The organism is Prochlorococcus marinus CUG1438 (genome assembly GCA_017644325.1).
In the GTDB taxonomy this organism is placed as follows: Bacteria; Cyanobacteriota; Cyanobacteriia; order PCC-6307; family Cyanobiaceae; genus Prochlorococcus_A; species Prochlorococcus_A marinus_AA.
The window spans coordinates 1-411335 of record JAEPLS010000002.1 but is presented as its reverse complement, the minus strand read 5'-3'; the positions used below and the strand labels follow the sequence as shown (position 1 = coordinate 411335).

Annotated in this window: 486 protein-coding genes, 6 tRNA genes, 1 other RNA gene and 1 pseudogene; 246 read left to right on the top strand and 248 right to left on the bottom strand. The window is 30.2% G+C overall.

Annotated features, from left to right (window positions below):
* Positions 1 to 854: 854 nt before the first annotated feature.
* The gene (locus JJ847_08285; protein MBO6960883.1) at positions 855 to 962 is read right to left on the bottom strand and encodes a high light inducible protein; all 108 of its coding nucleotides are present in this window, start codon (positions 960 to 962) and stop codon (positions 855 to 857) included.
* A gap of 272 nt (positions 963 to 1234) precedes the next feature.
* Positions 1235 to 1306 (bottom strand) — tRNA-Lys (locus JJ847_08280).
* Positions 1307 to 1482: 176 nt separating this feature from the next.
* On the opposite strand from JJ847_08280, the gene JJ847_08275 reads away from it, so the two are divergent.
* Genes JJ847_08275 through JJ847_08260 form a run of 4 tightly spaced genes read left to right on the top strand, consistent with a single transcriptional unit; the run spans position 1483 to position 5108 of the window.
* A complete protein-coding gene (locus tag JJ847_08275; protein MBO6960882.1) occupies positions 1483 to 1599 on the top strand; it encodes a photosystem II protein Y in 117 nt (38 codons plus the stop codon).
* Between the two features lie 6 nt (positions 1600 to 1605).
* Positions 1606 to 3018 (top strand): methylenetetrahydrofolate--tRNA-(uracil(54)-C(5))-methyltransferase (FADH(2)-oxidizing) TrmFO, encoded by a 1413-nt coding sequence (gene trmFO, locus JJ847_08270; GenBank protein MBO6960881.1) that lies wholly within the window; start codon positions 1606 to 1608, stop codon positions 3016 to 3018.
* Between the two features lie 12 nt (positions 3019 to 3030).
* On the top strand, positions 3031 to 4587 hold the full coding sequence (gene crtH, locus JJ847_08265) for a carotene isomerase (protein MBO6960880.1): 1557 nt from the start codon (positions 3031 to 3033) through the stop codon (positions 4585 to 4587).
* Between the two features lie 14 nt (positions 4588 to 4601).
* Positions 4602 to 5108, top strand: coding sequence for a hypothetical protein (locus tag JJ847_08260; protein MBO6960879.1), 507 nt, complete (start codon positions 4602 to 4604; stop codon positions 5106 to 5108).
* Here the strand turns inward: JJ847_08260 and JJ847_08255 are convergent.
* Positions 5105 to 5842, bottom strand: a complete 738-nt coding sequence (locus JJ847_08255) for a response regulator transcription factor (GenBank protein ID MBO6960878.1) — start codon at positions 5840 to 5842, stop codon at positions 5105 to 5107. The two genes, JJ847_08260 and JJ847_08255, sit on opposite strands and share 4 nt — an antisense overlap.
* 86 nt (positions 5843 to 5928) lie before the next feature.
* On the opposite strand from JJ847_08255, the gene JJ847_08250 reads away from it, so the two are divergent.
* Complete coding sequence (locus JJ847_08250; protein ID MBO6960877.1) at positions 5929 to 6198, top strand: hypothetical protein; 270 nt, start codon at positions 5929 to 5931, stop codon at positions 6196 to 6198.
* Positions 6199 to 6246: 48 nt separating this feature from the next.
* Here the strand turns inward: JJ847_08250 and grxD are convergent, their stop codons facing one another.
* The 4 genes from grxD to JJ847_08230 are packed head-to-tail and all read right to left on the bottom strand — an operon-like array spanning position 6247 to position 7990.
* Positions 6247 to 6570: a Grx4 family monothiol glutaredoxin gene (gene grxD / locus JJ847_08245; GenBank protein ID MBO6960876.1), complete on the bottom strand. Its 324-nt coding sequence runs from the start codon at positions 6568 to 6570 to the stop codon at positions 6247 to 6249.
* Positions 6571 to 6573: 3 nt separating this feature from the next.
* Positions 6574 to 6804 carry a BolA/IbaG family iron-sulfur metabolism protein gene (locus tag JJ847_08240; GenBank protein ID MBO6960875.1) on the bottom strand — a complete coding sequence of 77 codons (231 nt, stop codon included), beginning with the start codon at positions 6802 to 6804 and terminating at the stop codon, positions 6574 to 6576.
* 12 nt (positions 6805 to 6816) lie between these two features.
* Positions 6817 to 7332 carry a hypothetical protein gene (locus JJ847_08235; protein ID MBO6960874.1) on the bottom strand — a complete coding sequence of 172 codons (516 nt, stop codon included), beginning with the start codon at positions 7330 to 7332 and terminating at the stop codon, positions 6817 to 6819.
* Positions 7333 to 7375: 43 nt separating this feature from the next.
* Positions 7376 to 7990, bottom strand: a complete 615-nt coding sequence (locus JJ847_08230) for a 1-acyl-sn-glycerol-3-phosphate acyltransferase (GenBank protein ID MBO6960873.1) — start codon at positions 7988 to 7990, stop codon at positions 7376 to 7378.
* Between the two features lie 159 nt (positions 7991 to 8149).
* Here JJ847_08230 and JJ847_08225 point away from each other — a divergent pair, with 159 nt between their 5' ends.
* The 9 genes from JJ847_08225 to JJ847_08185 all read left to right on the top strand — a co-directional run bounded on the left by JJ847_08225 (position 8150) and on the right by JJ847_08185 (position 22228).
* Positions 8150 to 8866, top strand: coding sequence for a pyridoxine 5'-phosphate synthase (locus JJ847_08225; GenBank protein MBO6960872.1), 717 nt, complete (start codon positions 8150 to 8152; stop codon positions 8864 to 8866).
* Positions 8867 to 8874: 8 nt separating this feature from the next.
* Positions 8875 to 9195 (top strand): DUF2488 family protein, encoded by a 321-nt coding sequence (locus JJ847_08220; protein MBO6960871.1) that lies wholly within the window; start codon positions 8875 to 8877, stop codon positions 9193 to 9195.
* Between the two features lie 14 nt (positions 9196 to 9209).
* Complete coding sequence (locus JJ847_08215) at positions 9210 to 12392, top strand: exodeoxyribonuclease V subunit gamma (protein MBO6960870.1); 3183 nt, start codon at positions 9210 to 9212, stop codon at positions 12390 to 12392.
* Positions 12393 to 12395: 3 nt separating this feature from the next.
* Entirely contained in the window at positions 12396 to 12869 is a 474-nt protein-coding gene (locus JJ847_08210; GenBank protein MBO6960869.1) for a DUF1295 domain-containing protein, read from the top strand.
* A gap of 12 nt (positions 12870 to 12881) precedes the next feature.
* Positions 12882 to 16517, top strand: a complete 3636-nt coding sequence (locus JJ847_08205) for a UvrD-helicase domain-containing protein (GenBank protein MBO6960868.1) — start codon at positions 12882 to 12884, stop codon at positions 16515 to 16517.
* A gap of 1 nt (position 16518) precedes the next feature.
* Entirely contained in the window at positions 16519 to 18222 is a 1704-nt protein-coding gene (locus JJ847_08200) for an AAA family ATPase (protein ID MBO6960867.1), read from the top strand.
* Positions 18223 to 18359: 137 nt separating this feature from the next.
* On the top strand, positions 18360 to 20141 hold the full coding sequence (locus JJ847_08195; GenBank protein MBO6960866.1) for a DEAD/DEAH box helicase: 1782 nt from the start codon (positions 18360 to 18362) through the stop codon (positions 20139 to 20141).
* 9 nt (positions 20142 to 20150) lie between these two features.
* Positions 20151 to 20432, top strand: coding sequence for a hypothetical protein (locus JJ847_08190; GenBank protein ID MBO6960865.1), 282 nt, complete (start codon positions 20151 to 20153; stop codon positions 20430 to 20432).
* Between the two features lie 23 nt (positions 20433 to 20455).
* Complete coding sequence (locus JJ847_08185) at positions 20456 to 22228, top strand: ABC transporter ATP-binding protein (GenBank protein MBO6960864.1); 1773 nt, start codon at positions 20456 to 20458, stop codon at positions 22226 to 22228.
* A gap of 15 nt (positions 22229 to 22243) precedes the next feature.
* On the opposite strand, the gene JJ847_08180 is transcribed toward JJ847_08185, so the two are convergent.
* The gene (locus tag JJ847_08180) at positions 22244 to 22801 is read right to left on the bottom strand and encodes a photosystem II reaction center PsbP family protein (GenBank protein MBO6960863.1); all 558 of its coding nucleotides are present in this window, start codon (positions 22799 to 22801) and stop codon (positions 22244 to 22246) included.
* Between the two features lie 103 nt (positions 22802 to 22904).
* Here JJ847_08180 and recR point away from each other — a divergent pair, with 103 nt between their 5' ends.
* The gene (recR, locus tag JJ847_08175) at positions 22905 to 23504 is read left to right on the top strand and encodes a recombination protein RecR (GenBank protein MBO6960862.1); all 600 of its coding nucleotides are present in this window, start codon (positions 22905 to 22907) and stop codon (positions 23502 to 23504) included.
* A 3-nt stretch (positions 23505 to 23507) separates the two neighbouring features.
* A complete protein-coding gene (gene lipA, locus JJ847_08170; GenBank protein MBO6960861.1) occupies positions 23508 to 24407 on the top strand; it encodes a lipoyl synthase in 900 nt (299 codons plus the stop codon).
* 5 nt (positions 24408 to 24412) lie between these two features.
* On the opposite strand, the gene JJ847_08165 is transcribed toward lipA, so the two are convergent.
* The 6 genes from JJ847_08165 to lysA are packed head-to-tail and all read right to left on the bottom strand — an operon-like array spanning position 24413 to position 29976.
* Entirely contained in the window at positions 24413 to 24904 is a 492-nt protein-coding gene (locus tag JJ847_08165) for a hypothetical protein (GenBank protein MBO6960860.1), read from the bottom strand.
* Positions 24905 to 24915: 11 nt separating this feature from the next.
* The gene (locus JJ847_08160; protein MBO6960859.1) at positions 24916 to 25848 is read right to left on the bottom strand and encodes a rhodanese-related sulfurtransferase; all 933 of its coding nucleotides are present in this window, start codon (positions 25846 to 25848) and stop codon (positions 24916 to 24918) included.
* Positions 25845 to 26852, bottom strand: a complete 1008-nt coding sequence (bioB, locus tag JJ847_08155; GenBank protein ID MBO6960858.1) for a biotin synthase BioB — start codon at positions 26850 to 26852, stop codon at positions 25845 to 25847. The genes JJ847_08160 and bioB overlap by 4 nt, the downstream gene beginning before the upstream one ends.
* A gap of 6 nt (positions 26853 to 26858) precedes the next feature.
* A complete protein-coding gene (locus JJ847_08150; GenBank protein ID MBO6960857.1) occupies positions 26859 to 27662 on the bottom strand; it encodes an isoprenyl transferase in 804 nt (267 codons plus the stop codon).
* A gap of 3 nt (positions 27663 to 27665) precedes the next feature.
* Positions 27666 to 28574, bottom strand: coding sequence for a TIGR00159 family protein (locus JJ847_08145; protein ID MBO6960856.1), 909 nt, complete (start codon positions 28572 to 28574; stop codon positions 27666 to 27668).
* 28 nt (positions 28575 to 28602) lie between these two features.
* Entirely contained in the window at positions 28603 to 29976 is a 1374-nt protein-coding gene (lysA, locus tag JJ847_08140) for a diaminopimelate decarboxylase (protein ID MBO6960855.1), read from the bottom strand.
* A 78-nt stretch (positions 29977 to 30054) separates the two neighbouring features.
* Here lysA and rimI point away from each other — a divergent pair, with 78 nt between their 5' ends.
* From rimI to JJ847_08120, 4 genes are all read left to right on the top strand, one after another.
* Complete coding sequence (rimI, locus tag JJ847_08135) at positions 30055 to 30534, top strand: ribosomal protein S18-alanine N-acetyltransferase (GenBank protein MBO6960854.1); 480 nt, start codon at positions 30055 to 30057, stop codon at positions 30532 to 30534.
* 141 nt (positions 30535 to 30675) lie between these two features.
* Entirely contained in the window at positions 30676 to 33210 is a 2535-nt protein-coding gene (locus JJ847_08130) for an ATP-dependent Clp protease ATP-binding subunit (GenBank protein MBO6960853.1), read from the top strand.
* A 14-nt stretch (positions 33211 to 33224) separates the two neighbouring features.
* Positions 33225 to 34316, top strand: a complete 1092-nt coding sequence (locus JJ847_08125) for an iron-containing alcohol dehydrogenase family protein (protein ID MBO6960852.1) — start codon at positions 33225 to 33227, stop codon at positions 34314 to 34316.
* Between the two features lie 7 nt (positions 34317 to 34323).
* Positions 34324 to 35223: an alpha/beta hydrolase gene (locus JJ847_08120; protein ID MBO6960851.1), complete on the top strand. Its 900-nt coding sequence runs from the start codon at positions 34324 to 34326 to the stop codon at positions 35221 to 35223.
* Between the two features lie 8 nt (positions 35224 to 35231).
* On the opposite strand, the gene JJ847_08115 is transcribed toward JJ847_08120, so the two are convergent.
* Together JJ847_08115 and JJ847_08110 are read right to left on the bottom strand one after the other, a co-directional pair.
* Entirely contained in the window at positions 35232 to 36089 is an 858-nt protein-coding gene (locus tag JJ847_08115; protein ID MBO6960850.1) for a phosphatidate cytidylyltransferase, read from the bottom strand.
* A gap of 15 nt (positions 36090 to 36104) precedes the next feature.
* On the bottom strand, positions 36105 to 37496 hold the full coding sequence (locus JJ847_08110; protein ID MBO6960849.1) for an aminotransferase class I/II-fold pyridoxal phosphate-dependent enzyme: 1392 nt from the start codon (positions 37494 to 37496) through the stop codon (positions 36105 to 36107).
* 65 nt (positions 37497 to 37561) lie between these two features.
* Here JJ847_08110 and JJ847_08105 point away from each other — a divergent pair, with 65 nt between their 5' ends.
* Both JJ847_08105 and JJ847_08100 read left to right on the top strand, forming a co-directional pair.
* Positions 37562 to 39217 carry an AarF/ABC1/UbiB kinase family protein gene (locus tag JJ847_08105; protein ID MBO6960848.1) on the top strand — a complete coding sequence of 552 codons (1656 nt, stop codon included), beginning with the start codon at positions 37562 to 37564 and terminating at the stop codon, positions 39215 to 39217.
* Between the two features lie 181 nt (positions 39218 to 39398).
* Positions 39399 to 39893 carry a helix-turn-helix domain-containing protein gene (locus JJ847_08100; GenBank protein ID MBO6960847.1) on the top strand — a complete coding sequence of 165 codons (495 nt, stop codon included), beginning with the start codon at positions 39399 to 39401 and terminating at the stop codon, positions 39891 to 39893.
* A gap of 14 nt (positions 39894 to 39907) precedes the next feature.
* Here the strand turns inward: JJ847_08100 and malQ are convergent, their stop codons facing one another.
* Positions 39908 to 41428 carry a 4-alpha-glucanotransferase gene (gene malQ, locus JJ847_08095; GenBank protein MBO6960846.1) on the bottom strand — a complete coding sequence of 507 codons (1521 nt, stop codon included), beginning with the start codon at positions 41426 to 41428 and terminating at the stop codon, positions 39908 to 39910.
* Between the two features lie 253 nt (positions 41429 to 41681).
* On the opposite strand from malQ, the gene JJ847_08090 reads away from it, so the two are divergent.
* Positions 41682 to 42677, top strand: coding sequence for a ribose-phosphate pyrophosphokinase (locus JJ847_08090; GenBank protein ID MBO6960845.1), 996 nt, complete (start codon positions 41682 to 41684; stop codon positions 42675 to 42677).
* Positions 42678 to 42687: 10 nt separating this feature from the next.
* Here JJ847_08090 and JJ847_08085 read toward each other — a convergent pair whose 3' ends face one another.
* Together JJ847_08085 and JJ847_08080 are read right to left on the bottom strand one after the other, a co-directional pair.
* A complete protein-coding gene (locus JJ847_08085; GenBank protein ID MBO6960844.1) occupies positions 42688 to 43137 on the bottom strand; it encodes a Villin headpiece domain-containing protein in 450 nt (149 codons plus the stop codon).
* A 62-nt stretch (positions 43138 to 43199) separates the two neighbouring features.
* On the bottom strand, positions 43200 to 43742 hold the full coding sequence (locus JJ847_08080) for a hypothetical protein (GenBank protein ID MBO6960843.1): 543 nt from the start codon (positions 43740 to 43742) through the stop codon (positions 43200 to 43202).
* A 106-nt stretch (positions 43743 to 43848) separates the two neighbouring features.
* Between JJ847_08080 and JJ847_08075 the strand changes: the two genes are divergently transcribed.
* Both JJ847_08075 and JJ847_08070 read left to right on the top strand, forming a co-directional pair.
* Entirely contained in the window at positions 43849 to 44967 is a 1119-nt protein-coding gene (locus JJ847_08075) for a histidine kinase (GenBank protein ID MBO6960842.1), read from the top strand.
* Positions 44968 to 45008: 41 nt separating this feature from the next.
* A tRNA-Glu gene (locus JJ847_08070) sits at positions 45009 to 45081 on the top strand.
* 17 nt (positions 45082 to 45098) lie between these two features.
* Here the strand turns inward: JJ847_08070 and JJ847_08065 are convergent.
* Positions 45099 to 45632 (bottom strand): oligoketide cyclase, encoded by a 534-nt coding sequence (locus tag JJ847_08065; GenBank protein ID MBO6960841.1) that lies wholly within the window; start codon positions 45630 to 45632, stop codon positions 45099 to 45101.
* Positions 45633 to 45814: 182 nt separating this feature from the next.
* Here JJ847_08065 and JJ847_08060 point away from each other — a divergent pair, with 182 nt between their 5' ends.
* The 4 genes from JJ847_08060 (at position 45815) to JJ847_08045 (ending at position 51257) form a co-directional block, all read left to right on the top strand.
* Positions 45815 to 46924, top strand: a complete 1110-nt coding sequence (locus JJ847_08060) for a ferredoxin-NADP reductase (protein ID MBO6960840.1) — start codon at positions 45815 to 45817, stop codon at positions 46922 to 46924.
* Between the two features lie 110 nt (positions 46925 to 47034).
* The gene (locus JJ847_08055) at positions 47035 to 48558 is read left to right on the top strand and encodes a glucose-6-phosphate dehydrogenase (GenBank protein MBO6960839.1); all 1524 of its coding nucleotides are present in this window, start codon (positions 47035 to 47037) and stop codon (positions 48556 to 48558) included.
* 2 nt (positions 48559 to 48560) lie between these two features.
* The gene (locus tag JJ847_08050; protein MBO6960838.1) at positions 48561 to 49862 is read left to right on the top strand and encodes a glucose-6-phosphate dehydrogenase assembly protein OpcA; all 1302 of its coding nucleotides are present in this window, start codon (positions 48561 to 48563) and stop codon (positions 49860 to 49862) included.
* Positions 49863 to 49865: 3 nt separating this feature from the next.
* Entirely contained in the window at positions 49866 to 51257 is a 1392-nt protein-coding gene (locus tag JJ847_08045) for a cobyrinate a,c-diamide synthase (protein MBO6960837.1), read from the top strand.
* Here the strand turns inward: JJ847_08045 and JJ847_08040 are convergent.
* Genes JJ847_08040 through folD form a run of 3 tightly spaced genes read right to left on the bottom strand, consistent with a single transcriptional unit; the run spans position 51254 to position 53583 of the window.
* Entirely contained in the window at positions 51254 to 51733 is a 480-nt protein-coding gene (locus tag JJ847_08040) for a divergent PAP2 family protein (GenBank protein MBO6960836.1), read from the bottom strand. The two genes, JJ847_08045 and JJ847_08040, sit on opposite strands and share 4 nt — an antisense overlap.
* A gap of 13 nt (positions 51734 to 51746) precedes the next feature.
* Positions 51747 to 52649, bottom strand: coding sequence for a polyprenyl synthetase family protein (locus JJ847_08035; protein MBO6960835.1), 903 nt, complete (start codon positions 52647 to 52649; stop codon positions 51747 to 51749).
* A 37-nt stretch (positions 52650 to 52686) separates the two neighbouring features.
* A complete protein-coding gene (folD, locus tag JJ847_08030; GenBank protein MBO6960834.1) occupies positions 52687 to 53583 on the bottom strand; it encodes a bifunctional methylenetetrahydrofolate dehydrogenase/methenyltetrahydrofolate cyclohydrolase FolD in 897 nt (298 codons plus the stop codon).
* A 74-nt stretch (positions 53584 to 53657) separates the two neighbouring features.
* Between folD and JJ847_08025 the strand changes: the two genes are divergently transcribed.
* Positions 53658 to 55130: an HDIG domain-containing protein gene (locus tag JJ847_08025; GenBank protein ID MBO6960833.1), complete on the top strand. Its 1473-nt coding sequence runs from the start codon at positions 53658 to 53660 to the stop codon at positions 55128 to 55130.
* Positions 55131 to 55139: 9 nt separating this feature from the next.
* Here the strand turns inward: JJ847_08025 and JJ847_08020 are convergent, their stop codons facing one another.
* Positions 55140 to 55532: a hypothetical protein gene (locus JJ847_08020; GenBank protein MBO6960832.1), complete on the bottom strand. Its 393-nt coding sequence runs from the start codon at positions 55530 to 55532 to the stop codon at positions 55140 to 55142.
* An 81-nt stretch (positions 55533 to 55613) separates the two neighbouring features.
* A complete protein-coding gene (locus tag JJ847_08015; GenBank protein MBO6960831.1) occupies positions 55614 to 57254 on the bottom strand; it encodes a 2-isopropylmalate synthase in 1641 nt (546 codons plus the stop codon).
* A 225-nt stretch (positions 57255 to 57479) separates the two neighbouring features.
* Between JJ847_08015 and JJ847_08010 the strand changes: the two genes are divergently transcribed.
* Positions 57480 to 59063, top strand: a complete 1584-nt coding sequence (locus JJ847_08010; protein MBO6960830.1) for a DUF1957 domain-containing protein — start codon at positions 57480 to 57482, stop codon at positions 59061 to 59063.
* A gap of 5 nt (positions 59064 to 59068) precedes the next feature.
* Here JJ847_08010 and JJ847_08005 read toward each other — a convergent pair whose 3' ends face one another.
* Together JJ847_08005 and gyrA are read right to left on the bottom strand one after the other, a co-directional pair.
* Positions 59069 to 60280, bottom strand: a complete 1212-nt coding sequence (locus JJ847_08005) for a lycopene cyclase family protein (GenBank protein MBO6960829.1) — start codon at positions 60278 to 60280, stop codon at positions 59069 to 59071.
* A gap of 24 nt (positions 60281 to 60304) precedes the next feature.
* The gene (gene gyrA / locus JJ847_08000) at positions 60305 to 62902 is read right to left on the bottom strand and encodes a DNA gyrase subunit A (GenBank protein MBO6960828.1); all 2598 of its coding nucleotides are present in this window, start codon (positions 62900 to 62902) and stop codon (positions 60305 to 60307) included.
* A 179-nt stretch (positions 62903 to 63081) separates the two neighbouring features.
* Between gyrA and JJ847_07995 the strand changes: the two genes are divergently transcribed.
* From JJ847_07995 to rsmD, 4 genes are all read left to right on the top strand, one after another.
* Complete coding sequence (locus tag JJ847_07995) at positions 63082 to 64245, top strand: GuaB3 family IMP dehydrogenase-related protein (protein MBO6960827.1); 1164 nt, start codon at positions 63082 to 63084, stop codon at positions 64243 to 64245.
* A 229-nt stretch (positions 64246 to 64474) separates the two neighbouring features.
* Complete coding sequence (trxA, locus tag JJ847_07990; GenBank protein ID MBO6960826.1) at positions 64475 to 64798, top strand: thioredoxin; 324 nt, start codon at positions 64475 to 64477, stop codon at positions 64796 to 64798.
* An 11-nt stretch (positions 64799 to 64809) separates the two neighbouring features.
* Positions 64810 to 65427 (top strand): imidazole glycerol phosphate synthase subunit HisH, encoded by a 618-nt coding sequence (hisH, locus tag JJ847_07985; protein MBO6960825.1) that lies wholly within the window; start codon positions 64810 to 64812, stop codon positions 65425 to 65427.
* A gap of 14 nt (positions 65428 to 65441) precedes the next feature.
* Positions 65442 to 66041: a 16S rRNA (guanine(966)-N(2))-methyltransferase RsmD gene (gene rsmD / locus JJ847_07980; protein MBO6960824.1), complete on the top strand. Its 600-nt coding sequence runs from the start codon at positions 65442 to 65444 to the stop codon at positions 66039 to 66041.
* On the opposite strand, the gene petG is transcribed toward rsmD, so the two are convergent.
* On the bottom strand, positions 66018 to 66137 hold the full coding sequence (gene petG, locus JJ847_07975) for a cytochrome b6-f complex subunit PetG (protein ID MBO6960823.1): 120 nt from the start codon (positions 66135 to 66137) through the stop codon (positions 66018 to 66020). The two genes, rsmD and petG, sit on opposite strands and share 24 nt — an antisense overlap.
* Before the next feature lie 53 nt (positions 66138 to 66190).
* Here petG and JJ847_07970 point away from each other — a divergent pair, with 53 nt between their 5' ends.
* The 10 genes from JJ847_07970 (at position 66191) to JJ847_07925 (ending at position 74304) form a co-directional block, all read left to right on the top strand.
* Complete coding sequence (locus JJ847_07970; GenBank protein MBO6960822.1) at positions 66191 to 66577, top strand: cytochrome c; 387 nt, start codon at positions 66191 to 66193, stop codon at positions 66575 to 66577.
* Positions 66574 to 67323: a TrmJ/YjtD family RNA methyltransferase gene (locus JJ847_07965; GenBank protein MBO6960821.1), complete on the top strand. Its 750-nt coding sequence runs from the start codon at positions 66574 to 66576 to the stop codon at positions 67321 to 67323. Before JJ847_07970 ends, JJ847_07965 begins: the two co-directional genes overlap by 4 nt.
* Positions 67324 to 67443: 120 nt before the next feature.
* The gene (gene bchI, locus JJ847_07960) at positions 67444 to 68532 is read left to right on the top strand and encodes a magnesium chelatase ATPase subunit I (protein ID MBO6960820.1); all 1089 of its coding nucleotides are present in this window, start codon (positions 67444 to 67446) and stop codon (positions 68530 to 68532) included.
* Between the two features lie 5 nt (positions 68533 to 68537).
* Positions 68538 to 69011, top strand: coding sequence for a crossover junction endodeoxyribonuclease RuvC (gene ruvC, locus JJ847_07955; protein ID MBO6960819.1), 474 nt, complete (start codon positions 68538 to 68540; stop codon positions 69009 to 69011).
* Positions 69012 to 69018: 7 nt separating this feature from the next.
* Positions 69019 to 69576: a 5-formyltetrahydrofolate cyclo-ligase gene (locus tag JJ847_07950; GenBank protein MBO6960818.1), complete on the top strand. Its 558-nt coding sequence runs from the start codon at positions 69019 to 69021 to the stop codon at positions 69574 to 69576.
* 37 nt (positions 69577 to 69613) lie between these two features.
* On the top strand, positions 69614 to 70033 hold the full coding sequence (locus tag JJ847_07945; GenBank protein MBO6960817.1) for a SufE family protein: 420 nt from the start codon (positions 69614 to 69616) through the stop codon (positions 70031 to 70033).
* A gap of 45 nt (positions 70034 to 70078) precedes the next feature.
* A complete protein-coding gene (locus JJ847_07940) occupies positions 70079 to 71380 on the top strand; it encodes a homoserine dehydrogenase (protein MBO6960816.1) in 1302 nt (433 codons plus the stop codon).
* A 70-nt stretch (positions 71381 to 71450) separates the two neighbouring features.
* The gene (locus JJ847_07935) at positions 71451 to 71705 is read left to right on the top strand and encodes a hypothetical protein (protein ID MBO6960815.1); all 255 of its coding nucleotides are present in this window, start codon (positions 71451 to 71453) and stop codon (positions 71703 to 71705) included.
* Between the two features lie 12 nt (positions 71706 to 71717).
* Positions 71718 to 73289 carry an ABC transporter substrate-binding protein gene (locus tag JJ847_07930; GenBank protein MBO6960814.1) on the top strand — a complete coding sequence of 524 codons (1572 nt, stop codon included), beginning with the start codon at positions 71718 to 71720 and terminating at the stop codon, positions 73287 to 73289.
* Entirely contained in the window at positions 73282 to 74304 is a 1023-nt protein-coding gene (locus JJ847_07925; GenBank protein ID MBO6960813.1) for an ABC transporter permease, read from the top strand. Before JJ847_07930 ends, JJ847_07925 begins: the two co-directional genes overlap by 8 nt.
* Here the strand turns inward: JJ847_07925 and JJ847_07920 are convergent.
* Positions 74277 to 75851 (bottom strand): alpha/beta hydrolase, encoded by a 1575-nt coding sequence (locus tag JJ847_07920; protein MBO6960812.1) that lies wholly within the window; start codon positions 75849 to 75851, stop codon positions 74277 to 74279. The two genes, JJ847_07925 and JJ847_07920, sit on opposite strands and share 28 nt — an antisense overlap.
* A gap of 2 nt (positions 75852 to 75853) precedes the next feature.
* Here JJ847_07920 and JJ847_07915 point away from each other — a divergent pair, with 2 nt between their 5' ends.
* A complete protein-coding gene (locus tag JJ847_07915) occupies positions 75854 to 77083 on the top strand; it encodes an MFS transporter (GenBank protein MBO6960811.1) in 1230 nt (409 codons plus the stop codon).
* 8 nt (positions 77084 to 77091) lie between these two features.
* Here the strand turns inward: JJ847_07915 and JJ847_07910 are convergent, their stop codons facing one another.
* Positions 77092 to 77466, bottom strand: coding sequence for a DUF2834 domain-containing protein (locus JJ847_07910; GenBank protein ID MBO6960810.1), 375 nt, complete (start codon positions 77464 to 77466; stop codon positions 77092 to 77094).
* A gap of 41 nt (positions 77467 to 77507) precedes the next feature.
* On the opposite strand from JJ847_07910, the gene JJ847_07905 reads away from it, so the two are divergent.
* Positions 77508 to 78371, top strand: a complete 864-nt coding sequence (locus JJ847_07905) for a ribokinase (protein ID MBO6960809.1) — start codon at positions 77508 to 77510, stop codon at positions 78369 to 78371.
* 216 nt (positions 78372 to 78587) lie between these two features.
* Positions 78588 to 78941 (top strand): hypothetical protein, encoded by a 354-nt coding sequence (locus JJ847_07900; GenBank protein ID MBO6960808.1) that lies wholly within the window; start codon positions 78588 to 78590, stop codon positions 78939 to 78941.
* Positions 78942 to 78951: 10 nt separating this feature from the next.
* On the opposite strand, the gene JJ847_07895 is transcribed toward JJ847_07900, so the two are convergent.
* From JJ847_07895 to JJ847_07875, 5 genes are all read right to left on the bottom strand, one after another.
* Positions 78952 to 79470, bottom strand: coding sequence for a pentapeptide repeat-containing protein (locus JJ847_07895; GenBank protein ID MBO6960807.1), 519 nt, complete (start codon positions 79468 to 79470; stop codon positions 78952 to 78954).
* Between the two features lie 84 nt (positions 79471 to 79554).
* Positions 79555 to 80028: an HNH endonuclease gene (locus tag JJ847_07890; GenBank protein MBO6960806.1), complete on the bottom strand. Its 474-nt coding sequence runs from the start codon at positions 80026 to 80028 to the stop codon at positions 79555 to 79557.
* Between the two features lie 174 nt (positions 80029 to 80202).
* Positions 80203 to 81060, bottom strand: a complete 858-nt coding sequence (locus JJ847_07885; protein MBO6960805.1) for a transglutaminase family protein — start codon at positions 81058 to 81060, stop codon at positions 80203 to 80205.
* A gap of 11 nt (positions 81061 to 81071) precedes the next feature.
* The gene (locus JJ847_07880; GenBank protein MBO6960804.1) at positions 81072 to 82013 is read right to left on the bottom strand and encodes an alpha-E domain-containing protein; all 942 of its coding nucleotides are present in this window, start codon (positions 82011 to 82013) and stop codon (positions 81072 to 81074) included.
* A 1-nt stretch (position 82014) separates the two neighbouring features.
* Complete coding sequence (locus tag JJ847_07875; protein MBO6960803.1) at positions 82015 to 83448, bottom strand: circularly permuted type 2 ATP-grasp protein; 1434 nt, start codon at positions 83446 to 83448, stop codon at positions 82015 to 82017.
* A gap of 137 nt (positions 83449 to 83585) precedes the next feature.
* On the opposite strand from JJ847_07875, the gene JJ847_07870 reads away from it, so the two are divergent.
* Positions 83586 to 83825, top strand: coding sequence for a hypothetical protein (locus tag JJ847_07870; GenBank protein MBO6960802.1), 240 nt, complete (start codon positions 83586 to 83588; stop codon positions 83823 to 83825).
* A 31-nt stretch (positions 83826 to 83856) separates the two neighbouring features.
* A complete protein-coding gene (locus JJ847_07865; protein ID MBO6960801.1) occupies positions 83857 to 84090 on the top strand; it encodes a hypothetical protein in 234 nt (77 codons plus the stop codon).
* A 24-nt stretch (positions 84091 to 84114) separates the two neighbouring features.
* On the opposite strand, the gene JJ847_07860 is transcribed toward JJ847_07865, so the two are convergent.
* On the bottom strand, positions 84115 to 84390 hold the full coding sequence (locus JJ847_07860; GenBank protein MBO6960800.1) for a DNA gyrase: 276 nt from the start codon (positions 84388 to 84390) through the stop codon (positions 84115 to 84117).
* 561 nt (positions 84391 to 84951) lie between these two features.
* Between JJ847_07860 and JJ847_07855 the strand changes: the two genes are divergently transcribed.
* The gene (locus JJ847_07855; GenBank protein MBO6960799.1) at positions 84952 to 85107 is read left to right on the top strand and encodes a hypothetical protein; all 156 of its coding nucleotides are present in this window, start codon (positions 84952 to 84954) and stop codon (positions 85105 to 85107) included.
* A 33-nt stretch (positions 85108 to 85140) separates the two neighbouring features.
* Here the strand turns inward: JJ847_07855 and JJ847_07850 are convergent, their stop codons facing one another.
* From JJ847_07850 to JJ847_07840, 3 genes are all read right to left on the bottom strand, one after another.
* Complete coding sequence (locus JJ847_07850; protein MBO6960798.1) at positions 85141 to 86199, bottom strand: PQQ-binding-like beta-propeller repeat protein; 1059 nt, start codon at positions 86197 to 86199, stop codon at positions 85141 to 85143.
* Complete coding sequence (locus JJ847_07845) at positions 86187 to 87536, bottom strand: GTP-binding protein (protein MBO6960797.1); 1350 nt, start codon at positions 87534 to 87536, stop codon at positions 86187 to 86189. The genes JJ847_07850 and JJ847_07845 overlap by 13 nt, the downstream gene beginning before the upstream one ends.
* A gap of 77 nt (positions 87537 to 87613) precedes the next feature.
* Positions 87614 to 89128, bottom strand: coding sequence for a zinc ABC transporter substrate-binding protein (locus JJ847_07840; GenBank protein ID MBO6960796.1), 1515 nt, complete (start codon positions 89126 to 89128; stop codon positions 87614 to 87616).
* Positions 89129 to 89267: 139 nt separating this feature from the next.
* On the opposite strand from JJ847_07840, the gene JJ847_07835 reads away from it, so the two are divergent.
* Positions 89268 to 90038: an ABC transporter ATP-binding protein gene (locus tag JJ847_07835; protein MBO6960795.1), complete on the top strand. Its 771-nt coding sequence runs from the start codon at positions 89268 to 89270 to the stop codon at positions 90036 to 90038.
* Between the two features lie 13 nt (positions 90039 to 90051).
* Here JJ847_07835 and JJ847_07830 read toward each other — a convergent pair whose 3' ends face one another.
* A complete protein-coding gene (locus JJ847_07830; protein MBO6960794.1) occupies positions 90052 to 90486 on the bottom strand; it encodes a transcriptional repressor in 435 nt (144 codons plus the stop codon).
* 17 nt (positions 90487 to 90503) lie between these two features.
* Between JJ847_07830 and JJ847_07825 the strand changes: the two genes are divergently transcribed.
* Positions 90504 to 91289, top strand: a complete 786-nt coding sequence (locus tag JJ847_07825; protein MBO6960793.1) for a metal ABC transporter permease — start codon at positions 90504 to 90506, stop codon at positions 91287 to 91289.
* On the opposite strand, the gene JJ847_07820 is transcribed toward JJ847_07825, so the two are convergent.
* On the bottom strand, positions 91290 to 91436 hold the full coding sequence (locus JJ847_07820; protein ID MBO6960792.1) for a hypothetical protein: 147 nt from the start codon (positions 91434 to 91436) through the stop codon (positions 91290 to 91292). It abuts the gene before it with no gap.
* 83 nt (positions 91437 to 91519) lie between these two features.
* Positions 91520 to 91768, bottom strand: coding sequence for a hypothetical protein (locus tag JJ847_07815; protein MBO6960791.1), 249 nt, complete (start codon positions 91766 to 91768; stop codon positions 91520 to 91522).
* Between the two features lie 842 nt (positions 91769 to 92610).
* Here JJ847_07815 and JJ847_07810 point away from each other — a divergent pair.
* Positions 92611 to 92994: a DUF1499 domain-containing protein gene (locus tag JJ847_07810; GenBank protein ID MBO6960790.1), complete on the top strand. Its 384-nt coding sequence runs from the start codon at positions 92611 to 92613 to the stop codon at positions 92992 to 92994.
* A 137-nt stretch (positions 92995 to 93131) separates the two neighbouring features.
* Positions 93132 to 93416: a hypothetical protein gene (locus JJ847_07805; GenBank protein ID MBO6960789.1), complete on the top strand. Its 285-nt coding sequence runs from the start codon at positions 93132 to 93134 to the stop codon at positions 93414 to 93416.
* Between the two features lie 204 nt (positions 93417 to 93620).
* Here the strand turns inward: JJ847_07805 and JJ847_07800 are convergent, their stop codons facing one another.
* The 4 genes from JJ847_07800 to JJ847_07785 all read right to left on the bottom strand — a co-directional run bounded on the left by JJ847_07800 (position 93621) and on the right by JJ847_07785 (position 94899).
* A complete protein-coding gene (locus JJ847_07800) occupies positions 93621 to 94028 on the bottom strand; it encodes an OsmC family protein (protein MBO6960788.1) in 408 nt (135 codons plus the stop codon).
* Positions 94029 to 94161: 133 nt separating this feature from the next.
* A complete protein-coding gene (locus JJ847_07795; GenBank protein ID MBO6960787.1) occupies positions 94162 to 94404 on the bottom strand; it encodes a hypothetical protein in 243 nt (80 codons plus the stop codon).
* A 72-nt stretch (positions 94405 to 94476) separates the two neighbouring features.
* Positions 94477 to 94632, bottom strand: a complete 156-nt coding sequence (locus JJ847_07790; protein ID MBO6960786.1) for a hypothetical protein — start codon at positions 94630 to 94632, stop codon at positions 94477 to 94479.
* A 60-nt stretch (positions 94633 to 94692) separates the two neighbouring features.
* Complete coding sequence (locus JJ847_07785) at positions 94693 to 94899, bottom strand: hypothetical protein (GenBank protein ID MBO6960785.1); 207 nt, start codon at positions 94897 to 94899, stop codon at positions 94693 to 94695.
* 176 nt (positions 94900 to 95075) lie between these two features.
* On the opposite strand from JJ847_07785, the gene JJ847_07780 reads away from it, so the two are divergent.
* Together JJ847_07780 and JJ847_07775 are read left to right on the top strand one after the other, a co-directional pair.
* Positions 95076 to 95450 carry a hypothetical protein gene (locus JJ847_07780; protein MBO6960784.1) on the top strand — a complete coding sequence of 125 codons (375 nt, stop codon included), beginning with the start codon at positions 95076 to 95078 and terminating at the stop codon, positions 95448 to 95450.
* Positions 95451 to 95546: 96 nt separating this feature from the next.
* The gene (locus JJ847_07775) at positions 95547 to 95708 is read left to right on the top strand and encodes a hypothetical protein (protein ID MBO6960783.1); all 162 of its coding nucleotides are present in this window, start codon (positions 95547 to 95549) and stop codon (positions 95706 to 95708) included.
* Between the two features lie 18 nt (positions 95709 to 95726).
* Here JJ847_07775 and JJ847_07770 read toward each other — a convergent pair whose 3' ends face one another.
* From JJ847_07770 to JJ847_07760, 3 genes are all read right to left on the bottom strand, one after another.
* Entirely contained in the window at positions 95727 to 96041 is a 315-nt protein-coding gene (locus JJ847_07770; protein MBO6960782.1) for a hypothetical protein, read from the bottom strand.
* A gap of 130 nt (positions 96042 to 96171) precedes the next feature.
* Positions 96172 to 96942 carry a pilus assembly protein gene (locus JJ847_07765; GenBank protein ID MBO6960781.1) on the bottom strand — a complete coding sequence of 257 codons (771 nt, stop codon included), beginning with the start codon at positions 96940 to 96942 and terminating at the stop codon, positions 96172 to 96174.
* An 86-nt stretch (positions 96943 to 97028) separates the two neighbouring features.
* A complete protein-coding gene (locus JJ847_07760; protein ID MBO6960780.1) occupies positions 97029 to 97211 on the bottom strand; it encodes a Nif11 family protein in 183 nt (60 codons plus the stop codon).
* A gap of 237 nt (positions 97212 to 97448) precedes the next feature.
* On the opposite strand from JJ847_07760, the gene JJ847_07755 reads away from it, so the two are divergent.
* From JJ847_07755 to JJ847_07740, 4 genes are all read left to right on the top strand, one after another.
* The gene (locus tag JJ847_07755) at positions 97449 to 97628 is read left to right on the top strand and encodes a hypothetical protein (GenBank protein ID MBO6960779.1); all 180 of its coding nucleotides are present in this window, start codon (positions 97449 to 97451) and stop codon (positions 97626 to 97628) included.
* Positions 97629 to 97683: 55 nt separating this feature from the next.
* The gene (locus JJ847_07750; protein MBO6960778.1) at positions 97684 to 97905 is read left to right on the top strand and encodes a hypothetical protein; all 222 of its coding nucleotides are present in this window, start codon (positions 97684 to 97686) and stop codon (positions 97903 to 97905) included.
* The gene (locus JJ847_07745; GenBank protein ID MBO6960777.1) at positions 97906 to 98208 is read left to right on the top strand and encodes a hypothetical protein; all 303 of its coding nucleotides are present in this window, start codon (positions 97906 to 97908) and stop codon (positions 98206 to 98208) included.
* Between the two features lie 306 nt (positions 98209 to 98514).
* Positions 98515 to 98694 (top strand): hypothetical protein, encoded by a 180-nt coding sequence (locus tag JJ847_07740; protein ID MBO6960776.1) that lies wholly within the window; start codon positions 98515 to 98517, stop codon positions 98692 to 98694.
* Positions 98695 to 98698: 4 nt separating this feature from the next.
* On the opposite strand, the gene JJ847_07735 is transcribed toward JJ847_07740, so the two are convergent.
* Positions 98699 to 98878, bottom strand: coding sequence for a hypothetical protein (locus JJ847_07735; GenBank protein ID MBO6960775.1), 180 nt, complete (start codon positions 98876 to 98878; stop codon positions 98699 to 98701).
* A 142-nt stretch (positions 98879 to 99020) separates the two neighbouring features.
* Positions 99021 to 99305, bottom strand: coding sequence for a DUF1330 domain-containing protein (locus JJ847_07730; protein ID MBO6960774.1), 285 nt, complete (start codon positions 99303 to 99305; stop codon positions 99021 to 99023).
* Between the two features lie 78 nt (positions 99306 to 99383).
* Between JJ847_07730 and JJ847_07725 the strand changes: the two genes are divergently transcribed.
* Positions 99384 to 99926 carry a hypothetical protein gene (locus tag JJ847_07725; protein ID MBO6960773.1) on the top strand — a complete coding sequence of 181 codons (543 nt, stop codon included), beginning with the start codon at positions 99384 to 99386 and terminating at the stop codon, positions 99924 to 99926.
* Positions 99927 to 100603: 677 nt separating this feature from the next.
* On the top strand, positions 100604 to 101008 hold the full coding sequence (locus JJ847_07720) for an MAPEG family protein (GenBank protein ID MBO6960772.1): 405 nt from the start codon (positions 100604 to 100606) through the stop codon (positions 101006 to 101008).
* Between the two features lie 14 nt (positions 101009 to 101022).
* Here the strand turns inward: JJ847_07720 and JJ847_07715 are convergent, their stop codons facing one another.
* Genes JJ847_07715 through JJ847_07700 form a run of 4 tightly spaced genes read right to left on the bottom strand, consistent with a single transcriptional unit; the run spans position 101023 to position 102864 of the window.
* On the bottom strand, positions 101023 to 101892 hold the full coding sequence (locus tag JJ847_07715; protein ID MBO6960771.1) for a restriction endonuclease: 870 nt from the start codon (positions 101890 to 101892) through the stop codon (positions 101023 to 101025).
* Positions 101893 to 101912: 20 nt separating this feature from the next.
* Entirely contained in the window at positions 101913 to 102164 is a 252-nt protein-coding gene (locus JJ847_07710) for a hypothetical protein (GenBank protein ID MBO6960770.1), read from the bottom strand.
* Positions 102165 to 102204: 40 nt separating this feature from the next.
* Positions 102205 to 102402, bottom strand: coding sequence for a hypothetical protein (locus JJ847_07705; protein MBO6960769.1), 198 nt, complete (start codon positions 102400 to 102402; stop codon positions 102205 to 102207).
* A gap of 42 nt (positions 102403 to 102444) precedes the next feature.
* Positions 102445 to 102864 carry an acyl-CoA thioesterase gene (locus JJ847_07700; protein ID MBO6960768.1) on the bottom strand — a complete coding sequence of 140 codons (420 nt, stop codon included), beginning with the start codon at positions 102862 to 102864 and terminating at the stop codon, positions 102445 to 102447.
* A gap of 105 nt (positions 102865 to 102969) precedes the next feature.
* Here JJ847_07700 and JJ847_07695 point away from each other — a divergent pair, with 105 nt between their 5' ends.
* The 3 genes from JJ847_07695 (at position 102970) to JJ847_07685 (ending at position 103765) form a co-directional block, all read left to right on the top strand.
* Positions 102970 to 103206, top strand: coding sequence for a hypothetical protein (locus tag JJ847_07695; GenBank protein MBO6960767.1), 237 nt, complete (start codon positions 102970 to 102972; stop codon positions 103204 to 103206).
* A gap of 112 nt (positions 103207 to 103318) precedes the next feature.
* Positions 103319 to 103555 (top strand): hypothetical protein, encoded by a 237-nt coding sequence (locus JJ847_07690; protein ID MBO6960766.1) that lies wholly within the window; start codon positions 103319 to 103321, stop codon positions 103553 to 103555.
* Between the two features lie 45 nt (positions 103556 to 103600).
* Positions 103601 to 103765 carry a translation initiation factor IF-2 N-terminal domain-containing protein gene (locus tag JJ847_07685; GenBank protein MBO6960765.1) on the top strand — a complete coding sequence of 55 codons (165 nt, stop codon included), beginning with the start codon at positions 103601 to 103603 and terminating at the stop codon, positions 103763 to 103765.
* Positions 103766 to 103789: 24 nt separating this feature from the next.
* On the opposite strand, the gene JJ847_07680 is transcribed toward JJ847_07685, so the two are convergent.
* Together JJ847_07680 and dusB are read right to left on the bottom strand one after the other, a co-directional pair.
* Positions 103790 to 104044 (bottom strand): DUF2470 domain-containing protein, encoded by a 255-nt coding sequence (locus JJ847_07680; protein ID MBO6960764.1) that lies wholly within the window; start codon positions 104042 to 104044, stop codon positions 103790 to 103792.
* A gap of 18 nt (positions 104045 to 104062) precedes the next feature.
* Positions 104063 to 105070: a tRNA dihydrouridine synthase DusB gene (dusB, locus tag JJ847_07675; protein ID MBO6960763.1), complete on the bottom strand. Its 1008-nt coding sequence runs from the start codon at positions 105068 to 105070 to the stop codon at positions 104063 to 104065.
* 171 nt (positions 105071 to 105241) lie between these two features.
* Here dusB and JJ847_07670 point away from each other — a divergent pair, with 171 nt between their 5' ends.
* Positions 105242 to 105634, top strand: coding sequence for a hypothetical protein (locus JJ847_07670; protein MBO6960762.1), 393 nt, complete (start codon positions 105242 to 105244; stop codon positions 105632 to 105634).
* A 47-nt stretch (positions 105635 to 105681) separates the two neighbouring features.
* A complete protein-coding gene (locus JJ847_07665; protein MBO6960761.1) occupies positions 105682 to 106191 on the top strand; it encodes a hypothetical protein in 510 nt (169 codons plus the stop codon).
* Between the two features lie 112 nt (positions 106192 to 106303).
* Here the strand turns inward: JJ847_07665 and JJ847_07660 are convergent, their stop codons facing one another.
* Entirely contained in the window at positions 106304 to 106783 is a 480-nt protein-coding gene (locus JJ847_07660; protein MBO6960760.1) for a glutathione peroxidase, read from the bottom strand.
* 145 nt (positions 106784 to 106928) lie between these two features.
* Between JJ847_07660 and JJ847_07655 the strand changes: the two genes are divergently transcribed.
* From JJ847_07655 to JJ847_07645, 3 genes are all read left to right on the top strand, one after another.
* On the top strand, positions 106929 to 107171 hold the full coding sequence (locus JJ847_07655) for a lectin subunit alpha (GenBank protein MBO6960759.1): 243 nt from the start codon (positions 106929 to 106931) through the stop codon (positions 107169 to 107171).
* An 11-nt stretch (positions 107172 to 107182) separates the two neighbouring features.
* A complete protein-coding gene (gene purT, locus JJ847_07650) occupies positions 107183 to 108367 on the top strand; it encodes a formate-dependent phosphoribosylglycinamide formyltransferase (protein MBO6960758.1) in 1185 nt (394 codons plus the stop codon).
* An 82-nt stretch (positions 108368 to 108449) separates the two neighbouring features.
* Positions 108450 to 108650: a hypothetical protein gene (locus tag JJ847_07645; GenBank protein ID MBO6960757.1), complete on the top strand. Its 201-nt coding sequence runs from the start codon at positions 108450 to 108452 to the stop codon at positions 108648 to 108650.
* A 13-nt stretch (positions 108651 to 108663) separates the two neighbouring features.
* Here JJ847_07645 and JJ847_07640 read toward each other — a convergent pair whose 3' ends face one another.
* The 7 genes from JJ847_07640 to JJ847_07610 form a co-directional block, all read right to left on the bottom strand.
* Positions 108664 to 108825, bottom strand: a complete 162-nt coding sequence (locus JJ847_07640) for a photosystem II reaction centre N prot (protein ID MBO6960756.1) — start codon at positions 108823 to 108825, stop codon at positions 108664 to 108666.
* A gap of 400 nt (positions 108826 to 109225) precedes the next feature.
* Complete coding sequence (pepN, locus tag JJ847_07635) at positions 109226 to 111832, bottom strand: aminopeptidase N (protein MBO6960755.1); 2607 nt, start codon at positions 111830 to 111832, stop codon at positions 109226 to 109228.
* Positions 111833 to 111886: 54 nt separating this feature from the next.
* The gene (locus tag JJ847_07630) at positions 111887 to 112171 is read right to left on the bottom strand and encodes a hypothetical protein (GenBank protein MBO6960754.1); all 285 of its coding nucleotides are present in this window, start codon (positions 112169 to 112171) and stop codon (positions 111887 to 111889) included.
* Between the two features lie 153 nt (positions 112172 to 112324).
* The gene (locus JJ847_07625; protein MBO6960753.1) at positions 112325 to 113041 is read right to left on the bottom strand and encodes an MBL fold metallo-hydrolase; all 717 of its coding nucleotides are present in this window, start codon (positions 113039 to 113041) and stop codon (positions 112325 to 112327) included.
* A gap of 66 nt (positions 113042 to 113107) precedes the next feature.
* Positions 113108 to 113410, bottom strand: a complete 303-nt coding sequence (locus JJ847_07620) for a hypothetical protein (GenBank protein ID MBO6960752.1) — start codon at positions 113408 to 113410, stop codon at positions 113108 to 113110.
* A gap of 46 nt (positions 113411 to 113456) precedes the next feature.
* Positions 113457 to 113642, bottom strand: coding sequence for a hypothetical protein (locus JJ847_07615; GenBank protein MBO6960751.1), 186 nt, complete (start codon positions 113640 to 113642; stop codon positions 113457 to 113459).
* Positions 113643 to 113749: 107 nt separating this feature from the next.
* The gene (locus tag JJ847_07610; GenBank protein ID MBO6960750.1) at positions 113750 to 114130 is read right to left on the bottom strand and encodes a DUF393 domain-containing protein; all 381 of its coding nucleotides are present in this window, start codon (positions 114128 to 114130) and stop codon (positions 113750 to 113752) included.
* A gap of 132 nt (positions 114131 to 114262) precedes the next feature.
* Here JJ847_07610 and JJ847_07605 point away from each other — a divergent pair.
* Positions 114263 to 114470 (top strand): annotated as a pseudogene (locus tag JJ847_07605) (hypothetical protein).
* Between the two features lie 105 nt (positions 114471 to 114575).
* The gene (locus tag JJ847_07600) at positions 114576 to 114845 is read left to right on the top strand and encodes a hypothetical protein (protein MBO6960749.1); all 270 of its coding nucleotides are present in this window, start codon (positions 114576 to 114578) and stop codon (positions 114843 to 114845) included.
* Positions 114846 to 115267: 422 nt separating this feature from the next.
* Here JJ847_07600 and JJ847_07595 read toward each other — a convergent pair whose 3' ends face one another.
* From JJ847_07595 to JJ847_07585, 3 genes are all read right to left on the bottom strand, one after another.
* Positions 115268 to 115585: a DUF3303 domain-containing protein gene (locus JJ847_07595; protein MBO6960748.1), complete on the bottom strand. Its 318-nt coding sequence runs from the start codon at positions 115583 to 115585 to the stop codon at positions 115268 to 115270.
* An 89-nt stretch (positions 115586 to 115674) separates the two neighbouring features.
* Positions 115675 to 115827, bottom strand: a complete 153-nt coding sequence (locus tag JJ847_07590; GenBank protein ID MBO6960747.1) for a hypothetical protein — start codon at positions 115825 to 115827, stop codon at positions 115675 to 115677.
* Positions 115828 to 116257: 430 nt separating this feature from the next.
* A complete protein-coding gene (locus tag JJ847_07585) occupies positions 116258 to 116734 on the bottom strand; it encodes a GNAT family N-acetyltransferase (GenBank protein ID MBO6960746.1) in 477 nt (158 codons plus the stop codon).
* 20 nt (positions 116735 to 116754) lie between these two features.
* Between JJ847_07585 and JJ847_07580 the strand changes: the two genes are divergently transcribed.
* A complete protein-coding gene (locus JJ847_07580) occupies positions 116755 to 117435 on the top strand; it encodes a peptidase E (protein ID MBO6960745.1) in 681 nt (226 codons plus the stop codon).
* A gap of 25 nt (positions 117436 to 117460) precedes the next feature.
* On the opposite strand, the gene JJ847_07575 is transcribed toward JJ847_07580, so the two are convergent.
* Positions 117461 to 117865, bottom strand: a complete 405-nt coding sequence (locus tag JJ847_07575; GenBank protein MBO6960744.1) for a hypothetical protein — start codon at positions 117863 to 117865, stop codon at positions 117461 to 117463.
* A gap of 159 nt (positions 117866 to 118024) precedes the next feature.
* Between JJ847_07575 and JJ847_07570 the strand changes: the two genes are divergently transcribed.
* Genes JJ847_07570 through JJ847_07560 form a run of 3 tightly spaced genes read left to right on the top strand, consistent with a single transcriptional unit; the run spans position 118025 to position 120270 of the window.
* Positions 118025 to 118258, top strand: a complete 234-nt coding sequence (locus JJ847_07570; GenBank protein ID MBO6960743.1) for a hypothetical protein — start codon at positions 118025 to 118027, stop codon at positions 118256 to 118258.
* 30 nt (positions 118259 to 118288) lie between these two features.
* Positions 118289 to 119092 carry a hypothetical protein gene (locus JJ847_07565; GenBank protein ID MBO6960742.1) on the top strand — a complete coding sequence of 268 codons (804 nt, stop codon included), beginning with the start codon at positions 118289 to 118291 and terminating at the stop codon, positions 119090 to 119092.
* Between the two features lie 20 nt (positions 119093 to 119112).
* Positions 119113 to 120270, top strand: a complete 1158-nt coding sequence (locus JJ847_07560; protein ID MBO6960741.1) for an NAD(P)-binding protein — start codon at positions 119113 to 119115, stop codon at positions 120268 to 120270.
* Here JJ847_07560 and JJ847_07555 read toward each other — a convergent pair.
* Complete coding sequence (locus JJ847_07555) at positions 120267 to 120860, bottom strand: AAA family ATPase (protein MBO6960740.1); 594 nt, start codon at positions 120858 to 120860, stop codon at positions 120267 to 120269. The genes JJ847_07560 and JJ847_07555 overlap by 4 nt on opposite strands.
* Positions 120861 to 121133: 273 nt before the next feature.
* On the opposite strand from JJ847_07555, the gene JJ847_07550 reads away from it, so the two are divergent.
* On the top strand, positions 121134 to 121490 hold the full coding sequence (locus JJ847_07550) for a helix-hairpin-helix domain-containing protein (protein MBO6960739.1): 357 nt from the start codon (positions 121134 to 121136) through the stop codon (positions 121488 to 121490).
* 73 nt (positions 121491 to 121563) lie between these two features.
* Here JJ847_07550 and JJ847_07545 read toward each other — a convergent pair whose 3' ends face one another.
* The 7 genes from JJ847_07545 to JJ847_07515 form a co-directional block, all read right to left on the bottom strand.
* Entirely contained in the window at positions 121564 to 121740 is a 177-nt protein-coding gene (locus JJ847_07545) for a 30S ribosomal protein S21 (GenBank protein ID MBO6960738.1), read from the bottom strand.
* Positions 121741 to 121825: 85 nt separating this feature from the next.
* Complete coding sequence (locus tag JJ847_07540; protein ID MBO6960737.1) at positions 121826 to 122284, bottom strand: nucleoside 2-deoxyribosyltransferase; 459 nt, start codon at positions 122282 to 122284, stop codon at positions 121826 to 121828.
* Positions 122281 to 122676, bottom strand: coding sequence for a phosphoribosyltransferase (locus JJ847_07535; GenBank protein MBO6960736.1), 396 nt, complete (start codon positions 122674 to 122676; stop codon positions 122281 to 122283). The genes JJ847_07540 and JJ847_07535 overlap by 4 nt, the downstream gene beginning before the upstream one ends.
* Position 122677: 1 nt before the next feature.
* The gene (locus JJ847_07530) at positions 122678 to 122863 is read right to left on the bottom strand and encodes a hypothetical protein (GenBank protein ID MBO6960735.1); all 186 of its coding nucleotides are present in this window, start codon (positions 122861 to 122863) and stop codon (positions 122678 to 122680) included.
* A gap of 74 nt (positions 122864 to 122937) precedes the next feature.
* The gene (locus JJ847_07525; GenBank protein ID MBO6960734.1) at positions 122938 to 123441 is read right to left on the bottom strand and encodes a josephin; all 504 of its coding nucleotides are present in this window, start codon (positions 123439 to 123441) and stop codon (positions 122938 to 122940) included.
* Between the two features lie 204 nt (positions 123442 to 123645).
* A complete protein-coding gene (locus tag JJ847_07520) occupies positions 123646 to 123870 on the bottom strand; it encodes a hypothetical protein (protein MBO6960733.1) in 225 nt (74 codons plus the stop codon).
* Between the two features lie 36 nt (positions 123871 to 123906).
* Positions 123907 to 124128: a hypothetical protein gene (locus JJ847_07515; protein MBO6960732.1), complete on the bottom strand. Its 222-nt coding sequence runs from the start codon at positions 124126 to 124128 to the stop codon at positions 123907 to 123909.
* A gap of 219 nt (positions 124129 to 124347) precedes the next feature.
* Here JJ847_07515 and JJ847_07510 point away from each other — a divergent pair, with 219 nt between their 5' ends.
* Positions 124348 to 124692, top strand: coding sequence for a hypothetical protein (locus JJ847_07510; GenBank protein ID MBO6960731.1), 345 nt, complete (start codon positions 124348 to 124350; stop codon positions 124690 to 124692).
* Positions 124693 to 124700: 8 nt separating this feature from the next.
* The gene (locus tag JJ847_07505) at positions 124701 to 124895 is read left to right on the top strand and encodes a hypothetical protein (GenBank protein MBO6960730.1); all 195 of its coding nucleotides are present in this window, start codon (positions 124701 to 124703) and stop codon (positions 124893 to 124895) included.
* Positions 124896 to 124981: 86 nt separating this feature from the next.
* Here JJ847_07505 and JJ847_07500 read toward each other — a convergent pair whose 3' ends face one another.
* Positions 124982 to 125323, bottom strand: coding sequence for an HNH endonuclease (locus JJ847_07500; GenBank protein MBO6960729.1), 342 nt, complete (start codon positions 125321 to 125323; stop codon positions 124982 to 124984).
* A gap of 138 nt (positions 125324 to 125461) precedes the next feature.
* Here JJ847_07500 and JJ847_07495 point away from each other — a divergent pair, with 138 nt between their 5' ends.
* Together JJ847_07495 and JJ847_07490 are read left to right on the top strand one after the other, a co-directional pair.
* On the top strand, positions 125462 to 126274 hold the full coding sequence (locus tag JJ847_07495; protein MBO6960728.1) for a sulfite exporter TauE/SafE family protein: 813 nt from the start codon (positions 125462 to 125464) through the stop codon (positions 126272 to 126274).
* A gap of 448 nt (positions 126275 to 126722) precedes the next feature.
* Positions 126723 to 126950, top strand: a complete 228-nt coding sequence (locus JJ847_07490) for a hypothetical protein (protein MBO6960727.1) — start codon at positions 126723 to 126725, stop codon at positions 126948 to 126950.
* A 269-nt stretch (positions 126951 to 127219) separates the two neighbouring features.
* On the opposite strand, the gene JJ847_07485 is transcribed toward JJ847_07490, so the two are convergent.
* From JJ847_07485 to JJ847_07440, 10 genes are all read right to left on the bottom strand, one after another.
* Positions 127220 to 128014: an ABC-2 family transporter protein gene (locus tag JJ847_07485; GenBank protein ID MBO6960726.1), complete on the bottom strand. Its 795-nt coding sequence runs from the start codon at positions 128012 to 128014 to the stop codon at positions 127220 to 127222.
* Positions 128011 to 128805 (bottom strand): ABC-2 family transporter protein, encoded by a 795-nt coding sequence (locus JJ847_07480; GenBank protein MBO6960725.1) that lies wholly within the window; start codon positions 128803 to 128805, stop codon positions 128011 to 128013. Before JJ847_07480 ends, JJ847_07485 begins: the two co-directional genes overlap by 4 nt.
* Positions 128805 to 129791 carry an ABC transporter ATP-binding protein gene (locus JJ847_07475; GenBank protein ID MBO6960724.1) on the bottom strand — a complete coding sequence of 329 codons (987 nt, stop codon included), beginning with the start codon at positions 129789 to 129791 and terminating at the stop codon, positions 128805 to 128807. The genes JJ847_07480 and JJ847_07475 overlap by 1 nt, the downstream gene beginning before the upstream one ends.
* 69 nt (positions 129792 to 129860) lie before the next feature.
* Positions 129861 to 130247, bottom strand: a complete 387-nt coding sequence (locus tag JJ847_07470) for a DUF2862 domain-containing protein (GenBank protein MBO6960723.1) — start codon at positions 130245 to 130247, stop codon at positions 129861 to 129863.
* A gap of 69 nt (positions 130248 to 130316) precedes the next feature.
* Positions 130317 to 130463: a hypothetical protein gene (locus JJ847_07465; protein ID MBO6960722.1), complete on the bottom strand. Its 147-nt coding sequence runs from the start codon at positions 130461 to 130463 to the stop codon at positions 130317 to 130319.
* A 365-nt stretch (positions 130464 to 130828) separates the two neighbouring features.
* Positions 130829 to 130905 (bottom strand) — tRNA-Met (locus JJ847_07460).
* A 45-nt stretch (positions 130906 to 130950) separates the two neighbouring features.
* Positions 130951 to 131916: an asparaginase gene (locus JJ847_07455; protein ID MBO6960721.1), complete on the bottom strand. Its 966-nt coding sequence runs from the start codon at positions 131914 to 131916 to the stop codon at positions 130951 to 130953.
* Complete coding sequence (locus JJ847_07450) at positions 131917 to 132411, bottom strand: CGLD27 family protein (GenBank protein MBO6960720.1); 495 nt, start codon at positions 132409 to 132411, stop codon at positions 131917 to 131919.
* A 9-nt stretch (positions 132412 to 132420) separates the two neighbouring features.
* Positions 132421 to 132765, bottom strand: coding sequence for a ribosome silencing factor (rsfS, locus tag JJ847_07445; GenBank protein MBO6960719.1), 345 nt, complete (start codon positions 132763 to 132765; stop codon positions 132421 to 132423).
* Positions 132755 to 133393, bottom strand: coding sequence for a DUF3318 domain-containing protein (locus JJ847_07440; GenBank protein MBO6960718.1), 639 nt, complete (start codon positions 133391 to 133393; stop codon positions 132755 to 132757). The genes rsfS and JJ847_07440 overlap by 11 nt, the downstream gene beginning before the upstream one ends.
* A 108-nt stretch (positions 133394 to 133501) precedes the next feature.
* Here JJ847_07440 and carB point away from each other — a divergent pair, with 108 nt between their 5' ends.
* Positions 133502 to 136798, top strand: a complete 3297-nt coding sequence (gene carB, locus JJ847_07435; GenBank protein MBO6960717.1) for a carbamoyl-phosphate synthase large subunit — start codon at positions 133502 to 133504, stop codon at positions 136796 to 136798.
* 2 nt (positions 136799 to 136800) lie between these two features.
* Here carB and JJ847_07430 read toward each other — a convergent pair whose 3' ends face one another.
* Positions 136801 to 137019, bottom strand: a complete 219-nt coding sequence (locus JJ847_07430; protein ID MBO6960716.1) for a hypothetical protein — start codon at positions 137017 to 137019, stop codon at positions 136801 to 136803.
* 29 nt (positions 137020 to 137048) lie between these two features.
* Positions 137049 to 138755 carry an ABC transporter ATP-binding protein gene (locus JJ847_07425; GenBank protein ID MBO6960715.1) on the bottom strand — a complete coding sequence of 569 codons (1707 nt, stop codon included), beginning with the start codon at positions 138753 to 138755 and terminating at the stop codon, positions 137049 to 137051.
* Positions 138756 to 138813: 58 nt separating this feature from the next.
* On the opposite strand from JJ847_07425, the gene JJ847_07420 reads away from it, so the two are divergent.
* The 3 genes from JJ847_07420 to folP are packed head-to-tail and all read left to right on the top strand — an operon-like array spanning position 138814 to position 140597.
* A complete protein-coding gene (locus JJ847_07420; GenBank protein ID MBO6960714.1) occupies positions 138814 to 138990 on the top strand; it encodes an RNA-binding S4 domain-containing protein in 177 nt (58 codons plus the stop codon).
* Between the two features lie 52 nt (positions 138991 to 139042).
* Positions 139043 to 139768 carry a triose-phosphate isomerase gene (locus tag JJ847_07415; protein MBO6960713.1) on the top strand — a complete coding sequence of 242 codons (726 nt, stop codon included), beginning with the start codon at positions 139043 to 139045 and terminating at the stop codon, positions 139766 to 139768.
* On the top strand, positions 139752 to 140597 hold the full coding sequence (folP, locus tag JJ847_07410) for a dihydropteroate synthase (protein ID MBO6960712.1): 846 nt from the start codon (positions 139752 to 139754) through the stop codon (positions 140595 to 140597). The genes JJ847_07415 and folP overlap by 17 nt, the downstream gene beginning before the upstream one ends.
* Before the next feature lie 10 nt (positions 140598 to 140607).
* Here the strand turns inward: folP and JJ847_07405 are convergent, their stop codons facing one another.
* Complete coding sequence (locus JJ847_07405; GenBank protein MBO6960711.1) at positions 140608 to 144618, bottom strand: magnesium chelatase subunit H; 4011 nt, start codon at positions 144616 to 144618, stop codon at positions 140608 to 140610.
* A 101-nt stretch (positions 144619 to 144719) separates the two neighbouring features.
* On the opposite strand from JJ847_07405, the gene JJ847_07400 reads away from it, so the two are divergent.
* The 6 genes from JJ847_07400 (at position 144720) to JJ847_07375 (ending at position 148746) form a co-directional block, all read left to right on the top strand.
* Positions 144720 to 145568 (top strand): 4-hydroxy-tetrahydrodipicolinate reductase, encoded by an 849-nt coding sequence (locus tag JJ847_07400; protein ID MBO6960710.1) that lies wholly within the window; start codon positions 144720 to 144722, stop codon positions 145566 to 145568.
* A gap of 1 nt (position 145569) precedes the next feature.
* A complete protein-coding gene (locus JJ847_07395) occupies positions 145570 to 146208 on the top strand; it encodes a hypothetical protein (GenBank protein MBO6960709.1) in 639 nt (212 codons plus the stop codon).
* A gap of 23 nt (positions 146209 to 146231) precedes the next feature.
* Positions 146232 to 147386, top strand: a complete 1155-nt coding sequence (locus JJ847_07390; protein ID MBO6960708.1) for an FAD-dependent monooxygenase — start codon at positions 146232 to 146234, stop codon at positions 147384 to 147386.
* Positions 147387 to 147391: 5 nt separating this feature from the next.
* A complete protein-coding gene (locus JJ847_07385; protein ID MBO6960707.1) occupies positions 147392 to 147592 on the top strand; it encodes a DUF2949 domain-containing protein in 201 nt (66 codons plus the stop codon).
* Between the two features lie 79 nt (positions 147593 to 147671).
* The gene (locus JJ847_07380; GenBank protein ID MBO6960706.1) at positions 147672 to 148154 is read left to right on the top strand and encodes a DUF3038 domain-containing protein; all 483 of its coding nucleotides are present in this window, start codon (positions 147672 to 147674) and stop codon (positions 148152 to 148154) included.
* 4 nt (positions 148155 to 148158) lie between these two features.
* Complete coding sequence (locus JJ847_07375) at positions 148159 to 148746, top strand: DUF4335 domain-containing protein (GenBank protein MBO6960705.1); 588 nt, start codon at positions 148159 to 148161, stop codon at positions 148744 to 148746.
* Between the two features lie 459 nt (positions 148747 to 149205).
* On the opposite strand, the gene JJ847_07370 is transcribed toward JJ847_07375, so the two are convergent.
* Both JJ847_07370 and mfd read right to left on the bottom strand, forming a co-directional pair.
* On the bottom strand, positions 149206 to 149367 hold the full coding sequence (locus JJ847_07370) for a hypothetical protein (GenBank protein ID MBO6960704.1): 162 nt from the start codon (positions 149365 to 149367) through the stop codon (positions 149206 to 149208).
* Between the two features lie 72 nt (positions 149368 to 149439).
* Complete coding sequence (gene mfd / locus JJ847_07365) at positions 149440 to 152952, bottom strand: transcription-repair coupling factor (protein MBO6960703.1); 3513 nt, start codon at positions 152950 to 152952, stop codon at positions 149440 to 149442.
* Positions 152953 to 153026: 74 nt separating this feature from the next.
* Between mfd and JJ847_07360 the strand changes: the two genes are divergently transcribed.
* On the top strand, positions 153027 to 153737 hold the full coding sequence (locus tag JJ847_07360) for a hypothetical protein (protein MBO6960702.1): 711 nt from the start codon (positions 153027 to 153029) through the stop codon (positions 153735 to 153737).
* Here JJ847_07360 and JJ847_07355 read toward each other — a convergent pair.
* The 10 genes from JJ847_07355 to JJ847_07310 all read right to left on the bottom strand — a co-directional run bounded on the left by JJ847_07355 (position 153734) and on the right by JJ847_07310 (position 163140).
* Positions 153734 to 154720: a methionyl-tRNA formyltransferase gene (locus JJ847_07355; GenBank protein ID MBO6960701.1), complete on the bottom strand. Its 987-nt coding sequence runs from the start codon at positions 154718 to 154720 to the stop codon at positions 153734 to 153736. The genes JJ847_07360 and JJ847_07355 overlap by 4 nt on opposite strands.
* The gene (locus tag JJ847_07350; GenBank protein MBO6960700.1) at positions 154717 to 156069 is read right to left on the bottom strand and encodes a TldD/PmbA family protein; all 1353 of its coding nucleotides are present in this window, start codon (positions 156067 to 156069) and stop codon (positions 154717 to 154719) included. The genes JJ847_07355 and JJ847_07350 overlap by 4 nt, the downstream gene beginning before the upstream one ends.
* A 3-nt stretch (positions 156070 to 156072) precedes the next feature.
* On the bottom strand, positions 156073 to 157497 hold the full coding sequence (locus JJ847_07345; protein MBO6960699.1) for a TldD/PmbA family protein: 1425 nt from the start codon (positions 157495 to 157497) through the stop codon (positions 156073 to 156075).
* A 31-nt stretch (positions 157498 to 157528) separates the two neighbouring features.
* On the bottom strand, positions 157529 to 158701 hold the full coding sequence (gene acsF, locus JJ847_07340) for a magnesium-protoporphyrin IX monomethyl ester (oxidative) cyclase (protein ID MBO6960698.1): 1173 nt from the start codon (positions 158699 to 158701) through the stop codon (positions 157529 to 157531).
* A gap of 80 nt (positions 158702 to 158781) precedes the next feature.
* Positions 158782 to 159303: a DUF2996 domain-containing protein gene (locus JJ847_07335; GenBank protein ID MBO6960697.1), complete on the bottom strand. Its 522-nt coding sequence runs from the start codon at positions 159301 to 159303 to the stop codon at positions 158782 to 158784.
* A 69-nt stretch (positions 159304 to 159372) separates the two neighbouring features.
* Positions 159373 to 159816 carry a LapA family protein gene (locus JJ847_07330; protein MBO6960696.1) on the bottom strand — a complete coding sequence of 148 codons (444 nt, stop codon included), beginning with the start codon at positions 159814 to 159816 and terminating at the stop codon, positions 159373 to 159375.
* 48 nt (positions 159817 to 159864) lie between these two features.
* Positions 159865 to 162084: an RNB domain-containing ribonuclease gene (locus tag JJ847_07325; protein ID MBO6960695.1), complete on the bottom strand. Its 2220-nt coding sequence runs from the start codon at positions 162082 to 162084 to the stop codon at positions 159865 to 159867.
* Between the two features lie 73 nt (positions 162085 to 162157).
* Positions 162158 to 162469, bottom strand: coding sequence for a TMEM165/GDT1 family protein (locus JJ847_07320; GenBank protein MBO6960694.1), 312 nt, complete (start codon positions 162467 to 162469; stop codon positions 162158 to 162160).
* On the bottom strand, positions 162470 to 162796 hold the full coding sequence (locus JJ847_07315; protein MBO6960693.1) for a TMEM165/GDT1 family protein: 327 nt from the start codon (positions 162794 to 162796) through the stop codon (positions 162470 to 162472). It abuts the gene before it with no gap.
* The gene (locus JJ847_07310; GenBank protein MBO6960692.1) at positions 162793 to 163140 is read right to left on the bottom strand and encodes a YkgJ family cysteine cluster protein; all 348 of its coding nucleotides are present in this window, start codon (positions 163138 to 163140) and stop codon (positions 162793 to 162795) included. The genes JJ847_07315 and JJ847_07310 overlap by 4 nt, the downstream gene beginning before the upstream one ends.
* An 82-nt stretch (positions 163141 to 163222) precedes the next feature.
* Here JJ847_07310 and JJ847_07305 point away from each other — a divergent pair, with 82 nt between their 5' ends.
* The 3 genes from JJ847_07305 to JJ847_07295 are packed head-to-tail and all read left to right on the top strand — an operon-like array spanning position 163223 to position 164390.
* Positions 163223 to 163300: a photosystem II reaction center protein Ycf12 gene (locus JJ847_07305; protein ID MBO6960691.1), complete on the top strand. Its 78-nt coding sequence runs from the start codon at positions 163223 to 163225 to the stop codon at positions 163298 to 163300.
* A gap of 15 nt (positions 163301 to 163315) precedes the next feature.
* Positions 163316 to 164077 (top strand): HAD-IA family hydrolase, encoded by a 762-nt coding sequence (locus tag JJ847_07300; protein MBO6960690.1) that lies wholly within the window; start codon positions 163316 to 163318, stop codon positions 164075 to 164077.
* Positions 164064 to 164390: a DUF565 domain-containing protein gene (locus JJ847_07295; GenBank protein MBO6960689.1), complete on the top strand. Its 327-nt coding sequence runs from the start codon at positions 164064 to 164066 to the stop codon at positions 164388 to 164390. Before JJ847_07300 ends, JJ847_07295 begins: the two co-directional genes overlap by 14 nt.
* 3 nt (positions 164391 to 164393) lie before the next feature.
* Here JJ847_07295 and JJ847_07290 read toward each other — a convergent pair whose 3' ends face one another.
* Complete coding sequence (locus JJ847_07290; GenBank protein MBO6960688.1) at positions 164394 to 164567, bottom strand: 50S ribosomal protein L32; 174 nt, start codon at positions 164565 to 164567, stop codon at positions 164394 to 164396.
* Positions 164568 to 164698: 131 nt separating this feature from the next.
* Between JJ847_07290 and ftsH (JJ847_07285) the strand changes: the two genes are divergently transcribed.
* Entirely contained in the window at positions 164699 to 166453 is a 1755-nt protein-coding gene (gene ftsH / locus JJ847_07285; GenBank protein MBO6960687.1) for an ATP-dependent zinc metalloprotease FtsH, read from the top strand.
* 808 nt (positions 166454 to 167261) lie between these two features.
* Here the strand turns inward: ftsH (JJ847_07285) and JJ847_07280 are convergent.
* A complete protein-coding gene (locus JJ847_07280) occupies positions 167262 to 167846 on the bottom strand; it encodes a peroxiredoxin (GenBank protein ID MBO6960686.1) in 585 nt (194 codons plus the stop codon).
* Positions 167847 to 168149: 303 nt separating this feature from the next.
* Between JJ847_07280 and JJ847_07275 the strand changes: the two genes are divergently transcribed.
* Complete coding sequence (locus JJ847_07275; GenBank protein ID MBO6960685.1) at positions 168150 to 168308, top strand: hypothetical protein; 159 nt, start codon at positions 168150 to 168152, stop codon at positions 168306 to 168308.
* A 4-nt stretch (positions 168309 to 168312) separates the two neighbouring features.
* On the opposite strand, the gene JJ847_07270 is transcribed toward JJ847_07275, so the two are convergent.
* Together JJ847_07270 and JJ847_07265 are read right to left on the bottom strand one after the other, a co-directional pair.
* Positions 168313 to 168534 (bottom strand): hypothetical protein, encoded by a 222-nt coding sequence (locus JJ847_07270; protein ID MBO6960684.1) that lies wholly within the window; start codon positions 168532 to 168534, stop codon positions 168313 to 168315.
* Positions 168535 to 168597: 63 nt separating this feature from the next.
* On the bottom strand, positions 168598 to 168768 hold the full coding sequence (locus JJ847_07265) for a hypothetical protein (GenBank protein MBO6960683.1): 171 nt from the start codon (positions 168766 to 168768) through the stop codon (positions 168598 to 168600).
* A 194-nt stretch (positions 168769 to 168962) separates the two neighbouring features.
* Here JJ847_07265 and JJ847_07260 point away from each other — a divergent pair, with 194 nt between their 5' ends.
* From JJ847_07260 to JJ847_07245, 4 genes are all read left to right on the top strand, one after another.
* Complete coding sequence (locus JJ847_07260) at positions 168963 to 169124, top strand: hypothetical protein (GenBank protein ID MBO6960682.1); 162 nt, start codon at positions 168963 to 168965, stop codon at positions 169122 to 169124.
* Positions 169125 to 169590: 466 nt separating this feature from the next.
* Positions 169591 to 169764 (top strand): hypothetical protein, encoded by a 174-nt coding sequence (locus JJ847_07255; protein ID MBO6960681.1) that lies wholly within the window; start codon positions 169591 to 169593, stop codon positions 169762 to 169764.
* Between the two features lie 230 nt (positions 169765 to 169994).
* Positions 169995 to 170360: a hypothetical protein gene (locus tag JJ847_07250; GenBank protein MBO6960680.1), complete on the top strand. Its 366-nt coding sequence runs from the start codon at positions 169995 to 169997 to the stop codon at positions 170358 to 170360.
* Between the two features lie 182 nt (positions 170361 to 170542).
* Positions 170543 to 170695: a hypothetical protein gene (locus tag JJ847_07245; protein ID MBO6960679.1), complete on the top strand. Its 153-nt coding sequence runs from the start codon at positions 170543 to 170545 to the stop codon at positions 170693 to 170695.
* A 44-nt stretch (positions 170696 to 170739) separates the two neighbouring features.
* Here the strand turns inward: JJ847_07245 and clpS are convergent, their stop codons facing one another.
* The 5 genes from clpS to JJ847_07220 form a co-directional block, all read right to left on the bottom strand.
* Entirely contained in the window at positions 170740 to 171027 is a 288-nt protein-coding gene (gene clpS / locus JJ847_07240) for an ATP-dependent Clp protease adapter ClpS (protein MBO6960678.1), read from the bottom strand.
* Between the two features lie 70 nt (positions 171028 to 171097).
* Positions 171098 to 171171 (bottom strand) — tRNA-Met (locus JJ847_07235).
* Positions 171172 to 171200: 29 nt separating this feature from the next.
* Positions 171201 to 171683, bottom strand: coding sequence for a tRNA (cytidine(34)-2'-O)-methyltransferase (locus JJ847_07230; GenBank protein ID MBO6960677.1), 483 nt, complete (start codon positions 171681 to 171683; stop codon positions 171201 to 171203).
* Positions 171684 to 171685: 2 nt separating this feature from the next.
* On the bottom strand, positions 171686 to 172246 hold the full coding sequence (locus JJ847_07225) for a bifunctional adenosylcobinamide kinase/adenosylcobinamide-phosphate guanylyltransferase (GenBank protein ID MBO6960676.1): 561 nt from the start codon (positions 172244 to 172246) through the stop codon (positions 171686 to 171688).
* Between the two features lie 10 nt (positions 172247 to 172256).
* A complete protein-coding gene (locus JJ847_07220) occupies positions 172257 to 172568 on the bottom strand; it encodes a fusion glycoprotein F0 (GenBank protein MBO6960675.1) in 312 nt (103 codons plus the stop codon).
* 112 nt (positions 172569 to 172680) lie between these two features.
* Between JJ847_07220 and JJ847_07215 the strand changes: the two genes are divergently transcribed.
* Positions 172681 to 173307 carry a cofactor assembly of complex C subunit B gene (locus JJ847_07215; GenBank protein ID MBO6960674.1) on the top strand — a complete coding sequence of 209 codons (627 nt, stop codon included), beginning with the start codon at positions 172681 to 172683 and terminating at the stop codon, positions 173305 to 173307.
* On the opposite strand, the gene lptC is transcribed toward JJ847_07215, so the two are convergent.
* The 5 genes from lptC to rpmG all read right to left on the bottom strand — a co-directional run bounded on the left by lptC (position 173304) and on the right by rpmG (position 177188).
* Positions 173304 to 173885: an LPS export ABC transporter periplasmic protein LptC gene (lptC, locus tag JJ847_07210; GenBank protein MBO6960673.1), complete on the bottom strand. Its 582-nt coding sequence runs from the start codon at positions 173883 to 173885 to the stop codon at positions 173304 to 173306. The two genes, JJ847_07215 and lptC, sit on opposite strands and share 4 nt — an antisense overlap.
* A 34-nt stretch (positions 173886 to 173919) precedes the next feature.
* Positions 173920 to 175455, bottom strand: a complete 1536-nt coding sequence (locus tag JJ847_07205; GenBank protein ID MBO6960672.1) for a methionine--tRNA ligase — start codon at positions 175453 to 175455, stop codon at positions 173920 to 173922.
* 69 nt (positions 175456 to 175524) lie between these two features.
* Positions 175525 to 176709, bottom strand: a complete 1185-nt coding sequence (locus JJ847_07200) for an RNB domain-containing ribonuclease (protein MBO6960671.1) — start codon at positions 176707 to 176709, stop codon at positions 175525 to 175527.
* Positions 176710 to 176754: 45 nt separating this feature from the next.
* On the bottom strand, positions 176755 to 176976 hold the full coding sequence (locus JJ847_07195; protein ID MBO6960670.1) for a 30S ribosomal protein S18: 222 nt from the start codon (positions 176974 to 176976) through the stop codon (positions 176755 to 176757).
* A gap of 17 nt (positions 176977 to 176993) precedes the next feature.
* Positions 176994 to 177188 carry a 50S ribosomal protein L33 gene (gene rpmG, locus JJ847_07190; protein ID MBO6960669.1) on the bottom strand — a complete coding sequence of 65 codons (195 nt, stop codon included), beginning with the start codon at positions 177186 to 177188 and terminating at the stop codon, positions 176994 to 176996.
* Between the two features lie 100 nt (positions 177189 to 177288).
* On the opposite strand from rpmG, the gene JJ847_07185 reads away from it, so the two are divergent.
* Both JJ847_07185 and JJ847_07180 read left to right on the top strand, forming a co-directional pair.
* The gene (locus JJ847_07185) at positions 177289 to 179733 is read left to right on the top strand and encodes a phenylalanine--tRNA ligase subunit beta (protein MBO6960668.1); all 2445 of its coding nucleotides are present in this window, start codon (positions 177289 to 177291) and stop codon (positions 179731 to 179733) included.
* 105 nt (positions 179734 to 179838) lie between these two features.
* Entirely contained in the window at positions 179839 to 180087 is a 249-nt protein-coding gene (locus JJ847_07180; protein ID MBO6960667.1) for a hypothetical protein, read from the top strand.
* Positions 180088 to 180501: 414 nt separating this feature from the next.
* On the opposite strand, the gene JJ847_07175 is transcribed toward JJ847_07180, so the two are convergent.
* Positions 180502 to 181512, bottom strand: a complete 1011-nt coding sequence (locus JJ847_07175; GenBank protein MBO6960666.1) for a molecular chaperone DnaJ — start codon at positions 181510 to 181512, stop codon at positions 180502 to 180504.
* 142 nt (positions 181513 to 181654) lie between these two features.
* Between JJ847_07175 and JJ847_07170 the strand changes: the two genes are divergently transcribed.
* Entirely contained in the window at positions 181655 to 181834 is a 180-nt protein-coding gene (locus JJ847_07170) for a hypothetical protein (protein MBO6960665.1), read from the top strand.
* 3 nt (positions 181835 to 181837) lie between these two features.
* Here the strand turns inward: JJ847_07170 and JJ847_07165 are convergent, their stop codons facing one another.
* Positions 181838 to 182668 carry an ATP adenylyltransferase gene (locus tag JJ847_07165; GenBank protein MBO6960664.1) on the bottom strand — a complete coding sequence of 277 codons (831 nt, stop codon included), beginning with the start codon at positions 182666 to 182668 and terminating at the stop codon, positions 181838 to 181840.
* A gap of 48 nt (positions 182669 to 182716) precedes the next feature.
* Positions 182717 to 183100, bottom strand: a complete 384-nt coding sequence (locus tag JJ847_07160) for a DUF2237 domain-containing protein (protein MBO6960663.1) — start codon at positions 183098 to 183100, stop codon at positions 182717 to 182719.
* 98 nt (positions 183101 to 183198) lie between these two features.
* Here JJ847_07160 and JJ847_07155 point away from each other — a divergent pair, with 98 nt between their 5' ends.
* Positions 183199 to 183417: a hypothetical protein gene (locus tag JJ847_07155; protein MBO6960662.1), complete on the top strand. Its 219-nt coding sequence runs from the start codon at positions 183199 to 183201 to the stop codon at positions 183415 to 183417.
* Between the two features lie 9 nt (positions 183418 to 183426).
* Here JJ847_07155 and metH read toward each other — a convergent pair whose 3' ends face one another.
* Positions 183427 to 186993 carry a methionine synthase gene (gene metH / locus JJ847_07150; protein ID MBO6960661.1) on the bottom strand — a complete coding sequence of 1189 codons (3567 nt, stop codon included), beginning with the start codon at positions 186991 to 186993 and terminating at the stop codon, positions 183427 to 183429.
* A gap of 18 nt (positions 186994 to 187011) precedes the next feature.
* On the bottom strand, positions 187012 to 187926 hold the full coding sequence (locus tag JJ847_07145; protein ID MBO6960660.1) for a branched-chain amino acid transaminase: 915 nt from the start codon (positions 187924 to 187926) through the stop codon (positions 187012 to 187014).
* Positions 187927 to 187998: 72 nt separating this feature from the next.
* Between JJ847_07145 and cobN the strand changes: the two genes are divergently transcribed.
* The gene (cobN, locus tag JJ847_07140) at positions 187999 to 191736 is read left to right on the top strand and encodes a cobaltochelatase subunit CobN (protein ID MBO6960659.1); all 3738 of its coding nucleotides are present in this window, start codon (positions 187999 to 188001) and stop codon (positions 191734 to 191736) included.
* A gap of 1 nt (position 191737) precedes the next feature.
* Here cobN and JJ847_07135 read toward each other — a convergent pair whose 3' ends face one another.
* The 4 genes from JJ847_07135 to JJ847_07120 all read right to left on the bottom strand — a co-directional run bounded on the left by JJ847_07135 (position 191738) and on the right by JJ847_07120 (position 195488).
* Entirely contained in the window at positions 191738 to 192385 is a 648-nt protein-coding gene (locus JJ847_07135) for a PHP domain-containing protein (GenBank protein ID MBO6960658.1), read from the bottom strand.
* Positions 192378 to 192944, bottom strand: coding sequence for a protoporphyrinogen oxidase HemJ (hemJ, locus tag JJ847_07130; GenBank protein ID MBO6960657.1), 567 nt, complete (start codon positions 192942 to 192944; stop codon positions 192378 to 192380). The genes JJ847_07135 and hemJ overlap by 8 nt, the downstream gene beginning before the upstream one ends.
* Positions 192945 to 193031: 87 nt before the next feature.
* Complete coding sequence (gene uvrC, locus JJ847_07125; GenBank protein ID MBO6960656.1) at positions 193032 to 194990, bottom strand: excinuclease ABC subunit UvrC; 1959 nt, start codon at positions 194988 to 194990, stop codon at positions 193032 to 193034.
* 9 nt (positions 194991 to 194999) lie between these two features.
* On the bottom strand, positions 195000 to 195488 hold the full coding sequence (locus JJ847_07120; GenBank protein MBO6960655.1) for a flavin reductase: 489 nt from the start codon (positions 195486 to 195488) through the stop codon (positions 195000 to 195002).
* Between the two features lie 59 nt (positions 195489 to 195547).
* Here JJ847_07120 and coaD point away from each other — a divergent pair, with 59 nt between their 5' ends.
* Positions 195548 to 196021: a pantetheine-phosphate adenylyltransferase gene (gene coaD / locus JJ847_07115; protein MBO6960654.1), complete on the top strand. Its 474-nt coding sequence runs from the start codon at positions 195548 to 195550 to the stop codon at positions 196019 to 196021.
* Between the two features lie 4 nt (positions 196022 to 196025).
* Here coaD and JJ847_07110 read toward each other — a convergent pair whose 3' ends face one another.
* Genes JJ847_07110 through JJ847_07095 form a run of 4 tightly spaced genes read right to left on the bottom strand, consistent with a single transcriptional unit; the run spans position 196026 to position 199912 of the window.
* Positions 196026 to 197246, bottom strand: a complete 1221-nt coding sequence (locus tag JJ847_07110) for a D-alanyl-D-alanine carboxypeptidase (protein ID MBO6960653.1) — start codon at positions 197244 to 197246, stop codon at positions 196026 to 196028.
* A 7-nt stretch (positions 197247 to 197253) separates the two neighbouring features.
* Entirely contained in the window at positions 197254 to 197880 is a 627-nt protein-coding gene (locus JJ847_07105; GenBank protein MBO6960652.1) for a DUF1995 family protein, read from the bottom strand.
* Complete coding sequence (locus tag JJ847_07100; protein MBO6960651.1) at positions 197880 to 199052, bottom strand: aminotransferase class V-fold PLP-dependent enzyme; 1173 nt, start codon at positions 199050 to 199052, stop codon at positions 197880 to 197882. Before JJ847_07100 ends, JJ847_07105 begins: the two co-directional genes overlap by 1 nt.
* Positions 199052 to 199912, bottom strand: coding sequence for a diaminopimelate epimerase (locus JJ847_07095; protein ID MBO6960650.1), 861 nt, complete (start codon positions 199910 to 199912; stop codon positions 199052 to 199054). Before JJ847_07095 ends, JJ847_07100 begins: the two co-directional genes overlap by 1 nt.
* Before the next feature lie 106 nt (positions 199913 to 200018).
* On the opposite strand from JJ847_07095, the gene JJ847_07090 reads away from it, so the two are divergent.
* The gene (locus tag JJ847_07090; protein ID MBO6960649.1) at positions 200019 to 202589 is read left to right on the top strand and encodes a leucine--tRNA ligase; all 2571 of its coding nucleotides are present in this window, start codon (positions 200019 to 200021) and stop codon (positions 202587 to 202589) included.
* Here JJ847_07090 and JJ847_07085 read toward each other — a convergent pair.
* Positions 202586 to 204169, bottom strand: a complete 1584-nt coding sequence (locus JJ847_07085) for a glucose-6-phosphate isomerase (GenBank protein MBO6960648.1) — start codon at positions 204167 to 204169, stop codon at positions 202586 to 202588. The genes JJ847_07090 and JJ847_07085 overlap by 4 nt on opposite strands.
* Before the next feature lie 177 nt (positions 204170 to 204346).
* Between JJ847_07085 and JJ847_07080 the strand changes: the two genes are divergently transcribed.
* Positions 204347 to 205003 carry a phosphoribosylglycinamide formyltransferase gene (locus JJ847_07080; GenBank protein ID MBO6960647.1) on the top strand — a complete coding sequence of 219 codons (657 nt, stop codon included), beginning with the start codon at positions 204347 to 204349 and terminating at the stop codon, positions 205001 to 205003.
* Here JJ847_07080 and JJ847_07075 read toward each other — a convergent pair.
* Complete coding sequence (locus JJ847_07075) at positions 204987 to 206042, bottom strand: N-acetyl-gamma-glutamyl-phosphate reductase (GenBank protein MBO6960646.1); 1056 nt, start codon at positions 206040 to 206042, stop codon at positions 204987 to 204989. The genes JJ847_07080 and JJ847_07075 overlap by 17 nt on opposite strands.
* 133 nt (positions 206043 to 206175) lie before the next feature.
* On the opposite strand from JJ847_07075, the gene ribA reads away from it, so the two are divergent.
* Positions 206176 to 207855 carry a bifunctional 3,4-dihydroxy-2-butanone-4-phosphate synthase RibB/GTP cyclohydrolase II RibA gene (gene ribA / locus JJ847_07070; GenBank protein ID MBO6960645.1) on the top strand — a complete coding sequence of 560 codons (1680 nt, stop codon included), beginning with the start codon at positions 206176 to 206178 and terminating at the stop codon, positions 207853 to 207855.
* A gap of 5 nt (positions 207856 to 207860) precedes the next feature.
* Here ribA and JJ847_07065 read toward each other — a convergent pair whose 3' ends face one another.
* The 5 genes from JJ847_07065 to JJ847_07045 form a co-directional block, all read right to left on the bottom strand.
* Complete coding sequence (locus JJ847_07065) at positions 207861 to 208298, bottom strand: peptidylprolyl isomerase (protein MBO6960644.1); 438 nt, start codon at positions 208296 to 208298, stop codon at positions 207861 to 207863.
* 32 nt (positions 208299 to 208330) lie between these two features.
* Positions 208331 to 208711 (bottom strand): DUF3110 domain-containing protein, encoded by a 381-nt coding sequence (locus JJ847_07060; GenBank protein MBO6960643.1) that lies wholly within the window; start codon positions 208709 to 208711, stop codon positions 208331 to 208333.
* A 33-nt stretch (positions 208712 to 208744) separates the two neighbouring features.
* The gene (locus JJ847_07055) at positions 208745 to 209704 is read right to left on the bottom strand and encodes a DnaJ domain-containing protein (GenBank protein ID MBO6960642.1); all 960 of its coding nucleotides are present in this window, start codon (positions 209702 to 209704) and stop codon (positions 208745 to 208747) included.
* Positions 209655 to 211652, bottom strand: a complete 1998-nt coding sequence (dnaK, locus tag JJ847_07050; protein MBO6960641.1) for a molecular chaperone DnaK — start codon at positions 211650 to 211652, stop codon at positions 209655 to 209657. Before dnaK ends, JJ847_07055 begins: the two co-directional genes overlap by 50 nt.
* Before the next feature lie 213 nt (positions 211653 to 211865).
* Positions 211866 to 211952 (bottom strand) — tRNA-Ser (locus JJ847_07045).
* Positions 211953 to 212001: 49 nt separating this feature from the next.
* On the opposite strand from JJ847_07045, the gene JJ847_07040 reads away from it, so the two are divergent.
* The 9 genes from JJ847_07040 to psaK all read left to right on the top strand — a co-directional run bounded on the left by JJ847_07040 (position 212002) and on the right by psaK (position 218201).
* Positions 212002 to 212376, top strand: a complete 375-nt coding sequence (locus JJ847_07040) for a 2Fe-2S iron-sulfur cluster binding domain-containing protein (GenBank protein MBO6960640.1) — start codon at positions 212002 to 212004, stop codon at positions 212374 to 212376.
* 5 nt (positions 212377 to 212381) lie between these two features.
* Complete coding sequence (locus JJ847_07035) at positions 212382 to 213230, top strand: inositol monophosphatase (protein MBO6960639.1); 849 nt, start codon at positions 212382 to 212384, stop codon at positions 213228 to 213230.
* Between the two features lie 18 nt (positions 213231 to 213248).
* Positions 213249 to 214400 (top strand): ATP phosphoribosyltransferase regulatory subunit, encoded by a 1152-nt coding sequence (locus JJ847_07030; protein ID MBO6960638.1) that lies wholly within the window; start codon positions 213249 to 213251, stop codon positions 214398 to 214400.
* Positions 214401 to 214518: 118 nt separating this feature from the next.
* Complete coding sequence (gene htpG / locus JJ847_07025; protein ID MBO6960637.1) at positions 214519 to 216423, top strand: molecular chaperone HtpG; 1905 nt, start codon at positions 214519 to 214521, stop codon at positions 216421 to 216423.
* Between the two features lie 38 nt (positions 216424 to 216461).
* The gene (locus tag JJ847_07020) at positions 216462 to 216698 is read left to right on the top strand and encodes a 50S ribosomal protein L28 (protein MBO6960636.1); all 237 of its coding nucleotides are present in this window, start codon (positions 216462 to 216464) and stop codon (positions 216696 to 216698) included.
* Between the two features lie 5 nt (positions 216699 to 216703).
* Entirely contained in the window at positions 216704 to 217237 is a 534-nt protein-coding gene (locus tag JJ847_07015; GenBank protein ID MBO6960635.1) for a peroxiredoxin, read from the top strand.
* A gap of 3 nt (positions 217238 to 217240) precedes the next feature.
* Entirely contained in the window at positions 217241 to 217543 is a 303-nt protein-coding gene (locus JJ847_07010; GenBank protein MBO6960634.1) for a DUF2499 domain-containing protein, read from the top strand.
* Positions 217536 to 217871, top strand: a complete 336-nt coding sequence (locus JJ847_07005) for a DUF3593 domain-containing protein (GenBank protein MBO6960633.1) — start codon at positions 217536 to 217538, stop codon at positions 217869 to 217871. The genes JJ847_07010 and JJ847_07005 overlap by 8 nt, the downstream gene beginning before the upstream one ends.
* A gap of 66 nt (positions 217872 to 217937) precedes the next feature.
* The gene (gene psaK / locus JJ847_07000) at positions 217938 to 218201 is read left to right on the top strand and encodes a photosystem I reaction center subunit PsaK (GenBank protein MBO6960632.1); all 264 of its coding nucleotides are present in this window, start codon (positions 217938 to 217940) and stop codon (positions 218199 to 218201) included.
* Positions 218202 to 218221: 20 nt separating this feature from the next.
* Here psaK and JJ847_06995 read toward each other — a convergent pair whose 3' ends face one another.
* Positions 218222 to 220111, bottom strand: a complete 1890-nt coding sequence (locus JJ847_06995; GenBank protein MBO6960631.1) for a 1-deoxy-D-xylulose-5-phosphate synthase — start codon at positions 220109 to 220111, stop codon at positions 218222 to 218224.
* 117 nt (positions 220112 to 220228) lie between these two features.
* Here JJ847_06995 and ilvA point away from each other — a divergent pair, with 117 nt between their 5' ends.
* The 3 genes from ilvA to JJ847_06980 all read left to right on the top strand — a co-directional run bounded on the left by ilvA (position 220229) and on the right by JJ847_06980 (position 222647).
* Positions 220229 to 221770, top strand: a complete 1542-nt coding sequence (ilvA, locus tag JJ847_06990) for a threonine ammonia-lyase, biosynthetic (protein MBO6960630.1) — start codon at positions 220229 to 220231, stop codon at positions 221768 to 221770.
* Between the two features lie 66 nt (positions 221771 to 221836).
* Entirely contained in the window at positions 221837 to 222337 is a 501-nt protein-coding gene (scpB, locus tag JJ847_06985; protein MBO6960629.1) for an SMC-Scp complex subunit ScpB, read from the top strand.
* A gap of 31 nt (positions 222338 to 222368) precedes the next feature.
* The gene (locus JJ847_06980) at positions 222369 to 222647 is read left to right on the top strand and encodes a YggT family protein (GenBank protein ID MBO6960628.1); all 279 of its coding nucleotides are present in this window, start codon (positions 222369 to 222371) and stop codon (positions 222645 to 222647) included.
* A 2-nt stretch (positions 222648 to 222649) separates the two neighbouring features.
* On the opposite strand, the gene JJ847_06975 is transcribed toward JJ847_06980, so the two are convergent.
* Positions 222650 to 222979 (bottom strand): nucleoside triphosphate pyrophosphohydrolase family protein, encoded by a 330-nt coding sequence (locus JJ847_06975; GenBank protein ID MBO6960627.1) that lies wholly within the window; start codon positions 222977 to 222979, stop codon positions 222650 to 222652.
* Positions 222980 to 223040: 61 nt separating this feature from the next.
* On the opposite strand from JJ847_06975, the gene pyk reads away from it, so the two are divergent.
* The 5 genes from pyk to JJ847_06950 are packed head-to-tail and all read left to right on the top strand — an operon-like array spanning position 223041 to position 228603.
* Positions 223041 to 224834, top strand: a complete 1794-nt coding sequence (gene pyk / locus JJ847_06970; GenBank protein MBO6960626.1) for a pyruvate kinase — start codon at positions 223041 to 223043, stop codon at positions 224832 to 224834.
* The gene (locus tag JJ847_06965) at positions 224827 to 226059 is read left to right on the top strand and encodes an ABC transporter permease (protein ID MBO6960625.1); all 1233 of its coding nucleotides are present in this window, start codon (positions 224827 to 224829) and stop codon (positions 226057 to 226059) included. The genes pyk and JJ847_06965 overlap by 8 nt, the downstream gene beginning before the upstream one ends.
* A 15-nt stretch (positions 226060 to 226074) precedes the next feature.
* Positions 226075 to 226644 (top strand): biotin transporter BioY, encoded by a 570-nt coding sequence (locus JJ847_06960; GenBank protein MBO6960624.1) that lies wholly within the window; start codon positions 226075 to 226077, stop codon positions 226642 to 226644.
* Positions 226644 to 227102 (top strand): signal peptidase II, encoded by a 459-nt coding sequence (locus JJ847_06955; GenBank protein MBO6960623.1) that lies wholly within the window; start codon positions 226644 to 226646, stop codon positions 227100 to 227102. Before JJ847_06960 ends, JJ847_06955 begins: the two co-directional genes overlap by 1 nt.
* Before the next feature lies 1 nt (position 227103).
* Entirely contained in the window at positions 227104 to 228603 is a 1500-nt protein-coding gene (locus JJ847_06950; protein MBO6960622.1) for a GTP-binding protein, read from the top strand.
* A gap of 126 nt (positions 228604 to 228729) precedes the next feature.
* Here the strand turns inward: JJ847_06950 and JJ847_06945 are convergent, their stop codons facing one another.
* Positions 228730 to 230121, bottom strand: coding sequence for an aspartate aminotransferase family protein (locus JJ847_06945; GenBank protein MBO6960621.1), 1392 nt, complete (start codon positions 230119 to 230121; stop codon positions 228730 to 228732).
* A 43-nt stretch (positions 230122 to 230164) separates the two neighbouring features.
* Between JJ847_06945 and JJ847_06940 the strand changes: the two genes are divergently transcribed.
* Positions 230165 to 230680 (top strand): nucleoside deaminase, encoded by a 516-nt coding sequence (locus JJ847_06940; protein ID MBO6960620.1) that lies wholly within the window; start codon positions 230165 to 230167, stop codon positions 230678 to 230680.
* On the opposite strand, the gene JJ847_06935 is transcribed toward JJ847_06940, so the two are convergent.
* Positions 230655 to 231839, bottom strand: a complete 1185-nt coding sequence (locus tag JJ847_06935; protein ID MBO6960619.1) for an alanine--glyoxylate aminotransferase family protein — start codon at positions 231837 to 231839, stop codon at positions 230655 to 230657. The two genes, JJ847_06940 and JJ847_06935, sit on opposite strands and share 26 nt — an antisense overlap.
* 214 nt (positions 231840 to 232053) lie before the next feature.
* On the opposite strand from JJ847_06935, the gene glnA reads away from it, so the two are divergent.
* The 3 genes from glnA (at position 232054) to JJ847_06920 (ending at position 234907) form a co-directional block, all read left to right on the top strand.
* Entirely contained in the window at positions 232054 to 233475 is a 1422-nt protein-coding gene (gene glnA / locus JJ847_06930) for a type I glutamate--ammonia ligase (protein ID MBO6960618.1), read from the top strand.
* A gap of 100 nt (positions 233476 to 233575) precedes the next feature.
* Positions 233576 to 234631 (top strand): methyltransferase domain-containing protein, encoded by a 1056-nt coding sequence (locus tag JJ847_06925; protein ID MBO6960617.1) that lies wholly within the window; start codon positions 233576 to 233578, stop codon positions 234629 to 234631.
* 12 nt (positions 234632 to 234643) lie between these two features.
* Complete coding sequence (locus JJ847_06920) at positions 234644 to 234907, top strand: hypothetical protein (protein ID MBO6960616.1); 264 nt, start codon at positions 234644 to 234646, stop codon at positions 234905 to 234907.
* Here JJ847_06920 and JJ847_06915 read toward each other — a convergent pair.
* The gene (locus JJ847_06915) at positions 234886 to 235320 is read right to left on the bottom strand and encodes an ATP-binding protein (GenBank protein MBO6960615.1); all 435 of its coding nucleotides are present in this window, start codon (positions 235318 to 235320) and stop codon (positions 234886 to 234888) included. The genes JJ847_06920 and JJ847_06915 overlap by 22 nt on opposite strands.
* 47 nt (positions 235321 to 235367) lie before the next feature.
* Entirely contained in the window at positions 235368 to 236087 is a 720-nt protein-coding gene (locus tag JJ847_06910) for a GUN4 domain-containing protein (GenBank protein ID MBO6960614.1), read from the bottom strand.
* Between the two features lie 32 nt (positions 236088 to 236119).
* On the opposite strand from JJ847_06910, the gene mnmH reads away from it, so the two are divergent.
* Genes mnmH through JJ847_06895 form a run of 3 tightly spaced genes read left to right on the top strand, consistent with a single transcriptional unit; the run spans position 236120 to position 238634 of the window.
* Positions 236120 to 237163, top strand: a complete 1044-nt coding sequence (gene mnmH / locus JJ847_06905) for a tRNA 2-selenouridine(34) synthase MnmH (GenBank protein MBO6960613.1) — start codon at positions 236120 to 236122, stop codon at positions 237161 to 237163.
* A 60-nt stretch (positions 237164 to 237223) separates the two neighbouring features.
* Complete coding sequence (gene psb28, locus JJ847_06900) at positions 237224 to 237577, top strand: photosystem II reaction center protein Psb28 (protein MBO6960612.1); 354 nt, start codon at positions 237224 to 237226, stop codon at positions 237575 to 237577.
* Positions 237578 to 237590: 13 nt separating this feature from the next.
* The gene (locus JJ847_06895; protein ID MBO6960611.1) at positions 237591 to 238634 is read left to right on the top strand and encodes an AI-2E family transporter; all 1044 of its coding nucleotides are present in this window, start codon (positions 237591 to 237593) and stop codon (positions 238632 to 238634) included.
* A 204-nt stretch (positions 238635 to 238838) separates the two neighbouring features.
* On the opposite strand, the gene secF is transcribed toward JJ847_06895, so the two are convergent.
* The 6 genes from secF to rsmA all read right to left on the bottom strand — a co-directional run bounded on the left by secF (position 238839) and on the right by rsmA (position 244507).
* Positions 238839 to 239753 (bottom strand): protein translocase subunit SecF, encoded by a 915-nt coding sequence (gene secF, locus JJ847_06890; GenBank protein ID MBO6960610.1) that lies wholly within the window; start codon positions 239751 to 239753, stop codon positions 238839 to 238841.
* Positions 239754 to 239775: 22 nt separating this feature from the next.
* Positions 239776 to 241245 (bottom strand): protein translocase subunit SecD, encoded by a 1470-nt coding sequence (secD, locus tag JJ847_06885; GenBank protein ID MBO6960609.1) that lies wholly within the window; start codon positions 241243 to 241245, stop codon positions 239776 to 239778.
* 3 nt (positions 241246 to 241248) lie between these two features.
* Complete coding sequence (locus JJ847_06880) at positions 241249 to 242232, bottom strand: alpha-ketoacid dehydrogenase subunit beta (protein MBO6960608.1); 984 nt, start codon at positions 242230 to 242232, stop codon at positions 241249 to 241251.
* A 179-nt stretch (positions 242233 to 242411) separates the two neighbouring features.
* Positions 242412 to 242714, bottom strand: a complete 303-nt coding sequence (locus JJ847_06875; protein ID MBO6960607.1) for a DUF3082 domain-containing protein — start codon at positions 242712 to 242714, stop codon at positions 242412 to 242414.
* A 20-nt stretch (positions 242715 to 242734) separates the two neighbouring features.
* Positions 242735 to 243670 carry a 4-(cytidine 5'-diphospho)-2-C-methyl-D-erythritol kinase gene (locus tag JJ847_06870; protein MBO6960606.1) on the bottom strand — a complete coding sequence of 312 codons (936 nt, stop codon included), beginning with the start codon at positions 243668 to 243670 and terminating at the stop codon, positions 242735 to 242737.
* 12 nt (positions 243671 to 243682) lie between these two features.
* On the bottom strand, positions 243683 to 244507 hold the full coding sequence (gene rsmA, locus JJ847_06865; GenBank protein MBO6960605.1) for a 16S rRNA (adenine(1518)-N(6)/adenine(1519)-N(6))-dimethyltransferase RsmA: 825 nt from the start codon (positions 244505 to 244507) through the stop codon (positions 243683 to 243685).
* A gap of 56 nt (positions 244508 to 244563) precedes the next feature.
* Between rsmA and JJ847_06860 the strand changes: the two genes are divergently transcribed.
* From JJ847_06860 to JJ847_06840, 5 genes are all read left to right on the top strand, one after another.
* A complete protein-coding gene (locus JJ847_06860; GenBank protein ID MBO6960604.1) occupies positions 244564 to 244896 on the top strand; it encodes a hypothetical protein in 333 nt (110 codons plus the stop codon).
* Between the two features lie 19 nt (positions 244897 to 244915).
* Entirely contained in the window at positions 244916 to 245332 is a 417-nt protein-coding gene (locus JJ847_06855; protein ID MBO6960603.1) for a 23S rRNA (pseudouridine(1915)-N(3))-methyltransferase RlmH, read from the top strand.
* Positions 245333 to 245429: 97 nt separating this feature from the next.
* The gene (gene umuD / locus JJ847_06850) at positions 245430 to 245846 is read left to right on the top strand and encodes a translesion error-prone DNA polymerase V autoproteolytic subunit (protein MBO6960602.1); all 417 of its coding nucleotides are present in this window, start codon (positions 245430 to 245432) and stop codon (positions 245844 to 245846) included.
* Positions 245843 to 247129 (top strand): Y-family DNA polymerase, encoded by a 1287-nt coding sequence (locus JJ847_06845; GenBank protein MBO6960601.1) that lies wholly within the window; start codon positions 245843 to 245845, stop codon positions 247127 to 247129. Before umuD ends, JJ847_06845 begins: the two co-directional genes overlap by 4 nt.
* 9 nt (positions 247130 to 247138) lie before the next feature.
* Positions 247139 to 247606 (top strand): serine hydroxymethyltransferase, encoded by a 468-nt coding sequence (locus JJ847_06840; GenBank protein MBO6960600.1) that lies wholly within the window; start codon positions 247139 to 247141, stop codon positions 247604 to 247606.
* 16 nt (positions 247607 to 247622) lie between these two features.
* Here JJ847_06840 and JJ847_06835 read toward each other — a convergent pair whose 3' ends face one another.
* Positions 247623 to 249656 (bottom strand): DNA primase, encoded by a 2034-nt coding sequence (locus JJ847_06835; GenBank protein ID MBO6960599.1) that lies wholly within the window; start codon positions 249654 to 249656, stop codon positions 247623 to 247625.
* Between the two features lie 93 nt (positions 249657 to 249749).
* Between JJ847_06835 and JJ847_06830 the strand changes: the two genes are divergently transcribed.
* Genes JJ847_06830 through JJ847_06810 form a run of 5 tightly spaced genes read left to right on the top strand, consistent with a single transcriptional unit; the run spans position 249750 to position 252462 of the window.
* Positions 249750 to 250640, top strand: coding sequence for a DMT family transporter (locus JJ847_06830; protein MBO6960598.1), 891 nt, complete (start codon positions 249750 to 249752; stop codon positions 250638 to 250640).
* 24 nt (positions 250641 to 250664) lie between these two features.
* Positions 250665 to 251021, top strand: a complete 357-nt coding sequence (locus JJ847_06825) for a glycine zipper 2TM domain-containing protein (GenBank protein MBO6960597.1) — start codon at positions 250665 to 250667, stop codon at positions 251019 to 251021.
* Positions 251022 to 251699 (top strand): Holliday junction branch migration protein RuvA, encoded by a 678-nt coding sequence (gene ruvA / locus JJ847_06820; GenBank protein MBO6960596.1) that lies wholly within the window; start codon positions 251022 to 251024, stop codon positions 251697 to 251699. It begins immediately after the preceding gene.
* A gap of 34 nt (positions 251700 to 251733) precedes the next feature.
* On the top strand, positions 251734 to 252003 hold the full coding sequence (rpsO, locus tag JJ847_06815) for a 30S ribosomal protein S15 (GenBank protein MBO6960595.1): 270 nt from the start codon (positions 251734 to 251736) through the stop codon (positions 252001 to 252003).
* A 9-nt stretch (positions 252004 to 252012) separates the two neighbouring features.
* Entirely contained in the window at positions 252013 to 252462 is a 450-nt protein-coding gene (locus JJ847_06810; GenBank protein MBO6960594.1) for a PAM68 family protein, read from the top strand.
* 1 nt (position 252463) lies between these two features.
* Here JJ847_06810 and JJ847_06805 read toward each other — a convergent pair whose 3' ends face one another.
* The 9 genes from JJ847_06805 to JJ847_06765 form a co-directional block, all read right to left on the bottom strand.
* Positions 252464 to 255961 carry a DNA polymerase III subunit alpha gene (locus JJ847_06805; protein MBO6960593.1) on the bottom strand — a complete coding sequence of 1166 codons (3498 nt, stop codon included), beginning with the start codon at positions 255959 to 255961 and terminating at the stop codon, positions 252464 to 252466.
* An 85-nt stretch (positions 255962 to 256046) separates the two neighbouring features.
* Positions 256047 to 257495, bottom strand: coding sequence for an Asp-tRNA(Asn)/Glu-tRNA(Gln) amidotransferase subunit GatA (gatA, locus tag JJ847_06800; protein MBO6960592.1), 1449 nt, complete (start codon positions 257493 to 257495; stop codon positions 256047 to 256049).
* 30 nt (positions 257496 to 257525) lie between these two features.
* Positions 257526 to 257741: a DUF1816 domain-containing protein gene (locus JJ847_06795; protein ID MBO6960591.1), complete on the bottom strand. Its 216-nt coding sequence runs from the start codon at positions 257739 to 257741 to the stop codon at positions 257526 to 257528.
* Positions 257742 to 257888: 147 nt separating this feature from the next.
* A complete protein-coding gene (gene rlmB / locus JJ847_06790) occupies positions 257889 to 258911 on the bottom strand; it encodes a 23S rRNA (guanosine(2251)-2'-O)-methyltransferase RlmB (GenBank protein MBO6960590.1) in 1023 nt (340 codons plus the stop codon).
* A gap of 4 nt (positions 258912 to 258915) precedes the next feature.
* Positions 258916 to 259314 carry a ribonuclease III gene (locus JJ847_06785; protein ID MBO6960589.1) on the bottom strand — a complete coding sequence of 133 codons (399 nt, stop codon included), beginning with the start codon at positions 259312 to 259314 and terminating at the stop codon, positions 258916 to 258918.
* Positions 259311 to 259676 carry an STAS domain-containing protein gene (locus JJ847_06780; GenBank protein ID MBO6960588.1) on the bottom strand — a complete coding sequence of 122 codons (366 nt, stop codon included), beginning with the start codon at positions 259674 to 259676 and terminating at the stop codon, positions 259311 to 259313. The genes JJ847_06785 and JJ847_06780 overlap by 4 nt, the downstream gene beginning before the upstream one ends.
* 61 nt (positions 259677 to 259737) lie before the next feature.
* On the bottom strand, positions 259738 to 260877 hold the full coding sequence (gene carA, locus JJ847_06775; GenBank protein MBO6960587.1) for a glutamine-hydrolyzing carbamoyl-phosphate synthase small subunit: 1140 nt from the start codon (positions 260875 to 260877) through the stop codon (positions 259738 to 259740).
* Entirely contained in the window at positions 260874 to 261926 is a 1053-nt protein-coding gene (gene trpD / locus JJ847_06770; GenBank protein MBO6960586.1) for an anthranilate phosphoribosyltransferase, read from the bottom strand. The genes carA and trpD overlap by 4 nt, the downstream gene beginning before the upstream one ends.
* Positions 261927 to 261955: 29 nt before the next feature.
* Positions 261956 to 262252, bottom strand: coding sequence for a DUF3288 family protein (locus JJ847_06765; GenBank protein ID MBO6960585.1), 297 nt, complete (start codon positions 262250 to 262252; stop codon positions 261956 to 261958).
* An 80-nt stretch (positions 262253 to 262332) separates the two neighbouring features.
* Here JJ847_06765 and JJ847_06760 point away from each other — a divergent pair, with 80 nt between their 5' ends.
* The 3 genes from JJ847_06760 (at position 262333) to JJ847_06750 (ending at position 264944) form a co-directional block, all read left to right on the top strand.
* A complete protein-coding gene (locus JJ847_06760) occupies positions 262333 to 264078 on the top strand; it encodes an ABC transporter ATP-binding protein (protein MBO6960584.1) in 1746 nt (581 codons plus the stop codon).
* Positions 264079 to 264114: 36 nt separating this feature from the next.
* Complete coding sequence (msrA, locus tag JJ847_06755) at positions 264115 to 264843, top strand: peptide-methionine (S)-S-oxide reductase MsrA (GenBank protein ID MBO6960583.1); 729 nt, start codon at positions 264115 to 264117, stop codon at positions 264841 to 264843.
* 27 nt (positions 264844 to 264870) lie between these two features.
* Positions 264871 to 264944: transfer RNA gene (locus JJ847_06750), tRNA-Pro, on the top strand.
* On the opposite strand, the gene JJ847_06745 is transcribed toward JJ847_06750, so the two are convergent.
* Together JJ847_06745 and JJ847_06740 are read right to left on the bottom strand one after the other, a co-directional pair.
* Positions 264945 to 265097, bottom strand: a complete 153-nt coding sequence (locus JJ847_06745; GenBank protein MBO6960582.1) for a hypothetical protein — start codon at positions 265095 to 265097, stop codon at positions 264945 to 264947.
* Positions 265098 to 265167: 70 nt separating this feature from the next.
* Positions 265168 to 265968 (bottom strand): undecaprenyl-diphosphate phosphatase, encoded by an 801-nt coding sequence (locus JJ847_06740; protein MBO6960581.1) that lies wholly within the window; start codon positions 265966 to 265968, stop codon positions 265168 to 265170.
* Between the two features lie 81 nt (positions 265969 to 266049).
* Between JJ847_06740 and JJ847_06735 the strand changes: the two genes are divergently transcribed.
* Entirely contained in the window at positions 266050 to 266328 is a 279-nt protein-coding gene (locus JJ847_06735; protein ID MBO6960580.1) for a hypothetical protein, read from the top strand.
* 419 nt (positions 266329 to 266747) lie between these two features.
* Here the strand turns inward: JJ847_06735 and JJ847_06730 are convergent, their stop codons facing one another.
* The 4 genes from JJ847_06730 to JJ847_06715 form a co-directional block, all read right to left on the bottom strand.
* The gene (locus JJ847_06730) at positions 266748 to 266975 is read right to left on the bottom strand and encodes a DUF1830 domain-containing protein (protein ID MBO6960579.1); all 228 of its coding nucleotides are present in this window, start codon (positions 266973 to 266975) and stop codon (positions 266748 to 266750) included.
* 90 nt (positions 266976 to 267065) lie between these two features.
* Positions 267066 to 268010, bottom strand: coding sequence for a kinase (locus JJ847_06725; protein ID MBO6960578.1), 945 nt, complete (start codon positions 268008 to 268010; stop codon positions 267066 to 267068).
* 4 nt (positions 268011 to 268014) lie between these two features.
* Entirely contained in the window at positions 268015 to 268812 is a 798-nt protein-coding gene (locus JJ847_06720) for a mannosyl-3-phosphoglycerate phosphatase-related protein (GenBank protein ID MBO6960577.1), read from the bottom strand.
* A 2-nt stretch (positions 268813 to 268814) separates the two neighbouring features.
* Positions 268815 to 270575, bottom strand: coding sequence for a sugar phosphorylase (locus JJ847_06715; protein ID MBO6960576.1), 1761 nt, complete (start codon positions 270573 to 270575; stop codon positions 268815 to 268817).
* Positions 270576 to 270625: 50 nt separating this feature from the next.
* Between JJ847_06715 and JJ847_06710 the strand changes: the two genes are divergently transcribed.
* Positions 270626 to 271852 (top strand): glycosyl transferase, encoded by a 1227-nt coding sequence (locus JJ847_06710; protein MBO6960575.1) that lies wholly within the window; start codon positions 270626 to 270628, stop codon positions 271850 to 271852.
* Here the strand turns inward: JJ847_06710 and ureC are convergent.
* The 4 genes from ureC to JJ847_06690 are packed head-to-tail and all read right to left on the bottom strand — an operon-like array spanning position 271849 to position 275141.
* Positions 271849 to 273558, bottom strand: a complete 1710-nt coding sequence (ureC, locus tag JJ847_06705) for an urease subunit alpha (protein MBO6960574.1) — start codon at positions 273556 to 273558, stop codon at positions 271849 to 271851. The two genes, JJ847_06710 and ureC, sit on opposite strands and share 4 nt — an antisense overlap.
* A 4-nt stretch (positions 273559 to 273562) precedes the next feature.
* A complete protein-coding gene (locus tag JJ847_06700) occupies positions 273563 to 273883 on the bottom strand; it encodes an urease subunit beta (GenBank protein ID MBO6960573.1) in 321 nt (106 codons plus the stop codon).
* A 2-nt stretch (positions 273884 to 273885) separates the two neighbouring features.
* Positions 273886 to 274188 carry an urease subunit gamma gene (locus tag JJ847_06695; protein MBO6960572.1) on the bottom strand — a complete coding sequence of 101 codons (303 nt, stop codon included), beginning with the start codon at positions 274186 to 274188 and terminating at the stop codon, positions 273886 to 273888.
* A gap of 50 nt (positions 274189 to 274238) precedes the next feature.
* Positions 274239 to 275141: an urease accessory protein UreD gene (locus tag JJ847_06690; GenBank protein ID MBO6960571.1), complete on the bottom strand. Its 903-nt coding sequence runs from the start codon at positions 275139 to 275141 to the stop codon at positions 274239 to 274241.
* 48 nt (positions 275142 to 275189) lie between these two features.
* Here JJ847_06690 and ureE point away from each other — a divergent pair, with 48 nt between their 5' ends.
* The 8 genes from ureE (at position 275190) to urtE (ending at position 282160) form a co-directional block, all read left to right on the top strand.
* The gene (gene ureE / locus JJ847_06685; protein MBO6960570.1) at positions 275190 to 275639 is read left to right on the top strand and encodes an urease accessory protein UreE; all 450 of its coding nucleotides are present in this window, start codon (positions 275190 to 275192) and stop codon (positions 275637 to 275639) included.
* Positions 275632 to 276318, top strand: a complete 687-nt coding sequence (locus JJ847_06680; GenBank protein MBO6960569.1) for an urease accessory protein UreF — start codon at positions 275632 to 275634, stop codon at positions 276316 to 276318. Before ureE ends, JJ847_06680 begins: the two co-directional genes overlap by 8 nt.
* A gap of 3 nt (positions 276319 to 276321) precedes the next feature.
* On the top strand, positions 276322 to 276933 hold the full coding sequence (gene ureG, locus JJ847_06675; protein ID MBO6960568.1) for an urease accessory protein UreG: 612 nt from the start codon (positions 276322 to 276324) through the stop codon (positions 276931 to 276933).
* 128 nt (positions 276934 to 277061) lie between these two features.
* On the top strand, positions 277062 to 278339 hold the full coding sequence (urtA, locus tag JJ847_06670) for an urea ABC transporter substrate-binding protein (GenBank protein MBO6960567.1): 1278 nt from the start codon (positions 277062 to 277064) through the stop codon (positions 278337 to 278339).
* An 81-nt stretch (positions 278340 to 278420) separates the two neighbouring features.
* Positions 278421 to 279575, top strand: a complete 1155-nt coding sequence (locus JJ847_06665; protein MBO6960566.1) for a branched-chain amino acid ABC transporter permease — start codon at positions 278421 to 278423, stop codon at positions 279573 to 279575.
* Complete coding sequence (gene urtC / locus JJ847_06660) at positions 279575 to 280705, top strand: urea ABC transporter permease subunit UrtC (GenBank protein MBO6960565.1); 1131 nt, start codon at positions 279575 to 279577, stop codon at positions 280703 to 280705. Before JJ847_06665 ends, urtC begins: the two co-directional genes overlap by 1 nt.
* Positions 280698 to 281447 (top strand): urea ABC transporter ATP-binding protein UrtD, encoded by a 750-nt coding sequence (urtD, locus tag JJ847_06655; GenBank protein ID MBO6960564.1) that lies wholly within the window; start codon positions 280698 to 280700, stop codon positions 281445 to 281447. The genes urtC and urtD overlap by 8 nt, the downstream gene beginning before the upstream one ends.
* A gap of 2 nt (positions 281448 to 281449) precedes the next feature.
* Complete coding sequence (urtE, locus tag JJ847_06650) at positions 281450 to 282160, top strand: urea ABC transporter ATP-binding subunit UrtE (protein MBO6960563.1); 711 nt, start codon at positions 281450 to 281452, stop codon at positions 282158 to 282160.
* Between the two features lie 31 nt (positions 282161 to 282191).
* Here urtE and JJ847_06645 read toward each other — a convergent pair whose 3' ends face one another.
* The 4 genes from JJ847_06645 to JJ847_06630 form a co-directional block, all read right to left on the bottom strand.
* A complete protein-coding gene (locus JJ847_06645; protein MBO6960562.1) occupies positions 282192 to 282371 on the bottom strand; it encodes a hypothetical protein in 180 nt (59 codons plus the stop codon).
* A 258-nt stretch (positions 282372 to 282629) separates the two neighbouring features.
* Entirely contained in the window at positions 282630 to 282803 is a 174-nt protein-coding gene (locus JJ847_06640) for a hypothetical protein (GenBank protein MBO6960561.1), read from the bottom strand.
* A 428-nt stretch (positions 282804 to 283231) separates the two neighbouring features.
* Positions 283232 to 283546 carry a hypothetical protein gene (locus JJ847_06635; protein MBO6960560.1) on the bottom strand — a complete coding sequence of 105 codons (315 nt, stop codon included), beginning with the start codon at positions 283544 to 283546 and terminating at the stop codon, positions 283232 to 283234.
* A 127-nt stretch (positions 283547 to 283673) separates the two neighbouring features.
* On the bottom strand, positions 283674 to 284063 hold the full coding sequence (locus JJ847_06630) for a hypothetical protein (protein MBO6960559.1): 390 nt from the start codon (positions 284061 to 284063) through the stop codon (positions 283674 to 283676).
* Between the two features lie 76 nt (positions 284064 to 284139).
* Between JJ847_06630 and JJ847_06625 the strand changes: the two genes are divergently transcribed.
* From JJ847_06625 to JJ847_06615, 3 genes are all read left to right on the top strand, one after another.
* Complete coding sequence (locus tag JJ847_06625) at positions 284140 to 284289, top strand: hypothetical protein (GenBank protein ID MBO6960558.1); 150 nt, start codon at positions 284140 to 284142, stop codon at positions 284287 to 284289.
* A gap of 94 nt (positions 284290 to 284383) precedes the next feature.
* Entirely contained in the window at positions 284384 to 284680 is a 297-nt protein-coding gene (locus JJ847_06620) for a hypothetical protein (GenBank protein MBO6960557.1), read from the top strand.
* 338 nt (positions 284681 to 285018) lie between these two features.
* Positions 285019 to 285201, top strand: coding sequence for a hypothetical protein (locus tag JJ847_06615; GenBank protein MBO6960556.1), 183 nt, complete (start codon positions 285019 to 285021; stop codon positions 285199 to 285201).
* Between the two features lie 20 nt (positions 285202 to 285221).
* Here the strand turns inward: JJ847_06615 and JJ847_06610 are convergent, their stop codons facing one another.
* Positions 285222 to 285563: an RNA-binding protein gene (locus JJ847_06610; protein ID MBO6960555.1), complete on the bottom strand. Its 342-nt coding sequence runs from the start codon at positions 285561 to 285563 to the stop codon at positions 285222 to 285224.
* A 351-nt stretch (positions 285564 to 285914) separates the two neighbouring features.
* Here JJ847_06610 and JJ847_06605 point away from each other — a divergent pair, with 351 nt between their 5' ends.
* The 3 genes from JJ847_06605 to JJ847_06595 all read left to right on the top strand — a co-directional run bounded on the left by JJ847_06605 (position 285915) and on the right by JJ847_06595 (position 288483).
* Complete coding sequence (locus JJ847_06605; GenBank protein ID MBO6960554.1) at positions 285915 to 286109, top strand: hypothetical protein; 195 nt, start codon at positions 285915 to 285917, stop codon at positions 286107 to 286109.
* Positions 286110 to 286267: 158 nt separating this feature from the next.
* Positions 286268 to 287590, top strand: coding sequence for an aromatic ring-hydroxylating dioxygenase subunit alpha (locus JJ847_06600; protein ID MBO6960553.1), 1323 nt, complete (start codon positions 286268 to 286270; stop codon positions 287588 to 287590).
* Between the two features lie 104 nt (positions 287591 to 287694).
* On the top strand, positions 287695 to 288483 hold the full coding sequence (locus JJ847_06595) for an ATP-binding cassette domain-containing protein (protein MBO6960552.1): 789 nt from the start codon (positions 287695 to 287697) through the stop codon (positions 288481 to 288483).
* On the opposite strand, the gene JJ847_06590 is transcribed toward JJ847_06595, so the two are convergent.
* The gene (locus tag JJ847_06590; GenBank protein MBO6960551.1) at positions 288476 to 288667 is read right to left on the bottom strand and encodes a hypothetical protein; all 192 of its coding nucleotides are present in this window, start codon (positions 288665 to 288667) and stop codon (positions 288476 to 288478) included. The two genes, JJ847_06595 and JJ847_06590, sit on opposite strands and share 8 nt — an antisense overlap.
* 147 nt (positions 288668 to 288814) lie before the next feature.
* Here JJ847_06590 and JJ847_06585 point away from each other — a divergent pair, with 147 nt between their 5' ends.
* Both JJ847_06585 and JJ847_06580 read left to right on the top strand, forming a co-directional pair.
* Entirely contained in the window at positions 288815 to 289402 is a 588-nt protein-coding gene (locus tag JJ847_06585; protein ID MBO6960550.1) for a Crp/Fnr family transcriptional regulator, read from the top strand.
* A 4-nt stretch (positions 289403 to 289406) separates the two neighbouring features.
* Complete coding sequence (locus JJ847_06580; GenBank protein ID MBO6960549.1) at positions 289407 to 289697, top strand: hypothetical protein; 291 nt, start codon at positions 289407 to 289409, stop codon at positions 289695 to 289697.
* Here the strand turns inward: JJ847_06580 and JJ847_06575 are convergent.
* Together JJ847_06575 and JJ847_06570 are read right to left on the bottom strand one after the other, a co-directional pair.
* On the bottom strand, positions 289683 to 290237 hold the full coding sequence (locus JJ847_06575; protein ID MBO6960548.1) for a ferritin: 555 nt from the start codon (positions 290235 to 290237) through the stop codon (positions 289683 to 289685). The two genes, JJ847_06580 and JJ847_06575, sit on opposite strands and share 15 nt — an antisense overlap.
* A 242-nt stretch (positions 290238 to 290479) precedes the next feature.
* Entirely contained in the window at positions 290480 to 291538 is a 1059-nt protein-coding gene (locus JJ847_06570; protein ID MBO6960547.1) for an ABC transporter ATP-binding protein, read from the bottom strand.
* 95 nt (positions 291539 to 291633) lie between these two features.
* Here JJ847_06570 and nth point away from each other — a divergent pair, with 95 nt between their 5' ends.
* Genes nth through JJ847_06555 form a run of 3 tightly spaced genes read left to right on the top strand, consistent with a single transcriptional unit; the run spans position 291634 to position 293197 of the window.
* Entirely contained in the window at positions 291634 to 292287 is a 654-nt protein-coding gene (gene nth, locus JJ847_06565; GenBank protein ID MBO6960546.1) for an endonuclease III, read from the top strand.
* Positions 292288 to 292322: 35 nt separating this feature from the next.
* A complete protein-coding gene (locus JJ847_06560; GenBank protein ID MBO6960545.1) occupies positions 292323 to 292982 on the top strand; it encodes an SDR family oxidoreductase in 660 nt (219 codons plus the stop codon).
* Between the two features lie 26 nt (positions 292983 to 293008).
* Entirely contained in the window at positions 293009 to 293197 is a 189-nt protein-coding gene (locus JJ847_06555; GenBank protein ID MBO6960544.1) for a hypothetical protein, read from the top strand.
* Positions 293198 to 293207: 10 nt separating this feature from the next.
* Here the strand turns inward: JJ847_06555 and JJ847_06550 are convergent, their stop codons facing one another.
* Complete coding sequence (locus tag JJ847_06550) at positions 293208 to 293819, bottom strand: DUF296 domain-containing protein (GenBank protein ID MBO6960543.1); 612 nt, start codon at positions 293817 to 293819, stop codon at positions 293208 to 293210.
* A 185-nt stretch (positions 293820 to 294004) separates the two neighbouring features.
* Here JJ847_06550 and pgsA point away from each other — a divergent pair, with 185 nt between their 5' ends.
* Positions 294005 to 294544, top strand: coding sequence for a CDP-diacylglycerol--glycerol-3-phosphate 3-phosphatidyltransferase (gene pgsA, locus JJ847_06545; protein ID MBO6960542.1), 540 nt, complete (start codon positions 294005 to 294007; stop codon positions 294542 to 294544).
* Here the strand turns inward: pgsA and JJ847_06540 are convergent.
* On the bottom strand, positions 294518 to 295438 hold the full coding sequence (locus JJ847_06540) for an NAD-dependent epimerase/dehydratase family protein (GenBank protein MBO6960541.1): 921 nt from the start codon (positions 295436 to 295438) through the stop codon (positions 294518 to 294520). The two genes, pgsA and JJ847_06540, sit on opposite strands and share 27 nt — an antisense overlap.
* A 94-nt stretch (positions 295439 to 295532) precedes the next feature.
* Between JJ847_06540 and hisA the strand changes: the two genes are divergently transcribed.
* The 17 genes from hisA (at position 295533) to JJ847_06455 (ending at position 311440) form a co-directional block, all read left to right on the top strand.
* Positions 295533 to 296300: a 1-(5-phosphoribosyl)-5-[(5-phosphoribosylamino)methylideneamino]imidazole-4-carboxamide isomerase gene (gene hisA / locus JJ847_06535; GenBank protein MBO6960540.1), complete on the top strand. Its 768-nt coding sequence runs from the start codon at positions 295533 to 295535 to the stop codon at positions 296298 to 296300.
* A 78-nt stretch (positions 296301 to 296378) separates the two neighbouring features.
* Positions 296379 to 297995 (top strand): DUF3685 domain-containing protein, encoded by a 1617-nt coding sequence (locus JJ847_06530; protein ID MBO6960539.1) that lies wholly within the window; start codon positions 296379 to 296381, stop codon positions 297993 to 297995.
* Between the two features lie 14 nt (positions 297996 to 298009).
* On the top strand, positions 298010 to 298561 hold the full coding sequence (locus JJ847_06525) for a thylakoid membrane photosystem I accumulation factor (protein ID MBO6960538.1): 552 nt from the start codon (positions 298010 to 298012) through the stop codon (positions 298559 to 298561).
* Positions 298562 to 298568: 7 nt separating this feature from the next.
* A complete protein-coding gene (locus JJ847_06520; GenBank protein MBO6960537.1) occupies positions 298569 to 299735 on the top strand; it encodes a hypothetical protein in 1167 nt (388 codons plus the stop codon).
* Positions 299736 to 300791, top strand: coding sequence for a hypothetical protein (locus JJ847_06515; GenBank protein MBO6960536.1), 1056 nt, complete (start codon positions 299736 to 299738; stop codon positions 300789 to 300791).
* Positions 300788 to 301249: a Holliday junction resolvase RuvX gene (gene ruvX, locus JJ847_06510; GenBank protein MBO6960535.1), complete on the top strand. Its 462-nt coding sequence runs from the start codon at positions 300788 to 300790 to the stop codon at positions 301247 to 301249. The genes JJ847_06515 and ruvX overlap by 4 nt, the downstream gene beginning before the upstream one ends.
* A gap of 26 nt (positions 301250 to 301275) precedes the next feature.
* A complete protein-coding gene (locus JJ847_06505; protein ID MBO6960534.1) occupies positions 301276 to 301812 on the top strand; it encodes a DUF3727 domain-containing protein in 537 nt (178 codons plus the stop codon).
* Positions 301813 to 301817: 5 nt separating this feature from the next.
* Positions 301818 to 302312: a YqeG family HAD IIIA-type phosphatase gene (locus JJ847_06500; GenBank protein ID MBO6960533.1), complete on the top strand. Its 495-nt coding sequence runs from the start codon at positions 301818 to 301820 to the stop codon at positions 302310 to 302312.
* Entirely contained in the window at positions 302309 to 303391 is a 1083-nt protein-coding gene (gene proB / locus JJ847_06495) for a glutamate 5-kinase (GenBank protein ID MBO6960532.1), read from the top strand. The genes JJ847_06500 and proB overlap by 4 nt, the downstream gene beginning before the upstream one ends.
* 20 nt (positions 303392 to 303411) lie before the next feature.
* On the top strand, positions 303412 to 304446 hold the full coding sequence (lpxD, locus tag JJ847_06490) for a UDP-3-O-(3-hydroxymyristoyl)glucosamine N-acyltransferase (GenBank protein ID MBO6960531.1): 1035 nt from the start codon (positions 303412 to 303414) through the stop codon (positions 304444 to 304446).
* A 28-nt stretch (positions 304447 to 304474) separates the two neighbouring features.
* Positions 304475 to 305548 carry a 3-isopropylmalate dehydrogenase gene (leuB, locus tag JJ847_06485; protein MBO6960530.1) on the top strand — a complete coding sequence of 358 codons (1074 nt, stop codon included), beginning with the start codon at positions 304475 to 304477 and terminating at the stop codon, positions 305546 to 305548.
* 89 nt (positions 305549 to 305637) lie between these two features.
* Complete coding sequence (locus JJ847_06480; protein ID MBO6960529.1) at positions 305638 to 306534, top strand: phosphoribulokinase; 897 nt, start codon at positions 305638 to 305640, stop codon at positions 306532 to 306534.
* Positions 306535 to 306672: 138 nt separating this feature from the next.
* On the top strand, positions 306673 to 307554 hold the full coding sequence (locus tag JJ847_06475; protein MBO6960528.1) for an acetyl-CoA carboxylase carboxyltransferase subunit beta: 882 nt from the start codon (positions 306673 to 306675) through the stop codon (positions 307552 to 307554).
* A gap of 1 nt (position 307555) precedes the next feature.
* Complete coding sequence (locus tag JJ847_06470) at positions 307556 to 307948, top strand: hypothetical protein (GenBank protein MBO6960527.1); 393 nt, start codon at positions 307556 to 307558, stop codon at positions 307946 to 307948.
* A 2-nt stretch (positions 307949 to 307950) separates the two neighbouring features.
* A complete protein-coding gene (locus JJ847_06465) occupies positions 307951 to 309048 on the top strand; it encodes a Gfo/Idh/MocA family oxidoreductase (protein MBO6960526.1) in 1098 nt (365 codons plus the stop codon).
* 103 nt (positions 309049 to 309151) lie between these two features.
* A complete protein-coding gene (locus JJ847_06460; protein ID MBO6960525.1) occupies positions 309152 to 310219 on the top strand; it encodes a fructose-bisphosphate aldolase class I in 1068 nt (355 codons plus the stop codon).
* A 147-nt stretch (positions 310220 to 310366) separates the two neighbouring features.
* Positions 310367 to 311440: a fructose-bisphosphate aldolase class II gene (locus JJ847_06455; protein MBO6960524.1), complete on the top strand. Its 1074-nt coding sequence runs from the start codon at positions 310367 to 310369 to the stop codon at positions 311438 to 311440.
* A gap of 49 nt (positions 311441 to 311489) precedes the next feature.
* Here the strand turns inward: JJ847_06455 and purQ are convergent, their stop codons facing one another.
* The 5 genes from purQ to JJ847_06430 form a co-directional block, all read right to left on the bottom strand.
* Positions 311490 to 312155, bottom strand: a complete 666-nt coding sequence (gene purQ, locus JJ847_06450; protein MBO6960523.1) for a phosphoribosylformylglycinamidine synthase subunit PurQ — start codon at positions 312153 to 312155, stop codon at positions 311490 to 311492.
* Position 312156: 1 nt separating this feature from the next.
* Positions 312157 to 312411: a phosphoribosylformylglycinamidine synthase subunit PurS gene (gene purS, locus JJ847_06445; protein MBO6960522.1), complete on the bottom strand. Its 255-nt coding sequence runs from the start codon at positions 312409 to 312411 to the stop codon at positions 312157 to 312159.
* Between the two features lie 97 nt (positions 312412 to 312508).
* Positions 312509 to 312673 (bottom strand): hypothetical protein, encoded by a 165-nt coding sequence (locus JJ847_06440; GenBank protein ID MBO6960521.1) that lies wholly within the window; start codon positions 312671 to 312673, stop codon positions 312509 to 312511.
* A gap of 45 nt (positions 312674 to 312718) precedes the next feature.
* Positions 312719 to 313783 (bottom strand): GTP-binding protein, encoded by a 1065-nt coding sequence (locus tag JJ847_06435; protein ID MBO6960520.1) that lies wholly within the window; start codon positions 313781 to 313783, stop codon positions 312719 to 312721.
* A 9-nt stretch (positions 313784 to 313792) separates the two neighbouring features.
* A complete protein-coding gene (locus JJ847_06430; protein MBO6960519.1) occupies positions 313793 to 314305 on the bottom strand; it encodes a pentapeptide repeat-containing protein in 513 nt (170 codons plus the stop codon).
* A 63-nt stretch (positions 314306 to 314368) separates the two neighbouring features.
* Here JJ847_06430 and JJ847_06425 point away from each other — a divergent pair, with 63 nt between their 5' ends.
* The 3 genes from JJ847_06425 to ilvD are packed head-to-tail and all read left to right on the top strand — an operon-like array spanning position 314369 to position 317003.
* Positions 314369 to 314986, top strand: coding sequence for a uracil phosphoribosyltransferase (locus tag JJ847_06425; GenBank protein MBO6960518.1), 618 nt, complete (start codon positions 314369 to 314371; stop codon positions 314984 to 314986).
* A 29-nt stretch (positions 314987 to 315015) separates the two neighbouring features.
* The gene (locus tag JJ847_06420; GenBank protein ID MBO6960517.1) at positions 315016 to 315306 is read left to right on the top strand and encodes a hypothetical protein; all 291 of its coding nucleotides are present in this window, start codon (positions 315016 to 315018) and stop codon (positions 315304 to 315306) included.
* A 23-nt stretch (positions 315307 to 315329) separates the two neighbouring features.
* Positions 315330 to 317003, top strand: coding sequence for a dihydroxy-acid dehydratase (gene ilvD, locus JJ847_06415; protein ID MBO6960516.1), 1674 nt, complete (start codon positions 315330 to 315332; stop codon positions 317001 to 317003).
* Positions 317004 to 317024: 21 nt separating this feature from the next.
* Here the strand turns inward: ilvD and JJ847_06410 are convergent, their stop codons facing one another.
* The 7 genes from JJ847_06410 to glpX form a co-directional block, all read right to left on the bottom strand.
* The gene (locus JJ847_06410; GenBank protein MBO6960515.1) at positions 317025 to 317411 is read right to left on the bottom strand and encodes a coat-like protein; all 387 of its coding nucleotides are present in this window, start codon (positions 317409 to 317411) and stop codon (positions 317025 to 317027) included.
* Entirely contained in the window at positions 317401 to 317949 is a 549-nt protein-coding gene (locus JJ847_06405) for a CIA30 family protein (GenBank protein ID MBO6960514.1), read from the bottom strand. The genes JJ847_06410 and JJ847_06405 overlap by 11 nt, the downstream gene beginning before the upstream one ends.
* A 30-nt stretch (positions 317950 to 317979) precedes the next feature.
* A complete protein-coding gene (gene pgl, locus JJ847_06400; GenBank protein MBO6960513.1) occupies positions 317980 to 318717 on the bottom strand; it encodes a 6-phosphogluconolactonase in 738 nt (245 codons plus the stop codon).
* Positions 318705 to 320123: an NADP-dependent phosphogluconate dehydrogenase gene (gene gndA, locus JJ847_06395; protein MBO6960512.1), complete on the bottom strand. Its 1419-nt coding sequence runs from the start codon at positions 320121 to 320123 to the stop codon at positions 318705 to 318707. Before gndA ends, pgl begins: the two co-directional genes overlap by 13 nt.
* Before the next feature lie 95 nt (positions 320124 to 320218).
* Positions 320219 to 321514, bottom strand: a complete 1296-nt coding sequence (locus JJ847_06390) for a glucose-1-phosphate adenylyltransferase (protein ID MBO6960511.1) — start codon at positions 321512 to 321514, stop codon at positions 320219 to 320221.
* A 129-nt stretch (positions 321515 to 321643) separates the two neighbouring features.
* Positions 321644 to 322954: a glutamyl-tRNA reductase gene (locus tag JJ847_06385; protein MBO6960510.1), complete on the bottom strand. Its 1311-nt coding sequence runs from the start codon at positions 322952 to 322954 to the stop codon at positions 321644 to 321646.
* An 18-nt stretch (positions 322955 to 322972) separates the two neighbouring features.
* Positions 322973 to 323974, bottom strand: a complete 1002-nt coding sequence (glpX, locus tag JJ847_06380; GenBank protein MBO6960509.1) for a class II fructose-bisphosphatase — start codon at positions 323972 to 323974, stop codon at positions 322973 to 322975.
* A 185-nt stretch (positions 323975 to 324159) separates the two neighbouring features.
* Between glpX and rpe the strand changes: the two genes are divergently transcribed.
* Positions 324160 to 324918 (top strand): ribulose-phosphate 3-epimerase, encoded by a 759-nt coding sequence (gene rpe, locus JJ847_06375; GenBank protein ID MBO6960508.1) that lies wholly within the window; start codon positions 324160 to 324162, stop codon positions 324916 to 324918.
* A gap of 21 nt (positions 324919 to 324939) precedes the next feature.
* Here rpe and ccsB read toward each other — a convergent pair whose 3' ends face one another.
* The 5 genes from ccsB to JJ847_06350 all read right to left on the bottom strand — a co-directional run bounded on the left by ccsB (position 324940) and on the right by JJ847_06350 (position 329800).
* On the bottom strand, positions 324940 to 325869 hold the full coding sequence (gene ccsB, locus JJ847_06370; GenBank protein MBO6960507.1) for a c-type cytochrome biogenesis protein CcsB: 930 nt from the start codon (positions 325867 to 325869) through the stop codon (positions 324940 to 324942).
* 110 nt (positions 325870 to 325979) lie between these two features.
* Positions 325980 to 326708 (bottom strand): LPS export ABC transporter ATP-binding protein, encoded by a 729-nt coding sequence (gene lptB, locus JJ847_06365; protein MBO6960506.1) that lies wholly within the window; start codon positions 326706 to 326708, stop codon positions 325980 to 325982.
* Between the two features lie 94 nt (positions 326709 to 326802).
* On the bottom strand, positions 326803 to 327171 hold the full coding sequence (locus JJ847_06360; GenBank protein ID MBO6960505.1) for a DUF309 domain-containing protein: 369 nt from the start codon (positions 327169 to 327171) through the stop codon (positions 326803 to 326805).
* An 11-nt stretch (positions 327172 to 327182) separates the two neighbouring features.
* The gene (gene typA / locus JJ847_06355) at positions 327183 to 328979 is read right to left on the bottom strand and encodes a translational GTPase TypA (GenBank protein MBO6960504.1); all 1797 of its coding nucleotides are present in this window, start codon (positions 328977 to 328979) and stop codon (positions 327183 to 327185) included.
* Positions 328980 to 329089: 110 nt separating this feature from the next.
* Positions 329090 to 329800 (bottom strand): D-alanyl-D-alanine carboxypeptidase family protein, encoded by a 711-nt coding sequence (locus JJ847_06350; protein ID MBO6960503.1) that lies wholly within the window; start codon positions 329798 to 329800, stop codon positions 329090 to 329092.
* 112 nt (positions 329801 to 329912) lie between these two features.
* On the opposite strand from JJ847_06350, the gene chlP reads away from it, so the two are divergent.
* The gene (gene chlP / locus JJ847_06345) at positions 329913 to 331244 is read left to right on the top strand and encodes a geranylgeranyl reductase (GenBank protein MBO6960502.1); all 1332 of its coding nucleotides are present in this window, start codon (positions 329913 to 329915) and stop codon (positions 331242 to 331244) included.
* Here the strand turns inward: chlP and JJ847_06340 are convergent.
* Entirely contained in the window at positions 331234 to 333396 is a 2163-nt protein-coding gene (locus tag JJ847_06340) for a glycine--tRNA ligase subunit beta (GenBank protein MBO6960501.1), read from the bottom strand. The genes chlP and JJ847_06340 overlap by 11 nt on opposite strands.
* A gap of 87 nt (positions 333397 to 333483) precedes the next feature.
* Between JJ847_06340 and JJ847_06335 the strand changes: the two genes are divergently transcribed.
* Entirely contained in the window at positions 333484 to 335271 is a 1788-nt protein-coding gene (locus JJ847_06335; GenBank protein MBO6960500.1) for an NADPH-dependent assimilatory sulfite reductase hemoprotein subunit, read from the top strand.
* A 3-nt stretch (positions 335272 to 335274) separates the two neighbouring features.
* On the opposite strand, the gene JJ847_06330 is transcribed toward JJ847_06335, so the two are convergent.
* From JJ847_06330 to JJ847_06280, 11 genes are all read right to left on the bottom strand, one after another.
* Complete coding sequence (locus JJ847_06330; GenBank protein ID MBO6960499.1) at positions 335275 to 335958, bottom strand: D-Ala-D-Ala dipeptidase; 684 nt, start codon at positions 335956 to 335958, stop codon at positions 335275 to 335277.
* Positions 335959 to 336015: 57 nt separating this feature from the next.
* The gene (recG, locus tag JJ847_06325; protein MBO6960498.1) at positions 336016 to 338472 is read right to left on the bottom strand and encodes an ATP-dependent DNA helicase RecG; all 2457 of its coding nucleotides are present in this window, start codon (positions 338470 to 338472) and stop codon (positions 336016 to 336018) included.
* A 22-nt stretch (positions 338473 to 338494) separates the two neighbouring features.
* Complete coding sequence (locus tag JJ847_06320; protein ID MBO6960497.1) at positions 338495 to 339649, bottom strand: adenylate cyclase; 1155 nt, start codon at positions 339647 to 339649, stop codon at positions 338495 to 338497.
* Entirely contained in the window at positions 339585 to 340241 is a 657-nt protein-coding gene (gene tsf / locus JJ847_06315; GenBank protein ID MBO6960496.1) for a translation elongation factor Ts, read from the bottom strand. Before tsf ends, JJ847_06320 begins: the two co-directional genes overlap by 65 nt.
* Before the next feature lie 44 nt (positions 340242 to 340285).
* Positions 340286 to 340990: a 30S ribosomal protein S2 gene (rpsB, locus tag JJ847_06310; protein MBO6960495.1), complete on the bottom strand. Its 705-nt coding sequence runs from the start codon at positions 340988 to 340990 to the stop codon at positions 340286 to 340288.
* Between the two features lie 130 nt (positions 340991 to 341120).
* Complete coding sequence (locus JJ847_06305) at positions 341121 to 342032, bottom strand: glycosyltransferase family 2 protein (GenBank protein ID MBO6960494.1); 912 nt, start codon at positions 342030 to 342032, stop codon at positions 341121 to 341123.
* Positions 342033 to 342092: 60 nt separating this feature from the next.
* Positions 342093 to 342242: a hypothetical protein gene (locus JJ847_06300; protein MBO6960493.1), complete on the bottom strand. Its 150-nt coding sequence runs from the start codon at positions 342240 to 342242 to the stop codon at positions 342093 to 342095.
* An 18-nt stretch (positions 342243 to 342260) separates the two neighbouring features.
* A complete protein-coding gene (locus JJ847_06295) occupies positions 342261 to 342989 on the bottom strand; it encodes a DevA family ABC transporter ATP-binding protein (GenBank protein MBO6960492.1) in 729 nt (242 codons plus the stop codon).
* A gap of 13 nt (positions 342990 to 343002) precedes the next feature.
* Positions 343003 to 344175, bottom strand: coding sequence for an FtsX-like permease family protein (locus JJ847_06290; GenBank protein MBO6960491.1), 1173 nt, complete (start codon positions 344173 to 344175; stop codon positions 343003 to 343005).
* Positions 344175 to 345089 carry an HlyD family efflux transporter periplasmic adaptor subunit gene (locus JJ847_06285; GenBank protein ID MBO6960490.1) on the bottom strand — a complete coding sequence of 305 codons (915 nt, stop codon included), beginning with the start codon at positions 345087 to 345089 and terminating at the stop codon, positions 344175 to 344177. The genes JJ847_06290 and JJ847_06285 overlap by 1 nt, the downstream gene beginning before the upstream one ends.
* Complete coding sequence (locus tag JJ847_06280) at positions 345089 to 345814, bottom strand: phycocyanobilin:ferredoxin oxidoreductase (protein MBO6960489.1); 726 nt, start codon at positions 345812 to 345814, stop codon at positions 345089 to 345091. Before JJ847_06280 ends, JJ847_06285 begins: the two co-directional genes overlap by 1 nt.
* A 41-nt stretch (positions 345815 to 345855) precedes the next feature.
* Between JJ847_06280 and JJ847_06275 the strand changes: the two genes are divergently transcribed.
* Positions 345856 to 347097 carry an insulinase family protein gene (locus JJ847_06275; protein MBO6960488.1) on the top strand — a complete coding sequence of 414 codons (1242 nt, stop codon included), beginning with the start codon at positions 345856 to 345858 and terminating at the stop codon, positions 347095 to 347097.
* A 3-nt stretch (positions 347098 to 347100) separates the two neighbouring features.
* Entirely contained in the window at positions 347101 to 348318 is a 1218-nt protein-coding gene (locus JJ847_06270) for an insulinase family protein (protein MBO6960487.1), read from the top strand.
* 1 nt (position 348319) lies between these two features.
* Here the strand turns inward: JJ847_06270 and JJ847_06265 are convergent, their stop codons facing one another.
* Positions 348320 to 348529, bottom strand: a complete 210-nt coding sequence (locus JJ847_06265; protein MBO6960486.1) for a DUF3148 domain-containing protein — start codon at positions 348527 to 348529, stop codon at positions 348320 to 348322.
* Between the two features lie 108 nt (positions 348530 to 348637).
* Here JJ847_06265 and ftsH (JJ847_06260) point away from each other — a divergent pair, with 108 nt between their 5' ends.
* A complete protein-coding gene (gene ftsH / locus JJ847_06260; protein ID MBO6960485.1) occupies positions 348638 to 350551 on the top strand; it encodes an ATP-dependent zinc metalloprotease FtsH in 1914 nt (637 codons plus the stop codon).
* Here the strand turns inward: ftsH (JJ847_06260) and clpP are convergent.
* The gene (clpP, locus tag JJ847_06255) at positions 350548 to 351135 is read right to left on the bottom strand and encodes an ATP-dependent Clp endopeptidase proteolytic subunit ClpP (protein MBO6960484.1); all 588 of its coding nucleotides are present in this window, start codon (positions 351133 to 351135) and stop codon (positions 350548 to 350550) included. The genes ftsH (JJ847_06260) and clpP overlap by 4 nt on opposite strands.
* Before the next feature lie 35 nt (positions 351136 to 351170).
* Between clpP and JJ847_06250 the strand changes: the two genes are divergently transcribed.
* Positions 351171 to 351827, top strand: a complete 657-nt coding sequence (locus JJ847_06250) for a photosystem II biogenesis protein Psp29 (protein MBO6960483.1) — start codon at positions 351171 to 351173, stop codon at positions 351825 to 351827.
* A gap of 140 nt (positions 351828 to 351967) precedes the next feature.
* Here the strand turns inward: JJ847_06250 and petN are convergent, their stop codons facing one another.
* Positions 351968 to 352069 (bottom strand): cytochrome b6-f complex subunit PetN, encoded by a 102-nt coding sequence (petN, locus tag JJ847_06245; GenBank protein MBO6960482.1) that lies wholly within the window; start codon positions 352067 to 352069, stop codon positions 351968 to 351970.
* Between the two features lie 113 nt (positions 352070 to 352182).
* Between petN and JJ847_06240 the strand changes: the two genes are divergently transcribed.
* Positions 352183 to 352461, top strand: coding sequence for a hypothetical protein (locus tag JJ847_06240; protein MBO6960481.1), 279 nt, complete (start codon positions 352183 to 352185; stop codon positions 352459 to 352461).
* Positions 352462 to 352707: 246 nt separating this feature from the next.
* Here the strand turns inward: JJ847_06240 and JJ847_06235 are convergent, their stop codons facing one another.
* Positions 352708 to 352977: a hypothetical protein gene (locus tag JJ847_06235; GenBank protein ID MBO6960480.1), complete on the bottom strand. Its 270-nt coding sequence runs from the start codon at positions 352975 to 352977 to the stop codon at positions 352708 to 352710.
* A 130-nt stretch (positions 352978 to 353107) separates the two neighbouring features.
* On the opposite strand from JJ847_06235, the gene JJ847_06230 reads away from it, so the two are divergent.
* The 3 genes from JJ847_06230 (at position 353108) to JJ847_06220 (ending at position 354181) form a co-directional block, all read left to right on the top strand.
* A complete protein-coding gene (locus JJ847_06230) occupies positions 353108 to 353536 on the top strand; it encodes a hypothetical protein (protein MBO6960479.1) in 429 nt (142 codons plus the stop codon).
* A 79-nt stretch (positions 353537 to 353615) separates the two neighbouring features.
* Complete coding sequence (locus JJ847_06225; protein ID MBO6960478.1) at positions 353616 to 353792, top strand: hypothetical protein; 177 nt, start codon at positions 353616 to 353618, stop codon at positions 353790 to 353792.
* Positions 353793 to 353833: 41 nt separating this feature from the next.
* Positions 353834 to 354181 (top strand): alpha-2-macroglobulin, encoded by a 348-nt coding sequence (locus JJ847_06220; protein ID MBO6960477.1) that lies wholly within the window; start codon positions 353834 to 353836, stop codon positions 354179 to 354181.
* A 309-nt stretch (positions 354182 to 354490) separates the two neighbouring features.
* On the opposite strand, the gene JJ847_06215 is transcribed toward JJ847_06220, so the two are convergent.
* Positions 354491 to 354673: a hypothetical protein gene (locus JJ847_06215; protein ID MBO6960476.1), complete on the bottom strand. Its 183-nt coding sequence runs from the start codon at positions 354671 to 354673 to the stop codon at positions 354491 to 354493.
* A 141-nt stretch (positions 354674 to 354814) separates the two neighbouring features.
* Between JJ847_06215 and JJ847_06210 the strand changes: the two genes are divergently transcribed.
* On the top strand, positions 354815 to 355009 hold the full coding sequence (locus JJ847_06210) for a hypothetical protein (protein MBO6960475.1): 195 nt from the start codon (positions 354815 to 354817) through the stop codon (positions 355007 to 355009).
* Between the two features lie 10 nt (positions 355010 to 355019).
* Here the strand turns inward: JJ847_06210 and JJ847_06205 are convergent, their stop codons facing one another.
* A complete protein-coding gene (locus tag JJ847_06205) occupies positions 355020 to 355226 on the bottom strand; it encodes a hypothetical protein (protein MBO6960474.1) in 207 nt (68 codons plus the stop codon).
* A 130-nt stretch (positions 355227 to 355356) separates the two neighbouring features.
* Here JJ847_06205 and JJ847_06200 point away from each other — a divergent pair, with 130 nt between their 5' ends.
* The gene (locus tag JJ847_06200; GenBank protein ID MBO6960473.1) at positions 355357 to 355539 is read left to right on the top strand and encodes a hypothetical protein; all 183 of its coding nucleotides are present in this window, start codon (positions 355357 to 355359) and stop codon (positions 355537 to 355539) included.
* A gap of 31 nt (positions 355540 to 355570) precedes the next feature.
* Here the strand turns inward: JJ847_06200 and JJ847_06195 are convergent, their stop codons facing one another.
* Positions 355571 to 355774 carry a hypothetical protein gene (locus JJ847_06195; protein ID MBO6960472.1) on the bottom strand — a complete coding sequence of 68 codons (204 nt, stop codon included), beginning with the start codon at positions 355772 to 355774 and terminating at the stop codon, positions 355571 to 355573.
* Between the two features lie 238 nt (positions 355775 to 356012).
* Between JJ847_06195 and JJ847_06190 the strand changes: the two genes are divergently transcribed.
* The 9 genes from JJ847_06190 (at position 356013) to JJ847_06150 (ending at position 365006) form a co-directional block, all read left to right on the top strand.
* Positions 356013 to 356381 carry a CopG family transcriptional regulator gene (locus tag JJ847_06190; GenBank protein MBO6960471.1) on the top strand — a complete coding sequence of 123 codons (369 nt, stop codon included), beginning with the start codon at positions 356013 to 356015 and terminating at the stop codon, positions 356379 to 356381.
* 121 nt (positions 356382 to 356502) lie between these two features.
* The gene (locus tag JJ847_06185) at positions 356503 to 357822 is read left to right on the top strand and encodes a DUF2130 domain-containing protein (protein ID MBO6960470.1); all 1320 of its coding nucleotides are present in this window, start codon (positions 356503 to 356505) and stop codon (positions 357820 to 357822) included.
* A 97-nt stretch (positions 357823 to 357919) separates the two neighbouring features.
* Complete coding sequence (locus JJ847_06180; GenBank protein ID MBO6960469.1) at positions 357920 to 358207, top strand: hypothetical protein; 288 nt, start codon at positions 357920 to 357922, stop codon at positions 358205 to 358207.
* 83 nt (positions 358208 to 358290) lie between these two features.
* Entirely contained in the window at positions 358291 to 358704 is a 414-nt protein-coding gene (locus JJ847_06175) for a competence protein ComC (GenBank protein MBO6960468.1), read from the top strand.
* A gap of 35 nt (positions 358705 to 358739) precedes the next feature.
* The gene (locus JJ847_06170) at positions 358740 to 359726 is read left to right on the top strand and encodes a ligase-associated DNA damage response exonuclease (GenBank protein MBO6960467.1); all 987 of its coding nucleotides are present in this window, start codon (positions 358740 to 358742) and stop codon (positions 359724 to 359726) included.
* A 2-nt stretch (positions 359727 to 359728) separates the two neighbouring features.
* On the top strand, positions 359729 to 361369 hold the full coding sequence (locus tag JJ847_06165; GenBank protein ID MBO6960466.1) for an ATP-dependent DNA ligase: 1641 nt from the start codon (positions 359729 to 359731) through the stop codon (positions 361367 to 361369).
* On the top strand, positions 361366 to 363852 hold the full coding sequence (locus JJ847_06160; GenBank protein MBO6960465.1) for a ligase-associated DNA damage response DEXH box helicase: 2487 nt from the start codon (positions 361366 to 361368) through the stop codon (positions 363850 to 363852). The genes JJ847_06165 and JJ847_06160 overlap by 4 nt, the downstream gene beginning before the upstream one ends.
* Entirely contained in the window at positions 363853 to 364497 is a 645-nt protein-coding gene (pdeM, locus tag JJ847_06155; protein MBO6960464.1) for a ligase-associated DNA damage response endonuclease PdeM, read from the top strand.
* 206 nt (positions 364498 to 364703) lie between these two features.
* A complete protein-coding gene (locus JJ847_06150) occupies positions 364704 to 365006 on the top strand; it encodes a hypothetical protein (GenBank protein ID MBO6960463.1) in 303 nt (100 codons plus the stop codon).
* A 184-nt stretch (positions 365007 to 365190) separates the two neighbouring features.
* Here JJ847_06150 and JJ847_06145 read toward each other — a convergent pair whose 3' ends face one another.
* The 10 genes from JJ847_06145 to JJ847_06100 all read right to left on the bottom strand — a co-directional run bounded on the left by JJ847_06145 (position 365191) and on the right by JJ847_06100 (position 372574).
* Positions 365191 to 365337 (bottom strand): hypothetical protein, encoded by a 147-nt coding sequence (locus tag JJ847_06145; GenBank protein ID MBO6960462.1) that lies wholly within the window; start codon positions 365335 to 365337, stop codon positions 365191 to 365193.
* A 383-nt stretch (positions 365338 to 365720) separates the two neighbouring features.
* The gene (locus JJ847_06140) at positions 365721 to 366530 is read right to left on the bottom strand and encodes a phosphate ABC transporter ATP-binding protein (GenBank protein MBO6960461.1); all 810 of its coding nucleotides are present in this window, start codon (positions 366528 to 366530) and stop codon (positions 365721 to 365723) included.
* Entirely contained in the window at positions 366531 to 367424 is an 894-nt protein-coding gene (pstA, locus tag JJ847_06135; protein ID MBO6960460.1) for a phosphate ABC transporter permease PstA, read from the bottom strand.
* A 6-nt stretch (positions 367425 to 367430) separates the two neighbouring features.
* Positions 367431 to 368378, bottom strand: a complete 948-nt coding sequence (pstC, locus tag JJ847_06130; GenBank protein MBO6960459.1) for a phosphate ABC transporter permease subunit PstC — start codon at positions 368376 to 368378, stop codon at positions 367431 to 367433.
* A gap of 105 nt (positions 368379 to 368483) precedes the next feature.
* Complete coding sequence (pstS, locus tag JJ847_06125) at positions 368484 to 369455, bottom strand: phosphate ABC transporter substrate-binding protein PstS (GenBank protein ID MBO6960458.1); 972 nt, start codon at positions 369453 to 369455, stop codon at positions 368484 to 368486.
* A 169-nt stretch (positions 369456 to 369624) separates the two neighbouring features.
* On the bottom strand, positions 369625 to 369978 hold the full coding sequence (locus tag JJ847_06120; protein ID MBO6960457.1) for a c-type cytochrome: 354 nt from the start codon (positions 369976 to 369978) through the stop codon (positions 369625 to 369627).
* 54 nt (positions 369979 to 370032) lie between these two features.
* Complete coding sequence (locus JJ847_06115) at positions 370033 to 371088, bottom strand: potassium channel protein (protein MBO6960456.1); 1056 nt, start codon at positions 371086 to 371088, stop codon at positions 370033 to 370035.
* 392 nt (positions 371089 to 371480) lie between these two features.
* Positions 371481 to 371834, bottom strand: a complete 354-nt coding sequence (locus tag JJ847_06110; GenBank protein ID MBO6960455.1) for a DUF1499 domain-containing protein — start codon at positions 371832 to 371834, stop codon at positions 371481 to 371483.
* A 122-nt stretch (positions 371835 to 371956) separates the two neighbouring features.
* A complete protein-coding gene (locus tag JJ847_06105) occupies positions 371957 to 372094 on the bottom strand; it encodes a hypothetical protein (protein ID MBO6960454.1) in 138 nt (45 codons plus the stop codon).
* Between the two features lie 96 nt (positions 372095 to 372190).
* Positions 372191 to 372574 carry a DUP family protein gene (locus JJ847_06100; GenBank protein MBO6960453.1) on the bottom strand — a complete coding sequence of 128 codons (384 nt, stop codon included), beginning with the start codon at positions 372572 to 372574 and terminating at the stop codon, positions 372191 to 372193.
* Between the two features lie 283 nt (positions 372575 to 372857).
* Between JJ847_06100 and JJ847_06095 the strand changes: the two genes are divergently transcribed.
* Together JJ847_06095 and JJ847_06090 are read left to right on the top strand one after the other, a co-directional pair.
* The gene (locus tag JJ847_06095) at positions 372858 to 373169 is read left to right on the top strand and encodes a DUF3303 domain-containing protein (protein ID MBO6960452.1); all 312 of its coding nucleotides are present in this window, start codon (positions 372858 to 372860) and stop codon (positions 373167 to 373169) included.
* Positions 373170 to 373267: 98 nt separating this feature from the next.
* On the top strand, positions 373268 to 373459 hold the full coding sequence (locus JJ847_06090; GenBank protein ID MBO6960451.1) for a hypothetical protein: 192 nt from the start codon (positions 373268 to 373270) through the stop codon (positions 373457 to 373459).
* 20 nt (positions 373460 to 373479) lie between these two features.
* Here the strand turns inward: JJ847_06090 and JJ847_06085 are convergent, their stop codons facing one another.
* A complete protein-coding gene (locus JJ847_06085; protein ID MBO6960450.1) occupies positions 373480 to 373722 on the bottom strand; it encodes a hypothetical protein in 243 nt (80 codons plus the stop codon).
* A 22-nt stretch (positions 373723 to 373744) separates the two neighbouring features.
* The gene (locus tag JJ847_06080) at positions 373745 to 373981 is read right to left on the bottom strand and encodes a hypothetical protein (protein MBO6960449.1); all 237 of its coding nucleotides are present in this window, start codon (positions 373979 to 373981) and stop codon (positions 373745 to 373747) included.
* Positions 373982 to 374933: 952 nt separating this feature from the next.
* Here JJ847_06080 and JJ847_06075 point away from each other — a divergent pair.
* From JJ847_06075 to JJ847_06060, 4 genes are all read left to right on the top strand, one after another.
* Positions 374934 to 375185, top strand: coding sequence for a molecular chaperone DnaJ (locus JJ847_06075; protein MBO6960448.1), 252 nt, complete (start codon positions 374934 to 374936; stop codon positions 375183 to 375185).
* 17 nt (positions 375186 to 375202) lie between these two features.
* Positions 375203 to 375358 carry a hypothetical protein gene (locus JJ847_06070; GenBank protein ID MBO6960447.1) on the top strand — a complete coding sequence of 52 codons (156 nt, stop codon included), beginning with the start codon at positions 375203 to 375205 and terminating at the stop codon, positions 375356 to 375358.
* Positions 375359 to 375448: 90 nt separating this feature from the next.
* Positions 375449 to 375676 carry a hypothetical protein gene (locus JJ847_06065; protein ID MBO6960446.1) on the top strand — a complete coding sequence of 76 codons (228 nt, stop codon included), beginning with the start codon at positions 375449 to 375451 and terminating at the stop codon, positions 375674 to 375676.
* Positions 375676 to 375930 carry a hypothetical protein gene (locus JJ847_06060; GenBank protein MBO6960445.1) on the top strand — a complete coding sequence of 85 codons (255 nt, stop codon included), beginning with the start codon at positions 375676 to 375678 and terminating at the stop codon, positions 375928 to 375930. The genes JJ847_06065 and JJ847_06060 overlap by 1 nt, the downstream gene beginning before the upstream one ends.
* Positions 375931 to 376460: 530 nt before the next feature.
* Here JJ847_06060 and JJ847_06055 read toward each other — a convergent pair.
* Entirely contained in the window at positions 376461 to 377126 is a 666-nt protein-coding gene (locus tag JJ847_06055) for an SDR family oxidoreductase (GenBank protein MBO6960444.1), read from the bottom strand.
* Between the two features lie 173 nt (positions 377127 to 377299).
* On the opposite strand from JJ847_06055, the gene JJ847_06050 reads away from it, so the two are divergent.
* From JJ847_06050 to JJ847_06015, 8 genes are all read left to right on the top strand, one after another.
* Complete coding sequence (locus JJ847_06050) at positions 377300 to 377506, top strand: hypothetical protein (GenBank protein MBO6960443.1); 207 nt, start codon at positions 377300 to 377302, stop codon at positions 377504 to 377506.
* Between the two features lie 61 nt (positions 377507 to 377567).
* Positions 377568 to 377759, top strand: coding sequence for a hypothetical protein (locus JJ847_06045; protein MBO6960442.1), 192 nt, complete (start codon positions 377568 to 377570; stop codon positions 377757 to 377759).
* A complete protein-coding gene (locus JJ847_06040) occupies positions 377749 to 377967 on the top strand; it encodes a hypothetical protein (GenBank protein ID MBO6960441.1) in 219 nt (72 codons plus the stop codon). Before JJ847_06045 ends, JJ847_06040 begins: the two co-directional genes overlap by 11 nt.
* A gap of 172 nt (positions 377968 to 378139) precedes the next feature.
* Entirely contained in the window at positions 378140 to 378352 is a 213-nt protein-coding gene (locus tag JJ847_06035; protein ID MBO6960440.1) for a TIGR02450 family Trp-rich protein, read from the top strand.
* Between the two features lie 99 nt (positions 378353 to 378451).
* Entirely contained in the window at positions 378452 to 378625 is a 174-nt protein-coding gene (locus JJ847_06030) for a hypothetical protein (GenBank protein MBO6960439.1), read from the top strand.
* A 525-nt stretch (positions 378626 to 379150) separates the two neighbouring features.
* Positions 379151 to 379405, top strand: a complete 255-nt coding sequence (locus tag JJ847_06025; GenBank protein ID MBO6960438.1) for a high light inducible protein — start codon at positions 379151 to 379153, stop codon at positions 379403 to 379405.
* Between the two features lie 101 nt (positions 379406 to 379506).
* Positions 379507 to 379704 (top strand): hypothetical protein, encoded by a 198-nt coding sequence (locus JJ847_06020; protein ID MBO6960437.1) that lies wholly within the window; start codon positions 379507 to 379509, stop codon positions 379702 to 379704.
* A 6-nt stretch (positions 379705 to 379710) separates the two neighbouring features.
* Complete coding sequence (locus tag JJ847_06015; GenBank protein ID MBO6960436.1) at positions 379711 to 379893, top strand: hypothetical protein; 183 nt, start codon at positions 379711 to 379713, stop codon at positions 379891 to 379893.
* Positions 379894 to 380389: 496 nt separating this feature from the next.
* Here JJ847_06015 and JJ847_06010 read toward each other — a convergent pair whose 3' ends face one another.
* Entirely contained in the window at positions 380390 to 380623 is a 234-nt protein-coding gene (locus JJ847_06010) for a hypothetical protein (GenBank protein MBO6960435.1), read from the bottom strand.
* A gap of 2 nt (positions 380624 to 380625) precedes the next feature.
* Positions 380626 to 380916 (bottom strand): DUF1651 domain-containing protein, encoded by a 291-nt coding sequence (locus tag JJ847_06005; GenBank protein ID MBO6960434.1) that lies wholly within the window; start codon positions 380914 to 380916, stop codon positions 380626 to 380628.
* 192 nt (positions 380917 to 381108) lie between these two features.
* Between JJ847_06005 and JJ847_06000 the strand changes: the two genes are divergently transcribed.
* The 4 genes from JJ847_06000 to JJ847_05985 all read left to right on the top strand — a co-directional run bounded on the left by JJ847_06000 (position 381109) and on the right by JJ847_05985 (position 382660).
* Positions 381109 to 381345, top strand: a complete 237-nt coding sequence (locus JJ847_06000; GenBank protein ID MBO6960433.1) for a hypothetical protein — start codon at positions 381109 to 381111, stop codon at positions 381343 to 381345.
* 69 nt (positions 381346 to 381414) lie between these two features.
* Complete coding sequence (locus JJ847_05995; GenBank protein MBO6960432.1) at positions 381415 to 381672, top strand: Notch domain-containing protein; 258 nt, start codon at positions 381415 to 381417, stop codon at positions 381670 to 381672.
* 31 nt (positions 381673 to 381703) lie between these two features.
* Positions 381704 to 381910, top strand: a complete 207-nt coding sequence (locus JJ847_05990) for a hypothetical protein (protein MBO6960431.1) — start codon at positions 381704 to 381706, stop codon at positions 381908 to 381910.
* The gene (locus JJ847_05985; protein MBO6960430.1) at positions 381911 to 382660 is read left to right on the top strand and encodes an NAD-dependent DNA ligase; all 750 of its coding nucleotides are present in this window, start codon (positions 381911 to 381913) and stop codon (positions 382658 to 382660) included. It abuts the gene before it with no gap.
* A gap of 125 nt (positions 382661 to 382785) precedes the next feature.
* Here the strand turns inward: JJ847_05985 and JJ847_05980 are convergent, their stop codons facing one another.
* From JJ847_05980 to JJ847_05960, 5 genes are all read right to left on the bottom strand, one after another.
* Entirely contained in the window at positions 382786 to 382935 is a 150-nt protein-coding gene (locus JJ847_05980; protein MBO6960429.1) for a hypothetical protein, read from the bottom strand.
* Positions 382925 to 383065 (bottom strand): hypothetical protein, encoded by a 141-nt coding sequence (locus JJ847_05975; GenBank protein MBO6960428.1) that lies wholly within the window; start codon positions 383063 to 383065, stop codon positions 382925 to 382927. Before JJ847_05975 ends, JJ847_05980 begins: the two co-directional genes overlap by 11 nt.
* A complete protein-coding gene (locus tag JJ847_05970) occupies positions 383062 to 383361 on the bottom strand; it encodes a DUF1651 domain-containing protein (GenBank protein MBO6960427.1) in 300 nt (99 codons plus the stop codon). The genes JJ847_05975 and JJ847_05970 overlap by 4 nt, the downstream gene beginning before the upstream one ends.
* 160 nt (positions 383362 to 383521) lie before the next feature.
* A non-coding RNA gene (ssrS, locus tag JJ847_05965) (6S RNA) lies at positions 383522 to 383706 on the bottom strand.
* A gap of 17 nt (positions 383707 to 383723) precedes the next feature.
* Complete coding sequence (locus tag JJ847_05960) at positions 383724 to 384914, bottom strand: 5-(carboxyamino)imidazole ribonucleotide synthase (protein ID MBO6960426.1); 1191 nt, start codon at positions 384912 to 384914, stop codon at positions 383724 to 383726.
* Positions 384915 to 385039: 125 nt separating this feature from the next.
* Here JJ847_05960 and JJ847_05955 point away from each other — a divergent pair, with 125 nt between their 5' ends.
* Positions 385040 to 386131, top strand: a complete 1092-nt coding sequence (locus tag JJ847_05955; GenBank protein MBO6960425.1) for a 3-dehydroquinate synthase — start codon at positions 385040 to 385042, stop codon at positions 386129 to 386131.
* Here the strand turns inward: JJ847_05955 and JJ847_05950 are convergent.
* Entirely contained in the window at positions 386128 to 387318 is a 1191-nt protein-coding gene (locus JJ847_05950; GenBank protein MBO6960424.1) for an SAM-dependent methyltransferase, read from the bottom strand. The two genes, JJ847_05955 and JJ847_05950, sit on opposite strands and share 4 nt — an antisense overlap.
* 31 nt (positions 387319 to 387349) lie before the next feature.
* Here JJ847_05950 and JJ847_05945 point away from each other — a divergent pair, with 31 nt between their 5' ends.
* On the top strand, positions 387350 to 388147 hold the full coding sequence (locus JJ847_05945) for a TPM domain-containing protein (protein MBO6960423.1): 798 nt from the start codon (positions 387350 to 387352) through the stop codon (positions 388145 to 388147).
* Between the two features lie 23 nt (positions 388148 to 388170).
* Here the strand turns inward: JJ847_05945 and JJ847_05940 are convergent, their stop codons facing one another.
* Positions 388171 to 388983: a TIGR04168 family protein gene (locus JJ847_05940; GenBank protein MBO6960422.1), complete on the bottom strand. Its 813-nt coding sequence runs from the start codon at positions 388981 to 388983 to the stop codon at positions 388171 to 388173.
* A 79-nt stretch (positions 388984 to 389062) separates the two neighbouring features.
* On the opposite strand from JJ847_05940, the gene nadA reads away from it, so the two are divergent.
* Positions 389063 to 390022: a quinolinate synthase NadA gene (gene nadA / locus JJ847_05935; GenBank protein ID MBO6960421.1), complete on the top strand. Its 960-nt coding sequence runs from the start codon at positions 389063 to 389065 to the stop codon at positions 390020 to 390022.
* Here nadA and JJ847_05930 read toward each other — a convergent pair.
* From JJ847_05930 to JJ847_05920, 3 genes are all read right to left on the bottom strand, one after another.
* Positions 390019 to 391320, bottom strand: coding sequence for a PDZ domain-containing protein (locus JJ847_05930; GenBank protein ID MBO6960420.1), 1302 nt, complete (start codon positions 391318 to 391320; stop codon positions 390019 to 390021). The genes nadA and JJ847_05930 overlap by 4 nt on opposite strands.
* A 96-nt stretch (positions 391321 to 391416) precedes the next feature.
* Positions 391417 to 392634 carry a (E)-4-hydroxy-3-methylbut-2-enyl-diphosphate synthase gene (gene ispG, locus JJ847_05925; GenBank protein ID MBO6960419.1) on the bottom strand — a complete coding sequence of 406 codons (1218 nt, stop codon included), beginning with the start codon at positions 392632 to 392634 and terminating at the stop codon, positions 391417 to 391419.
* A 35-nt stretch (positions 392635 to 392669) separates the two neighbouring features.
* Positions 392670 to 393173: a uracil-DNA glycosylase gene (locus JJ847_05920; protein MBO6960418.1), complete on the bottom strand. Its 504-nt coding sequence runs from the start codon at positions 393171 to 393173 to the stop codon at positions 392670 to 392672.
* 160 nt (positions 393174 to 393333) lie between these two features.
* On the opposite strand from JJ847_05920, the gene JJ847_05915 reads away from it, so the two are divergent.
* The 5 genes from JJ847_05915 (at position 393334) to JJ847_05895 (ending at position 398355) form a co-directional block, all read left to right on the top strand.
* On the top strand, positions 393334 to 394512 hold the full coding sequence (locus JJ847_05915; GenBank protein MBO6960417.1) for a pyridoxal phosphate-dependent aminotransferase: 1179 nt from the start codon (positions 393334 to 393336) through the stop codon (positions 394510 to 394512).
* A 12-nt stretch (positions 394513 to 394524) separates the two neighbouring features.
* A complete protein-coding gene (locus tag JJ847_05910) occupies positions 394525 to 395418 on the top strand; it encodes a putative selenate ABC transporter substrate-binding protein (GenBank protein ID MBO6960416.1) in 894 nt (297 codons plus the stop codon).
* Entirely contained in the window at positions 395415 to 396155 is a 741-nt protein-coding gene (locus tag JJ847_05905; protein ID MBO6960415.1) for an ATP-binding cassette domain-containing protein, read from the top strand. The genes JJ847_05910 and JJ847_05905 overlap by 4 nt, the downstream gene beginning before the upstream one ends.
* A 376-nt stretch (positions 396156 to 396531) precedes the next feature.
* Positions 396532 to 397662 (top strand): phosphonate ABC transporter, encoded by a 1131-nt coding sequence (locus JJ847_05900; protein ID MBO6960414.1) that lies wholly within the window; start codon positions 396532 to 396534, stop codon positions 397660 to 397662.
* Between the two features lie 48 nt (positions 397663 to 397710).
* Entirely contained in the window at positions 397711 to 398355 is a 645-nt protein-coding gene (locus tag JJ847_05895; protein ID MBO6960413.1) for an arylesterase, read from the top strand.
* 16 nt (positions 398356 to 398371) lie between these two features.
* On the opposite strand, the gene JJ847_05890 is transcribed toward JJ847_05895, so the two are convergent.
* The 3 genes from JJ847_05890 to JJ847_05880 are packed head-to-tail and all read right to left on the bottom strand — an operon-like array spanning position 398372 to position 400348.
* Positions 398372 to 399115 carry a DUF92 domain-containing protein gene (locus JJ847_05890; protein ID MBO6960412.1) on the bottom strand — a complete coding sequence of 248 codons (744 nt, stop codon included), beginning with the start codon at positions 399113 to 399115 and terminating at the stop codon, positions 398372 to 398374.
* 6 nt (positions 399116 to 399121) lie between these two features.
* Positions 399122 to 399895 (bottom strand): 16S rRNA (uracil(1498)-N(3))-methyltransferase, encoded by a 774-nt coding sequence (locus JJ847_05885; protein ID MBO6960411.1) that lies wholly within the window; start codon positions 399893 to 399895, stop codon positions 399122 to 399124.
* 9 nt (positions 399896 to 399904) lie between these two features.
* Positions 399905 to 400348 (bottom strand): DUF3531 family protein, encoded by a 444-nt coding sequence (locus JJ847_05880; protein ID MBO6960410.1) that lies wholly within the window; start codon positions 400346 to 400348, stop codon positions 399905 to 399907.
* Positions 400349 to 400431: 83 nt separating this feature from the next.
* Between JJ847_05880 and JJ847_05875 the strand changes: the two genes are divergently transcribed.
* Positions 400432 to 401079 (top strand): ABC transporter ATP-binding protein, encoded by a 648-nt coding sequence (locus tag JJ847_05875; GenBank protein MBO6960409.1) that lies wholly within the window; start codon positions 400432 to 400434, stop codon positions 401077 to 401079.
* The gene (hslO, locus tag JJ847_05870; protein ID MBO6960408.1) at positions 401069 to 401971 is read left to right on the top strand and encodes an Hsp33 family molecular chaperone HslO; all 903 of its coding nucleotides are present in this window, start codon (positions 401069 to 401071) and stop codon (positions 401969 to 401971) included. Before JJ847_05875 ends, hslO begins: the two co-directional genes overlap by 11 nt.
* On the opposite strand, the gene JJ847_05865 is transcribed toward hslO, so the two are convergent.
* From JJ847_05865 to JJ847_05855, 3 genes are read right to left on the bottom strand one after another with little or no spacing between them, the layout of a single operon-like run.
* The gene (locus tag JJ847_05865) at positions 401972 to 402646 is read right to left on the bottom strand and encodes a CPP1-like family protein (GenBank protein MBO6960407.1); all 675 of its coding nucleotides are present in this window, start codon (positions 402644 to 402646) and stop codon (positions 401972 to 401974) included.
* A gap of 51 nt (positions 402647 to 402697) precedes the next feature.
* Complete coding sequence (locus JJ847_05860) at positions 402698 to 404332, bottom strand: peptide chain release factor 3 (protein ID MBO6960406.1); 1635 nt, start codon at positions 404330 to 404332, stop codon at positions 402698 to 402700.
* Positions 404333 to 404363: 31 nt separating this feature from the next.
* Positions 404364 to 405059 (bottom strand): methyltransferase domain-containing protein, encoded by a 696-nt coding sequence (locus JJ847_05855; GenBank protein ID MBO6960405.1) that lies wholly within the window; start codon positions 405057 to 405059, stop codon positions 404364 to 404366.
* A gap of 134 nt (positions 405060 to 405193) precedes the next feature.
* On the opposite strand from JJ847_05855, the gene nrdJ reads away from it, so the two are divergent.
* The gene (gene nrdJ, locus JJ847_05850) at positions 405194 to 407527 is read left to right on the top strand and encodes a ribonucleoside-triphosphate reductase, adenosylcobalamin-dependent (GenBank protein MBO6960404.1); all 2334 of its coding nucleotides are present in this window, start codon (positions 405194 to 405196) and stop codon (positions 407525 to 407527) included.
* 88 nt (positions 407528 to 407615) lie between these two features.
* Positions 407616 to 407882: an RNA recognition motif-containing protein gene (locus JJ847_05845; GenBank protein ID MBO6960403.1), complete on the top strand. Its 267-nt coding sequence runs from the start codon at positions 407616 to 407618 to the stop codon at positions 407880 to 407882.
* Here JJ847_05845 and JJ847_05840 read toward each other — a convergent pair.
* A complete protein-coding gene (locus tag JJ847_05840; protein MBO6960402.1) occupies positions 407879 to 408073 on the bottom strand; it encodes a hypothetical protein in 195 nt (64 codons plus the stop codon). The two genes, JJ847_05845 and JJ847_05840, sit on opposite strands and share 4 nt — an antisense overlap.
* Positions 408074 to 408380: 307 nt before the next feature.
* On the opposite strand from JJ847_05840, the gene JJ847_05835 reads away from it, so the two are divergent.
* Together JJ847_05835 and JJ847_05830 are read left to right on the top strand one after the other, a co-directional pair.
* Entirely contained in the window at positions 408381 to 408482 is a 102-nt protein-coding gene (locus JJ847_05835) for a DUF4278 domain-containing protein (protein MBO6960401.1), read from the top strand.
* Between the two features lie 130 nt (positions 408483 to 408612).
* Positions 408613 to 408762 (top strand): hypothetical protein, encoded by a 150-nt coding sequence (locus JJ847_05830; protein MBO6960400.1) that lies wholly within the window; start codon positions 408613 to 408615, stop codon positions 408760 to 408762.
* A 283-nt stretch (positions 408763 to 409045) separates the two neighbouring features.
* Here JJ847_05830 and JJ847_05825 read toward each other — a convergent pair whose 3' ends face one another.
* Positions 409046 to 409918, bottom strand: coding sequence for a hypothetical protein (locus JJ847_05825; GenBank protein MBO6960399.1), 873 nt, complete (start codon positions 409916 to 409918; stop codon positions 409046 to 409048).
* A gap of 249 nt (positions 409919 to 410167) precedes the next feature.
* Between JJ847_05825 and JJ847_05820 the strand changes: the two genes are divergently transcribed.
* A partial coding sequence (locus JJ847_05820; protein ID MBO6960398.1) for a hypothetical protein occupies positions 410168 to 411335 on the top strand: 1168 nt, incomplete at its 3' end.

Sequence of the window (411335 nt, the reverse complement as noted above, 5' to 3'; positions counted from 1 at the left end):
TATTTGCACAGGATGTATCAACTGTTGATACAGATGACAATACTGGTGTAATGGTTAAGACATCATTCAGCTTCTAAATTTAATAACTTAGTTTAGAAAATCTCTTACACATAAAAAGGCCTGCTACATGCAGGTCTTTTTAATGGAAAAAAAAATTTTTTTCTTTTTTTGCCTTTGAACATATCTTTCTTGCATTTGCTTGTTTATTTATTAGAAATTTAAAAAGACTAAAAATAATTACTAGTCATTAATTACATTTAACAATAAAATTGAAACTACCTTAACTTTAAAATAATTTTAAAGATTTTACTTTTTCATTAACATAATTAATCTTAAAAATGTCTCCGATATTTAAATGCTTGATTTGTAGAAAAGATATAGAACGGTCCACTAAAACTTTTTGGAAGAAAAAGGGTCATTTATTATGTTCAACATGCTTAGATAAAATAGATAAAAAAACACCCTTAAAAGAATAGATTTTTAATGATTTAACTAATAAACAATATAGTTTAATGATTTTAAAGATATTATATATTTGACAAAATATAAGAATTTTTCAAAAAAATATAATACAAGTCCTAATAAAAATTATTTCTTGCATTTTCCACTAAATAATATCTAATTAATAATTTCAGCCAAGAACCAATAATTGCGAGAAGACCATTTAGGCTTTCATTAATGATTTAATCAATTTACTTAGTAACTTGTTTTTTATAGAACCGAGTAGTGCTTTTTTAAAAAAAAAAGCCAACAAAATGTTGGCTTTATTAGTTTCTGTAAAAACATTAATAATGGATAAACTTTGAATAAATTTAATAAATTTAGAAGTTTATAAAGTTTTATCGGTATAAAACCTAGAACCAACCAGGAATTATTTGACCTGTTGTGACATATGCACCAACTGCTGCTACAAAACCCAACATTGCTGCCCAACCATTAAAACGTTCTGCTTCTGGAGTCATGATAAAAAAAATATTTATGTAAATGATTGTAACAGGTTTTATGAAGCTTTGTAAAGTATTTATTTTAAAAATTTCAGAAAATAAGTTCTAGTAATCAAAAATCCTTATTTTTGGCAGAAATGTGACAAAAATGTATAGCTAATAATTTATTTTATTTGCATTTTCTGTAAGAAAAGGAGTCTTTAATTCTTTTTTTGTTTGGGATGTTTTTTTTTACTTGAAACTTTAAATTATTAGGAATAACTTATAGCATTTACTCAATTTTATGAATGTGGGTCGCCTGAGATTCGAACTCAGGACCAGCCGGTTAAAAGCCGGATGCTCTACCGCTGAGCTAGCGACCCATTTTGTAAAATTGAGTACATATGAAATTATCCCTTTTTAAGGTAAAAAAAACAACTTTTTATCTCCAGTTGAACAATAGAAAAACAATTCTTAACTTATGAAATAAAAAATTAAAATTTCTCTCTATATTTACAGTTGAAAGGTAAAATATTACTTAATCAATAGAAATTCAAAAATGCTTAGAACAATCGTAGTTTTCGCACCAGTTATCGCTGCTTTAGCTTGGGTCATATTTAATATACAGAAACCGGCAAGAGAGCAATTCAATAGAGACTTTCTGGGTAAGGATTAATCCAATTTGAGAGATAAAGAAGTAATAATTATTGGTGCAGGTCTTGCAGGTTCTGAAGCTGCTTGGCAGGTGGCAAATTCTGGGGTACCAGTAAAATTAGTTGAAATGAGACCTTTCAAATCAACTCCAGCTCATCATACAGATGAATTTGGAGAACTGGTCTGTAGCAATAGTTTTGGGTCTTTAAGTTCTGATAGAGCTGCGGGGTTATTGCAAAAGGAACTAAGATTTTTTAATTCATTGATAGTTCAAACAGCGGATAAATTTTCTGTGCCCGCTGGAGGTGCTTTAGCGGTCGATAGATCTAAATTTAGTAGGGCTTTGACTGTGGCTTTATCTAATCATCCTTTAATCGAAATCAAGAGATTTGAACAACTGGATCTTCCAAGCAAAGAAAATATAACTATCCTCGCAACTGGTCCATTGACTGCAGATGAATTGGCCAGCAAAATTCGATTTTTTACAGGTATTGATTCCTGCCATTTTTTTGATGCCGCTAGTCCAATAATTTATGGCGATTCTATTGATAAAGAGATTGCGTTTAAAGCTAGTAGATACGACAAAGGAGATCCGGCATATCTCAATTGTCCGATGAATAAAAATGAATACATTTACTTCAGAAACGAACTAATAAAAGGAGAACAAGTTAGTCTAAAAGAATTTGAAAAAGAATCTGCTAATTTCTTTGAAGCTTGTTTGCCTATAGAAGAAATTGCTAGAAGAGGTATTGACACTATGAGATATGGACCTCTCAAATCTATTGGGTTATGGAATCCAAAGTGGGGAGATTTATTTGATAGGGAAAATAGATTAAAAAATCGGCCTCACGCAATCGTTCAACTAAGGATGGAGGATCTTGAAGGGAAGCTACTTAATATTGTCGGTTTTCAAACCAATCTGAAATGGGCTGAACAACAAAGAATTTTTAGGATGATTCCTGGTTTAGAAAATGCAGAGTTTGTTCGTTTTGGAGTAATGCATAGAAATACTTTTTTAGAATCTCCAAAATTACTTCACCCAACACTCCAATTCATGAAAAGAGAAACTCTTCTAGCCGCTGGGCAGATAACAGGTACGGAAGGATATGCTGCGGCCACAGCAGGGGGATTGCTAGCAGGAATAAATGCATCCTTATTAGCTAGGGGTAAAAAACCAGTAACTTTTCCTGGTGAATCAATGATTGGTTCTTTAATAAATTTCATTAGTAATAGAAATCAAATTCTGTCTAATCAAAATAAAAATAAATTTCAGCCAATGCCTGCTTCATTTGGCTTGGTCCCAGAATTGAGTAAAAAAATAAAGGATAAAAGATTGAGGTATAAAGCATATCAAGAGAGATCTACAAAATCTTTAAATGAGTTTAAAAAAATATTAGATTCTCATTGTATAAAAGATCACTTACTTATCAAAACTAACTAGAATAAAAGAATTATGAGACTCAAAAATGAAATTAATAAGGCAAATTTCGATGCAATCATTATTGGTTCAGGAATAGGAGGGTTAGTTACAGCATCACAACTAGCTGCGAAGGGGGCTAAAGTTTTAGTTCTAGAAAAATATATAATTCCAGGAGGAAGTGGGGGTTCTTTTAAGAGAAAAGGTTATACCTTTGATGTCGGAGCTTCAATGATATTTGGATTTGGTGATAAAGGTTATACCAATTTATTAACTCGTGCTCTAAAAGATGTAAATGAAAAATGCGAAACGATACCTGATCCAGTGCAACTGGAATATCATCTCCCAAATAATTTTAATATTGCCGTAGATAAAAATTATGATCAATTTATTAGAAAATTATCAGCAAGTTTCCCAAATGAAAAAGAGGGCATAAAAAAATTCTATGATACTTGTGCAAATGTATTTAATTGTTTAGATACAATGCCTCTTTTATCAATTGAGGATCCCAGTTACCTTTTAAAAGTTTTTTTTAAATCTCCTTTATCTTGTTTAGGTTTAGCTAGATGGTTACCGGTAAATGCGGGAGATGTTGCAAGGAAGTTTATAAAGGATCCTGAACTCTTAAAATTTATAGATATTGAATGTTTTTGTTGGTCAGTCATGCCAGCCCTCAAAACTCCCATGATTAATGCAGGAATGGTTTTTACAGATAGGCATGCGGGCGGTATAAATTATCCCAGAGGGGGTGTAGGAAAAATAGCCGAGAAATTAGTTTCTGGTATGGAAAAATTAGGAGGAAAAATTCGCTATAAGGCTAATGTTACTGAAATACTTTTAAAGAATGAGAGGGCGGTAGGAGTTAAACTTTCAAACGGGGAGGAAATTCACTCAAATGTCATCGTATCTAATTCAACTAGATGGGATACATTTGGACTAAAAGGGAAAAAGAAAGGATTAATTACAAGTAAAAACGTGCCGAAAAGTGAACATAAGTGGTCAGATACTTATAAAGCTTCTCCTTCTTTTGTCTCAATGCACCTTGGGATAGAAAAAAATGCTATAAGCAATAACTTCAATTGTCATCATATAATTGTTGAGAACTGGGATGAATTAGAAAGTGAAAAGGGGGTGATTTTTGTTTCTATACCCACTTTGCTTGACTCGTCTTTGGCTCCAGAAGGAAAGCATATCGTCCATGCATTTACTCCTTCATCAATGAGTGAATGGGAAGGTCTTTCAAGAAAAGAATACCTTCAAAAGAAAGAGGAATATTTCACATTTCTTGTTGAAAAGATTTCTACTATCATACCTAATCTCGAAAATAATATTGATCACAAAGAAATTGGAACTCCAAAAACCCACAAAAAGTTTCTTGGAAGATATGAAGGTAGTTACGGACCAATTCCTAGTCAAAAGTTGCTTGGACTTTTGCCAATGCCTTTTAATACTACAAAAATTAAAAACCTTTACTGTGTCGGGGATTCATGCTTCCCTGGACAAGGACTCAATGCGGTAGCTTTTAGCGGGTATGCTTGTGCACATAAAATAGGTTCAAGATTAAATATAAATAGTTTCAACTTGCCAGATTAAAAGGTTTTTATCTGATGATAGAAAAGTTTAAAACTCTCTTTTTTGTAAAAAGTTCTCTCATTTCTTTATATTTAGCGCTTACAATTCCCATACCATTCATATCACTGGATAAATTAAAAATCCCTTCAATATTTACTTTTGTTTTGGGCCTTTTTTTAATTATCAATATTACAAGTGATTATGTAGAAACATCCAATACTCAGATTTCATATAAAACTAGCATTATTTCCAAAATCCTAGGAAGAAAAAATTGGGAGATTACTTGGAAAGACATTAAATTAATCAAAACTTTACCGACGAGTCAGGGCAGTAAGGTTTATTACTTTAATACTAAAAAAGGTGAAAACTTTCTTATCCCACAAAGGTTGGAAAATTTCGAGAAATTTGTATTAAATATTTCGAAAAATACTGGTATATCAATAAAGGAAATGAATTATATATCACCTCTTTGGACTTATAAGTTATTAACATTACTATCTTTGTTAATGATTGTTGGTGAACTTTTTGCTTATCTAAACTAAATATTATCAATACTGAATCTATAACCTTGCTGTCTAACAGTGGTTATCCCACCGCCTTCTCCTAAACCTGCTTGCTCTAATTTCCTTCTCAATGTTAAGACCTGGGTATCTACAGATCTTGGACCTCCACTGAAAGGGGGCCAAGCCATCCTTAGAAGCTCTTGTCGACTTCTTACCATGCCAGGAGGCATTAGAAGTGCGCAAAGCAGAGCAAACTCTCGTGGGCTTAGTTCTACGGGCTTCTCGCTTAGTGTCACCTGCCTCAGGAGTAGATGAACTTCTAAAGGTCCTACTTCGACTTTTTCTTGTAATCCTATTCTTCCTCTTTTTAATAAGGTTCTACATCTTGCAGCTAGTTCCTCAAGTCCGAATGGCTTTCTGAGGACGTCATCGGCACCTTCATCAAGTAAGTTAACTAACGCTTCCACACCAGATCTTGCAGTTAAAACAATAACCGAGCAACCTAATTGTTGAGCCAATCTCATCGCTGTGTTTTGTTCTAGAATTTCAGCACTTACCAACAAGTCAGGTGATTGTTCCCTGCATAAGTCAATAGCCTCTGCTGATGATCCAACAGCAGCAGCTAGATGACCATCTTGGCGAAGTCTTTGAACTAATACAGTCCTTAGTGTGGGGTGAGGTTCAACAACAAGAACTCTCGAGGGGGTTTGAGAGGTCGGAGGCAATTGAGAACTACCAGGAGTTGAAGCTAAGATTTGCTCAGTTGATTGCATTCTTAATTACTGTTTGGCCAGCCAAGTTTTTGTCGTCTTTAATAAGGTATAACAAATGCTAAATAAAAATCGGAATCTATCGAATTATGACATTATTTGAAAACCCAAAAGCAGTTCGTCATTTTCAGTCAATTTGCGATGGTTGCCAAGACTTGGTTACTCGTTTTCACACGCCTTCTGATCTTAAACTATATAGTGATGGTTATCTCCAAGCCTTAAGGAATTGCAGTACTTTAGAGCAAAGAGATCAAGAGAATTTAGAAAGATTAATTGAAAGATGGATTTTAGATCCATCAAGTTTTATTGATCCAGAAGGAGAAGAAAATAAAGGATTTTTTGATAAAAAAAGGATTTAAAATATTAATTTTTATTAATTAATGTCAGTATTTATACTCACAATTGTCTTAAGAAGCTAATTCGATTTCTATTTTTTCTTTTAGAGATCCTGAATTGTACATTTCAATAAGAATATCTGAACCACCTAGAAATTCTCCTTTTAGGTAGACTTGAGGAATTGTTGGCCAATCTGAATATTCTTTGATACCTTCTCTTACTTCGAAGTCACTTAAAACATCAAACGTACTAAACTCTACACCTAGGGAATTTAGAATTTGAACTACATTGTTTGAGAACCCGCATTGAGGCATTAATTTAGTTCCTTTCATGAAGACCATGACTGGATTTGAATCAATAAGTTTTTGTATTTTTTCTTTTGTTAAGTTTTCCATAATTCAATTAGGGGTTTCTGTTTTTAATGCGAGTGCATGAATAGCTTCTGAAGCTAGTTTTTCTTTTAGTGCAGAATAGACTAGCTGGTGTTGTTTAACCAATGATAATCCATTAAATTCAGATGCAATTACAGTTACTTGTAAATGATCATTTCCTTTTAAGCTTTCAACAAAAACTTTGGAACTTGGTAATTTTTTAATAATTAAACTAATAACTTCTTCTTTCGTAATCATAATTAAATCTAATTAGCCTTTGTACTTAGTTTCAACAAATCCCAACTGGATTAATATTTCATAAGCCTTTCTACCCTCTGAGCTATTAGGAGACATTATCCTAATGTTTTCAATAAGTAAGGGTACAGCAACCTCTGGTTCTTCGGTTTTTATATATAGAGAGGCTAGTCTTTCATTTGATGTTGCCAAAATCTGTAAAATTTCCTTCCCTTTTCTTTGCATTTCTTTTGGTATTCTTGCATCCACTCCCTTGAAGGATGTATTTAGATCAGAATAAAAAGATGCAAGTTGCTTGGCTAATTTTCTTGCATCTAAGTAAGAAGCTTTAGCTTCGTTAATATCACCTTTTGTTATAGATTTATCGCCTTTATCTATGAAATATTTTACGTTTGAGATAGAGAGCTTTTTACTTTCATTTGAGAGAACTTTGTAGTCTTTAGGATTCTTGATCTCTGCATAAACTAAGTTTTTATATGGAAAATTTCCAAAAATTATAAATAAGATTGGGATTAATCTTAAGAATTTCATTTTCTCTTTAAACTATTAAAAACAATACTAACTTATTGCGGATTCATCTACGGACATTTTTTAATGCTATTTCTTCCTCTTTGATCATTTTTTTATATAAAAAATTATTGAATTCCAAGATATTAAGGTTTAAATAATCATTCATTACTATGGGTTGTCCAAAGGATAAACAAAATTGGCTCCTGAATTTAGGAGAAACTTCACTATAAGCAATTCCTATAGGAATGATAGTAATAGTTTCTGTTTTTTTTATAGCTAATCGCGCTAATCTATATAACCCTTCTTTTAGGACTAATTTTCTACTATATTTGTTGATTTTACCTTCAGGGAAAACAACTAATTGTTCCCTTTTTTCTATAAGATCAATAGCGTATCTTAGGGTCGTAAGTGAGGGCGATAATTGATTTATCGAAAAACATCCAAGCCTTTTTAAAAACCAGCCTTGTATTCCTCGCATTTCTGATTTAGTAACCATAAACCTGCAATCCTTTTTGGTTACCCTTCTGCCCATTGCCATAGTGAGAACTAAGCCGTCCCATCTTGATCGATGGGTTGGAGCCAAAATAATAGAAGAATTTTGTGGTATCGAAAATCCACTATTAATTATTTTCTTCTTACTAAAAAAAAATTTCAAAAGAATATCCTGAGTAACGAACATTGCTATAAATCCCAATACAGGATTTATTTTGTGTCTATTTTTAATGGAATTTCTTTTCAAATTCAATTATCTATATATTAATAATTTAAGTGTTTGTTATTTTTTATTAGCTATTATTGGGCGGTTACTAGATTGTCTAGAAATTAAGATTTCGAAACTATGACCACTTTAGGAGTAAACATTGACCACATTGCTAATGTGAGGCAAGCCAGGCAAACGGTTGAACCAGACCCTGTACAGTTTGCTTTTTTAGCTGAATTAGGGGGTGCAGATTCAATAACAGTTCACTTAAGAGAAGATAGAAGACACATACAAGACAGAGATGTATTCCTTTTGAAAAAAACAATAAAAACTAAACTAAATTTAGAAATGGCGGCTACAGAAGAAATGTTAGAAATTGCTAAAAAACTTATTCCTGATTTTGTGACACTTGTGCCTGAGAAAAGACAAGAAGTTACCACCGAAGGAGGGCTGGATGTTAAAAGTAATATGAAATATCTTAAGGATTTCGTTGCGAGTTTAAAAGATTCAAATATCGAGGTGAGTGCATTTATCGATCCTGTTTCTAAACAGATTAATTCCTCTAAGGAAATTGGGTTTGATTTTATAGAATTACATACAGGTAAATATGCTGAACTAAAAGGTTATGGTCAATATGAAGAGCTCCAAAAGATTATTGAGTCAACTCATGAAGCAAATGATTTGGGCTTAGTTGTTAATGCTGGTCATGGACTTAACTATAATAATGTTAAGAAAATTGCATCGATTAACAAAATGAACGAGTTAAACATAGGACATAGTATTGTCGCAAGGGCTTTAGCGGTAGGATTAGAAAAGTCCGTTCGTGAAATGAAGTCACTTATTACATCAAATTAAATTTCAAAATGACATCATATTTTTTCGTCGCAGCAAGTGAAAAGTTTTTGACAATTGAAGAACCACTTGAAGAGATTTTGAAAGAGAGGGAGAGGAACTATAAAGAAAATAATAAAGAAATAGATTTTTGGCTTTTAAAAAATCCATCTTTTTTACAAACTACTAAATTCGATGATATGAGAGCAAAGATCCCATCACCACCAGCAGTTGTTTTATCAACAGATAAGAAATTTATAACTTTCTTAAAGCTCCGTCTAGAGTTTGTGGCTGTGGGGGAATTCGAATGTCCTAATGCAGAAATAACAGATCCGTTTAAAGTTGAGGAATAAAATTAACTAGTAAATTGCTCAATCTTTATAAGTCAAACAAAATCGAGGTCATTAGTGAGCTATTAGCAGAAGAATTAAAAATATGCCCTCCTTTTATAACAGAGAAATTAGAGATAGCAGTTCCTAATTATTTTTTAGGAAAGTGGTTACGAGAACAAATAACTATAAAAAATCAAATAAGTGCTCTTTATGAATTAAAAACCATTTCAAGTTATACCGAGTCATTACTAACAAAATTTTTCCCTACGATTGATATGGGATTATGGAATTTCGAGTCAATTAAATGGGGAATTATAGATTCATTAGAAGAATTAAATAGTTTTAATGAGTCGACGCCACTAAGTAATTGGATTAATAAATATTTGAATAATAACAAGACAATCGATGGGGATATTTATAGTTTTACAAAAAAGATCGCGAATTTTTTTATTGATTATCTTATTTTCAGGCCTGAGATGATTGCAAAATGGGATAAATGTGAAATTAATTCATCAAATCTTTTCAGTAATTTAAATTCAAATCAATTTTGGCAACCAATTTTATATAAATTATTGGAAAAAAAGATTTCAGAAAAACCTTCATGTTTATACATGATTAAACTAATTAAAAATTTAAGAAAATTCAAAGATATTCAAATTAAGATCCCAAATCAAATTTATATTATTTCTGATAATAATTTATCAAAACTATACATTGATTTTTATTCAGAACTCTCAAAATTTACTAAGGTAAATTTGTATTTATTATCTGTAGGAAATAATTTATGGAATAGGATAAATTGTTTTGAGGGGGAGCTGAAATTTGATGATTTTAATAGTAAAAAGGATCTAAATAATACAAATATTGAAAATATATTTGGTAAATTTGAAGCCAATTTTCAGAAATTAATTGATGAAAATATTTATAAGGAAGATATACATTTAAAAAATAATTTAATCTATATTGATCCAACAAATGATTCGTCTAAGAAGAAATCTAATCTCTTACTTAACCAAATACAGAAAAAACTTATAGATAATAATCAAAATCAATTAATAGTTAATAAAGAAGATGATTCACTTATTTTCTCAGGACATCCTAATCAATTAAGTCAATTAGAGTATGTTAGAGGTAAGATATTAGAAATATTAGATTCCTCAGTAAACATAAATTACAGTGATATAGCTGTTCTATCTCCAAAAACTAATCAAATTAAACCTTTTCTTAGATATATTTTTAATAATGATTTAATTAATGGCGATAAGTTACCTTATTTTTTTATTGATGAGAATAGTGATGATTCATCAAAATTATATAATTTTCTGATTGATATTACTGAAATAGCCAATGAGAAAATTACACTTGAAAAAATAGATTATATTCTTTCTAAAAAAGTTACTCAAAATATTTTTGATTTTGATATTACCCAAAAGGATGAAATTATTTATTTACTAACTCAAGCAGGCTTTCATTGGGGATTAGATGCTAATGAAAGATTAGGGGAAGAAAAAAACACTCTAGAATGGTGCATAAATAGAATTACTTTAGGCTTGATTTACGAACAAGAAGTTAATTTAAGTAATTTTAATCAAAAACCATTTAACCCAAAAAATATAAGCTTAAATTTAAATAAATGGATAAAAATATTACTTCAATTAAAAAAATATATTAATTTGCTAAGGGGATCTTTTTCTTATCAAGGTTGGGTTGAAAAGACAAAATTTATACTTAAAAACATTGGCGAATCCAATAAAAATTTCAATTTAGAAATAAGTGAATTATTTAGAATACTAGATAATTATGAAATTTCCTTTATACCTGATGATCTTATTTTATTGGATGTTTTTAGAGAGATATTAATTTCGTGTCTTAATAAAGCAAAATATCAAAACCAATCACGCGTTAATAAGATTCTTGTAAGTGATATTGATAATGCAAGACTTCTTCCTCATAAAGTTATATTCCTGATAAATATGAACAGTGTTTATTATCCAGAATTACCAAAAATTGAAAATATTAATTTATTAAATAATAAATATCACCTAGGAGATCCATCAGTTTTTGAAAGAGAGAAATATTTTTTTTTAGAGACGTTAATTTCTTGTAGAGATAAACTGATGGTCACTTGGGTAAAGAATGATAAAGACAATAATAAATTAGATATTTCTTCTCCTATAAAACAGTTAATTTCTTTTTTTGATAGTTCTCTAAATCAAGGGCAAAGAGAACTAATAATCAAAGATTTTGACTTAACTAAAAATGAAATTATTGATCTTGATACTAATCCTATTGTTAAAAGTAATTATTCTTTAATAGAGACTCTAGATTGGAAAGAAAAAAAATATGATATCAAAAACTATAAATTATCAGAATTAATTTATTGGTTCAAAAATCCACAAAAATATTGGCTTTATAAAAAAAATATTTCACCCCAAAAATTATTTATTCATAATCCAGAAGAAGAGTATGTAAGCAATTACCAGAAGTCGAAATTAATAACTAAAGTAATTCAACAATTAGAGATTGATAACAAGAACATAATTGAGGATTTAAAAAATTTGAATATTATTGATCAATTGTTTGAAAATGGAATTTTTACTCCAAGAAATAGTATCTTTACAAAAGAAAAAGAGATTAAAGATTTAGTAGATAGCCTATCTGCAAATTTAAGTCGATATAAAAGAATTAATAGGATTTACGTTAAAGCAAACTTAAATAAAGAAGAATATTTCATTTCTGATAATGTAGTTGTTGAATTAATTCATTCGAAACTCAGCTTAAGTCGTTTGGTAGAGGCTTGGTTAAAGTTACTATTTATTTCTATCTTGAATAAGAATATAAAAAAGACTCAAGTGATTTTTAGAACAGAAAATGAATATAAATCTCAAATCCTTCTATCCCCAGGAGTAGAAGACTCAAATTTAATATTGAAGGATTACATAAATCTTTTTAAGAATTATTCTGAAAAATGTTTACCTCTCCCTCCAGAAAGTACTTATAAATATGTAGAAGCAAAAATAAAATTAAAAAATGAAAAAAAAGCTTTTGAAGATAGATGGATTGGTAATAAAACTTTTTCCAAAGGAGAAAGAGATAATATTGAAATGAAAATGTGTTTCGGAAATAAAAAAGAACCACATTTCTTTTTAGAAAATGAAAAGTTTGATAAATTATCAACTAGATTATATGGCCCTCTAATTGAAGCATTTAAGAAATGAAGAATGTATAAGTATAATTTTAAAGTTTTTGTAAAATATTCTAGTGAATTGATTCTTGTTTTTTTGCAGTTTCTTATTATTTTTCTCCATTTTTTTCAATGGCAATTACTTCCTAATAAACAAATAATTAAAGTTAACCCTATATCTTATTTCCTTGGGATTTTAATTATAGTAATTGCTTCAATTTTTATGTTAGTTGCAATTAAAGACTTAGGTCGTAATTTATCTCCTTTCCCTAGACCTGTAATTAAAAGCAAACTTGTAACTAAAGGTATTTATAGATTTACTCGACATCCAATGTACTATTCTCTAATCATTATTTCCATTGGTGTTTTTTTAACTAAGCTATCTATTTATTATTTATGTTTAACAATAAGCCTGGCTTTATTAATTAAATTAAAGATTTTTGTAGAAGAACGATATTTAAAAAATAAATTTAAAAATTATTTAATTTATAAAAATTTGGTCAAATTTTAGATAAATAAAGATATGAATATTAATGAAATCAAATTAGAAAATAAGTTTAAATTAATTGAGGCGAGTGCTGGAACTGGTAAAAGTTTTACCTTGGCGCATATAGTTTTAAGAAATGTCTTGGAGAAAAAAATAAAACCGGAGGAGATAATCTTATTAAGCTTTACAAAAAATACATGTTCAGAATTAAGAGATAAAATACTTTCAAGATTTAGCGACTTAAAATCTTTTTTGCAAAATCACAATGGAAGCAAGATAGATAATACTCTTCATGAATGGTGTCTAAAATTTATTAAGAAGGAAAAATCTAAGGAAAAAATAATATCTGAAATTGATAATTTTATTAATGAAATTTATAAATTAAGAGTTACAACCTTCCATTCTTTTTGTAATAATATTATTAATGAATATAATATTGAAATTGGTTTATCTTCAGATATATCTATAGAAAATAATATAGATAATTTATATAAAAATGTTATAGATGATTTGTGGATAGATTGTTTCCTAAATTTGCATCCAGATCTAATTTCAGCAATCAGTCAAAAAAAAATAAGTTCTAGATTTAAAAGTAGACTTAATAAGTCATTTTTTATAGAGATTTTGAAGAATATTGATAATGAAAATATTTGCAAAATACAAATAAATAATAAATATAATGATATTGACGTAAATAATTATTTAAATGACTTTTTATCTATTAGTTGGAATGAGTTTTGTGCTCAATGGAATAAGGAAGGTAAAGAATTATTTTTAAAGCTTATTGAATTAGGTAAATTAATCAAAGATTCTGGTGGTAAAAGTAATATATATTCAGCAAAACCTAGAGATGATAAATTTAATCAGATAATTTATTGGATTGATGAGATTAATAAAAAGCTTTATTCAAAAGATATTATTGAACTTCTAAATGTTATTTCCAAAGATGATGATCTTTTATTTAAGTATTTTTATAAAGAAAATATAATTAAAGCAGTAAATAAATATCATCTGAATTTAGATTTAAGTAGATTCAAATTACTGCAAGATAGAATTTATAAAATAAAGGAGGGTATTTATACAGAATTCGTAAGAATATTTACCCAATTGGCTTATCTAAAATTAATTGAATTAAAGAAGAGATCTTCGATTTTTAACTTCAATGATCTTATAAAGACTGTAGAAAATACATATCTAGATTCGGATCTTAGGAATGATAGTTCACTATCTCATATTCAAAATCGAATTAAATGTGTCTTAGTTGATGAGTTCCAAGATACAGATAGAACTCAATGGAATTTAATAAAAAGATTCTTTAATACAAATAATCATTTTTTAATATGTGTAGGTGACCCAAAACAAGCGATATATAAATTTAGGGGAGGAGATATTGAAACCTACTTAGATGCAAGATCTGAAGCAAAAGAAGTTTTTAATCTTTCAGATAATTATAGATCCTCAAATAAATTGCTTGATGTTATTAATAAACTTTATAAAAATGGACTTAAAGAATCAAAACTAAGCTATGGGGAATTAACCTCTAGGATTAATAAAATTTGCAACCCTAAGTTTGAATTTGAAAACGTATTTGAAATTGTAGAGTTTTCAAAAAAAGAAACTGATATTGAGGATCTTGTAACTCGCTATATGATTAATTTTATCTTAAATAATAAAGAAATTGATATTAATAAAATTGCGATTCTTACATCAAATAATTTTCAATGCTTAGATTTAAAAAATAAATTAAGTAAGTTTAATATTCCATGCAATATTCAAAATAAACAAAATATTTTTGATACAGAAGCAAGTACTCTATTGACTTACTTCATAGATTGTTTGTTGCATCCTAGGATTTATAAAAAAATAGCTTTGTTAGCTATTTCTAAATTTGTAGAAATTGATCTAGAAGAACTAGATGTTCATCGCAAAAGCAAAAAATTAGAAAATTTAATTAATAAATGTATTAATTGGTCCCAAGAACTAAGAGAAAAAGGTTTTTTAAATATTATTAATGAACTTATTTTTAATTATAAATCATCCTTGATTATTCGAGATTCAGATTTAAATTCAAATTTATTTCAACTTTCAGAAATAATTGAAATAGAGTTAATCAATAATGACTTTAATCTCAATAAAGTATTTAAATGGTATCAGAATCAGTTAGATGATTCTTTGCGAACTTGTACTGGAGAAAACTATCTTATTAAAGATTACAATTTTAAGAATGGGATTAATCTTTCTACTATACATAGCAGTAAGGGTCTTGAATTTGATGTAGTCTTGTGTCCATATCTTTCAATTATTTCTAATAAGTCAAAAAAAATTAAAGGCCCTATCTGGAAATCAATTAATGATAAAAACTTGTATATTAATATTTCTAATAATTCCGAGGAGGTGGAAAATTTTAAATTAACAGAAGAAAAAGATTTATCTAAGGAGGATGAAAGATTAATTTATGTAGCACTCACAAGGAGTAAATATAAGCTTATAATTTTTAACGATTTAGATGATAAAAATAATATTTTAAATAATGATTTACTTTCCAATCTTGAAAATATTGATATTTATAAATCTGCGGTTGTAGAAAAAATTGAGAAACAGCAAATTAATGAGATTTATGATAGGTTCCAAATTAAAAGATTTAATAATCTCTGGAAATTAGTTAAATTTAATAAAAAACTATTTAAAGATTCTCCCAAGGCCCAAGAGATTTCCTATTCAAGTTATTCGTCATGGCTACGTAAAGATAAAAAAATTATTGCAGCCATTAATCAATATAAGGATTATGAAGATAATATTTCAATTATTAATATTGACCAAAAATCTAATTCTAATAAATTAATAAATTATCCTAATTATTTTTCTTATCCAAATCCCCTAAGTGAATTTCCAAAAGGGACTATTGCTGGTACTTGTTTGCATAAAATAATTGAAAGATTTGAATTTAGAAATGATAGTACTCAAGAATTAATTGACTTAATTGTTGAGGAATTGAAATTTCATCAAATCGATACTTCTTTAGCTTTTAAAGTAAAAGAATCTATCTTAAGAGTTATAAATATTCCTTTAGGAAGTAAATTACAAAACAAGAAACTAGTTGATATCCCAAAAGAAAAAATACTCAAGGAGGTTAAATATGATTTAACACTATCTTATAAAGGCAGAAATCTAAATTCTCAAGATATATCAAAATGCTTTCTCCTAGATCAGGAATATGAATTTGGAGAAGAATACTCAAATAAAATAAATGATCTGCAAATTATGAATAAAGGTTTTCATTCAGGATGTATTGACTGTGTCTTTCCTGTAGGTAATACATTAGAAGATAGTAAATGGTGGATAATTGATTGGAAAAGTAATTTTATTGCTGGAAGTGATAACAGTGCTTGCTTACCGATAAACTATAACTATGAAAATATGAGAGATGAAATGATTAAACATCATTATCCATTGCAATCTCATCTTTATTTATTAGCACTACATAGATTATTAAAGTGGAGAATCAAAAATTATCAACCAAATCTACATCTAGGAGGATATATTTATTTGTTTTTAAAAGGATTGCCAGATTTTCAATTATTTGAGAAATCAAATTTAAAAGATATATCTCCAGGTGTTTTTATTAGTTATGCTCCTTTAAACAGAATTATTTATTTAGATAACCTTTTTTAGGATGACAAAAATGATTAATGATATTGAGAATTTCCAATATGATCATGTATTTAACCTAATCTCGGATATTTTCAAATTTAATGAAAAAAAATATGGTAATTATGTAAAAGATACGTTGAAAATTTTACTAGAGTTTGAAAAAAATGGTGAAACTATTATTGATATAGATAATAGTTTAATAATCCTTGAGCTATTAGAAGATGGCTGGCCCAATAAACATTTAGAAGTTCTACAAGATATAGGCTTAATAGGTTGCCTTAATTCTCCATTCTTATTGGTCGATAGAAAATTAGCCCTCGCGAAATGGTCAACTCAGATAGATAGAGTTATTAATTCCTTTTTAAAAAAAATAGATTCCGATATTTTTATTAATTCGATAATTTATGAAGATGATAATAAAATTAATCAAATTAAAAATATATTTGAATATTCAAACTTGGTTTTTCTTCAAGGAGGGCCAGGCACAGGTAAAACAACTTTAATAATAAATTTAATTTTAGAAATTCTCGAAATTGATAACTTTTTAAATATTGGTTTGTCAGCTCCTACAGGGAAAGCAACAGCTCGTCTAAAAGAATCTCTAAATGATAAAAAGAATATTTCCTCCAGCAAATTTGTAGATCAAATAGAATTCCAAACATTACATAGATGGATATTAAATTCTCAGAATAATTCTCTTAAATTGAAATTTAAACTAAAAGAACTTGATATTTTCATAATTGATGAAATGTCAATGGTAAATATAGATTTGATTGAATCAGTTTTAAGTTTACTAGCAAGGGACTGCAAAATTATTTTAGTAGGCGATAAAAATCAGTTGTCCCCTATAAATAACTGTTCTATCTGGAATTATTTGTTTGAATATTGTGATAATAGTTTAATTAATTCTTGCATAGTAAATTTAAATAAAACATACAGAAACATTGGTGATATTGCATTAATTAGTAGATTGATCTTTAATAAAGATGATTCTTCCCTTAATCAAAAGATTAGAGAATTAGAAAAATATAAAAAATCAAAAGAAGTTACTTTTACAAAAAGTAGAGAAAAAGATATTCCAAAACATCTTTTTAATGAAATTAAAAGTCATCTAAATAAGTTAAGTCATTCAACTTCAAATTTAAGTAAAAGAAAATATATATTTGATGATGGCAATCATAATTTATTGCTTAATGAAAAGGATTTAGTAGATAAGATATTTATGGATTTACAAAGTCACTTAATTTTATGTGAAAAAAATACCGGGATATGGAGTGTTGAATATTTGAATGAAATTGTTTTTGGTCAGAAAAAACCTTATGACCTGAAAACCCTTAGTGAGGGGGTTCCAATCATGTGCACAAAAAATAATAATGAACTTGGATTGTCAAATGGAGATATTGGCGTCCTTATAGGTTCAAAAAATGAAAGAAAATTTCTTTTTAGAAAATACAATGATAATAACGAAGAAATTGTTGAATTAATTGATCCATCTAATTTAGAAAATGTTGTGCCAGCAGTTGCTATCACCATCCATAAATCACAAGGAAGTGAATCTGAGATGGTAAGTATTTTGTGGTCTCAAAAATACAGAAGAAAGCAATATGCTTTAAAAGAAAAAAAAGATAGCGAAAATATCTTTTGCAGAGATGATTTTGAAAGAAGGTTGCTTTATACTGCAGTTACAAGAGCCAAGAAATTTCTAAACATTTATTATTTAAATTAAATATTTTTTTGAGAAATTAGTAAGATTTTAACCTTAAGATGTTAGATTAATAATTCGGCTCTGTATGGCTAGTCAGCAATTTAAGTAAATTTAGATATTTGTTGAATGCCTGATCAGAAGATAATTGGGCATTTAAAATGACATCTAAAAAAGACGGACGCATAGTTGATAATGGGCATTTAAAATCTCAGAAAGATGATATTTCTTTAAATGACTCCAAGAAATTAGAAAGTGAAAAAGAATTTGGATCGCAACCATTAGAAGTATCGAAAGTAAATGATAATGAGGATGGATTTCTCAATTTTGGTTTTAATAAATCGATCTTAAATTCTTTAAAAAATAAAGGATATAAGAATCCTACTCCTATACAAAAAGCTGCTATTCCTGAACTAATGTTAGGCAGAGATTTATTAGGCCAAGCTCAAACTGGAACAGGTAAGACTGCAGCTTTCGCTTTACCATTAATAGAAAAACTCGCTGATAATAATGAATTAAATGCCAAAGTGTTAGTTATGACTCCTACTCGGGAGTTGGCAACGCAAGTGGCAGAATCTTTTAAAAGTTATAGTTCTGAATCTGGTAATTTTAAGACAGTTGCAATATATGGAGGTACCGACTACCGAAATCAAATTTCGGCATTGAAAAGAAAAGTTGACGTAGTAGTTGGGACTCCTGGCAGAATAATGGATCATATAAGACAAGGAACTTTTAAAATTAACGGTATAAATTGTCTTGTTTTAGACGAGGCCGATGAAATGTTAAATATGGGTTTTCTTGAAGATATTGAATGGATAATAGATAAACTTCCAGAAAATAAACAGATGGTATTATTTTCAGCAACAATGCCTAATGAGATTAGAAACATAGCAAAAAAATATCTAAATGACCCCGCTGAAATTTTAATAAAAAGTGTAAAAAAAGAAACCCAATTAATTTCGCAAAAATTTATATATGTCCAGAGACATCATAAGTTAGATGCTTTAAAAAGAATATTAGAACTTAATAACGAGGGAGTAATAATATTTGTAAGGACAAAATTACTTACTAATTCAATAGCCGAAGCTCTTGAAAACTCAGGTCATACTGTTGCAGTACTTAATGGAGACATACCTCAAAATCAAAGAGAAAATACAGTTGATAGATTAAAAAAAGGATTTATTGATATCCTTGTTGCAACTGATGTTGCGGCTCGAGGATTAGATGTTGAGAGGATAAAACTTGTTGTTAATTATGATTTTCCTTTCGATAAAGAAACATATACGCATAGAATTGGAAGAACTGGCAGAGCAGGTAGATCTGGAGAAGCAATTTTATTTGTTAATCAAAGAGAAAAGCATTTTCTAAGAAACTTAGAAAATGCAACAAGAACTAAGATTGAAGAAATTAATATACCGAATAATAAACTAATAAATGAAAAAAGGATGGAGAAACTTATTGAGAATGTTAATGAGAGTTCTTTAGCTAAAGAAGAAAATGAAGAAAATAAAGCTTTGATTATTGATGTATTAGATAATTTAAAAGAAAAACACTCGTTGGATGATACAAATATCGCAATGGCTGCAATCAATTTGGTAATTGGTAATAAAGCATTTTTTCTTGATGAAGATGATTCTTGGATTCATAAACAAAATAATAATGAACGAAATAGATCAAATAGAAACGGCAATAATCGTTTGAGAAATTCAAACAGAAGAAATAATTATCAAAATGATTCTTTTGAGACCTACAAATTTAACTTTGGTAAATTTGATGGAGTTAGAGTTGCAAATATAATATCCTCAATCTGTAATTCAACTAATATAAATGGTAGATCAATTGGTAAGATACAGATTTTTAATGATTATAGTTTGGTTGATTTGCCTAGAGATCTGCATAGAGAAACTAAAAATAAATTAAAAAAAATTAAAGTAAGATACTAATTCAACGCAATGAAAGCCAGCAAATATAAATTTTTTCTTCTTGTGAATCTCATTAGCTTATTGACTTCTTTTAATAGCTATTATTTAGCCCAAACCAAATCAAATTCAATCATAAAATCATTTTGTATTCAGAGTGTTAAAGAGGAGATGTTAAAAGCAGAAATGGAATATAGTGAGGGAATTGCTAATGAAACTTGTGAATGCTACTACGATGAATTTATAAAAACTGCAAGTCATCAAGTTGCAAAAACAAAATGTAAATTAGAAACTCAAGAAAGTCTTAAATCATAACAGAATAATTTAGTAGTATTTTTATGAGAACTAATAAAACGCAAAATCCAATAATTAGACTTTATTTAAATCTTATTGATGAAAGAAAATTACTATTTTTTGCTTTTTTTAGTTCCGTAATTAATAAAATATTAGATTTAGCTCCTCCTGTAATAATTGGTCTTGCGGTGGATATAGTCGTAAAAGAACAAAATTCATGGATCGCTGGTTTTGGTATAAAAGAAGTTTCAGCACAATTAATTTTCCTTGCATTTGCCTCAGGAATAGTTTGGTCTGGCGAATCTTCCTTTGAATATTTATATTCTGTTTTATGGAGAAATTTGGCTCAGCTTTCGCAACATAAATTGAGAATAAAAGCTTATGAGCATATACAAGAATTAGATATGGAATTTTTTGAAAGCGATAATACTGGAAGACTATTATCTATTTTAAATGATGATATAAATCAACTCGAGAGATTTCTAGATCAAGGTGCTAATCAGATTATTCAGTTATTTATAACTGTCTTGATAATAGGTGGCACGATGATTTTTGTTTCTCCAAAAATCGCTTTATTTGCTTTCTTTCCTATTCCAATTATATTTTTAGGATCAATTAAATTTCAAAGGAAGCTTGCTCCAAAATATAAAGATGTTAGAAATAAGGCTGGGCTGTTGGCATCAAGACTTAATAATAATTTAAGTGGAATTCTAACAATCAAAAGTTTTACTAAAGAAAAATGGGAACTAAATAGATTAAATAAACAAAGTCTGGATTATCAAAGAAGTAATAAGGCTGCAATAAAATTATCTTCTGCTTTTATCCCTCTTATAAGATTTGCAATTTTATTTGCTTTTATAGCGATTCTATTAATTGGAGGTTTCCAAACTTGGAATAAGACACTTGATGTAGGAACTTATAGTTTTTTAGTATTTATTACACAAAGACTATTGTGGCCTTTAACTACTTTGGGGCATGTTTTAGATGATTTTCAGAGATCTATGGCTTCGATAAATAGAGTAATTGATCTCATAGATACGCCTATAAAAATAAAAGATGGAAAAATAAAAATTGAACCTAAAGATATTAAAGGAGAAATTATTTTTAATAATATAAATTTTAATTATCCTGGACGAGATTTAACTTTAAAAAACATAAATTTTAAAATTGAAAATAACTCAACATTAGGAATTGTTGGTTTAACAGGTTCTGGGAAAAGTACAATAATCAAATTACTCCTTAGGATATATGATAGTAATAATGGGTTAATAACCTTGGATGGCATTTCTATTAAAGAAATAAATTTGAGGGATTTAAGAAAGTGTATTTCTTTAGTAAGTCAAGAAACTTATTTATTTCATGGCAGTGTACAAGAAAATATTGCTTATGGCTCAATCAACCCAAGTCTTAAAGATATTATTAAAGCTTCAAAGATTGCGGAAGCTCATGAATTTATTGAACAATTGCCAGATGGCTATAAAACTATAGTGGGGGAAAGGGGCCAAAGGCTCTCAGGCGGACAACGTCAAAGAATTGCCTTGGCGAGAGCTGTTTTAAAGGATGCACCAATATTAATATTAGATGAAGCTACAGCCTCAGTTGATAATGAAACAGAGGCTTTAATTCAAAAATCATTATCTAAAATCACCAAAGAAAGAACAACTATAGTAATAGCTCATAGATTAAGCACTATAAAAAATGCGGATAACATTGTTGTTATTCATAAAGGTAAAATAGTCGAAAGCGGAAAACATGAAAGACTATTAGATCAGAACAAAATATATGCTGATTTATGGAATGTTCAAGTAGGAATCTAGTACAGAATTTCTGAACTATATTAAAAAGTTAAATGATTCAATTACATTACTAAACATACCGTCAACTTTATTCCATCTCTCTTCATTTGTTCCCACAGCGAAAGTGTAAAGTGTTCCTCTATCAATTACGACAGTAGCCAATTCGTGTCTGGCCTGTTCATTTAAATTTAATTCATATTCTAAATCATAGAAAATATGATTGGATGCCTCCCTCTTATTGGCATTTATAAGTTTCACTTCTCTACCTGAACCCTTCGGAGCAATGACTTTATCGATTAATGTTTGACCTACTTCACTTGGACTTCCTAATTGCTCTAATTGAACCTCTTTATTTACATCAGAAATAACTAAACTTAAGGTTTCATTACTATTTATTAGATCATGATAAATAATTTCAGGTCCTCCATCGACTTTTACTCTAGTCCATCCTGTTGGATACAAAAAGGCATATCTTCCATCTGAACTTTGATAAGCTTCTAATCCCGCATTAAGTCCGCCACTACAAGCACTCAGTGTTAAACACAAAAAAATCAAAAATAAATATTTGAAAGGGTTAAATTTAATATTTTTCATTTTGTTTGAAATTACTAACTAAAAACATAATAAGACATTAAAAGCAAACAATTATGGCAATTCAGAATTTTGCGTCTAAATTATCCCTAGAAATAGTTTGATTTTGATTACTTATACCAAACCGCTTTCAAAATTAATTGGTCATTTTGAGAAATTCCCAGGGATTGGTCCAAGAACAGCGCAACGATTAGCCCTGTTTATTTTAAAACAACCTGAAAGTACAATAAGAGATTTTTCAAAGGCTCTTATAGAAGCGCATAGTAATGTTGGTCGTTGCAAAAAATGTTTCAATTTGACTTCAGAAGATGAGTGTGAAATTTGTAAAAATACTGAAAGAAATCAAAAACTAATCTGTGTAGTGGCAGAAACCAAAGATCTGCTTGCTTTGGAGCGCGCCAGAGAATTTAAAGGTGTTTACCACGTTATTGGTGGTTTAATATCCCCAATGGATTCTGTTGGACCCGAACTCTTAGAGATAAGAAGCTTGGTAGAGAGAGTTAGTAAGTCTGAAATAGATGAGATCATATTGGCATTGCCCCCCAGTGTTGAGGGAGATACAACAAGTCTTTATATTGGGAAATTGTTAGCCTCTTTTACTAAAGTTACGAGGATTGCATATGGCCTCCCAATGGGTAGTGAACTTGAATATGTGGATGAAGTTACACTTGCAAGGGCGTTAGAGGGAAGAACAAAACTAAATTAGACAATGAGAGACAATAATCTAATCAAGAAAGAAAAAATCTTAAGACTTCCCTCTTGGATTAAATTTCCTATTAGTAAAGCTTCAGAATCCGAAAAAATACAAACGCTCATCAAAAAATCAAATATTCATACTATTTGTGAAGAAGCAAGATGTCCAAATAGAGCAGAATGTTATGCCTCAGGAACAGCCACTTTCTTACTGGGCGGATCGATATGTTCTCGTTCATGTGCTTTTTGTCAGGTAAATAAAGGTAGACCTAGTTCTATCAATATTGATGAATGTACTCAAGTCGCTGAAGCAGTGAAAGTACTAAATTTGAAATATGTTGTTTTGACATCTGTAGCTAGAGACGATCTCCCTGATCATGGTGCAAATTTATTTATATCAACAATTGATGAGATTAGAAAAATTGATTCAACAATAAAAATAGAGGTTTTAACTCCTGATTTATGGGGTGGAGGCAAAAATTTTTATGAAACTAATAACCTTCAGACTGAGAGATTGAAGATGATTTTAGAAAAAGATCCAATATGCTTTAATCATAATCTTGAAACTGTTGAAAGACTTCAAAAAGAAGTTAGAAGGGGTGCGAATTACAAAAAATCCCTTACCTTGCTAAAAAAGTCAAAAGATATTGCTCCTCATATTCAAACCAAATCAGGCATTATGTTAGGTCTTGGGGAAACATTGGATGAAATAAAAAATACAATTTATGATCTTAAAAAAATAGATTGTGATCAAATTACAATTGGCCAATATTTAAGGCCCTCATTAAATCATTTGGCAGTTGAGAAATATTGGGATCCATCAGAGTTTGAATATTTATATCGCTTCTCTAAGGAATTAGGATTCAAAAAAGTATCTTCTGGCCCATTAGTTAGAAGTAGTTATCATGCGGGTTAACTTTCTTAAATTAAAGACAGTTTTTTTTCAATTTTTTTCAATATGGAAATACATTCCCCGTTCATGAGTGTACCTGCACCTCCCCAAACCAATCTTAATAAAAGATCTAATGGGCTAGAACCAACTTCTTTTACAATTTTGAATCCTATTAATTTGAAATATCTTACAAGTTTTTTACTATATCCTTCACTATCAAAAATAGCTAAAAGTCTTACTTTGTTGCTTGATTTTTTTTCAATTGCCCAAGCCATAGTTGTTGCCCATATTAATTCCGAAACAAAAACAGGCGCTTTACTAAGGATTCTTAATGTATCAAGTTGAATACCTTTTTTATTTAGATAAGTCCAACCTTTCATTTCGGCCCAAATCTTAATTATGTTATCTTTCTGTTCTGCTATAACGATTCTAAAGAAACATAATCCGAGAGTTTCTCTAACTTGAATTTTAATTAATAATCCAATGGTTCCTGCTAACTTTTCCAATTCTTCAACTTTCATGATTTTGAAAATTAGTCCTTATAGATTTTATGATTTTCCACTTTTAATCTATCAATTTGTTTTTGTCTTTCTTCAAATCTTTTTCTATCATCATCACTAAATTGGTCTATGCAGAAATGACATTGGATACCCTTTCTATATTCTTTTCTTTCTTGATCTAGAATTGAAACTGGCATTCCGCATGCATGACAAATTGAGTAGGAGCCTTTTTCTAATTCTTGATCTAAAGCAACTCTTTTATCAAAAACATAACATTCACCTTCAAATAAGTTTTCTTCTTTTGGTATATCATCAAGGTATTGAAGGATGCCCCCTTGAAGATGATAAATATTTTTATAACCTTTCTTTTTCAACAAACTAGTAGCTTTTTCACATCTGATACCTCCAGTACAAAACATTGCTATATTTGTAGATTGTTTATTTTCTAAATAATTATCTAAATGATCATCAACCCATCCGGGGAATTCACTAAAGTTTCTTGTATTTGGATTTATAGAATTCTGAAATGTTCCTATAGAAACTTCGTAATGATTTCTAGTATCAATGACAATTGTATTTTTATTTTTAATTAACTTATTCCAATCAGTTGAATCAATATAAGTCCCATTATCTTGTGAAGGGTTTATTCCATTGATGCCCATCGTAACTATTTCTTTTTTGATTTTTATTTTTAATTTTTTGAATACCTTTTTTTTTGAAAAGTTTACTTTGATATTCAAATTTCTATTATCTGTATATTTGCTAAGTAAATTGATAACTATATCAATCACATTTTTCTCAGCACAAATAGTTCCATTAATACCCTCACCTGCAAAAATTAATAATCCTGAAAGATCGTTATCATTTTCGATTTCTAATAATTTATTTTTGAGATCAAGAATAAAATTTTCTTGAAATGGAAAAAAAGAATAAAGAGAAACTATTTTATAATTTTTGCCTTTCATAGAGAAGATAATGTTCTTTCAGAAGTCTCAAAATCTTTGTTAAATGATACTCCAACCTCCTTAAGAAGTTTTCTATCTGATTGAAAAGATGGATTAGAAGTTGTGAGTAACTCATCTCCGTAAAAAATTGAATTTGCCCCGCATTGAAAACATAAAATTTGGGCCTCTTTTGATAGCTTTTCTCGTCCTGCACTTAATCTTATTTTGCTTTTAGGCATAAGAATTCTTGCTGTAGCTATCATCCTTATCATCTCAATAGAGTCGATTTCTTGATTATCTTCTAAACCAGTACCTTCAATAGCTACTAATGAATTTATAGGGACACTTTCAGGGTGCGGATTCATGTTTGAAAGCACTTTCAAAAGAGATGCTCTATCGCTATTGGTTTCACCCAAACCTATAATTCCTCCACAACAAACATTTATTCCTGCATTCCTTACTCTTTTGATGGTATCTAGTCTGTCTTGATAAGTTCTAGTTGTAATAATATTTTTATAGTGCTCAGGACTAGTATCAAGATTGTGGTTATACGCGGTCAAACCTGCATCGGCGAGTCTTGAAGCTTGTTCTTCTGTAAGCATTCCAGCAGTAACGCATGCTTCCATTCCTAAATCTCTTACACCGCTAACCATTTTTAACATTGCATCAAAAGATTTCCCATCTCTAATCTCTCTCCATGCCCAACCCATACAAAATCTATCTGCACCCTCTTTTTTCGCAGTTTGAGCTCTTGCTAAAACCTCTTCAACTTGTAACTGTGGGTGACTTTTGATTTCGCTAGCACTATAAATTGATTGGCTACAGTATGAGCAATTTTCCTCGCATCCACCAGTTTTTACGCTGAACAATGATGCTAATTGAACTTTATAGTTATTAAATTTTCTATGAACTATTTGTGATTCCCACATTAAATCAATCAGAGGCATATTAAGTATTTCCAATATCTCCTCTTTTTCCCAATCGAACCTAATTTTACTATTAAAATGATTATCCAAATTAGTCATTTTTTGTTAGGAAGAAAATTGAGAATCTTCAAAAGATTCATTTGGTAATGATTCTATACCGCCGAAACGTCTATTCCTTGATTGGTAATCAATTATTGCTTTCAGAAATTCGAACTCATTGAAGTCAGGCCATAGAACGTCAGATATATAAATTTCTGAATAAGCTAACTGCCATAAAAGAAAATTACTAATCCTTTTCTCTCCACTAGTTCTTATTAGTAATTCTGGATCCTTAATACCCTTAGTTAATAGCTTCGAATTAAATAATTCTTCATTAACTTCACTTGGTTTTATTTCTCCAGAAGAAGATTTTAATACTAGTTCTTTTGCAACTTTTACTATTTCTTGTCTTCCTCCGTAGTTAACACAAACATTTAATAAAAAAGAACTATTATTAATTGTTAGAGATTCTGAACTGTAGATTATTTCTTTTAAAGTCTTTGGGAAAGGGGTTATATCTCCTATGAATTTAATTTTTATAGATTCTTGATGGATTTCTTCTATTTCGTTTCTCAAAACTTCGCTAAAAAGATTTATGAGAAAGTTAACTTCTTTTGTTGGCCGTGTCCAATTTTCAGTCGAAAAAGCATAAACAGTAAGTACCTTACAACCTAACTTTTTAGATGCCTTAATAATCTCTTTTAGTACGCTAACACCTTTGTTGTGTCCAAATGAACGAGGTAAACCTCTTTTGGTGGCCCATCTCCCATTCCCGTCCATAATTATTGCTACATGTTCTGGAACTTTCTGCTTATCTATCCTTCTAGATAAGTCATTATTTGTCTTGTCAATTATTTTTCCTAAGCTCATTAGTTAATCCTTTTTGTTAATAATGATTTCTGATTTATTGGAATCTTTTTCATTCATATTACTGATAGTATTATCACTTGAAATTGTCTTTTGGGATAAAGTATTTTTACTTAACGCTGATTTACTTGTTCCTATGGTGTTTTGATTACCAATCAAATTCACAAGAAGTTCTTGCAATCTACTACTGGTAATTGGTCTTTCAAGTTTTCCTTGGTTCGCTAAGGATAACGTACCTGTCTCTTCAGAAACAACAATACAAATACACCTGTCAAATCTTTCTGTAATTCCTAATGCTGCTAAATGTCTTGTACCGTATCTACTAATTCCTTGCCTTGAGAGAGGAAGTATTACGCCGGCAGATATTATTTTGTTACCTTTAACAAGAACTGCTCCATCATGTAATGGGGTATCTGTTGCAAAAAGATTTATTAGAAGGTCAGTTGATAATTGTGCTTCAATATTTGTTCCTGAATATAGAAAATCTTCAGGTCTCAAGTCACTGCCCAAATCAACAACTATTAATGCCCCTCTCCTGTTTTGAGAAAGTTTACCGGCAGTATCAACTAATTGAGTAATAGTTGTTGAAGTGGCTCTAAATTCTTTTGGTGGATTTCCTAGTAATACAGCTAGCCTACCAGTGCCTAATAATTCCATTAATCTCCGTAGTTCTCCTTGCCAAAGAATTGCTAAGGAAAGAGAACAAGCGAGAACTACAGCATCAATTAATTTTGATGTTAAAGGAAGATAGGCATATCTTTGTATGAACCAGGCGGTTGAAACTAAAAACAAATATCCCCTCAAGAGCCATAACGTTCTCTGTTCTTTTACTCTAGAAAATAACAAAAGACCAAAGCCGAGAGCAAATAAGACATCTAATAAAAACTTTAAATTTATAAACCCCCAGAAATTCACATTAAAAACAAAATTAATTTAAATGTACCTAATTTTGTTTAATAAAGCGATCCGGTAATACATCATATTTCAATAGATCTAATGGACTTTCTCTTTTTTGAATAATCTCTGCTTCCCCATCACAAACTAAGAGAGCAGCAGGTCTAGGAATCCTATTGTAATTAGAACTCATTGAATTATTGTAGGCACCAGTTCCAAAAACACAGATAAGATCACCTGTTTTGCAATTTGCTAATTCTATTTCTTTAAATAGTACATCTCCTGATTCGCAATGCTTACCAGCAATAGTATATTTATTTTTGGAGTTAATATTCAATGGATTACTTACTAAACATGCGGAGTAATTTGATTGATATGTTATTGGTCTTGGATTATCACTCATCCCGCCATCAACAGATAAATATGTTCTGATCCCAGGAATTTTTTTAAATGCTCCAATTTTGTAAATCGTAATACCTGCTGTAGATACTATAGATCTACCAGGCTCACACATTAAAGTAGGAAGATCCAAGTTGTTTTTTTTGCAAGCCTCAACAACAGAAGATGAAATTGTTTTGACCCATTCATCAATTGAAGGTGGATCATCACTTTCTGTATATTTGATACCTAAACCTCCCCCCACATTAAGTTCCTCAATATTGTGGCCAAACTTTCTGGCTTCTAAAATGACATTTACCATTATTTCACCAAGATCCTCATGAGGTTCTAATTCAAAAATCTGGGAACCAATATGAGCATGTAATCCTTTTAACTTTAGATGTTTAGCATCTTTGATGCTGGCAAATAAAACATTCAAATATTCAATTCCAAAACCAAATTTGCTGTCAAAGGATCCTGTCCTTATATACTCATGTGTGTGACATTCTATGCCAGGAGTAAAGCGAATCATTATTTCTAATTGATGATTTAATGAATTTGAAATTTCCTCTAATCTTTTTAAATCATAGTCATTATCTACAATTACTTTAATATTATTTTTTACCGCGAACTCTATTTCTTTATCTGATTTATTGTTTCCATGAAAAACAATTTTTTCATTTGGAACCCCACCTTTTAGAGCCGTTAATAATTCCCCTTCAGAAACAGCATCAAGTCCTAAACCTTCTGAGGAAACAAGATTACTCATGAAGATAGAACTATTAGCCTTTGAAGCGTATATGGGTAGTGAATTGCCTGGGTAATATTTTTCTAGGGCTTTTTTATACGCTCTACAAGAATTTCTTAGTGTGATTTCATCCAAAATGTAAAGTGGAGAATCATATTTTTTTACTAACTCTTCAATAGAACATCCACCAACTGATAATTTCCCATCACTTCCAATTGATGTAGTTATCGGAACTATATTTTTATTTGGACTTTTAGAGTCTATCTTGTTTTTTAAGAAGGATTTTTTTTCTTCCATGGGAATTACAAAGGGGTTAAAACTGCCATATTTTATAATGACTTTAATTTAAATATTTAAGTATTTGTCTACTATAAAATGATATCTATTAAACAAATAAATGAGAAAGATGTTGACTTATGTTATGAATTAGATTCAAATACGATTTCATTGTGGAACAAAAAACAATGGGCTAACGAATTTAAAAAAGAGGGTACAAAAGTCTTTGGATTGTCATTTGGAAATCAATTAGTAGGAATTTGTGTTCTTCAAGTTGTTCTGGATGAGGCACAAATTAATTATTTTTCAGTATTGAATGATTTTAGAAATAAAGGTTTTGGATCTGATCTTATGAGCTACTTAATAGAGTTATGCGAAAAAATAAATGTAAAAAAATTAATATTAGAAGTCTCTAAGAGCAATTTTTCTGCTGAAAAATTTTATAGTCGGTTTGATTTTTTTACCGTGGGAATAAGAAAAAATTATTATAGAGATGGTTCAGATGCTCTTTTAAAAGAAAAAAAATTAACAGCAAAAGGATTTATAAATACATATTGTGCGGATAACCAGAATGCTTGAAATTACTATAATTTACTGCTATACCACCAAAAAAGTTGGGTTTAAATAAATAAATTACCTTTTTGGGTATTCACAAAAGCTCATTCTGAACACAAAATTGACATATTACTGGTAGGTTATTAGTAGGAATTCGGTCTTCTAATGTTCGAAAGATTTACAGAAAAGGCTATTAAGGTCATAATGCTTGCCCAAGAGGAAGCTAGAAGACTTGGCCATAATTTCGTTGGAACAGAACAAATTCTCCTAGGCTTAATTGGAGAAGGGACTGGTGTTGCAGCAAAGGTCCTTAAATCACTAGGTGTTAACTTAAAAGACTCAAGAATTGAAGTAGAAAAAATAATTGGAAGAGGTTCGGGTTTTGTCGCTGTCGAAATACCTTTCACACCAAGGGCTAAAAGGGTTTTAGAATTATCTCTTGAAGAAGCTCGTCAACTAGGTCACAACTATATCGGAACTGAGCATCTATTATTAGGACTAATCAGAGAAGGTGAAGGTGTAGCTGCTAGAGTCCTTGAGAATCTGAGTATTGATCTCACAAAAGTAAGAACACAAGTTATCAGAATGTTAGGCGAAACAGCTGATGTTGGCAGTGGAGCGAATTCAAGTAAAGGAAATCAAAAAACAGCTACCCTTGATGAATTTGGAACAAACTTAACAAAGTTAGCTAGTGAATCAAAATTAGATCCAGTAGTTGGCCGTCATTCAGAAATTGATCGGGTAGTCCAAATATTAGGAAGAAGGACAAAAAATAATCCTGTACTCATCGGAGAGCCAGGTGTTGGTAAAACAGCAATTGCAGAAGGTTTAGCTCAAAGAATACAGTTAGGTGATATCCCTGATATTCTTGAAGATAAGAGAGTTTTAACTCTTGACATAGGACTTTTGGTAGCAGGAACAAAATATAGGGGTGAATTCGAAGAAAGACTAAAAAAAATAATGGAAGAAATTAAATCTGCAGGTAATGTGATTCTTGTTATTGACGAAGTGCATACTTTAATTGGTGCCGGAGCGGCTGAAGGAGCTATAGACGCTGCAAATATTTTAAAGCCAGCTTTAGCCAGAGGAGAACTTCAATGTATTGGAGCAACAACACTTGATGAATATAGAAAACATATTGAAAGAGATGCCGCCCTTGAAAGAAGATTCCAACCTGTCATGGTTGGTGAGCCTTCTATTGAAGATACAATTGAAATTTTAAAAGGTCTTAGAGAACGTTACGAACAACATCATCGCCTTAAAATCACTGATGATGCTTTAGAAGCAGCGGCTCATCTCGGTGATCGTTACATTTCTGATAGATTTTTACCAGATAAGGCTATAGATCTTATTGATGAGGCAGGTAGCAGAGTTCGTTTAATTAATTCTAAACTCCCCCCTGAAGCTAAACAAATAGATAAAGAATTAAGGCAAATTCAAAAACAAAAAGAAGAATCTGTAAGAGACCAAAACTTTGATCAGGCTGGACAATTAAGAGAAAAAGAGATGGAATTATCAGCGAAAATAAAAGAAGTACTTGAAAGTAAAAAAGAATCGACAAGTGAAGAAAAATCTAATTCTGATACTAATGCTGACTTAACTAAAAATGATTCAAAATTTTTATCAAGCCCCCTTGTATGTGAAGAAGATGTAGCACACATCGTTGCATCATGGACAGGTGTGCCTGTTCAGAAATTAACAGAAACTGAATCAGTCAAGCTTCTTAATATGGAGGAGACACTTCACCAACGACTAATAGGGCAAGACGAGGCTGTAAAGGCTGTTTCAAGAGCCATTCGAAGAGCTAGGGTTGGACTAAAAAATCCTAACAGGCCTATTGCAAGTTTTATCTTTTCAGGTCCTACTGGTGTAGGAAAAACTGAGTTGACTAAGTCATTAGCTTCATATTTCTTTGGCAGTGAGGAGGCAATGATTAGACTTGATATGTCAGAATTCATGGAAAGACATACTGTTAGTAAACTTATAGGCTCTCCTCCAGGTTATGTTGGTTTTAATGAAGGTGGCCAGCTTACTGAGGCTGTTAGAAGACGTCCATATACTGTTGTCCTTTTTGATGAAGTAGAGAAGGCTCATCCAGATGTATTCAATCTATTATTGCAACTACTAGAAGATGGTAGATTAACAGATTCCAAGGGTAGAACTGTTGACTTTAAAAATACTTTGTTAATTATGACATCTAATATTGGCTCTAAAGTTATCGAAAAAGGAGGAGGTGGTTTAGGCTTTGAGTTTTCTGGTAATTCTGTTGAAGATAGTCAATACAATAGAATAAAATCACTCGTTAATGAAGAACTAAAGCAATACTTTAGACCTGAATTTTTAAATAGACTTGATGAGATAATTGTATTCAGGCAACTAAATAAAAATGAGGTTAAAGAAATTGCTGATATAATGTTACAAGAAGTTTTTGCCAGATTACAAGATAAAGGTATTAAGTTAAATGTAACCGATGCTTTTAAAGAAAGACTTGTAGAAGAGGGCTATAATCCTTCTTACGGCGCAAGACCGTTGAGAAGAGCTGTTATGCGTTTACTAGAAGATAGTTTGGCTGAAGAAGTTCTTTCTGGAAGAATAAAAGATGGTGATAAGGCTTTAGTTGATATAGATGATAATAAAAAAGTTACAATTAATATCTCCAACGAAGAGTCTTCACAGGAGTTGGCAAGTGCTAACTTTTAATAATTAGCTTAAATATGCAGTCAATCTCTCCAGAAATCATATTCAGGGGGAATGATGCTTGGGAGAAAGCTTTACCTCACATTTCTTCATTCTCTAAAGCCCCTTTGATTTTAGGGAGAAGCTCCTCTACCCAAAAACTGAGAAACAAAATTTTTAGTGATTTAGAAAATAAAAAACTTAAACCTGGGACTGCTTGTCTACATTTTGATTGTTGTTATGAAGATATCTCAAGAGTTAAAAATATAGTTTTAAAAAATAAACATGATTCTGTGATAGCAGCGGGTGGGGGAAAAGTTCTTGATTCTGGAAAATACATCGCAGAGAGTCTTGATATTCCATCTATTACAGTGCCTCTTAGTGCATCTACATGCGCAGGCTGGACTGCTTTATCAAACATATATACAAAAAATGGCCAATTCATCAAGGATGTTGCTTTAAGTGCTTGTCCAAAAGTTCTGGTATTTGATCATAAATTTATTCAAACAGCCCCATCAAGAACGCTTGCAAGTGGCATAGCAGATGCTTTGGCAAAATGGTATGAATCCTCAATAACTAGTTCAACAATTAATGATGGCCTTGTTCAACAAGCGATTCAAATATCTAGAGTTCTGAGAGATCAACTACTTATAGATGGAGAAAAAGCATTTAAAGATGAAATAAAAAATAATTATTCTTGGAGTAATACAATTGAAGCTTGTGGACTTACTGCAGGACTAGTTGGAGGAATTGGTGGAGAAAAATGTAGGACAGCTGCGGCACATGCTCTTCATAATGCAATTACTCAGATAATTACTCCTAATAAATTCTTTCATGGAGAGATTGTTGGAGTCGGTTTATTATTGCAACTAAAACTTGAAGAAATGAAAAATAATAATAAATTAGCTAATCAATCAATTAAACAATTGCTGAAGCTAATGGAAGTTTTGCATTTACCAACTACTATTGCACAATTAGGCATAAATGTTTTTGAAAACAACAATTTAGAGAAAATTGCTGATTTCACTTGTAGAGATAAATCCGAGATTCACTTCTTGCCCTTTGATATTAGTAAAAAGGATATTGTTCAGGTAATTGCTACTTTTGAAAAACCAAAGATCAAAATATAGTAAGTTTTTGACTAAAACTGATTTTGAAAAATTTAGTGATTTGAACATTGCTTTTTTTGATAATGCCAAATTGTCTCTATTGGATCCATTAGGTATTAATTTGGCAAATGATGTAAAGTGGATAAAACTTGGTGAAAATTGGAACTCTCTTAAATTCCCTGTTGTCATCGGAGGAGAAGGCGAACCTATCCTTTTACTACATGGTTTTGATAGTAGTTTTCTAGAGTTTAGGAGAATATATAAATCTTTAAAAAAGAATTTCAAGGTTATAATTCCTGACTTACTAGGTTTTGGTTTTAGTCCTAGATGCGCTTCAAATGAATACAATCCTTCCAAAATAATTTCATATTTAGTTGATATACTTGAGACTCTTCAAATTACTAATAATCTCAAAATTATTGGAGCCTCTATGGGAGGATCAACAGCTCTACAACTTGCTTTTGACATTCCGAATTCTATTGAAAAAATTATTCTTTTATCTCCTGCCGGTTTGTTTGGAAAACCAAAGAATATTCCTTTCCCTCTTAACCAAATTGGGGCCTCATTTCTAGGATTGCCGCAAGTTAGAAGAAGTCTTTGTAGGCAAGCATTTGCTTATCCAGATGAATGTGTTGGTGCAATGGAAGAGCAAATTGCTTCAATTCATTTAGGTTGTAGGGGATGGAGGAATTCACTTGCATCATTTGCAAAAAGTGGAGGTTTTGCCGGCACTAATAATTACATTCAAAATATCCCAATTAAAACTATTTGCGGAGAAAATGACCGTATTCTTGGTAAAAAAGAGATTAAAAATATAAAAAAAATTAAAAAATTAAATTTTGTAGGTTTGCAAAATTGTGGGCATCTTCCACATATTGATTTACCCTCATTGTCCAGTAAAATAATTCAAGATTATTTTTGTAATTAAGTGATTTCTTAATTAAGATACTTGAGAATTATAAAGATGTAATATAAAACAGATGGAGTAAAGATGTAGCTGTCAATTCGATCAAGAATACCTCCATGTCCTGGTAAAAAAGTTCCCGAATCTTTTATTTTTGCGTCTCTTTTCATCATTGATTCAATTAAATCTCCAACTAATGCCATAAGAGAAATTAAAATTCCATATAAGATTCCAAACATTAATGGATTCTCCCAATTAAGTAAAAATGCAAAGAAAATTGCAAGTAAAATTGAGCAAGCTATTCCACCAATTAAACCCTCTATCGTCTTGCTTGGAGAGATTGGAGACAGGGATCTTTTGCCAAATGACTTCCCAATAAAATAAGATCCAATATCACTAGCAACAATTAAAAAACAAGAAGTTAAAGTTAAATGAAGTCCTCTAGTATTTGACAAACTTTCAAGAGAAATAAAATTTTGATTTGAACTTAATACAACTGATTCTAATCCTCTTAACTTAATCCAGTAGCTGGGTAGGAAACCCAAATAAAATAAACCAAAAATTGAGGCTGCGATATCTGAAATCGTTCCAGATTTTGGTTGTAAAAGTAACCATGTGCATATTCCAACTGAACAGACAGGTAAAATTGAATTTGATATCTCACCTTCAAGCAAACCTATGGTCTCAAGATAAGTAGTAACTATAATTACTAAGCATGAAAATAATGTAGTTTTTGTTGCTGGTTTTATCCCTTTAAATTCAGCCATACGAAAAAACTCTAATAATGCTAAATAAGTAAGTAATGCAATTGCTAATGTAAAAAACCATCCTCCCAGTAAAACAACAATTAAACCAAAAATTCCTATAAGTAATCCGCTTCTTAATCTCATATCAGATTTCTAAGTTTAGATAACTCCTATATTAAAATCTACCAGATCTTTATTATATGCACTTTGATTTTTTATCCAGTTAAACCTATCAAGGTCTATCCTTTCTCCAGGAACTAGTAGAGGTATCCCCGGAGGATAAGGACAAATAATATCTCCAGAAATTTTATTTAATGACTGTGAGAAAGGAATACTTTGAGTTTTACTTCTCCAAGCAATGCCAATTTCAATCTCTGGTTTCTGAACTAACTTGAAGGGAGATTGCAACACTTTAATATTTTTTGTTCTTTTGGAATGTAATAGTAATCTATTCCATAACTTTTCAAATAAATTAACAAAATCATTTTGAATTGCAAATCCTAAGCAAAAAGTGAGGGATGTCATTTCTGGCAATTCAGCAATAAGGCCATTTTTATAAAAAAAATTGTCAGCTGTGAAACCATCAATACCAACCTTAGATGTATTTAATATTATTTTTAAAGGATCTTGGGTTTCAATAAGAGGGATATTCTTGTTAATTAATTTCTTGTAGATACTTTTTGCTTCTAAAATTCTTTTTTGATATTTTGATAAACTTTTTTTGTTAAGCCAGTCTTTTATAGATTCTTCACAAGAAGAAAGTAATAAGGAACTTGGACTGGTAGTTTGAAGCAAATTTATACTTTTAATTAAATTTTGCTCATTAACTAGATCTCCCTTGTACCACAGCACCGCTGTTTGAGTTAATCCGTTAAGAGACTTATGTAATGAGTGGATGACTAAATCAGCGTTAGATAATAAAGCAGATTTTGGTAAATCAAGATTTTTACAAAAAAGAAAATAAGAACCATGGGCTTCGTCAACCAAAACAGGTAATTTTTTTTGATGACAAAGATCTATTAATGGTTCTAGATCTCCTGCATAACCATGATAAGAGGGACTTACAAGAATAACTCCTACAACTTTTTCCTCATTAAAATTAATTTTTTTAAAAATATTTTTCAACCAATTCTTAGTTATTGGTTTGTGATGACCTGTTTCTGAAGAAAATTCCAGGTCAAAGAATATTGGAATTATGTTTTGCATCGCACAAGTTTTTATGACACTTATATGAACATTTCTAGGCATTAAAATAGCTTCTCCTGGATTCGCCATAGCAATCAAAGCAGATTGTATTAACCCCGAGGCTCCATTAACTCCAAAAAAGCATCCTTTCACCATAAACTTTTCAGAGAATTCTCTTTGTGATTTGGCAATTAATCCGCTTTTGGATAATGGTGAGCCTATTTCTGGTAGTTCAGGTAAGTCCCAATGACCAGGTGGATTATTAAGTAATTTTACTAATTTCCTGGGTAACGCCTCTCCCCTATTATGCGCGGGAAAGAAAAGTGACTTTAAAAACTTTTTAGTTAGAAAAGATGAAATGCTCATAAAGTATTATCGACAGATATAGAATGTGTTTGATTAGACCCTTTTTTGATATTTTTTAAACTTTAATGACGAGTCCTTATACAAAATATTCAGCAACAGGAAACTTAATTTGGTTGATTTTGAGACCATGGATTTTTATACCAAGAGCTTTATATATCCTTTTAACTATTTTTTTTCTTTTTTTAAGAATACTTTTTCAAGGTAACAGTAAAAATAAAAATGTACAGAAAAATCTCTCAAAATATCTTTTCGATGTAATAACAAATTTAGGGCCATGTTTTATAAAATTAGGACAGGCGCTTTCAACTAGGCCGGATCTTGTTAGACAAGATTGGCTTGCAGAGCTAACCAATTTACAGGATAATCTCCCACCCTTTGAACACAAAATTGCTTTAAAAATAATCGAGGAGGAACTTGGAGCTCCAGCTAATAAATTATTTGATGTGTTCCCAGATAGCCCTATTGCGTCAGCGAGCTTAGGTCAAGTCTATAAAGCCAAAAAAGATAATAATTATCTGGCTGTAAAAGTACAGAGACCCAATTTGTATTTTCTAATAAGACGAGATGTAGTGATCTTAAGGTTTTTAGCAACTTTTCTATCCCCATTTTTGCCATTAAATATTGGGGTTGGAATTGGAGAAATTATAGACGAATTTGGTAAGGCTCTTTTTGATGAAATTGATTATGAAAAAGAGGGTGAAAATGCTTTGAAGTTTGCAGGTTTTTTCAAGGAAAATCCTAACGTTTTTATACCTAAATTTGAAAAAAAGTTTTCATCTAAAAGGATTATTACAACCTCTTGGATTGATGGAGTCAAGTTAAGAGATCGGGCTTTGTTGGAGCAAAACAACTTAATACCTTCCTCTTTTATAAAAACTTGTGTAATTAGTGGCTTACAGCAATTATTTGAATATGGATATTTTCATGCAGATCCACATCCTGGAAATATGTTTGCGCTGAAGGGGGGGGATTCAGACTGTGGGAATTTAGCTTATGTTGATTTCGGAATGATGGATGAAATCACAAACTCAGATAGACTTACTCTTATAAAGGCAATTGTTCACATAATAAATGAAGAATATTACCTTCTAGCACAAGATTTTCAGAGGTTAGGTTTTTTAACCAAAGATCAAGACCTTCAAAAACTTGTCACACCATTAAAAGAAGTTCTAGGTGATTCCTTAAGTGCTGAGGTTGGTAATTTTAATCTTAAAAACGTAACTGATAAGTTTTCAAAACTTATGTACTCTTATCCATTTAGAGTGCCTAGTAGGTTTGCCTTAATAATAAGAGCTGTTGTTAGTCAAGAGGGTTTGGCACTAAGACTAGATCCTGAATTTAAAATTTTAAAAATAGCCTATCCTTACATTGCAAAAAAACTTCTTACCGATAATTCTGAGGAAATTTTAGAAATACTTTTAGAAGTTGTTTTTGATAATGAAGGCCGAATTCAAATAGAGAAGGTTGAAAGCTTATTAAATATTTTATTTAAGGATTCTGAGAATATTAATTCTGATCTTATACCAGTAGCCAATGCTGGACTAAAATTATTTATTAGTAAACAAGGATCAGAAGTTCGAAAGAATCTTCTTTTAAGCCTTATCAAAGATGACAAATTAGAACTTAGTGATGCAAAAAAACTTATTATTTTAATTAGAGATACATTTAGCCCTTTAAATATTGCCAAAAGCGCGGTTCAAAATATTATTACTTCAGTTTAGCTTTTTATTTATTTCAGGTAATTAACTAATTATTTTTAATTTGTTAATTGATTTAAATTAAACAAAGATCTTATTTTAAAAAAATGAGAAGCCGTATAATTCAATTTTTTAATATTCCACTTGATGAACTTATTGAAGGTGAGGAGACATTAACATTTAACAAAAAGTTTGAGCAAGTATTATGGATATTTTGAGAAGTATATTTTTGTTTAATAAAAAAGTTGAAAATAAGAAACATTTGGATCAAGAGGAATTTGATAATTATGGAGAAATTGCGAAGTTAGTGAAAGAGGCAAGAATAAAACAAAAACTAACTATACAAGAATTGTCATTTATTTCAAAAATTCCTATACAAACAATAGATTCTATTGAAAATAATAATGAAAATATCAGGCCAAATCATCCATTCATAAGATCTATATTAATTAAATTGGAGGAATGTTTAGAATTTAAAAAAAATACATTACTTGAATTATCAACTAGAAAAAGAGAAACTTTTAAGAGAGAAAAAAGGGATTTTCTTTTCAGCAAATTTGACCTTATAAATACCTGGCAGGGAACATTTTTGTATTTTTTTATATTAGTTCTAACTATTTTTGTGTTAAAGAGATACTTTATTTTAAATGTGAATGTTATTGAGATTCAAAATATTGAAAATAAGATTATTGATCAATAAGCTTCTATTATTAACTATTTCCTTGTTCTCCCAAAATTATTACCTAGTTCACCAAACTTTCTAAGATCGTCTTCTATCTCTTCCAAAGTTTGATCTAACTTCCATCTCCAGTTATTTTTTGTAGTACCAGGTTTATTTAATCTACTTGAGTCATCCAGAGATAATATATCTTGTATTGGAGCGATGAAGAGATTAGCATTTGTTTCCATTCCTATTTTAATTAAACTCGTAGAAGGATTTTCTGAAAATTTATACTCATCTTTAATTCTTTTTTTAGATTCTTCGTCTAAAAACCCCCACCATGAGATGGAAGTAGAGTTGTCATGAGTACCAGTATAAACTACCCAATTTTCTCCTTTAATATTCTTAGGTAAATATGGGTTATCTTCGTTCCCATCAAAAGCGAATTGTAATATCTTCATACCAGGCAGTTGAAAATCATTTCTTAATTTTTCTATATTTGGTGTTATAACTCCCAGATCCTCCGCGATAATTGGTAAGTAGTCAGCTCCTAAATCTTTTTTTAGTTTTTTTAATAGTGTTCTACCTGGGGAGTTAATCCATTTGCCAAACATTGCTGATTTAGAGTTGCCACTAACTCTCCAGTAACCTCCTAAACCTCTGAAATGATCGAATCTTAATAAATCTACAAGTTCAAATTGCCTGATAAATCTTTTCCTCCACCAATTGAAATTTGTCCTCTTATGTTTTGACCAAAAGTAAGTTGGGGTACCCCATAATTGTCCTGTTGATGAAAAATAATCAGGTGGCACCCCACTCTGAAATATTAAGTCTCCATTTTTAAATATTGAGAATAGAGATTTATTACTCCATACGTCTACGCTGTCCCTAGAAACGTAAAAGGGCAAATCTCCTATAAGCTTAATATTAAATGATTTTGCAAAGTTTTTAATTTCCCTCCATTGCTCATCTAAATGCCATTGTATTAATTTTTTAATAAGTATCTCTTCCTTTTTTTTCTTAGTCCATGTTTTTAAAAACTTGTTATTTTTTGTTTTAAATTCATGTGGCCATTCCCACCAAGGTAACATACTGAATTCCTCTCTAATAACGACAAATATTGCATAATCTTCAACCCAAGAATTATTACTAAGCCATTTATAAAAGTTATGTTTTCTCTCTTCAGATTGGGAACTCCAACCTTTTAAAAGAAGGTGACCTAATTTTTTTGTTAATTCATCAGCAATATCAAAATCAAAATAATTTTTTTTCTGATTTATTAGTTCTAATTCTTCTTTATTAATAATAAATATAAAACCTTTCTCGATTAAATTTTCTACATCAAGAAACCATGGGTTTAGGGCAAAACTTGATGGTGAACTATATGGAGATCCTGTAGAGTCGGTGGGTGAAAGAGGTAAAAATTGCCAGTATTCAATCCCATATTTATGGAGCTTTTTTATCCAATCTTTAGCACCTCTTCCAAAAGTTCCACATATTATCCCACCTGGAATAGATGTGGGATGCATAAGTATACCTAATGATTTTTTTGAAAGAATTGTTTTAATAGCCATCAATTTAGTTATAACTTTAGTCTTTAAAATTTAATTGTTATTAATTCTTTAAATTCAACGATATACAAATTCTTTTTATTTGACAAATAATTCTGATTAATTTCATAAGGAATTTAAAGTTAATTATGATTTTATTCAACCTTTTTTGAGTTTTTGCTTAAGAGATGTGACTTTTGAAAAGATCTAGGCATTATCTTTTGCGAAATTCACAGAACCGACTACGATAAAGATATAGTTTTACAGTGCTAATTTCGTGACAAGTTTCATCACGGCAGTGCAAAATAAAGAATCGAACTTTAATCTAACAAACAGTAGATTAAGGCTTGTAAGCGGAACAACCAATCCTAGATTAGCCGAAGAAATTGCATCATACCTTGGGATAGAAAATGTACCCTTAATATCCAAAAGATTTGCAGATGGAGAACTTTATGTTCAGATTCAACAATCAATTAGAGGTTGTGATGTATTCCTAATACAACCTACAAGCGCTCCAGTAAACGATAGTTTAATGGAATTAATGATTATGGTTGATGCCTGCAAGAGGGCATCTGCCAGGCAAATAACAGCAGTAATTCCTTATTTTGGATATGCGAGGGCAGATAGAAAGACTTCGGGGAGAGAGTCCATAACCGCAAAACTTACTGCTAATTTACTTGAGAAATCGGGAGTCGATAGAGTTCTAGCAATGGATTTGCATTCGGCTCAAATACAAGGTTATTTTGACATTCCATGTGATCATATTTACGGTTCACCGGTTTTAGTAGATTATTTAGAAACTTTAAATTTAAAAGAAGTTGTTGTTGTTTCTCCTGATGTAGGGGGAGTTGCTAGAGCAAGAGCATTTGCAAAACAAATGAATGATGCTCCCCTAGCAATAATTGATAAAAGAAGAGCAGGTCATAATGTTGCTGAAAGCTTAACAGTAATTGGAGAAGTTAGAGGTAAAACAGCTATCTTAATTGACGATATGATAGATACTGGAGGCACAATTTGTTCTGGAGCGAACCTATTAAAACAAGAGGGTGCTAAAAGAATATTCGCTTGTGCCTCGCATGCAGTATTCTCTCCACCTTCATGTGAAAGATTAAGTGCTAAGGATTTATTTGAGCAGGTTATAGTAACTAATAGTATTCCCGTTGAGGTTAAAAATAGTTTTCCCCAGTTACAGGTTCTATCAGTTGCGAATATGCTGGGAGAGGCTATTTGGAGAATTCATGAAGAAAGTTCAGTTAGCTCAATGTTTAGATAATTATTTGATATTAATTCTTTTTATTTTTTTGTTTTTTTAATTTATTTAGAGTTTCCTTAAATCTTTTCTTTACATCATTGGGGATTTCTTTGGGACAAATTTTTATTGCACTATTTAGAATCTCAATCTCTCCAATATAAAGTACTCTTTGTGTAGTTAATTTTTCTTTACCTGCCTCTTTAATTAAGTTGCCATGCTTGGAAAAAATAACTTCCGCAAATGTATACGTTGAAACTGCAAAAGCTTTGTTGAAGTCAAAATCTATATTGTCATTTACAGATTTGCATAAGAAAGAAGCTCCTATTTGTTTATACAAAAATACATCTTCTTTAGAAGCTGGAAGTTTTGAATTCGCGTATAGTTTTTTGTTTAAGAAATTTATTTCACAAATAGTTAAGTAAAAAAGTAAAGGTATATTTAATAAATTAAAAAACTTTTTTTTTCGAAAATTAGTACTCATTAATTAAGACTTTAATAATAAAATAACATCTTACATATTTACATTTTCATTTTTCAAACTCTTCACTTAATAATTTTAATTTCATGATGGTTTTCTACTATTTTTAGCTTATTGTTTTTCCATGAGTATATCACCCTAAATCTATATTTATCCAAATCTACTAGTCTTGTATGTTCAAGAATGTACCAATCTTTGTAAGAAGATTCAAAAATCATTTCGTGTTCATCTACTTGCTTAATATTTGAAATTCCTTCATCATCACTTAGATAAAAATTTTCCCTCATAAGTTGATGTCCCTTTAAAAATGCACGCATTTCTCCTCGTTCTTTATATTGAGGATTTTCCTCAAAGAAATTATATTTTTTTTCTGGATACCAAGTAAATTTATAGTGATGCTCACATTCGGTGGCATTTTCAAGAGCTTCTATATTTATATTCATACATAAATTATAAGTTTTTTGTGATTCATCAAGGAAGTAAGTTCTATTAGATTTCCACAACCCAATATTTCTGGAAAACCATCTTTTTAAATTACTATTTATAGTAATTTCTGGATGATTATTTTTCCCAAAATTTAAATCTTTCTTTTGATTAATGACAACCATATATAAATAAGTCCTATTTATTTCATAGCTTATTAGTAGAATAAAAAAAAATATCTTAATGTGTTTATAAGGATTGACAGCTTTTCAACACTTCAGGGGAAATCATTTGAATGATAAAAAAGAGCTAAAATTAATACTTGTAGCTGCCAGAAATCAACTTTCTAGTAGTGATATTAAGTCAGTAATAGCTTATTTAGAATCAGATGACTGTGAATTTGAGATTTCTCTTCAGGTCTCTGAGCCCACTGAACAACCGGAATTACTTGAGTTACATAGATTAGTTGCTATTCCCGCTCTAATAAAAGTTTCCCCATCTCCAAAGCAAATATTTGCTGGAAGTAATATTTTCTCTCAGTTGCAGAAATGGTTGCCAAGGTGGACACAGGAAGGTTTGACAAAAAATCTAGGTATTAATTTGCAACCATCCAAACTTGATTCCATAAGAACTCAAAAAGAATTTCTTCTAGAAGACGAACTTCTTGTTTTAAGACAAGAAAATGAGACATTAACAAAAAGAATAGAGTCCCAGGAAAGATTATTAAGAATGGTAGCGCATGAATTAAGAACTCCCTTGACGGCAGCTACTTTAGCTGTTCAAAGTCAAAAGCTAGGACAAATAAATATTTCAAAATTGCAAGAGGTGATAAAAAGAAGATTAGAAGAAATTGAACTATTATCTCAGGATCTTTTAGAAGTTGGAACAACAAAATGGGAAGCATTATTTAACCCTCAGAAAATTGATTTAGGAAACATTAGTGCTGAAGTGATACTCGAATTAGAAAAGTTTTGGAGACTAAGGAAAATTGTAATTGATACTGATATTCCATCTGACTTGCCAAGTGTATTTGCAGATCAAAGAAGAATGAGGCAAGTATTTTTAAATTTAATTGAAAATGCTATCAAATTTTCTAAAGACTCTGGATCTATAAAAATTACAATGATACACAAGACCAATCAATGGGTAGAAATAACAGTTTGTGACAAAGGAGCTGGTATTCCTGTAAGCGAACAAAAAAGAATTTTTCTTGATAGAGTCAGGCTCCCACAGACTTCTGAAGGAACTTCAGGATTTGGGATAGGGTTGTCTGTATGCAGAAGGATAGTGGAGGTCCATGGAGGCAGAATATGGGTTGTATCTGAGATGGGAGTTGGTTCATGCTTCCATTTCACCGTTCCTGTGTGGCAAGGACAAAACAAAGAGCAACAAAACTTGACGAAAGGCTAGCTTTACTCTTAATTTTTAATAAGCAGTTATGCTAACTTCCAGGCCCCATCGTCTAGAGGCCTAGGACACCTCCCTTTCACGGAGGCGACAGGGGTTCGAATCCCCTTGGGGCTATTTTCTAAAAAAATAAACTAATTTTGTGATGATTTTGCTTGTCTATCGACAGCTATTAAGTTTTCTGAAAGATCCTTTTTTAGTCTTTTCTCTATCATCCCTATGGGCATCCACTGACAACCCTGAACAGTAAGGTCATAGATTAATGAATTTTTTGAAGTATCTTTAATATTTTGAATTTTCCAACTGCCTTCAAATTTTCTGAAATCACCTTTAATCAAACTGAATTCTAAAAGGCCAAGTTCTTTATCCTCAAATAAATCGATAGTTACTTCAGCTGAAAATTTCATTCCGAGAAAATCTTGTGCCCCAACTTGTTTTAAGTGGACATTATTTTTCTTTTGATATATTTTTTTGCTTGACAATAGATTTGGGATGTATAAGTTTAGTCGATCATAATCTGTTAAAACATTCCACAAAGAATCGAAACTTGCTGAAGTAGTTAGCTGAGCTGCAAGTCTTCTCGTTCCGCCAGAAAGCTTTTCCATGGTTTGCTCAATTGTCCTGTAGTCATTTTTAGAATGATCTACTGATCCTTGAGGATTATTCATAAATCAATTTTTTAAAAAGATAAAAAATTATTTCTGTGTAACTATACAGATAAAAACAACAAATACTGAAAAATAAAAATAATTTCGCTTATTTATTCCGATCTCAAAACGTAACCATTTTTGTAAAATCACTACAAATTACAATACAAATTGATAATCTTTTATATAAAGAAAACTAAAAAATGTATTCACAATCAACAGTTATCGCAGGTGGCTTAGCTCATATACCAGTAGTAATAGGAGTTTTTTCTTTTATTCAAAAATTTTTTAGTAAAAGAGCCTCAAACTTTCCGCAAGATGTAGTACCAAAAAAATCTCCTGTAAAGCCTGTTGAACAAAAATCAGCACCTAAGTCTGTTCCTGTTGATAAGGAAGTATCTAATCCAGTAGTTAAGAAAAAACATGCTGATGTCCCAGTAAATATTTATAGACCAAAGACACCTTATGAAGGCACAGTAATCGAAAACTATAGCCTTCTTAAAGAAGGAGCTATTGGAAGAGTAAATCATATTACTTTCGATCTCAAAGATAGTGATCCATTCTTAAATTATGTTGAGGGCCAAAGTATCGGAATCATGCCGGCGGGAGAAGATGCAAATGGAAAGCCTCATAAATTAAGACTTTACTCAATAGCGAGTACCAGACATGGAGATGATTTTAAAGGTAATACAGTTTCTCTTTGTGTTAGACAGCTTCAGTACGAAAAAGATGGTGAAACTATAAATGGTGTTTGTTCTACTTACTTATGTGATATTAAGCCAGGAGATAAAGTAAAAATTACAGGACCGGTAGGTAAAGAGATGTTGCTTCCTGATGAAGAGGATGCAAACATAGTTATGCTGGCTACTGGAACTGGAATAGCTCCTATGAGAGCCTATTTAAGAAGAATGTTCGAAGCAACTGAAAAAGAAAAAAATAAATGGAATTTTAGAGGTAAAGCCTGGCTATTTATGGGCGCTCCAAAATCATCTAATTTGTTATATGAGGAAGATCTTCAAAGATATCTCACTGATTACCCTGATAATTTTAAATATACAAAAGCTATCAGCCGTGAGCAGCAAAATACAAAAGGAGGAAGAATGTATATCCAAGACAGAGTTTTAGAGTCAGCAAACGAGCTTTTCAATATGATTGAAGATGAGAAGACACATATATATCTTTGTGGATTAAAGGGTATGGAGCCTGGGATAGATGAAGCTATGACAAAGGCGGCTGAAGAAAAAGGCTTGAACTGGTCAGAATTAAGACCTCAACTAAAGAAAGCAGGAAGATGGCACGTAGAAACCTACTAAATCTTTAACATTTAGATTTAATTTTCACTCACTAAATACTTTTTGGTTTAGACACATTATGTAGCTAATCTTGTAAAAAAGGAGGATTTTAAAAAAAGAATACTAAAAATATGCCTTCAACTCTAAGTAATCCTCTAAGATTAGGTTTACGGCAAGAAAGAGTCATTTCTCCACAATGCTTAGTAATTTTTGGTGCGAGTGGAGATCTTACTCATAGAAAATTAATACCAGCCTTATTTGAACTCTATTTGCAAAGAAGAATTCCTAGTGAATTTGGAATTATTGGCTGTGCCAGAAGACCTTGGACTGATGATGAGTTTAGACAAAAGATGAGAGCAAAGCTATCCAATCAAATATCTGGTAAAGAAAGGGAGTGGGATCAATTTTCTAATTATCTTTTCTATGAACCAGTTGACTTACAAAAAAGTGATCACGTCGTAAGACTTTCTAAAAGATTAAATGAAATTGATAAAACACAAGCTACTCATGGGAATAGAACATTTTATTTATCAGTATCTCCGAATTATTATGCAAGTGGATGTAAAGCTCTTAAGTCGGCTGGCCTTTTAGATGACTCCAAGAAAAGTCGTTTAGTTATTGAAAAACCTTTTGGAAAAGATTATTCAAGTGCAAAAAAACTGAATAAGATCGTTCAAAGTTGCGCTGAAGAAAGTCAGATTTACAGGATTGATCATTATTTAGGTAAAGAAACAGTTCAGAATATTCTTGTTTTGAGGTTTGCTAACACTATTTTTGAACCAATCTGGAACAGAAATTATATATCAAGTGTTCAAATTACATCATCTGAAACAGTAGGTGTGGAAGATAGAGCAGGTTATTACGAAAGCTCTGGTGCTTTAAGAGATATGCTTCAAAATCATATGACTCAAATGCTGGCCGTTACTGCTATGGAACCTCCCGGAAAATTTGAACCAGAAGCAATAAGAAATGAAAAAGCTAAGGTTCTTCAAGCTTCAAAACTTGCTGATGAAAATGAGCCATGGAATTGTTGTATAAGAGGTCAATATGGAGAAGGTGGAAATATCTCAAATCGACTCAAAGGATATAGACAGGAAGATGGTGTTAATAGTAATAGCACAACAGAAACTTATATTGCTACAAAAGTTTTCGTTGATAACTGGCGTTGGCAAGGGGTTCCTTTTTATTTGAGAACAGGGAAAAGACTACCAAAAAGACTTGGAGAAATTGTTTTGACTTTCAAAGACGTTCCTGTTCATTTATTTGAATCAACAATAATAAATCCCGCCCCAAATCAACTTATCCTTAGGATTCAGCCAAATGAAGGTGCAACTTTCAAATTTGAGGTTAAATCTCCTGGTTCTGGAATGAAATCCAGACCTGTTGAGATGGAATTTTCTTATGATGAATCTTTTGGAGAACCTTCAGATGAAGGCTATGTAAGATTATTAGCTGATGCAATGCTTTCTGACCCAACTTTATTTACTCGAAGTGATGAAGTAGAGGCGGCCTGGAAACTTTATACGCCATTAATAGAATTGATGGATAATTCTCCTTGGAAGTTACCTATTTATAATTATGAATCTATGACGTGGGGCCCTCCTGAATCTGATCAATTACTGTCAAAAGATAATATTTTCTGGCGCAGACCTTAAAAATGAAACCTCAATTAACACTCCAAACTCCATTAGAGCTACCTTATCAGGAAATTTCTAATTACCTTAATAAATTATGGATTTCAGAAGATAAAGATAATACTGGAGCCAATACTTTTACATTGATCGTCTGGCAGCCTGCTTGGCTAGAACAATGTTTAGTTCAAAAAGGACTAGTAAATGGACCAATTACTGGAAACTTAAGTCCAGAGATAATTGAAGTTGCTAAAAAATTTATATTAGATCGAGGACTTCCCATAACTACTGCCCTTAATAGTGAAGAACTATTAAATTTGTTGAGGGAAGATTTATCTAATAAAGACTTTGAAGACTTTAGAGGTCAATTTTTTGAATCATCAATAAGTACATTGAATCCGAGAAGATTAGTGACTCTAGCGCCAACACTAAATAAAAATTCAGATTTCAAAACTTTTGTGTCCGCTTACTGTCCATTAAGTGATACCTCAACTATGCAACCGATATGTGGGGATTTAGTTGTTATAAGGGGGAACCCAGACTCAATAGCCCATAAAGGATTAAAAATAATTGATGAATTATCTATTGATGAATTACCTTCTTGGTTGTGGTGGAATGGAAGCTTGGATGAATCTCCTGATGTTTTCGAATATTTTGCTAAATGTGGTCTAAGGTTAATAATTGATACGGCTCTCGGATCGCCTAAAAGATGTTTAAAAGTTTTAGATCAATTAAATAATTCAAATAAAGCTATTAATGATTTGAATTGGGTTAGATTGAAAAATTGGAGAGAATCATTGGCAATGATTTTTGATCCGCCTTCGAGAAGACCGATTTTAGATCATATTACTGATATTGATATTGATATTGCAGGAGATCATATGATTCAAGCTTTGTTTTTGATCTCATGGATTAGTGATAAACTTGGTTGGTCTTTTCTAAGGGTTGAAAGGAATACAGAATCAACAAAAATTGAATTTGAAAGAATTAATGGTGAAATAATTTCAGCATCAATTAATCCCTTATCCTTGGGAAATCCAAGTATTCATTTAGGACAAGTTATTGGATTGAGATTGATTTCAAAAATTAGTGAGGTTCAAAAAAATAACACTTGTGTAATACTTGGTTGTGAATCAGTGGAGTGTATGAGACTTGAAGCAGGGGGAATGGCTAATATGGAATTAATAGAACAAGTTGTTCCAAATTCTTTTTCTACATCAGAGTATGATGTTAGTAAGTTATTGGGCAGTAGTAGAGGTAACACAAGTCCTCTTTTTGAAAATTCCATTAAAATAGCTCTTCAAATATTTGATAGTTTTAATAAATAATAAATGCCTTGTGTAATATCATCTCCTTCAACTGATAGTGGGAAAACTACATTATCTCTTTTGATATCTTGTTGGGCGTTTTCAAAAGGTATAAAGATCCAAACTTTTAAGGTTGGCCCAGATTATCTTGATCAACAACAACTTAGTTCAATTGGCCAACCTATTTGTAGGAATTTAGATGTTTTTTTAAGTGGTGAGGAATGGGTTCAAGAAAGTTTTTTAAAACATTCTTTGAAATATGAATTCTCATTAATTGAAGGGGCAATGGGTCTATTCGACGGGTTAGGGTCGACTACTTTTTCAAGCACAGCAAATATCTCTAAACTTCTCAATGCTCCAGTAATTTTTATTATTAATGCCAGAGGTCAAGTAGCTTCTCTTTTAGCCACGGTTCGAGGTTTTAGGGATTTCGATAGTGAGTTGTCAATAGCAGGAATTATATTTAATAACGTTAATTCAGATAGACATAAAAAATTAATTGAAGAAGTTTTTAAAGATGAAGATACCGAAATTCTCGGTTTTCTACCATCTGATTCAAAAATAACTTTAAGCAAAGCTAATTTAGGTTTGATATCTCCATTGGACGATGGTAAGGAAATTGATGTTGAATATTTTGCAAATTTCGCAGAAAGAAATCTTAATTTATGTTCTCTTGTTAAATTCCTGAAATCTCCTAAGAAGAAAATATTTAATTCTTCCAGTTTTGAGGTTTTTAAAACAGACAAAAGTAAACCTATCGCAATTGCCGAAGATAAAATCTTTCATTTTCAATACCCCGAAACTAAGGAGTTTTTGAGTGAGATAGGAATTCCATTGATTTCATGGAGTATTTATGATGATGAAGAAATACCAAATGAGGCTTCTTCTTTAATTATTCCTGGGGGATTTCCTGAAAAATATGCTGATCATATAAGTAACTCTTTAAAAAGCTTAAATTCGTTAAGGAAATTCCGCAAAAGTGGATTTATATATGCAGAATGCGGAGGGATGATGATTTTAGGGGACTTTTTACAGGATGAAAAGGGTAATAATCATAAAATGAGTGGTATTCTTCCCTTTAGAACAAAAAAAAGTAAACTTTCAGTAGGTTATAGATATATTAAGGGTTTAAAAGATACTCCGATCATTAAACAAAATCAATCAATTCGGGGACATGAATTTCATTATTGGGAAATTGAAAATAACTTATCTGAACTTGATTTAAGAAAAGCTGAGCAAAATAAGAAACTTTCTTCCCCATGGAAAATTAAATCTTGGAAAACTGAATACAAAAATGAGGGCTTTTTTGATGAAAAATTGCATGCAAGTTGGATTCATTTACATTTGCCAAGTTCAAGAGAATTAGCAAAAAACTTTATAAATGCCACCCAAATTAGTTTTCTCAAGAATTCTTAATTTATTATCAAATCAAATATTTTGAGAGGAGAACCTAAAAAAAACATTCCAGGCAAAGTAATTAATGGTCCTAAAAAACTCCCTACCATGACCTCAATTTTTGTATGGCCCAAGGTTTCTTTTAAAAGTAATTCAGATTGAGGGTCCAGTTTTTTTGATAGTTTATTGATTTCTGCCGCTTGAACTCCAGCTGATTTTCTAACACCACTAGCGTCATACATAACTATTAGTGCAACAGCAACTGATAATGCAAATATTGAGCTATCAAATCCCAATTCATATCCTATCCCAGATGTAGCACCAGTTATTAAGGCGGAATGACTCGAAGGCATACCACCCGTCTCGAACATAATTCCAAACCTTATCTTTCCAGTTGAAAAGAAATTGAATATAATTTTAAAAAACTGAGCTAGTAAACAAGATAATAAGCTCCAGAAAAGAACTGAATTGTTAAAGAAGGTAAAAAACTCAGACATAAATTAAAACTATTTATCTGTCTCTATTTGTAATAAAGTCGGCTAGAGATATTAAATACTTTGCATCTGCACCCCAAGGTTCAATTGCTTTTTTTGCTTGTTTAACTAAATCAAATGCTCTTTTCTTTGACTCCTCCATTCCAAGTAACTTAGGGTAAGTCGTTTTGTCAGCTAAAAGATCTTTACCCGCAGTTTTGCCAAGTTTTTCACTGCTGGAAGTTAAATCAAGAATATCATCTATTATTTGAAAGGCTAAACCAATTCCCTCTGCATATGTTGTTAGAGCTTGTAAAAGTTTTTCGTTAGCACCTGCGATCATCGCGCCTGTTCTTACGCAAGCCTTTAATAAAGCCCCAGTCTTATGAAGATGAATATATTCGAGAGTCTCAAGGTCGACTTCTTTGCCTTCGCATTCTAAATCAACAACTTGTCCTCCCACTAAACCTGGCGCACCTGCAACTAGTGATAATTCACCAATTACATTTAATAATCTAGTTGGATCGACTCCTGGGCTTCTTAAAGAGACCATTTCGAAGGCTCTGGTCAATAAAGCATCGCCTGCAAGAATAGCAATTGCATCTCCATATACTTTATGGTTCGTTGGCCTACCTCTTCTCAAATCATCATTATCCATAGCAGGTAGATCATCATGAATTAAGGACATTGTATGTATCATTTCTATAGCTACTGCAGTAGGAATAGCAAGAGAGGGGTCTCCACCAGCCAGTGAGCAAGATGCTAAACATAAAATTGGACGTATCCTTTTCCCTCCAGCTAAAAGGGAATATCTCATTGATTCTCTTAATATTTCTGGATTCTCAGGGCCTAAGGAAAAATCAAGTGCTTCTTCAACATCCTTTTTAGTGTTTTTAAGATATTGTTCAAAATCAGAAATACTATTTATAACTTCAGTCATCTTATACCTATAGTAAAAAATTTTTTCATCTTAGAGTTTATGGCAAAAGGTCATTAAGAGTTGATGATAGACCAAATTGTTTTTGCCAACTAAAAATAGTATTTACAAGTAACATTGTTACTGTCATGGGTCCAACACCTCCTGGGACAGGCGTGTAAGCAAATACTTTAGAAATGACATCTTCTAATAATACATCGCCACATAATCTGGTTTGATTTTTCTCGGAACTTTTTAATCTATGTATTCCAACATCAATAATTACTGCTCCTTCTTTCACAAAACTCGAATCTACAAGATTGGGTTTTCCTGCAGCTGCAATTAGTATGTCAGCTTCTCTACAGACTTCATTCAAATTTAATGTTTTTGAATGAGTCATTGTAACCGTCCCATTTTGATTCAACAACATTAGAGACAGGGGTTTCCCAACAAGCAAACTTCTTCCGATAACAACAATTTTCTTGCCTTCAATTGTAATATTTTGGGATCTTAACAAATTAATAATTCCTGCTGGTGTACATGATCTCATCGCAGGCTCATTTTTTACTAATTTGCCAATGTTTATCTCATTTAATCCATCTACATCTTTGCTTGGATTTATATAGCTGATCAGTTTTTGCTCATTAAACTTCTTTGGGATGGGAAGTTGAAGCAATATACCATCAATATCCTTATCAGAATTAAGTTTGATTATTAGTTTTTCAACATCTTCTTGCTCTATATTATCTTTTAGATGAAAAATAAAGCTTTTTATTCCAATCCTTGAACATGCTTTTTCCTTGTTATTGACGTAAACACCACTCGCTGGGTCTTCACCTATTCTTATTACAGCTAAACCGGGGACTCTTTTTGCAATTTTTTTATTTTTAGAGATGTAGTTGTTTAATCTTTCTTCAATTTCAAGAGATAATTTTTTACCGTCTAGTTTTAATGACATTTAGAAAAACATCTCCTTTTTACACCTAGCATGCCTATAATTTTAAATTATTCAAATAGATTTATTTATATTCTGTGCAAAACATCACAACTACCCTAAAAAAATTGTTTTATCTGTGGAGTAGAAGTCAAGTTCCAGTAAAACAACCCATTAAAATTTCAAGAATAGATAATCTCATAATTTTTTTAATATGTATTTTAATTTCAATAATTTCTTCCTATAAATTGCTTCTAATCTCGCCTTTAGATATCAAAGATATTTTTTCTTGGCTTTTGACCTTTACCGAAATATTTATTAGTTCTGGAATTTTGATATTAGTTTCAAAAAAAGAGAACCCCACAATTTCTTCAAGACAGATTATCTTGATCATTACTCTTCTTTTAGCAGTACAAGCGACGAAATTAGCCTTTGCTTCAACAATAAGTCCATTATCTATGATAATTCCACCGGCGTTAATAATATCTCAGGGAATGGGAAGTATAACTGCTTTGGCTTGGGTATCAATAGCAAGCCTTAGTTGGCCAGACCCAGCAGTTGCTATAAATAATAATTTGATTTTTATTTTATTAGTTTGCGCTTCTGTAGTATCTTTACTTGGAGGAAGAATAAGAAGTAGAGCTCAGTTACTTCAACTATCAATTTTTGTCCCATTAGGATCGTTTCTGAGTCAATGGATATTGATAAGTAAAGATAAAATGTTTATTATTAACAAGCAAGATTATATTTTGGCTAACGGTAATATATTTTCAGATTCATTGCTCTTGGCAATAGTAATGCTTTTTACTATTTTATTTATTCCTATTTTTGAATCGGTATTTGGATTATTAACTAAAGCAAGGTTACTAGAGTTAGCTGATAAGGAGAAACCTCTAATTAGAAGATTGTCACTTGAAGCTCCTGGTACTTTTGAACATACCTTACTTATATGTGGTTTAGCAGAGGAAGCAACAAGAATGATTGGTGGTGATATTGATTTAATTAAAACTGGAGCTTTATATCATGATGTTGGTAAATTACATGCACCAAACTGGTTTATCGAAAATCAGGATGGTTCAAAAAATCCACATGACGAGTTGGATGATCCTATTAAAAGTGCAGAAGTATTGCAGGCTCATGTTGATGAAGGATTGAAATTTGCAAGGAAAAATAGACTACCTAAACTAATAGCCAATTTTATCCCTGAACATCAAGGCACCTTAAAAATGGGATATTTTTTCCAAAAGGCTAAAGAAAAGAATCTTAACATTAATGAAAATTATTTTAGATACAAAGGTCCTATTCCTCAGTCAAAAGAAACAGCCATCTTAATGCTTGCAGATGGATGTGAAGCCGCCCTAAGAGCTATGAATATTAATGCATCTGACAAAGAAGCTTTGGAAACAATATCTAATATTATTTACTCACGTGAAAAAGATGGGCAATTAGATAATAGTAATTTATCGAAAGGAGAAATTTTTCTCGTAAAAAGGGCATTCTTGAATGTGTGGAAAAGAATTAGACATAGAAGAATTCAGTATCCAACTAGTAAGAATAATACTTTTTCTTGATTTTCAATTTTATAATCTAATACTTCTTCTATGTTTTGGATTACACCAATATAGAAGAGCTAACGTACTTAATAATGTTGTTAAGAGGGTAAACCCGCCAATTCCAAAAACGTCTTTAAGAGTTATGAGTCTTAACACTGAATAAGGACCCGTCCCAGCAATCACCATTGATAGTGATACTAGAGTTAAAGTTACTCCCCATTTTCTCTCTGCCAAAAGAGCCGCTGAAGAAACTATTCCTACGATTGCAGCAGGCCAACCAAGACTTATGGCAAGAGTTATATTTGCAACTTTTAGTGGTGGCCCATAACTTATTATTAGTGCAATTATTGGAAGTGCAGATATATTGCTGATTAAACCAAGCCATGAAAGTGCCCAATATCCTAGTAATCTTTCTCTCATTATTTACAGCTTTAACTATTCAATTAATCTACAGTATTAAGAGGTTATTTTAAATGATACTTAATATTCTCAAGAAATAATTTAATTTGCATGATTAGATAGAAATGCTTTATTAGAATTTTCTAAATTATCAAATTGTGGGTGAATTGAATTTTTTTTCTCAGAAAAGACAAGCCTATTTAAAGCATTAACGTAAGCATTCGCAGCAGCAACTACAACATCAGTATCAGCAGAATGACCAGAATATATTTTATTATCCCTCCTAATTCTTATTGTCACTTCGCCCAAGGCATCAATTCCTTCTGTTACCGACTTAACAGAAAATTCAATTAATTCATTAGGAACTTTAGCTAATTTATTTAAAGCCTCGCATACAGCATCAACGGGTCCAGTTCCTATTGATACAGCAGTATCTTCAGTATTATCTTCCGTGTTTAGGAGTGAAATGGTTGCAGTAGGTTTAGATGCATTACCGCAACTTACTTGTACAAGACTTAATTGAAATTTAGCTTCTGGGAGCTGTACTTGTTCACTAACAATTGCTTCTAAGTCTCTATCAGTAATTTCCCTTTTCCTGTCAGCTAAATCCTTAAAACGAGTAAATGCATCATTTAAATCTTCTCGGCTCAAGTCATATCCCATCTCTTCTAATCTTGCTCTTACTGCACTTCTTCCACTAAGTTTTCCTAAAGATATTTTGTTGTCAATCAAACCAACAGTTTTTGCATCAATAATTTCGTAAGTTAGTCTATTTTTTAAAACCCCATCTTGATGAATGCCTGACTCATGTGCAAAAGCATTAGCCCCCACAATTGCTTTATTAGGTTGTACCGTCATTCCGGTTAGGTTTGAAACAAGTCTTGAGGTTTTTGTTATTTCTTCTGTTCTTATCGCCGTAAGAGGAGTTGGCGAGTCAGGATTTCTTTTGAAAAAATTATTAAAAAAACTTTTCCTAACATGGAGTGCCATTACTAATTCTTCTAGCGAAGCATTCCCGGCTCTTTCCCCAATTCCATTTATAGTACATTCTAGTTGTCTTGCTCCGTTCTTTACTGCCTCTAGAAAATTGGCTACTGCTAAACCTAAATCATTGTGACCATGAACCGAGATTACTGCTTCATCAATATTTGGAACATTTTTATTTATATCGGCAATTAATTTGCCAAATTCACTAGGAGTTGTAAATCCAACAGTATCAGGAATATTTATTGTTGTCGCTCCTGCAGAGATTGCTAGTTGAATCACTTCGTATAAAAAATCAGGTTCACTCCTGGAGGCATCTTCACAAGAGAACTCAATATCATCTACGAATGATTTTGCATAATTAACCATATCTGGAACTATTTGAAGAACATCTTTTCTAGATTTTTTAAGTTTATGTTTTAGATGAATATCACTTGTAGCAATAAAAGTATGTATTCTTTTCTTGGGCGCTGGACTTATTGCTTCATAACATGCTTTTATATCTCCTTTAGATGCTCTAGATAAGCCGCATATTGTAGGACCATTTTCTTTCCCTACGGCATTGGCAATTTTGTTAACAGCTTTAAAATCACCCTGACTTGCGAAAGGGAATCCAGCTTCAATAACATCAACTCCTAATCTTGCTAGTTGATGGGCGATAGCAAGTTTTTCTTCAAGATTTAAACTGGCACCTGGAGATTGCTCTCCATCTCGAAGAGTTGTATCAAAGATCAAAATTCTTCCAGGATCTTTTGACATTAGAAGGAATAACTTAAACTTATATTAAGCTAATTAAAAAAATTTGACTAGATTTTGTTTAATTAAAATTTGCTATAAATTTATAACTTAACAATATTGGTTAAAATTCTGAAAAAAAAAATGAAATACTTAAATTATTAAAGTATTCTTTTAGGATTAAAGCTTCCTTTTTAAAAAGGTTAATTTTGATTTTTTATAGTATTACAGGCATAAATTATAAAAAGTATGAATGGGCAATACCACAAAAAAAATGTTTTAGGTCAGTTAGCGATAGTTTTACATGCTCATCTTCCTTATGTAAAAAAAAATGAAAAAAACTCTTTAGAAGAGGATTGGTTATTTCAGGCGATTTTGGAATGTTACATACCACTACTTCAATCAATAGAATCTTCCAAAAAAGAAGATCCTGAAAATACAAAACTTACTATTAGTTTGTCTCCAACATTATTATCGCTTCTAAATAATAAACAAATTAAAGATACTTTCCCAAGCTGGATTGAAACAAGGAAAGATTTTTTAAAGGAACTGCCATTAGAAGAAAAAAATGCCTCTGCATTTTTAATGAAAAATCTGAATGATAAATACTTATATTGGCAAAATTGTTCTGGAAATTTAATTGATAAGTTTAAGGTTTTAAATAACTCTGGAAATTTGGATATTCTTACTTGTGCAGCTACTCACGGATATTTGCCAATTCTAAGGGAGAATCCTGAAACTGTTAAAGGACAAATTAATACAGCAATTAGGAGTCATGAAAATATTTTTGGAACAAAGCCTTTAGGTATTTGGTTACCTGAATGTGCATATTATGAAAATTTAGATGAGATACTATTTAATTCCGGAATTAGATATACAATATTAGACGGTCATGGGATTCTAAATTCCACACCAAGGCCAAGATATGGTGTATATGCTCCAATATGCTCGAAAAAAGGAGTTGCATTCTTTGGGAGAGATAGTGAGGCAACCTTGCCCGTCTGGTCTGCCAAGGATGGATTCCCTGGCGACAAAGCTTATCGGGAATTTCATAAAGATTTGGGTTGGGAATTGCCTATCTTTAAGCTCCAAAAGAGAGGCATCTTAACAAAAAGACCTTTAGGGTTAAAGTTTCATAAGATTACAGATGAAAACGTACCGTTAGGGGAAAAGAAGTTTTACTTAGAAAATGAGGCCAAAATGAAAGCTGGAAAGGATGCTGATGCTTATCTTCTGGCGAGATCCAAACAATTTGAAAAATTAACCTTATCCTCTTCCTTTAATCCTTTATTGGTAGCTCCATTTGATGCAGAGTTATTTGGTCATTGGTGGTATGAGGGACCTGTTTTTATAGAAAATATTTTAAAGAAATCTAGTAAATATTCAATTAAGCTTACAAATTTAAAAGAATTCTTAATGCAAAAGCCAAATCTTCAGATTTGTGATCCATCTCCATCAAGTTGGGGACAAGGTGGATACCACAATTATTGGATTAATGATGCAAACGCATGGGTCGTTCCAGAAATTACAAAAGCAGGCTCAACTTTCGTTGATTTATCCTTAAAAAAATCTAATAATGATTTATCTTTAAGACTCCTAAAGCAAGCAGCAAGAGAACTACTTCTCTCTGAATCCTCTGATTGGAGTTTTATTCTAAGAGCAGGAACGACAACTGAGCTTGCAAAAGAGAGGATAGAAAAACACTTATTCAGGTTCTGGCAATTGGTTGAAATGATTAAAAATCATTCCATTATTAATTTAAAACTACTTGAAGATATTGAGGAAGAAGATAAAGTTTTTCCCGAAATTAATATTGATGATTGGACAGAATAAAAATACTAATTTAATTTAAGCATTCCTAGTTTTACTTTTAGAGGTGAATTTATAAACATCTTACTCATCACATAAATTAGTTTTGGAAGTGGAAGTGTATTAGTAAGAAAACCCACCCATTCATTGGTCGATAATCTAAAGAAATTTGAAAAAAAGCTTCTTAATCTACTTTCGTCAAAACTCATTAATCTTCTAAGACCATATTGGTAAAGTTTATGTCTTTGTGTTAACTCGTAAGGCCATAGGATATCCCAGCCTTTTGTAGCTAGTTCTAGAGAAGTTAGATGAGGTTCTTTTAAAAAGATTGCTAATTTTTCTGCGAGGAGTGGAGCCCTTCTTAATAAAGATCCGATCATATATCCTGATGCAGGATGAACCATACTTGCAGCCCCTCCGAAACCAAGTACAAATTGTTTTTTAAATGGGAGGGGTAAATTCATTGGGAAAAGGCAATTCTCTTCATGAAAAATTTCACTTACCTTAATACCCTTACTATTTAGTCTTTTAAAAAGTCTTTTTTTTAGATTTTCTTGAGATAATGCAGGATAACTTGCTAATGAGGTTTCTTCAACAAAAAAAGTTTCATTTCCTAAATCCATTGCATAAAGAAAGGAAGGGGAGGATAACTTTTCTTCATCGTTTAAATGATTGGGACGAAAATCCATTAAAACAAATTCTTCCTTATTAACAGGTGGCGACGAAAATTTACCAACAATTCCATAAGCAGCTTGTTGAGCGATTTCATTTTGAAATGGTCTTTTTATAAAATTGCTTTTATGACCACTTGCGTCGATAACTAATCTTGCCTTTATTCTAAGACCTGAAAAACAGATTACCTCAGATAGTTTGTTTTTTTCTTTAATGTCTTTTGCTGTTTCATTCAACCATTCAATACCTTTACAGTTTTTTAAAAGTTCATTTTGAAAGGCTTCTTGATTTATTAAACCATAATCATAATTATGTTTTGTTGGATTATCTCCCTCTTGGTTTTCGCCATCCCCAAAAAAACTAACAGTTTTACACCAGCGATGAGATAATAAAGACTCTAATCCTAGCTCCTCTAGTTCAGATGCCCATATGCCATATGTATTCTCCCATTTTTCATTTGGAGATTTAGTAGATATTCCCTTTATATTCAAATTCTGCTTGGCTAATTCTGAAGCTAAACATAATGCTGCAGGACCGGAGCCTAAAATTAAAATATCAAGTATTTCCATATTATTTAATTAACCGTTTATCTTTCAATTCTCTTCGGCTGGGTTAAGTTGGTCTGTTTCCTCTATTTGTTCACGAGGAACTAATACCACTTCCGATAAATGATCACCTTCGTCTAATCTCTGTAATTTCACTCCAGTAGCCGCTCTGGATTGCTGAGAGATTTTATCTGCATTTGTTCTTACTATCACACCTTTTTCGGTCACAAGAAGTAATTCTTCGCCCTCGCCAAAAACCTTTAAACAAACCAGTACATCATCTTTAATTCTGAACTTTATTGCTCTCAAACCCATTCCTGCTCTTTTTTGTAATCTAAACTGAGTTACAGGTACTCTCTTACCTAATCCAAATGCACTTGCTATTAATACCCAAGGACCGTCTGATGAGTTCTCCTCAACATTGTCATCAATTTCTTCAGTGAGGTTTTCAATTTTAGCCAATTTATCAACTAAATTAGATGGTAAAACATCCATGGAAACTAGGCTGTCTCCTTCTCTCAAGTTCATTGATTTAACACCTCTTGCGGTCCTGCCTAAAGGCCTTAATTCATTAATATCTAGTCTGAAATGAATCGCCATTCCTGTTTTTGATCCAATTAAAACACTATCACCCTCTTTTGATAACCTTACCCAAGTTAGGGCATCTCCATCCTCAAGATTAATTGCAATTAAACCATTTGAACGGATCTTCGAAAAAGCAGAAAGTGCCGTCCTTTTTATATAGCCAGCTTTAGTTAGCATTAGTAAGTAACGATCATCAACAAAAGAATCAACAGCAACTAGTGAAGTTATTTTTTCTTCTCTTGGGATTGGGAGAAGTTGAACTGATGGAGTACCTTTCGCTGTTCTGCTACTCATAGGAACTCTATATGCTGGGAGGGCATAAGCTACACCTCTATCGCTGAAAAGTAAAAGAGTATCGTGATCATTACAGCTTATAAATAATTTTACATCATCATTCTCCTGGGTCTTTGTGCCAGCTTTACCTCTTGATCCGCGACTAGTAGATTCAAATTCATTTACAGGCATTCTTTTTAAATAACCTGCTTCAGTTAATAAAACTACTGATCTATCATTGGCTATAAGATCAATATCGTCTAGACCACCACCTAAATCTAGGATTTCTGTTTTTCTTGGAGAAGAGAATCTTTCATCTATTTTATTAAGCTCTTCAAGAATAATTTCAAGAATTCTTTCTTTACTATTCAATATCTGTTGATATTGGTTGATTTTCTGGGTTAATTCATCATGTTCCCCTCTTATTTTGTCAGCCTCTAGGGCTGTTAATCTTCTTAACTGCATTTGCAAAATTGCTTCTGCTTGCGTCGAAGATAACTCATGATCAGTTTGTAATTTTTCTCGAGCTGTAATTGTATCTTTCGCCGATCTTATTAGATTTATAATTTCATCCATAGCACTTAAGGCTAATAAAAGGCCTTTTACAATGTGATCTCTTTCTTCTGCCTTTTTTAATAAAAAACCAGTTCTTCGCCTTATTGTTTCTACTCTAAAATCTAAAAATACATCTAACATTTTTCGAAGTGAGAGCGTTGTAGGTTCTCCATTCACTAAGGCTAGAATATTCGCACTAAAATTATTTTGTAGAGGTGTTAACTTAAATAAATTATTTAAAACTACTTGTGGATAGGCATCCCTTTTAAGTTCGATAACAATTCTCATTCCATCCCTATCACTTTCGTCTCTAATATCAGAAATGCCCTCTAATTTTTTCTCATTAACCAAGTCTGCAATTCTCTCTATCAAGCCCGCTTTATTAGTTTGAAAAGGTAGTTCTGTAATTATTACCGCATCTTTCTCTGCCCTGCCTGTAGATTTAATTTGCTCAATATTTGCTACACCTCTCATAGTTATAGAACCTCTTCCTGTTTTAAAGGTTTCTCTGACACCATCTCTTCCTAAGATTTGTCCACCAGTAGGGAAATCAGGGCCTTTAATTAGTTCAAAAAGCTCTCTATCTTCAAGCGAAGGGTTTTTAATTATTGATCTTAGACCATTGATTAATTCACCTAAGTTATGAGGAGGAATATTAGTCGCCATTCCTACTGCTATTCCTGATGATCCATTTAAAAGTAGTTGTGGGATTCTCGCAGGTAGCACTGTAGGTTCTTGCTGAGAACCGTCAAAGTTATCAGCGAAATCTACAGTTTCAGATTCAATATCTTCTAGTAAACTCTCATCTGTAAGAGACTGTAGACGAGATTCTGTATATCTCATTGCTGCGGGAGGGTCGTTATCTACAGAACCAAAGTTTCCATGACCATCTATAAGTGGCATCCTCATAGAAAAATCCTGAGCCATCCGAACCAAAGCATCATAGACAGCAGTGTCACCATGGGGGTGGTATTTACCAAGTACTTCTCCAACAACCCTTGCACATTTTCTATATGGCCTACCGCTAGTCAAACCTAGTTCATACATTGCATAAAGTATTCTTCTATGTACCGGCTTTAATCCATCTCTTGCATCTGGGAGGGCGCGCCCAACTATGACACTCATTGCATACTCTAGGTATGAGCGCGACATCTCATTTCTTAAGTCGGTTTGAATAATTCGATCATTATCTTCGCTTAATCCAGAATTTCCTGAATCAACAATATCAGACATATAAAAATCCTTTTTTTAATAATAATCGCTGATCGTCATAATGAATAAAAAAAAAGGTAATTTTAATTGCCAAATACTCACATTTACACACAAATTAAAAAAAAAACTATTGTTTTTGAATAAACCTTGGCTTATTACCCCTTTAGTTGTTAACTTAATCAAAATAAAAGAAAAATTTCGTGAATATTGAACTTGGTTTAAACAAAAGAGTCAAAAGGGCCTATGGAATTGATGAAATAGCTTTAGTCCCTGGCAAGAGAACACTGGATTATGATTTGACAGATCCTTCCTGGTTAATAGGTGATTTAAAGAGAGAGGTTCCTATTGTAGCGAGTGCAATGGACAGCGTTGTTGACGTAGATACGGCTGTAGAACTTGCAAAATTAGGTGCCCTAGGGGTCATTAATATGGAGGGAATTCAAACACGATATGAAAATCCTGATGAAATATTAAATAGAATTGCATCAGTTGGGAAGAATGATTTTGTTCCGTTAATGCAGAAGATATACAGTGAACCTATCAAGAAAGAATTGATTTCAAAGAGAATAAATGAGGTCAAAGAAAAAGGGGGTATAGCTGCTTTTAGTGGAACTCCTCAAGCGGCTATTAAATTTCAAGAAACACTTAATAATTCTAAATTAGATTTATTTTTCCTTCAAGGCACAGTAGTTTCAACTGAGCATATTGGTATGGAAGGAAAGGCAACCTTAAACATTCAAGATCTATGCAAATCTATGAAAGTCCCTGTCGTGGCTGGTAATTGTGTTACTTACGAAGTTGCTAAGCTTCTTATGGAAGCTGGAGTTTCAGGATTAATGGTTGGTATCGGCCCTGGTGCTGCATGTACCTCAAGAGGGGTCCTAGGAATTGGAATTCCTCAAGCAACCGCAATTGCTGATTGTAGTTCAGCAAGAGACGATTTCTTTAAAGAAAGTGGTCGTTATATCCCCATCATTGGAGATGGAGGAATTGTGACGGGCGGAGATATCTGTAAATGTTTAGCGTGTGGAGCTGATGCTGTAATGATTGGCTCACCTATAGCTAAATCCTCAAATGCTCCAGGTAAGGGGTTTCACTGGGGTATGGCCACACCAAGTCCTATTTTGCCGAGAGGAACAAGAATTGAAGTTGGGTCTACGGGATCTTTAGAAAGGATAATTAAAGGACCTGCATTGCTTGATGACGGGACACATAATTTGCTTGGAGCTATACGAACATCAATGAGCACTCTTGGGGCTAAAAATATCAAAGAGATGCAAGAGGTAGAAATAGTTATTGCGCCATCTCTTCTTACAGAGGGTAAGGTTTATCAAAAAGCTCAGCAACTTGGAATGGGTAAATAGATTACTTAAAGCAAAATGTTAAATCTTGGTAAATTAAGCTTTAAACTGAACAAATTTCGCATTTAGAGTTATTATTAAATGATGGGGGCAACCCCATACTCCTCACACACTAAATCGCCCGATTAATCGGGCTTTTTTAGATATTTTGTTACTTATATTATTTTATCTGTAATGAAACCATCACTAAAAAGAATTGCCTGCTAAATTTTCTAAAAGGAATACTTAAATTATGTCATCAGCTCCAGCCGTAACTGATTCTTCATTTGACAAAGATGTACTACAAAGTGATTTACCAGTATTGGTAGATTTTTGGGCACCATGGTGCGGTCCATGTAGGATGGTTGCACCAGTTGTAGAAGAAATTTCAAAAGACTTTGAAGGGAAAATTAAAGTTTTCAAATTAAATACTGATGAGAATCCAAATGTTGCAAGTCAATACGGAATTAGAAGTATTCCAACGTTAATGATATTCAAAGGTGGTCAAAAGGTTGATACCGTTGTGGGAGCTGTACCAAAAGCAACTCTGTCAAGCACTCTAACTAAGCATTTATAAAATAAACAGCTTTGCATAAAATAGGACTTATAGATTATGGAATGGGTAATATTCATTCCGTAACAAAATCTCTAGAAAGTCTAGGAGAAGAAATAATATTAATTAAAAATTTTAAAGAAACAAAAGATTGTAAGGCGATAATACTTCCTGGGGTTGGTGCATTTGATCCTGCGATTATTAATCTTACAAATACGGATTTAATATCTGATTTGAAAAATTGGATTAAAAGTGGGAAGTCTTTTTTGGGGATTTGTTTAGGCCTTCAGCTTCTTTTTGAATCCAGTGACGAAGGTAAAGTTAAAGGACTAGGCATTCTGAAAGGAAAAATAAAAAAAATTCCTAATGTGGTTAACCATAGAATCCCACACATGGGCTGGTGCCAACTTTTGCCTACTAAACCGAATACTTTAGTAGAACTAAAAGAAATAGATAATTGGGTTTATTTTGTACATTCCTATCATGCAATTCCAGATGACTTAAATATTATTGCAGCTCAAGTTGATTATGGTTCTAAAAAATTAACAGCGATTATTGAAATTGATAATTTATTGGCTTGTCAATTTCATCCAGAAAAGTCTGGTAAAACAGGTGAAAAACTTTTGAGAAGATGGCTTAGTAATATTAAATAACTAATAATTACTTGATGAAGACAAACTTAAGATTAATAGGTGGTAAAAAACTCTTTGGTCCAAATAATGTTTATACAAGACCAACAACTTTGAGGGTTAGAGAGGCTATATTTAATATATTGAAGAATAAGGTTGAAAATAGTAACTGGTTAGATTTGTTTAGTGGGACTGGAGCTATATCTTGCGAAGCATATAATCATGGGGCAAAGAAAATTGTTGCAATTGAAAAAAATAAAAACAACTCAAAAATTTGCTTGAAAAATATACTTTCATTGCAGGGCATAGATAAAAGAAAAAATGATATTGATGTTATTTGTAATGATGTTTTGAACTGGACAAAACCAAATTTCGAGAGAAACTTATCTTCTAAAATTATGGATTTAAATAAATTAAAATTTGATTTTGTTTATCTAGACCCTCCATATGATGTTAATTTCTATGAGCTAGTTTTGAATCAGATATTTCAATGTAATTTTTTAAAAAAAGATTCAATAGTTATTTGTGAACATTCTCCAAAATTATTTATTAATAAAAGTACTTTATGGGAAACTGTAGATGTCAGAAATTATGGGCAATCAAGATTAACATTTTTAATCAAGGTCCAACATCCCTGAACCTCTTCTGTATTGATTCCATGCACTTACAAACAATCCAAGAAGAGTTATTGGAACTAACCCTAAAACAATTCCACACAGAAGAGGTTCGATCATTTTTGCCTTTTTTGATATTCTTATACACAATTGTTACATAGAGACTTTTTTTTGTGTCAACATCTTCATCATCTGCAGTAGAAACTGATCATAAAAGAGCATTCTTGAAAAAGTTTTTAATTGTTTTTTTAGTTTCATTTATATGTTTTTTAATAATTTTCTTTAACTATCACGAGAATAATAAATATATTGTTGAAACTCTTGGGCTTAATGGATCTGTTAAGGATGGAGATGCCCTTTTTAAGATGAATTGTGTTGGATGCCATGGAATTACAGCAAGAGGATTAGTGGGCCCAGACCTACACTCGATAACTCATCGTTTGAATGATAAAGAGATAATAAAACAAGTTACTGGAGGCCTAACTCCTCCTATGCCAAGTTTTGAAATTGATCCTGAGAATATGTCTAATTTGTTAGAATATCTTCATAGTCTTGAATGACTATGAAAAGAAATTTTTCGAATTTAAAGGTTATATTAGTTGAACCAAATGGCCCCTTAAATGTTGGGAGTGTTGCAAGATTATGCTCCAACTTTGAAGTCGACGAATTAAGAATTGTTTCTCCAAAATGCGATATATATTCTTTAGAAGCAAAAAAGATGGCCCTTAAAGGTCAGAAATTTCTTGAGCATTGTAATATTTTTGATGATCTTGAAAAAGCAATTTTTGATTGTGATTTAGTTTTAGCATCTTGTGGAAGGATTGATGTAAGTAAAGATTCTTTTTTCGAATCCTCTGAAGATATATTTGATTGGACTTTATCCTTTAAAAAGATAAATAATTTGGCAATTATATTTGGTAGAGAGGATAGAGGTTTAACTAATAATGAATTGCTTCTGGCAAATAAGACTTTTAATATCCCAACTTCTCAGGATAATCCCTCATTAAATATTTCTCATGCAGTTTCAATAGTTTTGTATGAATTAAATAAGGCTTCTATAAAAAATCTTAATAGGGAATTAGAAGTTTTTAATCTTGCATCATCAAAACAAATACAAGATTCATTTAATGAGATAGAGGAAATGCTTTTGGGAGTTGGATATCTTTTAAAACATACCTCCAAAAAAAAAATAAGTAAATTCAAGAATTACATTTTGAGGGCTAATACATCAATGCACGAAATAAATGTTTTAAGAGGAATTGTCCATCAAATAAAATGGTTTTTGAATAATTCCAAAAAAAATTAGAAACTTTTAAATTAAATTAAATTTGATTTCTCTGTCGTTAAATTTGATAAGGATATTTACTAAAAACATTTTCTGAAGTAGCATCTATTGATTATTTGTATATCAAAGAAAACTAAAATTGTGACTTCAACAAAGAAAAGACGGGTTTTCCCTTTTACAGCTGTAATTGGTCAGGAGGAAATGAAATTAGCTCTTTTATTAAATGTTATAGATCCAAGAATTGGAGGAGTGATGATAATGGGTGATAGAGGGACTGGAAAATCAACTACAATTAGAGCCTTAGCTGATTTGTTGCCAGCAATAGACGTCGTTAAAGACGATCCATATAATAGTTCTTTAATTGATCCTGATTTGCAGAGTAAAGAAGTTTTGGAAAAAATTGTTCAAGGAGAAAATATAGAAAGTGTTCAAAAACAAGTGCCTATGGTTGACTTACCATTAGGAGCTACTGAAGATAGGCTTTGTGGAACTATAGATATAGAGAAAGCTTTGAGTGAAGGTGTTAAGGCATTTGAACCAGGTTTATTGGCAAAAGCGAATAGGGGTTTACTATATGTTGATGAAGTGAATTTACTTGATGATCATCTAGTTGACGTACTTTTAGATTCGGCTGCTTCCGGATGGAATACAGTTGAAAGAGAGGGAGTCTCGGTTCGACATCCTGCGAGGTTTGTTCTTATTGGTTCAGGTAATCCAGAAGAAGGAGAATTAAGGCCTCAATTATTAGATAGGTTTGGAATGAGTGTTGAGGTAAAGACAGTTAGAGATGCTGAATTAAGAGTTCAGGTAGTAGATCAAAGGACTTCTTTTGATGATAATCCTGATGAGTTTTCATTGAGTGTTGAGAAACAGCAGGATGAACTTCAACAAAAGGTTATTAAAGCGCAAGAGATATTAAATTCTGTCAAAATGGACGATGACCTTAGATTGAATATTTCTGCAATCTGCGGAGAACTTGATGTTGATGGTTTACGTGGAGATATTGTTACAAATAGATCGGCAAGGGCAATTGCAGCATTTGAGGGTAGAACTGAAGTGCAAGAAGATGACATAGCAAGGGTTATTTCTTGCTCTTTAAGACATAGGCTAAGAAAAGATCCGCTAGAGCAAGTTGATTCAGGTGAAAGAGTTATTCAAGCTTTTTGTAAAGTTTTTGATTTAGATGAAAAAGAAAATCTTTCAAAGTTTCAATTGTCTGCAGAAGCTTAATTAAAGTGAGAATAATTGGAATTGATCCTGGATTAGCAAGAGTTGGTTATGGAATTATCGAAATAGAAAATGAAAAAAAAATATTATTAGATTGTGGAGTTATTGAGACAGGTAAAGATAAAAAAGAGGAAGATAGACTTTATGAGATATTCAACGATCTTAATGAATTAATTAATCATTGGAATCCAAATATAGCTGCGGTAGAAAAATTTTTCTTTTATAGATCAAGTACTACTATCAGCGTTGTTCAGGCTAGAGGTGTGATTATGATGGTCTTAGCCTCAAAAAAAATTCATGTTAGTGAATATGCCCCTGCTCAGATAAAATTAACTATTGCTGGGTCTGGAAAAGCATCAAAAAAGGAAGTTCTTGATTCTGTGATGAATGAATTAGAACTTAAAAAGCCTCCAAAACCTGATGATTCAGCGGATGCATTGGCCATCGCACTCACAAAACTAAATGAAGAAGGCTTTAACTGAAATCAATATGTCTATTTTAAAAAAAAAGAAACTAGAGAGGGACATGTTTAGAAAGCTTAGAGATAAAAGTTCACTTAATCAAATGGGAAATGTAGAAAAGAATGTAAAAATTTATGTTGATTCATTTGTGAAGGAAGATAAAAATATTGGTTATATAGCAATATATTGGCCTCTAAAAAATGAAGTAGATATCAGAAGTCTTAAAGAAATAACTCCTCTAGCTTTGCCTAGATGTAAAAATAAAAAAGAGTTGTTATTTTATCCATGGGATGAAAGTCCTCTTACTAAAGACTCTGAAGGGATACTAAGTCCAAATAACTCATTTTCATTAAGTCACAAGGAGATAAGCATGATACTTGTACCTTGTCTTTCTGTTGATAAAAATTTAATAAGATTAGGTTATGGAGGAGGCTATTTTGATAAATTAAGGAGTGATGAAAATTGGAGGGAGGTCCCATGTATTGGAGTATTGACCTCTGACTGCTTGAGTGAAGCCCCTTTAACGAGAGCTGAATGGGATATTCCTTTGTCAGGCTTTATCACAGAAAAAGAAATGTTTGTATAATTAAAAATCTATAGGTTGTTTATTAATAGTTTTAGAAATGGAAAATCAAGAAAAATATGGTAATTTATCGAATTTAGTCGAAAAGTTGAAGAAATCAGAAGATCCAAAAAGAAAATATGAGTACATTTTGTGGTTGGGCAAAAAATTGAAAAAACCAGAAAATAATATCCTTGTTGAAGAGAATAAGGTTAAGGGATGCGTTTCAGAGGTTTTTGTTAAGGCAACTATTAAAGCTGGTAAATTATTTTGGGAAGGATATTCTGATGCTCTCATAACAAAGGGTTTATTGGCATTTCTTATTAGTGGATTAAATGAACTGACACCAAATGAAGTTGTTGAAATAGATAATAAATTTATAGAAGATACTGGTTTAAAAGCAAGCTTAACCCCTTCACGATCAAATGGTTTTTTAAACATATTATTGAAAATGCAGTCTCAAGCAAATGAATTTTTGTAGGCCTAATAATATAAAATTAAACTCAAAGTTAAAAAGAAATAAAAAATGAGAAAATGTAAAATTGGCATCGTAGGTTTTGGAACTGTAGGTTCAGGTATTTATAAAATATTAAGTTCTGAAGTTGATTCACATCCAATTCTAAAAGAAATAGAAATTGCAAAAATAGCAGTTAAAGATCTTTGTAAAAAAAGGGATATTGAGCTAGATAATAACTTATTAACTGATGATCCATTTGAATTAATTAATGACCCCTCCATCGATGTAATTGTTGAAGTGATGGGAGGAGTTGATTTGGCTAAAACTATTATTATGCGATCATTAAAATCAGGTAAATCTGTTGTTACAGCAAATAAAGCAGTCATTGCCAGACATGGGGAAGAAATATATAAAACTGCTGCTAAAGAAGAAGTTTATATATTGTCAGAGGCAGCAGTCTGCGGAGGGATTCCAATAATTGAACCATTAAAAAGATCATTAAAAAGTAACAGCATTAAAAAAATGGTGGGGATAATAAATGGCACAACGAATTTTATTCTTTCAAAGATGGCAAAAGAAAAAGCTGATTATAAGGAAACATTAAAATTGGCTCAAACCCTTGGTTATGCAGAATTAGATCCAACGGCAGATGTTGAGGGGCATGATGCTACTGATAAGATTTCTATTCTTAGTGAACTCGCATTTGGAGGTAAAATAAAACGAGATGAAATACATTCAGAGGGAATTAGTAGCATTAATCTAAAGGATATCGAATATGCGAATAAATTAGGATTTGAAATAAAGCTTTTGGCTCTTTCCGAAAGGCAAAAAATTAATAGTAATGATTCACTTGCTTTGAATATTTGGGTAGGCCCTTCCTTGATTCCAAAATCTCATCCATTAGCAACAGTTATGGGAGTTAATAATGCATTATTGATAGAGGCTGATCCTCTTGGAGAAATAATGTTGTATGGTCCAGGTGCAGGGAGTGGTCCAACTGCTGCATCAGTAGTATCAGATATATTAAATCTGCATGCAACAACTCTAAAAAATAATAACTCAATCGATCCATTATTATCTTTTGATTTCTGGAGAAACTGTCATATAATAGAATCTTCTAAAATAAATAAAAAAAATTACCTTAGAATTATTTGTTCTGATAGTCCTGGCGTAATTGGAAAGATTGGAGATATTTTTGGAAATAATAATGTATCGATCGAATCAATTGTTCAACTAGATGTAACTGAGGACGAAGCTGAAATTGTTGTTATAACTCATGAGGTGAATAATGGAAATTTTGATAAATCAAAAGATGAAATAAATTCGCTTCATGAAGTCAAAACTATCGCAAGTCAATTAAGTTGCATTTAAAGAAATAGTTTGCAAATTTCTTAATAGCTTGTTAAACCGAAGAAAGTAAGTCTTAGGTTTAAGTAACTTAATGATTAATTCAAAACTATTAGTTAATAAAATTCAAAAAAATAATTTAATTTGTTCTGAAGATCTTTACAAAGGGGCTTGTGTAAAAATTAAAAATAGCAATAAGACTTTTCAAGTAATTGGTTTAAATATTGAAAAAAAAATTTGTTGGGTTAGGGAGTGGCCTTTTGCTTGTGATTTTAAAAAAACATTCGCTTTAGAAATAAATCAAATAACATTACAAGTTTTTTGTTCAAAACAATCAAAGATTAATTAAGTATTTAAATATATGAAAAAAAAAGTTCTTTTATCAATATTTATTATTTTAATTTCTTTTTTACAGAATTCTTGCGGTTCAAAAAGAATATCAAAAAAAATCATAGTAGCAAGTTCTGGAAAGATTGAATCTCTAGATCCAGCTAGAGCTAATACTCTAAAAGCAATTCAATTAATCAGTTCTCTTGGAGATACATTGTATGAATTAGATTCTAACGGAGAATTAACACCTCAATTGGCCTCGGGGATGCCAATCATTTCAAAAGATAGACTTCAAATAACTATTAATTTAAGAAAAAATGTTTTTTTTCACGATGGGACTTCATTTAACTCAAATGCAATAAAGTTTACTTTTAATAGATTCAAAAGAATTGGAACTATGAATTATATTTTAGGAAATAAGATTAAATCAATAGAAACGCCAAGTGAATATTCAGTCATAATAAATTTAAATAAACCATCAAGTTCTTTAAATGGTTTACTTACATCAGTAAATTTAACTCCAATATCTCCTTCATTTTACAAAGAATATTCTGATAAGTTTTTAAATGAGAAATTCGTTGGTACTGGCAAATATGTACTAACCAGTTTTTCTAATGAAGTTCAATCAATTGATCCAAATTTGAATTATTGGGGTGAAAAGCCCTTAAATAATGGCATTAATTTTGTGGGATATTCAAATTCATCTTCTCTTTTTGGTGCTTTAAAAAGTAAGCAAATTGACGTCCTCTTATCAAATTCAATTGATGATAGTCAGAGAAAAAGTTTAAATAATTTAAGTAGGAATAAACAGTTTAAAGAAGGTAATAGCCCTTTCACCGAATTAAGTTTTATAAGCCTTAAAACTAGTTCTTATCCTTTAAGTAATCTTAATTTAAGAATGGCTTTGGCAAAAAGTATCAATAGGAAATTAATTAGTGACAAAGTAAGTTATGGATTAAGGAAACCATCTAGATCGATCATTCCTCCAATATTAAAAAAAGATAATAAAGAAGTGTGGCCTAAATATGATTATTTAGAAGCGAGAAGGTTATTGCAAAAAGAAAATTATTGTAATGGAAACATTTTGAGAATACCCCTTACTTATAGATCGAATGTACCAGCTGATAAACTTATTGCCTTGACGTGGCAGGAAGAAATAAAAAATTCTTTGAAAGATTGTATTGATGTTGTACTAAACGGAGTTGAATCTACAACAGTTTATAAGAATCTAAGTTTAGGGATCTATACTGCAGTCATTCTCGATTGGACTGGAGCTTATTCAGATCCAGAAGCCTATCTCACCCCCCTTTTAAGCTGTAATGAAATAGTTGATGGCATATGTAAACAAGGAGAATCTGTTTACAGTGGTAGTTTTTGGGGATCTGATAAAGTGAAAAGTTTATTTCTTGAGAGTGAAAAAATAAGTGGAATTAAAAGGTTAGAAAAACTTGTTGAAATTGAAAAAATAGCAGCAAATTCAATCCCTTATATTCCTATTTGGATATCCTCTCAAAAAGCATGGTCTCAAAGTAAAATATCAAAACCTATTTTTAATGGTGCAGGAATAATCTCATTGAGTGATCTTAAGTTAATTTATGAGTAGAAACTTTAATAAACTACTAAATTATTCATTACAAAAAATTTCATTAATACCAATAATGTTATGGATAATTTCTTCATTAGTATTTATTTTATTAAGAGTTGCACCAGGCGACCCTGTCGATGCCATACTTGGATCTGGCGCCGATGAGGTTTCAAGGGAATTTCTGAGAAATAAATTGGGTCTAAATGAACCTTTAATAAATCAATATTTTATATATATAAAAAATATATTGCACTTAGATTTTGGCCAATCTCTTAGTACCCAAGAGCCAGTCCTAAATATTATTCTTAAGTCTTTGCCTGCAAGTCTTGAGCTTGGTTTTTTTTCAATATTAAGTGCCATATTAATAGGATTCCCATTGGGATTAATTAGCTTAAGAAAAAGAGGTAAAAAGACTGATTATATTGCGAGAATATTAGGAATTGCCACTTATGCGATCCCACCTTTTTGGGGAGCGATGTTAGCGCAATTATTATTTTCTGTGTTTTTTAATATTTCCCCAATTGGAGGTAGATTTCCAATCTTCCAGGAACAACCTCAAATTACAGGTTTCCTAGTTTTAGATAGTATTCTTTCAAATAATATTATTGCTTTTAAAGATAGCCTTTATCATCTCGCACTTCCTTCCATTACACTTGGCCTTCTTTTGAGTGGTATATTCAGCCGTTCATTAAGAGTAAATTTAGAAAAGACATTAAAAAGTGATTATGTAAATGCAGCTATTTGCAGGGGAATATCTAGGAAAAGAATTTTTTTAAATCATGCTTTACCTAATGCTCTATTGCCAATTGTCACTATTTCTGGTTTGACAATGGCTTCCTTGGCAGGAGGTGCTCTTTTGTTTGAAGTAACTTTTTCATGGCCAGGAATTGCTTTAAGATTACATGAAGCAATTTCTCAGAGAGACTATACCTTGGTTCAAGGCATTGTAATTTTTACTTCTATGCTTATAGTTTCTTTAAATCTCTTTGTAGATATTTTAATTGCCTATTTAGATCCAAGAATAGAGTACTGATTTTTTGAAACTTCTTTTATGGTTTCAAGATCTAAAAGATGGAAATCAAGTCCCATCTCTCTTTGATTTTTAATTAAACTTGGACTCTCTTTAACCTTAATATTTTTTATAAATTTAAGTATATATTTTGAAGATAAATCTTGTACTGAAATTGGATCTGAACCGATAAAAGATTTATCTATTTTGAAGAGATCACTATTTTTTATGTAACTATTTTTTATTCTGATTGGCGAAAAATGGCTCGCCCCTTCAATAATTAGAAACCTATTTGATGGATTATTTAAGGCGGAAAAAACTATAAATTGTTCACTAATTAAAGGCGTAATAAGGTCATATGTACCACCTATAAGTAGAGTTGGTATTTTTATCCCAGAACTATAATCTTTTGGCCATAATAAACTGCCAAAAGAGTTAAAGCCTATTATTGCAGTTGCCTTATTAACGTTATTTTTCTCATAAAGTGGAATTTCACTTAATTGACATTGAAGTAATTTTGATAAATTCGTAACTGCAAAGTCTTTTAATGCTGAATCACATCTTTCTTCAAGTTGATCGATTGGTTTATTGCTCTCATATAAAAGTGCTATTAAAGCTCCAAGTGAATGCCCCATCAAGATATAAGAATCATTTGGTAAACCAAATTTTCCATTTTTATGAGCTTTTAATACAGCATCTAAATCCTTTAATCTATACAAGAAAAAGTCAACACTCCCTGGGATGGCTTCTTTACCCTCTATTACTTCTTTAAATGCTTTTAAATTACTTCCTCTATGATCTATAAATACTATTGGCCATCCTCTTTTAGTTAACTCGTTTCCTATCCATTTGAAATTATTTATTTCGCCTCCAAGACCAGGCATAAAAATTATCAGTTCTTTATCATAATTTTTTTTGTTACTTTTCCATAGTTCAACTTCAAATGGTTCTACTCGGTGAGGAGCATAAACTTTTTTATTTTTCTTAATAAGATCTGAAGTGAAATTATCTTCACTTTTATTAAAGTTGTCTTCATTAACATTCTCAAGATTATTTAATTTCGATATAAGACCTTGTTGCATTGCTAATTCATTTTTCCATGATGAAATTATTAAAATCAAATTATCAATATCTAAATTAATCTCTTTTGAGGGTATTGCCTTTATGATGTCTAAAGTTGAAACTGCTTTTTTTTGATCTAACAAATTTTCTATAGTATTGAAAATTTCTATCCCATTATTGTCATTAGGAACTGAAATGGTTTTACTTAGTTCTGTTAGGATTTTACGCCCTACCCAACTTCTTAATACTTCTCTGTTCAATCCTTCTTCCTTGAAAATTGGAAATTCTAGAAATTTAGATAATTCAAAAACTTTTATTAATCCATTATTTTTTAACCAATCTATTAATTCTGTTGAATCATCTTTGTATTTTTCTAATTTTGATAATTGGTCTATAGTAAGAGGGATTTTCATCTCTTCAAATTTAATATTTATCTTTTCAGCAGCTTTTGAACCATTATTAAGAAATAAACCAAAAAAACCTAAAAAAATTATAAAAATGAATTTCACTTGTGATTAGTCCAAATAGTTTTCAAATAAGCAAAAATTGGTGGATTCAATTTCCATATCCTTTGAGGTTAATTACCAAGATAAGATTTTATGCTGCCTTTGGAGCAGGAGGTGTTATTTATTTAACATCACTCATTTTCAATAATATTGGATTATCGGCAACAAATATAGGCTTGGGATTTACTATCTCGGCAATAATTGGCACCTTGACAAGATTCTTTACCGGTAATTATCTAAATAAAACAGGTAAAATACAATTCCCATTAATTGCTTCATCAATACTAAGTATTGCTGCAAGCTTATTCCTTATTTTTTCAAGAGATACATTTTTTTACATAATTGGACAATCATTTGTTGGAGCCGCAGCAGGAATATATTGGCCTGCTGCCGAGTTTGGAGTACCTTGTTTCTGTCATCCGATCGAAACACGAAAAGCTTATTCTCTTGTTAGAAGTTCGGAGGCTTTAGGAATATTTTTAGGGGTATTAATAGGCGGTTTTATGACTAATTTTTTTTACTCAAAATCAATATTTGTAAATGATATTTTTTGTATGTTCGCTATTGTTTATTTAATTTCGAGAAATAATTCTTCTATCTCAAGAATTTTAGAGACTTTCCAAAAAAAATTTGTAGATCCAATTAACGAGGGACAATTTGGGTGGAATAGGAATTCCTCAATAATAATTTTATCTATATTATTGATAACTACTTCGCTGGCTTTGATTCAAGTAACTTTACCTTTGGATCTTGTTAAAGGGGGAGTACATAGGAATGCACTAGATAAGGAAATAACAAGTCTTATGATTTCCATTCAGTTGATTTTGTTATTATTTTTACAATGGCCTGTGGGTTCTTGGATATCAAAGAAAGGTAGATTATTTGGATTGAAATTTAGTTTAATAAACTTCTCTTTCGCTACATTTATATTATTTATTTCTAATTATTTAAATATTACAGCTTTTTATTTAATTTGTTTTTCATTGTTATTAGTTAGTTTAGGTACTGCTTCATTTCTTCCAACTTCAACAGATTTAGTTTTCAGAATAGCTCCCTCAAAGGATAAAGGTTTTGCTCTTGCTTTATTATCACAATGTTTTGCTATGGGTTATTTTTTTGGACCATTTATTTCGGGAATCATATTAGATCTATTTGGTTATGCTTCAATTATCTGGTTATCTATTTCAATTTCTTGCATTATGATTTTTGGATTTCTTATTAAGAAAGTATTTTAATTAATCTTTTAAATTAAATTTTTCTCTAATTCAATAATTCTTCTCTCTCTTAGAAATAAGAAAAAAGGTGCAGAAAATGCAAATGCTATAAGAAAAGTTCCTAGGTAAACAATCCACATATTTTTCATATTTAATTTTTTTGATTCATTTACCATCCATAAAAAAATAGCGCTAGCTCCTACTAATAAATCTCTCGCAACAGATTGAGCTGCAGGGTTTACATTAGCTAAGGCAATGAACTTATTAATATCAAAACTATTTCCGTATTCCATAGCAAATTCAAAATTTGCCATCATAGGAAGAACAGCACCAAAGATAGATATAAAAAGGTAAAGATAAGATAGTATCTGTTTATTATCTTTTAAAATGTTAAATGAATTCATTTGTCAAAAAATTTCTTTTTAATAATAGTATTTAAGAGATTATGGTTGTTGAAAATAATAATACATTTGAAGAATATAAATTTAAAAAAGGAAACCTAAATTTTGCTGTAGTAGGTCATGTTGAGTGGATAAATTTCTTACAGGTCGATCAATTACCAAAACCGGGTGTTATTTCTCATTCTGAAAATTCTCTTGAATATCCAGCTGGTGGAGGTTCTATTATTGCGAAAAAACTCTCTGAATTAACTACAAACCAAATTCATTTTTTTACTGCATTAGGTAACGATTATTATGGAAATAAATGCTTCAAAATTCTTTCAAATATGGGAATGAAATTACATGTGGCATGGCGTGATAAACCTACTAGAAGAGGATTTAGTTTGACTGACTATAAAGGCGAGAGAGCAATTACAGTTATTGGAGAAAGGTTGGCTCCAAAATATAAAGACAACTTAGAATGGAACATTTTAAAAAAAATGGACGGAATTTTCATTACTGCATCTGATATAGAGATTTTTAAATTTGCCAGATCAGCTTCAATACTTTGTACAACTCCAAGAGTGGGTTTAGACACTATAAATAAGTCAAATATTATATTGGATGGATTAATAGGTAGTAATCTTGATCCTGGTGAGGTTTTTTCTTTATCCGAGTTATCGAAAAAGCCTAGATACACTATAAAAACTGAGGGAGAGAAAGGGGGAATAATATTTCCTGGAGGAAGATATAAGGCTCTTAAAAACAAAAAACCAAAGATTGATTCTTATGGATGTGGTGACTCTTTTGCTGCCGGTATTCTTTATGGAATGGCATCAAAATGGAATATAGATAAAAGCTTAAAACTTGCTAAAATGTTAGGTAGAGATGCTAGTGAATTTTTTGGACCATATAAAAAAATTATTTAAAAATAGGTGACTTAAAATTTCATGAATAATTTAAAAAATGGAAATAAAAATATTATCGTTGAAAACCTTATTATATTTTTTTTGTTTACTTTCGTATTAGTTTTTAAATCCTTGAAAACATTATCAAGAATTTTTACCTATGGATTTCTAAAAAAAGAAATATTAACAACTAAGAGTAACTTAGGGGTAGATATTCAAATTAAAATTAAATAGGTAATGAATAAATTCTTAATTTTTATAATTTTTATAATTATCTTTTTGTTCTACAAAATAAATTATTCAGAAAAAATAAAAAACGTTAAATTAACGAAATTTAAAAAGCAAATGTTGAGTAAACAATCAAATATTGAAAGAATTTTTTTAAGGGAGGAAGAAAAAACTTTTTCAAACCCAAATATAAACATAAGTATTGGAAAAAATGATAAAGAAAATGTCATATTTAGAAAATCCAATATTCACAGAGCAAGACTTTCAAAATTTAAGAAATCCAAATTAAATGGAGAAATGATATTTCAAGAAGATGAAAAAAATTTTTATAAATTTGATAACGGTAAAAAAATTTACTTATGATTTAAAATCTTTAATTACACTCTAGACTTTCTCTAGTTGAAACTCCTGTTGTAGGATTGATCCCATCAGCAATTGCACAAAGATTTCTTTGATCTTCACTGTCAAGAATGGCATAAGAAAAATCTGCTCCTTCTATTTGAGCTCCCGCAAAACTGCTGCCAGACGCAATCATATTTATTAAAACAGCATTCCTAAGATCTGTTTTTTGGAAGTTAACTCGATCAGAGAGAGTATCTGTCAGATCGATTCCATTTAAATTAGAACCTTTTAAATCAGATAGAGTTAATGTAGTTCCATGTAAATCAACATCACTAAAATCTGCGTCTCTTGCAACAGCTCCAGCTATAGATGATAAATGAAGATCCTCTCCATGGAAATCAAATCCTGTAATATTAGCTCTAACATAACTTGGAACTTCATCTCCCTCGCCCTTAACAGCTACATTTGCCCCAGCAAAAACTGGAGAGGATAAAACCAAGAAAGTCAAAGTTATACATAAAAAATATTTTAAAAAACTAAAAAATTTCATACCCAAAAATTCCAATATTTTTATTTTATAACAATTAGATAATTTTTTTAAATTGATGTGTAAATTTGGAACTCCTTTTTAAGATTATTTAACACTATAAATTTTAAATCTAGGTTCTAGATTGGTTATACAATCAAGAAGTTTTTTGTTATCTTTGCTATTCGTAACCTTGAATTCAGATTCAACTGTGCCATCTTTATCTCTAATGGCTTGATTTAAAACTATAGAACCGTTTTCGTCAGATACTGATCTATGAAAAGTTCCTCTAGGTATCCTTAGAATATATCCGCAAGATTCTAATCTAACTTTATAAAAAGGATAATCCCAACCAAAATTAACAAGAAAAAATGTTCTACCACCAGAGATAGCTAATAGATTATCTTCTTGATTGTGATGTATGTAAAATTGCCAATTATTAAATTGCTCTTCATTTGGCGGACTAACTGCAGGACCACTGTGAATAACTAGATCTCTAAAATTTGATTCATTAATACTAATATCGAAAAACCTGACATCTTTTGTATCACGAAATTTTTCATAGCTTATAAGTTCAAACATTTTTGATTTGTTTGATTTGATAACTGGAATTTCTAGACTTGAGTTCAATTTTCTTAAAAGATTAAACAAATGTAAACAGATATATTTCTCTAACAACGTATCAATTAACACTAAAAAAGAAAGATATTTTTATTTATTTTTTTTTCTTGTTTTTAAAGATTAAAAATTTAGTTTTTATTGAATTTTAAGGGGTTTGATCTCCCAGGATAAAGTATTTTCTAAATTATTTTTTCCTATGAAGTTTCCTGTAATTACAGAAGTTAAATTAGATTTGGAAGAGGCTACTAATGTTAAATATCTTTCGTCTATTAATCCTTTTCCGCTTGGATCAAAACCTCTCCAACCAGCCCCCGGAATATATAACTCAGCCCAAGCATGTAAATCTAACTCAGTGGGTAAAGGCTCTTCAAAATGATAACCACTTACAAACCTACTTGGAATTCCAATAGACCTACAAGATTCAACCATTAGCATTGCTAAATCTCTGCATGAACCAATACGTTCTCTAAGTGTTCTGCTAGCCGGCCATGCTGGACCAGTATGCCTTTTGGTATATTTGACCCGATCTTGAATAATCTCTATTAGCTGGTAGGTAAATGATAATACGTTATTAATGCTTCCTGCTAAAGCTTCTTGGGCAAGTTCTACGGCAGAGGGATCATGCTGTCCATTGGGCATCCACCCCTCTAATGCTCCCTGTAAATCTCTGTTAATAATGCTTCTACAAAAAGGTAATGTTAAATCTCTATTTTTAACCCCTTCAATAATGTTTGGATGTTTAATAGTTTCAACTTCGCTAATTGATTCAATAATTAAATTATCCGTAAATCCACTGAATCTGATTCTATTAATCTCTTCTCCGCTGGCAGCAAGTAATGGATAGATAATTTCTGGTTCTGGTGTTATTTTTAATTCAAAATTCTTTAGCTTTTGGAATCCATTTGACCTTGGCTTTATACATAATCTATGCTCGCCTAATTGAATAGGTTCTTCGTATTTATATTCAAGTTTGTGAATGTATTTAATTCTCATTAATAAACTTTTTAATTAATAAAATATTTTTCTTGAATGAGATCATTTAATTTATTCAAATCCATTTGCAATGAATCAATTGCTTCATGTAAACCATGATTGATTATATCTTCAATTCTGATATAACTCCACTTTGCTTGAAGCAAACCTCTCATGCACTCTAATTCTGAAGGATTTTCTGTAGATGGAGAGGTATCTATCATTCTAAGTGTATTGCTTATTCCATCAAGGCAGTATCTTACTGATCTCGGAAAAATTGGATCAAGTAAAAGAAATCTCGCAACTGAATTAGGCTTTATAGAATTTTGCACTGCCTTCCTAAACATTTGATAGGCTCCAGCTGAGCGTAAAAGAGCAATCCATTGTAGCTCATCAAGTACTCCTCCAAGTTCATCTAAACTGGGAAGAAGTAAATAATATTTAACATCTAAAATTCTTGATGTTTTGTCTGCTCTCTCAATTAATCTTCCAAGAATGCTAAATCTCCAGGCAAGGTCTTTGCTTAGAGTCGCATCTGTAATTCCATAAAATAGCTGACATTCCCTCCTTATTTCACTTAATTGTTCTTGCCTTGGTTTGTTCCATATTGCTTCACCTTCTTGCATATTCCAATATAAAATATTAATTTGTTCCCACATTTCCGTGGTCATGACGTCTCTGATTTGTCTTGCATTTTCTCTTGCCATTTGAATGCAAGAAATAATGCTGTTTGGATTTAAACGATCTCTTATTAAAAAATTAATAACGTCATCAGGTTTTTTCTCTGGGAATCTTTTATCAAAAGATTCTCTATCACTTGAAGCATCTATTAAAGGGAGCCAGGGTTCTGCACTTCCTGGTGGACAATCTAATGACATTGCTTCACTTACTTCCACGAAACGAGATATGTTTTCTGCACGTTCTAAATAACGATTTATCCAGTAAAGAGATTCTGCTACACGACTTAAAAGCATATTATTTTCCTACAACCCATGTATCTTTGCATCCTCCACCTTGAGATGAATTGACGACTAATGATCCTTTTTTTAACGCTACTCTCGTAAGCCCACCTGGGCTAACCCATGAATCTTTCCCTCTCAAAATATATGGTCTTAAATCAACATGACATGGATACAGTTCTCCATCACATAAAGATGGCACTGTAGATAATTCTAATGTTGGTTGGGCTATGAAATTTCTTGGATTTTTTTTGATTTTATTAGAGAATTCATCTATTTCATTTGTAGTTGAGTGAGGACCAATTAACATTCCATATCCTCCAGCTTCAGCGACAGACTTAACAACAAGTTTTGATAAATTTTCTAGAACGTATTCCCGATCCTTTTGGTAATGGCAAATATACGTTTCTACATTTTTAATAATAATTTCTTCATTAAGATAATATTTAATCATTTTTGGAACAAAAGAATAAATCATTTTGTCATCTGCTATTCCAGTCCCAGGTGCATTTGCTAAAGCAACATGACCTGCCTTGAAAACATCAAGTAATCCGCTAACACCAAGGCAGGAATCTTTTCTGAAATTAAGAGGATCTAAGAAATCATCATCAATTCGTCTGTAAATGACATCTACTCTTTTTAATCCGGAGGTAGTTTTTAAATATACATAATCATCATTACAAACTAAGTCATGACCCTGTACTAGTTGTATACCCATTTCTTGAGCTAAATAACTATGTTCAAAATAAGCACTATTAAAAATTCCTGGAGTTAGTAGAACTATCTTGGGAGTATCCGTCCAAACAGCGAGTTCTTGAAGAGTTTTTAAAAGATATGATGGATATTCATCAATTGGTTTTACTATTCTTCCAGAGAAAAGATTAGGAAAAATATTTTTCATAACTAGTCTATTTTCTAAAAAATAGGCAACCCCAGAAGGGCACCTTAAATTATCTTCTAAAACATGCCAATCTCCATTTCTGTCCCTTATTAAATCAAGTCCTGAAATTTGACACCATTTATTTAGTGGAGGTTTGAAACCTATCATCTGAGGTCTCCAACCTTCTGAACTCTCTATTAATTCTCTTGGAATTATTCCATCATTAATTATTTTTTGAGAATTATAAATATCATCTAGGAATAAATCAATTGCCTCAAGCCTTTGTTTAAGTCCTTTTTCTAAGGTAACCCAATCATCTTTACTAATTATTCTAGGAAGTGGATCAAAAGGTAATATTCTCTCAGTACCTTTTAGACCAGTATCGTTTAATCTAAAAGTTGCACCATGCCTTAGTAATAATTTTTTTGCGGCAGAATGATTCCTGTTTAATTCTTCAAGACCCATATTATCTAAAGAGGAAAGAAGTGGAATCAATATTTCTCTCGCAGAGTTGACATTATCCTTAAAGTATTCATCGAAACTATTTTTAGGCTGATAACTTGAAAACATATTTTTCACCATTTAATAATTTTTACTTTAGCTTTTTATCTTTATTCGTATTTATGGCTACCAAAAATGATATCTCTTGACTCGATCTATATCATTATTTTGATCATTGAAGTATATTTTTTAAAAATCTAAAAGGTATGAGTTCTAGTAATTGGCAATTTGTTTTTTTTAGATATTTCGCAAGCTTTCTTTTTATTCTCTCTCACAGTTTGTTGGTCCTTGATCATCTACCAGTAGGTGCGGCACTTCACGGACTTGGAGAAGTTTTTATTGCGCCCTGGGCTTTTAGGGAAAGAGCATGGGATCTTGTTGTTATTGCAGTTTTATTTTTCTTCTTCGATATTTGGGGTCTTATAAACACACCTTGGAATTATTAACTTGTATTAATTATTTACTAATTCTGAGAAAATGTTATTAAAAATTAAGTCTTATTTTTATCAAATTTATAAAATAATTTTTCTTTTATTGCTTACGAATACTTCTAATTTATATGCACATAATTTATTTAATGGTGGATGCAAAGAACATTGTGGACAAAAAAACAAAGTAATAAGTAATAAAAATAAATTAAAAAATATTGATGATCAAATAAAGATTGAGAAAAAAAATTCCTGTTTAAATAAATCACTATGTAGAGGTTAACCTCTACATAGTTTTTAAATTGTCTTATGAAATTGTTTCTTTGATAATTATCATTAAAGTACTATTCGCTTGATAATTTTTATTAGGAGGATTTATTTGATTTTTAATTAAATAAATAAAAGTATATATTAATGGTAGAAGTAATGATGAAGCGGCAACTAAAGCAATTATCTGGTTCAATCTAATAAATGGTTTTTTTACAAGATCCTCGCCACATAAGCCACAAATCAAAGTACCATTTGAGGATTGTTTTTGAAATTGATATTTAGGATTGCAATATGGGCAATAATATCGAACCATTTTTAAAATTTTATTGCTTTAATCATTATCTATAAAACCAGAATAAAGTCATCTTATAAAAAAGAGAGCTTATTTAGTAAGCTCTCTTTTATCTCTTACTTATATTTTTTACTGAAGTTAATAACGCACCTAAATCATGGATCCTTGTTGCTAACTTCTGTTAAGCTAATGCTCACCAAAATTAACTAATTGTCTTTAACTGGGGCAAAAACTCTAGAATTAAGCTTGTTTCTTAAAGGGCACCTAAGCGATGCAGAAGAAGGAAGCTTAGACATTAATAAAAAATAATTGGAGCAGTTAATTAAATTAGTTCGGCTTATTCCGAAATTTCAGGCAGGCTATCGATCATTTTGAAAGACCTCCTAGAACTCAACAATATAAAATTAGGAAAATATGTCTCTTAAGACAATCCGTCTTTATACGCATTGCTTTTTAATTAAAAATGTCCGAAAGTAGAAATCAATTGTGCTAATTTTTTTGAGATATTTTTAGTAAGTTTTGCTTATTTCTTTTGATATTTAATTCGTCTATCTTAATTTTAAATAATTGAGGAAATCTTTTATGACTCATTCGAAAGAAATTAGTAAAACTGATAAATCAAATCCTATAGACGAATATTTTCAATGTCTCTCATATTGCGATATCCATCCAAAAGGGATAGATAATGACTGCGAGGTCATTTGTATGGAGAGACATTTAAAAGCTAACTATTGGTAGTTTGAATTATTTTATTTTCCTGCTTAAATTCCTTCAAAAAGAATTAGTACGAACTTTAAATTTCCAAACATTTACTACACCTTTTGCGTTAACTGCAGCTAGTGCACAATCATCAGGTCTCCACGAAAGTGCACCCACTAAATCGCCTGCGAATGCAGCCCCAACTGGGTCACCATTACCGTCTTTTTTTAGAAAACTTGCGACAACAGAACCATCTCTAGATCCGGAAGCTACAAGCATGCCTTTATTTGAAAAGGCTAGGCTAGAAATAGGTTCGGTATGGTGCCATAGCTCTCCAGGCATAGTCCCCTCGGGACCGTCACCTATAAAGCTCCACACTGTAATTCTTTCACTGCCACTAGTTGCCAGTAATTTCCCACTATCGTCAAAAGAAAGGTGACTGGGTTTTCCTGGGTATCCTGTCATTTCAGCATCCATTCCGGTTGATCTTCTCCAAAAATGAACTGAATTGTCTTGACTCCCGCAAGCGACTATATCACCATCAGGACTTAATTCCATTGAGACTAATGATCCTTGCCACTCGAGCTTTTGATTCGTTTTATTATTTACTATGTCAAAGAATGTTACTCTCCCGTAGCAGGCTGTAGCTAACTCATTATTATTTGACCATTTTATTGCACTCACTGTGCTTGGATGATCATCTGATACCCATTTTTCTTCCCCAATTTCATTAAAAACATATACTTTTTTTGAAGAAGCTGCTGCAAGAAATAAGCCATCATTTGACCACTTAAGATGCTCTACCCAAGCCTTGCCAAGATCGAGAGTTTTAATTACTTTACCTTCGTGACAATTATATATTTGAATATTTCCATCTTGACCGGAAGTTGCAAAAATCTCTCCTTCTGGATGAATGGACATTGCTAATAGACCAGCAGAGTGTGTATTTTCTTTTTTCCAAATAATTTTCCCAGTATCTCCTTCAAAGGCAAAAATACCTCCTGCTACATCCCCAACAATGAATAACTTTCCTTTAGTAGCCCAACCACAAACTATGGCATAATCATTAACTTCAGCTGTCCATCCCTCGTGGAACATGCCTCTTGGGCTAAATGATTCTATATCAGGCATTTTTCAAAACCTTCTTTCATCTCTTTCTCGTCCAAATTTCTACCTATAAAAACAAGTTGGTTTCTACGAGGTTCGTTACCCCATTCCTTATCAGGTTGCGCTGTAAATAACATATGTACCCCTTGGAAAACTATTCTCTGTGGGTTGCCTGAGTAGCTAATGAAACCTTTAGTTCTAAATATATCCACCCCTTTTTCAGAAAGAAGTCTGCCCAACCAAGTATTAAGTTTTTCTGGATCAACATCTCCAAATCGTTCAATTGCAATGGACGTTACTTCATCATCGTGCTCGTGCTCGGCTTGCCAGAACCTTTCAGTATTAAATGGAATCTCTTTATTTTCGTCACTTTTAATGACTTTCATATTAAATTCTTCAGCAGTGTGCTGTGTATATAAACCTATTTTTGTTGGCTTTTCTATGTTAAGGATGAAGGATTTATTCCCTTTATCCTCCAATTTTAGATTTACATGTTCTCCATATGGGACAGTATTTCCAGGCTCCAAAGTATTAGCATTTTCTGCATAAAGTCTTACGGAGGATTCAGCACCATCTTTAAGTTCTTCCTCACTCTCACCTTGGTTAATGAGAGCTACTAGGGACATTTCTGGATCGGGACCTTCTTCTAGCATTAATTCATATTTACCTGCAGCAAGGTCGTAAACACCTGTCCATTCAAAAGGATATTCTGGTTCAAGAAATGTTGGTCTGCGTTTAAGGATTTGATCGAGATCAAATGCACTTAGATTTAGGACTGTTTCGATTGGTACTTTGGCATTCTCGGCTCTAATGATTCGAGTCATTCGGTTCATATCTCTCAATCTCGATTCAAGAGTATCTAGTGCATCATCAGAGACTAAATCAGTTTTATTAAGGACAAGAACATCTGCAAACGCAACTTGTTCTGAACTTTCATCACTTCTTCCTAGCTGCTGATCAATATGAGCAGCATCAACTAAAGTTACAATTCCATCAAGAGTAAATTCAGAACTAATTTCTTCATCCATGAAAAATGTCTGCGCGACTGGCCCAGGATCTGCTAATCCGGTCGTTTCTACTAAAACATAGTCAAACTTATCTCTTCTTTTCATAAGGTTGCCAAGGACTCTTATCAAATCACCGCGAACAGTACAACAAATGCACCCGTTTGACATCTCAAACACTTCTTCATCGGCATTAATTACGAGCCCTTGATCTATCCCTACTTCACCGTATTCATTCTCAATTACGGCTATTCTTTTCCCGTGCTCTTCACTTAGTATTCTATTAAGTAAAGTAGTTTTCCCTGAACCTAGAAATCCAGTGAGAATAGTAACTGGAACTTTATCTTTGATGCTCATTTAATGATTTTTACCAAATAAACAATAGTTTAATAATAGTAATAATAAGAAATGAAAACCGTTTTTATTAGAAAAATTTAATCTGAAAGTTTATACCATTCAGACTCAAGATTGGAGCCAGATTCTTTATCACAGCTTCCACCTAATGAATCAACAATTGTACAAGTGTTGTGAACGGCTACTGAAACCGTATTACCATCCATCATCAATCCATCAACGAATATTTGATTAGAAGCTAAAGGAACTGAACTTTGTCTACTTAAGTTCCTTAATAACTTAGATGCTGGAATTTGTTCAGGAAATATCGCCTGAACTTTCTCTTCATCTAACATTTTTAAAGTAGAACTTATGTTGTCTGGCCTTAAGCTTGAGGAGTCTCCAAGAAAGTCAAGTAAACTAATGGTTTCAAAACCAAATGCATCCCCGTAGTATTCCATTGCTTTGTGTTTAGAGACAATTACTCTGTTTTCCTCAGGAATAGAGCTTACTTGTTCGACGATCCAACTATCTAAGCCTTCTAAGAGAGAATCAGCTTTTTCGAATCTTTCATTAATTAGTTTTCTGTCACCTCTATTAAAAACTGAAATATCTTTCTTTAAACTTTTGCTTATAAGATCTCCCATTTTTATGATGTTATGTGGATCATGCCATACATGTGGATCTAGACCTCCATGGTCATGATGGTGATGCCCCTCTCCTTCGTCTGGAACTTGTGCTATTGGTTCTACATCACTATTTGAAACGTCTTTAAAAAAGTGTTGAGTTGCTTCAAACTCAAAAGGCATGTGTTCAGTAAAAAATATATATTCACCATCTTCTTTGATATCCACGTTAAAAACAGTACTTTCTTTTCTTTGATCAAAGTTAAGAACAAAAGCTTTATTACTTGCTATCAAAGTTCCATCATTTTTTCTGCTTATTGAGTCTTTAGATCCTAATAATTCTTTGGCTAAATCTTCAGACCCTTCTATGTCATTAGATTTGAGAATCACCATCTTCATTGCAGGATCTGCATATTCGCCATCGACTTTTTCAAATGACCATTTGTATGAACCCTTAGAAAGCTGGAATTTACCTGCCCATTCGAAAGCACCCTCAGCATGATCATCATGACCTCCATGATCAGAATGATCATCTACCTTAGCTGAATGTTCAGCATGATCGTCATGTCCGCCATGGTCTGAGTGGTCATCGTGACCTTCATGATCAGAATGATCATCTACGTCTATTGCACTAACACCTACAACAATAGTATTCTTTTTACTTTCCCAATTTCTCATACTTGGAGTCATTTCTTTGCCAAGAGTGAATACTTTGTCTGCGCTATTTAGTAATTGAGCTTGTCTTGGATTGATCTTTAAGTCATGAACATCCTGTTTTCTATCTACTAAGCATGTAACTTCGTCAGATGGTAACGCAATAGATTTAACTAAATCACAAACTAGTGGTTCTACTGCTACGTATGACTTCCCTTTAGCCATTACATCCTGCCCAAAACCAGAAAATATAATCGTTCCAGCGATTACGGAATTTTTAATAATTGACTTACTTGAACATGTTTTATTTGATAAAAGTCTTTTAAAAATTGACATAAAAAAATTATTAAACACTTAAAAATGATAATCATTTTCATTACATCTGACAAGAAAAGGTATCAAATGTTATGAAAATAATACGCAGCTTGTATTATTGGTAAGCTTGTAAAGTGACTTTTTTCATGAAGATTAATTAATGGCTACTTTAGTCGCTGAAAATTTAACATTTGCATACACAGAAAAAAGTAAGCCAGCTTTAAGTAAGGTATCGGTTGAGATTAAACCTGGAACTCTAACAGCGCTAGTAGGTCCAAATGGTGCCGGAAAATCAACCCTTTTGAGGATATTGCAAGGACAAAATACTCCAGATAAAGGCGAAATAAAAATTGATGGTGAAAATTTATATAGATCTAGAGCTCTAGTGGCACTTATGCCTCAAAGAAGTTCTATGAATTGGAAGTTTCCCATTACAGTTGAAAAATTGGTATCTCTTGGTCAAATAAAGTATTCAAAATCAAGAAGTAATAACCCCTTTCAAATCAAGGCTCTTCTAGAATATCCTAATTCTTGGATTAATAAATGTTGTGAATTAGAAGCGACAATGCAAAGAGTAGGAATTGCTAATTTGGCTAATAGAAGACTTGATTCTCTTTCAGGAGGACAGCAGCAAAGAGCTCTATTAGCAAAAACTCTTATGTCCCCAGCAAAAATATTTCTTTTAGATGAACCTTGTGCAGCTTTGGACCCACCTGCAAAGGAGGATTTTCTTAAAATTGTTCGTCAACTTGCCGATGCCGGACTTTCTTTGCTCGTAAGTAGCCATGATTGGGGCGATTCTCTAAAAAACTATGATCAAGTAATCGTTCTTGATAAAAGTGTTTTGGCAGTTGGTAGACCTGACCAAATACAAGATAAATTAGAGGCAATAAACATTAGCTCTATAAACGAAAATAATTTCTGTGATTAGAGAATGTTCCTTTTTAATTCTGAGCTTGATAACAGTTTTGGCAAAGCCCGAAATATTCGAGAGTATGAAACAACAATTGGAATTTCTTTGGATTTGTTTTGGGTGTATGAATATCTTTTACCGGGCATCCTTCCATTTTTGATGTCTCACCACATTGAACACAGGTCAAATGATGAATATCTCTATCTACGGGAGTGTACAGAACCTCTCCAGTTGGGAGATGTCTAGAACGTATTAAGCCATGCTTTATCAGAACTTGAAGATTCCTGTAAACAGTCGTCAGTCCCATAGCCTTTCCACTTTCTATCAATTGTCTATGCAACTCTTGACCAGTCAATTCATCCTCGCATTTATTAAGTTCTTCAAGAAGTTGTTCTTGTCTTTTGGTAATGTCAGACTTAGTTACCATTGTTTCCGAAATCTTTTTTTGTCCCGTATTTTTGATCATACCGAATCATTCGAATAATGTCTTTTATTAATAACAACTGGTGGCTGGTTCCATTAATAATAACTATATTCTCCGGGATTTTATGCCCAGCTATGGGAACTGTATTAATCACTCATAAGAGATTATTACAAGTTAATTTAATCTCTCATTGTGTGTTGCCTGGACTTGCTCTCGCATTAGCGCTTGGAATTCACCCCTCAATTGGTGGTGTTATAAGTGGTCTTCTGGGCTCAGTAATTGCGGAAAGTTTAACTAATAGAAAAAGTGAAAATTATGAAGCAGTTATGAATACTATTCTCGCTGGAATGCTTGGATTTGGGGTCCTTATAATCCCTTTACTCGGAATAAGGATTGATTTGGAGGCAGTATTATTTGGCGATTTATTGACAGCAAATTTTGGAGATTTACTTAGAACAATAATTTCTTTTTTGGTATTTATATTTTTAATGACTTTTGGATATGAAAAGGTTGTTTATGTTGGATTAGATCCAGAAGGTGCATCCGCGAGCGGTATAAACGTTTCTTTATTAAATCTTGCTTTGAGTTTTACAACGGCATTAGTAATTGTTAGTTCAATGTCAGCAGTGGGAGTAATTCTTGTAATTGCTCTTCTTTCCACGCCCACTTTGTTAGGGCTAAATAAGGCTCATAGTTTAAGAATTGCAATGATGAGATCTTCATTTTTTGGATTATGTATCTCACTTCTTGGATTTATTCTCTCTATAGTCTTCAATCTTTCGCCTGGACCTGCAATTAGCGTTATTTGTGTTGCGTCCCTTTTAATTCCTAATCTTCGCAAATAATTAAATCTTAAATGTCCAATCTGAATTTAATGCTTGAGCTTTTGGATTGTTTTTTAAAGCTACTTCCATAGCTTCTTTTTTATTATTAGCTATAACAACTTCATCAAATTCCTTTCCATTTTTTTTGAGACTTACTTTGAAACGCATAAAAATTTTTTAATTAATCAAAAGTTAACCTTTAAGCAACTAGATTTAAATACTTTTAAAAGTTTAATTATGAAATATAAACTTTAGTTTTTTTGAAGTTTTTCTACTACAGATTCTTTCTCAATCTTAGCTACATCCTGTAATCCATTAGCATCAAACCAAGGAGCGTTTTCCCAATTAAATCCTTCCCCAAATGTATTATCGGGAGCGGCTACGTACCAGTGACATGATGAATCAGGAACATCTACAGCACATTTTGACCAGTCAGCTTCCCACTGTGGGACTTGAACCCACATCACAGATGCTAATAAAAAAGAAAAAAGAAAATTCATAATTATCGTTCAGCAAAATTTCGAAAGATTTTTCTCACATTCTTTCTTTCTTTTCCTCCAGTAATTCTCAAGTATTTGATATTTATGCTTATTTTTAAATTGACTTAAATGAATATTAGTCTTATTAAAAGCTGAAGTATTTTTGATTTTCATGTCTCAAGCTTGTCTGTTTAGAACATATTTAAGACACTTTATAGATTTTTTGAAGTGAATTTATACTTAATTTTCTCTCACTTTTTTAGGTAAGTATTTTTCGGGATTATTTTCAATATAAGTAAGCGAATATTTGACAACACCCAATATTATTGAAAAAAGAGCAATTGCAGAAATAATAAAAATGATTTTTTTGTAACTGCTTTTCAAGAATTTTTTATGTTCATGATTATTTTTTTCATCAGAGTCAAATTTTTCTGAGAAATTTGAATAATTAGTAATTTATACTGTAGCGTTTTAATTTATCTACGGAGTAAATTATATACATCAGAAACTCCTCACACACTTTTTTCTGATAAATAAAAAGTACTCAACTTTAAAGTTTGGGTGCTTTTTTTATATTTAGATCTATGTGACAGTTAATATAGAGGCCTACGATACACAACATATTTCATTTAAGATGTAATATTTGTTATGTGTGTAGGAGGAATTGATCTAGTACAGTGGAAACAAGGAAACACTTGTTCTAGTTCAGTTTTTTAAAAAGATCTCTCAATGAGGGGTCTTTTTTTTTTTAATTATTCATATCTTAGTAAAGAACCAAATACTTTTTTTTGAGAAATTTTAAATTCACTTTTCCACATTCTCCTTCCATTCGTTAGATTATGTCTTGAAGATTCCATCTCTTAATGAAAATATTTTTTCTAGCTATTTTAATTTGTTCAGGCTTTTTATTCCCTTCTTCATCATATGCCTCCCATATAGAATTAAAACCTTGTATTGAAGTTGCTCATTGTGTAAAAGAAGACTGGGAGGTTAACAATATTGAAGAACCTTTTGAAGAGATTAAAACATTAATAGAAAATACTCCTAGAACAAAGATTGTAGAAATAAATAGGGATTATCTTCATGCTGAGGCGACTAGTAAATGGATGAAGTACGTTGATGATTTAGAAGTATCCTTTTTACCTGAATCAAATATCTTATCAATAAGATCAGAATCAAGAGTTGGAGAAAGTGATTTAGGAGTAAATCAAAAAAGAGTTGATTTATTAAAATCAAAAATGTTTTAGGGCAGAAAGTAGAAATCGATTTTTGCGTTTATTGTTTTTTGTATAACTTTTCGACTTTTTTAAAAAAATTTCAAATAGAAGAGTAATAATTGTCTTCGTGCCATGTTAATAGGAATTATTTAGATTTTCTTTAAAAGATGTTCATAAATCTTATATACATATTGATAGGTTCTTTTGTTTCTTTTTGGTTTTATAAAAACATCAAAGAAAATGGACTTATATGGATAATCAAAGGTCTTTTTCAAATTGGAATATTGGCATTATTTATTGGAGGTTTTTTCAAAATATTTTTCACTTTACCCCCTAATTTATATATAAAAATAATTTTCCTTATTACTTATATCTGGTGCACCATTGGAATTAATGTTAATTTCATGATCCCTTTGATTGGTTTTATTGATCAAAAAATAGTTAAAAAATAAGAAAACATTTCTCTAAGTATAAAAATATTACTAATAGCTTAATTCAAGAATAAAATTTAAAGGATTATTTCTTTTTCTTTGAAAGTCTTTTTCTTGTAGATCTAGTCTATAATTCTAAATCATTTGTTATGTAAATTCCAAAAAGTAGAATGATTAATCCAATAAAGTAATTCATAATTTTGATTTAATTACTATTTTTGAGATTTATTTTTGATGCCAAGTAATTTTAATATCTATTTCTTCAGATAAGTTTTTTGTGACTGGACATTCTTTGGAGGCTTTTTTCAAAAAATCAATAGTTTCATTAGAAGTACGCACTGGGACAAAAATATCTATTATTAGTTCCTTAATCTTTCTCTCGGTATTTTGTGTCATTAGTTTTTCAATATTTAAATATATACCTTCCAAATCAAATCCTTTCGATTTAGCTTTAATTGCCATAATGGTTAGCAGGCAAGTCCCTAGAGATGTTGCTAATAAATCAGTTGGGGAAAAACTTTCACCTTTGCCACAGTGATCTAAAGGGGCATCCGTTCTTATAAAAGTTCCTGATTGTAGATGAATAGCTTCGCAGTTTAAGTCTCCTAAATAAGAACATTTGACTTTAGTCATTTTAAAAACATTAAATTAGGAAAATATTATTCATAAAAAACCATGGAACATACCAAGCTAATTAATCAAGAATAATTGTATTAATTTGCATGTTAGTAGAGTATTAAAAGAATTCATCATTAAAATTTTGAAATCAGTTTTTATATCTATATTTCTCTAAGCAATATTCAATTAATTCAATTGATTTTTTGTGAGTTCTTTTATTTTTATTTTCAAGATCGAAGCATTCATTTAAAATACGAATAGATTCATTTAGGATCGTTTCTTCTTTATGTTTTAAATCTTTATCTTGGTAGATATAAATTAATTTTTGAATTCCTAGAAGGGAAAAAATGATTATTGAAATTGTTAAAATTGATGTTTTGACTTTATTCATTTAATTACTTTGTACAAATATTTTAATTTATTTAGTTTTTAAAACTTTAGAGCATTCCAATAGCACTTAAAGCTACGTAATTACATATGCAGCTGCTGTTATTGCAATAGCAGTAATTGAAAAAAAGATGTATGGAACAACCTTTAAAGGTATATGAAGATTATTTTTATACATAACAAAACATTTATTAAGATCCTGACATTCCCTTCGTACTTTATAAGTCTTCAAATATACAAATTAATTTTCTTTTCAAAAATTCAATCCTCTAAAAGATTAACCTCTTTATATTCATTGGATTTTCATTAAATAAAGTATCTCTAGATCCTGTCTTGAGTCCGATATTTTTCTTTTTAAGAAGATTAATTCTTCTGGGCTCATTTTTGATTCTTTTATCATCAATTCTGCTTGTTCAATAGCATGTTCTATATTTCTAATTTTGATTTCTCTTATTGAGGGATCACCTTTACATGCTTTTTTAGTATTCGCATCTAACATCTGTAATAAAAACACTTTGACTATAAGTTAAATTAAAACTTCATAACCCTACTACCGCAAATTTAATTAAAATAAATTATTATATTATAAAGAACTTTAATCTTAGCTAACCCTCTCTTCATTTGATCGAGTGGGTTTTTTTATGGTGTAATATACTTCTAGCATTTATTACTAATTTGGAAGATTCAAAACTTAATCCTGAGGAAAATAATTCAATCGAATCGCCCCCCAATTTGAATGAAGAAAATAAAGATATTAATGAGGGTAATAAAAAAGAAGAGAATGTTAAGGCATTTACAGAATTTCTAGAGAAAGCCAGTACTCAAGATTCTTTAGAAGAAAAAGTTAAACTTGATTCTGAGAAACAAAAAATAAATATTGACAAATCACTTTTTAAAAGATTTCTTAATAATGGATTTGATGGCATTACAACTAATCCAAACTATAAAATGTTGGCATTACTAATAATCCTTCTAATTAATTTGTCTCTATTTTTTGTAATTGGCAATATAGGTAAAGCGTTTTTAAGAAATGCAGGAATTATGGGTTAGAAATTATTTATTTCTTTTATGATATTCATCTTTACAATTTTGATTCTTTAAATGAAACTGTGATATTTTCTTTTCAAATTAATATTTAAATAAAATTTGAATAATAAAGAGCCAGAAAATCCAGTCGTTTACCTTTCTAACTTAGTCAAGAAATTAGATGTAAAAAATAGAAATGGTTTAGTAGCTTTAGCAATAGTAAACCTTTTAGTAATTCTTTTATTTAAATTTTATCTGAAAGTATCTGGATTATTATCTTGAATTTGCCTTCTGGTTGTATTATTCAGCATTTTCAAATTGCTTTGCTAATCTAAATGCCTTCTTGATTATTAGAAAGCCTCCGTATGCGCCAGCAAGTAAAGGCAATATAACTAGTGGGTTAGTGGAATAATCTGAATAATTTTTTACACCCTCAACATATTCATAACCTGAACATTTAAGAAAGATAAAACTAAAAAATGTGATGCTCCAACCAATTATTGATAAAAAACCACCTTTTTTATCTCCTTCGTAGAATCTGTCTAGACCTAAGCCCCAGCCTCCTATTAAAAATATTCCTCTAACAACAGAATTTTTTTCTTGATTTCTAAGCATAATAAAAAAATGTTCATTATGAACATAACTTATTTGTGTTTGAGATGTGAGATGTTTTTATTAATTAATCTTTAAAATAAATTTTTAGTAGATTTATTTCTATAAATTACTGCGAATATAAGTCAGTTTTTTAATTATTAGATATTGCATTTGAATTCAATAAAGAAATTGAAGGCCTTATATAAATAAAAATAGACCCATACATATCCTGCATAATTCTCATTTCTTCATCTAAATATACAATTGAAACCTGGCAATTAGGCGATTCTTTATTCCAAGGTAATTTATTCCATACCTCTTTAACTGGATACCATCTATCCATAAGTAATTCACTAAATAATGGAATCTTATTAAGTCCATCAACTTTGGAAACTTTTGTCTTTTGTAAGTTCATATCAAGTAAATTATTTCTTAAAACTAAATCACTTGCTAGGGTTATTACTCTTCCACCAAAAGTAGGAAATAGTTTGAACCAACCTAAGATAGGAATTGTTGTGAGCCCGAATATTGTAGTGTCAAAAGTAGATATAAATTCTTTTTTGTCAAAATCAATCTTTTGAGCAATTCTACCAATAGTAGATATACCAAAAGATCCTACTTGCAATTGATGTAATTTAAAAAAAAGATTACTTTTGAATTCATCATTTAATGCCTTTTCAATAGCAAGGAAGAAAGGAGAACTTCGAAATAATTCAACATTAGAAAAAATCAATTCCCACTCTCCAGATAATGATTTTTCTGATATTTCAAAACTAAAGTTTTTAAGAGCTTTAATCAATTCATCCATTTCATTAGTTTTTTCCTTATACATAGGAGAAATTAATTTATTTAATCTTTGCCCTCTATCTGTTACAGCAGCTATTTTATATATATCTGACTTTATCTCTCCAATTTCTTTCATAACTCCAATACAAGAAATACTAACTTAATCTTAGGAATTTAATTTTAAGTTGATGGCAATTTTAAAAATGCTGGTAAGAAAATTAATCAATATTCTCCCCACCTTTTACCAATCTCAAAACCCCATTCAGTGGTTAATTTAATTACTTCATCATGATTTTTGCATTTTGAAAGGGACAACTTTTTACTAGGATTATTTTTTATTAGCTCAGCAATTTGATTCAGTTGCTCTATCTTTTTTAGAAAATTACTTAGATCTTTATCTGACATTTATCTAAGCACTAAATTTTTGATCGTAAGTGAATATGTAATAAATAACCCAGGCTACACCAATAATCAGAATTGCAATCATTATATTTACTGACCAAACTACTTCTATCATTTGATTTTTTTATTTATTTAAAATATATCCAAAATTTACTCTAAATTAAACGTTAATAATTTAAATCTGGAACAATACATTACTTTTGCTAAATGTATAAAATAGTCTTAAATAGATTAAAAATTATGGGAGAAGCTAAGAGAAGGGAAGAGTTAGGCCTACCACCTAGGGAAAAGAAAAAGGAAAAACAAACATCGAAAAATAAACTAAACAAAATTTTAAATAAATATCCTTATTTACCTTTCATTTTAGGTTTTGCATTACTAGCAATATTAATTATCGACTTAGTGAATTACTACAAATAGAGAGAGGTATATATAAAGGGGATATTTTTACTAGAAGAAAAGATTATCTTCGCAATTGCGAAATTATTTTTCCATAATAACAATAAAACCTATGAAACTTTTTAATACCTCATGCTCCTTAATTTTAGGTGTACTTACTTTGTTTTCAACATCTAGTGCTAATGCAGGCGGCTGCAGTTCTCATACTGAGAAGAAGGCTGAAATCGAATGCTTGACTGATGATAAAGAATGCTTAGATGCGAAAGAAAAAGAATTACTATATAAGGTTGAGGCATAAATGTTTGATAATCTTGGAACTGCTTTAGTACAGGCATTAGGCTTCTTTGCTGTTTTTGTTTTTTTTGTTTATCAAACTTTATTCGCAAATAATAAACCCAAAAACTCAAAATTAAACCTTAAAAAAACAAAGGTTTCCGATAAAAAAGAATCAATTAAAAAAGAACCTAAAAAAGGGCTTTTTAATAGAAAATCTAAACCTGTTGAGGAGAATTTACCAGTAAAAAAAAAGGGATTTTTTGGGAGAAAAAAAGAAGTTATTAAAGAAGAGACTAAACCAAAGAAAAAAGGTTTGTTTAAATAGGTAAAGGTACAAGAACACTATTTTGATATCCTTTATACAAAAAAAATTTTTAGTAACTTTATAATTTATGTAATTCAATAATAAAAATGAATCATAGAGAAATCACAAAAAAATATAGTGAATTACTCAATAAAGCCGAGTTTGCGAATGGCCGGAAGGAAGTTGTAGGTCTTTTAAAAAAAGCTGCCAAATTGAAATCTCAGATTGAAATCAACTATTAGGTTCATAAATTAGTTTAATTCTAAATGTAAAAAATTTTTCTAAAAAAGTTTTTACATGAGATAATCTGCATAGATAATTTTTCTTATGGATAAAAAAGGTTATACAACCGAAAGTGGTGGTAGACAAAATGGCTTCGCAATTGAACCAGAAATTAACCCCATATCAGAAGGTGAATCAAAGAAATCCATTTTTTTATTTATTGGAATATTATTACCTTTTCTAATAGGCGGTTTTTATTATTTAAGGACTCTGAATATATTCTGATATTTTATAGGCCATTTTTAGCAATATATTCTTCTGAACTAACTATATCTTGCATTAAGCTCTCTGATGAAGGATTAAATCCATTTTGCTCTAAAAAAGATTTAACCTTTTCAAATTTTTGCTGAATTTTTTTTGTATATGGAGTTGTCATCAAATAATCATCTTTTTCTGTTGAATAGTTCATTTGATTAACGGATTACTTTTACACTTAAATTTTGCAAAACATACAATTGCTAGTGAAGTTATAAATATTACATAAATAATTTAATAGTAATAAATACTTATAAGAATTTATAAGTTGTTTGTTTGAAATCGCTATTGACTGTTTAAAGAGTACTTATAGTAACTAAGTCCATTAAATCTCTGGACTGAAGATATTTTTGGAATACTTCAGAATAAAATGCTTTTTTAGCAGCAAATTTTGATTCGAATTCTATAACTAATCCAAGTTGCCCTCCATCCCATTCGTTTGAGGTTGATTCTTGTATCATATCTCTTTTTACTATTACTCCTCCCACAGATTTAATCCAAGGCAATACTGTCCTTATATATTCCAGAAATAAATCAGCATTTGGAATTGAAATTTTCTTTAGCCAATAGCTCTTTGTCATCAAATCAACATATTCTGGGTAGAATATAGCACATAGAGGTAAGTATTTATCCTTAGCTATATACTCAGCGATTATTAAATGGAATCCGAAGATAAATTATTAAATTTGCTTCTTAAATCTCCAAATTCAGAGAAGATTCAAGCTATTGCCGAACAACTTGAAATTAATCATAACTTTTCCTTTGGTAAAGATAGAAATGATTTAAAGGGAGTCTGGGAGCTTAGGTGGAGTAGTTCTAATAGTCCGTTTTTGAAATACTCTCCTTTTATCGATAATCTCCAATTTCTTGATCCTTTTAATTTAAATGGTCTTAATTTACTTAAACCAAGAGGAATAAATTCAATTATTGGTACTGGTATTTTAATAAGACTTTATTACATAAATGAAAAAAAAATTGGGGTCTCATTTACGCATGCTGGCGTCATTGGTCCTAAATTTGGAAGAAAAAAAATAAATGCTATGAAAGAAATAAATAATGAACAATTAGGATGGTTAGATATAACTTATTTAAGTAATAAGCTCAGAATCTGTAGAGGTGATAAAGGTACTTTATTTGTTTTAAGAAAAATAGAATCATCGACTTTATTCACTAATTTTAAGCAATTTATTAAAATCTTCTAAAATATAAATTAATTTTTTATCCAAATAGACTTTAAAACGAAATAAATTGGAAAATATTTAAAAGATTCTTTAGGTATTTCATAACTCAAGAATTTTAGTGCTTCTTCTAACCAGTATCCAATATCAAATCCTAAAAGAATTTTTTCTGCAACAAACCAAAATTCTCTATCAAATATTATTCTGAAGTTTAAGTAGATATATTCCCAATGAAAGATATTCCAATATTGGATTAAAAATGAGGATAAAATAAGCCAAAATGATATAAATATAAAACTTTTAAGAAATTTATAAAAATTTTTCATATACCAGCAACTTTCTTATTGAATTTCAAATATTCCTTATTATTATTAGGATCAAATTTTATTTCCATGAAATATATCCAAAAAGATATAAAAATATTGAGAAAATAATAAATTTTCGTGGAGTTAATAATCTATTCTTCTTTTTTAAGATTCTGTGCATTAAGATTGTTTTTCTTAAGAAAAAAACCTAAAAACAGAAAAGCAAAATATATTATTAAACTAATGCCAAAAATTAATATTATCTTTGAAATATCCATAAATGATTTTTTTATATAAATTAAATCATTTTTTGCAATGTTTTATATATGGTAATGATTTTTCATTTATCACGATAAAGAGCTTCAATTATTAAGCTAATAATATTATCTAAATCATATGCAAGTAACTTTCGCCTGGAGCCTTTGTCTATCCGTTGGAGTTGTTTTATTATCAATTATTCCATTAACTATTGGGAGAGTTAAAGCAGGATATTCTGTTGAAAATATGGCGGCTCCAAGGGCTTTATTCGATGAATTACCTTCTTTTGGTAAAAGAGCAGTTTGGTGTCACCAAAATTGTTGGGAAAGTATTTCCCTACATGCACCCGCATGTCTTCTCTGCTTGATTACTTTAACTGACTCTAATATCGCAATAATTGCATCATTGATTCATCCTATTTTTCGTTTTTTATATATTGGTGCATATGTATTTAATATCCCAACAGCTAGAGGTTTAATGTGGGCCTCAGGAATTTTTACAACACTTTTGCTTTATAAAGAGGGCTTAACACAATTGATATAAGCTATTTAAACTATTTAAAAAATAAACTTTTTTAAATCTTTTAATTGATATTCATTTATTAGTTCCACTTTATTTGATTGTGCTAGTTGATGAGCGGACTTTGTAAAGCCAGATTTTGAAACAATTATTGCATGTGTGCCTTTCCAAAATAATTTACCAGCTGAAATTTCCTGAACTGCTTTATTTCCAATAGCTTTTTCATGATCTTTGCATTGAATACATATTCTCAAATCATTTATTGACGCAATTAAGTCAACCCCTTGATCTCCTGTATTAGGGGTTTCTTTTACTTCCCAGCCATTTTGTTTGAGAATTTCCATACAATGATTTTCAAATCTAATACCTTTTTTGTAGTTTTCCTTGTTTTTACTTGAGTAGTTTTTTTCTATTAGGTTTAAGCATGATTTCTCTATTTGACTTGCTATGAATACAAACCAATCTTCAGTCTCGAGCTTTCTAATAGATCCAATTATCTCATCATCAATAGTAGGATTTTCATGACAATACGATCTCCACTTTTCGAAAAATAATTCCATATTTCCAAATTTTTTTAAAATTACTTTTTCCCAGAAGTATGGTATACCCTCTTTAAATCGCTTGGATCCATTAAATATATTTTTCTCAATGGCTTTTTCAACAAGAGGTGGATTACCAATCCATTTTTTATAATCCTCGTTACCGTAAGCATCTATTTCCCTTAATCTGATCCTCTCCTCTAACAAATTGTATTTATTTTCTTCTATTATATTATTAATTGTTTGAATAAAGAAATTGGAATTTAAGGCATTATTTAATTTAAACTTTCTCTTTCTAATTTGATAATCCCTTACAATTATAAAAATTAAAAAAATTATAGAAATAATTAAAATAAAAAAAATTTTCATTAAAGATTTTTATTTTCGATCTAAAAAGTTTTTGTTTTTCTGATAACAAAATTATTTTTTGTTATTACAGAAGACTCATTTACTTCAAACCCATTGATTGCTGATATTTCTCCTTTTATTCCTTCTAATGTTAATTGCTCGATAATGCCTTTTATTACTTCATCCTCGACCAATTTTCTATCAATTCTTTCAGGTGTAATATCTGTAAGCCATTTTGAGGTCTTTTTTTTTACAACCTCTGTAGGGTTAGTTATTTTTAAGTAGATAGCCATTTTTTAAGTCATTCAGTTGAATTATAAGCATTAAATCTTCCTAAATTTTATTATTGTCATTACTTTCCCACTCAAGAAATTGAAAAACAAAAATTGCAAAGATAGAGAAAAATACTATAAACAATCCTAACCAACCTAAGAATTTGTGCTCTGTAAAAAGATTTGTAAGCATTGATTGTTCTTGATATTTTGATTCCATTTCATATTGATAAGAATCAATAACTTGAAATATATTCATAATTAATAATTTAATAAATCGTTCAATTGGCGGATAATAAATTCAACCGTTTAATTTACTAAAGGCTTCCGATAAGAAATCTGGCCTTTTTCTTATTATAGAAAAATTCTGTTTATTTACTAAAACTAAATTGACTTCAGCAATCGTTAAGATTTTATTTTTCTTGTTAAGAAATTTTGAAATTACATTAATCCTAGGACTTTTATCAATATTGAATGCGCTCTCGATTGTTATTTTTTCACCAAGAAATAAAGGAGATTTATATTTTATTGAAGTATTGATTAAAGGTAAATCTAAACCATTTTTAGTTAGTTCGAAATAACTTATGCCTACTTCTGAAAGTGCATTTATTCGGCTTTCTTCAAGCCAATTGAAATATTTACCGTGCCACATCACGCCTGCATGATCTGCATGTTGAGGTAAAACAATTTTTTCTATTTTCCAAACTGGTTTTGAGTTCATCTTTTATTTAAAAAATATTTTTATTCAATCAAAAAAACTTATTTTATATTGTAGATTAATTTTGTTTATTCACATAAGAATCATCAAAACTATATTCATAAAGTTATGTTTAATCGTAAAAATAGAAGTAGAAAAATGAAGAAGATTTTTCAATGGGAAGAATATTTAAATTGGAAAAGTATGTCAAAGGAACAGAAATTAAATTTCAAGAGGGCGTGCTTATTCCCATTTCTCGTCTATATAGTTTATGTTTTTCTTAATCAGTACTCCTTGGCAATTCTTTTATTACTAGGTCTTTATTTTTTAATTAGATTTAAAAATAGAAATAAGTTAGGAAGATGAATAATTTTTTTATTTTGGTTTATTTTGATTTATTTAGATTTGTTTTAAATTTATTCAGTTTTTCTAAATAACTTTATTGGCATATGACAATAGTATTAGATAAATTTTTTTTATGAAAAGAATCATTTTGTTTTTATGTGTATTAGTTTTTTCAATATTTTTTAATACGAATAATTTATTAGCAAAAGAAATTGAAAATAATATTAAAGAGAATATTTCTAATGAAATTGAAGAAATTAAGCCTGATAATAAAAAAACTAATATTTCTAATTCTTCAGCAGAAGATATTTTTGGGGATGAACAAACCTTTCCATTCGTTGCAGGTTTAGGGAAAAATGCAGCACATTGATGTTGAGGTTCTTGATATTTTTAGAAAAAGATTTTTTTATTACTCATGAAAGGTCTTAGGGTTCTAGAGCTTTCTGAAGCACTTAATGTTGATAGCTCAGACTTATTAGCTGTTTGTGCAATTCTAAAAATAAAAGCCACATCTAGATTAAGCATGCTTTCATTTGAAGAATGTAAAAAGATAACTGATTACTATGAAAATAAAAATTAGATTTTTTTTATACTAATGTATTTATTATTTAATCTCTTTAATCATTGATACTAAAGTTGAATGAATTTCTTCTTCAGATATTTCATTTTTAAAATTGATAATTGCTGACTGTCCATCGTAATTGATTTTCATATAACTGTTATTAATTTCTTCCATATAAGCACTCTCAAACCTTGATATCTTTCCATAATGAATAAGATATTTATGAACCGAATCAATGTGATCATTGTTCATATGATCACAAACTCTTTTACTGGTTTCTTTACTAATAATTTTCATTTAAAAAATAAATTTGTTTCAAGCTAATGTATTTTTTTCATTATTCAAAGTTTTAATCATTTTAATTATTAAATTTTTAACTTCATTTTTATCAACAGCTCTAACCAAGTTATTTCTCAAATTTGATGCTCCTTTAAAGTCTTTACATGTCCATGAGATATGTTTCCTTGCAATTAACAATCCGTGATCTCCTTTTTCTTTTATTAACTCATCAAGATGCTCAATAATTAAATATAGTTTTTCTTCTGTGTTTGGTTCTTTAAAATTCTTATTTTCTCTAATGGCATAATCTATTTCTCCTATTTTCCATGGGGATCCTAAAATTCCTCGGCCAATCATTACACCATCAGCATTTGTTTTTTTTAAACAATTAAGAGCGTCATCTGAATTTTTGATATCTCCATTAGCAATTACTGGGATTTCTAACATCTTTTTAAGTTTCCCGATCATTTCCCAATCTGATTTGCCTGAAAAACCCTGTTTTCTAGTTCTTCCATGAAGTGTGATCATCGTTGCTCCCGCATCTTGTAGTTTAAATAAGAAATCCTCTATATTTTCTTCTTTACTATCCCATCCGAGTCGTGTTTTTACTGTTACTGGAACCTTAACAGCTTTTACAACATTTTTGACTAATTCTATAGCAAGTTTTCGGTCTTTAATTAAGGCACTGCCTCCACCTTTCTTTGCAATTTTTTTTACTGGACATCCCATATTTATATCAATTAAGAATGCTCCAGAGTCCTCAGCTTGTTTCGCGGCTTCAGAAACAGCATATGGCCTATTATCAAATATTTGTACTCCAACTGGACCTTCTTCTAAATCTATTTGATTGATTTTTTGTGCTCCAAATCCTTTTTTAAGACTTGTGGCATTTATCATTTCTGTAAAAAGTAAAGAGTTTGGAGCCCATTTACGTACAAGTCGCCTAAAAATGTTATCCGTAACTCCTGCTAATGGTGATAGCATGACCTTACTCGTAATTATCCTGTTAATTCCCCTTCCTTTTAGCTTTATATTTGAAGACATATAATTCTAAATTTATTTAATCTTTATTTATTATAAATTCCGATATGTAGCTTATTTTATGTTTTCTATTTATTTCTTAATTTATAATAAGTGCTTTTACTTAAATAGGCCTAATTGATTAATTTTTTTGCTAGTTTATGTAGAGTTGAATTTTAAGAAAGGAAAATTTTTTTGTTTATATTAGTATCTATTTTTCTCCCAATAATTATTTTTATTGCACCAATAAATGTAAAAGCTATTCAAGGTAATTTAGATTTATCGAGTGCTCAAACTTCTGTAGGTAAAAGATTTGCTAAAGCTTTTTGTGATGCTAAGAAGGAAGGATTAGATTCTGAATTTGCTAGTGAATATGCTTTGAATAATACATATTTAAAATTTGTAGCATTTCCAGACGATGACGAATATTTGGATAATTTATGGAATTTCACCCATAATAATATATTAGATAATTGTGGTGAATTTGTTGATATAAATGATCTTAAAGATTTAGAGATGTTTTTTAAAGAAGAAGGTTTAATTGCATCAAATAGGGAACTCTATTTACCAACTTTTGAGAATAATTAGATTAAATTTTTAACATGTACTAAGATATAGATAGAATATGAAATTTTATGAAACTATTAGGTTTAAATTCACCTGAAATATTCATAATTTTAGTAATTTTGCTTTCAATTTTAGGTCCAAAAAGAATTGAAAAAGGTTTCTTATTATTTAAAAAACTATTAAAATTTCTTCTAAGCAAAGATGAAGATCAAAGCTTAACAAATTCAATAGTAAAACCAGAGGAACCAGAGGAAAGTCAAGTTAAAGAAGAAATATTAGAGGCAGAAGTAAAATCAGAGGAACCAGAAGAAAGTAAAGTTAAAGAAGAAATAGTAAAGGCAGAAGTAAAGACAGAGGAACCAGAAGAAAGTAAAGTTAAAGAAGAAATAGTAAAGGCAGAAGTAAAGACAGAGGAACCAGAAGAAAGTAATGTTAAAGAAGAAATAGTAAAGGCAGAGGAGTCAGAAGAAAGTGAAGTTAAGGAAGAAACAATAGAGCCAGAGGTAAAATCAATTAAAACTAAAAAAAGAACTGTTAAAGATGAAATAATAGACTTAGAAGTTGATTCTGATAATTAAAAGGTTATAAATTAAGAAATTAGATATTTTTAGAATAATTTAGTTGTATTTTTTTTATTAAATATAAAGGGTCTTTATTTTTAATATTTTAATTTGAATTATAAGAAGGTTGTTATGAATCTAAAGCTACTTCGATAGCTGCTATTAAGTTTTCGTCAAATGGTTTAACACCTGGCTTAAATCTTGCAATTACTTTACTATCTTTACCTATCAGAAACTTCTCGAAATTCCATTCAACATCTCCCTCAGGTTCAACTTTGTTAAGGGTTGTGTATGGTTCTGTGGTCTTGCCTTTTGCATGAACTTTTTCATAGATTTCAAACTTAACTCCATATTTTGTTGTGCAAAAATCTTTTATTTCAGAAAGAGAGTCGGGTTCTTGTTTTCCGAAATCATTACAAGGGAATGCAAGTATTCTTAGTCCTTTGCTTGAATATAAATCATGTAGCTTTTGAAGATCCTCATACTGAGCAGTATTTCCGCAATAACTAGCTACATTAACAACTAAAATTACTTCCCCTGAATATTCACCTAGTTTTATGGATGATCCGTCTGCGGAAAGAACAGTAGTATTTTGTACGTCAACTTGCATGTCTAAAAAAAATCACCCTTTGAAGATAGCATTGTATAGACTTTATTGTGTTTAATTTATATGCTGGTTATGGTTATTTCTTTTAGAAGTTTTAATTTTTCATTTATTTAACCCTTTATAATTAGTATTATTAATCAGTTTAAATTTGGACCCTTTAGACCCACTTACTGAAATTATTAATTCTGGTCAAGGTTTTTCACCTGCAATTGCTTTAGAAAGAATTATTTGGGCAATGATAGGAATCTTTTTTTTAATAGCAATTTCAAAATCAATAACTAATAGCATGCGAAGTCAAAATTGGTTTGGTAGAAAATTTTTAATTAGTTTTTCTAAAGACAAAAAAATTACAGATGATGCATCCTCACAACCTTCTGGTAATGACGAATAAGTTTTTTCAATATGAAAGATTCAATTTTTTCTAAAAAAAGAATTTTATTGCTTGGTAGTGGTGAGCTTGGAAAAGAATTAGTAATAGAATCCAAAAGATTAGGATTAGAAGTTATTGCAATTGATCGATATGAGAAAGCACCTGCAATGCAAGTAGCTGATTATTCAAAAGTAATTGATATGGGAGATAAAAATATTTTAAAAAATGTCATAAAAGAATTTAAGCCTGACTATGTTGTCCCAGAAATAGAAGCACTTTCAATTGATGCTCTAAAAGAACTAGAGGATGAAGGATTTAATATTGTTCCAAACGCCAGAACTGTAGAAATAACAATGAATAGGGATAAAATCAGAAACTTGGCTTCTAGAGATTTAAAAATAAAAACTGCAAAGTTTGATTATATTTTTGAATTTGATGATTTAGAAAAAAAAGCAGATGAAATTGGATTCCCGCTTTTACTAAAGCCTTTAATGAGTTCTTCAGGAAAGGGACAGAGTTTGGTTGAAACAAAAAATGATTTACAAAATGCTTGGAAACAGTCGCAAGCAAATTCAAGAGGAAAGGTTAAAGGTGTAATTATTGAAGAATTTATTAATTTTGATTTTGAGTTTACTCTTTTAACTGTAAGAAAAGAAAGTGGTGAAAATATTTTTTGTTTACCAATTGGACATCTTCAATCTAATGGAGACTATCAGTGTAGTTGGCAACCTATAGAGATCAAAGACTCCTTAATAATTGAAGCTAAAAGAATGACAAGTAGAATATTAAATAACCTTAATGGAGCTGGATTATACGGAGTAGAGTTTTTTATAAAAGGAAGTGAGGTTATCTTTTCAGAGTTATCTCCAAGACCACATGACACTGGCATGGTTACATTAGTTAGTCAAAATATTAATGAATTTGAATTACATTTAAGGGCTTTTTTAAATTTACCAATACCGCATATAGGTCTAATAGAACCCTCTGCAACCAGAGTTATACTTTCTAATCAAGAGTTTATAAATCCTAATTATGAGGGACTTAAAGAGGCATTAGAAGTTGAAAAGACTAAAGTGCTTATATTTGGTAAACCAGTTTCCAGAAAAGGTAGAAGAATGGGTGTTGTTCTCTCATCAAATTCTGACATTAATTTGGCTAGAAAAAATGCAGACGAAGCTGCTCGTAAAATAAAAGTCAGTGCTAAAAATATTAAATAAAAATAACGAAAAAAATACTTATTTCCTTTGTTTTTTTTATATGTTTCTCTGGGTATTATTTCAGTATATTCAGTCTTTCTTAATGATAGAAAACTATAAAGGTTGGGATATAACTTTAAATTGGGATAATAAAGATTATCTCGATAGGGATACTACTAAAAGTAGTTTTTTTAATCAAAAGGAAAAATGGATTGGGGTTCACTTAAATGGTGAGAAAATCTATGGCTCTTCCCTAAAAGAAATTAGGCATATTATTGACTATCCTAGTTTGCATACAAAGTAGGTTCAAAGATTTTTTAATTATCCTTACTATTTTCATCATCTTCAATTAGTTCATTAGCAAGTTTTCTTAAATCTCCCTTAATTGAAACCCATGTAAAAGCGATTATAAAAATTGAAGCAGATATTGCAACAGTGATTTTTTCAATAGGGGACATTCCAAGAGCAATACCAAACATTTTAAACTAAATACTAATTTTATTATATTGAATTTTCCTAAATAAATTGGATTAAATTTTCTTTTTGCAATTATATTTAATTATTCAAAATATAATGAATTAAATTTAAATTACTTATTTTATTTATTACTTCTGATTTCAATTTTATTCAGTAAAATTAGATTATGGAAAAAAAAAAGTGTCCTCAATGTAAAAATTTAATTTTAAAAACTTCTCCAACATGTTTATATTGTGGCAGACCTAATAAATTTATAACTAATGAATACGTCAATAAAAAGTGGAATAAAGACAATAATGAAAATGTATTTGATTATATTTTTATTAATAAGTATCTTATATTTATTTTATTATTAATATTTACAATTGTTATTATTATATTTAGTTGAATATCATAAATAAATTACTCTATTATTGAATCTAATACCTCTTTAGTATTTGATGATAGTTTATTTTTTTTAATATGCTTTATTGCTTCTATCATATTACTTTTGTAAGGTTCTGAGTAATAATTGTATCTACTAAATACTTTCACAAAACGGGAAATTACGATTGGATTTAATTTATCAAAGTCAATTACTTTTTTTGCAATATATTTATAACCAGAACCATCAATTGCATGGAAAGTACTATTTCTTGTTACGAAAGTATTTAAGATAGCTCTTAAAGTGTTTGGTGATTTTGAATCAAATAACTTATTTTCAAATAATTTTTTAATGCTACTTGTTTTTTCATCAATTTCTATAGATGCATTGAATGAGAACCAACTATCCAAAACGACGCTATTGTTTTTCCATTTATTGAAGAATATATTTGAAATAATTTTTCTTTCAGGACAATTAATCCTACTGAAAGAATTCAATGCAGCTTTTGCTAAAGTCATCGAATTACCATCGACATAATTAATTATTTTGCTTTTAATTTCTTTGTCATCGCTGTGTAAGAGTAGTTTCCAAATATTTTCGATTAGTTTTCTTTCATTTTTACCTTCTGGCCAAACTTTATTTAGATTTTTCTCTATTTCTTGAAGCTTAAAATATAATTCTTTTTTTAATTTGGTACCGAATAAATAATTTAATTCATCAATAGTTTTATATATTTTTAAAGGATCTATAATTTCCATCTCTGATTCAATTTCAGCAAATGTGGGTATACTTAGTAATTCTGATAAAAGAGATAAATTAATATCTTTATTTTTTATAAATGATATTAAGGTGCTTATTAATTTATTTTCAATTTTATGATCTGGTTTTTCATCTAATCTGCATAAAATAATTTTTTTATAAAATACTTTTACAGTATTAGATAGTGTAAAAAAATCTTTTTCATATTTTAAGATTAAAAATTTTTCATCCAAGGTAGTGTCTGATTCCCAGTCAACTGGTGAAGAGAATTCGCGAAAATAAGTTACTAAAGGAATTTGGAGGTCAGATCTTATATTCCTAAAAATAAATTCTTGTTTTTTTGTTTTTAAAACTACTGTTTTTTCTATTATTTTATTTTTACCGCAAAATATAGCCAGATTTATAGGAATTATTAAAGGTAAATCATTATATGGGTTCTTCTTTATTGGATTACTTTGAGAGGCTTGAATTGTAAGTTTTTCTTCTGTTTGATCCCAAATTCTCTTGACTTTAACTTTGGGTGTGCCATTTTGCTTATACCAGACTTTAAATTCTTTAGGATCGATTTCCTTATTGTGCTCAAGAATTTTATCGACAAATTGGTCTATTGTTGCAGCCTTACCATCATATGTTGAGATGTAATTACTAAATCCTTTATAGAAATTCTCATCTTTTACAAGCTTATTAAGCATTCTAATTATTTCAGATCCTTTTTCGTAGATCGTGGTCGTATAGAAATTATCTATTTCTTGATATTTTTCTGGCATTACAGGATGCGATGTTGGACCAGAATCCTCTCTAAATTGATTTCTTCTAAGAAATTTTGCATCCTCAAGCCTCTTGATTTCATGATTATGGAGGTCTGCAGTGAATTGTTGATCTCTGAATACTGTTAAACCCTCTTTTAGAGATAATTGAAACCAATCCCTACAAGTCACTCTATTACCCGTCCAATTATGGAAGTATTCATGGGCGATCACACCCTCTATTCTTTCTAATTCTTCATCAGTTGTTGTTTCAGAATTAGCGATTATTAGTTTTGAGTTGAAAATATTGAGACTTTTATTTTCCATTGCTCCCATATTAAAGTGCCTGACGGCAACTATATTGAACAATGACAAATCATATTCAAGATTATATTTGTCTTCGTCCCATCTCATTGATTTCTGTAAGGAACTTATTGCATGTTGAACATATTTTTCATCTCCGTACTCAACGTATATATTAATTTCAACTTTTTTATTCGATTTTGTTATGAAATTGTCTTTTACACAATTAAGTTTCCCTGCTACCAATGCAAATAGATATGAGGGTTTCGGATATGGGTCTTCCCAAATTATTTCATGTCTATTATTTGTAAGATTATTTTCTTTTATGACATTACCATTTGACAGTAATACAGGATAGTCACTCTTGTCTGCCTCAATTCTCACTGTGTATTTGCTGAGAATATCAGGCCTATCAGAGTGGAAACTTATTCTTCTAAATCCCTCTGCCTCACATTGCGTAGTTATAATTCCATTGCTCTCATACATTCCTAAAAGGGAAGTATTTTGCTTCGGTTTAATTATTCCTTCTATTTTTAATAAAAAATTATCTTTATCAATATTTTTAATTTTTAAGTTATTTTTTCGCTGTTTATAGTATTTCTCTTCTAATAGCGAGTCATCTATAAATATTTTTTTTATTAAAATATCCGTACCATCAAGAATAAGATTTCTGGTATTCTTATTTTTTTTTTCCAATTTTAGTTTCGTCGTAACTTTAACAAAAGTTTTCTTAATTACGAAGTCCAAAAAAATTTCCGGAATTTCGTAATCAAAAACTTTGTAATCTTCAAGCTTTACATATCTTGGAATACCTTTTTGGTTTTTTTGGCTGTCCATCTTTAATAAAGATTTTAAATATTGAATGAATAATCTAGGGTGGTTGTCTTGTAATTATAAGTTTGACCTATTATCTACTGTTTCACAAAAATGTGTTTTAATTTCCCCAGAAGGAAGTAGCTCGTATAAGGAAGGATTTTTAATATTTGGCGATCCGTCCTCATTGAATTGGTATCTCCAGTCCCATTTCTTATCTGTAAATGAAATGTAATCTTTCCTTAGAGAGTATGGAAGCATAAGCTTTTTTTTATTCCAATTAATATTTATAAATGCTCCAGGCTTTAACTCGGATATCTTTTCTACTATGGAAAAGTCACCATTAAAATTATTTCTCATCACAAGATCAAGCTTTGTATTTTCACATATATAGCTACTATTCAAAGCTAATAAAAGTACTGAGTTAATAAAAAATGAATAAATTTTTGAGCTCCTTTTAAAGTAGATTTATTGTCAAGCTAAATGAATTAACTAAAGATCTTTTTGGGTATTGATTTAAATCATAATAGATTGCATACTCTTTAGATCTACAAGATTACAATTTAATTCCTCTTGATAATCCTGAACTGAAATAAAATTATTTAAAAAACCTGAATATTTTGCATCTCCGCCAATTGTACTTGAAAGTATATATTTTGGATTGAATTTATTAATCAATTTAGGGATCACATCAGCACCTTTTACGAAAGAACCAACTAGGGGTAATTCTAAATTTTTTGTAGGAGTGATGACTGCATCAAGACTTTGCTTGTTTAAATTTTCATCAAGATATCCATGTGGTTCTATATAAAACCCATTATCTTGATCGTCTTTAACAATGTAACCATTTTCTATTTGTGGTACCGGAGCCCCAGCAGTGGCTTCAAAACTTAAATTAAAATGATTTAACTTTTCAGTTGGCCTAAGCACTTTAATTGAACTAAACCCAATTTTTTCTAATGTTTTGATAGCACTTTTAGGGCAAATTATAGGAATATCTTTTCTGAACATTTCTAATGTTGGAACATGACAGTGGTCAGGTAATCCTTGGGTTAACAAAATAATATCTATTTTTTTATCTATTGAAATTTCTTCTTCTAATGATCCTTTAAAAAACCACTCACCTGGTGGAAATATTAAATCTCCTTTGAGCCAAGGATCAATAATTAAATTGGTTTTTCTAAATTTTATAAGCCAACCATTTGAACCTAGGTAGGTCGCTTCAAAAGTCATTATCATTAAATTGTTTTAGTAGACTATAAAGTAATTTTGGCTTTATCGAGAAATAACTAATTTAGATTAATTTGCTTCATTTAAAATTTGAAATGACTTTCTTTTGAGATTAAATATTAAAACTTGGTTATCTTTACAACTAATTTTAAAGTCTTCTTTTTCTAGCATCTGTATTGGGATTAGAGCCAATCCTCCTGTTCCTGAAAATATTATTGGCATTGTATTATTTTTAGTTCCATTCATTTTTTGCAAGTCAATAGCTTGAGAAACTATTTTTCTGGCTTTGTCAAATCCGTAATCTTCTATTAATTCAGACCATAAAAAGTTAACTGATTCATATTTCGAAAACTCAATTTGTACTGTTTTCATTAATAAATATTAGATATATAGCGATTTGTAGATAAAAAATAAAAACTTAATTATTATTTTTAAACCTATCCATGACTAGTTGTAACATATCTACTACATCTCCATCGGTTAAATTTAAATCCTTCTTTAAATCATTGCAAGTTAAATTCATTTCAAGTGCCGCTTCAGCCATATGATTAACTTTTTGGTTATCACCGCCCAATGAAATAAAGGGATTGAAGTTTTCTATCATTTAATACTTGTTGTTACCACCTAGTTCTAGCTAAGAAATAATTAATTATCATTTATTGATACAGAAGCTTATAAATATGTTATTTAATATTTAGAAAGTTTTTATTTTTAAACTAGGGATATTGATATACCTTTTGATATCAATACGAATCTTCTGGCTCTGACTAGTAAAGGAAATATCAAATTTGTTCGTTTATTTGATTTAAACACTCTAGAAAGTAACAAAAGTAAACTACTTGAGGGATTATTTATCTTTTTGCAAATAGTATTAATAGCATCTGCCCCATGAAAGATATCTTCATCTTTAAGGAGTATAGCTCCTTTATCCAAGTCATAACCTTTCTCTAGGAGGGATTTAATTAGAGTTAAATTTTTACGACCATCAAGAATTTTAATATTATTTATCTGGCTTTTGATCTCAAGTAGCTCTGCAAAATGATTGCAGAATGGGCATTCTCCATCATAAATAAACGTATAGTTGGAAGTCATTAGAATGAAACAGTTTTGATGGTCTTACAGTGCGCAAACAAAATAGTAATGCCTCGATAATAAAACAATTAATAAAAATTTTGTGGATTTTTTATAAACGGATAGTTAAACGATTCTAATAATTACGAAGAAATGTCTCAATATAGGTATATTTTTCATAAAAATCTGTATGCTAACTCGAAGATATTATGTTTTTAAAATCATGAATTTATTAGCTTCCTTTGCAATAGGTGGTTTTGTCCCTTCTGCAGCCTACGTAGGAATTGGTTCTATGGTTCTTTTTGCCCTACTTTGGATTATTGTTGGACCAAACTATAGCAAATTAGACCCTGATCAATAAATCATCATCTTTAAGATAGATTTTAAAAGACTCATTTGAGTCTTTTTTTTATGCGATTTTTATAATTTATTTTTAGAATAAGCTAAATTTATTTCTGATATAAAAATGTTGTTAAATCCTTTTTATCCACTTACTTTTTTGAAAATTTCTTCTCTAAAAGCCACTATTGCTTTACTATTAATTCTTCTAATTAAATCAAGCTTGCTTCGATTGAAAGGAGGATTAATAGGAGGACTTTTCGCTTTAATACTCATAACTGGAATATTAGCCTCTAGTTCTTTAGCTTTAGGATCCTTAGTTTATGCTTATAGATTAAAGAAGAAATCTAACTCTGATGACAATCAAATTCAGGATTTAGAAACTGTCAGTGTTTAGTTGACTTTAGTGAATTTAGTCTAATTGGATTATCTAAAATGGCGTCCCTGGGACAAAATGCAATACTAAAAATCCAAAACCAGCAGCAAAAACTATTGAAACTGCAATAATGAGGAGACCTGATGCCATACCCCCTTCTTTAAATGCCATATTGTTTATTATTTTTTATTCATATTAGAACATATCTGATTCAAAGTAATAGTTCTAATTACTCATAAATTATCCAAATTTATTATTTATTGTAAATAAAAGCAAAAATATGGAACTTAATGAGATGATAAAACCAAATATTATTAGTGGTGTAGATCTGACGTTTTCTTCTCGCTTAGGTTTACTTTTTGAAGAAGATACATTTCTATCTTTTTTTTTATTAATAAGATTAGGAAAAGGTTTAATCACGATAAAATTAAGATTTAAGTTAATTACCCTAAGTTTTTGAACAACTCTTTATGGTAATCAACAACATTTTGACAACTTATTACAGGAGTAAATTCCATGTGAATGCCGAATTTGGCTCGCCATGGAGCAAAATGCTCAAATATTTCTTTATCACTATATGCCTTACATAAACAAACTACTCTCCCTTCTCCTGGAGCATGCACTCTAAATAACATTTCAAATTTGTCTGTTTTATCTGATTTCGCCATTTCACCATTTTCCCAGGATTCCACAAATAACTGATAAGCTTTTACTTGATTTTCAATATCTGGAAATTGACAGTCAGCAAGAAATAATTGCATAAGATTTATTTATATTTAGCTTATTATCCTTCAAAAACTTGTTTATTTATAAGACTGTTTTAATTTGAAGATCAGAAATGACATATTTTTTAAATAAAATGCGAGGAGATTATCTCTAGAAATTTACCAATATCTTTCTTATATAGACTATCAGTGATTTTTAAAGAGAATAATTCATAATCTTCTATTTCCGTTTTTTCATTTTCAAAATTAATATTTCCTCTTAATGAAAAATCTTTCATTAATATATTTATCTCTATTTAAAATTTAATCAAATACAAATAAAAGGCAAATTTCTTTACATTTTTTTATAAGAAGAATGGCTGATTTAATCAAGTAATGGTTATTTATTAAAGTTAAAAGTTAATTAATTTTTCAAAAATATAAAATAACGCATTTGTTATAGAAAAAATTACTGTTAAGAAGGAGGCAAAAACTGGTAATAAATTAAACCATAATTGGGAAGTTGTCATTTTAGAATCGATAGGCATTAATTTTGTTCTTTTCTTAATTCTTATTTGTACCCAAAAAATAGATAATGGATAAACAATTTTTGAAAAAGAAATTAAAAAAGGATGCAAACTACCTTTGTTTGAATACAATATAAATCCTGAAAAAAAATATAAAGACCAAATTAGCATCCTTTTAATCAGAATTATCCCCTTATTCTTTTTAAACATTTATTTGATTTATAATTTTAGTCATTTTATATCTTTCAAAAAGATTATTATTTATAGTTACTTTTTCTTTACGAATTATTTCCCAGTCATTTTTAAGAAATAATTTATAGCTTATCAAGCTAGCTTCAGTTGAAAGCAAATTTAAACCCTCTCTTTTCGCATCATCTTCAATTTTATTAAGTAACATAGAACCGCAACCTTTTCTCTGGAATTTACCTTTACAGTAAAATAAAGCAATTCTATTTTTGGGGTATCTAGTGGCAAAAGCAATAATTATTCCCTCTTCGCTTAAAAGCCATCCTTTTCCATGATTGACTGACTTCTCAAATATTGGATTGTCCCAGGCTTGGCTTGACCAAGCCCTTTTTTGTTCTTTACTATATATTTTTTCATCTATTGATTGAATTGAATCAAAATAAACCTTTTTTAATTCAAGTTGATCTTTAATGGTAATTTGTCTTAAATTCATAAACAATTCATTTGTTTAATATGGTTAGTAAAAATATAATCGCAATTGGGGGAGGTGGGTTCGGCCGTTCTTTAGGAACACTTGAAATTGAAAAATATATAATTTCTTTAATTAGTAAAAAAAGACCAAAAATTTGCTTTATCCCGACAGCTTCTGGCGACAGTGATTTATATAAACTAAATTTTTACAGAGCATTTTCTAAGCTTAACTGTATACCCAGCCATATTGATTTTTTCTCTAGAACAGAGAACTTAAAAGAGAAAGTTTTAACTCAGGATATTATTTATGTTGGAGGAGGAAATACAAAAAGTATGTTAGCAGTTTGGAAAGAATGGAATTTACCCGAAATCTTACAAAGTGCTTATGAAAAAGGAATTGTATTGAGTGGTGTAAGTGCTGGAGCTATTTGTTGGTTTGATAAAGGAATAACTGATTCTTTTGCAAAAAAATTGGCGATTATAGACTGCTTGGGAATTGTTGATGGTATAGCTTGTCCACATTTCGATGAAGAAATAGAAAGGGAACCTTATGTTAATAAGGTTATTAATAGTGAAATTATTAAATCCTGTATTTGTATTGAGGGCAATTGTGCCCTACATATCAAAAATAATGTTGAATATTTCTCAATAGATTTCGGTAATGGTAAAAAATGTTATAGAGTTTTTAAAGAAAAAAATACTTTAAAGAAAGTAATCCTTTAAAAGAAATAATATTTATAAATATTTTTTAGATCTCTTCATTTTTTGAGATGGATGTAAATTCAATTCCTTTGTACTTTACAAATGATGCTGTCCATACTTCTTTAGATAGATTCCCAAGGTATTTTAAAAATTGTTGTGTGTCCCCGTCTCTTATCCATTCAGATTTAATAAATGGAAGTTCTTTCTGCATTCTTTTAGGATGCATATGCACCAAAAGTAAGCCTCTATCTTCAGAGGCTCTTTTCAAAGCTCCCTCATCACTCCTTTGAAAAACTCTAAGAAGAAGATTTAGAATTACCTCCCCTCCAAGTTTCTTGAAATTTTCTGGCTCCTCTAAATTATCTTTAATTTCTTTTCCTCCAAGTGGCATTGCTCTTATTAGGTTTTGCTCTATTAATGCTATTGCAATTAGATAATCTTGGCTTGCCATATTCTTTAAAATACTTTTTAAACATTCTAACCTCTCGAGTTCATCAAAACATTTTATGGTTATGTGATTTGATAAAAACGTAGAAATTAATTAAATATTTCCTTTTTAACTTGTTGATTTGCGTTTTAATTATATTATTTGAGCATATTATTTTTTAATATGAAATATTTTTTGTTTCTATTTTCAGGGATTTTTGCAGGTCTTTATTTATCTTGGCCTGGAATATTAACTTTAAAGAACTGGAGATGTTTCAATGAGGTTCTTGGAAAATCAGTAGAAGATAAAATTTCTATAAAAGCCTTATTAGAGATTTCTCCTAGCTATTTTATTAAGAGTAAGAATGAAAGTATGCCCTCAAAAATACGTATCGTAGCTGATGCATGTTTTCGTTAATATTTACGTAACGCATTTACACCATAATTGATGATTAATAATTTAAGATTTGAATTGACATTTAAAAATATTTCTCAGTTAGAAAATAAGCTAAATTTTTGCAAATTTAATAAAATAAGAAACATTAATATTCCCTGCAAGGATCCTATTAAAAAGGATTTGTTTAACTCGACTATCAAATATATATCAAAGAACTTCCAAGAATTGAATGTAACTTATCATTATAGTCTTTATCATCAATACTCTAAAAACACAGAAAAATCATATAAAGAATTTTTAGATTTTTTAAAAAATTCTTATTCAAATAGAAATTATGATATTCTTCTTGTATCAGGATCAAATAAGAAAAAAAACTTTGATACAATTAATGTTTTAAGTTATATAAAAAGAGAAAAAGATATAAAAGTTAAATTAGGTGTAGCCTATAATCCCTACCTAAAAAAATACTATGATGTATTTTCAGAAAGAGATAGATTTGATAGAAAATTTTCTTCAGGATTAGTAAATTCAATTTGGTTTCAATATGGAACAGATATTAATGTGCTTAATAGTGAATTGAATTATCTTAAGAACACACCAAAATTTCAAAAATTAAATCTATTTGGAAGTTTATTAATCCCTTCAAAACAATTTATTGCTAGGTTTAAATTTCGTCCTTGGAAAGGGGTTCATATCTCAGAAAAGTGTTTATCTTCTCTAGGAGATTTTTATGATTTCACAAGAGATTTAGTTTGTTTCTATAAAAATAACAATATCACTCCTGTTATTGAAACTGATTTTACATCCTCTGAAAAACTTAACTCAGTTTATAGTTTTTTAGAAAATGTAAGATAATTCCCATTAATTTCAGAGTTATGAAAAGTGCTTTAAAATATGACTTATTGATAATTGGTGGAGGAATTTCTGCATGTGTTTTTGCTTCAAAATATCTTGAAAATAATATTTTAAAAAAAGTAGCATTAATTGAAGTTGGGCGTGGACTTGGAGGGAGGTCAAGCACAAGAAAAAGTAAAAAATTTGAAGGATGGAAACTAAACCACGGTTCTCCTAATTTAAATATAGTTAATAGCAAGAATAATATTTTATTAAAAAGTTTTATTAATGAATTATTGGAAAATAAATTAATTAAAATTGATGATTCAGAATTATTTTCTTTAGGTGAGTTTTCTAATTCAGAATTAATAAAAAAAAATGAATTTTGTTGTGGTGTTAATTATATTTCTTTGTCTTCTATGAGTGAATTATCTGAAAAGATAATTGATCGAAATAACTTAAATCGGAAGATTGATTTTTATTTTGAAACTTTAATACTTGATTTGCAATTTTACAACGATGAATGGACATTAATATCTAAAAATGGAGAAATCTTTAAATCTAATTATCTTATCTGTTCAAGTAATTTGTTATTACATAAAAGATCAATAAAAATATTAAATTTAAATCAAATTCCTCTTAGGAAGGCTATTCCAAAAAATAATGATAAAAAAATTGATTCCCTTATAAACTTTCTAGATAAACAAACTTTTATTCCAAGGATGACTTTTTTAATTTATACAAATAAGAATTATAGTTATAAAGATTTTTATTCAAAAAAAAATAGGTATTTTTATTTAAGAAAAAATCTAGAAGATAAATATAAATTTGAACGAGTTATTTTCGAACTTCACGAAAATAATAAGCTAGGAATAGTAGTACATTCAAAAAATATAGAATTTGTTAATTCTTGTATAAATACAAAAGACGAAGTCTTAATTAAACAAAAATTATTTAAAAATTTTAATGAATTGTTTGAGGGGAATTCTTTAGTTAATCAATTAACTTGCAATGAGAATATATCTATTATGAAATGGAGAGCTTCACAACCTTCTGGATATCCCGTCCCATTATCTTTACAATTTAGTAGAAAATATAAAATTGGATTTTGCGGAGATTGGTTTGAAGGTTGCGGATTTGGTCGGATTGAAGGCTCAATTTTAAGTGCTTTAACACTAGCTAAAATTTTTAAAAATTAATCAAACAATTTTTTAAGTATTTGTTCAATATTAGTATTTCTAGTAATAATGAATACATTTTTATTTTTTATACAACTATTTTTAGATTTCTTGTAATAAATATCCCACGATTTTATAAAATCATTTTTAGCTATTTTTACTGCCTTTCCCCTTTCTTTAAAGTCCCTTTTAAGAACTCTTTTCATGCACTCATTTTTACTGATTTTTAATTCCAAAAGAAAATAGTTTTGATTATGTAAAGTGGTTGATAATTCTTTGGCAAAAATACCCTCGATAATTAAAAAATTAATATTATTCGTATCGTTGTAGAAATTTTCTATTTTTTTCTTTTTGAAATCATAAGAACGCTCATATTTTGAAATTCCATTTTTCACAATATAATAAAAGTCTTTTTTAAATAGTCTATAGTTAAAACTTATGTCTCTATCAAAATAACCTTCTATGAATTTTGATAATAATTTACTTAATAACCCTGTTTTATAGTAATTATCGGTACTTAAAACAATACCATTTTTAACTTTTTCGATTATTTTTTTTGATAACGTTGTCTTACCACTACCAGAAGGGCCGCTTATAAATATAAGTTTCATTTCTTATTTTCTTCAATCTATTAATATCCTAATTTTACTATTCGTAGATACTTTTGATTTTAAAAAGTTGATTTTTCCCTTTGCTTAATATAAATAGATTAATTTAAAATCGTTCGCGATGGCTTTTAAGCTTGCATTAATATTAAATATGTGTCTTTATATAAATGTAAATAAATTAACTTTATTCAATTATTTATATTTTTTTAATTAATTCCTCTCGGAATTTGATAATATATTAAAATTGAAGTTTAATTTTATTACTTAAATATTTAAATGATTACTAAATTTCTAAGTAAACTAAAATCGATCTTATTTAAAAGTGCAGTATCCTCTGAAACTCCTTTAAAGAAAGAAAAAGCACCTGCTAAGTCTGCAAAATCTTCAAAAACAAAAACGAAAGCAAAAACAAAAACAAAAACAAAAACAAAAACAAAAACAAAAACAGCTAATTCAAAGAAGAATATTGAAACCTTGGCTACACTTCCAGGTGTAGGAGTTAAAAGTGCTAAGGCTTTGTATGAAGCTGGTTTTAAAACGACCAAATCTGTTATTGCTGCAGATGAAAAAGAACTTCTTGCAGTATCAGGAGTTGGAATAAATCTTGTTAAAAAGTTAAAGAAGCTTAAATAATTTAATATCTGATTTTAGTCTGTAAAAGTAAATAAAAAAGAGTTTTTTCTCTTCTTATAAGTAGAGATTAAACCTACCTTCTTCTTGCTTTTCTTCTTTGCTGTAACTTTCTTTTATACTTTTCAATTGGAGTTTCATGATGTCTAAGTCTTTTTAAATCTGCAAAAATTCCCGATTTAGATACTTGTCTTTTAAATCTTCTAAGGGCAGATTCAATCCCCTCGTTTTCTCCAACTGTAACTTGTGTCAAAATTCTTTAAATAAAATTAATTATAACATCCTATCAGAGTTAATCTGAATTTAAAATTTTAACTCGAGTTTGAGGTTAATTTGGTCTATTTTTTTGCCCATTCCACAAACCCTTTTTTATTGCTTTTTATATCTTGTAAGGATTCAAAATAATATTTTTTCCAATTATCTCTTGGCAATCCAAGAAATAACATAAGATTTAATGGGTATTCGTTGCTATCTGAACAATTTCTAAAATCATCTCTAAATAAAAAAATTACCTTTTTTAAAGCAATAGCAATACCTAATTCAATCATCACCCCTTCATCAGGAGGTGTTCCATTAACAATAGCAAAAATACAATCGCATTTTTTAAGATCATTGAAATTACTTCTTGCTAGTTCATATGCCCATTCTCCTTCCTTTTTTGATATTTGTTGAGTCCTCTCAAAAGGTTCATAAACTTCTATATTTAAATCATTGAAAATATTATTAAATTCATATAAGAGTTTTTTGGTTTGTTTTGAAAACCCATATGAATTTGCTAAGTATAATTTCTTTTTCAAGTTAAACCTCTTTTTTTTAGGTACTCTTTTTGGTCATTTTGTGCATTCAAAGTGTTTTCCCACGGAAAAACTATCCATTCATTTTTTCTAGATATAAATACAGTATTCCACCAAGTAGGTTTTATTTTACTAAATAATACAAAAAACATTGCTCCCTCAATATTTTTGAAGGTATTTAATGTAAAACCAGTTTCATAAATATCATCTACTATTAGGGAATTTTTTATTGGTTTTGAAATTAAATTTATTTTTAATTTATGACTAAGTGCTACAGCAAGACATAAGCCACCACGAGGAACACCATATATTCCAGAAAGTTCTAAAAACTTACATTTATTGGCAATATATTCTACGCTTTCATCAAATTCACTCCAAGTAAAATAATTTATCATCTTAATTTTTGGTTTTGTCAGTTATGTTTGTGAAATTTGATGCAATTACACTCAAAAGCGCTACTATTTGCTCATTTGGGCAATTAGTATTTTTTTTTAAATTTTCACATTCTTTTATTATGTTGGCATAAGTATCCTCTACAATCCCGTTCATTTGTTCTTGACTGAAAGAATATGATTTATTCATGTTAATTTATTAGATAATTTTATTTTTACTTAATTTTCATGCGAAGTAAATATATTGATTAATTAAAAATGAAATTATTTCCACATAGGGTCATTTAGCTTTTCAACTCTATGGGAATTAGGTATGTATGAGTGTAAATTTTCGATTTTTAAGGCCCATTTTTTAGAATTTCCTTTTAAGCTTTCGCTATCAATTAGATTTTTTAGGGAAATTCTTTTTCTAATTTTAAGAAGGCCTATGCAAGTTTCCCATGCTTCTTGTTGTTTATAAATATCTAACCAAAAATCAAAAATACTTTCCAAGATATCTAGTGGTATATCTAAAGAAATTCCAATTGAAGGTCTTTCAATTAAATAATTTTTATTTCTTAGTTCATTGAACAAATTATTTATGTTCAAATCAATAGCGAAAAGAATATTTTTTGCTGATTCACTACCTATTAATTCTTTTCTATGGCAATCTAATAGGCTCTTATCATCCAGAATGTTTTCATCACAATTTTTGATCCCTACAATCCAAAAACCTTCTTCTTTCTTTACTCCACTAGCGAGGTATATATATTGAGTGGAATTCGTCAAAATCTTAAATCATTTATTCATTTTTAACATTTTTTGCTATTCATGAGAATCTTTTTACTTTATTTAAAGAAAAATAAATTTTCTGATGAAAATTTTGTAGTTATGGTCATTAGTGTTTGTCTTTAAAGAACTAAATTAATGTTTTTAGATCCCACTACGATTATTGACAAAAATATATTTTTATTAATAAAAAAATAAATATATTTATTTTTTCTTAGGAAATAATTTGCCAATTTTTTCTTGTTGAATGGACTCCTTTTTAGTTCTTATTTTTTTATCCTCTAATGATTCTTTATTCGTACTGACAGCATAAATTATGTAAAAAATCATCCCAGTAAATATTAGTCCCAAAAAAAGTATTAATATTCCTAAAGGTTCATTAGGACTGAAAATTTTGAGATCTAAAGTTGTATTTAGGGAGATTATCATCAATAAGTAAATTCTTTAAAGAACTTTTATTGAAATCTAATTGATTTCTTCGTAACCAAAGAATGTAGCATTATCAGAAGTTTTATAGCCATTAGCTGCTTCCTCTGGATTCTGACTATCAATTTTTCTTGCTTTAGCATGAATCATGTTGAATGGGAAAATCACAGCTCCAACAAAAAAATGAAGTATTAAAAAGTCTGATGGTAGTCCGTTTGTCCAGTCAGGAAAAAATAGTAGTGTCATCAATGATTCGTACATATAAGTAGTCAAATAAACCTCAGACTATTATTGCTGAACTTATTGCAATACTTTTAATATTTAATAAATTGAAATTTATTTTGCTTTGTTTAATTTAGAAATTTAATTGAAAAGCCAAAAAAATAAACTATTATATACCTTATGAGCATTGATAAAAAGCTATTGTTTAAGATCTTTTTTTGTTTTTTTTTCTTTTTAGTTTATTTATTTAATCCGCCAATGGGATTAGCATTTGATACGTCAGATCCCAGCGTTAGCCTACTACAAAATAGAATCTCTAATAATTTCTCGAGAAAATATTGCAAGGCTATTCAAAACGGTTTTTCTAAGGATGAAGCAATGAAATCAGCTATTGTAAAAACAGAAAACATTATTTCTTTTTCTTACAATCCACAAAAAAAATGGATTGAAAAAGATGATTTAGCAAATCAAATTTCTTTGCAAGTAATAAATGATTGCGGATGGTCATTTGGATTAATTGGAAAGGAGGGGGTGGATTATTTTAAATCTTATTTTTTAGAGGTTTACGAAAAAACTACTCCTGATAAAAATTTTTCTAGGTAGGTAATCTTATGAATAATATTCCAGACAAATTTGTAATGACAATAATATTGATCACGATATTTTTTGTGTTTGGATTAATTTTTTCAGTAAAATCTCCTGAGAGAAAAGTTATAGATTCTCCAATCATGTGGAAGGAAGATTACTCTAATATTGCAATTTTCAGGAGCTATAAAATAAATTCCGAAGCAATAAGAATTATTTAAACAAATTTCATTAATTACTAAATTAAGAGGCTTAATTGAAACCTGACAAAGAATATCTAGATTCAAAATCAATTGCTAATTTATTTTTAATTTATATAGTTCAAAAGAACTTTCGCCAGTCTTAAATCATCGTTAAACCATGCTCTTATGGCCATAGCCCTTCTAGGATCATAAAATTTCTGTTTTCTATACCAACCAAGAACCTCTAAATCTGATTTATTCCCATTACACGATAAACAACATGGCACGCAATTACTTGTGTTGCTCCCACCCCCCTTTGACATTGGATGAAGGTGATCAAGTGATTCTGATGGTTTGCCGCAATAAATACATTTATAGTTAGTAAGTTTATGAAGTGATTCTCTCCAGCTTTTATTATTTACCTTGGGACACAGCTGATCAAGATAAATTGCATCTTGTCTATGCATAATATTCTTGACAATATTTTTTGATAATAACAGTTTTTATTAATTTATGATTGATGAAGAGATGATAATAAGATGCAGTCCAACATTTACTTTTAAAATGAAAATATTTAATTATAGAAAAATTAAACTTTAGATTAAATGCTTTATTTATTAATAACATCAGTAGATAGTGTTTCTCATTCTTTATATAAAAGTATTTTTATTTTTTTGATTTCCTTCTTTTCTAATACTTTTTCAGCAATTTCTGGAGGTGGGGCAGGATTACTTCAATTACCAGCATTGATTTTATCTGGTATTCCTTATTATCAGGCTCTTGCTGGTCATAAATTAGCTACTGTGGCACTAGGAATAGGCGGTTCATTAAGAAATCGTAAGTCTCTTAGTAATGATAAATATATTGCAGGGCAAATCTTAATTTTTGGATTGCCAGGAGTGATTTTTGGGGCTTCTATAATTGAATATATTTCCGAAGAATATTTATACTTATTTTTAGGAATAATTTCGATATTCTTGGCTTTTTACACGTTCCTTAAATCAGAATTAGGTATATCGTCTGGAAATATTAACATTAATTTATCTAATAAAATTAGATTTTTAATTTTTATTTTCCTAATAGGAATTTTGAATGGTTCTATTTCTTCGGGCACTGGATTACTTGTAACAATACTTTTAATCAAATCATTTGGAATGGATTTTCTTCGAGCTGTAAGTTTGACTTTCTTAACTGTTGGAATTTTTTGGAATCTTACAGGTGCAATTTTTTTGAGTAAAGTAGGATCAATTTCTCCAATGATATTAATAATATTAATATTTGGCTCTTTTACAGGAGGATATTTTGGAGCTCACTTGTCCAATTTAAAAGGAAATAGGCTAATTAAGAAAACGTTTATGACTGTTTGTTTTTTTGTTGGTATAGGCCTTTTGATTAAATCCATTAATATTTTTTTATAGATTAACTGATTGAAAATATCAATTAAGTTTTAGTTAGAAAAAGACCAGCAGTTGCTACAACAGTTAATGATGATCAATTCATTTTTCTAATAAACTCACGTTTTGATTAGAAACTTATTGAATTTAAAATACTTTTAGTTGGAAATATTGCAAAAAAAAAAGGGCCTCATAACTATGAGGCCGGGTGATGGGGAACCTTATTTTTAAACCAATTTCCAGAAAAAAGCAACCCCCTATCCATAGCGCTAGTCAAATCGTCATGACACGCTACAGATAGTGCTTAAAAAATTATCATCTTTGTTAGGTTTGAATTTATGACATATTTTCGTAATTCTTATTTTTTTTGAATTTATTCTATTTCGAGATTTCAAGTGATTTTGAAATTAACCTTGTTAAAAAATTTATGCATTGTATTATTCGTAAGGGCTTTATTAATTAAAAAGCTTTAATGATTGAATTAACTTTGATAACTCTATTAAATTATGTTGGAGATAATTTCTGTGAATATAGAAATTTAGGCCATGATAATTATAAATCTTTACTTCTTTCCTACAGTGATGCAAGTAATAAGTTTGGACCATTAGAGGTTAAAAAGGTTATTGAGAAGTCAAAAAATTTTAAAGTTACAGCTGTTGCAATTGCCGCAATTAAGTGTCCTCAACATATAGTTGAATGATGAAGTTTGAATTGAAAACTGAAAGTGATAATTATTTAAAGTCATTTTCACATTTTTTTTCTATTATTTTTAGTTTTTCTCTAATAATCATATTATTTAATTTAACAGTCAAATTAGGAATCATTTCTAAAAATTATCAAATTGAGTACATCTGTAAAAAACTATCTGTTGATAAATCTACAATAAATTTTAAGAAATTATCTAAACTTTCTAAACTTAACTCTAAACAAAGAGTTTGGGAGTTTTGTAGAGAGATTATTAAATAATATTTAGCTTGAAGCTGATGTGTAGAATTTCAATGCGAATAGCCAGAACCTTCTAGAGCAAAACAAAAATATAATAGCAACAATAATTTCAAGCAATATTTCCCATAATTTAGAGAGTCCCAGAAAAACTTCAGAAGGTATGGTAGTTATAAATGCAATAGGAATAAATATACTAAAGAATATTCTTAGAGAAAATGAAAAAGAATTTAATGGAAATCTTCCAATGTAAAGGAAAGACCTTAATACTTCTGTAGCATTCCATGTCTTTACAAACCAGATTGTAGTTGTAGAAATAAAAAACCATAAACTATATAAGATACAAATAGAGCATATGATCGTAATGAAGGATAGGGCCATAAAAAGCAAATTTATATTAATTTGATTTATTTTGATGCAATATAACAATAGGCAGAATCCAAGCATTATTTCTAAAAAGCCAGAAGGGGTTATTTTTTTTAATGAAATATAAAATTGACTATCAATAGGTTTTAAAAGTACGAAATCTAATGTTCCTTCCCTAATATGTTTAACTATTTCCGTAAGATTTGGATTGAACCATGTATTAGTTATTCCATTTAAAATTGTATAAATGCCTTGAATTATTAGTGCCTGTTTAAATTCCCAACCTCCAATACTGTCATTGTTTTGAAAGAAAATTGATAATAAAAAAATACTCCCTATTAAACTTAAAATTGCGGTAATTAAGTCAATTAATATATTTGTTTTATACTCCATTTCAGAAGCTAAAGAAGTATGTAAAAATTTTGTATAAACTTTTAAATATTTTTTAAAATTCATGATCCCATAGCAGTATATTTTTTCGTTCCTTCAGCCCAGATTTTTTTAAATAATGGAAAAAGAAGAAGAATCCATAGAATTTGCATACCTAATCCTCCAACAAAATTTGTTTCATTACCTGATAATAAGTTCGCAGGAAAATCAATTAGATATGGAAAAGGAGTTAAATAAATCCATGATTTAACATATCCAGGAAATGAAACTACAGGAGCTAAAAGGCCTGATAGAAATAAAGTTGGAATAAATAATAATCTTTCAATTGATGATGCTTTTTCTGTCCAGAAACATAAACATGCAATTATTGACTGAATTAAAAATTGAATTATAAAAGAAAAAAATGTTGATAATATTGATAAAGACAAAATAACTATATTAGGAATCCATATACTTTCTGGATTAAAAATAAAAAAGAATGATGCTATTAGTAATGCAAAAGGGAATCTTGTTATTTGTTCAGCAAGATGTTGCGCAAAATATCTGAAAAATGGATTTAAAGGTTGAATTAAGTAAGGAGATACTTTCCCCAGAAGAGAATCTTCTTCAAAGCTAAATACAACCCAAACTACAGAAAACTGTCTAACAAAGAAAGCACACAAAAAATATCTAGAAAGCATAATATCACTAATGTTTATGGAGTCATTAAGGTTATTTTTTGTCCATATATTTAACATAAAGAAAGGGATAATTCCTGAAATAGCCCATAAAGCAATCTCTACGCGATATTCCAACATATTTGAATATTGAATCTTTAATAAGGTGAAAATTTTATGATTTATCCAATTAGATTTCATTATCTTTTTTTTATTAATATTTTCCCAATGATTTCATCTATTGGTGGTTCATTTATATAAATGTCTTCAATATCAAAGTTATTTAAAATAGTTTTTAATGAAGAGGTAATAGAGTTATTTTCTACTTTTATAGTTATTTCATTTTTTGTTTTATTTTTAACAATAAAACCTGAATTTTCTAATTGAGTTGCATCTTCTTCTGAATGACAAACTATTGATATCTCTTTTACAGGAGAGAGCTTTTTTAATAATAGATCTAGTTCTCCATCATATGAGATGGAACCATTGTCAACGCATATAACTCTTTTGCATAGTGATGTAATGTCTTTCATGTAATGACTCGTGAGACATATCGTTGCATTTGTTTCCTGATTATATTTTTGTAGGAATTGTCTTAAATTTCTCTGTGCATTAATATCTAAACCGAGTGTAGGTTCGTCTAAAAATAAAATATTTGGTTCATGTATTAAAGCTGCAAGTAATTCTGACTTCATACGTTGTCCTAGAGATAGTTTTCTAACAGGTATAAAAAGCTCATCATCAATCTCAAGCATATTTGATAATTTTTTGATTCTTCTTTCTGCTTCTCTTCTATTCAATTCGTATATTGATGCATTCAAATAAAATGATTCAATTGGTGGAAGATCCCAAATAAGTTGTTGTTTTTGGCCCATTATTAGGGTGATATTCTTTAGGAAATTTTTTTTTCTCATATATGGTAGATAGCCTGAAACTTTAATTGACCCTTCACTTGGATAAATTAAGCCACAAAGCATTTTTAAAATTGTAGTTTTTCCAGCGCCATTTGCCCCTAAGAAACCTACAATTTCTCCCTCTTTGATTGCAAAATTTATATTTTTTATAACTTTTAAACTTTTTGTCTTTCTTCTAAAAAAATGTTTAATAGTGCCTTTTAATCCTTGTTCTTTGGAAGAGATGTCAAATGACTTAGACAAATTTCTTACTTCAATAATATTTTTTTCCATTTAAGTTTTTGAATTTTTTAGATTTCTGGTTTATTTGAACCATTTATTATTTAAAAAAATTTAGATTATTTAGAAAATATCTCTAAACGATACTATTAGCCATAAAAAAAAGTTAATTGGGTTAAGCAAATCACTAACTTTATTTTTATTTTCATACTTCAATAATCTCAAAGTATTTAATATAAAGTTATCTCCTTCTTTGTCACATATTTTTTCTATTTTATTACCATTTTCGTCGAGAATATCAATTTCGTTTTCAAAAAACCATTGCTCTTTTCCATTGGATAATTGCAAGACTACACCAATACCTTTACCATCAGTTATTCTAAAATCAATTATTTTACCCAGTGAAGAGACATTTATGGCATCAATTATTTCTTTAGTTAATCGATCTTTTGATAATTCTAAACTTACTTGAACTGAATCACCAATTTTTGCATTGTCTAAAATTGACATTTTTAGGTCATTATACCTACTCACTAAACAAAAATGTGTTAATTCTTGATTATTGATTTATTTTTACAATTAAGTATTTTTGAATATTGTTTCGAGAACCTTTTTTATTGTGATGGTGAATATTCTTAAGAAGACAAAAAACAAACCTAACCATCCTAATATAACTGCCAAAGATAACATACTAGAACCAAGATCTCGTTGTAGTAAATTTTGCATTAATTTATTAATTATATTGATTTCACTTTAGTTCAATACATTTCTTATTCAATAAGGTAAGTGTTAAGTTTCTACTTTTTTAAACTTTTTTATGAGACTATTTAATAGAAATGATTTATGAGTTAAGGTTATAATTAGTAATTTAATTGAATATCTTGGAACTATCTTTAAACTCTTACATTGGGATAATTTTTATCATTATTGGCTTAGTAGTTAGAGTTGATTTTAAGTTTTCGATGCAAAATGATCTTTAATAATTTTTTGTATGCCACTAATATTTAGATATGTATTCTGATAATTTATAAAAATTTTTTAATTTCTGTAACTAATTGCAAAAACAAAAAGCAGCCTAAAGCTGCTTTAGATGGTGGCGGGGGGGAGATTTGAACTTCCGACCTTCGGGTTATGAGCCCGACGAGCTACCAGACTGCTCTACCCCGCGTCATATACATAGCATACATCTGAAAGGGTTCATTTTTCTATTTTTTTAGGATTCTTGGAATTTTAACTGTCCTTGAACTTCAATACGCACTCCTTCGGAAAAATTAAAGACCTTATCTTCAATATCTTGAATTCTTAGGTCAGATATCCATTCTAATTGTTTTAATAAGTGAAGACTCACAGCATGTTTTGCTCTTTTAGAACCATCTTCTACTTTTAAAGCTAATCCTATACCTTCATTCACTTTGCAAAGACACTGTATTCCTTCTGCACCTCCTTTACCTATGACTTGTCCATGAGAAGCCTTAATTATTTCAGTGTCAAATCGATTGTTATCACCAATCATAATTGCGTTATTTGTCATAGCTCTACTTATTTGCTCTAATTCTGCATTATCCGAACTGCTTAGAAGAGAATATAACTTAGACATCTCTACAAGCTTCATATAAAGGGTTGGCGCGCCGCAATCATCTCGTTCAGCTTTTATTTCCGAGCTGGGAATTTCAAGCAATTCGGAAACAATTCTGAATATTTCTATTTGAAGTGGATGATCCCCTTTTAGGTAACTCTCTAGTGGCCAATTAAACTTTTTACATGTTGCAAGGAAAGCAGCGTGTTTACCTGAACAATTATGTTCTAATGGACTTGATTTTGATTTTGGACATTTTAAATTATTAACGTCGATATCATATTCCCATAAAATTTTGAAGGCTTCCCTTGAATGAATTTTCGAACCACTATGTGAACCGCATGCTAATGCGATTGATTTTGAAGCATTATTAATTTTTGATGCTGCTCCACTACTGACAAAAGGTATTGCTTGAAATGGTTTTAATGCTGATCTAATGAAACTTTTATATTCTGGATTTCCTGCACACATTAAAACCCTTCCTTTTTTATCGCTGATAACAGCATGAATTTTATGTATTGACTCAATGTTCGAACCTCTCATTAAAGTTGCTTGTAGAGGAGGATTATTTGATGTGTAGAGATTTTTGAAGTTTGAACTCATTTAAAAATGGTTATATTGAAAAAGTAAAATTCCTGATAAAGCTAAAATTGAGAAGAGAGAAAAGATTTGAATTAAATTGTTTAAAATAGGCTTAACTTCAATTGAGGCAATAAGTGATTCTTTTTCTTTTAAAACTAATGGCTTTATCCACACTTGACCGTCATACCAGCCAGATTCTTCGTACTCGACTTTTTCAGAAGTCAATCTTTTAAAAACATGCTTCCAACCCAGGTATAACCTTATAGAAATTAAGAGGGGTATAGCTAGGCTGCTAAATAAACTTAATAAAACATACTTTAATATAGAAGTTTTAAAATATATACTTCCAGAAGAAATAATGACAAATAAAACAAAAGTAGCTATCCAGAATTTAATCAATACAAGAACTAGTAATTGTTTAGTTTTTGGCCAAGAAAAAATTTTAGATTTTGATAATTCAATGAATTCATTTGTCGGTTGTTGTTCCCTAGGGACTGGACAATTAGATTCGTTCATAATGACCATTTATGGGAATGTAAGATAGTCTCCATTACTCCAAAATGATTCAAGATCATAATATTTTCTAATGTCTGGCTGAAAAATATTAACAATCAAATCACCATAATCAAGTAGAGCCCATTTTGCCTCGGTAACTCCTTCTTTCCTTATTGGTTCAACTTTAGCCTTTTCTCTTAATTCGCCCTCCACTGAGTTAGTTATAGATCTAACCTGAACATCAGATAATCCCTCAGCAATTAATATCCATTCACTTATGAAGGAGACTTTATCAATTTTTATAAGTTTTATATCTTTAGCCTTTTTTACATCACAAGCTTTAGCTGCCATCAAAACTAAAAGTTTATTGTCCATATACATTTTCGCTTGATACTGATTGCTCTGAACCTTCCTGCTGAGATAATTCTGCTCTGGCCTTTTCAGCACTTTTTCTTAAGGCATCTAATCTGTCCTCAAAGATGCTTCTTTTTTTCTTTTTTCTAGTTTTTTCAATTAACTCCTTTAATGCTCCTCCAAGACTTTTATAAGCATTTGGAATACTATAACCAAATCTACAAGCAAGATCTATAGCTCTTTCATCTGCAGAAATAGCATCCTGTAGTTTTTTTTCAGAATTATTCTTTAGATATAATCTATACCCCGCAAAACTTGATAACCCAAGAGCAAGTAATAAGAGTAATCCATCTTGAACCCATAACTCGCCAATTGCTCCTCCAAGCCCTATGGCAAGAGCAGCCATTTCCCAACCGTCTCTAGGTATTGCGTCATTTTGAATCTTCCCTACTTCGTGCCAAAATAATAAGTTTCTATGATCAATTGCAAAATTGTCCCATTCATCTAAATCTATTTGTATTTCTACTTCATCACGACCTATTTCCTCAAGTGTTATTAAAGGTGGATCGATTGCAGCGGCAGCTTCAATAAACACCCAACTTTCATTCTCTGGAGGCAACAAACTTTTAAGTCGTTGAAGTTCGCTCATAAAAAATTAATTTCTTTCAATACTATAGAAACAAATGTTGCTTTTCAAGTAACTTGATTAACATCTGATGATTTATAAGTAGCATGAAATAAATAAAGGTTTTAAATTATGCCTCAAAGAGGTGATCTTAAAAAAATTCTTATTCTAGGTTCAGGCCCTATTGTTATAGGGCAAGCTTGCGAATTTGATTACTCTGGAACCCAAGCATGCAAAGCTTTAAGAAAAGCTGGTTATGAAATTATCTTGATAAATTCGAATCCGGCTTCAATAATGACTGATCCTGAAATTGCTAGCAAAACATATATTGAGCCATTAACTCCTGATATAGTTTCTCAGATTATTTTAAAAGAAAAACCTGATGCAATTCTTCCCACAATGGGGGGTCAAACTGCTTTGAATCTAGCAGTTAAATTATCCGAATCAGATTTCTTAAATAAAAACAATGTTGAATTAATTGGTGCTGATTTAAGAGCTATTAATAAGGCAGAAGATAGAAAATTATTTAAAGAATCTATGGAAAAAATAAATGTAAATGTATGTCCATCTGGTATAGCGTCTAACTTGACTGAAGCTAGAGATGTATCAAAAGAAATTAATTCATACCCACTCATAATAAGACCAGCATTTACTTTAGGTGGAGTTGGAGGTGGGATTGCTTATAATCTCGAAGAATTTATCGAATTGTGTAATACAGGCTTGGAGGAAAGTCCTAGTAATCAAATATTGATTGAAAAATCACTTATTGGATGGAAAGAATTTGAATTAGAGGTCATGAGAGACACAGCTGATAATGTTGTAATAGTTTGCAGTATTGAAAATTTAGATCCAATGGGTGTCCACACTGGAGATTCAATTACTGTAGCTCCAGCACAGACCTTAACAGATAAGGAATATCAAAGACTGAGAGACTTATCCATAAAAATTATTAGAGAGGTAGGAGTAGAAACTGGAGGTAGCAATATTCAATTTGCAATAAATCCAATTGATGGTGAGGTAATTGTAATAGAGATGAATCCTCGTGTGAGTAGATCTTCTGCTTTGGCAAGTAAAGCGACTGGATTTCCCATAGCCAAGATTGCAGCTTTATTATCTGTAGGCTATACACTTGATGAGATTATAAATGACATAACAAAAAAAACTCCTGCATGTTTTGAACCATCAATTGATTATGTCGTTACCAAAATTCCTAGGTTTGCCTTTGAAAAGTTTAAAGGATCATCAAATACATTAAGTACTGCTATGAAGTCCGTTGGTGAGTCAATGGCAATCGGACGTTCTTTTGAAGAATCATTTCAGAAAGCATTAAGGTCCTTAGAAGTGAATATTTATGGATGGGATTGTGATTCGATAGATGAAATTAAGAACGATAATGATTTGCAGACTAGTTTAAGAAACCCCACATCTGAAAGAATTCTCATAATTAAAAAAGCAATGCAGCTTGGAAAAACTAATTCTTTTATCCATGAAGTTACAAATATTGATTTATGGTTTATCGAAAAATTACGCAATATCTTTAATTTTGAAAATTGTTTTTTGAAAAATAAAGAACTTTTCAGTCTGAATAGAGATTTGATGTTGCATGCAAAACAATTGGGTTTCGCAGATCAACAGATCGCTAGTTTAACTAATTCCGATTTTTTTGAAGTAAGGAGGCACAGAAAAAACCTTAATATAATACCAATTTATAAAACTGTAGATACTTGTTCAGCAGAGTTTTCATCCTCTACTCCTTATCATTATTCTACTTATGAAGAGCCTTTTATAAATTCAAATTCTCAAATTTTTGATAGCGAAGTTTCAAAAAATAATGAATCAAAAAAAATCATGATATTAGGAGGAGGTCCAAACAGAATTGGTCAGGGAATTGAATTCGATTACTGCTGTTGTCATGCTTCATATCAAGCCTCCGCGGATGGATACAACACAATCATGGTTAATAGTAATCCTGAGACTGTATCTACAGATTACGATACTAGCGATATTTTATATTTTGAGCCTGTAACCTTGGAAGATGTGATCAACATAATAGAAGCTGAAAATCCTTATGGTTTGATTGTTCAATTTGGAGGTCAAACCCCATTAAAATTGTCGTTGCCTTTATTTGAGTGGCTTGAGTCTAATGATGGAATTAGAACTGGATCAAAAATACTTGGAACCTCGCCTATCTCAATTGATTTAGCAGAAGATAGAGAAGAATTTACAAAAATACTTCAGGAATTAAATATTAGGCAACCACTAAATGGAATAGCACGAAATCAAAATGAAGCACAAAAGGTTGCAAAAAATATTGGATTCCCCTTGGTTGTAAGACCTTCTTATGTTTTGGGAGGCAGGGCAATGGAGATAGTAAAAGATGAGCATGAATTATCAAGATATATTACTGAGGCAGTGAAGGTATCACCTGATCATCCAATTCTTCTTGATCAATATTTAAATAATGCTATTGAGATAGATGTTGATGCTTTATGTGATTCAGAAGGTTCAGTTGTAATTGCTGGTTTAATGGAACATGTTGAACCTGCAGGAATTCACTCGGGAGATTCGGCTTGCTGTTTACCTTCCATCTCTCTTTCAAAATCAACTCTAGATATTGTAAAAAATTGGACTAAATTAATCTCTAAAAGATTAAATGTTACTGGTTTAATTAATTTGCAATTTGCAGTGACAAATTTAAATAATAAAGAAAACGAGCTTTTTATTTTAGAAGCAAATCCAAGAGCTTCCCGAACAGTTCCATTTGTTTCAAAAGCTATAGGTAAACCTGTAGCTAAATTAGCTACCCAGTTAATGCAAGGCTTGACATTAGAAGAAGTTAATTTTACACAAGAAATTTCTCCAAAATATCAGGCAGTAAAAGAAGCTGTTTTGCCTTTTAAAAGATTTCCTGGATCTGATACGCTTCTTGGTCCTGAAATGAGATCAACTGGAGAAGTAATGGGTTTAGCTAAAGATTTTGGTATTGCTTATGCAAAGTCAGAACTGGCTGCAGGAAATGGCGTACCTTCTGAGGGAGTGGCTTTTTTGTCTACAAATGATTTAGATAAAAAATATCTTGAAGAAATTGCCGAGGAATTGTTGATTTTAGGATTTAAATTAATTGCAACGAAAGGTACAGCTTCATATTTAAATGATTTAGGCATTCAAGTTGAAGAAGTATTAAAAGTACATGAAGGGAGACCAAACATAGAGGACCTAATTCGTTCAGGACTTGTCCAATTAATAATTAATACTCCAATAGGATCTCAGGCACTTCATGACGACGCATACTTAAGACGTGCTGCTTTAGAGTACAATATTCCCACTTTCACTACTATTCCTGGAGCTAAGGCTGCCATAAAAGCAATAAAATCATTAAGAAGTAATAGAATTGATACCTACTCTCTGCAAGAAATACATAATTATTAAGATTACTCTGATTCCTTTAATTTTTCTCTAAGTTGGTTTGCTAATGAATTTCTACCAACAGATAGTAACTTTAAAGTGTCTTGATACATTTTTAATTGTGTATCGGCAACTTGTAAACCTCTTATAAGATCTTTTGCCTCATTTGATAAGTCATTTATTACATATTTTTTCCCCTCAAAGGTTAAAACTGGGTTGCCAGTATCATTTTGATTTTCACTCATGGTTTTAATTTTTAATTAACAAAATAAGATTATAATTTCTTAATTAATTGTTTTTCACATAAATCTTTATATATTCCCTTCTTATTAAGTAATTCAAGATGTTTCCCAACTTCAATAATTTCTCCCTTATCAAAGACAACTATTTTATCGGCCTCTTGAGTGGTCGCTAATCTGTGAGCAATTACAATAACAGTTCTATTTTTCATGGCTCTATTAAGCCCTTCTCGAACTTCTGATTCTGATTCTGCATCTAAAGCGCTTGTTGCTTCATCTAGAAGGAGAATTGATGGGTTTCCAAGAATTGCTCTTGCAATTGCAATCCTTTGGATCTGGCCTCCTGAGAAATTTGACCCTCTTTCAGTTATCTTAGTTTCATATTTATCGGGGAGCTTTTGAATGAAGTTGTGGGCATTTGATTTTTTTGCCGATTCTATAACTTCCTCTTGAGTGAAACTTCTACCCATTTTGATTACATCAATTATTTTTCCTGAAAATAAAAAAGGCTGTTGTTGAACTAGTGCAATATTTTTTCTTATATCTTTTGTATTTAATAATTCCAGATTTTTATCATCAATAAAAATTTCACCATTTTTCGGTGAAATAAATTTTAAGATCAATGCCATCATTGTACTTTTACCAGCACCTGAAGCTCCTACGAAAGCTGTAACTTCTCCTTCTTTGATTTCTAAATTTATATTCTTAAGAATTTCATTATCTTTTTTGTATTCAAAATAAACTTTCTTAAAAGTTATTTTACCTTGAATATTATTTATCTTTCTTAAATTTTTATTGTCATTTTCGATCTGTTCATAATTTATGTTCTTCAATCTTTTTATTGATGCCTCTGCTTGTTTGAAGTCATTAAAATTTGTGCTTACATGACTAATTGGATCAATAAGCATCAATATTGCGGCAAAAAAACTACTGAATTCTTGACTTGATAAAAGGCCTAGGTTTATTCTTGCGGCTCCTAAACCTAATATTGCTAATATTCCGAATGCTTCTACAAATCCAACAACTGGATGCTGAAAAGCAAGTAATTTTAATGTTTTATATTTTGCTTTTTTATTAGCATTTAGTCTTTTCTTAAATCTAGTTTCAATCCAATTTTCTGCGGCAAATGCTCTTATGGTAGACATTCCATTTATAGATTCACCGATTAAACCTGCCAAGTCACTAGTTGATTCTTGACTTTTTTCTGATGCTAATAAAACTCTTCTTCCAAAACTATTTACTGAAAGGATAATTAAAGGAGCTACTACAAAGGTAGATAATGTTAATGACCAATCTAAATAGAACATATATATTATTACAGCAAACAATTGTAAGGTACACGGAATAGTATCCTGAGCTGTTTTATAAATAATTTCGCTTACTCTATCTGCATCTTCTGTAAGTCTATATGTAATATCACCGGCTGAAATCTTTTCAATAGAGTTCATATCTATTTTCTGAATTTTACTGAACAAATTTCCTCTCATTACTTCACTAATTTCTAAAGATGGTTTAGCTATAAAAACATCTTGTCCAAATTGGGCAGTTTTTTGGACTAAAAATACTAACAATGACTTAACTATTATGCTAGAAACATTCGAAAGATCGCCAGATCCAATTGCTGGTATTAAGTTTCCAGCTAAGTAAGCTAATAAAGGCCAACAAGCTACGTAAATAATCATGCATATAAAACCCTTTATAAATCTTGTTGCGTATGGTCTGACTGGAGGTATTAATCTCAAGATATTGTATATTTTATTATTTATCCTACTTTATCAATATCTTTTGGAATACAAAACAATGAAATTAGATCAATTTTTAAAATGGAAAAATTTAGTTTCTTCAGGTGGAGAAGCAAAATTTTTAATTAAATCGGGTTCTATAAAAGTTAATGGGATAGTTGAAACTAGGAGAGGAAGAAAATTAAATAAGGGTGATAAAGTTATATTTCTAAAAAATGAATTAATTTTTGATTAATTTACCTATTGAACTTAATTTATATTAATATAATTTTCTTGGAGATATTATTTTGAGAAAATCTGTTATTGCTGGTAATTGGAAAATGCATATGACTTGTGCTGAGGCTAAGTCTTATTTAGAAGAGTTTATCCCATTAATAAAAAATTTAAGGAGTGATCGTAAAATTGTTATTGCTCCTCCTTTTACAGCTATTTCAACATTCTCTAGTCATTCTAATTTTGATTATTTAGATATTTCTAGTCAAAATATTCATTGGGAAGAGGAAGGAGCATTTACAGCTGAAATATCTCCAAAAATGCTCCTTGAACATGGAGTCTCATATGCAATAGTTGGTCATAGTGAACCTAGAAAATACTTCAGTGAAAGTGATGAACAAATTAATAAAAGAGCAGTTTTTGCTCAATCTAGTGGGCTTACTCCAATAGTTTGTGTTGGAGAAACATTAGAACAGAGAGAGAGAGGAGAAGCAGATAGAGTTATTACAAGACAGGTTGAACAAGGACTTGAAAATGCAGATCCATCAAATCTTATAGTTGCTTATGAGCCAATTTGGGCTATTGGCACAGGTAAAACATGTGAGGCGAAAGACGCTAATTATATATGTTCCCTAATTCGAAAACTTATAGGTTTTGATGATGTAATTATTCAATATGGAGGATCAGTTAAACCCAATAATATTGACGAAATCATGTCAATGAGTGATATAGATGGAGTCCTGGTTGGAGGGGCTTCATTAGATCCAATAAGTTTTGCAAGAATTGCAAATTATCAATAATAAAAACCCATGGCCAAAAGGCTGGGGACAAAAAACTTCAATTATGGGGGTTATTAATTTAACCCCTGATTCATTTAGTGATGGAGGAGATCTGAATACCTCGAAAAAAGTTTTAAATCAAGTTAATCATTTTTTAAGCAATGATGTAGATATAATAGATCTTGGCGCTCAAAGTACCAGGCCCGGGGCTGAAGAAGTAGGTTCTAATGAAGAGATTAGAAGGTTGATACCTTACTTGAAATTAATAAAATCTGAATATCCAAATATCTTAATTTCTATTGATACATTTAATTCTGATGTTGCTCACGAGGCACTTTTAAATGGTGCTAATTGGATAAACGATGTTACTGGAGGAAGAAGGGATAAGGAAATTTTGGATGTTGTTTCAAAATTTAACTGCCCGTTTGTCATAACTCATAGTCGTGGAAATAGTCAAAATATGAATGAACTTTCCAATTATGATGATGTATTGAGTGAAGTTAGGATTTCACTTGATACCTTAATAAAAAATGCTTTAGAAAAAAATGTATCTAAAAAAAATATAATTGTTGATCCTGGAATTGGATTTTCTAAAGATATAAATCAAAATCTGGAAATTTTAAGAAACTTAGATTTTTTTAAAAAACTTAATTTACCAATTTTAATTGGTGCATCAAGAAAAAGATTTATAGGAGATATCTTGAATGAAATAAACCCTAAAGAAAGAGATATTGGTACCTTAGCAATAACTTGTTTATGTTCAAAATTTCATATAGAAATGGTGAGAGTTCATAATGTAAGAATGAATTCTCAAATTCTAAAAGTCGCTGATAGGATTTACAGAGAATAGAAAAAGATTACTATTCTTTTACACCCTCAATTTTATCTTCTACTTCTTGGTAAAGCTCTTTTAGCTGTTCTATATTTTCGTCTGAAGTTTCCCAATATCCTCTACCATTAACCTCTAGTAAAGTTCCTACTATTCTTCTAAAACTATTAGGATTTAATTCCATTAATCTTTTCCTCATTTCTTCATCATTTATGAATGTTTCATTTGTTTCTTCATAAACAAAATTATCTACCTGACCACTTGTTGCACTCCAACCAAGAGTGTAATTAAGTCTGTTGGAGAGTTCTCTAACACCTTCATAACCAGATTTGAGCATGCCCTCATACCATTTAGGATTTAAAAGTTTTGTTCTTGAATCTAATCTAATAGTTTCTCCAAGGGTTCTAACTTGAGCATTACTTGTTGTGGTATCTGCTATGTAGCTACTTGGTTCTTTCCCGTCATCTCTAAGTGTTTTAATTAATTTGGTTGGATCAGAGTCAAAATAATGACTTACATCTGTAAGAGAAATCTCTGAGGAATCAAGATTTTGGAATGTAACATCTGCTGTCTTCATTACAGATTCAAATACATCTCTCTTTTGATTCATTTCTCCTGGATTGTCTGCATTAAAAGCATATGTTTTACGTGATAAATACATTTCTTGTAATTCGTTTTCTTCCTCCCAAGTTGAGTTTTCTACAGCTAAATTTACATTTGAACTATAACTACCACTTGCATTAGAGAATACTCTTGCAGAAGCTTCTCTGATAGAACTTCCTTCTTTTTCTGCTTGTTCTAATGAGTGTTTTCTTACAAAATTTGACTCTAAAGGTTCATCAGCCTCAGCGGCTAATTTTACAGCTTGATCAATTAGTGCCATTTGATTTATAAATAGATCTCTAAATACTCCAGAACAGTTAACCACTACATCTATTCTCGGTCTGCCTAATTCTTCTAATGGAATTAATTCCAATTTATTGATTCTTCCAACCGAGTCTGGTTTTGGCTTTACCCCTACAAACCATAAGATTTGTGCCAATGATTCTCCATAGGTTTTGATGTTATCAGTCCCCCATAAAACGCAGGCTATTGTTTCAGGCCAAGAACCTTGCTCTTCTTTTTGTCTTTCAATTAACTTGTCAACAACAGACTTTGCAGCCGCGACCGCTGCGGTGGTTGGGATTGATTGAGGGTCGAGTGCATGAATATTTTTACCGCTGGGCAGTACTCCTGGGTTTCTTATAGGATCTCCTCCAGGTCCTGGTAAAACATAATTACCATCTAAGGCTTTAATAAGGCTATCCATTTCTTTGTCAGCACAAACCTGTTCTAAGCAGAAAAGTAAATAATCAAATAATTTATTTAGCTCTTTTTGATTTACTTGATTAAATCCATTTAATCTACAAACCCTTAGCCATGGAGTGGGTAGATTTAGACCAAATAATTTGAGAAATTCAAATAGTTTAGAAAGGAGGGATTTTTCTAAATAAACTCTACCATTAACAATTTTTAGGGAGTTAACCATTGCAAATATTGATTCTCTCGCTGTTTTGATTATTTTTTCATTTAACTCTACAAATTTGAGTTCACCTTTATTATTACCATCATATATTTGGTCAATAGTTAGATCTAGAGATTCTGCAAGTAGTCCTGGAAGAGATCTTAACCCCTCTTGTTCCCTCTCTAAAGATGCGATGTTAACAAGCGTCGCAACAGCTTCTTCAGCGGTGGGAGCTTCTCCAATAGTGTGAAGACCACATGGTAATAATCTACTTTCTATTTCCATCAACTGTTTATAGATGTTGCCAACGAATAGATCTCTTTCATCGAGAGAGAGTTCTTCTACGTCATTTGAAGGGAGCTCAACATCTTTGTCGAGATTACATTGCTTAGAAGTTTCAACAATTGCATTAACAATTTGAATACCTCTACTATTCTCTCTTAATTGTTGATAGGAACCAACAAGTTCACTTAGTTCTTTAAGACCTTTGTAGAGTCCAGCATTTTCTGCTGGAGGGGTTAAATAGCTGATTGTTGATGCGTACCCTCTTCTCTTGGCGATTGTCGCTTCAGAAGGGTTGTTCGCAGCATAATAATACAAATTAGGTAAGGATCCAATAAGTGAATCTGGATAGCATGTTTCACTCATACCCATTTGTTTCCCTGGCATAAATTCAAGTGAACCGTGAGTTCCAAAATGAAGAACAGCATCAGCTTTCCAGATTTTTTCTACATAAGTGTAATATGCAGCAAAACCGTGATGAGGGCTCGCACTTCTTGAGTACAGTAATCTCATTGGATCACCTTCATAACCGAAAGTTGGTTGAACCCCTATAAACACATTTCCAAAATGTTTTCCGTAAATCAAAAGATTCTGACCGTCACTATTAAGATTTCCAGGTGGTTTTCCCCAATTCTCCTCAAGTCTTTGTGAGTATGGTGTAAATTCTTCGTATTCTTTTACCGACATTTTGTGAGCAATATTTAATTCTGGAGAACCATCCATTGCTTCAGGGTTGTTAATAACTTTTTCCATTAATTCTTTCGAATTACTAGGAAGATCATCTATTTGATACCCTTTGGATTTCATTTCAAGAAGTACTCTGTATATTGAACCGAAAACGTTTAAGTAAGCAGCTGTTCCTACATTTCCTTTGTCTGGAGGGAAACTAAATACCGTTATTGCTAATTTTTTGTCTTTTCTTTTTTTTACTCTTAAACTTGACCAATTTATAGCTCTTTCTGCAATTACATCAACCCTATCTTGGAGAGTATGTGCCTTGCCAGTAGCGTCATCTCGACCTGAGAGGATGATAGGTTCAATTGCACCATCCAATTCTGGAATTGCAATTTGAAGTGCTACTTGTACTGGGTGTAATCCAAGGTCGCTATCTTCCCATTCTTGGGTGGTCTGAAAAACTAATGGAAGAGCAACCATATAAGGTCTGTTAAGCTTTTTTAGAGCATCAATAGCTTTTGGATGGTCCTGTCTTGCTGGTCCGCCAACTAGTGCAAAACCTGTTAAAGATACAACTCCATCTACAACAGGTAATTCTTTATTAAATGAATCATAATAGAATTCATTTACTGGTCTAGAGAAATCTAGTCCTCCACAGAAGATAGGAAGAACTCTTGCTCCTCTATATTCCAATTCTTGAATAACAGCAACGTAATGAGCATCATCTCCTGTAACTATGTGGCTTCTTTGAAGTACTAAACCTATTGTTGGTGTTTTTTCATCTTTAGCGTTTAAATCTTTTCTGTTATTTTCCCAATTTTGATATTCTTTAAGACTTTCAAACATGCAAGGTGCAAGAGGATGCCAAATACCTAAATCTGGGAATGTTTCTGGATCTTGTATCTTGAATTCTTCTATTTGATCTTTAATTTTCTCCGAAACTGCATATTTTTCAGAAATCATTAACAAAAAGTTTTTTAAGTTTTCAGTAGTACCACCCAACCAGTACTGGAAACTTAAAATAAAAGTTCTTGCATCTTGAGCTTTCTCTACTGGAAGATATTTAAGTATTGATGGCAGTGTGTTTAATAATTTCAACATTGAATCTTGGAAACTTGCTCCGTCAGATTCTTTTTTCTTCTTTATTAGATCTCCGATAATACTTTTAGATTGACCTAGTTGGGCCATACTAAATGAACCTAACTTATTTAATCTCATTACCTCTGGCATAGAGGGAAATATAATTGAAGCCTTAAGATTATCTTTGTAGGGAGAAACTGCATCAACTACTTTTTGAGCTAAATCTTCGATAAAAATAAGAGAAGCAACAAATATATCAGCATTTGATATGTCTATTTTGAAATCTGCGTAGTTACTTTCATTTCTAAGTTCTTCAATGAGATAGCCACTAAGGTCAATACCTATAGGACCATTCATTTCATTTATAGATTTTGCAGCTTCCGTTAAGGAATTTTGGTATTGTGGCTCAAGGACAACATAAACTGCTTTTATTACAACTTTGTGTTTGTTATCCTCAACAGGAGATACTCTGCGGTTTGCTGAGCGGACCTGCGTAAACATTGATTTTCTTTAAGTATTTCTACCAGCCTACGAATGAAAAGGCGTTATTGTGTGCAATATAAATAGCATGTAACAACCTTTTAAAAAAAAATTTTTAAAAAATGACTGAAAATTCTAAAAAACCTATTCCAGTACTCGTATCAGGAGCCTTAGGCCGTATGGGATGTGAAGTTGTTAACACCGTATTGACTTCGAAAGATTGTGAACTTGTGGCAGCAATTGACTTGAATGAAAAGAACAATGGTTCAAATATTTCTGAATTGTTAAAGGTAAAAAGTTGTGATGTTTTTGTTTCAAATGATTTTGAAGGGACTTTATGTTCTGTAAGTCAAAATTATAGAAATGAAAATATCAAGCCTGTTTTAGTTGATTTCACTCATCCTGATTCTGTTTATGAAAATACTAGATCTGCTATCGCATATGGTATTTCTCCAGTGGTTGGAACTACAGGTCTTACTCCATCACAAATAAATGATTTGTCTGTCTTTGCTCAGAAAGCATCTATTGGTTGTGCGATAATACCTAATTTTTCCGTTGGTATGGTACTTCTCCAACAAGCTGCATCTGTAGCAGCTAAATTTTATGACAATATTGAACTAATAGAGATGCATCATAATCAAAAAGCGGATTCCCCTAGTGGAACGTGTATAAAAACTGCAGAAATGATCGAAGAATATCCAAAGAAATTTAATCAAAATTTAGTTAAAGAGTCTGAGTCATTAAAAAGTGTGCGAGGAGGTCTTAGAGACTCAGGAATAAATATACATTCGATACGATTACCAGGATTATTAGCCCATCAATTAGTGATTATGGGATCTCCCGGTGAAACTTATACAATTAAACATGACACTATTGATAGAAAGGCATATATGCCAGGGGTTTTACAGGCAATTAAAAAAATAGGTAATTATGAATCATTAGTTTATGGACTCGAAAAATTGATTTTTTAAAATGCTTTTCCCAATCAAATCAAATCAAATTACAAAACTTATTCCCGCAGTTGGTACTGGGAGTCAATTTAAATACACTTTAGGTAATCCCAGAAAAATTCTTCAAAGATTTATAATTTCCTCGATTGGAGGATTTGTATCATTAATTATTAGCTCAACTGGAGATCAAACAAATAATTTTTGGTTATTGCTTTGTGTCGCTTTTTTCTTATACATAATCTGGGGGCCAATTCTTGAATCGAGTAGAAAAAATTTGAGGATAAGAAAATATAAATTTTTTTCTATATTTGATGGTTACGTATCAGATATTTATAAAACAGAAAAGATTGAAAGTTCGAGAGAACAATCTAATATGCAAGGTAGATTAGAAGTTATTGAAAATAAAAGGACTTGGTTAGTACTTGAACTAGAGGACGAAGATGGTTATTTAGAGAAGTTAAGTTTTCCAATGGAAAATAAGCACAGTCTTATTAGAGTAGGTTCCAAAATTAGATGTTTATTAACATCTAATAATAGTAATTTTGATAGGGATTTTTATTTGACCGATGCTTGGTTACCAGAGATTAATTTATGGGTGGGTGAGTACCCCTATTTATTGAGGCCGGCATTTGAGGAGATTTGTTATATTTATATTAAATAGATAGATGATATTTATATTATTTTATGAAAAATAAGATCAATTTTAAAATTGTAGGTTCTGGCCCGACTGGTTTACTTTTGTCAATTGTACTTTCAAAGTTCGACTGTAATATTTTTTTAACTGACTTGTTATCTAAGGATAAATTAATCAATAAGGATAAAACTTATGCAATCACTCATTCAACAAGGAAAATTTTATTAAAATTCAGACTTTGGAAAAAATTAGAACCTTTTTTGTTTGGCTTTGATACTCTCTCAATATCAGACAGTGTAACTTCTGTTTTTACCAAATTAAAAGTTGATGACTTAGATGATGATATAAGCTCTGCTGAAAATATTGGATGGGTAGTTAAACATTCAGACGTCATGAATGTTTTTTTTCGTGAGATTGAAAATTATGACAATATTTTTTTTATGAAACCTCAAGATTTATCTGAAAAAAAAATATTATTTGATTATGAATTTCTCTCTACGGGAGCAAACTCTCTTGATAAGAAATTATTCAATCTTATAGATTTTAAAAAAAACTACAATCAGGCCTGTTTAACTTTTAAGGTTTCTTTAAGAGGTAATTGTGAAAAGCGTGCTTATGAAATTTTTAGAGATGAAGGACCACTTGCATTATTGCCTTTGGAAAAAAATTTATATCAGATAATTTGGACATCCAGTACATCAAAGTCTATTGAAAGATTAAATTCTGATAAAAATTTTTTAATGGATAATTTATCAACTATTTTGCCAATTAAATTTAAGTTAGATCAGATAATTGGAGAATTTAATATCTTTCCTGTTTCTTTATCTCTAAATTTTCAATTATTTAATATGAAAAAATTAGTTTTCGTAGGTGATGCATTTCATACATTTCATCCTGTTGGGGGGCAAGGGCTAAATAGTTGTTGGCGAGATGTTAATACTATTTTTGATCTTTTTAATAAAAATACTGTTATTACAAAAAGGTATTTGACGCTATTTAAATTTAAGTATTATTTAAGTAGGATTTTAGATATTATCTTTATTATGGTTATAACTGACTCCTTGATTTTTATATTCGCAAATAGGAATCCTTTGTTATTTCCAATTAGAAAGTTTTCATTTTTCTTTTTAAATAATTTTCTTTTTATAAGAAAATTAGTCATAAATCAAATGACTAAGTCTCTCATTTATTCGAGAATCAAGTGAACCTTATGAAAAATAATTTATCAAAAAATATCATAATTTATTTAGTTAATGAGATAGGACTAGATGAATCATCCATTGAACTTGGTCTAAAATTATCAATAAGAAATAATACTCCATTACCAATTTTGTTATGGAGTTATGGAATGCTAACTATTGAAGAACTAGACAAGTTATATTCATTTTTATTTCAAAAAATGGATTTATAATTCTGTTATAATTAAGAGAATATTTTAATAAGTAACAATTATCCTTTCAATTAAAAGAAATCAAATATCAAGGCAATCTATAGAAAAGCTTGATTTATTATTATTAATTCTTGAGACTATAGATTTAAATGGCTTACAGTCTCTATATGCCTTATCTAATAAACTTAATTTAAATCAGGTTTTGCCTAATAAAGTTACTATATGGAAACTAAGAAACAATAATCCATTGAGGAAATCTTACGTTAATAACAAAATTAAATTAAAGGAATTTGATGCCTTAATTAAAATTACTGTTGAAATGTCTAGATACTTATATCCTTATATTAAAGAAATTCTTCTATCTAGAGAAGATCCTGAAAAAGATTCATTTGTATGGAATGACTTTAATAAGAGATTTATTGATTTAATAAATGAGAGGTTTAACATAAATTCTATAAGAGTTAAAAGGCTTTTAAATCCTGTCGAAAATGATGAGATTATTATCAAGTCTTTGCTAACCTTATCACTTTGTATTTCTAGTAAGGGCTATATAAAGTTGAAAAATTTTTTATTAAATTTTTAATAAAATGCAGAACAAATTACTTTTTAATCAATCTTCAGTTAGTCTCGAAATTAAAGGATTACCAGATCTTTCAAATAATGAAAATAAAGATCAAATATCAATAATTTCCCAATGGAAATTAACCATAATTGATAAACCACTTATTGAGGGCAAGATTGATCATTTAGGACCAATTATGGATGCATTTTATATTTATTCAAATCTTCTTATTAAAAATGAAATTCCATTATATGAGTCCAAATTAATTGACATAAAAGCTGACAATATAAATATACATAATATTGTTCTTAAGAGTTCTAAGCCAGATGTTAAACCACTAGTTATAAAGATTGGCAATTCATCTTTGTCAGATATCGTAAACTGTTTTGACCAGTTAAATGAATCTACAAAAGTCAGATTGAAAAAGTCTTTTGTTTTTAACAGTTTTCCTAAAAAAATAAGATTTGGGTTTGATAATAAATTTAATTTTTTAAATTTCTTTATGCCTCCTTTTCTCGCAATTTGTTCCTTAATTTTTTTCTCTTCTATTTTTATTTACTTTTATGATCCTATTAATGATATAGATAAAAAAGAAGTGGTAGATACAAATTAAAAAATTTATAGCATATAAAATAAAAAACGTTATTATGACTATATTTACTTTTAAAAATATTTATTATGTTTTCTTTTAAGTTCGATATATGGCAGATATAAACATTCCAAATGTAAATAAGAAGTCTGAAAAATATATTTTTAAGAAGAATTTATCTTTGAGACGAAAGTCCAAAAGGAGACTTATTACTGAATCGGCCTTTATGGTTATTTTTAGTATATTGTTAGCTTACATAAACTATTTGATACCAAATAAAAGTTCGCTTTTGCGAAATTTACCAACTGCTATAAATAAATTATTTTCGCTGATTATTGATCTTGGATTTATACTTTACGAGATTTTCTTAGTGGTTTTTATTTTTATCTCTTTAATAGTATCCTTGCTTTTACTTATAGGGGCTTTAAATAGATTAATAAAGATTATAAGTAGAAAAACAAGAAAAATAAGTTATAAGTAATATCAGATAGGTTGCATTAACCCACCACTCCCAGAGTCAGAATCATCGTCATCATTTTCTGTCTCCACTCCAAATAGTGCATATAATCCTAGTAAAATAGATGAAAATATTATAGTTAAAGGAAGAACAGAACTTTGAATTCCGATATCTATATATTCACCCATAAACCTTCTAAATTTATAATAACCTAACTGAAATTAAACTATTTCGCGGATTTTAAATAATTATTTAATAATTTATTCTCTTTTAATTACGAGGTCTTTTTCAAAATTATTTATTTCTTTGATAAATGCCCCAAACCATAGTGTTAATTGATCAAGTTGATTTTGAATATCTGTAACGCCTAAACCCCTTATAGTTATTATTGACTGTTCTTCCCCTTCATCAAAATTAAACTTATTTTGAACGCTAATTGGTAATGAACTTTTAAGTATTTTAAAAGTGGTTTTTTTTAATTTTGTCTCTATGAGTATGTTTGGTTTCTTGAGTTTAATTTTGTTAAAACCACATTTTTTAGCAAGTAATTTTAATCTCATTAACATCAATAAACACTCAACAGGTTTAGGCAAAGTTCCATATCTGTTCACCCAGTCAGTAGCAAGTTCAGTTAACTCATGATCAAAAGAACATTCAGTAGCGGATTTGTAAGCATCGAGCTTTTCTTCCCTGTTTAATATCCATGTTGCCGGTATAAATGCATTTATTGGGAGATCAATTTGGGTATCACTAACTTCAGGTATTTCTTGCCCACTTATTTCTGAAATAGCCTCATGGAGCATTTCTATATATAAATCATATCCAATAGCATTAACCTTTCCACTTTGTTCTTCTCCTAGTAAACTGCCAACACCTCTTATTTCCATATCTTTCATTGCTAGTTGATAACCACTTCCTAGTTCTGAAAAGTCTTTTATAGCTTTTAATCTTTGTTTTGCAGCATCATTAATTTTATTTATATTTGGATAAAATAACCATGCATGTGCTTGAACACCGCTTCTTCCCACTCTTCCTCTAAGTTGATAAAGTTGTGAAAGGCCAAATTTATGAGAATCTTCAATAATGATTGTATTTACTTTTGGAATGTCTAATCCACTTTCAATTATCGTTGTGCATATCATTAGATCTACTTCTCCATTATTAAAGGCAATCATTGCATTCTCAAGTTCTGTTTCGTTCATTTGCCCATGAGCAACAATAAATTTTAAGCTTGGAAACATATTTTTTAATTTGTTTACAGCTTGATCAATATCAGAAATTCTTGGAAGAACATAAAAAATTTGACCCCCCCTATCAAGTTCTTGATTAATGGCAGTTCTTATAACATCCATATCTATTTCAGATAAATATGTTTTTATTGATCTTCTTGATGGAGGAGGAGTATTAAGTAAGCTCATTTGTCTTAGTCCAGATAAGCTCATATAAAGAGTCCTTGGAATTGGAGTTGCAGAGAGAGTTAAAACGTCTATGTTGGTTTTGATTTTTTTAATTTTCTCCTTTTGCCTTACTCCAAATCGTTGTTCTTCATCAATAACAAGTAGTCCTAAGTTTTTAATTTCTATTTCTTTTCCTAAAATTTGGTGCGTAGCTACAACTAAATCAATTTTGTTATTTTTTAAGCCTGCATAGATTTCCTTTCTTTCATTAACGGTTTTGAATCTATTGAGTAATGATACTTTTATTGGGTATGGTGAAAATCTATTGTTTATTGTTCTCCAATGTTGCTGAGCTAGGATTGTTGTGGGTGCTAGTAATATTACCTGTTTGCCTGCGGTAATAGCCTTAAAAATTGCCCGAACAGCGACTTCTGTTTTGCCAAATCCTACATCTCCACAAACTAGCCTGTCCATTGGCTTATCGCTTTCCATATCAGATTTTATTTCTTCAACAGCAGTAATTTGATCAGGTGTTGGTTGATAAGGGAATGATTCCTCTAATTCATCTTGCCAAGGACCATCTTCTGGGTAAATGTACCCCTTTAATTTTTCTCTCTTTGCATAAAGTTTTAAAATATCGACAGCAACTTTTTTGATTAGTTTCTTATTCTTATCTTTTATTCTTTCCCATTCCGTCCCTCCTAATTTATTTATTTTTGGCTTTATTTTTCCGCTTGATCTATATCTGTTAATACTACCAAGTTGATCAGCGGCAACACTTATCTTCCCATCCTGATATTTAATGACTAAATAATCTCTTGAATCTCCAGTTATATTTATTTTTTCTATTTTTAAAAATTTTCCTATTCCATGATTTTTATGAACTATAAAATCACCGGGATTAATCTTATTTACATTAATATTTGAATTTACACTTCTTTTTTTTCTTCTTATGAATACATTATTAAAAAGAGATTGTTGTGAAAATAATTCTTTATCTGTTATTAGGACAACTTTCCATATCGGAAGATAAAAACCCTCGATTTCATAATTGTTCTTATTTTTTAAAATTAAAGGAGTCGAATTATGAATTGATTTAAAGGCTTCATTAATATCATTAGGATTGTTTAAGAAGTTTGTATTACATTCGTGCTCAAAAAGTAAAGTCCTAGTTCTTAATGGCTGTGCTGATAATATCCATACTTTTTCATTATTTTTTATATTTTTATTTATATCATTGGATATTTTTCCTATATTTTTAGAGTATGAATTTATTCTTTTATCGTTTAACAAAAACTTATTATCAATATTGACTTTAGATTCAAATTCATAAAATTTTATCAAATTAAAATTTCCTAGTGAATTTAATATTTCGTCAAACTTTAAATGTAAATTAGGTTTGGCCTCTAAATTAATATCATTATTTTTAAGGTTCTTATTTAATTCATACTCACAATTATCAAAATTATTTTCTGAATCTAAATACCAATTATTTGTAAATTTTTTACAATCTTCTAATTCATCAATTACAAGAATTGTTTCCCTATCAATAAAATCTATTATATTTGAGGGTTTTTTTTCAATTATTCCTAAATAACGATCAAGATTATTTTTATTTATATCTTCTGAATTAAAAATACCGTTCTTAGAAAAATTATTTAACTTGTCTTTTATTAGTAAATCAAATCCAGCCTGTATTATTTCAATATTATTGATACTTTCTAATGTTTTCTGTGTATGGGGATCATATTCTCTTATCTTCTCAATTACATTATCAAAAAATTCTAATCTTATAGGAAACTCATTATTGACAGGATAAATATCTACTATTTCCCCTCTCCTACTCCAGAATCCCTCTGTTGAAGTTACATTATCCTTCGTATAACCAAGCAAAGTAAGTTTATTTGCTAATTCTTGAATCTCGATTTGAACCCCTTTTCGCAAATCTAACTTGTTTTCAATTAATAGGTTTTTATTTATTAGATGAGGTTGTAGTGCTCTCTCTGTTGATATAACAATATTAAGTTCATTTTTCTCTTTTTTTATTAATTTGGATAAAACAGTAAGCTGACTAAATTCAATCTCTTTTGATTTATTAATTGATGAGTATGGTAGATGTTCTGTGGGGGGATAATATAAAACTGCTTTATCATTTATACTTTCAAAATAACCAATCCATTTGTAGGCAATTTCTACATTAGGACAAATTAATAATATATTTTTTTCTTCTTTTTTTGCAATGCTATCTAAGATTATTGATTTTGCATATCTACTTGAACCAACAATATTTAATTCATTATTTTTTGAAATTCTTTTTATTAATTCAGAAGTAACTTGTGAGTTCGAAATATAATCAACTAAAGTATTTAAACTCATTTATAGTTATCAATCTTGATTGCAAATATCCGATACATTATATTAGATTTTATACTGATTGTGAATAATAATTGATGGATTCAGCTGCAATAAATTCCTTTATACCCACACTAGATCAGGTAGATAGTTGGTACGAAATCTTTACACTTTTACCAATATTAATTGCTCTAGAATTATTATTATCAGCAGATAATGCTGTCGCACTAGCTTCTCTTACTAAATCCCTGGGCAGTTCAGAATTAAGGTCAAGAGCCTTAAATATTGGCATAACAATATCTTTATTATTTAGGATTATTCTGATCATATTATCTAATGTTTTTCTAAAATTTGTTCTTATTAGAGTTTTTGCTGGTTTTTATTTAATATACTTATTCTTCTCAAATGTTTTTTTAAATTCAGATATAGAAAAAACTGAAAATGGGACAGATAATACTAAAAATAATTTTAGGTTCTTAAGGGTTGTAGCGCTTCTTTCTATTACTGATTTTGCTTTTTCCATTGATAGTATTACTACTGCAGTGGCTATCAGTGATCAATACATATTAATTATATTTGGAGCAGTGATTGGAGTATTAGCCTTAAGATTTACATCGGGGATTTTTCTAAAACTTCTGGATATATTTTCTAGATTAGAAACAGCCGGTTACGTAGCAATTTTAATAGTGGGGATTAAACTTTTACTAAATACGTTAATTAAAGAATCTATTCTTCCGGACTATTATTTTTATTTTTTGATTCTTTTTGCTTTTATTTGGGGATTCTCTAAAAGAGAATCTAAAACTTAATCTGAGAAAAATTCACCTACTGATGGCTTTAACTGTTGTATTAATTGCTTTTTGCTAGAAATGTTTTTGCCTTCAAGTTTTGCTTCTAACAAAATAATTGGATTAGTTTTACTTGATATTATTATTCCTTCATTTTCTATTACAGCAAGAATAATACCTGGTCTTGAATAATTGCTCATGGAAAGGCATTTTTCATTTTTTATTTCATCACTACTCAAAACTTTGATTTTAAGTATTTTTAGGTTCTTACCTCTAAATGTTGTATTTGCTCGTGGGTATAACCCTTTTATTTTTTGAGAAATTTCAATTGCCTCATTACCCCAATCAATTCTAAAGTCTGATTTTTCAATCATTCTTGCGTATGTAATTTCTCTTCCAAGGGAATTTTGTTTTATTAATTGAGAATTAGTATTTTTATAAATATTTTCTTCGATTATTGATGTGGCATTTAAAAATAATTTTGCAGATAAAATACTAAGTTTTTCCGATAGTGTATTTAAATTATCGTGATTATTAATTTTAATTTTTTCTTCCAATAATAAGTCGCCAGTATCTAGTCCCTCATTCATTTTCATAATTCCTACACCAGTAAATTCATCGCCTTTTATTAGTGACCATTGGATTGGGGCGGCACCACGCCATCTTGGAAGTAATGAAGCATGTGCATTCCAACATCCAAATTTTGGGATTTCCAATATCTCTTTGGGTAATATTTTCCCATAAGCTATAACAATAAATAAATCACAAGATAGTGATTTAAGTTCATTTATAAAATGTATATTGTCTCGGATTTTTGCTGGAGTATAAATTTTTATAGATTCTCGCTCGGCAATGCTTTTAACAGGTGAGGATATTAATTTATTTCCCCTAGATCTTTTCTTATCGGGTTGGCTAACTACTCCAATTACCTCATGCTTAGATTTAATAAAAACATCAAGGCTCGCAATTGAATATTCAGGTGTTCCCCAGAATATAATTCTCACGCGTCACCAGTTATTGATAATTCATCTACCCATATATGTGGAGAAATTCCACTTGTTGTTACTTCCTGATTTGATTCAATATTTACTATATTCTTCAAAAGATATTTGATATCCCCCGCTACAGTTGCAGATTCTATTGAGATTTTTTTACCGTTTTTATAGAGCCAACCATCAAATGGAAGAGAGAATGAACCTTGACTTGCTCTGACACCTGCATGGATTGCATTTAATTCTTCAATAAAAACAAATTCTCCCTCATAAGTAGAGTGATCTAATGATGTTGTTAGATCTGAGGTTTCCTCTGATTTCTCAACTACTATCCAATCAGGAGATACTGAGACTTTCGATCCTAGTCCAGCGTGGCCTGTCGGCATTGTTTTAAATATTCTTGCAGTTGATTCAGAATGTATAAAATTTTCTAGTCTCCCTTTGTTAATTAAACATAGTCTTTTGGTAGGAGTTCCCTCTCCATCAAATGGTGAGGAAGAAATATTCTCTTCGTGAAGACCGTCATCATAAATATTAAGTGCTTCTGTAGATAGTTTCTCTCCAATAGAATTTTTATTAGATAAGCTAACCCCATCTAAAATACTTCTAGCATTAAACATTGAACTAAAGGCATTAATGATCGTTAAAAAAGACTCAGGCGAAAAACATATTAAATATTTATCGGTTTTAATAGATGAATAATTCAAATGAGAAATTGTTTTATTAGAAGCGTCTTTAATACATGACTCTATATCTATATCTTCAACTCCATATCCAAGTTTTACAGAACCTGAGCTACGAGGTTTCTTATTTTTCTCTTCTGCTCTTGCATATAAATAAAGTGCAGCTTGACTTTTGGTATAACTCCGAAAGGCACCATCACTATTCGCATAAACTCTCACATAAAAACTCTCAGATAGACCATTATACGGAACAGATTTTATGGATTCATGGCTTTCTATTAGTTTTACTTCCGCTTCTCTCAAAAGAGTAAGTAATTTTTTTATTCCAACAGGATTTCTTTTTTTTGAGTCCTTAACTTTAATAGGATCCTTGGCTAGTGGTGAAAATTCTGTCTTTTCATTCTTGTTACCAAAATCAGAGGCAATATTTGCTTGATTTAGAGCTTTTTTTATTCCAGATTCACTGATATCACTAGTTGTTGTAATACCAACTAAATTAGATTCGTTCCAAACTCTTATAGTTAAAATTTGCTTTTGTGATGCCTTAAGTTGTTTAGCCTGACCTTTATCTACTTGTACGGAATAATCATTAGAAAAGCTTGCACCATAATCCCATTTTTTAAGATTTAGAGAATCTGCGACTTCAGAGATTTGAGTTGTTATTTCTTTTGAATTCATATTCTATCTTCCGCCAACAGTGATTGAATCAACTTTAATATGAGGTTGGCCAACAGTTACGTTGACACTTCCACTGATGGATCCACAAAATCCAGGAGCTAATTCGAGGTCATTCCCGCACATTGATATTTTTGGCATAACTTCTTTAGCCTCACCAATCAAAGTCGCTCCCTTTACTGGATTAGTTAATTTCCCATTTTTAATAAGATATCCTTCTTCTACTGCAAAATTAAATTGTCCTGTAGCACCTACACTGCCACCCCCCATTGATTTGCAGTAAAGACCATCACTAATACTATTGATTAAATCCTCTTTCGAGTACTCACCTTTGGCTATATAAGTATTTCTCATTCGTGAAGCTGCAGCAAAAGAATAATTTTGTCTTCTTCCACTTCCTGTTCTTTTATGGCCAGTTCTTAATTCACCCGCCCTGTCGGATATGAATTTTTTTAAAATTCCATCTTTTATAAGAACAGATCTTTCGGGTTCCATACCTTCATCATCTACTGATAATGAACCAAAGGATCCTTCTGAAATTCCTTCATCTATTGCAGTTACAGATTCATGTGCAATTTTTTCATTTAATTTATTCTCAAATGGTGTTGTTCCTCTCTCTATTTGAGTAGTTTCAAGTAAATGACCGCAAGCTTCGTGGAATATAACACCACCAAATTTATTAGCTAAAACAACAGGCATTTGTCCCGCATCAACATAATCTGCATATAACATGTTCATTGAGCTTTCGAATACATCATTAGCTGCTTTTTCGTGATCCCATAATCTGAATTCATGAGGCATTCCTGACGATCCAAATCTTCTACTACCACTAGATCTATATTGGGCATCACTAGCAATCACGTTTAGTCCAACTGTTTGATGCAACCTAATGTCAGAGACATAAGTCCCATCGCTGGAGGCTATTATTACCTCTTGCAGATTTCTTGAGTAACTTCCTTTTCTAGTTATTATTTTATTATTTTTTTTAAGATACTTAGTGCTGACTAATAGTTTTTCACTTATTTCATGAATCGATGGGACTTCATTAATCCATTTTTTCTTGGCTAAACTATAGTCCCTGTGTTTATCTAGACCGTTAAATACTTCTCTTTTTTTATTATCTGTTATGTCTAACATCTCAATAGCTTGAGCTACTGATCTAATCAAAGCATTTTTTGATAAATCATTTGTACTTACAAAACCGTCCCTCTTGTCTTTGAATATTCTAATCCCAGCACCCTTTCCAAATGATGGGCTTACACTTGTTATGTAATCCTCTTCAGCTAATACACTAGAGTTATCAGTATTTTCTATAAATATTTCTACAAAATCAGCCCCAAGTCCCAACCCATAGAAAATAATTTCTTCTAATAAATCTTTATTGCAACTGCCAAATTCGATTTCATTTGATTTGATTTTTGACGAAAGCATATGAGTTTATAAATTTTCTCTGAATAAAAGATTATCTAATAGAAGGTTGGAAATCTTTGCTATCTAGAGGTTTTAACAAGTATAGTCTTAATAACTGGTAACCGTTTGATAAATAAGTAGGTAATTTCTTTAAATTTTTAAATACTTTATTCCCATCGCTGTTAGCGATATCAGAAAGTACCTTATTATTATCAACTATTTTATCTAATCTTCCATAAAAAGATTTATTGTACACATCCATTACTACAGGAAAAACTCTGGCAGCAGTTTCATTTGTTTTATTAATAACATACTGGTCGTAATCTCTGGCATCTAAGCCTAGGGAGCTGTAGAAATCTTTTTTAATTCCCAAATCCCTTGCATACATAGTTGCAAATACAGCCAATAGAAAAAACCTTGACCATAGTTTTGATGTTAATGGAAGATTGTTCAAGAAGTATCTAAATCTATGGAAATAGTCGAATAGTGGGTGTGTAAAAGTAGAGCCTCCAATAGTTATTTTTCGACTTAAAGATTTAACAGTACGGGGTTGTGCTTTCATTAGTGCATCAAAGAAATCACCATGTCTATTTTCATCTTGACACCAATTTTCAAAGTAATTAAATAGAGGAAAAATCTTGCTATCTGGATTTTTTTCAAGATGTCTATAAATTGCGATGTATCTCCAATAACCTATTTTTTCAGATAAATAAGTTGCGTAAAAAATACTTCTCGGAGGGAAATAGGTGTAATCCTTATTGGCTGTTAAAAAACCTAAATCTAACTGCAATCCAAAGTCACTCATTGACTTATTCAAGAAACCTGCGTGCCTTGCTTCATCTCTGGCCATATGTGCGAAACATTCAGCAAGAAGAGGGTTCTTGTCTTTAATCCTTTTGCTAAGTTCCTTGTAAAGTAGAAAACCAGAAAATTCTGAGGTGCAACTCCCCTCAAGAAAATCGATAAAAAGTTCTCTTGTCTCAGGATCTAATTTTTCAGCTGCGCCTTCAAATTCACTATTTCTTACAAAATGATGCCTATTGTAATCTTTCCTAAATTCTTCACATATAGCTTCCAATTCCTCCTCGTTTATTGATAAATCCATATTCTCCATTGCCTCAAAGTCTGTTGTATAGAATCTTGGAGACAAAATTGTTTCTTTTGCTGGTACTTTTCCGTTATTTACTTCTTTTTTATTTTTTGATTCAATAGTTGATTGAGTCATCTTTGATTTGATTTATTAATACTATTATTTACTATTAATTGTACTTTCGAGGGAAAAGTTAACTTGGTGTTATTCTTTCTTTAATTAACCCCTATTAATTTTTGTCCATTTAATCTTTGCAGTATTCTTGAAATAATTAATTTAAGGGTTATTCTCTTTTCATCAATAAGGAATGACTCAATAATGCTAGGTTTTTGATTAGGTTTGGATAAAGATATACTTTTTAATGAGCTTATATCCTCGGTCTCAAAGGATAGCCAAAAGTTACAAGTATTTTTAATTTCACAATATATTACCCAACATTTATCTCCAGCAATAGGTCTATTAGTGTTTTTGAGATTGATATTGTTTATTGCTAATCCTCTTTGTTTAATTTCTTCTTCTAAGGAAGGTATCAAATGAATATTAATAAATTCTTGGAATGGTTTTTTTTCTATAGGAAGTTCTTTTTTTGGTTTAGGGATATTTTCAAGAGGTTTATTATTTTCATTCATATTTAGGAGTTTTTCTGATGTAGTTTTCTTTATTTCCTCTGAGCTGGATTTAATAGTTTTGTCAGATTTTTTATCAATATCATTATTTGATTCTAAATTTTCTTCCATAAGAAATATTAAATATTCTCTATTATAAATAAGAATACATTTTTTTTATAATTTAATTTATCTGTTTTTCTACCAATCATTTTCACTATTGTCCCAGTCGTCATTTTTAGTAGTTTTGTTTGAGTAATATTCTTCACTTTCCAGGTTATCGCCCTCGGTATTTTTGATCACTCTATAATTGACTGATATTGTTGGTTGCGCTTCTCTGATATCCCTTTGTGGGGGGATCTCAACATTAGATTTCTTATCTATTTCATCATTTAATGGTTCATAACTTTCATTTATATTTTCTATATTATTTTTTTCATAACTAATATTTGCTCTATTTAGTAATGAACTAATAAATAAACCAGAGAAAAATGAAATACTGATTAACTTACCTATACTTACTTCTCGTAGTGTCCATTTTAAATATCTAAATGATGTGCTCTGATTATTATTTGTATAAATTAACGCTTGAAAAATTATTATTAAAATAAATGTTAATAATAAGTATTTTTTTTTAATTAACATATTAACAGGGTAATCTTATTTTTATTTGTAAGACATTTCATAGTTAGTTTATGTTAGTTCTAAATCAACTTGATATTTAAGAATATCTACCTTAATTATTTTAATTTCTATTTTATCTCCAACTTTATATGATTTCTTTGATTTTCTTCCAATCAACATATTTTGCTTAGATCTATATTCATACCAATCATTATTAAGTGTACTTACATGAACTAAACCTTCAACATTTAAATCTATTATATCAACAAAGAAACCATAACTTTGTACTGATAAAATAAATCCGATATAAGTATTACCTATTAACATCTCTGCTTTTCTCACTTTTTTTATACTCATCATATTCGATTTATATTGATTAATTTTATTTTTATATTCATTAAATTTATCTATTACAAATTTATCAAATAGCTTATCTATATTTTTTGAAGTTGATGAATTAAATATATCCCAATTTACTGAATCCCATGAGTTGCTTTTCATTATATTTATTTCATTAATATTATTTTTCTTTGACTTCTTGCCATTTATTATCATATTAAAAATACAATATTGATTAATAAGGTTAATGAAGTCATAACCTGGCATTACCCATGGTGTAATAAATAATTGATCTAATTCCTCAATATCTGGATTTTTATAAATTAGGCTTACTTCATTTTCTTTAAATTCATTAATTAAAAGTTTATGTAATGTTCTTTTCTTTTCATCGTCATCACATAACTTAATTATTTGACTAAGTGATAAATTACCATCTTCGTTTAGTTCTATATCATTGCCAAGGAATTCTGAATATTTAATAATTTCGTTTGCGTTTATGTAGTCTAACTCCTTCGAAATGTACCCCGCGCTATTTAATCCATATTGATTTGAATGTTTGAACCATGCTAAATTCCCTTCATACAGTATTGGTGAAAGGTATGTTTGACAATCTTCTTTTATTAGAGGTTCAAAATATCCTTTTGAATATTCAGCTGGGTTATGAATAAAAAATTCCTCTAATATTTTTATTTTATTTAGAGGTGAAGGTATTTCGACTTTACCTTCCAAGAGATGTCTTTGTCTAAATGATGTTGAAATTTCCAAGATCTTATCTAAATCTTCAATATATTCTTTAAGTGGTTTTAATAATCTTGATGTAATTCTAGTTCTACTTTTTCTGGAAAGAAGAGCATCAGTATGTTCACTGCCAACAATAAGAGAGCACTTTACATAAGTAAGATGAAATGACCATTCAGTTATCTCATTGTCACTATTTAAGTAGAAGCAGAGACTAACTGCTTCATTCTTTTCTCCTAATTTAAATTGTGTAGCATACCTAAGAGGATCACCAAGGTAATTTTGCCAACTATCCAATAAGGGGAATGATTCAAAGCCATTAAGTAATGTTTCTATAGATTTTTTACTATTTAGTTCCACTCTTTCTGCAAGATTATTTGTATGTACCCATAACTTTGTTTTGCCATCTTTTTCATGCTCTATTTGGATCATTGGTAGCATTGGCGAATTATCAGCTTTCCAAGCTTTGAACAAATAAGAGTTTTTATCTGATAAGTCTATTCTTTCTCTTCTTTCTATCTTCTTTATTTCAATATTATTATTATTTAATTTTTTTATGTTGCTTTTCGATAAAACAAATTCAGTATCAAATTCCTCATTTTTATTTAGACTTAGTTCTTCTATTACATGACCAAATCCTTCATCCTGGCCAATGGGAAATATATCAATCACAACTTTAACTATATTTTTATTTTCTGGTTTATAGATATATTTTTTATCTTCTTTTGGAAGTTTTATTTTTGAAAGAATCCTGTCATCGATGGGAATAGCGTAAACATCATTGTTTATTATTTCAACTTTAGAAAGAAGTATTTGATTTGATCTTTCAAGTATACAATCAACTATCCCCTCCGGTGATCTTCTCCTGTAACCCTCTTTTATTATTCTAACTAAAACTTTATCTCCATTCCATGCGTAATTAAGTAGATTTTCTTTAATATAGATATCTTCTTTGTTTTTTTCTCTTACCGCAAAGCAGTAGCCTTTACTACTACACCTTATTTTGGCGACAATATGATTGTTATTTTTTACACAGGTATATTCATTTTTTTCATTTTTATTTATTATTTCAAGTCTTTCTAGAGCTGTTAAGGCGATATCTAGTTTATCCTTATCCGATTTCTTTGTTATTTTTAGTGATCTGCATAATTTTTTATATTCTAATCCCACTGATTCATTCAAATTATCAATTATTGAGGACGTCGTGAACATGGTTATTTATGAAATTATAAATTCATTGATAATGTATTTACTCCATTATTACACCTTTTATCCAAGGTTAAAACTAATTATTTTCTTTACCTTCTTTTTCTTCTTCATCGATAGTGAATGAGCTTATAAAAAGCCTAATGCCAATAATGAAAAATGTTATTGAGGCTATTGATTTAAGGACTACTTCGGGTAAAAAACTTGAAAAAGAACCTCCTGTTAAAGCTCCGAGTAAACTAGCAAAAACTAGAGCAGAAGAAGATCCTAAAAAAACTGCTAATGGTTTCTTTGAAGTTCCGCTTATGGTTAATGTGGCTAGCTGGGTTTTGTCACCTAATTCAGCTATAAAAACTGTTAGAAATGTTGATAGTAATAAACTTAAAACCATTTATAAATAATTCTTGAGAGTATCAAAGGCCAGAAATAAACTTATTATTATCATTAAGGCACCAGCAGATAAATTAAATTTGCTGGGAGATATTTTCTTTGATAACCATTTGCCAATAAGGACTCCTACTACACTAGAGCTTATTAGAGCTAGAGAACTTCCAAGAAAAACAATTATTGGCTTTCCTGATTCAGCAGAAAGCATTAATGTAGCAATCTGGGTTTTATCGCCAAGTTCAGCAATAAAAATTGTTGTAAAAGTCGTTATAAATATGGATAAGAAACTTTTTTCTAAATTATTTTCTTTTTTTTCTAACTTGATATTCATTTTCCTGAAACAGCCATTTTAAAAGTTTTCATTTCTTTACTCTGGCATCCATAATTTGATGAAATATGTTGTTTACAGCAATCTATTAGGAACTTATCGCCAGATTTTAAATATCCTTTAAATGTTATTGAAAATTCATTGACTCGGCAAAAGTGTGGTCTCGTTTCATAAATTAAGCATTTTTTATTTTTTCTGTCTAAATTTTTACACCAGCCGTCTTTAGCCTTCATTGAATTTATCAAGGCGATATCTTGTTTGCTAAGTTTGTCAGTCAAATCGCTTCTTTCGTTCAAGTCGAATTTACAACAAGCTCCACAATTTTCTATACATGTCCATGATTTCATAATTTAATTCAATCTTGTAACGTATCAGTACAGTTCAATCATTTATTTGTAAAAATAGTATCACAAAACATATTCATTAATCATGGCAACACTTATTCCTTTAGCTGTAGTTGCGCTAGCTGGACCAGCAATAATAGCTCTTGTATTTTACCGTAAATAAAAGAATTTCTTTTTGGTGACTTCTCTTGAGGGTGTTTATTGGGATTTAGATGGTACTATTGCAAATACTGAATTAGAGGCTCATTTGCCCGCTTTTAATAATGCCTTTAGGGATCTTGGGATTAATTGGCATTGGGATTCAAATAAATACATAGAGCTTTTAAGAATAAATGGCGGCAAAAATAGGATTGCTTACTACTCTGAATCAAATAATGATTACTTTTCTAAAGATTTAATTATCAAAATTCATGAAAAAAAACAGTACCATTACCTAGAAATAATAAAAGAAAATTCCGTTAAATTTAAAACTGGAGTTTTTAGATTAATAAACGAATTACATAGAAAAAAAGTAAGACAATTTATAGTTACTTCAAGTTCAAGAAAGCAAGTTGATTTACTTCTTGAATACCTATTTAATGACTTCAATCCCTTTGAGTTCATTATTTCAAGTGAGGACGTTAAATTAAAGAAACCTAATCCATTACCTTATTTAAAGGCAATTAAATTAAGTGGTATAGAAGAAAAAAACTCAATAGTTTTTGAAGACTCTAATCCAGGATTGAAATCTTCCTTAGCAGCTAACTTACCGACAATTTTTGTTCCTTCAAATATCCCAATTGTTCTTGAGGAAGATATTAAATTAGATTGTATTTTAGACAGTCTTGGTGATGAGAATAATATGGCAAACGTTATTAAAGGCCCTAAACTAAAAAAATCATATGTTGACCATAACTTCCTAAGTGATTATTTAATGACTGTTAGTGATGCAAAAAACTAATTACTCAAGAATTACCTACCAATTAAATAAGTTATTTTTTGGTTTTCTAAGTGATACTTGGAGGTCAAAATCTATTAGTCTGATTTCTGTTTTGACAGGTTATTTCTTGTTCGCAAATTTTCTCACAAAATTCATATCTGAAGGTAAAAACGAGTTAATTATGGTACCAATAATTATTGTTCTTATTGAAATTATTATAAGAATTAAACCTTCTGCAAGTTCAAAATTTTATTATCTATGGTCCGTAGTTGATAAATTAAGAATTGGGGCAATTTATGCCATTATCCTTGAGGCATTTAAATTGGGATCTTAAAAGCTATTCTTCTTCTTCTTCTTCATCAATAGGATAAACAAAACCTTGAGCTTTACCAGTTAAAACTGATTTACCTAAAGATAAAGCCTTTTGAGCTGCTATTGCTGCTTTCCCTTTCCAGACAGCATGCCTTTGGTTCCTTTTGCTCTTTGATTTTTTCTTCTTTGGTACAGCCATTCTGTTTCTTTATTTCCATATAATAATATAACCTTTAACTGGTTATCTCCAAAACTTTTGAGTATATTTTGTTTATATACGTCAATTTTTTAAATAAGCATATATGCTTTATTAATCACTTATAAAGATTAGTGTTTAGATCAAAATTCTCATATTCAGATTCTAAATCAAGTTATTCGGATCTTCTAGAAGATATTGAGACAGGGAAAATAGAATCAATATTTTTCTATCCTAGGCAGAGAGAAATTGATGTTCTGTACAAAAATGGTGATAAATTTAAAATACCTATCCTTTTCAATGATCAATTAATTCTTGAAAAGGCTACTGAAAATAAGGTAGCTCTCTCTATTAATAACAGTAGAAAAGAAGCCTCAGCTGCTAATTCATTTGCTTCAATAAGTCTTTTCCTGATTTTCATATTAGCTATAATCTTAATCTTGAGGAGTACATCAAAATTGGCTTCTAGAGCTTTTGGTTTTACTAAAAATCAAGCTAAATTTGTAACCATTGATGATGTAGAAACTAGATTCGATGATGTAGCTGGTGTCCCTGAAGCCGCTGAGGAATTAAAAGAGGTAATAACATTTTTGAAAGAACCAAAGAAATTTGAAAATCTTGGAGCAAAAGTTCCTAAGGGAGTTCTTCTAATTGGGCCACCAGGAACAGGTAAAACATTATTGGCTAAAGCAATTGCTGGGGAATCAGGAGTGCCTTTTCTCTCAATATCGGCTTCAGAGTTTGTAGAACTTTTTGTTGGTGTTGGTGCAAGCCGAGTTCGGGATCTATTTTCTAAGGCTAAGGAAAAATCGCCTTGTATAATTTTCATCGATGAAATTGATTCTATTGGTAGGCAAAGAGGCTCTGGGATCGGAGGTGGAAATGATGAAAGAGAACAAACCCTTAATCAGCTTCTTACAGAATTAGATGGTTTTGCTGATAATTCCGGGATTATTGTTTTAGCTGCAACAAATAGACCAGATATTTTGGATACAGCATTATTAAGGCCAGGAAGATTTGATAGAAAAATAGAAGTAATGCTTCCAGATTTAAATGGAAGAAAAAAAATTCTTTCTGTTCACTCACTCTCAAAACCACTTTCACGCGAAGTTGACTTAGGATATTGGGCTTCTAGAACTGTTGGATTTTCAGGGGCCGATCTTGCAAATTTGATGAACGAGAGTGCTATTCACTGTGCAAGAGATGAATCTAAATTAATCAGTGATGTTCATATAGAAAATGCTCTTGATAAAATTACCATTGGCCTAAGAAGCTCATTAATAACTTCTCCAAATATGAAGAAAATTATTGCTTATAACGAAGTTGGTAGAGCTATCGTATCTGCCGTGAGAAATGGAATTGAATCAGTTGATAAAATTACAATTTTACCTAGATCTGGATCTCTAGGAGGATATACAAAAATATGCCCTGACGAAGATGTAATTGCTAGTGGATTGATTTCAAAAAAATTATTAATTTCAAAAATTGAAATTGCTCTAGCTGGAAGGGCAGCCGAAACGATAGTTTTTGGAGAAAGTGAAATTACGCAATGTTCCATAAATGATATTTCCTATTCGACGAACATCGTAAGAGAAATGGTTACAAAATATGGTTTTTCAATTATTGGTCCGATTTCAATGGACTCTGATAATAATGAAATTTTTTTGGGAGATGGATTATTTAGAAGAAAGCCTCTCATAGCTGAAAACACTAGTTCTAGAATAGATAATGAAATCATAAAGATTTCTAAGATTTCATTAAATAATTCAATAGAAATATTGAAAAAAAATAGAGTTTTACTTGATAAATTAGTTGATATGCTTTTAAACCTAGAAACTATAGATAATCAAGTTTTTAAATCAATAACATCTAAATTGTTGAAAATTTGATTTAATTGCTTTAATTTAAATAAAAAATTAAATATTATTCTTGATAATTAAAAAAGATTCTACAGGCTTACTAGTTACACTTTCATTTTTGCTTATTCTTCCATTTGTGCAAAAACAATGGTCCAATTTATATTTATTCAATACTAATAATATTACTTTTTATTCAATTCTTTACTATTTGAGCGGTACTATATGTCCATTTCTAATATGTTTGAACTCTTTAAATAATTATACATATTATAAATTTAATAAGAATAAAATTTATAGTAAAAATCCTATTAAAGGGAAATTATTATTGTACTTAGTTTTAATAAATTTGACTTTTCTCTCGTATTTAATAATTTCTTATATGTATGTAAATGTTGATTTTGTATTTAATTTATTTCTCGAAGAATTCAATTTAATTCAACCCAATGTATTTCAGTTGAGTATATTAGTTTTTTTAATCGCTATCTTATTGAATTTCAAAATATTTAGGATTTTTTTTAAAAAATTAATATTAGGAAACTTTTTCTTGATTTCTTTTTACATTTGGTATCTTCAAATTAATAATATTGGTATTGATGATCAGTTTCATAATTATAGATATTTTGGTTTAAATAATATTAATTTAATTAATGTTTTTATTTTAATAGTTACAGAGGTTTTTTATTTTACGTGGTCTTTTTTATCGTATAGAACTAATTTAAGCGATTGGATAGTTCGAATACCTCAAAAAAGTGATATTATCCCATTACTGAATATGTTTATTTTCTATTTCTTTATAATAATTTACTACTCGATACTTACTTAAAAGTTAGTATTTCTTCTATAGAGCAGAAAAATATTCCTTACTACCTTTGGGGTCCTCTAACATTGTTTTCTCTCCTGGGGTCCAGTTTGCTGGACATACTTCATCTGGGTTTGCCGCAACGTATTGATAACCTTGTAGGATTCTAAGTGTTTCATCAACATTTCTGCCAACAGGAGCTTTGTTCACAGTCGTGTGCATAACTATTCCTTCAGGATTAATAAGGAATAAACCTCTATCTGCCTCGCCATCATCGTTAAGAACATTGTATGCCTGGCAAATTTCTCTTTTTAAGTCAGATACTAATGGATAATTAATATCACCTATTCCACCTTCATTTCTTGGAGTCTGTATCCAAGCTAAATGACAGTGTTTACTATCAACTGATACACCAAGGATTTCTGTATTTAGTGATGAGAAATCTTGATATCTATCACTAAATGCAGTGATTTCAGTAGGACATACAAACGTAAAGTCTAATGGGTAGAAGAATAAAACAACCCATTTACCTTTTAGACCTGAAAGTGTAATCTCCTTAAACTCTTGATCATATACTGCTGTAGCACTAAAATCTGGTGCTTCTTGGCCAACTCTTAAGCTCATGAAAAATTTGTCCTTGTTTTATATTATGTATGGTCTTTATGACCGTAATAAGCATTATAATTTTAATAATAATAAATTAGCAAGTTTTTTTTTAATTCAATGAAATGGCATTATTCCTTTACTAAAAAATTTACTATTTTGAATCATAATAAACTTTTAAAAAATCTCAAGAAAGAGTTAATTAAATATCCCATTAATAGGATTGATAGTAAAAAATCAAATTAAAAGAAATTTTTTTTAATTTAAGGTTCCTTTAAATTCAACTCTTTATAATTAATATTATTCTTTTAAATAACATTAATTATGGCAAAATATATCGAAAGGCTAAAGGATAAAATTAAAATAAAAAAGTTGGATTCTAATCAGCCAATTGGAGCTTGGATTTTCGTTGTAATATTAAATATTGCGGGATTTGCGGGTTATTTTTACTTAAAGATAAACCATATTCAACTTGGAGGTTAAAAACTTATCTTATTTCTTTTTTAATTGAGCGACAAAAATTTTTTAGCCTTTCATTGCTAGTTAAATCAGGTAGAGTCCAAATTGATTCCGTTTCAGGTATTGGATCAATGCTCCACTCTTTGAATTCTTCAATAATCGAAGCATTATTTAATTTTGATATTACCTTTTTACGTTTTTTTAAATATTTTCTAATTACTATAAGGTTTGCCTCAATATATTCCCTCATAATGAATACGATTTCTAGTATTAATCTATCATGGAGCTTGTTCTATCCTGTAGAAGAGCTTGATTAGACGCTTTGCACTGCTTGAAAAAGTCCAAATGAATACCCTCCTATAAGGATCCAGCCAAGAACACTTGAAATTATTGTGGATCTTCTATTATGTCTTCTTATAGCTGATTCAATCATCTCATTCACTTCATCTCTATTTAGAAATTCATTTTTAGATTCTTTTTTCATTTTTTACACTACACTAAACGAATTTATAAAAAAGTGAGTTTCATGTTCCAACTGATTTGAAAAAGATCATAATTTAATACTTAAAAACTTCTTTTTTATATGAAGTATTAAACAAAAAAAATTTTTAAGAGTTATTTTCAAATACCTAAGATAGACTTAGCTCATTAATTTTTACTGTGATTTTTTCCTTAAGGATGAATATTAACGATAAATGTGTTTTAAAAATGCTTAACGAACTTATTGCAATTGAAAGACTAAATAAAAAACAAATTCTTCAAATGGTGAATTTAGCTTCTCTATCTAATGATATTAGTGATTTAAAAGATAATATGAGATGGGAAAATTCAAGTTATTAATTTATTCCTAGCAATAAAATATTTTATAGTTAAATAACATTTATTGTGAATAAATTTAAGATTCACTAATTAATAAATAAATAGATAATAAGTTCTCTAGGTTTATTATTTGAAACTTGAAATTTAGTATTCTATGAATACGTTGCTTAATTGGTTTTTAATAAGAAAATTTTATGCTGATAACTTGACTGTAAGGTTGTTTTTTTATCCTTGTTGAAAGTTTTAACTATTGTTGTAGTGGTAAGAAGTATTATCAATATGATTAGCAAATCTCCAACAGTTATTCCTCTCTCCTTTAAATTCATAATAAGTTATAGATTTACTTTAATATAACTTGTTTTAATTATTTAAATCATAATATTTACAAACTTACTAAAAAACATATTAAGTAAATATAAAAAAAATATAAAAATAATAAGACTAAAGGTTTTTAAAACATATAAAAAATAATAGATCATTTCAATTTATGGATATCAACAAAAAATTTGTTAAATTCAACTCTCCAAATTTTTACTCAAATGAGATGATTATTCCCAAAACATCTCTTAACGAAAATCAGCTCAAATATACTTATCAAAAACAATTAATCTCAGATTTAGATTACAAGCACAAAGAATGGTCAAAGTTTGTTGAGAGTTGATTTTAAAAACTTTCCTTAAGTATATTCAAAAGTTTGTTTCTCTTATTTATGTTTTTCTCTTCCCAATGTAGTGTTACTTCATCATTTATTATGGGCTTTGTTTTGTAAGCTAAAAACCATAGAAAAAAACCTGCAGGTAATACTAAAACATACATAAAAAATAAGTTGACTTAAATCAAATATAGTGCAACACTTATAATGTGCAAGTGTCACACTAAATTTAAATTATTATGCCCTCTCAGAGAAAAAGAATTGGGTTTTTGCCGAGTGAAGAGGTTCACGAAATCATTGATAAATTATGTAGAGCTAATGAATTTAGTCAGTCAAAAGTTACAGGTATTTTAGTTGAAGAGGCGTTGAGATCTAGAGGAGTACTAAGCGATGCTTTATCTCCTAAGAACAGTAATGAACAGATTTTTTTCAATGATTATTTTGAGAATGAACCATTATCCAAAAATAATAAAAAGACTAGTAATAGTGAAATATATAATGTAAATAGAAAATCCTTCATCGACGATATCAAAATAATGCATGAATATATTGAGTATAAGTACTTCAAGAAAGTTATTAAGCAAAACAAGAATATTCTTGAATGATAGTGTCACACCTATAGGCTCTATTTTTTTGTTATTAATTATTCTTAAAATTAAGCGGACTAAATCCTCGTGGAGAAATGAACCTTAGCCCGCATAAAAAAAATAGCAATAAAAAAAAATTAATACAATAAAGATGTAAATATATTTTGATTTAAAATTGAAGCTAAAATATTTTTCTAATAATGTCAGTATCTGAATTAAATGAGGGAACAAAGAGTAAAATATGTGATCTTTTGGAAAATTTGCAACAATTAGAGAAACTTAAAAATAAAGATATTCGTATTTTGTTAGATAAAATTGTTAGACAGTATGGAGGAAAAGTAGTAAATAAATGAAACAACAATCTTTGATGCCAATAAAATAAAAAATTTTAAAATTTTTATGTTTTTTCTATGGGAGCCATCGTTAATCCCATGCAAACTAGTTGTTCATGATATAACTCTGCTTGTTCAAGATTACCCCTCCATACTTCTGCTGAACCTGTTTTGTCCACTTTGATGGTTAGATCCCAAGCCTTTTTTTCACTCATTTTAGGGATAATTCTTAGAAGACAATTTGCTACGTGTTGAAATGTATTAAAACTATCATCAAGAACTATTATCCGTGCCTCTGGATATTTAACTTTTTCCTTCTTTGACTCTAAGACCGTACTAGGTGAATTGTACATCATTGTTATTGTGCTAGAAATGGATTTTTAAAAACTATCTAAATAAAATTCATAGTAGAGTATTAGGAAATGTCTCGAGCGTGACTTGAACACGCGACCTGCGGGCTATGAATCCGCCGCTCTAACCAGCTGAGCTACCGAGACATGCAAATATTGTAAGACATTGTTTGTAATTAATTGGCATTTTGAAAATTTATTTGTTTGTGTGCCTCATATACTGCTATACCACATGCTACAGAGAGATTTAAACTCCGAACTCCTTTCTTTTTATTGGATTCAGCATTTAGATTAGGCATGAATATTGATATCAAAGCATCGCTCTTATCAATAATGTTTTCTGGTAATCCTGAATCTTCTCTCCCAAATAGCAAAATGTCATCTACTTTAAATTTAAAATCGTTCAAATATATTCCATTTTTTTTACTAAAGGAAATTATTCTTTTTGTTGGTTTTGACTTCTTAAAATTTTCATAATTTTCATATCTATTAACTTCAACTAGAGGCCAATAATCTAAACCTGCTCTTTTTAAATATTTATCTTCAATTTTAAAACCTAAGGGCTCTATTAGATTTAAAGAAATATTAAAAGCAGCACATGTTCTCGCGATGTTGCCTGTGTTTTGAGGGATTCTAGGTTCAAAAAGAGCAACTTCCAATTTTAAGTAGGTATTTCTAAACTTATTTCATCTATTTTGATTGCTCTGCCGTTGATTGCAAGCCAATTATCTTTTGATATTTTGGTTATTTTCTTTTGTAGCTCTCCTATTCTTTCAATGTATGTATTCCCAATCTTATATTCTGAGACTAAACTCCAACCAACTTGTTCTCCAACAATAAATGTTAGACTTTTTCTTTTATTTAATTGATTTATTAGTAAGTTCATCTTTCTTAACCATTCACTATTGTCTCTGTTAATATTTTCCATAACAAATCCACCAATTGAGTCTATTAATAAAGGGTCTTGTTCTTTTCTAAGTGTATTCAATAAATCTGTTGTCTCTATTAATTTCCAATCATTTGGCCTTCTTTTTCTATGTAATTTAATTTTTTCCCGCCAATCTTTATCTTCGGTATTTTTTTTTGATAATGCAACATATGACATGTTTTTAACCTCCTTAGCTAAATATTCTGCAAATTCACTCTTACCGCTCTTTGTTCCTCCAGTAATAAAAATAATATGAGATTGTTTACTCCTATTATTCAAACCATTGGTATTCATAAATTCTCTTTTATTTAGAGAAGTACCACCATGTTGCTAAGGGTATTATTGTAGCTGCGATTAATAAGCCAATAACTATGTAAGTAGCGGTAGAACTTTCTGTATCACTGGCCCTCATGACGTTAAAATTCGGATCAACTACTGGGTTATCAATAGAAGAGGGCTGACTTTTTTCGTAGTTAATAATAGTCTTTTGTTGTGCTACGACAAATAATTTGTTTATGTTATTGATATTTGATGCGTATGTAGTTGTGGGAATTACGATAAATATTAATCCAGTAATTAAAAAAGATAAAAGATATTTATTAATGTATTTTTTCATTTTATTAGGTTTTGATTAATTATATATTAAAAACAATATGTTTGAGTAACATTAAAGTTTCTAATCAATATAATAATCTAATAGTTCATGTAGAGTTAAGACTTTTTTGTAAATGGGCTTCAATGGAAAATCATTAATATTAATCGGATTCACACTCTTTATTTTTCAAATAGCAAATTTCTTCTCTATTGAGTCAATTACTCCCGAACTTGAACGAGCACAGGTAATTGCTGCAATATCTTCATTAATTATTATCTTAATAGGTTTCTTATTTAAACAATTTGAACCATTGGCTGGTGAGAAGGCTGAACTTAAGGGTGAAAATAAGTTTATCTTCGAAAAAAACATTCCTGACGAAGTTATTGATGAACTTGCATGGGGATCTGAAACTATATTAACTTCTACGGCAGCCGCTACAATATTAATTCACAATAATGGAGTAAATATACTAAGAAGAGGAATTACTTCAAGTAGTGAGTTTAAACCGGGAGAAACTTGTTTGAGGTCTGTAAAAGATATGAAATTAATATCATTAGCTAATACTAAATTTTATCCAGGTAGAGATGAGTTTTTTGATTTTTGTCCAAATATACCATCTGTTTTGGTTGTGCCAATAAATAGTAATGCATTTATTTTGATAGGAGGTTGGAGTTCAAAATGTTTTACTAAGTCTGATGAAAAATGGATAAATAATTGGTCAAAGAAAATTAATAATATTTTCTCAAAAAATAATTTTTAGAAATAAATTATTGATCGTACTCTTTTATCCTTTGCTTTAAAACGTACGGATTCTGTATTTAGATTGTAATAAGCATTTTCTGAGTTTATTTCATATTTATTCTCATTATTATCATCTTTAATTATATATTTTACGGGTTTGAAAAATTCGATTATGTTATCAGAGCCCAAAATGGCTTTTCCTGAATTTAAGATAATACTTTTATTCTCAAATCTTATATTTCCCTCTAACAAATAGTTATTCTCCTCTATATTCCAAATAAAATTATCTGCGTATAAAAAATCTTCGTCTCCCTTAAAATTTTTTAATTTTACATTTCCTGTTAATTTTAAAATTTTATTATTGTTTGACAATGTAGATTCATCTGAACTAATTATATACTTTGTTTGTTCTCCGCTAAAAATATTTATTGTAGTTTTTTTTAATTGGAATTTTAATTCATTTTTATCGTAGCTTGAATATGGACTAGTTATAGAATATATTTTTTCACCTTTCTTAGAAAAAATATTCATATCTAAACTATCTATTTTTTGTATGATTTTATTTTCTTCAAATGAACTAGGTGTACATCCAATAATAAGAATTGGAACGAAGATTATTAATCTATATAAATTACTCATACTCAAGTTTATTAATTATTGGAGTAGGTTTAGGTAAGTTTGAATTACTAATTAATAACCCCCATTTTAGTTGTTGTTCCCAAGGTACTTCCTTTTTATATGTGGTACCAAGTTGTTCATTTATTTTTGAAGATAGTTCCGGTAATAAAGGTTGTAATAATAATCCTATTATTCGGGTACTCTCTAATACGTTGTAAATGATTTCTTCAACAAAAGGCAAATTATCTTCCTGTTTTACTAACAACCATGGTTGATTATCGTTTAAATACAAATTTGTTTTAATTGCAAAGTTGAGAACTTCATTTGCTGCTTGATCTAATTTGTAGGTATCAAATTTATTAATATAGTTATCAACTGTATCTTTAGCAAAATTTTCTAAATTATTTTCACTTGATATTTTTTTATTATGTGGAACTTTATTATCAAACCATTTTCTGGACATAGATAATGTTCTATTTAGTAAATTACCGATTGTATTAGCTAGATCATTATTGATAATGTCAACAAATCTTTTGTCTTGAAAATCTCCATCATTACCTAGTGATATATCTTTAATTAAATACCACCTTACAGGATCATTTCCATACTTAGAGATCAAAAGGTCAGGGTCAAGTACATTTCCTATGCTTTTACCCATCTTTTGTCCTTCTCTGGTTAAAAATCCATGACCTAAAACTTTTTTAGGAACACTCATCCCTGCAGAAATGAGCATCGCAGGCCAGTAGACGGCATGAAACCTTAGTATATCTTTACCTATTAAATGAATATCTGCTGGCCATCCTCCATTAATTGATTTTTCCAATGAATGATCTGTTGCATCAGAACTAATAGCACTAACATATCCAAGTAAAGCATCAAACCATACGTAGAAGGTGTGATTGTCGTGGCCAGGAACAGGTATTCCCCATGAGACATTTGTTCTTGAAATTGAAAAATCCTTTAAACCTCTAGAAACAAAATTTATAATTTCATTCCTTCTTTCTATAGGTTCTATAAAAGATGGTTCGTTGATTATCTTCTCAATTTCTTTTTGATATTTCGAAAGTCTAAAAAATAGATTCTCTTCATTTTTCCATTCTAGATTTTTTTGATGTATGGGACACTTGTATGATGATGAGTTTTCTGGATTATCTTTAAATTCTTCACAACCGACACAATACCAACCTTTTTGCACTCCCATATAGATATCATCAGATGCTTTTACTCTTTCATAAAATTCATTAACAACTAACTCATGATTTTTTGAAGATGTCCTTATAAATCTATCGAAAGATATATCCCAATTTTTCCAATTAGTATTAAAAATTTCTGAGATTTCATCGCAATGCGCTTTTGGCTCAATACCCTTTTCATATGCCGTTCTTTGTATTTTTAAACCATGTTCATCAACACCTGTGATGAAAATAACATCTTCACCTATGAGCCTTTTATACCTAGCTATCGAGTCACAAATTATTGTTGTGTATACACTTCCTAAATGAGGTTTATCATTTACATAATATAAAGGGGTAGTAATGATAAAACTCATAAAGCTTTTTTATTAATATTAACAGAATTTTTTTTAATCTTATAAAGGTATACTTTATTAATTTTTTAATTAATAAATAAATTCTATAAGATTATTATCATTTATAATATGTTTTACTTTATATACTTTATTACTATATATTTCTATTGATACATAAAGAGTAATAAGTGTTTCCAATGAATATTCTGGAAAAAAAACTAAAGCTATATTTCTTTTGTGATTAATCCACTTAACAAATATTATTTTATAAAAAGGTTTATTTTCATTCTTAAAAAATAATGTTAAATACTTAAACTTATCATTTTTAAAGAGATTGTTGTTTTCTATTTGTCTATTCTTTGAATAGTCAATAATTCTTGAGACTGAGTCTATACTAAGTGGTTCGAAATTATTAATTTTATTATATACTTGTCTTTGTATAATTAAATCAAGATATCTCCTCAATGGGGAAGTAGATTGTACATACATTTTAAGTCCTAATGACTCATGGATTCCGGGCTTAGTTGTTATATTACTTTTCCCCATATGTTGTTTTAATATTATATATTTAATTTCACTATCATTGTATTTATACAATATTTCAGATGGATTACAATTTAATTTCTGAATCCTAAATGCAGCCGCTAAATTATTTTTATTTAAAAATAAACTTGTTACATAACCCATTAATATCATTGATTCTGCAACTATAATTTGAGGTATTGATTTCTCTAATTTATTAAGTATAACTTTATCATTATATAATTTGATTTTACTATTAGGACTATCAATAATAATCGCTCCTTTTTTCTTTCTGAATGAAATACTTTTTTCTAATAAATTTTTTATCTCAATTAATTCAATTTCTTCTTTAGGTTCTAATTCTAATATTTCATTTACATCTTCATATGTTAATTGATATTTTGGTTTTATTAATGCTTCAATTATCTCATAATTATTTATTGATCCATCGTCATTAAATTCTATTGCTGCACTAATAGTTTCTGAAGTTTTGTTTTGAGCTAGATTAGCTTTTTCAAGTATATCTTTAGGTAGCATGGGGATATATTGATCAATTAAATATAAACTGCTATTTCTCCTTCTTGCTTCTAAATCAATATTTGAGTCATGTAAAAAGAGTTTGCATGGATTACTTATGTGTATCCATAAATTTTTTATATTTCCTTCTATTATTTCTAAAGAAATTGCGTCATCAACCTCATGTGGATCATCAGAGTCAATAATGTATGTTTTTAAATTAGTTAAATCTTTCAAATATTTGAGAAATCAACAATAGTGCAGACTATATTAAGTATGAAATTATCCTTCAGGATTTACGAAGGGTAAAAGAGCTACAATTCTGGCTCTTTTTACAGCTAATGTAAGATCTCTTTGTTGCTTAGAGGTTAAACCAGTCATCCTTCTTGGAAGAATTTTGCCCCTTTCAGTTATAAATTTTTTTAGGAGTTCTACATCCTTATAGTCAATAGGATCCCCAGGTTTGATAGGTGATAATTGTTTTTTAAAAATTGAATTAGGCATGATTTAATTTGATTTGATTACTTTATTTCTTTGTGAATTGTCATTCTGTTTAAATGAGGATTAAACTTTTTTAGTTCTAATCTTTCAGTTGTATTTCTACGATTCTTTTCAGTTGTATATCTCGAGACACCATTTGATCTCTTAGGATCTGTGCTTGTCCTAGCTTCAGTACATTCCAGGGTAACTACAACTCTTGTCCCTTTTTTGGCCATTTTAATTAATACTTTATTGTATAATTTTCTATTGTACATCTTCAACAAACTTTTTTGAAGATATACTTACTTCTTTTATTATCATTGATTAAAAATATAAATGAAAGTTTCTCAAAATTGGTTGAAAAATTTAGTAGAAATTACTTCTACTCCTGATGATCTTTCTGAGAAATTATCTATTGGGGGATTTGAGGTTGAATCGTTAGAAGATTGTTCAGAAAATGTAAATGGTGTTGTTTTAGGTAAGGTTTTATCTGTTTTAAAACACGAAGGATCTGACAAACTCTCTATTTGCCAAGTTGATATTGGTTCTTCAAAGAATTTACAAATTATTTGCGGTGCGCGAAACATCAAGCCAAATATTTATGTTTATGTTGCTACAGTCGGTGCGAAATTAAATGCAGTAGATTTAACTATCAAAAGAAGTGAAATTAGAGGTGTCATGAGTGAAGGAATGATATGCTCTCTGCAGGAACTAGGATTAGAAGACTCTAGCGAAGGGATAGAGATCATTGATGAAGATTTAGCCTTAAAACATGAATTAGGCACACCAGGGTCTGAGTTGCTTCAATTAAATGATTTTATATATGATTTAGCCATTACAGCTAATAGACCTGACGGAATGTCGGTTATAGGTATAGCCCGCGAAATTTCTGCCCTTTTAGAATCCACATTAAATTTTCCAGAATTAAACCATAAATATAATATTCATTTACTTAAGGGAATGAAGCTTTGCCCAGAGGCAATAAAATCTGATTGTATTTATACAATAAGCTGCATTGATGGAGTAAATGGAGATAAACTATCGCCAAAATGGCTTATAGACCGCATAGAAAAATCAGGTATAAAGTCGATTAATCTTCTAGTTGATTTAACAAACTACATTCTTTTAGAACAAGGACAACCTTTGCATGCGTTTGACAAAGAAAAACTATCTAACTTAATTGGCAGGGAAGTTTCTCCAGAGGACTTCTCAGTAAGAAAAGCTAGGAATAACGAAAATCTTGTATGTTTAGATGGTAAAAAATATGAATTAAATGAAGATATTACAATAATTACTTGTTGCGATAAAGCTATTGCTATTGCCGGGGTTATAGGTGGTTTAGAGACTTCTGTAACCAATACTACTTCTTCTATTTACCTTGAAGGCGCCGTTTTTAATCCAGTTACTATAAGAAAATCTTCAAAGGCGATTGGCATTAGAACAGAATCAAGCAGCAGATATGAAAAAGGGATTTCATCAAAAAATACCATAAGTGCAGTTATTAGAGCAATTAATCTTTTAGAAGAATATTTTTCTATCAATTTACCAATCATCAATACTTCGAATTTAATAAATGATGATGATATTTTTATTAAATTAAGGAGAACTCGAATACATAAAATTCTTGGTCCATTAATCATTAACGATCAATTTGAAAAAAGAAATCTATCTGATACTGAAATAGTTGATAAATTAACACTCATAGGTTGTACTTTAAAGAGTAAAGAATATGGCTGGGATGTAGCTGTGATTCCTAATAGATCACAAGATTTAATAAGAGAGATAGATTTAATTGAAGAAATTGCGAGATTAATAGGTTACGACAGATTCGACTTGAACCTTCCTAATCCTATTAAGCCTGGAAAATTGTCTTCAGAACAGTTGGCATTGAGAAAAGTAAAAAATGGTTTTACACAAAATGGTTTTAACGAGGTACTTAGCTACTCTCTTGTTCCAGAAGATAAAGAAACACTTATAAAGATTTCTAATCCTTTGTTATTAGAAACTAGCTGCCTAAGAGATAATATCTGGAATGAACATTTGGAGATTGTAAACCGTAATATAAAAGCTGGACAAACAAGTTGTTTTATATTTGAAATTGGAAATGTTTTTCATAAGAATACTGATTTCATTCAAGAAGAAGTACTGAATGGAGTAATTTATGGCAATAGAAAATTTGGAAAATGGATGAATACGGGTAATGATAATGATCTTAATTATTATCAGGCTAGAGGAAAGTTAGAGGAAGCTTTAGCTTGTTTGAATATAAAAATTGATGATAAACCTAATGATTCAATAGATTTTCTTCATCCCGGAAGAACAGCAAAATTAATTATTGAAGGTAATGATGCAGGTTATTTTGGTGAAATCCATCCCAAATTAATACTAAATAAGAAGTCATTAAAAAAAGTTTATTTATTTAGTATAAATGTAGCTAAACTCTTGGGAGCTAGTACAAGAAAACATAAATGGATTCCAATATTTAAGCAATACCCAACTGTTCCGAAAATGGAGAGGGATATAAATTTTATTTTCAGTAAGAAATTTTTAATTAGCGATATAACTTCACAAATAAGAAAAACAGGAAAAAATCTTTTAGAGGATGTATGTTTAATCGATGCTTTTGAGGATATTAAACTTGGGGATGATTATATAAGCTATACATTTAGATTATCTTATAGAGGTAAAGATAAAACATTATTAGACTCAGATATTAAATCCATACACTCAAGCATCATTTCTAAAGTTGAAAAAAGTTTTAACACAAAATTGAGAAATTAAATGTATTGAAAGTCTTATTTAAGACTATATATGAGTCTATGTATGATTCTCATATGTAATAAGTAATACTCATACAAAACTCATTAATAATGTATTATAAAGTTCATGATTAATTTATTATCTCTATTGATATCTTCAGTGCTGTGGGTGCAGGTTCCCCAGTGGTCAAATGATTGGTCAAAATGTTCTGTTGATGTTCCTGATGCTTCATGCCATTGGTATATAGCCGCACCTGACAACACTTTTGGAGAAGGGTTTGACTGGGCTAGTGCACCTTGGTTTGATGCAAACGGTTTAAATGATGTGCCCAGTATTAATAAACAAACCGCCATTCAAAAGCTACAAAGCAAGTAGTACTGTCTTTAAGGCAGTACGGGAAGATATAAAAGGTCCATATAACAGTACTTTTCGGCTTTTATTAATTTCTTGGACATTAAAAGGACATAGTTTATTGATTTATTATTCAATTTTAAGTTTTTACCAGGCATTAAGCAGTTTGGGTATCATTCAATAAATTAATAAATTATTTAATCTTGCTTATCTATTATAAGACTATTTACTGGACTCATAATTAGTCTTATGTAAGAAGTACTAGAAAAGGAATTTTTTTTAAAAGTAATTTTTTTTTAATTTTCATTTATACATTATTATTTTTCCATAAATTTAAAAAATAATAATTGATGAATATCAGAAATTTTAAACTTAACAATTATCTTATATGAGACTATTAATTAGACTTATACTTAGTCTTATTTAAGAATTAGTATATTAATTTCTATATAGATTTTTTAGCAATTGATACGCTTCATTCAATTTTCTCATTTGATCTGTTGATCCTCCAGCATCCGGATGTGTCTCTAAGGCTATTGATTTATAGGCCTCCCTAATTTTACGGAACGTATGAGCTGATCCTGCGGATGTTGATAAATTCAATAATTTAAGTGCTCCATGTACTGTCATTGTTGAGTCCAAAGTTTCAAATGAATTTGATCTGTTATTTCGTTTAAATCTACTTACAAACCTTCTCACAAGAGTTGGTATCCTATTAAATAAATCTGATGTAGCAAAAGGGTCTTCTAAAACGCCAATCATTAATAACACAATCTCAAGGGATGGATTTTTCTTTATCCAAAATGGACATAATTCAGACATTAATTTATTGGCTGCACTCCACGTAAAGGGTAGATTTTCAGTTCCATCGAGATTTGGCCATATATCCCTTCCAAACCAATCCATCGAAGCCTCTACTACATGATCATTAGGAGCTGATCCATACAAGTTTTTCCAATGACTAATTAATTCAATTCGACATTTTATTAATTCAGTTTCTTTAATTGTATTAATTTGAATATCATTAATATTTTCCTTTAATTTTTCACTATTAATACTTCTTCTTAGATTCTTTACTTTTTTTTCAACAAAATTGGGAAGGCTTATGTCTGAGTTGGATTTTTCTTTATATTGTTTGTTACTTGTAAATCTTTTATTCAAAGATATCTCATTAACTTCTTTTTTTACGTCTGATTTAATTAATACCAATGCAGTATCTTCATCAATATTTAAATTTTCATTATTCTTCTTCTCGTTAAAGTCTATTTCTTGCTGTTGGTTCTTAGGTAGTAAATCATCTTCTTGAAGAAGTTCTTTAAGTATCTTTTCTATTACAGGTCCTCTAGCTCTAAATCCCCATTCTTTTCGTAATTGATCAAACCTGGAAATTAGTTCCTCAGGTAAATCAATTGAAATTCTTTTTGTATTTGAATTTTCTGGAATATTCAATAATATTTCTTGAATAGGAAGGATTTTATTTAATTTTATTCAAAAAAAATTTAAAGTCCATACGGAATATTGTTTTTAAATTAAAACCAATTTATTTTCATGTCACAAGTCAATTAAGTATCTTTTTATAATAAAAATAAAAATGTTTAACTGTTATTTCAAATCATCTAAAGAAAAAAAGAGTTTTTATCAACATAAGAAATTAGAAATGCTCAATTATTTTAAGGATTCACTTGAACGTAAAATTGCCTCTGTAACAGCATCTATAGAAGTCCTAGAAAGCCAAATAAGCAGAGATAAAGAAGTTGAAGTAAATAACTAGTATTCAAACAAAACTTTCAAGAAGTTTTTCAGGTCCAAATTTCTTTAAATAATTAATATTTGATTTTTCAGTTACTAATAGATATCCTGCAAAACCTAAACCGTTAATACTGAAACCATGAATATGATCATTTTTTCTCTTTATAATGGCGATCCATTTATTAGTTATTAAAATATTGTAAGGATATATCGGTTTCTTATCACTAATAGGGTCTCCAAGTCCTAATTTCTTGCATAACTCTAAATAAAATTCAAAAAGAGATGATGAATTATCTAAAAAATTAAATTTGGATACAATAATATTTTTTTTAAGCTTACTATTTAAATCTTGATATGAGTTCATTTCTAAAAACCACTTTTCTCTAGGGCATGATATCTCACCTCTAGATCTACGCAGAAGTTGAAAATGCCTGTGAGGTTGACTTGCACCCGCAATTGGAGAACTATTGAAAAACCATAATCCACTAGTATCCTTATTAACTTGTTGGATCGCTCTCCAATCTTTAATATCTAACCATCCATTTTGAGGTTTCCATTCATTTGTAATTAGTAAAATATGACCTTTTTGTACAGGGTACTTATTTAATATTAGTTGATGATTATCACCAATTTTATCGATTTCTAGTATCTTTTCCCAAGGACAAAATGGATTCTGCTTAGGTCCATAAATTTTTTTTTTATTAAATTTTGAAGTATCGAGTTTTCTAATTATGAAGTCGTCTTTTTCATATAAATCTCTTGTAATAATATCAGTTTTAAGAGGATATAATGATTTATCATCAATTGATAATCGAGTTTGCTCTAGTGCTTTTTTCCAATATATTTCTAAACTCATATTAAAAAAATTATCATAATTATTTTAAAAAAAATAATAAATTTGTAATTACTTTTTATTAAATTGATATTCTTTCAATTTTTCCAGAGGTACTGACTTTAAGACTACTATATTCGTTGATTCTAATATGACTTTTGGTGCAAGACCGTCTAATAATGCTTGCTTCCACCTATCAAGACAAATACACCAATGATCCCCATTCTTTAGTCCTGGGAATGAGTAAATAGGCATGGGAGTTATTAAATCATTACCTTGTGATTTACTATATTTCAGGAAATTATCATCCATTACACAACATATGGAATGATTCCCTCCATCATTTTTGTCATAGTTGCAAAATCCATCTCTGAACCACCCTGTCATAGGTGCGCAACTACAAACCTCAATTTTTTCTCCGAAGACATTCAACTGATCTTGATTATTTTTAGTCATAGAATTTTTTAATAATAATAAAACACGAACATTTCTTTAAAAAGGTTGACGAGTATGGGGGGTAAGGAGGTAATAATTCTAATAAGGTTTTTTTCATTATGGATTGGGACTTTACTGAAAACATAGCATTTAAAGCTCTTTATGAAGCTTTTAAAGATAGTGATGAAACTTCTGCATTAGAATTTTTATCTAGTGATGGTGCTTCATATTATCTTGAGTTAACACAGGACGCTGCGGGTGAGGGACTTGATATGGGTGATAATGAAACGATGGAAGAACTACAGGAAGATATTATTGAATATTTAGAAAACAACTAAAGATTTAGCTTAGGCGCTGAAATATTTAGCTTTTGAGTGTAGTGAAATAATAGCTGTAGTACTTTGTTCTGGATGAAGTTGTTCAGATTCATCCATGGTCAAGTTTATTCTTTTTGCATCCAACAATGATATTTGTATGTTTGAATCAGAGACTTTTGGACATGCAGGATAACCAAATGAATATCTAGCTCCTCTATATTTTTGAGCTAGTATTTCTCTATTTATTTCTGGTTCTTCAGTCCTAAAACCACATTCAATACGAATTAATGCATGGACATACTCAGCTAGAGCTTCTGCTAATTGCACTGTAAGTCCATGGAATAATAAATAATCGCTATATTTATCTTCTTTAAATAATTTTAGAGAATATTCACTAGCAATATCGCCCATCGTTACTGCCTGCATAGGAAATATATCTATCGGTTTATCATTTTTTAAATCACAATAAAAATCAGCTATGCATAAATTATTCCCAGATTTTTGTCTTGGGAAATTAAATTGGGATATTTTATTTAATGATTTATCATCAAATAAGAAAATACTATTATTTTTTCTACCGCACCTGAAATATCCATAAACTGCTTTGGGTGAAATAAGTTTTTTTTCTATAATTGTCTCTAACCATCTATCTAACAATGGTTTAGCATATGAATCCAAATAGTTATTGTATTCATCTACGCTTTGGGTTTTTCCTTTTTTTATTTGCCATTGTCCGCTAAATAGAGCTTTTGTATCTAGATAAAAAATTAACTTATTTAAATCTATATCGACCTCGTTCAAGACTTTCGTTCCCAAGAAAGGGGCTTGAATTGGTTCTTCTTCATTTATAAATTTAGATCTTATGAAATTTTCTTTTAAATTTATTTTGGATGTCTCGGTATTTATGGATATTGAATTTTTAACAGTTTGAGAGTTGGATTTTGATGAGGCTAAATTAGTATTTATACCCTCATTGTTAATAAACCCCTCTGTATTTGACCAATTACCCTTTTTTTTATTATCCATATATTCATTCATGAATTTAAGATCAGTGAATGCATCTTTTCCGTACAATATTTTCCCTTTATAGATTTTGCTGCAGTCCTCATTTACAAATTTTGGGGTTAAGGCAGCGCCTCCTAATATTACTGGTACACTAATATTTTCATTGTTGAAAGCCTCTAAATTATCTTTCATAAAAGCAGTTGATTTAACAAGTAATCCGCTCATAGCGATGCAATCTGCATTGTGCTTTTTTTGTGCATCTATAATTGCTGAAACATCTTGTTTTATTCCAAGATTTATTACGTCATAACCATTATTTGTGAGTATTATGTCAACCAAATTTTTTCCAATATCATGAACATCGCCTTTAACAGTGGCAATTAAGAGTTTTCCATTTGATATGTTTTCATCTACAGTTTCCATATATGGTTCTAAAATTGAAACAGCAAATTTCATTGTTTCAGCGGATTGGAGTACAAATGGCAATTGCATTTGACCTGAGCCAAATAAATCTCCTACAACTTTCATCCCATCTAGTAAAAAGGTATTAATTATTTCAAGGGGTTTATATTTTTTTAACGCTTTAGTTAATTTATCCTCTAAACCTATTTTTTCTCCATCAATAATATGATTTTTTAGACTTTCTTCCAGAGTTAGGTTTTTATTTTCTGAAGATGCTTTTTTGAAATCTTGAATAGATAAATCTTGAAAAGCCTTTGTTAATTCTACTAATGGATCATAAATGCAAATATCATCTTCAAATTCTCTTTTGTCATATATCAAATCTAAGCAAAGCTTTTTAGTTTCTTCAGAAATTTTTGATAATGGCAAAATTTTATTTGGAGCAATGATAGCAGAATCCAATCCCGCTTTAATGCATTCATCTAAAAATATTGAATTTAAATTAATTCTTGATAATGGTGAAAGCCCAAAACTAATGTTTGATATCCCCAGTATGATGTGACTATTTGGGAAATTTTTACGAATTTTTGATATAGCATTAATTGTCTCTTTAGCGTTTAATCTATCTTCTTCTATCCCAGTAGATATTGGCAGAGCTAATGGATCAAAAAATAACTCATAATCTGACAAGCCACATTCTCTAGTTCTATTAACCGCTCGTTTTACAATGTTAAATTTTTTATCCGCATTCCTTGCCATTCCATCTTCATCAATAGTTCCTACAACAAGACCTGAACCATACCCTAAGGCTAAATTTAGAACTTGATCAAACCTTTCATTTCCGTCTTCGTAATTGGTTGAATTTATAATACATTTACCACCAGCTGACTTTAATCCACTTTCCATTTTGTCAGCATCTGTAGAGTCAATCATTAATGGCAAATTTATGTTGGTAACTAGTTTTGAAGTTATTTCTTTCATATCTTTCACTCCGTCTCTCCCCACATAATCAACATTCACATCTAGAACATGTGCATTTTCTTTTTGTTGTTGCTTTGCGATTGAAACTAGTCCATCCCAATCGTCGTTATTTAATAACTCCCTTACCTTTTTAGATCCACTTGCATTTAATCTTTCTCCTACAATCAAAATAGAGTTGTCTTGTTTGTATGGTACAGAATTATATATTGATGATGCAGAGGGAATATAACCACTTAAATTGTTATTAACATTTTTGTTAGACCTTTCGTCATCAATAATTTCATCGATTATTGAAGAAAGATATTTAATATGTTCAGGTGTTGTCCCACAACATCCACCTATTAATTGAACATTAAAGTCATATATAAAATTCATTAACTGCATCTTCAATTCTATTGGCTTTAATCTGTAGTGAGCTACACCACCAATATTTTCAGGAAGTCCTGCATTGGGAATACAGCTTATAGCGAAAGGAGAATTTTCAGACAAATATTTAATATGTTCTTTCATCTGTTCTGGACCAGTTGCACAATTCAGTCCAAGGATATCTATATTAAATGGTTCTAATATTGTTAATGCAGAGGCGATGTCAGATCCAACAAGCATAGTACCTGTTGTTTCCATTGTTATCGATACCATTATAGGTATATCTATATTTTTACTATCAAGTACTTCTTTAGTCGCTAATAAGGCAGATTTTATTTGTAATACATCTTGACAAGTTTCAATTAAAAGAAGATCAACTCCTCCATCTGTAAGACCATATATTTGTTCTTTATAAGATTGCTTTAATTGATCAAAATCTATATGTCCTAATGTTGGTAATTTAGTAGTTGGTCCAATTGAGCCAGCAACAAACCTTGGCTTATCAGCTGATGCGTATTTGGCAACAGTCTTTTTTGCTATTAATGCAGCATTTTTATTTATCTCATATGCCTTATCCGCAATATCATATTCATCAAGAACTATTGATGAGGCTCCAAAAGTATTGGTTTCTATAACATGACAGCCTGCTTCTAAAAATGAATTATGAACCTTTTCAACTACCTTTGGTGAGGATAAAACAAGGTTTTCATTACAACCCTCTAATTCTTTGCCTCCAAAGTCGTCTGCAGTAAGATTTAAGTTCTGAAAAGAAGTTCCTGTTCCCCCGTCAAAAATTATTAATGGCTTTTCATCTCTATTTAGATAGGTTCTGAAAGATTCCATTTCTAGATAAAAATTTATTTATTTTAAAGAAATTCTTGTTACCCAATTATCATAGTCTTGAGAACGACCTTCTGTTATTTCTATAAGCTTACTTTTTAATTTATTCATTATTGGTCTTTCACCATTTAATTCACTTGATTCAATTTTTTTAACTGGAGTAATTTTTGCTGCTGTACCAGTTAGAAAAACTTCATCTGCTATTAATAATTCTGTTTTATCAACAGGTCTTTCAATTACATTTATTCCAAAGGATTTTGCTAATTCAATTACACTAGCTCTAGTAATACCCTCAAGTATATCTTGATCAACACCAGGAGTGATTAAGTCTCCGTTTCTTACAATAAATAAATTCATGCCACTAGCTTCGCTTACTTTACCACTTGAATTTAATAGCAAGGCTTCATCAAAACCCGATAAACTAGCTTCTGTTTTAGCTAATGAACTAGTAATATAAGCTCCACTTATTTTTCCTCTCAATGGGAGAGATCTATCTTCTTGTCTAGTCCAACTACTCATTCTACAAGAAACACCATCTGGGGATAGATAATCTCCCAGTTCAATACAATAAATAAAGAAATCTGTTTCAATATTGTGTAACCTTGGAGCTATACCTAAATCGCTTGTATATACGAATGGTCTAATATAGATAGGTTTTTCTGGTTTATTTCTTTTTATAACTTCCTCTAAGGCTTTAAAAATATATTCTTCAGAAATATCAGTTAAGAGTAATTTTGCACTTTGAGATAATCTTTTTATATGTTTATCAGTTCTAAATAAGAGAAATTCTTCTTTATTTGTAGGGTTAGGTATTGCTCGCATTCCACCAAATGCAGCAGTACCATAATGTAGAGCGTGAGTAGCTATTGATATTTTTGCTTCTTTAAATGGAATACATTTACCTTCGAACCAGGCGTAAGGAAGAAATTCATGCATATTCAATTTATTTAATTAAGGTAAACTTGTTTTATCCTACTTACGTATTCTAAACCCTATTTATATATAAAAATGCACAGGATATTAAATATAGCAGGAAATGAAAAGAATAAGGATGATTTAATAGAGCAACCAGTTGCAGATTTTATTTTTATAACAAGTGTCAAAGCTGATTTAAATCTCTTATCGACCTTATTGTTAGAAAAAGAATTTGCTTCATTAAAAAATAATATTAGAGCTTTAGAAATATCTAATTTAAATTCCTCAGCTCAAGTAGATAATTATCTATTAAAAACAATTAATTATGCAAAAGTTGTCGTACTACGATTATTCGGAGATAAAGGTACATGGAACTATGGAATTGAACAACTTTTAAATTGGCAAGCAGTTGATAAAGAAAGGAAGTTAGTAATCTTATCAGGGACCCTCGATCAGGAAGTTTCCTTATGTGAAATAAGTAGTATAGATAAAGATCTAGCATTAAATTTTTCTAGATTACTAAGATCTGGAGGACTGGAAAATTATAGAAAATTTCTTAATTGTTTAAATTACCTAAAAAAAGATGAAACATTAATTCCTGATGAGTTTTTGAAGATTTCTTTTTATGCAGATCCTTATTTGTATGATTGGAAAATTGAAAAAGGAGAAAAGATTGGAATAATATCCTATAAATCGCTTTTTTTGGCTAATGAAATTGAAGTAAACGAAAAACTTAATTTGCAGTTAAGAAAATGCGGATTATCCCCTAAAACATTTTTTATTTCAACTCTAAAAGATCATAGTATTCAAAAGAAATTAATAGAAATTTTTAAAAAAGAAGATATTAAAATAATAATTACCACAACTTCATTTTCTTCATCTCAAATCAAAAATAATAATTTGATTGAAAATTCTACAAACATTTTTACTTCTCTTAAAATCCCAATTTTACAGCTTCTTTCTTCTAATTTATCAAAAAAAAATTGGTCAAATTCATCAATTGGGATGAATTCATCTGATTTATTAATGCAAATAATTATTCCGGAATTTGATGGAAGAATTACTACCTGCCCTTCTGCATTTAAAGAAATAATTTCAAAAAAAAATAAACTTTACAGTGAAATAACTAGTTACAAAGCTGATCAAGTAGGGATTGAATGGATTACAAAATTTGCATCAAATTATGTGAAACTTCAGAAACTTAATAATTTTGATAAAAGAATTTGTTTAGTAATAAGTAATTATCCAGTAAGGAACGCAAGAATTGGTAATGGAGTTGGTCTAAATACACCATCTTCAATAATAAATATTCTTAATTGGTTAAAATTAGAAGGTTATGACCTTGGAGCTTGTGATTATCCTCAAGATTCTTCGGAATTAATGTCAATGCTTATAAAAACTAGAACTAATGATATTGAATCTCAAAATAATAGACCGTTAGATTACTTACCACTTAGTGAATATTTAAAATATTGGAATTATTTAGAACTTGATCCAAAAAATATTATTGTTAATCGTTGGGGTAAACCATCTGATGCAATAGATCTAGATAATGAAGGCTTCTCAATAAATGGTCTTAGATTTGGAAAAATAACATTATTGATTCAACCTCAACGAGGTTATGAAGCTTACACTGATAGGGATATTCATTCTCCTGATCTTCCACCTCCTCATAGATATCTAGCACAATATTTTTGGATTGAAAAGGTTTTTAATGCAAATGCTATATGTCATATTGGTAAACATGGGACTGTTGAATGGTTACCTGGCAAATCTATAGGTCTCAGCAATAAATGTTTTCCAAATATTATTTGTCCAGCAATACCTCACATATATCCCTTTATCGTAAATGATCCTGGAGAAGGATCCCAAGCTAAAAGAAGAACTGCTGCCACAATTATTGATCATTTAACCCCTCCTTTGGATAGGTCAGAATTATATGGAAAATATTCAATATTAGAAAATTATTTAGACGAATATTTTGAAGCAAAATTATTAAATTCTAATCGTATTGAAATAATAGAAAAATCAATTTTTGAATTAATTAAAAAAGAATTTAGTGAAATTACTTTAGATAATAAAAATAATCAAATAGAAGAAATTGATTCCTTTCTATGCAAAATTAAAGAATCCCAAATTAGAACAGGTTTGCACGTTTTTGGCAATAGGCAGAATAATATTAATGAAATAAATTTATTCTTGTGTATTGCTAGAGTACCAAATGCCAACCGCATTGGTGTTGTTCAATATATAGCGAAAAATTTAAAACTAGATTTGAATCCTTGGACAAATAAATATGATCAAAAGTTAACTGAAATGGATAAAAAAATATTATTCAGGTTTTCAAACAAAAAAATTTTAAATTTTAGGATGGCTATTGAGTTTTTGGAACAACAAGCCAAATATATAATATATTTATTTTTTTACAAAAACAAAACTAATATAGAATATCTAGAAAAATATAAAAATCAGAAAATAATAGACTATTTCTTTAATGATAAAAAACATAATAATTATTTTTTATTATTAAAAAATGAGATCCTAAATCCAATAATTAATTCTCCTTATAATGAAAAATTATCATTTATTAATTCATTAAATGGCAAATATGTAAAAAGTGGTCCATCTGGAGCCCCTACTAGAGGTAAAACTGAAGCTTTACCCACAGGTAAAAATTTCTTTTCAGTTGATGCTAGAGGACTGCCAACTGAATCAGCATGGAGTGTTGGTTGTAAATCTGCGTCTCAAATACTTGATTTATACAAACAAGAAAATGGAGAAGATTTAAAAAATATGGCAATATCTGTATGGGCAACATCCACCATGCGAAATGGTGGAGAAGACATTTGTCAAATATTATATTTATTAGGCGTACAACCTATATGGGATGGCCCCTCAAGAAGAGTAGTTGACTTAGAAATCATCCCTTTATCTGTTCTCGATAGGCCAAGAGTAGATGTTACATTAAGGATTTCGGGAATGTTTAGAGATGCATTTCCTCAGTTAGTCAAATTAACTTCTAAAGCAATAAATCTGATTTCTAATCTTAATGAGAATGATAAATTTAACCCTCTTGCTGGAGCATTAAAGGTTGGTGATCCAATTAATCGTATATTTGGTTCAGCCCCAGGTTCATATGGAGCTGGTCTACAAGAACTAATTTCAAATTCTAATTGGGAAAATATAGAAGATTTTGGAGAATCTTTTCTTAATTGGAGTAAGTGGATTTATAGTGATAATATTGAACCTATTGAGGATAAAAAATCATTAGAAAACGCTCTTAAAAAAGTGCAATTAGTTGTTCATAATCAAGATAATAAGGAACATGATATTTTAGATTCTGATGACTATTATCAGTTTCAGGGTGGTTTATCTTCAGCAGTAAAAAAATTGAGCGGTAAATTACCTGAAATGTATCATGGGGATTTATCTAAATTTGGATTATCTAAAATTTCAAAATTACATGATGAAGTTAATAAGGTCGTTATATCAAGAATACTTAACCCTAAATGGATAAACGGAATGAAGGATAACGGCTATAAAGGAGCGTTTGAATTTTCTGCGACACTAGATTATTTATATGCTTTTGATGCTTCTACTGAAGTAGTATCAGATTGGTGTTATGAGGAAGTTTATAAATCATGGTTATGTGATCGTGATCTTATGAATTTCTTTCTAGAAAATAATCCATGGGCTTTAAGAGATATTGCACAAAGATTTCTTGAAATTGTTAATAGAAAAATGTGGAATAATTGTTCTTCAGATGTCATTGAAAATTTGAAGAAGATAATTATTAATACTGATTCAAAAATTGAAAAAAACGAATTCTAAATTATCTGCCTAATAGTGAAAGGCCATGACTATCTGTTCCGCATGTTTTTAGCATTGAATATTTATCTGCTAATTTATCTATTTCTGAACATACAAATAAACTAGGATTCCATACTTCATTAAGTTCATAATCGTACCAAACCTCTATTCCATCAATACCTTGTGATTTGGCCTCTGGAATTAATTTATAAAAGGGTATTCTGTACCTCGCTGGATGTGCAAGAAATGATAAACCACCAGCTAAATTTATTGCTTTACTAACTGACTTAATATTTAAATCATTACCTATTGGAGATTCTCCAAGGATGTAGGGATTTAGGTATCTACTTTTAATATCTATTCCCAATCCTATTACATGTACTAAACATCCTAGTATTAAACAATTAATTTCTATTCCCGAAATTAATGTAAAAGAATCTTTTGGATATTTTTTGAGTATATTATTTTTTTTTATATATTCATGAGCTTTAATTGTATGATGATCGGTTATTGACAAAAATTTCAAGTTATTTTTATAAGCTTGTTCTAAAAGTTCATACGGTTCTAAACTTCCATCGCTAAATTTTGTATGACAGTGAAAATTAATATTTTTAGGACAACTATTTTTATTAATATTGGCAGTTAATTTTTTTAAATCTTCCCTATTCATTACTTAATGAATTCTCATTTTTCTTTCTAATCTTTGCATATAATTGTATTGAAGCCAACATGAAAATAATTAGTCCAACTACACTCCATGTAGCAACACTAGTAGGAAAATTATTTTTAAAAATAACTAAAAGTACAATTATAAATAATAATAAAGTAGGCAATTCATTTAATAATCTAAGGTTTTTAGCTGAAATGGTTGAGGTACCATTTTGTAATGAATACATTATTTTATAACAATAAGAATGATAAATTACTAATCCTAAAACAAAAGAAATTTTAATTTGCAACCACTTCTCACTTAACCAACTTGGTTGCATAATAATCATGCATATAGCCATACTTAAAGCTAATATCATCCCAGGAGTTGTGATTATATTAGCCAGCCTTTTTTCCATCAAGGTATATTGTTTGTTAAAGGCAATTTTTAATTCATTATCCATATTTTTAGATTCTTCATGATAGATAAAAAGTCTTACTAAATAAAAAAGTCCTGAAAACCAAACTATTACACCAATAATGTGAAGTGATTTAAACCAGAGATATGCTTCGACTGCCAAATTACTAGATTAATTTATAATTATATATTTAATATAGTTATATTTAACATTATCAATAAATCTATTTTTCAAAAATTTAATTAATATTTATAACTCGTGAAAATATTCATATATATCATTTACAGAATTTTTTCCTAGTCCTTTAACTTTTGATAACTCTTCTTTACTAGCTATTCTTATGGCGTCTATTGATTTAAAATGCTCAAGCAATTCTCTTATTCTTGATGGGCCTAATCCACTAATTTGGGACAATTGTGATCTATTCATTCTTTTAGATCTTTTGTCTCTATGAAAAGATAATGCAAATCTATGTGCTTCATCTCTTACCCTTCTTAATAGAAGAACTCCTTTTTGATTTTCATCAGTATCAAGAGACTTAGTAAAGCCTGGAATAAATATTTCTTCATTTTTTTTGGCCAATGAACATATAGTAACTTCTTCCTCAAGATTTAATTCTCTTAATGCTTTAATAGCTGCATTTAATTGCCCTTTACCTCCATCAATCATTATTAAATCAGGCCAATCTGATAAGAGTTCATTCTCGAGTTTACTATTCGTTTTATCATTTAATATTGAAAAATCGCCTCCGCTTTTTTTAAATATTGACCATTTTCTAAACCTTCTATGTATTACTTCATATATCGAAGCAAAATCATCACTATGTCCTACAAAAACATTTGGATCTTTAATTTTATATTTCCTATAATGCTGTTTAGAAGGAATACCATCAATAAAAACTACTTGTGATGCTACAGGGTCACTACCTTGGATATGGCTTATATCATAACCTTCAATTCTTTTAGGTTGTTCGCTTAATTCGAGTATTTGAGCAAGATCCTCAATTGATGATTCAGTATCTTGTATCCCATTTAATATTCTATCTAATTCTAATTTCGCATTCTTTAAAACCATTTCTACAGTTTCATGTTTTTTATTTCTTTTTGGTATTAAGATTTTAACTTTCTTTTTTCTTAGTTCCGTTAACCAATCCTCTAAGGTTGCTATTTTTGGAAGGTTATATTGAATAAGAATTTCTGATGGAATTTCTACGCCTTCAACATTCATATAATGCTCTTCTAATACCTTTTGTAGAATAAGATTTTCGTCTTCGTTATTTAACTTTTGACTATAGCCAATTCTCCCAATGAGTTTACCAGATCTCATTTGGAAAATTTGTATACTAGCTACATTTTTTTTGGAAACTATTCCAAAGATATCTCTATTAATTGATGAATCTGGTATTGATATTTTTTGTGATTCAGTTAATAATTTTAAACCTGAAATTTGGTCTCTTATTTTTGCTGCATTCTCATAATCTAAATTATTTGAAAATTCCACCATTTTTTTTTGTAAAAATATTTCTAAGTCATCATTCCTTCCCTGAAATATCATAGATACTTGTTTCATTATTTTTTTATAATCTTCAGATGATATAACTTCTTGGCAAACACCTGGACATCTTCCTATTGAATAATTCAAACAAGTTCTATCTTTATAGACTGGCCTTGGTCTTTGTCTAAGTGGAAATATTTTTTTTATAGTAAATAATGTTTTCCTTAATAATCCGACATCAACATAAGGTCCATAATATCTATCTAAATTTTTTCTATTTCTTCTCCTTCTTGTAATAAATATTCGAGGATATTTTTCACTCCAGGTTATACAAAGATATGGATATTTCTTATCATCCTTTAAAAGAATATTAAAGTATGGTTTGTTTGTTTTAATTAAATTTGACTCTAAATTTAATGCTTCATATTCACTATCTGTAACTATAATTTCTATTTCAGTGATTTGACGAACCATCAAATTTAATCGGGGAGTTAAATCTGAATAATTATTGAAATAACTACTTACTCTACTGCGTAATTTTTTAGATTTACCTATATAAAGTAAGTTATTATCTATATCTTTAAAAAGATAACATCCAGATGACTTTGGAATTTCAGATAATCTTGATTTTAATAACTGCTTATTATTTATTAATTTATATTCAATTTTAAAATTATATTTGTTATCTATTGTTTCGATAGAGGAATTACTCATTTATAGTAGTTAACCTCCATAATTCCAGCCAGTTGAAGATAAATTTAGTGAGTCGACATCATTATTCAAATAAGCAGATTGAACCTCTCCTACAAAAACGGTATGGTCTCCATGAACAACACTTCCAACAACATTACATTCAACTCCACCTACACTATCAACTAAAATAGGCAATCCAAGCTCACCTAAATTAAATTCAACAGATTCAAATCTACCTCCTAATGCTTTTTGGGGTTTAAAGAAAACAGCTGCTAGATCCTTTTGATCACTTTTGAGAACATTTAATGAGAACTTATTGGAAGACTTTATTATTTCATGACTAGAACCCTCTGCTCTAACAGCCATTACAACTAATGGTGGAGTAAAGGAACCTTGAGTCACCCAACTTGCAGTAAATCCATTAACTTCATTTTTATCCTCGTCTCTAACTCCACAAATAAATAATCCGTGAGGTATTTTTCTTAATAAGATTTTTTTTGCTTCTAGATTTAATGTCATAATTGATTTATCTAATAATTTTATTTTAACTAAATTTCTTATTCGATCATAATAAATTCATGAAAATTCTTTATCCAGGTACATTCGATCCTTTAACAAACGGTCATCTTGATTTAATAGAAAGAGCAGAAAAATTATTTGGCAATCTAGTTGTTGCTGTTTTAGAAAATTCTTCTAAAACACCGACATTTAATCTTCAAAAAAGAATGTTACAAATAAAAAATTCCCTCTCTCATTTACCAAATGTTGAAATTACTTCTTATTCAGGACTTACTGTTGATTGTGCAAAGGATTTAAAAGCTAATCTTATTTTAAGAGGCTTAAGGGCAATGAGTGATTTTGAGTATGAACTCCAGATTGCACATACAAATAAATCTCTAAATAATGATATTGAAACTATATTTTTATCAACAAATACAAATTTTAGTTTTCTTAGTAGTTCTTTAGTAAAAGAAGTAGCGAAATTTGGTGGTGAAATTAATCACATGGTACCCCCATGTGTTGAAAGAGATTTAAAAGAATATTTTAAATAATTTTCTAATTACATGATTTTATATAATAAACATCACTTAATAGTTTAAAGGCTTTTTCTTTATCAATATTTTTAGAATTTTGGATAATGCTAATAATTATTGGCTTCTCATTTTTATATAAAAAGCCAGATAGTGCAAAGACATTTGAAAGAGTTCCAGTTTTTCCAAAAAACTTTCCAGATAATTCACTATTTACAAATCTTTTAGCTAACGTTCCTCGTACTCCCGTAATAGAAAGTGTAGATTGATAAGCATTAAAATCATTAGAATATCTCATCTTATCTAAAAACAACACAACTAACTTTGTTGTAATTTTATTTTTTCTAGACAATCCACTCGCATCTGCAAAGTATGTATTATTTACTGGTAGACCTTTTTTTTCTAACCAATTTTTCAATTTTATATAATCATTATCATTCCATGTATTTGAGGCATTTTTAAACAGAGATTCTGCAGTAAAATTATGACTTTCAGAATTTGTTAGAGTTAATAATGAAAGTATTGGAGTTGAATAAATTTTATTAATCTCGGTAGTATCTTTTAAATAGAATCTTTTTTTTGAGTCAAAAAAATTAATATTTACATTTGAATTTAAATATTTATTTTCTAAATAGTTTTTAATAAAATATTTTAAAGCATTAATATCTTCATATCTATTGTAATTACTTTCTATTGCAAGAGATGTAATTGGAGATCCATATTCGTATAGTTTATCTGTATTTGTCCAACCTTTAGGCCAATATAACTTTGAATCAATTTCTACAATATTAAAGTTGATAACTTTATTTTCTTTAACATTCGAAATTAGGTCGATTATATTTTCATAATTAAGATCTGGATCACCTTGACCAATCAAATAATAATTATTTTTATTTTTTAATAAGGAAGTTTTTAAATTATTATTTAATTTATATTTACTTAAAACAAAAGCTGAAGAGAATAATTTTTGATTTGATGCTGGCAATCTTGGAACTTCATCATTGTAGGAACTAATTATTGTACCCTTATTATTTATAATGGTTACACTAAAAGAATTATCAAGAGTTTGATTCAATAAAGCATCATAGTTAGGACATTTTTTATTTCTATTTATTATTCCAGGGAAATTAAAATAAATACTATTTAAAATACTTATTTTTTGATTTATAAGTAAATATCTTATTAAGAAAGGACATGTTACCAATAAAAGAAAAATTAGTAAAAATGAATAAATTTTTTTTATCACATTTAATCTATAGATTTAAAAAAATAGATTCATTATCGGGTTTATTTTCAAATTCTTTTTTAAAAGAATATTTTTGGTTTTCTTCTTTAAAGAGCATCCATTTATTTGGGTAAATATGCATTAGAGCTGCTTTATTTAAAGGCTGAAGAAAATAAACATTTTTCCATGTTTTAACAAATTTTTTTCGTCTTTCTCTAATAACGCTTCCTATACCAATATTAACATCTTCAAATTTTGGATTTAATGAATAATGAGTTCCTTTATAGTTATTAGTCATTGGTTCAAATGAATCGAAATCATAAGGCTGAGGTAACATCGATATCATTGCACTATCATTATTATATATATTATTTGATTGATTAAATGAGTTAAAAGTAAAAATTTTATCTTTGATATCAGGAAAGTCTCTTTGAGCCAATGCTGCCGCACCTTGATCAGAAAATGTTATGAATACATTATTATTTTTAGCTAAAATCTTGTAAATAGTTATCCCAATTCTGTTAAATTTCAATCCTTCAAAATTAAATTCTAAAGTAAATCTTTTATTTGAATCTAATAAACTTTGAATAATTCCATCCTCCATATTTTTAAGTGATTCGTTTAAATCTTTAGGTAGTTTATGATTAGTAGTCATTAAAATTTGTCAATACATATTTGAATAAGTTTTAAAAATTTATCTATTTCAAACTTATTATTTATTGAACCTAAAGTAACACGAATATTTGAATATAGTTCATCATTTTTAAAACCTATATTTTTTAAAGTTGAGCTTGGTTTCCCAGATGAGCTTGAACATGCACTTCCACTACTTATTGCTATATTATTTTCTGACATGAAATTAACAATCTTATAGGCCCTTATAGGCTCAAATCTTTTATTTAAAAGTATAAATGAAATATGATTGGGAAGCCTATCGATAATACTACCCGTAATCTTTATGTGATTATTATCCTCAAATTTTTGAAAAATATAATTTTTTAGTTTATTAATATTACTTTTTGGAAATTCAGTTTTGTAATCATATAATTTTATTTTCCCTTTAATATTTTTTAACGATTCATACATTCCAGCAATTAATGGCAAAGCTTGTGTTCCTTGTCTAATTGAATATTCCTGAGTAAGTGCAATATCTTTATTTTTTAATATTTGCCTAGACTTTTCTTTTGTTAAAAGAATACCGATACCTTTTGGACCTCCAAATTTATGAGCAGATAAACTTAAAAAGTCACATTTAAGATCTTTCCAACTGAATATACCATTACTTATTATTTGGGTTCCATCTAAATGAAACACTATATTTGATTTTTCACATTTTGTACCTATATATTGAACAGGTTGTACTGTACCAATTTCACTTTGTCCCCAAATAATTGATACAAGTTTAGTTTCTTTAGTTAAAGTTTTATCAATATTAGAAATATTTAAAATTCCATCATTATCAACAGACCATTCAGATATATTCCAGCTTTGTCTTCTTAGTTTATTAACACATATAGTTGTTGCCTGATGTTCGACATTAGAAATAACTACCCTGCCTTTTTTAAAGGTCTCATAAATATTACTAAATACAATATTTGTCGATTCAGAAGAACCAGATGTAAAAATTATATCCTCTGGTTCTGCATCAAATATATAAGCAATTTTAGATCTAATTTTTTCAAGAAATGTAGAGCATTTTATCCCAGCCTTATATGTGGATGATGGATTATTCCAATAATTAATATAAGTTTTATTTATTATATTTAAAACATTTTCAGATAATGGTGTCGTAGATGCATGATCTAAATATATAAGATTATTTTCCATTAATTTACTAACATTGATCCTGAAAAAACCTTTTTAGCATTACCAGTCATCATGACTTCGGAATCGTCTTTTGACCAATTAATCTTAAGATTACCTCCAGGTAAAGTTACTATTGTTTTTGAATTACAAAGACCTAATTTGTAAGCAGCTACATGAATAGCGCAAGCTCCTGTTCCACAGGCTAAGGTTGGTCCTGCCCCTCTTTCCCATACTTTTACTTTGATATTATCTCTATTTAAGATTTGACAAAAATGAACATTAGTTTTATCTGGAAATAATTCATTTTTTTCAAATATAGGGCCAAGTCTAGAAAGAACAATTGTCTCTAAGTCTTGTAGAAAGAATATTAAATGTGGATTTCCCATTCCTACGGCATAACCTTTATTATTAAAATTTTTCTCAATAAAATCACTTGATGGAAGTGAATTAATTTTTTTTTCAATTTTTGTTGGAATATTTTGACTATCTAAAATTGGAACTCCCATTTTTACTGTGATTTCATCATCTATGTATTTTGCAATTTTTATACCTGCTTTAGTTTCTATTTTATATTCATTATTATGATTCTTCATTGAATCATTTAGATGTAGATACTCAACTAAACACCTAATTCCGTTTCCACACATTTGAGCTTCAGAACCATCAGAATTAAAGATTATCATTTTTGCATAATTATCTTGATTAGGTTCTTCTATAAAAATTAAGCCATCTGCTCCTATACCAAATTGCCTGTTGCAAATTTTTTTTATATCAAAAAATTTATTTTTCTTGTAATTGTTATATAAATCATTTCCTCTGGAATCAATTACTATGAAATCATTTCCGTTACCTTGATATTTTTCAAAAGTTATACTTTTCATTTGTAAATAATATATTCTAAATTTAATTATAAATTATTCCTTTTAACAATCTATTTCTATTTTATACAATGGATATTAAAATAATAATTTAATAAATAAAAATTAAGTGATTTCTCCTGATAAACAATATGAAACTGATACTGATTTATATAATCCATCTGAAATAGAAAAAAAATGGCAGTCAATATGGTCAGAAAATAACTTGTATAAAACCGATGAATTAACTGAGAATAGTGAAAAATTTTATGCGTTATCAATGTTCCCCTACCCTTCAGGTAATCTTCATATGGGACATGTTAGGAATTATGTTATTACTGACTTAATAGCTCGGTTTCAGAGATTTAAGGGGAAATCTGTTTTGCATCCAATGGGTTGGGATGCATTTGGTTTACCTGCTGAGAATGCAGCGATTGAAAGAGGAATTAGTCCAAGTGTTTGGACTAAAAAAAATATTTCCCATATGAAGTCACAATTAAAGCTTTTAGGACTATCAGTTGATTGGGATAGGGAATTTGCTACCTGTGATGAAAATTATTTTATTTGGACACAATATTTATTTTTAGAATTATACAAGGCAGGTCTTGTATATCAAAAGGAATCAGAAGTTAATTGGGATCCTGTAGATAATACAGTTTTAGCGAATGAACAAGTTGACTCAGAGGGCAGATCTTGGAGATCTGGAGCAATAGTTGAAAAGAAATTATTAAAGCAATGGTTTTTAAGGATTACTAATTATGCAGATGAGTTATTAAATGATTTAGATAAATTAGATAACTGGCCAGAAAGAGTTAAAATAATGCAAGATAATTGGATTGGAAAATCAGTTGGTACAAATATTAATTTCAATATCAATACAAATCCACAAGAAATATTAACTGTATTTACAACAAGGCCAGATACTTTATTTGGTGTTACATATCTAGCAATTTCTGTTAATCATACATTAATTAAGAATATTTCTGATCAGGTAGTCTTACAAGAGATAGAAAAACTAAAACAATATCTGAAAACAAATAAAAATAATGAACTTGAAAAAATTGGAATAAAAACTAGCTTAATAGCTATTAATCCAGTTAATTTTGAACCTATACCTATTTGGGTGGCAAGTTATGTTCTTGATGAATATGGTACAGGAGCTGTTATGGGTGTACCTGCTCATGACCTAAGGGATTTTGAATTTGCTAAGAAAAACAATATTGAAATTAAACAAGTAATTATAAAGGATCAAAGTAAACAAAGTATCGAGCTTGATAATGCTTATGTAGAAAATGGATATCTTATTAATTCAAATCAATATGATGGTATTTCAAATACAATTGCTAAATTAAAAATTTCAGAAGAGGGAGTAAAAAATGGATGGGCCGAAAATAAGATTCAATATCGACTAAGGGATTGGTTAATTTCTAGACAAAGATATTGGGGATGTCCGATACCAATAGTTAATTGTAAAAACTGTGGTTCTGTTCCTTTAAACCAATTGGAATTACCCGTTTCCTTACCAAAAGATATAGAAATCTCCTCTAACAAAATAAATGCTTTAGGTGATAATAATAATTGGATAAATACGACATGCCCAAAATGTGGAAAACCAGCAAGAAAAGAAACTGATACTATGGACACTTTCATGTGTTCATCTTGGTATTTTTTAAGATATCCATCTTCAAAATGTTCAACAAAGCCATTTGAAAAGGTTGAAATCAATAAGTGGTTGCCTGTAGATCAATATGTTGGAGGAGTAGAGCATGCAATATTGCATTTGTTATATGCAAGATTTTTCACCAAAGCTCTGCGAGATAATGAACTATTTGAAATTGATGAACCATTCAAAAAACTATTAACTCAAGGAATGGTTCAGTCAGCGGCCTATAAAAACAATAAAACGGGTAAATATGTTGCTCCTTCGGATATTGCTGACCTATCAAATCCTAAAGATCCAATTGATAATTCTAAACTAGAAGTTCTTTTCGAAAAAATGTCAAAGTCAAAATATAATGGAATAGATCCTGAATCAGTAATTAAAAAATACGGAGCAGATACAGCAAGAATGTTTATATTATTTAAAGCACCACCAGAAAAAGATTTGGAATGGGGAGATACAGATGTTGAAGGACAATTTAGATTTTTAAGCAGGATTTGGAAGCTTTATATAAATTATGCCAAAGATAAAAATATTAAAAGTAAGTCCTATCCAGATAAAGAAAAATCTTTAATAAAGTCAATTAATATTGCCATAAAAGAAATCTCAAACGACATATTAAATAACCAATTTAATACTGCAATTTCAGAACTAATGAAGTTTTATAATTCATTATCAAACTCCATTAATGATGTAAACAATAATTTAAAAAAAGACGCTTTAAAAACATTTTGTATTTTGTTAGCTCCATTTTCACCTCATATCGCAGAAGAAATATGGCATCTTATAGGATTTAAAAATTCTGTTCATTTAGAAGAATGGCCTTCCTTTAATGCCGAAGCACTAAAGGAAGATTCATATGAACTAGTCTTACAAGTGAATGGAAAAGTTAGAGACAAAGTAAATATTAATAATGATTTTAATGAAGATCAAATTAAAGAATTGACACTTAAAAGACCTAACATATTGAAATGGACTAAAGATAAGGAAATAAGAAAAATTATTATTGTTAAGGGAAAAATTATGAATATTGTTGTTTAAAAATTTGTTTTTTGAATGATTAATGAATTTGGATTAGACCAATCGCCCTTAACTGAATAATCATTATTACCGAAACACATTTCACGGACTATGAAAAATATAGATTCACTCACTGAATTATCAAATAATGATGTTATCTCATTTATAGAAAACTCTCCTCCTTCTTCTAATAAATTACTAACTTTTTGTTGATACTCGATAATATTTGCGGCTGCTTTCTTACCAGCTTCAACTCCAGGTTGATCATATGCATTTATATTTACCAATTCAGCATAGAAGGATACAGCCCTCTCAAATAAAGCAATTAAGGCACCTAGTGAAAAACAATTTAATTTTTCTAATGTGATAGTGATACTTTGTCTGTTTTCACTTGAGAGTGCTGATCTTGTTCCTTGCAAAAAACCAGAAAGGTATTCTTTAGGATTATCTTTCTCATTAAAAATATTAGTAGATGGAGAATCTAATAATTCAATAAAAATACAAAAGAAATTATCAATTCCATCTCTAAGTTGCTGAACATAAGCATGTTGATCTGTAGATCCTTTGTTACCAAATACGGAAATACCTTGATTTACTACTTCACCGTCCCTATTAAATTTCTTACCTAATGATTCCATTACTAATTGCTGAAGATATTTACTAAAAACCTGTAACCTATCTCTATAAGGTAATACGACCATATCTCTCTTTCCAACGCCATCCCCAGTTAAATACCATGCGGACGATAATAATGCTGCGGGATTATTTTTAAAATCACTTATACGTGTGGCCTCATCCATTAATGATGCACCTCTAATAAATTCAAATATATTTTCATTAATAAGTGCTAATGGAAGTAATCCCACAGAACTTGTAATACTTGTTCTTCCTCCAACCCAATCTTGTAAATTAAATATTTTTAACCAATTTTCAGAAGTTGCTTTATTAAATAGCTTACTATCTTTCATCGTTATAGCTATAGCATTAGAATTCCATTCAAGAGAATTATTTTCGCAATGACTTTTAATAATTTCCATAGCAATTCTAGGTTCAGGCGTACCACCTGATTTACTTACTACTACGAATAATGTTGTGGATAATTTTTCAGATAATTCTTCTAACTTTTCACAAATTAAAAAAGGATCAACATTATCTATATATGAAAAATTTAATCCTTTAGAACATTTCTGGAGTGACTCTGTAATAAGTAATGGTCCTAATCCACTTCCACCAATTCCTATCCATAGAACATCAGTATAGTTTTGATTATTCTTATTCTTAATATTCCCATTTAAAATTTTTTCCCCAAATTTAGAGATTTCATTAATATCTGCATTTATCTCTCCATTTATTTTGGAAGATGGAGAAATTGATGGATTTCTAAGCCAATAATGTCCAACTTGTCTATTTTCATCAATATTTGAAATTGCACCATTTTCTAATTTTTTTATTGAAGAAAAAACATCTATAAATTTCTCTTCTAAATTTTTTATTTCTTCATTTGTGAAATTAATTTTGCTTATGTCTAACCAAATTTTTAATTTTTTATCAAACCAAAGATAATTGCAGAATTTATCCCAAGAGTTTAAATCTTCATTCATTTTATATATTTGTTTCTTTTATTTATATTTAATTATATCTAAACGAATAGTATATAGATTTGAATCATTTAAAATTGTTTAAATTTTTATTTTCAAATAAATATGTTTTTGAATATTAACAATTAAGATTGAGGGTTTTTTTTATTTCATATGAATTTATCATTAGATAAAAAAACTTTGGATAAATCATTTAATTACATAATTTCGCCTGAGATATCTAAATTTAGAAGATTTTCACCAAAATTAAAAATAGGTGTACTAGCTTCTGGAAAAGGAACAAACTTTCAGGAGTTAATAAATCTCTCAGAAAAAGGAGAGTTTGATATAGATATAACAGTTCTTATAACTAATAAAGAAGATGCTGGTTGTATAAAAAGAGCTCAAAAGGCACAAATACCTTATAAGATTATTAAAAATAAACACTTTTCACAAAAAGTGGAATTTGAATCAGAAATTATAAATACTTTAATTAATTATGACGTTGAACTTATCGTAATGGCTGGTTGGATGAAAATCGTCACTCCATTTTTCGTTAATAAATTTAAGAACAAAATTATAAATATTCACCCTTCTTTACTTCCTGCATATAAGGGTGGTTCTGCAATAGAGGATTCTATATTAAATGGCTCAAAAATAACTGGCTGTTCAGTACATTTTGTTGAGGAGGAGGTTGATAGTGGTTCTCTTATAATGCAAGCAGCGTTACCAATTTTTGATGATGACAATATTGATACTCTTTCAAAAAAAATACAAATACTTGAGCATAAAATTTTACCTCACTCAATCTCTTATGCTGGTTTTTTGATAAGGAATAATTTTAAGGATAGTTATTAGTTAACTCAAGACCTTCATCCATAGACAAACCACTCATTATATTTAAATTCTGAATTGCTTGACCAGTTTGTCCTTTTAACAAATTATCAATAACAGATAAAATAATAATCCTTCCATTTCGAATATCAACTTTCACTGAAAGGAAAATTTGGTTCGTATTTTTAACCCACTTTGTTGAAGGGTATGTATCTACAGGTAAGACTTTAATATTTTTAAAATTTCTATAAAAATTATCCAATAAAATTCTGCAATCATCTGAAGTTAAACCGGGATCTTTTAATCTCCCATATATAGTCGAATGCATCCCTCTTGCAATTGGAACCAAATGAGGAGTAAAAAGAAGTTCAATTTTATTTCCAGAGATTAATGATGCTACTTGCTCGATCTCTGATGTGTGTCTATGGTTTATCAATCCATAAGATGATAAACCTTCCCCACATTCTGATAAGAGTAGCTTTTGGTTTGGTTCTCGCCCCCCTCCAGAAGTTCCGCTTTTAGAATCGATAACTATACCTTCATTTTCAATAATTCCCTGTGAAAGATAAGGAGCTAATGGAATAAGAGCCGATGTTGGATAACAGCCAGGACATGCTATTAGTCTGCCTTTTGATATTTCATCTTTATTTATTTCGGGAAGACCGTAAACTGCTTCTTTGCACAAATCATCGTCATTTCGTTTATAAATATGAGCTTCTTTGGAATATACTTTTCCCCATTCATCTAATGATTTATATCTATAGTCAGCTGATAGATCAATAACCTTAACACCTTTATCTAGTAATTTCCTTGTCAAAGTGGAAGCTATGCCATTAGGTAAACAAAGCAAAGCTACATCAGAGTTATTTGAGATATTCTCAACTGATATTTTTTCTATATAAGGATCTGTATCTAGATAAATAAAGGGAAAATTGTCATTCCACTTTGATCCAGAAGTTTTGTTACCTCCTAAAAATGAAATTTTATGGTTTTTATTTTTCTTTAAAAGATTTACCGCTTGAATACCGCCGTAACCAGTAGCACCTACTATTGCAACATTCATTTCTTTGAATTGGCAGACTTTGAGATAGGATTATAAAGTGTTGAATTTAGGGTAACTAAAACACTATTTTTCTATATTGATAGGAATAATGAAAGAAACAAGTCCCCAATCAAATAATGGAACAATTTTGGATATAAATGAATCTTTTAAAATTGAATTTGATCCTATTAGCGATGCATTAGCAGCAATAAGAAATGGTGAATGCATAATTGTTGTAGATGATGAAAGAAGAGAAAATGAGGGTGATTTAATTTGTGCGGCTCAGTTTGCAACTCCTCAGCAAATCAATTTTATGGCTACTGAAGGAAGAGGTCTTATATGCCTAGCTATGCAAGGCGAAAAACTAGATTCCTTAGACTTACCTTTAATGGTAGATAGAAATACTGATGAAAATCAAACAGCTTTTACGATATCAATTGATGCTGGACCAGAAAATAATGTTTCGACTGGAATTTCGGCTGAAGACAGAGCTAAAACAATACAAGTTGCTATAAATCCAAATACAAAACCTGAAGATTTAAGGAGGCCAGGACATATATTTCCATTAAGAGCAAAAAAAGGTGGAGTTTTAAAAAGGGCAGGTCATACAGAAGCAGCAGTAGATATTGCTGCAATGTCAGGACTTTATCCCGCTGGAGTGATTTGTGAAATACAAAATCCTGACGGATCAATGTCAAGACTTCCACAGCTTAAGGAGTATGCAAAACAGTGGGGAATGAAATTAATATCCATAGCTGATTTAATAAGTTATCGATTTCAAACTGAGAGGTTTGTATACAGAAAATCTGATGCTGTTCTTCCAAGTATTTTTGGAAATTTCAAAGCTTATGGATATGTAAATGAACTTGATGGCTCAGAACATGTTGCATTAGTTAAACAAAAATCATCAAAACTAAGTGAACCTGTATTAGTGAGAATGCATTCAGAGTGTTTAACTGGTGATGCTTTTGGATCACTACGTTGTGATTGTAGACCCCAATTAGAGGCTGCATTATCAAGGATAGAAAAGGAGGAAGAGGGAGTTGTGGTTTACTTGAGACAAGAAGGCAGAGGTATTGGTCTAATAAATAAATTAAAGGCTTATAGTTTACAAGATGGTGGATTAGATACAGTGGAAGCTAATGAGAAATTGGGTTTTCCTGCTGATCTCAGGAATTATGGAGTTGGAGCACAGATATTAACTGATCTTGGGATAAGAAAATTAAAATTACTAACAAACAATCCAAGAAAGATTGCTGGATTAGGTGGATATGGAATAGAAGTTATTGAAAGAGTTCCATTAGTTATTTGTCCAAATGATAATAATGCTGAATATCTAAGTGTAAAGAAAACTAAGTTAGGACATATGATTGATGAAGATAATTCTAATTCAAGCTATATCGATCCATTTATATCTATTTTCCTTGATGGAAATTATAAATCTATTGATCTTGTTCCAATAAAGAATAAAGCTATTAATTTTTGCGATAATAATAACATTAATATTAAGCTGGAAAGTTCTCCAAGATTATTGGCTTTTTGGAATAGACCAAAATTAGTTTGGCGAATTTTACATGATCGAAATAGAACTAATTCCAACATCACTGATGAAGAAATCAAGAATATAGAATTATATATTCAGTTCTTATCAAAATTCGATAAAAGTACAAAGATCGGTATTATTGTTTCTAGAAATATTGAACAGGCATTACATCCAAAAAGTAGTATCAAACTCATAAATACTAAATTTACTATTAACAATGAAATCTTATATTCATCTACAAGAAAATTTAATCTAGATAAAGAGACATTTAGTATAGTTTTTGAAGACTAGAATAATTATTTTAAAGTTGCCTTTATAATTTTCGTACCGTTAGTAAGCTTTAGAACTACATCCATATCATTTGTCTTACCAAAAACAGTATGAACTCCATCGAGATGAGGTTGTTGTTCATAAACAATAAAAAACTGACTTCCGCCTGTATCTTTGCCAGCATGAGCCATAGAAAGTGAACCTTTTAAATGTTTATTAGAATTTATTTCACATTTAATATTGTATCCAGGCCCTCCAGTCCCTGGCATGCCAGATGCTCCATCACGTGTATTTGGGCATCCACCCTGGGCCATAAATCCGGGTATGACTCTGTGAAATGCAAGACCATCATAAAATCCATCACTAATTAATTTTGTAAAGTTATTGACGGTATTGGGTGCATCTTCAGAAAAAAAATCAATATTTATGTTTCCTACTTCTGTTTCAAATAACGCTTTTGTCATTTTTTATTTGTAAATTTATAATACTTTAATACCTACAGCAACTTTTCAAGGTTTTCCTTAATAGTATTTATATCAATTTTTTCATTATCATTAATTTCATCCTGCCAATTATCAACTTCTAGGTTTTTCTGAGGTGGAGAAATTAATAACCTATCTTCGGCTGTTTTAGGTACAAAATTTTTCTCCACTAACTTACATTCATAATCTAATTTCGTACAAAAATCTTTTATTTCTTCGATATTTATCATCTCGACTGTTGGTAAAGGGAAATCTTGAGCTTCAAGGAGCCCACAGTATCTTATTGCATCGTCTTTGTCTTCAAACATAAGAACTATCGTCCTTCCCTTTAGTTCGATAGAATGAATTCCTTCTTTATCTGTTCCTGAATTAAATAAAAGAACAAATATGTTCATAAGAATCAGTTTTTCTATTTATATAGTATTTGATTAAGAATCAGAAAGTGATAATTCTTGTAATCTTGTATATAAAGCTATTTCCTCATCGTTAATATCAGCAGGAATAACTACTAGTATTTCAACATATTGATCACCCACATCATCTTCATAAGTTAGACCTCTACCTTTTAAACGTAACAACCTTCCTGTAGATGATTTTGGAGGTACTTGAAGAGTAACATTTCCATCAAGAGTAGGAACTTCTACTGCACAACCAAGAAGTGCATCATGGGGAAATAACTCTAATTTATAAAGAACTCTCAATCCATCTATTCTTAGACCATTTTCAGTTCGAACTTTTAACTGTAGATAGTGATCTTTCCCCCCCCTAGCAATATTTTCGAGTCTTAATCTCCATCCATCGCCAGCGAAAGGAGGTGTATCAACTTCAACGACAGTTTGATCTTCAAGTTCTATTAAAATTGAAGTTCCACTTAAGGCCTCATCAGGTGTTAGTTCAATAATTGTTTCTATATCTTCGTGGAGTTTAACTGGAGGTGGTTCTTCAGGAGATGTTGTAGGGTACTGATAATTGTAGTATTCATTAGTATCTTCTTCTACTGATTCACCTTCATAGGGTTCATCAGTATCTTCTCCGTAATTCTTATGGGTGTATTCATATCCAAATAATGAATCAAGATAGTCACTAAATTCAGGGAACCCTGTCTCGAAATTATTATTTTCGAAATCCTCAACTATTTTTTCGTTCGAACTTTTATTTTTTTTATCGGGATCACGAAGGTATTCGTATGCTTGGTTGATTAATTTAAATCTTTCTTCTGCATTTAAATCATTTTTATTTAAATCTGGATGCCATTTTCTTGCTTCTCTACGAAATGCCTTTTTAAGTTCTCTATTGTCAAAATCATGGGATAAACCCAAAATCGACAAATAGTCTTTTTTAGAGGAAATAGTCATTGTCCCATGGATCATCATCCCTAGAATTACCATACCTCGAATTTCTATAATTTCTATTCATTTGATTATCCCAAGGATCTTCATCCCAATAATCATCTGAAAAAAGTTCGTCTTTTAACGATCCAAATGTATTTTTGATACTTTGTAGTGGATTATTATCAGTTTTTCTTTCTGCTGCGAATTTCCTGTTTAAACCAAATAATGCTTCTTGGAGAGCACTTACTGAAATTTCTAATTCTTGAGGATCATCATCATCTATGAATTCTTCAACATCTTGTATAGCTATTTCAACAGCTCTTTGTTGTCTTTCTGCTCCATAAGGCCCAAATTCTAATGAAGCGTCTCTAAGTCTTCTCTCAGCCTGTGCAATAAGAGTTAAAGCACCATTTTTTCTGTCAATAACAGATCTCTTTTTCCTATCTTCGTTGGCCTTGGATTTGGCTTCTTGAATTATCGAATTTATTTCTTGTTCATTTAAATTTGATCCTCCAGATATTGTAACCGTTTGCTTTCTTCCAGTTGTTCTATCAGTTGCACTAACTTCTAAAAGACCATTGGCATCTATATCGAATGCTACTTGAACTTGTGGAATTCCTCTGGGTGCTGGTGGTATTCCAGACAGCCTAAATTTTCCAAGCGATTTATTTTCAGAAGCTAATGGCCTCTCTCCTTGTCTTACTTTAACAACAACCGATGATTGATTAGCTTCGGATGTACTAAAAACATCAGATTGTCTAACTGGGATTGGTGTATTGCGAGGAATAAGTACCTTCATAAGACCACCAATAGTTTCTAAACCCAAAGAAAGAGGGGTAACATCATTTAGTAGTAAATCTTGTAAATCACCGCTAATTATTCCAGATTGTATCGCGGCACCAATTGCAACTACTTCATCTGGATTAACGGATTGACACGGATCATTAGGAACAAGAGTTTTAACTAATTGTTGCACCATTGGGATTCTGGTACTTCCCCCGACAAGAACTACCTCATCTATATCTTCAGCGCTCCATCCAGAGTCATCTAATGCTATTTGCACAGGCTCTAATAATCTATCTAGTAAATCTTGTGATAATGATTCAAATATTTTCCTATCTAAGGTCTCTTCAATATGTAAAGGCCCCTCTTTACTAGTTGTGATAAATGGCAATGATATTTTTGTTTTTTGCAATCCTGACAATTCACATTTAGCTTTTTCAGCAGCTTCAGTTAATCTTTGTAAAGCTTGTCTATCTCTTCTTAGATCAATTTCATATTTAGCAAGAAATTTTTCTGCAAGCCAATCAACTATTTTTGAATCAAAATTGTTACCTCCTAATTGTGTATCACCACAAGTGGCTTTAACATCAAATACTCCATTCGAAATTTTTAATAATGAAACATCAAATGTTCCGCCTCCTAAATCAAAAACCAAAACATTATTAGAAGAACTTTTTTCAAAACCATAAGCCAAAGCAGCAGCAGTTGGTTCATTGAGAATCCTATCTACTTTAATACCTGCCAATATTGCAGAATCCTTTGTAGCTTGCCTTTGAGACTCATTAAAGTAAGCTGGTACTGTAATAACTGCAGAGTCAACACTATCTCCAAGATATGTTTCTGCATCATTAATTAATTTTCTAATCAATGAGCTCACTAATTCTTCTGGTGCATACTCTCTTTCTGTATTTGGACTAAGTACTCTAACGCTTCCAGTAGTATTAGCCTTTACGTTATAAGGAACAGAAATACTATTCTCATCTAATTCATCCCAGTCACTGCCAATAAATCTTTTTAGGTTATAAAAGGTATTCTTAGGATTTAGAACAAGTTGTCTTCTAGCTTGGTCTCCTATTACTATTTCCTTGTCTTTTGTAAATCCTACTATTGAAGGTGTGGTTCTAGAACCTTCAGAATTTGCTATAACAATTGGACGACCAGCTTCTATAACTCCGACAACAGAGTTAGTAGTACCTAAATCAATTCCAACTATTTGCCCCATGATTTTAGATCGCTAAATTAAAGCAAAATTTACTAATAATTTAAATAATTTTTATCTTAGATATTTACATATAATAGTAAAAATCAAATTTTTTCAACTTAATTTATATAAATAAGATTATTTATTGCTTGATAATAATATTACTATTTATTTTAAAACAATTTTCACACAGAAAGTTGTTGATGTAGTAAACCAAAATAAACTAATATAAAACGGAGAGAGAGGGATTCGAACCCTCGATAAAGTTGCCCCTATACAGCATTTCCAGTGCTGCGCCTTCAACCACTCGGCCACCTCTCCCAGATTAACCATCTTAACCCTTTATCATCCCATTTTTGAGGAAAGTTATTTGAAAAAAACTTTCAAAGTCACGATTAAAAATAAGGATACCGGAAAGGTCTTCCAAGAGCAGGTTAATAGTGATGAGTACATACTTAAAGAATTTGAAAACAAAGGTTTCAAACTTGCATTTTCATGTAGAAATGGCTGCTGTACAAGTTGTGCAGTTAAAATAATATCCGGTACTTTGCAACAATCTGAAGCTATGGGTGTATCTCAAGCCTTAAAAGATAAAGGTTATGCACTGCTTTGTGTCGCTAAGGCAACCTCAGATCTTGAAGTTGAAACTACATATGAAGATGAAGTTTACGATTTACAATTTGGACAATATTTTGGGAGAGGAAATACTAGAGTTGCGCCACCTTGGGAATTCGAGGAAGATTAATTAAAATGTTCGAATTAAGTGAAATAGAGGAAGTCGCAATTCAGGTAAACCTACCCAGTTTGTATGAAGTAGCTAAGAAGTCCGCTCAAATTGGTAATGAAATTCTAAAAATAAATTACAATAAAATCCAGAAAATATCATCAAAGGGTAGGAAAGGTGATCTAGTAACCAATGTAGATTTGGAAGTTGAAAATAAAATAAAAGAATATTTATTAGAGGAGACCCCGAACATATCTATTAATGCAGAGGAATCGGGTAAATTAAATAAATCCTCAGATTTAACATGGTGTATAGACCCATTAGATGGTACAACAAATTACTCTCATGGATATCCTTTTTTTGGAACTTCTATTGGTCTGGTATATAAAAATAAGCCAATTATAGGCGCTATATCAGTACCTTATTTAAACGAACTATATTCAGCTTGTATCGGTTTAGGATCTTTTTGCAATGATAATGAACTTAAAGTATCGAGTCCTTCTAATCTTTCTGATAGTTTACTTGTAACTGGCTTTTCTTATGACAGATTTGAGATAGAAGATAATAATTACGCCGAATTTTGTTATTTAACACATAAAACTAGGGGTGTCAGAAGAGGAGGAGCTGCCGCAGTTGATCTAGCATTTGTTGCTTCAGGCAAGGTCGATGGATACTGGGAAAGAGGATTACAGGTATGGGACCTAGCGGCCGGTGCTATTATTGTAAAAGAGGCTGGTGGAATCATTTCTGATTATCCATCAGGTAAATTTAATTTAAGTTCTGGCAGAATTTTAGCGTGTTCTCCAAACCTTGAAGATGAATTAAAAAATGAACTGGGTAAAGTTTCTCCTTTTAATAAAAATCTCTATACCTAAAATTAGTTAATTATAAAAATGACAGATATTAAGGAAATTAAATTAGTCGACGTAAAAAATAACTCCAATATCATAAATACTTTAAACAGTATATATAAACTATGGGGCTATGAAGAGGTTTCACCATCATTTATAAATACTTTAGAGACGATAAGAGGCCGTGGAGTTATAGAAGAAAATCAGGTTGTGGGAATAGTTAGTAATAATTCATTATGTCTTAGGCCAGAAATGACAACATCTATTGTTAAATTGTCATCTACTAGATTAATAAATAAGAAAAGACCTATAAGATTATTCACTAATGGAATGGTCTTTGATAAAAAACAAAATAATAAAAATTCATTTGAGTTACAAGAAAAACTGCAGAGCGGAATTGAATTAATTGGATATGATACAAAATACCCAGAAATTGAAGTTATTAATATTTTATTTGATGCAATCGATAATATTAATTTGAAGGATGATTGTAATTTATTTCTACTAGTAAGCACCACAAAAATAATGGATTTAATCTTGAATAAATACAAGAAAAATAATTTTGAAGAAATTAAGAAAAGTCTTGTTAATTTCGATCAAGATAATTTATCTAAATTAGGAATTGATGAGGATGATAAATATATTCTTAAGGATCTCTTATTCACAAGAGGAGAACCAATTGCAATATTAAAAAAATTGAAAAGTACATATGGAACTAGTAAAACATTAGATGATTTAAATTTTTTATTTGAAACTTTATCAAAAATATCAAAAAAATATGGTGTTAAATTACAACTTGATCCCACGTTTCAACCCCATTTGAATTTATATGAAGGAATAGTTTTTCAACTCATAGGAGATGATGGTAAAAATAAAAGCGTTATAGCAAAAGGCGGAAGATATGATGAATTAGTAAGATTCTTTAGTCCTAATGAGAAAATCTTAAATGGTATCGGATTTACAATTTCATTAGACATTTTAAGAAATTTATTAATAGAAGAAAAAACAGATAAAAGAAAGATTTTATTAATGTTTAAAGATTCTTGTTTCTTAGAAAAAGGTATGGATGCACAAAAAGAACAACAGAAAAAAGGAAATATTGCCGTTTTACATTTAAATCCATGTGATGACTTGACTAAAGCTAATAAAATTATGAAGGAAAACAATTGTAATGAGATTTTGTGGGTTAAATAAAACCTTTTAAAAACTTTTTTAGGTTTTTGAATTCATATATTGTTCGGAGAATACTCCTAATTAAACTTGATTAACTAGTTTTTAGGAAATAATATTTAATATGTTTGATTTTTTTTAAATGGAAAAAGGCGAAATTCGTATTAATACCGAAAATATTTTCCCAATTATCAAGAAGGCAGTTTATTCTGACCATGAAATCTTTTTAAGAGAACTTGTTAGTAATGGTGTTGACGCAATAAGTAAACGAAGAATGGCATCTATGGCAGGCGATTGCGAAAATACTGAAGAAGCTCAAGTAAAAATATCTATTGATCGTGAGAAAAATACTCTAACGATTTCTGATAATGGAATTGGAATGAACGATGAGGAAATTAAGAAGTACATTAACCAAGTAGCATTCTCTAGCGCAGAAGAATTTCTAACAAAATACAAAAAAGATAATGATGAATTTATAGGTCATTTTGGACTTGGTTTTTATTCAAGTTTCATGGTGGCAGATAGAGTTGATATATTAACTAAATCAGCAATTGGAAAATCAAAAGCTTTTAAATGGTCTTGTGATGGATCTCCAAATTTCACATTAGAGGAGTCAGAAAGAGAGAAAATCGGTACAGATGTGATACTTCACTTACTTGACGAAGAAAAAGAGTTTATTGAGCCTGAAAGGATTAAATCATTAATAAAAAAATATTGTGATTTTATGCCAATAGATGTCTTATTAGAAGGTGAGACAATTAATAAGAAAAACCCTCCTTGGAGAAAACAACCTAGTGAATTAAAAGATGAAGATTATATTGAGTTGTATAAATACCTGTATCCTTTTCAGGGTGATCCACTGCTATGGATTCATCTAAATACTGATTATCCATATGACATACAAGGGATATTGTATTTCCCTAAGTTGTCTGGCAGAGCTGATTGGGAAAAAGGAGAGATTAAACTATTTTGTAATCAAGTATTCGTTAGCGATTCAATTAAAGAGATTGTACCAAAATATCTTTTACCTCTAAGAGGAGTAATAGACTCTACAGATATACCTCTAAATGTCAGTAGAAGTGCATTACAAACAGATAGAAAAGTAAGATCAATATCATCATTTATTTCAAAAAAAATCGCCAACAAACTTAAGGAACTGATAAAAAATTCTCCAGAATTTTATGCTGAAATTTGGGATTCTATCTCGGCTTTTATTAAAATTGGTGCTATCGAAGATGAAAAATTTGCTGATTTAGTAGATAACAGTATAATTTTCGAAACAATCATAAATTCGGAGAACGACGTAACTAAATACATTGAAAATAAGTCGCTTATCAAATCCAATGATAAATATTTCACAACTCTGGCAAATTACAAAGATCGAAATAAAATAACCGAATCTAAAAAAATAATTTACTGTTCAGATTCTATCGCGCAATCAAGCGCATTAAATATCTGTCTATCGGATAATAAAGAAGTTATTAAATCAGATCCGTTAATTGATGCACAATTTCTTCCTTGGTTAGAAAGTAAAAATGAAGATTATCAGTTCCAAAGAGTTGATTCAGAAATAAATGAACTAGAAGATAATGAATCTAAAGAAATTGTAGATAAAGATGGCAAATCAAATACAGATAATCTTAGAGATATTATTGTAAAAGCACTTAACAATGAGAAAGTAACAGTAAAAGTTCAGTCACTTTCAAGTAAAGGTGCTCCACCTGCGATGATCTTGCTTCCAGAGCAAATGAGAAGAATTAATGATATGGGAGCTTACATGGAACAAAAGATGCCTGGCTTACCTGAATATCATGTGCTTTTAATTAACAAGGAACATCCTCTTATTGTTGGTCTTAATAAAATTACAAGCAACAAAATAATTATTGATAAAAAAGATCCTATAGAAAATCCATTGGCATCTAAAATTGCTAATCATGTTTACGATATGGCTAAACTATCTGTTGGTGGATTAGATCAAGAACAGATCATTAATTTACAAAATAATAACGCCGAATTAATTTCAGAATTGCTTAATTCAACAAATTGAGTCGTGTGTTAAAATTTTTAAAGATATAACTCAAAAATATGTCAAGAGTTTGTGAACTAACTGGTGCTAAAGCTAATAATGGGATGGCTGTAAGTCACTCACATATTCGTACAAAAAAATTACAACAAGTTAATCTCCAAAAAAGGAGACTATGGTGGGAAGAAGGCAAAAAATGGGTAAATATCAAAATTAGTACCAAAGCACTAAAATCTATACAAAAAGTAGGATTAGATAAATTTGCTAAATCAAATGGAGTTGATTTAAAAAAATTCTAAATTTGATGAGAAATTTAGTTGTAAGTTTATTAATATCTTTCATTTTTTTATTTAATTGTAATCTAGCAATAGCTTTTGATTTTGCTCCTGAAGTTGGCGATATGGCTCCTAACTTTCAATTGGAAGGTTTTAATAAAAACATAAAATTAAAAAAAATATGGGAATTAAATGATTTTCAAGGTAAATGGCTTGTTATGTATTTTTATCCAAAGGACTTTACTGCAGGTTGCACTCTTGAAGCTAAAGGTTTTTCTGAATTAAAAAAAGATTTTTCAAAATATAATGCTGAAATTGTTGGGATTAGCGCTGATAAAAAAGATTCTCATGAAAGTTTCTGCAGCGAGAAATCCATAAACTACACTTTATTATCTGATCCTGAAGGTATTATTAGCGAAAAATATGGTTCTTGGATTCCTCCATTTTCAGATAGAAATACTTTTTTAATTTCTCCAGAAGGGGAAATTTCTTATAGATGGATAAGTGTTTTACCTATAAATCATGCCAAGGAAGTACTTAATATACTAAAGAAAAAATTATAAATTTTGCACGAACTTTCATTTGGAACTTGGTTAATTCATATCTCTTCAGTCATTGAATGGATATTTACCATCTTTGTGATATATAAAATTTCTAAATATAAAAAATATAATTTATTTTTTTGGTTAAGCTTAGCTATGGTCCCAAACTTAATAGGAGCTATGTGCGCTATAACTTGGCATATCTATGATAATCAAGATACATTGTATGGATTAGTAACGCTTCAAGGGATATTTACATTTATTGGAAATTCAACATTAGCTCTCGCATCATTCACTATTTTTAAAACGAAAAAGAGTTATGAATGATTTATTTATAAAATTTATAGAAAAATTAGCTTTAATTGACAATACAGCTTTGTTCGCATTGTCTATATTTCCATATGCAGTCTTTTTGTTTTATTTATATAAAATTAAATCTGTTAATAAATTTGTAAAAACTGGTTTTTCCTTAACAGTTTTATTTGTTTTCATAACAATAATAATTTCTATCTACACATTAAATTACTACGATAAAACCCTTGTTGAGATCGACTTCTTGCATGGTTTAGCAGAATCTTTTTTAACACTAAGCGATTTTGTTATTTTGTTTGGATTCATAAAGATTTTAAATAACTTAGAAGTAAACAACTCTTAAGACCTTTTACAATTTTGTGTTTTTTAGGTAAAAGTATTAGAGAATATATGAAAATAACGATTTTTTATGTTTACTACATTATTTGCAGCTGCTTCTGCCCCAGCAACATTCGAATGGTCACCAAAATGCGCCGTTGTTATGATTGCATGTAATGTTTTTGCTTATGCAATTGCTAGAGCAACTATTAGAAAACCTAATGAAGGTTTTGAAATACCCAATTCAAAATTCTATGGTGGTTTAAGTCACGCATCAGTTGTGGGAGCTAATTGCCTTGGTCACATTTTTGGAATTGGAGCTATCCTTGGACTAGCATCACGAGGAGTTTTATAAATCTTTATTTAAAGGGTTTTTTAACTTTTTAATTTAAATTTCTCGATAATTTTATCTGCCATCTGATCAGGCATAAGACCTAATTTCTCTTTACTCTGATCAGGTGATGCATGATCTACTAAAACATCAGGAATACCAATTCTGTAAACAGGAATATTTACTTCCTTATCGTTGAATAATTCAACAATTGCAGAGCCAAATCCACCTATTAAAGTTCCTTCCTCCATAGTTACTACTTTTTTAATCCTACTTGCTAAAGGAATAATAAGGTTTTCATCTAGAGGTTTTACAAATCTTGCATTTACAATACATGCATTAATGTTCATAGTTTTCAATATTTCTGCTGTTTTGATAGCTGAAGCAACCATTGATCCATAAGCAATAATTAAAATATCATTTCCCTCTTCTAGTATTTCCGCTTCTCCTATATTCAAAGGTTCCCAACCCTCATCCATAATTGCTACACCTAAGCCAGAACCTCTTGGTATTCTCAATGCTGTTGGACCTTTATGGTTAATAGATGTAATTAACATTCTCTGCAATTCAGATTCATCTTTTGGTGCCATTAATACAAAGTTTGGTATGGATCTCATATAACTGATATCGTATTGCCCTTGGTGAGTAGGACCATCTGCGCCAACTATCCCAGCTCTATCAAGTACGAACGATACAGGTAAATTTTGTATACCTACATCATGAATTAATTGATCAAAAGCTCGTTGAAGAAAAGTACTGTAAATAGCTACGACAGGTTTAAGACCATCGCAAGACATTCCTGCTGCAAGTGTAACTGCATGTTGTTCAGCAATCCCTACATCAACGTATTGATCTGGAATATTTTTTTGCAACAAATCTAATCCAGTACCAGTAGCCATTGCTGCAGTGATACCAATAACCTTGCTATCTTGTTCACATATTTTTAATAAAGTTTGACCAAAAATTTTACTGTAACTTACAGGCTTTGGTTTTTTTGACGGAATTGATTTTCCAGTAGTGAGATCAAATGCAGACTGTGCATGGTAACCAACCTGATCAGCCTCCGCATAAGGATATCCTTTACCTTTTGTAGTGACTACATGAACAAGTACAGGTTTATTAAGTCTATGAGCAGCATTAAATGTAGTTATTAGATTTCCAATATCATGCCCGTCGATTGGACCCATATATGTAAATCCAAGTTCTTCAAAAACCGCACCTACTTTTGGGACAGCTAAACGTCTCACGCTTCCTTTAATATTCTTTAATTCTTCCGGAATATCCTTTCCAATAAGAGGTATATTTTTTACACTCTCTTGAACACTATCCGACAAAAATTGTAATGGGGGGCTAAGTCTCACCTTATTTAGATAAGATGAGAGTGCACCAACTGGAGGTGATATAGACATATCATTATCGTTTAATACTACAACTAAGGGAGTATTTGGTAAGTGACCTGCATGATTTATAGCTTCTAAAGCCATTCCTCCAGTTAATGCTCCATCTCCAATAACAGCAACACATTTATAATTTTCGCCTTTTCTATCTCTTGCTATTGCCATCCCTAAAGCAGCAGAAATAGAGGTGCTGGCATGACCAGCACCAAAATGGTCAAATTTACTTTCACTTCTTTTTAAATATCCAGCTACTCCATTTTGTTGTCTAAGGGAATCAAATTCAGCGTATCGTCCAGTTATTAATTTATGAGGATATCCTTGATGTCCTACATCCCAGACAACTTTATCTAAATCAAGGTCCAGAGTTTGATATAAAGCCAATGTCAGCTCAACTACGCCTAATCCGGGACCAAGATGTCCACCACTTGTAGATACTACTTGAAGATGTCTTTCTCTGATTTGACAAGCAATTTCTTCTAATTGTGAAACTGTTAAGTCATGTAGTTGATTTGGATGACTTAACTCACTTAAAAGCATTGAATAAAAATAGGTATCTATATAATCTAAAACGCCGAGGTGCAAAATGAGTATTTTTTTCTAAATAGATCATGTAATGTTTTAATTAGATTAATAATTAATGCTAATAATATAAATATGAATGATTATTTTGAGAAAATACTTCAAGCTGAAGTCTATGAAGTTGCGAAAAAAACACCTCTAGAAAAAGCTCATAATTTAAGTAATACTCTTAAAAACGAAATTTTCTTAAAAAGAGAAGATCTTCAAGATGTATTTTCATTTAAAATTAGAGGTGCATATAACAAGATGAGTAAGCTCACTAAATCAGAGCTTGAACAAGGAGTTATTACATCAAGTGCAGGTAATCATGCTCAAGGAGTTGCACTAAGTGCCCTTAAGTTAAATTGTCAGGCAACAATATTAATGCCCATTACAACGCCTTTAGTAAAGGTAAACGCAGTAAAAAATTTAAAAGCCAAAGTAATATTATTTGGAGATAATTATGATGAAACTTATAGAGAGGCGATAAGGATTAGCCAAGACCAAAATTTATGTTTTATTCATCCTTTTGATGATCCAGAGGTAATAGCGGGTCAGGGAACAATAGCTATTGAAATTGAACAACAATTAAAACATAAACCTCATGCCATTTATATTGCAGTTGGTGGTGGTGGATTGATATCAGGAATATCAATATACATTAAAAAAATATGGCCTGAAGTTAAAATAATTGGAGTTGAACCTGAAGACGCAGATGCAATGTCAAAATCGTTGGAACAATCAAAAATCGTAGAATTATCTTCAGTTGGACAATTTGCTGATGGAGTCGCAGTTAAAAAAGTTGGTAATAATACTTTTGATATTGGTAGAAAATATATAGATAAGATGATTAGGGTTAACACAGATGAAATATGCGCCGCAATAAAAGATGTTTTTGAAGATACTAGATCGATACTAGAGCCAGCTGGAGCATTATCAATTGCTGGTATGAAAAAAGATATCTTTATTTCGCATTATTCCAATAAAAGAATGGTTGCGATTGCTTGTGGTGCAAATATGAACTTTGAGAGGCTAAGATTTGTAGCAGAGAGAGCGGAACTTGGGGAATGTAAAGAGGTAATGATGGCTGTTGAAATACCAGAACGTGCTGGAAGTTTAATTGATTTTTGTAGGTTGCTTAATGATAGAAATTTAACTGAATTTAGCTATAGAATGTCTGATTCTATAAATGCGCAGATATTTGTAGGAGTACAAGTTTATGGAATAATTGATAAAAAAAACCTTTTAGAAGAATTTAGAAATTCACAATACCCATTTATTGACATAAGCAATGATGAATTATCTAAAAATCATCTTAGACATATGGTTGGGGGTAGATTACCAAAGGATTTCAAAGAATTGAATAATAGAAATTATGTGGAGTTGTTGTACAGATTTGAATTTCCTGAAAGACCAGGAGCCTTAATTAATTTCTTAAAAAATATGAATTCTAATTGGTCAATAAGTGTATTTCACTACCGTAATTACGGTGCTGATGTAGGAAAAATTGTTATTGGAGTCTTAATAGATAGAAGTGAAATTAAAGAATGGAACAATTTTGTAAAAATATTAGGATATAAATACTGGGATGAAACTAAAAACGAAACATATAAATTGTTCCTTGGTGCACCAGAATAAAAATAAGGTAAATTAGGTATGATTTAGGTAATAAAAATCAATCAATCTGCTCTGAATACCAAGCCAATATCTGATATAGATCTAGTTACTAAAGTTGAAGCTGTTCTATATTTGAAAGGTAGACCAATAACCAAAAAAGATCTTTCAGAAATTACTAATTCTGATATCAACTCAATAAATGATGCAATAAAAGATCTCAAAAATAAATATTCTAATTCAAAATCAGCTATTGAGTTAAATGAAGTAAATAACAGTTTTGCTCTCGAACTCAAATCTAGCCTTAATGAATTTGTCGATGATTTACTTCCTTCTGATTTAAAAACATCCGAATTAAGAACGTTAGCAACCATTGCAATCAAAAAAAAGATTCTACAATCTGATCTTATACTTCTTCGAGGTTCAGGAGCTTATGATCATATTAAGGAACTATTAGAAAAGAAGTTCATAATTAAAAGGAAGCAAAAAGATGGTAGATCATATTGGTTATCATTATCAGAAAAGTTTTTTCAAACTTTTGCTGTTAGTAATGAATATCTCTCAAAGATAGGAAGCAACAATAATAAGTAAATGTTAGAATATACTAAATTACGACAATATAATGTTATCTGAGATTTTTGCAGTTCTAGGCCAAACTTTATCAATATATTCTTTCATATTAATAATAAGAATCTTACTTACATGGTTTCCCGGTATTGACTGGAGTAACGGTGTTTTATCTGCATTAACTTCTATAACAGATCCTTATTTAAACATTTTTAGAGGTATTATTCCTCCAATAGGTGGATTTGATATTTCATCTTTACTAGCTTTTTTACTTTTAAATGTTATTCAAAACTTAATTACAAATCTCCAGTATGCAAGCTTAGGGTATAGCTGAATTTATCTATCGTCTCCAGAACCACTTATCTTCCCTTCGGCAGCTCTTCTCTTTAATTTTTCGAGATTTTGTAATGCAACATCCTCTAAACTAAAATTTAATTCTGTACAAAGATTTGAAACGTACCACAAAACATCTCCCAGTTCTTTTTTAATACCTAATTTTGATTCATAATCAAATATTCCATTTTTATCTCTTATAACTTTTTTTACTTTCTCTGCTACTTCACCAGCCTCTCCCACTAAACCAAGGGTTGGATAAATATTATTTGAGCCTAAATCTGGATATTGTGCTGTTTCTCTAGCTTTTTTCTGATAAGTTTTAAAATCCATGACTTAAATAACTAACTTTGGGTATGGTAAATTTATTTATATCTAGCAATATTATCTATATATGTCGAATATTGATTTAAAAAGAAGAACAAAAATAGTAGCAACAATTGGCCCTGCAACTCAATCTGAAGAAATAATTAAAGATTTAATTAAAGCGGGAGTAACAACATTCAGATTAAATTTCTCACATGGAGATCATAAAGATCATGCTGCGAGAATTAAAACTATAAGGGAAGTATCAAAAAAATTAGATATAGATATTGGAATATTGCAAGATCTTCAAGGACCTAAAATAAGATTAGGGCGTTTTAAAGATGGTCCAGTAAAAGTTAAAAAAGGTGATAAATTTACCCTCACGTCGAATGAAGTCGAATGTTCAAATACTATTGCAAATGTAACTTACGACAAACTTTCTCAAGAAGTTAGCGAAGGAAAAAGAATACTTTTAGATGATGGTAAAATTGAAATGACTGTAGAAAAGGTTGATAGAGACGCTAATCTTTTAGAGTGTCTGGTTACTGTAGGGGGGGTTCTTTCTAATAATAAGGGTGTTAATTTCCCAGATGTTCAATTATCAGTGAAAGCATTAACAGAAAAAGATAAGGAGGATTTGAAATTTGGTTTATCTGAAGGGGTTGATTGGATAGCACTAAGTTTCGTGAGAAATCCATCCGATATAAATGAGATAAAAGATTTGATAAACAAAAATGGGCATTCAACACCAGTAGTCGCAAAAATAGAAAAATTCGAAGCTATTGATCAAATAGATACAGTATTACCTCTATGTGATGGGGTTATGGTTGCAAGAGGTGATTTAGGTGTAGAAATGCCTGCTGAAGAAGTTCCTCTTTTACAAAAGGAATTAATAAGAAAAGCTAATTCATTAGGTATTCCAATAATTACAGCGACTCAAATGCTTGATTCTATGGCTTCTAATCCAAGGCCAACTAGGGCCGAAGTCAGTGATGTTGCAAATGCAATTCTGGATGGAACAGATGCAGTAATGCTTTCAAACGAAACTGCTGTTGGCGATTATCCTGTCGAGGCAGTAGAAACGATGGCAACTATAGCAAGAAGAATAGAAAGGGATTATCCACTTAAAGCTATTGAAAGCCACTTACCTAGTACGATCCCAAATGCTATTAGTGCAGCTGTAAGTAATATAGCAAGACAACTTGATGCAGGAGCTATAATCCCATTAACAAAATCAGGTTCTACCGCTCGAAATGTAAGTAAGTTCAGACCACCAACACCTATCTTGGCAACTACTACAGAGAGGAGTGTAGCAAGGAGATTGCAACTTGTATGGGGAGTTACTCCCATAGTAGTTAAAAATGATGAAAGAACAGCAAAAACTTTTAGTTTAGCTATGCAGATTGCCCAGGAGATGGGAATCCTAAATCAAGGAGATTTAGTAGTTCAAACCGCAGGCACATTAACTGGCATTAGCGGCTCAACAGATCTAATAAAAGTTGGTTTAGTAAGAAAGATTGTATCAAGAGGAATTTCAATAGGGGAAATCGGTGTAACAGGTAAAGCAAGAATAATAAAAAGTAATCTTGATGTATCCCTAATTTGCCCAGGAGAAATATTATTCGTGCCGGTTGAATTAATGGAAAATATTCCACTTAGTAAAAATATTGGAGGTATTGTTACGAACCAAAATGTAAATGATGTTTACGCTTTGTTTAACAAAAATAATATAAAGATTTCTACGATTTGTAATTTAGATAATATTACTAATCATCAGATTAGTAATGGTGATCTTATTACATTGCAGCTTAATGAAGGTGTTATATACATGGGACAAATTGAAGATGATGATGAAACAATAGACAAGTATAAATATGTCTAGAAATATCTCAGTAAAAGAAGCCTTAGGAATGGCTACAAAAACATTAGTATCAAACAAATTAAGAAGTTCATTGACAATGCTAGGGATAATAATAGGAAATGCATCAGTTATTACACTTGTTGGACTTGGAAGAGGTGCTCAAACATTAGCAAAAAACCAATTAAGTAATTTAGGTGCAAATGTTTTATTCATTGTTCCTGGAAATAATGACACAAGAAGAAGAGGTATTTCATTTCCTAAAAATCTAGTTTTAGAAGATGCTGTAGCAATAAGTAATCAAGTCCCAACAGTTAAAAAAGTTGCTCCTCAAATTTCTGCTAATGAAATAGTGCAATCAAATTCTAAAAGCCTAAATATATCAATTGCAGGAGTTACACCAGAGTTTGTTGATGTAAGAAGCTTTGAAGTTGATAAGGGTAGATTTTTATCAAAAAGTGATGTTAATAGTGCCAGAAGTTATGTAGTAATAGGACCTGATCTTAAAGACGAATTTTTTAAGGATAAATCCTCGTCACTTGGGGAAAAAATCAGAATTAAAGATCATACTTATGAAATTATCGGAATATTAAAACCAAAAGGTGCTGTATTTGGAAGTAATCAAGACAAAAATGCCTATATTCCACTAACAACTATGGTAAATAGAATTACTGGGAAAGATCCAACATATGGTGTAAGTTTAAGCTTCATTAGTGTTGAAGCGATAAATAAAAATGCAACCAGCGCTGCAAAATTTCAAATTACTAATTTATTAAGACAAAGGCATAAAATAATAAGAGATGATGACTTTGCAGTTAGATCTCAAGAAGATGCATTAAATATAGTAACTAACATAACAAGTGGGCTAACATTTCTATTGGCAGGTATAGGAGCAGTTTCATTAGTGGTTGGAGGTATAGGAATCATGAATATAATGTTGGTTTCTGTTAGTGAAAGAACAGAAGAGATAGGTCTAAGAAAAGCAATTGGAGCTAAACAATCAGATATATTAATTCAATTTTTAATTGAAGCATTGATTTTATCTACAATTGGAGGATTAATAGGTACAACAAGCGGATTGTCTGGAGTTTTTCTTTTATCCCTGATAACACCACTTCCTGCATCTGTTGGGATTACAACAACTGTATCCACCATGATCATCTCAGGATCAATAGGTTTGATATTTGGCGTTTTACCAGCGAAAAGAGCTTCTAAGTTAGATCCAATTGTTGCATTAAGAAGTTTATAAAAAGTTTTTATCATCATGCTCAATTTTTATAAATTAATTGAGATACTAATATGCCTTCAATCATTAATAATATCAACAATGCTCCCTGTCTTTATTCCATTTTCATCTATTAATAATTCTTTTACTAACTTAGAGATGCCTATAACATTGCAAATTCCTACAATAGTTTCTCTAACACTTATTTTTAATAAAAAAGTTGTTTTAAGAGCATTTGCTATATATATTTTTTTTGGGTTATTTATAGCCCCAGTTTTTCATCAAGGAGGTTCAATAGGTTATTTGCTTACTCCTAATTTTGGTTATTTATTGGGAATATTTCCATTAATAATAATAATCGATAATTTAAATATGAATAACAAAATAAATATTTTTAACTTTTTAATAAATGGATTTTTAGCTATTCTTTCTATGCATTTGACAGGAATATTTTATAACTTTATACAATTATTATTTTACAATCAATTTAATACAGTTCTTTACAATTTTGGGAAATATTCTGTAGGTAAAATTGGATATCATTTAATTATGCTTGTTCCTCTAATATTACTTATTAAGCCAATAAAGTATTTAAAATATAATAAATAATGAATTACGAGTCACAAAAAAAAATATATTTTTTATTTATAACGTTTTTAATTGTGCTTATAGATCAATTTACGAAATATTTTATTTCTCATAATTATAAAGTTTTAGTAAATACTAATTATATTTTATTCAAATTAGATTTTGTAAGGAATTTTGGCGCGGCATTTAACCTATTCAGTGGCAGTAGAATTTTTTTATCTATAATAAGTATTATTTTTTCATTAATACTTTTATTTCTAATATTAAGAAAACAATCAGTTAATCCATTAGAAATCTATTCTTATAGTTTTATTCTTGGTGGGACTATTGGTAATGGAATTGATAGAGTATTAAATGGTTTTGTAATAGACTTTATAAATTTAAATATAATAAATTTTCCAGTATTTAACATCGCCGATATCTCAATAAATATTGGTTTTATATTATTCCTTTATAGTGTTTTTAAAAGTAATAGTTGATATGAATTACTTAAAATTAAAATACCTTAAATATTTTATTTTCTGTATAACTATATATCTTCTGTTTACTATATTAATTAGGTTATTAAATTTTTATACTCTTTTACTCCTAGTATTTTTAATCTACATTTTATATATTCTTGATAAGAAATTATTTAAGAGAATTGTTTATAAAATTTTTTACACCAATAAAAAATATCCACATTCAATCAAAAATACTTATGGAGCTGCGAAGACAAGTTTGGATAGCATCGATAAAATAAATAGAAAAATTAGCGATAAAGTTAATTTTGAATTGCTTAATTACGAAAAAAACAAACTTGAATCACAATTGAAAACGGGAGATTATAAAGTTACACTTTTTGGAGCAGGTTCCTCTGGAAAAACATCAATAGCGCGATCTTTATTAAAAAATATTATCGGACAAACATCTGCAAAGATTGGTACAACAAAGCAAATAAATAGTTATAAAATTCGTATTCCAATTTTAAAAAGAAATATTAGCATAATTGATACTCCCGGATTGTTTGAACCATCTAACTTAGGAGAACAGCGAGAAAAATTGACAATTTTAGAAGCTTCAAATTCTGATTTGATTCTCTTTGTATTAGACCAGGATATTAATAAATACGAAAATTATTTGATTGAGGAATTATTAAAAATAGGAAAAAAAATTATTATAGTTTTAAATAAATGTGATCTAAGGTCTAGAGATGATAATAACCTCATTAAAAAAAATATAATTTCTATTACTTCCGCAAGAAAAAATAATATTTCAGTTGTACAAACAATCGCGATCCCACAATCATCTCATCACCAAAAATCAGATACCATATTTATAGGTCCAGACGTGGGAAGTTTATTTAGAGAAATTGTAGAAACACTATATGCTAGTGGAGAAGAGTTGTTAGCCGATAATATACTCTTTCGTTCAAATAAATTAGGTATTAAAAGTAAAAATTTTATACAGGAACAGAGATATTTAATCTCAAATAAAATAATTAATAAATATATGTGGATAACAGGAGGAGTAATACTAGTTAATCCTTTACCTGCTTTAGATTTTCTTACTACTACCTCAGTGAACGTGCAAATGATATTAGAATTATCCAAAATATATGAAATTAAACTTACAAAAAACAATGCTAAGGATTTATCTAAATCACTTATAAGTACATTGGCTAAATTAGGTATTTTAAAAGGTGGTCTGGCAATTATTTCTCCAGTTTTAGCCACAAGCTTTACTAAAATTATCATATCTAAGTCAATACAATCCATTACAGCGGCTTGGTTATTTAGGATAGTAGGTCTTAGTTTGATTGAATATTTTAAAAATGGTCAGAATTGGGGAGATGGCGGTATTCAAGAAGTGGTAGATAAGATCTATAAACTTAGTACCAGAGAGGAATTTTTAACAAATTTCGTCAAAGAAGCTATTTCTAAAATAGAAATCACAAAAATTTTGAAATCAGAAAATAGATTGCCTCCATCTTCTATGTAATGTTTGATAAATAATCATTAAGAATAGTTCTAAAATCAAAAATAGTTATAAAAAGTAAGTACGCAATACAAATGGCAATAGATATAAATCCTGTTATTAAAGCAATAATTTTAGGTCTGCCGGTGGTCATGGATAATCATTTAAAAGATTTATTAATTCTTTTATATGAGATTCTTTTGTATTGTAATTTCCCATTACAACTCTTAAAAAATATTTATCTTTAAATTTTGGTCTAGAAAGCATAAAATTCTTTTTCTTTAATTCATTAATTTTATTTTGTGTCCAAGCTTCTGACTCTTTTGAAGTAAGACCCTGCGGGATGAATGAAGCTATGTGTAATGGACCAGAATATATATCAAACTTATCTTTATTTATATTTTTAATGAAATACTTATTTTTGTTTATTGACGATCCTAATATATCCTCTATTCCTTTCATACCTAGAAATCTTAATCCAAGCCAAAGTTTTATAACTTCTGCAGGTCTAGAACCTTGTATACCTATTTCTCCTCTGTTGATAATGTTTTCTTTAGATGATATGTAGGGTAGTCCAGTAGAAAAAGTTTTTCCCAATGTACTCATATTTGATACCAATAACAGGGAGGAGGTCTTTGTAATACCTAATATTTTTTGTGGATTAATTGTTATTGAATTAGCTTCTTTAATATAATTTAAACCTTCTATGGGAATAGAAGTTATTGCAAAAATCCCTCCAATGGAGCCATCGATATGTAACCATATTTTCCTAAATCTGCATATTTCACTTATATCTTTAATTGGATCAATTGATCCTCTGATAGTTGTTCCTAGAGTAGCAACAATAGCAAAGATTTTTTTATTTTCTAATGAACATTTATCTATTTTATTTATGAGGTTGTCTACGTCCATACGACCTTTATTATCAGTTTTTACCCTTACAAGATTTTTTTCATCGAGACCCATAATTTTTATACACTTTATAAAAGAAGAATGTGCATCTTCGCTAACTAAAAGTACAGAACATGGGTCAGATCCTAAACCAGCAGTATTTCTAGCTGCTATTAGTGCATTTAAATTACTCAATGTACCTCCACTAGCCGCTATACCTCCAGACGATTCATTAAAACCTATTTTCATTGCAAACCATTTGCATAATGATTCCTCTAGCAAAGTTACACTTGGGGATAACTCGTAAGCAAGAAGATTATTATTTAAACCAGCAGCAATTAAGTCTCCTAAAATAGAAAAAATTAATGGTGGGGGATCAAGGTGAGCTAATGATCCAGGATGTACTGGATTAAAAGAATTATTCAAAAGAGATTCAATCTCAGAGAACAAATCTTCTGCAGAGTTACCATCTTCTTGAGGCATATTGCACTTAAAATTTTCATCAAAAGGTAAAGGACCATTTTTATCGGCTTTACTGAACCATTCACAAAGAGTTCGACTTACCCCATTAAGTAGAGTAATCAATCTGTCATTAGTCCCTAGATAAGATGGGAAATATATATCTTTATTATTAATTAAATCTTCAGTCATCAGATAAAATATCTATTAATAAGTCTATTCTCAATATTGTTAAATGAGATATATTTTTGAAAATGGAAATAGTAATAATGAACAAAAAATAGAAACAAATAATTCAAAATACATTTCGTGGATGAAATCAATATTAAGGAGATCAGAAGAAATTGGAAAAATTGAGTTACCAATCTGTTCAATAATATTAGATGAGAGGGGAAGATGTATTGGAAGAGGGGTAAACAAAAGAAATAATAATAAAGACCCATTAGGTCATGCAGAGATAATGGCACTTAGACAGGCATCTCTGATAAAAAATGATTGGAGATTTAATGAATGTACTCTTATCACAAATTTAGAACCTTGTACTATGTGTTCTTCTGCTCTTATTCAAGCGAGGATGGGTAAAGTTGTTTTTGGGGCCTTCGATAAGAAAAGAGGTGGATTGGGGGGTTCAATTGATTTATCAAGACATGAGAGTGCTCATCATAAAATGAAAATAATTGGAGGGATTTTAGAAGAGGAATGTAGTCAAATTTTACAGATTTGGTTTAAAGAGTTGAGGACTCAAAAATAGAAAATTTCTTTAGCTCAGTATCAAAAAGGTTTAATAATCTATCAACATTTTCCTGACTTGAATTAAAACCCATTAGTCCTACGCGCCAAACCTTCCCTGATAATTCTCCAAGTCCATTTCCTATTTCTATTCCAAAGTTTGTTAAAAGATGATTTCTAAAACCATCTCCATCAACTGCTGGAGGTATTTTAACTGTTGTTAATGTTGGCAGTCTATATTCCTCTGATACATGTAATTCCATCCCAAGACTTTCTAAACCATTCCATAGTTTCCTTGCATTATTGTTATGCCTGTTCCAAACATTATCTAAACCTTCATTCGCAATTAAACGCAAACCTTCACGTATAGCAAAATTCATATTTACTGGAGCTGTATGATGATAAACACGATCAGAACCCCAATACTTATTTAAGAGTGATAAATCTAAATACCAATTAGGAACTTTGGTTGTCCTTGCACTTAGCTTTTCTTCTGCTCTCTTATTCATGGTAAATGGGCTTAATCCTGGTGGACAACTTAAACCCTTCTGGCTACAACTATATGCTAGATCAATTTTCCATTCATCAACCAATAATTCAATAGCACCGAGTGATGTAACCGCATCAACTAAAAATAAGCAGTTATTTTCTCTGCAAACATCACCTATCCCATCAAGAGGTTGAAGTACTCCACTGGATGTCTCAGCGTGGACAATTGCAAATATAGCGGGTTTTTTAGTCTCTATTTCATTTTTAATTTCTTCGTAAGAAAAAGCTTCGCCCCAAGGTTTTTCCATAACGGAAACCTGAGCTTTATATCTATTTGCCATATCAACTAGTCTGTCTCCAAAATATCCTTTTTTAGCTATTAGAATCTTTTCGCCTTCTTCAATAAAATTAGCAATTGAAGCTTCCATAGCAGCACTGCCTGTACCACTCATTGGAAGAGTAAGTTTATTATTGCATTGCCAAGTATATCTGAGAAGTTGCTGTACATCCGACATCAATGAAATATATGCTTCATCTAGATGACCAATTGGATTTAGTGATAAAGCTTTTAATACCTCAGGATGTGCATTTGATGGGCCAGGCCCTAATAAAAGTCTTGAGGGAACATAAGTCTTTGAGAAATGAGATAAATTCTCTTCATTTAGAGCCGAAATAAGTTTTGCTTCTGTCAAAGCATTACATCCAATTACTTTTAAAGTAAACTAATATCTCCACATAAGCGATATTTTTTTAAGGAAATTAATTCAATTTAAATATTTAAGTAAACAATTATTAAACTTATAATTCGAAACACTAAAAGAATTCATCTAGTCTTTAAAAAAGTTACGGTTGATACAAAACATGACTCACCAAGTTATTAATTTCATATAAGGTATTACAAAAGTTATGTCTAAGTCTCCACAAGATGTTTTAAGTCAAATTAAAGACGAAGGAATTGAACTCATCGATTTGAAATTCACAGATATTCATGGTAAATGGCAACATTTAACTCTTACTTCAGACATGATAGAAGAGGATTCATTTACGGAGGGCTTAGCATTTGACGGTTCATCAATAAGAGGTTGGAAAGCAATCAATGCCTCTGATATGTCAATGGTTCCTGATGCAAGTACAGCCTGGATAGACCCTTTTTATAAGCATAAAACTCTTAGTATGATTTGCTCCATACAAGAACCTAGGAGTGGCGAGCCATATGATAGATGTCCCAGATCGTTAGCTCAAAAGGCACTAAAATACCTGGAATCTACGGGTATTGCTGATACTGCATTTTTTGGACCCGAACCCGAATTTTTCTTGTTTGATGATGTCAGATATGACTCAAAAGAGGGTTCTTGCTTTTATAGTGTAGATACTATAGAAGCTCCATGGAATACTGGGAGAGTAGAAGAAGGAGGAAATTTAGGATACAAAATCCAATATAAGGAGGGTTATTTCCCTGTTGCGCCTAATGATACAGCACAAGATATAAGATCAGAAATGCTTTTACTCATGGGTCAATTAGGTATTCCTACAGAAAAACATCACCATGAAGTTGCAGGAGCTGGACAACACGAGCTTGGAATGAAATTTGATTCCTTAATAAATTCAGCTGACAATGTAATGACATATAAATATGTCGTGAGAAATGTTGCGAAAAAATATGGAAAAACTGCAACATTTATGCCTAAGCCAGTATTTAATGATAATGGAACTGGAATGCATGTACATCAGAGTTTATGGAAGAGTGGACAGCCATTGTTCTTTGGTGAAGGTGCTTATGCAAATTTATCTCAAACAGCTAGATGGTATATCGGAGGCATACTTAAACATGCCCCTTCATTCCTTGCATTCACTAATCCAACAACAAATAGTTATAAAAGATTGGTCCCAGGATTTGAAGCTCCTGTAAATTTAGTTTATTCTGAGGGTAATAGATCTGCTGCTGTCAGAATTCCCTTAACTGGTCCTAGCCCTAAAGCTAAAAGATTAGAATTTAGATCAGGCGACGCACTCGCAAACCCATATTTAGCTTTCTCCGTAATGATGCTTGCTGGTATTGATGGAATAAAAAATCAAATAGATCCAGGCGATGGGGTAGATGTTGATTTATTCGAACTTCCAGCAGACGAACTTGCCAAAATTGATACAGTACCTTCATCACTCAATGATTCACTCAATGCATTAAAAGCAGATAAAGATTATTTATTAGCCGGTGGTGTATTTACTGAAGATTTTATTGATAATTTTATCGATATCAAATACGAAGAGGTACAACAATTAAGACAGAGACCTCATCCACATGAATTCTTCATGTATTATGACGCATAATTAAAAAAACCTTTATTTAGACAATTCAATTTGAGAATTATCACAAAATATTCTCAAATTGATTTTTTTTTTGTTGGAATATATATACATATAACAAAAAATGGCCAGGGAATCATTTTCAAAAATTGCATATAAAACTCTCCAACAGAGTAAAAGCATAGCGGGATTTGCCCATAAGCAAATTAGTTCAAGGTTGATGAATTTTATTCTGCCCGATTCTAATCTTGAAAATTTTGAAATAGATAAGGATCTTCTCTTACAAATTCAAAATTCAATGGATGACTTAAGAGAAGAAGATTGGAATGATGCTGAAAAAAATATTTATCCGAAAAAATTATTATTTGACGAGCCTTGGCTCAGATATTTGACTCAATATCCAAAAATTTGGCTTGATATGCCTAATACATGGGATAGACGCAGAAAACAAAATTTTGATGATCTCCCTAAATCGGTAGAAAAAGCTAATTATCCCAAATATTACTTGAGAAATTTTCATCATCAAACAGACGGTTATTTATCAGATTTTTCCGCTAGTATTTATGACCTACAAGTTGAGATACTTTTTAATGGAAGTGCTGATTCAATGAGGAGGAGAATAATTAAACCATTAAAAAAAGGTCTCCAGAATTTTGGCGATAGAAAAAAAAGTTCCATTAAAATACTTGATGTAGCTACAGGTTCAGGGAGAACATTAAAACAATTAAGGGCGGCATTCCCAAAAGAAAAAATTATAGGTATTGATTTATCAGATTCATACTTGAAAGAGGCAAGTAGATATATTTCAGAATTAGATGGGGATTTAATCGAGTTAATGAAAGGTAATGCTGAAGAATTACCATTTGAAAATGATAGCTTTCAATCCATTTCTTGTGTTTACTTATTTCATGAATTACCAAGAACAATTAGAGCTAAAGTATTAAATGAATTTTTTAGAGTTCTTGAACCAGGAGGAACATTAGTGTTAGCTGACTCAATTCAAATAAGCGATTCACCTGACTTTACATCCATCATGGAGAACTTTTATAAAACTTTTCATGAACCCTTTTATTGTGATTACATAAAAGAAGATATAGATTCTAAAATTGAAGAGGTAGGTTTTAAAGATGTAAAATCAAATTCTTTTTTCATGACCAAAATATGGTCTGCTACAAAATAATTAAAAATTTCTATGACCAATTGGGATAAAGATACCATAAAGCTAGTACAGAATCTTAATGATAAATTGAAAATTGATCATTTAGACTGGCATAAAGATAAAGGAAATAAACATAAAAGAGCTGCAGAACTTTTTTCGGCAGGGTTATGTCAATTGATTATTTCCTGTAATGAGAAAGAAACAATTGAGTATATTAAAGAAGGTATTAAATGGCTAGAAGAAATTAACGTTGATCAACCTTGTCCTAGTAAAAATCATCTTTTCAAAGCTAATTGAAGCCTATTACCTTTACTGCTCCATCTAATATCATCAAAACATTCGTTAATAATATATAAGCCACGTCCATTTACACTGTTAATTTTTTTCGGTAATTTGAAATTTCTTTTTTTTGATTCTAAACCATTACCTTGGTCCTGAATTTGCCAAACACACCAATTAGGAGTAATTATTCTTCTTACTCTAATACTTTTCTTAGGATCTAATTTATTTCCATGTTTTACTGCGTTAACAAGAGCTTCATGTAATCCAAGTTTAATAAGATAGTTCGATTGGGATTTCTTAATTGGTTCTAATAATTGATCTACAAATTCATTTAGTTGTAATGAAGATTCAAACTCGTAATTTGACCAGTTAATTCTTGGCTTCCTAAAAAATTTTTTTAAAATATTTTTGCCCCGAAATAAGGACATAATAATATTTTGTTACTTATTTAATTTTAACTTATTAGATACCTCATTTAAAGAATATTTTTATGTCTTTTAGCTATAGCAGGATGTCTTAATATTGAGTCCATTAATCTTACTCCTCTCAGTTGATTTACTAATGGCATATGCCCATCAGGGGCATCCAATGACCAGCAAAAAGATCCTGGATATCTAGTCCATAATCCCTCTTTTTTCCATCCTATTTTAGGCCACATTAATTCATATTTTTTTCCTACTGATTTTAATATCTTTGCTTGGATTGAGAATCCAAATCTTCCAGTAGAATAAATTGTCCATAATCTATCTAATGTTTGAAGATCATTACATGGCATATTCTTAACCTCACTATAGAAAACATATCCACGTTTTACAGCAAGTTTTCCTGCTAGTTGTCGCAAATATGAACTTGTTAATCTATCTGCTTCTTCAAATTTTTGCTCGACTAAGTTCAATTGTAAATCTTTATAATTAATATCAATATCTGAATAAGTATTAAACCAATTATTGAAATTATTGTTATCAAAAAATTCAGGCTTATATTTTTTTAAAACTTGTAACAACCAACCAGCAGCCCAGTCATCTCCATTCCTATCAAAGATTTCAAATAAATTTGGACCAAGTTTATAAATATTTTCGAATTCAGATTCTATTTGCTTTAATAAATTTATTCTTTTCCTTTGATTGGAATCTACAAATTTTTTTATCAGGTCTAATGTAGATTTATTATAGTTATCTTGTTCTTTGTTATTCATTTTAAAAAATCAATCAAAAATAAAAACTATCCATGCATTTCAAAAGAAAAGAACTAGAGAAATTTAGAAGTTTTAAAGGACCACTTATAGATGTTAGGAGCCCAGGTGAATATTATAAAGGACACATGCCTAATTCTATTAACATTCCATTATTTGATAATGATGAGAGATCAATAATTGGGACGATTTATAAAAAACAAGGAAGAAAAAATGCTGTAATTGAAGGTTTAAAAATTTTTGAAAAAAAATTGGAATCACTTCTTGATGATTTATTTATGAATATTGACTCTTTTAATAATATTTCTGAAAATAGAAATAAAGAACTTTGCATAAGAATATATTGTTCTAGAGGCGGTATGCGTTCACAAAGTATAGCCTGGTTACTAGATAGTTTTAAATTAAATCTCGTTACACTTAATGGAGGTTACAAAATATATAGAAGATGGGTATTAGATAGTTTTTCTAAAAAGTTGAACATTGTAGTGATTGGGGGAAAAACAGGAACAGGTAAAACAAGATTATTATCATTACTTGAGAAACATAAATATCAAACTATTGATCTTGAAGGATATGCTTGTCATAGAGGGAGTACATTTGGAGGTTTAGGAATGAATGAACAACCCTCAAATGAACAATTCGAAAATATAATTGCAGAAAAAATAAATTCTTTTAAATTATCTAATAATATTTTTGTAGAAGCCGAAAGTGCAAATATCGGTAAATGCAAAATCCCGCATGAATTTTTCTATCAGATGAAAAATTCAAGAAGAATTGAAATTTTAAGGAGCGAGTCTAACAGATTAGATGAATTAATAGATACTTATAGCGTTTATAAAAAAGAGGAACTTAAAGAATCTGTATTAAGGATAAAAAAAAGATTAGGACCACAAAGAACAAAAATTGCTCTTGAATCAATTAATAATGAGAAATGGGAATTAGTTTGCAGATCAGTCTTAGATTATTACGATAAATGTTATGAATATGAAAAGGTTGGCAAAACAAATATTAAGTTTTTGGATTTAACAGACATAAAATATGATGAAAGGATCTTAGAGTTACTAAATAATGTTTTATAAAATAATTACAAACGAATCTGAAAAATATTTCCTAATATAAAAAATTATTAGATGATTACTATGACAGCAAATAAAATTGCGAAAATACAATTTTACGAAGGAACTGATGAACCAGTAGTGCCGGAAATAAGACTCACTAGGAGTAAAGATGGTACCACAGGCCAAGCACTATTCTCGTTCGAAAAACCTCAAGCATTATCCTCAATAACAGATGGTGAAATTACTGGTATGCGTATGATAGATGCAGAAGGTGAAATACTTACTAGGGAAGTTAAAGTAAAGTTTGTTGATGGAGAACCGATATTTTTAGAGGCAGTTTATATTTGGAAAAACACATCTGACTTTGATAGATTTATGAGATTTGCAAATAGTTATGCCAAATCAAATGGATTAGGATATTCTGAGAAGAAGTAGAACATTCTGAAAATTGAGTAGTCCATCATATTTCAAGTTAGTATTTATTTTAATCACTTCTTTAATAATATGGATCTTAAGAGATTTTCTCCTCTTAATAATTTGCTCATTAGTTATTTCAAATATTGTATGTAATTTATGTAATCAAATCCAAAAGTTTTTAAAAATTCCCCGATCGATTTCATTATTTTTAGTCTTAACTGTTATTTCAGTATTAGTTTCTACTATATTTATTCTGGTACTTCCCCCCTTTATAAAAGAATTCAATGAAATACTCGTTGATATTCCAAATGGTTTATCAAAAATCAATATTTTGATTAATACAAATCTTTATAAATTTAATAGCCTATTTTATGGTGAACAAACTGAAAATGTTATAGACATATTCAGTCTTATAAATAATGTAGTTACCATTCCAGATGCCTCAACTATTGCAAAAGCTATTCAAGAAAGTTTTAAAAATTTAATTAATATAGCTGGGAATCTTGGTTCAGGTTTTTTGAAATTAATATTCGTATTAGCGGTGAGTTTGATGATTTCTATTGAACCAAAACAATATAAAGAAAATATACTAATATTAATTCCAAAAAATTATCGCAACAAATTTAGAAATATTCTGGAAAAATGTAATATTGCATTAACAAATTGGAGCTTTTCTATGGTCATAAGCTCATTATCAGTAGGTTTATTATCATTAATAGTTTTATCTATATTAGATGTCAAATATGTCGTCTCTAATGCTTTAATAGCTATGGTTCTTAATATAATTCCAAATATAGGACCAGTTATTAGTGGTATATTCCCAATCTCAATTGCGCTACTAGATAATTTTTGGAAACCATTAGCCGTTTTAGGAGCATATGTAATCATTCAAAATATTGAAAGTTATATAATAATGCCATCTATAATGAAGAAAAAAGCAAATATACTTCCTGGTTTAACATTAATATCACAATTTGGATTCACCTTCATTTTTGGTCCATTAGGCTTAATACTATCTCTTCCATTAGCTGTAGTAATACAGGTTTTAATCAAAGAATCATTTAAAGATATTTAAAAACTACTTAATTAATTTTTTATATAAATATGGGTAGGAAATAAGTATAAAGATAGCTAAGGGATGTTTATTTATAGCATAATAAAGTGAACTAAAAGTAAAATGATCAAATAATATTCTTAGCTCAGTAGAAAGATCTATTAAAACTAATGAAAATAAAATTATTAAATAGTAATTCAATTTCATAAAATTAGAAGCTTAAGCTCAGTCTTTAAGCAACAAAGATGGAGCCAATAAAATACTTGAATAACTTCCAACTATAATTCCTAAAGATAAAGCCAAAGAAAACCAAAATAGAGAATATGACCCAAACAAAATAATACTTAACAAGGGTATAAGAGTAGTAATACTGGTAAAGGTTGTTCTCCTAAATGATTCGTTTACTGATAATTGAATAGTTTCATTATATCCTTCTTTCTTTAATTTTAAATTTTCACGGATTCTATCAAAAATAACAACAGTATCATTTACAGAGTAGCCAGCGATAGTTAACAAAGATACTGCAAATAAACTATTTACTTCTACAGATAATACAATTCCCAACCAAGAGAATATACCGAAAACGATTAATAAATCATGAAATAAAGCTAATAATGCAAATAATGCATATTTTTTATCAAATCTTATAGTTATATATAAAGATATTGCAAATAATGAAACTAATAATGAAGTAACACAATTGGAAAGTAATCTTTTCCCAAGCTTTGGACCTATTAATCTTGAATCCTTGCTCTCATAATTTAGAGGTCCAATAATACTATCAAGATTACTAATAAGACTATTAGATTCTTCAATACTCAAATAAGGTGTTCTAATTGAAATTAACTTATTTTCATTTTGGAATTGTAATTTAATATTATTTAAAAAGTATTTATTTTTAGAGATCTCTCTTAAATTTTCTATAACTGTATCAGGGGAAAATTTAGAACATTCCTCTTCACAAACTCTCTCAATTCTTAGTTCATTTCCCCCAACAAAATCCATGCCTAAATTTATAGGTTTCTTATATGAAGTATTAAAAGTAGAATATAAAATTCCCAGTATACTCAACAAAATAAGAACAGATGATAAAGCAATTATCTTTCTTTTATTTTTTATTAGTTCAAGATTGTATTTCATAAGAAAGTTTTAATTAAAAAATTTAATTTGAAAATCTATTCTTAGGTAGATAGAGATTTTTTTGTCTTAAATATTGATATGTTGTAAAAAATCTCAAAATAGTTTTAGAACAATTTAATGAGGTAAACAAACTTATTAAAACTCCAATACCTAAAGTTGCAGCAAAACCTTTAACAAAATTTGTTCCTAATAAAAACAATACAAAACAACTTAGAAGAGTTGTAATATGGCCATCAACTATAGATGAATTAGCTCTTTGAAAACCGCTAGCAATAGATCTAGTAAGAGTATTTCCTTCATATAATTCTTCTCTAATTCTCTCAAATATTAGAATATTTGCATCAACAGCCATACCAATGCTAAGTATAAGACCAGAAATTCCAGGTAAAGTCAAAGTTACAGGAATTAGAGAATATAGTGCCAAGTTAAAGAATCCATAAAGCACTAGGGAGAGAACTGAAACAAAACCTAGAACTCTATAATTAAAAATCATAAATAAACCAACAAAAATTAACCCAGTAATTGCTGCATAAAGACTTTTTAAAATATTTTTGGATCCCAGCAATGCCCCTATAGTGTTAGTTTCTACTATCTCAATTGGTAATGGCAATGAACCACCTTTAAGTTGAACTTCTAATTCTCTTGCATTCTCAGCGCTAAAATTACCACTTATTGTTGCTGATCCACCTGTAATCCCAGTATTAACAAACTGACTACCAACACTAGCTTCACTTATTGATTCTCCATCAAGAATAATAGCCAATAGTTTATTCGTTCCGGCAATTGACTTTGTGATTTCTGCAAACTTTTCACCTCCAGAGTTACTAAAAGTTAACAAAACTTCCCAATTACTATTTGTTTGTTCTTGTCTCCTTCCTGCGTTAATAAGATCTTTACCAGTTAAATCTGTTTTTATAAATAAATTTGTAATTTCTTTATCAACATATTTTTTAATTTCAATTAACTTCCCATATAAATCAGTACTATTAGTTAAATAATTTAATTCTTGCTCTATCACATTAATATCATCTTGAATAATTTCTAAGAAATTATCATTAAATTGACTTTTTTCTAAAGAAGAATATTGTTCAATTAATTCTTTAATATTCAATCTCTGTATTTGTAAGGTTTTTAAATCTGTTGATGTACCTTCTTTTTGAATCCTAAATTCTAATAAAGCAGTCTTCCCTAAAACTCTTGAAGCAACTAATGGATTTTGTTCTCCAGGTAATTCTAAAATCAATTGATCTCCCCCTAGGGTTTGCAAGTTAGATTCTGAAACCCCTAAGTTGTTAACTCGTTTATCAATAACAGAATTAACTGCTTCAAGTTCATCCTTTGTTACCTTCCCTTCATCTTTAATAATTTGTAGTGTAAGTTGAGAACCCCCTTGTAAATCCAATCCCAATTGTAATGGATAATTTATTAATCGATAAATAGATAAGGTAAGTAAAAATATAATAAAAAAAAGCCAGCCTTGCCTTCTTTTCATTGCCTATATACTCCCACTAATTAATTCTTCAATTTTTTTAATTATTTGATGTGGTTGGATTATAGTCAAATTCTCAAGATTTCCATTATAAGGAGTTGGAATATCTTGACTAGATAATCTAATTGGTCGAGCATCAAGATCATCAAAACACTCCTCTGTTATCAATGCGATTAATTCTGCTCCAATACCTCCAGTCTTCATACATTCTTCAACAATAATTACTCTATTTGTTTTTCTTATTGAGTTTGATATAGTTTCCATATCAAATGGTTTTAAACTAATTAAATCGATTAACTCAACATCTATCCCTTTTTTTTCTAATTCTTCAACAGCTTTAAGGCAGTGATGCCTCATTCTTGAATAAGTCAATAAAGTAATATCTTTACCTTCTTTTACAACGTCAGCCTGATCTAGGGCGCAAGTATAGTCTCCCTCAGGTAATTCTTCAGATAAGTTGTAGAGAAGAACGTGTTCAAAAAATAAAACCGGATTATCATCTCTTATAGCCGCTTTCATCAAACCTTTAGCATTAGTAGGTGTACTGCATGCGACAATCTTTATACCAGGAACTGCATGAAAATATGCTTCTAGTCTTTGACTATGTTCAGCTCCAAGTTGACGACCAACTCCTCCAGGACCTCTAACTACTGCAGGTATTTTATAATTTCCTCCGCTTGTATATCTAAGCATACCCATATTATTTGATATCTGATTAAAAGCTAAAAGCAAAAAACCCATATTCATTCCTTCTACTATTGGTCTTAACCCGGTCATTGCTGCACCCACAGCCATACCAGTAAAACTATTCTCTGCAATTGGAGTATCTAAGACTCTTAATTCTCCATATTTTTCATATAAATCCTTAGTTACCTTATAAGATCCTCCATATTGACCAACATCTTCACCCATAACGCAAACATTTACATCATTTTCCATCTCTTCATCAATTGCCTCTTTCAAAGCATTAAATAATAATGTTCCAGCCACAATTAATTACCTAATTAATCACATATATAATCCTACCACTTTGATTAATTCATCCTCCTTCAGCAAAGGTTATAAGTAGTAATATTGACAAAATCATTCCTGGTGAAAGCAAAAGTATTAAAAGTCCTAGGTCATGTAAAGACATTTAAATAAATAGTTTTCTTAATACTATTCTCAATTCAACTTTTCTTCAGAAAAAAACTGCGAATAAATACAATAAAAAGTCCTATACCTATGAAAGCAAAAGAAAAAGTTAGTAAAAAAGATAATCCAATTATTAAGGTATTAATACTCGAAGATATACTTTGAACTATTTCAGAAGAATTAGATGGTTTATGTGTATAGAAATAAATTGCTATTTTATTACTTAAATAATAAAAAAATATAAATAATAAAAAACTGGTTAATGATCCTAAAATAAAGTTTAACGGTCCTTTTTCCGGAATATTTCTTTCAATATTTTTATTACTATTATCAGACACAATAAAATTTTTATAAAAAATTAAATGAATGTTATTCCTTTTTTAAGGAAAGTGCAAACCCATGAATCGTAACCTTTATCTTTAAATAATTTATAATTTGCAGTTAATTCTTTTTTAGCAGTCTCTACATCTTTAAAGAGTGCAAAACATGTAGGACCTGAACCACTCATTGAATAAGTTAGACAATTTTCTAAATTTGAAAGTAAAAATAATGCCTGCTTTACAGAATCATTCTCATTTCCAACAACTAACTGTAAATCATTTTTTATAGTTAAATGTTGATTATCATAATTAAAGTTATTTAAACCATTATTTCTTAGATTTTTTCTTATTTTCTCAATTTTTTCTTTATTGGTAAGATATTTATCACTAAATCTATTACAATATTTTTTATAAGTTTCAGCAGTAGATATCGATACATTTGGATTTTTTAAAAGAATTATTCCATATTCAAAGTTTGAATTCAATTTCTCCAAAATTTCGCCTCTTCCAAAACACAATTGAATACCACCATTTATAAAAAAGGGAATATCAGATCCTAAAGATGATGCTAATGAACATAATGTTTCATTATCTAAGTTCAAATCCCATAATTTATTAAGACCAATTAATGTTGCCGCTGCATTACTTGATCCACCAGCTAATCCTGCGCCAATTGGAATATTTTTTCTTAAAAATATATTCGCACCATAATCTATATTTAATTTTTTCCTTAATAGATTTGCAGATTTAACAATTAAGTTATCATCGGATAGGCTTAAATTATTACAATCAGACTCAAGTTTAATTAAACCTTCATTATTAATTTCAAATTCTAAATAATCAGAAAGATCGATATTTTGCATAATCATTGCTAACTCATGAAATCCATCCTCTCTTTTACCAATAACTTCAAGGTGAAGATTTATTTTGGCAGGAGATTTTATATTAATTGTCGTTTTAGCTAAATCTTGCATATACTTAAATTTTTATTTTTTAATTTTAATACAATTTTCTGCAAGCTTAATCCATTGGTTAACTGAAATATCTTGTGGTCTTAAATTAAAACAAACTTTTGAAGATTCAGATAATTCATTTATCTCTTCTTTTGAAAGTATTGAATTAAGAGTATTTCTGAGCATTTTTCTTCTTGAATTAAATGAAATTCGAAGAAGTTTATCTATATATTTTTCTAAACTAGTATCTAATCTTAAGTCATTTTTAATTGGTTCGAAAACTACCAAAGAAGAAAAAACTTTTGGAGGCGGACTAAATGATGAAGGTGGCACATCACATATTCTTTTTATTTTTGATAGAAGTTGCATTCGTATACTAAGCGCACCAGCATTGGGACTACCTTCTTCGGACAAAATTCTATCTACAACGTCTTTCTGCATTAAAAATATAATTTTTTCGTAATTATAGTTTCTTATAATGCCCAATCGACCTATGAAAATATCCAATATTGGACCAGTTATATTGTATGGAATATTTGCAATCACTTTTGTAATCTTCTTATTTATCGAATCTAAATTTACAGAAAGAATATCTCCCTGCTGCAGTGAAAATTTATCATTATTATTGAATTTATCATTTAATAAATTTATTAAATCTTTATCTAATTCAATTGCATGTAATTTTTTAATTTCTGAATTTAATAACTTAGATGTTAAAGCTCCTTTACCAGGACCAATTTCTAAAATAAAGTCATTTTTGTTGAGAACAGCAATTTCTTTAATTTTTTCTAATATTTTTTTATTAACCAACCAGTGTTGTCCAAATCTTTTTTTTTGATGATAGTTTTTAGAATTCATCTAAAAGATAAATAATATGTTTAAATTAAATATAAATTTATTTAATACTTTATATCATGAGCTTATCAAAAAAAAATTTAGATAAACTCAATAATTTCAAAAAAAATAAAAATTTAAATGACAAGACTGATAAAGTCATTGATAACTCAAAATTAGACTACCATGATAATCCCACTAATAAACCACACTTTTCTGAAGATCCCAATAAGATTTTTTATGCGTTAATTGATAATTCTCAATCTTTAGACGAGACTTCTAACATTAATAATTCACTAAGGAAAAGTGAGCTTAATCAAATTAATATGAATTCTCGAAAACAAAATTACTCAAAAAAATTAACTACTGAAGAAGAACTTTACGATGAATTTAATTATCTTCTTGATGAATAATTTAATCTAATAATATTTTATGCTTCAAAGTAATAGATTAACAATTTATGCTATTGGCAAAATAAAAAAAACTTGGATTAGAGATGGCATTAATCAATACAAAAAAAGGATGCCTCAACTTGTCGTCAATGAGTTAAAGACTTTTAACATAGATAATCTTAGATCTAATAACAATATTATTATCTGCCTAAGTGAAGAAGGTAAACAGTTTAAATCTGTTGAACTATTTAAATTACTCTTAAATTTTAAAAATAAAAGAATTAATTTCTTAATTGGAGATACGGATGGAATTAGTTCTGACATTAAAGAAAAGTCAGATCTTATATTAAGCCTGTCAGCTTTTACTTTTCCTCATGAATTAGCTAGATTAATCTTAATTGAGCAAATCTACAGGGCTATTTCTATATCTAATAACTCTCCTTACCATCGTTCCTAAAATATTAAATTTAATCTAAATTCAATTTATAAAAGTTTAATGACTAACTATTCATTGAATTTTGTTGTATAGTACATATATACTATTAATTTAAGTTTTGGGTTCTTTTGATTCGGCTAAAAAAAAGTTTAAAATCCCTTTATTAATTGATTCGGTATCTGCAGGATTTCCTTCTCCTGCAGATGACTATGCAGAAGAAAATATTGATTTAAACGAACATTTGATATCTAATCCGTTTAGCACTTTTTTTCTTAGAGTTAAAGGTGACTCAATGATAAATGCAGGAATTAAAGATAACGATTTAATAATAGTAGACAAGAGTTTAACAGCCCAGCTGGGGAATATTATCATTGCAATGATAGACGGGGAATTTACAATAAAAAGACTATCTATGAAAAACAATGAATTATATTTAAAAGCAGAAAACCATAATTATCCTGATTTTAAATTTAAAAACCATATTGATGTACAGATATGGGGAGTTGTTATTTATTCAATACATAGCTACTTATGAGAATTTCAAGTATTGATGCTATAGCTCTTATAGATGCCAATAATTTTTATGCCTCATGTGAACAAAATATTAATCCTCATTTAAGAAATAAACCACTAGTAATTTTATCTAATAATGACGGATGTATTATTGCAAGAAGTCCTGAAGCGCGAGCATTAAAAATTAAAATGGGAACACCGTATTTTAAGGTTAAAGAAAGATTAAATAAATTAGATGTAGCAGTCTTAAGCTCAAACTACTCGCTTTACGGCGATATGAGCAGAAGATTAATGAATTTACTAAAAAGCTATTGTGAAGAGATAGAGATTTATTCTATTGACGAAGCATTTGTCTCGATTTCCAGGCCTTATGATAAAAATCTATATCCTTGGGCAAGAAGCATAAGATCATTAATATATCAGAATCTTGGAATTACCATAACAGTAGGAATAGCAGAAAATAAAGTAAGAGCAAAAATTGCCAATAAATTAGCTAAAAATATTGATTATTCAGCGGGGATATTTGATTTAGCTATAACCAAAAATGAGAATAATTATTTGAAAAGAATTAGTGTAGATAAGATATGGGGAGTTGGGAAACAAACCTCTAATTGGTTACAAAGTAAAGGTATTAAAAATGCAAGAGAATTAAGAGATATGGAAGAAAATGAAATTATTAATAAATTAGGTGTCGTAGGGAAAAGATTACAATTAGAACTGAAAGGTCATAAATGTCTGCCCATAGAAAAAAGCAAGAAATCAAAAAAAGAAATTCAGGTAAGCAGGAGTTTCGGTACACCTGTCACAAAATTAGAAGACTTAACTCAAGCACTAGCAACTTACGCAATAAAAGCGTCTGAAAAAATGAGAAGTCAGAATTTGCAATCATCTAACATTACAGTCTTTGCCAGAACCAGTAAATATTCAAGTCAAAATTATCAAAGAAGTGCTCATAGAAAACTTACAAATGCCACAGATGACACAAATAATATTTTAAAAATAGTAGTTGAATTATCTAAAGAAATTTATAATCCCGAATATAAATTCTCAAAAGCTGGTGTTTTAATGCAAGGTTTAACAAATAGGGAATATTTACAGCAATCTTTTATCAATCAGAAATCTCAGAAAGACCTAAGAAAATCAACAAATCTTATGAGAACGATTGATTTATTAAATAAAAGATTTAATAATAATGCAATTACATGGGCTATTACAAAACATCCAAAAAGTTGGACAATGAATAAAAATTTATTAAGTCGCTCATCTACAACTGATATAGAACAAATACCAACTATAGTGAAGTAAACAAAAAAAATGGAATTTATAATATTTTTAAGCAAATTAGATAAAGAGATTCTTGACTTATTAGTAAAAGCAAACTACATAATTGAAGAAAATAAAATTGAATGTCTCTTAAACAAAGAAATTAAAGGGTTACATAATTTCAAAGAAAATAAAATAATAATATGCACTGAAAATGCAAAAAGGAAAACAAATTACAGAAATAAAAAGCAACTACCAAACAAAGACAACTTCAAAACAGAATGGCTAATAAGAAAAGCATTAAGACATGAAGCAACTCATGCTGCACAAAGATGTAATAACAATAGAGTAATAGGAGATATAAAAAAATTAGAAACTAAATTGCATCAAAGTAAGAGAAAAGCATTAGAGTTCTCTACATCAAATTTTTCTGGAACTTATGCAAAAGAAGTAGAAGCTTATGTTCTTGAAGATAAACCCAAAAAGGTTAAAAATTTAATTAAAAAATACTGTTTATAAATTTAAAGTAAAAGTGTTAACTAGCAATAAAATTGCCACAACGTTGTTTATCTAAAAAATTAATATGTTGTCTTTCTAAATAATATAATTCCTGAAATTTAATAGCGTCTGAATTTAAATCCTTAAAAAGATCGTCAATCTCATTATTAGTATTTGATGAACCTGAAGAAGAATTTTCAATTAAGATAGATATACAATTTTCTAAAGTTTTTAATCTTTGAGATCCCCATGATTCGATCAAGTGCCTGCATCTTTTTAAAGAGTTATATTTCTCAAGAAGTGATAAAGTTCCAAGTAAGTTGTCTTTAGGATTGCTAAGCAACGTTAAAAACAGCTCATTTGGATTAATAAAAATATTAATTTTATTTGTTGATTCATGATTGTTAAGAGCTAAGTAATCAGGGAGAAGTGAAATTAAGTTAATAGAAGTAAATTCTTTTTGAAGCGTTTGACAATTTGTTTGTTTTAAATCATTTAAATAATTTAAACCCAATTTATTTTGTTCAATTTTTGAAATAACTTCCCATAAATCTTGAATAAAATTTGTATTAAAACAATTAATTTCTCTTTTGAGAAATTCATTACGAATAAATAGCCTAAGATCTGGACAATGCAAATAATAAAAAATTATTTCCGATTCATTTTTCTCACGCCTAGAAATTTCATTTGGTTGTTCAAATTTTTTTGATCTGCCATGCCAACGAAATCCTTTAACTTGATTTCTTAAATCCTGTTCAAACTGAATAGCCAACCTAGCTTGACCTTTACTTAATCTTTCAGATACTTTTTGTAAGTAATGAGTTCTGATTGATGATTGAGGTAATTTACTCAATAATTTGACCAATGAAGAAATAACACTCTGGAAAGTTTCAGACTTAGTTAAGTCTTTATCCTTAAAGATTTGATCAACCTCCCAATCAATCCAAAAGGAAGAATTATCAATTAAATTAAAATAATCTTCAGGAGTATGACTATGCAAATAATCGTCAGGATCTTTGAAATCACTAATTTGAAGTATCTTTAGATTAATTTGATCATGAAGAGATAGACTCTCGACTTCTTTTATTACTCTTTTAGTAGCTAATATCCCTGCATTATCAGAATCAAAATTCAATATTATATTTTTATTATCTGTGCATCTGCATAGTTGAGAGATTTGATACTTATTTAGAGCGGTACCGAGGGACGCTACAGAATTAGTAATGCCATTTGAATGCAAGGAAATTACATCAAAGTAACCTTCAACAATAATAGCTTTATCTCTTTTTCTAATATTGCTGGAAGCTTTTTCGAATGCAAACAACATTTTTCCCTTTTCAAATATCTCTGATTCAGGAGAATTAAGATATTTGGGTTCCTGACCATCAAGAGATCTGCCACCAAAGGCTACAACTCTTCCCTGCATATCATGTATAGGAACAATTAATCTATTTCTAAAACGATCATAAATCTTTTCAGAATTATCTTTAGAAATTGCAAGTCCTGAAGATAGTATTAGATTAATAGGGAATTTTTCAACCTTGGATAGATAATTAAATAAATCATTCCACGAATTTGGAGCGAAACCTAATTCGAAGTCATCAATAATTTTGTTACTTAAGTTTCTCTTTGATTTTAAATATTTCATTGCTTCAAGACCAAGTGAATTATTTAATTGAGACTTAAACCAATTTTTTGAGACTCTGAGTATTTTATAAAGTTCTTCCTTTCTTGATAATTGTTTTTTATATGCCTCTACTTGTGGACCTTCTAGATTTTCAACATTAATATTATTTTTTTTTGCAAGTGATAGTACAACATCAGAAAAATTTGCACGGGTAAATTCCATTAAAAATTTAATAGAATTACCACCAGCACCACAAGAAAAACAATAATAGAATTGTTTACTTGGTGATACTGTCATAGATGGCTTGGTATCATCATGGAAAGGACAAATACCAACAAATTCCTTACCTTTCTTCTTAAGAACAATATGTTCAGATATAACATCAACAATATCTGCCTTTTCTTTTACCTCCTGAATAGTTCTTGGGTGTATAGAATGAACCATTGAGTTTTTATCAAGAAATAAATAATGATTTATTTGTTATAGTTCAAAATCTAATAAGAATCTACTTAATTTCACAATAAAAATATTTTAGAAATGATAAATGTCGAGGAATTAGAAATAAAATTTAATTCATTGAATAAGTTTAATTTAGTATTTGCCTCATTCTTCTTTAGTTTGATGACTTTGTGCGTAAAAAATATTGATGAAATGATACCAATTTATGAATTGGTTTTCTTCAGATCAATCTTAAGTTTAATAATTACATCATTTATAATTAATCAAAAAAAAATAAGTCCCTGGGGCAATAATAGAAAATTACTTATCTTGAGAGGAGTTTTAGGAACTTTAGCTTTAGTTTGTATATTTTATGCGATAAGAAACATGCCTCTTAGTATATCTACTGTAATTCAGTACACATATCCTATTTTTATATCTATATTTGCATGCATATTTTTAAATGAACAAATAACTCGGAAGTTAGTTTGTGCTTTAGTTATTGGCTGGATTGGAATATTAGTAATTTTGAATCCAACTCAACTTTCAAATATAAACGCTGAAATTGAAAATATTTATATTTTAATAGCATTTATAGGAGCAATCTGCACTGCGTTGGCCTACGTTACAGTTAAGAAACTTTCATTTACTGAAGATATTTATGTAATTATTGAATATTTCCCTCTGGTTTCTTCTATAACTTTATTACCTATTGTCCTAATTAATTGGGTTACCCCAAATTGGAACGAATTAGTTTGGATCTTTGGGATTGGATTATTTACTCAATTAGGTCAGACTTTTTTAACTATAGGATTAAAAAATTTACCTGCATCATCTGCTTCAACGATTAACTATTTACAAGTATTATTCGGTTCAATATGGGGTATTTTGTTTTTTAATGAGATAATAAATATAAAATTTTTATTAGGGGCATCACTAGTTTTATTAGGAACTATTATTTCCACTACCAAAATAATCAAAAGGACATAGAATATTAAAAGAATAAAAAAAACGGTGAAATTTTCCTATCTAGCATTTATTTTTTGTTTTTCTCCTATTCTTCAAGTTAATGCAACAACTCCAAAATCAGTAACTTGTACAAGAACTGAATATAGAGAAGAGTATATTCCAGGGACAAAATCAAGCCCTGGCTACGTGAAAAGTTATGAAGTGGATGTTGTAATTCCCTGTGGAGGTGAACAGCAGGCTGAAAAAATAGATGACAATGACTGTAGTGAAGGTTCAGTCATTGGTGGTATTCTAGGAGCAGGCATTGCCCTTTCCTCCTCCAGAGGTAAAGATAGATTTTGGGCAGTGCCTGCAGGGGGGACGGCAGGTGCATTAATAGGTTGTCAGGTGGATGGTGGTTAATTGATTAGTTGGATAAAAGGAGAATTGATTGAATTATGGCAGATTAATCAAAAATTCTTTGTTTTAATAAATTGTCAAGGACTAGGCTATGAAATTCAAATACTAGAATCCTTTTTTCACAATTTAAAAACAAATCAGTTAACTAATAAAAATATTACTCTATGGATAAAACATATTAAAAAAGAAGATTCAGATTTATTATTTGGCTTTACATCAAAGGATCAAAAAAATTTTTTCATTAATATTTTAAGTATTAGAGGTGTTGGGTCTCAAATTGGTATGTCGATATTAAATAAATTTTCCATTAGTGAAGTCATTAATGCAATAAAAACAGAGAACAAAAAATTAATTTGTTCCGTGCCTGGTATAGGTCAAAAAATGTCCGATAGGTTAATTTTAGAATTAAAAACTAAATTTAAAAATGAAATTCATCGTAATAATATGATCTCTCATGATGAAATTCTAAATAAAAATACTGAAATCAACGGTATTCTAGAGGACCTGCAATTAACACTTCAATCACTAAATTATAGAAATAAAGATATAAAAAGTATTTTGCCTATTCTCGATAAAAAAGCTTATGAATTCACCAAAAAAGGGGAAAATATATCATTTGAAAATTTATTGAAGCTAGCAATGAATTACTTAGATAATGATATTAGTAAGATAGTCTCATAACGTAGTAAAATAAATTCAACAAAGACTAATTTTTATGTCATTAGACACAGCTGAAAAACAGAAACTAATTGAATCACATCAGATTCATTCTACTGATACAGGTTCGGCAGAAGTACAAATTGCAATGCTCTCTGAAAGAATTTCGAAATTAAGTGATCATCTTCAAGGTAATATTCATGATTTTGCTTCAAGGCAGGGACTATTGAAAATGATAGGTAAGAGGAAAAGGCTTTTATCTTACATAAAAGATAAAAACATTAAAAAATATCAAGATTTAGTAAAGAAAATCGGAATCAGAGGATGATTTTCTTTAATGAAAAAAAAACAAGCAAAAAAAAAGATACTAAAAAGAAAGAAAAAAACATTATCTAATACCGCGGCTTTTTCTAAAATAGACAATGAATTGCCAAAAAGTATAATCGCTAATTCTCAAAAGAGTGGTATTCCTAAATATGTGGCAGATAGAATGGCGAGAAGAATTTTTATTGCTGCAGGAATACCAACTATCATGGGAATGTCAGTTTTTGTTGTTAGCTACATTATAGTTACAAGAAATATTGCTGAAATACCTCCTTCTTCAACAATTGCAATTTCAGCATTATTTTTCTTATTAGGTCTCGCAGGTTTAAGTTTTGGAATATTATCAGCTAGTTGGGATAAAGAGCCTGGATCATTTTTTGGTGTTGAAAATATCCCAATGAATATAAAGAGAGCAAAAGCTGCTTTTAAACCTGCAACTCAAAATTTTGAAGAGAATAATTAAGCTAGGAAACTAATGATTTCAAATTAACATGGAATGATTTATCTTCTAATAATTTTCGTGCTCCTTGTATATCTCCAATGCAGAATTGTTCCCCAAATTTAACATAGGTAATATTATTTTTATTTCTAACAGCTGCTAGTACTGGAATTTTGACTCCACACCTCCCTTTTTCTGGTTTAAATTTAATTAAACAATCCCTTAAAGTATTTTGTACTCTTACATCTGATGCTTGAGAACTATCAAGATTTATAATTAGTAATTTAAGGTTATCTATTTCTCTACAATCATCAACTATTAATTGAGTTTTATCACTTTTTTTATCTATCGTACCCCACACCAATAATCTAGTATCAGTTAAAAGAAATTCAGACAATCTGACATATGTTTTGGGGAAAACTATTGCTTCACAATTTCCCGAAAGATCTTCAAGTTGTACTATAGCCATCCTATCTCCTTTTCTAGTTGTGATTTGCTTCAACTCAGGAATCATTGCAACTAAAGAAACTTTTGTTCTATCTTTTGTTTCTTCTAAGTGTGAAATACTAATTGGAGATATAAGTTTTGCGGGTTTAGTTAAATGTTTTAAAGGATGATCAGACAGATAAAAGCCTAAAAGCTGTTTCTCTAATTTTAATTTTTCGACAAGTGAATAATCATCAACTTCAGATAATTGTGAATCAGAGAATGCTATGTTTGAGAAATTCTCTTCACAATCAAATAGATTACCTTGCCCTGACAATCTATCCCGATTTCGTGATGAAGCCCATTCAATAACATGCTCAAGATCTGACAATAATTGTGCTCTATTGTTATTTTTTGAAAATTCATCTAAAGCTCCACAATGAATTAAAGACTCAAGGTTTCTTTTATTAAGAACATTAGATGGTAAACGATCGCACAAATCTGATAGAGACTTAAAAATTCCAAAATTATTACGATTCTCAATTATGTTTCTTATTGCTGAATCACCTAAATTTTTAATTGCAGAAAGTCCGAATAAAATCTGATTATTCTTAATGGTAAAATCAATTCCAGAGAAATTAATACTAGGAGAAATAACTTCTATACCCATAGAGTAACAATTAGAAATATACCTTTGCATCTTGTCGGTGGAGCCAGAATTTACGCTTAAAAGTGCTGCCATATATGCAACAGGAAAATGTGCCTTTAAAAAAGCAGTTTGGTAAGTTACTGCACCATAGGCAGTTGAGTGGCTTTTGTTAAAACAATATTCAGCAAACAATACCATTTGATCAAAAAGATCATTAGCTAATTTTTCATCAACACCTTTCTTCATCGATCCATCTACAAAAATATTCCTATGTTTTACCATCTCTGAAACTTTCTTTTTTCCCATTGCTCGTCGAAGTAAATCTGCATCGCCAAGAGAATAACCTGCTAAATCTTGTGCGATTTTCATAATTTGTTCTTGATAAACCATTATTCCATAAGTTTCAGTAAGAATTGACTCAATAAAAGGATGAGGAAAATCTATTTTTTCGTTACCATTTTTTCGGTTTATAAATTTAGGAATCAGTCCAGCATCAAGAGGACCCGGTCTATAAAGAGCTAAAATAGATGAGATATCCTCAAGAGAATTAGGTTTAAAGTCCTTTACAATTTGTTTCATGCCAGAAGATTCAAGTTGAAAAATACCTTCAAGATCACCTCTACCAATAAGATCAAAAGTTTTGCAATCATTTTTAGGCAAATCGTCTATATTTATCGTCTTTCCAGTGGATTGATTAATTAAAGAAACAGTTTTTTCAATCATCGTAAGATTCTTAAGACCTAAAAAATCCATTTTCAACAAACCCAGTGATTCAATATCATCCATAGAATATTGGGTTATTATTTGACCTTCATTATTCCTTTGTAAAGGTACTAATTGGTCAAGAGGATCTGAAGCAATAACAACTCCTGCAGCATGCACTCCGTATGTTTTGTTAGTTCCTTCAATTCTCATAGCCAAATCAACCCATTTTTTAACCCTAGTGTCATTTATATATTTATCCCTAAATTCTTGGCTAGGAGAATTTTTTTCTATCATTTCATTAAGTTTATAAGGTTTTCCTCTTACAACCGGTATTAACTTGGCTAATTTATCTGCTTCTCCATAAGGGATATCAAGAACCCTTGCAACATCTTTTAAAACTGCCTTGGAAGTCATTTTATTGAAAGTAATAATTTGAGCAACCTTATCTTCACCGTATCTATTGGTAACATATTCAATAACTTCAGTTCTCCTATCAATACAAAAGTCTGTATCAATATCAGGCATAGACTTTCTTGCAGGATTTAAAAATCGCTCAAACAATAATCCATGTTCAACAGGATCTATATTTGTTATTTGAAGAGCATAGGCTACTAATGAGCCTGCTGCTGAACCTCTACCTGGTCCTACGGGAATCAAGTTATCTCGAGCAAATTTTATATAGTCCCAAACAACCAAAAAATAATCTGGGAAACCCATATCTTTTATAATTTGTAATTCCGAAGATAGTCTTTTTTTATAAACTTCATTTATTTCTGCAAAGTTATTTTTTTTAAGTCTTTTTAAAAGACCTTTTATAGACAAATCAGTTAATAATGAAAGTGAATCTTTGTTTGTTTTAAGAGGGTATTTTGGCATTCTATATTCACCAAACAATTCATATACTTCAATCTTTTCTGAAATTTCCATTGTATTGTTCACTGCTTCATTAATAGCTTCATCATCAATATGATCTTTAAAGAGTTCAAGCATTTCATTTTCGCTTTTAATATATTCTGTACCGGTATATCTCAGTCTTTTTTCATCACTTATTAGTTTTCCTGTCAATATGCAAAGCAAAGCATCATGTGATTCGACATCCATATTTGAAATATAGTGAGCATCATTAGTAGCAATAACCTTTATTTGATGCTTCTTCCCGATTTTTAATAATTCAACGTTAACAATTCTATCTTCAATGGAACCGTGATCTTGTATCTCTAAATAAAAATCATCTGCAAATTCTTTTTTATACCAAAGAGCAATATCTTCTGCCACATCTAATCTCCCTTTCAAAATTGCCTGAGGTATCTCTCCACCTAGGCAAGCTGTAGAAATAATAAGTCCTTCCTTATGTTTATTTAAAAGATATTTATCAATGCAAGGTCTAGAAAAAATGCCTCTACCTCTCATACCATTTAGGTGACTAATCGTTGTTAACTTTACGAGATTTTTATAACCGGTTAGATTTTTTGCTAGTACAACTAAGTGATATCTTTTTTCTTTTTTAGGTTGCGGATCATCAATTGACCCATTAATCACATACATTTCATTACCAATAATTGGTTTAATACTTTTCTCTTTACACTTCTTAACCAAATCCAGAACACCATACATAACTCCATGATCGGTAAGAGCAATAGAATCCATTCCTAAATCAGAAGCCCTATCAACAATTTTAGATATTTGACTTGCTCCATCAAGCAAACTGTAATCACTATGGTTATGAAGCGAAACGAAACCCATTTTTAATCAATTTATATATATAAAATAGAGAAAAATTATAAAAAATCTATACTTTATGGTTACAAATTTATTAATAATAAAATATTTATTTAAAAGGCCTATTTTTGTTTACCCCAGCATCAATTTCAAAAATATTTGCTGCATTCAATATTTTATTCTCTTCAAGAACATTTCCAATAAGCTGAAGTCCTATAGGTAATCCATTAGTATCAAATCCACAAGGAATACTTATAGCTGGAAGACCTGCCAAATTAGCCGGTACAGTTAAAAGATCAGATAAATACATAGAAAGAGGGTCATTAGAAAAATCACCCTTTAAAAAAGCAGTAGTGGGACAAGTTGGAGTTAATAATATATCAACCTTCTTAAAAGCATTATCAAAATCCTTACATATGAGTGTTCTAACTTTTTGTGCTTTCTTGTAATAAGCGTCACTATATCCAGCTGACAAAGCATAAGTTCCTATCAAAATTCTTCTTTGAACTTCATTTCCAAATCCTTCAGCTCGACTTTTTGAAGTCATATCTATAAGGTTAGAGGCATCTGTAGATCTAAAACCATATTTAACTCCGTCATATCTAGCTAAATTTGCGGATGCCTCTGAAGGTGCAATCACATAATAAGTAGCAATACCATCGTTAAATCTAGGACAATCTACATCAATAATTTCAGCTCCTAAACTTTTAAATCTTTCTACACCAGAAAGCACAGATTTTTTTACTTCTGGGTTAAGACCTTTGTGGTCAAAACATTCTTTAATTATTCCAATTTTTAAACCTTTTATAGATTTATTTAAATCACTCAAATAATTTGGAACAGGTTTATCTAGGCATGTTGAATCTAGCGGGTCACTACCAGATATTGCATAAAGGACTTCTGCAGCATCAGAGACAGTATTTGTAATTGGCCCTATTTGATCAAGGGAACTAGCAAATGCTACCAATCCCCATCTACTGACCCTTCCATAAGTAGGTTTAAGACCAACTACACCACAAAAAGAAGCAGGTTGTCTTATTGATCCTCCGGTATCAGAACCTAAAGCTGCAGAACATAAACCTGCAGAAACTGAAGCGGCACTACCACCTGAACTTCCTCCAGGTACTCTATTAATATCCCAGGGATTAGAAGTAACACCAAAGAAAGAAGTCTCTGTTGAACTACCCATGGCAAATTCATCTAAATTTGTCTTACCTAAACAAATACAACCGGAAGACCATAATTTACTTGATGCTGTAGATTCATATGGTGCGACAAAACTTCTAAGCATTTTGCTTGCACATGTAGTTAAAATTCCCTTAGTACAAATATTGTCTTTAATTGCTATGGGTAGACCTGCTAGAGGAGGTAGTATTTCTTCATTTTGAATTAATTTATCTATATTTTCGGCTTGCTTTAATGCATTATCCTTTGTTGTACAAATGTATGAATTAATTTGAGAATCTTTAGAATTTATCTTTAAAAAATAATCATTTATTAATTCCTTGACTGAAATTTTTTTGCTTATAATTTTCTTTCTTAAAGACTTAAAATCCATTGCTTAACTAATTTATAAATTAATTTGTTATCAAACAGTTAATGGTTCTACTTTCTTACAACGAACTAAACTATGCTTTATTTTTGTGGATCCTTCATCAGTAAGTTCACTTATAAAAGATGACATATTTTCTTTTAAGCTTCGTTTGGTAAGAAATGGACCATACCAATATGTGACAGTGGGGTTTTCAGTCTCAATTTTAGCCCACCAAGCTAACCCTAATTTGTTTCCAAAATTTCTAATCAATTTTATGGATCTTAAAAGATCATTAATTCTGGTTAAATTCTATACAATTTTTTAGTGAAAATTCAATAAATATCTATTTATTATATAAATATATTGAAACAACAATATTTAGATTAAGGTAAATATAAAAACTTCTAGCAAAGAATCTTATTTGGATGTCAAGTAAAAAATTGAAATTGCTGCCGCTACAGAAGCGTTTAAACTTGATGTATTCCCCTTAAGAGGGATGTTTAATAGAAAATCACATTTTTTTTGAGTTAGCAATGAGATCCCTTTATCTTCAGACCCCACTATTAAAACCAATGGTTTTTTTTCTTTAAAACTAGAGATTGCTAATTGAGAGTTTCCAGATAATCCAACAACGAGAAAGCCATTTTTCTTCATTTCCTCTAGTGATCTATTCAAATTAACAACTCTACAAACTGGTAGATGTTCTAGTGCGCCTGCCGCAACTTTAGCAACTGTTCCTGTTAAGCCAGCAGATCTTCTTTGAGGAATGATAATGCCCTTACAATCAAAAGCTTCTGCAGATCTAATAATTGCACCAACATTATGAGGATCGGTTATTCCGTCTAGGGCAAGGATGATAGGGTTTGATGATTTTTTTTGAGAAAATTCAATTAATTTTTCCAATGAAATTGTTTTAGAACATGCTAATTGAAGCACAACACCTTGGTGTGAGGCTCCACTTGTCATTTGTGAAAGCCTGTTCCATAAAACCTCTTCGATAAGTACACCTTTTGATTTATTTTCTTTTAGTAAAATGTAAAATTTTTCTGAAGAAAAAATTTCTGATGTGCACCAAATCCTATTAATAGCTCTTTTATTAATAAGAGCCTCATAAACTGAATGTTTTCCCCATATCCAATCATCAAAATTCCTCTTAGGTGGAGATTCTTGATAAATATCATTTGTACGATTAGAAACTTGCTTATTATTAAAATTTAATGGATTTCTTCTGTTTGAAGATGAAAAATTATTTTTATGTTTATTACTTTCATTAATGCTGTTAACCCTTTTCTCTTTTGCAGAAGTGGAAAATACTCTTTTATTTTTATCTGAGGAATTTGTATTTTTCGAGTAAAAATTAGAGTTCTGATTTGAGCTTAGATTTTTTTTTTGTTGGTTATTATTTTTTCTAGAATAATTATTTTTAAAATGGTTTTTCATAGTTTCATTTCATTTTTATTTCAAGATATTCAAAAAGAGTAGATAATCTTTGTGGATCTTTAAGAAATAGCCAACCTATTAAGGTTTCAAAACCAGTTGCTTTAGAGTAAATTAATGGGTCTGAAGATTTTGGATATCTCTTAGTTTTATTTCTAGCACGTCTTATTAAATCCATTTCATCAACTTTTAATAAATGTTCAATTTGAGTTAAAGAATTTGCTTGAGATTTTGCTTTAACTTCGTTCACTACAGATAAATGAAGTTCTTTTGATTTCAAAGGGAAATGAACATGTCTTAGTCTTTGATGTAATTCCCATATAGAATCACCAAGCCATGCAAGTTGTAACACACCTATTTCATCAGGAGATCCATATGGAACCAAGTTTTGAAGCCAATAATTCAATTTTTTAAATAAGTTAATGCATCTTCAAGAGTCGACTTTAGATTAAGAAAATCTCCTAATCGCACAAGTTTAATTGTTTGAGCAACTCTTGAATTGCCAACTACAGAAAAACCTAACTTTAACTTTTTGCATTCTTTGGCAGTTTGAACAAGAGCACCTAGACCAGAAGAGTCTAGAAAATCTATTTTTGTAAGATCTATAACAAATGGAATCTCATTATTTAAATTATTGGTAACAAACGTCTTAAATTGTTTTTCTGAGAAGGCATCAAGTTGGCCTTTAAAAGTAAAAACAATAATATTTGTTCTTACATCAATGTTTCCTCTTAAAGAAACCGTTAACTTCTGGAAATCTTCTATGATCTAATTCCTCCAAAAAATTAATGTATCAAATGTAATTATCAAATCAAAAGAAAACAATATGTCAACATCTTTCTAACATTAGAGAAACAAATTTTTTAAATAAATAGTCTGAATCATGAGGACCAGGACCAGCTTCTGGATGATATTGAACACTAAATATTGGCTTATTATTTACTTCCAATCCAGCTACAGTATTATCATTAAGGTTGTAGTGAGTTATTTTAACTTTGTCCATTGACAGGGAATTAGGATTAATAGCGAAGCCATGATTCTGACTGGTTATCTCAACTTGATTATTATCTCCACAAGGATGATTCAATCCACGATGTCCAAAAGGGAGTTTATAAGTTGAACCTCCTAAAGCTAATCCAAATATTTGATGTCCAAGGCAAATTCCGAACATTGGAATTTCACCATTATCAATAAGTGCTCTTGCTAAATCTATACCTTCATGAACAGCAGAAGGATCACCAGGACCATTTGAGAAGAAAATTCCATCAGGATTATTTGATAGAACATCATCAATAGAAGAGCTTGAAGGTAAAACCATAATTTCACAGCCATGTGAGACTAGTCTATTAAGAATTGACTTTTTTATACCAAAATCAATTGCTACTATTTTTAATTTCCTAGGTTTTTTTGTATATATTTTCCTAACGTCAAAATTTGTTTTCGAGGGATTTTTCCATAGATATTGTTGCTTAGTAGAAACTTCTTTTGATAGATTTAAGCCTACCATTTTTGGAGTTGCATAAATAGTTTCTAAACAACTCTCTACAGTATTATCTTCAGACGTAAGAACTCCATTCATTGAACCATTAGATCTTAATATTTTTACCAGAGCTCTTGTATCAATTCCATAAAGACCCATAATATTTTTTTCAACTAACCACTTATCAAAACTCATTGATGATCTCCAATTACTATTATTTGAAGAATAATTTCTAACTATTATTCCTTTTACACTATTACTAGATTCTGAATCTTCTAGATTAATACCAGTATTTCCAATTTCTGGATAAGTGAATGTTAATATTTGGCCATAATAACTTGGATCAGTAATGACTTCCTGATATCCAGTCATACCTGTATTAAAAACTATTTCGCCAACAGCAGTTCCAGAAGCACCAAAAGAAAATCCATGGAATACAATTCCATTACTTAGAACTAATTTTGCATTTTTTTTATATAGATCAATCATATATTTGGGATAAATTCATCTTGAGATAAATAGGATTTTAAGAGTAGAAATTTTTTCCATGCTTCTCCTTGATCTATTAAAAATAATGCCTTCTTGAAGCCTTCTTGTAAATCATCCTCAATCCCAGCAACCCAAAGAACTAAAGCTGTATTTAAGGCAACAACATTCTTATGAGGCTTTTGTCCTGTTCCATTTAAAACAGAAGTTAAGATGTTTTCATTAGATTCTTTATTAGTAACAACAAGCTTGTCATTTGATATATTTTGTTGATTAAAATCCAAAATATTTATTTTGGAGAACCGTAATTCTCCATTCTCAACAAAAACTAATTTATTTTCACCTTGAAGAGAAGCTTCATCAAGACCTCCAGATCCATATACTACGATCGCTCTATTCATGCCCATCTTTAAAAGAGCGCTACCCATAGGTTTTAATAGATCCTCTGAGGCAACACCCAATACTTGTGCATTAGGTCTTAAAGGATTTACCAAAGGTCCTAGTTGATTAAACACTGTTCTTATGCCGAGCGTCTTTCTCAATGGAGCAAGTTTTATTAATGATTTATGCCAAATTGGTGCAAAAAGAAATGTAATACCAATTTCATTAACAGCAGAAACTACTCTTTCTAATGAACAATTTAAATTCAAACCAAGATTTAACAATACATCTGCTGAACCAACTTTTCCACTAGCACTCTTGTTACCATGCTTTGCAACTTTTACTCCACAGGCTGCGGAAACAAATGCAACTGCAGTAGAAATATTAAAAGTATTAGCTCCATCACCTCCCGTTCCACAAGTATCTACCAAATATAAATTAGGTCTTTCTACTGGTATCTTGCAAACATTTAAGAGTTCCTTTGCCATTGATGACAACTCTTCGCCGGTACAACCCTTAGTTCTTAAAGCACTCAAAAAAGCTCCTGTCTCTACTTCAGATATTTCATCATTAAGCCATCTTTTCATTAGTGAACTAGCATCTATAGAATCAAGGTTTGAGCCATCTAACAATGTACTTAGTATTTCAGAATTGGAAAGATTAGGAGACATTTATTTAAGTGAATAAAGCTAAGAAAAAATCAATTTGAAGTATCAAAACCTGACCCAACTAAATCTTCATTATTATTAGAAGGCCTGAAACTTTTTGACCAAATATTTTTTGTTTTTGAAAAAAGTTCATTTTTAGTAATTTTCCAAAACATCAAAATTTTTTCTATATCATTTTTTATTTCAATCTCCCCAGGGAAATTGTTATAACGATTTAATAATCTTGCTAAATTAATTAAATCAAGATCATCTGGATTTTCCTTAGTAATAAGGGTATCTACAATATTCTTGTCTTTTGAATGTAGAGGATGCGTTTGGTCGCTACTCATTAATAAATACTGAATCATTTATAAAACTAGCTCACATATTTAAAAATGAAACATTATCTTAATCATATCGGCAAAATTAAATGAAAAATTTAAATTTAAGAGTTATATCTAAATACCTTAGACCGTACAAAAAAGAATTTTTATATGGGGCTTTTGCTCTCTTGGTTGTAAATATTCTTAGCGTCGTAATACCAATAGAAGTAAAAAATATAATTGACCAACTACAAAATGGATTTACTTCAGATTTTGTTATTTCTAAATCACTGTGGTTAATCTTCTTAGCTTCATGTATGGGTTTAATTAGACTTTTTTCTAGACAAATTGTATTTGGAATAGGTAGAAAAGTTGAGGTGAATCTTAGGCAGAAACTCTTCGATCATTTACTTAAACAAGACCCCGAATGGATTCAAAAAAAAGGAAGTGGAGATATTATTAGTAGAGCTACAAGTGATGTTGAGAACATAAGAAGACTTTTAGGTTTTACCGTTTTGAGTTTATGTAATATTGTCTTAGCTTATTCATTTACAATTCCATCAATGTTTTCAATAAACAAAACATTGACTATATCAGCATTAATGATATTTCCTTTAATTCTTGGGATAGTTAGTTTATTCGGAGGAAGAATGGTTAAACAAAGAAAAATTCAACAAGAATCTCTTTCTAGACTTAGTGACTTAATACAAGAAGATCTTTCTGGTATAAGTGCCATTAAAATTTATGCACAAGAAAAATCTGAAAAAAAAGAATTCAATATTTACAATGATGCTTATCGAAATTCAGCAATAAAACTTGCAAGAACTGCAAGTACTCTTTTCCCACTACTCCAAGGTATATCATCAATATCATTATTAATTTTATTAGGACTAGGAACATACCAAATAGAGAGCGGATTTGTCACGATAGGTGGCTTAGTAGCTTTAATTCTTTACGTCGAAAGACTTGTTTTCCCTACAGCACTATTAGGTTTTACACTGAATACTTTTCAACTTGGTCAGGTAAGTTTAGATCGTGTAGAAGAGATCTTTCAAAACAAACCAAATATTATCGATGGAGCAAAAACAGAATTATTAAAGAAAAAGGTAGAAGGTTTTTTGGAAGCAAAAAATTTAACAATAAAATATCCTGGATCAAAATTTAATTCATTGAATAATTTAAACTTTAAAATTTATCCTGGAGAACTAATTGCAATAGTTGGCCCTGTTGGCTGTGGAAAGACAACACTGGCAAAATCTCTTGGAAGAATTATTGAAATCCCAGACGATCAATTATTTTTAGATGAAATTGATTTAAAAAAAATAAAATTAAGAGATCTTAGAAAAAATATTGCAATAGTTCCTCAAGAAGCTTTCTTATTTACATCTACCATCTCAGAAAACCTACGATTTGGTAACCCAGAAGCCTCTTCTGGACTAGTCAAGAAAAGTGCAAAAAAAGCAGGGTTAATCGATGATATAAATAATTTTCCACAAAAGTTCAAAACAATTGTAGGTGAAAGAGGGATAACACTTAGTGGTGGACAAAGGCAAAGAACAGCCCTTGGTAGAGCATTACTTGTTGATTCTCCTGTCGTTATTCTTGATGACGCTTTAGCGAGTGTAGATAATAAGACAGCGGCAAAAATAATAGATGAAATGAGAGAAAGTAGTAAAAAAACAATCATAATGATTAGTCATCAATTATCTGTTGCTGCCTCCTGTGACAGGGTTTTAGTGATGGAAGATGGAGAAATAGTCCAAGAAGGTAGTCATAAATATTTAGTTAAAGAAAACGGGCTATATAAAAAACTATGGGAAAGAGAATTAGCCACTAATATTGTTAAGAACTAAAAGTTAATCCTATACCTATGATGTAAATATCGAGTTATGTTTGAATTCCTAAAAAACATTATGAATAATGGAGAATCTACTTTAAAAAATGATGATAATTCAATTCACAGAATATTAAGAACAGATATAAAAAAAGTTCCTAACTCACAAGAAGATGAAATAATCTTTGGTTGTGGTTGTTTCTGGGGAGCTGAAAAATGTTTTTGGAAACTTCCTGGTGTAATCACAACATCAGTAGGATATGCTGGTGGGGATAAAATCAGCCCTTCTTATTATGAAGTTTGTTCTGGTTTAACAGGGCATTCAGAAGTTGTTAGAGTAGTATGGGATAAAAGTGAAATAGATATTAGTGATTTATTAAAAATGTTTTGGGAATGTCATGATCCCACTCAAAAAAATAGACAAGGTAATGATATAGGTACTCAATATAGGTCAGCAATTTTTTATAAGAATGTAAATAATAATAAAGTTATATTAGCGAGTAGAGATCAATATCAAAAAGAATTAAACAAAAATAATTTCGGCTTAATTGAAACGGAAATAAAAATAATTGATAATTATTATTATGCAGAAAACTACCATCAACAATATCTTGCCTCAACAGGTAGCAGACAATATTGCTCTGCATCACCTACAAAAGTCAAGTTAGGAGATTTTGATGGTAGTAACTATAAATTAAAAGATAGTGTTTGGGAAAACTTTGATTGGGAAATTGATAAGTGTGTATTGAGATCTGATAACAATCCAATAAAGAATATCATTTAGGTTATTCTTTTAATTATAGTTATAAAACGGGGCGTAGCGCAGTTTGGTAGCGCACCACTTTGGGGTAGTGGGGGTCGTGGGTTCAAATCCCGCCGTTCCGATCAATTATTGTCTTCGTTTATTAGAGATTTGAAAAGTTTATAAGAACTTATTCCAACAGCTATGAATGTAAAAGATGAAAAAAGTGCTAACACTATTATGGTGAGGTTTGAGACTTCAACTTCACCTAACTGGAAAGATATTAAGATATTCATTAGTAATTATTTTTTTAAACATTAACACAATTGGAATTTTTTTTTTAATTAAACGATTTATAAAAAAGAATTATAAATTAATAAGAATTATGAAACCAAAAATAATTCGATAAATAATAAATAATTTCAGTCCATTTGAAGTTAAAAACTTTAATAAAAAATCTATTGCTAACAATGAAGATAAAAATGTTGATGAAAGCCCTAAAAATAGAGGGATTAATCTAAATGAGGATAATTCATTGAAAGAATAAATAAACTCCACAATCGCAGCAAGAGATATAGCTGGGATACCCAAAAGAAAAGAAAATTTTGCAGCATCGACTCTTTCCCATCCAGATATTAAAGCAGTGGATATAGTTAAACCAGATCTTGAGAAACCTGGAATAATTGCAAATGCTTGAGAAAAACCTATCAAAATACTGTTAAAGTAATTATAGTTTTTTAGATTTATAAAACCTTTCTTTGAAATATCAGCCATATACATAAAAATTGCCATTATAAAAGAAACTAATGCTATCGATAAATTTGAACGTAAAACATTATCAAAAAAGTTAGGGAAAAATAATTTTACACTTCCACCAAAAAAAATAATTGGAAGAGTACTTATGAAAATAGACTTTAATAACTTTTTGTTTATTAAAAAAATTGAAGATTTTATTGAAGATTGAAAACTTAATTTAAGAATATCATTTCTAAAATACCAACCTAAAGCAAAAACACTTCCAAGTTGGATGATCGCAGATAAAGAGCTTCCTGGATCATCAAGACCTAAAAAAAGAGATATAACTTTTAAATGAGCAGTACTACTTACTGGTATGAATTCTGTAAAACCTTGAATTAAGCCATATATAATAAATTTTAAATATTCCAAAAACATATAAAGTTAACTTATTTATTAATAGCAATTTAGAAAATACAATTTACATTTAATAAGTATAAGCATACAAAAACTATGAAACAAAAATACACTTTAATACTATTATTTATTTTTATTCCTTTAATTTTTTCTGATTATGTCAGGGCTAATTATTGGTTAGTAATTGGAACATATAGACAAGGTCCAGGATCAAGACCTGAGGTAAGTGGAATAACAAGTCCTTCTTTACATTCTATTCCCATGAAAGATTTGGATACATGTAATAAGGCTGGTGAACAAATCAGTAATAAAATATTTAAACCTGTTTGGCAATTTGATAGTAGATGGACTTGTATATTTAGCGGAGGCAATTAATATTATCTTTTGACGTCGTGAGCACAACCATCGCCCTTATAATTTTCACTTTCATAGAAATCATTTTTTGTGCCAAAGTAAACAGTTAATAAAACGAATGGCAAACTTAAAATAAATAAAATAGTAGTTAAATCCATGAATGTTTAATTTAATTAAGTGAGTTTTGTATAATTTAGAAACTATATGTTTACTTATAAATTCAATTTTAATAATCTGTAGGACCTTTTATACCAAGATAAAAAAAGGCTCCCAAACCTAATAAAAGTAAAACACCAGCAACAGCTGCAGAAGGGACAAAACCTCCAATAGCAAAAGAAGAAAAAAGATACATTTACAAAACTAAAACTAGTTAGATAATATCAATAATAAACATGTATTTGTAAAAAATTTTGAGTCGAAGACAATTAAATTATTTTGATCTATGCAACTAAAGTCGAATCTTCATTATCAGAAGAAATTCTTATCCTTTCTTCCAGCTTAGGACCATATAGTTCATTACCCCAGATTTCAACTCTAGAATCGTTTGGAGCCTTAAAAGTCAGAATATCAGTTGGGAATAAAACTCTCTCTAAAAAAAAGTTTGATGGACCAATACATCTCAACACAACCATTCTGCAACCCTCATTTTTGTAAGAAAAATCAACCATCACTAAGATACAAAACGTATATTATTTAACACCATTTAGAACTTAAAAATGTATAAGAAATAACTGAAAAAAGAAGAAATTTTAAAATGTCTATAAATTTAATCCAGCCTCGACTATATTTCTTTCTTGATCAATTACTAACAAGGCATAAGAATCAATAATATCAAAACTTTTATGAGGAATAGAATTATTAAGCATTCTCAAAAAATTAGATAATTTTTCATCTTGAAGGGCTTTACCTTTCTCTATGAACATTTCTTTCTCTTGATATGTCTTCCACATATTCATATATTCAAATTTAATAGGTTTTAAGTGCCATATGTTATCAATTAAATTCCAAACCTCAAGATATTTCATAAGGTTTTTTTGAATTTTAAATCTATAAGAAGATTCACAAAGACTTAATTCATCAGAATTTATAAATTGATAATTAACATCGCCAGATAAGGGTTCTATGCCCAAGAACCATCCCTCTATAATTAATAAATCAGGATTATCTGATCTCCAATGTGATCTGTCTCCTAGGCCATTTCTTAATGATTTATCAAAAACAGGTACATTTAATTCTCCATTTTTTTTCCAATTTAATAACTTTTCATGCATTAATTTTACTGAGTGACTTCCAGGAAAACCTCTTGAGACGTTCCAAGGGTTATCTTTAATTGCTAATTTCATTTGATCTGAAGGGAGATAAAAATCGTCAATTGAAATAACTGCAATTTTGAAATTTAATTTTAACGATATTGCCTCAAGCCATTTACCTAATGTTGTTTTACCGGTTCCAGGTAATGCTGAAATGCCAATTATTTTTCGATCAGAAAAATTGTTATAAAATTGATATGCTTGAGAAAAAAGTGGTAAAGCTAAACCCCAAATCCAATCATCGTTAAATTTTTTATTCCTATATTGATCAATTGAAAAAATATTTTTTTGATTAATCCAAAAATTGAACCAATCATCCAGGGATTCCCATCCAATATCAATAATTAATTTCTCAAATTTATCAAGAGGAAAATTAATATCAAGATCTTTCACAATTTTAAGTAAGTTTTAGATTATTTAGTAATTTATTGATCTCTCTTTTCCATCCATATCCGTTAGGTTCAGTTGCTACAGTAAAATCAAGATTCTCTAATTGTTCCAATAAGTTTAAGTTAGGTCCTTTTATACCAGGTATAACAATCTTAATATCAGAGTTTAAAAGTAGAGGCAAATCATTTGGAGAATCTCCCAATCCTACAATTTGAATATTTTGAGTCTTTGATATTTTTTTAAGAGCATTTATTGCTTTACCTTTATCTGAATTTGTAGATAATAAATGACTCATCCTATTTCCCTTAAAAATATTTACTTTAAATTTTTTACAACAAATATTAATTTTTTCATCTAATAAATTTGGCGGATTTAAAAAAGGCATACTCCAATGTCTATCTCGCATTAAATTCAATGAATTACCTTTTAAACCTGTAAGCTCAGTTGCCTCCTTATCATTGAGATTATTAAGAGGAATAAGTTTATAATTAATTTCCTTAGAAATTAGATTCAGGATTTCTTCAAGCAATTCGTATTTAATTCCAAGAATAATTTCCCCTTTTACCTTCTCAAGAGATTCGCCATATATTGCTGCACCATTCTCAACGATATAAGGATCCGTCAATTCTAGTTCCTTTCTAATAACTTTTACTTCAGAAGCGGTTTTGCTTGTACAAAGAATTACGGGTATAGATAGTTTTTGTAGTTTTTTTATGGTTTCTCTAGCAGGTGTTAAGTCATAGGAATGATCCATTAGAGTCCCATCAACATCAGTCACAACCCAAAGATTAGAATTTTCTATCATTTTTATAAAGCACTAAGCCAAATTACTTGAAAAGGATCAAGACTAATATTTTTGTAATTGTATTTATTTGATGTTAAAAAATCTTGGGTATTAAAATCATTATCATTTATTCTTGGTAGATCATTATCATTTAATTGATAATTAATTTTATTTTCAGTCATATTATGAATTGCATAAACAGACTCAGGACCACTACCTCTTTTGATTACAACAATATCACTTCTACCTTTAGACAAACATTTCATTTCCGAACAAGGGTGAAATTGCTTTAATTCTGATCTTACATCCATTGCATTACGAAGATATTTTAAGTTTTTATTAGCATTAGATTCAGGATTATTTAAAACGGCTAAAAGATTTTCTGATTTAAATTTTTCTCTATTTAGGTCTCTTCTTTGACCCGTCATAGAAAAACTTTTGATATCATTTTCTGAAGCTAGTAATGCTGGTAAATAAAAGGCAGGAACACCTTTCAAAGCCATTACTAATAATTGACTCAAAATAAATCTCTCATATTGAAATCTTTTTGAATCTCTACTAGAGTCTTCCATTGCACTCCACCAACTAATATTCAATTCGTAAGGTTTATCATCTCCATTTGATAAACGTCTATGACTTACTAAACCACCTCTTTTCTCACAATTTATCAATAAATCTTTTATTCTCTCCTCGTTCATTAAACCCTCAAGAGCTCTCAATCCAACTCCATCGTGCGATGCAGTAAAATTAAAAAGAGTAGTATCATCAGGTAATTGTGGCCAATCAAAAATCCATGAGTTTAGAATATCAGCTCTTGATGTAATGATTGCTTCTAGGACAAGAGGAGGTAATGGGAAATTGTACGCCATATGTGCTTCATCATCAGGAATCAGATAAGATAAATTTTCCTTCTGAGGAACATTAGTTTCAGTTATTAAAACTCCCTCATCAAGAAGATTATTCAAAAGAACTCTTAAGAGTTTCACAATTGAATGTGCTTTTGGTAAATGCAAGCACGTTGTACCTGACTCCTTCCAAATAAAACCTACAGCATCAAGTCTGAACCATTTAATTCCATTAGATAAATAAGTAATAATTAAATTTAAGAACTCAAGTGTCATTTTTGGATTATGCCAATTCAAATCAATTTGATCTGGTCCAAAAGTTGTCCAAACTTGTTTAGGACCATCTTCAGTATTTATTTGAGAAAACAAGGAGGAACTCCTTGGTCTAACAACATTTGACCAGTCAAGATTTTCTTTCGGTGAAAAAACATTTGATATACCAGGTTCTTGGGATTTAATAAATTGTTGAACCCATGGGTGAGATGATGAGACATGGTTTAGTACTAAATCAGCCATCAAATCATGATTTTTTGAAATTCTTTTGAGATCATCCCAACCACCAAACTTTTCTTCTAAGGAATCATAACTTGAGACTGCAAAACCTCCATCGCTTGTAGATTTCAAAAAAGGAAGAATATGTAAAACTTTAGAAAGACTGCCAAAATGTTTACTTAACAACTCACTTAGAGTTATTAATGTTGCCTTGCCACTTTTATATATACTATCTGCATAAGTTATCAAAACCGAATGTGATTCATTCCACCTTTCCTTATCTCTTATTTCTTCATAAGCAGATTTCTCTGAGAAATCTTCTAAAATCTGTAATAATTGATTTGAAATAAAATTAATTTCTTCTGTAGTATTATTTGAATAAATTGTTTTTAACAATTTATCAATTTTTAATCTATTTAATTTTTTCTCTGAATCAATTTGCTTCACTTTGAAAAAATCAACGAAGTATTAATACTATTCTGCACATCAATTAGAAAATGGACTTTCAACAAGGGTTAATCACAACAATACATGAATATGGAGTTACAAGAAATTTACTTAAAGAATTAAACAAAAGTCTTAAAAAAAGATCAACTAGCATTTTGATACCTTGCTTATATGAAGAATTTGAGCGTCCAGCATTAAAAGATATAAGAGAAGTTTTAAAAGATCTTTCAGGCTTAAATGAATTAGTTATTGCTCTCTCTGCAAAAACTGTTGAACAAGTTAAAGCGGCAAAATCATTTTTTGACTCAATGCCATTTCCAGTTCACGTGCAATGGACTAATTCTCCCTCTGTAATAGAACTATTAAAAAGCCAAGAAAAAAATGGGTTAGAACTTTTAGGAACTCCAGGAAAAGGATGGGCTGTGTGGCAAGGCATAGGAGTTGCTACAAGAAAATCAGAAGTTGTTGCTCTTTTTGATGCTGACATAAGAACTTTTAGTCCTTTGTATCCTTCAAGAATGATACTTCCACTTCTAGATGAATCATATGGAATATCATATGTAAAGGCTTTTTACAGCAGATTATCCTTAGAGACCAATCAATTGCAAGGAAGAGCAACGAGATTATTTGTGGGACCCTTATTGGCTAGTCTTGAGCAGTTAGTAGGGAAGGGTCCTTTTTTACAATATCTTCAATCATTTAGATATCCATTAGCAGGTGAATTTGCTTTCACCAAAGATCTTGCTATGAATTTACGAATTCCTTGTGACTGGGGTTTAGAGATAGGTTTATTATCAGAGGTTTATAGAAACGTAAGAACCTCCAAAATAGCCCAAGTTGACCTAGGTTTGTTTGATCATAAACATAAGAATATTGGTGATTCATCTAAAGAGGGATTGCAAAAAATGTGTACAGAAATACTTTCAAGTGTTTTAAGAGGTCTCATGGAGCATCAAGCAGAGACCTTGACAAGTACTCAACTAGCTACCTTGGAAGTTCTTTATAAAAGAGTTGGAGAAGATAGAGTAAAACAATTTGGGTTAGATTCAGCAGTTAATCAACTTCCATACGATAGGCATGAAGAAGAGCTATCAGTACAAAAATTTGCAAAACTATTGAGACCAGCTACAGAAGATTACTTGGCTTACCCTACGACACAGCAGTTACCAAGTTGGTCAAGAGTTCTATCTTGTGAGAACAAACTGCAAGAAGATCTAGCAATTGCTGGGTCACAAGATATAAAGGCAACTGAAAAAGAATTAATTAAAAACTTCTAAAGTAAAAAGTACCTTTGAGCCATTGGGACTTCATCAAGAGGTTCACACGTAAGAAGTTCCCCATCAGAAAAAACTTCATAAGTTTGAGGATCAACTGAAATATTTGGTAGTTTACTATTAAGTTTTAAGTCGGATTTATTGATATTTCTAGTATTTTCTACGGCAATACATTTTTTCTGTAAGCCTAATTTCTTTGGAATATTTTGATCAATTGAATTATTACTTAAAAAGGTTAAGGAACTCTTAATTAGAGATTGGCCGAAACTTGCAAACATAGGACGACCATGTACAGGACCTGGAGTAGGGATAGAAGCATTTGCATCACCCATTTGTGCCCAAACTATAGATCCTCCTTTAACAACTATTTCAGGCTTTACCGCAAAAAAGGAAGGTTTCCATAACACCAAATCAGCAATTTTTCCCTTTTCTATGGACCCAACATGTTTATTAATACCATGAGCTATTGCAGGATTAATTGTGACTTTAGAAATGTATCTCTTTACTCTGAAATTATCGTTTCTATCTGAATCCTGCGATAGCGGCCCCCTTTGGACTTTCATTTTATGCGCGGTTTGAAAAGTTCTTGTAATTACTTCACCAACTCTTCCCATAGCTTGCGAATCACTAGCAATAATTGAAAAGGCACCTATATCATGCAATATATCCTCCGCAGCAATAGTTTCTCTTCTGATCCTTGATTCAGCAAATGCAATATCTTCTGGAATTTTTGAATCTAAATGATGACAAACCATTAACATGTCAAGATGTTCTTCTAATGTGTTTCGCGTGTAGGGTCTTGTTGGATTAGTACTACTTGGAAGAACATTTTTTTCTCCACAAATTTTTATGATATCTGGCGCATGACCACCTCCTGCTCCTTCGGTATGAAAAGTATGAATAGTTCTTCCTGCAATAGCGTTAATGGTATCTTCAACAAAGCCTGCCTCATTCAAAGTATCAGTATGAATACATACTTGTACGTCAAACTTATCTGCAACATTAAGACATGAATTTATTGTAGAGGGAGTTGTTCCCCAATCCTCATGGAGCTTCAATCCACATGCACCAGCTTCAACCTGATCAATAAGATTGCTCTCGTTTGTTGAGTTTCCTTTGCCAAAAAATCCTAAATTCATGGGAAATGCTTCTGCAGATTGAAGCATTCTTGAAATATGAAAAGAACCCGGAGTACAAGTAGTGGCATTTGTGCCAGTTGCAGGACCAGTTCCTCCTCCCAACATGGTTGTAATTCCTGAGGCTAATGCTGTCTCAATTTGTTGGGGACATATAAAGTGAATGTGGGTGTCTATTGAACCTGCAGTGAGAATATGGCCTTCTCCAGCTATTACTTCTGTTGATGCACCAATAACAATATCGACATTATCCTGGATATCAGGATTACCAGCCTTTCCAATTTCAAAAATCATTCCATCTTTTATACCCACATCCGCCTTAATTATTCCCCACCAATCTACGATCAAAGCATTTGTTATTACGGTATCTACAGCTCCATCAGATCTTCTTACTTGAGACTGTCCCATACCATCTCGAATAACTTTACCTCCACCAAATTTAACTTCATCTCCGTATGTAGTTAAATCCTTTTCTACTTCTATAAAAAGTTCGGTATCAGCAAGTCTTACTCTGTCTCCTGTAGTGGGTCCGTAAGTTTGCGCATAAGTATTTCTGTAAATTTTATAGGACATAATTTTAAGTATCTAGTGGACCGTTAACCAATGAATTGAAACCATGTGCAATTCTTAAACCTGAATAAGGAATTAATTTGACATCAGTTGTATCTCCGGGTTCAAATCTAATTGCTGTTCCTGCAGGAATGTCAAGACGCATACCAAGTGTTATTTCACGATCAAAAATTAAAGCCTTATTAGCTTCATAAAAATGATAATGAGATCCAATTTGTACAGGTCTATCTCCAGAATTAGAAACTTTTACTGTTTTAACTTCCTTACCAAGATTTAACTCGATTTCACCTTGTTCAGGAATTATTTCGCCAGGAATTAAATTACTCATAACTAGTTAATCGGATTGTGAATAGTAACTAACTTTGTCCCGTCGGGGAAAACAGCTTCTATTTGAACTTCATCAACCATTTCAGGAATGCCCTCCATAACTTGTGATTTTGAAAGCCAGGTAGTTCCCTCTGACATTAATTGACTAACACTTTTCCCATCACGAGCTCCTTCAAGAACTTGTAAACTCAAAAAAGCAATTGTTTCAGGATAATTAAGCTTAAGACCTCGACTAAGTCTTCTTTCAGCTAAGAGCGCTGCAGAAAAAATCAATAATTTATCCTTTTCTTGAGGTGAAAGATGCATAATAAAAAATTAGTCTATAAATTCTTAAAAAAGGTTCTTTCTGAACATAATTAATAATTCATAGAATCTTGTAAAGGCCATACACCTTGATATTTTGGCTCACAAAATCCACTAACAGACCTAATTTGTTTCCAAATACAAAAAAAACATTTCCTAGCTTCTTGAGAAGAACTCCCAAGGAATCTTACAGAGATACCATTTTCAAGGAGTCCAATAGATAAATTATTATCAGTTTCTTTAAAAATCTTTTTTATATTTCCCACAAGATTAGTTATTTTTGACTTAGAAAAATCTTTTTCGCAAATCCAAATTAAAGATCCGAAAACGGGCATGTAATCCATTCCTGACTTGGATATATAACTTGTTTTGGATAATTCAATTTGATCAACATATTCCCAATCATCATATAAATCATTATTTCTCATAATTTCTAATTTAGACCTAAAAACTCCATTCTCAATAGATTCTCCGGAAGAAGATCTTCCTAGTCTTATTAAATCAGTAAATAAAAAACTTGAAGTTTCTGAAATAGATACATTAAACTTTTGCTCATATAAACCATTTGCAAAGATAATTGTTTCTTGAGGGAGATATTCCAAATGAGAATTATCAAGAATATTTATGAGATTTTTTTGCTTCGAAAAAGTTCCTTTTGGATTGATTTTAGATATTCCAACTGATCCATATACTTTCTGAGCTGAAGAAGTAGTCAACAATACCTTAGAGTTTTTTTCAAGATTTACCTCAAACTCAAGTAAATCGCCTCCAACTAATCCTCCTGCGGTATGTAAAACAGGTAAAATACATCTGCCCTCCTGATCATGAGTAGACTTTAATAACTTGTAAGGAGAAGTTGATTTAGATTTAAAGATTGTTTTATCAACATTTCCTAAACTTGCTTTATTATTAAAAAAATTTAAGAAACAATTACCTTCCCAAGAAGTTTTAATCATAAATTGTTTTCTTTAATTACTAAATTAAAGTAACCAAGAATTTTGATTATGAGAATGAATAAACAAATAGTTGTAACTGATTGGATCAAGAAAAAACCTCGACTAGGTTCATTTTTAAAACTTACCCTAAGTTCAGATGAAAGAAGAATCTTACGTGGAAAAAGATTAACTGATTGTGATCAAGAAATAATTTTACAACTACCTAGAGAAGGCAAATTAAATGATGGAGATATTCTTTCAACTAATTTGTCAAATTATTATGTAGAGATAATTGCCAAATCAGAAAATTTAATTGAAATAAGTTCCAACTCTAAAATTGAACTTATTAAAACTGCTTATCATTTAGGAAATAGGCATGTAGAAGTAGAAATTGAAGAAGATATACTTCTAACAAAAGATGATTACGTAATTGAAAGTATGCTTAAAAATTTTAATGTTGATATAGTAAATATCCAGAAAAAATTTTTTCCGGAAAGAGGTGCCCATAGTCATGAGTAAAAGTCATTTATTAAAATATTTATTAATAAGCCCTAACTTACCAGTTGGAGGATTTTGTTATTCAGAGGGATTGGAAAGTTACCTAAATAATAAAGATTTGAAAGACTCAAATTCGGTAAATGAATTAATCATAAGTGAACTAAAATTTGGTCAGATTAGACTAGATGCAAAAATGTTATTAGATTTTTTTGAAATTTTTAATGAGTTAAACAAAGGCAAAAATTTAAAAAGTAATTTGCATAAGCTATTGAGTTTGGATAAATGGATCCTATCATCAAAAGACTCGGTCGAAATTAGAGAACAACAAACTCAAATGGCAAAATCTCTCTTTTTTTTAATCAAAGAATTTGGATATGAATATCTATATAAAAAAAATAATAAAAACTCCTGGCCTTTGGCGTGGAGTTGGGCTTGTTATTGTTTTGAAATTACGAAATTGGAAATGGTTGAGAATTTTTTCTATGCGTGGAGTGCAAACCAACTTAGTGCAGCCTTAAGGATTATTCCTATTGGTTCAACAAAAGCACAAATAATTCAGAGAGATTTATTAGCAATAATTTCAAAAGTTTCTAAAGAAATTATGGACAAAGAAATTGATGACATCTATTTTGGCAATGTAGGTTTAGCTATGGCACAACAAAATCATAATGATCTTTATACAAAACTTTTTAGAAATTAATTTATGAGCAGCAAATTGAGAGTAGGAGTTGCTGGACCTGTAGGTTCAGGAAAAACTGCATTAGTAGAGACTCTATGCTTAAGCCTGAAAAATAATTATGAGATAGCTGTTGTCACCAATGATATCTACACCAAAGAAGATGCTAACTTTCTAATAAATAAAAAAGTTTTAGAGGAAGGAAGGATTATTGGAGTGGAAACAGGTGGTTGTCCCCATACAGCGATAAGAGAGGATTGTTCCTTAAATAAAAATGCAGTTTTAGATTTAGAAAATAAATATAACCCTTTAGATTTTGTTTTTGTAGAAAGTGGAGGTGACAATTTAGCATCTAGCTTTAGTCCAGAACTTGTAGATTTATCAATATATGTGATTGATGTATCTGCTGGAGACAAAATCCCTAGAAAAGGGGGACCAGGGATAACAAGGTCAGATTTATTACTAATAAACAAAATTGACTTAGCAGATATGGTTGGTGCAGATTTAAATATTATGAAAAGTGATACGGAATTAATGAGAAAAGGGAAACCTTGGTTTTTTACCAACCTTAGTTGTGGCAAAGGTGTTGAAGAAATAACTTATTTTTTAGAATCACATATACCCAACAATCGAAACTAGAAAAATAATTATTTGTTATATATTGGATTCAACAAAAAGTTACGACTGATACAAAACGAATCCTCACTCGTTAATAACTTTTACTTTATCCCCCGTACGAGGGTCAATTACCTAATTTATCCTAATTCATGAGAATTTCAAGGCGTATTTTGGCAGGATTAGCTACTGCCTCACTTGCTGTTACAGCTACTTCATGTGGAGGAGGTGGAACCTCCGGAAGTTTCGATGACACCGTTACCGTTGGTATTTTACATTCTTTATCTGGAACAATGGCGATTTCTGAATCAACACTTGTTGATACAGAAAAAATGGCTATTGAAGAGATAAATGCTGCTGGTGGTGTAAAAGTTGGCGGCAAAAGCTACAAAATAGAATACATAGTTGAAGATGGTGCTTCTGATTGGCCTACTTTTGCTGAGAAATCCAAAAAACTTATAGACCAAGACGAAGTTCCTGTTGTATTTGGTGGTTGGACATCTGCAAGTAGAAAGGCAATGCTACCAGTCTACGAATCTAAGGATGCTTTCCTTTACTACCCAATTCAATATGAAGCACAAGAATGTTCTAACAACATTTTCTACACAGGAGCTACACCAAACCAACAATCAGAACCAGCTACAGATTTTATGTATAAGCGTTCACCCGCGGCTGGTGGAGATTTCTTCCTTGTAGGTTCTGATTATGTATTCCCGAGAACTTCAAACACAATCACAAAAGCACAGGTCAAACAGTTAGGAGGTAAAGTAGTTGGCGAAGATTATCTTCCATTAGGAAATACCGAAGTTGCTCCAATTATCTCAAAAATCAAAAAGGCGCTTCCTGAAGGTGGAATTATCATTAATACACTTAATGGTGACCAAAACGTTGCATTCTTCAAACAGATTCAAGACGCAGGTATCACTCCTTCGAATGGCTACTATGTAATGAACTATTCGATTGCTGAAGAAGAGATTAGTACAATTGGCCCTGAGTTCCTTGAAGGTCACTACGGAGCTTGGAACTACATGATGTCAATTGATACGCCTGCATCTAAGAAATTTGCTAAAAGTTTCAAGAAAAGATGGGGTTCAGATCGTGTTGTAGCTGATCCTCAAGAATCTGCTTATAACATGGTTTACTTATGGAAACAAGCAGTTGAAGATGCAGGAACTTTCGACGACAACGCGGTAAGGGAAGCCTTAGTTGGTCAAAAATTTGATGCCCCACAAGGTCCAGTTGAAGTTATGCCTAACCATCACTTGTCTCAAACAGTAAGAATTGGAGAGATTAATGCAGAGGGTGGCTTTACAATTCTTGAAGAGACAGGAGTTGTTCTTCCTCAAGCATGGAACCAAAAGCATCCAAGTTCAAAAGGATTTGCATGCGATTGGACAGATCCTTCAAAAGGAGAAAAGTATAAGCTTTAATTTAATTAAAACCTATGCTTCAAAATAAAAGGAGGTTAACACCTCCTTTTATTTTATATAAAAAATATTTTCTTTTTCAAATTGGAGTTACTTCTCGACTGTCTTTTTAATGGTGTTGCGATCGGATCTGTACTACTTGTTGCTGCATTAGGTCTTGCGATTGTTTTTGGTCTGATGGGTGTTATTAATCTTGCCCATGGAGAACTTATGATGCTTGGGGCTTACACAACATACGTAACACAATTAATTTTCAAATTACCAATATTAAAACCCTTCTACAATTCATACATAATAGTTTCAATTTTCCTTGCATTTATTGTTAGTGGGGTAGTAGGCATTCTCTTGGAAAAAACTATAATAAGGAAGCTTTATGGAAGTCCACTAGAAACTCTTCTCGCAACTTGGGGCGTTAGCCTAATTCTTCAACAATTTGTCAGAAGTGTACCTTTGGCATTTGGGACCGGACTAGTTATAAGTCTTTTAATTGGTTTAATTTTACCAACAACGTTTCCTCCAAAAATAAAAGAATCAATAAATTTCAAATACTTTAAATTTAGTTCTTGGATATTGTCTGCTTTAACTGGGGTTCTAACAGGTAGCGTTATTTCATCCACTGTAAGCAAACTAAGTAGGGCGAGTGCTCGTAATGTTGACGTTACAGCTCCCTCATGGATGAGAGGTCAAGTAGAAATCTTAGGAACTGCATTTCCTAAAACAAGATTAATGATAATTGTAATTACACTTATCTCTGTAATAGCAATAACATTATTTCTAAACCAAAGTGCTTGGGGGATGCGTATTAGAGCAGTTACTCAGAACCGACAAATGAGTGACTGCCTTGGTATATCTACTGAAAAAGTTGATATAATTACCTTCGGAATAGGATCTGGCTTAGCAGGAGTTGCTGGAGTAGCAGTATCACTATTAGGTTCTGTAGGACCAAATGTTGGCGGAAATTACATAGTGGGTTGTTTTATGGTTGTAGTTCTTGGGGGAGTAGGAAATTTGTTAGGTACAGTACTTGCTTCCTTTGGAATAGGAATAATGACGGATTTAATTGGAGCTGGAAGGCTCTTATCAATATGGCCAGATATGCCTTTACCACTCTCAAATACAATCAACTTTTTTGCGACAACTAGTATGGCTAGAGTAATGATATTTGCATTAATAGTTATATTCTTGCAATTTAAACCTACAGGTTTATTTCCTCAAAAAGGCAGGATGGTGGAAAACTAATGTCTCTGAGTAAATTTAAATTTGATAAAAGAATAGTATTATCATTCTGGATAATATTAATAGCTCTTATTATTGCAGCACCAACCTTACTACCTGTATTTAGACTAAATCTTCTTGGTAGATACTTATCTCTGTCCATAGTCGCTCTTGGTGTAGATCTTATCTGGGGATATACAGGTTTACTAAGTCTTGGACAAGGTATATTTTTTGCATTAGGTGGATATTGTGCAGCAATGTATTTGCAAATTACAAGCTCTTCTGAATTCCCAAATAATATTCCTGAATTTTTTGCTTTATATGGTGTTGAAAAATTGCCTTTTTTCTGGGAACCGTTTAGATCGCCAATTTTCACCTTATTCGCTATCTGGATAATACCAGCATTGGTTGCGGGTTTAATTGGTTTTCTTGTTTTCAGGAATAGAATAAAAGGGGTTTATTTTTCTATACTTACTCAAGCTTCTCTGCTCGTATTCTTCAACTTCTTTAATGGACAACAGAAACTTATAAATGGAACAAATGGATTAAAAACTGATGTAACACAACTATTTGGTCAAATGGTAGGTTCTGAGTCCATGCAAAGAATATTCTTTTGGATAACTGCCATTTTAGTAATAGTTGCGTGGTTTTTTGCAAAGTGGGTAGTTAAAGGAAGATTTGGAAATATTCTTATAGGAATACGAGATGATGAACCAAGAGTTAGGTTTACAGGATATAACCCAGTTATTTTCAAGACGATAATATTTTCAATTGCTGGAGGTCTCGCTGGAGTTTCAGGAGCTTTATATACTGTTCAGTCTGGAATAGTATCGCCTCAATTTATGACAGTTCCATTTTCTATAGAAATGGTTATATGGGTTGCTGTTGGAGGTAGAGGAACTTTATTGGGAGCGATACTAGGAGCAGTTTTAATAAACTATGCAAAAAGTCTAGTAAGTGAAGCTTTACCTGCTAGCTGGATGTTTATCCAAGGAGGATTATTTATCTTAGTTGTAACAGCTCTGCCAGAGGGAGTTTTAGGATGGATTCAAGGAGATGGGCCTAGGAATCTTCTTCAAAGATTTGGTTTGAAAAGAAAGATTGAAACCTATCCAAGCTTAGAAGTTAACAATAAGGAGGGGAATAATGATTAATAAAGATCTTTTAAATTTAATAGATATTACTGTTAGTTTCGAGGGTTTTTTAGCTCTCAACAAACTTAATTTAAATTTAAAGAAAGGAGAATTAAGAGCTGTAATAGGACCCAACGGGGCAGGTAAAACAACATTTCTTGATGTAATAACTGGAAAGGTTAAGCCAACAAAAGGTGAAGTAATTTTCAAAGGAAAATCATTAGTAGGTAGAAAGGAGCATAAGATTGCTCGTCTTGGAGTGGGAAGAAAGTTCCAAAGTCCAAGAATCTTTGAAAATCTAACTGTAAAAGAAAATCTTGAAATATCAGTGTCAACCCCTAAAAGTCCCTTAAACCTTATAAAAAAAAGTATTAAGGATGAGCAACTTTATGAAATTGAACGTCTTACGAAAATTGTCAATTTAGCTCAAAAAGTTGATTCTAAAGCTGGTTCTTTATCACATGGCCAAAAACAATGGCTCGAGATAGCCATGTTAGTGGGACAGAAGCCAGATTTAATGTTAGTTGATGAACCTGTTGCTGGTTTAACTGATGAAGAAACTGATCTTACAGCTGATTTATTAAAATCACTATCAGGAGAAAATACTGTAGTGGTAATAGATCACGATATGGAATTTATAAGAAGACTTGATAGTAATGTTTCAGTATTAAATCAAGGCACAGTATTATGCGAGGGAACTATGGAAACTATACAAAAGAATCAAAAAGTTATTGATGTTTATCTAGGAAGGCCAGAGGATTAGTTATGAAGAACTTACTTGAAATAAAATCATTGAATACATATTATGGCGAAAGTCATATCCTCAGAGATGTAGATTTAAATGTCCAATCAGGAGAAATGGTTTGTTTGATTGGAAGAAATGGAGTTGGCAAGACAACTTTATTGAAATCACTTATTGGTTTGTTAAGACAAAAAAAAGGCGATATTTATTTGATTGGCGAAAATATCAATAGAAAAGCACCTCATCAGAGGGCGAGGAAAGGAATGGCTTACGTTCCTCAAGGTCGAGAAATTATTCCATATCTATCAGTTGAAGAAAATCTTATGTTAGGAATGGAGTCGTTGCCAGGTGGATTATCTAAGAACAAGAAAATAGATCCATTTATTTATGATCTATTCCCAATCCTAAAAGATTTTCTACAAAGGAAAGGAGGAGATCTCAGCGGTGGACAACAACAGCAACTAGCTATTGCAAGAGCATTGCTGGGCAAACCTAAACTATTATTACTTGACGAACCAACAGAAGGTATTCAGCCAAATATAGTTTTAGACATAGAAAATGCAATCAATCAGATAATTAGAGATACAGGAATTGGTGTTTTATTAGTGGAGCAACACTTGCATTTTGTAAGACAAGCCAATAGATATTATGCGATGCAACGCGGAGGTATTGTTGCTAGCGGAAATACTAGTGAGTTGAGTCAAGCTGTTATAGATAAGTTCTTAAGTGTTTAAGTAAATTATTCTAGATTAATAAAAACTTTTTTCATTTTTCGCATCTTATTAGGTCAATACTGTTTGGATGTTCATTTATATATTTATTAAATTCCATTGCTAGTGTTCTAGCCTCGTAAGCGTCAGAAGCGTAAAAACAATTTTCTAATCTTATATTTTGAAAATCACGATAATGCACTGTATACGGCTTCAACATATTATTTGGGTTCATTTTAATTTGCTAGAAAGCAATTTCTTTATATCTCAACCATGCATATGGTATTAGATTTAAAGCACTACTTTTGTTGTTATCAAAATATATTCACTTAAATTATGTATTTAAAAATACTTTATTAAGAAAAAATTTAATTAATCTATTTTTTTTTATTTTTAGAGTCTTGCTTTTTACCTTCTATTAAAAAAACAAATTTAGATAAAATATAACCAAAAACTGGAACCCAAAACTTTTCATAAAAAAATTTCATAAAAGTTAAGCAGCCATTGATTCGTCATCTTTAGTTTCACTTTTATTTATAAGCTTCAAATCAATAGAATTAAATAAATGTTGCATAAGAAGAAAATCAAGTTCCCCTTTTAACAAATTAACATCGGATGAAAGTAGATCATCAACAAAATCATCAAAATTGTCTGAAAGAGGATTCACAATTCATAAATTATTTTCGTCATTATCATCGCATTAACAATAAAAGTCAACCAAATATGATTTTTATTTTTTTGAAATTTAAGAAAATTAATAAATAAATAATTAAATAATAAATAAATAATTAAAAAATTTAAATTATAAATATTAATAAGCAAAATAATATATTTAATATCAAGCTTAGGGTTTTTGAATTAAATTTCATTTATCTTGCTTTTCTTAATTTTATATCTCTCCTGATTAGCATTATCAAAACGACAATACACATATTTGCCAAAAAGAAATTTCAAGAAATTTTCATCAAAACATTTAATTTATTTATAGCAAAACAATAGATGTGCCAATTAGAAAAGTATCAGTTAAAAAGTTTATAGCTGCAATAAATATTTGTAGAAATCAAATTTGATATTAATAGAGCTCATTTTGAAAATTTATTTTTTAATTAGTTCGAAGTAACCATTTTTATTTAATAAGTACTTATCAAACCAAAGACTTAATAGATTATCTAATCCTATTCCATTCATTTTATTAGCTTGAGAAGTCCTATAATCTGAAAGTGCAAGTAATAAATACGGAAAAATCATATCAGAAACCCCTTTTGGCAGTTTTTCTAAAGGGACTCCATGCGCTCTATCCCATAAAATTTGCATATCCTGAGAGAACAAAGAACTCCAATAACTAAAATTACAGTATAACTTATCTGGAGGGAGAAGATTTACAGATAAAACTGGGAGAGATGAATTCATAACAATAAATATTTAATTGATAAATTGAATTTAGGTTTTTGAAATGGCTATAAATTATTTCAAATATGCAAATCACATATAATTACAAATTTAATTTAACGCACAGTGCAGTACTTAGCAACACTTACTAAGCATTATATTTATCCATCATTTCCTGAAATTTAAGAAATGATAAAAACTTTTTATAAGTTTGCAAGTCAAAAGCATCCTCATTTGAATGGTTTGAATTACTAGGATTAATATGATTGCTAAATTTAGTATCAATTGAAAGTATTGAACTATCTATAAAGTCACCAGAACTACTGGAAAAGTCATCTGAGACATTATTATTTAGCTTATTTGGTTGAATAACATTTCCATTTTTTTTATTAAATATACCTCTTATAGAAAGTGCTTCCTCTACTAGAATACTTATTATTTTTGAATTACTTAAATTGTTCTCTTTGCTCAATTTATCAATTATTCTCATAACATCTTCTCTAGGAATAAAACCAACTCTTTTTTTCTTGGTAGGCATTTAAAAATTTAATAAAGTTCAGCACTTGACTGTTATAAGTGTTGCACTATATTCATTATAAGTCAATTAAATTCGAATGATTTTACCAACAACTTTACTTTTAGGTGCTCTTGGATATCTTTTCTACAATACAAAAAAAGAAATTTCAATAGACCACAATGACACTAAAGAAAACCAAAAAGAGAAAGATGAATTGTATAAAGATTTGGAAGATCTATTTATTTAAAATTACTGCTTAGGTATTTAAGAACTTTGTTTCTTGACTAAATATATACAAAACCTTAAACATAATTAGAATAAAAATAAATTTTAAAAAATCAATGACTGTCCATCAAGATTACGAAATAAAAATCAATCTCAATGAATTAATTGAGAAGAGGATTCCATGTTGTGATTTACTACATCCAGATCATTGTCTAACAGAAAAACAAGTCTCTGAAATTGCACATGATATTCGTATGGATTTAAATTTGCATGATCTTTACAAGCAAGTAGATCAACATATTATGAATTATGTAAATGCAGCTGGTATTGACAACAAAGATCATTGGGTTGAACCTCATCTTCCAGATTTAGATAGAGATTTAAAAGAAGAAGTTGGTATAGAATTTGATTAACCTTTTATCTTACAAAAGATATTAATATATGTATTTTTTTTCTAAATCATCTATTAATTTATAAATACTTTTAGCAGATCTCTTTCTTTTTTTTAAAATCGTAAAAATTATAAATCCAATAAATACAGCAAATATAGGTGTGAAAATAATAATTTCATGATTCATAAACATCAATATAGAAGCATATTAATTAAATTATTAAAAAGTCTGCATCAATAAAATAGGTACTTTATACAAACTTTTTTCATTATAAAAAATTAAGAATTTTATAAAAAAGTGAAAGAATTAAAAAATTTTTATACATTGTTAAAGAAATAAATTTAAATTCAATAAAGATAATGATTAATTATTTTGCCTTAACAGTAACTGAAATGGGGATCGGTAAAATAGAGTTAACAGTTATTGGCTCAGTAATTTTAATATTTCCAATTTTGTTTGTTTATGCATCTAAAAACCTAGATGCTAAAGGGGTTTTCGAATGGATGATGGAGAAACCCAATGATTGGATAGGTAAAAAATAAACTTTTACAATTTACATTTACTAGCTAAATTTCAGATTGTCTAAATTACTAGTAGCAAAATCATAAACCTGGCAACTATTTTCTAAATCATTAACTATTAAATTTTTTAGAAGAGAATAATCTATAAACTTATTGAGTTTATTATTTTTAAATTCCTTATTAGTCTCTCCGGTAGCAAAAGCCAAAGCTCCTTCATAAGAAATACCGAATTTGGTAGTGTTGCAGTAAGTTTTAGTGAACTTATTAGAAATCTTTTTTGTATACTTTTCAAGAGTTGTAGAAGAATTATCTAATGAGTAAACCGGACTACTAAATAGGAGAAGAAAAGTTAAAATTAATATCGAAAAAACTCTTTTAATCATAATATTTCATAAATTGCAGATTTAATATAGATTAGAATTTAACTCTGCAGGCTATGATTTATTAAAAATTTATTAACCACAAAAGTTTTTTTTCATATTTTGGAAGATAAAAACTCTCTAAATGAATATTTTATAGTTTGAATTTTTTTTGGTAGTTTTTTAAAAAACCTCCTAAATGCTTTTGGCATAATAAAAAATCAGTATGAATATTTAATAGATAGCAAATAATACTTGATTATTCAATAAATAATTCTCCAAAAATAAGTAAATTAATTATTAAATATATGTATTGAGCTATGGAAATGTATTTCAACATGAATTATTGTTAAATTAAGGATTTAATACAAAAATATGGCACTACCAGAACTTATTTATGCGCCTATAGATGGCGGAACAATACATAGATATGAGATTAGTGGTGGTAAGAGAAAATTCTTAAGATTTATAGGATGTTATCTGGGACAATGCAATTTTCACAGAAATATTGATGATGCTATTGATTACATAAAAAATTTGAAAGAATCGCAAAAGATACAAAAATCATGAAATAAAGATACATAGGAACGACTGAGGGTCAATATTTTTCAATAACTACATAATTATTGCTACAAATAATAGAGAATTTTCTTTTTATAAGAAATTGATTATTTACTTGGGTTATAGTTCCGAAAGATAAACAGTCATTTTAAAAAAGAAATTAATTTATGGAAAACAGACAAATTAATTTTTTTAAATCAAAAGACTTTAATACCGTTCTTAAGCCATTTAAAAAAGGAACGGTAGTAAAAATTGACTCGTTCGATATTAGAGAAGATCAAAAAGAATTAAATATAGGATTATTTGGTTGGTATGCAATTTGTCCCTCGAAAGAACTAAAAAAAAATAAGTTATATTATTTTTCGCTCTATGATGAACCTCTTGTTCTTTATAGAGATGAAAATAAAAACGTTAGGTGCATAAAAAATATCTGCCCGCATAGAGGGGCCTCCTTTTTTGGAGGGACATTATCAGATGGAGTAATAACCTGCCCATATCATGGAGCTAAGTTCTCATCTGGGGGAAGTTGCCAAAATCTCGACAGGATAACATGTCGCCATATAGTTGATAATAACTACGATAACTACGCCAAAAGAATTCATTTATCTCAATACAAAACTACAGAAAAAAATGGATATATTTTTGTACATTTTTCTAAAGAATCTGAGACTGATTTAAATAATATTAGAGAAGACACACCTATAAGTAACTACGAATTATATGAAAATGGGTTTTCACATAAGGATTATGTATTTGAAGAGGTATTAGTTGACTTCAAATGTGATTGGTCAAGGATTATTGAAAATCACCTGGATATCCTTCATATATTTTGGGTTCATGGCGATACAATCCCTGACAAAGATGTTAATAAAAACGTACTAGTTAGTTTTAACCAGACAATCAATATTAATCCTAAATACATTGAAAGTATTTATTATTACAAGAATGACCCTAAAAAAGAATTTATACGGATAAAGTATATACCTCCAGGAAGAATATTAATTTACAAAGGCGATCCTTCCTCATCAAGATATTTACAAGTTTTAGATCATATTCCTCTAGGAAAGAACAAAGCAAGAGTAATAGTCAGACACTATAGAAAATTTCTACAAAATAAACTGCTTAATAACCTCTTATTATTTAAAGAGACTCAAAGAAAAATTTTTTATAAGATATTCGATGAGGATTATATGATTTTAAAAACACAAACATATAATCACGATATGGGATTTATAAGTAAGGATGAAATAAAATTATTGGGAGAGGATAGGATAATAAATTATTTTTGGAAATGGTACAAGAAGTCTGAAGATAAAGATGAACCATGGAAAAATATCTACAAAATCCAAAATCTTGATGTATATGACAAAGTGATATTGAAATACCCTCCTGAAATAAAGAAGTTAGAAATTGCAAATAATTTAGATATTATTAGGAAAACATTTGTAAGATTTGCTGCTCCGCTTATATTTTTTATGTTAATAATATAATTTATGAAGAAAGCAAATAGACCTTCATGGCTGAATTGGCTCTATCTATTTATATTTATCTTAAGCTCAATTCAATTGATTATATTTTGGAGTAATAAGTTTTAGTGTTGAATAAATTTTGGTTTGACGCAAAAAATATAAATTGTTTTAAAAATGGCTCTAGAGTAATAAAAGATTTAAATTTACGTATAGCGTATTCAGAAAATGTGATATTAATTGGACCAAATGGTTCAGGGAAATCATCCTTAATTGAAATGATTAATAGAAACATATACCCAGTAGTAGCTAATGAATCGAAACTGAAAATATTTAACAAAGAACTTATAAATTTATGGGAAATAAGAAAAAGAATAAGTACCGTAAATAATGATATAAAAAATAGAATAAATCCAAATTTACTAGTTTTTGATTTGATTTTAAGTGGACTTTATGGAAGGTATTGTTATGTACAAAATAAATCTGAAAGAGATTCTTATAAGGTGGATAAAATTATGAAGAAAATGAATATATCTAATTTATCTGAAAAGAATTTTTCCTATTTATCAGATGGAGAAAAACAAATTTCACTCATTGCAAGGGCATTAATCAAAAAACCTGAAATCTTAATTCTAGATGAACCAATTGCAAATTTAGATTATAAATCAAAATTTTTTGTAGTTGATAAGGTTAATGAATTATCAAAATTAAATACTAAAATTTTATGCGTTACTCATGATATTTCAACGATTACACAAATATATGACCGGGTCATTATGCTAAAAGATGGCAAAATAATCGCTGATGGACATCAAAATAAGGTTATAAATAGTGAAAATCTTAATAAGTTATATGGTATACAAGTAGAGGTTACAAAAAAGAATGGAATTTGGAATATAAACAGATTATCTAAATAACAATTATTAAAATAGCTATCGCAATAGCAAGAAATACTAATTTTTTACTTTTTAAAAATGAAGAGGATTTATTTTTAAATGAAGAAGAACCGCATTTAGAGCATACAATCTTACCTCCTAAAGATCGATCTGAAACGAATGAAGAACTTCCGCAATTAAAACAAACTCTATTTACGTTTATCAAAATAATAATCTTGAATTCTATTTAAATTATATTGCTAATTACTATGTAAAGAAAAACATCAAAAACCATATGATAATGAGAATCTATTGCAATAAGAGTTTTTTTAGTGCATAATTGATAATAATTCTCATTATCAAGAGTGCAGTAATGAATTTCCATAGTTATGGAGAATCTCCTTCTAAAACAGTAAGAATTATAACTGGACAGTCCGTTCTGATAGACCCTTCATCACGACCAAAAGGTACATGCCTAGAAGTTGAAAGTGGAATTGCTAGAGTTTATTGCCCTTGTGAAGAAACTGAGGGAATGACACTTGCATTTTTACAAGCAGGTGACCAATTAAGAACTGATCTTCTATGTAGCGAAGGTGTCTGTGTTGAAGCTCTAACGGATTTGTCGTTTCACAGCAATGTAAATATTGATGAGAATATTGGTTTCGATGCAGTAAATGAATGGACTTTGCAACTCCTTAGGATAAGACACTTAGGAAATGCAGAACAGCGGTTACAAGCTTTATTTTCAATACTAGTAAATCGTCTAGGAAGAAGATGTGGTCAATGGTGTGAGTTACCTTTTAGGTTAACTCATGAAAGGATTGGTGAATTAATCGGTTCTACAAGAGTAACATCAACAAGATTAATTTCTAAATTAAGATCATCTGAGTTATTAATAGCTCCTATTGGAACCCAAACAGTCAGTGTTGCTCCTTCTTTTATTGAAACTTCGCCGCTTTAAAAATATGAAGGAATCACAATCATTTACCAACAACTTGTTAATGGAAGTTGATGTTCTATCTAATAGACTCAGAAACATCAAGCAATCCTACAAAACTACAGAAAATAAAGCATTGAAGGGAAGGTTATTTTCTGAAAACAAAAATATTTTTAAAAGAGTTAATGAGATTTATAAAATAGCTGAACTTTTAAATAAAAATAATACTGAGAAAATCAACTTTTCTAAGTTACTTATCGAAAAAACTAAAAGAACTTTGAATGAAAATAAATTTGAAAGTAATCTATTTTTTCTTTAAATCACTATCTATCAATAAGATTGCAGAAGGTTGATTAGAAGCAAACTTTACTTTGCCAAGTATGTTTGCGAATTCATCCTCTGATTTTGTTTGAGCCTCAATGATTGGATCTAAAAATACGTTGGTTCTTGTATCTGAAATTCTTTCTGAAATAGAATAAAGTTGTTGCAGGGATGAAGTTAAATCAGCTTCCATGTTGAAAGAATAGGAAATCAAATCCTCAATGGAATCCCATGATTGAACTGGCGCAGGGATTTCATCTAATTTTACTCTTTGTCCTCTTGCGATTAAGTAATCAGCAAATTTCTGAGCATGTTCCATTTCACCTTGTGATTCACTTAGAAAATAAGAAGCAAATCCATTTAAATCACGTTCTTGAAACCAGAGATATATAGAAAAATATTGAACATTGGCATATCTTTCCATTGTTAAATGTTCAAAAATATTATCCAATAAACTTTTGTCAATTGGTTGTGCTACAGCTCTTCCAGATGGACCAAAATTAATTAATTTCTTTACTTTTAGATTATTTTCTTTCATTGCTCAATAAGAAACTAATTAAATAATACAACATTTTGTATAAATTAGTAATTAATTAATCCTTTAAATTAAATTAAATAATATGATAATGAAAATCAATCGCAATACTATAAATGAATTTAGAGTACAGTTTTTCTGAACTGATATTAACTAATAAAATTTATAAAAATAAAAAAAAGAAATGTAAAAAGAAAAAATGCTCTAATTGGAAGGGGGGCAAGTGTAATTGCCTATAAAAAAATCTATTTATATACCTTATATCCTCCAGGATATAAAAAATAATAACTATTTTTATTAATAGAAAGAGAACATTTATCACCATTATTAAGGAGAGTATTAATATCAGTTCTAACCCTTAATATGTTTCCATTAATAGTTACTTTATATATAAGAAATTCGCCAAGAAACTCTTTAGATATAACAATCGCTTCACCAGATTCTGATCTTTTAATTGAAATAAATTTAGGCGCAATTGACATACTTTTGATACTTGTATTTTTCAAATACTCTGAACTATTTATTTCACCTAAACAAGAAATATATGAATTACCATTTTTTTTGAGATTAATAATATTATTGCCCAAAATAAAACTACTCACAAATAAGGTCTTGGGATTTTTTAGAAGGTTAATTGGTGTATCAATTTGATGTATTTTACCCTCATTCATAACAGCCACTTTATCGCAAATTGACATTGCTTCCTCCGGATCATGAGTAACCATTAATCCGCTTGCATTACAACCTTTTAGAATATTTGGGAGCTCACTTCTCAATTTTAGTTTGACATGCATGTCAAGACTACAAAAAGGTTCATCTAATAAAATAAAATTTGTACCTGGAGCGAGAGCTCTCGCAATTGCAAGTCTTTGCTTTTGGCCTCCAGACAATTCGTGCGGGTACCTTCCAACTAAACTATCAAGACCAACAACATTTAGTAAATAATCAACTCTAGATCTATCTTTTTTGTTTTTCAAACCAAACATTACATTCTCCAAAACAGTTAAGTGAGGAAAAAGTGCATAGTCTTGAAAAACCATACCAATATTTCTTTTCTCAGGACTAAGAATTTTTTTTTCACTTGAAATTTCTTCATCATTTAAAGAAATCCTTCCTTTAGAGGGGTATTCGAAGCCTGCGATTAATCTTAAAAGAGTTGTTTTTCCGCAACCAGAGGGACCAAGCAAACCTAAAAATTCACCATTTTCAATTTTCAGGTTAATTTCGGTTAATATCCAATTTGAACATTCTCGCTTATCATATTTATGATGCAGATCATCAATTATTAACGCATCATTTTTCACTAAGTTCTTCTTATTTAAATATATTAAGTTAGCAGAAAATATTCACCTAAAATATCCCATGTATAATTTTATACACCATTTAATTTTCAAATTTAATGAGAAAGTCTGAAAGAGCATTAATAATAGGCAAGGAACTAAATAAGCTATATCCATCGCCTCCCATTCCCCTTGATCATACAAATGCATATACACTTCTAGTCGCCGTTGTTTTAAGTGCACAATCAACAGATAAGAAAGTTAATGAATTAACAAAAAGTTTATTTAAGGTTGCAGATAATCCAGAGAAGATGATGCAGCTAGGTATTAATGGTATTTACGAATACATAAAATTTTTAGGTCTATCTAATCAAAAATCAAAGAACATCTATAACTTATCTAAACTATTGATTGAAAATCATAATGGTATAGTCCCAGATTCTTTTGAGAAGCTTGAATCACTTCCAGGGGTAGGTCATAAAACAGCATCAGTTGTAATGTCTCAAGTTTTTAAAATTCCCTCATTCCCAGTCGATACTCACATACACAGGTTGTCACAAAGATGGGGTTTATCAAATGGAGATAGCGTAGTCCAAACAGAAAAAGACTTAAAAAACATATTTCCTGTTAATGATTGGAATAAGTTACATTTGCAAATAATCTTTTATGGCAGAGAATACTGCACAGCAAGAGGTTGTGATGGAACAAAATGTTATTTATGTCGTACTCTTTACCCAAAAAGAAAAAAGAAATTCATATGTAAAAAACCCTAAGAAATTAATATAATTACTTAATTAGTTTTTAAATCATGAAAATAGCAATTACTGGTGCATCTGGAAAAACAGGTTATAGAATTACCGAAGAGGCCGTTAAGAAAGGATATAAAGTTAGACAAATTATTAGAAAGAATTCAAAAGTTTCAGAAGGTCTAGAGAGTTTGGAAACAATTAGAGTTTCACTAGATAATAAAAAAGAACTTGATAAAGCGTTTAAAGGTATTGATGCATTGGTAATTGCTACTGGTGCTAGAGCATCATTAGATTTAACCGGTCCTGCAAAGGTTGATGCCTTAGGGGTATACAAGCAATTGGAAAGTTGCAAAAGAGTTGGCATTAATAGAGTTATTTTAGTTAGTTCTCTTTGTACTGGAAAGTTATTTCACCCATTAAACTTGTTTGGTTTAATTCTTATTTGGAAGAAAATAGGTGAAAACTTTCTAAGAAATTCGAATTTCGAATGGACTATTATTAGACCCGGAGGATTAAAAGAAAATGAAGATATTAAATCAGAAAAAATAAATTATTCAAGGGAGGATACTCAAATTAGTGGATCAATCCCAAGAAGATTAGTAGCACAATGTTGTATAGATTCTTTAAGAAACAAAGAATCCATAAATAAAATAATAGAAGTAACAAGTTCTCTCGAAAATAAAAAGATATCTTTTAAAAAAGCTATGCAAATGATTTAAAAGATGTAAGTATATATTATAAAACTATGAAAATAACTCCCAAGATCGACGCATTACAGTTAATGCTTACAGATTTAAGAACTAGAAATGAGCCAATAAGACATAAAGCTGCATTTAAAGGCTGTCAACCAGAATTTCAAAGTCTTGTATCAAGGTTAATAAAGCAGTTAGAGGAAGAATTAGTTGCTGAAAAACTTACTAATCGTGACAGTTAAAAAATTTAGATTACTTAAATGAACTTAAGTTATCGAATTTTGATTGTTCTGAAAGTTCATCATATCCTCCAAAAAATTTATCATCCAAAAATATTTGAGGGAAAGTATTATGGCTACTTTGAGCCTTTATTTTTTGAAAGCTCTCATCATTGTCTATTAAAGTAACTTCATATGGGATAGATAAGGAATTGAGCAACCTAATTGCTCTTTTAGACCAAGGACAATCCTTTAAAATATATGCTTTTACACGTGATTTATTTTTTAAAAAACCATTACTTGAGATATTAATAATTTTTTGTTCAAAAGAAAGTAATAATATATCAGTACCTTTTTTTACAATACAACCCTCCTCAAGATGCCCGCCAAAGACATTACATCCCTCATCTGCAAAACTCAAATGCAAATGAACATCTCCTTTATTAAAATGACCGTTTAAAGAAACTATCTCTAAATTCCCTTCGAATTTATTTATCTCTTGATTTCCCGGGCATTGAATACAAACTGTTCTTAGATTACCAACCACTCCAGAAACATACCCGTATAAATTATTCGATAAAGAATATTCTTTAATTGAATTTATCAAATCAGATTCTGGAGATAGCTTTAGGCTATGAGGCTGCATTAGATATAAGGAATAATTTTGTAATATAAAACATCATCAATCATAAAGAAAAGTTGAGTTTATAATCTTAAGGATTCAGTTTTAGATTTGATTTTAGAATCTACTATTAAAAAATCAATTAAACCTCTTACTGAAAATTTAAGCTTGTTGAGAGTGTAATATATTTTTTATATACACAAACTAATTTGCTATTTAGAAAAAATCTTAAAAATTTGGCAGTGAATATTCCCAATTTATTATCAATATCTCGCCTTTTACTTGTATTTCCATTAATACTCTTTTTAGAAATTAACAAACCTTTTTATGTTTTTATATTGATTATAATTGGAGGTTTAACTGACTATTTTGACGGATTAATTGCAAGAAAATTTAATCTTAAAACCAGGTTAGGAGCTGTCCTTGATCCTTTAAGCGATAAAGTATTTTATTTAATTCCTTTGATCTTCCTTTGTAAAAATAATTTAATACCTTTCTGGTCTTTGTCATTAATTTTATTTAGAGAATTAATTATCTCTAGCTTGAGGAACTCAACAAAAGACGGTTTACCAGCATCTAAGCTAGGCAAATTTAAAACGTTCTTCTTTTTTATTTCAGTTATGACCTTCTTTACACCATTAAAATTAAGCTTATTAAATAATTTAGCTTTAATTTTTTATTGGTTAGGTTTCTACCTGACTTTGGTGACTTTATTGCGTTATTTAAGAATTAAAAAGAATCTCATCTGAATTTTCGTCAAATCCCTCATTCTTTTTATAGTTAAAATCATTGATAAAACTATCCTTTAAACCATTAAGTAAATCAAAAGTTGGTACCCACTCTAAATCACGTTTAATTTTAGAGATTTCAGTCTGATAATGATTTAATCTAATTGGAAATCCCTTTCGAGATTTTGGATCTAATTTTTGATGATCGAATGTTCTTAAAGAAATCTCATTTTGATTTAATCCAAGAACTTCTGCACAAAAATAAATTAATCCCTTAATCGTAACTCCTTTTTCACCTGAACAGTTGTAAATATTATTTTTGGAATTTTCAAAATTTATGCACCTAATCATTACATCAGTCAGATCAGAAACATGGCCTAACTGAGTAATTAAAGAACCGTCACCTGGCATTGGGATGGATTTATTGGTAAATAATCTCTCAAAAAACCAATTTTCAATCTTATTGTAATTTCCTGGACCATAAATGTATGTAGGTCTAAAACTTGTAAAAGGTATCTTCTGATTTATCAACCAATTTTCTGTCTCAAATTTTCCTTTATGCCGACTATTTGGATCAATTGGATCCTGTTCAGATAGTGGCAGTTCGCAATTATCTTTATAAACACCTGCAGAGCTAACATATATATATCTCTGAAAAGAGTTGTCTATATTTTCTATAAGAAGTTTTGTCTGTTCTAACTCACGTCCAGAAATATCATAGACAACGTCATACTTTACATTTCTTAATTTGAGGATATCTTCTGGACAATTCCTATCACCCTTTATTAAATTTGTTTTATCAGGATTACTTTTATTGCCTCTTGTAAAAATATCAATTTGATGATTTAGATTTAATAACTTTCCCACCAAAGACTTGCCAACAAATCTAGTTCCACCCATTACAAGAATTTTCATATTCAAAAAAAATATTTAATTGAAGTAGTAATCTTAAATAGAATTACATATTGAATAGTACTACTAAGAAGTAATTAATGAAAAGGATGATGCTATGGAACTAATACCAGCAATTGATTTAATGAACGGTAAATGTGTAAGGCTTTTTAAGGGCGACTTTAATAAAAAAAAATACTTCACAAAAGAGCCTCATAAACAGGCTAAATTTTGGGAAGACGAAGGAGCAAAATATATACATATAGTTGATTTGGATGCTGCAAAAACTGGATCGCCAACAAACGATAAATCAATAAAAAAGATTGCAGAAACAGTTAATATACCTATTCAAATAGGAGGTGGGATAAGGTCTCAAGAAAGGATAGAACAATTATTTTCTTATGGTATTAAGAAAGTTATCATGGGGACCTCTGTAATAGAAAATAAAGAATTAGTTAAAGACTTATCAAATAAATTTCCAGGAAGGATAATTGTTGGCATAGATGCAAAAGATGGAAAAGTTAGTACAAGGGGATGGCTTGAGCAATCTGATATTTTAGCCACAGATGTAGTAAAGGAGTTTTCATCATTTAAAATAGCTAGTTTTATTGTTACGGATATAAATACAGATGGAACGTTAAAAGGAACAAATGAAGAATTCATAAAAAGCATACTTGAAATTACAGATATTCCAGTAATTGCATCAGGAGGAGTTGGCTCGATTTCTGATTTATTATCCTTAGTTAAATTTGAGAATTCTGGACTCTTTGGAGTAATCGTAGGTAAAGCTCTATATGAAAATAAATTTACAATATCCGAAGCAAATAATGTTTTGTCATCAGAGAGACTTACTGACTTTGATTTAAACAACAATTTTTACGCATAAAAATAATAAAAATTTATTTAAGGCTGGTATTTGCAGTAATTGTTAGTTAATTTTGTATAAGAGATAAGAAATCTAGTCTTGGAATTAATTTCAAAAAAATCGATATTAATTATTGCACCAAGCTTAATAGCAGAATCTTTATCGCTTAAGTTAACATCACTAGACCAAAATTTAGACATTAATTTTAATAATGGGACAGGTGATAAAACTCCGGATTTAGTTATATGGAATGTTCTTAATTTCCAATCAGAAGATCTTGTAAGGTTAGAATTATTAAAATTAAGAGAAAGATATGATGATTCAAAGTTTCTTATAATTCTCTCTGGCGAACTTGTTTATGAAGCAAATACCCCTCCATCATTAAATACTGAAGGTTTTCTCTTAAATCCCTGTGCAGAAAAAGTTCTTAAATCTATTGATACCATTTTAAATGGAGGAAGGGTATTTGATATTGAAAATAATTCAAGAGTACAATTAAACAAAGATAAGCCTCTCTCTTTTAGTCAAAAAATTCTAACTTCAGGCCTTAAACAAATAGATTCTGAAATCAATTATATATTTAAATATGTTAACTCTGATTCAACACCAGAATTTTATAAATTCATATTAAAAGGAAGATTAAGAGAACTTATTACTGCAAAATCATTTCTAATTTTCTTATGGGGTAATTCATTAGAGCTTTATACAGAGGCAGTTTATACTGAAACTAATATTAATCTTGAAAATAAGAATACTGTATTCATTAAAGATAAAAACAATGCAGAAATATGGAATTTAATTTTAGATAGATTAAAAGAAAGGTATGGCTCAACTAACTTACAAGTTGAATTTAATAATTCATCAATAATTCTCTCTGGGATAAAGAAAGAATTTATTTCACGACTAATTTGCAGAATGTTAAATGAGTTAGATAATTTAGTAAAAAATATTATGGAAAACTATAAGGAGAAAGATTTTAAAGATGATTTAAATTCTCTTATAAAAGAACTTAAAGTTAATACAATTTCAAATATCACAGACAGCTATTTTCGTTTAAAAAAAGGAAGTGAATCTATTTCAATAAATGATTTTATTTATAGTGAAGTAAGTTGCGAAGAGATAGATAGAGAATCGCATGAATCAATAATGTTTATTGAGCCAATTATTAAAAATGAAGCTCTTGACTATGATGGGAAATTACTCCCTCTATATGAAACAGAATCGTTTTTGATCCTTGAAAATATAATTTCAAATTGGACAATAAGGAACTGTAATTTATTAGCTTCTGAAATCTTTAATATTTGTTCTTCTTGGCCTGAATTAAGAACTGTACTTATAAATCCCGAATTACAATCGACAAGAAATTTTGAAAGATTTAGAAATAATATTAATAACTATAATCGATGGCATGACTATATTTATATGCCCATCTACTTGTATGAGAGTAAAAGAGAATATATTGATATTATCGATAAAAAATTTACCCGTTACTTTAAAAATGAAAATAGGGAGAAAGAATTAGAGAATCTAGAATGGCTACAAAAACAAGTTACATTGTTAGTTGAGATAAGAGATGCCTTAGCACCTCAGATAGAAGTTGCGGTAAAATACATTGGTAATCTTTTCGTAACTTTCCTTACAAGGGTCGTTGGCAAAGCTATCGGTTTAGTGGGCAAAGGAATCCTTCAAGGATTAGGAAGATCAAGTTCAAAGTAAGTTTTTAAACTTTAATGAAAATAATTCAATGGGTTCTAATAGCATTAATTTTTTTAAGTCCATACAAAGTAAATGCCTCCAGAGATACTAATAGTTACGATGGAAACATCTTTCCCATATACGCAGGTAATGGGGCTATAGTTCCTCCCCAGACAACTCTTCAGGAATCATTAAAGAATAAAAGAGTCGCAGTTTTATTTTTTTATCTTGACGACAGTTCAGATAGTAAAGCTATGGCTCCGATAATATCTGGTTTAGATTTGATATGGAGAAATAATATTGATATCATTGCTCTAACTACTGATGAATTACAGGATAAAGAAAAGTCTGAACTGAGAAATGAACCTATTTATTATTGGAACGGTTTAATTCCACAAACAATTATTATAAACAGTGATGGTGAAGTTAAATATGATCAAAATGGAATGATTAATATCGATGAATTAAACAAAGTTATAGGAGAATTAAAAGGAATTGATATAAATGAAACGGAATTTTCTATAGAAAGTTTTAATGAATACAACAGTATCATTTCTGAAAAAAAAGATCAAAAGATAATTAAGTAAAAAAAAAATGATACTAATAAATATCCTCTTAGTTCTTTTAATTATTTTAATTCTTTCAGATTTATATATTAAAAAATCACCGAAATCAAAGTTAAATCTCGTACCCATAAATTACAAAATCAAAAAAAAGGATGGTTTAAATGAATTAATTATTGATTTAAAAATAATAAATACAAGTAAAACCAAAGAGACGATGGTATCAAATATAAATTTTGAATTAGATTTTTTCAAAAGTAAAGATAACGAATATTGCCAGAATTTAGACTATCAAGAAGATATTTATATACAAAATAATAATAAAATACAGAATCTAAATAATTATTGGCCAACCACAATTATCAAGTCAAATTCAGAATTATTTGTAAGAATCATATATAAATTTAGCAATAATAATTTCAGAAACAAAATAAAATATCTATGGTTAAAAGTATTTTGGGAGAACTATGGACATTTTGGTATTTCAAATAATAAGGATTGTTTGTTAATTAATTTAGATGGTCAAAAGCAAAGACCGAAAGAAGTTTTTGAAATTCCTTTAAATGATAAATATGAGGCTTTTGCTATTAAAACTGATTTACTTGGTTGCTTTGATAACCCAGTAAATACTGTGATTAAATATTGTAAAGGAATTGTAGAAGAAAATGATATTTTAACTATCGGTGAGAGTCCTCTAGCGATTATGCAAAATAGATATATTTCCCCTCAAAATTTAAAATATAGTTTATTTACGAAAGCTTTATGTTACTTTTTTCACCCTACAAGCAGTCTTGCAACAGCTTGCGGCATGCAATTATTAATAAATAGAATCGGAGTCACAAGAATAACATTTGCGCTATTAGTTGGATTTCTCTTCAAATTAGTTGGTATTAAGGGTATGTTTTATAGGTTAACTGGTTCAGAATCTTCTCTCATTGATGATATAAGCGGTACAGTTACACCTTACGACAAAAGTATAGTTATGGGTCCTCTAAATGCGGATTTATTTTGTAAGGAGGTCTCGAAATATCTGAATATAGATGTTGCTGTAGTCGATGTTAATGATCTTGGTGGTGTGAAAGTCTTAGCTAGTTCAAATAAAACAGTAAATAAAATACTCAAAAAAAACTTAATCTCTAATCCTGCTGGCAATGGAGATGAAAAAACCCCTATAGTATTAATAAGAGAAAAAAAGTAAATGAAAAAAGATATCTCTTATTCTTTTCAATCTAAAAAAGGAATGGAAGTAACTTTTGAAGAACTCCACATAAGGCACTTAAACCTTTTAATAGATATTAAAAATAAGGAATTGAATAATTGGTTTTTAAAGATGGCAATTATAAATACCTTTGATGACTTAAAAATTTTTTTAAATAATCTTAAGAAAAATAAAAATAAATGCATAATTGCTATATATGGAAACGAAATTATTGGTTATTTAAATATTTTTCCTTTAAACAAAAAAGAGACTTGCTTAAAAATATCTAAGCCCAAATTGATTAACGGCAAGTGTTCGTTAACAGATAAACAATTAACTTTAGGATTGATAAAAAAATCTATCTCAATAAAAGATATCAAAACTTCAAGTTGGATAATTAACGCTGATATAAATAATGTTGACCTCATATCAACCTCAAGAGAATTAGGCTTTCAACCGTTAGGTGAGATAATCCTTTGGGATGGTTCTGCTCTCAATAAACATATAAAGCAAAATTCCAATTCCTATGCATTAATTAATGAATTCCATAAGATTAATAAGCAAAATATATTAAAAATAGTGAATTTCATAAGATCGAATCAATCTCCTCTAATAAGAAATATTTTAGATTTTGATCAAGACGACATCCTTAAAAGAAATAACTCTAAAAGTGGTGCCTTAATATATGAAAATTCAATCTTATGTACAATTTTAAAAGATATAAATTATCAAAACGAAGAAATTTATACTTTAACAATAAGCAGATATTGGGATAAGAGATTTAATCCTATTTTAAAAGAATTTATAAAAAGATTTTTTGAAAAATCTCCTGTTTCATATTTAAAAACATATAAAGAGAATTCACAATTAAATTTTTTTCTCGAAGAATGTAATCTCAAAGAAAAAAATCAAGAAATTATTCTTATAAGAAACACAATTGTTAAAAATGAAGCCAAACAAGTAAATAAAATAAATCAATCTTTGGAATCAATCTTTGAAAAATTAAGTCCACAAGGTAATCCATATCCATCCCCTTTTCCATTAAAAACAAAGTGAAATTTTGCAAACCCAAACCCAAGTCAATTCTGAGTTTGGATGTTGGCACCAAAAGAGTAGGATTAGCCTATTGTGATCCCCTATGCATTACAACAAATATACTTCCAGCGGTAAAAAGGGTTGAAAATAATCAAGAGATTAAAATTATTAGAAATCATATAGATGAATTAAATTTGACTGGTTTTATTGTGGGTATTCCTCTTGATGAGAAAGGTCTTATGACCACCCAAGCTATTGACTGTAAGAATTACGGCCAATTACTTTCAAATGAATTAAAACTGCCTTTTTCTTTCGTCAACGAACATAGTTCAACTTGGGAATCTTCAGATAGATTTGGAATAAAAAAAGATAAATCCGGATTGATTGATAGTTTTTCAGCAAAAATAATACTTGAACAATGGATTGAAGAAGGTCCTGAATTAGAAGAAATAGCTGGTAAACATCAGATAAAATATTAGTATTAAAAAGGATAGATAATTTTTAAATGAAAGAAGCCAATTCAAATGATAATTATGATGCACAGACTCTTTTATTATTTGACTCAAATGGAAACGAGCTATTTTGTTATCTTGAACAATTAGTAAGTGTTGAAGGCCAAGAATATGCTTTATTAACGCCAGTTGATACACCAGTAAGTCTTTTTAAGATAAATGAAAAAGATGAACCTGAACTAATTGAGAAAATAGATAAAAATGAACAAATACTAAAAAATGCTGAAGCAGTCCTTCAAGAACATGATTTAAGACTTATCAGATCAGCAGTTACACTAACAGTATCAGGAGAACTTGAAGAATCAATTTACGATGAATTAGAAGAAGATTACGTCGATGATGATAGTGAGAGTTATGAATTGCTCGTTAACTTTAATCTTTTTGACCAAGAATATGGCTTATACATACCACTAGATCCTTTTTTTATTGTGGGTAGATTAAAAGACAAAGGTGCCTTATTAGTTGAAGATGATGAGTTCGACAAAATTCAACCTTTGATTGAAACTGAGCTTGAAAAAAGTAGTTATTAAAATAAATGAGATCTATCCTAAAAGTCAATTGGGATTCAAACTTACCAATATATAATATTTCTCAATCTGAGTTGCAAAAAAAAGGAGTTAATTCTTTATTGCTAGACGTGGATGGGACTCTAGTAAATAGAAAATCAAATATGATCCCAAAAGCTGTAAAAGATTGGATCATAGAATCTAAAAAACTTTTCTCCTTATATCTAATAAGTAATAATCCATCAAAAAAAAGAATCGTAAAAATAGCGAATGAATTAAATTTAAGGTATAAATACAATGCATCAAAACCTAGAAAAAAAGTAACTTTGTCTGCTATCAAAGAAATTGGCAGAGAGCCAAAAAATATAGCCATTATTGGAGACAGAATTTTTACAGATATTATTGTTGGGAATAGATGTGGTATAAAAACAATATTAGTTAAGAGATTAAATAGAGATGGCTTGCCTATAAAATTTAATTTAACTTTGACAATAGAAAAAATAATTTCTAATTTTATAAAATGAAAACTTGGGTTATAAAAATTGGTACTAGTATTTTAAGAGGAACAGAGGAAATATCTACAGAAGAAGTTATTGAAAACCTTTCTAGATCATTTACAAGTTTTCTTTCAAAAGGAAACAAGTTAATTTTAGTAACTAGTGGAGCCGTTGGATTAGGTTGCCAAAAGTTAAATATTAAAACAAGACCAAATGACTTAAGTACCCTTCAAGCTACTGCCGCAGTAGGTCAAGTTAATTTAATGTCCTTATACGATAAAGTATTTAATAAATTAGGTCTTAATATTGCTCAAATTTTAATTACTAAAGCTGATTTCAATTCACGAGAATCCTTTAATAACGCTTCAAAAACTTTAAAAAGATTAATCGATTTGAATGTTATTCCAATAGTAAATGAAAATGATACCGTAGCAAATGAAGAGCTTAAATATGGAGATAATGATACCCTCTCTGCTTTAGTTGCCTTAGCTATAAATGCTAACAAGCTTATTTTATTAACCGATATTGAAAATCTATATTCAAAAGATCCACGTAATAATAAAGATGCGCATCCTATTAAAGAAGTTCATAATAGTGAATTAAAGGAAATTAAAGATAAAAATATTCAAAACTCAAATAATGAATGGGGAACAGGAGGAATCTCAACAAAATTAATTTCTGCAGAAATAGCAACAAAAGGAGGAGTCGAAGTCCAACTAGTTGATGGTACTAATAAAAAAAACTTAATTGAAATATTTAATGATAATAAAATTGGAACTTTATTTTATCCTGTAGAAAAACCTATTGGAAACAAAAAAAGTTGGCTTTCACATGCAATTCAAACAGTAGGAAAAATTACTTTAGATGATGGCGCTTCTTTTGCAATTAAAAAAAAAGGTGCCTCACTTTTAGCGGTTGGTGTTAAGAATGTAGAAGGAAACTTTACGATTAATCAGGCAGTTAAAATCGTAAATATAAATGATAAAGAAGTTGCAAAAGGTTTAGTATCAATAAGTAGTGACAAATTAAGAAGTATCTTAAATAATAAAGAAAATAACAACTCCTCGATAATTGTCGTACATAGAGATGTTCTTGCTCTCTCTTAGAAAAAAATTAAAACTGAAAAATGCTTTTAAGTGATTTAGTTGATCTAATAAAAAAAGGAAATTCAAATTTTATTAGTGCCAATATTTTCGATGATTTAAATATAGATGATGCTGCCTCATTAGATGCTGCAGTTAAACATCAAATATCTTTTTTAGAAGAAAATAATATTCTTAAAGAAAAATTAGATCAAACTAAAGCATCAGCAATAATAACCACTAACAACGATGAAATCGTTAGTGCCCTAAAGAAACTCAATATATCAAACATAATCGTTAAAAATCCAAGAATTGCATTTGCAGAAGTATTGGATTGTTTATATAAAACCATTAATTTCAAACCAGGTATTCATCCTTCAGCAGTTATAGATAAAACAGCAATAATTGGAATAGATTGCCATATTGGTCCTAATGTCTATATTGGAGAAAATACTGTAATTGGAGATAATAATCATATACTTCCTGGATCATCAATTTTAGGCAATGTTCGAATAGGAAATAATAATATAATTCATCCAAATTGTGTTATTTACGAAAATACCACTTTAAAAAATAATTGTGTAATTAATTCAAATTCTGTTATTGGATCAGAGGGATTTGGTTTTATTCCTGAAAATGGCAAATGGGTAAAGATGCCGCAAAAAGGTGGTGTAAAAATAATGAGTTTTGTAGAAATTGGAACTAATTGTTGTATTGATAGACCCGCAGTTGGATTTACATTTATTGATGAGGGAACTAAGTTGGATAATTTAATACAAATAGGTCATGGCGTAAAAATTGGAAAGAATTGTGCATTTGCAGCTCAAGTTGGTATTGCTGGAGGAGCAAATATTGGAGATGGTGTTATTTTGGCAGGGCAAGTAGGAGTCAATAATAGGGTAAAAGTTGGTAATAATGTCATTGCGAGTTCAAAATGCGGAATCCATTGTGACATAGAAGATGGCAAGGTGATTAGTGGTTTCCCCGCGATGGAAAATAAATCATGGCTAAGAAGTTCAAGTATTTTTAAAAAATTACCAGAATTAGCAAAAAAACTTAGACAATTAGACAAGCAATAATTTATTGTTCTATTAAACAAAAATTTAAATGAAGAAATATAAGATTGTTTTATTGTCAGGTGACGGAATTGGACCAGAGATTTCAGAAGTTTCAAAAAAAGTTCTAAAAAAGCTTTCAAAAAATCATAATTTCGATATTGAGATTATTGAAAAATTATTTGGAGGGATAGCATATGAAAAATATGGTACTCCTGCTCCAGAAGAAACACTAGATCAATGCAAAAAAAGTGATGCAGTACTTTTAGCATGTGTTGGAGATATAAAATATGATTCTCTTGCAAGAGAATTAAGGCCAGAAAGTGGGTTACTAAAGTTAAGATCTGCCCTAAACCTTTTCGCAAATATCAGGCCTGTTAAAATAAGAAAATCTCTCTTGGGAGCAAGTACATTAAAAAAAGAAATCGTTGAGCATGTAGATCTTATTGTTGTAAGAGAATTAATAGGGGGAATTTATTTTGGAAAACCAAGAGGACATATAACAAATACAAAAATCCCAAAAGCTTTCAATACGATGGTTTATGATTCGACCGAAATAGAAAGAATAACTGAAATAGCAATAAAAATTGCTAACCAAAGAAATAAAAAAATATGTTCTGTTGATAAATCAAACGTTCTTGAGGTTAGTCAATTGTGGAGAGATACAGTTTTAAATATCACCTCAAAAGATAAAAATATATCTCTAAGCAATATGTACGTTGATAATGCCGCAATGCAATTAGTTAGAGATCCTGGTCAATTTGATGTGATTTTAACTAGTAATTTATTTGGAGATATATTAAGCGATTTAGCCGCAATGTTAACTGGTTCTATTGGTATGCTTCCATCTGCTTCTTTAAACAATAATGGGCCAGGTGTTTTTGAACCTGTTCATGGTTCAGCTCCTGATATAGCTGGTAAAAACATAGCTAATCCTATTGCAATGCTTTTATCTGCTTCCATGATGCTAAAAATTGGATTAAATGAAGAAGAAGCTGCGGAAAATTTAGAAACTGCCATTGATAAGGTTTTATCAAAAGGATTTAGAACAGCAGATTTAGCTGATGGGTCTACTCAAGTTTTATCTTGCAGTGAAATCGGAGATAAAATAATGGATGAAATTTAAAAAAAAATTAATAAATAAAAAAATATTTTTAAGTAAAACATAAAGTTGGCATATGACCTGTCAGAATCATTAGATATTGTTTTTAAAAAATGTCAAAACGTCATCCAGTAGTCGCTGTAACAGGATCTTCAGGAGCAGGAACAAGTACAGTAAAAAGAGCCTTTGAGCATATTTTTGCCAGAGAAGATATTGTTCCAGCAGTTGTAGAAGGTGATAGTTACCACAGATTTGAAAGAATGCCTATGAAAAAAGCTATGGCAGACGCTCTTGCAAAAGGTGAAAATTTCTCTCATTTTGGTCCAGAAGCTAATCTTTTTGACAAGTTAGAAGAACTTTTTAAAATCTATGGTGAAACTGGAGGAGGAAAGAAAAGATATTATCTACATAGTCTTGAAGAAGCAGAAGAACATAATACAAGACTTGGGACATCCCTAGAACCTGGGCAATTTACTCCATGGGAAGATATTCCTGAGGGAACAGATGTACTTTTTTATGAAGGTTTGCATGGCGGGGTAGAAGGTGATGGATACAATGTGGCGTCATATGCTGATTTACTTGTTGGCGTTGTTCCAATAACAAATTTAGAGTGGATTCAAAAAATCCATAGAGATAACGCAGAGAGAGGTTACTCAGCGGAAACCATTGTGGATACGATATTGAGAAGAATGCCTGATTATATAAATCACATCTGCCCACAATTCAGCAAAACCGATATTAATTTCCAAAGAATTCCCACAATTGACACTTCAAATCCTTTCATATGCAGAAATATCCCAACTCCTGATGAGAGCTTTGTGATAATACATTTCAGGAAAGGTGCAAGAGAGAAATGGGGTATTGATTTTCAATACTTGCTTGGAATGATTAACGATTCATTTATGTCAAGTCCAACAAGTATCGTTGTAAATGGTGGGAAAATGGGTTTTGCAATGGAACTAATTCTTACTCCAATAATTCATAAAATGATTGAGGAGAAAAATAAATAATAATTAATTTCGATTATTAACTCAAATAATTATATTTCTAACTTTGAGGAGTTTCTAATTTAGAAAATCTCAAATATTTATATATCTTTCTTGATAAAAGTACCTAACTTAGATTTAAATAGAAAAAAAGGAAACGTTGTGTCATTAATCGACTGGTTTGCCGCAAGGCGTAAAGATCAATTTGTTGGGAAAGTATCCCAAGATACTGACGAAGGAGATGGTTTGTGGGTTAAATGTTCAGAGTGTTCGCAAGTAGCCTATAGAAAAGACCTAATTTCAAATTTCAATGTTTGTAGTAATTGTGGTCACCATAATAGAATTAATAGTGATGAAAGGATAAATATAATTGCTGATAAAAATTCATTTAAAGAATTTGATAGTTCACTAAGTCCTACAGATCCTTTAGGTTTTAAAGATAGAAGGTCTTATGCTGACCGAATTAAAGAAAGTCAAGCAGGTACAGGTTTAAGAGATGGTGTCATAACAGGTTTTTGTTCTGTAAATTCAATGCCTTTAGCATTAGCTGTTATGGATTTTAGATTTATGGGAGGATCTATGGGTTCAGTAGTTGGTGAAAAAATTACAAGGATAATTGAGAGAGCAACTTTAGAAAATTACCCAATTCTTATTGTTTGTGCATCAGGTGGGGCAAGAATGCAAGAAGGTATGTTAAGTCTAATGCAAATGGCAAAAATATCTGGAGCACTAAAAAAACATAAAGAGAAAAATCTCCTATATATGCCATTATTAACTCATCCAACCACTGGAGGTGTAACAGCCAGCTTTGCGATGTTAGGTGATTTAATTTTGGCGGAACCTAAAGCACTTATTGGATTTGCGGGAAGAAGGGTTATTGAACAAACATTAAGAGAAAAATTACCCGATAATTTTCAAACAGCTGAATATCTTCTTGAGCATGGTTTTGTTGATGTAATAGTGAAAAGGAAAGATCTCAAGACTACTTTGACTAAAATTTTAAAAATCCATGGAGTAAAAGAACTTGCAGAAGCAAATATATAAAATGAGAATAATTTCTAATTTATTTTATTTTTCTTTAAGCCTTTTACTCTTTATTTTAAACTTTGCCTCCTATTCATATGCGTTAGGAAATGTTGATTGGGTTCTCCTTAAAGAGAATAGTGATGGGAAAGAATGGCTTGATAAAGGGAGTATTAAGCCGCTCCCAAATGGTGAAATAAGTGTATTAACAAAGTTCTTTAAGAATCCCACTAATTCTGATGATGATGGAGAGTTATCACTTTATGTAATGAGAATTAATTGCAACGAAAAAAAGTTCAAAGATACATCAATTAATGGAATTCCTCAATTCAATTCAAAATGGCAAACTTCTAATAATGATGAACTTATAGATGTTGTTATTGAAAATAGCTGTTCAGAGTTTATTGATGGATAAGAATGAATACTAAAAATAAAAAATTAAAAATAGCAATCGCTGGTCTTGGGTTTGGGAAAAAAGTTCATTTAGAGGCATTAAAGCAGTCTGATCACTTAACTCCTGTAGCTATTTATCATTACGAGAAAAAGCAAAAATCGATATTAGAAAAAGAAACGGGCTTAGATTTTTTTCATAATTGGGAAGAATTAGTTAAATCTCCAAAAATTGATGGAATTATTATTGCCACCCCTCCTGAATCAAGATTTAAGTTAGCAAAACAAGCTCTCGAGAATAATAAAAATTTGCTCCTAGAAAAACCCGTTTCAATATCCTCCTCAGAAATTGAAGAGCTTCAGAGAATATCTTTGATTAATAATTTAAGCGTATGTGTTGATTTTGAATATAGAGCAGTACCTCTTTTCCTTCAGACAAAAAAACTTATTGATGAAAATATCTTAGGAGATATATATTTAGTCAAATTAGATTGGTTAATGGGCAGTAGATCCGATCCCAAAAGATCCTGGAATTGGTATTCATTGGAAGAAAAAGGTGGAGGAGTTATTGGCGCCTTGGGTACTCATGCATTCGATATGTTGAATTGGTTTTTTGGAGAAGCAATAAACGTGAATGGCAAGTTAGCAACATCAATAAAAAAAAGACCTTTACCTAATTCATCTGATTTAAATTATGTTACGAGTGAAGATGTATGTTTAGCCAATATAGAAATATCAAACTACAGCTCGAATCTTATTCCATGTCAGGTATCTTTATCATCGATTTCTAAAAACGGTAGGGGATTTAGTTTAGAAATATATGGAAGCGAAGGTTCACTTATTCTTAAAAGCGAAAACCAAAAAGATTATGTACATGGTTTTAATTTGAAATATTCAAACAACGAAAATAAAGTACAAAATCTAACTGCAGATTCAAGTTTTAATTTTAAAAAAACATGGACTGATGGCAGAATAGCTCCAGTTTTGAGAATTCAAAATTTATGGGCTCAGAGTATAATGAATAAAACACCTGTAATCCCAGGCTTATGTGAGGGACTCGCTAGTCATAAAGTTTGCGAAGCCATAAGAGAATCTTCGAAAAGTGGATTAAGTATCAAAATTTAAGGCTATACATTAATAAGTAGCAATTATCACCCGATAAAGTATTAGATTAATTTTATTTTTTTTTCATATTCTGGAAAAATCAATAGAACTAAATTATTAAAGAATGGCTTTAAATTATTACAAAAATGAGCTTAAAGAAAATGCTCAATTACTAGCTTCTAAAGGGAAAGGGATATTAGCTGTAGATGAATCCACAAAAACAATAGGTAAAAGACTTGCTGGTATTGGCGTTGAGAATACTGAAGACAATCGGAAGGCATATAGAGGAATGCTTTTTACCACAGAAGGTCTTGGCAAATATATAAGTGGTGCAATCCTCTTCGAGGAAACTCTTTATCAGAATCACCAAGATGGTGAGTCAATGGTTGAGAAACTAAATAATTTAGGTATTATTCCAGGTATAAAGGTCGATAAAGGGCTAAATCCACTTCCAGGAGGAGGAGATTTAGAAACTTTTTGCTCTGGCCTAGATGGGTTAGTTGAAAGAGCGGCAAAATATTATGAACAAGGTGCAAGATTTGCAAAGTGGAGAGCAGTTCTTCAAATTACAAATGATGGTAGTCCTTCAAAACTATCAATTCAAGAAAATGCTTGGGGATTAGCAAGGTATGCAAGATCAGTTCAAGAATCTGGTTTGGTACCAATTATTGAACCTGAAATCTTAATGGACGGCGATCATACTATTGAAAAAACTGCTGAAGTCCAAGAAGAGGTAATAAAGCAGGTTTATATTGCCTGTCAAGCAAATGGAGTTTTTCTAGAAGGAACTCTATTAAAACCATCTATGACGGTTAATGGAGCAGATTGTCCAAAAAAGGCTGATCCTATGAAAATTGCTGAAATGACAATCAGAACTATGGAAAGATGCGTTCCTGCATCTGTTCCTGGAATAGTTTTCTTATCAGGGGGGTTAAGCGAAGAAGCTGCTTCTATTTATTTAAATAATATGAACACTCTTTACAGGAAAGCTTTATGGAATGTTTCATTCTCCTATGGAAGAGCATTACAGCACTCATGTTTAAAGGCCTGGAAAGGAAGCGACGTTGAAGGAGGTCAAAAAGCATTAATAGCAAGAGCTCAAGCAAACTCTGAAGCATCAAAAGGTGCTTACGTAGGAGGATCTCAACCTTCATCTGATGAGCAATTGTTTGTAGCAGGCTACACTTACTAACAAAAAAATTCTAAAAATATACTCTGGGTCATAAATTTAGTTCCTTTAATTTAGTATTTTGTATATCTAATGACGTGACATTTGATACCTCTTTATACTAAACTCTCGGAAACATATGCTTTATATAGCATTTAACTTATTTTAATTATGGCTCTCGTTCCACTAAGACTACTTTTAGATCACGCTGCTGAGAATGGTTACGGTATTCCAGCTTTCAATGTTAATAATCTTGAGCAAGTTCAAGCAATTATGGAAGCAGCATATGAAACTGATAGTCCTGTAATCCTCCAAGCTTCAAGAGGGGCAAGAAATTATGCAGGAGAAATTTTCCTACGTCATCTAATACTTGCCGCTACAGAAACATATCCTAATATTCCAGTAGTAATGCACCAAGACCATGGTAATGAGCCGTCTACATGCTATTCAGCAGCAATAAATGGTTTCACATCAGTAATGATGGATGGTTCTCTAGAGGCAGATGCAAAGACACCCGCTAGTTACGAATATAATGTTGCAGTTACAAAAAAAGTAGTAGATTTTGCTCATTCAGTTGGAGTTAGTGTTGAAGGAGAATTAGGTTGCCTAGGCTCATTAGAAACAGGGAAAGGTGAAGCAGAAGATGGTCATGGATTTGAAGGTGAACTTTCTACAGATATGCTTTTGACTGATCCTCAAGAAGCAGCAGATTTTGTTGCTAAAACAAAAGTTGATGCATTAGCGATCGCTATAGGTACAAGTCATGGTGCATATAAATTCACAAGAAAGCCTACAGGAGAAGTTCTTGCAATAAGCAGAATTGCTGAAATCCATAAAGCACTTCCAAATACACATCTTGTAATGCATGGTTCTAGTTCAGTGCCTCAGGAATGGTTGGATATCATTAACAAATATGGTGGTGAAATCCCTCAAACATACGGAGTTCCTGTTGAAGAGATTCAAGAGGGAATAAGAAATGGAGTTAGGAAAGTCAACATTGATACCGATAACAGACTTGCTTTCACTGCCGCGGTAAGAGAGGCGGCATTTGCTGACAAGGCAAACTTTGATCCAAGACATTTCAACAAACCTGCTAGAAAATACATGAAGCAAGTTTGTCTTGACAGATACAAGCAGTTCTGGTGCGAAGGTCAAGCAAGTAAGATCAAGCAAAACAGCACCAATTACTTTGCTGATCTTTACGCTAAAGGGGATTTAGATCCAAAAGTAAAAGCTACTGTTTAATTTATTCCCAAATTAAATAAAAAAGACCTCCAAAATTGGGGGTCTTTTTTTATTTCAATATTAATGATTTTAATGTAAAGAGACCATCAGTCCCACCAATTGTCTCGTCACATGCACGCTCTGGATGAGGCATTAAACCTAGAACATTTCCCTTTTCATTAGTTATGCCTGCAATATCGAATGAGGATCCATTAGGATTATTTTTATATCTCAAAGCGATCAATTCATTATCTAAAAGTTTTTTTAAAGTATCAGAATCACAATGATATCTTCCTTCCCCATGCGCTATTGGCAACTTAATAGTTTGTTTTTCACCTTCATTATTAAACCAACCTCCTTTTGAAGAAACGATATCAAGTTCAACATCATCACAGATGAAATTAAGATTTTTATTTGCAGTAAGGGCACCAGGCAAAAAGCCTGATTCTGTTAAAATTTGAAAGCCATTACAAATTCCTAAAACTCTTTTTCCGCTTTTAACAAACTCATCCAAGGCATTTATTAATGGAGAGAATCTTGCAATTGCGCCGCATCTTAAATAATCACCATAGCTAAATCCTCCAGGTAAAACTATTGCATCTACATCGCTTAAATCTGAAGACTCATGCCACAAGTATTTTGTTCTTATGTCTAAACAACCTTCCAATGCCCATGAAACATCACGATCACAATTAGAACCAGGAAAGACAACAACTCCTACAGTAAAATTATCCATCTTATAATTTTTCTAGTGAATACTCATAATCTTCTATAACAGTGTTTGCGAATAACCTATCACACAATAAATCAATTTTTTCTCTTACCTCGTTTTCACTATTACCTTCTATTTTTACCTCAATCATTTTTCCTATGCGTAATGATTTTATTCCCTCGGCTCCAAGTTTTATAGAGGCAGATTTGGTAGCTTCCCCTGCTGGATCTAAAACTGAGGGTCTTAGTCTTACAAAAACTTTTACAGCAAATTGGTCCAATTAAAAATTAATTTCTACTAGAAGATTAGTTTAAATTTTAATAAAAAGTACTATTGATTAATAAACAAATATTTTTACTTTAAGGTTCTCCTAGTTATTAGATATTTATGTAGCCTCTACCAAAACAAACTAAGCAAGTTCTTCTTGAATTATGATGAGTTTTAAAGTTTCCTGCCCCACCACATTTTGAACATTTTAATTTATCAATTGATGTAACTTCGTCAGAGATTATTTGTTTTAATACAATTTTTGGATTTTCCATCTTGGGCTGTCTACTGTTTTAGTATCCCGACAGCTAACTATAATGTCAAATTGCTATGTTTGGTTCACTTAAAATCTTAAATTTCTCTTTAATTTTTTCATTAAAAGTTTTTATAGATTTTTCATCAAAGGAAATTATTACTAATTCAAGCCCAGCATTATCACTTGGTCTCCAACAATTATCTGGAGCTTCTTCAAACCAAGTATTAATTTTCTTTCCAACAATTTGTATTTGTAAAGGCAATGATTTATTTGGTATCCAAATACGTCCTTTTATTCGAAGAATGTTTAATTCAGCCAAGATTTTTGACATCTCTTTTTCAAATTCATTTTTTTCAAGGAAATAATTTGATTTAATTGAATCTGATACAAGCTCTGCATGATTATGGTCATGTTCTTCAGTTAAAAATTCTTTATAAGTCTCTTTTTTAAAATTAGAATCAAATATATAATTTAAATCAATTTTGCCATTCTTGGATTTAAGGACTGGTGTAGATGAGTTTAGACTTCCCTGGATTTTATTTTTTACAAAATCAAACTGATGATCATTTAAGATATCTGATCTAGAGACTAAAACGATATCAGAAACTTCAAGTTGTTCCTCAAAAAGTTCTTCAATAGAGGCGTTGTGATCAATTCTATCTGTATCATTATATTGTTTTGTTATTTTATTTAAATCATTAATTGGTGAACCATTAAGCATTGATTCTCCATTAACGATGCCAACAACTACATCAAGATATATGGAAGACCTAATCTCAGGCCAGTTAAGTGCTTGAATTAAGGGAATTGGTAGTGCCAAGCCACTCGTTTCGATAACTATTGATTCGATAGGTGGATTAAATTCTAGGAGAGCTTTTATTGATGGAACAAAATCATCTTGAACAGTACAACATAAACATCCATTGTTTAATTCGATAACGCAGTCTTCTTCAGATTCATCACATTTATCACAACTTTTAATCAAATCACCGTCAATTCCAACATCCCCAAATTCATTGATTATTAAACCATATTTTTTATTACTCTCTTTTAATAGATATCTTAGAAAAGTTGTTTTACCTGAACCAAGAAATCCCGAAACAACAATAACTGGAATTTTTTTTTTCATCTTTGATAATTAACAACCTAAGCTATATTCTGTACTCTCTCCTGTAGAACTATTTGTGCCCTTAGCAATCTCACATAATTGTTTTTGTTGTGTACGACTAAGAACAGCATCAGTAAAATCTGCACCATCTATTTTTGCACCTTCAAAATTACTCTCCATTAATAAAGCATTAGTAAAATTAACATCCGAAAGATCAGCATCTGTAAAGTCTGTTGCATAAGCTAGTGCATCTCTTAAATTTGCTCCAGTAAACTTTGAGTTATGCAATTTACTATTATTGAACACCGCCCCTTCTAAATTACTTTGACTGAAATTAAACCCATTCAAATCAAACTTAACATATTCGTTACCGCTTAAGTCTTGACCATGCATATCTGGCTCTAAATTAAGGTCTTGCTGGTTTCTAATCTCAGGAGGTCTTTTAGCCCATGCAGAATTTACAGAATTAAAAAATAAAATCCCCACGAATAACAAAGTAATTAATGCATTCTTTAGTGAGGGAAAAACAATTGATTTAATCATAATAAGACTGTATTTTAGAACTTAAGTATTTAAAGTCTGTAAGAGTATCTTAAAGGAAAATATATGGCAATGTCACTAAAGGTTATTGTTCCTCCTCATCCATTAATAAAACATTGGCTTTCAATATTGCGAGAAAAAAATACTCCAAATATTTTGTACTCAACAGGATATGAGCAATTAGGGAAATGGCTTACATATGAAGCATTACGTAATTGGCTCCCATATAAAAAAGAAATAGTAAATACTGATAATGGAGACGCAGATGGATTTTTTATTAATAATGATTATCCAATAAAAGTGCTCGCAATGTTGCCCGAAGGGTTATCTCTTTGGTTTGGATCTAAAGAAGTAATTCCTAATTCAACCCTCTCATTAGGAGAACTTCCTAAAACTATTGAATCAAATGAAGGAGTTATATTTTATTCAGAACAAATAACAACAAAATCAGCAACATTAGAAACTTTAATTAAATTAAAGGAATTAGGTGTTGATTCAAATAGGATTCTTTTAATAACTGCTATTTGCTCAAATAAAGGGTTAAATGAAATTGCGAAAATACTCCCTAATCAGGTAATTTACACTTCTTGCATAGATGAGGAAGACGAAAAAACACAACAATTACTACCGGGTATTGGGAATCCTCTATCGCGTTTAAGTACTATATTTCAAGATAAGAACTAATATAGAATATAGGAGTAAATATTTTACCAATGTCTGAATACAGAGATTCCTCTTCAAATAATCTTTTATCATTAATAAGCGGTGCTTTTATTGGAGCAGCAGGTCTAGCTTGGTGGTTAATATCCGAAGCAGACAAAAGAAAGGAGGAAAAAAAACAAAAAGCAATGATGTATTCTTCCAGAATTCAAGACGGCTCAGAAGCTATTGATTCAAATGAAAATATAAATGAAGTTGAAGGAGAGAATTTGGAGAAGAAAGTTGAGCAACTTAATTCTGCAATTGCTGATGTCAGGAAGCAACTTGAAGAGTTGGGACAATAGAATAAAAAAGGTTCTCAAATAATATGAATAAACTAAGATCATCTGCAATAACCCAAGGTGTGCAAAGATCCCCCAACAGATCGATGTTAAGAGCTGTTGGATTTAATGATGAAGATTTTAATAAACCTATTATTGGAGTTGCAAATGGATACAGCACCATAACACCATGCAATATGGGTTTAAATAAGTTAGCTCTAAAAGCTGAAGAGTCAATAAAAAGATCAGGTGGGATGCCTCAGATTTTTGGGACTATAACAGTAAGTGATGGGATTTCTATGGGAACAGAGGGCATGAAATATTCCCTAGTTTCAAGAGAAGTTATTGCTGATTCAATTGAAACAGCATGCAACGCTCAGAGTATGGATGGAGTACTTGCTATAGGTGGATGTGATAAAAATATGCCGGGTGCCATGATTGCGATTGCGAGAATGAATATTCCTTCAATTTTCATTTATGGAGGGACAATAAAGCCTGGGAAATTGCATGGAGAAGATCTTACTGTTGTTAGTGCATTTGAAGCTGTTGGACAATTAACATCAGGCAAAATTAATGAAGAAAGGCTAATCCAAGTTGAGAAAAATTGTATTCCTGGTGCTGGTAGCTGTGGAGGAATGTTTACAGCTAATACAATGTCTGCGGTTATTGAAGTATTAGGGTTAAGTCTTCCTCACAGTTCCACTATGGCTGCTGAAGATCTTGAAAAAGAACTCAGTGCAGATAAAAGTGCTGAGATATTAGTCTCTGCAATAGAAAAAGATATAAGACCTCTAGACCTAATGACAAAGAAAGCATTTGAAAATGCAATATCAGTAATTATGGCAATTGGCGGATCAACAAATGCGGTATTGCACATCTTAGCTATTGCGAATACTGCAGGAATAGATATCAACATTAATGATTTTGAGAGAATCAGACAGAAAGTGCCCGTTATTTGTGACCTTAAACCGAGCGGTAAATATGTGACTGTGGATCTTCATAAGGCAGGTGGGATTCCACAAGTAATGAAAATACTTTTGAATGCAGGATTAATTCATGGCGATTGCAAAAACATTGAAGGCAAAACCATCTCAGAATACTTACAGAATATTCCAGATAAGCCTCCAACAAATCAAAATGTCATAAGAGACATAGATGATCCTCTTTATAAAAAAGGACATCTAGCGATATTAAAAGGTAACTTAGCGAGCGAAGGTTCTGTAGCCAAAATTAGCGGAGTAAAAAACCCTGTATTAACAGGTCCTGCAAAGATTTTTGAAAGTGAAGAGGATTGTTTAAAATCGATATTAAATAACGATATAAAAGCTGGTGATGTTGTTGTTATTAGAAACGAAGGTCCTGTAGGAGGTCCAGGCATGAGAGAAATGTTAGCACCAACATCTGCGATTGTTGGTCAAGGGCTAGGAGAGAAGGTGGCTTTAATTACCGATGGCAGATTTAGCGGTGGTACATATGGTCTTGTTGTGGGTCACATAGCTCCAGAGGCTGCTGTAGGAGGAAATATTGCTCTAATAAAACAAGGAGATTTAATTACAGTAGATGCTGTAAAACAACTAATTGAAGTTCATTTATCTGACGAAGAATTAGAAAAAAGAAAAAAAGATTGGGTAAAACCTATTCAAAAATACAAAAGAGGAATTCTTTCAAAATATTCGAGAATCGTAAGTTCATCAAGTTTAGGGGCTGTTACTGATTTATAAATCAGCTCAAATTTTATTTTTTTAATCAATAAAACTTTTTATCCTATTTGCTAAATTTTCCAATCTAGCGCTATATTTTGGTGAGTCGCATTTTTTCCCATTATTGCTATCCATCCATAATGTTTTAACTCCACACCATAATATTGGTGCATCAGGGAAGTTAAGCTTAGAGATTACTAAAACCAAATCTTTATTTGATTTAAAAAGTTCTAATTCAAGATCATAAATTTCTAATCTTTTACCTTCTTTATCTCGACATAAGATATTAACTGTTAAATCAATATCTTCATCTTCAAATTCGTATTCACCATTTATTTTTACTACAGAATGAACAAAAGGTTTATTTGTTAGATCTGCTGACTTAGCGATTAAGCTCTCTATATTTTTTGGTGGATTTTCAAATAACACTTATTGATTTAATTAAAACTTTTATTGAACCCTGTTTAAACTCATTATTAAGTAATCCATCATCACCGAACTTAGAGTGTAGTAGTTGCAATCTTTTAATTTTAGATGGCTTGAATTTAAATGGGAAACGTACTTTATTAGCTCTTACTGAAGGTTTTAACTCACTAAAAGGAATTTGAACATTTGTTGTCCCGAATTTCTTTGTTGGGAATGATTTAATCCATCTAAGTCCACCCGGAATAAATTCGGTTAGTCCTAGTAGATCATCTTCACAAGCAACAGCAAATTTAAAAGTTCTTCCTTGTCCATCAATATTTAATTCAAAGGATGAATACTCAGATACATTTAAAGAAGGTTTATATATAGACGATCTACAACTAACAAATCCTCCTGCTTTCTCGACAATATTACCCTTTAATATCAAACCCGAATTTGAAATTTCACAAAAAGCTGAACTTGATCCGCCCATAACAGTATCATTTAATGTTTTCCAACCATCAAACTCCTTTTTTTGGAATAAAAATTTTTTCTTACTCATTAAATAATTTAAATTATTAAATAACTTTAACTAAATTTCTAATTCTTTTGCTGATTCCTGATCACAAAATATTGAAATTTGATTAATAGATTTTATTAATTTTGATGGTGTTCTATCTGGTGGCTCTTTTTCATCTAATAACCTCTCAAGAGCAATTCTTTTAGAAGCTCCACTAACTAAAAATACTATCTTTGATGAGGCTGAAAGGACCTTAGGAGTTAATGAAATTCTTTTTAATCCTTTACCCTCATTAAAAATCACGAAATCATCTAGATTATTATTTTTTTGATAAGGGAATAGTGAAGCTGTATGACCATCGTCTCCAAGACCTAATAAAGTTAAATCAAAGGAGGGGTGGTTTGATCCACATTTTTCAAATAATTTAGAAATAAATTGATTTTTTATCGTTTCATCATCAGCATTTAAATTATTGAAAATTTCATAAAAAAAAGCTTTAGATCCAAAATTAGTTAACAATGTATTTTTCAACATCAACGTATTACTTAATTCTGAATTTGGATCAACACATCTTTCATCTCCTAAAAAGACATCAACCATATCCCATCTAAGATCACTATTAGATAAGAGCTTGTAGACGGCTTTAGGAGTTGAGCCTCCACTTACACAAAATTTGAACCTTTCTTTATTTTTTAAATTACGAATAATTTGACTCTCAATAAACTTAAAAACAGCTGTTGATAGTTCTAATTTGTCTTTGTATATATTTATGGTGTATCCATTTTTGACCTTTTCAATCATTTCATCCATTCAGTATGAAAACTACCTTCCTTATCAATTCTTTCATAAGTATGAGATCCAAAACAGTCCCTCATAGCCTGAACAAGATTCTGGGGAAGTCTATTGGTTCTATAACTATTCAAGTAATCTAAAGTACTGGATAGGCATGGTACTGGTATACCAGCTTTTGTAGATAAAGAGACTACTTTAGCTAAGTTATCTAATCTACTCGCAATATCATTATTGAACCAATCATCAAAAATTAAATTTTTTAGATTAGGGTCTTTATTATAAGCATCTTGAATTTTACTTAATAATTTTGATCTAATTATGCAGCCACCTTTCCATATTTGAGCAATTGACGGCATATTCAAACCATAGTTATATACTGCAGATGCTTCTCTTAAAATATCCATACCTTGGGCATAGCTAGCGATGGTGGAAAGGACTACAGCATCAAATAAAGGTTTCATTCCATCTGATATATTTCCTAAATCAAAATCCTCTATCTCTTTAGATGGAATAGTTTTTTCAATCTCACTACGTTGCTCTTTTAAAGAACTCATTACTCTGGCATTTAAAGATGCATAAATAGTTGGGACTGATACCCCCAGTTCTAGAGCACTTACAACAGTCCATAAACCAGTACCTTTCTGGCCAGCTTTATCTAATATTTTTTCTACAACATCATCTCCAGTTATCTCATCTTTTGTATTTAGACAAATCTCTGTTATCTCGACAAGATAAGAAGCTAATTCATCAGTATTATTCCAAATACCAAATACCTCTGACATCTGCTGTCCATTCATACCTTTAACTCTCTTCATAAGGTCATAAGCTTCTGCAAGTATTTGTTCAATTCCATATTCGATTCCGTTATGAACAGTTTTTACAAAATGACCTGAGCCTCCTGGCCCAACATATGCTACGCATGGGCCGTCTTCAACTTTGGCCGCCATCTTAGTTAATAAGCTTTCTATTGCATCATATGAAGCCTTAGTACCCCCAGGCATCATACTTGGGCCCTCAAGAGCACCTTTGGCGCCACCTGAGACTCCCATTCCTATGTATCCAAAACTTTTACTTTCAAGGGTATTTACCCTTCTTTCTGTATCTTTAAATTGAGAATTACCACCATCTATTAATAAATCTCCTTCCTCAAGATATCCAGAAATATTGTCTATCACTGCATCTGTTGCGGGTCCAGCTTTTACCATCATTAGAATTCTTCTAGGTCTCTCGAGCTTGTTAACAAATTCTTGAAGAGTTTCAGCTCCCTCTATATTTTTTCCAAGACCGCGACCTTGCAAAAATTCTTCAGTTTTTGAGAACGTTCTATTAAAAACTACACTAGAAAATCCATTTCTCTCTGCGTTAAGAACTAAATTTTCGCCCATAACACCAAGACCTATTAAACCGAAATGTGCCTTGGACATAAAAAATTAAAAAACTCAATAAATATAGTGTGCCTTTAACTCAACAAAATTGCTCAAAAAAAGAACTTATGTCAGCGAAAAATGATCGAAAAGATTTAAATAACAGTTCCGTTTGCAATAGTTGCATTTTTAACTACTACGACAATCCCGTTTCTTATATAGAAGCCTAATTCTGGCTTATCTGCTTCTTCTACTCGATCTTTATTAATTATCACAACATTATCACCAATCCTCGTATTCTTATCAAGTATTGCTCTTTTTACAGTAGTTCCTTCACCTACTCCAAGGGGTGTTCCACCTCCTTTTCTTAATTCAATCCTCTCTTCAGGCGATTCAAAGAAATCTGCACCCATTACCAAAGTATCTTCAAGAACAGAATCACTTTCAATTCTACTTCTTACACCTAAAACACAATGTAAAATACTACATGACTTCAAGATTGTACCTTCACAGACTATTGAATTAGTAATCTGAGCATCTACTAGTTTAGAAGGAGGAAGAAATCTAGGTCTTGTATAAATTGGAAATTTTTCATCATAAAAACTGAATGGAGGTTTTGGTTGCTCTGTTAATGCCAAGTTTGATTCAAAGAAAGCTCCAATCGTTCCAATATCTTCCCAATAATCATCGAAGACATAACTCTTAAGAGTATCCCCCCTTTTTAGAGCTTCAGGAATTATGTCTTTACCAAAATCTGTATAATTTGGAAATTTGTTTAAAAGATCAAAAAGAGTATTTCTACTAAAAACGTAAATCCCCATTGAGGCAAGATATGGTTTTTCTGCAGCCGATTCCTTTGTCAATCCAAATTTTGAGGTGTCCACTGCCATTGCCTTCAGCTTCTCTCCAGTAGGCTTTTCACTGAATTCTTTAATATTCCCTAAATCATCTGTTCTCATTAGGCCAAAACCTTCTGCTTGAGCTTCATCAACAGGTAATGCTGCAACAGTTAAATCCGCTCCGTTATCTCTATGATGCTGAACAAATAAACTGTAATCCATCCTATACAATTGATCACCAGACAATATTAAATACTCATCAACATCCCATTCTTGAAATAACCATTGGTATTTTCTTACAGCATCAGCAGTACCTTCGAACCACTTCGGGCTGTCAGGAGTCTGTTGCGCGGCTAAAACCTCCACAAATCCTTGACCAAAAGGGCCATTTAAATTATACGTTCTTCCTATATGTCTATTTAGAGATGCACTATTGAACTGAGTCAATACGTACATTTTTTCTATGCCTGAATTAATACAGTTACTAATTGGAATATCTATTAAACGATACTTTCCTGCCAATGGAACAGCAGGTTTAGCCCTCATTTTTGTTAGAGGGTAAAGTCTAGAACCTTTTCCTCCTCCGAGGATGATGGCCAACACACGCTTCATTCAATCTAATGGAGGTAGAGATACAACTATTTAAAGTAACTGATTATGGGCAAATTTAGAAATAGGAATGGTCAGTTTACGAAGGTATTTCGATAAATCAATATAAAAACTTAATATAAGTGGACAATATTAACTATTTTTATCTTCATCAACCAAAGAAAACAATTTTTCAACGATTTTTAAAGAAGCTTGTCTTTCTTCTCTTGATTGAGGGCTTCTCAACTTAGTAACAGGTGTGTGAAGTATTTTATTGATGATTCCTTTAGTTAGAGCTTCTACAACTTTTCTCTCTCTAGCAGAAAAATCTGGTCCCATCCTACTAAGAGCTTTTTGTAATTCCTCTTTTCTAATTAACTCCAAATCTGATCTAAGTTTATTAATTACTGGAACTGCCTCTAAACTTGCCCACCATTCTAAAAAAATGATTCTTTCTTCTTCTACTAATAATTCGGCTTCCTTTGCTATTTTCTGTCTAAATTCTTGATTTCTTGAAACGACCTCTTGAAGGTCATCAACATCAAATGATTTTACAGATTGATGTTGTTTAACATCATTAGATATATTCCTTGGTACGCCAATATCAATAAATTTAAGTTTATTACTTAAATTTAATTTTTCAATTCTAGCAAGATCAATTATTGGTTCTTCTGAGGCTGTACTAGTGAAAACAAGAGTAGATATTGATATATTGTTATCTAATTCTTTTAAACCTTTACAAACAATTTCTATGTCTGGGAAATCAGCAGCAAGATTTGATGCTCTATCAATATTTCTATTAACTAGGATAAGTTTATGACATCCTTTTGATTTCAGATGAGTAATTAAAAGCCTACTCATTCGTCCAGCGCCAACTACAAGAACTTTCTCTGATTCCAAACTCACAAGAGTATCAACACCCTTTTCTTGTCCAATTTTTAATTGAGCGAGTTCTACCGCTGCTGAACTGATTGATACAGCTCCAGTGCCTAAATTTGTTTCAGATCTAACTTTTTTACCTGTACTAACAGATTGGGTTAACAGTCTATTAAGAATAGGCCCAGTAGATTGATTCTCTTGACCTAATCTCATCATTTTTTTTACCTGAGAAAGGATTTGACCTTCGCCTAAAACGAGACTATCTAGTCCTGCAGAAACTTTCATTAAATGCAAAACTGCATCTTCTTGTCTAAAGCAAAAAAGATGAGGATTTAAATCTTCAAAAATAATTCCGGAATATTCTGATATAAATTCTTTAATTGATGAAATACCAGTATTTTTATCTTTTACTAGCGCATATATTTCTAACCTATTACAAGTACTTAAAATTGAAACCTCTAAAACATCAGAAAAAGCTTTTAATGCTTCCAATGATTGTGTTATGGATTGGTCAGGAATACTTAACTTCTCACGCACTTCAACGGGTGCCGTGCGATGACTTAGTCCGACGACAACGATATGCATAAAATTAAAAGTGAATTTTTAAAGGCTGATACTCTTAGCACCATCTTTTATATGGACAGTATTTGTAAATCTTGCAGTACTATCTAATGTACTTATTACTAGACTGCTTGTTCTAACACAATCCCTTTCAAATTTAACACCGTTAAATAATAATCCATCAGTTATTCCACTACCAGCAAAAACAACATTTTCTCCTGATGCCAATTCATTAGCTTCATAAATCTTATCTATATCGGTTATTCCCATTTCATTTAGACGATTTATATTTCCTTCTTTTGTGTAATCAGCCCACTCAGAAGTTTGAGCGATTGCTGGATCATAAACTAGTTGTCCTTGAAAGTGTCCACCAAGAGCCCTCATTGCAGCAGCAGAAATAACACCTTCTGGAGCCGCACCAATACCCATCAAGCAATGTGTCCCAGTCCCCGCAAAACCGCATGCAATGGCAGCCTGAACATCTCCATCAGAAATTGGTTGTACTTTTGCTCCACATCCTCGAATCTCTTTAATTAAATCTTTATGTCTGGTTCTATCCATTACAACAACAGTAAGCTCATCAATGGAAAGATTCAAGCAATCACTTAGAATCTTCAAGTTTTCAGTAGCTGAATTTCTAATATCTACTTTTCCTTTAGCAGCGGGAGGAGCCGCTAATTTGTTCATATAAAAATCAGGTGCGTTAAAAAGACCGCCAGTATCTGAGGCGGCTAAAACCGCCATAGATCCTCTTTGATTATTAGCACAAAGATTAGTTCCTTCACAAGGATCTACAGCAAAGTCAACCCCTGGACCACTTCCACTACCTACTTCTTCTCCTATGTAAAGCATAGGTGCTTCATCTCTTTCACCTTCTCCAATAACTATTTTGCCTTTCATTTCAATTTTGCCCATTCGCAATCTCATTGCTTCGACGGCCGCAGCATCAGCTTCATCTTTTTGACCTAGTCCTGTTAGTTTTGCTGAGGCAATTGCAGCTTGCTCTACAACTTCGAGAATTTCTTGAATTAATGTTTGATTCACAATTAAATTTTGAGGATTTTCTAATAGGTTTTGAGTATGATCTCACAAAAAACATCATTTTTATGAGAAATATTATGCTAAAAAGCTTTTTTTAACTCTTTACAGCTGTTACTTTATCAGGCCGTGACTTGAAATTAGGAATAAACAACTAAATATAGTATCTTTATTAAATATTTAAAAATAAAATGACCGAGTTAGATCAAACAAAATTAGTTGGTGTTAACAGACCAATTCAAATAATTCCTTCAGTATTACCAGCAGATTGGGCAAATATGGGTGCATGTGTGAAAGAGCTAGAAGAAGCTGGGGTAGATAGAATTCAATTTGATGTAATGGATGGAAATTTCGTTCCAAATCTTACATTTGGCCCTGAAATGATTTCTGCATGTAGGAAATATTGCAATGTCCCTTTTGAAACTCAATTAATGGTTAGCCAATACAATTGTGAAACTATGCTTGAATCTTATGTAAACGCTACAAAAGGAGCAAATGGTGAACCAGGAGTTGTAATAGCTCATGCCGAAGCAAATATTCATTTACATAGAGTTCTTGGAAAAATAAGAGACCTAGGAGGGTCTCCATCTGTTGCATTAAACCCTCATACTCCTTTTGAAATGATTAAAAACATTATGGATATGGTTGATCATGTACTGGTTATGACAGTTAATCCCGGCTTTGGTGGACAGGCTTATATACCAACAATGCTTAATAAAATAAGAGAAATAAGAAACTTTATTATCGAAAAAAACTTAAATGTCGACATTGAGGTTGATGGGGGAATAAAAGCGAATTGGACTATTTCACAATGTGCCGATGCTGGTGCTAATTGTTTTATTGCAGGGAGTGGAATGTTTGCTTACCAAACATTAAAAGAGGGATGTGATGACTTGAGAAAAGTTGCGCAAGAGGCTCAAAAAGGTATCGTTCTTTCAGAACCCAAATAAACATCACTAACGATTATCAAATCACCCAAATATCCAGCCATAACTATGTAAACCTATTCCTAAGAAATTAACTCCTAAATAACATATTAAGACCACTAAAAAACCTATAGATGCTAATAATGCTGGTTTACGTCCTTGCCAACCTTTACTTATTCTCATATGCAGATAAGCTGCATAAAACAACCAAGAAATAAATGCCCATGTTTCTTTTGGGTCCCAACTCCACCATGTGCCCCATGCCTCGTTAGCCCAGACCGCACCTGAAATTAAACCGAGAGTCAAAAGAACAAAACCTATTAATATATAACGATAACTTAATGTATCTAATTCCTCTGAATGAGAAAATTCAATAGGTTCAACTAAATTACTTAAAGAATAGTTATTAGAAATTTTAAAACCACCAATACCTGTAGAACTACTTCTTATTTGAAGGGGCTTATCCTTATCAATGAACAAAACAGGAACCGAAAGTAAAGAACCTATTATTAATGCTGCATAACTAAGCATTACAACGCTAACATGCATTACCAACCAACTAGATCTTAAAGCTGGAACCAAATTAGATGATAATTTCAAATCCTCGGGCAAAACAAAACAAGCAAATGCCACAGTCAGTAACTCAATAGATATTGCAATTGAGGGGATTATTGGAGATTGGTATTCCCTTTCAATAAATAATTGTCCCATTGTGATCCCCCAAGTAAGGAAATAAAGAGATTCATACAAATTGCTAATAGGAAAGTGTCCAGAAATTGACCACCTAAAAAGTAATTGAAATGATATAAGTAAATTTACTAGAATCGTTAGAAGTCTCACCGTTAATGAAGACTTTTTTTTGAAAACTGCACTTAAAGAAATTGGTAAATTAATTAATAAAAAATAAAATACTAAAAGACCTAAGACCGAAACTGGATCATAAATTAAATTTTCAAGAAGTTTATTTAATATCATCCAAGAATTTATACGTTTTTATTTTCAATAACAACCAAATAATAATTTAAATCATTCCTTTGTGAGAAAATTTTTAATAATAAAGTTTTAATTTATTTTACAAAAGGATTTCAAAGTTTGAAATTACGACCTAGATAATACTTTTTGACTATGGGATTATCAGCTAACTCAATTGATGATCCCTCAGCTAAAATTTTTCCTTCACTTAATACATATGATTTGTTTGTAATTAAAAGTGTTTCCCTTACATTATGGTCAGTAATAAGAATACCTACCCCGTCACTACTTAATTTAAGAATTAGTTTCTTTAAATCATTTACAGCTAGAGGATCAATTCCTGCAAACGGTTCGTCTAACAACAAATATTTAGGTCCTTTTCTGCCTACAGTAAGAGCCCTAGCTATTTCACATCTCCTCCTCTCACCACCTGAAAGTTGATAACCAAAATTATCTACAAAATTATTCAAATTAAATTCATTAATTAATTGTTCTCTTCTGTTTCTAATTGCTGCTCTACTATAAGAAGAATTCTGCAAAGCCAAATCTATATTGTCCTTAACTGTGAGGTCTCTAAATATACTCGCTTCCTGAGTTAAATATCCCAACCCAAGTCTTGATCTAATTGGGAGAGGAAGATTGGTTATATTTTTACCATTCATTAAAATTTCACCTCTATCAGGTTTTATATTCCCAACTGCAAGATTAAAAGTTGTAGTTTTCCCTGCACCATTTGGTCCCATCAAACCTACAACTTCCCCTGGATTTACAGTTATAGAAACATTATTTACGATTAATCTTCCTTTAATTGAAAGAGATACATTATGAATTCTTAGGTTCATTTTTCTTGAGATCGTTTGGTTTTCTTTTTTTCTTTTAAAAAAAATGAATCAAGAATTAATAATTTAATTGGAGAAAAAAAAATATTCATATTCATCAAAGAGGTCTCAAAAAAGGCTTATCGTTCTCATTTAGTAGCTCTTTATTCTGTAATTTCCTCAATAAATCTTCTAAACATTGGCAGAAGGATTCAAGATCAATTCCTAAATTAATCTTGGTTCTTGTTTTTATTCTACCTAAACCCTCTCCAAGCAAAATAGTAGCTCCATTTAAATTACCCTTAGTCAAGTGAAACTGAGAAACAGATACTTGTAAAATTCCCTGGATGACTTGTCTTTCATCACCATCAACCGAATTCCAAATTTCTTCAAAAGCATCATGAGCCTCATACCATTCTTGATTGTTAAAAAGATTTAAAGCTGTGAAAAGGGAGTCTTTAAAACTTTTTGTACTTTCTTCGTGCATAAAACTAATTATTAATTTTTTTTCTTTTTATTTATTTTTCTCATTCTTATTGAATCCGGTGTTACCTCTAGCATTTCATCTGGACCAATATATTCGAGTGCTCTTTCAAGAGTAATATCAACAGGTGACTGCAAAGTATCAAGTTCTTCTGCCCCTGCAGACCTCATGTTAGTCAATTGCTTAGTTTTACATATATTTAACTCAAGATCTTGGGGTCGATTATTCTCTCCAATTATCATTCCCTTATAAACTTTAACTCCAGGTTTAATGAAATAGACTCCCCTATCTTCTGCATTCTTTAATGCATAAAATGTTGCCACACCTTCCTCAAAAGCAATCAGGACTCCATTTCTCCTGGTTTCAAAATCTCCTGTTTTAGGTTTATATTCATAAAATGAGTGACTCATGATACCTTCACCTCTTGTTATCCGAACAAATTCTCCACGAAATCCAATTAATCCTCTTGATGGGACAAGAAATTCTAATTGAGTTCTCCCATCTGCACTTGTCTGCATATTTTTCATCTCCGCCTTTCTCGATCCAAGTTTCTCTATACAAGAGCCAACTGACACTTCAGGCACATCTAGGACCAAAGTCTCTATAGGCTCACATTCAACATCATCAATTTTTCTAAAAATTACTTGAGGTTGAGAGATTTGGAACTCGAACCCTTCTCTCCGCATAGTTTCAATCAAAATTCCTAAATGTAATTCTCCTCTTCCTGAAACTGAAAACCTATCTGGTGAATCAGTTTCTTCGACCCTAAGGGCTACATTTGTTAAAAGTTCCCTTTCCAATCTATTTTTCAACTGTCTACTAGTAACAAATTTCCCTTCTTTACCTGCAAATGGTGAGTCGTTTACAACAAAAGTCATATTTAAAGTAGGTTCATCAACTTTGATTAATGGAAGTGGATGTGGAGAGTCGGGACATGCTATGGTCTCACCAATATTGACGTCATCGAAACCAGAAACGGCAACGATATCTCCTGCGAATGCTTCATTTATGTCAATCCTTTGTAATCCTTGGAATCCTAATAGTTTACCAACCTTACCTTTAATAGTTTTTCCATTTTCTTTAATTAAACTAGCTTGTTGACCATTTTTTATAGTTCCATTATGAATTTTTCCAATTACAATTCTGCCTAAAAAATCAGAATAGTCCAAAGTAGTTATTTGTAGTTGAAGAGGCTTATTTGCATCACCCACTGGAGGCGGAACATGTCTGATAATAGCTTCAAAAAGAGGCATCATATTATCACTATTAGATTCCATCTCTTCTTTTGCGAACCCAGATAGGCCACTTCCAAAAAGATAGGGAAAATCACATTGATCATCATCGGCTCCTAATTCTAAAAACAAATCCAGAACCTTATCAATTGCAATTTCTGGTACTACTCTTGGTCTATCAATTTTATTTACAAAAACTATAGGCCTAAGCCCTTTTTCTAAAGCTTTTTTTAAAACAAATCGTGTTTGAGGCATTGGCCCCTCGTTTGCATCAACGATAAGCAGACAACCATCAACCATTCCCAAAACCCTCTCTACTTCTCCTCCAAAATCTGCGTGACCCGGAGTATCTATTATATTGATTCTGGTGTCTTTATAATTAACTGCAGTATTTTTAGAGAGTATTGTAATTCCTCTTTCTCTTTCAAGATCATTTGAATCCATTACGCATGTAGGGATGACTTCATTATCCCTAAATATTCCCGATTGAGATAATAATGCATCCACAAGAGTTGTCTTCCCATGATCTACATGGGCAATAATTGCGACATTCCTAATTTCTTTTATCGAAGATGACATTTATAAAATTTATATAAATATTGTATTGAACCTATTAAGGCTAACTCAAAGAATGCTTATTATGAGTATTTTCTCTCAAAGACTTTGAAAAATATAATCATTTAAATTTTTTATTCTCTATTTGAACTTTCAAAAACTCTTAAAGCTTCAATTGATCCCTCATACCTCCAATGCCAAGGTTCATAATCTATATATTTATTATCTTTGGTGAACGATAACTTAAAGTGAAATTTAGCTGCATTTTTTATTAACCATTTAAAGGCACCAGTATTTTCGAATTCAGTCTCAAAGTCTGTTTCTCTTTGAGTAGCATCACCAATATCAATTGCAAAACCAGTACTATGTTCAGAATATCCAGGGGGCGCTGAAACTCTGGCTCTTTCAACAGCTTCCTGATTTCTAGAAGATTTAAGAGAATAGAAGATTTCGTTTTGCAAATTTATTGACCTATAACCACTCAAGAAGACTAAGTATATCCCATCCTTTTTTGCTTCGTCCCTCATCTTTAATAAAGAATCACGCATATCAATATGAACTTCAATATTGGGCTCAATTACAACTAGTTTCTCATTGGGAATTTCGGAATAGGGTAGATGGCCCAAAATTCTATGATCTTGATTTATTTGGGCCTGAAAATTTGGATTATCAAGGGATCCATTTTCTATATTTCTTATTAATCGAAAAGCAAAAATAGAAAAAAAGAGGAAAAGAAATGGTGAAAATATTAATAATTTTTTTAATACTATTGAATTGGGATTATTTAAGTGAGTTCTTCTAGCTATAGGTATATCGTAATCAGTTAAATCTTTTTCTTGTTCCAATATTTAGCGGTGAATTTAAAAAACATATTTCGATATTAACTATTATTTTAAGAAATGCACTTTTATAAGCAAAAAAGATGTAGCTTTTATATACAGTATTATTTTTTTTCGTATGTTGAGAGTAGCTGTTATTGGAGGAGGTCCAAGTGGTTCATGTGCTGCAGAAATACTTGCTAAAGCTGGGATAAAAACGTGGCTCTTCGAGAGAAAATTAGATAATGCGAAACCATGTGGAGGTGCTATTCCTCTCTGCATGGTAGAAGAATTTGATTTACCAGAGTCAATTATCGATAGGAAAGTAAGGCATATGAGAATGATATCTCCATCAAATAGAGAGGTAGACATAAGTCTAGATAGAGTATATGGGGAAAGCGATAATGAGTTTATTGGGATGTGTAGAAGAGAAGTTATGGATGCTTTTATGCGTAATAGAGCATCAGATCTTGGGGCAACATTAATAAATGGATTAGTTACTTCTATTGAAACTGGTAACAATAATCAAGGGCCTTATAAACTCTCCTATTCAGATTTTACGAATGGAGATAAAAAAGGAGAACTTAAGGAGCTTACCGTTGACCTTTTAATCGGAGCTGATGGAGCTAACAGCAGAGTAGCAAAAGCAATGGATGCAGGGGATTACAAAGTTGCTATTGCATTTCAGGAGAGAATTAAACTACCTAAAGAAGAAATGAGTTACTACGAAGATCTTGCTGAAATGTATGTAGGCACTGATGTTTCTCCGGATTTTTATGGGTGGGTATTTCCTAAATATGATCATGTTGCAGTGGGTACTGGAACAATGCAAAAGAATCAGTCATTAATTAAAGGTCTTCAAGAGGGAGTAAGAAATAGGGCAAAGAAAAGACTTGTTAATGGTGAAGTTATAAAGGTAGAAGCACATCCTATCCCTGAGCATCCAAGACCAAGAAGAGTTGTTGGGAGAATGGCTTTGGTTGGTGATGCAGCAGGTTATGTTACAAAGAGTTCTGGTGAGGGTATTTATTTTGCGGCAAAGAGCGGGAGAATGTGTGCTGAAGAAATTGTTGAGGCATCAAAAAACGGCCAAGTAATTCCATCAGAAAAAGATCTAAAAAACTATCTTAAAAAATGGGATAAAAAATATGGAACAACTTATAAGGTACTAGAAATCCTCCAAAATATTTTCTACAGAAATGATTCTGCAAGAGAAGCCTTTGTTGAGATGTGTGATGACATGGATGTTCAAAGACTTACTTTTGATAGTTACTTATACAAAAGAGTTGTCTCTATGAAACCATTACAACAACTTAAAATTACAATGCTTACACTTGGTTCCATCTTAAGAGGAAAAGCTTTAGCACCTCAAAGCTATAAACCTGTTGATAGTGCTGTAAGGGAAAATAAAGAAGTAGAAAAGATGCTTGAAAACTATTCAATAAAAGGGGGCATTAAAGTTAAGAGTTAAAAAGTGTAAAATCAGCTATTTTTAGAGAATAATTTCTAATTAAGCTCAACAAATTAAGTCTATTATTTCTTATTTCTAAATCCTCTGCCATTACGAGAACTCCCTTCTCACTATCAAACATATTTTCAATAGTCTTTATATTAATTTCAAACAAATTTAGAAGTTTCAAATAATTGCAATATTCTTTTTGGAAAAGTTTTTCTAATTCTTTAATAAATTCAAAAACTTTCAATTCACAATCTTTTTCAAAAAGTTTTGTATTTACATAATCTCTTGTTGAGAGAACTTCTGTTGAAAGATTGTTATTATTAGCTAATTTGCTTACCCTGGTAATAATTTTCTGGATATCAACAAAAATTTCCTTTTCTTTATAATCGACAATACACTTAATTCTATTTTTTAGATCAATAAGATTTAATATTCTTTTTTGAGAAACTTCATCAGAAGTAAAAACGGCTTTTATTAATTCTTTATTGAGTGATATTTCTTCAAGATGACTAAAAATTCTTTGAACTAAAAAATCATTTAAATCATTTAAAACTTCCTCTTTTGAGAAGTTAAAATTAGGGAAGGAGATTTTCCAAGAATCGATTAGTTCTTTAAATAGATTATCTAAAGGCAAATCAAATTCATAATTCCAAATTATTTTAATCACTCCATTCAAATTTCTTCTTAAAGCATATGGATCAGATGATCCACTTGGACGCTTTCCTGAAATAAAAATACTTATTAAAGTTTCAATCTTATCTGCGATAGAAATTATTGCGCCATATTTTGTAGAAGGTAAAGCATCCTTATAAAAAGAAGGTAAATAATGTTCAGCTACCGCCAAACAAACATCCTTACTAAATCCCTCATTTTTAAGATATTTACCACCCATTATTCCTTGCAACTCAGGGAATTCAAAAACAATTTCACTACACAAGTCGTTTTTACAATATCTAGCTGCTTCTATTAATTTTTTATCATCTAAAGACTTATCGTTTAAAAATATGAGAATTTTTTTAGTAACTTCCTCTATTCTCTCAACTCTTTGAAAAATATTTCCAAATCCTTTCAAATAAGAGACAGATTTAAGTTTTTCATTTCTTTGTATTGAGGAAACTTTTTTATCACTTTCTACAAAAAACTTTGCATCTGAAAACCTCGCCTTCAGTACTTTCTCATTACCTTTGGCAATATTGCTATTTGATTCTTCAAGACCATTTGAAATAACAAAAAAATTAGTACTAATGTTTTTTTCAGAACTTAAATCAAGTTTTGAAAAAGTATTATTTTTTAATAATAGAGGTACATATCTCTGATGAGTTTTCATAACTGTTGAAAGAACTTCAACAGGAAGATCTAGAAATTCTTCACTAAATTTACCAATAATCAAGTCTGGCCATTCAACTAAATCAGTTAGTTCATTAAGTAATTCTTCAGAGAGGTCAGCATCAAGAGTTAGTGATTTAGACGCCTCATTTATTAAACTTCTAATTTTTTCTTTTCTTTCTTTTCGCTTAACTAATACCCTATTTTGTTTCAGTAATGCAAAAAAATCATCAGGATTCTGAACTTCAAAAACTTCATTTATTAGTCTATGGCTTAAAGATTTGTTACTTATTTCGACTTTTGGATCACATTCATCAAACGCGAAATCAAGAATCTCATCATTGTAAATAGAAGTAATCCACCGAATAGGTCTTGAAAATTTTATGTTCCCTGCGCCCCACTTCATAAATCGAGGCCCTTGAAGACTCTTTACTACTTTAGGAATAATTGAAGACAAAGAAATTCTTGTTGATTGTCCTTGCTCAATTTTTGTACCAAAAACAAAATCACCCTTTTCTGTATTTTTTATTTCTAGATTGTCTACATCAATTCCTAAACTCTTTGCAAATCCTAAAGCAGCATTAGTAGGAGATCCATTTAAAAAAGCCGAACTTGCATTAGGTCCTTTTCTCACTACTATCTTATCTTCTGCGTAATCGACTAAGCCTTCGATAAGTAGAACTATCCTTCTCGGTGTAGAGGTAACAACTATATTGTTGTATTTGATTAATTTTTTATGCAATTCAAATTCTATAAGAGATTTAAATTGATCTAGAACAGAATGAGAAAATTTTGCTGGCAACTCTTCGGTTCCTATCTCAAGTAAATATTTAGACAAGAGAAAATTATGACTTCTATTACTATAATTTACTACCAGTTAAATAAGCTTTTCGCTAATGTATAAAAAGAGATATTTTTTGGTCCTTTGATCAAGATTGAGAAAGTAAAAAAGAAAAAAAATTCTGCCAAAGAAGAAACTGTTTGTTTGGCAAATGGATTAGAAGTTTCTAAATTTGAAAATTTTAAAAAAAGTAGCCAATTCCTTAAGGAACCACTTGCAACGGAATTAATCAATGAGAGCGATCATTTCACTAATGATGCAGTACAGTTGTTGAAATTTCATGGTAGTTATCAACAAGATAATAGGGAAAATAGAAAGCCTGGCAAAAGTAAAGATTGGCAAATGATGCTTAGGTTAAGAAATCCTGGCGGTGAAGTCCCTGGGAAATTATTTTTAGCATTAGATGAATTATCTGACAAACTAGGTAATGGAACACTTAGGGCCACTACAAGACAAGCCTTTCAAATGCATGGAATTAGAAAGGAGAACCTAAAAGAAGTAATTCAAACAATAGTAAATTCAATGGGCTCCACATTAGCCGCATGTGGAGACATAAATAGAAACGTTATGGCCCCCGCGGCTCCATTTGATTCGCCAGACTATAATATTGCAAGAACATTGGCAAAAAAAGTTGCAGATCTTCTCACGCCAATGGCTGGCCAAGGCACTTTTTTAGAGCTTTGGGCTGATGGGGATTTAGAGTACACCATAAAGCCTGACAAAGATATTGAAGCAATTAGGAAGCTCCAATTCAAAGATAATGTTTTTAGTGGGATAAAAGATGAACCTCTATATGGTTCAACTTATTTACCGAGAAAATTCAAATGTGCTGTTACAGTTCCTGGGGACAATTCTGTTGATCTTCTTACAAATGACATAGGAATAGTTGCCTTTACCTCTAAAGATGGAAAGTTAGAAGGTTGCAACTTCTATGTTGGAGGAGGAATGGGTCGCACACATAATAATGAAGAGACCTTTGCCAGAATTGCAGATCCACTTGGATATGTTGAAGAACCTGATGTCTATGAATTAATACAAAGCATTGTTGCTATACAAAGAGATTATGGTGATAGAAAATCAAGGAAAAATTCGAGAATGAAATATCTTCTTCATAGAAAAGGTATTAAATGGTTCAAAAAAATTCTTTCTGATAAGTATTTCAAAAAAGAAATAAAAAAAATTAGAAAAGAACCTGATAAGGTTCTTATTGATTACCTTGGTTGGCATAAACAAAATAAAACCTCCCATTTCGTAGGTTTACCATTATTATCAGGGAGATTATCTGGAGAGAAGAAGAATACCATCACAAGTATTGTTAAAAAATATAATTTAGATTTAAGACTCACACCTAATCAAGATATTTTACTTTGTAATATCGCCAATAAAAACAAAGGTGAAATTCAAAAATCTCTATCAAAAATTGGATACGAAAATTTAGAAAACATTAATGAAATACAAAGACACGCTTTAGCTTGTCCTGCTTTACCACTTTGTGGTCTTGCAATGACTGAAGCTGAAAGAATATTACCTGATGTATTAAAAAGGATTGAAAATTTACTATTAGATCTAAAAATACAAAAGACAATATTATTCAGAATGACAGGATGTCCGAATGGATGTACCAGGCCTTACATGGCCGAATTAGCACTTGTCGGAAGTGGGCAAAACAAATACCAATTATGGTTGGGGGGAAGTAAAAATCTACAAAGGCTTGCTAAACCATTCTTACAAAAAATGGAACTTAACGATTTAGAAAAAACTCTTCAACCACTATTTGATAATTGGAAGAGTAATATGAATTTGGATTTCGGAGATTTTATAAATACTCAAGATGAAAATTATATATTGAATTTACTAAATGAAAATCAATAGAATTTAAATTTTTCCATATAGGGCATTTGCTTTTTTATTTTTCCAAGCCCATAATTGATCACCATAACTAAAGTGCCACCATTCATTAGGATGTTGAGCGAATCCGAATTTAGTCATAATTTTCCTTAATAAATTTCTTCTCCTATTCCAAATAATTGCTTCTTCATTCTTCATATTGGCATAAAAATTAGGATTTGAGGTCTCATCCATTTGATCAACCATACCTCCCATTTCAACAAGATTTCCCTCTTTATCTAATAAACAAACATCCAATGCACCCCCAGTTGAATGAGGGGGAGGATACCTAGTGTCATAAGAAGGATATGCCCAAAATTTTTCAATTTTTTTTAAAATGGATGGATAAGATTTTATATTTTCAAAAGAAATATCAACATCCGATTTTTCACACTCTAATAAAAATGCTCTTTTAAACATAAATTCCTGGACTTCTAAAGGTCGCCAACTGTCATAAATTAAGAGGTTAAAACTACTCTTTGATATAAAATAATCATTTACTTTTAATAATCTATTTACAACCTCCTCTCTTAATTTCCAAATAGAAGTTTTATCTTTGTAAGGTGCTCCTAAATGAGAGTAAGGGTGTGGATCTAAAAACTTTAGGTAGCTAGGAATAGCTATCAATTTATCTCCATTATCCTTAATTGGTATTTTATTCCAAATTTTCAATTGAAATTTGCAATTGATTTATAGTCGCATAAATATCAAAAATTACAATGATATTTTTCAATTTAAGAAATCATGAATGAATTTATTATCAGAATTATCAATAAGTATATTCTTTAAAACAATATTTTCTTTAAAATCAGGATCATCACTAACAATCTTAATAGCCTCTTCACGAGCCTTATCAATAAGAAATTTATTGTTAGGTAAATTGTCCAGCACAAAATCAGGCAATCCGGATTGTCTATATCCTAAAATCTGGCCTGGTCCTCTAAGCTCCAAGTCTTTTTCAGCAATATAAAAGCCATCATTAGATTTTTGCAAAACACAAAGTCTTTTATTTTCTAAACCATTTTTATCGGGGGTTACGAGATAACAAAAAGATTTTGTTGATCCTCTACCAACTCTGCCTCTTAATTGATGTAGCTGGGACAATCCAAATCTGTCCGAATTATAAATAATCATAATTGTGGCGTTAGGCACATCAATGCCAACCTCAATTACTGTGGTTGAAACCAATATATTAATTTCATTCTTTAAAAAAGAATTAATTACTTCATTCTTTTCTTGTGAACTTAATTTGCCATGTAATAATCCAACTTTTTTGTTAAAAAAGACCTTTTCTGATAAATGTTTGAATATTTTCTTTGCTGAGCTTAAATTCATTTTTTCTGAATCTTCTATAAGTGGCAGAATCACATAAGCTTGCTTTCCCTTATTGATCTCATCTTCAACAATCTTGAACAGGTTAGTTAAATCATCTTCTGAAATTATTTTTGTTGTTATTGGAACTCTCCCAGGGGGGAGTTCTGTAATTTGACTCACATCTAAATCACCATAAATAGAAAGCGCAAGAGTTCTTGGAATTGGTGTTGCTGTCATTGATAACAAGTTAGTATTTTCTCCTTTATTTAGTAATCTATTTCTTTGAGTTACTCCAAATCTATGTTGTTCATCAATTACGACCATACCTAATGCATTAAAGATGACTTTATCCTCAAATAATGCATGTGTGCCTACGATGATATCAACTAATCCATTTTTCAAATTAGAGAAGATTTCTTTTCTCTTTTTTTGAGGAGTATTGCCAGTAAGTAGTTCAACAGAAACTAAAAGGGGATTCAAATATTTTAATAAATTTTTATAATGCTGTTCTGCCAATACCTCAGTTGGCACCATAAATGCACCTTGCAGGTTTTTTTCAATAACAAGTAAAAGAGACGCTATTGCAATTATGGTTTTACCGCTTCCCACATCTCCCTGAAGCAATCTAGACATTGGCACGGGATTAGATAAATCTTTCTTAATTTCATTTAAAACATTTTGTTGAGATTTCGTTAATTCAAAAGGAAAATTATTTAAAAATTCTTTTAATAAAGATTTCTTTTGAGGTAATTGTTGGGAAATTACATTCATATTCGTCTTTCTTTTTCTAAGTAGGAACTTTATTTGAAGTAGGAATAACTCATCAAAAACCAAACGTTTCTTTGACTCAATAAGTGCCTGTTGAGTTGGAGGAAAATGAATATTAATCAACGACTCTCCTTTTGATAATAAAGATAATGAATCAAGTTGCTTCTTATTTAAAATTTCTGGATATTGCTTTGCATAAATTAGTACCTTTTTCATAAGTTTTATAAAACTCATATTTGATAAAGCTTCACCTAATGAATACAAGGGTAATATTTTGCCTGAGAAATTAAAATTATCATTGTTATCCTTAAGAATTTCAATCTGCGGATCTACAAAAGTTTTGCCATAATCTGTCAATTTAACCTTACCGGAAATTGCTAATTTGGTTCCAAAAGTATACAAAGATTTTTGAGATGTGAAGAAGGAGTAAGATCTAAATCTTCTTCCTAAAAAAAATTTTGTAACCTTTATTGAAGACGTTTCATCAGAAACTACAATATTCATTATTGATAAATTACTATTTTTTTTACTCTTATGAATATAAAATCTTTTAACGTTAGCGATGCACGTATATAAATTTTCTGGTTTTAAATTTATTATCTTGACTCTATTCGTATAGTCTAGATATGTTCGTGGGAAATAATTAATTAGATCCTTTATATGAAATATCCCTAATTCATTAAGCTTATTTTTATAAACTTTTCCTACATTTTTTATTAATGAAATATCTGAATCAAAAGACAAACTTGAATCTGCTTTATTCAGAAAAACATTGCTGGAAATATTATAAGAACTTTCTATTTCTAGAGTTTTTCCTAATTTATAAAGATTTTTTCTTGTATCTATAATTAATCGTTTTCTTTGATTTACATCTAATTTATTATATCCATTATATTTTTTAGAAAATTCATAAAATATCATTAAATATTCGTCTGAGAGATTTAGATTATCTAGTTTTTTTAATGATTCATGCAAATAATCATTAAAATATTTTTCTCTTCCTAAGGTATTAATAAATTTGTTTTCAGTCTCAATAGTTAGAGACTTTTGAAGTAGTCTTATCCAGTTTTTTATTAAATTATTATTATTCCCGCTAATAGTCACATCTGAAAAAAGAGTTATTTTTTCATCGTATTTTATTCAAAGTTATTTCTTTTTGCCTCCAATATTTCTCTTTTTTAATCAAACGCTGAAATTGATATTTTAGCTCATTTATTTTTTTCCTTTGAATAGAAAGATTTAGATTATTAAACTCTAACTCAACAGTGGATATATTGAAGAAAATAATGCTTGGAAAATCATTGCCGATTAATGATGTCTGATTTAAGTTTAATTCGAAATTAATAACAAAAGGATATGGATGTTTTATCATAAAATTTTTGCCCACTAAGTAATCAAAGGAGTCCTTAGATATCATCTTTTTTATGAGATTTGCCTTGAATAATTCTTGGTTAATGTTGTAAGAAAGATTCAATAGTAAATTTTCCAATGAATTATCTATTAAATCAAAACTATTAAGAATCTGATTTTTTGCTAAATTATCCATTTGATTGATATTTTCTTTTTCTTGATGTCTTATTTTTTCCACCTTTTCTTCTCCTATTAATTCAATTAAGGAGGAAATAAATTGTTTCTTAACTCCTAAATTTTCAAAAAAATTGTTATTAGATGAATAATTATTATCGTGGTTATTATCTAAATCAAGTGATACGAATCTCTCATAATTATGAGATGGATAATATTCAGGGGTATTTGGTAAGTCTTCAGTAATCTCAAACTGAGTAGATTCTTTTAATTGAAAACCATCTTCATATTGAAATTTTTCTTTTTGATCATCCTTTATTTTTGTGTAACTTTCAAAAATAGTAAAATTAATTTCCTTATCTATATTTTTTTCAATTTCATTTATCTTTAATTGCTCTAATGTAAAAAAGGGCAAATTTGTAGATATTAATTTACTTATTTTTTTTTCAAAAAGAGTATAGAATTCATTTTCATTTAAGAAATTATCATTTATTGTTGGATAACTATATATTTGATTAAGGCCTTTTTCTGCAGAAATGAAAAGTTGATCTCTTACTAGATTAAGATAAAGTTCATATTCACTATAGATATTTCTAATTAATATTCTTTTTTGTATGTTTGCTCTGTCTAATTGAGAATTAATTTTATCTATATCTATGTAATTATTGAAATTATTCAAATCATTCAAGTGACTAGTTTGTTTGCATTGATGCGACCTCTTCAGCAAAGTCCATCTGATTTTTTTCGATACCTTCACCTAATGTATATCTTGTAAAACGTCTTACTTTGATATTTTCCCCAATTTTTGCAGCGGCTTGTTTAACAAGATCCTCAACTGTTAGAGAACTATCTTTAATGTAGGGTTGTGAAAGCAAAACAAGCTCATTAAGTCTTTTTGCTATTCTCCCTTCAACTATTTTTTCTTTAATTTGTTCTGGTTTGCCTGATAAATCATCCCTACCCATTTCAATCTGCTTTTCTTTTTCAACAACATCTTCTGGTATTTCATCAATTGATACATACTCAACATTTGGGCATGCTGCTACTTGCATTGAGACATCCTTCAACAGAGATTGAAATATATCACCTCTAGCAACGAAATCAGTTTCACAATTCAACTCTAGTAAAACTCCAACTCTTGATCCAGTATGTATATAACTACCAATTGACCCTTCGGCTGCTACTCTTCCTGATTTCTTTTCAGCACTAGCTATGCCTTTCTTTCTTAACCATTCCAAAGCTTTATCTAGATTTCCTTCAGTTTCGTTAAGTGCTTTTTTGCAGTCCATCATTCCTGCGCCAGTTTTGTCTCTAAGATCTTTTACAAGTTTTGCTGTAATGTTTCCCATTTGAAGTAATAAAAAATAGTGAATAGTAAGTTTTAAATTGGAATTTAATTTTTTCTTTCGGCATTAGAGCCCTTTCTACCCTCATTTATGGCATCTGCTAGTCTTCCTAAAATAAGTTGCACTGATCTAACGGCATCATCGTTACAAGGAATTGGGACTTCACACAAATCTGGATCGCAATTTGTATCCAACATTGATACTAATGAGATATCTAATTTTCTAGCTTCTAATACTGCATTAGATTCTCTTCTCTGATCAACCAATACAACTACATCTGGTAATCTTCTCATACCCTTAAGTCCACCTAAGTATTTTTGTAATCTTTCAAGTTCTCTCCTTAATACTGCGGCTTCTTTTTTAGGTCTCATTGCTATAGAACCACTACTTTCCATTCTTTCTAGATCCTTTAATCTTTCAATCCTAGCTTTCATTGTTGTCCAATTAGTCAACATCCCTCCTAGCCATCTTTGATTTACATATGCAGCTCCGCATCGTGTAGCTTCCTGAGCAACTACATCTGATGCTTGTTTCTTTGTGCCTACAAATAGGAAACGTTTACCGCTTTTTGCAGCGTTTCTCGTCCATTTATACGCGTTGTTCATACACAATGCTGTTTTAACAAGATCAATAATATGAACTCCATTTCTCGCGCAATATATATACTTAGACATCTTGGGATTCCAACGTCTAGTTTGATGCCCAAAATGAGCACCTGCTTCCATCATTTCTGATAGTGATACAACAGCCATAATTTAAAAAAGGGTTTCGGGTTAGCCTCCATCTGACGGGGAATTAATATTAATAATTCACCCGAAACTGTCAGATGTGTGAAATTTGTTTGAATTATTCTAGCAAGTTATGTGTATTTCTAAAAGTTTTTCATCTTGATTTGGTTAACTGTTTAATGTAAATCATATTTAGAGGGATCCTAAATATCTCAAGTGCAAGTCTATTTCTTCTTTTATTAACTAGGAATCTTAATAAAGGAAGGATTCTATCAACACTGATTAGTCCTCCCAAGCAAAGAATTTGCCAGAGTAAATTATGTAGAGGAGTTAATTGAATCATAAATCTAACCCTTAAATTTGGGTGTTTCTTATAAAAAACCAAAGCCATTTTTGCTCTCTCTTTTTCTTGAGTTATTAATGAATCTATTTGTTCGCAATTAAATGGTGGATGCCAATGAAAACCTACCGCATTTGGGCATTTAATTAATTTTGTCCCAATTTTTTTTAATCTTTCTCCAAGTTCTAAATCCTCCCAACCGTAAAGACTAAATGAAGTATCAAATAATCCCACACTTAAAATCAATTCTTTTGATATCGCTACATTACCAGTAGCAAAGTATGCAAAAGAAGTGTCCATTATTTTATGTTTTTCACTCTGAGGATTTAGAAAATTAGATGTATTGACTACCGATCCATAGGTAAAACATTTTTTATCATTTTTTCTCCAAGAGGCAAGTAATTTTTCTACGTGGCAATTTATAAAATTGTCTAAAACAATAAGATCACTATCAATGAATATAATAATTTCATATTTTGATTTAATTACTCCCAGATTTCTTCCAAGTGCAGGCCCTCCATGTTCTTGCTGAAAAAGAATAACGTGTGGGAGATTAGCTTTGTTTTTATTTATCCATGAGGTTGTTCCATCAGTTGATCCATCATCAACTACTATTACTTCATAATTTCCAATATTTGTATTTAATTTTTGATTCTCAAGCGCAAATAGACATTTCTCTAATATAGGTAACCTATTGTAAGTCGGTATAATAATACTTACATTCATGATTATGTCTTAATTATTCATAATATATTGAACTCTAAAAGAAAAAATAAGAGATATTCCCTAGTCAGCTGCACCGCCATTATTTGCTGTACCTGTAACGTTTCCACCATCAGGTCTTCCATCAGTTCTTAATTTCCTTTTTTTAAATTTTCTAGCATAGGCTCTATTACGTTCCTGCTTTTCTTTTTTTAGATTCCTTCTCTTAGACATAAAATTTTTAACTTTTAATTATATTAGCTCACTATGAGCACTAAATATTTTACCATCTTCCATATTTAATATCCTATCAGCCATATCAGAAATTCTTGGATCATGCGTCACCATAAGTACAGAACAATTTTGCTCTTTTGCTAGTTTCCTTAAAAGGGTTACTATTTCTCTTCCTGTGACGCTATCTAATGCAGAAGTGGGCTCATCAGCTAATAAAAGTTTTGGGTTAGCTGATAAAGCTCGAGCAATTGCTACTCTCTGTTTCTGCCCACCAGATAAGTCATTTGGCAACTTTTTATGATGTTCTTCTAATCCTACTGCTGACAACCAATTACGTGCTATTTCACGTCTTTGCAAATATGTTAAACCTTTTATTAAATCGGCGCCCATCTGAACATTTTGTTCTGCTGTTAAACATCTCAAAAGATTGTGACCTTGAAAAATCATTCCAATACTTCTTCTAAGAATCTGACGAGTTTTCCTTGATGCTCCATTTAACTGATTATTTAATACAGTTAAATCTCCACTTTGACAGGTTCTCAAGGCCCCAATTAATGTTAGAAGAGTTGTTTTACCACATCCAGAAGGTCCTTTCAAAAGAACCAACTCGCCTTTATCAATATTTAAATTAACGTCATTAAGAACTTGTTTTTTATTCTCATTTTTTCCATAAAAGTGACTCAAATTATTTATTGAGACTGTTTTAAGGTTATTGACATTTTTTTTTGATTTATTAGCTTTAATCATTTATCTTCAATTGTTAAAAAATTTCAGCAGGGTCAGCATCAACTAATTTACGCATCGCAACAGCGGCGGACCCCATACACATAACTAAAACTAAAACGAAAATTAAAATCGTTTTTTCTGCATCCATTATTATTGGAAGTTTAGTAGAACTTCTTATAACTGAGTAAAGTATTTGACCAGAGAAATAAGCAGGTAAATAACCAAACAATGCCAATAAAAAACCCTCTCTAGCTACAACAAAGAAAAGAGACTTAAGTCTATACCCCATTGCCAATAAGGTGGCGTACTCTGGGAGGTGATCTGTAACGTCACTATAAAGAATTTGATAAACAACCACACACCCTACAACGAAACCCATCAGTGCTCCCAAACTAAATATAAAACCTATTGCAGTACTATTTTTCCAATAATTCTTCTCAAATTCTATAAATTGATTTTTTGTAAGAACCCTTACATCATTTGGGAGTGAGTTATTTAATATCCTTGCAATTAATTCAGGATCAGATTCTTTTTTTAGCTTTACCAAACCGATTTCTATACTACCAGGAGGATTAGCAGGGAAAAGTCTTAAGAAGGTTTCTCGACTAGTTATCAAATTACCATCTGCACCAAAAGATGGTCCCAACTCCACAAGCCCCTCAACAATTACTCTTTTTCCAGCAACCTCAGTCTCAACTTTTTTTGCGGATAAGAACCATTCTTCAATCGGTCCAAATTCAGGTCTAGATAATTTGTCAAAAAGAACTCTTGATGGATTTCTCAATTTATAAGCTTTCTTTGAGAATCCCTCATCTAAAAGTAGTGAATCGGAGGGATTAAAACCTAATGCAAGTATTGATCTAGTTTTAAGATTTTCAGGATTTCTCCAAAGTAAATAATTTAGATTAACGGGAGCAGTTTTTTCAACATCCTCCAATGCGAGAGTTTGAATTAATCTTCTTTTTGGGAATCCACTCATACTTATAGAACTTTTTGATCTGGGACTTATCAAAACAAGATCGGCATCTAGCAGTTTATGAATAGTTACGCTCGTGTCAAATAAACCATCTCTAAAACCTAATTGCATAAACATCAAAATCCCTGCAAAACTGATTCCAGCTATGGCAACAGCCAGCCTTAATGGTTGCCTAGTTAATAACAACCAAGCTAATGGTATTTTTCTGAATTTTAAAAAAGAAAAACTCATTAAGGAATAAATTTTGCAATCACTTTCATTCCTGCATAGTTTTGAACGATATCTATAGAATCTTGATCTAGTTTTACTTGTACCTCAATAATTCTTGAATCAGCATCCCCTGTTGGATCAGTCGATAGAACTTTTCTTTGTTTTACCTGAGGACTTATTCTAATTACCTTACCTTTGAGAATTTTTTGAAAACCACCATTCTCACTGCTCAATTGGACATTCTGAGAAATAAAGACTCTATCAATATCAGATTCATAAACCTCTATTAGAGCTTCCATCTTTTGACTAGAACCAATATCTAATATCCCTTCATTTTTAGGTCTCTCCCCTACTCTAGTATTTATTCCAAGTATAAAACCATCAATTGGACTCCTAAGTTTTGAATTAAACAGATCTATCTTGATATTTTTTTGATCCCCTATGAGGTTTATTTTTTGTTTTTGCAACTTTAATAGTTCATCTTTTCTCTGCGAAAACTGTACAAATGAATATACATCTTTGCTCAAAGCTAGTTTATACCTTTTAATTTGCTCTTTCTTTAGGTCAATTTCTTCGTTAATTGTATTGATTAGTTCTTCATTCCTTTCAAGATCAGAAATCAACTTTTCTCTATTTTCAAAAATCGCCAAAACATCACCTTTTTTTACGAAATCTCCTTCATTTACTAAAATTTCAACTATTCGAGGAGACGAGCCGAACTGACTTATCGGGGCTGCTAATTGCCTAATCTCTCCAGATGGTGAAAGTGTCCCCAGTGCGGCAACGGCTGTAACAGTTGGAATGAAATCTGCAGTTTTTTCATCCTTTAATTTGGAATTAGATTTATTATTGCTAGAACAGGAAAGGAGTCCTAATGATAATGGTGCAAACATTAGTAGATAAATAATTAAATTTTTGAATATTTTTAATTTCATTAAAAATCGAAGAGTACTTTTTTGATATAGTTATTGACCCATTTTTCATCAAAATATTTTAAGAGAACCATGCTTGTCTTCTCATTCTTCATTTGTTGCACACAATAATTCTTTTGGTAATCTATTCTCTCTTTAACAATTTCTTCTTTAAATTCAGGGTTAGCTTTTTTACTTAATTTGATCAGAATAGAGAGATATTGATCTACAACTCTGCAAAAATCTTTTTTTTCAGATTTACTTTTTAAGGAAGCAAAAAATACATTTTTAGAAAAAATCCCACCCCATTTAGGAATCTCTCTCAATGAAGTAAAAGAGCTTTTATCAACTTCAGAAAGTAATTTTTCGTATTTCAAACCTTGGTTTTGTGATGACGGGGATAAATCAACAATGGCAGCAGAAACAATATCATTTATTTTTACCAAATCCATCCCAAAAATTGGAATATCAAACTTTGGATCAGGAAAAAAAACGCAGTGTAATATCTTAAGATTATTAGAAAATTCTGCTACTTCAATATGTAGCTTTCTAAAACCTTTTGCTTTATGAAATTCATTTTCGATATAAAGTTCTCTGCCTATTTCTTTAGATATTATGTTAGTTAGTTTTGGGTCAATTTTTATACTCTTAAGGTCCTCAAGCATGGATCTATGCTCTCTAATATTTTGTAATAAATCCAAAATAAGAGGGTCAGTTAATTTTGTTTTAGTTAAAGATTCAGACAACAAGGCTAAAAAGTACCAAAATAGAATTTAAAGAGAGAACCGAAATGAACGTAGGAGATGTTATTTACTACACCCATTCAAGCAAAACTAGATGTGTGTTTGTGGATAATAAAGAATTGCCGCTTATAAGCATTGATATTTGGTGCAAAGCAGGTTCTTCATTCGAGGATGTTGATAAAAACGGCACTGCTCATTTTCTAGAACATATGATTTTTAAAGGATCTAACAAAATAATGCCAGGTGAGTTTGACCATAAAATTGAATCACTAGGCGGATTAAGTAACGCTTCAACTGGTTATGATGATGTACATTACCATGTATTAGTTCCACCCAATAACTTTAGAGAATCACTTGCTCTTTTGACAAATATTGTCGTTGCTCCAGTTTTTAATCCAGATGAATTTATAAAAGAAAAAGGGGTAGTTATTGATGAAATAAAACAACAAAATGATCAGCCTGAAGAAAGATTATTTAATTATTTTTTAAAAAGGGTTTGGTTAAGTCCGAATTATGCCAATTCGATTCTAGGAACTGAACATAGTATTAAAAGCTTAGAGATAAATGAGCTTGTGAAATTTCACAGCAAACATTACACTACTGAAAAAATTTGTATTGCTATTGCCGGGAATCTCTCTGAAGAAATTTATAAAATTTTTGAAAAAAGTGATCTATCTGGCATAAAAGAAAGTCCAAATTTAATAGATCTAAAAAATATACCTTCTTTAAAAATTAGGAATGGTAGAGAGTCAGTTAAGTTTGATAATTTAGAGTTCTCAAGAATATTTATGGCTTGGTTTATCCCAAACCTAAATGATCAAAAAAATATTATTGGGCTTGAGATATTAGCAACAATACTTTCTGTTGGAAGAAACAGCAGATTAGTTAAAATTTTAAAAGAAGATAGTAATCTTGTTGAATCAGTATATGTAGATGTAAATGCTGGAGAATTAGGAGGATTATTTATAATGGAAGCAAGTTGTGAGTCCAAAGATATTGACTTAGTAGAAAAGAAAATTAATAAAACAATAAATGAGATCTCAAATTGTAAAAACTTGGCTTTGGATGAAATAAAAAAAGCAATAAATATTGTGAAAAGTAATTATATCTTTAATTTAGAGACATCTACACAACTCTCTTCGTTCTTTGGAAATGAACTTCTTTGGGGGAGAAAATCTTCAATAAATAATTTAGAGAGTCATTTAGAATATTGGAATGACTTGGATAACTTCAAAGAGATAACAAAATATATCCGTGGAGAGAGATTTACTTTAGTTGCATCCCCCTAGTAAATGTTAAAAAAATATTTTTTAAATAATAAAAAAAGAAATTTTTCAACTGCTTCAATTTGGATTAAAGGGGGGAGTGACATGGATAGTATTGGCAAAAAAGGGATAAACAAAATCCTTTGTTCACTACTTACCAGAGGATGTGAAGGTTTTAACAATTTCACTCTCTCTGAGTATATTGAGTCTTATGGCGCAGAATTAAATCAAGAAATATTTGAAGATGGTATTTCAATAAGTATTAAATCCCTAAATGAACATTTCAGCAAATTATTCCCTTTATTAGATTTAATAATTAATAAGCCAATCCTCTCGGAAACAGAATTTAAAAAAGTAAAAAAATCTTCAATTAATCAAATTAAAAAAGATAAAGAGAATCCATTCAATATCTGCTTTGAAAAATGGAGAAAAATTGTTTACTCAAATCATCCTTATGCTTTCAACACAATTGGCAATGCTAAAGATGTCTCAAAGATTACCTATAAAGATGTTTTGCTTGAGTTTAAAAATTTAAAAAATAGAGAAAAGTATTTAATTTCAAATAATCCCGAAATAAATGGAGAAAATTTTGGAACATTAGAAAAAAAATTTTTAAAAGAACAATCAGATCATTTAAATCATAATTTAAATACTACGAATAGATATGATTACATTAATAATGACTCAAATCAAACAATAATAATGATGGGGGACCAAACTTGTTCGCGCAGAAGTAATGAATATTTTCCTCTTAAGGTTTTGGAGTCATATTTATCATATGGAATGAGCGCTGCTTTATTTAAACTTTTTAGAGAAAAACATGGTATCACCTATGATTTAGGTGTTTACTATCCTATTAGGAGTGGGAATGCCCCATTTTTAATTTATTTATCCGTATCTAATGAGCAAGCACTTTTTGCTTTTGAACTTTTATCAACACTATGGAAAAATTTACTTTTTAACCCGTTGACTGATGCTGAAATATTTTTAGCAAAAGAAAAACTAAAAGGTTCTTTTTTATTAGGAAATCAATCACTTGATGAAATTTTACAGAGAAAGATACAGTTAGTAAGTTACGGTATTTCACCAATTTCTGAGAACGATTTAAATTTAAAAATAGAGGAAATATCTTCTTTAGAAATTTTTCACATAACAAATAAGTACTTTAAAAAACCTTTTTTGAGTATTTCTGGCAATAAAAAAATATGTTTAGATATTTCTTCAAAGTGGGAAAAAAACTTCTAAATTAGATTTTCTCAATTTTATCAGTATCTATTAAAAAAGAACCTCTTCGGAACTTTACTTCAACGGTATCTGGAGATTTTATTGAAAGGATTTCTCCAACTTCATCAATTGCAACTAGATCAGGAGGTCTTAACATCGGCATATTATCTGAAGTCTTTAAGTATGAAACGGGTGCGATCAATTTTACTTTATCTCTTATCTCAAATTTCATTAATAATATTGAATACATTCATGAGTAATATAAGCATAAAATTGGAGAGGATATCAACGAAATGTACTGAATCAGTCTACAATCAACTAATTAACTTTCTCCAAATTAATGAATCAAAAATTTAAAACATTAATTTTATGGGCTTTACCTATACTTTTAGTAATTGCGCTTTCCTATCAATTTTTATCTTCTAGCAATGTTGATTCACTTAAATCAAATGGAACTACAGTAGCACCAAAAAATTCTGCTGTAGCAAGAGTTAGCTATGGAAGATTTTTAGATTACATAAATTCAGGAAGAGTTACATCGGTAGATATTTTTGATGGTGGCAGAAATGCTGTTATAGAGACAATAGATTCTGATTTAGACAACAAAGTACAAAGATTGAGAGTCGATCTTCCTGGCTTAACACCTGAACTTATAAACAATTTAAAAAACGAGGGAATTAGTTTTGACATACATCCAGTTAAAACAGCTCCTCCTGCATTAGGAATTTTGGGGAACCTACTTTTTCCAGCAATTTTAATTGGAGGTTTGATTTTATTAGCTAGACGATCCAATGGCATGCCAGGTGGTCCTGGGCAAGCCATGCAATTTGGTAAAACCAAAGCTAGATTTGCTATGGAAGCTGAAACTGGTGTTGTTTTTGACGATGTAGCAGGTGTTAATGAAGCTAAACAAGATTTACAAGAAGTTGTCACCTTCCTGAAAAAACCAGAAAAATTTACTTCTGTAGGAGCAAGAATTCCAAAAGGTGTTTTATTGGTAGGGCCTCCTGGAACAGGAAAAACCCTTTTAGCAAAAGCAATCGCAGGAGAAGCAGGGGTGCCATTTTTTTCTTTATCAGGTTCTGAATTTGTTGAAATGTTTGTTGGAGTGGGAGCAAGTAGAGTAAGAGACCTTTTTAAAAGAGCTAAAGAAAATAGCCCTTGTTTAATTTTTATTGATGAGATTGACGCTGTCGGAAGGCAAAGAGGCGCTGGTATAGGAGGGGGTAATGATGAAAGAGAACAAACTCTTAATCAATTACTTACTGAAATGGATGGATTTGAGGGAAATAGTGGCATTATTATAATTGCGGCCACAAACAGACCTGACGTTTTAGATTCAGCTCTAATGAGACCTGGTAGGTTTGACAGACAAGTAACAGTTGATGCACCAGACATTAAAGGAAGACTATCCATACTAGAAGTACACTCTAGAAATAAGAAACTTGACGAAGATTTAACACTTGAAAGTATTGCAAGAAGAACTCCAGGATTCACTGGAGCAGATCTAGCAAATTTACTAAATGAGGCGGCCATTCTAACTGCTAGGAGAAGAAAAGATTCAATAAGCATTTCGGAAATTGATGATTCCGTAGATAGAATTGTTGCTGGTATGGAAGGTTCTCCTCTAACTGATGGTAGAAGTAAAAGATTAATTGCCTACCATGAAGTTGGTCATGCCCTTATTGGTTCACTTGTAAAAGCTCATGATCCTGTTCAAAAAGTAACAGTTATTCCAAGAGGCCAAGCTAAAGGTTTGACTTGGTTTACTCCAGATGATGAACAAACCCTGGTCAGCAGAGCTCAATTAAAAGCAAGAATAATGGGTGCATTAGGAGGAAGAGCAGCTGAGGATGTTGTTTTTGGAGAAGGAGAAATCACAACAGGTGCAGGTGGCGATTTTCAACAAGTTGCCTCTATGGCTCGCCAAATGGTAACAAGATTTGGGATGAGTAATTTGGGTCCTATAGCTTTAGAAAGTGGGAATCAAGAAGTCTTTGTAGGTAGAGATTTGATGACTAGAAGCGAAGTTTCTGATTCTATTTCTAAACAAATTGATGAAAGTGTAAGAGTTATGGTTAAAGAATGCTACAAAGAAACTTATTCTATCGTCAGCAAAAACAGAGAAGCTATGGATAAGATAGTAGATGTACTAATAGAAAAAGAAACGTTAGATGGTGAGGAATTTCTAAGTATTCTTTCAGAATTTACTTCCATTCCAGAAAAAGAAAGAACTCCACAATTATTAAGTTAGACATTTTTAGGCTTTTTATCTAACACCATATCAATTAGACCGTACTCAACTGCTTCTTTTGGGGACATATAAAAGTCTCTATCAGTATCTTCTTTAATAGTTTCGAAATCCTTACCAGTTCTCTCTGATAATTCTGTATTAAGCCGTTCTTTTAAAAACAAAATTTCATCTGCTTGAATTCTTATATCACTTGCTTGTCCTCTAGCGCCTCCTAGCGGTTGATGAATCATTATTCTTGAATGCCTGAGACTGCTTCTTTTCCCTTTTTTACCTGCTGCCAACAAAAAAGCACCCATGCTTGCTGCTAAGCCTACGCAAACTGTATGAATATCAGGCTTAACATGTTGCATAGTATCAAAGATACCTAAACCATCGTAAACAGATCCACCTGGTGAATTTATGTACATATAGATATCTTTATCTGGGTCTTCCGCTTCAAGAAATAGTAATTGGGCAACTATTCTATTAGCAGTATCACTAGTAACTGGTTCTCCCAAAAAGATTATTCTCTCTCTTAATAACCTTGAGTAAATATCAAAGACTCTTTCACTACCACCAGATTCTTCTAAAACTAAAGGGATCATAATAATATTTATTTGTTTACTAGATATTAACGATATTGATTCAACATACGCTAACCTTATTAAGGTTTACATATAAAAAATTGAAAGAAAAATTGACTGTTTCGGATAGCAAAAAGTTATTTCATGAACAATTTCCTTACGTTATTCCAGGTTTATACAAAAGAATAGTTGATGAAATGCTTGTCGAACTTAATCTTCTAAATCATCAAAATGAATTTACACAAGATTATTTGTTTTGCATTGGTCTAACCGAAACATTCAAAGAATTAATGAAAGGATACAAACCTGAACAACATTTAGATCTTCTATTTGACTCGTTATGCAGTTCAACAAATTTTGAAGCAAAAGAAATCAATAAAATTTCCCAGAAATCTCAAGAAGAATTTAAGAACAAAACATCAAAAGATATTTTAAAGTTGCTAGAAGAAAAAAGCCCTTCTAAGCTCTATGCTTCTAGGTTACTGAACTTAGGGATTTATATACTGATATCAAGCGCCCAAGATTTTAAAGAAAAAAAAGAAAATGAAATTAATAAGTTAATTACTAATATCTTTGAAAAATTGAAAATATCTACTAATAAAGCAGAAAAGGATATTGGAATTTACAAAAGTAGCATAACAAAAATTATACAAGCAAAAGAATTGATTAAAGAACTAAAGACAAAGGCGGATAAAAAAGCACAAAAAATATAGTAATTACTTTTTTAATCTTTTTTTATCTTTCCAAGAGACATAGGAAATATAAATTACAGCTAATGTTATTAATATGAGTAAAAAGAATGATGAAAAGATAAGAAATTTACTTAAGTAGAATTCAAAATTCAAAGAGGAACTCATATATCAATAGAACCGTCTCCATTTCTACCCCAAACAACCATTGCTATTGAAAAAGTAAAAATAGCAGCTAATGCTGCCCACCCTATCTGAAAGATCATTAAACTATGAATCATTTTTATAAATATAACAGAACTTCAAAATTTTTTATCATTTATTATCTAAAATTAACCTCAGAAACAAAAATTTCTAAATATAATATCAAAAAAAAGAATTGGGTAGATTAGTCTTAAACCATAGTACGAATATTGAGGGACTAATACCGCTTCTTGAAAAGTTAGCCCTTAATATAAATATTAAAACCATTACTCCTGCTGTCATATCAAGATCAAGAGGAAGATCATCAAGCTTAACTTTAAGATTATCAGTAAAAACTATTAGCGGATATAAAGCTATTGCAAGGAAGGGGAGAACTGCCCAAGAAGTTTTTATTTCAACAGACTTAAGTAAAGATGAATTAAAAGAGATAATAGATATTTATAATAGAAAATAGTAAGTTTTCTAAAAGTTAATCAACTATCCATTGAATCAATGAAATCAGCTTTAAGTTTGTGTTTATTTTTATTTTCTTTGATCATATATGGAGACAAATCTTACTCTTTAACTGATTACCAAATAAAAAAAATTTGTAAAAGCGAGAAAAGACAATTAAGTTGTATAAAAAATTTTAAAAAGAAAAGGTATAATTTAAGAAAAGGTAAATTAATTGAGATACCTGTTATACCTTATTAGAAAAACTTTAAATTTCAAATTCGGATTCGAAATTTTTAAAGGCATTTTTATAATTTGTCAAAAGTTCCTCTGAATTATCAGTAAATCCTAATTGTTCGTAATCTTCACGCAACTGATCAAACAAGAATACAATTCCATTGAATGCACTTATGTATTCTTTTTGTATGCCCTCATCATCTATGTCATAAATTTTAGCCAAAACCAGTTCAACATTTTTTTTGGATGAATATATTTTTTTTTCGAATTCCTTATTTAATTTTCTTCTTTTTTTTGCCATCTACAAACTTTATATAAATACCAATTTACAATACTCAAATTCATAGATAAATTAAATTAAAACTTATAAAATAAAAATATAGTTTCCAAATCAAAATAAACCTTTATATTCAAATAAGATATTTGATTATATGAATAAGAAAGAAACAAGTAATCCCAAACAGGTTAGAAACCAAAATGATAAATTCAAAAAGATGAATACGACCCAAGGCCAAAAGAAAAAAAGAGATAAAGATCTTCCATGGTGGGTAGAGTTATTATTCGTTCAAATAGGATTGCCTGATAAATTTCTCATAAAAATATTAAAAGCCAAAAAGAAATCTAAAGAATTAATTAAAAACGAAAAAAAATCATTATTGATTTTTTTGTTTTTAATTACTTCACTCGCATATTTTTATCCAGTTATTCGATATGCAAAAAACAAATTAGATTGTGAAAAGATAGCTAAAAATTACATTATTAAAAAGAAGAACCTAATGCAAATTAATAAAAGGGAATTGAAAATGATATCAACAAATTTTTGTAATGGTGGAGATGAAATCTATGAGATTAAAAATTAAAAATTTAATTTTTACGTACTTATTCCTTCCAAAATATTATAATTAAGTTTTAAGTTAAATAAATTTAAATTTTAGTCCTATGAAAGATATTGAACAAAAGAAAGAAAACGTAAAATTGCAGTTAAAATATTTAAGACAAGATTTAAAAAAAATGCATCTGGCAGTGACTGAAGAATTATTGATACCACAACCTGATGAAGTTAAAACATTGATGAATAAAATGGATCAATTATTAAAATTGATAGAGTCAAAATGAATATAATTGATTTACATCAAACATTAGAGAGGTAAATAGAAATGAAAAGAATTAAAAATTTATCCTATTTATTTTTTGCTTTAGTTTTCTTAACTTCTTGTAAAACATCAATAAATAATGAGAACCCGAAAAAGAATTCTGAAGAAGATATTAACAACAACAATGCAAAAAAGGAAATAATGGAAATAAAATTTTCTTGCGGTGAAAATGGCATTTCAAAATACTTAGATGATGGATGGATTATTTTAAAGGAATATTCTGAAGAAAAAATTTGTACCTGGAAATCTGTTCCTGCAACAAAAGATTGTGATATAGAAAAAGATAAAGGATGTAAAATTACAACACCAGATAAAATTGGAGAAGAGAAAACCTATTTAATAGAAAAATAACTTTTTATTATGCCATCAAAAACAGAAAATTTAGTAGATTTAATTTACTATAAATTAAAAAAATATGAGGTCAAAAAGATTTATCTAGAGAAAGAAAATCTAAAGAAATTTATTTATTCACTTTTAAAAGGAAATTGAATAAAACGGGAATATCATAAAGACTGATAGTATAGAAAGATATACGTTTATGATTATGTATAATTTTTCTTCTTTAACCATTCTTCTAATAATTATTTTTATAGTAAGCCTTTACTTTCTTTTAAAGGTTACTTCGAATGAGAAAAATTAAAAAAAATTACTTTAATATCTCTAGATAATAGGATCCTCCCTTAGTAATAGAACTTCATGATTGCTTAAACCATCCCTAATCCATTCCTTATATTCCTCTAAGACACTTTTTCTATCTGCACCATCTAATAGATTAATTCTCCTTTTTGCATTATCTAAAGTTATATTTATGCAATGTTCGTAACTTTTAGGATTTTCCTGCATAAGATTTTTAGAATTTTTAAAAAACAACAATTACACAATTTGTGTTAAAAATTACAATAACAACTTTTAAATTGATAAGAGTATCAAGCAATACGGAACAATATTCTGTATATTTGTGATAATTATTTTTTTAAGTTCACTATGCCATACGAAGCCGGAAGTAAAGAATGTAGACATTTAATTGAAGCTAAGGAGAGTCTACTATCAGCAATGGAATCATTGAGCAATATAAATTCTACTGATCTATTGCAAATACAAATTAAAGAAATTTATAACAAACTAGAACAGATGCATGATAATCGTAAAGAAATAGAATCAGCTACTAATTATTCATAACTAATATAATTTAGAACCTTCCATTTTTACTTTTTATTTTCTTTAATCCTTTATCTGATAATAATTCCAATAAAGCATCAAGTTGTGCATGTACTTCTTTAGCTTCATTTAGATCTGGCATCAAATCGTCTTTGATAAGCATTTGATACATCTCTCTAAGCTCTAACCTTATATATCTAAGGTGAGAACTTACTTCCTCTCTCTTTGTAGCACTCATTTTTGCTTTTGATTAATAGCATTATACAATATTGAGTTTTTATGATCCCATAATAATTTTTTTTAATTAAATTCTGTTTAAAAATTTTCAAATAAATTTCATAAAAGACTAATGTAGTAAAATATATTTTATGAAAAGCAAAAAAACCAAAAAAACAAAAAAAATTAAATCAAAATCAATTAAAAATAATCAAGAAATAGGTCAAACTAAAAATTCCGCAAAATTTGTACTTTTTATATTTGGAATAGGTCCCATAATTGGCATTACAATATTTTTATACAGTAAGGGGTTTTTTAATACAGCTGGTATGTAAACTATTAAAATTGGAAATTAAAATTAAAAAATTATTGAAATTTTTTTAATGAAAAAATTCTGAATTCCGCCATTTTTCTTGCATTTTCTGGATTAGAGAGTAAAAAGGGATGATCAGATAGACTATCAAAAACTTTCTCTATCTTTAAATGGGGATCATGACAATCAATTTTTTCCCATTCCTCATCAAATGACATTGCGAAGCTATCAGCGTTATCGTATAGTTTATCTTTCATGTATTTTAGACATCAGAATTAAAATTAAAAGGTTTTAAAATTTTGACCTAATCTTACAAAGTAATTTTGATAAGGTACATAAAACCATCCTAAACACTAATTAGGAAATAACTTTCAATTAAAGTTATTTAAAAAAATTATACTTTTATTTAGAACTCAAGTTCTCATTTATTACTTAAAATCCCAAAAACTACCCTAATTGACAGAAGTGTTACAATAATGACATATAAAGAATTTTATGGAAAATAAAGTAAAAAGAATAGGATATCTTCCTAGAAAAAGGGTCCTTGAGATTATTGATGAAATTTCCAAAAGCGAATCAATAAGTAGATCTAAAGTTGTTGGGATATTAGTTGAAGAAGCATTAGATGCCAGAGGTATTGCAAATTTTGGATATAGCAATATTAGTAAATCAAAATTATACAAATCAGATATTTTTAAAGAATCGCAAAATGAGAATATGCATTTAAAAGATACAGAAGATGAATTTGTTGATGATAGTGGCTATACCGTTTCTTCTCACAAAGCACCTGATCGCTCAATATCATCTGCAGATATTGAATTAGCAAATAAAATAAATATTCTTAAAGAATCTGGATTGATATAAAAATCCAACAAGTATTAATTTTATTTTTATGCATAACAATCAATCTTTGTTTATTCTAAGTCAAGAATAATATTCTTAATAAAATATTGAATATTAAGTCCTTTTAATTTTGTAATCAAAAATGAAAGATATCAAATGCCCTTCATGTGGCAAAACTTTCCGAATTGACCCAAGTAGCTTTGAAGAAATACTTCGTCAAATAAAAGATGAAGAATTTAATAAACAAATAAAAGAAAGACTTCTATTAGCCGAAGAAGATAATAAAAAAGCTTTAGAAATAATAAAAAAAGAATTAAAAATACAATCAATAGAGCAAAACCGAATTAAAGATAATGAGATAAAAGAACTTGAATCTAAATTAAATATTGCTGAAGAAAAGAAAACAAATGCCTTAAGTGATTTGAAAAATCAAGCAACAAATAAAATTAATTCATTGAAGAATGAATTAAATCAACTAAAAGATGAGATTAAAAACCAGGCTTTAATATCAGAATTATCCCTAAAAAATAAAGTCAATGAAGCAGTTAGTAATTTAGAGAAAGAAAACGTATCACTAACAAATTCAATTGAAAAGATCAAACTTGAACAATCTATAAATGAAAAATTAATTGAAGAAAAATTTAAAAGTAAAATTAGTGAAAGAGATCTAACTATTCAAGAGCTAAGAGAAATGAAATCTAAATTGTCCACAAAGATGGTAGGTGAGACCTTAGAAATTCATTGCGAAACTCAATTCAACCTTAATCGCGCCAGTGCATTCAAGAACTCATATTTTGAAAAAGATAATGATGTCAAATCAGGAAGTAAAGGTGACTACATATTTAGAGAATACGATGATAATGAAATTGAAATAGTATCTATAATGTTTGAGATGAAGAACGAAAGTATAAATGGAAATAATAAAAGAAAAAATGAAGATTTTCTAAAAGAATTAGATAAAGATAGAAGACAAAAATCATGTGAGTATGCGGTACTAGTATCGCTTTTAGAACCAGATAGCGAACTATATAATTCAGGCATAGTAGACGTTTCTCATAGATTTCCAAAAATGTATGTCATAAGACCTCAATTCTTTTTGCAAATTATTTCTCTACTTAGAAATGCATCCATGGAAACTTTAAAATATAAATCACAAATTGATTTAATGAAACGCGAGAATTACGACATTACCAATTTTGAAAGTACTCTCGAGCAATTTAAAAATGCAGTTGGTAAAAATGTATCACTAGCCCAAGATAGATTTAATGATGCAATAAAAGAAATTGATAAATCAATATCACATTTACAAAAGACTAAGGAGGCTTTAATACTATCAAAAAAACACCTTCTATCTGCTGATAGCAAATCTCAAGATTTAACGGTAAAGAAATTAACTAGAGACAATCCAACCATGAAAAAAAAGTTTAATGATTTAGATAACTTTAGAGATGAGGTGGCTTAATCTATCCAAAAATATGAAATTAATAATAGTTAAAAATATTACCAATTACTAATCTATAAATATATTATTAATATTAAATTCCAAAGTAAACAAAATAATGTCCACAAACACTCCAATTTATACTGTTGCTAAAGATCTTAATTTAGGAAGTGATAGAATATTGTTAGCCTGTAAGAAACTTGGAATTAATGCAAAAGGGGCTACGAAAAGATTAAATAGTCAAGAAGTAGAAAAAATTAAAAGCTATTTCGAAACTGGTAAAAATGTATCCGATGAGATAATTAATTTGAATAAAAATAATATCAAGGAAAAAAGCAATTCTAGAAAATTTGAGCGGAAGGATAAAATTATCTATTTTGCAAACAGACTTATTCGCAAATCTTAAAAAAAAATTATTTTTCTAAGTCTCAAAAAAAACGAACCACAAAAGATTTTTTTTATAATATATCATAAGTAAAAATACTTAAAATGAGCATAAACAAAATCTTACATGACCTTGATAAATCCTGGGAAAGGGATGCTATTCTTTTGAAAATCAAAAATGGATTAGATACGGACCAAATAGTTAATGAATTTTTTATTAATAACGACGAACAACTTAAAAAATTAGATACTTTAATAAAACCAGAACATTTGGATTTATTAAATCAAGTCGAAAAGCTGTCAACTTGCGAGAGCAAATTAATAAATAAGATTAAAAATTTAAATAACTTAAAAAAAAGTCAAAACCATAAAATAATAAATGAAAATAAATTCTCATTATCCAATAAAGTTCCAACTAACAAAATTGGATTATTAATGATTAATTGGAGCAATAAATTTATAGTTGTTGTTTTGCTTTTAATCTCAGCTATAGCTTTATCAAAACAAGCATTTGTCTAATTAGCTAGATTATCCTCACTATCAGAGATAAAGTTTTGAGAACTAGTGAAGAATTTTTAATTGATTATAAGGATGGAAATCTTTATTGTGAACTTGCTGATATTTGGATCGATCCAAGCAAGTCAGTAAAAAGGGCATTAATAACCCATGCTCATTTTGATCACTTTTCATTTGGCTGCGAAGAATATTTTTCTACTAAGGAAACCGCAATAATTCTCAAAGAAAGAGTTGGAGATAATATTAATATTAGGATGTTTGATTATGGAGACGAATTCAAAATAAATGGCATCAAAATTTCTTTTCATCCATCTGGGCATATACTTGGATCGAGTCAAATAAGATTTATATTTGCTGAAGAGAAATGGCTAATTTCAGGTGACTTTAAGCTTCAAAAAGATGCGACTTGTAAACAATACGAAATAGTAAAAAGTGATTATTTAATAAGCGAATGCACTTTTGGTTTACCAATATTCAAATGGGATGAAACAAAAAAAATAGCAAATAATATTTCAAAATGGATAACTAATTCTCCAGGAAAAACATCTTTACTTTTCTGCTACTCACTTGGAAAAGCTCAGAGATTATTAAACGAGATAAGTCAAACAAATTTCAAAGGCAAAATTTATACCCATGGCAGTATTTATAAAATAAACAATTGTTATAAAAAACTTGGGATGGATATTCAAGATACTATAAAAATCGAAAATAAAAAAAAGATTGATGAACTTCAAGGAAGTCTAATATTATTACCGCCATCTTTAAGTAAGGGCTCTTATCTAAAAAATTTCAAAAATATTCAAACAGCTTTTGCTAGTGGGTGGATGTCAATAAGAGCTCTAAGAAAAAGATCGGGGTATGATAAAGGATTCGCAATCTCTGATCATGCAGATTGGAATGGAATTCTGGAAGTAGTAAAAAAGTCTGAAGCAAAAAATGTATTTTTTCATCATGGAGATAGTGAAGCCCTAAGTAAATATTTAGTTGAAAAAGAATCAATTAATGTTCTTTTCTTAGGTAAATAAGTATGAGCTTAAAAAATTTTTCAGAATTATTTGTAGATTTAGATTCATGTAATAGTACAAATAATAAAATTGAAGTTTTAAAGAATTATTTTTTATCTAATGATCCAATAGATAATTCATGGGCAATATATTTACTAACTGGGAAAAGTAAAAAGAGATTTATTAGTGGAAGATATTTAAAAAATCTGTTTTCTCAAATATATGAATACCCACAATGGTTAATTGATATGTGTTATTTGAAAGTTGGTGATTCTGCTGAGGTAGTGACGTTATTAATTAAAAATAAAAGTGCCTCCAAAAATAAGAAATTATCAAATATAAGTCTCAATGAATTACTAAGTAAAATAATACCCGATTTATCTAAACTTAATGACAAGGACAAAATTTTTGAAATTAAAAATATTTGGGAATCATTACCTGAAGATAACCATCTAATTTTCAATAAGATTCTTACAGGAACTTTTAGAGTAGGTGTATCTATCGGATTAATCACAAAATCAATATCAAAACTAATTAATATTGATGAAGAAATTATTTCCCATAGGTTGATGGGTAATTTTGAGCCTTCAATTAATTCATATGAGTTTTTAATTAACAAAAATATTAATCTTGAAGAATTAAATTCCAAACCATTTCCATTCCTTTTAGCAAATACCTTTGAGGATAGAATATCCAAACATTCAATAAATGATTTTCAATTTGAATGGAAATACGACGGTATCAGGATTCAACTAATTAAAAGAGCAGGGAATGTTTCTTTATGGACAAGAGGGCAGGAATTAGTAAATGAATCTTTCCCAGAATTAGTTGAGAAAATGTCCTATATAAAAGATGATTTTGTTCTTGATGGGGAATTATTAGTTTGGGATTTTAAAGAGCAAATTGCCTTTGATTTTTCTTTACTTCAAAAAAGAATAAATAGAAAATCTCCTACTAGATCAATCCAAATAAAATATCCAATTATTTTTATTGCTTATGATCTTTTAGAGATTAATGGAAGAGATATAAGAGAAATTAAATTAGAAAATAGAAGAATTGAATTAGAAAAATATTTTTCAAAATGGAAAAATAAAACTGAGAATAATATCTCTGATATTTTTAAAATATGTGATTTAATCTATCCTAAAGATTGGTCTGATGCTTTAAATTATAAATTAAAATCTCGAGAAAATAATACTGAAGGATTAATAATTAAGAAAAAAAATTCCATATACGCATCTGGCAGAAAAAAAGGTATTTGGTGGAAATATAAAGTTGATCCTATGCAACTAGATGCTGTTCTAATTTATGCTAAGGGGGGTAGCGGCAGAAGAGCTGGTCTATATACAGACTACAGTTTTGCCTTATGGAAAGATCAAGTATTAATAAAATTTGCAAGTGCATATTCTGGTTTAACGAATATTGAGATTAAAGAGCTAGATAAATGGATAAGGAAAAATACAATAGAAAAGTTTGGTCCTGTTAGATCATTGAAACCAGAAATGGTGTTCGAAATATCTTTTGAAAAAATACAAATTTCAAAACGTCACAAGTCAGGAATAGCAGTTAGATTTCCAAGAATAACAAAATGGAGAAAAGATAAAAAAATTCATGATGCAGATAGCCTAGAAAATGCTTATGAACTGATGAAAAAAATATCATGAATAATATTACGCAAAATAGTAGTCAAAGTAATTTAATTTCTAAAATTAAACAGTTTTTTTTCATAAATGGATGGGAGCCATTGCCCTACCAGATTGAATCATGGGAAGCTTTTTTAAATGGGGAGAATGGAATAATACAAGTTCCAACTGGATGCGGCAAAACTTATGCTGCCTTAATGGGACCTCTATCAAAACTAGAAGATCCTAAAAATAATAAAAGTGTGAATATATTATTAATAACGCCTTTAAAAGCACTAAGTAGAGATTTACAAAATTCCATACAGCTAGGATCTTTGCATTTTGACAAAGAAATCACTGTTCAGATTAGAAATGGGGATACCAGTCCATATGAAAAGAAAAAACAATTATCTAAACCTCCAAATATTCTTATTACGACTCCAGAGTCACTCACTCTTTTACTCTCTAGTAAAGAATCTACAAAATTTTTTAAAGATCTGTCATCGATAATTATTGACGAATGGCATGAATTAATGGGTAGTAAAAGAGGTAACCAGTGTGAATTAGCCTTAAGTTGGTTAAGAGGAAATATAAAAAATTTACAAATTTGGGCAATGTCAGCCACCATAGGAAATATTGAAGAAGCGGCAAGAGCAATAGTTGGCATGAATGGGGGAATACCCAAAATAATTAGTACAAATATCCAAAAAGAAATTGAGATCTTAAGTGTATTGCCAGAGAAGAAAACAACCTTCCCATGGAGTGGGCATTTAGGCATTAGGAGTCATTCCTCACTTTTAAAAATCTTGGATAAAAATAAAAGCACCTTATTATTCACAAATACAAGAAATCAATCTGAAAGATGGTATCAATGTCTTAGATTTAACCTCCCAGATATGGAAGATAAAATAGCACTTCATCACGGCTCCCTTGATAAGGATGCTAGAAAAAAAGTTGAAGAAGGCGTAAAAGAGGGATTAATAAAATGGGTCGTATGTACAAGCTCATTAGATTTGGGTGTTGATTTTCAACCTGTAGATCAAATAGTTCAAATTGGCAGTGCCAAAAACCTAGCTAGACTTATTCAAAGAGCAGGAAGGAGTGCTCATAGACCCGGTGGGAAATCAAAAATAATTTTTATGCCCACTAATTCTTTAGAGTTATTAGAGATTAGTGCAATGAGAAGAATTATAAAAAGTGGTATATCTGAAAAAATTAGACTTCCTGAATTGTCTTATGATGTTTTGCTTCAACATCTGATAAGTCTTGCCTGTGGGAATGGCTTCGATCCAGAGATTGAAAAAGAGAGGATTAAAAACTGCTGGAGTTATAGAAACTTAAAAGATCATGACTGGAAATGGTGCATTGATTTTTTAGAGTATGGAGGAAAATGCCTTAAAGCATACCCAAAATATAAAAAGATTGAGAAAGAAAAATTACAAGAAGACGATAAGAATTTTAAGTATTTTGTTAAGGATAAATCTTTAATAAGAATGCACAAGTTCAATATTGGGACCATTACAAGTGACAAATTTGTGAATGTTAAATATATAAAAGGTAAATCTTTAGGGAATTTAGAAGAAAATTTTGCTTCAAAATTAAATCCAGGCGATACCTTTTACTTTGCTGGAAAAATACTTCAATTCGTAAGAATTAAAGATATGATTTTGTATGTTAAAAAATCATCAAAGAAAAGTTCACTTATTCCTGCATGGGTTGGAGGTCAAATGGCAATGTCTGATCTACTTAGTGAAAAGTTGAGGAAAGAAATAGATTTATGTAATAAATTTGAAAATTATGAATACTTAAATCCAGAAATAAATTCATTAGGCCCAATATTAAAGAAACAAAAGGTCCTGTCAAATATTCCTAAGAAAGATGAATTCCTTTTAGAAATATATAAAACAAAAGATTTTTCAAATCTTTTTGTATTTACTCTAGATGGCAAATTTGTAAATGAAGGGATTGCATTTCTATGGGCTTCAAGGTTAGCAAAATTAAGACAATCTACATTTAGTATTGCTACTAATGATTTTGGGTTCAGCCTAACTACATCAGACGACTATGATTTTTCAATAATAAAAAAAGAAACTAATTACTTTTTGGATTGCAAAAGATTGGAAGAGGATCTGGAAAATGCAATCAATTTTTCAGAATTAACAAAACGTAGATTTAAAAATATTGCCCAAATAAGTGGACTAGTAAATCAAAATAATCCTAGTAAGAAAAAAACATCATCTCAACTTCAAATAAGTTCAAGTCTTTTTTACGATGTTTTTACAAAATACGAAGAAGATCATCTTTTGATAAAACAATCACATCAAGAAGTAAAAGATTATCAATTAGAAAATAAAAGAATATCTAAATCATTAGAAAGATTAAAAAATTTAAAAATAATTATAAACGAAATAAAAAATCCAACTCCTTTTGCCTTCCCTTTATTAGTTGAGAGACTTAAAAATACTTTAAGTAATGAACCACTAGAAAAAAGAGTAGAAAAACTCATAAAAAATTTTAGTGATTAAATGGAAAAAAGTTCTATTAAATTTTACTGGGAAGATACATTATTAGAAATGCTTTCATCAAGATCATTATTTCTACCTGAAACAAAAGAATTGTTAATATGCGATATTCATCTTGGCAAAGCAGAATATTTCCAACAAAATGGAATTCCTTTGACAAATAATTCAGATGAAAATAATTTTGCAAGAATTAAAAGAATAGTAAAAAAATATAATCCTGAAAAGTTAATTATTTTAGGAGATTTATTCCACAGCAAATATTCAATAGATAAAAACCTGCAAAAAAAAGTTGAAGATCTTCCTGGACTTCTAAAAACTAACATTGAACTCGTTCTAGGAAACCATGATATGGGATGCAAAATAAAAAATTTAAAAGTATTTGATATTAGAAAAACTAAAAATATTACTCTAAGCCATGAGCCCATTAATTTAGTTAATAATAAAACTTTAAATATTTGTGGACATTATCATCCTAAAATTTATTTAAAAAACAATGGAGATAAGTTATCTTTTAGATGTTTTGCTATGGATACCAAAAAAAATACTTTATATATGCCTGCATTTGGAGATTTAACAGGTGGGTACCCTTGTAAAAAATCATTTAAGAAATGGGCAATCATATCTGAAAAAGAAATTCTTGAAATTTAGATTATTGAATATGATTAAAAAGTACATCAAATTTTTCAAATATATATGCCAATTTATACTTAAAACTCTCAATTAATAAACCTATCAATTAGTCTTTTAGGTATTGTTACTCACTCTAGAACGATTCTCTTGAAAGATATGTTTAGGACCCCCACTTCACAAACAAGAGATTTACGCTATAAAAAAAATAGACGCTTTTTTTGGAAATGAAAAAATTATTATCCACTATTTTATTTCCAATTCTTATCATTCCATTTGGAACAAATGCAAATGAGAATTTTTCTGTTGAGATAGAGGCACTTACCTTGGTAATGGAACAATATAAAGAAGATTCTGAATCGGATATAGAATTAGATTTAAACAATAAAAAACCAAGTTATCTAGCTCTTAAACAAGATGAATGCAATGCTACTGTTAAAGTAACAGAAAAAACAGGGATCGAGATTGTTAATACAGAATTATTTGATGTAAACGTTTGCAAGAAAGAAATCTATAAAATTGTTAACTAAAGAGTACCTTTTCTAACTAAATAAATAAATGTAAAAGATTAAAGAGGTCTTTTACTTTAAGAAGGTGAGACCTCGAGACCTAACAGAAAGCTTTGGAACGGGTTCTGTATAATTTATTGATAACTACAATAAAATCAAGTAGATGTGATTAAAAATACAAAAACAAAAAGAATTTTTTTAATTATTATTTCTTCTTTGATAACGTTTGTGATTCTTCCCTAGACATTAACGCTTCAATCTGAGCAAGAACTTTTTGAAGCTCATCTGTCTTTGTTAAAGATGCTTCAGCTACCTCTCTTAATTTTTCTAATTGTTCTTTAGTTTTATCCATAATAAATAAATTAGAAATGAAAAACCTTTAAAAAAGGTTTAAATACAGAATTTCACTCCCACACAAATTCATATTCTCTCTTTTTTTCATAAAGTCAAATAAATATTCTCTTATCATTTTTTTATATGCACTTCTATTTAAATCTTTTATTAATGAAATCATAAGGTCACCTAAACTAACTTTTTAAATTAAGAAGTAAAAACAGGTAACCCTATTGTCGCAGTAGTTAATAGAGCTCCTGCAAAAATTAAGAATGGTAGAAATGGATAGTTTTTCAACGACAAATTCATTTATTCAAAACAACTATATAGGTATTTATACCGTTTGTCTACCCCTAGTAAGTATTAAAGGTAAAATTTTTCTTTTGAAAGTAAAAATAAACATTAACCAAATTTCCCGGAGATGTATTCCTGAGTAGTTTTTTCCTTTGGAGAGTTAAAAATTTTCTTTGTCGAATTAAATTCGGCAAGATAACCAACCTTTCCTCCATCACCATCTTCATATTCAATAGCATTAAAAAATGCAGTCATATCACTAACTCTTAATGCCTGTTGCATATTATGGGTAACGATTATTATTGTGTAATTCTTCTTAAGTTCATGCATCGTCTCTTCTATTTTTAAAGTAGAGATTGGATCTAAAGCTGAGCATGGCTCATCCATCAGAATTATTTCGGGTTCAATTGCGATGGTTCTTGCTATACATAGTCTTTGTTGCTGTCCTCCAGATAAAGAGTAACCACTATCATTTAATTTATCCTTACATTCATCCCATAAAGCAGCTTTTCTTAGTGAACTTTCAACTAATTCATCCATATCTCCCGTAAAGCCATTAATTCTTGCTCCAAATGCGATATTTTCGTAGATAGATTTAGGAAAAGGATTAGGCTGTTGAAAAACCATTCCAATTCTTCTTCTTACTTCAACTGGATCTACTCTTTTGTCATAAATATTAGTTCCATCAAACAACACAGTTCCTTTCAGTGAACAATTAGGTATTAAATCGTTCATCCTATTTAATGATCTAAGAACAGTTGATTTACCACAACCGGAGGGGCCAATAAGGGAGGTTATATTTCCTTTTTTAAAGTTACAAAAAACATTTTTTACTGCTTCAAAAGTTCCATAGCTAATAGAAACATTCTCAAGAGATAAAATGATATTCTTTGGTGTTTTTTTATTAGTTTTAATCATTTATACTCTCTTAGTCTTCTCTGTAAAAGCGGCCAAAATCCTTGAAAATATATTTACTGATAGTATCGACAAAACAAGAATAAAGGAAGCTGCCCAGGCTAATTTATTCTGTGCATCATAAGGTTCAAGGGCAAAGTTATATATCAATACAGCTAAAGAACCCATCTCGTAAAATAAGTCTCCAAAGCCTGTTATGTAGTAGTAAGAGAATAAAGCAGTAAATATCAAAGGTGCTGTTTCACCTGCAGCCCTCGCGATTCCAAGTACAACGCCAGTTGCAATAGACCTAAAGGCAGAGGGCAAAGTAACTTTCAATATGGTTGTATACATACTTGCTCCAACACCAAGAGAAGCATATCTCAATTCATTTGGCACCAGCTTTAAACCTTCATCAGTCGTCTTAATAACAGTAGGCAACATTAATATTGAGAGCGCCATTCCTCCAGCCAAGCCACTGTACATACTCCCAAACAAGATCTTTGTAGAAACGATTAAGGCATAAATAAATACACCTGCAATTATTGAAGGGACTCCGGCCAGAACATTTACTCCAAATCTTATAAATCTTGAAAAAGCACCGCCCTTAGAATATTCCGCTAGATATATTCCACCACCAACACCTACTGGTATTGCAATAATTGAAGCAATGGTAGTTATTATTAATGTCCCTATTAATGCCGGATTAATACCTCCTGCATCAAAATCATCTCCGGGAGGATTTGGTTCCAAAGTAAATAATTCTGGTGTAATTTGAGATCCACCTTTAATAAGAATGTAAGTCACTAGAAAAATCAAAGGAAGTATTGCGATCAATGCACAAATTACTGATAAAGAAGTAAAGAATTTATCTCCTATATTTCTTGATAATCTTTTCTGGTAATAAAGTGAATTCATAATTATCTAATATTTGAGACTAAATTTCTTAACTAGCCATTGCGCAAAGATATTCACCACTAAAGATAGGATCATCAGTACAAAAGCCGCATAAAATAGTGACGAAACCTGACTTCCATCAGCTTCACCAAACTGGTTTGCGAGCATGGAGGAAATGGTATATCCAGGAGATAATAGAGACCAACTAAATGCATTGGAATTACCAATAATCATAGTTACAGCCATTGTTTCTCCCATTGCTCTACCTAAAGCAAGAAGAACACCTGCCATAATTCCTGATAACGCTGCCGGCAAAATCACTGAAAATATTGTTTTCCATCTACTTGCTCCAATTCCATAGGCTGCATTTCTAAGCTTTTTAGGAACCTGATTAAGTGAATCCCTTGCAATGGAGGTCACTATTGGCAAAAGCATTACTACTAAAATCAATATTGCTAACAAAGAATTCCTGCCTGTAGGTTCTGTACTAAATAAAGGTATCCAACCAAAGATATTGTGTAAAAAGACAAAAAAGGCTCTAAAAAAAGGTTCCATGACAAATATTGCCCAAAGTCCCAATACAACCGATGGAATAGCCGCTAATAATTCAACAAAGGAACCTATTATTTCTCTAAAAACTTTCGGTACAAAGTCTTCGGTAATAAATATTGCAGTTCCAACGCCCAAAGGGATAGTTATTAATAACGAAAGAAATGAGGTTACTAATGTGCCATATATTGCAGTAAAAGCTCCGTATTCATCTTTTACTGGATTCCATTCAGAGGTTACGAGAAACTTCAAACCATACCTTGAAAAGGATTCAAATGACTGAAAAAAGACTACTAAAATTATTCCTAAAAGTATTATTGCTACGAAACTAGACAAGACTAGAGCAGTATTCTTGAAGATAATATCAATATTTTTTTCGATACCGAATCTTTTACGATTCTTGAAAAGAGTTAATTTCTCTTCCATTAAAAAAAGAATATCTCTATAAATCTACTACTAAATGCTGTAAAAGACTTTAAGACGACTTAAAGGTATATGAAAGTCATGATAATTTGACATCTATTTAAAAATTTAACTACCTATTTTTTCAACGGCAGCTCTTGATTTCAAAAGGATGTTCCCTTTTAAGGGGATAAATCCAAGGGATGAAGCCTTATCTTGATACTCATCACTTAACAATGTATTAAAGGCTTGTTTGATTGCTTTAGTATTTCTACCATTACCTTTTTCGTAAGCAAGTATCCATGTCAATGAAGCAATAGGGTACGCTCCTTTCGCCGTTGGATTAGGATTTTTACCAGCAAGATTTTCATCTAAAGTAATACCATTAAGAGCCTTAGCTCCTGCTTCTGCAGATGGTTTTATAAACTCCCCTGAAAGATTTTGAAGTGCAGCAGCCTTAACATTACCTTTAATATATGACTGATTTACATAACCAATTGCGCCTGGAGTGTTTTGAATTACACCTGCAACACCAGAATTACCTTTTGCTCCAACGCCTGCTGGCCACTTAACTGATTTACCAGTTCCTAAATTCCATGTTGGAGAAAATGCTTCCATAGAGTTTGTGAAAGCCTTAGTAGTTCCTGAACCATCAGAACGATGTGTCCAAGTTAACTTTCCTGATTTACAGCCTAATTCTTTCCAGTTTTTAACCATACCCATTGCAACTCGTACTGCTTGCTCTTGAGTAAGTTTCAAATCGCAATCATAGTTATAACCAAAAGCAATAGTTCCTCCAACCATAGGAATCTGTACTAAACCTCTTGATACCTTTTCTATATCCTTAGCCTTCATAGGATCATCAGAAGCACCAAAGTTTACGGTTTGGTCTATAAAAGCTTTTCTTCCAGAGCCCGAACCAACTGCCTGGTAATTAACCCTTGGTCCACCGGATTTCGCCAAGTCAAAAAACCACCTAGTATAAATTTTCGAGGGAAATGTAGCACCTGCTCCGCTCAATCTTTTTGAAGCAATCGCATCTTGAGAGAGAACTAATGAGATAGCAGAAGAGAAAATAAGGATTTTTTTTAAAATACCCAATTTGTAATGAGAAATAAATCTGTTAAATATAAATTACAGCCAAGAGGTAATTTAAAAATTAAAAGATAAGTAAATCAAATTATTTTGATATATAAAATTATTATGGATATATCGGCATTAAGAGCTCAGCTAATAGAAGTAAAAACTTTGCAAGAAGTACGCTTTTCATTTATTCCCAACCCTTTTCTGCATTTTGAATAATCCACTGTGCAAGAACCTTATCCTCACCATCCTTCAATTTATTTTTATAACCTTTCATAAAACCAATCCCATCATTAGCGATTTTTGTTATTGAATTAACATCTGCTATTCCTCTTTTTTCAAGGTCGTAAAGTTTTAATGATTTAGATCCTTTAAGAACGACTGATCCACCTCTTACATGGCAGCCTGCACAAACATTTCTAAAAATTGTCTCTCCATCTCTAATATCAGAGGCCATTAAATATCTATTTTGCAAAGAGGTTTGAAAAATAATCATTAAAGTTATTACAGGAATTACAAGTAGATATTTAAATATTTTCATTTGATTTACTCCACCCACAGTCAATTTAGCAATTAATTCTGAATCTCGATCTATCTATTTTAATAACTCTACTGCTACAACAAGATTTCCTAATAATCCGTTCAAAATATTTAGTTGTTCTTTACTACCAAATGCTATTAATACTTGACCTGGCTGAAGTATGAAATTACCTCCAGGATTAGTAAACAACTTTTCATTTTCTTTAATAGCTAATATTTTAGCCCCACTCTTTTTACCAATTCCAAGTTCAGAAAGTGATCTTTTCTCTGCAGTTTCAAAAAGACTAATATCATTACTTAATTCAAATTCTTCAATTTCACATTCACTTCCTGCAAGCAGATCAAGAAAGTCAATAGCGATAGGTCTTAAAGCCATTGATGCCATTGCTCTTCCTGCAGCTATATAAGGGCTTACAACTATACTTGCCCCAGCTAATCTCAACTTACTTGCGGCCTCTTCAGTTCCAGCTCTTGCAATTACTCTTATAGAACCTCTTATACCTTTAGCACTTAAAACTACATATAAATTTGCAGCATCATTAGGTAAGGTAACAACCAAACTTTTGCATTTTTCTAATCCTGCCAGTTTTAAAGTCTCATCAAGAGTCGCATCAGCACAAAGCACTTCTAAACCATTTTCTTCAGCAATCTTTTTTCTATCTTCATCGCTCTCAACAACGATAATAGGAATGTTTTGAGTTTTTATTTGGTTAGAAATTTCCTGTCCTACCCTCCCATATCCGCACAAAATTACATGATTTTCCATTTTTCTAAGAATTCTTTTAAAACGTAATTCGTTTACTCTTTGAAAATAGCCAGATTCGAATAATCTAACAGCTTTTTGAAAAGTAAATTGAATAAAGATCAATCCGCCAACGATTACTAAAACAGTTACGATCCTGCCTTCAGGAGTTAAAGGTTGAACTTCTCCAAAACCAATAGTGGTTATTGTGATCAGAACCATCCATAAGCAATCACTCCATTCCCACCCCTCTGTTATTCGATAACCAATTGCACCTAAAAAAAACAGAAAGAATAAAGAATAAATAAGACCAAACCAAGGCCTTAAATAGTCTTTAATAAAATAGAACTCAAATAATCTAAGCTTCATATCCCTTATTATCGTTAACTATTCAAAAATTTCAAAAAAATTTTCTATTATGTTCCTAAAACTATTTATTTGTTTAAGTGAATTACATATTAAGCAGGATAATAATATTTATTTTCGTAGCTGTATGCATTAAACAAATGATTACTGTCTCAGGTCTTTTTTAATGCTTCATTAAAAATTAATTCAAGGTTTTACTTGTACTGATTCAATAAGAAAATCAGAGGCTGCTTTTAACCAATCAGCGACTGTAAGACGAAGGTCAGGTTGAGAATATACAAGCGCAACAATAATTCCAATTAAGATTATCTTTACCATGGCAATTCAAATATTCTTATGAATTAAAGCACAACTATTTAGTAAAAAGAACCTTAAATTTATAAAAAACAGATTAATTAAAGTTTTTCTAATTGATTAAATAAGTATTCCACTCTTCTTAAATTAACACCTAAATCTGATTGCCCTATTCTTGATGCAGATCTTATTTGGATTATTCCTTTTGATCTGTCTACATAACTTCTTACATCAAGCTTTAAAATTTCGAGGTCATCTGGAAATCTAAAAATCAAGCTTCTACAAACACCTCTCCAATAATTTCTACCACTTTCAATAACTTCTGTACGAGGTAAACCTTCAGCCAAAGAAACAAGTTGAATAAACTTTTGATCAACATTTATAAGTTTCTTTTCTACTAAGACGCTATTCAATGGATTAGTTATTGGAGCAAGACCTTGGATGGAAGAAACCATAATTTTTAATAATGATGTAGATGTTCTAACCTATTTCGCATACAAAGTGAGAGGAAAAAGTAAAGAATTATCCCCATAAATTTGATCTCTTTATAAAGATTCCTTATTTTGTGATCAAAATTCTAAAATTTAAGATTTTTTATTGTTTTTTTTGATAGAGATGGTTGCCTACTTTGTTTACTATTTAGTTTCCTAACCCATAAAAGAACTCCCACAACCAAAAAAATTTCAACAATAATTACAACCTTTATTAAACTCATTTTTTATCCTCTTTTTTCTTGTTGGTACCTTCAATGTATGGCACAAGAATATTTAATAACCACTTTTTAAATGCATTTAACGGTTTCATAATCTATTTACTTACCTTTTCTCCACAAACTCCTTCCTTTAATGAGATCCACTATATTTGGCCAAGCTGCTATTAATTCTTTAAGTGCTTTTCTATTAGGGGTATAGAAAACACAAGACAATGCACTTATTACATAAAGTATGAACCATAATTTACTTTCTGAATAAGCTAAAAACAAAGAGAAAAGAAAACTTCCGATAAAGAAAAAGAAAAATGACCTATTTAATATTTCTAATGGAGTTCTTTTAAGTCTGTAAAATTTAATCTTTTTTCTATCTTCTTCAGTATCTTTCTGAAATTTACTTTCGTACGAATTAATTATTTCTTCTTCTAGAACTTTTTCATACTCTAAATTATCAATCGGATCGCTTTTATCCTTTTTATTTATCATTGGTATCTATAAAGTACAAATATGGTAACTAATATAAGGTATTTACAAAAGTATCAAATTTTATCTGTTAACTGAAGCTATACGAAGAGATCATGGTTTTGAAAATACTTCAAGATTTTCTTATTTATAAAAGATAAATTAGTCCAAATATTATTTTTAATTTTCCCAAATCTTTCTGTCATTTAAAACAATCACTTCTATAAACTTCATAGCATTAATTAAAATGGGAGGCAATATCTAAATCTAGAGTTAAGATAGTTTAGAGATTTTTAAAATAATCTATATGCAAAGGTATTTGATTTCCTACGAATTTACAGATGGCGAGGATCAAGAAGAGGGGGCAGAAATGCTAATTAATTGGTACGAATCAGGTGGTCCCCAAAACAGACCTGAAAACTATGAGGTTCATTCTTGGATTTTTATGGTTCAAAATGGGATTGGACATTCTGTAGTGAGTGCAGATTCTCTTGAGACAATTTGGAAGCAATGGCATCCATGGAGAAGGTTAATGGATATAAGTATTCAGCCGTGTATGGATCTTGATGAGACAGTCGGATTATTCAAAAAACAAAAAATGAATACAAGGTTAGTTTAAATGTATTTCTAACTCCTAAATATAAATTTCTTTTTAGTAGCACCTAATACTACATAAATATTTCACTACGTTAAAAAGGGAAAGATTATTTTCCCATAATGAATGATTCTTATCACATTTACTTCAAAGGAGAAATTCTTTTCAAGAATTTAAGTAAAGACGAATTTGAATTTGTTTGGGGAAAGCTTTATACATCTTATATAAATGCCCTAAATAAAGAGCTAACTTACGAATTAATTAGCGAAAACAATTTTGTAGAGCCTGCCATTAACCTTGAGCCATCTTATTAAATCAAGAACTAAATCCTAGGTTATGAATAAAACAAGAACAGTTGTCTCTCTTTTATTTTGAAGTGTTCTTTCTCTTCTTTAGTTATATCCAAAGCAATTTTATTTGCCTCAATTTCGACATTCGAATTGTAAGTTTCAAAGTTCTCATCGTTTTTGAATAGAGCAACAATGCCAATATCTGTTATGAACCAAATAAAATGATTAGTCTCTCCAATTGGCTCCTCTTTCAAAGAGTCAAAAATCAAATCACTTGTCGAATCCATTTAATTGTTCTGTGTGAGACTTTTAATTGCCCCCATTACAGTACCTTACAGCCTCTGAATTAGTACCACCGTCTTCGATAATTTCGGCAACACATTTATTGAAAAGCTTAGACTCTTTTTTTACTGAACAGAATCCAAAAGCAATCGCAGCCAACGCTACAGCAGAGACAAAACTAGAGCCGAGTTGTATAAAACCATAAGCAAACATTATGTTTTTCTTTCCAGAACACTTTTTTGAATCCTTTTTTTCTTCTGACATTTTAAATTTTTAACTTAATAAAATTTATTAGATTAATTTTGGATTTGTGAAATATTTTCATAGAGAAAACCGAAATAAATATTTTTTGACCGACTAAGGCAAAAATTAAAAATTTCAAGTTTAGATTGATTTTTCTTCACTTTAATTTTCAAATTGATACATCATGAAAAGATTTTTTTAAAATTCTTTATCAACATGTCCTCTTGGAATGGATTTTCTATCTTTTTTAAAAAAGTAATGATCCCACAGTTATAAACTGAGATTTTGATACTTTTTAAACTACATTTAAAATTTTTTTGATGAAGTATTAATACTTAAAATTATTGCAGAAAAGCTTGTTTTGATAATGCTCCCGAAGAGTTATCCACTTTTTAAGCGTTTTTCAACAGGGTTTTCCACAATATGTTGATTAAATTTGAAGTTCTATGTGCAAAATAAAATATTATCTTCTTTTAAGAAAAAACTATCCACAATATTTGTTTGGGATCACTATGATTTTTACTGTCTTTTAAATAATTACTATGTGTAAATCCTATGTATCTTAATGAGACTAAAAAGGATTTAAAGCCAGAAATAAAAAAAGAGTTGGAGAAATCAAAGCTAAAAGTCCTTACTAATGAAAATGATTTTTTAGTTAAAAATCTCAAAAAGGCTGGATGATTTAATAGAGCTTAAAATGTTTTTTAAATAACAAATTTCGAAAATTCCCACCTGGGATTAAATAATAAATTCTTCTTGAATTATTACCCAAAATACTTTCAGATTGTCAAATATAAAATTTCTATTAAATATACAAAATATTAATGCAGATACTAAACATATAAAACAAATCCTAGTTATATTATTTAAATCTCAATAAGAGATCAGATAAGAAATATAAAAGGAAAATTCTTTTTTTTAAATCATATAAATAACTATTTTCCATGTATTCGAATAATTATTTCTATCAAATATGAATACCAAAGAACTAAAAGTCAATTACAAAAAGCTTTTAAATAAAGCTACTCAAGCAAACGGTCGTAAAGAAACTATTTCCTATTTAAACCGTGCTGCTAAAATTAAGTCAAAACTTTATTCAACTTCTAAAGTAAATTGCTTCAGATGTAATGGAGCAGGTTTCCTAAGAATTTCATTAGATGAGACTAAAACGTGTCTATCTTGCTATGGAAAGGGTTTTTTAGTTAAAGAAATTCAACAAGTTTAAAAAAATTTTGATTATTAATGATAGATCTCATCAAAGCCCACAAAAAATTAATTAAAACAGTCAAGGAACAAATGGGATTGTCTGATTATGGTATGTATTGGTTGGCTTTCCTAGAAGGGGGTTTAACTATATGGTTACTGGATAGAGTGTTTTTCCACTGGTTAAAGTTTTAATTTTGATTAATATCAAAAAGTTTCTTTTAATATTAAATAAATTAATTTATCGAAACCATTTAAAAAGTTGTAGCATAGTAAAAAACAAATATGCAATTACTAGGATTAATTCTTCTTCTAGCTAGTAGCTGGTATTTATGGAAATTAACATCAAACTTTCTTGATGAACCAACAAAAAAAGAGCTGACTAATAGTTTTAATAACCTCAAGAATAAATTCTCTGAGGGGAAACAAAATTTCTCTAAAGCAAAAATAAGCGAAGCTTGGGAAAAATATAAAGAAGAAGGTGGTGCCTTATCTAATAAAGAAAAAAGCTAGTGAATTTTTTTATTATTACAAACCTCACTAAAGATATTTCTAGAATTGATCTAATTGGTATTTTGATTGGTCATTTAATTTTTGGAGTTGCATTGACACAGCTTTTAGATTGGACGTGGTTAAAAAACCTTATGAATGAAGAAGATAAAAAAAGGATGCTTAAAAGTTATACATGGAAAGACCTATTAGTAGATGGAGCTATTGTTACGGTAGTTCTAGGAATAATCTTTTTGATAATTAGCATTTTTCTATAAATGAACGTAACTTACATTCTTTTAGTTTTTTTAATAATATCAATTTTGATTTTCACTCAAATAATCAATTCCTCCGACAAATCAAAATAAATGACAGAAGTAACAAGCAACTCCTCAGCTGGGTGGTACTTAATAGCTTTGGTAAGCACTTTATCTTTTTTAGCCTTAATTTACTTCGGCCAAAAAAAATAGAATAAATTTTAAATGACTATTTAAATTAATAAAAAAAGCTCTGCATTAACTTAAGATGCAGAGCTTTTGATTATTAAGTGATTGATTTATATAAATCTATTGATTATAAAACCTTTTTTCTTAATTAAAGAAAAAGAGACCGATGAATGTGATGAAGATACTGAATTCACGGTCTCTTTGATAACCGCATTTTTCGGTAGATACGACAATGAATCACCTCCTTTACTAATGTTTTTTTTAAGATAACCAAAAGAATTAAGCAAGGAAAGAAATTCGTTAAAAATTTAAAAGTTTTTTAACAAATTAACGATATAAATCTCTTAAAAAAAGAGTAAGAATTACCATGGCAAAACTTCTCCGTTGGCATGCCAAAACGTACCCGAGTTATTTTTATTTAAGGAATCAATACGTTTTATAAGGCCATTTGCTGATTCTTCAGGACTAATTCCATTTTTTGTAAAGCCAGTCATTCTTGTACTTACTAACCCAGGATGCAAAATAGCTACATAAATACCTTCTCTTGATAAATCTATGGAAAGTGATTTTGCAGCCATGGACAAGGCTACTTTAGACATCCTGTAACCATAAGAACTTCCAGATGTATTATCTTCAATAGAAGCCATTCTACTTGTGATAAAAGCAACTTTAGAAGATCTTTTTAAAAGATGTTTAAGTGATTGAGTCATACATATTGGGCTCAATGCATTGACTTCAAATTGTCGCAAAATACTTTTTTTATCTAAGTTTTCGAAAGAATTAAATTCATAAATTCCTGCATTATGAATGAAGCAATCTAAATTAACTCCAGATAGTTTTTTACACAAATTTGTTATCGACTCATCAGAAGATATTTCTATATTTTCTTCAATTCTCACTCCTAAATCTCTAAGTTCTTTTGAAGCTTTTCTACACGTTGCAATTACGTTATCTCCCCTCTTATGAATTTGCCTAGATAGTTCTAGTCCTATCCCCCTATTTGATCCTGTAATTAGATAAGTCGACATCTATAAACTAAAAAATTAAAAATTAATCTAAATCCAAATATAAAAAAACACAAACTAGAAAAAGAAAAAATTTATAAAATTCATTATAAGAATTTTTAAGGTTATAATAAATTTTATATTTAAAAGATTTTTACAAAGAAAGCAAAGATATTTTTATCATCAAAATTTAATGTATGGAAATTTTAAATCAAGAATTTATACAAGAGATCATTCGGTTGACGTGGAGAAATCCTGCTTTCATGGCTATAGCTATTGCATTAGTTTGGCTTGTCCCACAATTATTTATTAGAAATGTAATGGCAAAAAAATATGAACGAAGAAAAATAGAAATTCAGAAAAACAAAATTCAGAAGCTTTACCCAACTAATACTTCTAAATAAGATCTTTATTTATAAGATGATCGATGAATTTTAAAAAATACTTTTTGCATCTAAGTAAAATATGACCTACAAAATAATTAGAATTGATGGGAAAAATGACGAATTAACCGCTCAAAGTTTTGATAAGTATTCAGATGCATACGATTTGTTAGAGGAACTATATGGAGACTTATGTTGTTCAGATGCTGATTATGGAGACATAATCTATTACGATATTGTGGAAAATAATTTAAAGAATATTAATGGAGAATAATGAATGGGCTCCCTCCCAAGAAGAAAATTTAGGTGTAATAACGAGTGTTTATGAATTCATTAAAGCAGAACTTTCAGGACTTCAAAAAAAAACTGGATGTCCAGATTCATTTATTTATGATTTTATTGGCCAAATACAGAATGAGTGGCATCCTGAATCTTGCCACACCATAGTTAGAAATAAAAAAGGAAAGATCAGAAAATATTAAATCTTCAACGCAAATTTATAAAATTTCTCTAATATAATTTGAATTTAAAAATATTTAACCATGATTATTAGAATACTAGGAATCGTACTTATCCTTGGAACGATTGCATATTATGGTTTAGTGTTAACTGGGCAAAGCAACCTTTAATTTTTTTAATTTTTATAAATTTCCCATGAAATGGCCTCCTACCTTGTGTTGGACAGCACCAAAGACAATTAATGGTAATAGGCATTTTCAAGTTAAAGCTTATGGCGGGAAAAATGAAGATAGATGGGTTGATATTTTTCCTACCAAAAATAAAAAAGACATTAAAAGAATCTCATGGGCAAAACTAAAATCAGAATGGACTACTGGATGGTTAAGGCTCCCAAAAGATAAAGATTAATTTGTCTATGTAAACAAATATTATTAACCAGAAAACTGTAAAAAATAATACCTAACTCAAAAAAAATAACTTCTAAAATTTTTTAAATTGTTGTTTAATATGAATTCAGAACCGAAGAAAAAACTCCCTAATAAAAAAGTTATAAGTTCACCAAAATTTGAGGCTAAAGAACAATTCACAAAATCTGCATTAGAAAATTTAAAAACAGAAAATGAAAGACTTGTTAATTCACTAAAAAAATCTGGGGAGATTAAAGAATCAAAAAGAAAATAGACTTACAGTATTATAAATTTTTTATTATTATATAAATTTATAGTTTTAGAAATGATTGAAAAAATCTCTCTAGCTAATTCTCATTTACCTCAACTTATTGGTTTCGTTCTTATGTCAATTGGTTACACATTGGGCAATAAATTTTACCTTCCGGAAACCAAACAAAAATAATTATATCTAGTTATTAAAAATATTTTAAAAAAATAACGTTGAAAATATATTCCTTATAAAAATTTTCAATAATTTATCTGATTTAAAGTAAAAACTTTAAAGCTAATTCTGTAATTCAATTAAGACTAGTCTTAGGATATTGCTGACACATAAATGTAACATTAAAGTTCTTAAAAATGTGAAATCCAAAGAAAAAGTAAGGATTCATACTAATTTTTTTTTAAATATGTTACATTCTTTAATAATTCAAGTTAAGGTTTCCTCTGTCAAAAAAGCAGAAATGGGGAAATGTTTGATGTATACAAATGTCATTTACTATTTGGCTTACTAATTGATCACATATGAAATCTAAAAATGGATGCACTTACTAGTTTTATAGTTGTTATCATCGCAATTACAATTCAATTCTCTTTATACGCCATCAAAAGGTTGCAGGAACCTTTAGAACCAAATTATTTGGTAGATAAAAATTCGAAAAAAAATAAAAACTACATGGGTAGATTTTGGAAAAATGCCGAAATAACAAATGGGAGATTGGCTATGATTGGTTTTTTAGCTTTGATAATAAACTACGGTTTTTTTGGATGGATAATACCTGGTTTTATTTAAACTATCAATACATTAAGGTCATAAAGAAAAAAATAAATCTCTCGATCAAAACAAAATCTCCTTTTTAAAAAAAAACTTTTTATTATGAATCAAAAAAGCAAGTGAGTAATTCTGATTTTGATAAAAATGGATTGGACAGCTATGGAATACATTGGCTTCAATATGCTGCTTTTGCTGTCTCTGGTTTTGCTATCTTTACAACCTGGGCATTTTTTTCTGATGAAAGATTCCACAACTTTGTAATGAATATTTTCAGGGTTATTAACTGCAGTGGGTTCAACTGTAATGGAGCATTTTAAAATTCTATGGCTAATCCAGATCAAAAAACAATATTAATTGATAATGCTTTTGAGGAAATAAAAAACATTTGTATAAATCTTCAAAAAGATACTGATGCTTCGAATTCAGAACTTAAAAGTTTACTAAAACTAATTATTAATGAATGGGAAGAAAAAGAAGAACAAAAAACGGGTTTTGGATTCAGGTAAAGTTAGCAAGTATCTAAGAAGTGACCTAAGCTTCAAATCATTTTAATATGAACAAATTTTTTACTCTTAAAGTTAAATATTTATAATTTACATTTTTTAGAAAGAAATTAATAAGGAATGAATCTCAAATAGAAGATTCATTCCAGATTTAGCATTAGTTTTGTCTAGATTTAAATTTTATAATTTAACTCCTCTGGTGGACTGTCAATCATTAGATCCCTCCTATTCAACAAGTTAAACCTACGCCTTACTTATTAAGAAAGTAAATCAGTAAAAATGCTGATTTATTATTTTCTAAAATGTTTGAATTAAAGATGCCAACTCTGGTGCATCTAATAAAAGTGCAAAAAATGTAAGGACAACTAATAAAAATATAGAAAAGTAGAATTGAATCATGACTCAAAATTACCTAAAAAGAATTTTTTAAGTTGTATAAAATAATGCTTTGTTTACATAATTAAATATCTCTACAGAGAGAAGTTTAATTAGAGAATAATTAAGATGCTTCAGGGGAAAATATCGTCCTATTTTTTTGCCAATACTCACAGCCTTTAAGTAAATGATCACCCTGTGGTATGCGTTTTTCGTATTTTGGGCAGATCAAGATAGTAGCAAAAGTTTCTGTAGTGCTGTAGCGAAAGTGATTGCAAGTAATACAAATCTTTGTTCGTTTTCGTTTTAGGGTAGATTCTTTTAGATATTCCCATTTTGACGGATTTACCTTGATCATGATTACTGGAATTTATTAGTAACAATTTGCCAACCTCCTGAAATTAATTCATTCCATGTTTCACAAGCACACTCAATAGAATGAAGTCTTGAATTTTTAATTTGGGCTGGTTCACCTAATTCATTTGCATAGAAAAGATGAGTATATACTTTTAAGTTATTAGATACAGATTTCTTATAAGTCTCAAAAAAAATTAATAAACCACTTTTTTTGTTAAACAACCAGCCAGTTGGGGGGTCAATAAGGCTGCAACGATGAAAATAAGTCCGAACATTAGCAACTCCTGAAGTCATGTAGATAATACAGTTGTACTAATAATATAAATGTACTACTCCTTAACGTCAAGTATTCCTTTGATAATTATTTAAATACTAAAATTACTTTCCAGAAATAATCAGCCGTAAACTTCTTATTTGGTAATAGTGAATACAAGTAACTCCTTGAAAAGGAAAATATCATTTAAAGAGTATCTCCAAAAGAATACAATGTATCGAAATCCCTTCTATTTAGGATGGAACAAAGGTTGGTCTTTTTTATTTTTTTTAGAGGGTGGCATCGCAAAAATTGAAGCAAAAGGTTTTGGTATTTCTATGACAACAAAAATTGAGAAAGGAGAATCACCCCTAGAATCTGCGGATAGATTAGTCTTGAAAGAGCAAAGGATTAGAAAATCAAGATATTATTCTTGGGTTAAATCTATTAATGAAAAAACAATAAATTAACCAATCCTTAAATTTCTAAAGTAATTTGTTGACATTCAATTTAAAATAGAAAATAGTCATTTATTTTTCGTGTCCAATAAATTTTATGAATGGTGGAAAAACCTTATAAAAGTTGCAATCTATGGGGCTTTTATCGTCTTGTTTGGTTTTTATTTATATCCTGTAGTCAAAGAAGCAAAATACAAAAACCAATGTATTAAGTACTCTACTAAAGGAGCTTTAACTAAATTTAATAAGGACGATATAGGAGAAACTTTACTAGAAGAAACAGGTTTGAATATTGATGAACTAGCAAAGATTGAGGGTTATAAGAATTGCATTAATTAAAAAGTTCGCAAAAATTATGCTGAGTTTTTAAATGATTAAAGGCATGTTTAAACTTATTTTATTAATATTATTATTTGGATTTATATCAATAAGTCCAAAAACAAGATATTTGGTTGGCATTACTCTAAAAGAAATTTCTTCATTTCTTTTATGGACTGTTAAATATGAAGATAGAGAAAAATGGATTATAGATAAACCAAGTTGGATACCTGACCAAAAACTTAAGCCATCTTATTAAATGAAGACTTATTTAGAAGAACGAATTGAATGGTATGACGATAATTATAGAAATGGTAATGCTTTAATCTCTGATAAGCAGTTCGACCAACTTGAAAAAAATTTATTAAGAACAAACCCAAATTGTGATTACTTTAAAAAGAAAAATAAACTAGTTTTACCTTCATTAGAAAAGGATTCAATAGATGAATTTTTGAAAGGATTATTAGTAAATACCAGATTATTAATTGAACCAAAAATTGATGGTTGTGCTGTCGCTTTGCAATATAGGGATGGAACCTTGGAGAAAGCAATTTCAAGAAAAGGAGCAGACGTTACTAGTAAACTTATTAAAGTCCAAGACATTCCCAATAATCTCCCTTTACGAGGAGTTCTTCAAGTTAGAGGTGAATTATATGCACCCAACCAAAGTCCAAATATCTCCCAGAGAATCGCTTCTGGATTTCTAAGAGCTAAAGAAGGATTTTCTGCAAATCTTATCTTCTGCGCATTTCAAATACTTAATTCAACACTTAACCAATATGAGTCCAAAAAAAGTCTTTCAAAGCTTGGCTTCACGATCCCTCAGGATATTTCATGCAACTTTACTAGCCAAGTTGAAGTATTTAGAAAACAATGGCTAGAAGGGAAGCTTTTTAGTAACTATCCAACAGATGGGATAGTAGTAAAAATAAATTCTAGAAAATTACAATTGATTAGAGAAAAATCAAATTTAGATTATCCTTATTGGCAAGTGGCAATAAAACGTTAATGGAATTAATACATCAGATTTTTCCTACTTGGCATATTTACTTGGATATGTTTTTGGTTGGCTTTGCAACTTACGGTTTTCTGAGAATTAAGAAAAAAATAAAAACTAAATAAAGTTTTGAATCATCAGTGGTCCTTAAGCATGGATTTAAGTTGTTCGGTATCTAATTGTTCAAGATAATTTCTCATTGCCAACCATGATCTTCTACTTTCAAACTTTCCACTTTGTTTGAATAAATTTTCGGAAACTTGATCTATCAATTCTTTATGAGTCATATTTATATTCTTCATCAAGTTCAATCACAACACCATTAAAAAATTCTGCTAATAATTTTGATGGGTCTTGCATAGATATCTTTCTATCTAATTGTGATAATTTCTTTTTTATTGGATTTAAGTTAGTCATACAGATTCAGGTAATTCAAGTTCTTCAAAAGTCCAACCTTCTAATTGAAGGTCATGCCATTTATCCCAAGCATTATCCAAAAACATTTGAGTTGATGATTTAATTGCCATTGGCTCACCAAGATCATTTGCATAATATGTATGAGCAAAAATTCTCATACTATTTCTTGGAGATTTTTTATTCCTTGTAAATAAAATTAGTCTGTTACGCTCTGGGCTAAGCAACCAACCACTTGGGGACTCATTACGATAACCGTAAGAAAAATTAGTCCAAACATTAGCTCCTCCTAAAGTCATTAATTAGTAATACATGTGTACTACAAATATAAATACATCAGAAAAGGTCGTCAAGTATTTTGGGAAATAAATTATTTACACTGATAGAGAATAAAAACAGCTCAGTTATTCAAAAAAATAAAATACCCACCAAAAGCCTGTTTTAGCAAGCATTTTGATAGGTAACACCGGATCCCCGTCAGTTCTCTGCTGCATCGACCTGGAAATGCCAGAAGAGGATTCAAAGTGGGCTTTCGTTTCCGATTACAAGATCGGTTTACTACCGCATCACGACAGTCTCCTCATGTCGAAAGAGAGTCAGATCAGAGCACATAAAGAAGAACTTAACCAAAGATCCAGTAATCTAACTCTAACTTATTTTTTTATGCATTTGGAGATGGCCAAATGTCTCTTACCATAGTTAATAAAATTTGAGCTTCATCATATCTTTCTGAATGTGTTTTACCATTTAATAAAAATGTGATGTGAGCCATTTTTCTTCCCAGAATTTCGCGAGATTTGCCATAAAAATGAATATTAGAACCCTCAATTTCAGATAACATTTTAATTCTGGTTTCCATTGAGATTGGGAAATTCTTTTTTAACCCCAGTAGATTTATCATAATTGCACCTTCACAGTTCATTTTAATTTCAGGTGGCATTATCCCAGAAGAAATGCAAACATATTGATCAAACTGACTTGAAGTGCAAGCTTCAATAGAGAAATGAGCTGAATTATGTGTTCTTGGAGCTATTTCATTAATTAAAAGACCATTATCTCCATAGAAGAATTCAATAGCTAAAACTCCAACGTAATTCAGTTCATTGACTATTGAAGAGAAAATATTTATTGCAAATAAGTTCAAATCATATGCATTTGTTCCAGGTGCAAGAACCCAATCACAAACATGGTTTGATTGGAATGTCTCAACTATTGGAAAGAATCTTATCTTACCGGTCCTATCTCTCGAACCAACGAGAGCCAGTTCTTTTTCATACTCTATCCATTCTTCTATTAACCATTCATCGGAATTGTTCTCTGTAAAAAAAGAATCTAAATCTTCTTTTGTCTTTATTTTTCTGTTGCCTTTACCGTCATATCCACCTTTATTTGATTTTGCCATTAAAGGAAAATTCCAATTATTGATTTCCTCATCCGAGAGATTTTTAAAATCTTCAATGCTTATCCATTTTGGACAGGGAATATTCATTCTTTCTATTAATTTTTTTTGAGAAAACCTATCTACTAATGGCTTAATTGCATTAAGGCTTGGGACAAAAATATCTTTATTGTCAATTAAATTTAATTTATCAATTTTTATCCATTCATTTTCAAAAATTATTTTTTCACACTCATTAATTAATGATTTATTACCTCTTATCTTTAAAGGATCAGCTTCTATAACATGATCTGCTTTTGAACCAGCAGGATCATCACAAGATTTTGTTTGCACACATACTTCTAAATTTCTTTTTTTTGCTGCCTCGGTTAACATTAAAGCCAGTTGACCACCTCCAATTATTCCCAGGGAATAATTTTTCTTAATATCTTTTATATTTTTTTTTAAACTCATAGCATGATTTTATTACCATTTCTAATTCTTAACAACTGAATTTTTAAGTATCTAGAGCTTAGATTTTGCTAATATATAAAGTATTTAATACTAAATATTTATAAATTTTAACTAGGTAATCAATTGTGAATAAGAGAAAAATATTAGTCCCATTAGGTGATAAGTCATACGAAGTAACACTAGAAGCAGGGATACTGAATAATATCAGCGAAGAACTCTTAAGAATTGGAATAACAAAACATAGAAAAATACTTGTGATTTCAAATGAAGAAATATCAAATTTATATGGAGAAAAATTCTTAAATAATTTAAAAGATAATAAATACCAGGCCAAAATGTTCCTTATCAAGGCTGGAGAATCACACAAAAACTTAAAAACCTTAAGTGAAATATATGATGTTGCATTTGAATTTGGCTTAGATAGAAATTCAATAATTATTGCCCTTGGAGGAGGAATTGTTGGAGATGTAAGTGGCTTCGCAGCTGCTACTTGGCTAAGAGGCATCGAATATATTCAGATTCCAACAACATTATTATCGATGGTTGATTCATCTGTGGGAGGGAAAACAGGAGTAAATCATCCAAAAGGTAAGAATTTAATTGGAGCCTTCAATCAACCTAAAGCTGTTTTTATTGATCCAGAAACTTTAAAAAGTCTGCCCAAAAGAGAATTTAATGCAGGCATGGCCGAAGTAATAAAATACGGAGTAATAAGAGATAAAGAACTTTTCGAATACTTAGAAATTGAAAAACACAAGAATGAACTTATAAATCTCAAGAATGATTATCTAATTAAAATAATTAATAGTTCAATAAAAATAAAGTCTAATATTGTTTCTCAAGACGAACATGAAAATGGTGTTAGAGCGATATTGAATTATGGTCATTCTTTTGGTCACGTCATTGAAAATTTATGTGGATACGGCAAATTTCTACATGGTGAGGCAATATCAATTGGTATGAATATTGCGGGGAAAATAGCAATTGAGAGAGGGTTATGGTCTCTAGAAGAATTAGAAAGACAGCAAATTCTATTAGAGAGTTACGATCTTCCTACCGAGATCCCCAAAATAAATAAAGAAGATGTTTTAACAATACTTATGGGCGACAAGAAAGTTCGTGATGGCAAAATGAGATTTATATTACCGAAAGAAATTGGTGCAGTGGATATATATGATGACGTAGAAGATTCATTATTTTTAAAGTTTTTTTCTTAACGCAAACAGATTGAATTTATATTCATTTTCTTCTCCTTAAACTTATTAAAAGCAAACCACTTAAAATTACCTAGACATACAGGATCAACGAGTCTAAGTAATGCCTCTCTTCTTAAAAGAGCATTTGATAAATCCTCCTTAAATTCCTTCTGAATTCCATAAAGTCTTTCTGCCAATCCAAGTGCCAACAAAGCCTCTCCTTGTTTAGTTATTCCAAGAGTATTAAATCCAAGAGTCTCAGCATCATTAATTAAAGTTTCTATACAAACATGAGATGTTAAATCGCAATTTCCAGGAGAATCTAGGACATTATTCATCATTTTTTGATTTGCATAAGAAACTATCGTCCCATCAGAATTCTTAGAGTTATAGTATTTTTTAGCTTCTTTAGCGTAATCAATTATCAATAAAATACCATTATTAATTTTTCCATAAATAGCTTCTAACCATTTTGAATTATCTACATGCCATTCGGTGGTCCATCCTTCAGGAGCTTCTTCAGGCGGAATAGTAATTCCTAACTCGCTTTTAGCAAGTTCAATACTTTTATCCAATTCACTTGTAATTGGCATTTCATCAAAAAATAATTTATGAGATTTTTTGTCTATAGAAACTGCTTGTCGAATTAATTTTCCCTTTGAGAAGGTTATTCTCTCTACTGGCAAAGCATCTAAAACCTCATTTGCAATAACTATTCCATTTATATTATTTTCCTCTACTTCTTCTAAACCTTTCCATAAAATATCAATACCTAAGTTTAAAAATTCCTCTAATTTATTTTTTTGTTTTTCTACCATCCCTTCATTAGGTTCAATAATCACAAAAGAAACTCCATCTAAAAAATTCTTGTTGTTTTCTAAAAAATATTTAATTAATCCACTCATAAAGCTTCCATCTCCAGCTCCAAATTCAGTTACAGCTAATTTCTGATTAGATAAAAAACTAATTTTGAACTGAATTAGCCAATCTTTTATTTGTTTACCAACCAAAAAAGCAAAGTCATCAGATAAAGAGGGTGATGTAACAAAATCGCCTCGAACGCCTAACTCAGCTTTACCGCTGCCGTAATAACCATTAATAGGATCATTTAATGCAAAATTCATAAAGTCATAAAAACTTATAGTCCCACCCATTTTTATTATTTTTTTTACTAACCAATCTGGATTATTCGCAGGTAAGCTATTCATCGGCGAAAATATAAAAAGATAAAACTTATTTATGCCTTCAAAGATTAACTATTTATTAGGAATATTTCTATCTATATTAGTTTTAATTTCACATAAACCCGTTTTAGCTTTAAATAATCCAAATCTCTTACCAGAAGAAAAAACACCCGTAATTGATTTAGCAAAAACATTAAGCCCTATTCAGAAAAAATCTTTAGAGGAAAAGCTCAACAATCTAGAAATTGAAAGTGGGTGGAAAATTAAATATTTATCTCAGTTTGAGAGTTCACCTGGTAGTGCAATAAAGGACTATTGGGATTTAGATGAAACAAGTTTGTTGGTTGTTGCGGACCCTAGAGGAGGAAATTTACTGAACTTTAATGTCGGAGAAGCTTATTTTAATTTTATGCCAAGGTTATTTTGGGTTGAACTTCAAACAAGATTTGGCAACCAATATTATGTTAAAGATCACGGTGAGGATGGTGCCGTATTAGATGCAATTGATTCAGTAAAGATTTGCCTCGAAAGAGGAGGATGCCAAGTTGTCCCTGGCCTACCCAAAGAGCAATATATATGGACTTTATGTACATCGATTCTTGGAGGTTTAGTAGCAGGTTTTGCATCTGCCCCAAGAAAAGAAGGTCAAGTCATATCAATTGGATTTTTAGCTCTTCTTTCTCCTTTATGGGGAATGTTATTTGGAATTTTTGGTTTGGCACCGATAATATCCAGAACAAATGATTTATTACCTTTATTTAAAAATGGTTTAGCTTTTACAGCCGCAGGAATTGCGGGTTATATCTTGTCTCAAACTTTATTTTCAAGATATGAAAAGCCCAAAAATACTTAAAATATGGACAGAAACATCTAATCCTAAAAAAATTTATCTTCTTCACGAATTTCACCAGACTCTGAATACCATCGATGAGAAACATGACTCAATCCCTTTTTTTCAAACTCAATCCATGAAAAGTTAATTAGTAATTTCCCATCTTCATCAGTTTTATATCTTGGCACCACAGCAGTATTGAAATAAATTGTCCCTTTGCTATCAATTTTAAACATCTCTCTTAAACCAAGATTTCTTTTAAGCCGGTTGTGCATATGACCAAAAATGACAAGATCAACTTTTCTTCTCTTTTGTATTTGAGAAATAGCTACAGACAAATCTCTATCTCCCCAATCTAATGAGGGTAATTTCCAGTCTTTCCCACAAATGCTTTTAGGTTCTGAGCCTAAACCCGAGGGGCCAGCATGAGAAATAATTATTAAAGGTATATCTTCGATACTCTTTTCTGAACATTTGATGATTTTATTTATTGAATCTTGTTCGGTGATAGGTCCATAAACACCTTTAACTTCTTTCGAAAGATAATAGCCGCCGCCAGAACTACAGGGTCTTGCAGACAATAAATTTATTTGATTATTAAAAACTTTCAAATCCCATGCACAATATTTTTCACCAAGAACACGTATCTGCTTTGAGAGAGTTTCCCCTGTAGAATCTTTCCCTCTATCATGATTTCCTAGAATCACAAAAGTAGGAATTTTGATCTCATTGATTTTTTTAATTATCTTGATGCTCCCATCAGAAATATCACCAACAAATAAAACAATATTTGGGTTGACAATCGATAAAACTTTCAAGTCTAATTCAGACCATTGACCATGACAGTCACCAACAATAGCAATTTTTAAATTTGTCAGAATTTTTTCTGTTTAAAGGCATATAATCTATTTAGAGATATTCTAAATCCTGACCAGTATAACTTCTACTGCAAAACAGAAATCAGTTCAAAATGATGAGGATTTGATTTCTGAGATAAAGGAGCGTTGCAAAAAAGCTAATGCAATTATTCTTGCGCACTATTATCAAGCTCCAGAGATTCAGGAAATTGCAGATTTCATTGGCGATTCATTAGATCTATCTAGGAAAGCTGCAAATAATGATGCTGATATAATAATTTTTTGCGGTGTGCACTTTATGGCCGAAACCGCAAAAATACTTAGCCCAAAGAAAACAGTCTTATTACCGGATATAGACGCCGGATGCTCATTAGCAGACGATTGTCCACCAGATAAGTTTCAAAAGTTCAGGGAAGAGAATCCAGACCACTTTGTAGTAAGTTACATAAATTGCACTGCGGATGTAAAAGCGCAAAGTGATTTGATATGTACAAGCAGTAACGCAGTTGAATTAGTTAACAAGATACCTGAAGATAAAAAGATAATCTTTGCACCAGATCAGAATCTTGGGAGATGGGTACAAAAAAATTCTGGCAGAAATCTCAAATTATGGCCAGGCAGCTGCATTGTTCATGAATCATTTAGTGAAGAAGCTTTATTAAAATTAAAATACCAAAATCCGGAAGCAAAAGTTATTGCCCATCCTGAATGTAATCAAAATTTGCTAATTCTCTCGGACTTTATTGGATCTACCAGTAGGTTGCTTGATTTCGTCACCAAAGATTCATCTAAAACTTACTTGGTATTAACTGAACCTGGAATAATACATCAAATGAAGAAGAAAGAACCCAATAAAATCTTTATAGAAGTTCCAGACATAGAAGGTTGTAAATGTAACGAGTGTCCATATATGAAATTAAATACTTTAGAAAAAATTCTAGATTGTTTGAAAAATAATTCTCCATCAATCGAACTTGACCCAGAAATAATAAGAAGAGCCTATTTACCAATAAAGAGAATGCTGGATATGAGTAATTAATTTAATGAAAATACTTTATCTTCATTATTAATTTTCAATAATGCATTAAGGTTTGTAGTGTTTGGTCTAAATTCACTTATCTGATTGTTTCTATTAATTATATTTATTAGCTCTTTTTCGCCAACTCTATATTGTTTATCTTTTCTTGTCCCAATCTCTCTTGGAAGAATAGGGTTGATATTCATTTTTACTTCTATGTCTGGAATAATTCCAGATTTGTTTATATCAGTGCCGTTAGGAGTTAAATACTTAGCGACTGTAACAGTTAACCCTGAACCATCAACTAATGTTCTCATAGATTGAACTAGACCTTTGCCAAAAGTTTTCTTCCCTACTAATTTTCCTCTTTTGTTATCTTTTATTGCACCAGAAACTATTTCACTAGCGCTAGCAGAACCCTCATTAACTAAAACGACTAAGGGCTTTTTTGTTAAAGCTTGACCGTTTCCTCTTTTTGTTTCTTTTAAACCATCTTTACTAACCGTACTTACTATTATTCCTTTGTTTATAAAGTGCCTTGAGATATCAATGCTTGATTCTAATAAACCGCCAGGATTACTTCTCAAGTCAAGAACATATCCTGAAACTTTTTTTGTTTCTAAATCCTTGATAGCATTTCTAGTCTCTTTTGATGCATTTGCATTAAATTGTTTAATCCTTAAATAGCCAATTAATAAGCCGTTTTTGGTTTGATTGACTTTACTTGATACAGATTTTATTTCAATCTTTTCTCTTGATAAAGTCTGAAAAAATGATTTGGAACCTCTAAGAATTTCAAGTTTAACTTTAGTACCTCTTTGTCCTCTAATTAATTTCACGGCATCCTCTATATTCATTCCTTCAGTAGAAATATCATCTATCGATAATATTTTATCTCTAGCTTTAATTCCAGCATCAAATGCAGGGGTGCCCTCTAAGGGTGAAATAATTATTAAAGCATCAGATTCTTTATCTTTAACTATTTGGATACCTACTCCAGTCAATTCACCAGAGGTATCAATTCGCATTTGACTAAATTCCCTAGGTTCTAAAAATCTTGTATAAGAATCATCTAATTTGGAAAGCATATCTCTAATCGCATCATATGCTTCATTGCTGTCTGAATATGTTTTTGATAAAACTTCTTTTCTTAGATTAATCCAATTAGACTTTTGAAATTTCCCGTTTGAATCAAGAAAATCTCTATATACAATTTGCCAAACATGATCAATTACTTCTTTATAACTATTATTTAAAACTGTTGCTTCTGCAAAATTATTAAAAAATACCCCAGAAAAGGTTGTCGCAAAAAGAATTATAAATTTTTTTTTAAGCAATTTTCTTAATCTTCAATTAATCTGATATTTTTTATTATAAAAAGAATTTATTTATAATTTCAAAAATTTGACAAATCCTTAAGGATCAATCCACTTTCCATCATCCTTTATAAGTTGAATTAAAGCATTAACCCCCTCATCTTCAGGTACTCTTTTTATCTCTTCTTTCCTTCTATATAAGGCAATAGTTCCTTTACCTTTCCCAACATAACCATAATCAGCATCTGCCATTTCTCCTGGCCCATTAACAATACATCCCATTATTGCTATATCTAGACCCGTTAAATGTGAGGTGGCGTTCCTAACTTTATCTACAACTTCTTCTAGATTAAAAAGTGTTCTACCACAACTAGGGCAACTGATGTATTCAACCATTGTTTTTCTTAATCCTAAAGATTGCAAAATTGAATAGCACACTGGTATTTCCTTTTCTGGAGCTTCTGTTAAAGAAACCCTGATGGTATCTCCTAATCCCTCTGCTAAAAGCGTTCCAATTCCAGCAGTACTTTTAATCCGTCCATAATCACCATCACCAGCTTCGGTCACTCCTAAATGTAAGGGATAGTTATATCCTTCTGAGTCAAGCCTATCTGCAATCATTCTGTATGCTGCCATCATGACCGGAGCCCTAGAAGCTTTCATAGAAATAATTATGTTATGAAAATCAAGCTCATCACAAATTTTGACGAACTCCATCGCAGATTCTGTCATTCCTAATGGCGTATCTCCATAAGTAAAAAGCATCCTCTCAGATAGAGACCCATGATTAACTCCAATCCTTAGAGCTTTGTTTTCAGCCTTTAAAACTTCAACTAAAGGGGTAAATCTTTTAAGTATTGTTTGCTTAATAGTTTCAAATTCCTCATCTGTATATTCAGTTCTTGTAGGGTCTGATTTTTCAAAAACAAACAATCCAGGATTAATTCTTACTTTATCAACATGTTTTGCAACTTCCATTGCAATTTTCATACCATTATGATGAACATCAGCCACCAAGGGGGTATTGATATTATTTTCTAGTAATTTTGCCTTTATATCTCCTACTGCTTTGGCATGTGCTAAGGAAGGGACAGTTAACCTTACTATTTCACAACCCACATCATGAAGTCTTTTGATAGCTAAGTAAGCATTTTCGACATCCATCGTATCTTCATTTATCATCGATTGAACTCTTACTGGATAATCACTTCCAATAGCTACATCACCTACCATTACTGTTCTAGTTATCCTTCTCTCAATATGAGTTGAATATCTTTTGGAGAGACTATTAACCTCTTTTGATTGAGTTAATGACATTAAAATTCTTGATATTCAAAAAGGATTTCACTAAATTATACGGCATATAGTTTACCACTTACATTCTCTAGGTCTTTCAAAGTCAGATGGTAAGGTTTATTAATTTCTTTTGAAGGAAATCTCAACAAATAAGATGGATGAAAAATTACCATAATTTCTCTCCCATCTTTTTTAATCCATTGACCTCTTAAATTACTTATAGGATCTTTAACCTCTAAAATAGCTCTCATAGCAGTTGAACCAGTAAGTAATATAAATTTGGGATCAACTAGATTTATTTGCTGTAATAACCAAGGTTTATGAATATTAATTTCTCTAGCAGTGGGTTTTCTATTATTTGGTGGACGACATTTAATTACATTACAAAAATAAACATCCTTTTCATGGTCAATCCCAGCTTGTATTAATAATTGGTTTAATAGCTTACCAGATTTACCTACAAAAGGTTTTCCTTCTAAATCTTCTTGTGCTCCAGGTGCCTCTCCAATTATTAACAAATCTGCAAATACACTTCCTCTCCCAATTACTAACCTTTTCACCGAAAATAAAACTTAATTATTTTTATCTTAAGAACTCAAAACATGAAAATAAAATAGATTAAGAAAATAAGCTAAATTAAACCATAGTGTGATAGTTTTATTTATTCTTAATTTATGCACTTGTCATTATTAAAAGTCATATTTGAAAAGTCATAAGTCAATGAGTCAAGTTTATTTATCTGATCGGGCACTTTCAATTGAGCCTTCTCTTACATTGCAAATAAGTGCTAAAGCAAATCAATTATCTGCAGAGGGAGTAGATATTTGCAATTTAAGTGCAGGAGAACCTGATTTTGATGCCCCAAAAGAAGTTATAGAGGCTACAAGTAAAGCTATATTTGATGGATTCACAAAGTACGGGCCCGCACCGGGGAATTTAGATCTCCGAAAAGCAATTGCAAATAAACTTCAAATTCAAAACGATTTAAATTATGAATTTGAAAATGTAATGGTCACAAATGGTGCTAAGCAAGCAATATATAATCTTTTCCAAGTCTTGTTAAATACTGGAGACGAAGTTATTATTCCTTCTCCATATTGGTTAAGTTATCCCCAGATGGTTAGATTGGCGGGTGGAATGCCAATTTTTACAAATTCTTCTGCAGAAGATGGATTCAAAATAAATATAGAAGATTTGAAGTCTAAAATATCTTCAAAAACTAAATTTATAATTATCAATTCACCTAATAATCCTACTGGAAGAGTTATGTCAAAGGAAGAATTATTACAAATTGCCGAATTAGCTAGAGAAAATCCAAATATCAATATTCTTTCTGATGAGATTTACGAACTAATCCTTAAAAAAGAATTTAAACACTACAGTTTATCTTCATTAGCAAATGACTTAAAAGATAGAATTTTTATAATAAATGGGTTTGCGAAAGGATGGGCTATGACGGGCTGGAGAATAGGTTATTTAGTAGGTCCCAAAGATGTAATCAAAGCATCCTCAGCATTACAAAGTCAAAGTACAAGTAATGTTTGCTCTTTTGTTCAAAAAGGTGCTTTAGAGGCTTTAAAAATTAATAATGAGTTTTTCTCAATGATAAATAGTCATTATGATCAAAGAAGAAAACTTCTCTATGAGGGCCTTAATAATATAAATGGAATTTATATTGAAGAACCTAACGGAGCATTTTACGCATTTCCAAAATTACCTAACTCCTCAATTACTTCAGTTGATTTCTGCAATAAAGCTCTTCAAGATTACGGATTAGTTGTTGTACCTGGAAAAGCTTTTGGGGCTGATCAATGTATTAGAATCTCTTGCGCAACTTCAGAAATTAAAATAAAAGATGGACTACAAAGGCTTGAAAAAGCAATCTCTGAATACTATTAATTTAACTAAGTAATGTTTAATTTAAAAAATTTCCTACTAAGTTCATCTCTATTATTTTCTATTTTTTCATCACCTGTATTTTCAAATCCCAAAGTTTTAAAAGTTGGAGCAATACCTGATCAAAACCAAGATGTTTTGGACAAAAGATTTAATTTATTTTCAAAAGAATTATCCAAACAACTTGACGTAGAAGTTAAATACATTCCTGTTATTAATTATGTTGCAGCAGTAACTGGATTTAGAACTAAAGATTTAGATTTAGTTTGGTTTGGCGGTTTATCAGGAGTTCAAGCCAGACTACAAAATCCTAATTCAATTGTGATAGCTCAAAGAGATATCGATAAGGAATTTAAAAGTGTTTTTATAGTAAACAAAAATTTAGAACTTAACCCAATTTCAAACATTAAAGGACTTAAAAAACTGAAAAATTTGAGATTTACTTTTGGATCTGAAAACTCAACTTCTGGAAGATTAATGCCAGAATATTTTTTAAATCGAGCAGGGGTAGAAATTAAACATTTTAAAGGAAAAAAAGCAGGTTTTAGTGGGAGTCATGATGCCACTATAGCTTTAGTTAATAGTGGGGCATTTGATGTTGGAGCTTTAAATAAACAAGTTTGGGAAAACACTCTTAAAAATAATCCCAAAAGAACAAGTAATTCAGAATTATTCTGGATCACCCCGGAATATGTTGACTATCATTGGATTGCTCAAGGGGATCTTGAAAATAGATTCGGGGAAGGGTTTACAAACGAACTTAAATCAGTAATTCTAAATTTAGATATAAAGCAAAAATCACATAAACAGATATTAGATATGTTCAATGCAAAAAGATTTATAAAGGCAGAATCAAAACAATATAAAAATATAGAGGAAATTGGGAGAAAATTAAATAAAATTAGATGAATAATACTGTCTTAGAATTAAATAATATTTCTTATAAATACAAAAATGATCTGATACTAAATAAAATAAATTTAAAAATAAATTCTGGGGAAAAAATTGCACTTTTAGGTAAAAGCGGCTCAGGAAAAACTACACTTATATCAGTACTTAATGGCACTATCAAGCCAACAGAAGGTGAGGTTAAATTATTCAATAAAAGTTTACAGGAATTAGATAGAAAACAGAAAAGTAAAATAACAACTATATGGCAAGATTTAAGATTAATAGAAGATCTCTCAGCAGAACAAAATGTTAATTGCGGACTACTAGCGGAAAACAATTTTTATTTCGCTTTTAAAAATTTACTAAATATAAGTTCTTTTAAAAAGGCTCATAAATATATGCAATTATGTAGACTTCATAACTCTATTTACGACAAAAAAATCAGAAAACTATCTGGGGGGCAAAAACAAAGGGTAGCTATAGCTAGATCATTAATTCAAGGATCAAATATATTACTTGCAGATGAGCCTTTTAATAATCTAGATCCCAAATTGATAACAACAATTAAAAACCTAATGCTAGAAAGTGTCGATAAAAATAATACAAAAAAATCCCAAAATACGGCATTAGTTGCATTACATCGATTAGATTTACTGAACGGTTTCGATAAAGTTATTGGAATCAGGGATGGTAAAATTTTTTTCAATATCAAAAGAAATAACTTAAAGAAGATTCATTTAGACAAAATATATTAATTAGTTGAACAAATTAAAATTAAACTATACCTCATTATGTTTTCTTCCAATTTTGGTATGCATACCTCTAGGGTATCAATTAATAAACAATATTCATTTTGGAGGATTTAAATTATTCCAAGAATTCTTAATTTCTGCATTTAATCCCAAGATCGATAATGAAATTATTATTACCATAATTAAGAGATTAAATGAAACTATCTTAATTGGTTTTTTTAGTTGGTTAGTAAGTATTATTTTTGGAGCAATTTTTGGAATATTAACCTCAAATATTTTTTATAAAATTTTTAATATTCCAAATTTTTTCTACCGCATAATAAGGTTTTTTCTAACAATAATTAGATCTATACACGAAGTGGTTTGGGGAATACTATTAATGCAAATATATGGCATAAATTTTTCGATAGGAATAATAGCTATATGTATTCCTTATATTGCTGTAAATTCAAAAGTTTTTGCTGAACAATTAGAAACTATTGACTACAAAAGTTTTGAATCTATAAATCAAATAAATGCATCTAAATTTTCTTCTTTACTAACTTTAATATGGAATCCAATAATAAATACATTTAAAAACTTTGGTTTATATCGATTAGAGTGTTCAATAAGAAGTACTGTGGTTTTAGGACTTTTTGGGATTGGAGGAATAGGTACAAGTATTTTTTTATCTTTCCAAACTCTTAATTTTAGAGAGTTATGGACTTATTTATGGTCCTTAGCAATTTTGATAATTCTTTCTGGATTAATATTAAAAAAAATAAAATTTAATACTACAAATAAAATTCTATCTATCTTTTTTATTGCAGTTTTTTTCATTACGATTTTATTTTCTTTTTCATATTTTCTTCATTTTATTTTTGGTATTAATTTTGAAAATTATAATTCCGTTAGTTCTCTATTTAAATCAAGCTCAGATTTAGGATTATTTGATTTCTTAAAACTTATATTAGAAACAATAACTTTAAGTCTTTTATCAACAGGAATCGCAATTAGTTTACCTCCATTAGTAATAGTAATTTTTAACAACAATACTTCTAAATTTTTTATAAAAATTTTTGCATTTTTATTACGTTTAATACCAACACCTGTAATACTTCTAACTCTATTAACTTTTAATAATCCTTCTGTATCTTTAGCAGCTTTAACATTAGGTCTCCACAACGCTGGTATTATTAGCAAATTACTTTTTACAAATCTAGATAGCCAAGATAAAAGAAATTATATTGCAATGAAATCTCTAGGAATCTCGAGAAATACTAGTTGGCTTTTAGGTTTATTTTCTCAACAAGCAAAAAGTTACTTAGCATATTGCGCTTATAGGTCTGACATCATTATTAGAGAAACTGCAATTGTTGGGGTTATTGGAAGTGTTGGTCTAGGTTGGCAATTGCAAGAATCACTAAGTTCCTTCGCATGGCAAGAAGTCACCATAGTTTTGATAGCTTATAGCTCCATCGCAATATTTGGCGAATTAATAAATGGTAAAATCAAAAATAGTTTAACTTGATTTGTAAGAATAATTTGTTAAATCAAGTAATTATTTTTTCCGGTTATAGTGATTAGTTTACCAAAACAGCTAGTTGTAATTGGAGATAGCTCAGTTTATGGATGGGGAGATAATGAGGGTGGTGGATGGTGTGAGAGGCTTAGAAAAGATTGGTGCAATAACCACAATGGGCCAGTTATTTATCAACTTGGCGTTAGGGGAGATGGGATAGAAAAAGTTTCATATAGATGGGAAAAAGAATGGTCATCTAGAGGAGAAACGAGAAGAAATAAACCCAAAGCAATCCTACTAAATGTAGGTCTTAACGACACTGCAGCAATTGGTCAGATAAATGGAAGACATCAATTAGATATAGATGGATTTGAATATGGATTAGAGAGGCTAATCAATGAAATGAACTCTCAAACAAATGTATTTGTTATTGGTCTGACACCAGTTGACGAAAGCAAAATGCCGTTCGCAGGATGTTTATGGTACTCAAATGATTTTTGTAATTCTTATGAAAGGAGAATGGAGGAAGTATGCCTAAATCAGAATGTCCCATTTCTTCCTACTTTTAGAGAAATGTACTCTGATAAAAGGAGTAAAAATTGGATTACGCATGATGGAATTCATCTAAATTCCGAAGGTCATTTCTGGCTTTTCCAAAGACTTAAAAGCTGGGAGATTCTTACAAAATGGAAGGAATCCTAAGTCTTTCCATATATTATTAATTTAAAAGATATGAATATAAAATAAGAGCAAAGATAGCAAAAACAGAAGCAATACTTGTCTGAATAGCATTTACCAATTCATTACTTAATTTATATTTATTTTGAAATTTAGCACCAATAATACTCTCGGAAAGTGTTGCTAAGAATCCAGAAACTACAACAACTATAAAATGATATTTTGTAGAAATAATTGATAGACGAAGCATTATAAAAGCCATAAATATTGATCCCAAAACACTAGCTAATGTTCCTTCTATACTTATTCCTCCTTCAGTTCCTCTCTCAACCTTTTTAAGTGAAGTAATTAAATAGGTATCCTTACCAAACCTTTTACCAATTTCGCTGCCAAAAGTATCTGCCAACTTTGCAGCAAAACTTGCAGCAAATCCTATTTTAAACATTACTATATTGGCAGGATTTAATTTAGTCATCATGGCAAGAACTAATCCTGTAGCTGCAGAGCCCCATACATTTTCAGGACCTCTTCTACCACCTCTTTTTTCAGCTATTCCTTTTTCTTTTTTAAATTTATAACCTATTTTAGTTACGAGAGATCCAAATAATAAATAAAACACAACTGACATCCAACCCTGCCAGGACAAACATCCCCACAAAATCGTGCCAAGAATTCCAGCACTTATCCAACCTCCTTTCGTCATCAAAGGAATCTTGCAGAAAATATAAATCAAAATAAAATTAATGCAAAAACCTATAAAAAATTGATTTATAATCAAACTCATTTTTATCTAATTAATTAATTTAAAATCAATTCTCCATTGATTTAGAATTGATGATGCATTAATACTAGCCGTTGAAGTTCTCAAGATAGTATCAGAAAGTTTGACAAAGGTAAGATTGTTTTTATTAAAAAAATCAATTTCTTTAGTGGACCAACCTCCTTCAGGGCCAATTACATTCCAAAAAATACCTCCTTTTTTATTTACATTTTTTTGGTTTTTTCTTAACCATTGATTTAAGTCATATTGTGTTTCTTCTCTAGTTATGGAAATTGAAACTCTTTCTTGATTATTTCTACTTTTTAGCCATTCAATAATATCCATACCATCTAAAATAGATGGTTTCCATAATCTCTCACTCTGCTCAACTGCTTCTTTAATAATTGAATTCCATCGCAAAAGTTTTTTCGGAAAATTTAAATTTTTGTTTACCTGTCTTTCTGAAAATAATGGCTGTATAAAATCAATTCCTATTTCAGTAGACATTTTTAAAATATCTTCAAAACCACTTTTTGGCATTACAACAGCAATTCCTATTAAGTAAATTTCTTTTTGTTGAAAAAAGTAAGGGTTTTTTAATTGATTTATTTCTAAGCAATCATTTTTAATTTTTATAGCTTTCCATAATAAACCCTCTCCGTTAGCTATAAATATTTCTTCACCATTTCTTATCCTCATTACTTTATTTATATAATGAGCCTCTTCATAGGTGAGTTTTATATTATTGTTCCTATTATTTTCAATCCTTTCATGGGAAATAATTAATCTTGTTAAGTCTTCCATCTAAGACACTTAACCTTTGAAAACTAAATCTTCATGTTCTTCAACAGCCCAATCATTATTTTCACCACCAATAATTAACTCTTCAATTTTTACATAATTATTTGATATCTCATTCAAAGAATTAATTAAAATATCTATTGAAAGGGAGTCTGAAGTCCCAAAATCAACCCAACATCTGGCCCAAAGGTTTTGATATTCCATAATCCCTAGATTATGCATTAAGGCGGGAAGAGAAGCATTTTTTTGGTCATTATCGTAGGACATCCAACTAAGATCTGAACCCTCCTCATGAGTTTGTAAATTTTCAGAGTTAAAGCCCCCTAATCTTCCTAAGACGTACCAACTATCAAAAACGCCATCTAAATAATTTTTTTCATCTTGAGTTGGAGGTTCTGAAAATCTAATCCATATCCAACAGTTAAAAGGATCAACTTCTCTAAAAACAATATTCATATTGACTAATAGCTTTTTAGATCTGTAGCTATTATAAGTAAGTTACTACTAGATTAAAATTCATAGCTATAACTTAATTAATAATGCTTGATTTAAAAGAAATATCCTATCAACCTCAAACAGGGGAAAAAAAAATAATAGACAATCTTAATTTAAAAGTTTATGAAAATGAAATCATTTTAATTTGTGGCAGTAGTGGATCTGGGAAAACAACCCTGCTCGAAATAATTAGCGGGTTAACAAATCCCCAAAGAGGAAAAATTACTTGGAATAATAAAATTTTATCTTCTAGACAAAGAAGATGGTTTAGTGGAGTAGTATTCCAATTCCCCGAAAGATATTTTATAGGCACAACTATTGGGAAAGAATTAAAAATAGGCCATAAGTCTTTAAGAGAAAGAAATATAGAAGTAGTTTTAAATAAGGTTGGTCTGGAAAAATTAAACCTTACTCAACCACCAGAACAACTTAGTGGCGGACAACAAAGAAGGTTAGCTGTGGCAGTTCAGCTACTTAGAAACCCATCAATTCTTTTACTTGATGAACCAACTGCGGGATTAGACTATTCAATGAGAAATGATGTGAAGAATTTAATTCTTGACCTAAAAAATAAAAATACAATTATTATTGTTACTCATGAACCTGCCTTATTTGAGGGAATTCCCTCTAGGATATTAATTCTGGAAAAAGGGAAAATCAAAAATCTTATGAAAGAAAATCATGAAGGATAGGATAGTACGAGCTACTGCAGCAAACGGAGGGATAAGATTAGTTGCAGTATTAACAACAGAATCTTCTCAAGAAGCTAAAAAAAGACACGGTCTTTCTTATTTAACCACCTGTATCTTAGGGAGAGCATTTAGTGCATCACTGCTTTTAGCCAGTTCAATGAAGATAATGCATGGGAGAGTAACCTTAAGAGTTAGGTCTGACGGACCTTTGAAGGGATTGCTGGTTGATGCAGGTAGAAACGGCAAAGTCAGAGGTTATGTGGGAAATCCCGATTTAGAATTAGATCTAATCAAAATAGATAGTAATAAATATTCTTTCGATTTCACAAAAGCATTAGGTACTGGATATTTAAATGTTATTAGAGATAGTGGAATTGGAGAGCCCTTTACAAGTACAGTTGAATTAGTAAATGGGAATATTGCAGAAGACTTAGCTTCATATTTATATCATTCGGAACAAACTCCTTCTGCTGTATTCATTGGAGAAAAAATTCAAAATAAAGATGTTATTTGTAGTGGTGGATTATTAGCTCAAGTTTTGCCTAAAAAAGATACTGACCCTTTACTAGTCTCACTACTTGAAGAAAGATGTAAAGAAGTTAATTCTTTTAGCGAAGACCTATTTCAGTCAAAAGATAATCTTCTTTCCTTAATAAGAAATATATTTCCCGATATTGACGATAAATCAATATCTGAAAAAGCTCGTTCCCAAGAAGTTGGTTTCAAATGTAAGTGTTCTAAACAAAGAAGTTTAAATGCAATGAAGATGCTTGATAAGAGTGAGTTGGAGGACATCCTCAAGAAAGAAGGCAAAGCAGAATTAGTTTGTGAATTTTGTAAAGATAAATATCTTATAAATTATGAAGAAATTAAATCGATGATAGAAAATTAATCATAAGAAAATTACTCCTAGCCATAAAATAACCATGGCTGGAATACTTTGTATTTTTTGTATTGATAAAGAATTGTTGGATACTTCCTGAATAAAGGAATTATTTTCAAGTAATCCACCAAATATTAATCCTATCGAAAGAAAGGTAACACTCCAACCTAGAGAACCTATAAATCTTTTCCCTGATTTAATTTGTGTATAAGTAAGTATTAATGTTGATATAGAAAGCAAAAGTCTATTATTAGAGTCTGGACTGATAAATAGCAAAATTAAAAATAATAACGCAACAGATATTTTTATTGAAAGATTATCAAATGAGGGAGGCGTAATTTTTGGCAAACTATACTGACTTGATTTCTTAGAGTTATTATTTAAATTTTTTATTTTAGAAAGCAGTGGAAAATTATTATTGGTAAATTGATTAATTTGTTTTTCTTTTTTTGAGGCACTTACAGCTTCATAGCTTACATTTCCTGATTGTCTCGCTTTTAAACTCCCCATAAGCAATTGATCGAAGGAGGATTCGATTTTCGCTTTCAAAATTAAATCTTCACCGGCCTCTTTAACTTTAAGATCTCTAGCCTTCTGAATATCCTCAAAAGCAGCACCTTCTTCTATACCTAAAATTTCATAAGGTGATTTTTCACTATTGTTTTTACTACTGTTTGAATCCAAAATTTTTAACCAATACTAACAGATTAACCAATTTTATAATCCATTAAGGCTTTATAAAACAATTGGTTCGACTCCACTAACAACGGGAGCAACTTTGTTTAAATTTAATTGATTATTGTCTTCAACAAATTGATTTAGATTCCACTCATTTTTAAAAAGAATAACTGGCCTATTCCAACAATCTTTAACTATTTTACAATTGAATATTCTGCCAAGTTTTTCAATAGCTGGCCATCCATCAGAAACCCATCTAGCCAATTGATATGGCATCGATTCAAGATTTGCATCTACACCATATTCACTTTTCAACCTGTGGGTTACTACTTCCAACTGCAACTGCCCAACAGCTGCGAGTATAGGGTCTCTTTTGCTCTCATCAAAGTCATAAAGAATCTGAACAGCGCCTTCTTCACGGAGTTCATTCACACCCTTTCTAAAATTTTTAAATGCTGATGGATTTGGATTTCTTAGCCAACTAAATATTTCAGGGCTAAAAGAAGGTATCCCTTCATACTCCAGGTGACTACCTGTGTAAAGAGTATCTCCAATAGAAAACATTCCCGGATTATTTAAACCAATAACATCACCAGGATAGGCATCATCAACAACTTCTCTGTCTTGGCCAAATATTTTTTGCGGTCTTGATAATCTAATTGTTCTCCCAGTTCTAGAATGTTTAACTGACATATCCTTTTCAAATTTCCCACTACAAACTCTTATAAAAGCAACCCTATCTCTATGCTTTGGATCCATATTCGCTTGAAGCTTAAAAACAAATCCACTAAATTCATCACTTGCAGGTTCAATATCCCCTTTATTACTAATTCTTGAAGTTGGTTTCTGAGCCATTGTTAAAAAACTATCTAAAAATGGTCTTACACCAAAATTAGTCATAGCAGACCCAAAGAAAACTGGAGTTAAAGAGCCATTAAAAACTTTTTCTTTTTCAAATTTCGATCCTGCCTCATCAAGTACCTCCAATTCTTCAAGTGATATCTCAAGCAACTCTTTCTCTACATATTTTGATAAATTTTTATCTTCTAGACTTAATCTATTCTCATTTGATTGTTTCCCTCTTACCGCCTTATCAAATAAAATCACCTCTCTTGAAAATCTATCAATAACTCCCCTAAATTCCTCGCCACTCCCAATTGGCCAATTTATGGGTAAAGTATTTAGTCCAAGTTCTGATTCAATTTCATCAAGTAAGGAAAATGGCTCTCTTCCTGGTCTGTCCATCTTATTTATGAAAGTGAAAATTGGTATTTTTCGCATTTTGCAAACTTCAAACAATTTTCTAGTTTGAGGTTCTAGTCCTTTAGCAGCATCTTCCAACATAACTGCATTATCAGCAGCAGATAATGTTCTATAAGTGTCTTCTGAGAAATCTTGGTGACCTGGTGTATCTAATAAATTTATTACAGATCTTTCATATTCAAATTGCAGTACAGTTGATGTAATTGAAATACCTCTTTGTTTCTCAAGTTCCATCCAGTCTGAAGTAGCTTTTCTCTGATTCCCCCTAGCCTTTACTGCGCCCGCTTGTTGAATGGCACCTCCATACAAAAGAAGCTTCTCAGTAAGTGTTGTTTTCCCAGCATCTGGATGTGAGATAATTGCAAAATTTCTTCTTTTATTTACTGCATTCAGAATATCTTTATTTAAAATTTTAGTACCTAAGCTCATTATATTAATATTAGGGATTTTCTCTTAGTTCTTAAACATTACCATAGACTATTAAATATTGATCGCCATCTTCAATCACATCTAAAGAAGATAGATTATCCTCTTGGATGAAATTTTTTAACTCTTTAAAAGTGTAAGAAGCTCTTAAAGATGCATAATAGTCATCAGTCAGAATCTCATTATATTTTTTTGAACATTGTAATTTGAGTTCAAGAGCGGACTTTTCATCTATTGGCCTTTTTAAATCCTTATGAACATTTACAGTGCTATCGCTAGACAAACTTCTTATGGTGTTAAAGAAATCTTCAAGATAGGTTATGTGATGGATCAAACTATTACTTACAAGTAAACTGATTTCTTTCTTAAGTAAAAAATCAGTTGATTTAATCTTTTTTATGTCAGAACATAAGTAGCGTAAATTATTTAATTTCTTTTTATTTATAGAAATCTCTTTGTTATATTCCGCTCTCAAAATCATCTCTTTAGAACCATCTATTCCAACCACTTCAGTATTAGGCCATTTTATTGCTAACTTCTCAGAAATATTTCCTGGGCCACACCCTAAATCAACTATTAAATCTTTTTCGCCTAAAGAAATATTTTTTCTAAAAAGATAATCATTTACTTGATTAATTAAATTAAGTTCCCCTTCTGAAAAATCAGCTTCGTCATAAGAAATGACCTGCTCTTTTTTTTCCATTAATTCAGGTTCAGGTATTCTTTCCATATACTTTCTTAAACAAAAATTTCATATTAAACATAATTTTACACAAACCGTTAAATAGTGGTAAGAATAGTTGCAGACGCCACAGGTAGAGTTATTCTTCCAATACGGGTTATTCACATACAACTTTTTTTATCGTGACTGTTGCACCAAATAGAGCTTCTTCAGAGAGCAATTCCAATAATCTTAAAAAAGATGATTTTCCAAAGACTGCACCAGCTGCTTATCCTGTTTTTTTCAGATCTTACAGTAGAAAAACTTCTTCTGGGAAAAGAGAGAACTGGAGCGAAGTAGGTGAAAGAAATTTATCGGGATTAAAACAATTAGGGAAACTTTCTGATGAAGAAATGATCTTAATGAGGGAGATGCAAAGTAACCAAAAAGCCCAACCTTCGGGTAGATGGTTATGGATTGGTGGAACTCCTTGGATTAATAAGAACCAAAATTTCTCAGGAGCATATAACTGCACCTCAACTAACTTAATTGATTGGGAAGCCTTTGCTTTAATGATGGACTTAGCAATGATGGGATGTGGAACAGGTGCAATAATTGAGCCTCATTTTATAAACAAACTACCCACGGTCATAAATAAAATAAATATAAAGTCAGTTAGTGAAGTTGGTTTAACTCCGAAAGATCAAAGAGAAGAGAAGTCATCATTAGAAGTCAAAGGAAAAGATCTTTTCATCAAAGTTGGAGATAGCAGAAGAGGCTGGGTAGATAGTTATAAATATCTTCTTGAGGCATCAAGTAACGAAAGTCTTGAAAGGGAAATTGATGTTTATATTAATTTGGAAGATATTAGGCCTGCAGGAGAATCATTAAAAGGGTTTGGTGGCATGGCAAATCCTATTAAATTAAAAGACCTCTACTCCAGAGTCGCGTCCCTTCTTGGAAAAGCAATAGGAAGGAAATTAAGTACCGTAGAGTGTTGTTTATTAATTGATGAAGCAGCAGTAACCATAGTCGCTGGCAATATTAGAAGAAGTGCTGGCATGAGACAATTTGCTTCAGATGATAACGAAGCGGCATCGGCTAAAGAAAATCTATGGAGTCAAGATGAGAATGGTAATTGGAGAATAGATCCTGAAAAAGATGCCCTCAGAATGGCAAATCATACTAGGGTTTACCATACAAAACCCTCTTACCAAACTGTCTTAGATGCTGTCACTAAACAATTTCATTCGGGTGAGGGAGCTATTCAATTTGCTCCAGAGGCCATCGCAAGATCAAATGCAGATATTCTCAAAGATGATGAATTGAGAAAGGAATTTATCGAAATTTACTCAGAACAAGGTAAAGATGAAGCTAGAAATTGGATAAATAGTAGTTATGGCCCATTCTCTGAAGAAGAGCTAGATCACAGGCTGAGCAGATATGGACTTAACCCTTGCGGGGAGATCTTAGGAAATGATTTCCATTGCAATTTAGCTGAAGTTCATTTAAACCAGATTGATCCCAAAAATGTTGAAGAACAAAAAAAGGCTTTTAAGGCAGCAGCTCTTTCAGTGGCATGCTTACTTAATCATGAATTTGAAGTTGAGCGTTACAGAAAAAGTAGAGAATATGACCCTATTGTAGGGGTAAGTTTCACTGGATTATTTGATTTTTGTGTCCATGCTTTTGGTACACCATGGTTGAAGTGGTGGGAAGCAGGAAGGCCTGAAACCGATGAAGGAAAGTCTTTCAAGGAGAAGGAAGCTAAATTTTTAGATTCTTGGAGAAAAATAGTTAAAGAAACTGTCTGGGAATATTGTGACAAACATAATCTAAGAAGACCAAATCGATGCACAACAGTTCAGCCAGCTGGGACTAAAAGTCTTTTAACTGGAGCAGCCCCAGGATGGCATCCACCAAAAGCACAAAGATTCATTAGAAGAATAACTTTCAGGAAAAATGATCCAATCGCTTTAGCTTGCATGGATTATGGTTACTCAGTTGTTCCATCTCAATCTGATAAAGATGAAAACGGTTGCTTACTTGATAATCCATTCGATCCAAGATGTACAGAATGGTTAGTCGAAATTCCAACAGAAGTTAGTTGGGCAAATATAGAAGGAGCTGACCAAATAGACATCAATAATTTCTCAGCATTAGCTCAATTTGACTTTTATATGCAAGTGCAGAAATTTTACACAGAGCATAATACTTCAGCGACTGTAGAATTTAGAGAAGATGAAATCGAGGATTTAGCAAAGGCTATTCATAATGCGATAGAAAATAATGAAGGATATATTTCAGCGGCGTTACTTGCTCGATTTAGTGCTAATGCAACTTTTCCGAGATTGCCTTTTGAACCAATCAGCAAAAAGGAATATATATCATTGCAAAACAAAGTAATAGATAGAAAAGTTAATCATGATTTCTTTGATGCTCTCAATAAATATGATGTTGGAGAACTATCTGAAGCAGGGCCGGCAGGTTGCGATTCAGATAAGTGCTTGCTTCCCCTGGCTAAACCAAAAGATTAAGTTTTAAATTTATTGTTAATAAAAAATATAAATTAGTTTTTAAAATTTTAATTTATGGCTACCTCTTTAGTAGGGACATAAATTATTAATGACATTAAGCTTAAATATAGGAAACTTATTTAATGATTCCTCTAGTCATGCTTTAGTTGATGAGCTAAGAAAAAGAACCTCAGAGGAGGAAATATTAGATTTTGAAGAAAAATTTAACTCCAAAAACGAAAAAAATCTACACATATATATATGTAGATTTCTAAAAAACAGATCAATATCCAGGGGGCTAGCCTCTAAATGGTTAATAACAATAATTAAAAATAAAGAATCTAAAATTGATGCTTTGCAAAAATTAAATAATTAGGTCAGCGCTGAGAGTCTCCAAAGGGCAATTCCAAAAATTGAGAATCCCATAATAAAAGTAAAAGCTAGAGCATTTACTAATTGAACTTTATCATTCATTCTGTTAGCGAATGGAAGTAATTGAGCAAATAATGGAGTCTCTTCATTTATTGCAGATTTTTTTACTGTAGGTTTTTTGCTTTTAGAAAACATAAAACAATTTTTATAATCCTAAGAATTTTACATATAAAAGCTCATTAAATAAAAAATACTTCTCAAAAACGAACAAAATGTAACCTGTAGAAAACTGGATAATGATAAAAGTAACTATTTTTGTCTAGGAACCTAATTTGATCATTAAAATATTAAATTTATTTAGAAAAAGCCTAGACAATTAATTTCATGTGATGTTATTATAAATTTGTAGCAACCGCTACCAAAACGTTCAACTTGCGTTTAGCAAGCCGCAAATCGACTTAAGCCATGGAACGGGGACTTAAGCGAAACCGGAGCTTAAAAAATGACTCTAATTTACAGAGGGCAAAAGTACGTCCAAAACAAAGAAGTTGCTAAGAAGCAGCACAACGAACTAACTTACAGAGGAAAAGCTTATACAAGCTAGTTCAATAAACTCATCAAAAAAGCCACTTTTTGTGGCTTTTTTTTGTCCAAAATTATATTAAAAAATCACTTAATACTTCTCAAAAGAATTAAACTACTATGATTTAATTGCATTTATAGTTTTGATATCCATGGCTGACCAGAAACCTTTATTTAAAGCTCCTTATGATATTAAAGATGTGAGTGTTCTTTTCGCAATAGTTGCCTTCGCCCTAATAATAGCAGCCATTGTTGGTAACAACTTATTTGGTTTATTTCAAAAAAATATTAATTTCGGATAGTTGAATTTTAATTAATACTTAAAGAGAAAACTTCAATTTATTTTTAAAATTAGCACAATAAGCATTTTTGAAATTTTTATTTTAATTTTGTTCAAAATAAAAAATAAGTTAAGGAGCTACTATAAATGTATTTATCTTATTGGATAATTTAAATTAAAAAGTAAAACGATAACTATTACATTGAAATTAGTCTTGTGAGCAAATAAAATTTAAAGGCATATTATGGATTTCTATTTATTGTTTCTAAGTTTAGAAATAAGTAAAAATTTAGTAACATCACTTTTCATTTATTAAATTTGTTTATAAAAGCTGCATATTTTTTTCCAATTACTGAAGCTCCTAAAGAATTAAAATGACATCCATCATATCTATAAATATCTCCAAGCTTATCAGTGTTTAATGTCAAAAAGACTTTACTATTTTCTTGGATTATTGAACGTTGAGATTTTATTAAAGATTTACTTTTCTCAGATTTACAAACGCTAACTAAAGCCATACCAATTTTTGTTCTACTTGAAGTTGTAAGAAACTTTTTAAATATCAATTGAATATCTTTAGTGTAATTTTGATAATAAATTCTATTTGCATTTTTAATTTCTGACTCTCCTTGATGCCAAAAAACATAATCAATCTTGATATCATCTTTTTTTAACCTTTTCAAAAAAAAGTTAAATTTGTCCGCAAAGGGGCCATCCACCCAATCTTGTGCTTTTGTTCCACCTTTTGAAAATCCTAGAACAACTATATTTTCAGAAAAATCATAATTTTTTTTAAGACTATTAATAGTATCTGATGACACATGTCCAAACCCACCAGCACGACCATCAACTCCTACTAGAGGTTCTTTATACTTTGAACAAACTCCTAACCTCCAATCATAGGAAAAGACATTTTTATAAGTTACATCTAAGGTTTTTTCTCTTTTTATAATATTGCCATGATTACTTTGCCCAAAATATGCAATATTTGTACTTTCTTTTGGGCAAGGCACAATATCTTTTAAAGAAGTCGAAAAATAAGACTCTTTTGGATAATTTTTGTTGTAATTGTATCTATTAACTAGAGAAATAAAGCGAAGTCTATTATTTTTACTTGTAGATAAAAAAAGTGGGATTACAAAAATAATAAATGAAAATAAAATATATAGTTTTTTCATAAATTTCCTAATAAATCATACATTCAGATTAATGTAATATTTACGCAAATTTTTGAATTTGTTTATTAGTAATTATCAGGTAATAAACACAATAAATTTGGTGGATTTAGTTCCAAATTATACACATCAAGAAAATTATTAAGGTTCTACAGTCTTTTTGAATATTTGTGAGCAATTTTTTGTTATAGTATACCCGTTTAGACATTTAATGTCCCTAGTAACTTTTACCTAAATAATTCTTTAGGGATAATGACAAGCGTTGTTCCAAACAATAATTATCTTAAAAATGGCTCTTCTAATCAAAGAGTTAATAATCTTGAGAAAAATTTAGGAATTGATTTTACTAATATCGATGAATCAAAGAAACTTTGGGAACTTGGTTTCAATACTTTTGATAACTCAAATAATTTAACTGATCTATATATTGATTCAAATAATAATTTATTTATTAACTCAGAAGATGCTTCCAATAATAAGAAAGAGCTTCTAATTGGTAATTTAAATTTTGGAATCATATCAAATAGATACATTCCAATTGCTGTTGAAGTAATAACTGACCCTGAATTAAATACTGCAAAAAACGTTGGTGAATATATCCTCTTAACTAAGGTTGTTAATGAATTTTCTTCGTGGATAGAAAAAGATGAACTTTACGCATTTTTATTCGATAGTGACGGTAATTGGTATCAAAGTCTAGGTTTACCAGAAAGCAACAAAGGTATTAATGATATTGAAAATTTATTTAAGTTTGATCTCAATAAAGATGGTGAACAAGGTGGCTTAGATGTTCCTATCAAAATAGACGAATTACACGAACTAAGATCACTGGGATTTAATACGTTTGATCAGACTGAATCCTTTACTAATTTGTATAGGTACTCCAAAAGTGGAGATTTGTACTTTTCTTCCACAAATAACAAAAATAATTTAATCGAATTAAATATTAAAAACATCAACTTTGGACATAAAGAAAAAGATTTTTATAAAGGAGTAGCTATTGAGAAAATATCCGATCCCTCAATTGGTGAAGAATATTTAGGAAAATATATCTTACTAATGGGAGACAGCAGAAATCGTGAATTAGATGGTTTTATATTTGATGAGAATGGTGATTATCTTGAAGAAATAACAGACCAATTAGATACCAAAAAAATTTATTTGGCGGAAAAATTATTCGGTATCGACCTTAACGATGATGATGTACAGGGTAGAAATATACAGGAATTTGACCGCGATGCCTTCACAACTGCAAATGATATTGAGGTATTCGACGGTGCTTCAGATAATAAAACTCTTCTAACTGACCAGAATTCAGGTGAATTGTTATCCGCTCCTTCCTCTGATATATCCACACAAACATTACTAACCAATAAAGATGGTTCCAGTTTTGTATCCGCTCCTTATCAAACTGCCATCG

Excerpts from the sequence above, each read along its gene's own strand:
- JJ847_07220 (MBO6960675.1), bottom strand. The coding sequence starts at position 172,568 with ATGAAAAAATACATTAATAAATATCTTTTATCTTTTTTAATTACTGGA.
- petN (MBO6960482.1), bottom strand. The coding sequence starts at position 352,069 with ATGATCTTTCAGATAGGGTGGGCAGCATTAGCTGCTATTTTTACTTTT.
- JJ847_06735 (MBO6960580.1), top strand. The coding sequence starts at position 266,050 with ATGAAACAAAAATACACTTTAATACTATTATTTATTTTTATTCCTTTA.
- pgl (MBO6960513.1), bottom strand. The coding sequence starts at position 318,717 with ATGGATGAAATGATTGAAAAGGTCAAAAATGGATACACCATAAATATA.
- hisA (MBO6960540.1), top strand. The coding sequence starts at position 295,533 with ATGGAACTAATACCAGCAATTGATTTAATGAACGGTAAATGTGTAAGG.
- JJ847_06975 (MBO6960627.1), bottom strand. The coding sequence starts at position 222,979 with ATGGATTTTAAAACTTATCAGAAAAAAGCTAGAGAAACAGCACAATAT.
- JJ847_05945 (MBO6960423.1), top strand. The coding sequence starts at position 387,350 with ATGCCTTCAAAGATTAACTATTTATTAGGAATATTTCTATCTATATTA.
- JJ847_07145 (MBO6960660.1), bottom strand. The coding sequence starts at position 187,926 with ATGCATGAATTTCTTCCTTACGCCTGGTTCGAAGGTAAATGTATTCCA.
- JJ847_07505 (MBO6960730.1), top strand. The coding sequence starts at position 124,701 with ATGAATAATATTCCAGACAAATTTGTAATGACAATAATATTGATCACG.
- rsmD (MBO6960824.1), top strand. The coding sequence starts at position 65,442 with ATGAAGACAAACTTAAGATTAATAGGTGGTAAAAAACTCTTTGGTCCA.
- JJ847_06185 (MBO6960470.1), top strand. The coding sequence starts at position 356,503 with ATGAAAGATATCAAATGCCCTTCATGTGGCAAAACTTTCCGAATTGAC.
- JJ847_08250 (MBO6960877.1), top strand. The coding sequence starts at position 5,929 with ATGACATTATTTGAAAACCCAAAAGCAGTTCGTCATTTTCAGTCAATT.
- ilvA (MBO6960630.1), top strand. The coding sequence starts at position 220,229 with ATGAATGATTATTTTGAGAAAATACTTCAAGCTGAAGTCTATGAAGTT.
- JJ847_07740 (MBO6960776.1), top strand. The coding sequence starts at position 98,515 with ATGGATAAAAAAGGTTATACAACCGAAAGTGGTGGTAGACAAAATGGC.
- JJ847_07290 (MBO6960688.1), bottom strand. The coding sequence starts at position 164,567 with ATGGCTGTACCAAAGAAGAAAAAATCAAAGAGCAAAAGGAACCAAAGG.
- JJ847_08125 (MBO6960852.1), top strand. The coding sequence starts at position 33,225 with ATGCAGTCAATCTCTCCAGAAATCATATTCAGGGGGAATGATGCTTGG.
- JJ847_07500 (MBO6960729.1), bottom strand. The coding sequence starts at position 125,323 with ATGCATAGACAAGATGCAATTTATCTTGATCAGCTGTGTCCCAAGGTA.
- typA (MBO6960504.1), bottom strand. The coding sequence starts at position 328,979 with ATGTCATCTTCGATAAAAGAAATTAGGAATGTCGCAATTATTGCCCAT.
- JJ847_06015 (MBO6960436.1), top strand. The coding sequence starts at position 379,711 with ATGGCTAATCCAGATCAAAAAACAATATTAATTGATAATGCTTTTGAG.
- JJ847_06275 (MBO6960488.1), top strand. The coding sequence starts at position 345,856 with ATGAACGTAGGAGATGTTATTTACTACACCCATTCAAGCAAAACTAGA.
- secF (MBO6960610.1), bottom strand. The coding sequence starts at position 239,753 with ATGAAATACAATCTTGAACTAATAAAAAATAAAAGAAAGATAATTGCT.
- JJ847_06645 (MBO6960562.1), bottom strand. The coding sequence starts at position 282,371 with ATGAACCCAAATAATATGTTGAAGCCGTATACAGTGCATTATCGTGAT.
- JJ847_07055 (MBO6960642.1), bottom strand. The coding sequence starts at position 209,704 with ATGGTAATTCTAGGGATGATGATCCATGGGACAATGACTATTTCCTCT.
- JJ847_08045 (MBO6960837.1), top strand. The coding sequence starts at position 49,866 with ATGCCTTGTGTAATATCATCTCCTTCAACTGATAGTGGGAAAACTACA.
- JJ847_06695 (MBO6960572.1), bottom strand. The coding sequence starts at position 274,188 with ATGCATCTTTCACCTCAAGAAAAGGATAAATTATTGATTTTTTCTGCA.
- JJ847_07165 (MBO6960664.1), bottom strand. The coding sequence starts at position 182,668 with ATGAGTTTAGAAATATATTGGAAAAAAGCACTAGAGCAAACTCGATTA.
- JJ847_07930 (MBO6960814.1), top strand. The coding sequence starts at position 71,718 with ATGAAAAAAAAAGTTCTTTTATCAATATTTATTATTTTAATTTCTTTT.
- JJ847_08225 (MBO6960872.1), top strand. The coding sequence starts at position 8,150 with ATGACCACTTTAGGAGTAAACATTGACCACATTGCTAATGTGAGGCAA.
- JJ847_07720 (MBO6960772.1), top strand. The coding sequence starts at position 100,604 with ATGCAAGTAACTTTCGCCTGGAGCCTTTGTCTATCCGTTGGAGTTGTT.
- JJ847_08200 (MBO6960867.1), top strand. The coding sequence starts at position 16,519 with ATGACAAAAATGATTAATGATATTGAGAATTTCCAATATGATCATGTA.
- JJ847_06165 (MBO6960466.1), top strand. The coding sequence starts at position 359,729 with ATGAGCTTAAAAAATTTTTCAGAATTATTTGTAGATTTAGATTCATGT.
- JJ847_07490 (MBO6960727.1), top strand. The coding sequence starts at position 126,723 with ATGATTGAATTAACTTTGATAACTCTATTAAATTATGTTGGAGATAAT.
- JJ847_07880 (MBO6960804.1), bottom strand. The coding sequence starts at position 82,013 with ATGCTTTTAAGTCGTGTAGCAGAATCTCTTTACTGGATAAATCGTTAT.
- JJ847_07420 (MBO6960714.1), top strand. The coding sequence starts at position 138,814 with ATGAAATTAGATCAATTTTTAAAATGGAAAAATTTAGTTTCTTCAGGT.
- JJ847_07875 (MBO6960803.1), bottom strand. The coding sequence starts at position 83,448 with ATGTTTTCAAGTTATCAGCCTAAAAATAGTTTCGATGAATACTTTAAG.
- JJ847_07485 (MBO6960726.1), bottom strand. The coding sequence starts at position 128,014 with ATGAATTTTAAAAAATATTTAAAAGTTTATACAAAATTTTTACATACT.
- JJ847_07085 (MBO6960648.1), bottom strand. The coding sequence starts at position 204,169 with ATGAATGAAGATTTAAACTCTTGGGATAAATTCTGCAATTATCTTTGG.
- JJ847_07745 (MBO6960777.1), top strand. The coding sequence starts at position 97,906 with ATGTTTGATAATCTTGGAACTGCTTTAGTACAGGCATTAGGCTTCTTT.
- JJ847_07620 (MBO6960752.1), bottom strand. The coding sequence starts at position 113,410 with ATGAAAACAGTACAAATTGAGTTTTCGAAATATGAATCAGTTAACTTT.
- JJ847_07280 (MBO6960686.1), bottom strand. The coding sequence starts at position 167,846 with ATGAGCTTAAGAGTTGGCCAAGAAGCACCAGATTTTAGTGCTACAGCA.
- JJ847_07400 (MBO6960710.1), top strand. The coding sequence starts at position 144,720 with ATGACTGAAAATTCTAAAAAACCTATTCCAGTACTCGTATCAGGAGCC.
- JJ847_06190 (MBO6960471.1), top strand. The coding sequence starts at position 356,013 with ATGGAAAATAAAGTAAAAAGAATAGGATATCTTCCTAGAAAAAGGGTC.
- JJ847_06070 (MBO6960447.1), top strand. The coding sequence starts at position 375,203 with ATGATAGATCTCATCAAAGCCCACAAAAAATTAATTAAAACAGTCAAG.
- JJ847_06220 (MBO6960477.1), top strand. The coding sequence starts at position 353,834 with ATGAAAAGAATTAAAAATTTATCCTATTTATTTTTTGCTTTAGTTTTC.
- JJ847_06625 (MBO6960558.1), top strand. The coding sequence starts at position 284,140 with ATGATTTTACCAACAACTTTACTTTTAGGTGCTCTTGGATATCTTTTC.
- psb28 (MBO6960612.1), top strand. The coding sequence starts at position 237,224 with ATGACAGCAAATAAAATTGCGAAAATACAATTTTACGAAGGAACTGAT.
- JJ847_08150 (MBO6960857.1), bottom strand. The coding sequence starts at position 27,662 with ATGAGCTTAGGAAAAATAATTGACAAGACAAATAATGACTTATCTAGA.
- petG (MBO6960823.1), bottom strand. The coding sequence starts at position 66,137 with ATGATCGAACCTCTTCTGTGTGGAATTGTTTTAGGGTTAGTTCCAATA.
- gyrA (MBO6960828.1), bottom strand. The coding sequence starts at position 62,902 with ATGTCTGATATTGTTGATTCAGGAAATTCTGGATTAAGCGAAGATAAT.
- JJ847_07860 (MBO6960800.1), bottom strand. The coding sequence starts at position 84,390 with ATGGTTCGATATTATTGCCCATATTGCAATCCTAAATATCAATTTCAA.
- JJ847_06830 (MBO6960598.1), top strand. The coding sequence starts at position 249,750 with ATGATAAATGTCGAGGAATTAGAAATAAAATTTAATTCATTGAATAAG.
- JJ847_05855 (MBO6960405.1), bottom strand. The coding sequence starts at position 405,059 with ATGGAAAGAATACCTGAACCTGAATTAATGGAAAAAAAAGAGCAGGTC.
- JJ847_07825 (MBO6960793.1), top strand. The coding sequence starts at position 90,504 with ATGTCTTTTATTAATAACAACTGGTGGCTGGTTCCATTAATAATAACT.
- mfd (MBO6960703.1), bottom strand. The coding sequence starts at position 152,952 with ATGAGTTTAAATACTTTAGTTGATTATATTTCGAACTCACAAGTTACT.
- JJ847_06690 (MBO6960571.1), bottom strand. The coding sequence starts at position 275,141 with ATGATTAAAACTTCTTGGGAAGGTAATTGTTTCTTAAATTTTTTTAAT.
- JJ847_06555 (MBO6960544.1), top strand. The coding sequence starts at position 293,009 with ATGAAAATAACTCCCAAGATCGACGCATTACAGTTAATGCTTACAGAT.
- JJ847_06700 (MBO6960573.1), bottom strand. The coding sequence starts at position 273,883 with ATGAGTAATTTAATTCCTGGCGAAATAATTCCTGAACAAGGTGAAATC.
- JJ847_08235 (MBO6960874.1), bottom strand. The coding sequence starts at position 7,332 with ATGAAATTCTTAAGATTAATCCCAATCTTATTTATAATTTTTGGAAAT.
- JJ847_06810 (MBO6960594.1), top strand. The coding sequence starts at position 252,013 with ATGAAAAAAAAACAAGCAAAAAAAAAGATACTAAAAAGAAAGAAAAAA.
- JJ847_07845 (MBO6960797.1), bottom strand. The coding sequence starts at position 87,536 with ATGAGCATCAAAGATAAAGTTCCAGTTACTATTCTCACTGGATTTCTA.
- JJ847_06540 (MBO6960541.1), bottom strand. The coding sequence starts at position 295,438 with ATGAAAATTCTTGTAATGGGTGGAACTAGATTTGTTGGCAAGTCTTTG.
- JJ847_07015 (MBO6960635.1), top strand. The coding sequence starts at position 216,704 with ATGAGAAATTTAGTTGTAAGTTTATTAATATCTTTCATTTTTTTATTT.
- ureE (MBO6960570.1), top strand. The coding sequence starts at position 275,190 with ATGAGAATGAATAAACAAATAGTTGTAACTGATTGGATCAAGAAAAAA.
- JJ847_06050 (MBO6960443.1), top strand. The coding sequence starts at position 377,300 with ATGGAAATTTTAAATCAAGAATTTATACAAGAGATCATTCGGTTGACG.
- JJ847_06505 (MBO6960534.1), top strand. The coding sequence starts at position 301,276 with ATGAAAGAAGCCAATTCAAATGATAATTATGATGCACAGACTCTTTTA.
- JJ847_07530 (MBO6960735.1), bottom strand. The coding sequence starts at position 122,863 with ATGAATAAATCATATTCTTTCAGTCAAGAACAAATGAACGGGATTGTA.
- JJ847_07840 (MBO6960796.1), bottom strand. The coding sequence starts at position 89,128 with ATGTCAATTTTTAAAAGACTTTTATCAAATAAAACATGTTCAAGTAAG.
- JJ847_08015 (MBO6960831.1), bottom strand. The coding sequence starts at position 57,254 with ATGTCAAAAGATCCTGGAAGAATTTTGATCTTTGATACAACTCTTCGA.
- JJ847_06425 (MBO6960518.1), top strand. The coding sequence starts at position 314,369 with ATGGCAATGTCACTAAAGGTTATTGTTCCTCCTCATCCATTAATAAAA.
- JJ847_07535 (MBO6960736.1), bottom strand. The coding sequence starts at position 122,676 with ATGATAAATTATTTTACTTGGAGTGAATTTGATGAAAGCGTAGAATAT.
- JJ847_07455 (MBO6960721.1), bottom strand. The coding sequence starts at position 131,916 with ATGAGTTCAAACTTCAAAAATCTCTACACATCAAATAATCCTCCTCTA.
- JJ847_06420 (MBO6960517.1), top strand. The coding sequence starts at position 315,016 with ATGTCTGAATACAGAGATTCCTCTTCAAATAATCTTTTATCATTAATA.
- JJ847_07695 (MBO6960767.1), top strand. The coding sequence starts at position 102,970 with ATGTTTAATCGTAAAAATAGAAGTAGAAAAATGAAGAAGATTTTTCAA.
- JJ847_06500 (MBO6960533.1), top strand. The coding sequence starts at position 301,818 with ATGAGATCTATCCTAAAAGTCAATTGGGATTCAAACTTACCAATATAT.
- lptB (MBO6960506.1), bottom strand. The coding sequence starts at position 326,708 with ATGAACCTAAGAATTCATAATGTATCTCTTTCAATTAAAGGAAGATTA.
- JJ847_06175 (MBO6960468.1), top strand. The coding sequence starts at position 358,291 with ATGAGCATAAACAAAATCTTACATGACCTTGATAAATCCTGGGAAAGG.
- JJ847_07600 (MBO6960749.1), top strand. The coding sequence starts at position 114,576 with ATGTTGTTAAATCCTTTTTATCCACTTACTTTTTTGAAAATTTCTTCT.
- JJ847_07480 (MBO6960725.1), bottom strand. The coding sequence starts at position 128,805 with ATGAAATCTAATTGGATAAATCATAAAATTTTCACCTTATTAAAGATT.
- JJ847_06000 (MBO6960433.1), top strand. The coding sequence starts at position 381,109 with ATGTATCGAAATCCCTTCTATTTAGGATGGAACAAAGGTTGGTCTTTT.
- JJ847_08205 (MBO6960868.1), top strand. The coding sequence starts at position 12,882 with ATGAATATTAATGAAATCAAATTAGAAAATAAGTTTAAATTAATTGAG.
- JJ847_08100 (MBO6960847.1), top strand. The coding sequence starts at position 39,399 with ATGGATATTTTGAGAAGTATATTTTTGTTTAATAAAAAAGTTGAAAAT.
- JJ847_06085 (MBO6960450.1), bottom strand. The coding sequence starts at position 373,722 with ATGGATTCGACAAGTGATTTGATTTTTGACTCTTTGAAAGAGGAGCCA.
- JJ847_07680 (MBO6960764.1), bottom strand. The coding sequence starts at position 104,044 with ATGAAAATTATTAGTAAAGAAACCAGTAAAAGAGTTTGTGATCATATG.
- JJ847_05990 (MBO6960431.1), top strand. The coding sequence starts at position 381,704 with ATGATTAAAGGCATGTTTAAACTTATTTTATTAATATTATTATTTGGA.
- JJ847_06960 (MBO6960624.1), top strand. The coding sequence starts at position 226,075 with ATGCTCAATTTTTATAAATTAATTGAGATACTAATATGCCTTCAATCA.
- JJ847_07170 (MBO6960665.1), top strand. The coding sequence starts at position 181,655 with ATGTTTAACTGTTATTTCAAATCATCTAAAGAAAAAAAGAGTTTTTAT.
- JJ847_07345 (MBO6960699.1), bottom strand. The coding sequence starts at position 157,497 with ATGCTTTCGTCAAAAATCAAATCAAATGAAATCGAATTTGGCAGTTGC.
- JJ847_06585 (MBO6960550.1), top strand. The coding sequence starts at position 288,815 with ATGAATTTCCATAGTTATGGAGAATCTCCTTCTAAAACAGTAAGAATT.
- JJ847_07735 (MBO6960775.1), bottom strand. The coding sequence starts at position 98,878 with ATGAACTATTCAACAGAAAAAGATGATTATTTGATGACAACTCCATAT.
- JJ847_08195 (MBO6960866.1), top strand. The coding sequence starts at position 18,360 with ATGACATCTAAAAAAGACGGACGCATAGTTGATAATGGGCATTTAAAA.
- JJ847_07570 (MBO6960743.1), top strand. The coding sequence starts at position 118,025 with ATGAAATATTTTTTGTTTCTATTTTCAGGGATTTTTGCAGGTCTTTAT.
- JJ847_06575 (MBO6960548.1), bottom strand. The coding sequence starts at position 290,237 with ATGAAAGAAAATAATCTAAAAGTAAAGAAATTAATTAATTTTGGTCCA.
- JJ847_06105 (MBO6960454.1), bottom strand. The coding sequence starts at position 372,094 with ATGAGTTTAATAAAGGTTGTAATTATTGTTGAAATTTTTTTGGTTGTG.
- JJ847_07005 (MBO6960633.1), top strand. The coding sequence starts at position 217,536 with ATGAATGATTTATTTATAAAATTTATAGAAAAATTAGCTTTAATTGAC.
- JJ847_07320 (MBO6960694.1), bottom strand. The coding sequence starts at position 162,469 with ATGGTTTTAAGTTTATTACTATCAACATTTCTAACAGTTTTTATAGCT.
- JJ847_07385 (MBO6960707.1), top strand. The coding sequence starts at position 147,392 with ATGAAAAATAATTTATCAAAAAATATCATAATTTATTTAGTTAATGAG.
- JJ847_08105 (MBO6960848.1), top strand. The coding sequence starts at position 37,562 with ATGACGAGTCCTTATACAAAATATTCAGCAACAGGAAACTTAATTTGG.
- pdeM (MBO6960464.1), top strand. The coding sequence starts at position 363,853 with ATGGAAAAAAGTTCTATTAAATTTTACTGGGAAGATACATTATTAGAA.
- JJ847_06600 (MBO6960553.1), top strand. The coding sequence starts at position 286,268 with ATGGAAAACAGACAAATTAATTTTTTTAAATCAAAAGACTTTAATACC.
- JJ847_06620 (MBO6960557.1), top strand. The coding sequence starts at position 284,384 with ATGACTGTCCATCAAGATTACGAAATAAAAATCAATCTCAATGAATTA.
- pstC (MBO6960459.1), bottom strand. The coding sequence starts at position 368,378 with ATGGAAGAGAAATTAACTCTTTTCAAGAATCGTAAAAGATTCGGTATC.
- JJ847_05910 (MBO6960416.1), top strand. The coding sequence starts at position 394,525 with ATGTTTAATTTAAAAAATTTCCTACTAAGTTCATCTCTATTATTTTCT.
- JJ847_07705 (MBO6960769.1), bottom strand. The coding sequence starts at position 102,402 with ATGAATATATTTCAAGTTATTGATTCTTATCAATATGAAATGGAATCA.
- lipA (MBO6960861.1), top strand. The coding sequence starts at position 23,508 with ATGAGAGACAATAATCTAATCAAGAAAGAAAAAATCTTAAGACTTCCC.
- JJ847_06295 (MBO6960492.1), bottom strand. The coding sequence starts at position 342,989 with ATGATTAAAGCTAATAAATCAAAAAAAAATGTCAATAACCTTAAAACA.
- JJ847_07395 (MBO6960709.1), top strand. The coding sequence starts at position 145,570 with ATGCTTTTCCCAATCAAATCAAATCAAATTACAAAACTTATTCCCGCA.
- JJ847_07710 (MBO6960770.1), bottom strand. The coding sequence starts at position 102,164 with ATGGCTATCTACTTAAAAATAACTAACCCTACAGAGGTTGTAAAAAAA.
- ftsH (MBO6960485.1), top strand. The coding sequence starts at position 348,638 with ATGAATCAAAAATTTAAAACATTAATTTTATGGGCTTTACCTATACTT.
- JJ847_05875 (MBO6960409.1), top strand. The coding sequence starts at position 400,432 with ATGCTTGATTTAAAAGAAATATCCTATCAACCTCAAACAGGGGAAAAA.
- gndA (MBO6960512.1), bottom strand. The coding sequence starts at position 320,123 with ATGTCCAAGGCACATTTCGGTTTAATAGGTCTTGGTGTTATGGGCGAA.
- JJ847_06095 (MBO6960452.1), top strand. The coding sequence starts at position 372,858 with ATGCAAAGGTATTTGATTTCCTACGAATTTACAGATGGCGAGGATCAA.
- pstA (MBO6960460.1), bottom strand. The coding sequence starts at position 367,424 with ATGAATTCACTTTATTACCAGAAAAGATTATCAAGAAATATAGGAGAT.
- JJ847_07520 (MBO6960733.1), bottom strand. The coding sequence starts at position 123,870 with ATGATAATCTCCCTAAATACAACTTTAGATCTCAAAATTTTCAGTCCT.
- JJ847_07685 (MBO6960765.1), top strand. The coding sequence starts at position 103,601 with ATGAAAGGTCTTAGGGTTCTAGAGCTTTCTGAAGCACTTAATGTTGAT.
- JJ847_06945 (MBO6960621.1), bottom strand. The coding sequence starts at position 230,121 with ATGACTGAAGATTTAATTAATAATAAAGATATATATTTCCCATCTTAT.
- JJ847_06200 (MBO6960473.1), top strand. The coding sequence starts at position 355,357 with ATGAAAAGCAAAAAAACCAAAAAAACAAAAAAAATTAAATCAAAATCA.
- JJ847_07925 (MBO6960813.1), top strand. The coding sequence starts at position 73,282 with ATGAGTAGAAACTTTAATAAACTACTAAATTATTCATTACAAAAAATT.
- JJ847_07830 (MBO6960794.1), bottom strand. The coding sequence starts at position 90,486 with ATGATCAAAAATACGGGACAAAAAAAGATTTCGGAAACAATGGTAACT.
- JJ847_06110 (MBO6960455.1), bottom strand. The coding sequence starts at position 371,834 with ATGGTTTCTTCCATCCAAGGTCTTGCTCCAATAACTAATCCATTGAAT.
- JJ847_06480 (MBO6960529.1), top strand. The coding sequence starts at position 305,638 with ATGTCAAAACGTCATCCAGTAGTCGCTGTAACAGGATCTTCAGGAGCA.
- JJ847_07020 (MBO6960636.1), top strand. The coding sequence starts at position 216,462 with ATGTCAAGAGTTTGTGAACTAACTGGTGCTAAAGCTAATAATGGGATG.
- JJ847_07900 (MBO6960808.1), top strand. The coding sequence starts at position 78,588 with ATGAATAAATTCTTAATTTTTATAATTTTTATAATTATCTTTTTGTTC.
- clpS (MBO6960678.1), bottom strand. The coding sequence starts at position 171,027 with ATGTACAATTCACCTAGTACGGTCTTAGAGTCAAAGAAGGAAAAAGTT.
- JJ847_05975 (MBO6960428.1), bottom strand. The coding sequence starts at position 383,065 with ATGACTAACTTAAATCCAATAAAAAAGAAATTATCACAATTAGATAGA.
- JJ847_07785 (MBO6960785.1), bottom strand. The coding sequence starts at position 94,899 with ATGTTAGATGCGAATACTAAAAAAGCATGTAAAGGTGATCCCTCAATA.
- JJ847_06045 (MBO6960442.1), top strand. The coding sequence starts at position 377,568 with ATGACCTACAAAATAATTAGAATTGATGGGAAAAATGACGAATTAACC.
- hslO (MBO6960408.1), top strand. The coding sequence starts at position 401,069 with ATGAAGGATAGGATAGTACGAGCTACTGCAGCAAACGGAGGGATAAGA.
- JJ847_08230 (MBO6960873.1), bottom strand. The coding sequence starts at position 7,990 with ATGTTCGTTACTCAGGATATTCTTTTGAAATTTTTTTTTAGTAAGAAG.
- msrA (MBO6960583.1), top strand. The coding sequence starts at position 264,115 with ATGTTTGAATTCCTAAAAAACATTATGAATAATGGAGAATCTACTTTA.
- rsmA (MBO6960605.1), bottom strand. The coding sequence starts at position 244,507 with ATGAATTCTAAAAACTATCATCAAAAAAAAAGATTTGGACAACACTGG.
- JJ847_07625 (MBO6960753.1), bottom strand. The coding sequence starts at position 113,041 with ATGACTTTTGAAGCGACCTACCTAGGTTCAAATGGTTGGCTTATAAAA.
- JJ847_07715 (MBO6960771.1), bottom strand. The coding sequence starts at position 101,892 with ATGAAAATTTTTTTTATTTTAATTATTTCTATAATTTTTTTAATTTTT.
- JJ847_06090 (MBO6960451.1), top strand. The coding sequence starts at position 373,268 with ATGAATGATTCTTATCACATTTACTTCAAAGGAGAAATTCTTTTCAAG.
- JJ847_06745 (MBO6960582.1), bottom strand. The coding sequence starts at position 265,097 with ATGAATATCTTAATATCTTTCCAGTTAGGTGAAGTTGAAGTCTCAAAC.
- JJ847_05900 (MBO6960414.1), top strand. The coding sequence starts at position 396,532 with ATGCAAATATATGGCATAAATTTTTCGATAGGAATAATAGCTATATGT.
- malQ (MBO6960846.1), bottom strand. The coding sequence starts at position 41,428 with ATGGCTATTAAAACAATTCTTTCAAAAAAATCATTAGGTATACTTATG.
- coaD (MBO6960654.1), top strand. The coding sequence starts at position 195,548 with ATGAAAATTCTTTATCCAGGTACATTCGATCCTTTAACAAACGGTCAT.
- JJ847_08240 (MBO6960875.1), bottom strand. The coding sequence starts at position 6,804 with ATGATTACGAAAGAAGAAGTTATTAGTTTAATTATTAAAAAATTACCA.
- JJ847_07690 (MBO6960766.1), top strand. The coding sequence starts at position 103,319 with ATGAAAAGAATCATTTTGTTTTTATGTGTATTAGTTTTTTCAATATTT.
- JJ847_06265 (MBO6960486.1), bottom strand. The coding sequence starts at position 348,529 with ATGAAATTTGAGATAAGAGATAAAGTAAAATTGATCGCACCCGTTTCA.
- purQ (MBO6960523.1), bottom strand. The coding sequence starts at position 312,155 with ATGGATAATTTTACTGTAGGAGTTGTTGTCTTTCCTGGTTCTAATTGT.
- JJ847_07730 (MBO6960774.1), bottom strand. The coding sequence starts at position 99,305 with ATGACAAAGAGCTATTGGCTAAAGAAAATTTCAATTCCAAATGCTGAT.
- JJ847_06230 (MBO6960479.1), top strand. The coding sequence starts at position 353,108 with ATGAATAAGAAAGAAACAAGTAATCCCAAACAGGTTAGAAACCAAAAT.
- metH (MBO6960661.1), bottom strand. The coding sequence starts at position 186,993 with ATGGAATCTTTCAGAACCTATCTAAATAGAGATGAAAAGCCATTAATA.
- JJ847_06180 (MBO6960469.1), top strand. The coding sequence starts at position 357,920 with ATGTCCACAAACACTCCAATTTATACTGTTGCTAAAGATCTTAATTTA.
- JJ847_06860 (MBO6960604.1), top strand. The coding sequence starts at position 244,564 with ATGAGCTTATCAAAAAAAAATTTAGATAAACTCAATAATTTCAAAAAA.
- JJ847_07950 (MBO6960818.1), top strand. The coding sequence starts at position 69,019 with ATGTCTATTTTAAAAAAAAAGAAACTAGAGAGGGACATGTTTAGAAAG.
- JJ847_06390 (MBO6960511.1), bottom strand. The coding sequence starts at position 321,514 with ATGAAGCGTGTGTTGGCCATCATCCTCGGAGGAGGAAAAGGTTCTAGA.
- JJ847_05830 (MBO6960400.1), top strand. The coding sequence starts at position 408,613 with ATGGCTGACCAGAAACCTTTATTTAAAGCTCCTTATGATATTAAAGAT.
- JJ847_07590 (MBO6960747.1), bottom strand. The coding sequence starts at position 115,827 with ATGAAAGATTTTTCATTAAGAGGAAATATTAATTTTGAAAATGAAAAA.
- urtD (MBO6960564.1), top strand. The coding sequence starts at position 280,698 with ATGATTAATAAAGATCTTTTAAATTTAATAGATATTACTGTTAGTTTC.
- dnaK (MBO6960641.1), bottom strand. The coding sequence starts at position 211,652 with ATGGGGCAAATAGTTGGAATTGATTTAGGTACTACTAACTCTGTTGTC.
- ilvD (MBO6960516.1), top strand. The coding sequence starts at position 315,330 with ATGAATAAACTAAGATCATCTGCAATAACCCAAGGTGTGCAAAGATCC.
- JJ847_06940 (MBO6960620.1), top strand. The coding sequence starts at position 230,165 with ATGAGATATATTTTTGAAAATGGAAATAGTAATAATGAACAAAAAATA.
- JJ847_06520 (MBO6960537.1), top strand. The coding sequence starts at position 298,569 with ATGATACTAATAAATATCCTCTTAGTTCTTTTAATTATTTTAATTCTT.
- JJ847_07495 (MBO6960728.1), top strand. The coding sequence starts at position 125,462 with ATGCTTTATTTATTAATAACATCAGTAGATAGTGTTTCTCATTCTTTA.
- JJ847_06065 (MBO6960446.1), top strand. The coding sequence starts at position 375,449 with ATGCAATTACTAGGATTAATTCTTCTTCTAGCTAGTAGCTGGTATTTA.
- JJ847_08160 (MBO6960859.1), bottom strand. The coding sequence starts at position 25,848 with ATGAAAGGCAAAAATTATAAAATAGTTTCTCTTTATTCTTTTTTTCCA.
- JJ847_06025 (MBO6960438.1), top strand. The coding sequence starts at position 379,151 with ATGGATGCACTTACTAGTTTTATAGTTGTTATCATCGCAATTACAATT.
- JJ847_06405 (MBO6960514.1), bottom strand. The coding sequence starts at position 317,949 with ATGAGTAAGAAAAAATTTTTATTCCAAAAAAAGGAGTTTGATGGTTGG.
- rpmG (MBO6960669.1), bottom strand. The coding sequence starts at position 177,188 with ATGGCCAAAAAAGGGACAAGAGTTGTAGTTACCCTGGAATGTACTGAA.
- JJ847_06075 (MBO6960448.1), top strand. The coding sequence starts at position 374,934 with ATGAATACCAAAGAACTAAAAGTCAATTACAAAAAGCTTTTAAATAAA.
- JJ847_07945 (MBO6960817.1), top strand. The coding sequence starts at position 69,614 with ATGGAAAATCAAGAAAAATATGGTAATTTATCGAATTTAGTCGAAAAG.
- JJ847_06010 (MBO6960435.1), bottom strand. The coding sequence starts at position 380,623 with ATGATCAAGGTAAATCCGTCAAAATGGGAATATCTAAAAGAATCTACC.
- JJ847_06720 (MBO6960577.1), bottom strand. The coding sequence starts at position 268,812 with ATGATAGAAAATTCTAATCTTTGGGTTGTGACTGATGTTGATGGGACT.
- JJ847_07855 (MBO6960799.1), top strand. The coding sequence starts at position 84,952 with ATGACTCATTCGAAAGAAATTAGTAAAACTGATAAATCAAATCCTATA.
- JJ847_08110 (MBO6960849.1), bottom strand. The coding sequence starts at position 37,496 with ATGAGCATTTCATCTTTTCTAACTAAAAAGTTTTTAAAGTCACTTTTC.
- JJ847_07905 (MBO6960809.1), top strand. The coding sequence starts at position 77,508 with ATGGTTGTTGAAAATAATAATACATTTGAAGAATATAAATTTAAAAAA.
- JJ847_07665 (MBO6960761.1), top strand. The coding sequence starts at position 105,682 with ATGAAACTATTAGGTTTAAATTCACCTGAAATATTCATAATTTTAGTA.
- JJ847_05950 (MBO6960424.1), bottom strand. The coding sequence starts at position 387,318 with ATGAATAGCTTACCTGCGAATAATCCAGATTGGTTAGTAAAAAAAATA.
- JJ847_06580 (MBO6960549.1), top strand. The coding sequence starts at position 289,407 with ATGAAGGAATCACAATCATTTACCAACAACTTGTTAATGGAAGTTGAT.
- JJ847_06460 (MBO6960525.1), top strand. The coding sequence starts at position 309,152 with ATGGCTTTAAATTATTACAAAAATGAGCTTAAAGAAAATGCTCAATTA.
- JJ847_05905 (MBO6960415.1), top strand. The coding sequence starts at position 395,415 with ATGAATAATACTGTCTTAGAATTAAATAATATTTCTTATAAATACAAA.
- proB (MBO6960532.1), top strand. The coding sequence starts at position 302,309 with ATGAAAACTTGGGTTATAAAAATTGGTACTAGTATTTTAAGAGGAACA.
- JJ847_07580 (MBO6960745.1), top strand. The coding sequence starts at position 116,755 with ATGGTTAGTAAAAATATAATCGCAATTGGGGGAGGTGGGTTCGGCCGT.
- JJ847_06470 (MBO6960527.1), top strand. The coding sequence starts at position 307,556 with ATGAGAATAATTTCTAATTTATTTTATTTTTCTTTAAGCCTTTTACTC.
- JJ847_06120 (MBO6960457.1), bottom strand. The coding sequence starts at position 369,978 with ATGAAAATATTTAAATATCTACTTGTAATTCCTGTAATAACTTTAATG.
- JJ847_08275 (MBO6960882.1), top strand. The coding sequence starts at position 1,483 with ATGCTTAGAACAATCGTAGTTTTCGCACCAGTTATCGCTGCTTTAGCT.
- JJ847_07870 (MBO6960802.1), top strand. The coding sequence starts at position 83,586 with ATGAGTTCTAGTAATTGGCAATTTGTTTTTTTTAGATATTTCGCAAGC.
- JJ847_08055 (MBO6960839.1), top strand. The coding sequence starts at position 47,035 with ATGCCTTCAACTCTAAGTAATCCTCTAAGATTAGGTTTACGGCAAGAA.
- JJ847_08210 (MBO6960869.1), top strand. The coding sequence starts at position 12,396 with ATGTATAAGTATAATTTTAAAGTTTTTGTAAAATATTCTAGTGAATTG.
- JJ847_07885 (MBO6960805.1), bottom strand. The coding sequence starts at position 81,060 with ATGAGAATTAAATACATTCACAAACTTGAATATAAATACGAAGAACCT.
- JJ847_06040 (MBO6960441.1), top strand. The coding sequence starts at position 377,749 with ATGGAGAATAATGAATGGGCTCCCTCCCAAGAAGAAAATTTAGGTGTA.
- JJ847_06430 (MBO6960519.1), bottom strand. The coding sequence starts at position 314,305 with ATGATTAAATCAATTGTTTTTCCCTCACTAAAGAATGCATTAATTACT.
- JJ847_07795 (MBO6960787.1), bottom strand. The coding sequence starts at position 94,404 with ATGAATAAAGTCAAAACATCAATTTTAACAATTTCAATAATCATTTTT.
- JJ847_07035 (MBO6960639.1), top strand. The coding sequence starts at position 212,382 with ATGTTCGAATTAAGTGAAATAGAGGAAGTCGCAATTCAGGTAAACCTA.
- JJ847_06980 (MBO6960628.1), top strand. The coding sequence starts at position 222,369 with ATGTTATCTGAGATTTTTGCAGTTCTAGGCCAAACTTTATCAATATAT.
- JJ847_05980 (MBO6960429.1), bottom strand. The coding sequence starts at position 382,935 with ATGACTCATAAAGAATTGATAGATCAAGTTTCCGAAAATTTATTCAAA.
- JJ847_06765 (MBO6960585.1), bottom strand. The coding sequence starts at position 262,252 with ATGAGTAGCGACCAAACGCATCCTCTACATTCAAAAGACAAGAATATT.
- JJ847_08020 (MBO6960832.1), bottom strand. The coding sequence starts at position 55,532 with ATGAGAGAAAGATTACTAGGATATTGGGCACTTTCATGGCTTGGTTTA.
- JJ847_06160 (MBO6960465.1), top strand. The coding sequence starts at position 361,366 with ATGAATAATATTACGCAAAATAGTAGTCAAAGTAATTTAATTTCTAAA.
- JJ847_07575 (MBO6960744.1), bottom strand. The coding sequence starts at position 117,865 with ATGGCAAGCCAAGATTATCTAATTGCAATAGCATTAATAGAGCAAAAC.
- JJ847_08165 (MBO6960860.1), bottom strand. The coding sequence starts at position 24,904 with ATGAAAGTTGAAGAATTGGAAAAGTTAGCAGGAACCATTGGATTATTA.
- htpG (MBO6960637.1), top strand. The coding sequence starts at position 214,519 with ATGGAAAAAGGCGAAATTCGTATTAATACCGAAAATATTTTCCCAATT.
- JJ847_07835 (MBO6960795.1), top strand. The coding sequence starts at position 89,268 with ATGGCTACTTTAGTCGCTGAAAATTTAACATTTGCATACACAGAAAAA.
- psaK (MBO6960632.1), top strand. The coding sequence starts at position 217,938 with ATGTTTACTACATTATTTGCAGCTGCTTCTGCCCCAGCAACATTCGAA.
- JJ847_06215 (MBO6960476.1), bottom strand. The coding sequence starts at position 354,673 with ATGCAGGAAAATCCTAAAAGTTACGAACATTGCATAAATATAACTTTA.
- JJ847_07060 (MBO6960643.1), bottom strand. The coding sequence starts at position 208,711 with ATGAACATATTTGTTCTTTTATTTAATTCAGGAACAGATAAAGAAGGA.
- carB (MBO6960717.1), top strand. The coding sequence starts at position 133,502 with ATGCCTCAAAGAGGTGATCTTAAAAAAATTCTTATTCTAGGTTCAGGC.
- JJ847_06030 (MBO6960439.1), top strand. The coding sequence starts at position 378,452 with ATGAATTCAGAACCGAAGAAAAAACTCCCTAATAAAAAAGTTATAAGT.
- JJ847_06435 (MBO6960520.1), bottom strand. The coding sequence starts at position 313,783 with ATGAAAAAAAAAATTCCAGTTATTGTTGTTTCGGGATTTCTTGGTTCA.
- JJ847_07475 (MBO6960724.1), bottom strand. The coding sequence starts at position 129,791 with ATGGAAAAAAATATTATTGAAGTAAGAAATTTGTCTAAGTCATTTGAC.
- cobN (MBO6960659.1), top strand. The coding sequence starts at position 187,999 with ATGCACAGGATATTAAATATAGCAGGAAATGAAAAGAATAAGGATGAT.
- JJ847_07560 (MBO6960741.1), top strand. The coding sequence starts at position 119,113 with ATGAAAAGTGCTTTAAAATATGACTTATTGATAATTGGTGGAGGAATT.
- JJ847_07305 (MBO6960691.1), top strand. The coding sequence starts at position 163,223 with ATGGCAACACTTATTCCTTTAGCTGTAGTTGCGCTAGCTGGACCAGCA.
- JJ847_06205 (MBO6960474.1), bottom strand. The coding sequence starts at position 355,226 with ATGAGTGCTACAAAGAGAGAGGAAGTAAGTTCTCACCTTAGATATATA.
- clpP (MBO6960484.1), bottom strand. The coding sequence starts at position 351,135 with ATGATCCCTTTAGTTTTAGAAGAATCTGGTGGTAGTGAAAGAGTCTTT.
- JJ847_06235 (MBO6960480.1), bottom strand. The coding sequence starts at position 352,977 with ATGGCAAAAAAAAGAAGAAAATTAAATAAGGAATTCGAAAAAAAAATA.
- JJ847_07295 (MBO6960689.1), top strand. The coding sequence starts at position 164,064 with ATGCAAAAAACTAATTACTCAAGAATTACCTACCAATTAAATAAGTTA.
- JJ847_07375 (MBO6960705.1), top strand. The coding sequence starts at position 148,159 with ATGCAGAACAAATTACTTTTTAATCAATCTTCAGTTAGTCTCGAAATT.
- JJ847_05825 (MBO6960399.1), bottom strand. The coding sequence starts at position 409,918 with ATGAAAAAACTATATATTTTATTTTCATTTATTATTTTTGTAATCCCA.
- secD (MBO6960609.1), bottom strand. The coding sequence starts at position 241,245 with ATGAAAAGAAGGCAAGGCTGGCTTTTTTTTATTATATTTTTACTTACC.
- JJ847_07350 (MBO6960700.1), bottom strand. The coding sequence starts at position 156,069 with ATGAATTCAAAAGAAATAACAACTCAAATCTCTGAAGTCGCAGATTCT.
- JJ847_07645 (MBO6960757.1), top strand. The coding sequence starts at position 108,450 with ATGATAGAAAACTATAAAGGTTGGGATATAACTTTAAATTGGGATAAT.
- JJ847_05845 (MBO6960403.1), top strand. The coding sequence starts at position 407,616 with ATGACATTAAGCTTAAATATAGGAAACTTATTTAATGATTCCTCTAGT.
- JJ847_07095 (MBO6960650.1), bottom strand. The coding sequence starts at position 199,912 with ATGAAAAGTATAACTTTTGAAAAATATCAAGGTAACGGAAATGATTTC.
- JJ847_06210 (MBO6960475.1), top strand. The coding sequence starts at position 354,815 with ATGCCATACGAAGCCGGAAGTAAAGAATGTAGACATTTAATTGAAGCT.
- JJ847_06300 (MBO6960493.1), bottom strand. The coding sequence starts at position 342,242 with ATGTCTAAGAGAAGGAATCTAAAAAAAGAAAAGCAGGAACGTAATAGA.
- chlP (MBO6960502.1), top strand. The coding sequence starts at position 329,913 with ATGTTGAGAGTAGCTGTTATTGGAGGAGGTCCAAGTGGTTCATGTGCT.
- JJ847_08060 (MBO6960840.1), top strand. The coding sequence starts at position 45,815 with ATGTATTCACAATCAACAGTTATCGCAGGTGGCTTAGCTCATATACCA.
- JJ847_06615 (MBO6960556.1), top strand. The coding sequence starts at position 285,019 with ATGATTAATTATTTTGCCTTAACAGTAACTGAAATGGGGATCGGTAAA.
- JJ847_07700 (MBO6960768.1), bottom strand. The coding sequence starts at position 102,864 with ATGAACTCAAAACCAGTTTGGAAAATAGAAAAAATTGTTTTACCTCAA.
- JJ847_07765 (MBO6960781.1), bottom strand. The coding sequence starts at position 96,942 with ATGAAAGAAATTGGAGAGATAAAGTCAGATATATATAAAATAGCTGCT.
- ispG (MBO6960419.1), bottom strand. The coding sequence starts at position 392,634 with ATGTCATTAACTCAATCAAAAGAGGTTAATAGTCTCTCCAAAAGATAT.
- JJ847_05970 (MBO6960427.1), bottom strand. The coding sequence starts at position 383,361 with ATGACTTTAGGAGGAGCTAATGTTTGGACTAATTTTTCTTACGGTTAT.
- JJ847_07760 (MBO6960780.1), bottom strand. The coding sequence starts at position 97,211 with ATGTCAGATAAAGATCTAAGTAATTTTCTAAAAAAGATAGAGCAACTG.
- JJ847_07800 (MBO6960788.1), bottom strand. The coding sequence starts at position 94,028 with ATGACTAAAGTCAAATGTTCTTATTTAGGAGACTTAAACTGCGAAGCT.
- ureG (MBO6960568.1), top strand. The coding sequence starts at position 276,322 with ATGAGCAGCAAATTGAGAGTAGGAGTTGCTGGACCTGTAGGTTCAGGA.
- JJ847_06950 (MBO6960622.1), top strand. The coding sequence starts at position 227,104 with ATGAATTACTTAAAATTAAAATACCTTAAATATTTTATTTTCTGTATA.
- JJ847_06080 (MBO6960449.1), bottom strand. The coding sequence starts at position 373,981 with ATGTCAGAAGAAAAAAAGGATTCAAAAAAGTGTTCTGGAAAGAAAAAC.
- JJ847_07895 (MBO6960807.1), bottom strand. The coding sequence starts at position 79,470 with ATGAAATTTTTTAGTTTTTTAAAATATTTTTTATGTATAACTTTGACT.
- JJ847_06680 (MBO6960569.1), top strand. The coding sequence starts at position 275,632 with ATGAGTAAAAGTCATTTATTAAAATATTTATTAATAAGCCCTAACTTA.
- JJ847_07450 (MBO6960720.1), bottom strand. The coding sequence starts at position 132,411 with ATGAACGAATCTAATTGTCCAGTCCCTAGGGAACAACAACCGACAAAT.
- JJ847_07440 (MBO6960718.1), bottom strand. The coding sequence starts at position 133,393 with ATGAGCGAACTTCAACGACTTAAAAGTTTGTTGCCTCCAGAGAATGAA.
- JJ847_06440 (MBO6960521.1), bottom strand. The coding sequence starts at position 312,673 with ATGGAAAATCCAAAAATTGTATTAAAACAAATAATCTCTGACGAAGTT.
- JJ847_08190 (MBO6960865.1), top strand. The coding sequence starts at position 20,151 with ATGAAAGCCAGCAAATATAAATTTTTTCTTCTTGTGAATCTCATTAGC.
- JJ847_06965 (MBO6960625.1), top strand. The coding sequence starts at position 224,827 with ATGTCTAGAAATATCTCAGTAAAAGAAGCCTTAGGAATGGCTACAAAA.
- JJ847_07820 (MBO6960792.1), bottom strand. The coding sequence starts at position 91,436 with ATGCGTTTCAAAGTAAGTCTCAAAAAAAATGGAAAGGAATTTGATGAA.
- JJ847_05890 (MBO6960412.1), bottom strand. The coding sequence starts at position 399,115 with ATGAGTTTGATTATAAATCAATTTTTTATAGGTTTTTGCATTAATTTT.
- tsf (MBO6960496.1), bottom strand. The coding sequence starts at position 340,241 with ATGGGAAACATTACAGCAAAACTTGTAAAAGATCTTAGAGACAAAACT.
- JJ847_06550 (MBO6960543.1), bottom strand. The coding sequence starts at position 293,819 with ATGCAGCCTCATAGCCTAAAGCTATCTCCAGAATCTGATTTGATAAAT.
- grxD (MBO6960876.1), bottom strand. The coding sequence starts at position 6,570 with ATGGAAAACTTAACAAAAGAAAAAATACAAAAACTTATTGATTCAAAT.
- crtH (MBO6960880.1), top strand. The coding sequence starts at position 3,031 with ATGAGACTCAAAAATGAAATTAATAAGGCAAATTTCGATGCAATCATT.
- JJ847_07565 (MBO6960742.1), top strand. The coding sequence starts at position 118,289 with ATGATTAATAATTTAAGATTTGAATTGACATTTAAAAATATTTCTCAG.
- JJ847_07135 (MBO6960658.1), bottom strand. The coding sequence starts at position 192,385 with ATGAATAGGGAAGATTTAAAAAAATTAACTGCCAATATTAATAAAAAT.
- JJ847_06100 (MBO6960453.1), bottom strand. The coding sequence starts at position 372,574 with ATGATAAATAAAAAGGATAAAAGCGATCCGATTGATAATTTAGAGTAT.
- JJ847_07660 (MBO6960760.1), bottom strand. The coding sequence starts at position 106,783 with ATGCAAGTTGACGTACAAAATACTACTGTTCTTTCCGCAGACGGATCA.
- JJ847_07105 (MBO6960652.1), bottom strand. The coding sequence starts at position 197,880 with ATGACTACTAATCATAAACTACCTAAAGATTTAAACGAATCACTTAAA.
- JJ847_05860 (MBO6960406.1), bottom strand. The coding sequence starts at position 404,332 with ATGAGCTTAGGTACTAAAATTTTAAATAAAGATATTCTGAATGCAGTA.
- JJ847_06290 (MBO6960491.1), bottom strand. The coding sequence starts at position 344,175 with ATGAGTTTTTCTTTTTTAAAATTCAGAAAAATACCATTAGCTTGGTTG.
- JJ847_07550 (MBO6960739.1), top strand. The coding sequence starts at position 121,134 with ATGATTACTAAATTTCTAAGTAAACTAAAATCGATCTTATTTAAAAGT.
- JJ847_06195 (MBO6960472.1), bottom strand. The coding sequence starts at position 355,774 with ATGAAAGATAAACTATACGATAACGCTGATAGCTTCGCAATGTCATTT.
- JJ847_07640 (MBO6960756.1), bottom strand. The coding sequence starts at position 108,825 with ATGTTTGGTATTGCTCTTGGAATGTCCCCTATTGAAAAAATCACTGTT.
- JJ847_08050 (MBO6960838.1), top strand. The coding sequence starts at position 48,561 with ATGAAACCTCAATTAACACTCCAAACTCCATTAGAGCTACCTTATCAG.
- JJ847_07310 (MBO6960692.1), bottom strand. The coding sequence starts at position 163,140 with ATGAAATCATGGACATGTATAGAAAATTGTGGAGCTTGTTGTAAATTC.
- rsfS (MBO6960719.1), bottom strand. The coding sequence starts at position 132,765 with ATGGACAATAAACTTTTAGTTTTGATGGCAGCTAAAGCTTGTGATGTA.
- JJ847_08255 (MBO6960878.1), bottom strand. The coding sequence starts at position 5,842 with ATGCAATCAACTGAGCAAATCTTAGCTTCAACTCCTGGTAGTTCTCAA.
- JJ847_07510 (MBO6960731.1), top strand. The coding sequence starts at position 124,348 with ATGGGATTAGCATTTGATACGTCAGATCCCAGCGTTAGCCTACTACAA.
- pepN (MBO6960755.1), bottom strand. The coding sequence starts at position 111,832 with ATGGACAGCCAAAAAAACCAAAAAGGTATTCCAAGATATGTAAAGCTT.
- pyk (MBO6960626.1), top strand. The coding sequence starts at position 223,041 with ATGTCGAATATTGATTTAAAAAGAAGAACAAAAATAGTAGCAACAATT.
- JJ847_07195 (MBO6960670.1), bottom strand. The coding sequence starts at position 176,976 with ATGCCTAATTCAATTTTTAAAAAACAATTATCACCTATCAAACCTGGG.
- JJ847_07100 (MBO6960651.1), bottom strand. The coding sequence starts at position 199,052 with ATGGAAAATAATCTTATATATTTAGATCATGCATCTACGACACCATTA.
- gatA (MBO6960592.1), bottom strand. The coding sequence starts at position 257,495 with ATGGATTTTAAGTCTTTAAGAAAGAAAATTATAAGCAAAAAAATTTCA.
- JJ847_07595 (MBO6960748.1), bottom strand. The coding sequence starts at position 115,585 with ATGCAATTATTTCTTGCTGACTGTCAATTTCCAGATATTGAAAATCAA.
- JJ847_06055 (MBO6960444.1), bottom strand. The coding sequence starts at position 377,126 with ATGTCGACTTATCTAATTACAGGATCAAATAGGGGGATAGGACTAGAA.
- JJ847_08005 (MBO6960829.1), bottom strand. The coding sequence starts at position 60,280 with ATGGAAATACTTGATATTTTAATTTTAGGCTCCGGTCCTGCAGCATTA.
- JJ847_07250 (MBO6960680.1), top strand. The coding sequence starts at position 169,995 with ATGCCCTCTCAGAGAAAAAGAATTGGGTTTTTGCCGAGTGAAGAGGTT.
- JJ847_07215 (MBO6960674.1), top strand. The coding sequence starts at position 172,681 with ATGGGCTTCAATGGAAAATCATTAATATTAATCGGATTCACACTCTTT.
- urtC (MBO6960565.1), top strand. The coding sequence starts at position 279,575 with ATGTCTCTGAGTAAATTTAAATTTGATAAAAGAATAGTATTATCATTC.
- glnA (MBO6960618.1), top strand. The coding sequence starts at position 232,054 with ATGTCTAAGTCTCCACAAGATGTTTTAAGTCAAATTAAAGACGAAGGA.
- JJ847_08065 (MBO6960841.1), bottom strand. The coding sequence starts at position 45,632 with ATGAATAATCCTCAAGGATCAGTAGATCATTCTAAAAATGACTACAGG.
- JJ847_05885 (MBO6960411.1), bottom strand. The coding sequence starts at position 399,895 with ATGGAAGACTTAACAAGATTAATTATTTCCCATGAAAGGATTGAAAAT.
- trxA (MBO6960826.1), top strand. The coding sequence starts at position 64,475 with ATGTCATCAGCTCCAGCCGTAACTGATTCTTCATTTGACAAAGATGTA.
- urtE (MBO6960563.1), top strand. The coding sequence starts at position 281,450 with ATGAAGAACTTACTTGAAATAAAATCATTGAATACATATTATGGCGAA.
- trpD (MBO6960586.1), bottom strand. The coding sequence starts at position 261,926 with ATGTCTCCTAATCTTTCCAATTCTGAAATACTAAGTACATTGTTAGAT.
- JJ847_05840 (MBO6960402.1), bottom strand. The coding sequence starts at position 408,073 with ATGTTTTCTAAAAGCAAAAAACCTACAGTAAAAAAATCTGCAATAAAT.
- JJ847_07815 (MBO6960791.1), bottom strand. The coding sequence starts at position 91,768 with ATGAATTTTCTTTTTTCTTTTTTATTAGCATCTGTGATGTGGGTTCAA.
- JJ847_08115 (MBO6960850.1), bottom strand. The coding sequence starts at position 36,089 with ATGAGATTAAGAAGCGGATTACTTATAGGAATTTTTGGTTTAATTGTT.
- JJ847_08220 (MBO6960871.1), top strand. The coding sequence starts at position 8,875 with ATGACATCATATTTTTTCGTCGCAGCAAGTGAAAAGTTTTTGACAATT.
- JJ847_07810 (MBO6960790.1), top strand. The coding sequence starts at position 92,611 with ATGAAAATATTTTTTCTAGCTATTTTAATTTGTTCAGGCTTTTTATTC.
- JJ847_08185 (MBO6960864.1), top strand. The coding sequence starts at position 20,456 with ATGAGAACTAATAAAACGCAAAATCCAATAATTAGACTTTATTTAAAT.
- JJ847_06855 (MBO6960603.1), top strand. The coding sequence starts at position 244,916 with ATGCTTCAAAGTAATAGATTAACAATTTATGCTATTGGCAAAATAAAA.
- JJ847_07805 (MBO6960789.1), top strand. The coding sequence starts at position 93,132 with ATGTTCATAAATCTTATATACATATTGATAGGTTCTTTTGTTTCTTTT.
- JJ847_07615 (MBO6960751.1), bottom strand. The coding sequence starts at position 113,642 with ATGATAGAAAACTTCAATCCCTTTATTTCATTGGGCGGTGATAACCAA.
- JJ847_07965 (MBO6960821.1), top strand. The coding sequence starts at position 66,574 with ATGACTATGAAAAGAAATTTTTCGAATTTAAAGGTTATATTAGTTGAA.
- JJ847_07065 (MBO6960644.1), bottom strand. The coding sequence starts at position 208,298 with ATGACAAAAGCGTTATTTGAAACAGAAGTAGGAAACATAAATATTGAT.
- dusB (MBO6960763.1), bottom strand. The coding sequence starts at position 105,070 with ATGTCTTCAAATATAAAGCTAAAAGGAAGGGGAATTAACAGGATAATT.
- JJ847_06730 (MBO6960579.1), bottom strand. The coding sequence starts at position 266,975 with ATGGTTGATTTTTCTTACAAAAATGAGGGTTGCAGAATGGTTGTGTTG.
- acsF (MBO6960698.1), bottom strand. The coding sequence starts at position 158,701 with ATGACTCAATCAACTATTGAATCAAAAAATAAAAAAGAAGTAAATAAC.
- ureC (MBO6960574.1), bottom strand. The coding sequence starts at position 273,558 with ATGTCCTATAAAATTTACAGAAATACTTATGCGCAAACTTACGGACCC.
- JJ847_07315 (MBO6960693.1), bottom strand. The coding sequence starts at position 162,796 with ATGAATATCAAGTTAGAAAAAAAAGAAAATAATTTAGAAAAAAGTTTC.
- JJ847_07470 (MBO6960723.1), bottom strand. The coding sequence starts at position 130,247 with ATGTCAATTTTAGACAATGCAAAAATTGGTGATTCAGTTCAAGTAAGT.
- JJ847_06915 (MBO6960615.1), bottom strand. The coding sequence starts at position 235,320 with ATGTCCTTATTTCGGGGCAAAAATATTTTAAAAAAATTTTTTAGGAAG.
- JJ847_07030 (MBO6960638.1), top strand. The coding sequence starts at position 213,249 with ATGACAGATATTAAGGAAATTAAATTAGTCGACGTAAAAAATAACTCC.
- JJ847_08080 (MBO6960843.1), bottom strand. The coding sequence starts at position 43,742 with ATGGTTGTCATTAATCAAAAGAAAGATTTAAATTTTGGGAAAAATAAT.
- JJ847_08260 (MBO6960879.1), top strand. The coding sequence starts at position 4,602 with ATGATAGAAAAGTTTAAAACTCTCTTTTTTGTAAAAAGTTCTCTCATT.
- JJ847_07935 (MBO6960815.1), top strand. The coding sequence starts at position 71,451 with ATGATTAATTCAAAACTATTAGTTAATAAAATTCAAAAAAATAATTTA.
- JJ847_07405 (MBO6960711.1), bottom strand. The coding sequence starts at position 144,618 with ATGTTTACGCAGGTCCGCTCAGCAAACCGCAGAGTATCTCCTGTTGAG.
- JJ847_07185 (MBO6960668.1), top strand. The coding sequence starts at position 177,289 with ATGAAAGTTTCTCAAAATTGGTTGAAAAATTTAGTAGAAATTACTTCT.
- JJ847_06305 (MBO6960494.1), bottom strand. The coding sequence starts at position 342,032 with ATGAATGTAAGTATTATTATACCGACTTACAATAGGTTACCTATATTA.
- JJ847_07890 (MBO6960806.1), bottom strand. The coding sequence starts at position 80,028 with ATGTTTGAACTTATAAGCTATGAAAAATTTCGTGATACAAAAGATGTC.
- JJ847_06150 (MBO6960463.1), top strand. The coding sequence starts at position 364,704 with ATGAAAAAATTATTATCCACTATTTTATTTCCAATTCTTATCATTCCA.
- JJ847_07260 (MBO6960682.1), top strand. The coding sequence starts at position 168,963 with ATGAATATTAACGATAAATGTGTTTTAAAAATGCTTAACGAACTTATT.
- rimI (MBO6960854.1), top strand. The coding sequence starts at position 30,055 with ATGATATCTATTAAACAAATAAATGAGAAAGATGTTGACTTATGTTAT.
- JJ847_06140 (MBO6960461.1), bottom strand. The coding sequence starts at position 366,530 with ATGATTAAAACTAATAAAAAAACACCAAAGAATATCATTTTATCTCTT.
- JJ847_06270 (MBO6960487.1), top strand. The coding sequence starts at position 347,101 with ATGTTAAAAAAATATTTTTTAAATAATAAAAAAAGAAATTTTTCAACT.
- JJ847_08180 (MBO6960863.1), bottom strand. The coding sequence starts at position 22,801 with ATGAAAAATATTAAATTTAACCCTTTCAAATATTTATTTTTGATTTTT.
- JJ847_07770 (MBO6960782.1), bottom strand. The coding sequence starts at position 96,041 with ATGCTTAGAAATCAAGAAAAAAATTCTGTTGTTAGAGGAATATTTTTA.
- JJ847_07275 (MBO6960685.1), top strand. The coding sequence starts at position 168,150 with ATGGCAAAATATATCGAAAGGCTAAAGGATAAAATTAAAATAAAAAAG.
- JJ847_07390 (MBO6960708.1), top strand. The coding sequence starts at position 146,232 with ATGAAAAATAAGATCAATTTTAAAATTGTAGGTTCTGGCCCGACTGGT.
- JJ847_06610 (MBO6960555.1), bottom strand. The coding sequence starts at position 285,563 with ATGATTAAAAGAGTTTTTTCGATATTAATTTTAACTTTTCTTCTCCTA.
- JJ847_08010 (MBO6960830.1), top strand. The coding sequence starts at position 57,480 with ATGAATGGGCAATACCACAAAAAAAATGTTTTAGGTCAGTTAGCGATA.
- JJ847_07265 (MBO6960683.1), bottom strand. The coding sequence starts at position 168,768 with ATGAAAAAAGAATCTAAAAATGAATTTCTAAATAGAGATGAAGTGAAT.
- JJ847_07180 (MBO6960667.1), top strand. The coding sequence starts at position 179,839 with ATGATTAATTTATTATCTCTATTGATATCTTCAGTGCTGTGGGTGCAG.
- JJ847_05835 (MBO6960401.1), top strand. The coding sequence starts at position 408,381 with ATGACTCTAATTTACAGAGGGCAAAAGTACGTCCAAAACAAAGAAGTT.
- JJ847_07335 (MBO6960697.1), bottom strand. The coding sequence starts at position 159,303 with ATGGAAGAAAATTTAGAATCAAATAATGATATTGATAAAAAATCTGAC.
- JJ847_07725 (MBO6960773.1), top strand. The coding sequence starts at position 99,384 with ATGGAATCCGAAGATAAATTATTAAATTTGCTTCTTAAATCTCCAAAT.
- JJ847_05985 (MBO6960430.1), top strand. The coding sequence starts at position 381,911 with ATGAAGACTTATTTAGAAGAACGAATTGAATGGTATGACGATAATTAT.
- JJ847_06035 (MBO6960440.1), top strand. The coding sequence starts at position 378,140 with ATGAAATGGCCTCCTACCTTGTGTTGGACAGCACCAAAGACAATTAAT.
- JJ847_06995 (MBO6960631.1), bottom strand. The coding sequence starts at position 220,111 with ATGCTTTTAAGTGAGTTAAGTCATCCAAATCAACTACATGACTTAACA.
- JJ847_06005 (MBO6960434.1), bottom strand. The coding sequence starts at position 380,916 with ATGACTTCAGGAGTTGCTAATGTTCGGACTTATTTTCATCGTTGCAGC.
- JJ847_07585 (MBO6960746.1), bottom strand. The coding sequence starts at position 116,734 with ATGAATTTAAGACAAATTACCATTAAAGATCAACTTGAATTAAAAAAG.
- rpsO (MBO6960595.1), top strand. The coding sequence starts at position 251,734 with ATGTCATTAGACACAGCTGAAAAACAGAAACTAATTGAATCACATCAG.
- JJ847_06805 (MBO6960593.1), bottom strand. The coding sequence starts at position 255,961 with ATGGGTTTCGTTTCGCTTCATAACCATAGTGATTACAGTTTGCTTGAT.
- JJ847_06920 (MBO6960616.1), top strand. The coding sequence starts at position 234,644 with ATGACCAATTGGGATAAAGATACCATAAAGCTAGTACAGAATCTTAAT.
- JJ847_06560 (MBO6960545.1), top strand. The coding sequence starts at position 292,323 with ATGAAAATAGCAATTACTGGTGCATCTGGAAAAACAGGTTATAGAATT.
- JJ847_07245 (MBO6960679.1), top strand. The coding sequence starts at position 170,543 with ATGTCAGTATCTGAATTAAATGAGGGAACAAAGAGTAAAATATGTGAT.
- JJ847_07515 (MBO6960732.1), bottom strand. The coding sequence starts at position 124,128 with ATGTACGAATCATTGATGACACTACTATTTTTTCCTGACTGGACAAAC.
- JJ847_07330 (MBO6960696.1), bottom strand. The coding sequence starts at position 159,816 with ATGTTAATTAAAAAAAAATACTTATTATTAACATTTATTTTAATAATA.
- JJ847_06225 (MBO6960478.1), top strand. The coding sequence starts at position 353,616 with ATGAAAGATATTGAACAAAAGAAAGAAAACGTAAAATTGCAGTTAAAA.
- JJ847_07205 (MBO6960672.1), bottom strand. The coding sequence starts at position 175,455 with ATGAGTTTTATCATTACTACCCCTTTATATTATGTAAATGATAAACCT.
- nth (MBO6960546.1), top strand. The coding sequence starts at position 291,634 with ATGAGAAAGTCTGAAAGAGCATTAATAATAGGCAAGGAACTAAATAAG.
- JJ847_08130 (MBO6960853.1), top strand. The coding sequence starts at position 30,676 with ATGTTCGAAAGATTTACAGAAAAGGCTATTAAGGTCATAATGCTTGCC.
- JJ847_06285 (MBO6960490.1), bottom strand. The coding sequence starts at position 345,089 with ATGAAATTAAAAATATTCAAAAATTTAATTATTTATCTACTAATGTTT.
- JJ847_08085 (MBO6960844.1), bottom strand. The coding sequence starts at position 43,137 with ATGAGTACTAATTTTCGAAAAAAAAAGTTTTTTAATTTATTAAATATA.
- JJ847_06455 (MBO6960524.1), top strand. The coding sequence starts at position 310,367 with ATGGCTCTCGTTCCACTAAGACTACTTTTAGATCACGCTGCTGAGAAT.
- JJ847_07755 (MBO6960779.1), top strand. The coding sequence starts at position 97,449 with ATGGGAGAAGCTAAGAGAAGGGAAGAGTTAGGCCTACCACCTAGGGAA.
- JJ847_07255 (MBO6960681.1), top strand. The coding sequence starts at position 169,591 with ATGGATATCAACAAAAAATTTGTTAAATTCAACTCTCCAAATTTTTAC.
- rpsB (MBO6960495.1), bottom strand. The coding sequence starts at position 340,990 with ATGGCTGTTGTATCACTATCAGAAATGATGGAAGCAGGTGCTCATTTT.
- urtA (MBO6960567.1), top strand. The coding sequence starts at position 277,062 with ATGAGAATTTCAAGGCGTATTTTGGCAGGATTAGCTACTGCCTCACTT.
- carA (MBO6960587.1), bottom strand. The coding sequence starts at position 260,877 with ATGATTGATCTATATAAAAAAAATGCAAAATTAGTTCTAAGTAATGGA.
- JJ847_07850 (MBO6960798.1), bottom strand. The coding sequence starts at position 86,199 with ATGCCTGATATAGAATCATTTAGCCCAAGAGGCATGTTCCACGAGGGA.
- JJ847_06360 (MBO6960505.1), bottom strand. The coding sequence starts at position 327,171 with ATGCACGAAGAAAGTACAAAAAGTTTTAAAGACTCCCTTTTCACAGCT.
- JJ847_06525 (MBO6960538.1), top strand. The coding sequence starts at position 298,010 with ATGAAAATAATTCAATGGGTTCTAATAGCATTAATTTTTTTAAGTCCA.
- JJ847_08285 (MBO6960883.1), bottom strand. The coding sequence starts at position 962 with ATGACTCCAGAAGCAGAACGTTTTAATGGTTGGGCAGCAATGTTGGGT.
- JJ847_06710 (MBO6960575.1), top strand. The coding sequence starts at position 270,626 with ATGGACTTTCAACAAGGGTTAATCACAACAATACATGAATATGGAGTT.
- JJ847_06845 (MBO6960601.1), top strand. The coding sequence starts at position 245,843 with ATGAGAATTTCAAGTATTGATGCTATAGCTCTTATAGATGCCAATAAT.
- JJ847_07370 (MBO6960704.1), bottom strand. The coding sequence starts at position 149,367 with ATGGGTGAATATATAGATATCGGAATTCAAAGTTCTGTTCTTCCTTTA.
- mnmH (MBO6960613.1), top strand. The coding sequence starts at position 236,120 with ATGCATTTCAAAAGAAAAGAACTAGAGAAATTTAGAAGTTTTAAAGGA.
- JJ847_06910 (MBO6960614.1), bottom strand. The coding sequence starts at position 236,087 with ATGAATAACAAAGAACAAGATAACTATAATAAATCTACATTAGACCTG.
- JJ847_06385 (MBO6960510.1), bottom strand. The coding sequence starts at position 322,954 with ATGCATATCGTTGTCGTCGGACTAAGTCATCGCACGGCACCCGTTGAA.
- uvrC (MBO6960656.1), bottom strand. The coding sequence starts at position 194,990 with ATGAGTAATTCCTCTATCGAAACAATAGATAACAAATATAATTTTAAA.
- JJ847_06760 (MBO6960584.1), top strand. The coding sequence starts at position 262,333 with ATGAAAAATTTAAATTTAAGAGTTATATCTAAATACCTTAGACCGTAC.
- lysA (MBO6960855.1), bottom strand. The coding sequence starts at position 29,976 with ATGGAAGAAAAAAAATCCTTCTTAAAAAACAAGATAGACTCTAAAAGT.
- JJ847_06515 (MBO6960536.1), top strand. The coding sequence starts at position 299,736 with ATGAAAAAAGATATCTCTTATTCTTTTCAATCTAAAAAAGGAATGGAA.
- JJ847_07120 (MBO6960655.1), bottom strand. The coding sequence starts at position 195,488 with ATGACATTAAATCTAGAAGCAAAAAAAATCTTATTAAGAAAAATACCT.
- JJ847_07225 (MBO6960676.1), bottom strand. The coding sequence starts at position 172,246 with ATGAATACCAATGGTTTGAATAATAGGAGTAAACAATCTCATATTATT.
- JJ847_07555 (MBO6960740.1), bottom strand. The coding sequence starts at position 120,860 with ATGAAACTTATATTTATAAGCGGCCCTTCTGGTAGTGGTAAGACAACG.
- JJ847_07325 (MBO6960695.1), bottom strand. The coding sequence starts at position 162,084 with ATGTTCACGACGTCCTCAATAATTGATAATTTGAATGAATCAGTGGGA.
- leuB (MBO6960530.1), top strand. The coding sequence starts at position 304,475 with ATGAAGAAATATAAGATTGTTTTATTGTCAGGTGACGGAATTGGACCA.
- JJ847_07155 (MBO6960662.1), top strand. The coding sequence starts at position 183,199 with ATGGATTGGGACTTTACTGAAAACATAGCATTTAAAGCTCTTTATGAA.
- purT (MBO6960758.1), top strand. The coding sequence starts at position 107,183 with ATGAAAGATTCAATTTTTTCTAAAAAAAGAATTTTATTGCTTGGTAGT.
- JJ847_07910 (MBO6960810.1), bottom strand. The coding sequence starts at position 77,466 with ATGAATTCATTTAACATTTTAAAAGATAATAAACAGATACTATCTTAT.
- JJ847_07360 (MBO6960702.1), top strand. The coding sequence starts at position 153,027 with ATGGATTCAGCTGCAATAAATTCCTTTATACCCACACTAGATCAGGTA.
- JJ847_06605 (MBO6960554.1), top strand. The coding sequence starts at position 285,915 with ATGGCACTACCAGAACTTATTTATGCGCCTATAGATGGCGGAACAATA.
- lpxD (MBO6960531.1), top strand. The coding sequence starts at position 303,412 with ATGCTTTTAAGTGATTTAGTTGATCTAATAAAAAAAGGAAATTCAAAT.
- JJ847_05960 (MBO6960426.1), bottom strand. The coding sequence starts at position 384,914 with ATGAGTTTAAAAAAAAATATAAAAGATATTAAGAAAAATTATTCCCTG.
- JJ847_06145 (MBO6960462.1), bottom strand. The coding sequence starts at position 365,337 with ATGGATAAAACTAAAGAACAATTAGAAAAATTAAGAGAGGTAGCTGAA.
- rpe (MBO6960508.1), top strand. The coding sequence starts at position 324,160 with ATGACCGAGTTAGATCAAACAAAATTAGTTGGTGTTAACAGACCAATT.
- bioB (MBO6960858.1), bottom strand. The coding sequence starts at position 26,852 with ATGACTAATTTGGATAATCATTTTAATAGTAAAATTAGGTTCGATTGG.
- JJ847_07610 (MBO6960750.1), bottom strand. The coding sequence starts at position 114,130 with ATGACTTCCAACTATACGTTTATTTATGATGGAGAATGCCCATTCTGC.
- JJ847_07075 (MBO6960646.1), bottom strand. The coding sequence starts at position 206,042 with ATGAATGTTGCAATAGTAGGTGCTACTGGTTACGGCGGTATTCAAGCG.
- JJ847_06955 (MBO6960623.1), top strand. The coding sequence starts at position 226,644 with ATGAATTACGAGTCACAAAAAAAAATATATTTTTTATTTATAACGTTT.
- JJ847_07430 (MBO6960716.1), bottom strand. The coding sequence starts at position 137,019 with ATGAGTGAAAATCAAAATGATACTGGCAACCCAGTTTTAACCTTTGAG.
- JJ847_06630 (MBO6960559.1), bottom strand. The coding sequence starts at position 284,063 with ATGCCTACCAAGAAAAAAAGAGTTGGTTTTATTCCTAGAGAAGATGTT.
- JJ847_07465 (MBO6960722.1), bottom strand. The coding sequence starts at position 130,463 with ATGCAAAATTTACTACAACGAGATCTTGGTTCTAGTATGTTATCTTTG.
- JJ847_07160 (MBO6960663.1), bottom strand. The coding sequence starts at position 183,100 with ATGACTAAAAATAATCAAGATCAGTTGAATGTCTTCGGAGAAAAAATT.
- JJ847_08035 (MBO6960835.1), bottom strand. The coding sequence starts at position 52,649 with ATGACTGAAGTTATAAATAGTATTTCTGATTTTGAACAATATCTTAAA.
- JJ847_07865 (MBO6960801.1), top strand. The coding sequence starts at position 83,857 with ATGTTATTAAAAATTAAGTCTTATTTTTATCAAATTTATAAAATAATT.
- JJ847_07940 (MBO6960816.1), top strand. The coding sequence starts at position 70,079 with ATGAGAAAATGTAAAATTGGCATCGTAGGTTTTGGAACTGTAGGTTCA.
- rlmB (MBO6960590.1), bottom strand. The coding sequence starts at position 258,911 with ATGAAAAACCATTTTAAAAATAATTATTCTAGAAAAAATAATAACCAA.
- folD (MBO6960834.1), bottom strand. The coding sequence starts at position 53,583 with ATGTCATTAAAACTAGACGGTAAAAAATTATCTCTTGAAATTGAAGAA.
- ccsB (MBO6960507.1), bottom strand. The coding sequence starts at position 325,869 with ATGATATTAAATAAACTTCTTGAAAATTTAATTTATGATCCAGTTTCG.
- JJ847_06870 (MBO6960606.1), bottom strand. The coding sequence starts at position 243,670 with ATGCAAGATTTAGCTAAAACGACAATTAATATAAAATCTCCTGCCAAA.
- JJ847_06465 (MBO6960526.1), top strand. The coding sequence starts at position 307,951 with ATGAATACTAAAAATAAAAAATTAAAAATAGCAATCGCTGGTCTTGGG.
- JJ847_07270 (MBO6960684.1), bottom strand. The coding sequence starts at position 168,534 with ATGAGGGAATATATTGAGGCAAACCTTATAGTAATTAGAAAATATTTA.
- JJ847_06835 (MBO6960599.1), bottom strand. The coding sequence starts at position 249,656 with ATGGTTCATTCTATACACCCAAGAACTATTCAGGAGGTAAAAGAAAAG.
- JJ847_06840 (MBO6960600.1), top strand. The coding sequence starts at position 247,139 with ATGGAATTTATAATATTTTTAAGCAAATTAGATAAAGAGATTCTTGAC.
- JJ847_08040 (MBO6960836.1), bottom strand. The coding sequence starts at position 51,733 with ATGTCTGAGTTTTTTACCTTCTTTAACAATTCAGTTCTTTTCTGGAGC.
- JJ847_05880 (MBO6960410.1), bottom strand. The coding sequence starts at position 400,348 with ATGAATATTGTTTTTAGAGAAGTTGATCCTTTTAACTGTTGGATATGG.
- JJ847_05915 (MBO6960417.1), top strand. The coding sequence starts at position 393,334 with ATGAGTCAAGTTTATTTATCTGATCGGGCACTTTCAATTGAGCCTTCT.
- JJ847_06635 (MBO6960560.1), bottom strand. The coding sequence starts at position 283,546 with ATGAATTCATCTCTCCCAGTTTTATCTGTAAATCTTCTCCCTCCAGAT.
- JJ847_06115 (MBO6960456.1), bottom strand. The coding sequence starts at position 371,088 with ATGAAGCTTAGATTATTTGAGTTCTATTTTATTAAAGACTATTTAAGG.
- JJ847_06925 (MBO6960617.1), top strand. The coding sequence starts at position 233,576 with ATGGCCAGGGAATCATTTTCAAAAATTGCATATAAAACTCTCCAACAG.